Genomic DNA, 461373 nt, shown 5'->3' with positions numbered 1-461373 from the left:
CGAGAACTATCTGGTGGCCCGGCACGGGGAGTTCTCCCGGCTCGCGGACATCCTCATTCCGTTCCTCGTCACGAGGCAGCTCCTCTGCGGTGCAGGCAAGGTGCTGCAGACTCCGCGTGGCGCCGTGTACTGCGTGAGCCAGCGTGCCGAGCACATCTGGGAGGGCGTCAGCTCCGCTACGACCCGCTCCCGGCCCATCATCAACACACGTGACGAACCGCACGCGGACGCCGAGCGCTATCGAAGGCTGCACGTCATCGTCGGCGACTCGAACATGTCCGAGACGACCATGCTCCTCAAGGTCGGAGCGACCGACCTCGTCCTGCGCATGATCGAAGCGGGCACGGTGATGCGTGACCTCACCCTGGAGAACCCGATCCGGGCGATCCGCGAGGTCAGCCACGACATCACGGGCCGGCGCAAGGTGCGTCTGGCCAGCGGCCGCGAGGCCTCCGCGCTGGACGTGCAGCGCGAGTACTACGAGAAGGCCGTGGACTTCGTGGAGCGCCGCGGTATCCGTACCGGAGTCGTCGAGCAGGTTCTGGAGCTGTGGGGTCGCACGCTGGACTCGATCGAGTCCGAGGACCTCGACCGCATCGGCACCGAGATCGACTGGGTCATGAAGTACCAGCTCATCGAGCGGTACCGGGCGAAGCACAACATGACCATGTCCAACCCGCGCGTTGCGCAGATAGACCTCGCCTACCACGACATCCACCGTCGGCGAGGTCTTTACTACCTCCTGGAGAGGAAGGGGCAAGCCGCCCGCATCTGCAACGACTTGAAGATCTTCGAGGGCAAGTCCGTGCCCCCGCAGACCACTCGGGCCCGGTTGCGCGGGGACTTCATCCGGCGTGCTCAGGAGCAGCGCCGGGATTTCACGGTCGACTGGGTGCATCTCAAGCTCAACGACCAGGCACAGCGCACCGTGTTGTGCAAGGACCCGTTCCGCAGTGTCGACGACCGGGTGGAGAAGCTGATCGCGGGAATGTGAGCCGAGTGTTCCGGCCATGATTGCGGAACGCAACGCGGGGCGCCGTACGTTTTCCGTACGGCGCCCTTCTCACGTCGTAGAGTTGCGCGCACTCCATCAGCCAAGATCGACCGATACGAGGGCCCCCACCGTGCGCCGACGCTCACTCCTTCTAGCCGTACCCGCTGGACTTGTCACACTCGCCGGATGCGGTGACGACGACTCGGACACCGCCAAGTCCAGCAGCAGCCCGTCGGCTTCGGCTTCGGCCTCCGCCTCGGCGGCACCGCCGCCGAAGATCGTCGACGGTCCGCTGCCCGGCATCACGGCCGGTACGAAGTTCGGTGAGAAGCCGACCGTCGCCAAGGGCAGCGGTGACCCGTCGAAGGACCTGGCCGTCAAGACGGTCATCGCGGGCAGCGGCAAGACGGTCGCGGAGAACGACTACGTGCAGGCCCACTACCTCGGCCAGGTCTGGGCGACGGCGAAGGTCTTCGACAACTCCTACGACCGCAAGACGCCGCTGCTCATCCAGCTCGCGCAGGGCAGCATCATCGACGGCTGGCGCTACGGCCTGGTGGGCAAGAAGGTCGGCAGCCGTGTCGAGATGGCCGTGCCGCCGACCTGGGGTTACGGCACGGAGGGGAACACGCAGGCGGGTATCAAGGGCACCGACACCCTGGTGTTCGTCGTCGACATCCAGAACACCTTCAACTCCAAGAGCTCCGCCGCGGGCAAGACGGTCGCGCAGGACAACATCGACCTTCCGAAGGTCGGCACCAACACCGATGGCAAGGCCCCCTCCATCGACGTACCGAAGTCGGACGCCCCGACGAAGCTCGTGGCGAACTACATCCTCGAGGGCGACGGCGCGGAGCTCGCGGCCGACAGCACCGTCCTGGTGCAGTACAAGGGCGTGCTGTGGGCCGACGGCAAGGAGTTCGACTCGACGTACAGCAGGGACGCGCTGACGTCGTTCTCGCTGACGCAGGTCGTCAAGGGCTGGGCCCAGGGTCTGACCGGCAAGAAGGTCGGCAGCCGTGTCCTGATCGTCGTCCCGCCGAGCCTGGGCTACGGCGACAGCCCGCCGGAGGGAAGTGGCATCAGCAAGGACTCCACGCTGGTCTTCACGGTCGACATCCTGGCGAAGATGTAACGCCTTCGGGGATGTGAGACTGTCGGTGTTGCTTTAAGGCCTTTACGCGAACAAGCAGGAGCTAGAGACGTGAGCATCGAGAAGCCCGAGATCGACTTCCCGGGCGGCGAGCCCCCGGCGGACCTCGAGATCAAGGACATCTGGGAGGGCGACGGGGCGGTGGCCAAGGCCGGCGACTTCGTCAAGGTCCACTACGTGGGCGTGGCCTTCTCCACCGGCGAGGAGTTCGACGCCTCCTGGAACCGCGGCACCCCGCTCGAGTTCCAGCTCGGCGTCGGCCAGGTCATCAGCGGCTGGGACAAGGGCGTGCAGGGCATGAAGGTCGGCGGCCGCCGCCAGCTGGTCATCCCGTCGCACCTCGCGTACGGCGACCGCGGCGCCGGTGGCCGGATCGGCCCCGGCGAGACGCTGATCTTCGTCTGCGACCTCGTCGCGGTCTGATCGAGAGGATCGCGAGGGTCACAGTCCGATCTTCGTACATCATCTGGCGAAGTCTGACCGGACTTGATCATCTGGGGCCCATGCCTGTCCGGGCATGGGCCCTCGGCTTTTGCCACGACTGTCCGGAGCGGTACGGTCATCGGTCGGAAGCACCATAGGAAGGGCGTCGATGGCCATTGCCAAGGCCGAGCGGCTGATGAACCTGGCGCTGTGTCTGCTGGGGACACGGCGGCCGCTCAGCAAGCGCGAACTTCGCGAGTCCATCGAGGCCTATCTGGAGGCGAGCTCGGACGACTCCTTCAACAGGATGTTCGAGCGCGACAAGGACGATCTGCGCGAACTCGGCCTGGTCATCGAGACGGTGGAGAACCTCGACGGTGAGGTCGGCTATCTCGCGCGCCGCGACAGCAACCGGCTGCCGGCCATCACGCTGGACGCCGAGGAGGCCGCCGCCCTCGGGCTCGCCGCCAAGGTCTGGCAGCAGGCCCGCCTCGCGGGTGCCGCGAGCGGCGCCCTGCAGAAGCTGCGCGCCGCGGGACTGCCCGAGGACGTCGACCCGTACGAGCCTCACGGCGCGCTGGAACCGCACATCCCCGTGCACGAGGCGGCCTTCGAGCCGCTGATGCTCGCCTGCCGCGACCGCCGCCCGGTCTCCTTCGACTACCGCAAGGCCACCGCCGTACGCCCCGAACCCCGCCATGTCGAACCATGGGCCCTGGAATGCTGGCGCGGCCACTGGTACCTGGCGGGCTGGGACCGCGACCGCGGAGCCGAGCGCGTCTTCCGGCTCTCGCGGATCACCGGCAAGGTCCGCACCCGGGCGGGCCGGTACACCGCCGAGGTGCCCGATGTCGTCACCGTGCGCGAGACGGTCGCGGGCTGGGCCGGCGAGATCGCCGACCGCTCCGCGCTCATCCGGCTGCGCACCGGGGCCGGCTACCCGCTGCGGGCCAAGGCCGTCTCCGTACGGGAACTGGAGGGCGGCTGGGACGAGTTGGAGATTCCGTACGGGCACGGTCTGGACGCCTGGCTGGTCGAGTTCGGGCCCGATGTGGTGGTCCTGGAACCGTCCGAGCTGCGGGCGGACGTCGTGGACCGGCTGCGCGCCGTGGCCAAGGGCTGAGGGGGAACGTAAGAAAGTGGCAGGAAAACCGGCCAGGCCGACGAACGCGATCGACCAGACCCGGCGGATGCTCTCCCTGGTGACGTATCTGCGCGAGCGCCCCGGCGCGCGCGTCAGCGATGTTGCCCGGGCCTTCGGGATCACCGAGGACGAGCTGATCTCCGACCTCGACGTGCTGCCGCTGTGCGGGACCAGCTTCCGCGGCGGCGATCTGCTCGACATCGACACCGACGGTGACCGGATCTGGTGGCGGAACCCGGGTGCCCTCGGCGCGGACGCGGCCGAGCCCTTGCGGATCGCCGCCGACGAGGCGACCGCGCTGCTCGTGGCCGCCCGCGCGGTCTCCACACTGCCAGGACTGCGCGAGGGTGACCGGCAGGCACTGCTGCGCGCCACCGCCAAGGTGGAGGCCGCCTCCGGCGAGGCGGCCGGGGCCAGCTCCCGGCTCTCGGTCACCTTCGAATCCGAGGGCGGCGTCTTCGCGGACGTCGACCGGGCCATCTCGGAGCGGCGCCGGCTGTGGATCCGCTACTACTCGCCCTCGCGCGACGAGCTTAGCGAGCGCGAGATCGACCCGATCCGCCTGGTCAGCGTCGGCCACACCTATGTGGAGGCCTGGTGCCGCCGCTCGGAGGCGCGCCGCACCTTCCGGCTGGACCGTGTCGCCGAGATCCGCATCCTGGACGAGCCGTCCGCGCCGCCCGAGATCGAGATGCGGGACCTCTCCGAGGGGCTGGTGCAGCCGGCGGCCGAGGACCCCGAGGTGGTCGTGGAGGTCGGCCCCGGCGGACGCTGGGTCGCCGAGTACTACCCGCACGACAGCGCGGACGAGCTGCCGGACGGCGGGTTGCGCATCACCCTGCGGACCCCCGATCCCACGTCGCTGCGACGGCTGGCGCTGCGCCTGGGCCGGGACGGCCGGATCGTGTCGCCGCAGGATCTCGCGGACAGTGCCCAGCAGGCGGCCCGCGAGGCCCTCGCGGCCTACGACGTGCCACAGGGAGCTCAGGACGGGCCGTACGACAGGCAGGAGCAGGGGCTTTGAGCACGTCGACGATGTCTGGTGCGTCGGAGAAGACCGGTGTGGCGGGGAGGGCCGGAGCCTCGGAGCGGTCCGGTGTGTCCTCGGGCGGGCCGGAGATGACGGTCGTGACCGCGTTCGCCGGGATGAGAAGGGTGGTCGAGACGGTGTTCAGGGCCGGCTGCCCCGACTGCCGGACTCACTTCGAGCTCAGGGCGAGCGCCCTGATGCTGGCCATCGGCGCCTCCAGCCGCACCACGTTCTACTCCTTCACCTGCCCGGAGTGCGGGGCCGCCGTCCGCAAGCCCGCCGGTGAACGCATCGTCGAACTCCTCACCGGGGGCGGGGTCCGGACCCTGCGCCTGCACTCGACCGGCTAGGAAGGTCTAGGGTCGGCGTCATGTTCTGGCCGATGTTTGCGATCGCTGTGGGTTTCCTGGGAATCGCCGTTCTCGGCGTGCTCGCTGTCCGTGTCTTCCTCGAAGCGGAGCGTCTGGGACGACAGGTTTCCGATTCCGCGCAGCGCATCGGCAGGGCCGCCGAGGACCTGGAGCGCGCGGCCGTGACCACGGCACGCTCTGTGGATGCGCTGTGAGTCACGGGTTCGCCGGGCTTTGAGTGGCTTTCGCCCTGTCACCTTGGTGGCAACGGCAGGTACGCTGCTGGTCGCGGCCCGGATAAACGAGGCGCGGGTCGCGAACTGGGAGTACGCACAGGGATTGCCCCGCGTTTACCCCTGAGCGTTACGATCGCTGTCAGCGCGACGGTCGGACACATGTCCGACCGATCGGACAGCCCCCATTCCATGCCGCCTCGGTGAGAAGGTAAAGACTTATGTTCGGAAGGCTCGGCGCTCCCGAGATCATTCTCATCCTCGTCGTCATCATCCTGCTGTTCGGCGCGAAGAAGCTTCCGGACATGGCGCGCTCCCTCGGCAAGTCCGCGCGCATCCTGAAGAGCGAGGCCAAGGCCATGAAGACGGAGGGCCAGGACACGGCCGCCGCTCCGGCCGCCCCGCCGGCCACCGACGAGCAGCCCCCGGTTCAGCGCACCATCCAGGCCGCACCCGGCGACGTGACCAGCTCCCGCCCGGTCACCGAGCCGACGGACTCGACGACCAAGCGCTGACGCAGGGCCGGTGACCTCCGGCCCGCCGCACGAGATGGGAACGTGGGTTGCTGAAGCCTGCCCGCCAGAAGGAGAAGGATCCCGAGGGGCGGATGCCCCTCGCGGAACACCTTCGTGAGCTCCGCAACCGGCTTGCGAAGGCGATGCTGGCCATCGTCGCTGTCACCGTCGTCGCCGCCTTCTTCTACAACGACATCATCAACCTCATCACCAGGCCGATCCTCGACTCGGTCGGTTGTGAGCAGAGCTTCGAGCAACTGGCGAAGTCGACGTCCACCGAGCCGTGCGCGCAGATCACGATCAACGGTCTGCTCACCCCCTTCACTCTCGCGCTGAAGGTGTCGCTGATGGCCGGTGTCGTCCTGGCCTCGCCGGTCTGGCTCTACCAGCTGTGGGGCTTCGTCGCCCCCGGTCTGCACCGGCACGAGAAGAAGTACGCCTACGCGTTCGTCGGCACGGGTGCCCCGCTGTTCCTGGGCGGTGCCTACTTCGCGTACTCGGTACTGCCCACCACGGCGAGGGTGCTGATCGAATTCACCCCGAGCGGTACCGACAACCTCCTGCCGCTGGACGATCTGCTCGACCTCGTCACGCGCATGGTGCTCGTCTTCGGCCTCTCCTTCGAACTGCCCCTGCTGCTGGTCTTCCTCAACCTCACCGGGGCGATCACCGGCAAGCGGATGCTCGGCTGGTGGCGCGGCATGATCATGGGCATCACGGTCTTCGCGGCCGTGGCCACGCCCAGCACCGACCCGCTGACCATGCTGGCGCTCGCCGGTCCGATCTGGATCCTGTACTTCGGCGCGGTCGCCTTCTCGCTGCTGAACGACCGGCGCAGGCGCCGCCGCGACGCCGCGGGACCGGCCGACGACGAAGCCTCCGAACTGGATCTCACCCCCGAGGCCATCGGCGAGGTCGAGACGGTGTCGGCCAGCCGGGCGGCACTGCCGGAGCAGGCGAGCTCGGACCGCGTCAACGGTTATGACGACGTGACCTGACCAAGCGCGGAGAACTCGTAGGGTCAGGCTTGTGACCAGCGAGATCACCCTCTTCGTCAACCCCACCGCGGGACGCGGCCGGGGCGCCCACGCGGCGCAGCCGGCCGCTTCTGCTTTGCGCGCGGCGGGGTTCTCCGTCCGTACGGTCCTCGGCGAGAACGCCGCAGACGCCCTCACGCGCGCGCGTGCAGCGGTCGCGGACGGAACGGGTGCCCTGGTGGCCGTCGGAGGCGACGGCATGGCGAATCTGGCCCTGCAGGCCGTCGCCGGGACGCGCACCCCGCTCGGCCTGGTCGCCGTCGGCACCGGGAACGACTTCGCGCGGGCCCTGGGCCTGCCCGTACGTGATCCGGCGGCCGCCGGGCGGCTGATCGCCGAGGCGCTCAAGGGGGCACGGCTGCGCGATGTCGACCTGGGGCGGGTCGGCGGCACCTGGTTCGGCACCGTCCTCGCCTCCGGCTTCGACTCCCGGGTCAACGACCGTGGAAACCGCATGAGATGGCCCACCGGCCGCTTCAAGTACGACCTCGCGATGCTCGCGGAACTGGCCGCCTTCAAGCCCATCCCCTACCGGATCACGCTCGACGACGGCGCGGTCCAGGAGATCGAGGCGACGCTCGTGGCGGTCGGCAATGGATCGTCGTACGGCGGCGGCATGAAGATCTGCGCGGGCGCGGATCTGGGCGACGGGCTGTTCGACGTCACGGTGGTCGGGGACTGCAGCCGGACGACTCTCCTCAAGGTGTTTCCGAGGGTCTACCGGGGTACGCATCTCGATCATCCGAAGGTCGCCGTGCACCGGGCGGCCAAAGTGGAGCTTGTCGCCGAGGGCGTCACGGGGTACGCGGACGGGGAGCCGCTGGGCCCGCTGCCGCTCACGGCTGCGTGTGTGCGCGGTGCTGTGCGGGTGGCGATTCCCTGAGCTGCGGGGATTCCCGGTTTCACAGGTGCGGATCCGGATATTGATCGTCCTGTTGTCAGTGCCTCCCGGTAGTCTCGAAAGCACGATGACAGAGGACCTCTCCCCGGCCGAGCGGTACGCGGCAGCACGGAAGCGCGCCGTCGAGCAGGCCACCGCTCTCGCCGGCTTCCGCGAGATGTACGACTTCGGCCTCGACCCCTTCCAGATCGAGGCCTGCCAGGCACTCGAATCGGGCAAGGGTGTGCTCGTGGCCGCGCCCACAGGCTCGGGCAAGACGATCGTCGGCGAGTTCGCCGTCCACCTCGCCCTCCAGCAGGGCAAGAAGTGCTTCTACACGACGCCGATCAAAGCGCTCTCCAACCAGAAGTACGCCGATCTCTGCCGCCGTTACGGCGCGGACAAGGTCGGCCTGCTCACCGGTGACAACAGCGTCAACTCCGAGGCTCCGGTGGTCGTGATGACCACCGAGGTGCTGCGCAACATGCTGTACGCGGGTTCACAGACCCTCCTCGGACTCGGCTATGTCGTGATGGACGAGGTGCACTACCTCTCCGACCGGTTCCGCGGGGCCGTCTGGGAGGAAGTGATCATCCACCTCCCCGAGTCGGTGACACTGGTGTCGCTCTCGGCGACGGTGTCGAACGCGGAGGAATTCGGCGACTGGCTGGACACCGTGCGCGGCGACACCCAGGTGATCGTCTCCGAGCACCGGCCCGTGCCGCTCTTCCAGCATGTGCTGGCCGGGCGCCGGATGTACGACCTCTTCGAGGAGGGCGAGGGCCACAAGAAGGCCGTCAACCCCGACCTCACGCGCCTCGCGCGGATGGAGGCGAGCCGCCCGTCGTACCAGGACCGCAAACGGGGCCGCGCCATGCGCGAGGCGGACCGGGAGCGCGAGCGCAGACAGCGCTCGCGCGTGTGGACGCCGAGCAGGCCCGAGGTCATCGAGCGGCTCGACGCCGAAGGACTGCTGCCCGCCATCACGTTCATCTTCAGCCGCGCGGCCTGCGAGGCCGCCGTCCAGCAGTGCCTGTACGCGGGCCTGAGGCTGAACGACGAAGAGGCGCGCGTGAGAGTGCGCGAACTCGTCGAGGAGCGCACGGCCTCCATCCCGACCGAGGACCTGCACGTCCTGGGGTACTACGAGTTCCTCGAGGGCCTGGAGCGCGGCATTGCGGCCCACCACGCGGGCATGCTGCCGACGTTCAAGGAGGTCGTCGAGGAACTGTTCGTACGCGGCCTGGTGAAGGCGGTGTTCGCGACCGAGACCCTCGCGCTGGGCATCAACATGCCTGCCCGCTCGGTGGTGTTGGAGAAGCTCGTCAAGTGGAACGGCGAACAGCACGCCGACATCACGCCCGGCGAGTACACCCAGCTGACCGGTCGCGCCGGACGCCGCGGCATCGATGTCGAGGGCCACGCGGTGGTGCTCTGGCAGCGCGGCATCAGCCCCGATCACCTGGCGGGACTCGCGGGCACCCGCACATACCCGCTGCGCTCCAGCTTCAAGCCGTCGTACAACATGGCGGTCAACCTGGTCGAGCAGTTCGGGCGGCACCGCTCGCGCGAGCTCCTTGAGACGTCCTTCGCGCAGTTCCAGGCCGACAAGTCGGTCGTCGGGATCTCCCGGCAGGTGCAGCGCAACGAGGAAGGGCTCGACGGCTACAAGGAGTCGATGACCTGCCACCTCGGGGACTTCGAGGAGTACATGACGCTGCGCCGCGAGCTCAAGGACCGCGAGACCGAGCTGGCCAAACAGGGCGCGGCACAGCGGCGCGCGGAGGCGGCCGTCGCGCTGGAGAAGCTCAAGCCCGGCGATGTCATCCACGTACCCACCGGCAAGTACGCGGGTCTCGCCCTGGTGTTGGACCCCGGGCTGCCCGCCGGCCGGTCCAACGGCCACCGTGGCTTCGAGCACCACGACGGGCCGCGCCCGCTGGTGCTCACCGCCGAGCGCCAGGTCAAGCGGCTGGCCTCGATGGACTTCCCGGTGCCGGTCGAGGCACTGGAGCGGATGCGGATCCCGAAGTCCTTCAACCCGCGCTCGCCGCAGTCCCGCCGCGATCTGGCGTCCGCGCTGCGCACCAAGGCCGGGCACATCGTCGCCGACCGGCACCGCAAGAAGCGTGCCGAGGCCGCCGACGACCGCGAGATCGCCCGGCTGCGCACGGCGATCCGGGCGCACCCCTGCCACGGGTGCAACGACCGTGAGGACCATGCCCGTTGGGCCGAGCGCTACCACCGGCTGCTGCGTGACACCTCGCAGCTGGAGCGTCGTATCGAGGGTCGGACGAACACCATCGCCCGCACCTTCGACCGCATCGTCGCGCTCCTCACCGAGCTCGACTACCTGCGGGGCAACGAGGTCACCGAACACGGCAAGCGGCTCGCGCGGCTGTACGGCGAACTCGACCTGCTCGCCAGCGAATGCCTGCGGGCCGGGGTCTGGGAGGGACTGAGCCCTCCCGAACTCGCCGCCTGCATCTCGGCGTTGGTGTACGAGTCGCGGGTCGCCGACGATGCGATGGCGCCGAAGGTTCCGTCGGGCAAGGCGAAGGCCGCGCTGGGCGAGATGGTGCGGATCTGGGGGCGGCTCGACGCCCTTGAGGAGGACTTCGGGATCACCCAGACCGAGGGGGTCGGGCAGCGCGAGCCGGATCTCGGGTTTGCCTGGGCCGCGTACGAGTGGGCTTCCGGCAAGGGGCTCGACGAGGTGCTGCGGGAGGCGGAGATGCCTGCGGGTGACTTTGTGCGGTGGTGCAAGCAGGTCATTGATGTGCTGGGGCAGATCTCGGCCGCGGCGCCCGTTTCCGGGGCGGCCGGTTCGTCGGTTGCGAAGAACGCGCGTAAGGCGGTGGATGGGCTGTTGCGGGGTGTGGTGGCCTACTCGTCGGTCGGGTGACCGGTTGAGGGGAGCGGGGCGGTAGGCGGTGGGTTGTGCGGTGCGGGTGGGTGGGGGAGCCGGGGAGGTTTTTCGCCCCCTCCGCCCCTACCCTTCCCGTCCTTCTGGGGCTCCGCCCCAGGCCCCGCCAGGGGGCGCTGCCCCCTGGACCCCCGCCAGGGGCTGCGCCCCTTGGATCCCGGCCAGGGGCTGCGGCCCTTGGACCCCCGCTAAGAGCCGTGCCCCCTGGACCCCCGCTCCTCAAACGCCGGAGGGGCTAATAGAGCGGAGGTAGGCGCGCCAGCCTCCGTACCCCGTGATGTCCTCCGCTCCTTCGAGTGCGGACGGTTCGCACAGGAAGCCGGGTACCTGGCTGCCGTCGGTCAGTTCGACGCGGCCCAGGGTCATCGGGCGGGGGAGTTCGGCGAGCAGGTGTCCCAGGCCCTCGGCGGGGAGGCGCCAGACTTCGGCCTCGATGGTGGCGCCCGGGCCTTGCGGGCTGACGTGGACCAGGCCCGGCTTGGGCGGCGTGGTGGGCAGCGCGTGCAGGCGGTAGACGGGGGCCGTGGTTGTCGTACGTTCCAGCTCCGCGCCCAGGGAGAGGAGCTGGGGGTTGAGCGGCTGACCGGACAGGTGTGCGCCCACTACCGCGATCCGGAGCTGCGGCTGGAGCAGGCTCGCGATCCGGGCGAGGCGTTCGTCGGTGAACGCCGGGCCGATCAGCATCACGCCGAAGGGCAGGCCGTTCACCAAGCCCGCGGGGACGGCGACCGCGGCCAGGTCGAAGAGGTTCGTGGAGTTGGTGAAGCGGCCCAGGCGGGCGTTGGCGCCCAGTGGGTCGGCGGCGACCTCGGCGAGGGTGGGGTGGCCGGGGGCGGTCGGCAGCAACAGGGCGTCCGCCTCACCGAGTTGGGTGAGGGCGCGGGTACGGAGGTCCGTCAGTCGGTCCTGGTCGGCGTACAGCTGGTGGGCCGGGATGTCCCGGGCGCGGGTGATGATTCCCGCGACGGTCGGGTCGAGCCCCTCGCCGCCCTCGGTGATCAACTTGTCGACAAAGCTCCCTACGGCGGTGTAGCGCTCGGCGACGAACGCGCCCTCGTAGAGCATCGCGGCGGCCTCGGTGAACGGGGTGAGGTCGATGGTGCGCAACTCGGCGCCGGCCGCGGTGAGTTGCGCCGCGGCTGCTGCGTACGCCTCCGCCCAGCCCTCGTCCAGTTCCCCGAGCTGCGCCGTGGAGGCGACGGCGATGCGCCATGGGCCCGGCGTCCGTTGGGGGAGTGCCGGGAGCTCGCGTTCCGATGGGGAAGTCATGTACGCGACGGCCTGCTCGGCCTCCGGGAGCGTACGGGCGAAGACGGTCACGCAGTCGAGGGAGGCGCAGGCGGGGACGACGCCGGTCGTCGGCACCAGGCCGCGGGTCGGCTTGAGGCCGACGATGCCGTTGAAGGCGGCGGGGACCCGGCCCGAGCCTGCGGTGTCCGTGCCGAGGGCGAGGTCGACGATTCCCAGGGCTACGGCGACGGCCGATCCTGAGCTGGAGCCGCCGCTGATCCTGGCCGGGTCGTAGGCGTTGCGTACCGCGCCGTGGGGGGAGCGGGTGCCGACCAGGCCCGTGGCGAACTGGTCCAGGTTCGTGGTGCCGAGGATGATCGCGCCGGCGGCTCGGAGCCGGGCGATTGCTGGCGCGTCGCCTTCTGGGGTGTACGCGTATGCCGGGCAGCCGGCGGTGGTTTTGAGGCCTGCCACGTCGATGTTGCCCTTCGCGGCGAGGAGCTTGCCTGCGAGGGGGAGGTGCTCGCCTGCGGCGACGCGTTCGTCGATGCTCCTCGCCTCTTGCTCGACCTCCGCCTGGGGGCGCAGGTCGATCCAGACCTCGGGGCGGTCGGTGGCCTCGATGCGGGCGTATGCCCTCTGGACTCGGGTGACGGCTGACATCGGTGCTCCTTGGCTGGGGTCTCGTGTTCGACTGCGGGCCGGTGGGTGGTGTGTGCCCACCCGTTCCGCCCTGCGGAACGCCTGCCCACACACCACACCCTGGAAGGGACTTCAAGACACCGTCGGACCCGCCGGCGCCAGCACCATCAGTGCCGTCCCCGCCTCCACCTGGTCTCCCGGTTTCGTGAGGATCTCGGTCACCACGCCGTTCATCGGGGCGGGGACCCTGGACTCCATCTTCATGGCCTCCAGGGCCAGGAGGGGTTGGCCGAGGGTCACCTCGTCGCCGGGCCGGACGTTCAGCTGCCATACCGACGCGGCGAATTCGGCCTCTATCAGGCGGCCGCCCTCGGGGACGGTCACCTCGGCGGGGGGAGCCGCGGGAGTGGACGCGGACTCCGCCCGGGTGAACTCGCCCGCTGCCTCCCACGCATCCCGCTCCGCGGAGAACGCGCCGCCCTGCCGGGCCCGGAACTCCGCGATCGAGTCGGCGTTCTCGGTGAGGAAGGACTCGTACGCGGCGAGGGAGAACTCGCCCTCCTCGATCCTGGGGACGAAGCGGCCGGAGATGATGTCGGCGCGCAGGTCTAGGAGTTCGTCGGGCTCGACCGGGTACCACTTGACGCGGTCGAAGAAGCGCAGCAGCCAGGGCGAGCCCGGCTCGAACGCGCCGCGCTGCTGCCAGGGCGACCACACCTGGGTCGTACGGCCGACGAACTGGTAGCCGCCGGGACCCTCCATGCCGTAGATGCAGAGGTAGGCGCCGCCGATGCCGACCGAGTTCTCGGCGGTCCAGGTGCGCGCCGGGTTGTACTTGGTGGTGACCAGGCGGTGGCGCGGGTCAAGGGGTGTCGCCACCGGCGCGCCCAAGTAGACGTCGCCGAGGCCCAGTACGAGGTACTCCGCGTCGAAGACCGTCCGGTACACGTCGTCCACCGAGTCGAGGCCGTTGACGCGCCGTATGAACTCGATGTTCCACGGGCACCAGGGGGCGTCGTCGCGGACGCCCGCCATGTAGCGGGCGATCGCCTCGCGGGTGGCCGGGTCGTCCCAGGAGAGGGGGAGGTGGACCGTGCGGGAGGGGACGACGAGTTGGTCGCTGGGTGGGAGCGTCGCCACGATCTGCCGTACGGACGCGAGGAGTTCGCGCTGCGGGAGCCGCCGCGGATCCGTCTGGATCTGCAGGGAACGGATGCCCGGGGTGAGGTCCGTGACCCCGTCCAGCTCGGCGCCCGCCACCGCCTCCATCAGCGCGTGCACCCGCATGCGCAGGGCCAGGTCCAGCTGCATGGGACCGAATTCGACCAGCAGGTTGTCGTCGCCGGAGCGCCGGTACGTCACGTCGCCGTCCCGCGCGAGTATGCCGCCGTCGACGATCGCGGCCCGCGCCGAGCCGTCGTCGGCGACCGGCGCGAAGCGGACCGTGTCACCGGGCCGGAGCTGCCCGAGCTTCCAGCGCTCCGAACTGACGACCGTCGCGGGGCAGACGAAGCCGCCGAGCGAGGGGCCGTCCGGGCCGAGCAGCACCGGCATGTCGCCGGTGTAGTCGACGGCGCCCACAGAGTAGGGCGTGTCGTGGATGTTGGACGGGTGCAGGCCTGCCTCGCCGCCGTCCTTGCGCGCCCAGCGGGGCTTCGGGCCGACCAGCCGTACGCCCGTGCGCGCCGAGTTGAAGTGGACCTTCCAGTCGGCGGCGTAGAACTCGTGGATGTCCTCCTCGGTGAAGAACTCCGGGGCGGCGTGCGGGCCTTCGAGCGCGCCGATGTGCCAGCGCGCCGCGAAGACCGGTCGGTCGGCAGCCGCCACCGCAGTACCGGAGGCCACCGCGCCCCCGTGCAGTACATCTCCCGTCCGCAGCGTCCGCCCACCGTGCCCGCCGAACCGGCCCAGCGTGAAGGTGGACGCGCTGCCCAGGAACGCGGGCACGTCCAGGCCGCCGCCCGCGAAGAGCACGTACGTGCGCAGACCGTGCTCGGTGGGGGTGCCGACCTCCAGGACGGACCCCGCCGGCACCGTGACCGGCTCCCACTGCGCGACCGTCGTAGCGTCCACGGTGACCGCCGCCGGAGCACCCGTCACGCAGACGGTCGTGGCGTGTGTGAAGCGCAGGGCCGGTCCCTGGAGCGTGCACTCCAGACCCGGTGCCCCCTCGTGGTTGCCGAGGGCCCGGTTGCCGAGCCGGAAGGACAGGTCGTCCATCGGGCCGCAGGGCGGCACCCCGACCTGCCAGTAGCCGGTGCGGCCGGGCCAGTCCTGGACGGTGGTGAGCGTGCCGCCCGAGACGACCTCGACGCGCGGTGTCGGATCGGAGACCTCGGCGAGCGTCGCCGTCGAATGCGTCGCGGCCCGGAAGGACCTCTCCGAGAGTGCCGCGCGCACCAGTCCGAGGTTCGTCTCGATGCCGTCGACGCGGGTCCTGGCCAGCGCCTCGTCGAGCCGTTCCAGCGCGTGCGCCCGGTCCGAGCCGTAGGCGATGACCTTCGCGAGCATGGGGTCGTACGAGGTCGTGACCTCCGTCCCCGTCTCCACCCAGCCGTCCACGCGGACGCCGCCGGGGAACTCGACGCGCGTCAACAGGCCCGCGCTGGGCCGGTGTTCGCGCGAGGGGTCCTCGGCGTACACCCGTGCCTCGACGGCGTGACCCCGGGGCGCCCCGGGGTCACGTACGACATCGGACTCCCCGCGCGCCAGTCGCAGCATCCAGGAGACGAGGTCGACCCCGTAGATCTCCTCGGTGACCGGATGCTCCACCTGCAGACGGGTGTTGACCTCCAGGAAGTACGCCTCCTGGCGGGCGGCGTCGTACACGAACTCGACGGTTCCGGCCGAGCGGTAGCCGACCGACGCGCACAAGTCACGTGCGGCGAAGGTGAGTTGCTCACGTACGGAGGCAGGGAGTCCGGGTGCGGGAGCCTCTTCCAGCACTTTCTGGTTGCGGCGCTGGAGCGAGCAGTCGCGGTCGCCGAAGGTGACCACGCGGCCCCGGCCGTCGCCGAATACCTGCACCTCCACATGGCGGGCCTGCTCCACCAGCCGCTCCAGGAACACCCCGGCGGAGGAGAAGGAGGCCGCGGCGACGCGCTGCACGCTCTCCCAGGCCTCGGTCAGTTCATCGGCTGAGCGACATGCCGACATACCGATGCCACCGCCACCGCCGGTGGCCTTGAGCATCACGGGATAGCCGATGCGCCCGGCTTCGAGAAGGGCTTCTGCCAGGCCGGAGAGGAGCCCAGTGCCCGGCGCCAGGGGCACTCCGGCCGCCTGAGCCGCCGCTCGCGCCGTGTGCTTCGCCCCGAACAGTTCCAGCTGCTCCGGCGTCGGCCCCACGAACACGATCCCCGCCTCCTCGCAGCGCCGCGCGAAGTCCGCGTCCTCGGAGAGGAAGCCGTACCCCGGGTGGATCGCCCCGGCGCCGGTCTCCATCGCCGCCTTGAGGACGAGCTCGGCGTCGAGGTACGACTCCTTGGCGGGCGCGGGGCCGAGCCGCACCGCCTCGTCGGCCAGCCGTACGTGCGGTGCCGAGCGGTCCGGATCGGAGTACACCGCCACCGTGCGCAGGCCGAGTTCGCGGGCCGTCCGGATGATCCGGACCGCGATCTCGCCCCGGTTGGCGACGAGCAGCGTGTCGAAGGTCATTCCGGAGCCCCAAGGGTCATCTGGACCGCGGTCGGCTCGAAGCCGTTGCAAGGGTTGTTGATCTGGGGGCAGTTGGAGACCAGGACGAGCACATCGCGCTCGGCGCGCAAGGTCAGCTTCAGCCCCGGGGCAGAGATGCCGTCGACGATGCCGAGGGTGCCGTCCTTCTCGACCGGCACGTTCATGTACCAGTTGATGTTCGAGACCAGGTCCCGCTTGCCAAGCCCGTACTTGGCGCCCTCCGCGAGGAAGTTGTCCACGCACGCGTGCTGCGACCAGGTGTGATACCCGTACCGGAGCGTGTTCGACTCCTTGGAGCAGGCGCCGCCGACCGTGTCGTGCCTGCCGACCTCGTCCTCGACGACGGTCATCAGCGGGGTGTGCTCGTTGGACATGAGCACACCGCCCGTGGTGAGGAAGAGGTTGCCCTGCGCGTGGATCGTGTCCGGCGCGCTGTAGCGGACGGCCGTGTCGTGGGCGTCGTACACCAGGAAGTCGACTGCCTGGTTGCCGTGCAGGTCGGTGATGGTGAGCGTCCCGCCCTCGCGCACGACGGACGACCAGGCGGCGCGGGCCGGTACTTCCACGGTCTTCATATGAGCCCCCTCGCGGCAAGGAATTCGGCGGTGTTCAGGAAGGCACGGCAGCCCTCGGGCGTGGCCTCCCACAGCGGATCGCCCGCCTTGGTCGCCTCCGAGCGCCAGGCGAGCACCTCCAGCGGTGAACTGACGTACTCCGGACGGGGATCGGCCGGATGCGGCACGTTCGCGATCAGCACGGTGACGTCCTGCTCGGCGCGCAGGGTCACGCTGCCGCCAGGCCCTGCCGAGCCGGTGAAGTCGAGGGAGCCGTCGTCGCGTACCCCCACGCCCTGGAAGAAGGAGAGCGAGGGCGGCAGATCGCGCGGTTCGAGTCCGTTCTTGGCCGCGGCCAGCTTGAAGAGCTCGCGCCCGGCCGGGGACGCGGACTGCGGCGTGCCGTCCCCGTACCGCGCGGTATTGCGTACGAGCGTGGAGGTGCCGCACAGCGCGTCGTGCCGTCCGGAGGTGTCGGCGATCAGCGAGGCGAGCACGCGGCCCTGGTCGGACAGGAGGAGCTGCCCCTCGCCGAGGTACGCGTTCCACTGGACCTTGACCGTGTCCGCCACGTTCAGGCGCTCCCACGGGCGGTCGGCGACGTGCAGGAGCAGATGCGCGCAGGCGTCGCCGGTCAGGTCGGTGAGGCGCAGTTCGGTGCCGCGGGCCAGCACCCGGTGCGTGTAGTTGCCGCCCGCCACGGTCTCCGCCCACACCAGGTGGCCGGCCTCGCAGGGCGGCGCGGGCCAGCCGCTGGCCGGGACGACGGGCATGGCCTCGGTGCGGGTCCCGTCCTGGGAGCGGGCGTGGGCGCGTGCTCCGTATGGGGTTGCTGTCGCCATCGCGGGTCCTCCGGCTCCGGGGTTTCAGTCCAGCGACGTCATTTCCGTCGCTCGACATTTCTGTCGCTCGACAGAAATTAGGAGCGGGGAGGGTCGACGCCGTGTCCCGTGTGTTGCCGTCCGGTTACCGATCCCTCACGGTGATCGCCGCGTGACCCGATGTGCGAGGATCGAACACATGGGAACCGGTGGTGGACGACGGGTCGGCCGGCCGCGTGCGGCTCAGCGGCCGGACAGTGGTCTGTCGCCGCGCGACGAACTGCTCGACGCCGCCGCCGAGTTGTTCACGACCCGCGGGTACGCCGCCACGACCACCCGGGCCGTCGCCGAGCGCGCGGGCATGCGGCAGGCGTCGATGTACCACTACGTCTCCGGCAAGGAGGAGCTGCTCGCCGAGCTCCTGGAGTCCACGGTCACGCCCTCGCTCACTCTCGCCCGGGAGCTCCTCGCGGACGACGCGACCCCGGCCGAGGACCGGCTGTGGGAGCTGTGCCGCACGGACGTCGAGCTGCTCTGCGGCGGCCCGCACAACCTGGGCGGTCTCTATCTGCTGCCCGAGGTGCGCGCCGAGGGCTTCGCCGGCTTCCATGCCGTACGGGCCGAACTCAAGGACACCTACCGGCAGTTGCTCGCCGCGACGGCCGCGGGGGGCGCGCTCGCCAAGAGTGAGCTGGATCTGCGGACCGATCTGCTGTTCGGCCTCATCGAGGGCGTGATCCTCGTGCACCGCTCCGATCCGGAACGGCCGGTGTCCGCGTTCGCGGAGGCCACCGCGGACGCGGCGCTGCGCATCGCCGGAATCTGACCGACGGGCCCTCTCCGGGGCGGTTTTCGCATGCCCGTACGCCATCACGCAGCGTGTGCGAATGACGTCACAGCGTACAAATGAGCCGAGGGTACTCCTGTCGCATGGGCGATTTCAGGTGCTTGCTGAATATGACACGGCGTTGATCCGGTCGGACTAAGCTCGCCCGCAGCGCACCGAGTTGAGATGTATTCGTGCGCTTGTTCCCAAAAGTTCCGAAGATTCAGTTTGAACCATGCCGTTTCCCCCACAAACTTCCCCGATCCCCCAGTCGACTTGTCTCAGAGGGCATACATGGTGAGTGTTCAATCGCCTCCCGGTGGCCGTGAACTTCCCTACGCGCGCGTGCTGTTGCTGCCGGCCATAGTGATGGCCGCGGCGACCGGAGCCGCCGTCGCATCGGTGACGGAGCCGGCCCGCGCCGCCGTCGGCTGGTGCGGAGCCATCGCGACACTTCTGGTCGTCGCGATCGGCGCTGAAGCCGTACGGCGTGGCCGCGTCGCCCGCGATCTGCGTGACGACATGGCGTACCGCACCGCACATCTGGAACAGCGCATCGCCGCCCACGATCAGGAGATCCAGCACTTCTCCCGCGAGGTCCTGCCCGTCGGGCTCGACCGACTGCACGCCGGCGCCTCTCCCGGGGAAGTGATCCGCAACCTCGGCCGGACCGATCCGGATCTCGGCGAACTCCCCAAGCCGCAGCGCGACTTGCTGGAAACCGTGCTCACGATCATCGACCGCGAGGAATCGATGCGCGACTCCGCGCAGCGAGCCTTCGTCAACATCGCCCGCCGTGTGCAGGCGATCATCCACCAGCAGAACAAGGAACTGCGCGAGATGGAGGAGGACCACGGGCGCAACCCCGAGGTCTTCGACGACCTGTTGCGCATCGACCACGGCACCGCGCTGATCGGCCGCCTCGCCGACTCCATCGCGGTACTCGGCGGTGGCCGCCCCGGACGCCAATGGCCCGAGCCCGTACCGCTGTTCAGCGTGCTGCGCGGCGCGATGTCGCGCATCCTGGAGTACCGCCGCATCGAGCTGCACAACGTCGTCGAGGTCGCCGTGAACGGCGTATCCGTCGAACCGCTCATCCACGCCGTCGCCGAACTCCTCGACAACGCCACGCGCTACTCGCCGCCGCACACCAGGGTGCACGTCACCGCCATCGAGGTGCAGACCGGCATCGCCATCGAGATCGAGGACGGCGGCGTCAGCCTCAGCGACGAGGCCCGCGACAAGGCGGAGGACCTGCTCCGGCAGGCCGCCCTCGGAGTCGACTTCGACGCCCTCGGCGCGAACCCGCGGCTCGGCATGGCCGTCGTCGGCCGGCTCGCGAAGATGTACAACATGCAGGTCTCGCTCAGGCAGTCGGCGTACGGCGGTGTCCGCGCCGTTCTCGTCGCGCCGCGGAACATGCTCACCACCGACGACGCCCCCGGCCTCGCGCACGGCATCGGCATCGACTCCGTTCCGACCATGGACACCGGCGGAGTCGAGGGCCCCAACCGCAAGCCCAAGAAGCGCCGCCCGACCACCGGCCCCCGGCTCACCACGCCGGACGGCGACTCCCAGGACGACGACGTCCCCCAGGTCACCGAGTGGACGCCCAACGGCCTGCCGCAGCGCCGCAGCCGCGTCAAGGTCTCCTTCCACCAGCGCGCGGCCGAGGCCCGCGCGGACGCCGAGGCCGCCGAGGCCCGCGCGGCCGCAGCGCCCTCATGGGCGGCCGCACCCGTCCTGGAGGAGAAGGAGCCCGAACCCGGCCTGTGGGTCGAGGCGTTCATGGAAGGGCTGAAAGGCGACCCGGACCCGGCCGCCGCAACCGGCACGACGATCAAGCCGGCCCCTGTGGAGGCCGACGACGAAGGGGACCCCAAGTGATCCAGCAGCGAGCCAACTTCGACTGGATGCTCAAGGAACTCGCCGACGGGGTACCCGGCGTCCAGCAGATCGTGGTGCTCTCCGCCGACGGGCTGCGCATCGCGCGGTACGGCGGCGACCCGGACGCCGCCGACCGTGTCGCCGCGGCCTGCGCGGGCCTGCAGAGCCTGGCCGGAGCCGTCGCGAGCGAGATCCCCAACAGCGACGGCCGGATGCGCATGGTCATCATCGAGATCAACGGCGGCTACTTCTACCTGATGTCGGCGGGACCCAACGCCTATCTCGCGGTCCTCGCCAACCAGACCGCGGAGCCCGGCCTGATGAGCAACCGCATGCGCGACCTCGTCGTCCGCATCGGCGCCCATCTGACGAGTCCGCCGCGGCGCAACGGGCAGACCGTATGACTCCTCCGCAACGCCGACGGCGCTACCCCAAGGAAGAACCCGCGGGACCCCCCATCGAGGGACTTCTCGACGAAGACCCCTCCCGAGGGGGACCCCCGAAAGAGGGATCTCCGCAGGACGGCCAGGACCGGAAGAACCCCGAGCGCCTGTATCTGCTCACGGGCGGGGCCGAGGGCGGCGACCGGGCCGCCCTCGACCTCGTCACGTTAATCGTGGCGCGCGCCGAGGCGCCGCCGTCCAACGCCCAGCCGGAGAAGTCGGCGCTGATCCGGCTCTGTTCGGCCCCCCTGTCCGTGGCCGAACTCTCGGCCTATCTCAATCTGCCCGTCAGCGTGGTGACCGTCCTGCTCACCGAGCTGCTGGCGGCCGAACTGGTACAGGCGCGCGCCCCGATCGTCCGCTCGGCGCTCCCCGACCGTTCCCTCCTCGAAGCGGTGATGCATGGACTTCAAAAGCTCTGACACCATCACGGGTCCTCGCGCCGAGGACCACCTGCCGCACACCACCCAGGCAGCTGTGAAGATCGTCATCGTCGGCGGTTTCGGAGTCGGCAAGACGACCATGGTGGGCTCCGTCAGCGAGATCAAGCCGCTGACCACGGAGGAGACCATGACGCAGGCCGGGATCGGAGTCGACGACAACTACGGCTCCGAGACCAAGACGGCCACCACCGTCGCCATGGACTTCGGCCGGATCTCGATCACCGAACAACTGGTGCTCTATCTCTTCGGCACGCCGGGCCAGGAACGCTTCTGGTTCCTCTGGAACGGCCTCTTCGAGGGAGCGCTCGGCGCGGTCGTCCTGATCGACACCCGCCGGCTGGAGGTCAGCTTCGACGTGATCGGCCGCCTGGAGGAACGCGGTGTGCCGTTCGTCGTCGCCATGAACGACTTCCCGGACGCGCCCCGCTACCCGGTCGAGGAGCTGCGGTCCGCGCTCGACCTCTCCGAGGACATCCCGATCATCAAGTGCGACGCGCGCCGCAGGGCCTCCAGCCGGGATGTCCTGATGAAGCTGATGAGCTTCCTGCACTCGCTGGCCATGGCGCGCGCCTGAGCCCTCCCGTGCGTACCGAATCCGTACGCAGATACGCCAACCCCCAAGACAACGGATCCACTTCAGTTTCGGAGCGATCACCGTGACGCCTGAATCCCATTCCCCGACCAGTACGGACGACCCCACGCTCGGCCCGCCGCCCGGCTGCCCCGCCCACAGCCGCGGTCCCGGCGGAGTGCGCCGGCTGTACGGCCCCGGCGCCGAGGACCTGGGAGCCGTGTACGAGGAACTGCGGGCCGAGCACGGCTCGGTGGCCCCGGCGCTGCTCCACGAGGACGTGCCGATCTGGGTCGTGCTCGGCCACGGCGAGAACATGCACATGGTGCGGAACCCCTCGCACTACTGCAAGGACAGCCGGTTGTGGACTCCCATGCAGGACGGCACGGTCAAGCCCGACCACCCGCTCATGCCGCACTTCGCCCGGCAGCCCATCTGCTGCCACACCGAGGGCGACGAGCACCTGCGGCTGCGTGGCGCGGTCACTGGCGCCATGTCGACCATCGACCACCGAGGCATCCGCCGCTACATCAACCGCGCGACCCAGCACCTCGTCAACCAATTCTGTGAGGAGGGCAGCGCCGACCTGGTCAGCCAGTTCGCAGAGCACCTGCCGATGGCGGTGATGTGCGAGATCCTCGGCATGCCCGACGAGTACGGTGACCGGATCGTGCAGGCAGCCCGCGACATGCTCAAGGGCACCCAGACCGCGATCGCCAGCAACCAGTACGTCATGGATGCCCTGATGCGGCTCACCGCCCGCCGCCGGGCCGAGCCCAAGGGCGACTTCACCAGCCACCTCATCAACCACCCGGCGGGGCTCGACGACGAGGAGATCGGCCAGCACTTGCGCGTGGTCCTGATCGTCGCGTACGAGAGCACCGCCAACCTCCTCGCCAACGTGCTGCGGGAGGTGCTCACCAACCCGGGGTTCCGCGCTCAGCTCAACGGCGGCCAGATGACGGTGCCCGAGGCGGTGGAGCAGTCCCTGTGGGACGAGCCGCCGTTCAGCACTGTTTTCGCCTACATCGCCAAGCAGGACACCGAGTTGGGCGGCCAGCACATCCGCAAGGGTGACGGACTCCTCCTCGGCATGGCACCGGGCAACGTCGACCCGCGGGTCCGGCCCGACCTCGAGGTCAACATGCAGGGCAACCGCTCCCATCTCGCCTTCAGCGGCGGTCCCCACGAATGTCCGGGCCAGGACATCGGCCGCGCCATCGCCGACGTCGGCGTCGACGCGTTGCTGACCCGTGTGCCGGACATCCAACTCGCCTGCGGGGAGGACGAGCTGCGCTGGCGGTCGTCCGTCGCGAACCGGCACCTGGTGGAACTGCCGGTGAAGTTCGCGCCGAAGCCCCAGCAGGACGTCATGCAGCGGCCCTCGATCAACCCGGTGCCGCCGCAGCGACCGAACAACTGGCAGGTCAGCACGGAGCAGCCACAGCCCACGGCTCCGGAACCCGCCATCCGGGCCGGCGAGCCCACGTCGGCGACGGCGCCCGCACCGGCCCGCCGGCCGGGTGTGTTCCGGCGCCTCATGCGCTGGTGGCGCGGCGACTGAGACGACCGGTCACCGGGGCTACCCCGCCCACTCCTCGTACGACGACCAGGCCCGCAGCGCACGCGGGCTGACGAACCGGTGCTCGTGCCCCGTGACCGGATCGGTGAACTCCAGGACCCGCGCCAGCAGTTGGAGCGGGCGCCGGAAGTCGCCGTCCGGCACGGGGCCGGTCACCACGGGATAGAGGGGATCGCCGAGGATCGGCACCCCCAACGCGCTCATGTGCACCCTCAGCTGGTGCGTCTGCCCGGTACGCGGCATCAGCCGGTACCGGGCACGCTCGTGCTCGTGCTCCAGCAACTCGACCCGGCTGACGGCATTGGGCTCGCCCTCGACCTCGCGGGCCGCCAAGACCCCGCGCTCCTTGACGATCCGGCTGCGTACGGTGCGGGGCAGGGCCAGTCCAGGGGCGTACGGCGCCACGGCCTCGTACTCCTTCGTCACCTGCTTGTCCCGGAACAGCGACTGGTACGCGCCGCGCTCCTCGGGCCGCACGGTGAACAGCACCAGCCCGGCTGTCAGCCGGTCCAGCCGGTGCGCCGCGCCGAGCGTAGGGATGCCCAGCTGCCTCCGCAGCCGCGCCAGGGCCGTCTCGGCGACATGGCTGCCACGCGGGGTGGTGGCCAGGAAGTGCGGTTTGTCGGCCACCACGAGGTGCTCGTCCCGGTATATGACGTCGACCGCGAAGGGCACCTGCTCCTCGTCCGGCAGCTCCCGGTGGAACCAGACGAACATCCCTGGTACGTACGCCAAGTCCCGTGTCACCGGACGCCCGGTGACGTCCACGATCTGCCCCGCGTCGAGCATTCGGTCGATCACCCCGGCCCCGGCCGCGAGCCGCGCCACGAGATGATCCCGCACGGTCGCCCACGCGTCCCCGGCCGGCAACCGCACCCGTACCGGATCCACCCCGTCGCGCTGCGGCAGGGGAGAGGGCGGGGGCGGGATACGGCGTCTCATCATGATCAAGCATACGAGGGGCGTGGCGTGCCGGGCTCGCGCTCCATCGCCCGGCCGTTCTTGTGCCGCAGGTCAGGGAGCTGCCCTCGACGTCACCAGCTCCCTGATCCGCTCCGGGTTGGTTTACGCAACCGCTGTGGCTGCGTTGTGGCGGTCCCCGCAGTGTGGGCAGACACCGGCGGTGGCCGAGTAGTGAGCGTCGGCCCTTGTTCGGTCATGGGTGGGACCATGAGGCCCTGTCCTAGGGGTAGGGCGTCCCACGCGATTGTTGTGTCGTCCGGTGAGGGTGTGCCATTCGAGATTTCCCCGCATCCAGTGCCGCAGTCCGGCGAGGTAGCGGGTGAGTTCGGGCGAGGCATGGCGCGCGACGTCGGGTTCCAGACGCAGATACGCACGCATGAGGCGGTCGTGGAGCTCACCGGTCGCGCACATGCTCCGTTCGAGAGACCATCCGTGGCGTGCGGAGAGCACGGTGGGCAAGCTGTGGCTCCCGATGTCAGCGCTCTCTTTGGCAACCGAATACAGGTCGTTCACCAGCATGATCATCAATGAGGCAGCGAGCGACAGAGACCGGACACCAGGATCTTCCCAGTCACGGACAGGTAGTTCGTAGCCGCCGACGACATCGATCAGTACCAGGCAGGCCATGGCCCCGTTGTACTTGCGATGGGCCAGGTACTCCGCGGGATCGGGAACGTGCCCCGCGTTGCGCCATGCGTTTTCCGCCGCCATTGCCAGGAACGTGGCGATGGTCTCGTGGCGCAGACGGCCTACTTGCGCCGGGGTGCCCAAGCGTGTGATGTGTTCCGCGGTCTCGCGGAGCGCACGTGCCACTGGGTCACTGCCGACAAAGCCCTCGGTCGCGGGGCAGTCGGGCAGCCGGGAGCCGTTCTCCAGCGCGGTCAACGACCCCGCGAGCCGTGAGGCGCTCATGGCGAGGCTGACGCCTTCGATTCTCTCGTCGCAATAGTGATCGTCCGCGGCGAACAGGGCGGTTATGTTGCGGGCCGCGAGCATCAGGTGATCGTGGTCGACTGCGTCAGGGTGCGTGAACGCGGCGAACGTGCCGAACCGGTAGCCGTTCAGCTCAGTCCGCTGTCCCGGGAAGAGATCAAGGCTCAGCGCCCACTCGACGATTTCCTCGTCCGCCTTGCGAGCCGCCGTCTCGTCGCATGTGACCGGAAATGGGCACAACACGCTCGGCACTGACAATTCCCGCGCGGAGTTGTAGCTCTTCATTCATCTATGGTGCGATGCGCGGGTCCCGCTGGGGAATGGCTGGTTCTGGCCACAATGGCAGCGATCCCCAAGTCCTTTCGCCTCGCAGCAGCACCGACCGTCCCTGTCGCATCGGATTTCGTGCGGGATTCAGGCAGGGTGGCCGGCCTTGACCGGGGCCGCAATTTCTACGATGCGCCGGGCCTGGCAACGGGGAGCCTGCAAGGCCACCTCGCTGGAGGGGCCATCGCCAGCCACATGGGAGGCGTCGTAAGAATTGCCTGACTGAAACTGGATGGGGTCGGAGTAGCCGGGGGCACGATGGTGCCGCCCCAGTGGTGGAACGTGGGCCGGCCGGCACTGCCTTGCCTGCCGACGCCGCCCGCACCAGATCATCCTGATGGCCGAGGGCACCGGCATCGAATTCATCGGCTGCGGCCACGCCTTCACCCTCACCCGCGAGGTGCTACTCGCCGGGCCGGCAGCGCGATGCGGGGTCTGAGCAGCACGGGGCCCACCACCCGCACTGGGTAGCGGCGTCCAGCAGGATGCGAACCGGGAGGCGTTGGACGCGTGTGCGGAGGACCCGTCGTGCACGAGCTTGCCGGTGCCGTAGCCGTACGCGACTCGGCCCCGCCGGGTGGGATTCCGGCGGGGCCTTCGTCATGTGGTGGGCTCCTGCCCCTACTTGCGCTCACTCACGGCACCCTCGTGCCGAGGATGCCGCCGCGGACGCTATTGAGTCGGTGTCGGGAGGGGTTCCGCAGGGGCAAGTTCTGGCGCCGAGTGCCCTCGTTGGGTACTGACAGCCCTCCACAGGAAGCCGAGTCCTACGGTGACCAGCAAGAACAGAATGGTGAACCACTGGAAGTACCAGTGCCCGCCCGCCGGGTCGTACACCGCCGCGCGGGGCCAGGCGAGGTTGACGGTCATGAAGAGGCCGTAGACGAGGGCGATCGCGTTGACCGGGACGCCCCAGCGGCCGAGGGAGAAGAGGGGGCGGCCCTCTTCGTCGACGCCGTCCGCGCCGGGGAACTGCCCGCGCAGGCGTCGCACCAGCAGAGGGCCGGTGACCATCGCGTACGCCAGGTACAGCATCACGATGCAGGTGGTGCCGATGGCCAGGAAGGCTTCCGGGGAGGCGAAGTTGAGGAGCAGTACGGCGGCCGCGAGGACGCCGACGACCAGGGCCGGGGCGTTCGGCATGCCGGTGCGCGGGTTGACCTTGGCGAGGCGGGCGGAGAAGGGGAGCTGGCCGTCGCGGGCCATGGAGAAGAGCATCCGGGAGGCGGCCGTCTGGATCGCGAGGGTCGCCACCGCGATGGCCACCACGACGTCGGCGAGGAGCGCGCGGCCGACTCCGTCGCCGAGGGTGCTGGTCAGCACGTAACTGAGGCCCTCGACTCCGAGCCGTCCGTCGGTGAGGCTCGGGGCGGCGAGGAGTCCGCCGAGGACGATCAGACCGCCGAGCAGGCCCGCCGCGCCGAGCGCGGTGAGGATCGTGCGGGGTGCGGTACGGCGCGGATCGCGGGTCTCCTCGCTCATCTCGCCCGCGCTGTCGAAGCCGATCATCACGTACGCCGCCATGAAGGAGCCCACCATCAGCGCGCCGAAGAGGCCGGTGCTGCCCTCGGCGGTGTGGAAGGTGATGCCGGGGGAGCGCTCGGAGTGGGTGAACAGGAGCACGATGATCAGGGCCGCGCCGATGATCTCGGCGGTCACACCGACCCGGTTGATCAGGGACATCACCCGGTTGTCGAGGACGTTCACCAGCGTGGTCAGGACGAGCAGGAGCACGCCGAAGACCGCCGCGTTGGCCGCGCCGTCGGCACTGGTGGGCGTCGGATCGCTGCCCACCAGCTGGAAGCCCGACCAGATCGCCGGCAGCACCATCTGCAGCGCGAGCGCCGCCGCCGCGACCACCACGATCTGCCCGATCACCATGATCCAGCCGGCGAACCAGCCGAAGGAGAGGTTCGAGAGCCGCGAGGACCACTGGTAGATCGCTCCCGAGATCGGATAGCGCGCGGCCAGCTCCGCGAAGCACGCGGCGACCAGCAACTGGCCCACCAGGACGGCCGGCCAGGTCCAGAAGAAGACGGGGCCGCCGAACGCGTACCCGAACGCGAAGAACTGGAAGACGGTCGTCAGTACGGAGATGAAGGAGAACCCGGCGGCGAACGAGGCGTACCGGCCGAGGCTGCGGTGCAGCTCCTGGCGGTAGCCGAACTGGGCGAGGGAGCCGTCTCCGGGGGACTCGGGAGGGTCGGGGCGGACGTCGGAGGGGGCGGTGGTCGTCACGTGGCACCTGCCTTCGGCGCGAAAGGGTGGGCGGTATTCCTGTCGGGTGACAGAAATTAGGGAGGGCCTGTTTCGCTCGTGTGACGTGGCCATGTCTGGGGCGGGCCTAAGTCCTCACGCCCTTCCGCCGGGCTTCGAAGCGCCCTCGGCCCCGGGCTTCGGAACGCTCTTCCGCCCGGCTCCGAATCGCGATACATCGTGTCTATTGACGACTGCTTCGGAGACGCGATATGTTCGGCTACGGATATTCGGAGACGAGGTGAGGTCGTCATGGCACTGAAGCGGCGCAAGCTGAGCAACCCGCTGGCGCTTGCCGTGATGGCGACCCTCTGGCAGAAGCCGATGCATCCGTACGAGATCGCCCAGACCCTGCGCCGTCAGGGCAAGGACACCAGCACGAAGATCAACTACGGATCGCTCTACACGGTGGTGCAGAACCTGGAGAAGCACGGCTTCGTCGAGGTCACGGACGTGGAGCGACAGGGCAACCGTCCGGAGCGCACGATCTACGGCATCACCGACTCCGGGCGCCAGGAGATGACCGAGTGGCTCTCCGACCTGATGGCCGTCCCGGCGCGGGAGTACCCGATCTTCGAGACCGCGCTCTCGCTGATGGGCGCGCTGCACCCCGATGAGGTGACGCGCCTGCTCGAAGAGCGGCTCAACTCCCTGGAGGTGCAGGCCGCGAGTGGCAGGGGGGCGCTGGAGAAGCTGTACGAGACGCTGCCCCGGATCTTCCTCGTGGAGACCGAGTACCAACTGCACATGGTCGAGGCGCAGGCGGAGTGGGTCCGCGGCTTCCTCGGGGAGATCAAGGCAGGCGCCCTGCCCGGGGTGCAGGCCTGGCGGAGCTTCCACGAGACCGGGGAGATGCCGCCGGAGTTCCAGGACTTGGAGGACCGCCCCGTCGACAAGTGACCCGACATGAACAGACCCCGGCAGAGCTGTTGGAGCAGCCCCGCCAGGGTCTCGAACCCCGAACCGGACCCGCGGTGAGGCAGGCCAGGCGATCGAGGTGCGGCACACCCAGGATAGCCCGGCGCTCTTCACGCGGATCGGTCCACATCCGCTGCCTGCGGATCTGTAGTCATCCGCTCACAAGGAGAGCAGTCGTCATGAATACCCGTGCGCCCGCAGTGCAGGCGCGTCAGCTGATCAAGACCTATCCCGGTGACGTCACCGCGCTGCGCGGCATGGACGTGACCGTCGAGGCGGGCACCGTCTTCGGGCTGCTCGGCCCGAACGGCGCCGGCAAGTCCACCACCGTCAAGATCCTCACCACCCTGGCCCGCCCCGACTCGGGCACCGCCACCGTCGCGGGCCACGACGTGCTGCGCCATCCGGACCGGGTGCGCCGTGCGATCGGCGTGGTCGCCCAGAGCTCCGGCGCCGACCCGGTGGCGACCGGCCGGGAGAACCTTCAACTCCAGGGCAGGCTCTACGGGTTGAAAGGCGCCGACCTGGGCCGCCGGGTGGACGAGCTGCTCGACCGCTTCACACTCGCGGACGCGGCGAAGCGCCCGGTCAAGGGCTACTCGGGTGGTATGCGGCGCCGCCTCGACGTCGCCCTCGGCCTGGTCCACCGCCCCGAGGTGCTCTTCCTCGACGAGCCGACCACCGGCCTGGACCCCGAGGCGCGCAACGCGATGTGGGACGAGATCGCCCGCCTCGCCGGGGACGAGGGCCTCACCATCCTGCTGACCACGCATTACCTGGAAGAGGCCGACCGGCTTGCCGAGCGCATCGCGATCGTCGACCGGGGCCGAGTCGTGGTCGAGGGCACACCGGATGCCCTCAAGGGCGAACTCCGCGGGGACGCCGTCCACTTGGAGCTTCGCGAAGCGATCGGCGAAGCCGGCCGTACGCTGCTGAACGGAACCCTCACCCAACTGGGAGGCGTGCACGAGGCGTTGTTCGACGGGCGCCGGATCAGTGTCCGCGCCGACGACGGAGCCGCCGCGATGCCCGCCCTGCTCGGGGCACTTGAGCGGGCCGGGGTCACCGTCGCCGCGGCCACCGTGGCCCGGCCCTCGCTCGACGACGTCTATCTCCGCTACGCGGGCCGCCGTTACTCCGAGGCGGAGGCCGAAGCAGCCGACTCCACCGGGAACCTCGCCCTCGCCGGAGGTGCGCGATGAGCACCGCCGTCTCCCAGACCTGGTACATGACGCAGCGCCAACTCATGGTGTTCGTACGCCAGCCGGCGTTCCTGCTGATCACGCTGATCCAGCCGGTGGTCTGGCTGTTCCTGTTCGGCAACCTCTTCAAGAAGGTCGTCGAGCTGGGCGGCTTCGGCACCACCTCGTATCTGGACTACCTCGTGCCCGGCGTGGTCGTGATGAGCGCGCTCAGCTCCAACATGTGGGCGGGCATGACCACGCTCGACGAGATCCAGCGGGGCACACTCAACAGGTTCCTGACCACGCCCGTCAGCCGGGCGGCCCTGATGAACGGCAACGTCGTCAACAACGGCCTGGTCACCGCGTTGCAGTCGGTCATCATCGGACTGCTCGGACTGCTCGGCGGCGCGGAGTATCCGGGCGGGATCGGAGGCGTCCTCATCCTGATCGTCGCCTCGGTGCTGCTCGGTACGATCTTCGGGGCGCTGTCCAACGCGCTGGGCATGCTGGTCCAGGAGCGCGAGTCGATCATCGGCATCAACACGTTCCTGCTGCTGCCGCTGACGTTCTTGTCCACGGCGTTCATGGCGCCTTCCCAGATGCCCGGCTGGATGCGGCACATCGCCGACTTCAACCCGCTCAACTGGGCGATGGTGGCGGGCCGTTCGGCGCTGTCCGCGGACCCCGACTGGGGTGACGTGCTCAGCCGGGGCGGCGCACTGCTCGCGCTGGCGGTCGCCGCCGTGTGGCTGTCGATCCGGACGTTCAGGTCCTATCAGCGGTCGGTGTAGCCCACTCGGAAGTGACTCACCCGGAAGCGTCAGCCAGAAGTGACTCACCCGGAAGCGTCAGGAGGCGGCTCGCGTGACGCGTGGCCGCCTCTCGGCGTTCGCCCGGGCCCGCCTCAGGCGGACGCCTCCTGCTCCGCCTCCACCTGCGCGTTCCACTCCCGCTTCGTCGCCTGCCAGCCGTCCTCGTTGTGGCCGAGCCGCCAGTAGCCGGAGATCGACAGGTCCTCGCGCGAGAACTCGTGCTCGACCCGCAGCAGCCGGCGCAGCTCCTTCACGAAGCCAGCCTCGCCGTGCACGAACGCGTGCACCCGGCCCTCGGGGAACTCCAGGGCGCGTACGGCCTCGACGAGCGCCTCGCCGACGGGCCGACCGCCTCGGTGCAGCCAGACGACGTCCACGTCGGAGTTGATCTTCTGCTCTTCCTCGGGCCCTGAGACCTCGACGAAGGCGTGCGCCACGGCGCCGTCGGGCAGCGCCTCCAGGGCGGCCGCGATCGCGGGCAGTGCGCTCTCGTCACCGGCCAGCAGATGCCAGTCCGCGCTCGCGTCCGGTGCGTAGGCGCCGCCGGGACCCATGAACCGTACGAGCTCGCCCGGCTGGACGTTCGCCGCCCAGGGGCCGGCGAGGCCCTCGTCGCCGTGCACCACGAAGTCGAGGGTCAGCTCGCGGTGTTCGGCGTCCCAGTGGCGCACCGTGTACGTGCGCGTCACGGGCCACTGGTCGCGCGGGAACTCCTCGCGGATGACCTTCATGTCGAACGGCTCGGGGTAGGTGACACCTTCGGCGCCGAACAGCAGCTTCACATAATGGTCGGTACTGGTGCCCGCGGTGAATTCGGCGAGGCCCTCGCCGCCGAGGACGACCCGCTGCATGTGCGGTGTCAGCCGCTCGGTCCGCACCACCTGTGCGGAGCGGGGCTTCGGGGTCCTGCGTTCCGGACGCTCTGCCATGAAGGCCTCCAAATTCACATTGCTTAGGCTTGCCTAAGTTAGCACCTCTCTCTAGTTAACACCTCAAACCTGAAGAGTCGAGAGCAACCTGTGCAACGAACCGCCCAGACCCCAGCGTACGGCCAGTTCGTCCAGTGCCGCCGGATCACGCGGCGCGTGCGGCAGCGCGGTGTCGACGTCCGGCAGGGGGACGTCGCCGGCGACCTTGACGACGGTCGGTGCCACGGCGACGTACGGCCGTGACTCGTCGAGGCGCTTGCGCTGCGAGGGCGTCAGCTTGGCCTTCGGGTCGTCGACGGCGGCCATGATCCCGGCCAGGTCACCGAACTCGGCGAGCAGCTTGGACGCCGTCTTCTCCCCGATGCCGGGGACACCGGGCAGCCCGTCGCTGGGGTCGCCGCGCAGCAGCGCCAGAGTCGCGTAACCCGGGCCGTCGACGCCGTACTTCTCGCGCAGCCAGGCCTCGTCGGTGACTTGGAGCATGCCGACGCCCTTGAGGGGATAGAGGACGCGGACTCCCCGCTTGTCGTCGACCAGTTGGTACAGGTCGCGGTCGCCGGTGACGATGTCGACCGGGCCGGTGGCGCGTCCGGCGAAGGTGCCGATCACGTCGTCCGCCTCGTACCCCTTGACGCCCACACGTGCGATGCCCAGCGCGTCCAGGACGTCCTCGATGACGGGCACCTGGGGGGACAGCGTGTCCGGCACCTCTTCCTCGTCCGGGCCGGTCTCGGTCTCCACCGCCACGCGGTGCGCCTTGTAGGACGGGATCAGGTCGACCCGCCACTGCGGGCGCCAGTCCGCGTCCATGCAGGCCACCAGGTCGTCGGGATGGTGGTCCTTGACCAGGCGGTCGATGAATTCCAGCAGCCCGCGCACGGCGTTCACAGGCGTGCCGTCCGGGGCCTTCACGGAGTCGGGAACCCCGAAATAGGCCCGGAAGTACAGGGAAGCGGTGTCGAGCAGCATCAGGCGTCTGGTCACGCCTCAAATCATGCCGTACGGCACTGACAGCGACCGCCCCGGAACGTGACCTGAACCACTCTCGTGTTTGCTCCGCATAAGCGGGGGCAGGCGCCGCTTCTGAGCAAGGCCGGTTGCGTGTTCAACCGTCGTTCGTCCGGCATTCGTCCGACGTTCAACAAACCGGCCGTTCAAGCGCTCCACCGTCGCAGCGCTCAAACCGTCCGACCGAGAGGCACACGTGTCATCCAGGCTAGAAGCCGAGCACCTGTACAAGGTGTTCGGCAGACGACCCGAAGAGGCGATGGAGCGGCTCCAACAAGGAGTCGACCGTGAGGAACTGCGCGCCGACGGCATCACCGCCGCGGTGATCGACGCCTCCTTCACGGTGGAGCCGGGCCAGATCTTCGTGGTCATGGGCCTGTCCGGTTCCGGCAAGTCGACGTTGCTGCGCATGCTCAACGGACTGCTGGAGCCGACCGGGGGCCATGTGCGCTTCGACGGTCAGGATCTGACGAAACTCAGCGCCCGCGAGCTGCGCGAGGTCCGGGCGAAGAAGATCAGCATGGTCTTCCAGCACTTCGCGCTCTTCCCGCACCGCAGCGTCCTGGAGAACGCCGCCTACGGCCTGTGCGTACAGGGCGTGCCGCGCGCCGAGCGCAACGAGCGTGCCGCCAAGGCACTTGAGCTGGCGGGCCTCGCGGGCTGGGAGAAGTCCTGGCCCGACGAGCTGTCCGGCGGTATGCAGCAGCGCGTGGGCCTGGCCCGTGCGCTCGCCACCGACGCCGATCTGCTGCTGATGGACGAGTCGTTCAGCGCCCTCGACCCGCTGATCCGCCGCGACATGCAGGACCAGCTGATCGAACTCCAGAAGAAGCTCAAGAAGACCATCGTCTTCATCACGCACGACCTCAACGAGGCCATGCGCCTGGGCGACCGGATCGCCGTCATGCGCGACGGCCGCATCGTCCAGATAGGCACCGCCGAGGACATCCTGGTGCGCCCCGCCGACGACTACGTCGCCTCCTTCACCCAGGACGTCGACCGCTCCCGCGTGCTGACCGCCGAGTCCGTCATGGACACCGACCTGCGCGGCGACGAGGCGGACTGCGCCTGCGAAACCGCCACGCCCACCACGCCGTTCAACGAACTCTGCGCGATCAGCGCCCGCGTGTCGCACGCCGTCGCGGTGCTCGACAAGAAACAGAAACTGGTCGGTGTCGTCCCGCGACAACGGCTCGTCGGCTACCTCGGCGATGAGCAGGGGACCCCCGTCCGCTGTGCCACGCCGCGCGACGAGGCGGTGAAGGCCGGTGCCTAGGATTCCCTTCGGTGACTGGGTCAACGACGCCGTCGACTGGCTCCTGAACCACATGGCGTGGCTCTTCGACTTCTTCAAGACCGTGTTCGACGGCGCCTACGACGGCATCAACGCCGTCCTCCAGGCCCCGCAACCGCTCCTCCTCGCGGGCATCTTCGCCGTGATCGCGTTCTGGCTGCGCGGCATGTCCGCCGGTGTCCTCACCTTCGTGGGATTCGCCTTCATCGACTCCCTCGAACTGTGGGAGGACGCGATGGTGACCCTCTCGCTCGTCCTCGTGGCGACACTCATCGCGCTCGTCATCTCGGTGCCCGTGGGCATCTGGGCGGCACGCTCCGACCGGGTCAGCAGTGTCGTGCGCCCCGTGCTCGACTTCATGCAGACCTTGCCCGCGATGATCTACCTCATCCCGGCGATCCTGTTCTTCGGCACCGGCGCCCCCGCGGGCATGGTCGCCACCCTGATCTTCGCGCTGGCCCCCGGCGTCCGCATGACCGAGCTGGGCATCCGCCAGGTCGACAAGGAACTGGTCGAGGCCGCCGACGCGTTCGGCACCACCCCCCGCGACACCCTGCTGCGCATCCAGCTGCCGCTGGCCCTGCCCAGCGTCATGGCGGGCGTCAACCAGGTCATCATGCTGGGCCTGTCCATGGCCGCGATCGCCGGCATGGTCGGCACCGGCGGCCTCGGCGGCGACGTGAACCAGGCCATCGGCCAGCTGAACGTCGGCCTCGGCTCCGAGGCGGGCGTCGCCATCGTCATCCTGGCGATCTACCTGGACCGCATGACCAGCGCCCTGGGTACCCAGGTCTCGCCGCTCGGCCGCCGCGCCGCCGCCAGGCTGCGGGCCGCACAGGGCCTGAAGATCTGGTCCTACCGCCCCCGCCCGGCCGTGGCTATGGTCGGCGTCGTCGTGCTCGCGCTGGTCGCGGGCGGCATGGGTATGTTCGGCGGCACGGACTCGACGTCCACCGCCGCCGACAGCAAGAACGTCGGCCAGGGCAAGAAGATCAGCATCGGCTACATCCCGTGGGACGAGGGCGTCGCCTCCACCTTCCTGTGGCAGGAGATCCTGGAGCAGCGCGGCTACGAGGTCGAGACGAAGCAGCTCGACGCGGGCCCCCTCTACACCTCCCTCGCTCAGGGCGACATCGACTTCGAGACCGACTCCTGGCTGCCGGTCACCCACGAGCAGTACTGGAAGAAGTACGGCAAGGACCTCGACGACCTGGGCTCCTGGTACGGCCCGACGTCCTTGGAGCTGAGCGTCCCCTCGTACATGAAGGACATCAACTCCCTGGCGGACCTCAAGGGCAAGGCCGACGAGTTCGGCGGCAAGATCACCGGCATCGAGTCCAGCGCCGGAATGATGAGCCTGCTCAAGACCAAGGTGCTCAAGGAGTACGGGCTCGACAAGGAGTACAAGGTCGTCGACAGCTCCACGCCCGCCATGCTGGCCGAGCTGAAGCGCGCGTACTCCAAGAAGGAGCCGATCGTCGTCACCCTGTGGTCGCCGCACTGGGCGTACAGCGACTACGACCTGAAGAAGCTCAAGGACCCGAAGGCCGCCTGGGGCTCCGGCGACGGCGTGCACACGCTCTCGCGCAAGGGCTTCGCCCAGGAGAACCCGGTCGTCGGCGAGTGGCTCAAGAACTTCAAGATGACCGAGGAGCAGCTCACCAGCCTCGAGTCGGAGATCAACAAGGCCGGCCAGGGCAAGCAGCAGGACGCCGTGCGCGCCTGGCTGAAGAAGAACCCCGGCGTCGTCGACAAGCTGGCCCCGGTCAAGACCAGCACGGCCAGTGCCGAGACCAAGCGCGCGCTGGACGTCGCCTGGTTCCCCTGGGACGAGGACGTAGCCGTCACCTACCTGTGGAAGAACGTCCTGGCCCGGCGCGGCTACACGATGAACATGAAGCAGATGGACGTCGGCCCCGTCTACACGGGCCTTGCCTCCGGTGACCTCGACCTCAACTTCGACGCCTGGCTGCCGTACGCCCAGTCCAACTACTGGGATCAGCACAAGAACGACCTGAGAGACCTCGGCACCTGGTACGAGCCGACCTCACTGGAGATCGCCGTCCCCTCGTACGTGAAGGACGTCAAGTCCCTCGCGGACCTCAAGGGCAAGGGCGACACCTTCGGCGGGAAGATCATCGGCATCGAACCGGGCACCGGCGAGATGAACCTGCTCAAGACGAAGGTGCTGCCCGGCTACGGCCTGGACAAGGAGTACAAGGTCGTCGACGGCTCCACGCCCGCGATGCTGGCCGAGCTGAAGCGCGCCTACGCCAAGAAGGAGCCCGTCGCCGTCGTCCTGTGGTCCCCGCACTGGGCCTACAGCGAGTACGAGCTCACCAAGCTCGCGGACGACAAGAAGCTGTTCGGCGAGGGCAACACGATCCGGACCATCTCCAGCAAGGACTTCCCGGAGCAGTACCCGCAGCTCACCGAGTGGATCAAGAACTTCAAGATGAGCGAGGACGAACTCGGCAGCCTGGAGTCCGAGATCAAGGACCAGGGCCAGGGGCACGAGGAGGACGCCGTGGCCGCGTGGCTGAAGGAGCACCCGGACATGGTGGAGCGGATGACTCCGCAGTAGTTCGCAAGTAGTTCCCAGGTGGTTCGGCGAGGGGTGACCCTTCGTCGCACGGGTCGCGTGTCCCGTGTGGCGAAGGCCACCCCTCGCGGAGTTCCCCGCGCCCGCGACTCGTCCGTACGCTCGGCTCCCCTCCTCCCTGCGTTCCTGTGAGACCTCCGTGCGATCCCTGCTCCGCTCAGGCCACCTCGTCGCCCTCCTCGTGGTGCTGGTGACGGCCGTGCCGCCGGGTGCGAGCGCGGAGCCGGTGTCCGCCGCCACGGCGAGGCTCGCCTCGCTCGTCGGGGACGTCCGGGACGCCGACGGCTTCGTGTACGACCTGCGGGACGACACCGGCCGCACCATGGACACCGCGCAGATCATCCGGACGCAGGACGGCACCTATCTCGCCGTCTACCACTCGACCCTCGCCGACGGCCGCTTCCACTCGGCCGTCGCCACCTCCACGGATCTGCGCACCTGGACCCGCCGCCACGACTTCGGCGCGGGCACCAGTCAGCCCACGCTCGCCGCCGACGGCGCCGGTGGCTACGTAGCCGGTGGCTACTTACTGGCGTACGAGAAGGATCCGGACAACCACATCGCGGTACGCGGCTACGCCGATCTCGACGCCCTGCTGGCCGGGAAGCCCGCCCACGCCTACGACGCGCCGCGCACCCTCTCGCGCTGCGCCGAGGGCACGCCGGACATCACCTCCGTGCACGACGGCACGGTCGAACTCACCGGGCACTACCGGGCGCAGTGCGACACCGACCGTCAACTCCGGGCCACACTCAGGGACTTCACGACCTGGCACGCCGAGCCCGACCAGCGCCTCGACCGGGCGCTGGAGGCCTGGGGGACCGGCGGCAACATAGGCGACCGCTCGTCCCTCGAACTCGGGGGCAGCGAGCTGGTGTTGATAGAGGGGCAGCGGTGGCGCGAGGACTTCGGGAGCTGGCGGACTTACGCCTACGATCCGGCGACCGGACGGGCCGACCGGCTGACCCTGCGCACCCATGGCGCGAGCCAGGCCTTCGCCAACCCGTCCGCGACCCTGCTCACCGACCCGGACGGGCATCCGGCCCTGCTGGTCAGCGTTTTCGTCCCGGGCGAGGGTGCGGCGCCCGGGGAAGCGGGCCAGCTCGTCTATTGGCGCGAACTGTAACCCTGACGCTCCTTCCATGTGACGGCGATGTGACGGGTGCGTGAAACGGTTTGCCGAACATGCGTAGGGTGCAAACAACTCATCAGAAGTAGTGGACCGAAGCAGTAGCCGTAGTAGCGGCGGACCGACGATTCGAGGGAGGGAGCCGGAGCGATGGGCGACCACAAAGAACAGCCCCTTCGGGTGGGCGCGGCAGTACGGCGGCGCCGCCGTGCACTGGACCTCACCCTCGCCGTCGTTGCCGAGCGCAGCGGCCTGTCGGTCCCCTTCCTCAGCCAGGTCGAGAACGAGCGGGCCAGGCCCAGCAAGAGCTCCCTGGAGAGAGTCGCCGACGCGCTCGGCACCACCGCCGTCGAGCTGCTCGCCGCCGCCGACCCGGCGTGCAGCGTCGACGTCGTGCGCGCCGAGAGTGCCGAGTACGCCCCCGAAGCGCGAGTGCGCCCCCTGGTGCGCGGTCACCACCAGCTGCACGCCACCGAGTTCACCGGCGACCACGACGAGGGCCGCGAACTCCAGCTCCGCAACGACAAGTTGATGTACGTCGTCGACGGCGCCGTCGAGGTCGAGGCGGAGGGGCGTGCCCATCGCCTCGGGCGCGGCGACACGATGTATCTGACGGGCGGCGTGCGGCACCGGTGGCGGGCGACCGTGCCGGACACCCGGGTGATCGTGGTCGAGGTCGCCGACCACATCGACGCGGTGGAGGACCGCCACAACGTTGGCAGGCGCTGACGCCCCCCGCGTGGTGTCGCTCGTGCCCTCGCTCACCGAGGCCGTGGCCCTGTCCCTGCCCGGAGCCCTGGTCGGCGCCACGGACTGGTGCAGCCATCCGGCGGACCTCGACGTCGTCCGGATCGGCGGCACCAAGAACCCCGACGTCGAGGGCGTCGTGCGGCTCGCCCCCGACCTGGTCGTCGCCAACGAGGAGGAGAACCGCGAACCCGACCTGACCGCCCTGCGAGCGGCGGGCATCGAGGTCCTGGTCACCGAGGTACGGGACGTGCCGGGGGCCTTCCGCGAACTGGAGCGGGTGCTGCGGGCGTGCGGGGCGCCGGCCCGGCCGCGCTGGCTGGACGAGGCGGAGAAGGCGTGGGCGGAGCCGGTGGTTCCGGACCGTCGTACGACCGCCGTCGTGCCCATCTGGCGACGGCCCTGGATGGTGCTCGGCCGGGACACCTTCGCGGGTGACGTACTGGCCCGCCTGGGCGTCGACAACCTGTACGCGCACCACGAAGACCGCTATCCGCGCATCCCACTGCCCGAGCTCAGGGCGGCGGCACCCGAACTCGTGGTCCTGCCCGACGAGCCGTACCGCTTCACCGCCGAGGACGGACCCGAGGCGTTCGAGGGCGTGCCCTGCGCGCTCGTCGACGGACGCATGCTCACTTGGTACGGGCCCTCGCTGGCGCGGGCTCCGCGGCTGTTGGGCGAGGCGCTGCGAGCAGCTCGCCGCTGACCAGGCCGCGGGCGGTGTGGACTGCGGCCACCGACCAGGCCGCCACGAGCAGGACGTACAGCGCGACCGCGAGCCCGTCGAAGGCGACGAGACCGGTGTGCCGGGCCAGCCCCTCCGCGCCGGTGACGCAGGTCCCCACCGGGAAGGTGAACGCCCACCACGTCATCGAGAAGCCCATGCCCCGGCGGCGGGCGCGCAGCACCATCGCGGTGGCGAGGGCGAGCCAGAGGAGCGCGAAGCCCATCACGGGGACTCCGTAGAGGACGGCGAGAGTGCCGAAGCCCCGGTCGTACGGGGCGGGCACCACGCCGGGCGCGAAGTCCGCGAACTTGCCGACCGCGGTCGTGGACTGCCCGAGCGGGCCCAGTACGAGGAACAGGGCCGGAGTGAGGGCGAGGGGGAGCGGTCCGCCGGTGATGAGCCGGGCGAAGATCAGCGGCAGCATCAGCGAGGTGGCCAGCAGGCTCAGGCCGAACATCGCGAAGCAGCCGAGGAGGAGGGTCTCCTGCGCCTGCCCGGCGGGAAGATGCGGGACGAGTAGCGGGCCGAGGGCCGCGGACACCATCGGGGCCACGACGGGGAGCAGCCATACGGGGCTCGCCTGTCCGGGCTCGATGCGATGCCGGACCACCATGAGGTACGGGACGGCCACCGCGCAGGTGAGACCGAGAGCCGTACCGGCGCTGAACAGGACGGCGTCCAGCGCGACCGCCGCCTCCGTGCCGATCCAGTCCTGGCCCACGACCAGGGCGCCGCCGCCCACGGCAAGGAGGGCCATGGACAGACAGCCGTAGAACGGGGCCGTCGCAGGGTCGAGGAGGCCGGCGCGGGCCTGGTCGCGGTGGTACGTCCAGTGCAGGGTCCGGGCGGCGAGCAGGACCACGAGCATCGCGAGCGACAGCGCCCAGACGGCTGCGCAGAGGGTCCGCAGGCCCGGAACGGTTCCGGGGAGTCCGGCGCCAGCCGTGGCCACGATCGCGGTGCCCATCACCGAGGCGTACCAGTTCGGGCCGAGATACCGGAGGGCGGTGGCCCGTGAGGCTCCGGCCTTGGAGAACGACGTGGCGGGCTGGACTGCGGTGACCATGTCTCCACGGTCCCGCCGCGGGGCGCTCCCCACCAGGGAGCACCGTTCTATGAGGGCATAAGCTGGGTTTATGAGTGGCAGTGCTGAGGAGCGGACGGGAATCGCGCACCGGGTGCCGGATCTGGGGGCGATGGAGCTGTTGCTCGCGGTGGCCCGGCTGGGGAGTCTGGGGCGGGCCGCGCGCGAACTGGGCATCACGCAGCCTGCGGCCAGCGGCCGGATCCGCTCGATGGAACGCCAACTCGGCGTGGGCCTCGTCGACCGTTCACCGCGCGGGTCCCGTCTCACGGACGCGGGGGCGCTGGTCACGGACTGGGCGCGGCGGGTGGTGGAGGCGGCCGAGGCGTTCGACGCGGGGGCGCAGGCGCTGCGGGATCGTCGTGACTCGCGGCTGCGGGTCGCGGCGAGCATGACGATCGCCGAGTACCTCCTGCCGGGGTGGCTCATCGCGCTCCGCGCGCAGCGTCCCGACACGGCTGTGTCCCTCCTCGCCGGGAACTCGGCGACCGTCGCCGAACGCCTTCTCGCGGGCGAGGCCGACGTCGGGTTCGTCGAGGGCCTGACCGTGCCGGCCGGGCTCGACTCCGCGGTCATCGCCCACGATCGGCTGATCGTGGTGACGGCGCCGACTCATCCGTGGGCGCGTCGTCGGTCGCCGCTGTCTGCGGCGGAGTTGGCGTCGACGCCGCTCATCCTCCGCGAGGAGGGGTCGGGCACGCGGCAGGTCCTCGATACGGCCCTTGGCGGTCTCGCCCGGCCGCTCATCGAGCTGTCCTCCACGACGGCGGTCAAGGCTTCGGTCGTCAGTGGTGCGGGGCCTGCGGTCCTGAGCGAGTTGGCCCTCGGTGAGGAGCTCTCCGCCCACCGGCTGGTGAGCATTCCGCTGTCGGATGTCCAACTGCGGCGGTCCCTACGGGCGGTGTGGCCGACGGGGCATCGGCCTACGGGGCCGGCGCGCGATCTGTTGTCGCTTACGCGGGGGGTGTGAGGGGTTGGTTTTTTCGCCCCCTCCGCCCCTACCCGTTCCCGTCACTTGGGGGCTCCGCCCCCAAACCCCCGCTCCTCAAACGCCGGAGGGCTGAATCTCTCCCCGGCCGGAGCTGAAATCTTTCGCCCCGGCCGGGGTAGATCTTTCAGCCCGTCCGGCGTTTGAGGACGAGCGCGTCAGCGCGATGCGGGGGTCTGGGGGCGGCAGCCCCCCAGGAACAAGGGACGGGAAGGGGCGGAGGGGGCGAAAAACCGCTGGCGCAACCCGATTCGCCCCCCGCACCATGCGGGACATGACCCCGACCGCCCCGCCCGCCGCAGGCGTCCGCACCCCGTGGGGAGACCTACCCCACCCCGTCCGCGACGCAGTCGCGCAGGTGCTCGGCGCCCCGGTGACCGAGGCGGTCACCCAGCACGGCGGCTTCTCACCCGGCGTAGCCGCCCGCGTCACCGCGGCGAACGGCCACCGCGCGTTCGTGAAGGCGGTCAGCGCCGACACGAACCCCCACAGCCCCGAACTCCACCGCAGGGAGGCGAGAAACGCCGCCGCGCTGCCACCGGGCACCCCCGCGCCCCGCCTCCTCGGCGGCTACGACGACGGCACCTGGGTAGCCCTCGTCTTCGAGGACGTGGAGGGACGCCAGCCGCATGTCCCCTGGCGAGAGCCCGAGTTGAGGCTGGTCCTCGACGCCGTGGGCGACCTGAGCCGCAGGCTCACACCGTCACCGGTGGACGCGCCAAGAGTGACGGAAGCCATGGCGGACTCGTTCCGCGGCTGGCAGCGCATGGCCGACGAGGGCGACACCGGCGAGGGCCTCGACCCGTGGACCGCGGGTCATCTGCGAGAGCTGGCCGAACTCTCCGCCCCCTGGGGCGACTTCGCCGCGGGCGACACCCTCGCGCACAGCGATCTCCGCGCGGACAACCTGCTCCTCACGGAAGACCGGCGCGTGGTCTTCGTCGACTGGCCGCACGCCATGAGGGCCGCGCCCTGGTTCGACCTGCTGGTGATGCTGCCGTGCGTCCGTGCCCAGGGCGGCCCGGACCCGGAAGAGGTTTTCACCGCCCACCCGCTGGGCAGGGACGCCGACCCCGAGGGCGTCACGGCCACCCTGGCGGGCCTGGCCGGCTTCTTCGTCCAGCACTCCCGGCAGCCTCCGCCCCCGGGCCTGCCGACCCTGCGCCCCTTCCAGCGCGCTCAGGGCGACGCGGCCCTGGAGTGGCTCAGGAAGCGGCTTGGACCAACGCACGCATGACCCGCAGATCCTCACCCATCTCGGGATGCCACTGGACCCCCAGCACCCAGGCGGGGGAGGCGAGTTCAATGGCTTCGACCGTCCCGTCCAGCGCGTGCGCAGAAGGCAGCAGGCCGGCGCCGAGACGGTCCACCGCCTGGTGGTGGTAGGTCGGCACGGCGGTCGGTTCCGGCGCGACACCGGCGTACAGACTGCCGGGCACCGGGGTCACGTCATGGCGCCCGAACACCCCGACGTCCTTCACATGCCCGTCGAGGTGCTGGACGAGCGTGCCGCCGAGGGCGACGTTCAGGAGCTGCATGCCCCGGCAGATGCCGAGGAGCGGGGTGCCGGAGGCCAGCGCGGCTTCGATCAGGGCGAGTTCCCAGGCGTCGCGCTCCGGCGCGGGGGGCCCGGTGCGGGGGGAGCGCTCGGCGCCGTAGCGTGCGGGATCGACGTCAGGCCCGCCCGCGACGACCACCGCGTCGAGGCGGGCGACTGCCGCCGCCGCGTACGCCGGATCGTCCGGCGGCAGCATCACGGCGAGCCCGCCTGCCCGCTGCACGAGCCGCGGATAGCCGACCGGCAGCAACGCCGCCTCCAGCTCCCAGACGCCCCAGCGCGCCTTGGAGTCCAGATACGTACTCACACCGATCAACGGCCTGTCCACGCCGCCTCCTTCGAGCTCAATGGAACGCCCCGATACCTTTCCGGCGGCCTCACGTCAGGAACCCCCGCAGCAGCGCCGCCGTCCCCGAACAGTGCTCCCGCATCATCTCCCGCGCCCCGTCCGCGTCCCCGTCGAGTACCGCCTCGACCAGCGCGATGTGCTGCCGCTGGGAGTGCTCCAGGTTGCGTACCAGGAGCGGGATGCAGTCGAGGAGGTCGTTCACGGAGGCGCGTACGGCCGCGTACTGGGCGGTGAGCGAGGGGGAGCCGCACAGTTCGGCGAGGGTGAGGTGGAGCATGGTGTCCAGGCGGCGGTAGTCGGCCAGCGGAGCGTCGTGCGTGCGGGCGAGCGCCTCGCGCAGCCGGTCGGCCTGCTCGTCGTCCAGGCCGTGGGCCGCGCACAGGCCCGCCGCGCCCACCTCGAGGACCTCGCGGAAGCGCAGCACGTCTTCGATGTCGACCTCGGCGAACCGGCGCCGCAGCTCGTGCTCGCCGGGCGCGTCGGCCCTCGGCAGCACGAACGTGCCGCCGTACCGGCCGCGCCGCGACTCGACCAGCCCCTGGTCCTGCAGCACCTTCAGCACCTCGCGCAGCGTCACCCGGCTGATCCCGAGCCGCTCCGCCAACTCCCGCTCGGCGGGCAGCCGTTCGCCGCCCGGCACCAGGCCGAGCCGGACGACCTGGAGGATCTGCTCCAGCGCCTCCTCGAAACCGTTGCCCGCCCGCACCGGCCGCAGCACCGGCGTGAGCCGGTCGTCCAGGCCCGCCGGACCGCCGCCCACGCCGCCCGGAGCGCCCTCAGGACCCGCCTGCGTCATCTGGTCGTGCCCCCTTCCCAAGCAATGGTTCTCAGCAATACCTTATGACTCTCGGCTGACCCAAGGAGGCTTTTCCGGTGGCAGACCGCACACCCCCGCTCACCGTCGAGGAGTTGCACGCCCTCGTCGCGGGCGGCGAGATCGACACCGTCGTCCTGGCCTTCCCCGACATGCAGGGCCGGCTCCAGGGCAAGCGGTTCGCCGCTCGCTTCTTCCTCGACGAGGTCCTCGAACACGGCACGGAGGGCTGCAACTACCTCCTGGCCGTCGACACCGAGATGAACACGGTCGACGGGTACGAGATGTCCTCCTGGGAGCGGGGATACGGCGACTTCGCCATGCACCCCGACCTGAGCACGCTGCGCCGGGTGCCCTGGAACGAGGGTACGGCCCTGCTCATCGCCGACCTCGCCTGGAACGACGGCTCCCCGGTGGTGGCCGCGCCCCGCCAGATCCTGCGCCGCCAGCTCGACCGCCTCGCCGAGCTCGGCCTCACCGCGCAGGTCGGCACGGAACTCGAGTTCATCGTCTTCAAGGACACCTACGAGCAGGCCTGGGACGCGCACTACCGCGACCTCACCCCGGCGAACCAGTACAACATCGACTACTCGGTCCTTGGGACGGGACGGATCGAGCCGCTCCTGCGCCGCATCCGCAACGACATGCAGGCCGCGGGCCTCGTCGTCGAGTCCGCCAAGGGTGAGTGCAACCCTGGCCAGCACGAGATCGCCTTCAAGTACGACGAGGCCCTCGTCACCTGCGACCAGCACGCCGTCTACAAGACCGGCGCCAAGGAGATCGCCTCCCAGGAGGGCGTCTCGCTCACCTTCATGGCGAAGTACAACGAGCGCGAGGGCAACTCCTGTCACATCCACCTCTCGCTCGCCAACAAGCACGGCACCAATGTGATGGCCGGCTCCTCCGACGACCCGGGCGGCATGTCGGAGATCATGCGGCACTTCCTCGCCGGGCAGCTCGCCGCACTCCGCGACTTCTCGCTCCTCTACGCCCCGAACATCAACTCCTACAAGCGGTTCCAGCCGGGCTCCTTCGCCCCGACCGCCGTCGCCTGGGGCTACGACAACCGCACCTGCGCCCTCCGAGTCGTCGGCCACGGCCGCTCGATGCGCTTCGAGAACCGGCTCCCCGGCGGTGACGTCAACCCGCACCTGGCCGTCGCCGGACTCGTCGCGGCCGGTCTGCACGGCATCGAGCAGAAGCTGGAGCTGCCGGAGGCCTGCGCGGGCAACGCGTACACCGCCGGGTACGAGCACGTCCCCACCACCCTGCACGAGGCGGCCGAGCTCTGGGAGAACAGCTCCGTCGCCCGGGCCGCCTTCGGCGACGAGGTGGTTGCGCACTACCGCAACATGGCGCGCGTCGAGCTGAACGCCTTCGACGCCGCGGTGACCGACTGGGAGCTGCGCCGCTCCTTCGAACGTCTGTGAGGCCGAACTTGTCGCAGCTGCACGAACTCGATGTCCTCAACCCGGCGACCGAGGAGGTCATCGCCACCGTCCCGGGCGCCACGGTGGAGGACGTCGACGCCGCCGTCGTACGGGCGGGAAGGGCTCAGGTCCGGTGGGCCGCTCTGGCTCCCGGGGAGCGGGCCCGGCTGCTGCGCCGCTTCGCCGTCGTCGTCGACGAACACCTTGAAGAACTCGCCCTGCTTGAGGTCCGCGAGGCCGGACACGTGATCGGCAACGCCCGCTGGGAAGTGGGCAACGTCCGTGATCTGCTCGACTACGCGGCCGGGGGAGTGGAGCGGCTGACCGGCCGCCAGATCCCGGTCTCCGGCGGCCTGGACATCACGATCCTCGAACCGCTCGGCGTCGTCGGGATCATCGCCCCGTGGAACTTCCCCCTGCCGATCGCCGCGTGGGGCACCGCCCCGGCGCTCGCCGCCGGCAACGCCGTCATCCTCAAGCCCGCCGAGACGACACCTCTGACCGCGCTGCGACTGGCCGAACTCGCCCTGGAGGCCGGCCTTCCCGAGGACCTCTTCCAGGTGGTCCCGGGTGCCGGCCCCGTCGCGGGCAACGCGCTCGTCGAACACCCTGGCGTCGCGAAGATCGTCTTCACCGGCTCAACGGCCGTCGGTAAACAGGTGTTGGCAAAGGGTTCGGCCCTCCTCAAGCGCGTCACCCTCGAACTCGGCGGCAAGAGCCCCAACATCGTCTTCGCCGACGCCGACATCGATGCCGCCGCCGCTGCGGCTCCCATGGCCTTCCTCGACAACTCCGGCCAGGACTGCTGCGCCCGCACCCGCATCCTCGTCCAGCGCTCCGCGTACGACCGCTTCCTCGAACTCCTCGCCCCCGCCGTCGAGTCCGTCGTCGTCGGCGACCCCGCCGACGAGCGGACCCAGATGGGCCCGCTGATCTCCGGGGTCCAACTGGAACGCGTGCGTTCGTACGTCGCCGCCGACGCGCCGGGCATCCACGGCAAGGCCCCCGAGGGCCCGGGCTTCTGGTTCCCGCCCACCGTCCTCACCGACGTCGAGCCCCACGCGCGCGTGGCCGTCGAGGAGGTCTTCGGGCCGGTCGCCGTCGTCCTCCCCTTCGACGACGAGGCGGACGCGATCCGGCTCGCCAACGCCACCGAGTACGGCCTGTCCGGCTCCATCTGGACCCGTGACGTCGGCCGCGCCCTGCGCGTCTCGGGAGCCGTCCGCGCCGGGAACCTGTCCGTCAACTCCCACTCCAGCGTCCGCTACTGGACCCCCTTCGGCGGCTTCAAGCAGTCGGGGATCGGCCGCGAACTCGGCCCGGACGCCCTCACCGCCTTCACCGAAACCAAGAACGTCTTCATCAGCACGGAGGGCCCCGCACAGTGACCGCATCGACCCCGGACATCATCTGCCGCCGCCTCGTCGGCCGTACCGCCGTCATCACCGGCGCCGGCAGCGGCATCGGTCTCGCCACCGCGCACCGGCTCGCCTCCGAGGGCGCCCATGTCGTCTGCGGCGACATCGACGAGACGGGCGGCAAGGCGGCCGCCGAGGAGGTCGGCGGGATCTTCGTCAAGGTCGACGTCACCGACCCCGAACAGGTCGAGGCGCTCTTCAAGACGGCGTACGACACCTACGGTTCGGTCGACATCGCCTTCAACAACGCGGGCATCTCGCCGCCCGACGACGACTCCATCCTGGAAACCGGCCTGGAGGCCTGGAAGCGCGTCCAGGACGTCAACCTCACCTCCGTCTACCTGTGCTGCAAGGCCGCGATCCCCTACATGCGGCGTCAGGGCAAGGGCTCCATCATCAACACGGCGTCCTTCGTGGCCCGGATGGGCGCGGCGACCTCGCAGATCTCGTACACGGCCTCCAAGGGCGGTGTGCTGGCCATGTCCCGTGAACTGGGCGTGCAGTTCGCGAGGGAGGGCATCCGGGTCAACGCCCTCTGCCCCGGACCGGTCAACACCCCGCTGCTGCGAGAGCTGTTCGCCAAGGACCCCGAGCGGGCCGCACGCCGCCTCGTGCACATCCCGGTCGGCCGGTTCGCGGAGGCGGACGAGATCGCCGCGGCGGTCGCGTTCCTCGCCAGCGACGACTCCTCGTTCGTCAACGCCAGCGACTTCCTGGTGGACGGCGGAATCTCGGGCGCGTACGTCACGCCCCTGTAGGACACCGTGTACTGATCTTCGACGTACGTCCTAGAGTGCCGGGATGAGCAGCACGCCTCCGCCCGGCTGGTACCGCGACCCGTCGTACCCGCTCGTCGAGCGCTGGTGGGACGGGACCGCGTGGACCGACCACCGGCGCGAGCCCCAAGTACCCCAACAGCCGTTGGCGCGGCCGGAGTTCCCCGCAGGGAGCTCCGGCCGCGCCAAGGCCGTCGCCCTCGTCGTCGCCGGAGCCGTCCTGGTCACCTCGATCGTCACCGGCGCCGTGATCCTCACCCGGAGCGACGACACCGGCGACGCGGCCGTGAACACCACGCCGACGATCACGCCGACATTTGCGCCGACCACCGTGCCCCCTTCCGAGCCGCAGACCGACGATTCCGGGGCCGACGATCCGACGGTCGTCGTGGACGAACTCAACGGCATCACACTTCCGTTGCCCGACGGCTGGGCGAGACCGAAGAACGTCGTCGAGGACGATGTCGTGATGACCACGCCGGGCACGTACGACTGCCCCGGCGACCCCGGTCTGTGCCGCCGCGGCCGGGTCGCCTCGCGCACGGTCACCGGGAACGACGAGAAGTCCCCGGAGGTCCTCGCCAAGCAGGACATCGAGGACGCGGCGGACAGCGCGTACGACCGCGACCTCGTCAACCGGCGCCCCTACAACGGCATCGACTCGCACCAGCAGGTGAAGGCGGGTCCGGTCGCCGTCGCCGGGCGGGCCGGCTACCTCGTGCGCTGGCGGGTCAAGACCGTCGCGGGACCCGGGGGTTACGTCCAGTCGCTGGCGTTCCCGTCCAGCACGGGCTCCCAGGCGCTGGTCATCGTCAGGTTCGCCTTCGACGCGGGCGAGGACGGGCCGCCGCTGTCCGACATGGACAGGATCACCAAGGGGATCCGGCCGGTGGGCGACGCGGACACCGGTGGGGGTGTGGGCAGCAGCATCGGCGCGTCCCCGTAGACGCCACGGACGTCAGAGGAAGGTGTGCCCCTCCCCGCGGTACGTCGGGACGGCCGCCGTCACCGAGTCGCCGGCCACCAGGTGGAGCGTGTCGAACCGCTCGCACAGTTCCCCGGCCTTGGCGTGCCGGAACCACACCTTGTCGCCGATGAGCAGGTCGTCCGCGGGGGCGCCGATCAGCGGAGTCTGCACCTCGCCGGGACCCTCCTGGGGGTCGTACCTCAGCCCCTCCGGGAGATAGGGAACCGGCAGCCGGTCGGGACCCGCGGCACCCGACGCCGGATAGCCGCCGCCCAGCACCGTCACGATCCCGACGCCCGGCCGGCGGACGACGGGCTGGGCGAACAGCGCGGCCGGACGCCCGCTGAACGAGGTGTAGTTGTCGAAGAGCCGCGGCACGTACAGCCCCGACCCCGCCGCGATCTCCGTGACCGCGTCCTCGGCCGCCGTGTGCTGCACGCTGCCGGTGCCGCCGCCGTTCACGAACTCCAGGTCCGGCTCCACGGCCCGTACGGCACGGACGACTTCGGCGCGCCGCTGGACGAGCTCCTTGCGGGCGGTGGCCTGCATCAGGCGGACGGCACGCGAGCGGAAGGGCCGCCCGTCGACCGCGTCCCCGACACCGGCGATGTGACCCTCGTACGCCATGATCCCCACGAGCTTGAACCCGGGCCGCCGGGTCACCGCGCGGGCCATCTCGGCGAGTTGGGCGGGGGAGCGGAGCGGTGAGCGGAGGGCGCCGACCCGGACCCGCCCGCCGAGCAGTTGGAGGGAGGTGTCCAACTCCAGGCAGACGCGCACGACTTCGGTGCCGCCCTGGCGTGCCTCGTCGATGAAGTGGAGCTGGGCCGGGTCGTCGACCATCACGGTCACGGCGGCGGCGAGCTTGGGGTCGGAGGCCAGCTCGGCGAAGCCCTTGGTGTCGGCGGACGGGTAGGCGAGCAGGATGTCGTCGAAGCCGGAGCGGGCCAGCCAGATCGACTCGGCGAGCGTGAAGGACATGATCCCCGCGAAGCCGTCCCGGGCCAGGACGCGTTCGAGCAGGGCGCGGCAGCGCACGGATTTGCTGGCGACACGGACCGGCTTGCCGCCGGCCCTGCGGACGAGATCGTCCGCGTTCGCGTCGAAGGCCTCCAGATCCACGATCGCGACAGGGGCGTCGAGGTGAGTGGTGGCCCGGTCGTAGCGGGCCCGGTCTGCGGCGCGGGCAGTCATGACCGAAGCCTGCCAGACAGGATTACCGCAGGGTAGGGGGACGATCCGGGCAGATGCCCCGGGCCGGCGGACTGGTTCCCGCCAGGCCTGCGTCAACCCGTAGAGTGACGCGCACGCAGGGAGGAACGACCTTGCCCGGGCGGGGTGCGCCCGGGGTGACGGCCCCCCGGCGCGGGTATGCGTGCCCGTGGCGGGCGACCCGAACGGACGCTCTCCCCGCTCGCAACAACTGCAAGGTCCCGGAAGAGCTCCGAGGCGAGCCGACGGCCCGGGTACGAGGAAACGGGGGGTGCATGAGCACGGAAGCGCGCCGCGCCTCAATTCCCCCACGCCCACCGGCCCCTCCCCGCCCGGCCACCCCGCCCCACCCGGACCAGCCGCCATCCCCGGACGGCCCGCAGGCTCCGCCCCAGCCTCCGAGACCGGGCCATTCGCCGACACCGCCCCAGCCTCCGACCACCGGACAGCCACCGACGCCGGATGAGCCGTCGCTTTCGGACTGGCCGCGGCCTCCGGCCCAGTCTTCGAGCCCGGCCCGTTCGCCGATGCCGGCTCAGCCTCCGACCACCGGACAACTGCCGACGCCGGATCACCCGTCGTCTTCGGACTGGTCGCGATCTCCGGCGCAGTCTTCGAGGTCGGGTCGTGTGTCGGCTCCGGCCCAGGTTCCGACGGCGGATGAGCCGTCGTCTTCGGACTGGCCGCGATCCTCGGCGCAGTCTTCGAGGCCAGGTCATGTGCCGCCACCGGCCCAGGCTCCGACGCCGGATCAGCCGTCGTCTTCGGACTGGCCGCGAACCCCGGCCCAGCCTTCGAGGCCGGGCCGTTCGCCGATGCCGGATCAGCCTCCGACGGCCGGACAACTGCCGACGTCCGACCAGTCGTCCCCTTCGGACCGGCTGCGGCCTCCGGCCCAGCCCTCCACCCCGGGACGGCGTTCGACGCCGGATCAGCTTTCGACGCCGAGGCGGCCCTCGTCGCAGCCTTCTGCGCCGGGGCGGCCTTCGTCGTCGTCCCAGCCTTCGTCGCCGGGGCGCCCGTCGTCGCCCCAGCCCTCATCGTCGGGCAGACCCTCGTCCGCCCAGCCCTCGTCGTCGGGTCGCCCCTCCATGCCGGAACGGGGCCCTGCGCCAGGCGCGGTTCCTCCGTCAGGAGGGCCCGCTGCGACCGGAGAGGCCCTGCCGCCGTCACGCACCAAGGCCCCGGCACCGGGGGGACGGCCCCCGATGCCCCCGATACCGGGCGGAGCCCCGTCGCGTCCGCAGACGCCTCCGGCGGGCGGCGTCCCGTCGACTCGTCCGCCCCGCCCGATGGGCCCGCCCTCGGCGGGGAACGGCGTCGGGTCCACTCCGCCCCAGCGTGGATCGGGGCCCCGGGAGGGCGACCAGAACCCGGGGTCGTCAGATACCGCGCGCGCTCCCCGCGTACCGTCGCCGCCCCGTTCGTTCGACTTCTTCGATTTCTCCACAGATGCGGAGGTGCCGACTCCGGACGCGCCGCGTGCCCCGGCACAGTCGCCCGGTGCGGCCCCGCGCCGCGAGGAGGAGACCCTGCGCTTCCCCGGTCCGCGGCCCGGCCCCGTGCCCCCACCCCCGCCGCCGGCCTCCGCACGGTTCCCCGACGCGCCCCCGGCGCCCGGCGACCGGCGTACCACCGTGCCCGCGGAGGGCCCCTCGGAGACGACCAGGCGGCTGCGGCCCGTCCCGGCCGAGGCACCCGCACCGCCCCCGGCCCCCGCACCCCCGTCGGAAACCCCGGCCGTGGAGCGCCCGTTCGTGTCCTTCGGCCGGCCGGAGACGTACGACGACTCCGTGCGCGTACGCCCCCGCAGCGGACGCAGCCGGCCCAGGACCCTGGCAGCCGCGGCCTGTGTCGTGCTGGGGCTGGGCCTCATCGGCGGCGCGGTGACGGGAAGTTGGCTGACCGGGGACAGCTCGGCCGGCACCGACGCGCGGAGCGAGTTCGCGGCCGCCGGGGAGCTCTGGCACAGCGTGCCCGTGGACCAGCTCTTCCCGCCCACCGTGCAGGGCGAGGGCGCGGGACCCGGCGGCGCCGACCGCACGTGGACGCGGGTGGCCGTCGCCCCGGACACCGGCTGCGCGGACGCCTTCGACCCCCTCCTGCGCAAGGCCCTCGCGCCGGTGGGCTGCCTGCGGCTGCTGCGCGCCACGTACACGGACGCGACCCGGAGCCTCGTCACCACGGTCGGCCTGCTGTTCACCAAGGCGGACGCCACGGCCATGACCGCCCTCAGGACCCGCTTCCAGAAAGAGGGCCTGGACAGCCGCACCGACCTGATGCCCCGCCCGTACGCCGCCGAGGGCACCGTCGCGGCCGGCTTCGGCGACGACCAGCGCGCCTCCTGGACGGTGTCGGTCCTCACCGACGCCCCCGTCGTCGTCTACGCCGTCTCCGGCTTCGCCGACGGCCGCGCCGTCACCGACCCGCAGCCCGCCCAGGACGCCATGAAGTCCGGCGCGACCACCGCCCCGGCACAGGCCGGCCTCGGCCATGACGCCCAGGGCCTCGCCGACCGCGTAGAGCGAGGCTTCCGCAAGACGGTCACCTCGGCCACGGAGAAGCCGTCATGACCCGCAGGGCCGACCGCGTCAGCGCTCGGAGGACGGCGGGCCTCGGCATCCGCAGGGCCGGCGTCCTCAGCGTCCTGCTGGCCGCCTCCCTCGCGCTGGTCCCCTCGACCGCCGCGCACGCCGACGGCATACGCGCCCAGCAGTGGGCCCTCGACGCGATGCACACCCAGGAGGCCTGGCGGACCACCAAGGGTGAGGGGATCACCGTCGCAGTCCTCGACACCGGCGTCGACGACCAGCACCCCGACCTGGAGGGCAACGTCCTCACCGGCAAGGACATGATCGGCTTCGGAGCGACCCGCGGAGACCGGGCGTGGGCCCGGCACGGGACCGCCATGGCGGGGATCATCGCCGGCCACGGACACGGCTACGACGACGCCGACGGCGTCATGGGCATAGCCCCCGAGGCCAAGATCCTCCCCGTCCGGGTCATCCTCGAAGACGGCGACTCCTCCCGTACGAAGGCCCGCAACACCCGCGGCAACGCCCTCGCCGAGGGCATCCGCTGGGCCGCCGACCACGGCGCCGACGTCATCAACCTCTCCCTGGGCGACGACTCGGCGTCCGCCCACCCCGAACCCGCCGAGGACGAGGCCGTCCAGTACGCCCTGAAGAAGGGCGCCGTCGTCGTCGCCTCGGCCGGCAACGGCGGCGAGAAGGGCGACCACATCTCCTACCCGGCGGCATACCCGGGCGTGATCGCCGCGACCGCCGTCGACGACAACGGCACCCGCGCCTCGTTCTCCACCCGCCGCTGGTACGCCACCGTCAGCGCCCCCGGCGTCGACGTCGTCATCGCGGACCCGGACGAGCAGTACTACGAAGGCTGGGGCACGAGCGCGGCCTCCGCGTTCGTCTCCGGCGCGGTCGCACTCATCAAGGCGGCCCACCCCGGCCTGTCCCCGGCCCAGATCAAGCAGCTCCTGGAGGACACGGCCCGCAACTCTCCCACCGGCGGCCGCGACGACTCCCGCGGCTACGGCTTCGTCGACCCCGCGGCCGCCATCAAGCAGGGCGGCAAGCTCAAGCCCGAGGGGCTGCAGGCGGCGTACGGCCAGGAGTACTTCGGACCGGGCCCGGACACCCCCGAGGACGACACGGACACCGCCGGCTGGGCGGGCCCACTCGCCGGCGGCCTCGGCGCGGCCCTGCTGGCCGCGGCGGTCGTCCTGTGGCGGGGCCGCAGGCATCCGCGCGAACACGGCGCCTTCTGACCGTAGGAACTAGCCGGTGGCCGTGGCCGTAACGGTGTCGGCGGTCGTGTCCTGGAACGCCGACACCGCCGCCTTCGCCGCCCCCTCGACCAGCGTCATCCCCGTCGTCTTGGTCGTGGTGCCGTTCGACAGCACCGCGACCAGGTAGTCGTGGCCGTCGGCGGTGACCCGCCCGATGCTGTTGATGTCCCACAGACCGGTCGTGCTGCGTGCCAGCCACCCGTTCTTCAGGGCCCACTCGGAACCGTCGGCCGCCGCCGACACCCCCCACTGCTGATCGACGGCTATCTCACCCATGAGCCCCTGAATGTACGTCCGCGAGGTCTCGCTGAGTTTCGAGTCGTCTCCGAACACCTGCTGCAACAAGGTGAGTTGATCGGCCGCCGTGGTCTGCGTCAGCCCCCACAGCGCGCCGTCCCCGCCCGCCGTCCCGGTCAGCCCGAAGCTCTTGTTCGCGGTGTCGAGGCCGTCCGACCGTCCGATCGCGTCCCACAGGGCGGTCGCGGCCGTGTTGTCGCTGTTCTCGATCATCAGGGTGGCGTTCGCCTTCTCCGACGCCGTCAGCTCCTGGTCCGCGTCCTGCGCCTGGAGCAGGAGGGTGGCCAGGATGTCGACCTTGACGATGCTCGCCGTGTCGAAGGCCCCCTCGCCGTACGAGGCGCTCTCGCCGGAGTCGACGTCGAGGACCGCCACCGAGATCTTCGCGCCGTCCTGGACCGTCACGGACTTCATCGCCTCGGCGAGCAGCGCGTCCCGGTCCACCTCGGGCGCTGTGACGGGTTCCACCGATGCCTCCTCGCTGACACTCGGCGTCGCCGAGGGCGCAGCGGACGACGATACGAAGTCCTGGCCGTCGTGCGCCTGGGCCTTCACATATACGGCCCCGGCAGCCGTGCCGCACACGAGCACGACCGAGGCAACCGCGGCGTAGACGAGGGGCCTGCGCCCGGACGGGCGGGCACGGCGTCGACTGGCTCTGTGACGGTCCATCCCGCGATGCTGGGCGCCCGGCCTGTGTCCGTGGTTAGACGCGTGTGAAATGTGCGTCATGGATGGATGAGAATCCCATGAGACCTGTCAAGTCAAGGTTTCCGGGGCCGCACAAGCGCAGCAGCATCCCCCCGATAGGGTCGGGGATCGTGGCGAACAAGAACATTCCCGACCCCGGCTTCTCCGACGACGACGGCTCCGCCGATCCCCGGCTGAGCGCTGCGCTCACCGCCTGGGCCGAGGACCGCACCGCGGTGGGGCCGGTCCTGGAGGCGCTCAAGGGCGCCCGGCTGCTCGTGCCCGTCGTCGCCGTCCTCGGCGAGTTCGAGGAGGACGCGAACGGGCTGCGCCACGAGAAGACCAGCGACATGGCGGTTCCGACCCTGAAGGCAGGCAACCGCACCGCGCTGCCCGCCTTCACGTCCACCGAGTCACTGGCCCGCTGGGATCCCGAGGCCCGCCCCGTCGCCGTACCCCTGCACCAGGCCCTGCAGGCCGCCGCGCACGAGAAGGCCGACACCCTCGTCCTCGACCTGGCGGGTCCGGTGCCCTACGAACTGACAGGACCCGCGCTGCTCGCACTCGCCGAAGGGCGTACCAACACGGATCCCCTCGCCGACCCGGCCGTGACCGGAGCGGTACGCGCGGCCGTCGCCGCCGAGTCCGCCGTACTCAGCGCTCATCTCGGCCCGGGGCAGGCGGACGGCACCCTGGCCCTCGTACTGGACCCGTCCGCTGTCCCGGCCGAGGCCGCCCGCGCGATCGCCGAACGGCTGGCGGCCGACGAGACACTGAGGGCCCGCCTGGTGCGCGGCCTCGACCTGGCGATCCTGCCGGCCGGGGCGACGCCGCCGGGCGAGCCCTTGTACGTACGTCAGTAAGCGTCAGCAAGAGGGGTCAGCCGTAGATCGGGCCCGTGTACTTCTCGCCGGGGCCCTGGCCCGGCTCGTCCGGGACGATCGACGCCTCGCGGAACGCCAGCTGGAGCGACTTGAGGCCGTCGCGCAGCGGGGCCGCGTGGAAGGAGCTGATCTCGGTCGCGCTCGCGTCGAGCAGCCCGGCCAGCGCGTGCACCAGCTTGCGGGCCTCGTCCAGGTCCTTGTACTCGTCGCCCTCGTCGGTGAGGCCGAGCTTCACCGCGGCGGCGCTCATCAGGTTGACGGCGACCGTTACGATCACCTCGACTGCGGGGACCTCGGCGATGTCGCGGGTCATGGTGTCGTAGTCGGGCGTCTGGGGAGGGGTGTCACTCATACCCCACACGATAGGTCCCGGGCGGGGGCCGTCCCCAGTTGGCCTCGGTTAGCCCTTATCGGGCCAAGCTGCTAACCTTGTGTAACGACCGGTCGGACGCGCCCAGAAACATGTAGCGTGCCCGGCCCACAAGTGGAGGCTCCGATCTCCCACCTGACCGTCCTCCGGGACGGCGGGTCACCCGGTCAGGCGGTCACCATCGTTCCGTACGGACGATGGAGTCGCCCGATGTGCGCCCCGCGGATCACCGCGGCGGTGCTCCGGTAATCCTTGGAGCCCCGCCTGTGTCCCGTCCGGGGCATTTTTCATGCCCCGCGTCGGTTGGTCCAAATGTCATCAGAGACATACACGGCTGTCCGCCAGACCGCCGTGTGGTGCTACCGAGGAGGATCCATCAGCACCGAGCCCCGCATCAACGACCGGATTCGCGTTCCCGAGGTGCGACTTGTCGGTCCCAGCGGCGAGCAGGTCGGGATTGTTCCGCTTGCCAAGGCCCTGGAGCTTGCGCAGGAGTACGACCTCGACCTGGTCGAGGTGGCGGCGAGCGCTCGTCCGCCCGTCTGCAAGCTCATGGACTACGGGAAGTTCAAGTACGAGTCGGCCATGAAGGCCCGTGAGGCGCGCAAGAACCAGGCGCACACGGTCATCAAGGAAATGAAGCTCCGGCCGAAGATCGACCCGCACGACTACGACACCAAAAAGGGTCACGTCGTCCGGTTCCTCAAGCAGGGCGACAAGGTCAAGATCACGATCATGTTCCGTGGTCGCGAGCAGTCCAGGCCGGAGCTCGGCTACCGACTGCTGCAGCGTCTGGCAACGGACGTCGAGGACCTCGGGTTCATCGAGTCGAATCCGAAGCAGGACGGCCGGAACATGATCATGGTTCTCGGTCCGCACAAGAAGAAGACCGAGGCGATGGCCGAGGCCCGTGAGGCCCAGGCGGCTCGCAAGGCGGAAGCGAAGGCCAACCCGGGCAAGTCGCAGAATCACACGGGCGACGACCTTCCCGAGGTGGACGACGTCGACGCCGAGACCGCCGAGGCTCCGGCCGAGGCATCAGCCGAGGCCTGATCCCAGGGCGAAGGCCCCGGGAGCCCAGGACGAGAGTCCGGGGAGTCCAGGGACACCAGTCCAGGGATGTCAACCGATACATATGACGTTCCACCGTGCCCGGTTTCACGACCGGGCACCGGAACGCCACTGACGAGGAGAGAACGGCGCTATGCCGAAGAACAAGTCGCACAGCGGTGCCAGCAAGCGCTTCAAGATCACCGGCTCCGGCAAGGTGCTCCGTGAGCGCGCCGGCAAGCGCCACCTGCTCGAGCACAAGTCGTCCCGAGTGACGCGTCGCCTCACCGGCAACGCCGAGATGGCCCCGGGCGACGCCAAGAAGATCAAGAAGCTTCTCGGCAAGTGACGTACCGGCGCCTGATCATTCGATCGCCGCGCGCCGTACGTCTGGACCGGGACCCCATCGATTTCGGGCCGTGTGAGTCCAACCACGGCCCCGCTACAAGGAGTTAACAAGTGGCACGCGTCAAGCGGGCAGTCAACGCCCACAAGAAGCGCCGGGCGATCCTCGAAGCCGCCAGCGGCTACCGCGGTCAGCGCTCGCGTCTGTACCGCAAGGCCAAGGAGCAGGTCACCCACTCCCTGGTCTACAACTACAACGACCGCAAGAAGCGCAAGGGCGACTTCCGTCGGCTGTGGATCCAGCGCATCAACGCCGCTGCCCGCGCCAACGGCATCACCTACAACCGCTTCATCCAGGGTCTGAACGCGGCCAACATCGAGGTCGACCGCAAGATCCTCGCGGAGCTGGCCGTCAACGACGCCAACGCGTTCGCCGCGCTCGTCGAGGTCGCCCAGAAGGCGCTGCCGTCGGACGTCAACGCGCCCAAGGCTGCCGCCTGATCCGTGCGTCGAGCCGGTCAACCGGACCCGTAGGCCCTCGGCCTACGGGTCCGGTTGCGTCTGTCGCCGTCCGTTGTCCTCCGTCTGCCGGTGGTGGTGGGTTGCTCGCGCAGTTCCCCGCGCCCCTGAGGTCCCCCTCCCCAAAGGTGAGTCGCATGGTTGCCGCCCCTGAACTGATCTCCCCCAAGTCGCCCCGGGTCTCCGCCGCCCGGCGGCTCGGCAAGCGGAATTTCCGGGGGAAGGACCGGCTGTTCCTCGCGGAGGGACCGCAGGCCGTGCGGGAAGCGGCGGCGCACCGTCCCGACGGGACGGCCACCCTCGTGGAACTGTTCGCGACGGTCGAGGCGGGGGAGCGGTACGCCGACATCGTCGAGGACGCTCTGGACGCCGGCGCGCGGGTGCACTTCGCCGCCGAGGACGTGATCGCCGACATCTCGACGACCGTCACGCCGCAGGGTCTTGTCGGCATCTGCCGCTTCCTGGACACCCCCTTCGAGGAGATCCTCGGGGCGCGGCCCAAGCTCGTCGCCGTACTCGCGCATGTGCGCGACCCCGGGAACGCCGGCACCGTGCTGCGGTGCGCCGATGCCGCCGGTGCCGAGGCCGTCGTACTCACCGACGCGTCCGTGGATCTGTACAACCCCAAGGCCGTACGGGCCTCGGTGGGTTCCCTGTTCCATCTGCCCGTCGCCGTCGGTGTGCCCGTCGAGCGTGCCGTGCAGGGGCTCAAGGACGCCGGTGTGCGGATCCTCGCCGCCGACGGCGCCGGGGAGGACGACCTCGACGACGAGCTGGACAAGGGGACGATGGGCGGGCCGACCGCCTGGGTGTTCGGGAACGAGGCGTGGGGGCTTCCGGAGGAGACGCGTGCGCTGGCGGACGCCGTCGTGCGCGTACCCATCCACGGAAAAGCCGAAAGCCTGAACCTCGCGACCGCCGCGGCCGTATGTCTCTACGCGTCCGCGCGTGCACAGCGCGCCTCCGGAGGGTGCCGTTCCGTCACCCAGAGCTAGTAGGGTGACCTGCTCGGGGCCCACTGCCGGACGAGAGGTGGGGTACGGGGATGAGTGTCGGCACGAGCGGTGCGCAGAAGGCGCCGCGAGCACGGGACGTGCGCGGTACGCCCGCGTCCCGGCGCGGTGACGCCGCCGGACTCGGAGCCGACCGGGAAGCCGAGCAGGGAGCCGAACTCGAAGCAGGCCCCGGAGCCGGACTCGGCATCGGCCCCGACGACCTCCCCGACGGACTCGTCGTCGCCGACGAGCGCGGCCGCGTGATCTGCTTCAACGCCGCCGCCGCCCGCATCGCCGCCGTGTCCGCCGCCGACGCCCTCGGACGCCCGCTCGAATGGGCCCTCCCGTTAGAGGACCTGGAGGGCCGCAGGTGGTGGCAGGTCACCGACCCGTACGGCGGTCTCGCCATCCGTGTCGGACAGCCCGAGCGGAATCTGCTGCTCCCCGGCGGGCGCGAAGTGCTCGTCTCCGCGCGGTACGTGCGCACGCACCCGACCGGCCCGATCCGCCGTGTCGTCGTCTCCCTGCGCGACACCGAGGCCCGCCGCCGCACCGAGCGCAGCCACGCCGAGCTGATCGCCACCGTCGCGCACGAACTGCGCTCGCCGCTCACCTCCGTCAAGGGCTTCACGGCCACCCTGCTGGCCAAGTGGGAACGCTTCACCGACGACCAGAAGAAACTCATGCTGGAGACCGTCGACGCCGACGCCAACCGGGTCACCCGGCTCATCGCCGAGCTGCTCGACATCTCGCGGATCGACTCCGGGCGGCTCGAAGTGCGCCGCCAGCCCGTCGACATGGGTGCCGCCGTCGGCCGCCACATCCAGGCCTACGTCGCCTCCGGCCAGTCGGCCGACCGCTTCCTGGTGCGCATCGAGCATCCGCTGCCCGCCCTGTGGGCCGACCCCGACAAGGTCGACCAGGTGCTCAGCAACCTGATCGAAAATGCGGTGCGCCACGGCGAGGGAACCGTCACCATCGAGGTCACGCCCTCGGCGTCCCCGCGTGAGCGGGAGGACCGGGAGGACGCGGCGAACGCCGCGACGTCGGTCACCGTGAGCGACGAGGGCACCGGCATCCCGGAGGAGTCCATGAACCGCGTCTTCACCCGCTTCTGGCGGGGCAGCAAGCGCGGCGGGACGGGCCTCGGGCTCTACATCGTCAAGGGCATCGTCGAGGCCCACGGCGGCACCATCACGGTCGGCCGCGCCCCCGGCGGCGGCGCCGAATTCCGATTTACGTTGCCCGTGGGCACACCGGCGTATCTGCTCTGACGCCGAAGAGGCCCCACGGGCGCATTCGTACCGGGGCCTCGCGCGGACACCCGTCCGGGACAGGGCCCCACCCCCGTTAGACTCGGCCTTTGGCACCTTTGCGTCCCCGTTCCAGGGACAAGGCGTCCCCCGAGTCGGGACGGGGACCATCCGCCAGCCAACCGGAAGCACGGGAAGAGATGTCGGCACCGAATAAGTCGTACGACCCAGTAGAGGTCGAGGCCTTGAAACCGGAAGAGATCGAGCGCATGCGGGACGAGGCGCTCGCCGCCTTCGCGGCCGCCGGTGACCTCGACGCACTCCAGGAGGCCAAGGTCGCCCACACCGGCGGCACCTCCCCGCTGGCCCTCGCCAACCGCGAGATCGGCGCCCTGCCCCCGCACGCCAAGGCCTCCGCCGGCAAGCTCGTCGGCCAGGCCCGCGGCGCGGTGAACAAGGCCCTCGCCACCCGCCAGACCGAGCTGGAGGCCGACCGCGACGCCCGTGTACTGGTCGAGGAGGCAGTGGACGTCACACTGCCGTACGACCGTGTACCGGCCGGCGCCCGGCACCCGCTGACCACGCTTTCGGAGCGTATCGAGGACGTCTTCGTGGCCATGGGCTACGAGGTCGCCGAGGGCCCCGAGGTCGAGGCCGAGTGGTTCAACTTCGACGCCCTGAACATCGGCCCGGACCACCCGGCGCGCGGTATGCAGGACACCTTCTTCGTGCAGGGCCCCAAGGGCCACGAAGAGGAGTCGAACATCGTCCTGCGGACCCACACCTCACCGGTGCAGATCCGCTCGATGCTCGACCGCGAGCCGCCCGTCTACGTGATCTGCCCGGGCCGCGTCTACCGCTCCGACGAGCTGGACGCCACGCACACCCCCGTCTTCATGCAGGTCGAGCTGCTCGCCATCGACGAGGGCCTGACCATGGCCGACCTCAAGGGCACCCTCGACCACATGGTCCAGGCGCTCTTCGGCCCGGACATGAAGACCCGGCTGCGCCCGAACTTCTTCCCGTTCACCGAGCCGTCCGCCGAGATGGACATGGTGTGCTACGTCTGCCGCGGCGAGTCCGTCGGCAACCCCGACCGGCCCTGCCGCACCTGCTCCTCCGAGGGCTGGATCGAGCTCGGCGGCTGCGGGATGGTCAACCCCCGTGTGCTGGTCGCCGCGGGCGTCGACCCCGAGAAGTACAGCGGATTCGCCTTCGGGTTCGGCATCGAGCGGATGCTGATGTTCCGCCACAACGTCGATGACATGCGAGACATGGTCGAGGGTGACGTCCGGTTCACCCGGCCGTTCGGGATGGAGATCTGATGCGGGTCCCGCTTTCTTGGCTGCGGGAGTACGTCGACCTGCCGGCGACGGAGACCGGGCGCGACGTCCAGGCCAAGCTCATTTCGGCAGGCCTCGAGGTCGAGACCGTCGAGCAGCTCGGCGCGGGCCTCAAGGGCCCCCTCGTCGTCGGCCGGGTACTGACCATCGAGGAGCTGGAGGGCTTCAAGAAGCCCATCCGCTTCTGCACCGTCGACGTCGGCCAGGCCAACGGCACCGGTGAGCCCCAGGAGATCGTCTGCGGCGCCCGCAACTTCGCCGTCGGCGACAAGGTCGTCGTGGTCCTCCCGGGCGCCGTGCTGCCCGGCGACTTCGCGATCGCCGCGCGCAAGACGTACGGCAAGACCTCGCACGGCATGATCTGCTCCGGCGACGAGCTGGGCATGGGCGACGACGGTTCGCACGGCATCATCGTGCTGCCGCCCGAGCACGAGGTCGGCACCGACGCCATCGAGCTCCTGGAGCTCGTGGACGAGGTCCTCGACATCGCCGTCACCGCCAACCGCGGCGACTGCCTGTCGCTGCGCGGCATCGCCCGCGAGATGGCCATCGCGTACGGGCTGCCGCTGCGCGACCCGGCGCTCCTGGACGTACCCGCCCCGAACGCGTTCGGCTACCCGGTACAGGTCTCCGAGCCGGCCGGCTGCGACCGCTTCACGGCGCGCACCGTCACGGGACTCTCCAACGAGGCACGCTCCCCGATCTGGCTGCAGCGCCGGCTGCAGAAGGCCGGGATGCGCCCCATCTCGCTCGCCGTCGACGTCACGAACTACGTGATGCTGGAGGTCGGCCAGCCCCTGCACGCGTACGACCGCTCCCTCATCCAGGGAACGATCGGTGTGCGCCGGGCGGCGCAGGGCGAGAAGCTCACCACGCTCGACGGTGCCAAGCGGGTCCTCGACGCCGAGGACCTGATGATCACCGACGACCGCGGTCCCATCGGCCTCGCGGGCGTGATGGGAGGCGCCAACACGGAGATCGCCGACCACGACGACACCGAGCGCGCCACCAACGATGTCGTGATCGAGGCCGCGCACTTCGACCCGGTCTCCATCGCCCGCACCGCGCGCCGTCACAAGCTGTCCTCCGAGGCGTCCAAGCGCTTCGAGCGCGGTGTCGACCCCGAGGCCGCCTCCGCCGCGGCCCAGCGCACCGTCGACCTCCTGGTCCTCCTCGCGGGCGGCACCGCCGACGCCGGGGTCACCGAGGTCATTGCCCCGTCCGCGCCGCACACCATCACCGCTCCGGCGAACCACCCGGACAAGGTGGCCGGTGTCGACTACGGCCGCGAGACCGTCGTACGCCGTCTCCAGCAGGTCGGCTGCGACGTCTACGGGCAGGACGAGCTGATCGTCACCGTGCCGTCCTGGCGGCCCGACCTGGCGGCGCCGAACGACCTCGCGGAGGAGGTCATCCGCCTGGAGGGCTACGAGAACCTGCCCTCCACGCTGCCCAGGCCCCCTGCGGGCCGCGGCCTGACCGAGCGCCAGCGGCTGCATCGCCGTGTCGGCCGCGCCCTGGCCGGGGCCGGTTACGTCGAGGCGCTGAGCTACCCGTTCGTCAGCGAGGGAGTCTTCGACCAGCTCGGCCTGGCGGCGGACGACCCGAACCGCCGGGTGGTCAAGCTGGTCAACCCGCTCTCCGACGAGGAGCCCGCGCTGCGCACCTCGCTGCTGCCGGGGCTGCTCGGTGCGCTGCGCCGCAACGACGGCCGGGGCTCGCACGACCTGGCGCTGTTCGAGACCGGCCTGGTCTTCCACCCGCGCGAGGAGCAGCGGGTCGCCGTGCGGCTGCCCGTCGACCGCCGTCCCACCGACGAGGAGATCGCGGCGCTGACCGCCGTCCTTCCCGTCCAGCCCCGGCATGTGGGTGTGGTGCTCGCCGGTGCCCGTGAACAGGCCGGCTGGTGGGGCAAGGGCCGCCCGGCCGACTGGGCCGACGCGGTCCAGGCCGCGCGGACCGTCGCCGGTGAGGTGGGCGTCGAACTGATCGTCCGCCAGGGGCAGTACGGACCCTGGCACCCGGGCCGCTGCGCCGAGCTCGCCGTGGTGATCGACGGGGAGGAGCGGGTCGTCGGGCACGCGGGCGAGCTGCACCCGCGTGTGCTGAAGGCGCTGAACCTGCCCGCACGCACCGGCGCGATGGAGCTCGACCTCGACCGCCTGGAGCAGGCCGGCACCGGTGCCCTGCAGGCGCCGCGGATCTCCGGATTCCCGGTCGCCACGCAGGACGTCGCCCTGGTCGTCGACGAGTCGGTGCACCACGCGGACGTCGAGGCGGCGCTGCGCGAGGGCGCGGGTGAACTCCTCGAGTCCATCCGGCTGTTCGACGTCTACGAGAACAGCGAGCAGCTCGGCGAGGGCAAGAAGTCCCTGGCGTACGCGCTGCGGTTCCGTGCCGCCGACCGCACGCTGACCGTCGACGAGGCCTCCGAGGCTCGCGACGCGGCGGTTGCCCTCGCGGGCGAGCGGACCGGGGCGGTGTTGCGGAGCTAGCTCCGCTTGAAGTACCGGGGAACTGCGGGGTGTTTGTCGGCTGCGGGTCGTCCGTGGCCGGCCGCGCAGTTCCCCGCGCCCCTTTCGGGGCGCGTTTCCCCCTGCGCTCACATGCATAAATGCATGTGTCCGAAGACTCCTCACTCATTCGGGTGACAAGTCCGGGCGATCTGGCCCGATCGGGGCATGCGGTCGACAGAATCGGACCGGCCTCGTGGAGGCCGTCTGTGCTGTCAGGGCCTATTGGGGGGCCAATCGGCATGATCCGTATCAAGGCTGGTGGGGCACCCTGCAGGGCAACGCCCCGTACGCATGCGCGGGTGCTGGCCCGCGCGGTGCGCGGAGGAAGACGGCGACCGGGCAGGAGGCGTGGCCTCCGGATCGGTCTGGGCCGGGCGGTCCGGCGGGCCGACCGGAAACCGCTGCGGCGGGTGCTCAGCCTGGGGCTGCCCACCGTCTGGGGCGCGATGGCGATCACGTACAAGCTGGCCTGTCCGCTCGCGCAGCAGAACGGGTTCGGTGCCCGGATGGCCACCTGCGCCGTCTTCTTCGCGGTCGGCACCGGGCTGATACTCCACGTCAGAACGGCGCTGCTGCGGGAGCTCCGGCAGATCCGGGAGGTCGCGGGCGCCGCCCAGAGCGTGCTGCTGCGGCCGCTGCCCCCGCGGATCGACGGGCTGAACGTCGCCGCGGCACAGCTCTCCGCGGACCGCGGCGCGAGCGTCGGCGGTGATCTGTACGAGGTGATCGCCACCGAGCACGGTGTACGGGTCGTGATGGGCGACGTCCGCGGGCACGGTATCGGCGCCATCGGAACCGTCGCCGCCGTCCTCGGCAGTTTTCGTGAGGCCGTGCACGACGAGCCCGAACTCGGCTGCGTCCTCAGGAGACTTGAGCGTGCGCTGGCCCGGCATCTGCGTGAGCGGGCCCGTGCCGAGCACCCCTCGTCCGGCCTCGACCCCGACAGCCCGGTCGCCGAGGAGTTCGTCACCCTGCTGCTCCTGGAGATCCGCCGCGACGGCGAGGTGTACGCCCTCAACTGCGGTCACCCGTGGCCGTATCTGCTGCGCAGCCATGTCGAACCGGCCGGTGTACGCGGTCATGTGGCGCGGCTGGCGTTCGGTGATCCTCTGCCCCCGCTGGGGCCGTTCCCGCTCCCGGCCGAGCTGGCCGTCGTGCGCTGCGGTCAACTGATGCCGGGCGAGGGGCTCTTCCTGCACACCGACGGAGTCGAGGACGCGCGTGACGCAGGGGGCCGGTTCTTCCCGCTGCCTGCCGCGCTCACCGACGCCGTCCAAGTCCAGCCGGTCTCGCCCCAGTCCGTGCTGAACTCGGTGTTCTCCCAGGTCCTGCGCCACACGGGCGGGATGCCGGCGGACGACATAGCGCTGCTGGTACTGCGCAACGACCGCAAACGGTTACCCGCGCAGCTGTCCCACCCGGTGGCCCATCAAGTGACGTGAGCGCAGGGTTTTCAGGGGCGCGGGGCTGTGACATCATGCGGCTTCGCCGCGTGGGCGCGACAAGCCCCCACGCGCCCGCAGCCGACGAAGCACCCGCAGTGACCCGGCGAAACCAACGGAGTGTCGCCGTCCGCCCCGCCACGGAGTGTCGGGCAGGCAGCTGGGCGGACGGCGCGGATGCGGGCCGCCGCACTGTACGAGGGGGAGCCGGCGGCCCGGCCGGCCTCTTGCGAGGCAATTCAGTCAACCGGCCGGAAACGCTCTGCGACAGCGCGCGTACTGCCCGGATACGAGCACTCCGTTCACACCCCGTGTGAAACAGGACGCACTACTCTGACGGCACCGAGTCACCCGGGGGGCCTCCATGCAGCCCAACACTCTGCTCGACGCGATTCTCGACGAGGCCGGCATCTCGCATGCGGGGCTCGCCGCTCACGTCAATCAGGCGGGGCGAGCGCGCGGTCTCGCGCTCAGGTACGAACACACCGCCGTGGCGCGGTGGTTGAAGGGGCAGCGCCCGCGCGGACAGGTGCCCGACCTGATCTGTGAAGTGCTCGCGGGGAGACTCCACCGGCCCGTCACGCTCGACGACATCGGTCTCGGCGTACCCGGTGAGCCGTCGACCCCGCACGGCACCACACTCTCCGGTTTCGTCGAGCGGGCCACCGCGCTGTGGCGCTCCGACGAACAGCAGCGCCCGCACATCCTCGGCGCGCCGGCCGTCACCGGAACACCCGCCGTGATGCCCGTGTGGGAGTGGGAGAACCCGCCCGAGGACGTGGACGTCTCACGCGGCGGACGCCACCAGGTGAGCATGGCCGACATCGAGATGCTCCGCGCGGCCCGCGCCCACTACGAGCAGATGTACCGCAAGGCGGGCGGCATCGCGACCCGCACCCGGATCGTCGGCTTCCTCAACTCCGAGACGGCGCCGCTGCTGCGCGGCAGCTACACCGACGCAACCGGACGCCAACTCCACCGTGCGACCGGCGGGTTGGTGGCCATCGCGGGCATCTGCGCCTACGACTCCGACGCGCACGGACTCGCCCAGCGCTACTTCCACCAGGCGCTGCGCCTGGCAAAGGCCAGCGGGGACAGGGGACTTGGCGCGTACGTCATAGCCCTCCTGGTCAACCAGTCGCTGTTCATGCGTGAGCACCGGCAGGCCGTCGCCTTCGCCGAGGCCGCGCTGCGCGCCGCCGGGCGACAGATCACTCCGGCGCTCGCCTCCGACCTCTACGCGATGCAGGCCAAGGCGTACGCGCACCTCGGCGACGGCAGCAGCGCGCTGTCCTGCATCCGGCGTGCCGAGCAGGCCGCCGACCGTATCCGGCGCGGTTACGAGCCCGACGAGACCGGCTATGTCCAGCCGGGCCTGGTCAACGTACAGGTGGCGGAGGCGCTGCTCAGCCTCGGCGACCTGATGGCGGCGGACGAGCACGCCGTGGCCGCCGTCGACAATCCGGCCCACGACCGGGGACGGGTGCACCGGCTCGCCGTGCTCAGCCAGATCGAACTGCGCCAGGGCAATGCCGACAAGGCGGTCGCCACCGCACTTCAAATGGCCGAACAGGCGCGGGGGATGGAGTCCCAGCGGCTGCGTGACAGACTCCGCGCGGTACGCGAACATCTGGTGGCCAGCGGGTGCGCGGGCACTTCCGAGGCCGCCGAACTCATCGACGGCGCACTGCGCGTACCGCTGTAGAACACCGAACCCGCCCAGCACCGTGCGCCGCTGTGCGCCTGCTGTCAGGAGGCTCCTACTGCCATATTGCCATCTACTCGGCGGAAGGTGGCAGAACCGTGCAGTGGACGAAACAGAACGAACAAACTGTGTACGCAAATCGCTGGTTCACCGTCAATCTCGCAGATGTGGAGCTGCCGGACGGCCGGCACCTGGATCACTTTCTGATACGGCTGCGGCCCGTGGCCGTGGCCACCGTGGTGAACGCGGCCAACGAGGTGCTGCTCCTGTGGCGGCACCGCTTCATCACCGACAGCTGGGGATGGGAGCTCGCGGCGGGCGTCGTCGAGGACGGCGAGGACATCGCCGTCGCGGCGGCCCGCGAACTGGAGGAGGAGACCGGCTGGCGACCAGGACCCCTGCGCCATCTGATGAGCGTCGAGCCCTCCAACGGGCTCACCGACGCCCGGCACCACATTTTCTGGGCCGATGAAGGCGCGTACATCGGACACCCCGTGGACGACTTCGAGTCCGACCGTCGGGAATGGGTTCCCCTCAAGCTCGTCCCCGACATGGTCGCCCGCGGCGAGGTCCCGGCCGCCAACATGGCTGCCGCACTGCTCCTTCTGCACCATCTCAGGCTCGGGCAGGACGCGTTGCCCTGATCCACCCCCCACGCGGCGTCCAGGAACCTAGTGGCCCAGAGCCTGCCAGACCGCCACGGCCACCGCGCCCACGGCCGCGACAGCCGCGAGGGTGGGCAGGGGCCAGCGGGTGTGTTCGAGGGCGACGACCCGTGCGCTCAGGTCGTCGAGATCCTTGGCGGTCTGGTCGTCGCGCTGAGTGAGCAGTGCCAGTCCGCCCTCGATGCGGGTGAGTCCCACCTCGATGGACCGGCGTAACTCTGCGAGTTCCCTTGGTGCCACGGGATGCTCGGGGTCGGCGGTCACGAGTCCGCTCCTTTCCGTAGTCGTCACGTCCTTTTACATGCGCACGGAAAGTCAACTCGCCTGGTGGGCGCGTGGGGAGCGTGTGCGAGGGGCATATGCGGGCCCGGCGCACACACGGTGTGTGAATGGCGCGGGCCCGGCACCCCCATGGGTGCCGGGCCCGCGTGAGCCTGCGTTTCACCGTGCGTAATCAGGCGTAGGTGTAGAAGCCCGAGCCTGACTTCCGGCCCAGCCGGCCCGCGTCCACCATGCGCTGGAGCAGCGGGGGAGCGGCGTACAGCGGCTCCTTGAACTCGTCGTACATCGAGAACGCGACCGAGGCCACCGTGTCGAGGCCGATCAGGTCGGACAGCTTGAGCGGGCCCATCGGGTGGGCGCAGCCCAGCTCCATGCCGTTGTCGATGTCCTCGCGGCTCGCGATGCCCGACTCGAACATCCGGATCGCGGACAGGAGATAGGGGATCAGCAGCGCGTTGACCACGAAGCCCGAGCGGTCCTGGGCGCGGATCGCGTGCTTGCCGAGGATCTTCTCGACGAGCGCCTGCGCCCGGCTGAGGGTGCCCTCGGACGTGGTGAGCGCCGGGATCAGCTCGACGAGCTTCTGCACCGGGGCCGGGTTGAAGAAGTGGATGCCGATGACCTGGTCGGGACGCGAGGTGGCGACGGCGAGCCTGACCAGCGGGATCGAGGAGGTGTTGGAGGCGAGGATCGCGTCCTGCCGGGTCACGACCTGGTCGAGGACCTGGAAGATCTCCGTCTTCACCTGCTCGTTCTCGACGACGGCCTCGATCACCAGGTCGCGGTCCGCGAACTCACCGAGGTCCGTGGTGAAGCTGAGCCGCGCCAGTGTCGCGTCCCGCTCCTCCTCGGAGATCTTCCCGCGCTCGGCCGCCTTGGAGAGGGAGTTGAAGAGCCGGGTACGGCCGATCTCCAGGGCTTCGCCGGTGGTCTCGGCCACCTTGACGTCGAGACCGGCGCGGGCGCACACCTCGGCAATGCCCGCTCCCATCTGGCCGCAGCCCACCACTCCGACGCGTTCGATGTCGGTCACATCGTCCCTTTCCGCTGATCATCGGCCTTGGCAGGTTCCCCGTTGTGCGGTGCCTGCTCCGATCGTGCACGTTACTCCCAAGTATCGATGATCGATCGTGCGGGTCAGGCATGCTGTGCGAGGAGACGATCCGTGACGGGACGGATCCGTTGTGTAGGGGGTGTGGGGATGGGGCGACTGTCACGTCGGGCGTTCGCGCTGGCCGCGGCGGCGACGCTGTCGGGATTCGCGACCGCGGGAGACGCCGCGGCCAGGGCGAAGGGGCCTCGTGCGGCGGGGGAGATGCGCGGGATGTGGCTGGCGACGGTCTCCAACCGCGACTGGCCCTCGAGCACCGGGCTGACCGCGGCCCAGCAGCGCAGCGAACTCCTCGCCCATCTCGACACGGCCGTACGCCGCCGTCTCAATGCCGTGATGTTCCAGGTGCGCCCCACGGCCGACGCGCTGTGGCCGTCGTCGTACGAGCCGTGGTCCCAGTACCTCACCGGAGTCCAGGGCAGGAACCCCGGCTGGGACCCGCTGGGCACGGCGGTCGCGGAGGCGCACGCGCGCGGCCTGGAGCTGCACGCCTGGTTCAATCCGTACCGGATCGCCAACCACACCGACCCGACGAGGCTCGTGGCGAAACACCCCGCCCGCGAGCATCCCGGCTGGGTCGTCCCGTACGGCGGGAAGCTCTACTACAACCCCGGACTCCCGCAGGTCCGCGCCTTCGTCCAGGACGCGATGCTCGACGCGCTGCGCAAGTACCCGATCGACGCCGTGCACTGGGACGACTACTTCTACCCGTATCCGGTCGCCGGACAGGTCTTCGACGACGACGCGGCGTACGCGGCGTACGGCGCGGGCTTCCCCGACCGGGCGGCCTGGCGGCGCGACAACATCGACCGGCTGGTGCTGGAAATGGCGGCCCGCATCAAGCAGATCCGGCCGGCGGCGCGCTTCGGGATCAGCCCCTTCGGGGTGTGGCGCAACGCCGCGACCGATCCGCTCGGCTCGCCGACCACGGCGGGTGTGGAGACGTACGACGATCTGTACGCGGACACCAGGAAGTGGGTCCGGGAGCACTGGATCGACTACATCGTCCCGCAGCTGTACTGGAATGTCGGCCTGGCCGCCGCCGACTACGCGAAGCTGGTGCCCTGGTGGGCGAAGGCGGCCGAGGGTACTGGCGTGGGGCTGTACGTAGGGGAGGCGCTGTACAAGGCCGGTGATCCGGCGCAGCCCGCGGCCTGGCAGGATCCGGCCGAGCTGTCCCGGCATCTCACGCTGGCCGCGCGGTATCCGGAGGTGAAGGGGCACGTCTTCTTCGCCGCCAAGGAGGTCGGGGCGGACCGGATCGGCGCCATGGCCCGCGTGGTCGCCGATCACTACTGAACCTGGAGATCGGTCATGGGTGGAATACGGTCACGCGAGGCGGAGGACGTACGGCAGGCGTGGGGCCGTGTCACACGATGGCTGGAGCGGAACGCCCCGAAGAGCGCGGCTGCCCTGTGCGGCCCTGCGACGCCAAAGATGATCGTCGATGCCGAAGCGCGCCTCGGCGTGAGCTTTCCGCAGGAGATGTGGACGTGGTTGCTGACCAACAATGGTGTGCGTATGGCCGACGATGAAGGCCACTACGCCGCCCCTGGGAGCAGCTTCCTTCCCTCTGGTTGGCACTTGCTGTCTGTGGCGCAGATCGTGAAGGTCTGCGAATGGCGTAGGGGACTGGAAGCCATGGAGCCGTCACCGGATCCGGATTGCGAAACCCTGGGATGGCACCCCGACTGGGTCCCCTTCGCGGTGGAGACCGACTGGCTCTACGGCCGGTTCATCGACACCGGCACAGGAATGCCGGGCAGGTGGAGCGACGGGGACCTGAACAGGTTCGAAACCCACGATTCCCTGGCGGACTACTTCCATTCCCTCGCCGATGAGATGCGAACGTACGGAAAGGCCGAGGACGGCCGCCTCGTCTGGTGAACCCGTACAAGACGGCCGACGGAAACCTCGTACTGAGTCAGTGGCCTGTGTCCTTGTGCCGGATTTCGGAGTCCGGGCCCGGTGAGCACACCGCCTCGTGCCCGTCCTGGAAGCGGACGCGGTACGGGGGAGTGCCCTCCGTACCCATCACTTCGACGATCTCTGCGATCTTGTCCTGCTGCCCGACGACCCTGCCGTGCTGCACCAGCTGGTCGCCCTCGACTGCATGCATCTGAACGGCCTCCTCGTCATCTGCGGGAGTAGCGGTCCGTGGTCGCAAGTCTACGACTGGTGGCGCCGGTTGGCCCGGCCCTTGCCCGTCCGTCAGTCCCGGGTCCGCTGGGTGACCGCGATGCAGATCAGTACGGCGGCGGCCGTCAGGGGTGCGGCCGGTGTGAGGTGCTCGCCCAGGAGCAGTACCGACCACACCAGTGTGAGCAGCGGCTGCGCCAGCTGCAACTGGCTGGCCTTCGGGATCCCGATCGCGGCCATGCCGCGGTACCAGACGACCAGGCCGAGGAACTGCGATCCGGCCGCCACCCACAGCAGCCCGGTCACGCTGTGCGCGGTCAGGTGTACGGGCTCCTGCGACAGCGCGATCAGCGCACCCGGCACCGTGAGGGGCAGACAAAGGACCAGTGCCCAGCCGACGACCTGCCAGCCGGGCATGACCCTGGAGAGCCGTCCGCCCTCGGTGTATCCCGCCGCGCAGATCAGCAGCGCGCCGAAGAGATAGGCGTCCGCGCTGGTCAGGGCGCCACCGCTCTGCTGCACGGTGAACGCGATCACCGCGGCCGCGCCCGCGACCGCCGCCACCCAGAACGTCCGCGAGGGCCGTGCCCCCGTGCGCAGCGCCGAGAACAGCGCGGTGGTGAGCGGCAGCAGACCGACGACCACGGCCGCGTGGGCGGTGGTGGAGGTCTCCAGCGCGAGCGTCGTCAGCAGCGGGAAGCCGAGCACGACTCCGGCGGCGACGACGGCGAGCCCCGTCCAGTGACGCCTGACCGGCAGGGGTATGCGCAGCGCCAGCAGGCAGCCGCCCGCGATGACCGCGGCCAGGACGCTGCGCACGGCCACCAGGGACCAGGGGCCGAAGCCCTCCAGGCCCCAGGCGGTGGCGGGGAACGTGAGCGAGAAGGCGGTGACGCCGAGGGCGGCCTGCAAGGTGCCGGAGCGGTGGGCGGGCGCGGAGGGGACCGCTTCCGAAGAGGCGGGGAGCGCGGTTGCGGCGGTCCGCGGAGACGTGCGAACCGCTACTCGGGTGTTGGCGGTAGCGCTATCCTTGGCTCTCATGCAAGAGCGTAGCAGTGTGGGTGACCTGGCGAATCAGCTGCGACGAGAACTGAACCGATACTCTCCTGGTGGAAAGCTGCCCTCGAGTCGGGCGCTCGTCGAGCGGTATCGGGTGAGCCCGGTGACCGTGTCCCGGGCGCTGGCGCAGCTCGCCGCCGAGGGGCTCGTCCTCACCCGGCCGGGGGCCGGTGCGTTCCGGGCCCAGCCGCGTGCGGCTGCCGCGCCCGCCGGGGACACCTCCTGGCAGGAGGTCACGCTCAGCGCGGACGCCGCGGCCGAACTAGTGCCGCGCACGGTGGACGCCTCCGGAGTCCTGGTCTCACTCGCCGCTCCGCCGCCCGGTGTCGTCGAGTTCAACGGCGGCTATCTGCACCCGTCGCTGCAGCCCGAGCGGGCGATGGGCGCGGCCCTGTCCAGGGCGGGCCGACGCCCCGGCGTCTGGGGCCGGCCGCCCGTGGAGGGACTCGCGGAGCTGCGGGAGTGGTTCGCGCGGGGGATCGGCGGTGCGATCACCGCCGCCGAGGTGCTCGTCACGGCGGGCGGTCAGTCCGCGCTCACCACCGCCTTGCGCGCGCTCGCGCCGCCGGGAGCACCGGTGCTCGTCGAATCGCCCACGTACCCCGGCATGTTGGCGATCGCCCGCGCGGCCGGACTGCGGCCCGTGCCGGTGCCAGTCGACGCCGACGGGGTGAAACCCGCCCTGCTCGCCCACGCCTTCAAGGCCACCGGCGCCCGTGTCTTCGTCTGCCAGCCGCTGTTCCAGAACCCCACCGGCGCCGTACTCGCGCCCGAGCGGCGCGGTGAGGTGCTGCGGATCGCGCGGGAAGCCGGTGCGTTCGTCGTGGAGGACGACTTCGTACGACGTCTCGTGCACGAGGACGCGGGCCCGCTGCCGCGTCCGCTGGCCGCCGAGGATCCCGACGGAGTCGTCGTGTACGTCGGCTCACTGACGAAGGTGACCTCGCCGAGCTTCCGGGTGAGTGCGCTGGCCGCGCGGGGCCCCGTCCTGGAGCGGCTGCGCGCCATCCAGGTCGTCGACACCTTCTTCGTGCCGCGCCCGCTCCAGGAAGCCGCGCTCGAACTCGTGGGCTCGCCCGCATGGCCCCGCCATCTGCGCGCCGTCGCCGCCGAGTTGAAGACCCGCCGGGACGTGATGACCACCGCACTGCGGCTGAAGCTCCCCGAACTCGCCCTGCCCCACATCCCGTCCGGCGGCTACCACCTGTGGCTGCGCCTGCCCGACGGCACGGACGAGTCCGCCCTCGTAGCCGGCGCCCTCCGCGCGGGCGTGTCCGTCACCCCGGGCCGCCCCTACTTCAGCGCCGAACCCCCCGCCGCCCACGTGCGGTTGAGCTTCGCGGCGGTCGCGGGGACGGAGGAGATCACGGAGGGGGTACGGAGACTGCGGGTGGCTTGTGACGAGGTGCTGGGCTGAAAATCTCGCCTGAGCCGGAGAGTCTTTCAGCCCGTCCGGCGTTTGAGGACGAGCGCGTCAGCGCGACAGGGGGGTCTGGGGGCGCAGCCCCCAGGTACGGGACGGGTAGGGGCGGAGGGGGCGAAAAACCGCTCGACCCCCGGCGCCCTGAGCTGCGAGTCTCCCGGCATGACCGATACCCAGAGCCTCCCCGAGGGCTACGAGTTCTCCGCCGACACCGCCCGAATCGACGTCGACAGCGTCCACCGCTGGCTCTCCACCGACGCGTACTGGGCCACCGGACGCTCGCGAGACAAGCAGGAGCGCGCGATCGCCGGATCGCTCAACTTCGGGGTGTACGACGGGGCTTCGGGGGAGCAGGTCGCGTACGCACGCGTGGTCACCGACGAGGCGACCTTCGCATGGCTCTGCGACGTCTACGTGGACCCATCGGTCCGCGGCAAGGGACTGGGCACCGCCCTGGTCGCCGCCGTACGCGACCACCTCGAACCACTCGGTCTGCGCCGGATCCTGCTCGCCACGGCGGACGCGCACGGTGTCTACGAGAAGCTCGGCTTCAAGGTCCTCGAGAGGCCGGACCAGTGGATGGCACTCATGCTGCAGTGAGCCCGCGTGTACCCTCCGTAACCCCTCTTGACCTGCGGAGTTCCGCGTTCCACGATCACCGCATGCATCTTCGGGTCACGTTCGTCGCCGCCGCGCGCAGCTCCTCGCTGCTCGCCGAACGCTTCGAGGACGACCGGCCGCTGGACCAGGCCGGCTGGGAGGAAGTGCAGCGCGCCGCCCCGGAGCTGGTGCCGCTGGCGGCTGCCGAGCTGCGCTACTGCTCACCGACACCGCGCAGCCGGGCCACCGGGGACGCGCTGGGCTACGCGCCGCTCGTCCAGCTCGCGCTGCGCGACTGCGACATGGGCCGCTGGCGCGGTCTCACGCTCGGCGAGGCGATGGCCCGCGAGCCCGAGGCCGTCGACAGCTGGCTCGCCGGCCCGCGCTCCACGCCGCACGGCGGCGAATCGCTGATGTCCTTCATCGCCCGCGTCGGAAACTGGCTCGACACCCGGCCCGCCGACGATGGCGGCCGCATCGTCGCGGTGGCCGAACCGTCCGTGGTCCGGGCCGCCCTGGTCTACGCCCTGAAGGCACCGCCCTCGACGTACTGGAACGTGGACGTCCGCCCCTTGTCGACGATCACCGTGACGGGCCGCGCGGGGCGCTGGAACCTGCGCTTCGAGGGGGCTTACTCCCAGCCCTCGCGTGCGTAGTCCGTGGTGAGTTCGAGGTCCTTCGCGGGCCCGGCGACGCGCCACACGGTCCGCCAGTGGTGCTCGTCGAAAACCGTGAACTCGCCCTGGTAGAGGTCCGCCGAGCAGGGGTGGTCGGCGAGGCAGTACCCGGAGCTCAGGTCCAGGTCGTGGAAGGGGCGGCCGTCGGAGAACCGTACGACCGCGGTGCCCGCGCGGTCTCCCGGCAGGAAGCGCAGCGTCCGCTCCGCCGGCCTGGGCGTGCCCTGCCATACGAAGGTGCCGGATTCGTGGTGCAGCAGACCCGTGTCCTCCGGGTGCTCCAGCGGTCCGAAAACCGTCGTCCCCGTGAAGTGCCCCTCAGCACCGCCCGCCAGATCCCGCACCGCGCGCTCCACCCGCCAGCTCCCGGCCAGGTACGCCAGCACGTCGGCCACTGGCCAGAACTCGCCCATCCCGTCCTGCTTTCCGTCACATCCGATGCCGCACAACCCATTGACGCCCTCCGGCCCCCTCCCTATCTTGCCGTTCGAAGTGCTGATCACTGTCCGACATTTCGAACAACTCAAGACTACAGAGCCGCGGAGTATCCATGTCACGCACCCGCACCCGCTGGAGACTCGGACTCACGGCCACCGCCCTCCTGGTGGCCTCCGCCGTCGTCCCGGCCCCCGCGAACGCCGAGGACGTCACCGACTACGCGATCACCGTGGATCCGGCCGCCAAGGGCGCCAGGATCGACGACACCATGTACGGCGTCTTCTTCGAGGACATCAACCGCGCCGCGGACGGCGGCCTGTACGCGGAGTTGGTGCAGAACCGTTCGTTCGAGTACAGCACCGCCGACAACCGCTCCTACACCCCACTCACGTCCTGGGCCACCTCGGGCACCGCGGGGGCCCTGAGCGACGACGGGCGCCTCAACGCCCGCAACCGCACCTATCTCGCCCTCGACGGCGGCTCGTCCGTCACCAACTCCGGTTACAACACCGGGATTTCCGTCGAGAGCGGCGAGGCGTACGACTTCTCGGTCTGGGCACGCGCGGATGCGGCGGCGCCCCTGACCGTGACGCTGCACGACGCCGACGGCGCGCTCGCCCAGGCCCGCCGGGTCACCGCGCGCGGCGGCTGGGCCAAGTACCGGGCGAAGTTCACCGCGACCCGCAGCAGCACCACGGGCCGCCTCACCGTCGCGGCCGAGGGCCCGGTCGCGCTCGACATGATCTCGCTGCTGCCCCGGGACACGTACAAGGGGCACGGTCTGCGCGGGGACCTCGCCGAGAAGATCGCCGCGCTGAACCCGGGCTTCGTGCGCTTTCCGGGCGGCTGCCTGGTCAACACCGGGAGCATGGCCGGATATGACGAGGCGTCGGGCTACGAGCGCAAACGCTCCTACCAGTGGAAGGACACCATCAGCCCCGTCGAGCAGCGCGCGACGAACTCCAACTTCTGGGGATACAACCAGAGTTACGGACTGGGCTACTACGAGTACTTCCAGTTCTCCGAGGACATCGGCGCGATGCCGCTGCCCGTGGTGCCCGCCCTAGTCACTGGCTGCGGCCAGAACAAGGCCACCGACGACGACGCCCTGCTCGCGCGGCACATCCAGGACACCCTCGATCTGATCGAGTTCGCGAACGGGCCCGTGACGAGCGAGTGGGGCAGGAAGCGGGCGGCGATGGGCCATCCGAAGCCCTTCCACCTCACCCACCTCGAAGTCGGCAACGAGGAGAACCTGCCGGCCGAGTTCTTCGCCCGCTTCACGGAGTTCCGCACCGCCATCGCGGCCGAGTACCCGGACGTCACCGTCATCTCCAACTCCGGCCCGGACGACTCCGGTTCGACCTTCGACACCGCCTGGCAGCTCAACCGGGACGCGAACGTCGACATGGTCGACGAGCACTACTACAACAGCCCGCAGTGGTTCCTGCAGAACAACGACCGCTACGACTCGTACGACAGGAACGGCCCCAAGGTCTTCCTCGGCGAGTACGCGTCGCTCGGCAACACCTTCAAGAACGCCCTCTCCGAGGCCGCGTTCATGACCGGTCTCGAACGCAACGCGGACGTCGTGAAACTCGCCTCGTACGCCCCGCTGCTGGCCAACGAGGACTATGTCCAATGGCGCCCGGACCTGATCTGGTTCAACAACCACGCCTCATGGGGATCGGCCGACTACGAGGTGCAGAAACTCTTCATGAGCAACGTCGGCGACCGGGTGGTGCCCTCGACCGCCACCACCACGCCCTCGGTGAGCGGCCCCATCTCGGGCGCCGTCGGCCTGTCGACATGGGCGACCACGGCGGCGTACGACGATGCGAAGGTGACCGGCGCCGACGGGACCGCGCTGCTCGGCGACGACTTCAGCGGTGACGCGTCCCAGTGGACCCACACCGGCACCGGGAGCTGGAGCGTCCAGGACGGTCAGTACGTGCAGAGTGACGAGGCCGCGACCAACACCATGGTCCAGGCGGGCGATCCGGCCTGGCACGACTACGACCTGCACGTGAAGGCCACCAAGAAGTCCGGCAAGGAGGGCTTCCTCGTCGCCTTCGGCGTCAAGGACACCGGGAACTACTACTGGTGGAACCTCGGCGGCTGGAACAACACCACCTCGGCGGTCGAACAGGCCGTGGACGGCGGCAAGTCGACGCTCGTCTCCAAGGCGGGGTCCATCGAGACGGGCCGCGCCTACGACATCGACATCAAGGTGAGAGGCCGTCAGGTGACGCTCCTCCTTGACGGCCAGGAGTGGGGGAGCTTCACCGACGACAAGCCCGCCGAGCCGTTCCGGCAGGTCGTCACCCGGGACGCGAAGAGCGGCGACCTGATCGTCAAGGTCGTCAACGCCCAGGCGGCGGACGCCCGTACGGCGATCGACCTGGGCGGGGCGAAGGTGGGCCGCAAGGCCGCCGTGACCACGCTCCAGGCCGCACCGGACGCGGTGAACACCGAGACGAGCACGGCGGTCGCCCCGGTTAGGTCCACCTTCGAGGGGGTCGCCGACAGGTTCACGTACACCTTCCCGGCGAACTCCGTGACGTTCCTCAGAATCAAACAGGGATGACCGGTAAGGAAAGGACGACCGGTAAGGAACGAGCGGGCTAGGAACGGCCGCGGCGGGGTTTGCCGCGCTTGGCGCCCTTGGCACCCCCGGAGCCGCCGCTCCGGGGGTTCTTGCCCGTCGACTTGCCGACCACGGGCTTGCGCCGGGCGCCGCCGCCCGTCTCGGGGCGCTTGGACTTGGCCTTCGGCTCGGCCGGGGCCGGTGCGGGGGCGCGTCCCCGGGTGCTGTTGACGGTTCGCCCTCGGACGATCCCGATGAAGTCCTCCACCAGGTCGGTGGTCCTCTCCTCCGGCCACGACAGTGCGATGCGCGACTCGGGGGCGTCCGTGACCGGGCGGTAGGTGAGGTCCTTGCGGTGGTGCAGGCGGGCCAGCGACTGGGGGACGACGAGGACGCCGATGCCGGCCGCCACCAGTTCGACGGCGTCCTCCGTCGTGGCGGGGCGTTCGATCGCGGGCTGCCCCGGCAGGCGCTCCCAGCCGAGGGTGTCGTCGAGCGGATGCAGCACGATGTCGTCGGCGAGATCGTCCGTGGACACCTCGTCGACCGCCGCGACGACATGGTCCTTGGGGACCACGACCACGGACGTCTCGGTGTAGAGCGGGATCGCGCTGAGGTCCGTACGGTCGACCGGCAGGCGCACGAAACCGGCGTCGGCGCCGCCGCCCCGCAGCACGTCGAAGGCCTCCGCGACCGACACCGCGACGAGGGTCAGCGGGACGTCGGGCAGTCGCTCGTTCCAGATCCGCACCCACTTCGCGGGCGTCACCCCCGGAACGTACGCGAGCTTGAACGACGGGGATGCCTCGGAGCCAGTCACCCCGCCAGGCTACCGGCCGTGCCGGTGCGCGGCGCACGCGGAGCCGGTGGTCACAGGGGGCGTACGGGGCCATGCTGGTCGGCGGCTGCCCATCCGCTCGTTACCCTTGACACCATGACGTCGCCCCAGAACACCCAGACCATGAAGCCCGCGACCGCGGCGAAGAAGCTGGGTGTGTACCTCGAAGCCACCCCCGCCGAGTTCCAGGAGGGCGTCGTCTCGCGTACCGAGCTGGCCGCGCTGCAGGCCGAACCGCCCCAGTGGCTGGTGGACCTGCGGAGCAACGGCCCGCACCCCCGGCCGGTGGTCGCCGCCAAGCTGGGTGTCTCCATCGCGGGTCTCGCCCGGGGCGGAGTCACCGAGGCCCTCACCACGGAGCAGATCGAGGCGCTGAAGGCGGAGGGTCCCGAGTGGCTGCTGCGGGAGCGCGCCACCCAGGCCGAGGTCCGCAAGGAAGCGGTCCGCATCAAGGAGAAGAAGGCCGACGAGGCCGCTCAGCGCTCCTGATCTCCCTCAGAGCGGCGTCGGGGGCTCGGCCACACCGACGATGAAGTTCCCCAGCGGTCGGACCTCGGCCGACCAGCCCAGCGCGGTGAGCTCGCCGGAGAGCGCCGCGGGCTCGTGGTAGATCTTCACGATCCGGTACTCGCTGCCGTCGTCGAGGCTGCGGACCTCCGAGGAGACGTCCTCGAGGGCCGCCCCGGCAAGGCCCTCGTCGATGAAGACGGCTCTGCCGTCCGGGGCCAGCGCGGCGGCGACGGTCGCCCAGAAGTCCCCGAAGCGGGACGCCGGGACATGGCTGAGCCAGAAGGCGAAGAACACGGTGTCGTAGCGGCGCTCCGGCCGCCATGTGAACACGTCGGCCTGCACGAACTCCACCGTCGGGGACCCGGCACGCTCACGCGCGATGCCCAGCACCTCCGGCGCCGAGTCGACAGCGGTCACCGAGCGCGCCCGCGCGGCCAGCGCCCCGGTCCACTGACCCGTACCGCAGGCCAGCTCCAGCACGTCCCCGGCGACGGGGAGGCCGTCGAGCGCGGCCACCAGCTCCCGCAGGTCGGCCCGCTCGGCGTAGACCCGGTCGTACTCGAAGGCGCGGGCCCGGTAGTAGGCAATCTGCTCCGCCAGAAGGGCATCGTCAGAAGTTGTCATGAGCCCGACGGTAGCTGCGGTGGCGGCGGTCTGTCCGGCAACCGGCTGTGACTCGACAAGGCTCCGTGTCAGGACCGGGCGAGGACGCAGAACTCGTGGCCCTCCGGGTCGGTCAGGCACGTCCACGGGACCTCGCCCTGGCCGACGTCGAGGTCGGTGGCGCCGAGGGCCCGCAACCGGGCCACCTCAGCTGCTTTGTCATCACCGGGGTCCGGCACCAGGTCGAGATGGACGCGGTCCGGCACGGTCTTCACGTCGGGCTTGCGGAGGAACTCGAGATACGGGCCGACACCCTTGTCGGAGCGCCACACCGCATGGTCGTCGGTCACCTCGTGCAGGGTCCAGCCGATCACCTCGCCCCAGAACCGGGCCATGGCCCGCGGATCCACGCAGTCGACCACCACCGCGGCGATCGGCCCAGTGTCCCGGTAGACGTCCCGGGGCTCCAGCACACAGAACTCGTTGCCCTCCGGGTCGGCGAGGACCGTCCACGGCACGTCGCCCTGGCCCACGTCGGCGGGCGTCGCACCGAGAGACCGGAGGCGCGCGACCAACTCCGCCTGATGGGCCGCGGAGGTGGTGGCGAGATCGAGGTGCACACGGTTCTTCGTCGCCGTCTTGGGTTCCGGGACGGCGATGACGTCGATGCATACTCCGGCCGGGTCCAGCCAGTCGAAGCCGACGGGTTGAGCGGCGGTCGCGCCGGAACCCCCGCTGGTGACACGCCAGCCGAGCGCCTCCGCCCAGAACCGGCCGACCGCCGAGTCGTCAAGAGCCTTTATGTTCACCAGGGCAGGTCGCAGGGTCATGCCGGCGATCCTATGCACTCGGCCTGCCACTGAGCAGATTGCATAAACGTGCAGCGATACGTATAGTCATGCCATCAAGGAGGAGGGTTCCATGGCGGTACGTGCGGCAGTGGCGGGAGCGAGTGGGTACGCGGGCGGGGAACTGCTGCGGCTGCTCCTGGTGCACCCTGAGATCGAGATCGGCGCTCTGACCGGCAACTCCAATGCCGGCCAGCGCCTGGGCGCGCTCCAGCCGCATCTGCTGCCGCTCGCCGGTCGCGTCCTTGAGGAGACCACCCCGGAGGTCCTCGCCGGCCACGACGTCGTGTTCCTCGCGCTGCCGCACGGGCAGTCCGCCGCCGTCGCCGAGCGGCTGGGCCCGGATGTCCTGGTCGTCGACATGGGAGCCGACTTCCGGCTGAAGGACCCGGCCGACTGGGAGAAGTTCTACGGCTCCGCGCACGCCGGGACCTGGCCGTACGGCCTCCCCGAACTGCCGGGTGCCCGCGCGGCGCTGGAGGGGTCCAAGCGCATCGCGGTACCCGGTTGCTACCCCACGGCCACCTCGCTGGCGCTCTTCCCGGCGTACGCGGCGGGCCTCGCGGAGAACGAGGCCGTGATCGTCGCCGCCTCGGGGACCTCGGGGGCCGGCAAGGCGCCCAAGGCGCACCTCCTCGGCAGCGAGGTCATGGGCTCCATGTCCCCGTACGGCGTCGGCGGCGGCCACCGGCACACCCCCGAGATCATCCAGAACCTCGGCGCCGCCGCGGGCGAGCCCGTCACCGTGTCCTTCACGCCGACCCTCGCCCCGATGCCGCGCGGCATCCTCGCCACCTGCAGCGCCAAGGCGAAGCCCGGCGTCACCGCCGAGTCCGTACGGGCCGTATACGAGAAGGCGTACGCGGACGAGCCGTTCGTACACCTGCTTCCGGAGGGCCAGTGGCCCGCGACGGCGTCTGTCTACGGTTCCAACGCCGTTCAGGTGCAGGTCGCCTTCGACGCCGCCGCACACCGCATCATCGCGATCAGCGCCATCGACAACCTCACCAAGGGCACCGCGGGCGGTGCCGTCCAGAGCATGAACATCGCCCTCGGGCTTCCCGAGGACATGGGTCTTTCCACGATCGGAGTCGCACCGTGAGTGTCACGGCAGCAAAGGGATTCACGGCTGCGGGGATTGCCGCCGGGATCAAGGAGAACGGCAACCCCGACCTGGCCCTCGTGGTCAACAAGGGGCCCCGTCCGGCCGCCGCGGGCGTCTTCACCTCCAACCGCGTGAAGGCCGCGCCGGTGCTGTGGTCCGAGCAGGTCCTCAAGGGTGGCCGGGTGACCGCCGTCGTCCTCAACTCCGGTGGCGCCAACGCCTGTACGGGGCCGAAGGGCTTCCAGGACACGCACGCGACCGCCGAGAAGGTGGCCGAAACCCTCGGGCTGAACGCGGCCGAGGTCGCCGTCGCCTCGACCGGCCTCATCGGCATCCTGCTCCCGATGGACAAGCTGCTCACCGGAGTTGAGACGGCGGCCGCGTCCCTCAGCGAGCACGGCGGCGAGAAGGCGGCCATCGCCATCAAGACCACCGACAGCGTCCACAAGACCTCCGTGGTCACCGGCGACGGCTGGACCGTCGGCGGTATGGCGAAGGGCGCCGGCATGCTCGCCCCCGGCCTCGCCACCATGCTCGTGGTCCTGACGACGGACGCCGACGTCGAGAGCGACGTACTGGACAAGGCGCTGCGGGCGGCCACGAAGGTCACCTTCGACCGCGTCGACTCCGACGGCTGCATGTCGACCAACGACACCGTGCTGCTGCTGGCCTCCGGTGCGTCCGAAGTCACCCCGGACCACGAGGAGTTCGCGGAGGCCGTACGGAAGGTCTGCGACGACCTCGGTCAGCAGCTCATCCGGGACGCCGAGGGCGCGAGCAAGGACATCAAGGTCGAGGTCGTGAACGCCGCGACCGAGGACGACGCCGTCGAGGTGGGCCGCTCCATCGCCCGCAACAACCTCCTCAAGTGCGCGATCCACGGCGAGGACCCCAACTGGGGCCGCGTCCTGTCCGCCATCGGCACCACTCAAGCCGCCTTCGAGCCGGACCAGTTGAACGTCGCCATCAACGGCGTCTGGGTCTGCAAGAACGGCGGCGTCGGCGAGGACCGCGAGCTCGTCGACATGCGCTACCGCGAGGTCCACATCGTCGCCGACCTCGCCGCCGGCAGTGAGACCGCAACGATCTGGACCAACGACCTCACCGCGGACTACGTCCACGAGAACAGCGCGTACTCGTCATGAGCACTACTCGTAAGCACACCGCGCTGCCCAAGGCCCAGATCCTCATCGAGGCGCTGCCCTGGCTGACCCGGCACCAAGGCAAGACCGTCGTCGTCAAGTTCGGCGGCAACGCCATGATCGACGAGGAGTTGAAGGCCGCCTTCGCGCAGGACATCGTCTTCCTGCACCATGCCGGCCTCAAGCCCGTCGTCGTGCACGGCGGTGGCCCGCAGATCAGCGCCGCCCTCGACCGGCATGGCATCGTCAGCGAGTTCAAGGCGGGCCTGCGGGTCACGACCGAGGACGCCATGGACGTCGTACGCATGGTCCTTGCCGGACAGGTGCAGCGTGAGCTGGTCGGGCTGCTCAACCAGCACGGGCCGCTCGCCGTCGGCATGACCGGCGAGGACGCGCACACCATCACCGCCACCAAGCACCAGCCCGAGATCGACGGCGAGTTGATCGACATCGGGCGGGTCGGCGAGATCACCGCGATCGACACGGGCGCCATCGAGGCGCTGCTCTCCGACGGCCGTATCCCGGTCGTCTCCTCTATCGCCCGCTCCCAGGACGACGGACATGTCTACAACGTCAATGCTGATACGGCGGCTGCGGCACTCGCTGCGGCGCTGGGTGCCGAAACCCTGATGGTCCTCACCGACGTCGAGGGTCTCTACGAGGACTGGCCGAACAGCGATGAGGTGATCAGCCGCCTCACCGCCTCCCAGCTGGAGAAGCTGCTGCCCGAGCTGGCCAGCGGCATGGTGCCGAAGATGGAGGGCTGTCTGCACGCCGTCCGCAACGGCGTCACCACCGCCCGCGTCATCGACGGCCGGGTCCAGCACTCGATCCTGCTGGAGATCTTCACCGACGAGGGGATCGGCACGATGGTCGTGCCGGACGACGGGACCGAGGGGGACGCGTGACCGCCAATCAGGAGCTCACCCAGCGCTGGCAGGGCTCACTCATGGACAACTACGGCACCCCGCGGCTGCCCCTCGTACGCGGTGAGGGCACCAGGCTGTGGGATGCCGACGGCAAGGAGTACCTCGACTTCGTCGGCGGTATCGCGGTCAACGCGCTCGGGCACGCCCACCCGGCGATCGTCGAGGCGGTCAGCAAGCAGATCGGCTCGCTCGGCCATGTCTCGAACCTCTTCGTCGCCGAGCCGCCCGTCGCGCTCGCCGAACGGCTGCTCCAGCTCTTCGGGCGGGACGGCCGGGTGTACTTCTGCAACTCCGGTGCCGAGGCCAACGAGGGCGCGTTCAAGATCGGGCGGCTGACCGGCCGCAAACACATGGTGGCGACCCAGGGCGGCTTCCACGGCCGGACCATGGGTGCACTCGCGCTCACGGGCCAGCCCGGCAAGCGGGAGCCGTTCCTGCCGCTGCCCGGTGACGTCACGCATGTCCCGTACGGCGACGCGCAGGCGCTGGCCGAAGCGGTCACCGAGGACACCGCACTGGTGATCATCGAGCCGGTGCAGGGCGAGAACGGCGTGGTCGTGCCCCCGGTCGGCTATCTGAAGGCCGCCCGCGCGATCACCGCCGCGAACGGCGCGCTCCTCGTCCTGGACGAGGTGCAGACCGGCGTCGGCCGTACCGGATCGTGGTTCGCGTACCAGGCGCACGAGGGTGTCCTGCCCGACGTCGTCACACTCGCGAAGGGTCTCGGCGGCGGGCTGCCGCTCGGCGCGACCGTCGCCTTCGGCCGGGCCGCCGAGCTGCTGAAGCCGGGCCACCACGGCACGACCTTCGGCGGCAATCCCGTCGTCTGCGCCGCCGGACTCGCCGTACTCGACACGATCGCGTCCGAGGGACTCCTCGAGAACGTGAAGCGCACCAGCGAGAAACTGCGGGACGGAATCGAGTCACTCGGGCACCCGTTGATCGACCATGTCCGGGGTGCGGGCCTGCTCCTGGGTATCGTGCTCACCGAGCCGCTCGCACCGCAGGTGCAGCAGGCGGCTCAGGACGCCGGTCTCCTGGTCAACGCGCCCGCCCCCGATGTCGTACGGCTGATGCCGCCGCTGAACCTCGGCGACGACGAAGTGGACGCTTTCCTCCAGGCCTTGCCCGGAGTCCTGCACGCGGTCAACGGGGAAGGACGATCCGGGGAATGAGACGACGATGAGTCAGGCGCAGGACCACGAGCACGCAGGGCCTGCCGTACCGCAGACCCGCACCGCACGCCACCGCCGGATCGTGGACATCCTCAACCGGCAACCGGTGCGCTCCCAGAGCCAGTTGGCGAAGCTTCTCGCCGACGACGGGCTGAACGTCACTCAGGCGACGCTCTCCCGGGATCTGGACGAGCTGAACGCGGTGAAGATCCGCAACAACGACGGCGACCTGATCTACGCGGTGCCGAGCGAGGGGGGATTCCGTACCCCCCGTGCGCCGCTGGGGGAGTCGGCGAAGGAGGAGCGGATGCGTCGGCTGTCCTCGGAGCTGCTGATCTCCGCGGAGGCTTCGGCGAACCTCGTGGTGCTGCGGACCCCTCCGGGGGCTGCGCAGTTTCTGGCCTCGGCGATCGATCAGGCCGAGCTGCAGGACATTCTCGGGACGATCGCAGGGGACGACACGTTGCTGCTGATCAGTCGGGAGCCTGCCGGGGGGCAGGCGTTGGCCGACCACTTGTTGCGGTTGGCTCAGAACAATCACTGACGTGTGCGACGTTGGAGGCGCGCCCCGGATCGGGGTGCGCCTCTGGCGTTTCGGGTGCGGACCCGTTGTGGTTGCTCGCGCAGTTCCCCGCGCCCCTGACGGGGCGCTCCAATTCACCCGAGACGTTGAGCCAAGCCCCCCGTACACCTGACCTCGTCCCCCGCCGTGATCAGCAGGGCCTCGACGTCGGGGAGTGACTCCAGCCAGTCCAGGGCCTGTCGGGAGCCCATCGCGAAAGCCGCCGTGGCCCAGGCGTCCGCCCAGGTCAGGCGGGGGCCCACCACCGTCACGGCGACCAGGTCGGTGACGGCGGACTTGCCGGTGCGGGGGTCGACGATGTGGGCGCCGCGTTCGGCGGTGCCGGAGGTGGCGACGGCGAGTTCGTCGGCGCCGGCCGCGGAGACCACGGCGGCGAGTGAACCGGGGCGGAGCGGATCCGCCACGCCGACCCGCCACGGCCGCTGCGGTCCGGGCACACCGCACAACTGGACGTCGCCGCCGCCGTTCACGCTGACGCCGCTCGCCCCGGCCACGGTGAGATGCCGGGCCACGCGCTCGGTCGACCAGCCCTTCACCAGACCGGTCGGGTCCAGCTGTCCTTCGTACGTCGTGCTGAACCAGCCCTCGCTCAGCCGCTCCGCCTCGGCGCACAGGTCGAGTACCTCGGCGACCTCCGGATCGCACTCGGCGACCGTCAGCTCACCGCGCGCGAGACGCGAGATCTGGCTGTCCTCGCGGTAGGTGCTGAACACCTCGTTCACCCGGTGGAGTTGGGCGATCGCCTCCTCCAACGCGGTCTGGACGGCGGCCGGTTCGCCGCCGCGTACGTCGAAAGAGAAGACGGTGCCCATGACCTCCTCCACGTGGCGCAGCGCGGGAGGGGCCTCCGCAGGGTCAGGCACCGGCCTTGTCCAGGGCGGACTGGAGGGACTTCTTGTAGCCGGCGCTGGTGTAGGTAGCTCCGGAGACGGCGTCGATGTCGGCGCTTTGGGTGGCTGCGGCCGCTTGGTTGAGCTTCGGTATGGCATTGCCGGTCACCTCCGTGCTCTGTCCCCCGCTGGGTGCCTGGATGGCCTCGGCCTTGGAGATCGTGGTGCCGTTCAGGGTGAGGCGGACCTGGACGGGACCGTACTGGGTCTGGACGACGTCGCCGTCGACGGTCTGGCCCTCCGGGGCGGGGGCCTCGGACGACGCCGCCGGCGGCTGGGACGGCGATGCGGACGACTCCGCCGGGGCCGGGGCGCTTTCGGCGGCCTGGTCGAGGGCGGACTGGAGGGACTTCTTGTAGCCGGCGCTGGTGTAGGTCGCTCCGGAGACTGCGTCGATGTCGGCGGTGCCCGCGGCGACGGCCGCCTGGTTGAGTTTCGGTACGGCGTCCTCGGTGACCGTGGTGCTCTGGCCGCCGCTGGGTGCCTGGACCGCCTCGGCCTTGGTGATCTTGTCGCCGCTGAGCGTGAGGCGGACCTGGACGGGCCCGTACTGGGTGTCGGCCACGCTTCCGGTGACCGTACGGGCGCCGGAAGCCGCCTGCTCCGAGCCGCCCTGCGGCGACTCCTGCCCGGCCGCCGGCGGCTGGGCCGCTCCGCCCTGCGCCGAAGCGGAGGCCGGATCGGACCCCGGCTTCAGAGCAAGCAGCAGGACGATCCCGGACACGGTGGCGGCGGTTGCGAGCACGACACGCCTGAGGGGATGGCTCTTCTTCATTGCTCCTGACTCCCGTCGCTCACATCTCGAACGACTCGTGATGGATGCGGCGGGCGGGGACTCCCGCGCCGCGCAGTGCTTCGTACACCTGCTGTGCGAAACCGGGCGGCCCGCACATGAAGACGTCATGGCTCTCGATGTCCGGCAGCTTCCGGCGCAGGCTGTCCGCCGAGATGTCCGGGCGCTCCCCGTCGGGGCTGTTCACCGCGTACATCAGCCGGGCCCCGCGCTCCTTGGAGATGACCGCCAACTCGTCCCACAGGGCCAGGTCCTGGGTGCTGTTCGCCCGGTAGAGCAGCGTGAGGTCACCGGAGGCGCCGGGCAGGGTCTCGAACAGCGCCCGCATCGGAGTGATGCCGACGCCGCCGGCCACCAGCAGCACCTTTCCGCGGCTGCGCTTGGACGCCGTCAGCGCGCCGTAGGGGCCCTCGGCCCAGACCCGGGTGCCCGGCTCCAGCTCGCGCAGCGCGGCGCTGTGGTCGCCGATCGCCTTGACGGTGACGCGCAGCATGTTGGGGCGGGGCGCCGCGGACAGCGAGTACGGGTGGGAACTGAACCGCATCCCCGGCGCCAGGAAGCGCCAGCGGAAGAACTGTCCGGCCTCGGCACCCATCCGGTGCAGCTTCCGCCCGCTGATCAGCACCGACACGATCCCCGGCGCCTCCTCGATGACCGCCTCGACCCGCATCCGGTGCCGCATGTTCAGCCGGATCGGCACGATCACCCGGTACCAGAGCACCAGCGCGGTGACCGTTCCGTACAGCCCGTACCAGGCCGTCGTCGCGGCGGGCTGGACGGCGAAGTCGTTGCCGGTGGTGAGCTGATGCCAGAACGACAGGTACACGGCGGCATAGGTGAGCAGGTGGATGTGGTACCAGGTGTCGTACGGCAGCCTGCGGCGCACCGGGCCGATGGATAGCAGGCCGATGACCAGCAGCAGACCCGCGCCGATCGCGGCCTTGCCCATGTCGGGCAGCTGGTTGATCGAGTCGATGGTCTGCTGGACGATGTCGGCGAAGGTCCGGCCGGACTGGAGTGCGTAGCCGTACATCGTCAGGACGAGATGCGCGAGGACCAGACAGAGCGTGTAGCGGCCGCTCATCGCATGCCAGCGGGCCACCCGGTCTGAGCCCACCCGGCGCTCCAGAGCGGGCACCCTGGCCATCTGCAGCACCACGAGCGCCATCAGGTACCCGGCCAACAGGCCTGTGATCCGGCCCGCGTTGATCATCCTGCTGGTGTGGTCCGCGATGGACGGGGTGTTGCTCCACCACAGCCAGATGACCCCGGCCGCACCCGCCCAGACGGCGAGCAGCAGCGGGACGGCAGGGGAGCGGCGCGGGCGGATACGGCGCATGGTCTGGCGCCGCGCGGCGCGGCCACCGGCGATCGTGGACACGGTTCCTCCGTGGTCGTCCGTGGGGACGGGGCAGGGGGTGGGTCCCCCTTGGCCCAGAGGTACGTGGCGCGACGGCGGAGTGTTCAACGGGCTGCTGAGTCCACTGAGACCTGGAGAAACAGGCGGCGCTTTAGGGGCGCGGGGAACTGCGCGACCAGCCACAGCGGTCCCGCGGTCAACAACGGTCCCCGACCGAAACGGCGCCTAGTAGCGGGTGATGGCGGTCGCCCCGCGCTCCGTGCCGATCGCGATGTGCGGCCTCCGCGCCGGATCGGCCCACTTCACGATCCGCCGCATCGCATCCCCGGGCACCGACACACAACCGGCCGTCGCCCCACGCCCGTTGACATGCAGGAAGATGCCGGCGCCGCGCCCCCGTACCGGCCGCTCGTAGTTGAACCCGATGACGAGGGCGTACGCGTACTGCGTGGGGTACGCGATCAGGTGCTCGGACTCCGCGGCGCGGCAGTCGGAGGCACGGGGCTCGGTCCACCGGTTGTACGCGCGGGAGTTGTTGTCCTGGCACCACCAGGACTTCTGGTGAACCCGCCGGTACGGGGCCTTGGTCCCGCCGGGCGCGGCCTTGATCCCGAACGCGTACGGGAGCTCGTAAAGACCGGTGGGTGTCGTGTTCGTCCCCTGCCGGCGCGAGCCTCCCTCGACCAGCCCCTTGGCACCGAAGCGCGCGGCCACCGAACCGGCCTTCACCCACCGCCCGTCGCGCCGGTCCCACCAGGTGACGGTCCCCTTCGTCGAGGACGTACGCGAGGCCTGCGCGGTGATGAGCTGGGTGCCGCCGCCGGTGTCCGCCATCCGTTCGGGAAGGGGAGGCGGGCCGCTCGGGGCCACGGCCATGGTGAGGAGGGACGCGGACACGAGGAGGACGGCGGCACCGGGACGCATGGACCGGACGCTACGGGGAGCCGGCGGTCGGGGCAGCCCGGGTGGGCCGTCCAGGCGCCGTCCGTCGGTGTGCAGACGGATTCCGGGCCGCCCGTACGGGTGCCCGGAATCCGCGGTGTCCACGGGGTCGGCTATTACGGACCCAGCGGGTTGAGAAGAGTCGCCCTGCCCTCGAAGGCGTACAGCAGGAGGTCGGTCATGTCGAAGAGGCCCTGGGTCTTCCTTGCCGGGTCGGGAGTGAGGAAGGGCCGCCAGAACGGATCGCGGACGATGGAGTACCGGCTGCCTTCGATGGCTCGGTGGAACACCTCGGCGACGATGCGCCCGCCGACGCCGGTCAGCCGGCCGCCACCGTTCACTTCGGCCTCGCGAAGGATGTAGAACCACAGCGGGCAGTTGTTGACGAGCTTCTCCTTGAGCGCGTCGGAGATCTGGACTCCGCCGGGGCGGTTGTCGAAGTCGGACGGGAGCAGCGGCTTCACGCCGAGTTGCTCGGCCATCTGCTGGCCCGTCGCGAGACTCAGCATGTTGGCCCGGGTGAGGTTCCGGAACGCCAGGTTCAGCTCGGCGGCGTCGATCGGAGGCTGTCCGCGACCGCCGAAGGAGCCGAGCGGCAGGTCGGCCAGCGGGTTGACCAGCAGGGTGTCGATGCGCTTCGCGACGTTGAACTGCGCGTCGGTCACGCCGAGGTCCTCGCGTCCGCCCGCGCGGAAGTCGAACAGGCGCCGGAAGTCGGCGATCCAGTTGGTGGGAAGGTGCTCGAAGCTGCCGGCCTCGGGGTCCGTGGTGTCGGCCGGCGGTGGCGAGAGGATGCCGCTGGTGCCGGTGAAGCGGAACAGGAGCGGCAGTGTGCCCCTGCCGTTGTCGAAGACCCTGTTCCAGTTGTAGGCGCCCCGCACCATGCTGTGGCCGAGACGGTAGGCGGCCACGGAGAACTCGATCGGCATCGTCGGGTGTTCCTGGTCCTGTGCCGACGGTTCGAAGTACGTGCGGCCCTTGGTGAAGACCTCGTCGAGGATGGCGCTGTCGACGATCCTCGGGAGGAAGTCGTGGCGGACCATCCACTGGTAGTGCTTGACGACCGCCTCTCGAGCCGACTCGAAGAGAACGGCACTGGACACGCCCTTGTTGAGGAGGTCGGTCGCGAGCCGGTTGTGGAAGCGGATGAAGGCGGTGTGGATCTGGGCGACGACGAGGTTCTCGTCATTGCGCCCGTCCGGGATCAGCGGTCGGCGCCGCTCGGAGATCAGTGAGCCGATGCCCACGCGGGGCAGATCGAAGCCGGTGAGCGGAAGTCGGGTGATCTCGTCGCCGTCCACCAGGCCCTGGGTCGTGCCGGTCTTCAGCCGGATGCCGTCGTCCTCGTAGAACCGGCGGTCCAGGCGGTTCTCCGGCCCGAGGCCGTAGAGGCTGTCGAGGTCGAGAGCCGGTGAGCGTCCCTGGAGCAACTGCTGGACCGTGATGTCCTCGTCCAGTTGCACCGCCGTGGCGTCCAGGGTCAGGTCGTGGTCCACGAACTGACCGAGATAGGTGAAGCCCGCCGGCACCTTGGGGTTGTCGGAGTCGGGCTGTGCCTGGGTCCGGTCGGTCATCGCCTCGGCGAGTTCCTGACGGGTGGCCCGGTCGAGTAATTGAGTGTCCTCCGCCTGCTCGCCCAGCCGGGAGAACTGGAACTTGCGCAGTGCGGCGATGGTCGACGTCGGCGGCCGATGGGCCGGGCCGTCGGTCCCGGGGTCGGCGAGGATGCCCTCGCCGACAACGAAGAACGAGTTGCGGATATGCCGTTTGCTCTGAGGTTCGCGTGCGGCTCGGAACATTGGATCCCCCATCTGTTCCTGGTACTCACGCCCGGTGGGCGGTTTTGGCCGAGCGTAGGGGCTAAGACCGGCGGAAGGGAGAATTCCGTCAAATGGCACAACTATCGTGTCCATTAAGAAGATCGGCAAAACGTCCGGACTCCGACATCACGTACCTCAGTGGCGCAAGCTTCCCAAGTGGTGCGCGCTCAGGCTGGGGTGGGAGGCAGCGGCAGTGGCAGCCCGGGCAGGCCGTCCAAGCTTGTGGCGATGTGCTCCTTCTTCCCGAAGTACGCGTCGAGTGAGGCGTCGTCCTCGCGCGCGAAGCGCTTGCCGTGCAGATCGCGGTCCTCGTCGTACGACATGAAGGGAACCGCGTACCCGCAGGTGTCACGGACGAGTTCGGCCGTCACGACGATGATCGCGCGCAGACCGTGCTGGGTCGCATCGATGCCCGGGAAGCGGGCGAGCAGTTCCCCGAAGCGCGGGTCGTCCCGGAAGACGGGCTCGCCGCGGCCGTGCACGCGGACGATGTTCGGCGGCCCCTGGAAGGCGCACCACATGAGGGTGATCCGGCCGTTCTCCCGCAGATGGGCGATCGTCTCGGCATTGCTCCCGGCGAAGTCCAGGTACGCCACGGTCAGTTCGTCGAGCACCGCGAAGGAGCCGGTGAGCCCCTTGGGCGAGAGGTTGACCGTGCCGTCCCCGGACAGGGGTGCGGTCGCGGTGAAGAAGAGGGGCTGCGCCTCGATGAACGTACGCAGCCGACCGTCAATGCGCTCGTAAGTCTTTCCCATGTCTAACGATTATTGAGCAAGTTCCTTACTTTGTCTAAGGAATTACGGGTTCCGTGGCCGCCTGGGTCGGCGCTGCGGGACGGGGCGGCCACGGAGTCCGTTACTTGTTGAGGGCGCAGGTGGCCAGCGTGCCCAGGCCCTGGGGCTTGGCCGCGGTGCGGCCGATGGAGATGGCGATGCGGTCGATGGTGGCGACGCGCTTGTCGGCCAGCGGGCCGAGGATCGCGTTCTGGACGAAGTTGGGTCCGCCCTGGCCGACCGTGTTCACCAGCCGCGTGTTGGCCTCGTTGATCTGTGTGTTCAGCAGCGCCAGGTTGCGGTCGACCTCGGCCTTCGCGGAGGCGGGGATCGCCGGCAGGCGAGAGGCGACGTCCGGGCAGCTGATCGTGCCGACGGCGCCGGCCGCGGGTGCGGCGGTGTTCGCCGGTGCGCTCGCCGGAGTGCTGGCCGGCGGTGCGCTCGGCGTCGCGGCGGCGCCGCCTCCGGCCGCGTTCAGCGCGCACGGCGCGAGTGAGTCCAGGCCCACCGGCTTGGCGGCGGTGCGTCCGATCGCCGTCGCGATGCGGTTGATGGTGGCGACGCGCTTGTCCTTGAGGGGGCCGAGGATCGCGTTCTGGACGAAGTTGGCGCCGCCCTGGCCGACCGTGTCGACCAGTCTCTTGTTGGCCTCCGCGATCTGGGTGTTGAGCAGGGTGAGGTTGCGGTCGACCTCGGCCTTCGCGGAGGCGGGGATCGCGGGCAGGCTCGGCGCGACGGCCGGGCAGTTCACCGTGCCCGGGGACGCGGCCTTCGTGGTGGCGCTCTGGCCGCTGTTCTTGGAGGTCTCCCCGGCCAAGGCCGAGCCGGCGATCACCGCAGCGGACAACACCATCGCGGAGGCGCCACCGATCACGGCGATGCGGCGCTTGTTGTACTTCGGAAGAGCCCTGGACATGCGGAAGCCTCACTCGGGTCAGGGGCGGGGAGCCGCCCGGCGGTCGGCCGGGCGGAGTGCCTCTCGGTGTACGAACGCGGCGCCTGCGTCGGGGAGAGATACGGGAAAGCGGTTTCCCTTGTTCAAAGGGCGTTCAAAGAAATCCTGGGATCCGTTCACGGAGGCCCTGCCGCCCCGGCCCGCAATTGACGAATCATGCAGAGTCCTGCATACTCATGCATGTCAGCGAATGCACTGTAAGGAGAACCCCGTGGCCGAGCGCGTCGTACTCGCCTATTCAGGCGGTCTGGACACCTCCGTCGCCATCGGCTGGATCGCCGAGGAGACGGGCGCCGAGGTCATCGCCGTCGCGGTCGACGTCGGCCAGGGCGGCGAGGACCTGGACGTCATCCGCAAGCGCGCGCTCGCCTGCGGTGCCGTCGAGGCCGAGGTCGCGGACGCCAAGGACGAGTTCGCCGAGGAGTACTGCCTCCCGGCGATCAAGGCCAACGCCCTTTACATGGATCGCTACCCGCTGGTCTCCGCCCTGTCCCGGCCGACGATCGTCAAGCACCTCGTCGCCGCCGCCCAGAAGCACGGCGCCACCACGGTCGCGCACGGCTGCACCGGCAAGGGCAACGACCAGGTCCGCTTCGAGGCCGGCATCGTCGCTCTGGCCCCCGACCTCCAGTGCATCGCTCCGGTCCGTGACTACGCGATGACCCGCGACAAGGCGATCGCCTTCTGCGAGGCGAAGAACCTCCCGATCGCCACCTCCAAGAAGTCCCCCTACTCCATCGACCAGAACGTCTTCGGACGCGCCGTCGAGACGGGCTTCCTGGAGGACATCTGGAACGCGCCGATCGAGGACATCTACGAGTACACCTCGAACCCGGCCGAGGCCCGCGAGGCCGACGAGGTCGTTATCTCCTTCAAGGCGGGCGTCCCCGTCGCCATCGACGGCAAGCCCGTCACCGTCCTGCAGGCCATCCAGCAGCTGAACGAGCGGGCCGGCGCCCAGGGCATCGGGCGGATCGACATGGTCGAGGACCGCCTGGTCGGCATCAAGTCCCGTGAGGTGTACGAGGCTCCGGGCGCGATCGCCCTGATCACCGCCCACCAGGAACTGGAGAACGTCACCGTCGAGCGCGAACTCGCCCGCTACAAGCGGCAGGTCGAGCAGCGCTGGGGCGAACTGGTCTACGACGGCCAGTGGTTCTCGCCGCTCAAGCGCGCCCTCGACGGCTTCATCAACGAGGCCAACCAGCACGTCAACGGCGACATCCGGATGACCCTGCACGGCGGCCGCGCGGTCGTCACGGGCCGGCGCTCCGACACCTCGCTCTACGACTTCAACCTCGCCACGTACGACACGGGCGACTCGTTCGACCAGGCCGCGGCCAAGGGCTTCATCGACATCTACAGCCTGTCGTCGAAGATCGCGGCCCAGCGCGACCTGGCGTAGGTCTCGTCCGTACTAGCCTGACGACCGCCTCCTCACCCCCTCGGTGCGGAGGCGGTGGCACATCGACTTCTCTGAGGAGCAACGCAAGTGAGCAGCAACAGCGGTGACGTACGGCTCTGGGGCGGCCGTTTCGCCGACGGTCCCGCCGAGGCCCTGGCCAAGCTGTCCGCGTCGGTCCACTTCGACTGGCGCCTCGCGCCGTACGACATCGCCGGATCGCGTGCCCACGCGCGCGTGCTGCACAAGGCGGGCCTGCTCACCGAGGACGAGCTGACGCGCATGCTCGCGGGCCTCGACCGGCTCGAAGCGGATGTGGCATCAGGCGTCCTGGTCGGCACCATCGCCGACGAGGACGTTCATACGGCCCTGGAGCGCGGTCTGTTGGAGCGCATCGGCCCCGACCTCGGCGGCAAGCTCCGCGCGGGCCGTTCCCGCAACGACCAGGTCGCGACCCTCTTCCGGATGTACCTGCGCGACCACGCCCGCGTCATCGGCGGTCTGATCGCCGACCTCCAGGACGCCCTGGTCGGCCTGGCCGAGGCCCACCCGGACGTCGCGATGCCCGGCCGCACGCACCTCCAGCACGCCCAGCCGGTGCTCTTCGCGCACCATGTCCTCGCACACGCCCAGTCCCTGTCCCGGGACGCCGAGCGGCTGCGCCAGTGGGACGAGCGCACGGCGGTCTCCCCGTACGGCTCGGGCGCCCTGGCCGGTTCCTCGCTCGGCCTGGACCCGGAGGCGGTGGCGAAGGACCTGGGCTTCGAGCACGGCAGCGTGGGCAACTCCATCGACGGCACGGCCTCCCGCGACTTCGTCGCCGAGTTCGCCTTCATCACCGCGATGATCGGCGTGAACCTGTCCCGGATCGCCGAGGAGATCATCATCTGGAACACGAAGGAGTTCTCCTTCGTCACCCTCCACGACGCCTTCTCCACCGGCTCCTCGATCATGCCGCAGAAGAAGAACCCGGACATCGCCGAGCTGGCGCGCGGCAAGAGCGGCCGCCTCATCGGCAACCTGACCGGCCTGATGGCGACCCTCAAGGCCCTCCCGCTCGCGTACAACCGCGACCTCCAGGAGGACAAGGAGCCGGTCTTCGACTCCTGCGACCAGCTCGAAGTCCTGCTCCCCGCCTTCACCGGCATGATGGCGACCCTGACCGTCAACCGCGAGCGCATGGAGGAGCTGGCCCCGGCCGGCTTCTCGCTCGCCACCGACATCGCCGAGTGGCTCGTCAAGCAGGGTGTGCCGTTCCGCGTCGCGCACGAGGTCGCTGGCGAGTGCGTGAAGGCCGCCGAGGCCGACGGCATCGAACTGGACGGCCTGACCGACGAGCAGTTCGCGAAGATCTCCGCGCATCTGACCCCCGAGGTGCGCTCCGTCCTCAACGTCCACGGTGCCCTGGCCTCCCGTGATGGCCGCGGCGGTACGGCGCCGAGCGCGGTGGCGATCCAGCTGGCCGAGGTGAAGCAGGACGTGGCGGCCCAGCACGAGTGGGCCACGGCTAAGAACAAGCGGTGACTGTCAGGGGCGCGGGGAACTGCGCGACAAGCCACGACGCACCCGCAGTCTCCAAACCACCGCAACAACCCGAGCTCTGAAGCGAAGGTCATCGCGGGTTACGTTGGTCAGGAACCGTACCGGAGCCGACCCAACGGAGCCCGCGATGCCCTTCGCCCGACTGGCCACAGCAACGACCCCGACGTGCCACATCGGACTCGGCCTCGCCGCAGTCGGCCGCCCCGGCTACATCAACCTCGGCCGAGAGCACGACCTCGGAGAGAACCGCAGCGTCGAGACGCTGCGCGCCCGTACTCACGAACTCCTCGACGCCGCATACTTCCAGGGCGTCCGCTACTTCGACGCGGCCCGCTCCTACGGCCGCAGCGAGGAGTTCCTCGCCGACTGGCTGAACGCCCGCCCCGACATCGACGACATCGTCGTAGGCAGCAAGTGGGGCTACACCTACACCGCCGACTGGACCACCGACGCCGAGAAACACGAGGTCAAGGACCACAGCGTCCAGGCCTACGAGCGTCAGCGCAGCGAAACCGCCGGGCTGCTCGGCGACCGGCTCGACCTCTACCAGATCCACTCGGTGACCCCGGACAGCCCGGCCCTCACCGACAAGGAGCTCCACGCCAAGCTGGGCGACGCGGCCGCCGAGGGGCTCTCGATCGGCTTCTCCACCAGCGGGCCCGCCCAGGCCGACGCGATCCGTGCCGCGCTCGCCGTGACAGCCGACGGCGAGCCGCTCTTCCGTACCGTCCAGGCCACCTACAACGCGCTGGAGACCTCCGCCGCGCCCGCCCTCGCCGAAGCCCATGACGCCGGACTCACCGTGATCGTCAAGGAGGGCATGGCCAACGGACGCCTCGCGGCGGAGCACGCGCCGGGCGTTGTGCGGGACATCGCCGTGGAGACCGGGCTCGGCGCCGACGCGGTCGCCCTCGCTCTCGTCCTGCGGCAGCCCTGGGCCGGAGTCGTCCTCTCCGGCGCGGCCACCGTCAACCAGCTCGCCTCGAACCTGCACGCGGCGGTCGTCGACCTCGACGACGGTCAGCTGGCCCGGCTCGACGCACTGGCCGAGGAGCCGGCCGCCTACTGGGAGCGGCGCGGGCAGCTGCACTGGCACTGAGCACCTTGATCGGCCGTGAAGGGTGAGACCCGCACGGTTCTGGTGAGACATGGACGTCTCATATGGGTTATGGTTGTCTCATGGCCGTTGACCGCGAACACGTGCTGCGCAGCGCAGCCGCCCTGCTCACCCGGAAATCCACCGCCACCATGGACGAGGTCGCCAAGGCGGCCGGGATCAGCCGGGCCACGCTGCACCGCCAGTTCGCGGGGCGGGACGTGCTCGTCCGGGCTCTGGAGTCGCTCGGTATCGAGGAGTGCGAGGCGGCTCTGGAGGCCGCGCGCCTCGGCGACGGCAGTGCTCAGGACGCCGTCCGCCGTCTGGTGAAGGAGCTGGAGAAGGCGGCCGGTCTGCTCGCCTTCCTCTACACCGAGAACCAGCTGTTCGAGGGCGAGGAGCAGAACGAGGGCTGGGCCCGGATAGACGCGGGAATCGCCGCGCTGTTCCGGCGCGGTCAGGACAGCGGCGAGTTCCGTATCGATCTCACCCCGGCCTGGCTCACCGAGGCGCTCTACGGGCTCATGGCCTCGGGGGCGTGGGCCGTCACCGAGGGCCGGGTCGCCGCCAAGGACTTCCAATACATGATCGTCGAGCTGCTGCTCGGCGGTGCTCTGAGGAGAGAGGAATCATGACCAGCACCCTGCAGCCGGTATCCGTGGCGGAGGTGGAGAAGCGCCCGGGCCGCTGGCTGGCGCTCTCCGTCCTCGTCCTGGCCGTGCTGCTGGTGGCCGTCGACGCGACCGTCCTCGGCCTCGCCACCCCGTACATCAGCGAGGACCTGAAGCCGTCCGGGACGCAGCTCCTGTGGATCGGTGACGTCTACTCCTTCGTGATCGCGGGCCTGCTCGTCTCCATGGGCAGTCTCGGCGACCGCATCGGCCGCAAGAAGCTGCTCCTGATCGGCGCCACGGCGTTCGGTGCGATATCCGTGCTCAACGCCTACGCGACGACGCCCGAGATGCTGATCGTGGCGCGGGCGCTGCTCGGTGTCGCGGGCGCGACCCTGATGCCCGCCACGCTCGCCCTGATCCGCAACCTCTTCCACGACCCGCGCGAGCGCAGCCTCGCCATCGGCATCTGGGGCGCGACCGCCTCCGCCGGTACGGCGGTCGGTCCCGTGGTCGGCGGCTTCCTGCTCGAACACTTCTGGTGGGGCTCGGTCTTCCTGATCAACCTGCCCGTGATGGCCGTCCTCGTCCTCGTCGGCATCAAGCTGCTGCCGGAGTCGCGCAACCCGAACCCCGGCCCGTGGGACCTGACCAGCGTCGGCCTCTCACTCGTCGGAATGATCGGCATCGTCTACGCAGTGAAGGAGGCGGCCACACACGGCATCGAGTGGCAGGCGGTCACCGTGGGCCTGCTCGGTTCCGCCGCCCTCTACTGGTTCGTACGACGCCAACTCACGCTGCCCTCTCCGCTGTTGGACATGCGGCTGTTCCGCCACCGCGGCTTCTCCGGAGCCGTGCTCGCCGACCTCTTCACCATCCTCGGTCTGTCCGGGCTGGTCTTCTTCCTCTCGCAGTACCTGCAACTCGTGCAGGGCAGGGGCCCGTTCGAGGCCGGACTCGCCGAACTGCCCGCCGCGATAGGCGCGGTGGCGGCGGGTCTGATCGCGGGTACGGTCGCGCGGAGGTTCTCGGTGCGTGCCGTGGTCTCCGGCGGTCTCGCCGCGGTCGGCCTGGCGCTCGCCGCGCTCACCCTGCTCGACCGGTCCACCGGCTATCCGCTGCTCGGCGCCGCGCTGCTGGTCGTCGGCATCGGCGCGGGGTTCTCCTTCACCGTCACCGCCGACGTGATCCTCTCCAGTGTGCCCAAGGAGCAGGCGGGCGCCGCCTCCGCGGTCTCCGAGACGGCGTACGAACTCGGTGCCGCCCTGGGTATCGCGCTCCTCGGCTCGATCGTGACCAGCGTGTACGCGGAATTCACCGGCCCCGCCGGCACACCGGCCGAGGCCCACGAGTCGCTCGGCGGCGCCGTCGAGTCGGCGGCCGGGCTGCCCGCGGACACCGCGGCGGCCCTGATGGACTCGGCCCGCACCGCGTTCGTCGACGGGCTCACGCTCGCCGCCGGCATCGGGGCGATCGTGCTGCTCGTCACGGCCGCGGCGGCGTGGTTCCTGCTGCGGGGGCAGAAGCTGGAGGAGAGCGCCGAACACCCGTAGGCGCCGAACACCCCTGAGCGGACGCCGGCTTTAAGCCCGCTTTCGCCCTCACCTGATGGTCTTGGCTCCGTACCGGACGTCGTCCCACACGGCCGAAGGAGCCACTGACCATGACACGTCGTACCCGTAACTATGTCGCCGCCGCCATGCTGGCCGCGGCGGGCCTGGCCGGAGGCGGTGTCGCGATCGCCGCGGACGGTGCCGAGGCCTCGCCCGAGCGGACCCGCTTCGTCGTCGAGGAAGGCACCTCCGGCGCCGGGGTCGCCGACCACGACGACTGCCCGGAGAAGAACGGGACCGGCGGCACCGCCCCGTCCGACGCCGCCGAGGCGCTGTGACCGCCCACGAACGAGGGGTCGAGGACAAGCTCCTCGAAGAAGCCCTCTTCGAGGTCAAGCGAGTGATCGTCGGCCAGGACCGCATGGTGGAGCGGATGTTCACCGCGGTCCTGGCCCGCGGCCACTGCCTGCTGCAAGGCGTGCCGGGTGTCGCCAAGACACTCGCCGCGAAGACCCTCGCGCAGGTGGCCGGCGGACGGTTCTCCCGGCTGCAGTTCACCCCCGACCTCGTCCCCTCGGACATCACCGGCACCCGCGTCTACCGCCCGTCCCAGGAGACGTTCAGCGTCGAACCGGGCCCGGTCGTCGCCAACTTCGTGCTCGCCGACGAGATCAACCGAGCCCCCGCCAAGGTGCAGTCCGCGCTGCTCGAGGTGATGGGCGAGCAGCAGGTGACCATCGGCGGCACCACCATCCCCGTCCCCCAGCCGTTCCTCGTACTCGCCACCCAGAACCCCATCGAGTCCGAGGGTGTCTACCAACTCCCCGAAGCCCAGCGCGACCGCTTCCTGCTCAAGGTCGACATCACCACACCCAGCGAGTCCGAGGAGCTCGCGATCCTCTACCGGATGAGCGTCGACCCGCCGCGGGCGCGCCCCGTCCTCACCCCCGACCGGCTGATCGCGCTCCAACGCTCCGCGGACGAGGTGTTCGTGCACCACGCGGTCGCCGAGTACGCCGTACGCCTGGTCTGCGCGACCCGTGAACTCGCGGGCCCCGACCGCAGGTTGGCGCACGGCGCCGGCCCGCGCGCCACGCTCGGCCTGGTGGCGGCGGCCCGCGCGCTCGCCCTGCTGCGCGGCCGTGCCTACGTCCTCCCCGAGGACGTGCACGACCTGGCCCACGAGGTCGTCGCCCACCGCCTCGTACTGTCCTTCGACGCGCTCGCCGACGGTGTCACCGGGGCCGAGATCGTCGACGAGGTGCTGGCAGCGGTGGAGCAGCCGCGGATCAGCCCGCGCCAGGCCGCCTCGCGCCCGGAAGGGGAAGCGGCATGAGCGGCAGCCCGGAAAGGGGTGGCATCCCCGTGAACGCCGGTTCCCCGACCCTCCGCGAACTCACCCCCGAACAGGCCCTGAAACACCTGGAGTTGCTCTTCACCCGCCGCCCCGACGGCATCCTCCAGGGCGACCACCCGGGGCTGTTCCCCGGCCCGGGCAGCGAGCCGTCCGAGACCCGCCCGTACGTCATCGGCGACGACGTGCGCCGGATGGACTGGAACGCCACCGCGCGCACCACCGTCCCGCACGTCCGGCTCACCCTCGCCGACCGCGAACTCACCACCTGGATCGTCCTCGACGCCTCCGCGAGCATGGACTTCGGCACCGCCCGGATGGAGAAGCGCGACCTGGCCGTCGGCGCCGCCGCGTCCGTCGCCTTCCTCACCGAGCGGGCGGGCAACCGGCTCGGCGCACAGATCACGGGGCCGGGGGGCATCGTCCGGATCCCGCCCCGCACCGGCCGCCACCACCTGCTCACCGTCCTGCGCGCCGCACTCGACCGCCCCCGGGTGACACCGGGGACCGACGGGCGCGCCGCACTCGACCGCCCCCGGGTGACACCGGGGACCGACGGGCGCGCCGCACTCGACCGCCCCCGGGTGACACCGGGGACCGACGGGACCGCCCTCGCCGATGCCCTGCACTCGCTGCGCGCCCTGCCCGCCCGAGGTCTGGTCGCCGTGGTCTCCGACTTCCTGGAGGTCGGCTGGGAACAGCCGCTGCGGACCGTCGCACGCCGCCACCAGGTGCTCGCCGTCGAAACGGTCGACCCGCGGGAACTGGAGCTCCCCGACGTCGGACTGCTCACCGTCGTCGACCCCGAGACCGGCCGCAGACGTGAAATCCCCACCCATTCACGGAAGTTGCGCGAGCGGTACGCCGAAGCCGCGCTGGAACAACGGGCGTTGATCAAGGCGTCCATCCGTCGTGCGGGCGCGGCCCACCTCCGGCTGCGGACCGACCGGGACTGGGTGCGTGACGTCGTACGCCATGTCGAGAGCCGGCGGCGCCGTGCGGGAGGCGGCGCCGCGTGAACCGTATCTCCGTACCCCTGGAGGCGTCATGGGCCTGAGCTCACCCGGCTGGCTGCTGCTCCTGGTGCCGCTCGCCGGACTGATCGGCGCCTACCTGCTGGTGCAGCGCAGGCGCGGGCGGTACGCCGTCAGGTTCACCAACCTCGACCTGCTGGACAAGGTGGCGCCGAAGCGGCCCGGCCGGCGGCGGCACATTCCCGCGGCCGCCTTCTGCGCGACGATGGCGCTGCTGGTGGTCGGGTTCGCCCGGCCCACCACCGAGGTGCGGGTGCCGCGCGAACGGGCCACCGTGGTCGTGGCGTTCGACGTGTCCGCCTCCATGGGGGCCACCGACGTGGAGCCGACCCGGTTCGAGGCCGCCCAGCAGGCCGCGCTCGCCTTCGTCGACCGGCTTCCCGAGCGCTTCAACGCGGGCCTCGTCCAGTTCAGCGGCTCCGCGACGGTCGCGGTCCCGCCCACCACCGACCGCGAGCTGCTGCGCTCGGCCATCGAACGGCTCACCACGGGACAGGGCACGGCGATCGGCGACGCCGTCCTGGCCGCCCGCGACGCCGTGCGCACCCTCGACAGGCAGGCCGAGACCGAGCCCCCGCCCGCCCACATCGTGCTCCTGTCGGACGGCTCCAACACCCAGGGCCGCTCGGTCGAATCGGCCGCCGAGGAGGTGGCCGCCGACGAGATCCCGGTCTCGACCATCGCGTACGGCACCGAGGACGGGACGGTCGACCTGCCGTCCGGCGACACCATGCGCGTCCCCGTCGACGGTCCCGCCCTGGAGAACCTCGCGTCCCGCACCGGCGGCGACTTCCACGAAGCCGCCACGGGGGAGGAACTCCAGGCGGTGTACGAGGACATCGGCAGCTCCGTCGGATACCGCACCGAGGAGCGCGAGGTCTGGCAGTGGTTCGTCGCGGCGGGGCTCGTCGCCGCGCTCGCCGCCGCCGCGACCTCACTGCTGTGGTTCTCCAGGTTGCCGTGACCGGCGCGTCCGGCGCGTCCGGCGCGTCCGGCGGCTTCGGGGCCGGGTCCGGCCCTTCCGGCGCCCCCGGCCAGGTCCGGCCACGTTCCGGGGCCCCCGGCCAGGTCGGGCGGCTCCGGCCCGTCCGGCGCCTCCGGTCAGGTCCGGCGGCTTCGGTCGGGTCCGACCATGTCCGGCCCGTCCGGCACCTCCGGTCAGGTCCGGCGCCTCCGGTCAGGTCCGGCGCCTCCGGTCAGGTCCGGCGCCTCCGGTCAGGTCCGGCGGCTTCGGCCGGGTCTGGCCATGTCCGGCCCGTCCGGCGCCTCCGGCCAGGTCCGGCCACGTCCGGTGGTCCCTGGCCATGTCCGGCCCGTCCGGCGGTTCCGGTCAGGTCCGGTGGTTCCGGCCAGGTCCGGCGCCTCCGGTCACGTCCGGCGGCTCCGGCCCGTCCGTCCAGGTCCGGCGGTTCCGGCCAGGTCCGGCACATCCGGCCCGTCCGGCAACATCCCGCCCCCCGGCCACGTCCGGCACCTCCCGCACCTCCGGTTCCCGACCAAGGAGGCACAACCGTGTTTGACGACCGATGGCCCACCCGCACAGACGATTCGGACCGTCCCGACCCATCCCGCCCGCCGAGCCCGTCCCGGCCTGCTGGGCCTGCTGGGCCGACGGGGTCGGGGGCGCCCGCCCGGCAATCCGGCCCGGCATCCGACGGCTCCGAACCCGACCCCTACCCCGGACTCGGCGAGCCCCGCGGCCCGTCGTTCCTGCCCGGACGGCCCCCGCCGCCCTTCGTCACGCCCGTGCCATCGCCGCAGACGTACGCGTCGCCGGAGTACTTCGCACCCCCGCCCCCGGGGCAACGGAACTCCCGCAAACCCCGCCCCGTCCTGGCCGCGATCGTCGCCGCCGTCCTCGCGGGCGGCGCGGCGGGCTACGCGGCCGGGGCGCTCGGAGACTCCGAGGACTCCTCCTCCAGCGCCGCCGCGCAGGACGCGAACGGGCTCGAAGCGGTCGCCTCACGCGTTCTGCCGAGCGTCGTGTCGATCGAGACGGACGCCGGCCAGGGTTCCGGCTTCGTCTTCGACGAGCGTGGCCGCATCCTCACCAACGCCCATGTGGTGTCCGGCAGTTCGCAGGTCACCATAGAGCTCCAGGACGGCCGCAGGCTGCGCGCCGACGTACTCGGGGACGATCCCGCCCACGACGTCGCCGTCCTCGAACCCGAGACGGCACGCGGACTGGAGGCCGCCGAACTGGCCACCGGCGCCCAGCCCGGAGTCGGCGACACCGTCCTGGCCATCGGTTCCCCGCTCGGCCTCAGCGGCACCGTCACCTCCGGCATCGTCAGCGCACTGAACCGCACGGTGACACTGGGGGAGCAGGGTGAGCAGCGGCGCGCCCTGCAGACCGACGCGTCGATCAACCCGGGCAACTCCGGCGGCCCCCTGGTCGATGCCGACGGCCGGGTCATCGGCATCAATACGGCCATTGCGACGTTGGACCAGCAGGGGGGCGGCTCCATCGGCATCGGATTCGCCATTCCCGTGACGGACGCGATGGACGCCGCGCGGGCGATCATCGACGGCGGCTGACAGCGGCCGGGAACGGCCGATGACGGAGGGCGGGTGCTGGGCCCATGAGACTGCTCGTGGTCGAGGACGAGGAGGACCTGGTCGTCGCGCTCAGACTCGGCCTGGTCAGGGCGGGTTACGCGGTCGACGTGGCCCCCGATGTCGACACGGCCACCGAGAAACTGGCCGTCAACGACTACGACCTGCTCCTCCTGGACCTCAATCTGCCCGACGGGGACGGCTTCTCGGTCTGCCGGGCCGTCCGGGCCACCCCCGGCGGCCCCCGCATCCTGATGCTCACCGCCCGGGACCGCCTCGCCGACCGCGTGCGCGGCCTCGACGAGGGCGCCGACGACTACTTGGTGAAACCCTTCGCGCTGCCCGAACTCCTCGCCCGTATAAGGGCGTTGCTGCGCCGCGAGGACGGCGGCACCTCGGTCGTCGAGGTGGGCGAACTCCGCCTGGACACCGCGCGCTTCGAGGCGTTCAGGGGCGAACGCCCGCTCCAGCTCACGCCGAAGGAGTTCGGCGTCCTGCACTATCTGATGACCCGCCCCGGACGCGTCGTGCCCACCGAGGAACTGCTCGAACACGTCTGGGACGAGCACGCCGACCCGTTCACCAACACCGTGCGGGTCACGGTCGGTTCACTGCGCCGGAAGATCACCGGAGGCGAGGAGCCGCTGATCGAGACGGTGATCCGGCAGGGCTACCGGCTCAAGGAGACGCCGTGAGAGTCCCGTTCCGCAGGCTTCGCCCGCCGGCCGTGAAACTCTCCCTTCGCAGGTTTCGCCCGCCGGCTGTGAAACTCCCGTTCCGCCTGCCCGCCTTCACCCACACCATCCGCTTCCGTCTCACGGTCCTCTACTCCGGCCTGCTGTTCGTGCTCACCGCGCTTGTCCTCGGCGGGACGTATCTCGCGGTCGAGCGGAGCGGCGAGGCGCACCCCGTCACCAAACAGTTCACGGCCTCGAAGTACGTGGACAACGTGTACGTCGGGGAGATCGAGGCGGTGAAGGTCCAGGAGGTCGAGGCGGCCGTCAACTACGAGACACTCGCCAACCTCCGCCGTTTCTCCCTCGCCGTGCTCGGCGGGCTCGCCGCCACCAGCCTCGCGATCGGCTGGGTGCTCTCCGGGCGGGCCCTGCGCCCCGTCCGCTCCATCTCCCGTACGGCGGCCGAGATCCAGGCCACCGACCTGTCGCAGCGCATCCGCCTCGACGGCCCGAAGGACGAACTCCGCGACCTCGCCGACACCGTGGACTCCATGCTCGACCGGCTCGACGAGGCCTTCCGCGCCCAGCGCCAGCTCATCGACGACGCCTCGCACGAGCTGCGCAGCCCGCTCGCGATCATCCGCGCCAACCTGGACGCCGTACTCATCGCGGAGGAGTCCGACGAGCAGGAGCGCCAGGCCGCGGCCCGCAGCGTGGACCGGGCCACCACCCGGATGACCCGCCTCGTGGAGGACCTCCTCGCCACCGCCCGCCGCAGCGCGCCCGCGCTGGCCGACGCCGACGTCGACCTGGCCGCCGCGGCCACCGAGGCGTGTGAGGAGTTCGCGTCGCTCGCGGCCGAACGCGGGCTCGTCCTGAGCCGCCGGCTGACCACGGGCCTGACCGTCATCGGTGACCACGACGCGCTGCGCCGGGCCGTCGGCAACCTGCTCTCCAACGCCGTACGGCTGGCTCCGCCCGGGACCCGTATCACCGTGGCGGCCGGGCGGGCGGAGAGCTGGCTGTGGATATCCGTGCGGGACGAGGGGCCGGGCATCCTCGACGACGACCAGGCCCGCGTGTTCGACCGATTCTGGCGGGCGAAGGGCAACGGCGGCGGCCGCGACCGCCACGCCGGCCTGGGCCTTGCGATCGTGCGACAGATCGTGGAGTCCCACGCCGGTCACATCCGACTGTTCTCCCGAGTGGGAGAGGGCTCCACGTTCGTCCTGTGGTTCCCGGCCCCCGGCGCCGATCAGGCGAACGGCGGCCCACCCGAGGACCAGCCCCCTGAACTCCGCTGAACCGGGGCGCCCCGTCAGGGGCGCGGGGAACTGCGCGACCAGCCACGGACGACCGGCAGTGAACGAACGACCCGCAGTGACCCGGCAAAACCAGCGGAGCGCCTACGCCGCCTTGGCCTTGGTGGCGTACATGTCCACATATTCCTGCCCCGACAGCCGCATGACCTCGGTCATCACGGAGTCGGTCACGGCCCGCAGGACGTAACGATCCCGGTCCATCCCCTCGTACCGAGAGAACTCCATGGCCTCGCCGAAGCGGACAGTGACCCGGCCGGGCCGGGGAAACCCCGCACCGCCGGGCTGGATCTTGTCCGTGCCGATGATGGCGAACGGGACGATGGGCGCACCGGTCATCATCGCCAGCCGGGCGATGCCCGTACGGCCCCGGTAGAGCCGGCCGTCGGGGGAGCGGGTGCCCTCCGGGTAGATGCTGAAGACCTTGCCCTCCTCCAGCACCCGGCGGCCCGTCATCAGCGCTGCGACACCGCCGCGTCCGCCGTCCCGGTCGACCGGGATCATGCCGCAGCCGGTGAAGAACCAGGCCATCAGACGGCCTTTGACGCCCTTGCCGGTTACGTACTCGTCCTTGCCGATGAAGAAGACCTGGCGGTCGCAGAACAGCGGCATGATCATCGAGTCGATGAAGGTGAGATGGTTGCCGGCCAGGATCACCGGACCTTCGCCCGGGATGTGCTCCGCACCCTCCACCCGTGGGCGGAACATCAGGCGCATGATCGGTCCGAGCACTGCCTTGATGAGCGCGAAGCGGGACAACGGGCCCTCCGGTGTCAAGGGATTCGGTATGAGTCTGTGCAGGTGAGGACGATACTCGCGGCTCCAGGGTGATTGCACATCGGGTTCACCGAGTGGATACGCACTGTTGACGCACGTTTACCTGCGGTGGCGCGCCGGTGAGCGGTTGTCACACGGGCGAGACGATGTGACGGATCTCGCGCGTCGCACCCGAGGACCGTTCGACGCGCCGCTGTGGTGCGCGTACCCCGCATGGCGGCTCCGATGCCGACGGACCGTCACCTCACTTGTTCCGTACGACACACAGGGGCACCCACGTGTTCTGCCGCAGGTCTCCCTCCCGTCACGCAAGGGAACTTACGATCGACCCGATTTGAACTGGCGCGGGGGCAATACAGCGGGAGTGGTCATGGGAGCGCAGGAGTCGGACGGACAGGAACGGGGCACCGCGCGGCGGACGCTGCTCGGAGCCGCGGTGCTCGGCGCGGGCGGAGCGGTCCTCGGAGCGCCCGGCGTGGCCCGGGCGGACGCGCAGAAGTCGGGCGGCGGCTACCAGAGCCTGCCGAAGCCGACGATCATTGGACACCGCGGGGCCAGCGGCTACCGGCCGGAGCACACCTTCGGCTCGTACCAGCTGGCCCTCGACCTCGGCGCGGACGTCGTCGAGGCGGGCGACCTGGTGCCCACCAAGGACGGTCACCTCGTATGCCGTCACGAGCCGGAAATCGGCGGCACCACGGATGTCGCGGACCACCCCGAGTTCGCCGGCCGCAAGACCACGAAGAGCCTTGACGGGGTCGCCACCACCGGCTGGTTCACGGAGGACTTCACGCTCGCCGAGCTGAAGACCCTGCGGGCCATCGAGCGCATCCCCGCCAACCGTCCGCACAACACCCTCTACAACGGGCGCTGGGAGATCCCCACGTTCGAAGAGGTGCTCAAGTGGCAGGACGAGCAGACCCGCAAGCGCGGCAAGCAGGTCTGGATCTACCCCGAGATCAAGCACCCCACGTACTTCCGGGCGCTCGGCCTCGGCACCGAGGAGAAGCTCGCCAAGGTGCTGCGCAAGGCGGGCAAGGACAAGCGGAACTCGCCGGTCATCATCCAGTCCTTCGAGCCGACCAGCATCCAGCGCATGAACAAGCTCGTCGACAACCCGCTCGCGGTCCTGCTCGACGCCGCGAACACCCGGCCTTTTGACTTCGTCACGACCGGCGACCCGCGCACCGTCGCCGACCTCGTCACCCCCAAGGGCCTCAAGGAGATCGCCTCCTACGCCCAGGGAATCGGCCCCACGCTCAACCTGATCATCCCGAAGGACGCGAACGGCGACTTCACCAAGCCGACCACCCTGGTCAGGGACGCGCACGCGCAGGGCCTGATCCTGCACCCCTACACCATGCGCAACGAGAACCCCTTCCTGCCCCCGGCCTACCGCAAGGGCACGGACGCGGACGCCTACGGTGACGTCTTCGGCGTCTTCAAGGTCTACTTCGAGACGGGCATCGACGGTGTCTTCACCGACAACGCCGACACCGGGGTGCTCGCCCGCGCAGACTTCGTCAACGGATGACCCCGCCACCCCGGTTGGGGTGACAGACGGCCGCCCCGGCAACCACCCGCCGGGGCGGCCGCGTCGTGCCGCATATGACACACGACATGGTTGCCACGCTGCGCCCACTGCTCGCCGCCGAGGCCTCGGCCGAGGCATATGCGTCCGGCGCCGAACAGGGCGACCTGGAACAGGCCGTCTGGCTGCGCCTCCTGGAGCGCCTCGACACGGATGGCCCACCGGTGGACCCGCAGGGCTGGCTGCGCCGCGCGGTCCGCTCCGAGGCCCGCCGCAGCCGCCGCAGGGCCCGCGTCGAGCAGCCGTACGCCGCCGATCCCGCCGACGACCGCGGGACCGGCCCCGAGCAGCAGGCGATGACCGCCGCCCGCCATCGCGCGCTGCACGACGCGGTACGACGCCTGCCCGGCCGCTGTCCCAGCCTGTTGGCGGCCCTGCTGTCCCCGAAGGACCTCACCTACCGGGAGATCGCGGGGGAGTTGGGTATCTCACAGGGCAGTCTGGGTCCGGAACGTTCCCGATGTCTGGGATGTCTCCGTCGATTGCTGACGCCGGAGGTTGCGGCCGGGGAACCGCGGGGATAGGAGTGAGGGACGACCGGTGGAACAGGTGAGCGGGAGGCGTGCACACATGGGCATGAGCGTGACCATCTCGGCGGCGACCGCGCAAGATGCCGAGCAGATCCTCAAGCTGCAGTACCTCTGCTACCAGAGCGAGGCGGCACTGTATGGCGACTACGGCATCGAGCCGCTCACCCAGCCGCTCGACTCCCTCAGGGCGGAGCTGGCCGAAGGCACGGTCCTGGTGGCCCGGCTCGGGGACGAGGTGGTGGCATCGGTCCGCGGCGCCGTGGACGCCGAGGGCACCGCCCGCATCAACAAGCTCATCGTCCACCCGCGCATGCAGCGCCACGGACTGGGCGGGCGCCTGCTCGCCGCGATCGAGGCCAGGCTCGGCGCGGACGGCGCGGCCAAGTCCTTCGAGCTCTTCACCGGCCACCGTAGCGACCGCAACCTGCGGCTGTACCGCAAGCACGGCTACGCCCAGGTCTCCACGGAGCGCGTGGACGAGCGCCTCACGCTGGTGACCCTGGCGAAGGGCGCCCACGCGGGCGCGTTCGCGGCAAGCGCGTAAGCGCTCCGCTGGTAGGCCGGTGCGTTGTCTGCGGGGCCGTCGTGGCTGGTCGCGCCCACGCGGCGGAGCCGCATATGTCACAGCCCCGCGCCCCTTCGGGGCGCAGCCGAACCGCGTCGGCCAGCGCCTGGCGGCTACTGAGCGGCAGTACGGGCAGCCTTGCGCAGCCAGTACATCGCCGACAGTGGCAGCAGCACCGGGATGAACAGATAGCCCATCCCGTAGTCCGACCACACCGTGGCGTCGGGGAAGGCGGACGGCTCCACCAGCGTCCAGGTCCCGACGATCAGTACGCCCGCGAGCTCGGCGGCGCAGCACACCAGCGCCGCCCTGCGGGCCCTCTCACCGCCGCGTACGAGCGAGTACGTGATGAAGCCGTAGACGAGCCCCGCGACGGCGGAGAGCGAGTAGGCGAGCGGGGCCTTGTCGAACTCCGTGGAGATCTGCACGGCGCTGCGCGAGACGGCGCCGACGACCATCACGCCGTACAGCCAGACCAGCAGCATGCCGGGCCCGCTGATGAGCCGCGTCCGCTTCTTCTCCTGAGGCACGGTCCCGTTCTCCTCCGCGGCCGTCATCTCAGCCTCCCCAGATGTCATAGAGCCGCACCTCGAGAACGGCGAGGACGATGCCGCCGGCGGCCACGGTGATCGATCCCCAGCGGGAGCGCTCGGTCAGCGACATGAGGCCGGCGGCCGGGATGCACGCGAGGGCGCCGAGCAGATACGCCACGAAGATCGTCGTGCCCTGCTCCGGCTTCTCGCCGCGTGCCAGCTGGACGATGCCGACCACCAGCTGGATCACGGCGAGCAGCGACACCACGGCCATACCGATGAAGTGCCAGTCCTTGGTGGGCTGATCGCGGTAGGCGGCCCAGCCGCACCAGGCGGCGAGCGCGAGCGCGGCGACGGCGGTCGCGACCGTCAGGGCATCAAGCATGCCGCGACCCTATTACGGGCCGAAAGACCCGATGCGTTCGCCCCCGGGGTGCCCCGTAGGGTCGAAGGCATGAAGATCCACGCTGAAGCCCTCCTCTTCGACAACGACGGAACACTCGTCTCATCCCTGGAGCCGGTGAACCGCTGCTGGACCCGGTGGTACGAGGAGTACGGCATCACCGCCGAGGACTTCGCCCGGACCGAACTGCACGGCCGCCCCGCCGCCGAGATAGTCGCCGACCTGCTGCCCGCCGACATCGTCCCCGAGGCCCTCGCACGCATCGAACAGCTGGAGGTCGACGACGTACCGGGCGGCGTTCTGCTGCTTCCCGGGACGGCCGAGTTCCTCGACTCGCTCCCCGCCGAGCGCTGGGCCGTCGTCACCTCCGCCACCCGGCGCCTGGGTGAGGCACGGCTCACCGAGGCCGGTATCCGCCCCAAGACGCTGATCACCGCCGACGACGTCACCCGCGGCAAGCCCGACCCCGAGCCCTACCTCCTCGCCGCCCGGGAAATGGGCGTCGACCCGGCCCGCTGCGTGGTCTTCGAGGACGCCCCCGCGGGCCTACAGGCGGGCCGCGCCGCCGGAATGACCACCGTGGCGTTGGCCACAACCCACCAGTCCCACGAGCTGGACGCCGACCTCGTGGTCGAGAACCTCTCCGCCCTGTCCGCGCTGGTCACGGCGCACGGAGTGGAGATCTCCGTCCGGGGCTGAAGGCCGTCCACCGCTGTCCGGTATACGGACAGCGGTGGTGGGCCCCTCCTGTGTGTCTGCTTTACTTGATCCCATGACCACGACGAGCAGCCGCATCCTTGCGACCGAGGCGAGCATGACGCCCGGTGCTCGTTGTATGTGTCGAATGTGCGCCTTCTAGAGGGCCCCCGCACCACCCCGAGCCTCGCGCCCCGAAGCGAGCCGGCGCGCCCTGTCCGTCCCCGGACGTGACGGTCGCTGCCCCGCGCACACGATTCTTCTTCACACCCCGGATGCCATCGCCACCGCGAGAACCGTGCCGCGTTCAAGACCGAATGCACCCGTGCCCGGCGCACACCCACGCCCTGCACTCGACAGTGACGGAAACCCCAGTGATCACGACCAAGGACCTCACCAAGGTCTACCGCTCGCGCGGCCGTGAGATCCCCGCCCTCGACGGCGTCGATCTACACGTCCGCGAAGGCGAGGTGTACGGCGTCATCGGCCAGTCCGGCGCCGGCAAGTCCTCGCTCATCCGCTGCATCAACCTCCTGGAGCGTCCCACCTCCGGCACGGTCACCGTCGCCGGGCAGGACCTCACCGCGCTCGCCGGGCAGGGCTCCCGGGCCGGCCGGGAGCTCCGCAGGGCGCGCAGCCACATCGGAATGGTCTTCCAGCACTTCAACCTGCTGTCCTCGCGGACGGTCCAGGACAACGTCGAGCTGCCGCTCGAAATCCTTGGCGTTTCGGGGAAGGAACGTTCCCGCAAGGCGCTGGACCTGCTCGACCTCGTGGGCCTCTCCGACAAGGCCAGGTCCTACCCGGCACAGCTCTCCGGCGGCCAGAAGCAGCGCGTCGGCATCGCCCGCGCCCTGGCCGGCGACCCGCAGGTGCTGCTCTCGGACGAGGCGACCAGCGCTCTCGACCCCGAGACCACCCGCTCCATCCTCCAGCTGCTGCGCGACCTGAACCGGCAGCTGGGCCTCACCGTCCTGCTCATCACCCACGAGATGGACGTCGTCAAGACCATCTGCGACTCGGCCGCCCTCATGGAGAACGGCAGGATCGTCGAGTCCGGCACGGTCGGCGAGCTGCTCGCGACGCCCGGCTCCGAGCTGGCCGCCGCGCTCTTCCCGGTCAGCGGTGACCCGTCCGGCGACGACCGCACGGTCATCGACGTCACCTTCCACGGCGAGGCCGCGACCCAGCCCGTCATCTCGCAGCTCTCCCGCACCTACAACATCGACATCTCGATCCTCGGTGCCGCGATGGACACCGTCGCGGGCAAGCAGGTCGGCCGGATGCGCATCGAACTGCCCGGCCGCTACGAGGAGAACGTCGTGCCGATCGGGTTCCTGCGCGAACAGGGGCTGCAGATCGACATTCAGGGCCAGGCGCCCGTACTGCTGAAGGATGGTGCCAAGTGACCTGGTCGGAGATGCAGCCGCTGCTGTCCCAGGCATGTTGGGACACGTTCTACATGGTGGGCTGGTCGACGCTCATAGCCGTCGTCGGCGGTCTCCCGCTCGGCATCCTGCTCGTCCTCACCGACCGCGGCGGACTGCTCCAGAACGTCCTGGCGAACCGGGTCATCGGGCAGGTCGTGAACATCGCCCGCTCGATGCCGTTCATCATCCTGATGGTCGCGCTGATGAGCTTCACGCGCTGGCTCACCGGGTCGACGATCGGCCGCGAGGCCGCCATCGTGCCGCTCGCGATCGGGGCGATCCCGTTCTTCGCGCGCCTTGTCGAGACGGCTGTCCGTGAAGTGGACGGCGGGCTCGTCGAGGCCGTGCAGTCGATGGGCGGCAACACCTGGACCGTCGTCCGCAAGGTCCTCGTACCGGAGTCCCTGCCGTCGCTGATCTCCTCCGCGACCACCACGATCGTCGCCCTCATCGGCTACTCGGCGATGGCCGGCACCGTCGGCGCCGGCGGCCTCGGCGACATCGCGATCCGATACGGCTACCAGCGCTTCGAGACCGAGCTGATGTGGATCACCGTAGGGATCCTCGCCGTGGTCATCTCGGTCATCCAGTTCGCCGGCGACTACGCCGCGCGTGGGCTGCACCGGCGCGGTGGCCGGTCCGGGGCCGCGCCGAAGCTCAGGCTGCTGAAGGCCAAGGAGCCAGCGACCGCGGACGTCGGCAAGGTCGCCTGAGTACCTCTTCACCCACCCGCAGATTTCCCCGCACACCCATCACGGGGACAGCTACACCCACATGGAAAGGCACTTTTCGTGCGTAACGCCACAAAGCTCAGCACCGCCGTCCTCGCAGCCGGAGCCCTCACCCTCGGCCTCACCGCCTGCGGCTCGGACAAGGACGCCGCCTCCGACACCAGCGGACCGCTGATCGTCGCCGCCAGCCCCGTCCCGCACGCCGAGATCCTCAACTACGTCAAGGACAACCTGGCGAAGGACGCGGGCCTCGACCTGGAGGTCAAGGAGTTCACCGACTACGTCACGCCGAACACGGCGACCGAGGACGGGTCCGTGGGCGCCAACTACTTCCAGAACCAGCCGTACCTCGACGACTTCAACAAGAAGAACGGTACCCACATCGTGCCCGTCGTCACGGTGCACCTGGAGCCGCTCGGCCTGTACTCCAGCAAGGTCAAGAGCGCCGACGACCTCAAGAGCGGCGCGACGATCGCCGTCCCGAACGACAGCGTCAACGAGGCACGCGCGCTGAAGCTGCTCGCCGCCAACGGGATCATCACGCTCAAGGACGGCGTGGGCAACGAAGCGACCCCCTCGGACATCACCAAGAACCCGAAGGACCTCAAGTTCAAGGAGCTGGAGGCGGCCCAGACCCCCCGCTCCCTGGAGGACGTCGACGCCGCGGTCATCAACGGCAACTACGCCATCGAGGCCGACCTCTCGCCCGCCGAGGACGCCCTCGTCCTGGAGTCCGCGAAGGACAACCCGTACGGCAACTTCCTGGCCGTCAAGGAGGGCAACGAGGACGACCCGCGCGTCGAGAAGCTCGCGAAGCTCCTCACCTCGCCCGAGGTCAAGAAGTTCATCGAGGACAAGTACGAGGGTTCCGTCATCGCGTCCTTCTGAGGACGCGACCGGAGCAAGAGAGGTCAACGCAATGCGCAAGCACGTCATATCTGCGGTGTCCGCCGCGGTTGCCCTCGGCCTCGGATTCACCGCCTGCGGTTCGGGCTCGGACTCCGGCAGCGGTGACGGCGACGCCCTGGTCGTCGGCGCCACCGCCGTACCGGCCGGCGAGGTCCTGTCGTACATAAAGAAGGACCTGGCCGAGAAGGCCGGACTCGACCTGGAGATCCAGGAGTTCACGGACTACGTCCTGCCGAACACCGCGCTCCAGGAGGGCTCGCTCGACGCGAACCTCTACCAGAACCAGCCCTTCCTGGACGACTTCAACAAGTCCAAGGGCACGGACCTGGTGTCGGTCGTCAAGCCGTACCTGCCGCCCATGGGCGTGTACTCGAAGAAGGTCGAGGACGTCACCGAGCTCGCCGACGGAGCCACCGTCGCCGTACCCAACGACGTCACCAACGAGGGACGCGCCCTCAAGCTCCTGGCCTCCAAGGGCGTCATCACGCTCAAGGAGGGTGCCGGCACGACCGCGTCCCCCGAGGACATCACGGCCAACCCGAAGCACCTGAAGTTCAAGGAGCTGGAGCCCGCCCAGTTGCCGCGCTCTCTCGACGACGTGGCCGTGGCGGTCATCAACAACAACTACGCCCAGGACGCGGGCCTCAGCCCCGCGACCGACGCGATCCTCCTGGAGTCCGCGAAGGACAACCCCTACGCGAACCTCCTGGCGGTGAAGAAGGGCAACGAGGACGACCCGCGCGTGAAGAAGCTCGCCGAGCTCCTCACCTCGCCCGAGGTCAAGAAGTTCATCGAGGACAAGTACAAGGGCTCGGTCCTGCCGGTCACTTCCGGCTGACGGCTCTCGTCACCGCACGGGGTCCACTCCATAACGCGGAGTGGACCCCGTGGTGCGTCACGGTGGTTTCATGCTGCATGCTGGGCAGTTCAGCAGGCCCGACGGTTTCCGAGGGCCCGAGGTTCCCGAAGGTTACGGAGCGGCGCATGACAAGCACCTTCCCCGACATCTCCATCAGCACGGAGCGGTTGGTTCTGCGTGCGCTCGAGGACGAGGACGTCTCCGCCCTGGCCGAAATGATGAACGACGAGATGGTGGCGGCCTGGACGGCGGTGCCCCAGCCCTTCACCGAGGACGGCGCCCGCTCCTGGATCACCGACTACGCGCCCGCCGAACGCGCGGCGGGCCGCGGACTCGACCTCGCCGTCACGGAGTTCCTCACCCAGCGCCTGGTCGGCATCATCCAGCTCGCCAAGACGAACTGGCACGTGCGGTCCACCGAACTGTCGTACATCATCGCCCCCTGGGCCCGCGGCGAGGGCTACGCCTCCGAGGCCTCGCTCGCCACCGCCCAATGGCTGTTCCGCGACCAGAAGTTCGAGCGCATCGAACTGCGCACGGCGGCCGACAACACCGCCTCGCAGCAGGTCGCCCAGAAGATCGGCTGCATCAGTGAAGGTGTCCTGCGGGGCGCCTGCATAGCGCGCACCCGTACCGAGGACGGCGGCTGGACGGACGTGCGCACCGACTACATCGTGTGGAGCCTCCTGCCGGAGGACCTCGACGGCGTCGGCGACCAGTTCGCCGACAGTGGTTTCACGTCGTTCTCCGACTGGAACTGATAACCCGGGACCGCTCCCACACTCCGGAGCCCGTCGGAGCCCGTCCGGGCGCTGCCGGGCCGCACCAGGTACCCTCACGGAGCCCGCCTGCGGGCCTGCCCCTGACGACCTGCGAAGACCTTTCTGGAGACTGACGACGATGGCCGACCGGGTCACGGTGATCGGCTGGGACGGCTCGCCGCTGACCGCCGCGGCGCGCTCAGCTCTCGGCGCCGCCACGCTGGTGGCAGGCGCGGCCCATCACCTGGCGCTCCCCGAGGTGCCCAAGGCCGCCGAACGCATCCGCCTCGGCAGCGTCGCCCTCGCCGCCCGCCGGATCGCCAATCACCGGGGCAGCGCCGTCGTCCTCGCCGACGGGGACCCGGGCTTCTTCGGCGTCGTACGCACCCTGCGCGGACCCGAGTTCGGCCTGGAGGTCGAAGTCGTCCCCGCCGTCTCCTCGGTGGCCACCGCGTTCGCCCGCGCCGGAATGCCCTGGGACGACGCAGAGGTGGTCGTCGCACATCCCCGCACCCTGCGACGCGCGGTGAACGTGTGCCGCGCCCATACGAAGGTCGCCGTTCTCACCTCGCCCGGTGCGGGCCCCGCCGAGCTCGGCCTCCTCATGGACGGAGTGCACCGCACCTTCGTCATCTGCGAGGAACTCGGCACCGCGAGCGAACAGGTCACGATCCTCACCTCCGACAAGGCCGCCGACCACACCTGGCGCGACCCCAACGTCGTCATCGTCATCGGCGGCTTCGTGGCCGCGGTCGAGGGCGGCGGCTGGATCGCCGGACGCGAGCCGGGTGCGGGACCGCGCGGCTGGGCGCTGCCCGCGAAGGCGTACGGCGGCGCACTCGGCGAAGGCGAAACGGATCTGCTGCGCGCCGCCCAACTCGCCCGCCTGGGGCCGCGCGTCGGAGACCTCGTCTGGGACATCGGCTCCGGCAGCGGCGCCTTCGCCACCGAGGCGGCGCGCACCGGTGCCGCCGTCATCGCGGTCGACCGGAACCCCGGCTCCTGCGCCCGTACCGAGGACTCCGCCCGCCGCTTCGGCGTCCAGATGCAGATCGTGCACGGCGCCGCGCCGCACATCCTGGAGGACCTGCCCGAACCCGATGTCGTACGAGTCGGGGGCGGCGGAGCCGCGGTGGTCTCGGCGGTCGCCGACCGTCGTCCACGAGTCATCGTCACGCACGCCTCGACCCGCGACGCGGCCGAACTCATCGGCAGAGGCCTCACCGAGCACGGCTACCAGGTCGAGTGCGCGCTCATCCAGTCCGTCGAACTCGACACGAGGGCCTGGACGGAGACGGAACGGAGCGTCGCGTTCCTGCTCACGGGCCGTCTCCCCGATCGCGCCCCGTGATCCTGTTGTCGTACTGCGCGCGGTAGGCTGGCCGATCGTTGTACCGCTCTCGGGGGATCAGCCTTTCGTAGGCCAATGTCCGGAAAACGCGCCCGTTTTGAGGTGTGTGTGGTACGGCAGAACCGGAGGACGCGCAACGTGGCGCAGTCCACAGCGGACCCTCGCGGATCAACGTGACGTGAGGGCGGGACGACCGGGACAATGCCAGTTAATGGCTTTGTCGTCTTTCTTGGCCGGTCGTTCGTGCCGCTGGGCACGCGCGCTCGTTCTTCACCGTGGGGCGGTCGGTGCGCCGTTCCGGGCGAGCTGGACTTGGAAGCACTAACCGATGGGCGAGGGGTACGCATGACTGACACCGGCCAGGTCCCGGGCGAGGGACTGCCGGAGAACGCAGGCATGGTGGATCAGCCGGGCGTCCTCGCGCCAGGTGCCTACACCTTCCTCGACCCCTCCGAGAACCCCGCCGATGACGACGACCTGCTCCTGATGCCGGGCGCGCCGGGAGCACAGGGCGCGTGGGGCAACGAGGTACCGCCGCCGGCGCCGATGCCGTTCGTTCACGAGCCGGGTCTGCACGATCCGGGTCCGCATGAGCTCGGTCCGCAGGAACCGGGGCCGCACGAGACGGAGCTGCAGGAACCCGGGGCGTACGAGTCGGGGGCGCATGAGCCCGGTGCTCAGGAGTCGGCTCCGCAGGAGACGGGATCGGACGAACCCGGTCCGCACGAGACGGACGGGCGGGACAGCGGCTCGGTCGACCTCGGTGCGGTCCGCGTGCCGGACCCCGCGCCCGCCCCGCAGCCGACGCCGCCCCGTCGCCCGCTGCACCTCGGCCCGCCGACCCCGGACGGCTCCGCGAGCCCGGTGCGCTCACTCGCCGACCGCGGCCCCGCGGGTGCGCCGGTGAGCCCCGCTGCCGCCGCCCCGTTCACCGCCCCCGCAACTCCCGTACGGCACCCCGGTCCGCCGACGGCCGGGCCCGAGTACCTCGATGTTCCGCAGCTCTCCGAGATCCCGCCGCAGGGCGCGGTGCCGTGGGGGGTCCCGCAGCCGGGACCGGAGCAGGTGGCTGCAGAAACGGTCGTCCCGGAGGCGGTGCAGGAGCCGCAGCAGAGCGCGGAGGAGCCGCCGGTCCTGGAGCCCGCTCCGGTCCTTGCGGCCGAGCATGCCGCCCATGACCAGGCACAGGCGCAGGACGTGGCTGAAGCCGAGGTGATCGCGGTGGCCGCCCAGGAACCGCAGGCCGCCCAGCTCCCGGGGCTCGCTCCTGCTTCCCAGGAGCAGGACGCCCCTGGGGCCCAGGCGCTCGGGCACACTCCCGAGTCCCCGGGCGCCTTCGCCCTCCCGGCGGAGGAGGCCGCGCAGGCTCCCGAGCTCGCGCCCTCCTCGGACGGTCCGCTGGACCAGCAACTTCCGCAGGCCTTGGACGAGACCCCCTTCCTGGCCGCCTCGGAGGCCCCGGACGCATCGCACGCCCCCGAGTCGACGGAAGACGCCGAGCCCGCCGCCGAGGCGTACGCACCCGCGCACCTCGCCGTGGAGGCGCCGGCCCCGTCGGAGGGTGAGCACTTCGCGCCCGAGCCGAACGCCGTTGCCGAGCAGAACCTTGCACCCGAGCAGAACGCCGTGGTCGAGCCGAACCTCGTACCCGAGCCGAACCTCGCACCCCGTCCGAACTCGCGCAGAGCGCACGCGACCCCGCCGCAGATCACCGACCCGGCGCCTCAGTTCCCGGCGCAGGCAGCCCAGTTCGGGTCCCCCGGTGTCCACATCCCGGACCCCGCCGCCCAGTTCGCGGACACCCCCGACAGTTCCGACCACGCGCTGACCCAGCCCCAGCCGCAGGCGCACGTGCAGTTGGCCCCCGGATTCCCCGTGGACGCACACACCGCGTACGCCGACGTGGACGCCCCCGAACCGCTGCACGGCATCCCGGCAGGCGTCGGCGCCCACGCGCAGGCCTCGCACGCAGCCATGGGCCAGGCCCACGGCGAACACTTCCAGGCCGGCGCCGAACACTTCCCGGCCCACGGCGACGGAGCAGGCGCAGGCCCGTCCGACCTCCCGAACGCTCCTCACGACCCTCATGCGGACCACTCCCTCGGCCAGTTCGTGCCCGTCGAGGGCACCGTGCCGACGACCCCGCACCTCGCCCCGACCCCGCCGCACGCCATGACCGTGCCGCCCTTCCCCACGGAGGAGCAGCCCACGGTCGACGAGCCTGCGGAGCAGCCGATCCCGGTGGCGCCCGCCCACGTCCAGGAGACGGCCGACGCGCCCGCCGAGGAAACCTCGCAGACTCCCGCCGCCGAAACGGAGCCGGTCGTTCCCGTACCGGCACCCCGCGAGGCAGCGCCGGTGGAAGCCGAGGTCGAGGCCGAGCCAGCGCCCGAGGTCGACACAACCCCCGTACTGGAGCCCCTCCCGGCGGCCCCGGAGACCGTAGTCGCACAGCAAGCGGACGACCTGGACACCCAGGGCGCCGACCAGGAAGAGAGCACGGCCGCAGTGGAAGACGTACGAGAGTCCACCGGCCCGGCGGCACCCGGCTACGACGACGCGGAACGCGAGGCCGTCCTGCGCGTGATGCGCGAGCGCCGCGACATCCGCAACGGCTTCCGCAGCGACCCGATCCCGCACGACGTACTGCTCCGTGTCCTGGAGGCGGCCCACACGGCACCGTCCGTCGGCCACTCCCAGCCCTGGGACTTCGTCGTCATCCGTTCCGCCGACACCCGGCGTTCGATGCACGAACTCGCGGCCCGCCAGCGCGAGGCGTACGCGAAGTCGCTGCCCAAGGGCCGCGCGAAGCAGTTCAAGGAACTGAAGATCGAGGCCATCCTCGACACCCCGGTGAACATCGTCGTCACCGCCGACCCGACCCGTGGCGGCCGCCACACCCTGGGCCGCCACACGCAGCCGCAGATGGCCCCGTACTCCTCCGCGCTCGCGGTCGAGAACCTGTGGCTCGCGGCCCGCGCCGAGGGCCTCGGCGTCGGCTGGGTCAGCTTCTTCGACGAGCGAGAGATGGTCCGCGCGCTGGGTCTCCCCGAGCACCTGGAGGTCGTGGCGTACCTCTGCGTCGGCTACGTCGACGAGTTCCCGGACGAGCCCGAGCTGATGCAGGCGGGCTGGTCCAAGCGCCGCCCGCTGTCGTGGGTCGTCCACGAGGAGACGTACGGCCGTCGCGCGCTGCCCGGCGAGGAGCCGCACGACCTGCTCGCCGAGACGATCTCCAACATCCGTCCGCTGGACGCCAAGGCGCTCGGCGAGGCCTGGGAACGCCAGAAGCGGATGACCAAGCCCGCCGGTGCGCTCGGCATGCTGGAGATCATCTCCGCGCAGCTCTCGGGTCTGTCCCGGATGTGCCCGCCGCCGATCCCGGAGCCCGCCGCGGTCGCGATCTTCGCCGGCGACCACGGTGTGCACGCCCAGGGCGTCACCCACTGGCCGCAGGAGGTCACCGCCCAGATGGTGGCCAACTTCCTCGGCGGCGGCGCGGTCTGCAACGCCTTCGCCAACCAGGTGGGCGCCGAGGTCTGCGTCATCGACGTGGGCGTCGCCTCCGACCTCCCGGCCACCCCGGGCCTGCTGCCGCGCAAGATCCGCCTGGGCACCGCCGACATGACGACCGGCCCCGCGATGACCCGCGAGGAGGTCATCGCGGCCATCGAGGTGGGCATCGAGACGGCCCGGGACCTGGTGGCGGCAGGCAACAAGGCCCTGCTGACCGGCGAGATGGGTATCGCCAACACCACCGCGTCGGCGGCCCTCATCTCGGTCTTCACGGACACCGACCCGTCCGAGGTGACGGGCCGCGGCACCGGCATCAACGACGAGACGCTCGCCCGCAAGACCGAGGTCGTACGCCGCGCCATCGACCTCCACCAGCCCGACCCCGCCGACCCCATCGGCGTCCTCGCGGCCATCGGCGGTCTCGAACACGCGGCCATGGTCGGCCTCCTCCTCGGCGGCGCGTCCCTGCGTACGCCGGTCATCCTGGACGGCGTCAGCGCAGGCGCCGCAGCCCTCGTGGCCCGCGCCATCGCCCCCGAGGTCCTCGCCGCCTGCATCGCAGGCCACCGCAGCGCGGAGCCGGGCCACGTGGCCGCCCTGAACAAGCTGGGCCTGCGCCCCTTGGTCGACCTGGACCTCCGCCTGGGCGAGGGCACGGGCGCACTGCTGGCGCTGCCGGTGGTACAGAGCGCGGCGAGGGCGATGCACGAGGTGGCGACGTTCGATTCGGCAGGGGTAACCGAGAAGTAGCCTGCACGGCTGTGGGCAGGCGTTCCGCAGGGCGGAACGGGTGGGCACAGCCGTCCACCGGGCCGCACTGTCGGGGGTCCGGGGGCAGAGCCCCCGGTTTCGGGAAGGGGCGGGCTTGGGGAAAGAACCCCCACCCCACCCCGGCCACCCACACCCCCGCACCATAAAATCCGCACGTCAGGGGCCACCCAGGGCACGAAAGCCCCACCCCGTACGAGGAGCCGCACCGCCATGGCCGAACACCCCGCCTACCCCGTAGGCCTCCGCCTCACAGGCCGCCGCGTAGTAGTCCTCGGCGGCGGCCAGGTGGCCCAACGCCGCCTCCCGGCACTCATCGCGGCAGGCGCGGACATCCACCTCGTGTCACCGCAGGCCACCCCCTCCGTGGAAGCGATGGCCGACGCTGGCGAGATCACCTGGACGAGGCGCCCGTACGAGACCGGTGACCTGGCGAACACCTGGTACGCCCTGATCGCCACCAGCGACCACACGGCGAACGCCGAAGCCTCCGCCGAAGCGGAGCGCCACCGCGTCTGGTGCGTCCGCTCGGACGACGCCGACGCCGCGACGGCGTGGACCCCGGCCACGGGCCACAGCGAGGGCGTTACCGTGGCTGTCCTCACGACGGACGCCCGCGGCCGCGACCCCCGCCACACCGCCGCGATCCGTGACGCGGTGGTGGAGGGCCTGCGCGACGGCACCCTGGTGGCCCCCCACCACCGCACCCGCACCCCCGGCGTCGCCCTCGTCGGCGGCGGCCCCGGCGACCCGGACCTGATCACGGTCCGCGGCCGCCGCCTCCTCGCCGAGGCCGACGTGGTCATCGCCGACCGCCTCGGCCCCCGCGACCTGCTCGCCGAACTCCCGCCGCACGTCGAGGTGATCGACGCGGCGAAGATCCCGTACGGCCGTTTCATGGCCCAGGAGGCCATCAACAACGCGCTGATCGAGCACGCCAAGCAGGGCAAGTCCGTCGTACGGCTGAAGGGCGGCGACCCGTTCGTCTACGGCCGTGGCATGGAGGAGGTCCAGGCGCTCGCCGAGGCCGGCATCCCGTGCACGGTCGTCCCCGGCATCTCCAGCTCGATCTCGGTACCGGGCGCCGCGGGCATCCCGGTCACACACCGCGGCGTCGCCCACGAGTTCACGGTGGTGAGCGGCCATGTGGCCCCCGACGACGAGCGCTCACTCGTCGACTGGCAGTCCCTCGCCAAGCTGCGCGGCACGCTGGTCGTGCTCATGGGCGTCGACAAGATCGGCCGGATCGCCGAAACCCTGATCGCGCACGGAAAGCCGGCGGACACCCCGGTCGCCCTGGTCCAGGAGGGCACGACGGCGGCCCAGCGTCGCGTCGACGCGACCCTGGCCACGGTCGCCGAGGCCGTACGCACCGAGGACGTGAAGCCCCCGGCGGTCGTCGTCATCGGCGAGGTCGTGAACGTGGGCCCCGGGAACCCCAAGCAGTAACCCCCGGTAACGCAACCTCTTCCCAGCCGTTGGCACCGCACCCAGGACAAGGCAGTATCACCCTGTGGCCGATCTCATCACCGTTGAGGACCCCGCCGACCCGCGTCTGCGCGACTACACGGGCCTGACCGACGTGGAACTGCGCCGCAAGCGCGAACCCGCCGAGGGCCTGTTCATCGCCGAGGGCGAGAAGGTCATCAGACGGGCCAAGGACGCCGGGTACGAGATGCGCTCGATGCTGCTCTCGGCCAAGTGGGTCGACGTCATGCGCGATGTCATCGACGAACTCCCGGCCCCGGTGTACGCGGTCAGCCCCGAGCTCGCCGAACAGGTCACCGGCTACCACGTGCACCGCGGCGCGCTCGCCTCCATGCAGCGCAAGCCGTTGCCGACGGCGGACGAACTCCTGCAGTCCACCCGCCGCGTGGTCGTCATGGAGTCGGTCAACGACCACACCAACATCGGCGCGATCTTCCGCTCCGCGGCGGCGCTCGGCATGGACGCGGTCCTGCTCTCCCCGGACTGCGCCGACCCGCTCTACCGCCGCAGCGTGAAGGTCTCCATGGGCGCCGTCTTCGCCGTCCCGTACGCCCGGCTCGACTCCTGGCCCAAGGGCCTGGAGTCGGTCCGCGAGGCCGGTTTCAACCTCCTCGCACTCACCCCCGACGAGAAGGCGAAGTCCCTCGACGAGGCGGCCCCGCACCGCATGGACCGCGTCGCGCTGATGCTCGGCGCGGAGGGCGACGGCCTGTCCACCAAGGCCCTGATGGCCGCGGACGAATGGGTCCGCATCCCGATGGCCCACGGCGTCGACTCGCTCAACGTGGGCGCGGCGGCCTCGGTCGCCTTCTACGCGGTGGCGACGGGCCGCCCGCAGCCCTAGTACTCCTGCTGGAGTCAGCCCCAGTACCGCTCGGCCATCGGATCCCCGCGAAGGGGCTAGTAGGACTGCTCCTGATGTACGGCCTGGCGTACGCCACCGTCGTCCTCGAGACTCCGCGCCGGCCCCTGACACCCCTGCGCCGCCGCGATCCCCAGCGCCACCAGCAGCGTCACCACGACGAACACGAAGAGCCGCTGACGCAGCAGCCGCGGGTTGGCGGGCCGCCGGCCGGTACCGGTGGTCCGGGGCCCTGGCCGCCCCGTGCCGCTGCGGGGCGCGGGCCTGCTGCCGGAGCGGCCGGTGTTCCGCGGGGGAGCGGGGCGCGCCCCCGACCGTGCGCCGCCGCCGTTCGTCCCGCCCGTACGCGGCGGGGGAGTGCCCTGCGGACGCCGCTGGGTGCGCTGCTCGGTGTACCGCTCCGTGTACTGCTCGGCAAGCCGCCCCGTCGGCCGGTCGGGATCGGAGCGCGGCGCGGGCGGGCGGACCTCGGCCAGCCCCTGTGCCTCGCGGGCGGCGATCTCCTTGAGCCGCAGCGACAGTTGGAGCGTGCTGGGCCGCTCCTCCGGGTCCTTCGCGAGGCAAGCCCGCACGAGGGGTGCCAGCGCGTCCGGAACGCCGTGCAGTTGGGCTTCCTCGTGCACCACCCGGTAGAGCATCACTTCGGAACTGCCGTGCCCGAAGGGGGAGTCCTGGGTCGCCGCGTACGCGAGGGTGGCGCCCAGCGCGAACACGTCGGTGGCCGGAGTGACGGCGGCCCCGCGCACCTGCTCGGGCGCGAGGAAACCCGGCGACCCGACAGCCGTACCGACATGCGTGAGCGTGCTCGCCCCCGTCGCCCAGGCGATCCCGAAGTCGATGATCCGCGGCCCCTTCGGGGACAGCAGGATGTTGGAGGGCTTGAGATCCCGGTGTACGACACCGGCCTCGTGCACCGCGACGAGCCCCTCGGAGAGGGCGGCACCGACGGCGGCCACATCGGCGGCGGTCAGCGGCCCTTCCTCAGTGACCTTGTCGTGCAGGGAGGGCCCGGGAACGTACTGCGTGGCGAACCACGGCCGGTCCGCCTCCAGATCCGCCGCGACAAGCCGCGCCGTGCACCCGCCGCGAATCCGCCGCGCCGCCGAGACCTCGCGCGCGAACCGCGACCGGAACTCCTGATCCTCCGCCAGATCCGGCCGGATCACCTTCAGCGCGACCCGCTGCCCACGCCGGTCGGAGCCCAGGTAGACCACGCCCATACCACCCGCGCCGAGCCGTCTGTGAAGCCTGAACGAGCCGACGACACGCGGGTCCTCGCGCCTCAGGCGCATCATCGCCATGTCCATCCCCGCTGCCCGGTCCGTTTGACGAGCCACAGCTTACGTTTACGCGGCCGGTGGCGCGCAGAGGCCGCGCCCTCTCGGCCCGATCGATTGTCAGTGCCGGGTGGGAAACTTGAAAGGTGGTCAGGGAGCGTGTGAACAGTGCGGCTTTGGGCCGGCTGTGATCCCAACCATCCGTCGCAGAAGGGGGATTGAACCCGTGAAGGGTGACCGAGTGGAGATAGTCGTGGACGCCGGGGACACGACACGTACGTACGAGGTGGTGGCCAGCAGGGCGGGCCGCAGGGTGGAGACGGCGGTACGCCGAGGTGTCGTAGAAGTGAGCGAAGTCACCCGAAGCGGATCAGTGGTCCGCACCGCCCGCTTCATGGCGACCCGGGTCCTGGCGCTGGTGGAGCAGCCGGTACCCAGGGAGGACAGCTCGGAACAGTCGGGATAGCCGGGAAAGACCGGGCACCCCCTCCGGGAAGACCCTGAGACCTAGGACCTCGTCTCCACCCAGGGGAGTACTCCGCAGGTCATCGGTCATCCTCCGGGAGGCCCGCCAATCGGTACGAGGGCATGACGACCCATCGGCGCCGCGCACCTAGATTTGAGGTCAAGCGGCGGGTGCAGCACTCGTCCCCCGAGGTCAGACACCCGCCGCTGCCAACCACAACCGAAGCTCGGTCAGGAGAGGGACCATGGCCCACACGGCACCGCGGACGGCGATCCGCACGCAAGGACGCAAGGCATACGCCGCGGCGTTCGGCACCCGCCGCCAGGGTCAGCGCCACCCATTGGTGGCGACAGCAATGGTCCTCCCCCTGGCGGCCCTGCTCGTAGTCGTCTTCGGCGGCTGGGAAGCAGTGGTCACACAAGCGTCGTCCGTGGGCGTGATGCTGGGGCGCTGAGCGGCGCCCCAGGCCCGGAAGAGCGGTCCGGGCGGGGACATCCGGCCATGAAACCCCGTGGGGACGGGGGTGCGGCGGACGGCAAAAAATGCCCGCGCAGCTGGGGAGCTGCGCGGGCGTTTTTGTGCCGTCTTTTGCGCCTAAACCGGCGCCGCTCTCGCGGACCAAATTGCTCGCCGTTGTGGTTCCTCAATTGATGGTGGCGGTCAGAGCGGTTTGATGGCTGCGTAGGCTCACCGGGAACCGAACCTAGGGGGAGTCGTGACCGCAGATGTGCTGACCGCGCTGACCGCCAAGGTGCGGGGCGCGGCCCACGCGGAGCGTGCCTGCGCTCACCCCGACACAGTCCTCGCCGACCGGAAGGACGGCACCGTAGTCCGGCACGGCGACACCGTCGCGAAGGCGCACGGACCCGGTACGGACCCGGCGGAGCTCTCCCGTCGCTTGTCGGTCGCCGCGCACCCCGCCCTCACCGGTACCCTCCTCGCCCCGCTGCGCCCGGACCCCGTCGACCTCCACGGCCGCCTCGTGACCTTCTGGCCGTACGGCAGCCCCGTCGACCCGGAGAATCCCGCGGCGGCCCCCTGGGAGGCCGCCGCGACCCTGCTGGCCCGCCTGCACCTGGCACCCGCGCCGGACGGGCTGCCGCCCATGAGAGGCCCTGCCAAGGCGGCTCGTGCGATCGGCCGGCTCCGGGCGGCGGGCTCGCACCCGGCCGCCGACCCGGTGCTGCGCGCCTGGGCCGCCCTCCCGGCCTGGGCGCGCGCGGAAGCCCCCATGCCGGACACGACAACCCTCTGCCACGGCGACCTCCACCTCGGCCAGCTCGTACGCCACCCCGCGACGACCGGCCGCTGGCTCCTCATCGACGTCGACGACCTGGGCGTGGGCGTCCCGGCCTGGGACCTGGCCCGCCCGGCCGCCTGGTACGCCTGCGGCCTGCTCCCGCCCGACGACTGGACCCGCTTCCTGACCGCCTACCGGCACGCGGGCGGCCCGGCCGTCCCCGCCCACGGCGACCCCTGGCCCGCCCTGGACGTCGCGGCCCGCGCCCTCACCGTGCAGACCGGCGCCCTGGCGATCGCCAAGTCCGCTGCGGCGGGCCGCCCGTTGGACGAGGTGGAGCAGGCCGTGATCGACGCCTGCGACCGAATGAGCGGCGCCCCGCCCGAGTTGGCGCACGATTTCGCCAAGTAGGGTGCAACCGACCGAAGCCGGGCAGAGTCTGTCCTGGCGGAAGCAGTACCGACGGCGAGGAGTTGAGCCGAGCATGCAGTGTCCGAAGTGCCATGCGCCGATGCACACGTACAACCGCAATGGCGTCCAGATCGAGCAGTGCAGCGGCTGCCGCGGGATATTTCTCGACTACGGCGAGCTGGAATCACTGACCCGCATGGAGGGCCAGTGGTCGCAGCCCGCGCCGCCGCCCCCGGCCGGCCCGCAGGGATATCCGGCCACGCCCGCGCCCGCCTGGGGTGCCCCGCAGCACGGCGGTCACGGAGGCCACGGCGGTCACTACGGCGGCCACCGTCAGAAGAGCTTCGGCCGCATGCTCTTCTCGTCCTGAGACGACGAAGCCCCCGACCGTACGAGACGGCCGGGGGCTTCGGCTGGTGCGCGATACTGGGATTGAACCAGTGACCTCTTCCGTGTCAGGGAAGCGCTCTCCCGCTGAGCTAATCGCGCAGGTCACGCGGCCTGAGCCACGCTTACTGCTGGTGCTGCGTGCGCGATACTGGGATTGAACCAGTGACCTCTTCCGTGTCAGGGAAGCGCTCTCCCGCTGAGCTAATCGCGCGGGGATCCTTACGGACCGAGTCCTTGCGGACCAGTGGACGATACTGGGATTGAACCAGTGACCTCTTCCGTGTCAGGGAAGCGCTCTCCCGCTGAGCTAATCGTCCTTGGAGGTGGAGACGGGATTTGAACCCGTGTAGACGGCTTTGCAGGCCGTTGCCTCGCCTCTCGGCCACTCCACCAGGAGTGCGGGGGTTCGGGAAGATCCCCCACTTCCTGCGAGCGGACGACCAGGTTCGAACTGGCGACCTCAACCTTGGCAAGGTTGCGCTCTACCAACTGAGCTACGTCCGCTTGTCGTTTCCGTTCGGCTCACGCGTCCCGGCGACGTGTTGAACTCTAGCGGATTCCGGGGCCAGCACAAAAACGCGTTTGTGCAGCGTGCTGCGGTACGTCCACTCCAAGGACACGGTCGGGGCACCCGCAGGTCACCCGCCCTAGACTCGACTGCGTGCTCGACCTCCCTCCTCTCGCCCGCTTCGGTGGACTCGTCGCGACCGGTCTCCTCGATGTGACCTGCGACCCATCCGCCCTGGACTCCACCGGTTTCTGGGCCGTGTCCGCAGACTTCGAGGGACGTCTCGTCTGCGCCCGCTTCCGGGATGTACGCAAGGAACCCGTGCCCGCACCGGTCCCCGGGCAGTGGCGGGGTCCCGCAGTCGGTGACTGGAAGTCGTCGCTCGACCGCGCCGCGTACACCGAGGGCGTCCGCCGTATCCGCGCGCACATAGCAGCCGGTGAGGTCTATCAGGCCAACCTCTGCCGCGTCCTGTCCGCGCCCATCACTCCCGGCGCCGACGTGGACGCACTCACCGCCCTCCTCGCCCGCGGCAACCCGGCACCGTACGCCGGAACGATCCGCCTCCCCGGCCACGGCGTCGACATAGCCACCGCGTCCCCCGAACTCTTCCTGCGCCGCGACGGCCGGACCGTCGAATCGGGCCCGATCAAGGGCACCGGGCGCACCGAGGCCGACCTCCTGGACAAGGACTACGCCGAGAACGTGATGATCGTGGACCTGGTCCGCAACGACCTCGGCAAGGTCTGTGCCACCGGCAGTGTGACCGTCCCCGACCTGTGCGCCGTCGAGAAGCATCCCGGCCTGGTCCACCTCGTCTCCACCGTCCACGGCGAACTCCGCGACGGCGCGGGCTGGCCCGAGCTGCTCTCCGCCGCCTTCCCGCCCGGCTCCGTCACCGGCGCCCCCAAGTCCAGCGCCCTGCGCATCATCGACGCCCTGGAGACGGCACCCCGCGGCCCGTACTGCGGAGGCATCGGCTGGGTCGACGCCGACCACCGCACCGCGGAACTCGCTGTCGGTATCCGCACCTTCTGGATCGACCGGGCGGAAGGGCTGCTGCGGTTCGGCACAGGCGCGGGCATCACCTGGGGCTCCGACCCCGACGGGGAGTGGCGGGAGACCGAGCTGAAGGCCGCCAGGCTCCTCGCGGTAGCGTCAGGGGTGTACGAGGCAGGTGGGGGACCCTGACGTGCAGCGTCCACCCTGGGGACGCCGCATCCGACAACGGCTCCGCCGCGGGCCGGACCCCCGGCCGGACCATCACGTCGAACGACGGACCGGCACTTACGCGCGAGGTGAAATTCAGTGAAGCTCTGGCTCGACGGCGGGCTGCAGGACATCGAGGCCGCCCGCGTCTCCGTCTTCGATCACGGACTGACCGTGGGCGACGGCATCTTCGAGACCGTGAAGGCGGTCGACGGGAAGCCGTTCGCGCTGACCCGCCACCTCGACCGGCTGGCCCGCTCGGCGCGCGGTCTCGGGCTGCCCGAGCCCGACCTCGACGAGGTGCGCCGCGCCGGCGCCGCCGTCCTGGAAGCCAACCCGATGCCGCTCGGCCGGCTGCGGATCACGTACACCGGCGGCCACGGCCCGCTCGGCTCCGACCGCGGTGAACACGGCCCGACCCTGGTCGTCGCCCTCGGTGCGTCCGGTCGGCGTCCCGACACCACCGCCGTGATCACCGTCCCCTGGACCCGCAACGAGCGCGGCGCCCTGACGGGCCTCAAGACCACCTCGTACGCCGAGAACGTCGTCGCCCTGGCCCGCGCGCGCGAACACGGCGCGTCCGAGGCGCTGTTCGCCAACACGGTGGGCCGGCTGTGCGAGGGCACGGGGTCCAACGTCTTCGTCGTCCTAGACGGTGAGATCCACACCCCGCCGGTCGCCTCCGGCTGCCTCGCCGGCATCACCCGCGCGCTCGCCGTCGAGTGGACCGGCGCCAAGGAGACCGACCTGCCGCTGGACGTCCTGGAGACCGCTGAGGAGGTCTTCCTGACCTCCACGCTGCGGGATGTGCAAGCCGTCCATCGGGTCGACTCCCGCGAACTCCCGGGCGCGCCGGGCCCGGTGACCGCCAAGGCGATGCGGGTCTTCGACGAGCGGGCCGGGAACGACCTCGATCCGTAAAAGCGGAATTAATTCGGCTGACCTGGGACTCCGCAGCGGGTAGAACACCTTTGATGACCACCACCCTGCGGCCGACCGAGCCGATCCAGCACGCCGACGACGGGACGCGTTCGCGCCGCTACCAAGTGTGTGTGAACAGCCGTCCGGTGGGCGAGATACACCTCGCGACGCATCCCGTCTTCGGGCCGTCCGTCGCCCAGATCAGCCGGCTGCGCATCGAGGAGCCGGACCGGCGGCGGGGCCGAGGCACAGTGGCCGCGCTCGCCGCCGAGGAGGTGGCGCGCGGCTGGGGCTGTGAGCGGATCGAGACGGCGGTTCCCGCGGACGCCGAGGCCGGGCTCCGGCTCACCAAGGCGCTCGGGTACGTCACCCGCAACCGCAGCATGGAGAAGGTACTCGGTGAGACCCCGCCCGAACTGCCCGCAGGGAGCCGTGGCCGCCCCATGACGCAGGCCGAGTACCAGGCCTGGGACCGGGAGAGCAGGGAGGGCTACGCGCAGTCGTGGATCAGCCGTGGAGTGCCAGAGGCGGAGGCGTACGCCAAGTCGCAGCGGGACCACGATCATTTGCTGCCACAAGGGCTCGCCACCGAGAACGTGCTCCTCAGCGTCCTGGAACACGAAGGCAGCCGAGTCGGGGATCTTTGGCTGGGAGAGCGCGACGGAAGCGCCTTCGTCTACAACGTCGAGGCTCACGCGGCGCATCGTGGCAAAGGGCATGGCCGTACGCTCATGCTCCTTGCCGAGGCCCAGGCGGTGGCCGCCGGGAGGAGCCGCATCGCCCTCAACGTCTTCGCGGGCAACACGCCGGCCGAGCGGCTGTACGAGTCGCTCGGCTACGAGGCGACGATGTACTACCTCTACAAGAGCCTGCTGTAGTACGCGGCGGTGAACGGCAGTACGAGGCCCGCTGCGGGAGTCAGGCCTCCTGCCCGGCCAGCAGCCGGTCCGCGATCTCCTCGATGCGCTCGCGCAGGCCTTCCTGGCTCTTGCCGCCGTCGAGGAGTTCACCGCCGATGACGTACGTCGGGATGCCGGTCACGCCGATGGCCTTGCCCTCGGCCTGGTCGGCGTCGACGATCAGGATGTGCCGGCCGTCGATCAGGGCCGTGTCGAACTCCTCGGCGTCCAGACCGAGTTCACTGGCGACCTCGATCAGGACGGGCTCTCCCCGACGGTCCAGTTCCTCGACGCGGCCGAGCACCGCCTCGATGTAGGGCCATGCCTGCCCCTGCTCCGCCGCCTCCTCCGCGGCCTGCGCCGCGGCGAAGGCGTGCTTGTGCTTCTCCAGCGGGAAATGCCGCAGCCGCACCTCCAGACGGTCGCCGTAGCGGGCGCGCAGCGCGCGCAGGTCGTCGAGGGCGCTGAGGCAGTCGGGGCACTGAAGTGCGCACCAGACGTCCAGGACGGCAGCCGGACGTGCGGATGAGGAGTCGTTCATGGACACCAGTCTCCCAGCCCAGGCGCGGGCGACCCAACCGGGACCGAGGGTGTACGCCGTCTCCGCGGGCCGACCGGGACCTGGGGAGGACGCCGACCCCGATTTGTCCCTGAGGTCCGCCCAGGGCATGGCATACCGGGCGTCGGGCGGTGCAGGATGGAAGGGACGAACCGACCCTGCCCGACCAAGCCCTGCCTGGAGGACCGGATGATTGCCGAGACCGTCTGTTCCGCCGTATCCGCGGCAGGCCTGGGCATTGCCGCCGTCACGGCCTACCGCAAGCGCTTCCTCGCGGCCGCGCGCATCGCCGCCTACTCACTCGTGCCGGTGGGCCTGGTGATGACCGGGGTCGTCGGCTGGCTGGCCGACACCGCGTTCAGTCCGACCGCGTGGGCGGGCTTCGTCGTGCTCGGCGGTGCCTGGCTGCTGTTCATGACCACGAGGGCCGTGGAGCGGCGCGGCGGCGGGACCCGCAAGGAACGCAAGGCGGCACGGGCCGCACAGAGTGAGGCGGTGGCCCCCGCGGCGTCGGCGCCCTCACTGGGCCCGGCCGTCCGCCCTGCCGCCCGGCCGGCGGCGGCACCTCGTGCCACCGGCTCCGGGGACGACTTCAGCGACATCGAGGCCATCCTGAAGAAGCACGGCATATGACCGGGATATGACCGACTGAAACGACACAGAGACCTCACGGAGCGCGCGTAACCGGTCACGTTCGAGCGTCGTCGTCACGGGATCCGGCGAACTCCCGTATTTTCCGGGCGTGTTGATCGCCGAAGAGGTGTCCGCTGCGTCATCATCGCCCGCGAGATGCTGGACACAACACAGAGCGACACCGCCGCCCCGCCTCAGGAGCGGCGTGGTTGTCTCTTCGCGCTCTCCCAGCCACCGCTGATGATCTTCCTAGCGGTGATCGGCTGTCTCCTGCTCATGGCTTCGCTGCACGACCTGCTGCTGCTCTGAGCCGTACACGGAGCCCCTGGCGCCACCCGCTGAGGGCTCCGTCAATCCGCCGCCCCCTGCGCCGGGCCGAAGGGCCACGCCCGCGTGTCCCCGCCGACGACGCCGACGACTCTCGCGATGCGTGGAGGGCTGCTACGTCCGTCAGCCCGCCGCTTCCTTGCGGCGTGCGCGGTACGCGGCCACGTGGAGGCGGTTTCCGCAGGTGCGGCTGTCGCAGTAGCGGCGGGACCGGTTGCGGGACAGGTCGACGAAGGCGCGCCGGCAGTCGGGGGCCTCGCAGCGGCGGAGCCTCTCCTGCTCCCCGGCCACCACGAAAAAGGCCAGCGCCATCCCGCAGTCGGCGGCGAGGTGGTCGGCGACCGAGGCGCCCGGCGCGAAGTAGTGCACGTGCCAGTCGTAGCCGTCGTGATCGGTGAGCCGGGGCGTGGTGCCCGCGGTGGCGACCAACTCGTTGATCAGAGCGGCGGCGACCCGCGGATCGCCGGCGGCGAAGATCCCGGCGAACTTGCCGCGAACCTTGTGCACGGCCGCGAGATCGTACTCGGACAGCACACCGACATCGCTGATCTCGTGCTTTCGTACGAAATCGGCGAGGGAGGCGACATCCGCGAGCCCGTCGTCCGTCGTGTGGTCCTCCGGCGCGGTGTTCACCAGATCCACCACGGCGTCGAGGGCACACCGGGTGTCGTGGGTGATCAGCACGTTCAGCTCCCTGGCCTGGGGGTCGGGCGGGCGCCCGCCCGATGCTGGCCGATGGTAGTGGCTTCGCGGCGCGGGGGAGCGGGGCCTGCCTGCCGGGGCGAGGCCACAGGCGGCCTGGGCAGCCATGGCGGCACCCGGGCGCGCACCGGCGCCGCCCCCGCGGAAGCCCGCGGCGACGGCGCCGGTGTACGCCCTATGCGGTTGTCTGAGCCCGAGCCGTCTCCCCGAGTGGACGGCGCCGGGCGGCTCTCAGGTGTCTCGTCAGCTCTCGGCCAGGATGTGTGAGAGCTCCGTGTCGAGATCGAAGTGCCGGTGTTCCGTGCCTGGGGGCACGGCGGCGTCCGTTCGCTTCAGGAACGACTCCAGGGCCCGCGCTGGGGCCTCGAGCAGGGCTTCGCCCTCCGGGGAGCTCAGGGCGATGCATACGACGCCCTGGCCGTGGCTCCGGGACGGCCAGACTCGGACGTCGCCGGTACCGGTGGGCCGGTGCAGGCCCTCAGCCAGGAGGTCGCGGGCGAACACCCACTCGACGGTTTCCTCGGCTCCGGTGTGGAAGGTGGCGTGCACGGCGTAGGGATCGGCCGTGTCATACCGCAGTCCTGCGGGAACAGGCAGTGAGGACTCGCTCGACACAACGAGGCGCAGGTGCAGCTCGCAGCTGACCGTGGTGTTCATAAGCGCCAGGGCCTTTCGCTCAGTGTGCGCTCGGGGATTCGCACGTCGGCGAAATCGACATGCCACCTACGGTGCCGTTGTAAACCCCTCTGAGTGTTTTGCGTGCCTTTACGTAACTCATCCGGCCGAGAGCTCGTTCGCCGGATAGGACCATTCCGGTGACTGGTTTCTCTCGGGTAGGGTTTGGCCGTATGAATACGGGGAGTGACGAGCCGGGCGAGATCGCCACGGCTGATGACGGAACGAAGGCTGAGCGAGCGCTCGGTTCGCGGGCGCCGCATTTCATCAAGGCACGTCGCGCGCTGCACCTGCCCTGGCAGGTGGGCGTTTTCATCGTGGGTCTCGCGGTGGTCGGCGCGGGCGTGGTCATGCTTCCGCTGCCGGGGCCCGGCTGGCTGGTGATCTTCGGCGGCATGGCGATCTGGGCGACCGAGTTCGTCTGGGCGCAGCTCGTGCTCCGCTGGACGAAGCGCAAGGTCACCGAGGCGACGCAGCGCGCTCTCGACCCCGAGGTGCGGCGACGCAACATCATCCTCACGACGATCGGGCTTGTGATCATCGTGGGCCTCGGTGCCGTCTACGTCTGGAAGTTCGGCTTCGAGATGCCCTGGAACATCAAGGAGTGACGGTGTTCTCCCGGGGCCTGTGATGGCGCCTCGGCAGGTCGGAGCCACCCCCTGACATGGGGTAATGTTCTCCCTGCGCCCGGGCGATTAGCTCAGCGGGAGAGCGCTTCGTTCACACCGAAGAGGTCACTGGTTCGATCCCAGTATCGCCCACCACCGCGTTAGGCGGCCCAGCTCCACGGAAGACGTGGACCGGGTCGCCTTCGTCGTTTCTGCCCGGCTGAGCGGCCGTGGTGTCGCCTGTCGGCGCGAGGGGCGGTGGCGGGGAGGGAGCCCCGGGATCGGCGTCGGCCGCGATATGTGAAGGGGTGCGCCTTGCCGCCCCTGGTCTCGGTAGCCGCGGGGGTGCCGAGGGCTGTAGCCGGCCGTCCCGCACGTCGGCCGGCAGTTGCCCGACACCGCGTGCCACTCCACGGTCGTACCGGCCTCTGATCAGCCCACACCGACCCCCGAATCGCGTGGTCCTCCCCGGTCAACCCGCCGCGGCCGAACCGCCCCCGGGCCCAGCCGGGCCCGGCCCCTGCCGCACCAAGCAACTCACCCCCCACCACCCTCACGCTCCGTTCCGCCGGCCCTTCCGACCGACTCCCAACCCCCGTCTGTTTTCAGCCCCACCGGCAACTCGCCCGATCCCTCGAATCCCGTTCGGCGGGTCGGCCCCACCCGCCCGACCTGCACACTCGAAGGCGTCGGTCGCAGCCGGCCTCTGGTTCGCGCCGCCGCGCGGGCGGACCGCCTCACATCAATTCCTGTCCGAATCATTGACGCGCCCGAAAGCCCTCCGTACCTTGTGCCAGCAAGCGCTTACTTGAAACGATTCATGCGGCAGGCGGCAACGACGTCGCGGGGAGGCTCGACTGTGGGAAACAACGGGAGTGTTGAGAGGCGTACGGTCCTCAAGGCGGCCGGAGCTTCGCTGGCCACGCTGGGACTGGCGGCGGCGACGGGGTGCGGTGGGGGGAGTGGTTCCGGGGACGGGACGGTCACGATCCGCTATGCCTGGTGGGGTGCCGACGAGCGGGCGAAGCGGATCAACCAGTCCATCGCGCTCTTCGAGAAGAAGTACCCGAAGATCAAGGTGAAGACGGACTTCCAGGACTACGTGGCCTTTTGGGAGAAGTTCCAGACCCAGGCCGCGGGTGGAAATCCGCCGGACGTATTCCAGAACGCCGTGGGATTTCTGCGGAAGTACGACAAGAGAAGCGTGCTGCTCGACCTCAAGCCCCAAGTGGAAGCGGGCAATTTGAGCCTGGAGAACTTCCGCGCCGGCGTCGAAAAGGTCGGTGAGGTCGACGGAAAGATTCTCGGGGTACCCGTCGGATCCAACACCATGTCACTTGTCATCGACGAGAAGGTATTTGAGAAGGCCGGCATCAAGGCCGAACAGGGCTGGACGTGGGACGAGTATTTCGCCGCCCTCAAGAAGATCCATGACACGCAGAAGGTGGCGGGTGACACCGGCTACTTCGGGATCATGTATCTCTACGACCTCTACCTCCGGCAGAACGGGAAGGCCTTCTTCACCGAGGACGGACTCGGCTTCGACGAGGCCGATCTGACGGAGTGGTGGACGGACGCGTACAACCGGGTCAAGGCCGGGATCATCACCGACCCGAAGAGGGTCGAGCAGGACAAGCCGAAGTCCTCGCTCTCGGCCGCGCACGGCGCCTCCGAGTTCACCTGGGACAACTTCACGGTGCGTTACACCGCGGAGGGCGACAGCACGTACGGTCTCGCGCCGATTCCCACGACCGACGGCAAGCAGACCGGCCAGTACCTCGCCTCGCTCATGCTGAGTGCCTCCGCGCGCACCCAGCACCCCAAGGAAGTCGCCCAGTTCATCAATTTCATGGTCCACGACCCCGAGGTCGGCAAGATCATGGGTTACGACCGCGGCATCCTCGCCACCACCGAGCAGTTCGAGGCGTTCACACCGGCCGACGCCCCCAGCAAGGCGATCGCGCAGTACGAGCAGGATGTCGCCGCGGCCGGAGTCCTCGGCACCATCACCCCGCACCCGGCCGGTGCGGACACCGCGGAGACGGCCTTCCTGCGTATCGCCGGTGACATGTCGCAGGGCACGACCAAGGTCGCCGACGCGGTGAAGCAGTTCTTCTCCGAGGCGAAGACCGCCCTCGCCGCCTGATGGGAACCGCAGTGACGCTCGTCAAGGACTCTCCGCCCGACGCCCCGGAGATACGCCCCGCGGCCCCCGCCGACCGAAAGCGGCGGGGGCGCCGGGAGAATCTCGCCGGCTATCTCTTCATGTCGCCCTGGATCGCGGGCTTCCTGCTGCTGACCGCGGGGCCGATGGCCGCCTCGTTCTACTTCGCGTTCACCGATTACAACCTCTTCAATTCACCGCAGTGGATCGGCTTCGACAACTTCACCAAGATGTTCGAGGATCCCCGGTGGCAGAAGTCGGTCGAGGTGACGGCGAAGTACGTCGTCATCGGCACGCCGCTGAAGCTGCTCCTTGCGCTGGGCGTCGCCCTGCTGCTCGCGCAGAGCAGGCGCGGGCAGGCCTTCTACCGGGCCGCCTTCTACGCCCCGTCACTGATCGGAGCGAGCGTCTCCGTCGGCTTCGTGTGGCGCGCCCTCTTCTCGGACGACGCCATCGTGGACCGTACGCAGTCGTTCTTCGGCTTCCACACGGGCGGCTGGGTCGGCGACCCGGACTGGGTGCTCTACAGCCTGGTCGCGCTCACCGTGTGGCAGTTCGGCGCGCCCATGGTGATCTTTCTGGCAGGGCTCAAGCAGGTGCCGAGGGAGCTGTACGAGGCTGCCGAGGTGGACGGCGCCGGGCCGCTGCGGCGGTTCTGGAACATCACGCTGCCGATGATTTCGCCGGTGCTCTTCTTCAACGTGCTCCTGGAGACCATCCACTCCTTCCAGATCTTCGGTTCGGCGTACGTCGTCTCCAACGCCACCTGCGGACCGGCCGACGCCACGCTCGTCTACACCTGCTACCTGTACCAGAAGGGCTTCAAGGAGTCCCAGATGGGCTTCGCGTCCGCCATGGCCTGGATGCTGCTGCTCGCCGTGGCGCTGGTGACGGCCGTCCTCTTCTGGTCGCAGAAACGTTGGGTGCACTACGAGGAGGACGCCCGATGAGCACCACCCTGCGCAAGCCCGTGGAACTCGGCGGCCGCAAGCGCTCCGGCTCGCTCGCCTGGCACCTCGGCGCTCTGGCCGTCCTCGCCGTCGTCCTCTACCCCGTCATCTGGGTCCTCGGCGCCTCGTTCAAGCCCAGCCGCGAGATCATCGGCAGCCTCGACCTGTTCCCGACCAGCCCCATCCTCGGGAACTTCAAGGGCCTTGCCGACGGCATCGCGGACATCTCGATAGCCACCTTCTTCCAGAACTCCCTCTTCTACGCGCTCGGTTCCGTCGTCGGCATCGTCATCTCCTGCTCGCTGACGGCGTACGCCTTCGCCAAGATCAGGTTCGCGGGGCGCAACCTGATGTTCTCGGTCATGATCGGCACGCTCCTGCTGCCGTACCACGTGCTGCTCATTCCGCAGTACGTGATGTTCCAGAAGATGGAGCTGATCAACACCTATGTGCCGCTGCTGATCGGCAAGTACCTGGCCACCGAGGCGTTCTTCGTCTTCCTGATGGTGCAGTTCATGCGGAACCTGCCGCGCGAGCTGGACGAGGCGGCCCGGCTCGACGGGTGCGGGCATCTGCGGATCTACTGGTCGATCGTGCTGCCGCTGTGCCGGCCCGCGCTCATCACCAGCGCGATCTTCACGTTCATCAACGCCTGGAACGACTTCATGGGCCCGCTGATCTACCTCAACGAACCCAGCAAGTACACCGTCTCGCTGGGCATGATGATGTTCCGCGACCAGGAGGGCGTCGCCAACTACGGCGGCATGATCGCGATGTCGCTGGTCGCGCTGCTGCCCGTGCTGCTGTTCTTCCTCGCCTTCCAGCGGTACCTCATCGACGGCATGGCGACCTCGGGACTGAAGGGCTGAGATGGGCACCAGCCAGCCGCGTGCGAAGGCGCGCAAGGCACCGCGCGAATCCGCGTTCGCCGAGCGGTTCGCCGTCTTCGCCGAGTGTCTGCTCACCGGAGTGTGGATCGCGGTGGCCTCGCTGCCGGTGGTCACCTACCCCGCCGCGTTCGCCGCGGGTGCGCGGCATCTGCGGCGGCGTACGACCCATGAGGCCGGTGGCTGGCGGGAGTTCACCGCCGACTTCCGGACGGCCGTCCGGGGCGGCTGGATCGCCGGGGCCGTCGGCTGGGCCGCGGCGGCCGCGGTCTGGGTGGACGTCCAGGCCGTACGCGCCGGGATCCCCGGTGGCCCGCTGGTCGGGGCCGTCGGACTCTTCGCGCTGATCGGGCTCGCCGTCGCCGGGCTGCGCGCGGCGGCGGTCTGGGAGCCCGGGGCGTCCTGGCGCGTGCTGCTCGCGGACGCCGGGCGCCGCACGGTCCTCGACCCGGCCGGGTCGTTCCTGCTCGTCGGCGGACTGGCCGTGGTGGCCTGTTCCGCCTGGCTCGTCGCACCACTGGCGGTCCCCGTCCTGGGGGCCGTCGCGGCGGCGGCCGTCGCCGTCGAGGAGCGCCACCGCCTCCGGTGAGTCCCTCGCAGGTCGGCGCCCTGGGCGCCGTACCTCTATCTGTCATGCCCCTGACTTCCCCGCACGGAAAGGAAAGGCCATGTCTCCCATCCCCCGCAGGTCCCTGCTCAAGGCGGCCGCCGTCGCCGGAGCCGCCGCGCAGTTCAGCTGGGCGCTAGGAAGCGCGACCGCCCAGGCCGCGCCGAGAGCGGAGGCCGCCGACGCGGACCCCGTCACCCTGGACTGGCTGGAGGACGGCGGCCTCGGCGCCGCCCCCGGCTCCACCGTCGGCGTGCCCTGGCCGAAGGGTGCGTACGCGGAAGACCAGACCTTCGCGCTCACGGACGCCGACGGCAAGGCCGTCCCGGTGCAGTCCTGGCCGATCGCGTACTGGCCGGACGGCTCCCTCAAGTGGACCGCCCACGCGGTCAGTTCGGGATCGGGGAAGCTCAACCTCGCCGCCGGTGAGCCGGCCGCACCCGACAAGTCGGTCACCGTCGACAAGAGCTGCGGCACCATCGACATATCGACCGGGGTCATCACGGCGAAGATCGGCAAGAGCGGCTCCACTCTCGTCAAGTCCGTCACCCGCGGGTCCACCGAGATCGCCAAGAACGGCCGGCTCGTGCTCATCCGGCAGCCCGAGATCGAGGACGAGGATCAGGGTGCGGAGAAGTTCGAACGCTTCGAGAGCGCCATCTCCGAGGTCGAGGTCGAGCAGGAGGGTCCGGTCCGTGCCGTCGTCCGCATCGACGGCAAGCACCGTAAGGGAAGCCGGAGTTGGCTCCCCTTCTCGGTCCGGCTGTACTTCTACGCGGGCGCCGAGTCGTTCCGGATGGTGCACACCGTCACCTTCGACGGGACGCAGGAGCCCGGCAAGGCGAGCGGCGACTTCATCCGCGGTCTCGGTGTCCGCTTCACCGTGCCGATGCGGGACGCCTCGTACGACCGGCACATCCGCATCGGCGGTGACGGCACCGGTCTGTTGCGGGAAGCGGTGAAGGGCATCACCGGGCTGCGGCGCGATCCGGGCGCGGCGGTCCAGGCGGCGCAGTTCGCGGGGGAGAAGCTGCCCGATCCCTCGACCTGGGACCAGCGGGTCACCACCCGGCTCCAGTACATCCCCGAGTGGGGCGACTACACGCTCTCGCAGCTCTCCGCCGACGGCTTCGGCCTGCGCAAGCGCACGAAGAAGGGGTACGGCTGGATCCCCGCGGGCGGCGGCGAGCGGGCCTCCGGTTTCGGATACGTCGGCGGGCCGAGCGGCGGATTCTCCTTCGGCCTGCGGGACTTCTGGGAGAAGCACCCGGCGCAGCTCGACATCCGCGACGCCCACACCGACGAGGCCGAGGTCACCCTCTGGCTCTGGTCGCCCGAGGCACAGCCCATGGACCTGCGCTTCTACCACGACGGCATGGGCCAGGACACCTTCGCCGAACAGCTCGAAGGCCTCAACATCACCTACGAGGACTACGAGCCCGGCTTCGGCACCCCCTACGGCATCGCCCGCACCTCCGAACTCCTCTTCTGGGCCAATGAGTCGACGCCTTCGCCGGAGACGCTCGCCGAACAGGTCGAGGCGGTACGGGTGTTGCCGCAACTCGCCGCCCCGCCTGCGCACCTCGTCAAGGCCAAGGTGTTCGGCGGTCTCTTCTCCGAACCCGACCGCTCCACCACCGCCAAGGCGAAGATCGAGGACCACCTCGACTTCCTCTTCACCTATTACAAGGACCAGGTGGAGATGCGCCGTTGGTACGGCTTCTGGGACTACGGCGACGTCATGCACTCGTACGACCCGGTCAGACACCAGTGGCGGTACGACGTCGGCGGCTACGCCTGGGACAACTCCGAGCTCTCGCCCGACCTCTGGCTCTGGTTCGCCTACCTGCGCTCCGGCCGCGCGGACATCTTCCGCTTCGCCGAGGCGATGACCCGGCACACCGGCGAGGTCGACGTCTACCACCTGGGCCAATGGGCGGGCCTGGGCACCCGGCACGGCATACAGCACTACGCCGACAGCGCCAAACAGCAGCGCATCGCCAACACCACGTACCGGCGCTACTACTACTTCCTCACCGCCGACGAGCGCGTCGGCGACCTCATGCACGCCAACGTCGACTCCGACGAGACCTTCCTCGTCCTCGACCCGATCCGCAAGATCCGCACCGAGCCGTACACACCCGACCGGCACGCCCTGTCGATCGGCTTCGGCACGGACTGGAGCGGGCTCGTGTCGGCGTGGCTGACGGAGTGGGAGCGCAAGGGCCCCAAGTGGGAGAAGGCCAAGGCGCGGGTGCTGTCGACGATGGAGACGATCGCCGCCCAGCCCAACGGGTTTGTGCAGGGGAGCGGGCTGTACGACCTCGACACGGGGAAGTTCGCGATCGCCTCCGCGCCCGTGGTGGGCGTCTCGCACCTGTCCGCGGTCTTCGGGCTCAACGAGCTGTGCGCCGAACTCATCGACCTCGTCGACGTGCCCAAGTTCAAGGACGCGTACCTCGACTACTGCCGCTACTTCAACGCGACCAAGGCCGAACAGGTGGCCCGGTACGGCTCCAACTTCGGCACCCTGCTGCTGTTCCAGGGCCACTCACGTCTCGACGCCTACGCGGCCGTCCAGACCGGTGACGCGAAGCTCGCCACGCGCGCGTGGGACAAGTTCTACAACTCCGACGGCTACAAGGAGTCGGCGCCCTGGACCACGGAGAAGCTGACCGGCCCGGTCACGCTGGTGCCTGGCAGCGAGGCCAACTGGGTCTACACGAACGACACCGCGCTGTACGGCCTCGCGGCGATCGAGAACCTGGCACTTCTCGGCGACAGGATGCCTTCGTGACGGCCGCCTAGTTCATCCTCCCCAGCACCTCCCGCACCCGCCGTGCGTCCCGGATCCGCTGCTCGTACGTCGCACCCAGTGCGAGCAGCAGCAGACCGGCGAGTGCGGGAGGCGCCCAGCGGGGGAGCGCGCCGGCCACCTGTGCGATGTACGGGGCGAGTTCGTGCAGCGCGTCCAGTGTGAGCACCGTGCCGCCCATCACCAGTGGCGCCTGGAGGCGGTGCCGGGCTCCCACGAGAGTGACGGCGAGGGCCGCGGCGCCGAGCAGCAGCGGGCGCAGCCAGTGCGCGTCGCCCCACGCCGCGAAGAGGCTCGGCACGAGCGTGACGGAGATGCCCGGCCCGTACGCCGTCCACGACGAGACCTGTGTGTCCTTGCGGCGCCTGAGGACCCCGACGAGGAGTGCCGGGACGGTGACCGGAAGGGTGTACGCCTCCGGGGAGCCGACGTCCCAGGACGCCAGGCGGACCCAGGTGGCCAGCACGATCAGGGCAGCGGCCGCGTAGCCGACGGGGCGCCGGTCCTCCCGTACGGCCGTGCCCGCGGCGATCACTCCGCAGAGGGCCAGGACCAGGGCCAGCATCGGCGGATCGGTGACCGCGAGGCCGACGGCGAGCAGCCCGGCGGTGGCTCCGGTCACCTCGATGGACATGGTCGTCGGGGAGGCGCCGAGGCGCGCCGCGAGCAGTGCCGCGGTGACCGGTACGACGAGGACGAGCAGCGCGGTCTGCTGCGGCTGCCAGCCGAGGGAAGCTCCGACGGCGCAGGTCAGGGCGGTTCCGTGGACGAGGGCGGCCGGTGCCGCGATCGGGCCGAGGTGCGGTCGCAGGGCGGCGGCCCCGAACAGGGCGGTCAGCGCGGTCAGCACGCTCAGAGTCGCCGGCTCGGAGGCCAGAGCGAGCAAGGCGAGGCTGAGAGAAGTGAGGAGGGAGAGGACAAGGGCGGCGAGGGGGAGGTGCGAGGCGAAGCGGGACTCAGGGGTCGGGGCCCGAAGCGCGTACGCCGCGAGAGCCGCTGTCACCACTGTTTGCACCAACAAGCCCGCCGCATAGGGGAGTTCGAGGGTCGCGGGGAGGACGATTGCCGTTGCCCAGGTCAGTGTCAGCGCGCCGGTCAGGGCGCGCGGGCGCCAGGTCGTGCCGCGGACGGCCACCACGAGAACGGCGGCGACGAGGGCGAGTACGAGAGGTGCCGTGGCCGCGTTCGGGGGCCAGGGATTGCCGGTCGTCACCGCGTCGCGGGCGTTCGCCGGGGCACCGGACCACGCGCTCCGGACCCAGTCGACCGGGCCCAGCAGGGCGACGGTGACCGGGGCCAGCGCCCACACCACCGCGAGGGCCTGTACGCAGCCGGAGGCCACGGCGAGACCGTGCCGCACCGGCTCGGGGAGGCGGGTGCCTGCCGCCGCCAACAGAGCGACTCCGCACACCAGATAGCCCGGAACCGTCCAGGCATCGGGCAGCGACGGGCGCAGGACGCCACCGACCGCGGCGACCGCGATCAGGCCGCCGGTCAGCGCGAAGCCGGTGCCGGCGCGCGGCTTCGGGGACTGCCATGCCGCTGTCAGGGCGATCGCCGCGGCGAAGAGGAGGAGCGCCGCCGCACGGGCGGCGGCGCTCGTGCCGGAGGCCGTCAGAGACAGCCAGCCGGCGACAAAGGTGCCCAAGCCGCCCATGCCGTACGCGCCCATGGTGGCGACGATTCGTACGGACTTCACGGGCGTCCGGAGGGCGAGGGCCGCGTCGAACGCTGCCGTCAGCAGTAGCGCGGCCGTCATGGTGTGGTCGCCCGCGTCGGCCGCGCCCGCCCAGAGGAGCAGCGGGAGTTGAGCCGTCGCGGTCGCGAGCGGCAGGGGCAGACGCAACGGGCTGATCGAGGGCGCCCGGTCACCGGGCGACCGGCGCAGCGCGCCGAGCGTGAGCCCGTACGCCGTCCACACCGCGGCCAGTACCGCCGACGCCACGGCCGAGTACCCGAGGCCGTCCGCGTCCGGGAACGCGACCTCGTACAGCGCGTACGCGTCAAGGACCGTCAGCGCGAGACCCAGCCCCGCCACCGACTCGGCGGTCGAGCGCAGGCTCCGCCCGAGCAGCGGGACGGGCGCGCCGAGCGCGGCCACTGTCACCGCGCCCAGTACGAGCGCCCGTCCGGCGATCCCCAGGTGACCCCAGCTGACCAGCGTGAACGCGATCGCGGCGACGGTCAGCAGGATGCCGCCGAGGATCAGGAGCACGTTCTGGACGCTGGGAGCAGTGGTCTCGGGCCGGCGTACGGCGGGCCGGGGCGCGGGTACCGGGTACAGCGAGTGGAGCAGCCACGCGCGGCGGGCCAGCAACTGGGCTCGGCGTGCGTCGAGTTGCCGCAGCTCGTTGTCGAGGAACCGCAACTCCTCGGCCGGTGGCGGGATGTGGGTCATGCAGAGGAGTGTGGTCCCGGTCACGTTCTCCGGCATGAGTGTGCGTACTCAGGCGGTACTCATCTCCCGGGCGGGCACACTCCGTACATGGACTGGAGCCATTACCGTTTCCGCAGCGTGTGGGACCTGCCCGCGCCGCCCGCCGACGTGTACGTCGTCCTCGAGCAGGCCGAGGAGTACCCGCGCTGGTGGCCGCAGGTGCGCGAGGTGACCCGCGTCGACGAGCACAGCGGCGTCATCCGGATCCGCTCGGCCCTGCCGTACGACATGACCTTCACCGGGCGCGAGGTGCGCCGCGATCCGGAGGGCGGCGTCCTGGAGATCTCGATGTCCGGCGACATCGACGGCTGGGCACGCTGGACGCTGACCGCCGACGGGCAGGGCACCCGGGCCCAGTACGACCAGGAGGCCGTGCTGAACAAGCCCCTGCTGCGGCGGTTCGCGGTGCCGGGGCGGCCCGTCTTCCGCGCCAATCACGCGCTGATGATGCGGGCGGGGCGACGCGGACTCAGGGCGTACCTGGAAGCGGTCTGAACGAAGCGGTTTGAACGACACCCGCCGAGACCTGTATTGTTCGGTGCGTTCCCGGGCGATTAGCTCAGTGGGAGAGCGCTTCGTTCACACCGAAGAGGTCACTGGTTCGAACCCAGTATCGCCCACCCGGAGAAGGCCGGTCCGTCACAGACGGACCGGTTTTTCTGTGTTCTTCTCTCTGTGCGTGGTCCTTCCCTGTGCGCGTGCTCAGGCGGCCGCCTGCAGGTCCGGACGCAGCGGCCACGCCGGATCCACCGCCTCCTCCGAGCCGCTGCGCGCGAACCACGCCTGCAGTCCACGCGCCTGTGCCGCGTGCCACACGGCCTGCAGCGTGTGCAGTTCGGCGGGGGAGAGCCGCTCCAGGCGGGCCGGGAAGCGGCGCCCGACCGCCCGTACGACATCCATCGAGGCCAGCGCGTCGGCCGCCGCGTCGTGCGCGCCCTCCAGCACCACGCCGTAGTGCGCGCAGAGGTCGGTGAGGGTGCGGCGGCCCTTGCGATAGCGGTCCAGGTGCTTGTCGAGGACGCGGGGATCGAGCACGCGCAGCGGCTTCGTCTCGAACCAGTGGTCGAGCGTCGAAGCGCGATGGCGGCGCAACTCCCGGTCCAGAAGGGTCAGATCGAAGGGAGCGTTCATCACCACGAGCGGGCGGCCCGCCGCGGCCTGTTCGGCCAGTTCCCTGGCTATCTCGTCCATCACAGGCGACGGCCAGCGGCCGTTGCGCTGCAGATGCTCATCCGTCAGCCCGTGCACCGCCGTCGCCCCAGCGGGCACCGGCACTCCCGGGTTCACCAGCCACCGGGTCACCCGCGGGCGGCTGCCCGGGGCGTCCTGGACGACGACTGCGGCCGACACGATCCGGTCGGTCTCGACGTCCACGCCCGTGGTCTCCGTGTCGAACGCGGCCAAGGGGCCCTCGTACCAGCACGTCATACGTACACAACTCCTCGTTCACCCACGGCAGCTGACGCGCCGTCTTCTGCCAGTTTGGTGATACCCGGGCTGTTTGCGCCGTACGCCGGAAGGAGACAACAGAGGTACGGGTCTTCGCAGTTCAGCGGCCCGTCGCGGGGATACACCTGGTTTGGAAGGCTGTTGGACTCATGGCACTCGCGCAGCCCGAACGGGGCGGGCTGCTGCCCCAGCGGACGGCACCCCACCGAGGCTCACTCGCCACCACCGCCTGCATGGAGACATTGCAGGTGGGCTACTTGCACGCCGTCGCGGCGGCCGCGGGCTGCTCGCTGTCCCAGCCCTTTCCCGACAACGGCATCGACTGGCACGTCAGCCACAGCGCCCCCGGGCACACGGTCGACGACGAAGTCACCATCAAGGTGCAGCTCAAGTGCACGTACCAGATACCGCCGAACCCGCCGGGCCCCGCCTTCTCCTTCACGCTCGACAACGCCCACCTGGAGAAGCTGGCCCGCACCCCGGTCTCGGTGCACAAAATACTGGTCGTGATGCTCGTGCCCAGGTCGCAGGACGAGTGGCTGCGCGCCAGCCACGACCGCCTCGACCTGCGGCACTGCTGCTACTGGATCAACCTCGCCGGTCAGGCCGTCACTGGCCGGCGCAGGACCACCGTCCGTATACCGACCGCGCGCATCTTCGACGACCGTGCGCTCTGCGAGATCATGACGCGGGTCGGGACGGGAGGAAAACCGTGACGCACCGCCCCATCGACGAAGTACTGCGGCCGGTCAGGCCGCACCCGGTCGAGGCCCTCTGGAACGAGCCGCCCGAGCCCGCCCAGGTCGACCCCGTCGTGCTCAGCGCGCTGCTCCACCGGCACGGCTGGCAGCGGCGCGGCGGAGCACCGGGACGGTACGGCCGGTGGACCCCACCCGGGCCCGGCGGCGGCGGTACGAGCCTGCTCGTACCGGAAAGCCGGGCCTTCCCCGACAGCGACGACCTGCTCGGCGAGGCACTCGTCGCGCTCTCCCGCAGCGCCTCGCCGTCCGCGCGCGACGTCCTGGTCGCGCTCGCCGTGCCCAGCGACGAGATCCGCTGGTGGCGGGACGTCCCGACCGGACCCGTGGGCGCCGCGCCCTGGACGGTCGAGGAACAACTGCGCGCCGCCGCCCGCCAGATGCTGCTGGCCGGGGCACTGGCCACCCGCGCGCGAGCGGGCTACTACGGAGCCCGCCACCGCAGGCCCGCCGTCGCCTCCCTGGAGAACGTGCTCGTGGGCGCCGAGCCCGGCGGACGCCAGCTCACCGCCTTCGTGCCCGTCGCCACCGGGCGGCCCCTCGCCGTACGCCTGCACCAGGCGCTGTACGCCGCCCGCGAGGCCATCGACTACCAGCGGGCCACCGGCGGCATGGACGCCTTCGATGCCGCCGTCGAGGCCGGCGTCAGCCACGAGCTCATGGAAGCCCTGGTGGCCCTCGTCCGCGGCACCGAGGGCGCCCGGATCGCCGTGGAGTGGGCGCCCGCCGCCGGCGTACCCGAGGGCTGCGCGGCGCCCGCCGAACCCGTCGAGTTCTCGCCCGGCGACCTGCCCGTCCTGCGCGAGGCAGGCGCCCGCTTCCTGCGCGAGGAGCCGTCCGTGCCGGTGCGCCTCACCGGCGCCGTCGTACGCATGCGCAGGTCGGGGCCGCGCGGCGAGGGCACCGTACGACTTCGGGTCATCGCCGGAGCGGAGGTCCCGCACGTCCGGATGACGCTCGACGAGGAGTCGTACCGGATCGCGGGCCATGCCCATCTGGTCGGGCTGCCGGTGCGGGTGCACGGGAGGCTGGAGAGCCGGGGCGGATTCCGCCGGCTCACGGACGCCTCCGGGGTCGCACCCGTACAGGTCGACGAGGCCGAGCGGGACCGCCTGATGAAGTCGATCCAGGAGACCGCGGAGATCACAGCCTTCTTCGAGGAGGCGTGCAGCGGGGACTGACCGGAACCGTTTCGCGTAGGGGCCCCACGTCTCGGTACGATCGCTCTCGTATTACGTACGCAATAGAAGATGCGCGCGTGCCCTTCAGGTAGGAGAGACCGGTGTCAGACGTCCGTGTGATCATCCAACGCGATTCCGAGCGGGAAGAGCGAGTGGTGACGACGGGCACTACGGCCGCCGACCTCTTCGGCGGCGAGCGCACCATCGTCGCGGCCCGCGTCGGCGGCGAGCTCAAGGACCTCGCGTACGCCGTGCAGGACGGCGAGGAGGTCGAGCCCGTCGAGATCTCCTCCGAGGACGGCCTCAACATCCTGCGGCACTCCACCGCGCACGTCATGGCGCAGGCCGTGCAGGAGCTCTTCCCCGAGGCCAAGCTGGGCATCGGCCCGCCGGTCAAGGACGGCTTCTACTACGACTTCGACGTCGCCGAGCCGTTCACGCCCGAGGACGTCAAGCGCGTCGAGAAGAAGATGCAGGAGATCCAGAAGCGCGGGCAGAAGTTCTCGCGCCGGATCACCACCGACGACGCCGCCCGCGAGGAGCTGGCAGACGAGCCCTACAAGCTGGAGCTCATCGGCCTCAAGGGCAACGCCGCGCAGGCCGCCGAGGGCGCCGACGCGGAGGTCGGCGGCGGCGAGCTGACGATCTACGACAACCTCGACGCCAAGACCGGCGAGCTGTGCTGGAAGGACCTCTGCCGCGGTCCCCACCTGCCCACCACCCGGAACATCCCGGCGTTCAAGCTGATGCGCTCGGCCGCCGCGTACTGGCGGGGCAGCGAGAAGAACCCGCAGCTTCAGCGCATCTACGGCACCGCCTGGCCGTCGAAGGAAGAGCTGAAGGCGTACCTCGACTTCCTCGTCGAGGCCGAGAAGCGCGACCACCGCAAGCTCGGCTCCGAGCTGGACCTCTTCTCCATCCCGGAGGAGCTGGGCTCCGGCCTCGCGGTCTTCCACCCTAAGGGCGGCATCGTCCGCCGGGAGATGGAGACCTACTCGCGCAAGCGCCACGAGGACGCGGAGTACGAGTTCGTCAACACCCCGCACATCTCGAAGGAACAGCTCTTCGTGACCTCGGGGCACCTGCCGAACTACGCGGACGCGATGTTCCCACCGCTGGAGTTCGACGGGCAGAACTACCGCCTCAAGGCGATGAACTGCCCCATGCACAACCTGATCTTCAAGGCACGCGGCCGCTCCTACCGCGAACTGCCGCTGCGCCTCTTCGAGTTCGGCACGGTGTACCGCTACGAGAAGTCGGGCGTCGTGCACGGCCTCACCCGCGCCCGCGGCTTCACGCAGGACGACTCGCACATCTACTGCACCAAGGAGCAGATGGCGAGCGAGCTGGACTCCCTGCTCACCTTCGTCCTCGACCTGCTCCGCGACTACGGCCTGAACGACTTCGAGCTGGAGCTCTCCACCCGCGACGACTCCCCGAAGTTCATCGGTGAGGAAGCGGAGTGGGAGGAGGCCACCAACGCGCTGCGCGAGGCGGCCGAGAAGCAGGGCCTCCCGCTGGTTCCCGACCCGGGCGGTGCCGCGTACTACGGCCCGAAGATCTCCGTACAGGCCAAGGACGCCATCGGCCGCTCCTGGCAGATGTCCACCATCCAGGTCGACTTCCAGCAGCCCAAGCGGTTCAACCTGGAGTACACGGCGGCGGACGGTTCCAAGCAGCAGCCGGTCATGATCCACCGCGCGCTGTTCGGCTCGATCGAGCGATTCTTCGCGGTGCTCCTGGAGCACTACGCGGGCGCGTTCCCGGCCTGGCTGGCCCCGGTCCAGGCGATCGGCATCCCGATCGGCGACGCGCACGTGCCGTACCTGGCGGACTTCGCCAAGAAGGCCAAGGCGGCCGGACTGCGCGTCGAGGTCGACGGGTCCTCGGACCGCATGCAGAAGAAGATCCGCAACGCCCAGAAGCAGAAGGTGCCCTTCATGGTCATCGCGGGCGACGAGGACATGACGGCCGGCGCCGTCTCCTTCCGCTACCGCGACGGCTCGCAGGAGAACGGCATCCCCCTCGACGAGGCGATCGCCAAGATCGTGAAGGTCGTGGAGGAGCGCGCGCAGGTCTGATGCCTGTTCGAGCGGCGGCCCCCGGGGAGCTCAGCTCCCCGGGGGCTTTCCGCTGTCCTCGCCCTCACTCGAGAACACCTGCAACAGCCACGACGAGAACGACCCCGTCACCGCCCCGAGAAGCGCGAGACCGCCCGCCATGATTCCGGCCGCGATCGTCCGCCCCATCGGCGTCACCGGTACCACGTCCCCGTATCCGACCGTGGCGAGCGTGGCGCAGGTCCACCACACGGCGTCCCCGAAGGTACGGATCGACGCGTCCGGCGCCGCGTGCTCCTGCTGATAGACGGCAAGGGCGCCCGCGAAACCGAGCAGCAGCGCGGACAGACCCGCGTACACGATCACGCGCGCGTAAAGGGCGAGACGGGGTTGCCCGCGCCGCCGCTGCACAGCCTCGTACACCCTGACCACACGTAGCGGGCGCAGCAGAGGCAGGATCAGCACAAGCGTGTCCAGCCAGTGCGTCCGTACGAAGCGGGGCCCCTGTCGGCTCAGCCGCCAGCGCACGGCGTAGTCGACGGCGAACACCGCCCAGGCGGCGAACAGCACCGCGAGGCAGGTGTCCAGCCATGCCGTGGGCAGCCCGTGGCCCAGGACACGGATCGCGTACGCGGCCAGGAACAGCATCGAGGCCAGCGCGAGCGGGATCTCGGTGCGCCGGTCCCAGTGGGCCTTTCGGCTGTCGTCGTCCATCGCCCCAGCTTGGCCGGGGACCCATTTGTTCGACACCCGCCGACACGCCGCGAACGGGCGAAGCAATATGCTGCACCTCATGACGAGTGAGCCGGAGCAGCAGATCGGAGTGGGAACCCAGGACGCGTTCCAGCGCCTGTGGACGCCCCATCGGATGGCTTACATCCAGGGCGAGAACAAGCCCACCGGCCCGGGGGCCGACGACGGCTGCCCCTTCTGCTCGATCCCCGCCAAGTCCGACGAGGACGGGCTCATCGTCAGGCGCGGCGAGCAGGTGTACGCGGTGCTCAACCTCTACCCGTACAACGGCGGCCACCTCATGGTCGTGCCCTACCGCCACGTAGCGGACTACACCGACCTGACCGACCCGGAGACCGCCGAACTGGGCGAGCTGACCAAGCAGGCGATGACAGCCCTCCGCACGGCTTCGGGCGCCCACGGCTTCAACATCGGCATGAACCAGGGCACGGTCGCAGGCGCCGGCATCGCCGCCCACCTCCACCAGCACATCGTCCCCCGCTGGGGCGGCGACACGAACTTCATGCCGGTGGTGGCCCACACCAAGGTCCTGCCCCAGCTCCTCGCGGACACCCGCAAGATGCTGGCGGATGCCTGGCCGGCCTCGGCCTGACGCAAGGCGGGCGGCCCGTACCAGGACGACGGCGGAGGGAACCGGGGGAGAGCCGCCCACCGGCGGAAGGGGACGTGCCGGAACGTCCGCCCGCAGCGGCTGGCGCGTCAACACCGGCACGTTGGTGAGCAACCGATTCCGCGCCAGACCGAGGACGGATGCTCCGGTACGGCCCCGACCCACGACAAACCGCAGGCGCCCTACGCGTCGTAGACGTCGGCCTTCCGCGGCATCGGATCCTGCACCGAAGTACTCAGGAACGACGACCGGTTCCCGAACTGCTCCGTGTCCACCCCGTTCTCCTCAAGCACCTTGATCGCAGCGGAGTGCACCACACGAAGCACCGGCGCCGCCGCCCGCAACGCATCGTCGGCCATGAAGCGATGCCGCCACGGCTGATCGGCCCAGGAGTGCCGCAGCCCGAACGGCTCGGGAAGCACCAGCGTGCCGCCGAGCCAGTTCAGCAGCGGCGGATACCAGGTGAAGGGAGCCCGGGCAGCCAGCCGCACAACCTCGTCGGTGGTGACCAGCGGCAGCTTCACCTTGCGGGTCTCCCAGAACTTGACGGCCTTGGCGACCTCTTTCGTCGGCGCCTCCGGCTTGCTGGTGAACAGCGAGTTCACCGGCCCCAGCGCGTGCCCGGTGACCTCGATGCGGAGCGTCTCGTGCAGCACGGTCACCGTGATCAGCATGGTGATGACCAACTGGCCGTCCCAGAGCGTCCATTGGACCCCGAGATAGTGCCGGTCACCGCTGCCGAACTGCTGCTTGTTGCAGATGTCCTGTATGGCGTGCGTCTTGATCGTGTACGCGTCCACATCCGTACCGCCGGGCCTGGACACCGCCTTGGCGTTCTCGCCGATCGGCGTGACGATCCAGTGCTTTATCACCGGCTTGGTGAAGCCGCCGGTGTTGAGCGGCCCGCGCTCCAGCATGCGGAGCTGGTCGTGGATGGACCGGATGACGTCCCAGCTGCGGAACGGGTGGATCTCCTTGGCCGCGTCGCGGGCCACCAGCTCCTCGGCGAGCTGCCAGCTGCCCCAGCGGGTGCCCATCCCGAGAATGCCCTTGGGCCCGGCGTAGAACACGGAGTTGGACTGCTGCTCGGCGCTGAGCCGGGCCAGTTCCTGACGCAGCCGCTCGGCCGCGGACTCGCCGGGGCTGCCGGGCACCGCCTCGGGGATCTTGGCGCCGATGGCGCCGCCGGACAGGAGGCTGCCCCAGCGCTCGCGCAGGTCCTTGGCGGTGCGCTCGCAGATCTGCTTGGCCCAGAGCCAGCCGACGACCGGGAGGACGATCGACGCACGCGCATACCAGGCCCAGAAGCCGGTGAACGGCATCTTGAGCAGGAAGAGCACGGCGAGGGCGCCGACCGCGACCAGGAGCGTGGTGGCGAGGGCGGAGGCCCGCTTGTCCTCACGCTTGGCGATGGTGGACCGGATCTGGAAGACCAGCAGCCATATCAGCAGCCCGGGCAGGAAGAGCACACCGCACAGCACCATCACGGCCGACAGCCAGTTGTCGCGCTCCCTGCGGATGCGGTTCGCCGCGAGGCAGTGCTCCACGACGACCTGCGGTTCGGTGCCGAAGGACTGGATGAGCGGCTTGCGGCCGACGCCCAGCATGCGGTCCTGCACCGCGCGCGCGAAGGCCTCGCCCAGGTTCGGCGCGAAGAGCTTGATCTTCCCGGGCTTGACCGTGGACTTGTGCCATTCGTTGTCGGCCTTGAGGATCTCCTCGACCTCGCTGTCCCGGTACGACGCCGAGGCGAGGGCGTAGGTCGCGGCCGTCTGTCCCTCGGAGCCCGAGAGCGGCACCTGCGCCCCAGGAGTGAAATCGAATCCGTCGAACGCCACTTCCGCCCCCCATTGCCGCTGTTCCGCTCCTGCGGCCTTCCCGACTTCCGTGCTCCGCACACCTGTTGATCAGGTCATCGTCTTGATCAGGTTCTCAGAGTATCGGCCGGGACCGACATCCGTCGGCGGACGACCGAAGCCGTCCGCCGACGCGAAGGGAAACTGGACCAGTCCCGGGAGAGCCCAACTACGAAGCGTCCCGAGCCTGTTCACGGATCCTTTCGGCGATCTGAGGCGGCATCGGCTCATGCCGCGCGTAACTGCGGCTGAAGCGCGCGGTGCCGTGCGAGAGGGAGCGCAGATCGACGGCGTACCGCCCGATCTCGATCTCCGGCACCTCGGCCCGTACGAGCGTGCGCCCGCCACCCGCCTGCTCGGTGCCGACGACCCGCCCGCGCCGCCCCGACAGGTCGCTCATCACGGCGCCCACATAGTCGTCGCCGACCATCACGGTCACCTCGGCCACCGGCTCCAGGAGATGGATCCTGGCGTCGGCGGCGGCCTGGCGCAGGGCGAGCGCGCCCGCGGTCTGGAACGCGGCGTCGGAGGAGTCCACGGAGTGCGCCTTGCCGTCGAGCAGGGTGATCCGGATGTCGTTGAGGGGATGGCCGGCGGCCACTCCTCTGGCGGCCTGGGCGCGTACACCCTTCTCGACGGACGGGATGAACTGCCGTGGCACGGCGCCGCCGACGACCTTGTCGACGAACTCGATGCCCGAGCCGTTCGGCAGCGGTTCGACCTCGATCTCGCAGATCGCGTACTGGCCGTGCCCGCCCGACTGCTTCACATGGCGGCCGCGTCCCGCCGCCTTGTCGGCGAACGTCTCCCGCAGGGAGACCTTGTACGGGATCACGTCGACCTGGACGCCGTAGCGGTTGCGCAGCCGTTCGAGGGCGACGTCCGCGTGGGCCTCGCCCAGGCACCAAAGGACGACCTGGTGGGTGTTCGGGTTCTGCTCCAGGCGCATGGTGGGGTCCTCGGCGACCAGCCGTCCCAGGCCTTGGGAGAGCTTGTCCTCGTCGGGCTTGCTGTGCGCCTGGATGGCGAGCGGCAGCAGCGGGTCGGGCATCTGCCAGGGCTCCATCAGGAGCGGGTCGTCCTTGGCGGAGAGGGTGTCGCCGGTCTCGGCCCGGTTCAGCTTCGCCACGCACGCCAGGTCGCCCGCGATGCAGTGTGTGAGGGCCCGCTGCTGCTTGCCGAAGGGCGCGGACAGGGCGCCGACACGTTCGTCGACGTCGTGGTCCTCGTGACCCCGGTCGGTCAGCCCGTGCCCGGAGACGTGCACCGTCTCGTCGGGTCGCAGGGTGCCCGAGAAGACGCGTACGAGCGAGACACGGCCGACGTAGGGGTCGGACGCGGTCTTCACGACCTCCGCGACCAGCGGCCCGTCCGGGTCGCAGGCGCTGACCTGGCGTGCTCTGCCGTCCGGTGTGGTGACCGTGGGCGCCTCGCGCTCCAGGGGGGTGGGGAAACCGCCCGTGACGAGTTCGAGGAGTTCGACCGTGCCGAGGCCCTGACGGGCCCCGTCGGCGGCCGGCGCGGCGGCGAGGACCGGGAAGAAGGTCCCGCGTGCCACGGCCCGCTCCAGGTCCTGCACAAGCGTCTTGAGGTCGATCTCCTCGCCGCCGAGATAGCGGTCCATGAGGGTCTCGTCCTCGCTCTCGGCGATGATCCCCTCGATCAGCCGGTTGCGTGCCTCCTCGATGAGCGGCAGCTGCTCGGCTCCCGGCTCGGCCTCCTTGCGCTCCCCGGAGGAGTAGTCGAACAGGCGCTGCGAGAGCAGCCCGATCAGCCCGGTGACGGGCGCGTGCCCGTCCGGTCCCTGCTCGCCGTGGAGCGGCAGGTACAGGGGCAGTACGGCGTCGGGGTCGTCGGCGCCGAAGGCCTCCGCGCAGATGCGTGTCATCTCGTCGAAGTCGGCCCGCGCGGATTCGAGATGGGTGATCACGATGGCCCTGGGCATGCCGACGGCCGCGCACTCCTCCCACACCATCCGGGTCGAGCCGTCCACCCCGTCCGAGGCCGAGACGACGAAAAGGGCCGCGTCCGCCGCTCGCAGACCGGCCCTCAGTTCCCCGACGAAGTCGGCATATCCGGGAGTGTCCAAAATATTGATCTTGTATCCGTCCCAGTCGACGGGTACCAGGGAGAGCTGCACCGAGCGCTGCTGCCGGTGCTCGATCTCGTCGTAGTCGGAGACGGTGCCGCCGTCCTCCACGCGGCCCGCCCGGTTCACCGCTCCCGCCGTCAGCGCGAGAGCCTCCACCAAAGTCGTCTTGCCCGATCCGCTGTGGCCGACCAGCACCACATTCCGTACGGACGCGGGGTGGTCGGCCGCCGTAGCCCTGCCGGCGGCTCCGGGGTGTGCGTTCGCCTTGTCGCCCATGGCCTTGCCTCCCGTACACGGTGAGGTCACTGTGGGCGCGGACATGCCGAAGCCGCGTGCGGTGGCGGCTCCGGTGACGCCCGCGGTGCCTTCGAGCTTTCCACTCGCGTCACGGTGCGTCCATACAGCGGACGCGATCGCGCCATGACACCGGTGTGATCGCGCCGGGACACGGGGGCGCGGGTGCCCGACCGTCGCACAAGCGCGCGCGTGGCTACGATGGGCCAGCCGGTGGCCAACAGGGGCCGCGCGGCCACACCGACCATCGGGAAGGCCATGCTGAACAAGTACGCGCGTGCATTCTTCACGCGTGTCCTCACGCCGTTCGCCGCGTTTCTCATCCGCCGGGGGGTAAGCCCCGACACCGTCACCCTCCTGGGTACGGCCGGAGTGGTGGCGGGCGCGCTGGTCTTCTACCCCCGGGGAGAGTTCTTCTGGGGCACGATCGTCATCACGCTCTTCGTGTTCTCGGATCTCGTCGACGGCAACATGGCGCGTCAGCTCGGCCGCACCAGCCGCTGGGGCGCCTTCCTGGACTCGACGCTCGACCGGGTCGCCGACAGCGCGGTCTTCGGCGGCTTCGCGCTCTGGTACGCGGGCAGCGGCGACAACAACGTCCTGTGCGCCGTCTCGATCTTCTGCCTGGCCAGCGGCCAGGTGGTCTCGTACACGAAGGCCCGCGGCGAGTCGATCGGTCTGCCGGTCGCGGTCAACGGACTGATCGAGCGTGCCGAGCGTCTGGTGATCTCACTGGTCGCGGCGGGCCTCGCCGGCATGCACAAGTTCGGGATTCCCGGCATCGACGTACTGCTGCCCATCGCGCTGTGGATCGTCGCAGTCGGCAGCCTCGTCACGCTGATCCAGCGGGTCGTGACGGTGCGCAGGGAGTCCGCGGAGGCGGACGCCGCGGCGGAGGCCGAGGCGGCGGCTCAGAGCAGCGGGACCACGAAGTGAGCAGTCTCCAGGACCGGCTGACGGACGGGGCGTACGCGCTCGGCTGGAGCGCCGTCAAGAAGCTCCCCGAGCCGGTCGCCGTCCGGCTGGGCCGGACCATCGCCGACCTCGCCTGGAAGAAGCGCGGCAAGGGCGTCCAGCGTCTTGAGAGCAACTACGCGCGCGTGGTGCCCGACGCGACCCCGGAGCGGCTCGCCGAACTCTCCAGAGCGGGCATGCGCTCGTATCTGCGCTACTGGATGGAGTCATTCCGGCTTCCGGCGTGGAGCAAGGAGCGCGTGAAGACCGGCTTCGAGGTGAAGGACGAGCACTACCTCACCGACGGGATCGCCTCCGACAAGGGCGTGATCCTGGCGCTGCCGCACATGGGCAACTGGGATCTCGCGGGTGCCTGGGTCACCACCAAGCTGGAGACGCCCTTCACGACGGTCGCCGAGCGGCTCAAGCCCGAGTCGCTGTACGACCGTTTCGTCGCCTACCGCGAGGGCCTCGGCATGGAGGTCCTGCCGCACAGCGGCGGTACCGCGTTCGGCATGCTCGCCCGGCGGCTCCGCGACGGCGGCCTGGTCTGCCTGGTCGCCGAGCGCGATCTGTCCTCGTCCGGCGTCGAGGTCGAGTTCTTCGGCGAGGCGACCCGGATGCCGGCCGGACCCGCGCTGCTGGCCCAGCAGACCGGCGCCCTGCTCCTTCCGGTGACGCTCTGGTACGACGATTCGCCCGTGATGCAGGGCCGTGTACATCCCCCCGTCGAGGTACCCGAGTCAGGCACCCGGGCCGAAAAGACGTCTGCCATGACACAGGCGCTGGCCGACGCCTTCGCCACGGGGATCGCCGACCACCCGGAGGACTGGCACATGCTTCAGCGCTTGTGGCTCAAGGACCTCGATCCCGGGAGGGACCCCCAGCAGGGTCCTGACCAGGGTCCCCCGAAGGATCCCGAGAAGAGGACCCCGTGAGGATCGGCATCGTCTGCCCGTACTCCTGGGACGTGCCAGGCGGCGTCCAGTTCCACATCCGTGACCTGGCCGAACACCTCATCCGCCTCGGACACGAGGTGTCCGTCCTCGCTCCCGCGGACGACGAGACACCCCTGCCGCCGTACGTCGTCTCGGCCGGCCGCGCGGTTCCGGTGCCGTACAACGGCTCGGTGGCCCGCCTGAACTTCGGCTTCCTGTCGGCGGCCCGGGTACGGCGCTGGCTGCACGACGGCACCTTCGACGTGATCCACATCCACGAACCGGCCTCGCCGTCGCTGGGCCTGCTGGCCTGCTGGGCCGCGCAGGGCCCGATCGTCGCCACCTTCCACACCTCGAACCCGCGCTCCCGGGCGATGATCGCCGCGTACCCGATCCTCCAGCCCGCCCTGGAGAAGATCCGCGCGCGGATCGCGGTGAGCGAGTACGCGCGCCGCACCCTCGTCGAGCACCTGGGCGGCGACGCCGTCGTCATCCCGAACGGCGTCGACGTCGACTTCTTCGCCCGCGCCAAGCCCAAGTCCGAGTGGCAGGGCGAGACCCTCGGCTTCATCGGCCGTATCGACGAGCCCCGCAAGGGCCTGCCGGTCCTCATGAAGGCCCTGCCGAAGATCCTGGCGGAGCGCCCGCGGACCCGGCTCCTGGTAGCGGGGCGCGGCGACGAGAAGGAGGCCGTCGAGGACCTGCCGGAGGAGATGCGCTCGCGCGTCGAGTTCCTCGGCATGGTCAGCGACGAGGACAAGGCACGCTTCCTGCGCAGCATCGACGTGTACGTGGCGCCCAACACCGGCGGCGAGAGCTTCGGGATCATCCTGGTGGAGGCCCTGTCGGCGGGCGCGCCGGTGCTGGCCTCCGATCTCGACGCGTTCGCGCAGGTGCTGGACCACGGCGCGGCCGGTGAGCTGTTCGCCAACGAGGACACGGACGCGCTGGCCGCCTCCGCCGTACGACTCCTCGGTGACCCCGGGCGTCGCGCGGAGCTGCGCGAGCGGGGGAGCGCGCATGTGCGGCGGTTCGACTGGTCGACCGTCGGGGCGGACATCCTGTCCGTGTACGAGACGGTGACGGACGGGGCGGCGGCGGTGGCCACCGATGAACGGACGGGACTGCGGGCGCGGTTCGGGATGGCACGGGACTGAGGGAGAAGGCGGTCCGCCTTCAACCGGCCGGACCTGGCGGTGGAGTTCGGTGGGTTGGGGTCCGGGGGGATCACCTCTCGAAGCGGACGCGGTGCTTTCCGCTGGGCGCGGGGCCTCGTAGAGCGGTGACCTCACACGGGTAGCCTTGCCGCCCGTGACCCCAACCCTCATCTGGATCCTCGTCGGCCTTGCCGCGATCGGCCTCTACCTGAGCTGGACCGCGGGGCGGCTCGACCGGCTGCACGCCCGGATCGACGCCGCGCGGGCCGCCCTCGACGCCCAACTGCTGCGCCGTGCCTCGGTCGCCCAGGAGCTGGCCACGTCCGGGGTGCTCGATCCGGCCGCGTCGATCGTGCTGTATGAGGCGGCGCACGCGGCCCGGCAGGCCGAGGAGGAGCAGCGTGAGGTGGCCGAGAGCGACCTGAGCCAGGCGCTGCGTGCCGTGTTCGGAGAGGTGCAGCAGGTCGAGGCGGTGCGGGCCGCGCCCGGGGGCGAGGAGGCCGCCGGGGAGCTGGCTCAGGCGGTGCGGCGGGTGCCGATGGCCCGGCGCTTCCACAACGACGCCGTACGGGCCGCCCGCGCGCTCCGCGAGCACCGTGCGGTCCGCTGGTTCCATCTGGCCGGGCACGCGCCGTTCCCGCTGGCCTTCGAGATGGACGACGAGCCGCCGGTGGCGCTGGCGGACCGTCCGATCAGCTGAGCGGCTGAGTTCCCTGCCTCGCGAGGGCGGTGTGTGAGGTCTTTCGCCAAGTGCGGGCGAAGGAAAATGAGCCACCGCCTCCCCATTGGCCCTTGCTGTGGCCTGGTCCACTCGCGTTTCCTCGGTGATGCAGAAGCCCTCTTTCACCGAGTGAGGTCAACCCGTGTCCAGCACGCTCTCCAACTCCGCACAGCCCACTGAAGCCACTGCGACCGGCACCGCGCGCGTGAAGCGCGGCATGGCCGAGCAGCTCAAGGGGGGCGTGATCATGGATGTGGTCAACGCCGAGCAGGCGAAGATCGCCGAGGACGCGGGCGCCGTGGCCGTCATGGCCCTGGAGCGCGTCCCCGCCGACATCCGCAAGGACGGCGGCGTGGCGCGCATGTCGGACCCGACGATGATCGAGGAGATCATCGAGGCGGTCTCGATCCCGGTCATGGCCAAGTCCCGTATCGGCCACTTCGTCGAGGCCCAGGTGCTCCAGTCCCTCGGCGTCGACTACATCGACGAGTCCGAGGTCCTCACCCCGGCCGACGAGGTCAACCACTCCGACAAGTGGGCGTTCACCACCCCCTTCGTCTGTGGCGCCACCAACCTGGGCGAGGCCCTGCGCCGCATAGCCGAGGGCGCGGCCATGATCCGCTCCAAGGGCGAGGCCGGCACCGGCAACGTCGTCGAGGCCGTCCGCCACCTGCGCCAGATCAAGAACGAGATCGCCAAGCTGCGCGGCTTCGACAACAACGAGCTGTACGCCGCCGCCAAGGAGCTGCGCGCCCCGTACGAGATCGTGCGCGAGGTCGCCGAGCTCGGCAAGCTGCCGGTCGTGCTGTTCTCCGCCGGTGGTGTCGCGACCCCCGCCGACGCCGCGCTGATGCGCCAGCTCGGCGCCGAGGGCGTCTTCGTCGGCTCCGGCATCTTCAAGTCCGGCGACCCGGCCAAGCGCGCCGCCGCCATCGTGAAGGCCACCACCTTCTACGACGACCCGAAGATCATCGCTGACGCGTCCCGCAACCTGGGCGAGGCCATGGTCGGCATCAACTGCGACACCCTCCCCGAGGCCGAGCGCTACGCGAACCGTGGCTGGTAGTCACCCATGAGCACTCCTGTCATAGGCGTCCTGGCTCTCCAGGGTGACGTACGGGAGCACCTGATCGCCCTGGCCGCGGCCGACGCCGTGGCCAGGCCGGTGAGGCGTCCCGAGGAACTCGCCGAGGTCGACGGTCTGGTCATCCCCGGCGGCGAATCCACCACCATCTCCAAGCTGGCCGTCCTGTTCGGCCTGATGGAACCCCTCCGCGCGCGCGTGCGGGACGGTATGCCCGTCTACGGCACCTGCGCGGGCATGATCATGCTCGCCGACAAGATCCTCGACCCGCGCTCGGGCCAGGAGACCGTCGGCGGCATCGACATGATCGTGCGCCGTAACGCCTTCGGACGCCAGAACGAGTCCTTCGAGGCGGCGGTCGACGTCCAGGGTGTCGAGGGCGATCCTGTGGAGGGCGTCTTCATCCGCGCCCCCTGGGTCGAGTCCGTGGGCGCCGAGACCGAGGTGCTGGCCGAGCACGAGGGCCACATCGTCGCCGTACGCCAGGGCAACGCCCTCGCCACGTCGTTCCACCCGGAGCTGACCGGCGACCACCGGGTGCACGGCCTGTTCGTCGACATGGTGCGCGCGAACCGGACACCGGAGTCCTTGTAGGATCTCTGGCGTTCCTAAAGAGTTGGGTTACGCGAAGGAGACAGGCAGATGTCCGGCCACTCTAAATGGGCTACGACGAAGCACAAGAAGGCCGTGATCGACGCCAAACGCGGCAAGCTCTTCGCGAAGATGATCAAGAACATCGAAGTCGCGGCCCGCACGGGCGGCGCCGATGTGTCCGGTAACCCGACGCTGTTCGACGCCATCCAGAAGGCCAAGAAGAGCTCGGTCCCGAACAAGAACATCGACTCCGCGGTCAAGCGCGGTGCCGGTCTCGAAGCCGGTGGCGCCGACTACGAGACGATCATGTACGAGGGCTACGGCCCGAACGGTGTCGCGGTGCTCATCGAGTGCCTCACCGACAACCGCAACCGTGCCGCCTCGGACGTCCGCGTCGCGATGACCCGCAACGGCGGCAACATGGCCGACCCGGGCTCCGTCTCGTACCTCTTCAACCGCAAGGGCGTCGTGATCGTCCCCAAGGGCGAACTGACCGAGGACGACGTCCTGGGTGCCGTGCTCGACGCGGGCGCCGAGGAGGTCAACGACCTCGGTGACTCCTTCGAGGTCATCTCCGAGGCCACCGACATGGTCGCGGTGCGCACCGCGCTCCAGGAGGCCGGCATCGACTACGACTCGGCCGAGGCCAACTTCGTCCCGACCATGCAGGTCGAGCTCGACGAAGAGGGCGCCCGGAAGATCTTCAAGCTGATCGACACCCTCGAGGACAGCGACGACGTGCAGAACGTCTTCGCCAACTTCGACGTGAGCGACGAGGTCATGGCGAAGGTCGACGCGTAGCGCTGCCGCGCATGCCGCGATGTGGGCGGGCCGACGGGACACGTCCCGCCGGCCCGCCGCTTTGTCGGTGGCACCCGATAGCCTGCACAAACAGGCGATCGAAGGAGGGGTTGGGTGCGAGTACTTGGGGTTGACCCCGGGTTGACCCGGTGCGGTGTCGGCGTGGTCGAAGGCGTCGCGGGCCGGCCCCTCACCATGCGCGGCGTCGGCGTCGTACGCACCCCGGCGGACGCCGAGTTGGGCCTGCGCCTCGTCGCCATCGAGCAGGGCATCGAGCAGTGGCTCGACGAGTACAAGCCCGAATTCGTCGCCGTGGAGCGGGTGTTCAGCCAGCACAACGTCCGTACGGTGATGGGCACGGCCCAGGCCAGCGCGGTCGCCATGCTCTGCGCGGCCAGGCGCGGCATCCCCGTCGCCCTGCACACCCCGAGCGAGGTCAAGGCGGCCGTCACCGGCCACGGCCGCGCGGACAAGGCCCAGGTCGGGGCGATGGTCACCCGCCTGCTCCGCCTCGACATGCCCCCCAAGCCCGCCGACGCGGCTGACGCCCTCGCCCTCGCCATCTGCCACATCTGGCGCGCGCCCGCCCAGAACCGGCTGCAGCAAGCCGTCGCGCAGAACCGGCTCCAGCAGGCCGCCGCCCTGCACGCGTCGAAACAGGCGTCGAAACCGGCACCGCACCCCGCATCACAACGCGCATCACAACCCGCATCGAGAGGCCGTACCGCATGATCGCCTTCGTCAGCGGCCCGGTCGCCGCCCTCGCCCCGGACTCCGCGGTCGTCGAGGTCGGCGGCATCGGCATCGCCGTCCAGTGCACGCCCAACACGCTCTCAGGGCTCCGCATGGGACAGCAGGCCAAGCTCGCCACCTCCCTCGTCGTACGCGAGGACTCACTGACCCTGTACGGCTTCGTGGACGACGACGAGCGAGGGACCTTCGAGCTGCTCCAGACCGCGAGCGGCGTCGGCCCCCGGCTCGCCCAGGCGATGCTGGCCGTGCACACGCCGGACGCCCTGCGCCGCGCGGTGGCCGCCGGTGACGAGAAGGCTTTGATGGCCGTCCCCGGCATCGGCAAGAAGGGCGCCCAGAAGCTCCTCCTGGAGTTCAAGGACCGGCTCGGCGCACCCATCGGCACCAGCACCGGAATCGGCGCCCCGGTCAGCACCGGCTGGCGCGACCAGCTGCACGCCGCGCTGATCGGCCTCGGGTACGCGACGCGCGAGGCCGACGAGGCGGTCTCCGCGGTCGCTCCGCAGGCCGAGGCCGCCGAGGGCACCCCCCAGGTCGGAGCGCTCCTCAAGGCGGCACTGCAGACCCTGAACCGCGCCCGCTGACCCGCAGCCGCCGGCCCACCCACGACCACTCGCGAGGCACAAGCAGATGAACTGGGACGACCCGACCGACGAAGCCGCCGCGGAGCGGCTGGTGGGCTCCGTCGCCGACCGCGAGGACCAGGCCGTCGAGGCCGCGCTGCGCCCCAAGGACCTGGACGAGTTCATCGGCCAGGAGAAGGTCCGCGAGCAGCTCGACCTCGTTCTTCGTGCCGCACGCGCGCGTGGCGCCACCGCCGACCATGTGCTCCTCTCGGGCGCCCCCGGCCTCGGCAAGACCACCCTCTCGATGATCATCGCGGCCGAGATGGAAGCGCCCATCCGCATCACCAGCGGCCCCGCCATCCAGCACGCCGGAGACCTCGCCGCGATCCTCTCCTCGCTCCAGGAGGGCGAGGTGCTGTTCCTCGACGAGATCCACCGCATGTCCCGGCCCGCCGAAGAGATGCTCTACATGGCGATGGAGGACTTCCGCGTCGACGTCATCGTCGGCAAGGGCCCCGGCGCCACCGCCATCCCGCTCGAACTGCCGCCGTTCACCCTGGTCGGCGCCACCACGCGCGCGGGCCTGCTGCCGCCCCCGCTCCGCGACCGCTTCGGCTTCACCGCGCACATGGAGTTCTACGAGCCCGCCGAGCTGGAGCGGGTCATCCACCGCTCGGCGCACCTGCTCGACGTCGAGATCGGCACCGAGGGCGCCGCCGAGATCGCGGGGCGCTCCCGGGGCACACCCCGTATCGCCAACCGCCTGCTGCGCCGTGTACGCGACTACGCGCAGGTCAAGGCCGACGGCATCATCACGAAGGACATCGCCTCGGCGGCCCTCGCCGTCTACGAGGTGGACGCGCGCGGCCTCGACCGCCTGGACCGCGGCGTGCTCGAAGCCCTGCTCAAGCTCTTCGGCGGCGGCCCGGTCGGCCTCTCCACGCTCGCGGTCGCGGTGGGGGAGGAGCGTGAGACCGTGGAGGAGGTCGCCGAGCCCTTCCTCGTACGGGAGGGCCTGCTCGCCCGTACTCCCCGTGGCCGGGTGGCGACACCGGCCGCATGGGCGCATCTCGGACTCACCCCGCCCCGCCGGTCAACCGGCGGAAAGGGACAAGGAGACCTGTTCGGGGCGTGACGGCGCTGGTACCGCACGGTGCAGGAACCCCGGTGCGATGCTGAGCGTTGTTCCTTGAGTGCGGACTCGCTTAGACTCCGCCGATGCCGCCCTTGTCGGCGGTGCACATACCCCCATCCAACAGGCCGCTCACCATCGCGGTCGACTGAAGGAAGTTCCGACCCGTGAGTCTCGTGACCCTCCTCCCGTTCATCGTGCTCATCGGGGCGATGTTCCTGATGACCCGCTCGGCCAAGCGCAAGCAGAACGCGGCCGCGCAGATGCGCAATGACATGCAGCCCGGCACCGGCGTCCGCACCATCGGGGGCTTGTACGCGACGGTGAAGGAGGTCAACGAGGAGACGGTCCTCCTTGACGCGGCTCCGGGCGTCGACCTCGTCTTCGCCAAGAACTCGATCGGCGCCGTCCTGTCCGACGACGAGTACAACCGCATCGTGCACGGCGTCGAGCACGACCTGAAGTCCGACGGCACCGTCGTCCCGGACGACGCCTCCTCCCTCACCGAGACCGACGAGCCCGCCGCCGACGCCTCTTCCGACGCTTCCGACGACAAGCCCATCGACCTCGGCAAGAAGGACGCCGCGGACGAGCCCGCCGACGCGAAGGCCGACGAGCCCGCCGAGGCCAAGGCCGAAGAAGCCGACGAAGCAGAGCCGAAGAAGACCGACGGCGAGTCCGACGCGAAGTAGGCACACCCCCAGGCCGCGGCGCGACCCGCTCGCGCCCCGCGGCCGAGGGGATGTGTGGTCCTCGCACGGAATCGCGACACCATGTCATGGCCGCACGCGCGCTCACCCGGCGTGAGGCGGCCCGAGAGGGAGTACGAGAAGGTGGCAGCACCGAAGAAGGGCCGGAGCGCGAGCGCCCAGAGCAGGCCGGGGCGCTCGCTGGCCCTCATCCTGATCGCCATCGTGGCGCTCACCGGGGGGATGTTCCTCTCCGGGCACACCACTCCGCGTCTCGGCATCGACCTCGCCGGCGGCACGAGCATCACGCTCACGGCGAAGAACGAACCGGGCCAGCCCAACGCGATCAACAAGACCAACATGGACACCGCGGTCGACATCATGAACCGTCGTGTCAACGGTCTTGGCGTCTCCGAGGCAGAGGTCCAGACCCAGGGCGACAAGAACATCATCGTCAACATCCCCAAGGGTACGAACTCCGAGCAGGCCCGGGAGCAGGTCGGCACCACCGCCAAGCTCTACTTCCGTCCGGTCCTGGCCACCGAGGTCTCCGGCACCGACGCGTCGGCCAGCCCGTCGCCGAGCACCTCCAGCAGCGCTTCGAGCAGTGCGTCGAGCAGTCCTTCCAGCAGCGCCTCCGAGGAAGCCACCGACAAGGCGACCTCCGCCACCCCGTCGGCCACCGCCACCTCCCAGGGCCGTGCTGTCACCGACGCCCTGAAGGCGGACACCACGCCGTCGGCGACCAGCTCGGCCAGCGCCTCGGCCGAAGCCAGCGCCTCGCCGTCCGCGAGCGCCAGCGTGGACGCGGCGACCGCCAAGCTCCAGGCCGAGTACACCGCGCTCGACTGCACCGACAAGGCGGCCCGCGCCACGGCCGGTGACGGTGCCAAGTCCACCGACTCCACCGTGGCCTGCGGTCAGAACTCCGGGGGCCAGTGGCAGAAGTACGTGCTCGGCCCGGCCGCGGTGTCCGGCACGGACATCAAGTCGGCCGACGCGGTCTTCAGCACGCAGGATGCCTCGGGCTGGAAGGTCACCATGGACTTCACGTCCGGTGGCTCCAAGAAGTTCGCCGAGATCACGGGCACGCTCGCGCAGAACACCACCCCGCAGAACCAGTTCGCCATCGTCCTGGACGGCGAGGTCGTCTCCGACCCGTACGTCAGCCAGGCGCTGACCGGCGGCAGTGCGGAGATCTCCGGCACCTTCGACCAGACCGAGGCGCAGGACCTGGCGAACATGCTGAAGTACGGCGCCCTGCCGCTCACCTTCACCGAGTCGAGCGTCACCACGGTGACCGCCGCGCTCGGTGGCGAGCAGCTGCACGCCGGTCTGATCGCGGGCGCGATCGGCCTGGCCCTGGTCGTCATCTACCTGGTGGTCTACTACCGGGGCCTGTCGCTCATCGCCATCGCCTCGCTGCTGGTCTCCGCCGTCCTCACGTACGTGATCATGTCGCTGCTCGGTCCCGCCATCGGGTTCGCCCTGAACCTGCCGGCGGTCTGTGGTGCGATCGTCGCGATCGGAATCACGGCGGACTCGTTCATCGTGTTCTTCGAACGCATCCGGGACGAGATCCGCGAAGGGCGCACGCTCCGCCCGGCCGTCGAGCGTGCCTGGCCGCGTGCCCGGCGCACCATCCTGGTCTCCGACTTCGTGTCGTTCCTCGCCGCCGCGGTGCTCTTCATCGTCACGGTCGGCAAGGTCCAGGGCTTCGCGTTCACGCTCGGCCTGACCACGCTGCTCGACGTGGTCGTCGTCTTCTTCTTCACCAAGCCGCTGATGACGATCCTCGCCCGCAAGCAGTTCTTCGCGAGCGGCCACAGCTGGTCCGGCCTCGACCCGAAGCGACTGGGCGCCAAGCCGCCACTGCGCCGCACCCGTCGCCCCTCCGCCCCCGTCGACACGAAGGAGGCGTGAGATGTCGAAGCTCGGCACCCTCGGCGCCCGGCTCCACCGCGGCGAGATCGGCTACGACTTCGTCGGCAAGCGCTTCATCTGGTACAGCATCTCGATCCTGATCACCATCACGGCCATCCTCGGCCTGACGGTCGGCGGCCTGAACATGGGCATCGAGTTCCGGGGCGGCGCCGTCTTCACCACCGAGAAGACCAGCGTCTCGGTCAGCCAGGCCGAGACGTACGCGGAAGAGGCCTCCGGTCACGACGCGGTCGTCCAGAAGCTCGGCAACGGCGGTCTGCGCATCCAGATCGCCGGCATCGACACCGGCAAGTCCGACGAGATCAAGACCGTTCTCGCCAAGGACCTGAACGTCGACTCGGAGAAGATCGCCGCCGACCTGGTCGGCCCCAGCTGGGGTGAGGACATCGCCAACAAGGCCTGGCAGGGCCTGGTGATCTTCATGATCCTCGTCGTGATCTATCTGGCGATCGCCTTCGAGTGGCGTATGGCCGTGGCCGCGCTCGTCGCCCTGATCCACGACATCACCATCACGGTCGGCATCTACGCGCTGGTCGGCTTCGAGGTCACCTCGGGCACCGTGATCGGTCTGCTCACGATCCTCGGTTACTCGCTCTACGACACGGTCGTCGTCTTCGACAGCCTCAAGGAGCAGACGAAGGACATCACCAAGCAGACCCGCTGGACCTACAGCGATGTCGCCGACCGCTCGATCAACGGCACGCTGGTCCGCTCCATCAACACCACGGTGGTCGCCCTCCTCCCGGTCGCCGCCCTGCTGTTCATCGGCGGCGGCGTTCTCGGCGCGGGCATGCTCAACGACATCTCGCTGTCGCTGTTCGTCGGCCTCGCGGCCGGTGCGTACTCCTCGATCTTCATCGCCACGCCGCTCGTCGCCGACCTCAAGGAGCGCGAGCCGCAGATGAAGGCCCTCAGGAAGCGCGTACTCGCCAAGCGTGCCCAGGCCGCGGCGAAGGGCGAGTCCGTGGAGGAGCCGGTCGCCGAGGAGAGCTACGACGACGAGGCGGAGGACGCCACCCCGGCGGTCGTCGGCCCCCGCAACCAGCCCGCGTCCCGCAACCGGGGCCGTGGCCGTCCTTCGGGGAAGCGCCGATGACGGGCATCGAGGAGCTGCTGCTCAGCCGTATCCGCGACGTTCCCGACTACCCGGAGCCGGGCGTGATGTTCAAGGACATCACCCCGCTCCTGGCGGACCCGGCGGCGTTCACGGCGCTCACCGACGCGCTGGCGGACATCGCCGTCCGCAGCGGGGCCACGAAGATCGTCGGCCTGGAGGCCCGCGGCTTCATCCTCGGTGCTCCCGTCGCCGTCCGCGCCGGGCTGGGCTTCATCCCCGTACGCAAGGCGGGCAAGCTCCCCGGAGCGACCCTGAGCCAGACGTACGACCTGGAGTACGGCTCCGCCGAGATCGAGGTGCACGCCGAGGACCTGGCCGCGGGCGACCGCGTCCTGGTCGTCGACGACGTCCTCGCCACCGGCGGCACCGCCGAGGCCTCGCTCCAGCTCATCCGCCGGGCGGGTGCCGAGGTCGCGGGCGTCGCCGTCCTGATGGAGCTCGGCTTCCTGGGCGGCCGCAACCGCCTGGTGCCGTCCCTGGCGGGCGCACCGCTGGAGGCGCTTCTGCAGGTCTGAGCCCCACCCGACCCCACCCCCGGGTGGAAAGGCTCGGGAAGGCCTCAGGAAAGGCCTGAGACACCCGTAGGACACCGCGGAGGCGGGCCCGGAGGAATCCGGCGCCCGCCTCTCGTGTTTCTTCTGTACGAAGCGGTCTCACCGGCCGAAAGAGAGTCCGAAGCCCAGGATCGCTACCATGGGGGCTCCGGAGCCTGACCGGGGGACCCGGAACGCGCACGAGGAGCCCTCTTGCCAGACGAGGCCCAGCCACTCATCGCCGCCAAGCCCGAACCGACCTCGGGCCCCGTGGCCACGCCCGCGAAGGACGCCACCCGCGGGCCGGTCGAGCACGCCCAGTCCGCGCCGGACGACAAGGCGGCAGAGCAGCCACGCCCCAAGCCGGTCCCTCCCGAGCCCGAGCGCCCCGCGAACACCCCGGTGGTCCGTCCGGCGGCCGCGGGCCAGCCCGCCCGCACCGGCGGCGGCTCCTCCAACCGCGTACGCGCCCGCCTCGCGCGGCTCGGCGTACAGCGCTCCAACCCGTACAACCCGGTCCTGGAGCCGCTGCTGCGGATAGTGCGCAGCAACGACCCGAAGATCGAGACGGCGACCCTCCGCCAGGTCGAGAAGGCGTACCAGGTCGCCGAGCGCTGGCACCGCGGCCAGAAGCGCAAGAGCGGCGACCCGTACATCACGCACCCGCTCGCCGTCACCACGATCCTCGCCGAACTCGGCATGGACCCGGCCACGTTGATGGCCGGCCTGCTGCACGACACCGTTGAGGACACCGAGTACGGCCTGGACACGCTCAAGCGTGACTTCGGCGACCAGGTCGCCCTCCTCGTCGACGGCGTCACCAAGCTCGACAAGGTCAAGTTCGGCGAGGCCGCGCAGGCCGAGACCGTACGCAAGATGGTCGTCGCCATGGCCAAGGACCCCCGCGTCCTGGTCATCAAGCTCGCCGACCGCCTGCACAACATGCGCACCATGCGCTACCTCAAGCGCGAGAAGCAGGAGAAGAAGGCGCGCGAGACCCTCGAGATCTACGCGCCGCTCGCCCACCGCCTGGGCATGAACACCATCAAGTGGGAGCTGGAAGACCTCGCCTTCGCGATCCTCTACCCCAAGATGTACGACGAGATCGTGCGCCTGGTCGCCGAGCGCGCCCCCAAGCGCGACGAATACCTCGCCATAGTGACCGACGAGGTCCAGTCCGACCTGCGCGCGGCCCGTATCAAGGCGACCGTCACCGGCCGCCCGAAGCACTACTACAGCGTCTACCAGAAGATGATCGTCCGCGGCCGTGACTTCGCGGAGATCTACGACCTGGTGGGCATTCGCGTACTCGTCGACACGGTTCGCGACTGCTACGCGGCCCTCGGCACGGTGCACGCGCGATGGAACCCGGTCCCCGGCCGGTTCAAGGACTACATCGCGATGCCCAAGTTCAACATGTACCAGTCGCTGCACACGACGGTGATCGGCCCCAACGGCAAGCCCGTTGAGCTGCAGATCCGTACGTTCGACATGCACCGCCGCGCCGAGTACGGCATCGCCGCGCACTGGAAGTACAAGCAGGAGCCCTCCGCCGGCGCCTCCAAGGTGCGCACGGACGCGCCCAGGTCCAACGCCAAGGACAAGGACGGCGTCAACGACATGGCGTGGCTGCGCCAGTTGCTCGACTGGCAGAAGGAGACCGAGGACCCCAGCGAGTTCCTCGAGTCCCTGCGCTTCGACCTGTCCCGCAACGAGGTCTTCGTCTTCACGCCGAAGGGCGACGTGATAGCGCTTCCGGCGGGCGCGACCCCGGTGGACTTCGCGTACGCGGTCCACACGGAGGTCGGCCACCGGACCATAGGCGCACGGGTCAACGGACGCCTGGTCCCGCTCGAATCCACCCTGGACAACGGCGACTTGGTGGAGGTCTTCACCTCGAAGGCGGCCGGCGCGGGCCCGTCCCGCGACTGGCTCGGCTTCGTGAAGTCCCCGCGCGCCCGCAACAAGATCCGCGCCTGGTTCTCCAAGGAGCGCCGCGACGAGGCGATCGAGCAGGGCAAGGACGCCATCGCCCGCGCGATGCGCAAGCAGAACCTGCCGATCCAGCGCATCCTCACCGGCGACTCCCTGGTCACGCTCGCGCACGAGATGCGCTACCCCGACATCTCGTCCCTGTACGCGGCGATCGGCGAGGGCCATGTCGCCGCCCAGAGCGTCGTCCAGAAGCTGGTGCAGGCCCTCGGCGGCGAGGAGGCGGCCACCGAGGAGATCGACGAGAGCGTCCCGTCCCCGAGCGGTCGCGGCCGCAAACGCCGTTCCAACGCCGACCCCGGTGTGGTCGTCAAGGGCGTCGAGGACGTGTGGGTCAAGCTCGCCCGCTGTTGTACGCCCGTACCGGGTGACCCCATCATCGGCTTCGTCACCCGAGGCAGCGGTGTGTCCGTGCACCGCAACGACTGCGTCAACATCGAGTCGCTGTCCCGCGAACCCGAGCGCATCCTCGAGGTCGAGTGGGCGCCCACCCAGTCCTCGGTCTTCCTGGTCGCCATCCAGGTCGAGGCCCTGGACCGCTCCCGACTCCTCTCGGACGTCACACGCGTCCTGTCGGACCAGCACGTCAACATCCTGTCGGCGGCCGTCCAGACGTCCCGCGACCGGGTCGCCACGTCCCGCTTCACCTTCGAGATGGGCGACCCGAAGCACCTGGGCCACGTCCTGAAGGCGGTCAGGGGCGTGGAGGGCGTGTACGACGTGTACCGCGTCACCTCGGCCCGCAGGCCGTAACCGGGCACTACACAGAATCGGGCACTACGTAGAGGGGCTCCCGTACACAACGTACGGGAGCCCCTCTACGTAGAAGCGGAAAACCAGCCGCCCCGGACCGGCCTCAGCCGCCGAACTCCTGCAAACCCTTCAGAGCCTGGTCGAGCAGCGCCTGACGGCCGTCCAGCTCCTTCTGGAGCTTGTCCGCCTTGGACGTGTTGCCGGTCGACCGAGCTGCCTCGATCTGGCCCTGCAACTTGTCCACGGCTGCCTGAAGCTGACCGGTCAGACCCTCGGCACGCGCCCGTGCCTCCGGGTTCGTCCGGCGCCACTCGGTCTCCTCGGACTCCTGGAGTGCCCGCTCCACCGCGTGCATCCGGCCCTCGACCTTGGGGCGGGCGTCGCGCGGCACGTGGCCGATGGCCTCCCAGCGCTCGTTGATGGAGCGGAAGGCGGCGCGGGCCGCCTTCAGGTCCTGCACCGGGACGAGCTTCTCGGCCTCCTCGGCCAGCTCCTCCTTGAGCTTCAGGTTCTCCGTCTGCTCGGCGTCCCGCTCGGCGAAGACCGAGCTGCGGGCGGCGAAGAAGACGTCCTGGGCGCCGCGGAAGCGGTTCCACAGATCGTCCTCGTGCTCGCGCTGGGCACGGCCCGCGGCCTTCCAGTCCGCCATCAGCTCGCGGTAGCGCGCCGCCGTCGGACCCCAGTCCGTCGAGGCCGACAGCGCCTCGGCCTCCGTGACCAGCTTCTCCTTGGCCTTGCGGGCGTCCTCGCGCTGCGCGTCCAACGAGGCGAAGTGCGCCTTGCGGCGCTTGGAGAACGCCGAGCGCGCGTGGGAGAAGCGGTGCCACAGCTCGTCGTCCGACTTGCGGTCGAGCCGCGGCAGCCCCTTCCAGGTGTCCACAAGGGCCCGCAGCCGTTCACCGGCGGCGCGCCACTGGTCGCTCTGCGCCAGCTCCTCGGCCTCGACGACCAGCGCCTCCTTGGCGTGCCGCGACTCGTCGGACTGCTTCGCCCGCTGCGCCTTGCGCTCCTCACGGCGCGCGTCGACCGTCTCGACGAGCTTGTCCAGCCGCAGCCGCAGCGCCGCCAGGTCACCGACCGCGTGGTGCGCGTCCACCTGCTCGCGCAGATGGTCGACGGCGGTCTGCGCGTCCTTCGCCGACAGGTCGGTGGTCTTCACTCGCTTCTCGAGGAGGCCGATCTCGACAACCAGGCCTTCGTACTTGCGCTCGAAGTAGGCCAGCGCCTCATCAGGCGAGCCGGCCTGCCAGGAACCGACGACCTGCTCGCCATCGGCCGTACGCACGTACACGGTCCCCGTCTCGTCGACGCGGCCCCACGGGTCGCTGCTCACAGCGCCTCCTCCACATGATGCCTGCGAGAGGCGTCAGCGCCCCCGGGCATCGTCCACAGTTTCGTCACGGCCAACATAGGCGACCGGCGGGGCGGCTGTCCGCATCCCGCGCGACCGAAATTTCGCAGCTGGCGGTCAGGATTTCGTCACGGTCATCTTGTTGATCACGACGGTCGCGTTGGGTGCTCCGTCGCCCGCGCCGGTGTTCTCGCCGGCTTTGGCGATCTTCTCCAGGACCGTCATTCCGGACTTGGAAATAGTTCCGAACGGTGTGTAGTTGGCCGGCAGCTGACTGTCCTGGTACACGAGGAAGAACTGACTGCCACCCGTGTCGCGGCCCTTGTCCGTCGTGGCGTCGTACGTGTTGGCCATCGCCACCGTGCCCGCCGGGTACACACCCCCCGTCAGGGTTTTGTCCTTCAGGTTCTCGTCCGGGATCGTGTAGCCGGGAGTGCCGGAGCCGGTGCCCGTCGGGTCACCGCACTGCAGCACGTAGATGCCGTTGGTGGTGAGCCGGTGGCACTTCGTGTGGTCGAAGAAGCCCTTGCCCGCGAGGAAGCTGAACGAGTTCACGGTGTGCGGCGCCGCGGCCGTCTTCAGCGCGATGTCTATCTCGCCGCAGGTCGTCGCCATCTTCATCGTGTAGTCCGCGGACTTGTCGATGGTGATCGCCGGCTCCTTCTTCCAGGTCAGCGTCGTCACCTCGCCCGCGGCGGCCTTCTCGCAGGGATCCGGCGCCGCGCTCGGCGCCGAGGCGCTCGGGGTCGCCTCCGCGCTCGCGTCGGCCTTGCTGTCGTCGTTCTTGAACACACCGGTCGCGTACGACACGACGCTGCCCACCACGATGACGCCGAGAACCGAGGCGATGATGGCGTTGCGTGCACGTGTCTTGCGCCGCGCGGCCGTGCGCCGCTGCTGCTGTCGCAAGAACTTCTCCCGGGCGAGCTGACGCCGCCGCTGCTCCTGGGTGACCACCGGGTTTTCTCCTCATGCGTCTCGTACGTCAAGTGGGACGCGTGCGTCTTGTGAGCCGACCGCCTGCGTGTGCCCCGTACCGTATATGGGTTCGCTGAGGATTCGGCAGCGCCGGTAGGCTCTGATCCACAGCCGCCCGCCCCGTACGACGCCGTATGACCTCGTACGCCACAAACGAAGGACGATCGTGCTCATTGCCGGGTTCCCCGCAGGGGCCTGGGGGACCAACTGTTATCTGGTCGCCCCCGGCGCGGGTGAGGAGTGCGTGATCATCGACCCGGGCCATCAGGCCACCCAGGGAGTCGAGGACGCGCTCAGGAAGCATCGGCTCAAGCCCGTCGCGGTCATCCTGACCCACGGCCACATCGACCATGTCGCCTCGGTCGTCCCGGTGTGCGGAGCGCATGACGTACCGGCCTGGATCCACCCCGAGGACCGGTACATGATGAGCGACCCGGAGAAGGCGCTCGGCCGTTCCATCGGGATGCCGCTGATGGGCGAACTGACCGTCGGGGAGCCGGACGACGTCCATGAACTGACCGACGGCGCGCGGCTGGAACTGGCCGGCCTGGAGCTGTCCGTCGCGCACGCGCCCGGCCATACGAAGGGGTCGGTGGCCTTCCAGATGCCCGAGAACACGGACATCCCGTCCGTTTTCTTCTCCGGGGATCTGCTCTTCGCCGGCTCCATCGGACGCACCGACATGCCTGGCGGCTCGCACGCCGAGATGCTCGACTCGCTGGCCCGCGTGTGCCTGCCGCTCGACGACTCGACCGTGGTGCTGTCCGGCCACGGCCCCCAGACGACCATCGGCCAGGAGCGCGCCACCAACCCGTATCTGCGGGAAGTGGCCGCCGGCCTCGGGAGCACGGACGCTCCCCGACGAGGAATGTGACGAGAGACTTCCCGTGAGCACCTTCAAGGCCCCCAAGGGCACGTACGACCTGATCCCGCCGGAGTCGGCCAAGTACCTCGCCGTTCGCGAGGCGATCGCGGCCCCGCTGCGCAACTCCGGCTACGGCTACATCGAGACGCCCGGCTTCGAGAACGTCGAGCTGTTCGCGCGCGGGGTCGGCGAGTCCACCGACATCGTGACCAAAGAGATGTACGCCTTCGAGACCAAGGGCGGTGACAGGCTGGCGCTGCGCCCGGAGGGCACCGCGTCCGTGCTGCGCGCCGCGCTCGAGGCCAACCTGCACAAGGCGGGCAACCTTCCGGTCAAGCTCTGGTACTCGGGCTCCTACTACCGCTACGAGCGCCCCCAGAAGGGCCGCTACCGGCACTTCTCACAGGTGGGCGCCGAGGCCATCGGTGCCGAGGACCCGGCGCTCGACGCCGAGTTGATCATCCTCGCCGACCAGGCGTACCGCTCGCTCGGGCTGCGCGACTTCCGCATCCTGCTGAACTCCCTGGGCGACCAGGAGTGCCGTCCCGTCTACCGGGCCGCCCTTCAGGACTTCCTGCGCGGGCTGAACCTGGACGAGGAGACGCTCCGCCGCGCCGAGATCAACCCGCTGCGGGTCCTCGACGACAAGCGCGACGACGTCCAGAAGCAGCTGGTGGGTGCGCCGCTGCTGCGTGACTACCTGTGCGACGCGTGCAAGGCGTACCACGAGGAGGTGCGCGAGCTGATCACGGCGGCGGGCGTCTCCTTCGAGGACGACCCGAGGCTCGTGCGCGGGCTCGACTACTACACCCGGACCACCTTCGAGTTCGTCCACGACGGTCTCGGGTCCCAGTCCGCGGTCGGCGGCGGCGGCCGCTACGACGGTCTCTCCGAGATGATCGGCGGGCCCGCGCTGCCGTCCGTGGGGTGGGCCCTCGGCGTCGACCGTACGGTCCTCGCCCTGGAGGCCGAGGGTGTGTCCCTCGAACTCCCCGCGTCCACCAGTGTGTTCGCGGTGCCGCTGGGGGAGGAGGCCCGGCGGGTGCTCTTCGGTGTGGTCACCGAGCTGCGCAAGGCGGGGGTCGCGGCGGACTTCTCCTACGGGGCGAAGGGGCTCAAGGGCGCGATGAAGAACGCGAACCGGTCGGGGGCGCGGTACACGATCGTCGCCGGTGAGCGGGATCTCGCCGAAGGCGTTGTGCAGTTGAAGGACATGGAGTCGGGGGAGCAGGTCTCGGTGGCGGTGGATGGGGTCGTGGCGGAGCTTGGGGCGCGGCTGGGCTGAGGGTTTTTCGCCCCCTCCGCCCCTGCCCATCCCGTACTTCCGGGCTCCGCCCGGTTTCAGCCCCTCCGGCGTTTGAGGAGCGGGGGTTTGGGGGCGGAGCCCCCAAGTGACGGGAATGGGCAGGGGCGGAGGGGGCGAAAAACCTCACTCCAGCAACCCCAACCGCATCGCCGAGGTGACCGCGGCCGTCCGGTCGTCAACCCCCAACTTCCCGAAGACCCGTAGCAGATGGGTCTTCACCGTGGACTCCCCGATGAAGAGCCGACGCCCGATCTCCGCGTTGGTGCACCCCTCGGCGACCAGCCGAAGGACAGCCGCCTCGCGCTCGGACAGCCGCGGCCGCTCCGGCTTCGTACGGAGCTGGTCGACGAGCCGCGCCGCCACGGACGGGGCGAGCACCGTCTCCCCACGAGCCGCCGCCCGAACCGCGTCCGCGAGCTCACCACGCGGGAGATCCTTGAGCAGATACCCCGCCGCCCCGGCCTCCACGGCCCGCAGGATGTCCCGGTCCGTCTCGTACGTCGTCAGCACGACGACCCGGCACGGCAACCCGGCCGCGGTCATCCGGACGATCGAGTCGACACCCCCGCCACCCGGCATACGCAGGTCCATGAGCACGATGTCCGGCCGGAGTTCGGCGGCCAGCGCCTCCGCCTGAGGCCCGCTGGACGCGTCGGCGATCACCTCGAGGTCGGGCTCGGCGCTGAGCATCGCGCGCAGCCCTTCGCGTACGACGGGATGGTCGTCGGCGAGGACGATCCGGATCACGAGCCACTCCTTGGGACGGGCAGGCGGACGGTGACGGTGGTACCGACGCCGGGCGAACTGCGCACCTGCGCCGTGCCGCCCACCTCGGTGGCCCGGGAGCGCAGGCCCGCCAGACCGTAGCCGCCGACCGGCGCGGAGGGGTCGAAACCGGGGCCGTCGTCGCGCACGGACACGGTGAGGGCCCCGGCGGCGTACGCCAGGGCGATGCCGACGGCAGCCGAACCGCCCGCGTGCTTGCGGGCGTTGGTCAGCGCCTCCTGGCAGGAGCGCAGGACGACCACCTCGGCCGCGGCGGGGACCGCGCGCACGGGACCGGTCACCTCGACGGTCGCGTCATGGCGGGCGGCGAGGCGGCGCAGCGCGTCGGGAAGCGAGGCGCCGTCGAGGTCGGCGGGTGTGCCTCCGGTGACCAGGGCCCGCGCCTCGGCGAGGTTCTGCCGGGCGGTCTCGGCCATCAGCGCAAGGTGTCGGCGGGCCTGCGGCAGATCGCGGTCGAGCTCTGCCTCGACGGCCTGGACGAGCATCAGCAGGCTGGTGAAGCCCTGTGCGAGGGTGTCGTGGATCTCCCGGGAGAACCTCTCGCGCTCGGCGAGCGCACCGTGCGCGGCGGAGAGCCGGGCGATCTCATGACGGCCGGCGTCCAACTCGGCGATCAGCGAAGCCCGTTCCCGGCTCTGCTCGATGATGCGGATGATCCAGCTGCCGAGGACCGCCGAGAACACGAGGGTGACCACGGCGAAGACTGAGTTGAAGAAGACGTCATGGTCGCTGGGCCACCACAGCAGTGCCCAGCCCACCACCGGGGCGATGTTGATGACGGTCACGGCGGTGAGGGCCCAGCGCAGGCGCAGGGCCATGAAGCACTGGGGGACGAGCGCGAACGTCATCAGGCGGGTCTCGCCGACCAGTACGCCGGGTGGCAGGAAGAGCACGATCGCCCCCGCGATGTAGCCGAGGGCGTGCCTCTCGTCAGGGAGCTCGGAGGTGAGGACGGGGCGCCCGACCGCCACGTACCAGGGAACCAGCAGCAGGAGCAGCCCCGCGGCGGCGACGCGGACCTGCCACCCCGGATAGTTCGTGCCGAGCACGAACACCAGGGTGGCCACCCACACGATCGCGAAGTACGAGTCCCACAGCAGGAACGAGCGGTCCCAGGTGTCCGACTCCCGCGGCCCGTTCGACTCCCGTTGCCCATGCGTATCCCGAGGCCCGTCCGGTTCCCGCGGTCCGTCCGGCGTCGAGCCCGGAGCGTCGAGTGGCCCGCCCGGGACACCGGCACTCATCCGTCGCGCCGGTTCTTCCACCGGAAGGTCAGCAGACACAGCAGCAATCCTCCGACGCACCATGCCCCGAGCACCAGGGCGATCCGCCCGAACTCCCAACTGCCCGCCTGTTCAAGGACGCTCGCCGACTCCGGCAGGAACACACCGCGCAGCCCCTGGCACATCCACTTCAGCGGGAACAGCGCGCCGATGTTCAGCATCCAGTCCGGGATCGTGTCGATCGCGATGTACACCCCGGAGATGAACTGCAGTACCAGGAAGGGCAGTACGACCACGGAGGTGGCGCTCCTGCCGGACTTCGGGACCGAGCTGATCGCGATGCCGAGCAGGGCGCACGCCGTGAGCCCCAGGACGAAGACCCAGGCGAAGTCGAACCACTTGCCGATGTCCGAGGGCAGATCGACGTCGTACAACGTCGTGCCGACCAGGAGCAGGACCGCCGTCTCCAGCACGCCGGTCACGAGAACCAGCCAGATCTTGCCGAGGAAGTACGCGGCCGGTGGCATCGGCGTCCCGCGCAGCCGCCGCAGCACCCTCTCGTCCCGTTCGATCGCGATCGAGATGCCGAGGGACTGGAAGCTGGTGGACATGATCCCCGCGGCCATCATCGCCGGGACGTACAGCTGCGAGGCGGTGATGCCCGCGCCCTCCACGTCGTCGCTGAAGATCGACGCGAACAGGAAGAGGAAGACGACCGGGAAGGCGAAGGTGAACACCACCTGCTCGCGCTGGCGGAAGAACTGCTTGAGCTCCAGGGCGCCCTGGTGGAGACCGAGCCCCCAGGCCCCGGGAAGCCGCCCGGCAATGGCCTCACCACGTGTGCGTACGGCGGTCGTGGTCATCGTCCGTCCTCCTGTCCGGTCAGTCGCAGATAGACGTCCTCCAAGGTGGGGCGGAGCACGCGCAGCCCCGGAATCTCGCCGTCGAAGCGGCGGGTCAGCTCCGCGACCGTACGTGTGGGTGTGTCGGTGTGCTCGGCGCGCGGTGTGCCGTCGGACTCCGTCCACTCCACGGTGGCCCCGGTGCCGTAGCGCTCCCGCAGCGCGGCGGGCTCGCCCTCGGCGACGACCTGGCCGTTCGCGATGACCGCGAGCCGGTGCGCGAGCGCCTCCGCCTCCTCCAGGTAGTGCGTGGTCAGCAGGATCGTCGTGCCCTCGTCGGCCAGTTTCCGGATGAGTTCCCAGAACTGTCGCCTGGCCGCCGGGTCGAAGCCGGTGGTCGGCTCGTCCAGGAGCAGCAGGTCCGGGCCGCCGATCACGCCGAGCGCCACGTCCAGTCGCCTGCGCTGGCCACCCGACAGCGCCTTGATGCGGCTGCCGGCCTTCCCCTCCAGACCGACCAGACCGATGACTTCCTCGGGATCGCGGGGCTTCGGGTAATAGCGGGCGAAATGCCGCACGGTCTCGCGCACCGTCAACTCGGCGGGCGCGGATTCGTCCTGCCACACGATGCCGACCCGCGAGCGCCACGCGCGCGTGGCCTTCGCCGGGTCCGCGCCGAGTACGGAGACCTCGCCCGCGTCCCGGCCCCGGTTGCCCTGGAGGATCTCCACGGTCGTGCTCTTGCCGGCCCCGTTGGGTCCGAGCAGGCCGAACACCTCGCCCCGCCGGATGCCGAGATCGATGCCGTCGACGGCGGTCACGTCGCCGTACCGCTTGCGCAGGCCCCGTACGTCCACCGCGAGTTGGTCCGCATGAGTTGTCATGCCGACGAGCCTCCCGCCGAACCGAACCCTCCGGGACGACCGTGCGTACTTCCTTATGTCCATCGAACGGTGGACACACGCGCGCGTGCGGCACAATGTCCGTGCCCGGGGGCCCCTTCGAAGCTACGGAAACGGCGTGATGAGCAAGACGACAGTCAAGGACGTCTCCACCGACCGGGAAGACCGCACCGCCGCCGCTCCGCGGACGGTCGGCGGCAGTCGTGCGCTCGCCCTGCTGCTGGTGATCACCGGTGCGGCCGGCCTTCTTGCCGCGTGGGTCATCACGATCGACAAGTTCAAGCTCCTGGAGAACCCGGACTTCGTGCCCGGGTGCAGCCTGAACCCGGTCGTCTCCTGCGGCAACATCATGAAGAGCGACCAGGCCTCGGCCTTCGGGTTCCCCAACCCGATGCTCGGTCTCGCGGCGTACGCCATCGTGATCGGCGTCGGCATGAGCCTGCTGGCGCGCGCCACCTTCCCGCGCTGGTACTGGCTGACCTTCAACTTCGGCACGCTCTTCGGCGTCGGATTCTGCACCTGGCTGCAGTTCCAGTCGCTGTACCGCATCAACTCGCTCTGCCTGTGGTGCTGCCTGGCCTGGGTCGCGACGATCATCATGTTCTGGTACGTGACCTCGTCCAACATCCGCAACGGCTTCCTGCCCGCGCCGAGCTGGCTGAAGAGCTTCTTCGGCGAGTTCACCTGGGTGCTGCCGGTGCTGCACATCGGGATCATCGGGATGCTGATCCTGACGCGCTGGTGGGACTTCTGGATGAGCTGACAGCGCCGAGGGCAATGTCAGTGGCGTGACATAGGGTTTTGCACGTGGAGCCCGACCTATTCACCGCCGCAGCGGAAGAGCGCCAGGAGAAGGACCCGTCCAGCAGTCCCCTGGCGGTCCGGATGCGCCCGCGTGTCCTCGACGAGGTCGTGGGCCAGCAGCATCTGCTGAAGCCGGGCTCACCCCTGCGTCGACTGGTCGAGGAGAGCGGCGGGGGCCCGGCCGGGCCCTCCTCGGTGATCCTCTGGGGCCCGCCCGGCACCGGCAAGACGACCTTGGCGTACGTGGTCTCCAAGGCGACGAACAAGCGCTTCGTCGAACTCTCCGCGATCACCGCGGGCGTCAAGGAAGTGCGCGCCGTCATCGAAAGCGCGCGCCGTGCCACCGGCGGCTTCGGCAAGGAGACCGTCCTCTTCCTCGACGAGATCCACCGCTTCAGCAAGGCCCAGCAGGACTCGCTCCTCCCGGCCGTCGAGAACCGCTGGGTGACGCTGATCGCGGCGACCACCGAGAACCCGTACTTCTCGGTGATCTCACCTCTGCTCTCGCGCTCCCTCCTCCTCACCCTCGAACCGCTCAGCGACGACGACCTGCGCGGCCTCCTCAAGCGCGCACTCAGCGACGAGCGCGGCCTCAAGGATGCTGTCACCCTCCCCGAGGACACCGCTGAGCACCTTCTGCGGATCGCCGGCGGCGACGCCCGCCGTGCCCTGACCGCCCTGGAGGCCGCCGCCGGGGCCGCGCTCGACAAGGGGGAGCCGGAGATCACCCTCCAGACCCTGGAGGAAACGGTCGACCGGGCCGCGGTGACGTACGACCGCGACGGCGACCAGCACTACGACGTGGCGAGCGCGCTCATCAAGTCCATCCGCGGCTCCGACGTGGACGCGGCCCTGCACTATCTGGCCCGGATGATCGAGGCCGGTGAGGACCCCCGCTTCATCGCCCGCCGCCTGATGATCTCCGCCAGCGAGGACATCGGCCTGGCCGATCCGAACGCGCTGCCCATAGCCGTCGCGGCCGCCCAGGCCGTCGCGATGATCGGCTTCCCCGAGGCCGCCCTCACCCTCAGCCACGCCACCATCGCCCTCGCCCTGGCGCCCAAGTCGAACGCCGCGACGACGGCGATCGGCGCCGCCATGGAGGACGTACGCAAGGGGCACGCGGGACCGGTGCCGATGCACCTGCGGGACGGGCACTACAAGGGCGCGGCCAAGCTCGGGCACGCACAGGGGTACGTGTATCCGCACGACCTGCCCGAGGGCATCGCCTCCCAGCAGTACGCCCCGGAGGAGCTCAAGGACCGGGAGTACTACACGCCGACCCGCCACGGCGCCGAGGCGCGCTACGCGGACGCGGTGGAATGGACCAGGAAGCACCTCGGTCGAGGGCGGGCCTGACCACCCTGTAGAATCCTCGAAGCGCTGCGTCCCGTGTCCGGCTCCGGTCGGCACCACCAGAACGGGACATCCAGCCGGAGCCCCCGCCTCCACGGGGGGATTCCAGGAGCGTCGCGCACCGTCGAAGGTGTCGCGGGCAGCCCACCACCCTCCCGGTACCGGGAAACGGTCGGTGGGCCACTCGCGTGCTGCACGTATGTGCCCAGTCCAGGGAGCGGCTGCCCAGCAGGTCCACAAGGGCCCGCAGGGTTTCCCAGGCTGCGGATGCGACCTCCCTTAACTCTGGTGAGCCGAAACCCAGGAAAGAGAAACAGTGGCGAATCAGTCCCGCCCCAAGGTCAAGAAGTCGCGTGCCCTCGGCATCGCGCTGACCCCGAAGGCCGTCAAGTACTTCGAGGCCCGCCCCTACCCGCCGGGCGAGCACGGCCGTGGCCGTAAGCAGAACTCGGACTACAAGGTCCGTCTGCTCGAGAAGCAGCGTCTGCGCGCGCAGTACGACGTGTCCGAGCGCCAGCTCGTCCGCGCCTACGAGCGTGCCTCCAAGGTCCAGGGCAAGACCGGTGAGGCCCTGATCATCGAGCTCGAGCGCCGTCTCGACGCGCTGGTCTTGCGTTCGGGCATCGCCCGCACGATCTACCAGGCCCGCCAGATGGTCGTCCACGGCCACATCGAGGTCAACGGCGGCAAGGTCGACAAGCCGTCGTTCCGCGTCAAGCCCGACGACGTCGTCATGGTCCGCGAGCGCAGCCGCAGCAAGACGCTGTTCGAGGTCTCCCGCGCCGGTGGGTTCGCCCCCGACGGCGAGACCCCGCGCTACCTCCAGGTGAACCTCGGCGCCCTGGCGTTCCGCCTGGACCGCGAGCCGAACCGCAAGGAGATCCCGGTGATCTGCGACGAGCAGCTCGTCGTCGAGTACTACGCCCGCTGATCACCTCTCAGCGGACGTAGCACCACCTGCGCGTCAGCCCGTCGTCTCCCCGCCCTTCGAGGTGGGCGAGACGGCGGGCTTCCGCATGTCCGGAGGCAGCCCGCGCGGCGCCGGCAGCGCACCGAGCGGCCGCGCCCCGGCCCGCCCCAGCGCCCGCGCCACCGTCGCCTCCTGCCCGAGGCCCGCACCCTCCCGTACGCACTCCTCGTACCGCTCGTCACCCAGCTGCTCTCGGGCACGCGCCTCGCACCGCTCGTGCGGGGCGTTGTAGTACGCCGAGCCGAACAGCGGCAGACCCACCGACGGCCACATCCGGGACGCCGCCCCCTGCAGCAGCGCGGCCTCCGCCGGATCGCCCTCCGCTGTGGTGACCAGCGCGAGCAGCTCGATCGCGAGGACCGTGCCGAGCAGATCGTTGAAGGCATGGCCGATGCCGATGCCCTCCTCCAGGAGATGCCGGGCCCGCGCCTGGTCGCCCCCTGCCTGAGCCCCGTACGCCAGGACGTACAGGGCGTACGCCAGCGCCCAGCGTTCCCCGTGGTCCTCGCACACCCGGCGGACGTCCTCGCACAGCTTCAGCGCGCCGGGCAGATCCCCCTGGAACGCCAGGGCCATCGCCAGCTCGACCTGGCCCATCAGTACGTTGCTGTTGAGCTCGCCGATCCGGTGGTAGCGGTCAAGGGCCGAGCGCAGCAGGGATTCGGCGCGCGGCATGTCGTCCGTGACCAGGGCAAGGCAGCCGGTGCGGTGCTCGGCGTACGCCACGGCCGTGGGATTGCCGGTACGGTCCGCCTCCTCGCGGCACTCCTGGAGGGCGGTCAGGGCGGGCACGATGTCGCCCTGCAGAACCGCCACATAGCCAAGCACCCACAGCGCCTTGAGCCGTGACTGATCGCGATCGCTTTCGAGTTCGACGCCTCGCTCCAGCCAGTGCCGCCCCTCCGACAGCCGGCCGCAGCCGACCCAGTAGAACCAGAGGGTGCCCGCGAGGTACTGGCCAAGATGCGCCTCACCCGGCTCGGTCAGGCAGTGCTCAAGGGCGCCGCGCAGATTCGGCAGCTCCGTCTCGACGCGTGCGGCGACCTCGCCCTGCCTCGGCGAGAACCAGTCCAGCTCGCACCAGGTGGCCAGGCCCATGTACCAGTCGCGGTGGCGACGCCGCAGCCGTGGCGCGTCGCCCGTGGCCTCCAGCCAGTCGGCGCCGTATGCCCGGACCGTGTCCAGCATCCGGTAGCGCACGCCCGCCGCCGTCTCCTCGCGGGACAGCACGGACTGGGCGAGCAGCTCGCCCAGAACGTCGAGCACGTCGTCGGTGTGCAGCCCTTCGCCGCTGCACACGTACTCGACGGCCTCCAGGTCGAACTGCCCCGCGAAGACCGACAGGCGCGACCACAGCAGCCGCTCCTCGCGCGTGCACAGTTCATGGCTCCAGCCGATCGCCGTACGCAGGGTCTGATGCCGCGGCAGCGCGTCGCGCCCCCCGCCCGTCAGCAACCGGAAGCGGTCCTCCAGGCGGGACAGCAACTGCGCGGGGGAGAGGGCGCTCAGCCGCCCCGCCGCCAGCTCGACGGCGAGCGGGATCCCGTCGAGGCGCCGGCACAGCTCCCGTACGTCGGACCGGTTGCCGTCGTCCAGCGCGAACCCCGGCACCCGGGCCGCCGCCCGGTTCTCGAACAGCTCAGCCGCCTCCCGCTCGGCCAGCGGCGCCAGCGGGAACAGCAACTCGCCCTCGACGTCCAGCGGCCTGCGCCCCACGGCCAGTACCCGCAGCCCCGGCGCACACCTGAGCAGCTCGGCCACCAGGGAGGCGCACACGTCCACCAGGTGCTCGAACCCGTCGAGGACCAGCAGGAGTTGGCGCTCGGCTAGATGGTCGACAAGGACCTGGCGCGGCGGTTTCGACGTCTGGTCCGTCAGGCTGAGGGCCGCGACGACCGCGTGCTCGACGAGGTCCGGCTCGCGCACCGCGGACAGTTCCACCCGCCAAGTCCCGTCGCGGACCTCGGTCCGAGCCGCGGCACGCGCCGCGAACCGTGACTTGCCGACGCCTCCCATGCCCGTCACGGTCACCAGGCGGGCCGTCTCCAGGGTCTCTGCGAGCCGCGCCAGTTCGGTCGAGCGGCCCACGAACGCGTTGAGTTCCAGGGGCAGATTGCCGAGCGGTGAACGGTCGGAGCGCTGAGAGCCTCGCATGGAACACGGAGCGTACTGACCTGTAAGCGGTCCGTACAATCGCTTCGCACAACTCTGGCGCCGGGCGGAGGTAATGCGGTACGGACCGGCGGCCCCGGCGCGATAGGCTCGGGAAACTGAATTTTTGGTTTCCGATGTTCAATGCACATACCAGGGAGCGGGTGCACACAGTGTCCGGTGGAGAGGTGGCCGGGATCCTGGTGGCCGTCTTCTGGGCGATCCTGGTCTCCTTTCTCGCCGTCGCGCTGGCGAGGCTGGCCCAGACGCTCAGGGCGACCACCAAGCTCGTGGCGGACGTGACCGACCAGGCCGTCCCGCTGCTGGCCGACGCCTCCTCGGCGGTGCGCTCCGCACAGACCCAGATCGACCGCGTCGACGCCATCGCCTCGGACGTCCAGGAGGTCACGTCGAACGCGTCGGCGCTGTCCACCACGGTCGCCTCCACCTTCGGCGGCCCCCTGGTCAAGGTCGCGGCGTTCGGCTACGGCGTGCGCCGGGCCATCGGAGGCCGCCGTGAGAACGAGCCCCCCAAGGCGTCCCGACGTACCGTGATCGTGGGCCGCACCGTCCCGTCCGCACGACGGGGAAAGCGGAAGAAGGACTGACGCAGCGATGTTCCGCCGTACGTTCTGGTTCACCGCGGGCGCAGCCGCCGGTGTGTGGGCCACCACCAAAGTCAATCGCAAGCTCAAGCAGCTGACCCCCGAAAGCCTCGCGGCGCAGGCCGCGAACAAGGCGATCGACGCGGGCCACCGGCTCAAGGACTTCGCGCTCGACGTCCGCGACGGAATGGTCCAGCGGGAGGCCGAACTCGACGAGGTGCTCGGCCTTAACGCACCCGTCGACCACGAACTCCCGGGCCAGCGACGCCACGCCGCGATCGAGAACCGCAACAACCCGAAGTACGTCGAGAGGTCGACGTACTCGTACAACCGGAATGAGGACCACTGATGGAGTCGGCCGAGATTCGCCGCCGCTGGTTGAGCTTCTACGAGGAGCGCGGTCACACCGTCGTCCCCTCGGCGTCGCTCATCGCGGACGACCCGACTCTGCTCCTGGTCCCCGCGGGCATGGTCCCCTTCAAGCCGTACTTCCTCGGCGAGGTCAAGCCGCCGTGGTCGCGCGCCACGAGCGTGCAGAAGTGCGTGCGGACGCCCGACATCGAAGAGGTCGGCAAGACCACCCGCCACGGCACGTTCTTCCAGATGTGCGGCAACTTCTCCTTCGGCGACTACTTCAAGGAAGGTGCCATCACCTACGCCTGGGAGCTGCTCACCTCGCCCCAGGACAAGGGTGGTTACGGGCTCGACCCCGAGCGTCTGTGGATCACGGTCTACCTCGACGACGACGAGGCCGAGTCCATCTGGCGCGACAAGATCGGCGTCCCGGCCGAGCGCATCCAGCGCCTCGGCAAGAAGGACAACTACTGGTCCATGGGCGTCCCCGGCCCCTGCGGCCCGTGTTCCGAGATCAACTACGACCGCGGCCCCGAGTTCGGCGTCGAGGGCGGCCCGGCCGTCAACGACGAGCGGTACGTGGAGATCTGGAACCTCGTCTTCATGCAGTACGAGCGCGGCGAGGGCACCTCGAAGGAGGACTTCGAGATCCTCGGCGACCTGCCCAGCAAGAACATCGACACAGGCCTCGGCCTCGAACGTCTCGCCATGATCCTGCAGGACGTGCAGAACCTGTACGAGATCGACACCTCGATGGCCGTCATCAAGAAGGCCACCGAGCTCACCGGCGTCGAGTACGGCGCGGCCCCGGACTCCGACGTCTCGCTGCGCGTGGTCACCGACCACATGCGCACCTCCGTCATGCTCATCGGCGACGGCGTGAGCCCCGGCAACGAGGGCCGCGGCTATGTGCTGCGCCGCATCATGCGCCGCGCCATCCGCAACATGCGGCTGCTCGGAGCCAGTGGCCCGGTCGTGCAGGACCTCGTCGACGTCGTCATCGAGATGATGGGCCAGCAGTACCCGGAGCTGGTTTCCGACCGCAAGCGCATCGAGACCGTTGCCCTCGCCGAGGAGGCCGCCTTCGTCAAGACCCTGAAGGCCGGCACGAACATCCTCGACACCGCTGTCACGGACACCAAGGCCGCCGGCGGCAAGGTGCTGCCCGGCGACAAGGCCTTCCTGCTCCACGACACCTGGGGCTTCCCGATCGACCTCACCCTCGAAATGGCCGCCGAACAGGGCCTTTCCGTGGACGAGGACGGCTTCCGCCGCCTGATGAAGGAGCAGCGGGACAAAGCCAAGGCCGACGCCCGGGCCAAGAAGACCGGCCATGCCGACCTCGGCGCCTACCGCCAGATCGCCGACGCCGCCGGTGAGACCGACTTCATCGGCTACGACCGGACCGAGGGCGAGTCGACGATCGTCGGCATCCTGGTCGACGGCGCCTCCTCACCCGCCGCCACCGAGGGCGACGAGGTCGAGATCGTCCTGGACCGCACCCCGTTCTACGCCGAGGGCGGCGGCCAGATCGGCGACACCGGGCGCATCAGGCTCGACACCGGTGCCGTCGTCGAGGTCCGCGACTGCCAGAAGCCGGTCCCGGGGGTCTACGTCCACAAGGGCGTCGTCCAGGTCGGCGAGGTCACCGTCGGAGCCAAGGCCCAGGCCTCCATCGACGCCCATCGCCGCAAGTCCATCGCCCGCGCCCACTCGGCCACGCACCTGACCCACCAGGCCCTGCGCGACGCCCTCGGCCCGACGGCCGCCCAGGCCGGTTCCGAGAACCAGCCCGGCCGCTTCCGCTTCGACTTCGGCTCCCCGGCCGCCGTACCGCACACGGTGATGACCGACGTCGAGCAGCAGATCAACGAGGTGCTCGCCCGCGACCTGGACGTGCACGCCGAGATCCTCAGCCTCGACGAGGCCAAGAAGCAGGGCGCCATCGCCGAGTTCGGCGAGAAGTACGGCGAGCGCGTCCGCGTCGTCACCATCGGCGACTTCTCCAAGGAGCTGTGCGGCGGCACGCACGTCCACAACACTGCCCAGCTCGGCCTGGTCAAGCTGCTCGGCGAGTCGTCCATCGGCTCCGGCGTACGCCGCATCGAAGCCCTCGTCGGCGTGGACGCGTACAACTTCCTCGCCCGCGAGCACACGGTCGTCGCCCAGCTCCAGGAGCTGGTCAAGGGCCGTCCCGAGGAGCTTCCGGAGAAGATCTCCGCCATGCTCGGCAAGCTGAAGGACGCCGAGAAGGAGATCGAGAAGTTCCGCGCGGAGAAGGTCCTCCAGGCCGCCGGCGGTCTCGTCGACTCCGCCAAGGACGTACGCGGTGTCGCTCTCGTCACCGGCCAGGTCCCGGACGGCACCAGCGCCGACGACCTGCGCAAGCTGGTCCTCGACGTGCGCGGCCGCATCCAGGGCGGACGGGCCGCCGTGGTCGCCCTCTTCACGACCGCCAACGGCAAGCCGCTCACGGTCATCGCCACCAACGAAGCCGCCCGCGAGCGCGGCCTCAAGGCCGGCGATCTGGTCCGTACGGCCGCCAAGACCCTCGGCGGCGGCGGTGGCGGCAAGCCGGACGTCGCCCAGGGCGGCGGCCAGAACCCGGCCGCCATCGGCGAGGCCGTCGACGCGGTCGAGCGGCTCGTCGCCGAGACGGCCAAGTAGGGCCCGTGGACATGCGCAGAGGACGTCGTCTCGCGATCGACGTCGGGGACGCCCGTATCGGGGTCGCCTCGTGCGACCCCGACGGGATCCTCGCGACTCCGGTCGAGACGGTTCCCGGGCGCGATGTCCCCGCCGCGCAGCGCCGGTTGAAGCAGCTCGTCGAGGAGTACGAACCCATCGAGGTGATCGTCGGTCTACCTCGCTCCCTCAAGGGGGGCGAGGGCCCGGCCGCGGTCAAGGTCCGCGCCTTCGCCCAGGACCTCGCCCAGGGCATCGCTCCCGTTCCGGTGCGGCTGGTGGACGAGCGGATGACCACGGTGACGGCCAGTCAGGGCTTGCGCGCCTCGGGCGTGAAGTCCAAGAAGGGCCGGTCCGTTATTGACCAGGCCGCCGCCGTGATTATCCTTCAGCAGGCCTTGGAGTCCGAACGGGTGTCGGGTAAATCTCCGGGCGAGGGCGTCGAAGTGGTCATCTGATCGCGATACGGTAACGTTCCGCGCGATGCGGCGGTGTTCGAACAGCCGCCGCACAGCAGAAGAGGCGGAACGGAGGCGGTGCCACAAGCGCCGTGCGGCCGCCGCCTCGCGGCTCTAGGGGATCAATGACTGAGTATGGCCGGGGCCAAGGCTCCGAACCGTGGCATCCGGAGGACCCGTTGTTCGGGGACGACGGATGGGGAGGACAGGCCGACGACGGCCAGTCCCCCTACGGCGGCCAGCCGCAGCACTATCCGCAGCAGCCGCAACAACAGCAGCAGCACCAGCAGTACGGCGACTGGGCCACCGGTCAGCAGGGTGCGTACGGTCAGGAGCAGCAGCAGTATCAAGGCCAGGGTCACCAGCAGTTCCCTGGACAGAGCCAGCAGCCGTACGTCGACCAGGCGCAGCAGCACTATGCCGATCAGGGCCAGCAGCAGTACGGCGGTCAAGGTCAGCAGCAGTACCCCGGCCAGGGCCAGCAGCAGTACACCGGTCAAGGTCAGCAGCAGTACGTCGATCAGGGGCAGCAGCAGTACGGCGGTCAGGGCCAGCAGCAGTACGACAACAGCGGCTGGGGTACCGGAGCGCACCAGCAGCAGGTTCCTTACGCCGCCGACCCGGCCGACCCCTACGGGGGTCAGCCCGTCGCGTACGGCGGTCAGCAGCCCGACCAGTACGGCACCCCCGACGCCTACCCGCCCCCCGAGCCGCCGGCCCGCCGTCGTGCCGAGCCCGAGCCGAAGACCGACTGGGATCCCGGACCCGATCAGGGCGAGCACGCCTTCTTCGCCGGGGGCGGCGACGATGACGACGACTCGGACGACGACGATCCGAAGGGCCGCGGTGGACGCGGTGACAAGAAGGGGCGCGGCGGCAAGGGCGGCAAGAAACGCCGCAGCGGGTGTGCCTGTCTGGTGGTCGTGCTGGTCTTCGGAGGCGGGCTCGGCGGAGTCGGCTATTTCGGGTACCAGTTCTATCAGAATCGTTTCGGCGCGGCGCCCGACTACGCCGGGGACGGCACCAGCGCGACCGTGAACGTCACCATTGCCAAGGGCTCCGGCGGTTATGCGATCGGGCAGGCATTGAAGGATGCCGGTGTCGTCAAGAGTGTCGACGCTTTTGTCGCTGCGCAGTCGCAGAATCCCAAGGGGAATTCCATCCAGGCGGGTGTCTACACGCTCAAGAAGGAAATGTCCGGGGAAAGCGCTGTCGCAATGATGCTCAGCCCGAGCAGTCGCGACAACCTGATCATTGCCGAAGGCAAGCGCAACGCCGAGATCTACGCGATGATCGACAAACGCCTCGAAATCAAGTCGGGCACGACCGAGGGAGTCGCCGACAAGGAATGGGAGACCCTCGGTCTTCCGGACTGGGCGAACACGGACAAGGACATCAAGGACCCGCTGGAAGGATTCCTCTACCCCTCCAGCTACGCGGTGTCCAAGGGCATGAAGCCCAAGGACGTCCTGAAGCAGATGGTCGACCTCGCCAACGAGAAGTACACCGACTTCGGCCTCCAGTCGAAGGCCAAGGCTCTGGACCTCGAAGACCCGCTGCAGCTCCTCACGGTGGCGAGCCTCGTCCAGAAGGAAGGCAAGTACAAGCACGACTTCGAAAAGGTCGCGACGGTCGTCTACAACCGCCTGAAGCCGGACAACACCGAGACCTACGGCCTGCTCGACTTCGACTCGACGGTGAACTACCTGAAGGGCGAGTCCAAGCTGGCAACCGGTTCGGTCGACGACCTGCGGAAGATCGACGACCCCTACAACACGTACAAGATCAGGGGTTTGCCCCCCGGGCCCATCAGTAATCCCGGCGAAGAGGCGATTCAGGCAGCACTCAAGCCCGCCAAGGGAAACTGGTACTACTTCGTATCGATCAGCGCGGACAAGACGCTCTTCGCGGAGACGAACGAAGAGCAGAACGCCAACCGCGAGAAGTACCTCGAAGAACTGAAGGACGAATGAGCGGTACCGACAGCCAGCGCCGAGCCGCCGTACTCGGTTCCCCGATCGCCCATTCCCTCTCCCCGGTGCTGCACCGCGCCGCCTACGAGGAACTCGGCCTCGGTGACTGGTCGTACGACCGTTTCGACGTCGACGAGGAGGCGTTGCCCGGGTTCTTCGGGCAACTGGGACCGGAGTGGGCGGGGCTGTCGCTGACCATGCCGCTCAAGCGGGCCGTCATTCCGCTGCTCGACGGGATCAGCGAGACGGCGGCCTCCGTCGAGGCGGTCAACACGGTCGTGTTCACCGAGGACGGGCGGCGCCTCGGCGACAACACCGACATCCCCGGGATGGTCGCCGCCCTGCGCGAACGGGGCATCGAGCAGGTCGACTCCGCCGCGATCCTCGGAGCGGGCGCCACGGCGTCGTCCGCGCTGGCCGCGCTCGCACGGATCTGCACCGGCGAGGTCGTCGCGTACGTCCGAAGCGCGGAGCGTGCCGCCGAGATGCGGCAGTGGGGCGAGCGGCTCGACGTGGAGGTGAGGATCCAGGACTGGGCGGACGCCGCGCAGGCGCTGCACGCGCCGCTCGTGATCGCCACGACCCCGGCGGGCACGACGGACGCGCTGGCCGCGGCCATTCCCGAACGGGCCACCACCCTGTTCGACGTGCTGTACGACCCGTGGCCGACCGAGCTCGCGGCACGCTGGTCCGCCTACGGCGGTGCGGTGGTCAGCGGACTCGACCTGCTGGTGCACCAGGCGGTGCTCCAGGTCGAGCAGATGACCGGCCGCGCCCCTGCGCCGCTCGACGCCATGCGGAAGGCCGGCGAACACGCCCTCGCCGCCCACTGACACGTTTCCGACCCGGCCGCGTCCGTCCGCCTGATGGACCTGTGGCCGGTTCTCATACGTGGACGTGGGAGGATCGGAGGTGGCGGGCCAGGGCCGCGCACCCGGTCGCGCCGTCGCCGTACGCGAGGACGCGCGTACGCAGCAGCAGTACAGGGCGCGAGCATGAGGAGCACCGTTGAGCAGGTTGCGCTGGCTGACCGCGGGGGAGTCCCACGGACCCGCACTTGTCGCGACGCTGGAGGGACTTCCCGCCGGCGTGCCGATCACCACGGACATGGTGGCGGACCACCTGGCCCGGCGGCGGCTCGGCTATGGACGCGGTGCCCGGATGAAATTCGAGCGCGACGAGGTCACCTTCCTGGGCGGCGTACGCCACGGGCTCACCCTCGGATCGCCGATCGCGATCATGGTCGGCAACACCGAGTGGCCCAAGTGGGACCAGGTCATGGCCGCCGACCCGGTCGACCCGGCGATCCTCGCCGGTGTGGCCCGCAACGCGCCGCTGACCCGGCCCCGGCCCGGTCACGCGGACCTCGCGGGCATGCAGAAGTACGGCTTCGACGAGGCCAGGCCGATCCTGGAGCGTGCCTCCGCCCGCGAAACCGCGGCGCGTGTGGCGCTGGGCGCGGTGGCCCGCTCCTACCTGAAGGAGACGGCCGGGATCGAGATCGTTTCGCACGTCGTCGAGCTGGCCGCGGCGAAGGCTCCGTACGGCGTCTACCCCAAGCCCTCCGACGTCGAGAAGCTCGACGCCGACCCGGTGCGCTGCCTGGACGCCGACGCGTCGAAGGCGATGGTCGCGGAGATCGACCAGGCCCACAAGGACGGCGACACGCTCGGTGGCGTGGTCGAGGTGCTGGCGTACGGCGTGCCCGTGGGCCTCGGCTCGCACGTGCACTGGGACCGGCGCCTCGACGCCCGGCTGGCGGCCGCGCTCATGGGCATCCAGGCCATCAAGGGCGTCGAGGTCGGCGACGGCTTCGAGCTGGCGCGGGTGCCGGGCTCGCAGGCGCACGACGAGATCGTCCACACCGAGGACGGCATCCGGCGCACCTCCGGTCGCTCCGGCGGTACTGAGGGCGGTCTGACCACCGGTGAACTGCTGCGCGTACGCGCCGCGATGAAGCCGATCGCGACCGTGCCCCGCGCGCTGGCGACCATCGATGTGGCGACCGGCGAGGCCGCCAAGGCGCATCACCAGCGTTCCGACGTGTGCGCGGTCCCGGCGGCCGGGATCGTCGCCGAGGCGATGGTGGCGCTGGTCCTGGCGGACGCGGTGGCGGAGAAGTTCGCCGGCGACAGCGTCCCGGAGACGCGCCGCAACGTGCGCGGCTACCTCGAGAACCTGGTCGTGCGGTGACCCCTCCGCGGATCGTCCTCGTCGGCCCGATGGGTGTCGGCAAGTCCACGGTCGGCGCGCTGGTCGCCGAGCGGCTCGGGTGCGCCTACCGGGACACCGACGAGGACATCGTGGCCGCCGAGGGCCGCACCATCGCCGACATCTTCGTCGACGAGGGCGAGCCGGCCTTCCGCGCGATCGAGAAGCGGGCGGTGCACCGGGCGCTGGCCGAGCACGACGGTGTCCTGGCGCTCGGCGGTGGCTCGATCCTCGACGAGGAGACGCGCGCCCTGCTCGCCGGACACCAGGTCGTGTACCTCTCGATGGACGTCGAGGAGGCGGTCAAGCGCACCGGCCTGAACGCGGCGAGGCCGCTGTTGGCCGTCAACCCGCGCCGCCAGTGGCGTGACCTGATGGAAGCGCGCCGCCACCTCTACACCGAAGTCGCCCGGGCGGTCGTGGCCACCGACGACCGCACCCCCGAAGAGGTCGCCCAAGCGGTCCTCGACGCACTGGAGTTGAAGGAAGCATGAGCGAGGCAGTGACCCGTATCCAGGTCGGCGGCACCGCGGGCACCGACCCCTACGAGGTGCTGGTCGGCCGTCAACTCCTCGGTGAGCTCGGCGGGTTGATCGGTGACAAGGCGCAGCGCGTCGCGGTCATCCACCCCGAGGCGCTCGCCGACACCGGCGAGGCGCTCTGCGCCGACCTGGGCGAGCAGGGTTACGAGGCCGTCGCCATCCAGGTGCCGAACGCCGAGGAGGCCAAGACCGCCGAGGTCGCCGCCTACTGCTGGAAGGCGCTCGGCCAGTCCGGTTTCACCCGCAGCGACGTCATCGTGGGCGTCGGCGGCGGCGCCACCACCGACCTGGCCGGTTTCGTGGCGGCGACCTGGCTGCGCGGGGTGCGCTGGATCGTCGTCCCCACCACCGTGCTTGCCATGGTGGACGCGGCGGTGGGCGGCAAGACCGGCATCAACACCGCGGAGGGCAAGAACCTCGTCGGCTCCTTCCACCCGCCGGCCGGAGTGCTCTGCGACCTGGCCGCCCTCGACTCGCTGCCGGTCAACGACTTCGTGTCCGGGCTCGCGGAGATCATCAAGGCCGGTTTCATCGCCGACCCGGTGATCCTCGAACTCATCGAGGAGGACCCCGAGGCGGCCCGTACGCCCGCGGGACCGCACACCGCCGAGCTGATCGAGCGGTCCATCAAGGTCAAGGCCGAGGTCGTCTCCGGCGACCTCAAGGAGTCCGGGCTGCGGGAGATCCTCAACTACGGCCACACCCTCGCGCACGCGATCGAGAAGAACGAGCGCTACAAGTGGCGGCACGGCGCGGCCGTCGCCGTCGGCATGCACTTCGCCGCCGAACTCGGCCGTCTGGCGGGCCGGCTGGACGACGAGACCGCCGACCGTCACCGCACGATCCTGGAATCCGTCGGCCTCCCGCTGAGCTACCGCCACGACCAGTGGCCCAAGCTCCTGGAGAACATGAAGCTCGACAAGAAGTCCCGCGGCAACCTGCTGCGCTTCATCGTCCTCGACGGGCTCGCCAAGCCGACCGTCCTGGAGGGCCCCGACCCGGCCGTCCTCCTCGCCGCGTACGGCGAAGTCGGGGAGTAGGCGCGGATCGGCGGCTCGCTGCGGCGTGACTTAAGAACGCAACGTCCAACGAGCCCGCACTTGGCCCGGTTTGCCCCCGGTCGACGGGCACTTCGCACCTTCCCCGGCCGTTCACACAACGGCGGCCGGGGAAGGTACCGTTCGGTAGCGAGCGGGCCTCGAGCCTCGCTCGCCAGCCCCAATCGCCTGCCGCGACCGAGGCGTCCCGGCGGCGAACGAGCCAAAGATCACGAGACGGAGTGGCACCGGATGCAGCACGCAGTGGGGGCTCCGCTGCCGCCGCCCCAGCAGCCGGGGCAGGGACCGGGCGCCGGCTGGTCGCCGGCCGGACCGCAGCCCGGACACCCGGGTCCCGTCCCCCCGCCCCCGCCCGCCCCCGGTTTCACCGGCCCGCCGCCAGGACACGCGGCGCCCCACTCGCACGTACCGCAGCATGCGCCCCCGCAGCACGCCCCCGTGCCGCCCACGCCGGACACCACCGGCCATGTGCAGCTGCCCCCGGGCGGACCGGTCGCCAGGCCGAGCGCGCCGCCCGCCGCCGGCCAGGCCGACCCCACGTCCACCACGCTCGCCATCCTGCTCATCGGCCCCGCGGGCGCCGGGAAGACCAGCGTCGCCAAGTACTGGGCCGACCACCGCCGGGTGCCCACCGCCCACATCAGCCTCGACGACGTACGCGAATGGGTCCGCTCGGGCTTCGCCGACCCTCAGTCGGGGTGGAACGACCATTCGGAGGCGCAGTACCGCCTGGCCCGCCGCACCTGCGGATTCGCCGCGCGGAACTTCCTCGCCAACGGCATCTCCTGCATCCTCGACGACGCCGTGTTCCCGGACCGACCGGTCGTCGGCCTCGGCGGCTGGAAGCGGCACGTCGGGCCTGGGCTGCTGCCCGTCGTCCTGCTGCCGGGCCTGGAGATAGTCCTGGAGCGCAACGCCGAGCGCTCCGGAAACCGCCGCCTCACCGACGAGGAAGTCGCCCGTATCCACGGCCGGATGGCCGGCTGGTACGGCTCGGGGCTCCCCATCATCGACAACTCGCAGCTGGACGTACCGACCACCGCCCGTGTCCTGGACGACGTGCTCGCGCGGTCGATCGCCAGCCCGCCCCAGTGGTAGTCCGGACCGGCCCGCCGCCCGTCCAGCCCCGCTGAACCGGCGCCATCCCGCCACCGCTCGTACGCTCGATTCATGTCAGAGGTGTACGCGGCCCGCCGAGAGCGGCTCCGGGAGCGTTGTACGGCCGGCGGCAGCGCTACGGCGCTCGTCACCCGCCCTGCCAATGTGAGGTATCTCGCCGGCGCGGCCCCGCACGGCGCCGTCCTCCTGCTCGGCAGGGGTGAGGATCTGCTGCTCTGCGGCGGCCCCCCGAGCGGCGAGGCCGAAGAGGGACGTCCGGACGAGGCGCTGCGGGTGCAGGCCCTGCCGGGCCCCGGCGGTGATCCGGCCGTCGCCGCGGCCGACGTGGCCCTCGCGCAGGGCGCCGAGTCCCTCGCCGTCGAGGAGCACCACCTGACCGTCACCCGGCACCGTGCGATCGGTTCGGTCGCGCCGCGGCTGCGCCTCGCCGACCTGGGCGGTGCGGTGGAGCAGCTACGGGTGATCAAGGACGAGGAGGAGATCTCCTGTCTGCGGATCGGCGCCGAGATCGCCGACCAGGCCTTGGGCGAGCTCCTCGAATCGATCCTCGTGGGCCGGACCGAGCGCCATCTCGCGCTCGAACTGGAGCGGCGCCTCGTCGACCACGGCGCGGACGGCCCGGCCTTCGCGACCTCGGTCGGCACCGGGCCGAACTCGGGACGCCGTGGACACCGGCCCACCGACCGGCGGGTCGAAGAAGGAGATTTCCTTTCCGTCTGCCTCGGTGCGACCTACCGCGGCTACCGCTGTGAGATCGGCCGTACGTTCGTGATCGGGACCTCACCGGCCGACTGGCAGATCGAGCTGTACGACCTCGTCTTCGCCGCCCAGCGCGCCGGACGCGAGGCGCTGGCACCCGGCGCCGCCTACCGTGACGTGGACCGCGCGGCCCGCCAGGTACTCGACTCCGCGGGGTACACGGAAGGCCTTCCTCCGCTGACCGGGCACGGTGTGGGGCTCGAAATCGACGAGGACCCGCAGCTGGCCCCCGCGGCCATGGGTAAACTGGACGCTTGCGTGCCGGTCACCGTCGAACCGGGGGTCCACCTCCCGGGCCGGGGCGGTGTCCGGATCGATGACACGCTCGTCGTACGCCCCGAGGCGGACGGCGGACCCGAGCTACTCACCATTACGACCAAGGAACTGCTCGCGCTCTAGCCTCTGAGCTGTGTGCGTGCCCCGGGGTCGTCCACGTCAGTCCAGGAGATTCCGCAACCGTGGCTTCCACGAACGACCTCAAGAACGGCCTGGTGCTCAAGCTCGACGGAGGCCAGCTCTGGTCCGTCGTCGAGTTCCAGCACGTCAAGCCCGGCAAGGGCCCGGCCTTCGTGCGCACCAAGCTGAAGAACGTGCTCTCCGGCAAGGTCGTCGACAAGACGTTCAACGCCGGCGTCAAGGTCGAGACGGCCACGATCGACAAGCGCGACATGCAGTTCTCGTACATGGACGGCGAGTACTTCGTCTTCATGGACATGGACACGTACGACCAGCTGATGGTCGACCGCAAGTCCGTCGGCGATGCCGCCAACTTCCTGATCGAGGGCTTCACGGCCACCGTCGCGCAGCATGAGGGTTCGGTGCTCTTCGTCGAGCTGCCGGCCGCCGTCGAGCTCGTGATCCAGGAGACCGAGCCCGGTGTCCAGGGCGACCGCTCCACCGGTGGCACCAAGCCCGCCACCCTGGAGACCGGCCACCAGATCAACGTGCCGCTCTTCATCACCACCGGTGAGAAGATCAAGGTCGACACCCGCACGAGCGACTACCTCGGCCGGGTGAACAGCTAACCGTGGCTGCCCGCAACACGGCCCGCAAGCGCGCCTTCCAGATCCTCTTCGAGGGCGACCAGCGCGATGTGGACGTCCTGACGGTCCTCGCGGACTGGATCCGGCATTCCCGGACCGACACCCGGCAGCCGCCGGTGAGCGAATACACGATGCAGTTGGTCGAGGGGTACGCCACCAAGGTGCGCCGGATCGACGACCTGATCGCGCAGTACGCCGTCGGCTGGACGCTGGACAGGATGCCGGTCGTGGACCGCAACATCCTGCGCCTCGGTGCCTACGAGCTGATCTGGGTCGACGAGACCCCGGATGCCGTGGTGCTCGACGAGGCGGTGCAGTTGGCGAAGGAGTTCTCCACGGACGACTCGCCCGCGTTCGTGAACGGCCTCCTCGGCCGGTTCAAGGACCTGAAGCCGTCGCTCCGCCGGGACGAGTCCTAGGACGCGCCCCGAGACGTACGTGACGGCGAGCGAAAGCCACGAAAACGCCGGAGGGCCCGCAGCACGTCTGCTGCGGGCCCTCCGGCGTTCCGGTACCCGGGAAGGCTCCGAGGGCCGCAGAAAGCCGCCGGGGTGGCCGGAACGATGTGTTCCGGCCACCCCGGCGGCACGTTTCTGCTGAAGTGCTGGTTGGGATCAGCCCTCGTCGTGGGAGACCGCGCGGCGCGCGTCGGCGTCCAGGACGCCCCAGCTGATCAGCTGCTCGGTGAGGACCGAGGGCGACTGGTCGTAGATGACGGCGAGGGTGCGCAGGTCGTCCTGGCGGATCGACAGCACCTTGCCGTTGTAGTCACCGCGCTGCGACTGGATCGTCGCGGCGTAGCGCTGCAGGGGGCCCGCCTTCTCGGCCGGCACGTGGGCCAGGCGCTCGAGGTCCAGGACCAGCTTCGGCGGCGGCTCGGCGGCCCCGCCCGGAGTGGTGCCCGGCAGCAGCTCCTGCACCGGAACCCCGTAGAAGTCCGCGAGCTCGGCAAGGCGCTGCACGGTGACGGCGCGGTCGCCGCGCTCGTACGAACCGACCACGACCGCCTTCCAGCGTCCCTGGGACTTCTCCTCGACGCCGTGGAGGGAAAGGCCCTGCTGGGTGCGGATGGCCCGGAGCTTGGCCCCGAGCTGTTTGGCGTATTCGCTGGACATATAGCTCCCCGGACGCTGTATCAACGTGCGGCTCGGCCGCGCGGCTGGTGACTCTGGTGACTCACTGTGAGGTTACGCAGCGTTACTCTCCCCCGTCAAGCCGAATGGTTCGGACCGACCCTTTGGTGGGAGTCGCCGGCGGTGGCTTGAAGGGGGGTGATCAGGCGCGTTGCCGGGCTGGTAGCGTGGATGGCGCAATTCCGACGTCCTTTAATGATCCGTCCCGTGAGGCGGAGAAGGAGGTCCGTTTTCATATGGACACCGAGCATGACAAGCAGCAATACGAAGCCGATGCGCGGCCGGTTCTCGAAGGCCCCGACATCGCGCGGGTGTTGACCCGCATCGCCCACGAGATCGTCGAGCGCGCCAAGGGCGCCGACGACGTGGTACTTCTCGGCATCCCGACCCGGGGCGTCTTCCTCGCCCGGAGGCTCGCCGTGAAGCTGGCGGAGATCACCGGCCGCAAGATCCCGGTCGGCTCGCTCGACATCACCATGTACCGCGACGACCTGCGCATGCATCCGCCGCGTGCGCTGGCCCGCACCGAGATTCCCGGTGACGGCATCGACGGCCGCCTGGTCGTCCTGGTCGACGACGTGCTCTTCTCCGGCCGCACCATCCGCGCGGCGCTCGACGCGCTGAACGACATCGGCCGCCCGCGCGCCGTGCAGCTCGCGGTCCTCGTCGACCGCGGCCACCGCGAACTGCCCATCCGCGCCGACTACGTCGGCAAGAACCTCCCCACGTCGTTGCGGGAGACGGTCAAGGTCCAGCTCGCCGAGGAGGACGGTCGCGACACCGTGCTGCTCGGCGCGAAGCGGACCTCCACGGGCGAGCAGCAGTAGCACTCAGCCGTACGCCCCTGAGTGCGCACCTGCGCGCTTGCATGCCCGGATTCTCCCGACCTGAACTGCCTTACGGAGCCTGAAAGATGCAGCGTCATCTCATCTCGGCCGCCGACCTCACCCGCGACGACGCCGTCCTGATCCTCGACACCGCCGAGGAGATGGCCCGGGTCGCCGACCGGCCGATCAAAAAGCTGCCGACCCTGCGCGGCCGCACCGTCGTCAACCTCTTCTTCGAGGACTCGACGCGTACCCGGATCTCCTTCGAGGCCGCCGAGAAGCGCCTCTCCGCGGACGTCATCAACTTCACCGCCAAGGGGTCGAGCGTCTCCAAGGGCGAGTCCCTCAAGGACACCGCCCAGACCCTCGAAGCCATGGGCGTCGACGCCGTCGTCATCCGGCACGGCGCCTCCGGAGCCCCCTACCGGCTCGCGACCTCCGGTTGGATCGACGCGGCCGTCATCAACGCCGGTGACGGCACCCACCAGCACCCCACCCAGGCCCTGCTCGACGCCTTCACCATGCGGCGCCGGCTCGTCGGCCGGGACGCGGGGATAGGGCAGGACCTGGCCGGCAAGCGGATCACCCTCGTCGGCGACATCCTGCACAGCCGCGTCGCCCGCTCCAATGTCGACCTGCTGCACACGCTCGGCGCCGAGGTCACCCTCGTCGCCCCGCCCACCCTGGTGCCGGTCGGCGTCGAGGCGTGGCCCTGCGAGGTTTCGTACGACCTCGACAGCACGCTCTCCAAGTCCGACGCCGTGATGCTGCTGCGCGTGCAGCGCGAGCGGATGAACGCGGCGTTCTTCCCGACCGAGCGTGAGTACTCGCGGCGCTACGGCCTCGACGGCGACCGCATGGCGCGGATGCCCGAGCACGCCATCGTGATGCACCCCGGCCCGATGGTCCGCGGCATGGAGATCACCGCCGAGGTCGCCGACTCGGACCGCTGCACGGTCGTCGAGCAGGTCGCCAACGGTGTCTCGATCCGGATGGCCGTCCTCTATCTGCTCCTTGGCGGCAACGAGCCCGCCGTCACCCACACCCGTACCGAGGAGAAGTAAGAACCATGAGCAAGATCCTTATCCGTGGTGCGCGGGTGCTCGGCGGCGAGCCGCAGGACGTACTCATCGACGGCTCGGTCATCGAGGCGGTCGGTACGGGACTTTCCGACGAGGGCGCGGAGGTCGTCGAGGCCGAGGGCAGGGTGCTGCTGCCCGGGCTCGTCGATCTGCACACCCATCTGCGTGAGCCGGGCCGCGAGGACTCCGAGACCGTTCTGACCGGCACGCGGGCGGCGGCGAGCGGTGGTTACACCTCCGTGTTCGCCATGGCCAACACCTTCCCCGTCGCCGACACCGCCGGTGTCGTCGAGCAGGTCTACCGGCTCGGCCAGGAGCACGGCTACTGCGATGTGCAGCCCATCGGCGCCGTCACCGTCGGCCTGGAGGGCAAGAAGCTCGCCGAGCTGGGCGCCATGCACGAGTCCGCGGCCGGGGTCACGGTCTTCTCGGACGACGGCAAGTGCGTGGACGACGCGGTGATCATGCGCCGGGCGCTGGAGTACGTGAAGGCGTTCGGCGGGGTCGTCGCGCAGCACGCGCAGGAGCCGCGGCTGACCGAGGGCGCCCAGATGAACGAGGGCGTCGTCTCCGCCGAGCTGGGGCTCGGGGGATGGCCGGCGGTGGCCGAAGAATCGATCATCGCCCGGGACGTCCTGCTCGCCGAGCACGTCGGGTCCCGCGTCCACATCTGCCACCTCTCGACCGCCGGGTCCGTCGAGATCGTCCGCTGGGCCAAGTCCCGCGGCATCGACGTCACCGCCGAGGTGACCCCGCACCACCTGCTCCTCACCGACGAGCTGGCGCGCACGTACAACCCGGTCTACAAGGTCAACCCGCCGCTGCGCACCGAGCGTGACGTGCTGGCCCTGCGCGAGGCGCTCGCCGACGGCACGATCGACATCGTCGCCACCGACCACGCCCCGCACCCGCACGAGGACAAGGACTGCGAGTGGGCCGCGGCCGCCATGGGCATGGTGGGGCTCGAGACCGCGCTGTCCGTCGTGCAGCAGACGATGGTGGAGACCGGCCTGCTCGACTGGGCCGGCGTCGCCGACCGCATGTCGGCCAAGCCCGCCGAGATCGGCCAGGCGAAGGGTCACGGCCGTCCCGTCTCGGCAGGTGAGCCCGCCAACCTCACGCTGGTCGACACGGAATACCGTGGGGCCGTGGACCCCGCGGGCTTCGCCTCACGCAGCCGCAACACCCCCTACGAGGGCCGTGAGCTGCCGGGCCGTGTCACGCACACCTGGCTCCGGGGCAAGGCCACCCTCGTGGACGGGAAGCTCGCGTGACACCTCAGATGATGATCGCCGCCGAACAGAAGTCGGCGGAAGTGACCGACTGGGCCGCCCGCGTCGGCTGGCTCGTCGGCCTCGCCCTCTTCGTCGCGCTCCTCTACTGGCTGATGCGCGAGGGCTGGAAGTGGCGCGGCACCCTCCAGGGCGACCTGCCGGAGCTGCCCACCGCGCCGTCCGAGCCCGGTCCGGTGAGACTTGAGCTGACCGGTCGCTACCACGGCTCCACCACCGCCGGGCAGTGGCTGGACCGCATCGTGGCGCACGGCCTGGGCACCCGCAGCAGGGTCGAGCTCACGCTGACGGACGCGGGCCTTGACGTCGTACGCCCCGGAGCGGCCGACTTCTTCGTCCCGGCCGCGCAGCTCCGCGAAGCCCGGCTCGACAAGGGCATCGCGGGCAAGGTCCTCACCGAGGGCGGCCTGCTCGTCGTCACCTGGGCGCACGGCGACAGGCTGATCGACTCGGGTTTCCGCTCCGACCGCGCGGCAGAGCACAACCAATGGGTCGAGACCCTGACCCAGATGATCAACACGACGGAAACGGAAGGCGCACGATGACGACCTCCACCCGGGGAGCCGCGAAGGTTCCCGCCGTACTCGTCCTGGAGGACGGCCGCATCTTCCGCGGCCGTGCCTACGGGGCCGTGGGGGAGACCTTCGGCGAAGCGGTGTTCTCCACCGGCATGACCGGCTACCAGGAGACCCTCACCGACCCGTCGTACCACCGCCAGGTCGTCGTGATGACCTCCCCGCACGTCGGCAACACCGGCGTCAACGACGAGGACCCCGAGTCGAAGCGGATCTGGGTCGCCGGTTACGTCGTACGGGACCCCGCGCGCGTGCCCTCCAACTGGCGCTCCCGGCGCTCGCTGGACGAGGAACTGCGCAACCAGGGTGTCGTCGGCATCAGCGGCATCGACACGCGTGCCCTGACCCGGCACCTGCGTGAGCGCGGCGCCATGCGCGTCGGCATCTTCTCCGGCAACGCGCTGCCCGACGAGGGCACCATGCTCGCCGAGGTGCGGCAGGCGCCCGAGATGAAGGGCGCGAACCTCGCCGCCGAGGTCGCCACCAAGGAGTCGTACGTCGTCCCCGCGATCGGCGTGAAGAAGTACACCGTCGCCGCCGTCGACCTGGGCATCAAGGGCATGACCCCGCACCGCATGGCCGAGCGCGGCATCGAGGTGCATGTGCTGCCCGCGACGGCCACGGCCGAGGACGTCTTCGCCGTGAACCCCGACGGGGTGTTCTTCTCGAACGGTCCGGGTGACCCGGCGACCGCCGACGGCCCGGTCGCCGTCATGCGGGAAGTGCTGGCGCGCAGGACCCCGCTCTTCGGCATCTGCTTCGGCAACCAGATCCTCGGCCGCGCGCTCGGCTTCGGCACGTACAAGCTGAAGTACGGCCACCGCGGCATCAACCAGCCGGTGCAGGACCGTACGACCGGCAAGGTCGAGGTCACCGCGCACAACCACGGCTTCGCCGTCGACGCGCCGCTCGACAAGGTGTCCGACACCCCCTACGGCCGCGCCGAGGTCTCCCACGTCTGCCTGAACGACCAGGTCGTCGAGGGGCTTCAGCTGCTCGACCAGCCGGCCTTCAGCGTCCAGTACCACCCCGAGGCGGCGGCGGGCCCGCACGACGCGGCCTACCTGTTCGACCGCTTCGTAGAGCTCATGGAGGGCCAGCGTGCCTAAGCGCACCGATATCCAGTCCGTCCTGGTCATCGGCTCCGGCCCGATCGTCATCGGCCAGGCCGCCGAGTTCGACTACTCAGGCACCCAGGCGTGCCGCATCCTGCGCGCCGAGGGCCTGCGGGTCATCCTGGTCAACTCCAACCCGGCGACGATCATGACCGACCCGGAGATCGCCGACGCCACGTACGTCGAGCCGATCACCCCGGAGTTCGTCGAGAAGATCATCGCCAAGGAGCGGCCGGACGCCCTGCTGCCCACCCTGGGCGGCCAGACGGCGCTGAACACCGCCATCTCCATGCACGAGCAGGGTGTCCTGGAGAAGTACGGTGTCGAGCTGATCGGCGCCAACGTCGAGGCGATCAACAAGGGCGAGGACCGCGACCTCTTCAAGGGGGTCGTCGAGGCCGTCCGCGCGAAGATCGGGCACGGCGAGTCCGCCGCATCCGTGATCTGCCACTCCATGGACGACGTCCTGGGCGGTGTTGAGACGCTCGGCGGTTACCCCGTCGTCGTCCGTCCCTCGTTCACCATGGGCGGCGCCGGTTCCGGTTTCGCGCACGACGAGGAGGAGCTGCGCCGCATCGCGGGCCAGGGCCTCACGCTCTCGCCGACCACCGAGGTGCTCCTGGAGGAGTCCATCCTCGGCTGGAAGGAGTACGAGCTGGAGCTGATGCGCGACAAGAACGACAACGTCGTGGTCGTCTGCTCCATCGAGAACTTCGACCCGATGGGCGTGCACACCGGCGACTCGATCACCGTCGCGCCCTCGATGACGCTGACCGACCGCGAGTACCAGCGCCTGCGCGACATCGGCATCGCGATCATCCGCGAGGTCGGCGTCGACACCGGCGGCTGCAACATCCAGTTCGCGGTGAACCCGGACGACGGCCGGATCATCGTCATCGAGATGAATCCGCGGGTGTCGCGTTCCTCGGCCCTCGCCTCCAAGGCGACCGGCTTCCCGATCGCCAAGATCGCCGCCAAGCTCGCCGTCGGCTACACGCTCGACGAGATCCCGAACGACATCACGGAGAAGACCCCGGCGTCCTTCGAGCCGACGCTCGACTACATCGTCGTGAAGGCCCCGCGGTTCGCGTTCGAGAAGTTCCCGTCCGCCGACTCCACGCTGACCACGACCATGAAGTCGGTCGGCGAGGCCATGGCGATCGGCCGCAACTTCACCGAGGCGCTGCAGAAGGCACTGCGGTCGCTGGAGAAGAAGGGCAGCCAGTTCACCTTCGTGGGCGAGCCCGGTGACAAGGCCGAACTGCTGGCCGAGGCCGTACGGCCGACCGACGGGCGTATCAACTCCGTCATGCAGGCCATCCGCGCGGGCGCCACTCCCGAGGAGGTCTTCGAGTCGACGAAGATCGACCCGTGGTTCGTGGACCAGCTGTTCCTGATCAAGGAGACCGCGGACGAGCTGGCCGCCGCCGACAAGCTGGATCCCTCGCTGCTGGCGGAGGCCAAGCGGCACGGTTTCTCCGACGCGCAGATCGCCGAGATCCGCGGTCTGCGCGAGGACGTCGTCCGCGAGGTCCGGCACGCGCTCGGTATCCGCCCGGTCTACAAGACGGTCGACACCTGCGCCGCCGAGTTCGCGGCCAACACGCCGTACTTCTACTCCTCGTACGACGAGGAGACCGAGGTCGCCCCACGCGAGAAGCCCGCGGTCATCATCCTGGGCTCAGGACCCAACCGCATCGGCCAGGGCATCGAGTTCGACTACTCCTGCGTCCACGCCTCCTTCGCGCTGAGCGACGCGGGCTACGAGACCGTGATGGTCAACTGCAACCCGGAAACGGTCTCGACCGACTACGACACCTCCGACCGCCTGTACTTCGAGCCGCTGACGCTCGAAGACGTGCTGGAGATCGTCCACGCGGAGACACTGGCCGGTCCGGTCGCGGGTGTGATCGTGCAGCTCGGCGGCCAGACCCCGCTGGGTCTTTCGCAGGCGCTCAAGGACAACGGCGTTCCGATCGTGGGCACTTCGCCCGAGGCGATCCACGCCGCCGAGGACCGCGGCGCCTTCGGACGGGTCCTCGCGGAGGCCGGCCTCCCGGCTCCCAAGCACGGCACGGCCACCACCTTCGCCGAGGCCAAGGCCATCGCGGACGAGATCGGCTACCCCGTCCTCGTCCGGCCCTCGTACGTGCTCGGCGGACGCGGCATGGAGATCGTGTACGACGAGACGCGGCTGTCCTCCTACATCGCCGAGTCGACCGAGATCAGCCCCTCCCGTCCGGTCCTGGTCGACCGGTTCCTCGACGACGCGATCGAGATCGACGTCGACGCGCTGTACGACGGCGAGGAGCTCTACCTCGGCGGCGTCATGGAGCACATCGAGGAGGCCGGTATCCACTCCGGCGACTCGGCGTGCGCGCTGCCGCCGATCACGCTCGGCGGGTTCGACATCAAGCGGCTGCGGGCGTCAACCGAGGCCATCGCCAAGGGTGTTGGCGTGCGTGGACTCATCAACATCCAGTTCGCGATGGCCGGGGACATCCTGTACGTCCTCGAAGCCAACCCGCGTGCCTCGCGCACCGTCCCCTTCACCTCGAAGGCCACCGCGGTGCCGCTGGCGAAGGCCGCCGCCCGTATCTCGCTGGGCGCGACAGTCGCCGAACTGCGCGCCGAGGGCCTGCTCCCGGCGAACGGCGACGGCGGCACGCTGCCGCTCGACGCGCCGATCTCCGTCAAGGAGGCCGTCATGCCGTGGTCGCGATTCCGCGACATCCACGGACGTGGCGTCGACACGGTGCTCGGCCCGGAGATGCGCTCCACCGGTGAAGTCATGGGCATCGACTCGGTGTTCGGCACGGCGTACGCCAAGTCGCAGGCGGGCGCGTACGGTCCGCTGCCGACCAAGGGCCGCGCCTTCATCTCCGTCGCCAACCGCGACAAGCGCTCGATGATCTTCCCCGCGCGTGAACTGGTCGCCCACGGCTTCGAGTTGCTCGCCACCTCCGGCACGGCCGAGGTGCTCAAGCGCAACGGCCTCAACGCCACCGTCGTACGCAAGCAGAGTGAGGGCGAGGGCCCCAACGGCGAGAAGACCATCGTCCAGCTCATCCACGACGGCCAGGTCGACCTCATCGTCAACACCCCGTACGGCACCGGCGGCCGCCTCGACGGCTACGAGATCCGTACGGCGGCCGTGGCACGGTCCGTTCCGTGCCTGACGACGGTCCAGGCGCTCGCCGCAGCCGTCCAGGGCATCGACGCGCTCAACCGCGGTGACGTGGGCGTGCGTTCACTGCAGGAACACGCCGAGCATCTGACCGCGGCCCGCGACTAGCAGCCCTGAGGGGGACACCGGAAACGGTGTCCCCCTCTTCATGAGGCTCTGTCTTGTGGGGCCTTTCGTGAGGACACTGATCATGTACAGGATTTTCTTCCGGCTCGTCTTCCAGCGCATGGACCCCGAGCAGGCCCACCACCTGGCCTTCCGCTGGATCCGCCTCGCCGCCCGCATGCCCGTGCTCCGCACCTTCGTCGCGGCCGCGCTCGCGCCCCGCCACGAGGAACTGCGCACCGAGGCGTTCGGACTGCGGATGCACGGTCCCTTCGGGCTCGCGGCCGGCTTCGACAAGAACGCCGTCGCGATCGACGGGATGTCGATGCTCGGCTTCGACCACATCGAGATCGGCACGGTCACCGGGGAGCCTCAGCCGGGCAACCCCAAGAAGCGCCTGTTCCGCCTTGTGCCGGACCGCGCGCTGATCAACCGCATGGGGTTCAACAACGAGGGCTCCGCGGCCGTCTCCGAGCGCCTGGCGGCCCGTACGCCCGTCTTCAGGACCGTCGTCGGCGTCAACATCGGCAAGACCAAGCTCGTCCCCGAGGCGGAGGCCGTCGGCGACTACGTGAAGTCGACCGAGCGGCTGGCCCGCCACGCCGACTACCTCGTCGTCAACGTCAGCTCGCCGAACACCCCCGGCCTGCGCAACCTCCAGGCCACGGAAGCGCTCCGGCCGCTGCTGAGCGCCGTCCGCGAGGCCGCCGACCGCGCGGTCACCGACCGGCGCGTCCCGCTCCTCGTCAAGATCGCGCCCGACCTCGCCGACAACGACATCGACGCGGTCGCCGACCTCGCCGTCGAACTCGGCCTGGACGGGATCATCGCCACGAACACCACCATCGCGCGCGATGGACTCGGTCTGAAGTCCCAGCCCTCCCTGGTCGAGGAGACCGGCGGACTCTCCGGAGCGCCGCTGAAATCGCGCTCCCTGGAGGTGCTGCGCCGCCTCTACGCGCGCGTGGGCGACCGGATCACCCTGGTGGGCGTCGGCGGCATCGAGGACGCCGAGGACGCCTGGCAGCGCATCCTGGCGGGCGCCACGCTGGTCCAGGGCTACAGCGCCTTCATCTACGAGGGCCCCTTCTGGGGACGCGCCATCCACAAGGGGCTCGCCGCCCGCCTCCGCACCAGCCCGTACGCCACCCTCGCCGACGCGGTCGGCGCCGACGTGAGGAAGTCCGCATGAGCCTGGAACCCTTCGGCGCACGTCTTCGCCGCGCCATGGACGACCGCGGCCCGCTGTGCGTCGGAATCGACCCGCACGCCTCGCTGCTCGCCGACTGGGGGCTCGAGGACGACATCGCGGGCCTGGAGCGCTTCAGCCGCACCGTCGTCGAGGCACTGGCGGACCGGGTCGCCGTCCTGAAGCCGCAGAGCGCGTTCTTCGAGCGCTTCGGGTCGCGCGGCATCGCCGTCCTGGAGAAGTCGGTCGAGGAGGCGCGGGCGGCCGGCGCGCTGGTCGTGATGGACGCCAAGCGCGGCGACATCGGCTCGACCATGGCCGCGTACGCGGAGACCTTCCTGCGCAAGGACGCGCCGCTGTTCTCGGACGCGCTGACCGTGTCGCCGTACCTGGGCTACGGCTCACTGAAGCCCGCGGTCGAGCTGGCCCGCGAGAGCGGCGCCGGCCTCTTCGTCCTCGCGCTCACCTCCAACCCGGAGGGCGGCGAGGTGCAGCACGCGGTCCGTGCGGACGGCCGTGACGTCGGAGCGACCATGCTGGCCCATCTCGCCGCCGAGAACGCGGGGGAGACGCCCCTGGGCTCCTTCGGGGCGGTGGTGGGCGCCACGCTGGGCGATCTCTCCTCGTACGACCTGGACATCAACGGACCGCTCCTCGCGCCCGGGATCGGCGCTCAGGGGGCCACCGCGGCCGATCTCGCGGGTGTCTTCGGCGCGGCGGTGCGCAATGTCGTACCGAACGTCAGCCGGGGTGTTCTGCGTCACGGTCCCGATGTCGTCGCGCTGCGGGAGGTCGCAGAAGGCTTCGCGGAGGAGATCAGGGCCGCTGTGGCGGCTGCCTGAGTCCTCCGACGGGCGTTCGGCAGTCCTCCGACGAGTGTCTTTGGAGGGCTCCGAGTCCGCTCCGAGTCTGAATACATCCTCAAATCCGGGGAGATATGTCGGAAATGTCGGGCTCCGGGGAGGCTGACCAGGACTTTTCCGCTGTTCTCGCTGACTCTGGCGCACTTGCCCGCTAGTCTCCGTCGAGAGCGAACGGGCAAGCGTGTTGCTCGTAGCTACCCAGGTGTGGGGCGACTAGGTTCCTCACCGGTCCGTATCCGACAGTTCGACATCCGAGGTGACGTAGGCGTGGCTCTTCCGCCCCTTACCCCTGAACAGCGCGCAGCCGCGCTCGAAAAGGCCGCCGCGGCTCGCCGGGAGCGGGCCGAGGTCAAGAATCGACTCAAGCACTCCGGCGCCTCCCTTCACGAGGTCATCAAGCAGGGCCAGGAGAACGACGTCATCGGCAAGATGAAGGTCTCCGCTCTCCTGGAGTCCCTGCCGGGCGTGGGCAAGGTCCGCGCCAAGCAGATCATGGAGCGACTCGGGATCTCCGAGAGCCGTCGTGTACGCGGCCTCGGCTCGAACCAGATCGCCTCCTTGGAGCGTGAGTTCGGCGGCTCCGGCGCCTGAGTCCTGGGCATACCGGGATTGCTGGAATAATCGCTGCATGAGTGAACGTCCGCGGCTGACCGTGCTCTCCGGCCCCTCAGGGGTCGGCAAGAGCACGGTCGTCGCCCATATGCGCAAGGAACACCCCGAGGTCTGGCTCTCGGTGTCGGCGACGACCCGCAGGCCGCGCCCCGGTGAGAAGCATGGAGTCCACTACTTCTTCGTCAGTGACGAGGAGATGGACAAGCTGATCGCCAACGGCGAGCTGCTCGAGTGGGCCGAATTCGCCGGCAACCGCTACGGGACGCCGCGTACGGCCGTCCTGGAGCACCTGGAGGCAGGTGTGCCGGTCCTCCTGGAGATCGATCTCCAGGGCGCCCGGCAGGTCCGCGAGTCCATGCCGGAGGCCCTGCTCGTGTTCCTGGCCCCTCCCTCCTGGGAGGAGCTGGTGCGCAGGCTCACCGGCCGGGGCACCGAGCCGCCCGAGGTGATCGCGCGTCGCCTGGAGGCGGCCAAGATCGAACTGGCGGCCGAGACCGAGTTCGATGTCACCCTTGTCAACACCTCCGTCGAGGATGTAGCGCGTGAGCTGCTAGCCTTGATGGAAGTTGTTTGATCTTTCAGGTCTTTTTCCCTTTTCGGAAGGCAGAGCGTGTCCTCTTCCATCACCGCTCCCGAGGGCATCATCAACCCTCCGATCGACGAGCTCCTCGAAGCCACCGACTCGAAGTACAGCCTGGTGATCTACGCGGCCAAGCGTGCCCGTCAGATCAACGCGTACTACTCGCAGCTCGGTGAGGGCCTCCTCGAGTACGTCGGTCCCCTGGTGGACACCCACGTCCACGAGAAGCCGCTTTCTATCGCCCTGCGCGAGATCAACGCGGGCCTGCTGACGTCCGAGGCCGTTGAGGGCCCCGCTCAGTAGTAATTGGTTTTCGTCGCATTTCTTCATCCCAGGCCCGGCAGCGCGACTGTCGGGCCTGTGGTGTGTCATGGGGTTGAACGTTTTCGAGAGTGGGGAGGCCCGGTGGACAAGCCCAAGGTCGTGCTGGGGGTCAGTGGCGGCATCGCCGCGTACAAGGCCTGTGAGCTGCTGCGTCGGCTGACCGAGTCCGGTCATGACGTACGCGTCGTACCGACCGCGTCCGCCCTGCACTTCGTCGGCGCCGCCACCTGGTCCGCACTCTCCGGCCACCCCGTCTCGACCGAGGTCTGGTCGGACGTCCACGAGGTGCCGCACGTCCGCATCGGGCAGCACGCCGACCTCGTCGTCGTGGCCCCGGCGACGGCCGACATGCTCGCCAAGGCGGCCCACGGCATCGCCGACGACCTCCTCACGAACACCCTGCTCACCGCCCGCTGTCCGGTCGTCTTCGCGCCCGCCATGCACACCGAGATGTGGGAGCACCCGGCCACGCAGGAGAACGTGGCGACGCTGCGCCGCAGGGGCGCGGTCGTCATCGAGCCCGCCGTCGGGCGGCTGACCGGCGTCGACACCGGCAAGGGGCGGCTGCCCGAGCCCTCGGAGATCTACGAGGTGTGCCGCCGGGTGCTCGCGCGTGGCGTGGCCGAGCCGGATCTCGCCGGCCGTCATGTCGTCGTCAGTGCGGGCGGCACACGCGAGCCGCTCGACCCCGTCCGCTTCCTCGGCAACCGCTCCTCCGGCAAGCAGGGGTACGCCCTCGCCCGTACGGCGGCCGCGCGAGGCGCCCGGGTCACGCTGATCGCCGCCAACACCGGACTGCCGGACCCGGCCGGCGTGGACGTCGTACAGGTCGGAACCGCACTTCAGCTGCGCGAGGCGGTGCTGAAGGCGGTCCCGGACGCCGACGCGGTGGTCATGGCGGCGGCCGTGGCGGACTTCCGCCCTGCGGCGTACGCCGCAGGAAAGATCAAGAAGAAGGACGGCCAGGAGCCGGAGCCGATCGTGCTCGTCCGGAACCCGGACATCCTCGCCGAGATCTCGGCGGACCGGTCCCGTCCCGGCCAGGTGGTCGTCGGTTTCGCCGCCGAGACGGACGACGTACTGGCCAACGGACGTACGAAACTCGAGCGCAAGGGCTGCGACCTCCTCGTGGTGAACGAGGTCGGTGAGCGCAAGACCTTCGGCGCCGAGGAGAACGAGGCCGTGGTGCTCGGAGCCGACGGCAGCGAGACCCCGGTGCCGTACGGGCCGAAGGAGGCGCTGGCGGACACCGTGTGGGATCTGGTGGTGCCCCGGCTCGGGTGAACGTCTCAATCGCGTGAAATCTCCGCTGGAGGGAACGTCTCATTTGCCTCAACGGGCGCCTCAGGGCGCGCAAAAACGGGCGTGGCGACCCTGGCGGAGAACGAGCGTCATAGCGGAGAATGCCCGTGCCGCAGGTCACAGCGCTTCCGAGAAGCGAGACAGGTGGGCCTGTAGGCGAGTGTGACCGATAAACTGTTCTCGGACGATGCCGGGCGCAGCCCCCGACCGTCCGCCAATGATCAGCCAGCAGCCGCTGCAACCTCAGGGAGCGTTGTGTCCCGTCGTCTGTTCACCTCGGAGTCTGTGACCGAGGGTCACCCCGACAAGATCGCTGACCAGATCAGCGACACCATTCTCGACGCGCTTCTGCGCGAGGACCCGCATTCCCGGGTCGCCGTGGAGACGCTGATCACGACCGGCCTGGTGCACGTGGCCGGAGAGGTCACCACCAAGGCGTACGCGCCGATCGCGCAGCTTGTGCGTGACAAGATCCTCGAGATCGGTTACGACTCCTCGAAGAAGGGCTTCGACGGCGCGTCCTGTGGCGTTTCGGTGTCCATCGGCTCGCAGTCGCCCGACATCGCGCAGGGCGTCGACACGGCGTACGAGAAGCGTGTCGAGGGGGATGAGGACGAGCTCGACAAGCAGGGCGCCGGCGACCAGGGCCTGATGTTCGGCTACGCGACGGACGAGACGCCGGCGCTGATGCCGCTCCCGATCCACCTCGCGCACCGCCTCGCGCGCCGCCTCTCCGAGGTCCGCAAGAACGGGACCATCCCGTACCTGCGCCCCGACGGCAAGACCCAGGTCACCATCGAGTACGACGGCGACAAGGCGGTCCGCCTGGACACCGTCGTCGTCTCCTCGCAGCACGCCTCGGACATCGACCTGGAATCGCTCCTGGCTCCCGACATCCGCGAGTTCGTGGTCGAGCCCGAGCTGAAGGCCCTCCTGGACGACGGCATCAAGCTGGAGACCGAGGGCTACCGCCTCCTGGTGAACCCGACCGGCCGCTTCGAGATCGGCGGCCCGATGGGCGACGCCGGCCTGACCGGCCGCAAGATCATCATCGACACGTACGGCGGCATGGCCCGCCACGGCGGCGGCGCCTTCTCCGGCAAGGACCCGTCCAAGGTCGACCGCTCCGCGGCGTACGCGATGCGCTGGGTCGCCAAGAACGTCGTCGCAGCGGGTCTCGCCACCCGCTGCGAGGTCCAGGTCGCCTACGCCATCGGCAAGGCCGAGCCCGTCGGCCTCTTCGTCGAGACCTTCGGCACCGCCAAGGTCGACGCCGAGAAGATCGAGACCGCCATCACCGAGGTCTTCGACCTCCGCCCGGCGGCCATCATCCGCGACCTCGACCTGCTCCGCCCGATCTACTCCCAGACCGCCGCGTACGGTCACTTCGGGCGCGAGCTGCCCGACTTCACGTGGGAGCGGACGGACCGGGTTGAAGCGCTGCGGAAGGCTGTTGGCCTGTAGGGCTGGTTGTGTGGCGAGGCCCGGTGCCCTTTGGGGGTGCCGGGCCTCGGTGTTTCTCCGCCGATCCCGGGCGCGCGGCACTGTCAGTGGGGTCTGGTAGGAATATTGCTGTGAGCAGCGCGAATGGGGACGGTGACGGTGGTGCGGAGGGTGCGCCGCCCGAGCAGCTTGCGTTGATTCGGGAGAGTGTGCGGAAGGCCGCGGCGCCCAAGGCGAAGCCGCGGACGTGGCGGGGGGCCGCGCTGGCGAAGGAGTTGCCGGTCGCGCGGGTGTTGGTCGACAAGGGTGTGCTGCATCTCGACCGGTACTTCGACTACGCCGTGCCGGAGGAGCTCGATGCGCAGGCGCAGCCCGGTGTGCGGGTGCGGGTGCGGTTCGGGGCCGGGCGGCATCGGGTGCGTGAGGGGCGGCGTGAGGGCGGGGGGCTGATCGACGGGTTTCTCGTCGAGCGGCTCGCGGAGTCGGACTACTCCGGGCCCTTGGCTGCGCTGGCTCAAGTGGTCTCGCCCGAGCCGGTGTTGAGTGAGGAGTTGCTGGGGCTCACGCGCGCTGTCGCCGACCGGTATGCGGGCAGCCTTGCCGATGTGCTGCAGTTGGCCGTTCCGCCGCGCAATGCCCGGGCGGAGGGCAAGGATTCGCCCGCGCCGCTTCCGGTTCCCGGGGTGCCCGAGGTGGGGTCCTGGGCGCGGTACGGGCGGGGGGCGGCGTTTCTGGAGTCGCTCGCGGCGGGTGGGGCGCCGAGAGCTGTGTGGAACGCCTTGCCGGGTCCTGGCTGGGCCGAGGAGTTGGCGCGGGCCGTGGCGGCGGCGCTCGCCTCCGGGCGGGGTGCGCTCGTGGTCGTACCGGACGGGCGGGCCGTCTCACGCGTGGACGCCGCGCTGACCTCGCTGCTGGGGGAGGGGCGGCATGCCGTGCTCACCGCGGAGGCCGGGCCGGAGAAGCGGTATCGGGAGTGGCTTGCCGTGCGGCGTGGGTCCGTACGGGCCGTTGTGGGGACCCGGGCCGCCATGTTCGCGCCCGTGCGGGATCTGGGGCTCGTCGTCATCTGGGACGACGGGGACGGCAGTCACAGTGAGCTGCACGCGCCTCAGCCGCATGCGCGGGAGGTGCTCCTGCTGCGAGCCGCTCACGACAAGTGCGCTTTCCTGCTGGGGAGTTGGGGTTGCACGGTCGAGGCCGCCCAGCTCGTCGAGAGTGGGTGGGCGTTGCCGCTGGTTGCTGAGCGGGAGCAGGTGCGGGGGGTCGCGCCGTTGGTGCGGACCGTGGGGGACGGGGATCTTGCGCGGGACGAGGCTGCTCGGGCCGCGCGGTTGCCGACGCTTGCTTGGCAGGTGGTGCGGGAGGGGTTGCGGCACGGACCTGTGCTGGTGCAGGTGCCTCGGCGGGGGTACGTGCCGCGGATGGCCTGTGCGCAGTGCCGGGCGGCCGCGCGGTGCCGGCATTGTGCGGGGCCGTTGGAGGCGCAGGACGCGGGGGCGCTGCGGTGCACGTGGTGCGGGCGGGACGAGGCGGCCTGGCACTGTCCCGAGTGCGGCGGGTTCCGGCTGCGGGCGCAGATCGTGGGGGCCCGGCGAACCGCGGAGGAGCTGGGGCGGGCGTTTCCCGCCGTGCCCGTACGGACGTCGGGGCGGGAGCAGGTGCTCGACACGGTGCCGGGGGCGCCCGCGCTCGTGGTGAGCACGCCGGGGGCCGAGCCCGTCGCCGACGGCGGGTACGCGGCCGCTCTGCTGCTCGACGGCTGGGCGATGCTCGGCCGGCCCGATCTGCGAGCCGGTGAGGAGGCTCTGCGCCGGTGGATCGGGGCGGCGGCGCTGGTGCGTCCGCAGGGTGCCGGAGGGACCGTGGTCGTCGTCGCCGAGCCGACGTTGCGGCCCGTGCAGGCGCTCGTACGGTGGGATCCCGTCGGGCATGCCGTACGCGAACTCGCCGAGCGCGCCGAGCTCGGGTTTCCGCCGGTGTCGCGGATGGCGGCCGTGTCCGGTACGCCGGAGGCACTGGCGGGGTTCCTCGACGCGGCCGAACTGCCCCGTGATGCCGAGGTGTTGGGGCCCGTGCCGATGCATGTCACGGAGGCCGGGCGTCCTCGGCGGACCGGAGGGCCACCTCCCGGTGAGCACTGGGAGCGGGCCCTCGTCCGGGTGCCTCCCGGGAGCGGGGCCGCGCTGGCGGCGGCGTTGAAGGCCGCGCAGGCGGCGCGGATGGCTCGTGGGGGGAGCGAGCCCGTACGGATTCGGATCGATCCGCCGGACATCGGGTGAGGCGTGTCGGCGGGCGTGGGCATGGAGCTGCCTCCCGGGCCTGTCGGCGCCGGGAGGCAGGCGTGGGTGGAAGGTCAGCCGTTGCGCGGCCCCGGGAATGCGGTGGGCCTCACCTCTTCGCGGAGAGTGGGGCTGCCCGCCGTCGGCTGGGTGGGCATGGAGCGTGCGGCGGGGACCGTCGGTACCGGCACCGTGGGGATGCCGGTGTTGACGGCGACGGTGTGGTTGCCCGCCGGCTCTGTGGCGCGCTCCGCCTCCGCGGCGGCCTGGGCGGTGGCGCGGCGGGCGCCGTAGCGGCGGTGCACCGCCTGCTTGGTGACTCCGAGGGCGGAGCCCACCGCGTCCCACGAGAAACCCAGTGAGCGGTCGAAGTCCACGGCAGCCGTGACCAGGGTCTCGACGCTGTCCCGCAGCTCCTGGGCGAGACGGACGGTCGGGGCGGGGGCGCGTCCGTAGACGACGAAGCCCGCGGAGGGGCCGGAGCGGCGCGGGCGATAGACGTTGCCCAGCTGGGCGGTGAGCGTGCGCAGTGCGTCCACCTGCCGGCGGACCCGCTCGATGTCCCGCACCAGCAAGTGCAGGCTGGCCCGAGCCTGGGCGTCGTGGGTTGCGTGGTCGGCCATGAACAAGCCTCTCGAACCGGCGTTGAAAAGGATCGGGCCGCGATTGCGGCCCGTTGTGGTCAACTCTTTCTTGACCAACGCGTTTAAGGGTGAGTGGTCACGCTGCGGGGGCGTAAGGGCATATGCACGGGGCGCGTCGTGGGGCGTACGCCCCCGGTGGAGTGTTGACGCTGTGCGGGTGTTTTTGCGTCGTGGGGCGCCCCCGCGCCCCCAACCCCCCGCCCCGCATAGACTGGTGCGCTGCCCCGCATCCCGCCGCTCCCGGCGTGCGCGCGGGATTGAAGCGCTCCCGTCCGAGAGGTCAACCGCCACCCATGAAGCTCGTCTTCGCAGGTACCCCCGAGGTCGCCGTTCCCGCTCTGGACGCCCTGATCGCCTCCGGGCGGCACGAGGTGGCCGCCGTTGTCACGCGGCCCGACGCGCCGGCCGGGCGGGGACGGCACCTCGTCGCGAGTCCGGTCGCGCAGCGGGCGGAGGAGGCCGGGATCGAGGTACTGAAGCCGGTGAAGCCGCGGGACGAGGAGTTCCTGGCGCGGCTGCGGGAGATCGCGCCCGACTGCTGTCCCGTGGTCGCGTACGGCGCGCTGCTGCCCCGGGTCGCGCTGGACATCCCCGCGCACGGGTGGGTCAACCTGCACTTCTCGCTGCTGCCCGCCTGGCGCGGAGCGGCGCCCGTGCAGCACTCGATCATGGCGGGGGACGAGATCACTGGTGCCTCCACCTTCCTCATCGAGGAGGGGCTCGACTCCGGACCCGTCTACGGGACCGTCACCGAGGAGATCCGCCCCACCGACACCAGTGGAGACCTGCTCACCCGGCTCGCCTTCGCCGGTTCGGGACTGCTCGCCGCGACCATGGACGGGATCGAGGACGGCAGCCTGAAGGCCGTGCCGCAGCCCGCCGACGGCATCACGCTGGCCCCGAAGATCACCGTCGAGGACGCCCACGTCGACTGGTCCGCCCCAGCGCTGCGCGTCGACCGGGTGGTGCGCGGGTGCACCCCCGCACCCGGTTCCTGGACCGTCTTCCGCGGCGAGCGGCTCAAGCTCATCCAGGTCGCCCCCGCGACCGACCGCACCGACCTCACCCCGGGCGAGCTGGGCGTGGGCAAGAACAACGTGCACGTGGGGACCGGTTCGCACGCCGTCGAGCTGCTGTGGGTCCAGGCCCAGGGCAAGAAGCCGATGCGTGCCGCGGACTGGGCGCGCGGGGTGCGCATCACCTCCGGGGAGCGGCTCGGGGTCTGACCGGGCTCCGGCAGCAACATCGAGAGGGGCGCGACACCGTCACGCTCGACCTCAGCCCGCGGCGTACGCTGAGAGACGCACCTTTTCCCGGATCCGGAGCACCTTTTTCGTGAGTGAGCAGTCCCGTCGGCCGAGTAAGCCCGGCAAGCCCTACCGCCGCCCCCAGAAGGACCCGGTCCGCATGCTCGCCTTCGAGGCGCTGCGGGCCGTGGACGAGCGGGACGCGTACGCGAACCTCGTGCTGCCCCCGCTGCTGCGGAAGGCGCGCGAGAAGGGCGACTTCGACGGACGGGACGCGGCCCTCGCGACCGAGCTGGTGTACGGGACGCTGCGCCGGCAGGGGACGTACGACGCCGTCATCGCCGCGTGTGTCGACCGGCCGCTGCGCGAGGTCGACCCGCCGGTGCTCGATGTGCTGAGCCTGGGTGTCCATCAGCTGCTCGGCACCCGCATCCCGACGCACGCCGCGGTCTCCGCCTCCGTCGAGCTCGCCCGCGTGGTGCTCGGCGACGGACGGGCCAAGTTCGTCAACGCCGTACTGCGGAAGGTCTCGCAGCACGATCTCGAGACATGGATCGAGCAGGTCGCACCCCCGTACGACGACGACCCCGAGGAGAATCTCGCCGTCGTGCACTCGCACCCGCGCTGGGTCGTCTCGGCGCTCTGGGACGCGCTGGGCGGTGGCCGCGCCGGGATCGAGGATCTGCTCGAAGCCGACAACGAGCGGCCCGAAGTGACCCTCGTCGCCCGGCCCGGCCGGTCCACCGCCGGTGAACTCCTCGACGTGCTCGGCGAGGAGTCCGCGCTGCCGGGCCGCTGGTCGCCGTACGCCGTGCGACTCAGCGAGGGCGGCGAACCGGGTGCCATCGACGCCGTACGGGAAGGCCGTGCCGGCGTTCAGGACGAGGGCAGCCAGCTTGTCGCGATCGCCCTGGCGAACGCGCCGCTCGACGGGCCCGACAAGGCGTGGCTGGACGGGTGCGCCGGTCCCGGTGGCAAGGCCGCCATGCTGGCCGGGCTCGCCGCCGAGCGCGGTGCCCTGCTGCTCGCCTCCGAGAAGCTGCCGCACCGGGCCGGTCTTGTGGCGAAGGCGCTCGCCGGGAACCCCGGGCCGTACCAGGTCATCGCCGCCGACGGGACCCGTCCGCCGTGGCGGTCCGGCACCTTCGACCGGGTACTCATGGACGTCCCCTGCACCGGGCTCGGCGCGCTGCGCCGCCGTCCCGAGGCCCGCTGGCGGCGCCGTCCCCAGGACCTGGAGGGCTTCGCGCCGCTCCAGCGCGGGCTGCTGCGCACGGCGCTCGACTCGGTCCGCGTCGGCGGTGTCGTCGGCTATGCGACCTGCTCGCCGCACCTCGCCGAGACCCGCGCCGTGGTCGACGACGTGGTCAAGCAGCACGCCGCCGAGCTCATCGACGCCCGCCCCCTCCTGCCCGGCGTACCGGCCCTGGGCGACGGCCCCGACGTACAGCTGTGGCCGCATCTGCACGGGACGGACGCGATGTATCTGGCGCTCATCCGCCGGACCGGATGAGCTGGAGCTAGTCCGGCCGTGAGGCCGGTTCCGGAGCCTGCGACGGAGCCACCGGGGGCGGCGGCTCTCCGCCGTCCTCGTGTGCCAGTCGGTGTGGCCACCAGATCTTCGGTCCCACATCCAGGAACAGGGCCGTGACCAGCACTGAACGCACGATGAACGTGTCGAGCAGGACGCCGAGCGCCACCGTGAAGCCGAGTTCGGCGAAGGCCACCATCGGCAGTGTGGCCAGCGCGGCGAAGGTGCCCGCGAGGACCAGGCCGGCCGAGGTGATGACCGCGCCGGTCGCGGTCAGGCCTGTCACCACGCCCTTGCGGGTGCCCTGGTGGCCCGCCTCTTCGCGGATGCGGGTGGTCAGGAAGATGTTGTAGTCGATGCCCAGGGCGACCAGGAAGACGAAGACGAAGAGTGGGAAGTCCGTGGACTCGCCCGCGTAGTCGAAGACGTACCGGAACGCCAGGGCGCTGATGCCGAGCGCTGCCGCGAAGGACAGCACCACCGTCCCGATGAGCAGCAGCGGTGCGATCAGGGCGCGCAGCAGCGCGCCCAGGATCAGCAGCACCACGACCAGCACCAGCGGGATGATCAGGATGTTGTCGTGGGTCGTCGCCTTGTCCATGTCGAGCAGGGACGCGGTGCCGCCGCCCACCTGGGCGTCGGCGTCGGGGACCGCGTGGACGGCGTCCCGGACCCGCTCCACCGTCTGTTTCGCGGCCTCGCTGTCCGCGGGCGCGGTCATGGTCGCCTCGAAGAGGACCTTGCCCTCGAACTCGGGTTTCGTGCCGGGTGGCAGGCCGAGGGAGTCCGGTACGACACCGGAGGTGGCCGCGACCGCCTGACCGACCTCCTCGGCCTGGGCGCGGTTGCTCACGATGACGAGCGGATCGCCGCTGCCCGCGGGGAAGTAGCGCGCGGACACCTCCTGGCCGACGATCGAGTCGGGTTTGCCGGTGAAGGCGTCCGCGTTGCTGATGCCCTCCGCGCGCAGCTGGATCAGGCCCAGCGAGAGCAGCGCGAGCGCCGCCGCCGTGACGGCCCAGATCATGCGCGGGCGCAGCGAGATACGGCGGCCCATGCGCGCCCAGATGCCGTTCTCGGTCGGATCGGCGGAGCCGAGGTGCGGGATCACCGGCCAGAAGATCCAGCGGCCGAAGATCACCAGCAGGGCGGGGAACAGCGACATCATCGCGACCAGCGCGACCGCGACGCCGATCGCGGCGACAGGGCCGAGGCCGCGCGTCGAGTTCATCTCGGCGGCCAGCAGCACCAGCATGCTCAGGACGACGGTCGCGCCGGAGGCCAGTACCGCCGGGCCCGCGCGGTGCAGGGCAAGCGCCATGGCCTCGTGGCGGTCCTCGTGGCGGCGCAGCTCCTCCCGGTAGCGGGCGACCAGGAGCAGGGCATAGTCGGTCCCCGCGCCGAAGACGAGCACCGTGAGGATGCCCGCGCTCTGGCCGTTGACCGTCAGGCCCGCGTGCTCGGCGAGGAAGTAGATCAGGGCCTGCGCGGTGAACAGCGCGGCGATCACGCCGAGCAGGGGGACGATGATCAGGGTGGGGCTGCGATAGGTGAGCAACAGCATCACGATGACGACGCCCAGCGCCGAGAGCAGCAGCGTGGAGTCGATGCCCTCGAAGGCCTCGGAGAAGTCCGCGGACGTACCGCCCGGGCCCGTGATGTGCACGGCGAGCCCCTCGCCGCCCTTGCCGGTCACCTCACGGATCGAGTCGACCGCGGGCGAGATCTCCTCCCAGCCCTTCTCGTCCATCGTGATGGGGACGAGGATCTGGGCGGCGCGCGGGTCGGTCTCCCGGTCGTAGACCGGTCCCCGGGTCTCCGCGCCGCGGATGCCGTGCGCGGTCAGCTGCTTGATCTGGGCCGCGTCCTCGGTGATCTGCGCACGGTCCTGTGCCGTGAGGCCGGCGTCGCGGGCGTACACGACGACCGCCGGGATCTGTTCCGGCCTGAAGTCCTCGGAGATCTGCAGGACTTGGGTGGACTCGGCGGAGCCGGGCAGCCAGGAGGCCGCGTCGTTGTCCTGGGCGTCGGTGAGTTTCTGGGCGAACGGTGCCGTGAGAACCAGCAGCACGAGCCACAGTCCCACCACCGCCCACTTGCTGCGCTTACCGCAGACAAGCCAGGCGATTCCCCGCCGTTGCTTCCCCTGTGGGGCCGTCATGGCCACCCCCGTAGCCGTTCTTGGAGCCGGTGGGCCGCCCAGCATGGCATGTTGCGCCGTGGCACAACATCCGCAGAACGGCCTAGGTCTGGACCGAGGATCGCAACCGGTCCCGGGCATGGCAGTCTTGGGGCATGGCCGTGCAGATCAACCCCAGCATCCTGTCCGCCGACTTCGCCCGTCTTGCCGAGGAGGCAAAGGCGGTGGAAGGGGCCGACTGGCTCCACGTCGACGTCATGGACAACCATTTCGTACCGAACCTCACGCTTGGTGTGCCGGTCGTAGAGTCCCTGGCCCGTGCGACGGACACGCCGCTGGACTGCCACCTGATGATCGAGGACGCCGATCGGTGGGCGCCCCAGTACGTAGAAGCGGGTGCTGGTTCCGTCACCTTCCATGTGGAGGCGGCCGCAGCGCCGGTGCGGCTCGCCCGCGAAATCCGGGCCAAGGGTGCCCGTGCCTCCATGGCGCTCAAGCCCGCGACCCCGATCGAGCCGTACGAGGATCTGCTTCCCGAGCTCGACATGCTGCTGATCATGACGGTCGAGCCGGGATTCGGCGGCCAGGCCTTTCTCGACATCATGCTCCCGAAGATCCGGCGCACTCGCGAGTTGATCAGCAAGCACGGTCTTGAGCTCTGGCTTCAGGTCGACGGCGGAGTTTCGGCGTCGACGATCGAGCGGTGCGCGGAGGCGGGAGCCGACGTTTTCGTCGCCGGATCGGCGGTGTACGGGGCATCCGACCCGGCCCAGGCGGTACGTGCATTGCGCACGCAGGCTCAGGACGCGACGGCCCAGGCGTCCTGGGCGTGCGACCACTGACCGAAGGGAACGTGAACGCCGCCCATCCGGGCTGATCAAGTACGCCGAATCTGCGAGGATGAACGGCGAATCCAGAGTGTGAACAGCAGTGAGGAGATCGCCGTGTCGGGTATGTCGGCAGGCCGGTCAGCCATGCGGATGGGACCCGCAGAGCTGGTGCAGGCGGCGGCCATGGCCCGCCGCTTCTACCTCGAGGGCAAATCCAAGATCCAGATCGCCGAGGAGTTCGGCGTCAGCCGCTTCAAGGTGGCCAGGGTCCTGGAAACCGCTCTCGAACGGGATCTCGTGAGGATCGAGATCCGCGTCCCCGCAGAACTGGACGCGGAGCGCTCGGACGCGCTGCGCGCCCGGTACGGACTGAGGCACGCGGTCGTGGTGGAGTCCCCGGCCGAGGCCCAGGAGTCGCCCGACCCCGAGAACCTCGGCGAGGTCGCCGCGGACCTGCTCGGCGAGCTGGTGAACGAGGGTGATGTGCTCGGCCTCGCCTGGGGCCGCTCCACCATCCACATGGCGGCGGCGCTCGACCGGTTGCCGCCCTGCACGGTGGTACAGCTGACGGGGGTGTACGACGCCGGGACCGCCGAGCGCGGTTCGGTGGAGGCCGTGCGCAGGGCCGCACAGGTCTCCGGTGGCGACGCCCACCCGATCTACGCGCCGATGCTGCTGCCCGACGCGGCCACCGCGGCCGCGCTGCGCAACCAGACCGGGATCGCCCGCGCCTTCGAGTACTTCGACAAGGTGACGGTCGCCTGCGTGTCCATCGGCTCCTGGGAAGCGGGCATCTCGACGGTGCACGACATGCTCACCGAGGAGGAGCGCGCCCACTACGCCACCCTCGGTGTCGCCGCGGAGATGTCCGCGCACCTCTTCGACACCGAGGGCCGCCGGGTCGGGCGTGACCTGGGCGAGCGCTGCATCACCGTCGAGGCGGACCGGCTGCGCCGTATCCCCGAGGTCGTCGCGATCGCGGGCGGTCAGCGCAAGGGCGCCGCCATCGACGCGGTGCTGCGGTCCGGGCTCGTCACCAGCCTGGTGACGGACACCTCCGCCGCGGACTATCTGATGACGGCGGGGACGACGCCGCGTCCGGCGCTGAACCGGGCGGATCCGGACGGGCCGTGAGGGGCCGAGCCGGGCGGGTCCCGGCGGGTCCCGAGGGGGCGCCGGGTGGATCCCGACCGGTCCTTGGGGGGACCGATCCCGACCGGTCCTGAGGGGCTTGAGTGGGACGGTTTCCGACCGGTTCTGAGAGTTTGTACGACGCGCCGCGTGGGGGCGGCCGTGGCAGCATCGACGTCATGTTGCCGCGGTTCGTCCCCCGTCTGCTTTCCGGGCTGGTTCTCTGCCTCGGAGTGCTGCTCACGGGCTGCGCGTCCACCGACAGCGGTACGTCGCCCACCGTCACCAGTACCGTCCTCGCGGACGTGTCGGCCCCGTCCTGGGCCGGAGACCTGCCCACGGTCGCCGCGACCCGGCTCCCCGCCGAGGCCCGCGAGACCCTCGCACTCATCGACGAGGGCGGCCCCTTCCCGTACGCCAAGGACGGCGCGGTCTTCGGGAACTTCGAGCGGGAGCTGCCGCGGCACCAGCGCGGCTACTACCACGAATACACGGTCAAAACCCCCGGCGAGAGTGATCGGGGAGCCCGTCGCATTGTCACCGGGCAGGGCGGCGAGATCTACTACACCGATGATCACTACAAGTCGTTCAGGGCGGTGCTGAGATGACGCACGACCCGCTCGCGCCGGTGCTCGAAGGAAGCGCGTCCGCCGGTGTCCTGTCCTGGCCCGCCCAGCTGCCCGTGGAGCCCGCGCTCGAAGCCGCGCGCGAGGCGGGCTGGGAGACCGCGGTCCTGGACCTCGCGGGCGTCACGGAAAAGGCCGGACTCATGACGGCGTGCGCCACCGCGCTGCGCCTGCCGGACTGGTTCGGCGCCAACTGGGACGCCCTCGCCGACTGCCTCGGCGACCTCGAGTGGTGGCCCGCCCAGCAGGGCCGCCTGATCCTCGTACAGGGCTGGCAGGAGTACGCGGCGGTCTCGCCCGTCGACTGGCGCCTGCTTCAGGAGATCTTCGCCGACGCGGCGGCGCACTGGCGGGGGACGGGTACTCCGCTGGCCGTGGTGATGGTGCTGGCCGGGTCCCGCTAGCGGGCGGTCCTCGGCGCGGTGTCGGAGGATGCCACGAACCGTGAGCACGACTGTCTGGAGGATCGGCCCGGGCAGTGCATACACGGCGACATGGGACAATGAAGTACGTGCTCTTCCCCCTGGCTGACCTGTCCGGGGGCCACCTCTGATCGACCGGGATGTGCAGCACGTGCGTTTCCTCAATGACATCCAGCCCCCGTACGACCTGACGTACGACGACGTCTTCATGGTGCCCAGCCGCTCCGCGGTCGGCTCGCGTCAGGGTGTGGACCTCGCTTCTCCCGACGGCTCGGGCACCACGATCCCGCTGGTCGTCGCCAACATGACCGCGATCGCGGGCCGCCGGATGGCCGAGACCGTCGCCCGCCGCGGCGGGCTCGTGGTCATCCCGCAGGACATCCCGATCGAGGTCATCACCGAGGTCGTCTCCTGGGTCAAGGGACGCCACCTGGTGCTCGACACCCCGATCGTCCTCGCCCCCCACCAGACGGTCGCCGACGCGCTGGCGCTGCTGCCGAAGCGCGCGCACAACGCGGGTGTCGTCGTGGACGAGGACGGCCGCCCCGTCGGCGTGGTCACCGACGCCGACCTCACCGGCGTCGACCGCTTCACCCAGCTGTCCGAGGTCATGTCCAAGGACCTGCTGCTCCTCGACGCGGACATCGAGCCGCGCGAGGCATTCAACAAGCTGGACCACGCCAACCGCCGCTACGCCCCCGCCGTCGACAAGGACGGCAGGCTCGCGGGCATCCTGACCCGCAAGGGCGCCCTGCGCGCCACGCTGTACACGCCGGCCACCGACGCGAACGGCCGGCTGCGCATCGCCGCCGCCGTCGGCATCAACGGCGATGTCGCGGGCAAGGCCAAGCAGCTCCTCGACGCGGGCGTCGACACGCTCGTCATCGACACGGCGCACGGCCACCAGGAGTCGATGCTCAGCGCCATCAGGACGGTGCGCGCGCTCGACCCGCGGGTCCCGATCGCGGCGGGCAACATCGTCGCCGCGGAAGGTGTGCGCGACCTGATCGAGGCGGGCGCGGACATCATCAAGGTCGGTGTGGGCCCCGGAGCCATGTGCACCACCCGCATGATGACCGGCGTCGGCCGGCCGCAGTTCTCGGCGGTGAAGGAGTGCGCCGCCGAGGCGAAGAAGTACGGCAAGCACGTGTGGGCCGACGGTGGTGTACGGCACCCGCGCGACGTCGCGATGGCGCTGGCCGCGGGCGCGTCCAACGTCATGATCGGCTCGTGGTTCGCCGGTACGTACGAGTCCCCGGGCGACCTTCAGCAGGACGCGAACGGGCGCCTGTACAAGGAGTCGTTCGGCATGGCGTCCGCCCGCGCGGTCAAGAACCGCACGAGCGAGGAGTCGGCGTACGACCGTGCCCGCAAGGCCCTGTTCGAGGAGGGCATCTCCACCTCGCGCATGTTCCTCGACCCGTCCCGTCCGGGCGTCGAGGACCTGATCGACTCGATCATCGCGGGCGTCCGCTCCTCCTGCACCTACGCGGGTGCCAACTCGCTCGAGGAGTTCGCCGAGAAGGCGATCGTGGGCATCCAGAGCGCGGCCGGCTATGCCGAGGGCAAGCCGCTGCACGCCAGCTGGAGCTGACGGCGGCTTTCCCCGTTCTCGTACGGCCCCCGTGGTGTGACCGCGGGGGTCGTCGGCGTCCCGGGGCCTGTGCGTCAGGCCGTCTTGACGTCAAGTTTGCTTGACGCAACGCTGAGGGCATGACGACACCACAGAGCATCGAGCCGCAGCACACCCTGCTGACCGCCGTGGCCCGCCTCGACGAGCTGCGCGTACGGGAATCGCTCGCCGGAGCCGGGAGCGACGCCGAGGCGCTCGACCGGGCCGGGCTCCTCGAACTCCTCGCGCTCAGCGAGGTGGTGGCCCGCAAGGCGGCGTACGGGCGTCAGCTCACCGTCCGTGCGGCCCGCGAGGCGGGCGCCTCCTGGTCCCAGATCGGCGCGGCCCTCGGCACCAGCAAGCAGGCCGCCTGGGAGGCGCACACCCGCTGGATCGACACGCAGGCGGAGGCGTTCGGGCGGCCCGGGCAGATGGGCTTCGACGAGGACGACGTGGCGCGGGCGCGAGCCGTCGCGGGGGGTCCGGAGGAGGGTTGACCGCGAGCTGTCGCGGCGGGCCGGAGGGGCTGACTGCGAGCCGTCGCGGGGGTCTGGAGGGGGCTGACCTCGGCTCGCGCCCACCGGCTCGCCAAGCCGCCTACGGCCGCTGAAAGGCGCTCCGCGCAACCATCGAAAGGCCCCGCGCAACGATCATGCGCCGAGCTGCGATGAACGCAACGATCTTGCGGAGGCGCGCAAGGTTGCTGCATTACGCCCGCGAAGCCCGGACTCATAGGGTCACAAGCTGTACTTGGTGTGGCGGGGACCCCGCTCGGCGGGTCCCTGCTGTCAGGGGTGCCGCCGGTCTCCGCCCTTTCCGACCGGCAGCGATGAAGGAGCCACCCGCGTGCTCGACCAAGGCGCACCCCCGCAGTCCCGCACCTCGCCCGCCCCGCCGTCCCCGGGCATCGGCGCGCGCCTCATGCGCCGCAAGCCCGTGGAACGCCTGGTCGCCGAAGGTGGCCAGGGTGAGGGAGGCTCGCTCCGGCGCTCCCTCGGACTGTGGCAGCTGACGATGATCAGCATCGGTGCCACCCTCGGCACCGGCATCTTCGTCGTCCTCGGTGAGGCCGTCCCGAAGGCCGGTCCCGCGGTCACCCTCTCCTTCGTGATCGCCGGCCTCACGGCCTTGTTCTCCGCCCTCTCTTACGCCGAGCTGGCGGGCACCATCCCGGTCGCCGGGTCCTCGTACTCGTACGCGTACGCAACGATGGGCGAGCTGATCGCCTGGATCTGCGGCTGGTGTCTGGTCCTGGAGTACGGCGTCTCGGTCGCCGCCGTGGCCGTCGGCTGGGGCGAGTACCTCAACGAGCTGCTCGACGGGACCATCGGCGTCACCATCCCCGACGCGCTCTCCGCGCCGCCCGGCGACGGGGGCATCTTCAACCTGCCGGCGCTGATCGTCGTCCTGCTCGCGATGGCGTTCCTGCTCGGCGGCGCCCGTGAGTCGGCCCGCGCCAACACGATCATGGTCGTGGTGAAGATCGCCGCGCTGCTGCTGTTCTGCGCGATCGGCATCCAGGGCTTCCGCTCCGGCAACTACGAGAACTTCATGCCGCTCGGCATGGCGGGTGTCAGCGCCGCCGGGGCGACGCTCTTCTTCTCGTACATCGGCTTCGACGCCGCCTCCACGGCCGGCGAGGAGGCGAAGAACGCTCAGCGCGACCTGCCGCGCGCCATCATGCTCTCGCTGATCATCGTGACGGCGCTGTACGTCCTGGTCGCGGCCGTCGCCGTCGGCGCGATGCCCTGGCAGCGGTTCACCGACTCGGAGGCGGCGCTCTCCGGGATCATGGAGGACGTCACGGGGGACGCCTTCTGGGGCACGCTGCTGGCCGCCGGTGCCGTCATCGCCATCGCCAGCGTCGTCCTGACCGTGCTCTACGGCCAGACCCGCATCCTCTTCGCCATGTCCCGCGACGGTCTCGTGCCCAAGGTGTTCTCGCGAGTTCACCCGAAGAGCGGTGTGCCCCGCGCCAACACCCTCATCGTGTCGGTGTTCTGCGGAGTGCTCGCCGCCGCGATCCCGCTCGGACAGCTCGCCGACGCGACCAGCATCGGCACGCTCTTCGCCTTCGCGCTGGTCAACATCGCGGTGGTGGTGCTGCGCCGGACCCGTCCCGAGATGCCCCGTACGTTCCGGGTGCCGCTGTCGCCGGTGCTGCCCGCGCTCGGCTTCGCCTTCTGCGTCTGGATGATGGGCAGCCTCGACACCGTCACCTGGGTGGTCTTCGGGGTCTGGATGGCCGTCGGGCTCGTGTTCTACTTCAGTTACGGCTACCGCCGGTCCCGTATCGCCACCGTAGAGAAGTGAACCACCCGCAGTGCTGAACGATCTCGACGAACGCATCGTGCACGCCCTCGCCGAGGATGCGCGGCGCTCCTATGCCGACATCGGGCAAGAGGTCGGTCTGTCCGCGCCCGCGGTGAAGCGGCGTGTGGACCGGCTGCGTTCCAGTGGGGCCATCACCGGGTTCACCGTGCGGGTGGACCCGGCGGCGCTCGGGTGGGAGACCGAGGGGTTCGTCGAGATCTACTGCCGACGGAACACCTCGCCGGAGACCATTCAGCGGGGGCTTGAGCGGTATCAGGAGGTGGTGGCCGCGTCCACCGTCACGGGGGACGCGGATGCGGTTGTGCAGGTCTTCGCCTCCGACATGCGGCACTTCGAGCGGGTGCTTGAGCGGATCGCGGGGGAGTCGTTCGTGGAGCGGACGAAGTCCGTGTTGGTGCTTTCGCCGTTGCTGCGGCGGTTTTCTTCGGGGTCGCCCACGTAAGTGGGGTTCGGGGGTCTCGTTGGCGGCTGCGGGCTGGCTGTGGCTGGTCGCGCAGTTCCCCGCGCCCCTGAGGGGCGCTTCTGCTGGCGGCGCTTGCACGTGCCGTTACTCCGCCGTCTTCCTCGCCAGCGCGTTGTTCCCTATCGAGTTGTGGACGCTGAAGCTCACCGCGTCCGAGCGGTAGCGGTCGTCGGACCATTCCACCGGGCGGCCTTCGCGGGTCGTGGTGACGCGGCGGACTCGTAGGAGGGGGCTGGTGCGGCGTACATCGAGGAGGTCGGCGTCCTGGGCGCCTGCTGCCACCGCGTCGATGACGTGCTCTCCGTAGGCGAAGACCAGGCCCGTGTCCTCGTAGAGGCGTTGGGTGACGGAGGGGCAGTCGGGCTCGATGGCCTCGACGGCGGGGGAGATCCAGTCGGCGTACACGGTGCGCTCCAGGAGGACCGGCTCGCCGTCCAGGCCGCGCACGCGCAGCACGTGCAACACCGTGGTGTTCTCGCGTAGTTGGAGTCGCACGGCGTCCTCCGCTGTCGCAGGGCGGCGCTCCTGTGTCACCACATGGCCGGTGGCCTCCCGGCCCATCGCGCGCGCCCACTGGGCGAAGCTGCGCAGTTCGGCGAAGCTCTGGCTGCGGCGGCCGGCCAGCACCACGCGGCGGGCGCCCTGGCGTGAGCCGATGAGTCCCTCGGCGGTCAGGGACGCGACGGCCTGGCGGACCGTGCCGCGCGAGACGGCGTACTGCGCCGCGAGCTCGGTCTCCGCCGGGAGCAGGCTGCCGACGGTGTACTCCTCGCGGTCGATCGCCCGCCGCAGCTCCTCGGCGATCTCCTCGTGTCGCGCCGGCATGCTTCCCCTCTGATTCGGTGACTGTGCACAGAGTGATCAGCCTAGTCGAGGTGCGGAGGTGACACGTGTGCGCGCGGATTGTCCAGGAAATCGCGGGTCAGGGTTTCGCCAGATTTTACGAACACGACACCGGCAGCGGGCCTACTATGGCCAACTTGTTCAGACAAGTTCTCTGCTCCATCACACCCTCGTGCGTACTCCTGGAGAGACCGTGACCGTGTTCCTGCCGAGGACCGTCGTCCTCACCGGCGGCCTCGCCGTCGTCGCCGTACTGGCCCTGAGCGCCTGTGGCGCGGCCCCCGAAGAGTCGACCACCGCCGACGGCAAGAGCGCGGCCACCGCGACCTCGGCCGCGGACTTCGGCGGTCTCGACGCCCTGGTGACGGCGGCGAAGAAGGAGGGCACGCTGCAGGCGATCGCCCTGCCCCGCGACTGGGCCAACTACGGTGCCCTGATAGACGGCTTCGAGAAGAAGTACGGCATCAAGATCGAGGTCGAGAACCCCGACGGCACCAGCCAGGACGAGATCAACGCCGTCACCTCCCGCAAGGGCCAGGACCGCGCCCCCGACGTCCTCGACCTCGGCAGCTCCTTCGCGCTGAGCGCCGCCCAGCAGGGGCTGCTCGCGCCCTACAAGGTGGCGACGTTCGCCGACATCCCCGAGGGGCAGAAGGACGCGCAGGGCCGCTGGACCAACGACTACGGCGGCTACATCTCCATCGGCTGCGACGCCAAGCGCGTCAAGACCTGCCCGACCACCTTCAAGGACCTGCTGAAGCCGGAGTACAAGGGGCAGGTCGCCCTCAACGGCAACCCCACCAAGTCCGGCTCGGCCTTCGGCGGCGTCTACGCGGCGGCGCTCGCCAACGGCGGCTCCTTCGACGACATCCAGCCCGGCCTCGACTTCTTCGCCGAGCTGAAGAAGAACGGCAATTACACGCCGGTCGAGTCGACCCCGGCCACGGTCGAGAAGGGCGAGACGCCGATCAGTATCGACTGGGACTACCTGAACGCCGGGTACGCCGAGGAGTTCACGTCCAAGGGCGTCGACTGGAAGGTCACGGTCCCGGAGGACGGCAAGTTCTCCCAGTACTACTCCCAGGCCATCAACAAGGACGCCCCGCACCCGGCGGCCGCACGGCTGTGGCAGGAGTACCTCTACAGCGCCGAGGGTCAGAACCTCTGGCTCGCCGGGTTCGCCCGTCCGGCCCTGATGACCGCCATGGAGAAGGCCGGCACCCTCGACAAGACCGCCGCCGCCAAGCTCCCCGAGGTCTCCGGCACGCCGAGCTTCCCGACCGAGGACCAGCAGAGCAAGGCCAAGGAAGTCCTGGCCCAGGGCTGGGGCAAGGCCGTCTCCGGATGACCGCGACTCTCGCCGAGGCCGCCGACGTGGTGCCCGCCGCTTCTCCGAAGCGCGGGCGCCGCGTCGCCGGCTGGCTTCCCGTCGTCCCGCTGCTCGTCGTCGTGGCGATCGCCTTCGGGATCCCCGCTCTCGCCATGCTGAACGGCGCCTTCACCGTCAAGGACCAGACGACCGGCGCCACTTCGTACACCACGGCCAATCTGACCGACTCCCTCCAGGGCGCCTACTTCACCGCCCTGGGCGGCAGCGTCAAACTGTCCGCCGTCTCCGCGGGCATCGCGACCGTCCTCGGACTGCCGCTCGCCCAGGCCGTGGTGACCTCCCGCTTCCGCGCGCTGCGCGAGGCCGTGCTCACCGCGTCCGGCGTCCTCGCCAACTTCGGCGGTGTACCGCTGGCCTTCGCGTTCGTCGCCACGCTCGGCAACGCGGGTGTCCTGACCCGGCAGTTCGGCCTGACCGACAAGGGCTGGAACCTCTACAGCTTCTGGGGTCTGGTCATCGTCTACCTGTACTTCCTGATCCCGCTGATGGTCCTCACCATCACGCCCGCCCTGGACGGACTGCGCTCCCAGTGGCGCGAGGCCGCGCAGAACAACGGAGCCACCTCCGCCCAGTACTGGCGGCACGTGGCCCTCCCCGTGCTCGCGCCCTCGCTGCTCGGCGGCTTCGTGCTCCTCTTCGGCAGCGCGTTCGCCGCGTACGCCACCGCCGCGGCGATGGTCGGCAGCGCGGTCCCGCTGGTCACCCTGCAGATCGCCGACGCCATCTCAGGCAACGTCCTGGTCGGACAGGAGAACGTGGCCCTCGCGCTCAGCCTCGACATGGTCCTGATCGCGGGCGTGGTGATGGCCGTGTACCTGCCCCTGCAACGACGGAGTGCGCGATGGCTCGCCTGAACCTCTGGCGGTGGGTCGTGCTGGCCCTCGCCGCGCTGTACTTCCTGGTGCCGCTCGGCGCGTCCGTGATTTTCACCGTGGACGTGCCGGGGCAGGGAATCACCTTCGACGCGTACAGCGAGATCGTCTCCACCGAGGGCTTCACCTCCAGCCTGCTGCTCTCGCTGGAGCTGGCCCTCGCCACCATCGCCGTGGTGCTGCTCCTGATGGTGCCCGCGATGGTCGCGCTGCGGCTCGGCGCGCCCCGGCTGCGGCCGGTCGTCGAGGTGGTGTGCTCGCTGCCGCTGGTCGTGCCGCCGATCGCGTTCGTCGCAGGGATCTCCACGGTCCTCAAGTGGGGGCCCGAACACCTCTCCCGTACGCCGCTGTTCCAGACCTTCGTGGCGATCCAGAACCCGAGCTTCCCGTTCATACTCGTGCTGGCGTACGTCGTGATGGCGCTGCCGTTCGTGTACCGGGCGCTGGACGCGGGGCTGCGCGCCGTCGACGTACGCACCCTCGTCGAGGCCGCCCGAAGTTGCGGCGCGCCCTGGCCGCAGGCGCTGGTCCGGGTCGTGCTGCCCAATCTGCGCGGGGCGCTGCTCAACGCCTCCTTCCTCACGCTGGCGCTGGTCCTCGGCGAGTTCACGGTCGCGCAGCTGCTCGGCTTCCAGCCCTTCGCCGTGTGGATCTACAGCGTCGGCGGCTCGCAGGCGCAGCTGTCCGTCGCGGTGTCCGTACTCAGCCTGCTCGTCACGTGGGCGCTGCTCCTCTCGCTCGCCGTGTTCGGCGGCCGCTCCTCCAAAGCATCCGCTTCGGCCTCCCGGGGATGAACCCATGACTGTCACCACCCTTCAGGAAACGTCCGAGAAGTCCGAGAAGGCCGCCACCGTCGAATTCCGGGGCCTGCGCCGCGAGTTCGGCTCGACCGTGGCCCTCGACGGGCTCGACCTCACCGTGCAGCCAGGCGAACTCCTCGCCCTGCTCGGCCCGTCGGGCTGCGGCAAGACGACCGCGCTGCGCATGCTCGCCGGGTTCGAACATCCCGACTCCGGCGAGGTGTTGGTCGACGGCGAGGACGTCACCCGCGTGCCCGCGCACCGCCGCGACGCCGGGATGGTCTTCCAGTCGTACAGCCTCTTCCCGCACCTGAGCGCCCTGGACAACGTGGCGTTCGGACTGCGGATGCGCAAGGTCCGTACGGCCGAACGGCGGGCCCGCGCAGCAGAGTTGCTCGACCTGGTCGGACTCGCCGACAAGGGGGAGAGCTTCCCGCACCAGCTCTCCGGAGGGCAGCAGCAGCGCATCGCGCTGGCCCGCGCGCTCGCCCTGCGCCCGCGCGTACTGCTGCTCGACGAGCCGCTCTCCGCCCTCGACGCCAAGGTGCGGCTCAGCCTTCGTGACGAGATCCGCCGGCTTCAGCAGGAACTCGGCATCACCACACTGTTCGTGACGCACGATCAGGAAGAGGCGTTGTCCATGGCGGACCGCGTCGCCGTGATGCGGGCCGGACAGCTCGAACAGTGCGCCGCACCCGCCGAGTTGTACGGTCGGCCGGCCACCGCGTTCGTCGCCGAGTTCGTGGGCACGATGAGCCGGATTCCGGGACGGCTGGGCGGAGGTCTGGTCGAGGTGCTCGGGCAGCGGCTTCCGGTCGACGGTGAAGCGCCCGCCGTGGCGGAGGGGGATGTGGTGGACGTGCTCGTACGGCCCGAGGCGGTACGGGTGCGGGCCGACGACACCGGTGACGCCCGGGTGGTTGCCACCGCGTTCCTCGGGGCGGCCACCCGGGTCACCGTGCGGCTCGCCGACGCCACCGAGGTCAAGGCCGACCTGCCGACGCACGAAGCCGCGTCGCTCGGATCGGGTGCCTCGGTGACGGTGAGTCTGCCGGAGCGGCCGGTCCTGGTCGCCGCGCGCACAAACTGAACCACCCCCGGTCGGGCCCGCTCGGGCCCCTGTCGAGTGAAAGAGAGTTCCGTGACCCACCGCTCCACCCCCCGGCCCATCCTCCAAGCCGTCCTGTTCGACATGGACGGCACGCTCGTGGACACCGAGCGGCTGTGGTGGGAGGCGGTGGAGCAGGTGGCCGACGGGCTCGGGCGCGGGCTGACGAAGGCCGATCAGCCGGAGGTGCTCGGGCGTCCGGTCGAGTACACCGCGGCGTGGCTGGGCGGCATCACGGGGGCCCCTGTCGAGGCGGTCGCCGCCGAACTGCACCGGGAGTTCGCCGAACGCGTCCGCACCGGCATCGTGCCCCGGCCCGGCGCGCTCGAACTGCTCGACTCGCTGGCCCGTGCGGGCGTACCCACCGCCCTGGTGACCGCGTCGCCGCGCGCCGTCGCCGACACCGTCCTCGAAGCGCTCGGCGCCGGACGCCTCACCGTCTCCGTCACCGCCGACGACACCGAGCACACGAAGCCCGCCCCCGACCCCTACCTCGCCGCCTGCCGTGCCCTCGGCGTCGACCCCGCCGCGTGCGTGGCCGTCGAGGACACCCAGACGGGCGTCAGCTCCGCCGAGGCGGCGGGCTGCGCCGTACTCGCCGTGCCCTCGCTCGCGCCGATCGCCCCCGCGCCCGGCCGCACCGTCCTTGCCAGCCTGGAGGAGGTGACGCCGGCGCGGCTGCGGGCCATGGTCGCGCCCCGCGAGCTGCGGGTGATGAGCTGGAACCTCTGGTACGGCGGTACGAAGGTCGACGACCACCGGGAGAAGCAGCTCAAGGTCATCGCCGAGACGGGCGTGGACGTGGTCGCACTCCAGGAGACGTACGGCACCGCGGCGCAGGAGCTCGCCGACGCGCTCGGCTGGCACCATCACCGGGGCGGCGACAACCTCGGCGTCATCAGCCGGTACCCGATCGTCGCGCGTCTCGGCGATCCGGACGTCGGCTTCTACGGGGGGACCGGGGTGCGGATCCAGCTCGACGGCGGGCGGCAGGTTGCGGTCTGGAGTGCCCATCTCGACTACACGCCGTACGGGCCGTACGAGGCCCGCTTCGACGGGCTTCCGGCGGCCGATCTGATCGCCCACGAGGGGGTGCGGCTCGCCCAGATGCGGGAGATCCTCCGGCGGATCGAGGACTCTTCGGACGCCGGTACGCCGGTTCTGCTGCTGGGGGACTTCAACGCTCCTTCGCATCTGGACTGGCCTGACGTGGAGTGGCCGGTCACGAAGGCTGCGGAGGAGGTGGGGCTGCGGGACTCGTACCGTGAGGTCCACCCGGATCCTGTCCGTGACCCCGGTCACACGTGGTCCCCGGTCCATGCCGAGCATGAGGACGGCAGCGGGCGGGCCGAGCCGCAGGACCGGATCGACTATGTGCTGTATCGGGGGCTGCGGGTGATCGACTCCCGCACCTTCGTCTGCGGCAGCCCGAGGGCGTGGCCCGACGTCGCGGGCAACGACTGGCCTTCGGACCACGCGGCGGTGATCACGACGTTCGGGCTGAGGTAGGGGTTTTTCGCCCCCTCCGCCCCTACCCGTCCCTTGCTTCTGGGGGCTGCCGCCCCCCAGACCCCCGCTGTCGGCCTGAACGGCCTCGTCCTCAAACGCCGGACGGGCTGAAAGATCTCCCCCCGGCCGGAGCTGAAAGATTCAGCTCCGGCCGGGGAAATTTTCAGCCCCTCCGGCGTTTGAGGAGCGGGGTCTGGGGCGGAGCCCCAGGAAGCAAGGGACGGGTAGGGGCGGAGGGGGCGAAAGACTCACCGCCCACCACCCGCGCAACGAATCGCCGCCAGGCCCCCACCCACGCAACGGATCGTTCACGCACGCGCAACGGCTCCTCCTTGTCCCCCCGAGCCCCTCGCCCGTACCGTCTATCTGGCCCCCCAAACCCCTCCGTACCGGCAAGGATCACGCATGCGCACAGCCCTGCTCCAGAGCTCCGGCCGCCCCGGCTCGGTCGTCGAGAACCTGAAGGTCCTCGACGAAGCCGCGGGCCGCGCCGCAGCGGCGGGCGCAGGGCTGCTGGTGGCGCCGGAGATGTTCCTGACCGGGTACGCGATCGGCGACGACATCGCGCACCTCGCGGAGCCCGCGGACGGCGACTCCGCGGACGCGATCGCGGAGATCGCCACCCGCCATGGTGTGGCGGTGGCCTACGGCTACCCGGAGCGCGACGGGGACGCGGTCTTCAACTCCGCGCAGTTGATCTCCGCGGACGGCACCCGTCTCGCGAACTACCGCAAGACCCACCTTTTCGGCTGCTTCGAGCAGGACCACTTCACCCCGGGCGAGCAGCCGGTGGTGCAGGCCGAGCTCGGCGGGCTGCGCGTCGGGATCATGATCTGCTACGACGTGGAGTTCCCGGAGAACGTCCGGGCGCACGCCCTCGCGGGCACCGACCTGCTGCTCGTGCCGACGGCGCAGATGCACCCGTTCCAGTTCGTGGCCGAGTCGGTCGTGCCGGTGCGCGCCTTCGAGAACCAGATGTACGTCGCGTACGTCAACCGCACAGGCCAGGAAGGGGAGTTCGACTTCGTCGGGCTGTCCACGCTGGCCGGTCCCGACGGAGTCGCGCGGGCCCGTGCCGGCCGTGGCGAGCAGCTGGTCCTCGCGGACGCCGACCCCGCCTTCCTGGCGGCCTCGCGCGAGGCGAACCCGTATCTGAAGGACCGCCGCCCCGGCCTCTACGGGTCCCTCGTCTGACCTTCGCCGCCCCCCCCCGAAACAGCTTTCCCGCAAGGAGTCCGTACCCCATGACGTCCACCGTGCCCACCGCCGTCCAGCACGCAGACGTGCAGCAGCCGCCGATCACCATGTTCGGCCCGGACTTCCCTTACGCGTACGACGACTTCCTCGCGCACCCCGCGGGCCTCGGCCAGATACCCGCGACCGAGCACGGCACGGAGGTCGCGGTCATCGGCGGCGGTCTCTCCGGCATCGTCGCGGCCTATGAGCTGATGAAGATGGGGCTCAAGCCCGTCGTCTACGAGGCCGACCAGATCGGTGGACGGCTGCGGACGGTGGGCTTCGACGGCTGCGACCCCTCGCTCACCGCCGAGATGGGCGCCATGCGCTTCCCGCCCTCCTCCACGGCCCTGCAGCACTACATCGACCTGGTGGGCCTGGAGACCCGGCCGTTCCCCAACCCCCTCGCGGAGTGCACGCCTTCGACGGTCGTCGACCTCAAGGGCGAGTCGCACTACGCCGAGACGGTGGACGACCTGCCACAGGTCTACCGCGATGTCGCGACCGCCTGGAACGCCTGCCTCGAAGAGGGCGCCGACTTCTCCGACATGAACCAGGCCATGCGCGAGCGCGATGTCCCGCGCATCCGCGAGATCTGGGCCCAGCTGGTCGAGAAGCTCGACAACCAGACCTTCTACGGCTTCCTCTGCGACTCGGACGCCTTCAAGTCCTTCCGGCACCGCGAGATCTTCGGCCAGGTCGGCTTCGGAACGGGCGGCTGGGACACCGACTTCCCGAACTCCATCCTCGAAATCCTGCGCGTCGTCTACACCGAGGCCGACGACCACCACCGCGGCATAGTCGGCGGCTCGCAGCAGCTGCCGCTGCGCCTCTGGGAGCGCGAGCCGGAGAAGATCGTGCACTGGGCGTACGGGACGTCGCTGGCCACGCTGCACGACGGTGCCCCGCGTCCGGCCGTGACCCGCCTGAACCGCACGTCCGGCAACCGGATCACCGTGACGGACGCGAACGGCGACATCCGCACCTACCGGGCGGCGATCTTCACCGCCCAGTCCTGGCTGCTGCTCTCGAAGATCGCCTGCGACGACTCGCTCTTCCCGATCGACCACTGGACTGCGATGGAGCGGACCCACTACATGGAGAGCTCGAAGCTCTTCGTGCCGGTCGACCGGCCGTTCTGGCTGGACAAGGACGAGCACACCGGCCGCGACGTGATGTCGATGACCCTCACCGACCGTATGACGCGCGGGACTTACCTCCTGGACGACGGTCCGGACAAGCCCGCCGTCATCTGCCTCTCGTACACGTGGTGCGACGACAGCCTGAAGTGGCTGCCGCTGTCCGCGAACGAGCGGATGGAGGTCATGCTGAAGTCGCTCGGCGAGATCTACCCGAAGGTCGACATCAGGAAGCACGTCATCGGCAACCCGGTGACCGTCTCCTGGGAGAACGAGCCCTACTTCATGGGCGCCTTCAAGGCCAACCTGCCCGGCCACTACCGCTACCAGCGGCGCCTGTTCACCCACTTCATGCAGGACACGCTGCCCGAGGACAAGCGGAACATCTACCTCGCCGGGGACGACATCTCCTGGACCGCCGGCTGGGCCGAGGGTGCCGTGCAGACCGCGCTGAACGCCGTCTGGGGCGTCATGCACCAGCTCGGCGGGGCGACCGACCCGACCAACCCCGGGCCTGGCGACGTCTACGACGAGATCGCGCCGGTGGAGCTTCCGGAGGACTGAGGCCGGGCGCCGGGCGATCAGTCCGGCAGCGGTGTGAGCAGCATCCGCCCGGCGAAGCCCACCGCGGCGTCGAGGCGGTCGCCGAACTCCTCGGCGAGATCGGGGAGTCCGCGCAGCGCCCACAGGGCCCGCGAGGCGGCCCAGGTGGCGTCGCGCGCCCGGTCCAGGCTCCACGAGCCGAGCAGGTGGGTCAGCGGATCGGCGATCTGGAGGAGATCGGGACCCGGCATCAGCTCTTCGCGGATGCGCTCCTCCAGCGAGACGAGGAGATCGCCCACGCGGTCGAACTCGTCCTCCAGCTCAGCCGGTTCGCAGCCGAGCGTACGACAGGCGTCCACGACCGCGAGCGCCAGATCGTGCCCGACGTGCGCATTGATGCCCGCGAGCGCGAACTGCAGCGGACGTACCCCGGGATGCCGCCGGAACTGCAGCAACGGCCGCCAGCAGGCGGGCGCCCGCCCCTCCTCGGCCACCCTCAGATAGCGCTCCGCGAACCGGACGTCCAGCGTGATCGCGGCCCCCGGGTCCGGGAACTCCCCGGCGTCCAGGCGCCGGTCGAGCTCCTCGGTGACGGCGAGGTAGACGCGGTTGAACACCGCGACCCCGTCCCGCTCGGGGAGGGTCGCGTCCAGGGTGCGCATACGGGAGACGACGGTGTCTACAGGAGTGGTGAAGTGTTCCAACAGCGCCATGGGGGCAGCGTCCCAGTCCTAGGCTGACCACAGTGCCGCCGGGCCGGACGCTTCCCCAGAACGGGGGAACACGTCCGTGGCGGGAGTGGGGGGAGCAGTACGTGTCAGGCTTACGTGCGCAGCGCGCGGCCGTGCGAAGGGCCGAGCGCAGGCGTGCCGCCCGGCGCGGTGCCATGGTCGCGGCGGCCTCGGTCGTCGTCGCGGTCGGCAGCGTCACGGGGATGATGTCCGCGCTCGGCGACGGGCGCTCCTCCGACGACGCCAAACCCCTGGTGACCCGCGCTCCCAGCCTCCTGCCGCTGCCCGCCGTACCGACTCCGTCACCCACCCCGGCCTCGGCCTCACCGTCCCCGTCGAAGTCAGCCGCCTCGGCGAAGCCGGAACCGAGCCCGAAGCCGTCCGCCACCAAGAAGGAGACGGAGACCGTGGCCGCCTCCGCCGGGCTCTACCGCCACCCCGAGTCCCAGGTCCTCGACTGGGTCGCGGACCATCCCGGCGACTCCCGGCGCTCGGTCATCGAGTCCCGGATAGCCGACCGCCCGGCCGCGGTCTGGTTCGCCGACTTCACGCCGTCCACCATCGCCGGGCGGGTCAGGGCGGTCACCTCGGGAGGCGCGGCGCAGGGCCGGGTCCCGGTCGTCGTGCCGTATGCGATCCCGGGGCGCGACTGCGGCGGTGCCTCGGAAGGCGGAGCACCCGACCTCGACGCGTACGACGGCTGGATCGACAACTTCGCCGCCGGGCTCGGATCCAGCGAGGTCATCGTCATCCTGGAGCCCGATTCACTCGCCCAGGCGAGCTGCCTCTCCGCCGGCCAACGCGCCGACCGCTTCGCCTCGTTGGCCCGTGCCGGCCGCGTCCTCAAGGCGGCGAACCCCAGGGCCCGCGTCTACTACGACGCAGGCCACTCCGACTGGAACCCGGCCGCCACCCAGGCCGCACTCCTCAAACAGGCGGGCGCCGCCTCGGCCGCCTCCTCCGACGGCATCTTCACCAACGTGTCCAACTTCCACCGTACGAGCGCGGAGATCACCTACGCCCGGGAGGTTCTGTCCGCTCTCGGCGGCCCGGCGGGTCTGGGCGCCGTCATCGACACCAGCCGGAACGGCAACGGCGCCCCGGCCGACGGCGAGTGGTGCGATCCGTCGGGCCGGAGGATCGGGCAGGCACCGACCCTGAACACCGGAGAGGCACGGATCGACGCCTACCTGTGGGTGAAGCTGCCGGGCGAGTCGGATGGCTGCAAGGGCACTCCGGGGACCTTCTCGCCCTCGTACGCCTACGACTTGGCGACCTGAGAGCCCTGGCCCGATTCCTGGTCGGAGTCCTCGTCGTACGAAGAGGTGCCCTCGTCGAGCAGCGGCTGCTGCGTCTTGAGGTGAGCCGGAGCCATCGCCCGCAACGCGTGGTACCCGGTGATCACGACGAGCGTGCCGAGCGCGATCCCGCTCAGCGAGAAGGTGTCCGTGAACGTCATGGTCACGTTGCCGACGCCGATGATGATGCCCGCAGCGGCGGGTACCAGGTTCAGCGGATTGCGCAGGTCCACCCTGGCGTTGAGCCAGATCTGGGCGCCGAGCAGGCCGATCATGCCGTACAGGATGACGGTGATGCCGCCGAGGACGCCGCCCGGGATCGCCGCGACGATCGCACCGAACTTGGGGCAGAGGCCGAAGAGGAGGGCGAAGCCCGCGGCGGCCCAGTAGGCGGCCGTCGAGTAGACGCGGGTCGCGGCCATCACGCCGATGTTCTCGGAGTACGTGGTGTTGGGCGGGCCGCCGACCGCCGTGGAGAGCATCGACGCGACGCCGTCCGCCGAGATCGCGGTGCCCAGCTTGTCGTCCAGCGGGTCGCCGGTCATCTCGCCGACGGCCTTCACATGGCCCGCGTTCTCGGCGACGAGCGCGATGACGACGGGCAGTGCGACGAGGATCGCCGACCACTGGAAGGACGGGCCGTGGAAGGAGGGCAGGCCGATCCAGTCCGCCTTGCCGACAGCGGAGAGGTCCAGGCGCCAGTGGTCGGTGAGCTTGCCGCTCGCGTCCACCGAGTGGATCCGGCCGAAGATCCGGTCGAAGGCCCAGGAGATCCCGTACCCGAAGATCAGGCCCAGGAAGATCGCGATCCGTGACCAGAAACCACGCAGGCAGACGACGGCCAGACCGGTGAACGCCATCACGAGGAGCGCCGTCCACTGGTCCTGCGGCCAGTAGGTGGACGCGGTCACCGGCGCCAGGTTGAAGCCGATCAGCATGACGACCGCGCCGGTCACGATCGGCGGCATCGCGGCGTGGATGATCCGTGCCCCGAACCGCTGCACGGCGACGCCCACCAGGAACAGCGCGACGCCCACGACGAAGACGGCGCCCGTCACCGTCGCGCTGGTGCCGCCCTGCGCGCGGATCACCGCGGCGACGCCCACGAAGGAGAGCGAGCAGCCGAGGTAGCTGGGCACCCGGCCGCGCGTCGCGAGCAGGAAGATGACCGTCGCGACGCCGGACATCATGATCGCGAGGTTCGGGTCCAGGCCCATCAGGACGGGTGCGACGAAGGACGCCCCGAACATGGCCACCACATGCTGGGCGCCGAGCCCGAAGGTGCGCGGCCAGGAGAGGCGTTCATCGGGGCGGACGACCGCTCCGGGGGCGGGCGTTCGCCCGTCGCCGTGCAGTTTCCAGCGCACGCCGAGGTCCATGGTGAGGCTTCACTTTCTCTGTACGTGAATCTGTCCGGACCATTGTCAGGGGTAACCAGCGGCCCTACGCTCGCACGGTCCTACTCGTGAACTGCGTTCACATGTCTGATCGGAGTGTCTGATGAGTGCAAGACCTCGACTGGTCGTGCTGCTCGCGGCCGCGGTCACCTTGGCGGCCGTCGTCGTCCCCTCCGCCGCGGCTCAGGCCGCGCCGAAGGTCCCCAGGACCGCTGTCCTCGACGGTGCCCGGCTGCAGCAGACCAAGGTCCGCCTCGACCGCGGCGATCCCCAACTCAAGCGCACGCTCGGGTACTTGACGGCCCGCGCCGACAAGTGGCTGGACCAGGGCCCCTGGACGGTCGTCGACAAGCCGAAGCCCGCCCCCGGCGGCGACGTTCACGACTACCTCAGCCAGGCCCCTTACTGGTGGCCGTCACAGCCCAAGACCGTTGAGAATCCATGGGGTTGCCCCTACGTCCAGCGCGACGGCCAGCGCAACCCCGAGGTCGACACCGGCACCGACCGCCAGGACGTCGAGAAGGTCTTCGACTCCACCTACGACCTCGCGCTGGCCTGGTACTACACGGGCAAGAAGAAGTACGCCGAGAAGGCCGCCACCGTCCTGCGCACCTGGTTCCTCGCCCCCGACACCCGGATGAACCCGAACCTCGACCACGGGCAGTTCATCCCCTGCAAGTACGACGGCCGGGCCATCGGCATCATCGACTTCTCGCAGTCCTACACGAGCGTCCTGGACGCCATAGCGATCCTGGACACGGGCGCCCCCGGCTGGTCGAGGACCGACCGCTCCGAAATGCTCGCCTGGAACACCGACTTCCGCGACTGGCTGGCCGACAGCGCCTTCGGCAAGGAGGAGGGTGCCGCAAAGAACAACCACGGCACCTTCTACGACATGCTGCTCGCCGGTCTGGCGTACGCGACCGGCGACCGGGATCTCGCACGGCAGACCGTCCTGGACGCGCGCGCCAAGCGGATCGACCCGCAGATAGCCGCCGACGGCAGCCAGCCCCAGGAGCTGGCCCGCACCCGCAGTTGGCACTACTCGACCTTCGACCTGGTCGCCTACACCCGGCTCGCGGCCATCGGCCGGCACGTCGGCGTGAACCTGTGGTCCTACGAAGGGCCGGACGGGCAGAGCCTGTTCAAGGCGGTCGGCTATCTGCTGCCCGCCGCGACCGGGGCCCAGCCCTGGCCGTACCCGGAGCTGGAGTTCTACCGGTTCGCGGCGAGCGATGTCGTGCACGCGGCGGCCGACGCGGGTGACAAGGCGGCGCGGGCCGCGGTTCCGAAGCTGGAAACGCCCCCCGGCGGCGACCTGTGGGCGCTGCGGCCGGCCGCGGAACAGCTGGACTCGATCGCGGGCTGAGCACTCGGCTGCAGGGAGCCGGTCACTGGGCTTCGGGGAGTTGGGCACTCGACTCCGGGGCTTCTGAGCGTTTGCTTAGGATGGGGTGTTGTTTCAGTCATGTGTTCCCGTCCCGTACGTCTCAGGAGCCCCGCCCGTGACCGCCGAAGCCCCGATCGCCCCCGCTCTCGCGTACGGGCGGCTCATCCCCGTCACCGTCCACTTCGACGACCTCGACGCGCTCGGACTGCTCCACAACGCCCGCTACCCGGTGCTGGTCGAGCGCGCCTGGACGGCGCTGTGGCACGAGCGGGGCTTCGGCGGCTTCGAGGGCGACTGGGAGGCGGCGGGCGACTTCTGCAACGCGGTCAAGGAGCTGCGGGTCAGCTACGAGGTCCCGGTGAACCGTCCCGGCGCGTACGCCGTCCATCTCTGGCTGGAACGGCTCGGGACGACCGGACTGACGTACGGCTTCCGCTTCTGCTCGGACGATGGCGCGGTGACGTACGCGCACGGCACGCGGGTGCTCGTCCGGCTGGACGCCGGGACGCTGCGCCCGACGCCCTGGAGCGACCGGTTCAAGGCCGTGGGTCGGGAACTGCTGCGCTCGGCGGGCTGACCACCTTCGGCCGGTCCCGGTCGCCGGCGCGCAGCACACCCGCGAAGCCGACGAGCCCGCCCGCCAGCACCGTCACCAGACCGAACGACACCATCAGGCTCGTCGCCTGAGCCAGCGAGCCGATCACGCTCGGCGCGACCAGACCCGAGGTGTACGTGATGGTGGCGACGCCCGCGATGGCCTGGCTGGGGTTGGGGCCGCTGCGGCCCGCCGCCGCGAAGCAGAGCGGGACCACCACCGCGATGCCGAGGCCGAGGAGCGCGAATCCGCTCATCGCGACCGCGGGGTGGTCCGCGACGACGATCAGCAGCCCGCCCAGTACGGCCAGCGCACCACCCGCCCGTACGGTGCGCACCGCGCCGAAGCGGTTCACCACCGCGTCGCCCACGAGCCGGGCCACCGCCATGGTCAGCATGAAGCCGGTCGTCGACGCCGCCGCCAGACCGGCCGAGCTGCCCAGTTCGTCCTGCAGGTAGACCGCCGACCAGTCCAGGCTCGCGCCCTCCGCGAAGACCGCGCAGAACCCGACCGCGCCGATCAGCAGTGCCGAACGCGGCGGCAGTGCGAACCGGGGCGGTGCCTCTTCGTCCGCGGTGGGCTGCAGGTCGAGCACCCAGCGGCAGGCCACCACTCCGAGGAGCGTGAGGGTCGCCGCCGCCAGCGCGTGGTGCACGCGAGCGTCCGAGCCCAGGTGGGCGGCGAGTGTGCCCCCTGCCGAGCCGGTCAGGGCGCCCGCACTCCACATGCCGTGCAGGCTGGACATGATCGACTTGTCGAGCCCGCGCTCGATCTCGACGCCCAGCGCGTTCATGGCGACATCGGCCATGCCGGCCGTGGCTCCGAAGGTGAACATCGCCAGGCACAGACCGATCAGGTTCGGCGCCTGCGACGGGAGGATCAGGGCGAGCGTCCACAGTGCCATCAGGCCGCGCAGGGCCGCGCGGGAACCGAAGCGGTGGCTGATCCGGCCGGCCAGCGGCATCGAGACGGACGCACCGAGCGCCGTGAAGGCGAGCGCGAACCCCAGCTGGCCGGTGCTGAGCCCCGCATGGTCCTGGATCCACGGCACGCGGGTCGCGAAGGACCCGGTGACCGCGCCGTGCACCGCGAACACGGCGGCCACGGCGTACCGTGCGCGCTTCAACTCGCGCATGTCGTAGACCACTTCACTCATGGTGCCGCTGCCCCTCCTGGACGTCCTCCCCGCACTGCCGTCGTAAACTATCAGGCACCCTGCCTGATAAATAGAGAATTTACGGCCGGGGAACCGGACCGAGGGCTCCGCCCCCTACTGATCTGGAAGGATCCCGGCATGCCCGCATCTCCGAGCACCGCCCGGGCCATCAACGACCGGCTCGCCCTGCGCCTCATGCAGCAGGAGGGCCCTTTGACGGCAGGGCAGTTGAAGCAGCTCACTGGACTGTCCCGGCCCAGCGTCGCCGACCTCGTCGAGCGGCTCAGCGCCGCCGGGCTGATCGCGGTGGTGGGGGAGTCGGGCTCGCAGCGGCGCGGCCCGAACGCGCGGTTGTACGGGATCGTCGCCGACCGGGCGCACCTGGCCGCCCTCGACGTCCGCACCGAGGGCGTCTCCGTAGTCGTCTCCGACCTGCTCGGCACCGAACTAGCGCGGGCTTCGGTGCCCATCACGGACGACGCGGGCACCGGGCCCGCCGTCGAGCAGGCGGTGGCGCTGGTGGAGCGCGTGGCCAAGGAGGCCGGAGCCGAGCGGCTGCACACCGTCGGCATCGGCGCCCCCGGCCTCATCGACCCCTCCACCGGCGAACTCCGCGACTCCTCCGGCCTCCCCGAGTGGCACCGCCGCCTGGTCGCCGCCCTCCAGGAACGCCTTCCCGACGCCCGCGTCCTGGTCGAGAACGAGACGAACCTCGCCGCCCTCGCCGAGCAGCGCGACGGCGCCGCCGGTGACCGCGACACCTTCGTGCTGCTGTGGCTCGGCCACGGCACTGGCGCGGCCGTCGTCCTCGACGGCGCCCTCCGTCGCGGTGCCTCCGGCGGCACCGGCGAGATCGGTTTCCTCCCGGTACCGGGTACCGCGACCCTGCCGTCGGCGACGGACTGCGAGGGCGGCTTCCACTCCCTCGCCGGGGCGGCGGCGATCGCGGGGCTCGCGGCGGAGTACGGACTCGTGGCGGAGGGGGTGCCGCACGAGCCCTACGCGGCGGCGCTGGTGAGGAAGGCGGTGGGTGCGCAGGGGGCGGCGGCCGGTGCGCACGGGGAGTCCTCGGCCGCCCGTTTCCTCGACGCCCTCGCCGACCGCCTCGCCATCGGTGCCGCCTCCGTCGTCGCCGTGCTGGACCCCGGCTGCGTGGTCCTGGGCGGTGAGGTCGGGCAGGCCGGCGGGAGCGTACTTGCCGCGCGGGTCGCGGAGCGGCTCGTGCGGATGTCCCCGTTGCCCGTGGAGGTGCGCGCGAGCGTGCTGGGCGGGGGTGCGGTGCTGCGCGGCGCGCTGCTCACGGCGCGCGACGGTGCACAGGACGAGCTGTTCGCGCCGCCCGCACGGTAGACCCCGCGGGTGCCCGGCAGAGGTCGGGCTGAGAGGCCCGGCGGCGGGGCAAGGGCCTCCGTCACCGCCGCCGGGCCGATCTGGGGGCGGGTGCGGCAAGTCGTGATCGCCCCGCCGATGCTCGCGGGGCCATGATCGCGACCCTAGGAGGACTAGACCAGTGCGGTCAATAGGTATGGACCAATATCGGCCGTGGATGGTGGCACGAAGCCTCAAGCGTGCGCCCCGATACAGGAGTTGGTCTGGTGCGCGACCCCGCAGAAGTCCATTCATGCGGCCTGTGAGCCAGCCCACAGACGTTCGCCCGCATGGGCGTCGATCAGGCGTGGCACACTGGCCATGTACCAGAAGCAGCGCACTCCGGGGTCGGTGAAAGTCCGAACCGGCGGTTACAGTCCGCGACCCGGTCGCTTCCAGCGGCCGGTTGACCAGGTGAAATTCCTGGACCGACGGTTAAAGTCCGGATGGGAGGCAGTGCGCGGCGGGCGGGCATTCGTGCGCGCTGCCGATTGTTTCGGCTTGTCCCGACGGGACGAGTCTCATTCGGCATCGTCCCGGTGTCGTAGTCCGTTTCATTCTGTCGCCTTCGACAGGCCCCGGAGTCCGTGCCCTATGAGGCAGGAGGACCCGGGAAGTGTTCACCGGAATCGTCGAAGAGCTGGGTGAGATCACCGCCGTCGAGAAACTCGGCGACGCCTCACGCTTCCGACTTCGTGGCCCTGTAGTCACCGAAGGTGCGCAGCACGGCGACTCCATTGCCGTCAACGGGGTCTGTCTCACGGTCGTCGAGCACGAGGGCGACGAGTTCACCGCCGACGTCATGGCGGAAACCCTGGACCGCTCCAGCCTCGGCGCCCTGGCCGTCGGCTCCCGCGTCAACCTGGAGCGCCCCACCGCGGTGGGCGCACGCCTGGGCGGGCACATCGTGCAGGGCCATGTCGACGGCACGGGCGCGGTCATCGAGCGCAAGCCGTCCGAGAACTGGGAGATCGTGAAGATCTCGCTCCCGGCGGACCTCTCCCGGTACGTGGTCGAGAAGGGCTCCATCACCGTCGACGGCATCAGCCTGACCGTCGTCGAGGCGGGCTCCGACTACTTCACCGTCAGCCTCATCCCCACCACCCTCGCGCTGACCACGCTCGGCCTCAAGCAGCCCGGCGACCCGGTCAACCTCGAGGTCGACATCATCGCCAAGTACGTCGAGCGCCTCCTCGGCACCAAGGAGGCGGCGCGGTGAACTGGCTCAACTCCGAGGCCTTCACGCTCTTCGACCAGCACATCAAGTGGTCGGACATGATCGGCAACACCATCGGTCTGGTCGCCCTCGCGCTCGGCTGGCGGCGCTCGATCTGGACCTGGCCCGCCCAGTTCCTGTCCGGTGTCATCCTCCTCGCCGCCTTCGCCACGGCCCACCTGTCCGGCAGCGCCGGCAAGCAGGTCGTCGTCATGGTCGTCGCGGCGTGGGGCTGGTGGCAGTGGAACCGCGGCAAGGGGCAGGCGCAGGACGGCTCCATCGCCGTACGGTTCGCCACCTGGCGCGAACGCGGCGCGCTGCTCGGCGCGGCCGCCGTGGGCACCCTCGCGGTCGGCCTCCTGTTCAAGGCATACCCGACCCTCTCCTGGGACCCTTGGCCGGATGCCTACATCTTCGTCGGCACCATCGTCGCCATGTACGCCCAGGCGCGGGGCATGGTCGAGTTCTGGTTCGCCTGGCTGCTGGTCGACCTGGTGGGCGTCCCGCTCAACTTCGCCAACGGCTTCGCCTTCTCCGGTTTCGTCTACGTCGTCTACGGCGCGCTCGTCCTGTGGGGCATGCGCGACTGGTGGCTGCGCTCCCGCAAGGCCGGGCAGCCCGTCCTGGAAGGAGCCCCGGCATGACTACAGCGCCGGTCTGGTACAGCAGGGACAACATCGAGGACTTCGCGCTCGATCCGGTCGAGAAGGCCATCGCGGACATCGCCGCGGGCCGCCCGGTCGTGGTCGTCGACGACGAGGACCGGGAGAACGAGGGCGACCTCGTCATCGCCGCCGAGAAGGCGACCCCCGAGATCGTCGCCTTCATGATGAGCGAGTGCCGCGGCCTGATCTGCGCCCCCATGGAGGGCGAGGAACTGGACCGGCTCCGGCTCCCGCAGATGGTCGACGACAACACCGAGTCGATGAAGACCGCGTTCACCGTGTCCGTGGACGCCTCGGCCGCCCACGGTGTGACCACCGGGATCTCGGCATCCGACCGTGCCACCACGCTGCAGCTCCTCGCGGACGGCAGCGCCCAGGCGGACGACTTCGTCCGCCCCGGCCACATCTTCCCGCTGCGGGCCAGGCCCGGCGGCGTACTGGTCCGCAACGGCCACACCGAGGCGGCCGTCGACCTGGCCCGCCTCGCCGGCCTCCGCCCGTCCGGCGCGATCGTCGAGATCGCGGGGGAGGACGGCCGCATGCTCCGCCTCCCCGAACTGATCCCCTTCGCCCGCAAGCACGGCCTGACGATCATCTCCATCGAGGACCTGATCGCCTACCGCCGCACCGCCGAGCCCACCGTCCGCCGCGAGGCGAAGACCCAACTGCCCACCGCCTTCGGCGAGTTCACGGCGTACGGCTACCGCTCCACCGCCGACGGAGTCGAGCATGTCGCCCTGGTCCACGGCGAGATCGGCGACGGCGAGGACGTCCTCGTCCGCGTCCACTCCGAGTGCCTCACCGGCGACGTCTTCCACTCGCTGCGCTGCGACTGCGGTCCCCAGCTCCAGACCTCCATGGAGCGCATCCAGGCCGAGGGCCGGGGCATCGTGGTCTACCTGCGCGGTCACGAGGGGCGCGGCATCGGCCTGCTGTCCAAGCTGCGCGCGTACGAGCTCCAGGAGCGCGGCCGGGACACCCTCGACGCCAACCTGGAACTGGGTCTGCCCGCGGACGCCCGGGACTACGGCGCGAGCGCGCAGATCCTCGACGATCTCGGGGTGGCGAGCGTCCGCCTGATGACCAACAACCCCGACAAGACCGACGCGCTCGTCCGGCACGGCCTCAAGGTCACGAGCCGGGAGCCGATGCCCGTAGAGGCGGGCGAGCACAACCTCCGCTACCTGCGCACCAAGCGGGACCGGATGGGACACGACCTGCCCTGGCTCGACACGACCACCGTGTCGGCCTGCGGCAACCAGTAGCAACCGTACTTTCGGCGAAACAGCACAGCACAGCAGCACTGAGGAGAGACGTGAGCGGCAAGGGTGCACCTGAACTGTCCGTACGCAACTGCGGCGACCTGCGCGTCGCGGTCATCGCGGCACAGTGGCACGAAAAGGTGATGGACGGCCTCGTCGACGGCGCGCTGCGCGCCCTGCGCGAGCTGGGAATCGACGAGCCGACCCTCCTTCGGGTTCCCGGCAGCTTCGAGCTGCCGGTCGTCGCGAAGGTCCTCGCGGGCCGCGGATACGACGCCATCGTCGCGCTCGGCGTCGTCATCCGCGGCGGCACACCCCACTTCGAGTACGTGTGCCAGGGCGTCACCCAGGGCCTCACCCAGGTCTCCATCGACACCGGCGTCCCCATCGGCTTCGGCGTACTGACCTGCGACACCGAGGAGCAGGCCCTCGACCGCGCGGGCATCGCGGGCTCCAACGAGGACAAGGGACACGAGGCGGTGACCGCCGCCGTGGCGACCGCGGCGACCCTCCGCTCAGTATCTGAACCCTGGCGCTGAGGGATGCGGGTGAGCGCGTAGGGTGAGGACCACCATGTCCAATAAGACGTTCGAGGAGCTCTTCACCGAGCTCCAGCACAAGGCCGCCAACGGCGATCCCGCCACTTCGCGCACCGCCGAACTGGTCGGCAAGGGTGTCCATGCCATCGGCAAGAAGGTCGTCGAAGAGGCCGCCGAAGTATGGATGGCCGCCGAGTACGAGGGCAAGGAAGCCGCCGCCGAGGAGATCTCGCAGCTGCTCTACCACGTCCAGGTGATGATGGTCGCGCGGGGGATCTCCCTCGACGACGTGTACTCCCATCTGTAGGGACGACGTGTACGCCCACCGGTAGATCAGACAGTTCCGTCCGTTTGCAGAACACCCCTTCACACAAAGGAAGCCGACCTCATGCTGCGCATCGCCGTCCCCAACAAGGGTTCCCTGTCAGGACCTGCGGCGGAGATGCTGCATGAGGCCGGCTACCAGCAGCGCCGGGAGTCCAAGGAGCTGCGGATCGTCGACCCGGAGAACGAGGTCGAGTTCTTCTACCTCCGCCCCCGCGACATCGCGATCTACGTCTCCTCCGGCCGCCTCGACATCGGCATCACCGGCCGCGACCTGCTGATCGACTCGGGCGCCAACGCCGAGCCGATCCTCCCGCTCGGCTTCGCCCGCTCCACCTTCCGCTTCGCCGGCAAGCCCGGTACGGCGGCCGGCATCGCGGACCTGGCCGGCAAGACCGTGGCCACCTCCTACGAGGGCATCGTCGCCAAGCACCTCGCCGACCACGGCGTCGACGCCTCCGTCGTCCACCTCGACGGCGCCGTCGAGACCGCCATCGAACTGGGCGTAGCCGAGGTCATCGCGGACGTCGTCGAGACCGGCACCTCGCTGCGCAACGCGGGCCTCGAAGTGTTCGGCGACCCGATCATGAAGTCCGAGGCCGTCGTCATCCGCCGCGTCGGAGCCGACGCTACCGAGGACGCCGAGCCAAAGGTGCAGCAGTTCCTGCGCCGCCTCCAGGGCGTCCTGGTGGCACGGACGTACGTGATGATGGACTACGACTGCCGCGCCGAGCACCTGGAGAAGGCCGTCGCGCTCACCCCGGGCCTCGAGTCGCCGACGATCTCGCCGCTGCACAACGAGGGCTGGGTCGCCGTCCGCGCGATGGTCCCGTCCAAGGAGGCGCAGCGCATCATGGACGACCTGTACGAGCTCGGAGCACGGGCCATCCTGACCACGGCCATCCACGCCTGCCGGCTCTGAAGGACCTCAAGACCATGTCCGAACTTCCCGCCCTGCCCGTCACTTTCCGGCCGCGGCGAACCCGGGCCGTCCTGGTCAGCACCGGTGTGGCGATCCTTGTGGTCCTGACCACAGTCGTGATGCTCCTGGAGCAGCTCGGCCCGGGGGAGAGACTCAGCTTCATCGTCACCGGGGCCCTGATCTTCGGGGTGCTCCTGATGCTGGCCAGGCCGAAGGTCGTCGCCGACGAGGGCGGCGTCACCGTCGTCAACATCGCCAGCAGCAGGCGCCTGGCCTGGGCGGAGATCCTCCAGGTCAACCTTCGGCCGGGCGATCCCTGGGTGTTCCTCAACCTCAGTGACGGCACCAGCCTGCCCGCGCTCGGCATCCAGCCGGGCATCGCCAAACACCGCGCGATCGAGGACGCACGCGCACTGCGCGCCCTCGCCGAAGCCCGCTCCACAGGCCACCCCGAGGAACATCAGGGCTGACTCTCACCCTTCCACCCTGCCGCACGGGCCCATGTCTTGATTAATCTGTTGGCGGAGGCGTTTTCATCGCGCCTCCGCCACTGATGTGCCACCCGGTGTTCAGAGGCCCCCAGCTACCCGAGGAGTGACTCCCTCCAGCGATGGACGGATCGTCCTGTAGTACCTGCGCCGCCCCCTTCCGACATATCGAGGCGGCGGCATGATCATCCCCTTGCTGCTCCTTGGGGCGGCATTCCTGCTCATCCTCGCCAACGGATTCTTCGTCGCGGCGGAGTTCGGCCTGGTCACGGTCGACAAGCCCGACGCCGAGAAGGCGGCCGCCGAGGGCGACCGACGGGCTGCGACAGTCGTCAACTCGCTCAAGGAGCTGTCCTTCCAGCTCTCCGGCACCCAGCTCGGCATCACCATCACCTCACTCGTCGTCGGCATGCTCGCCGAACCGGCACTCGCCGAACTCCTGCACGGGCCGTTCACCGCGACCGGCCTGCCCGAGGGCGCCGTGCCCGGCGTCGCCGTGGTCGTCGGCATGCTGCTGGCCGCGGCCGTGCAGATGGTCATCGGCGAACTCGTGCCCAAGAACTGGGCCGTGTCCAAGCCCCTCCAGGTCGCCCGCTTCGTCGCGGGCCCGCAGCACATGTTCGCCCGCACGTTCCGGCCGGTGATCGCCGCGCTCAACGCGGTGGCCAACCGGCTCGTACGGGCCCTGGGCGTCGAGCCCGCCGAGGAGCTGGCCTCCGCCCGCACCCCCGGCGAACTCGTCTCCCTTGCCCGGCACTCGGCACAGGCCGGTGCCCTGGAGCAGGACACCGCGGATCTCTTCGTACGCACCATGTCGCTGGCCGATCTGACCGCGCAGCACGTCATGACGCCGCGCGTGAAGGTCAGCGCCCTGCAGTCGTCGGCGACCGCCGAGGACGTCGTCAACCTCACCCGGGCCACCGGCCTGTCCCGCTTCCCCGTCTACCGTGAGCGGATCGACGAGATCGTCGGCATGGTCCACCTCAAGGACGCCCTCGCGGTGCCCTCGCGGGACCGGCTGCGCACCCCCGTCGGCCGGATCGCCCAGGCCCCGCTGCTGGTCCCGGAGACTCTGCCGGTGCGGCCGCTACTGGAGCAGTTGCGCAGCGATCAGCCGATCGCCGTCGTCGTCGACGAGTACGGCGGCACGGCGGGCGTCGTCACCCTGGAGGACATCGTCGAGGAACTCGTCGGCGAGGTCCGCGACGAGCACGACGGACAGGATCTGCCCGAACTCGCGGCGGCACCGCCCGAGGACGGGAAGCCCGCGTGGGAGGCCGACGGCAGCTGCCGCGTCGACGTCCTCAAGCGCATAGGCCTCGACGTGCCCGAGGGCCCGTACGAGACCGTGGCGGGCCTCGTCGCCGATCTGCTCGGCCGTATCCCGGCCGCCGGTGACAAGGTGGAACTGCCGGGCTGGCGGCTGCTGGTGCGCCAGGTCGGGCACTACCGCGCCGAACGCGTACGGCTCGTGCGGACCGTGCCTGTCGCGGAGGCCGTCCGATGAGCGTGCTCCAACTCCTGTTCGCCGCCCTGCTGGTGCTCGCCAACGGCTTCTTCGTCGGCGCCGAGTTCGCGCTCGTCTCCGTACGGCGCAGCCAGATCGAACCGCTCGGGACTGCGCGTGCCCGACAGGTGCTGTACGGCCTGGAGCGACTGCCGCAGATGATGGCGGCGGCCCAGTTCGGCATCACCGTCTGCTCGTTGACGCTCGGCGCGGTCGCCGAGCCGACCGTCGCGCAGCTCCTTGAGCCGCTCTTCGAGGCGGTCCACATGCCGCACGGCGTGATCCACCCCCTCGGGTACGTCATCGCGCTCGCCTCGGTCGTCTTCTTCCACCTGGTCATCGGCGAGATGGTGCCGAAGAACCTGGCGATGGCCGCGCCCGAGAAGACGGCGCTGTGGCTCAGCCCGGGCCTGGTCGCGTTCGCGCGGCTGTGCCGGCCGGTCACCGTGGGCCTCGGGGCCTGCGCGCGGATGATCCTGAAGCTGTTCCGCGTGGAGCCCAGGGACGAGGTCGAGGCGGTCTTCACAAGTGAGCAGCTCAACCGCCTCGTCGAGGACTCCGGCCAGGCGGGCCTTCTCGACCCCGAGGAGCAGGAGCGCCTCGAGGACGCCCTGGAGCTGGGCTCCCGCCCGGTCACGGACGTCCTCCTCGACTCCGGCTCCCTGGTGACCGTGGGCCCCTCGGTCACCCCGGGCCAGGTCGTCGCGCTCACCGCCCGCACCGGGTACTCCCGGTTCCCGGTGGTCGCGGAGAACGGCGCCTTCATGGGCTACCTGCACGTGAAGGACGTACTGGACCTGGAGGAATCCGACCGGGCGGTGCCCCAGCAGAACTGGCACGCCATGACGACCCTGCGGGCCGAACTCCCCCTGGACGACGCCCTCACCGTGATGCGCCGCGCCGCGACGCACCTCGCCCAGGTCGCCGACGCGTCCGGCAAGGTCGTGGGCCTCGTCGCACTGGAGGACGTACTGGAACTCCTGGTCGGCGAGGTACGCGACCCGGCACACCGGGAGGTTCCGGCGCCGCCGGTACGGGTCTCGGAACCCCGAGCGAGCGAGGCCCCGGAGGAGGCACAGGCGCTGGCGAGCTGAGCACGGGGTTTCTTCGCCCCCGCCGCCCCTACCCTTCCCGTCCCTGGGGGCTCCCTAAAAGACTGCGCAGTTCCCCGCGCCCCTGAAGGGGCGCGGGGAACTGCGCGACAAGCCCCCACCGCCCCGCAGCGAACAAACAACCCAGGGTGTCTGGGGCGCAGCCCCAGAAGCAAGGGACGGGTAGGGGCGGAGGGGGCGAAAAAACGCCCGGAGCCGCCCCCCCCACCTACGCCGTCGACGGATCCTGCGGCCCCCGCCCGGAGAGAACCTCGCCGTACGCCTGCATCAGATCCGGCAGCCGCAGTGTCGACAAGTCGTCCCGGGACAGCACGCCGGGGTAGCCGGAGAGCCGCAGATCCCGATACGCGCAGCTCTTCTCGTACAGCGTCCGCAGAAACCGCCCGTTGCCGAGCTCGTCGATCCACCCCTGATCGACGACGTGCCCCGCGATCGAGCGCAGCTCGTCCAACGCCTCCTCGTCCCACACGTCGCCGTTCTCGGCGGCCAGAACCTCACCGATGGAGGTGAGTTCGAGCGGGCGGTAGGAGGGGAAGTCGACGCGGGTGGTGAAGCGGGAGGAGAGACCGGGGTTGGCGGTCAGCAGGCGGTCCATGCCCTCGGGGTAGCCGGCGAGTATGACGACCAGGTGGTCGCGGTTGTCCTCGGCCCGCTTCAGGAGCACCTGCAGGGCTTCGTCGCCGTACGCGTCACCCTTGCCGTAGCCGGAGTTGGACAGCGAGTACGCCTCGTCCACGAAGAGCACACCGCCGATGGCCGAGTCGATCAGCTCGTTCGCCTTCACGGCCGTCTGGCCGAGGTATTCGCCGACCAGGTCCGCCCGCTGGGCCTCCACCAGGTGGTCGCCGCCGAGCAGCCCGAGTGCGTAGAAGACCCGGCCGAGGATGCGGGCCACGGTGGTCTTACCGGTGCCCGAGGGGCCGGAGAAGACGAAGTGCCGCTTGGGCGGCTGGACCGGGAGGCCCTGCCCGGCGCGCAGTCTCGCCATGTTCAGCTGCGCGGAGAGCGCCTTCACTTGGCGCTTCACCGGCTCCAGGCCCACCATGCGCTCCAGCTCGGCGAGCGCCTCGTCGAGTAACGAGGGGTCGGTCGGCCCCGGCGGCAGCGGCTGCACCGGCACCACGGCCTTCTCGCGCACCGCGTCGGCCTCCGGCGGCAGCGCGCCCGGCGGCACAAGGCCGGGCTCCGAGAGCTTCAGGTCCCGCCCCTCGGTGCCGAACAGCGGATCGATGCCGTCGGGCCCCTCCATCATGTCCTGGCCGACTCCGGCGAGGGTGATCGCCGCGAGGTCGCTGACCTCGTCGTACCCGTCGCCCTCGGAGATCGCCGCGAGCCGCGCCGAGGTGTCCATGAAGGCGGGGTCCACCCGGTGCACGGCCCGGTACAGGGGCAGCGCGGCGGCGGACCTCCCGGTGCCCTCGTGCGCCCGCGCCAGCCAGTACCGCAGCTCCTTGCGCTGCGGCTGCTCGCTGCGACAGCGCATCAGGGCGGAGGAGAGGAGCGGCTCGGCCTGCCCGAACATCTCCAGGCGCACCCGGGCCATGCCGCCGAAGAGACCGGCCTCGATGCCCAGCATCGGATCGTGGATCAGCGGATCCGTGTGCCGGACCAACTGCTCCCAGTCCTTGACCAGATACGCGCGGCAGGCGTGCAGGAAGCGCACCTGGGGGTCGGTGTCGACGGGCGGCAGGCCCGCCAACGCCCGGTCCAGCTCGGGTACATGGCGTCCGTCCAGCCAGTGCGAGGCGTGCGCGAGCAGCAGATCGCGCGGGCTCTCAAGGACCGGCTGCACCCACCAGCCCAGCCAGTACCAGGAGTTGAGGGTACGGCGGTGGCGGGTGCGCTGCTCCCCGAAGCGCTCCCGGTGCCGGAACATCCTGAGCAGCGCGGTCGTCGTGTCCACCCGCAGCGCGTGCAGTCCGAGCCAGCCGTCCGCCATCCCCGGGTCCATCCGCACCGCGGTACGGAATTCCTCCTCCGCCTGCGGATAGGCGCCCATCGTGTAGGCGTCCACCCCCCGCAGCCAGGCGAGGTCGGCCGGGGCCTCCGGGCCCTGCGTGCCGAAGTCCATCCCGTCCCCCCACAAACCGTGCCCCCGATGGTCCTCCGCCGGGCCGGTGCCCGTCGGCAGCCTAGGTCGAACCGCTGTGCCGCGGACGGGAGTTGCACCGGTGCGCAGAGCAGCCGTCCGAATATCGCACCGAGAGGCATCGTACCTGCGAGGGAGTGCCCGGCCGAAGGGTGCCGCACGCCTCGTTCGACGAGGTGGGAGCAGATGGGGCGCACTCGGCTTGGTGACCGAGGGTGAGCGAATCGCGCCTCGGAGCGTCCGGAAACGGGCTCGGGGCAGAACGAAGCCCCCGATCACGGGGGAACAACCGGGGGCTTCGCGTCTGCGGGGCGGCCTCGATCGGCCGCACATTCAGAACGTAAGACCTGTACGGCCCCCCGGTCAAGCCGAGTTGAGGCACTGAAGGAACTTCTCACGCGAGGGTCTTCACAAGTTCAGCACACTGCGGATGGTCCATCACCGTGAGTGATGTCCAGGTCCGGTCCAAGGGTCCCAGTGGGCCCGGGAAGCACCTCATATCCCTCGGAACACTGCCGCGCCAGAAGATCGGCGAACGGCCTGGAGGGGTCCTCGGCGAAGTGCCGGCGCTCGGCGGAGACCCATTCGTCCCAGAACTCGTCCTGCGCCTCGCCGTCCCGCCGCCGCCCACGCGTCCACGCCTCGTCGTGCGGCAACTCCATCCACACCAGCCGCGCGAGATACGGGCGCAGCGCACGGCGGCCCGCGCCGACACCCTCCAGGACGATCACGGGGGCCGGCGGCAGCTCGCGGACCGGTCCGAAGCTCCGGGCGGTCCAGTCGTACGGGGCATAGCGCGCCGTCCCGCCGTGCCGCAGCGGCTCGATCACCTGGCGCAGCAGCCGCCCGGTCCAGGCGAAGAGCTCCTCGTGCGTCGCGATGTCGTCGAGGTGCAGTACGGGTGCGCCGCCCAGTTCCGCGGCCAGCCGCCCGGCGAAGGTGGTCTTTCCGGAGCCCGCGTGGCCGTCGACTCCGATCAGGCGGACCGGGCCGCAGGAGGGCGGCAGCCGGCGCAGATGTGAGGCGAGGTCTTGGATGGGAGATCCCGGGAGGGTGCGTTACTGGCGTATTTCTCATCAAAACTCTATACCGGGCGGCTGCCACGCGTCCGGGTCCACCGCGTTCCGGGCCATGCCACCGGTCCCGACCAATATTGGTGGGCGCCGCGAGGTCAAAAGTGCTGGCAGAAGCCGGGGGCGGCCTTCATAGTTGGCGCACACCCGCGCACTGGACTTGCCCGTTTCGGATCGGACACCCGGGGGTCACTCATCCATGCACAGAGCTGAACAGCCGTCCCGCAGAACTCTCCTGACCGCGGCGGTGGTCGCGGCCGCGGCGGGTGCCGCGAGTCCGGCGGCGGCCGCGGACTCACCCGAGCGCTCGGCGAGTGCCCGGTCGAAAGCGCCGTCGAAGGCGCCGTCCGGTCCCGTGGACAACCGCGCCTGGGTCTCGTACTCCGACTGGCGCGGCGGCACCGCGAAAGGCACGCGGGCGGTGCCCGGTGTCCGTCCCGGTCTGGTGATCGCGACCCCGGCCGGCACCATGACGTACACCGACCCGCACACCAACAGGACCGCCATCTGGGAGTACGCGACCTGGACGTCCCCCCTCCACAAGCTCGCGGTCCCCGCCACCGAGGCCGTCGCCTCGTGGAACGCGGACACCCCGGCCGGGACCTGGCTCCAGGTCGAGCTGACGGGCACCTACTCGGACGGAACCGAGACCCCCTGGTACGTGCTGGGCCGCTGGGCGGCCGGCGACCAGGACATCAGGCGGACCTCCGTCGACGACCAGAGCGACGGCAGGAGCAGTGTCTGGACCGACACCTTCTCCATCGACGACGCGGCCTCGGGCCTGCGCCTGGTCTCCTACCGGCTGCGACTGACGCTGTACCGCACCCCGGGCACCAAGATCACGCCCACGGTATGGCGGCTCGGCGCGATGGGCTCCGACATCCCGGACCGTTTCACCGTCCCGGCCTCCACGCCCGGCCTCGCCCAGGAGCTGAAGGTCCCGCGCTACTCGCAGGAGACCCACGCGGGCCAGTACCCCCAGTACGACAACGGCGGCGAGGCCTGGTGCAGCCCCACCTCCTCGCAGATGATCATCGAGTACTGGGGCCGCAAGCCGACGGCGGAGCAACTGGCCTGGGTCGACCCGGACTTCACGGACCCGCAGGTGTGCCACGCGGCCCGCTACACGTACGACTACCAGTACGCCGGCTGCGGCAACTGGCCCTTCAACGCCGCGTACGCGTCGACGTACAAGGACCTCCAGGGCGTGGTGACCCGGCTCGGCTCGCTGACCGAGCTGGAGACGCTGATCGCCGCCGGCATCCCGGCCATAACGTCGCAGTCGTTCCTCAAGTCCGAGCTGACCGGGGCGGGTTACGGCACCTCGGGCCACCTGATGACCGTCATCGGATTCACCGCCGACGGTGATGTGATCGCCAACGACCCGGCGTCGGCCGACGACGCCGCGGTGCGCCGCGTCTACCAGCGCCGCGAGTTCGAGAACATCTGGCTGCGCACGAAGCGGTACAACGCCGCAGGGAACGTCGCGTCCGGCACCGGTGGCGTCTGCTACCTGTACTTCCCGGCGCAACCGTCGGTGCGACAGCTCGCGGCGCTCGCGGCGGTCGGGGTCCGCTGAGGAGACGGGCGGCCCCTCACCCCCGTGAAGGGGCCGCCCGTCGGTTCAGCTCTGGACCGGAGTGACCACCCAGTCGGGGTGGCCCGGCATCGGCGGTGTCTTCGCGCCGTAGAGCCACGGGTGCAGGAAACCGTCGAGATCCTCGCCCGCGACCTTGGACGCCAGGTCGACGAAGTCCTGCGTACTCGCGGTCTTTCCGCGGTACTTGGTGACCCAGGCCCGCTCGATCTTCCCGAAGGTCTCCTGGCCGACCTGCTCGCGCAGCGCGTACAGGACGAGGGTCGAACCGTCGTACCGCATCCGCTTGAAGAGGTTCGGCTCGGTCGGTTCGGCCGGGGCGCCGTAGTCGTGGCGCCACTGGTCGTGATTCTCGTACGCGGTCTTCATGGTCTCTTCGAAGCTGACGCCGCCGTGCGCCTCGGAGTACAGCCGCTCGTAGAACCGTGCGTGGCCCTCGCTCAGCCACAGGTCGGACCAGGTCTTCATGCCCACGCTGTCGCCGGTCCACTGGTGGGTGAGCTCGTGCACCAGGTTCCGCTCGGCGCTGACCTGGTCGCCGAGCAGGTCGGCCTTCGGGATCAGGGAGAGCGTCTGGGTCTCCAGGGCGACGCCGAGGTCGGTGTCGCCGACGAGGAGGCCGTACCGGTTGAAGGGATAGGGGCCGAGCCGCTCCTCCAGCCAGGTGATGTGGCCGGCGGTGAGCTTGCGGTACTGCTCGGTCGGCGCCACCAGGTCGTCCGGGACCACATCGCGGATCGGCAGCCCGTGCGGGCCCGTGCTGTCGACGAAGGTGAACCTGCCGATCGCCAGCTGGGCGAGCTGCGCCGCCACCGGCTGTTCGGAGTCGTACGTCCACCGCACGCGCCCGTCGGCCTGCTCGGTGCGGTCGGTGAGCCTGCCGTTGGCCACGGCCGACAGTCCGGCCGGTGTGGTGATGCGGAAGGTGATGGGTGCGCGACTGCTCGGGTGGTCGTTCGACGGGAAGATCATCTTGGCGCCGTTGGGCTGCGGATAGAGCACCGTGCCGTCGGGCGTCGGGATCCAGCCGTAGTCCTCGATGGCGTCGTCGCGGTGGCGGATCTGGGTCGGGTCGGCGGTGTAGGTGACCTCGACCGTGAAGGCCTTGCCCCGGGCGAGGGTGCTCGCGGGGGTGATCACCAGCTCGTCGCCGTCGCGAACGGTGGCCGCCGGCCGCCCGTTCACGGTCACCTCGTGCAGGGTGTTGCCCGCGAAGTCCAGGTTGAAGCGGGACAGGGCCTGTGTCGCGGTCGCCTTGATCGTCGTCGACGCCGCGAAGGGGGTCTTAGGGGCCTGCCAGTCGAAGTCGAGGGTGTAGCGGCTCACCTCGTAGCCACCGTTGCCGTCGAGCGGGAAGATCGGGTCGCCGAGCCCTGCCGCACCGGGAGAAGGGGCGCCCGAGCTCGCGGAAGCGGCCTGCGAGACCGGACCCGTCAGGGCGGCCGCCACGGTGATCGCGGTCGCGAGGGCGAGACGGGCGCTGCGGCGGGGCGTCCGGAACGTGTCCATCGAGGGCCTTTCGGTCGGCTGGCTGTCGTGTGATGAGACGCACACTCTGCGGGGACCGTTGTGGGAAAAGAAGCCATTCGAAGCTGATCGAAGTGTTCGGATTTGTCTGGAGTGACCAAGGTCTCTACCACTGAAACCCGTTCCGGTGGCAAGGTGGTCGGGTCGGTGGGGAGCCGACGGGAGGCGGGGGAGTCCACCGCACCACTACGTCAGCGAGATGCCATGACCGCGAGCTCCGCCACCGCCACCCGCGTCCGCGCCCGCACGGGCGGCCCCAAGGACGACGGACCCAAGATCCTTGAGCACCTCGCCGGCTGGACCTTCGTGGTCGTCCTGGCCATGCTCGTCACGCAGCTGGGCCTGCTGTGAGCTGAACCCGCGGCGGGCGCCCGCGCGGTCGACGAGAGTCGAACGAGCAGGTGGCGTCGGTCTGCCATACTTCGGATGTCCCGCCGGCAGCCGGAGACCAGGACCGAAATTGAATAGTAGTCAACAGCGTGGCGTCGAGCGTCCAAGAGCGCGCGGTACCGACCGCTCACTGGCGCGCCGCGCCGAACTCATCGCCATCGGACGCAAGTTGTTCGCCGACACGTCGTACGACGCGCTGTCGATGGACGACATCGCGCGACAGGCGCATGTCGCCAAGGGGCTGATCTACTACTACTTCAAGTCAAAGCGCGGCTACTACCTCGCGATCATCGAGGACTCGGTCACCGAGCTGGTCTCCCGGGCGGCGAGCGGCCTCGAACTCCCCCCGGCGCAGCGCGTGCACCGCACCATCGACGGCTATCTGCGCTACGCCGAACACAACCAGTCCGCGTACCGCACGATCATCAGCGGCGGAGTCGGCTTCGACGCCGAGGTGCAGGCCGTCCGGGACGGCGTACGCGAGGTCATCGTCGAGACCATCGCCGAAGGGGCGTACGGGCGGCGCGAGATCGCACCCCTGCCGCGGATGGCCCTGCTCGGCTGGCTCTGCAGCGTCGAGGGGGCGACCCTCGACTGGATCGGCCACCAGGACCAGGTGTTGCCGCGCGACACCATGCGCGAGCTGCTGGTGAAGATGCTGGGCGGCGCCATGCGCGCGGTCGAGGAGCTGGATCCCTCGTACGTGGCCCCGGCGCCGGCCCGCCGGGACGCATGAGCGAAGGGCGGGAGCCGCCGGACTCCCGCCCCAAGTGACCTGCCAGTACGGCTAGTTGATCGACTTGATCAGCTCACCGCTCGTGGTGTCACCGCTCAGCTCCCAGAAGAAGGTGCCTCCCAGGCCCTGTGCGTTCTTGTACGTCATCTTGGTCGCGATGGTCGACGGGGTGTCGTAACTCCACCAGTTGGTACCGCACTTGGCGTACGCCGTGCCCGCGACCGTTCCTGTTGCCGGGCACTTCGTCTTGAGCACCTTGTAGTCGTCGATGCCCGCCTCGTACGTTCCCGCCGCCGCGCCGGTCGCCGTGCCGCCCGGCGTCGCCTGGGTGACCCCGGTCCAGCCGCGCCCGTAGAAGCCGATGCCGAGGAGCAGCTTCGAGGCCGGTATCCCCAGGCCCTTGAGCTTCGCGATGGTCGCGTCGGTGTAGTAGTTGGCCGTCGGGATGCCGGTGTACGAGGTCAGCGGCGAGTGCGGGGCCGTCGGCCCTGTGGCGGCCCAGGCGCCGAAGAAGTCGTACGTCATCGGGTTGTACCAGTCGACGTACTGCGCGGCGCCCGCGTAGTTCGCCGCGTCGATCTTGCCGCCGCTGGTGGCGTCGGCCGTGATCGCCGAGGTGACGAGGTTGCCCGTGCCGAACTTCGCACGCAGCGCCGCCATCAGGTTCTTGTACGCCTCCCGGCCGCTGGTGTCACAGGTGGCACCGCACGCGTTGGGGTACTCCCAGTCGATGTCGATGCCGTCGAAGACATCCGCCCACTTGGAGTTCTCGACCAGGTCGTAGCAGGACTGGGCGAACGCGGCCGGGTTCGCGGCGGCCGCGCCGAACCCGCTGGACCAGGTCCAACCGCCGAAGGACCAGAGGACCTTGAGGTTCGGGTGCAGCTTCTTCAGCTCGCGCAGCTGGTTGAAGTTGCCGCGCAGCGGCTGGTCCCAGGTGTCGGCGACACCGTCGACGGACTCGGCCGCGGTGTACGTCCGGTCGGTCGCGGCGTACGCGTCGCCCATCGCGCACTGGCCGCCGGTCACGTTGCCGAAGGCGTAGTTGATGTGCGTGAGCTTGGCCGCCGAGCCGGAGGTCTCGATGTTCTTGACGTAGTACTTGCGGTCGTAGGTGCCCCATTCGGTGAAGTAACCGACGACCTTGGAGCCGGCCGCGGCGGCCTGGGCGGCGCCGGCCTGCGTGTCGGCCGCGGCGGGGGCGGATTCGGTGGTGGCTGTCGCGGCGCCGGCGCCGGCCAGCAGCCCCGCGCCGAGAACGGCGCAACAGGCGGCGGACAGGAGCGCCCGGAAGACGGCGCGGGGACGGTGCGGTCTGCGCATCGATGTCTCCTCGTGGGGGGAGGGGAGCGTGGGGGAGTCGTGCTGGGACCTGCTGAGTGCTGTTTGGCATGAACGCGGTGAGGCGTTGGAGGAACCCTAGGAGGACTAGACCAGTGCGTCAATGGTTCGGACCAATTTCCCTTTCTTTTAGTAAGCGGTCGTTAACTGGTGACTGGGTGCCTCCGATCGGGCATACTCACAGCGCCACAGCCGCTGGTCAGCAGGTTCCGCAACCCGGAACGGCAGCATCGGTCGAGGCCAGTGAGACCAAGCGGGAGCCACCCCACCCAAGGTGAGCGTTCGCCAGTGCCCAACAGGGAGGAGAGCGTCCCCATGCCCGACCGCGCCCCGCAGCCGGTGGACCGTCAACTGCCCACGGACGAGGCCCGGGATCTGATCTCGCTCGTACGCGACATCGCGCAGCGCGAGATCGCCCCGCAGGCGGCCGAGCAGGAGGAGGCCGGGCACTTCCCGCGCGATGTCTTCCGCCTGCTGTCCGAGTCAGGACTGCTCGGTCTGCCCTATGACTCCGGGTACGGCGGCGGCGACCAGCCGTACGAGGTCTATCTCCAGGCCCTCGAAGAGCTCGCCGCGGCCCGCCTCACCATCGGCCTCGGCGTCAGCGTGCACTCCCTCGCCTGCCACGCCCTCGCGAACTACGGCACCAAGGAGCAGCAGGCCGAACATCTGCCCGCGATGCTCGGTGGCGGCCTCCTCGGCGCGTACTGCCTCTCCGAACCGTCCTCGGGCTCGGATGCCGCGTCATTGCGGACGAAGGCCGTACGGGACGGTGACGACTGGGTGATCACGGGCACCAAGGCCTGGATCACCCACGGCGGAATCGCCGACTTCTACACCGTGCTCGCGCGCAGCGGCGGCGAGGGCGCCCGCGGCATCACGGCCTTCCTGGTGCCGGGCGACGCCGAGGGCCTGAGTGCCGCGCCGCCCGAGAAGAAGATGGGCATGAAGGGCTCGCCCACCGCACAGGTCCACTTCGACGGCGTACGGGTTTCCGAGGACCGGCGGATCGGCGACGAGGGCCAGGGCTTCGCGATCGCCCTGTCCGCGCTCGACTCCGGGCGCCTCGGCATCGCGGCCTGCGCGATCGGCGTGGCCCAGGCGGCCCTCGACGAGGCCCTGGCCTACGCCACCGGCAGGCTCCAGTTCGGGCGGCCGATCTCGGACTTCCAGGGGCTGCGCTTCATGCTCGCGGACATGGCGACGCAGATCGAGGCGGGCCGGGCGCTCTACCTCGCCGCCGCACGCCTGCGCGACGAGGGCCGGCCGTTCTCCAAGCAGGCGGCCATGGCCAAGCTGCTGTGCACGGACACCGCGATGAAGGTCACCACGGACGCCGTCCAGGTCCTCGGCGGGTACGGCTACACCGCCGACTTCCCCGTCGAGCGCTACATGCGCGAGGCCAAGGTCCTCCAGATCGTCGAAGGCACCAATCAGATCCAGCGGATGGTCATCGCCCGTCACCTCGCGGGTCCTGAGTCCCGCTGAACTGCCCGTGGCCGTACATCGTCGAAGGCGACGCCAGCCGGACCCACTCCGGGTCGTGGCGCCCCGGCAGCGTACGGCCTCGGTCGGACCAGGTGCGGATGAGGGCGCGGTAGATGGGGGGATCCTGGAGCGGCGGCGCCTGCTGAACCGGCCGCTGAACCGATTCTGCGGGAGCCGGAACGAGGATCCTGCGCCGACGCCCGGTCGCTGAATATGTGGGGGTCATACCGGGGCAACGCATGGGCGGGCGGGCAGGACACCGGCCCCCGGAATCGACCGTGAGTTCGCGGCGAGCCCGTACGGGGGCTTCGGACGGGCGCGCGATCTGGCCCCCGGCAGGCATCTGACGTACCGTCAACTGCGCCGCCGGGGGCCCGCACCCCTCCGGGTGACGTCAACTGCCGCGCGCCCAGGGAGGCCTGCCGTGCCCGACGACCGCCCCGTTGCCCTCGACGAGTACCCCGTGCACCAGGTGCCCCTGTCCATGAAGCATGTGGCGACCGGGGACCGGAACGCCTACGACCGCTGCATCTTCCACGTCTTCGACCACCGCGGGCGGGCGCTGCTGATCGTGGGGCTCGGCGTGTATCCGAACGCCGGGGTGATCGACGCGTACGCCACCCTGCGGGACGGGGACCGCCTGCACGCCGTACGGGCGTCGGACGCGCTCGGCGACGACCGGATGAACCTCTCCGTGGGGCCGCTGCGGATCACGGTCGAGGAGCCACTGCGCCGGCTGCGGCTCCAGTTGGAGACCGACGCACTGCCGGGTTCCCGGGCGGACTCCTTGTCGTACGACATCACCTGGACCGCCGACTTCCCCGCCCTCTGGGAGCCGCATCACGTCCAGCGCCGCGGTGGCCGGCTCACCCTGGAGGGGCGCCGCTTCGTGCAGGCGGGCGGTGTCGAGGGGGTGATCCGCGTCGACGGCGAGGACATACCCGTGGGGGCGGGCGAGTGGACCGGCACCCGCGACCGCAGCTGGGGCGTGCGCCCGATTCCGGGCGAGGAGGGCGGCCGGCTCGCGGACGAGAACCCGACCGAGGGATTCCACTGGCTCTGGTGCCCGGTGCGCTTCGAGGACCGGTTCCTGATGGTCGTCATCCAGGAGGACGCCGACGGACATCGCACCCTCAACGACGCCACACTCGTACGCGACGGGCATCGCGACCTCCAACTCGGCTGGCCCCAGGCCGACATCACCTACCGCCCGGGTACCCGCCACCCCACGTCCGCCGTCATCCACCTCACGCATCCGGCGGACCGCAAGCCCATGGAACTGGGCGTGGAGGTCCTCACCTCCTCCCCGCTGGCCGTGGGCGCCGGCTATCCGCCCGCCGACGACTGGCAGCACGGCACCTGGCGCGGCCGCGGCTGGACCGACCGCCGCGTCTACGACCTCTCCGACCCGGCGGCTCACCCCCTCGCCGGGTACGGGGTGATCGACCACGCCGCCCGCTTCACGCTGAACGGCCGGACCGGGCACGGGATCTTCGAGCACGGCTCGTTCGGCCGCCACGATCCCAGCGGCTTCACCGGATTCGACTCGGTCGCGCGCTGAAGGGGCCCTGAGATGACCACAGCACCCCGCCCGCGTACGACGACACGCGACCTCCAGGAGCTGACCGGCCGGCTGACCGGCTGGCTCGCCACCCGCCTCCCCGGCGCCAGGGCGGTGAACGTGACCGTCCCCGAGTCCAACGGCATGTCCAGCGAAACCCTGCTCTTCGACATCGAGCACCCCGAACCGCCCCTGCGCGCCTGCGCGTTGAGACTGGCGGCGGACCCGGCGGCGTACACGGTCTTCCCCGTCTACGACATGCCCAGGCAGTACCGCACGATGCGGCTGGTCGCGGAGCACACCGACCTGCCCGTGCCCCGCGTGCTGTGGCTGGAGGAGGACCCGGGCCCGCTCGGGGCGCCGTTCTTCGTCATGGAACGCATCGCGGGACGAGTGCCGCCGGACGTCATGCCCTATACGTACGAGGGGAATTGGCTGCACGCGGCGAGCGACGAAGAGCGCGAACTCCTCGAGTCGGCCTCGATCGGACTTCTGGCGCGTCTCCACGACCAAGTACCGGTGAGGGAGGCGGACTTCCTGTCCCTGGCGGGCGACCGCAGCCCACTGCGCCGCCACGTCGAGGCCCAACGCACCTACTACGAATGGGTGATTGACGGACTGTCACGCTCGCCCCTCATCGAGAGCGCCTTCGCCCGGCTCGACGACCTGTGGCCGCGCGAGGAGGGCGAGGCGGTGCTCAACTGGGGCGACGCGCGCATCGGGAACGTCATCTACGACGGTTTCGAACCCGTCGCCGTCCTCGACTGGGAGATGGCGGCCCTGGCCCCGCGCGAGGTGGACCTCGGCTGGACCGTCTATCTGCACCGCTTCTTCCAGGACCTCACCGTGAGCTTCGGCCAGGCGGGCCTGCCCGACTTCCTGCGCCGCGACCGGGTGGAGCGGCGCTACGCCGAACTCACCGGCCACACACCGCGGGACATGGACTTCTACACGCTGTACGCCGCTCTGCGCCACGCGATCCTGATGCTGCGCATCGCCTACCGCCAGGCGCACTTCGGCGAGGTCACCGTCCCCCGGGACCCGGACACACTGATCCTGCACCACGACAGCCTGCGAGCCATGGTGCAGGGCAGCTACTGGAGTTGACCGGTCGTCGGTCGCGGAACCGCGAGGACGGTCAGGCGGCCAGGCGCCGCATCTCGGGGACGCGGATCGGGCGCGAACTCGGTCCGCCCACGTGCGAGAACGGCTGGGTCCGCCAGTCGAGGCCCTGAGGGAGCGTCAACAGCAGGGCCGTGTCCTGCTCCTGGAGTTCCGTGGTCTCGTCCGCGGGCCGTGCGTCGTCCGCCGCGCGGCCCGTACCGGTGCAGACCGTGAGACCGAACGGGTTCCACGGCGAGGCACACAGCGCGTGCTCGGGCAGGACCTCCTCGTCCGCCAGGAGCGCGATGGGCTGCGCGCAGTCCGGGCAGATCACCCGGTACATCTCGAAGGTGTCGTACGCGTCGAACTCCTCACCGTCCAGGGCGTCGGGTTCGACGCCCTCCGGCTCGGGTTCGGACACGGCCAGCTGCCGCTTGGACGCGGTACGACCAGGGCGCTTAAGACTCTGCATGGGTTTCTCCCCCTCGGGTGGGCCGACAAGGCACTGCGGCCTCGACCACAGCAAGCACTTCCCGTCCCGTCTCTGCCGTAATCACGAGAACATCACGGACCCCGTTCCGACTATGTGGCGTTCGTCACATGCCGCCCGCAGGTGCCCGACCCGGTGGATTTGTCCCCCCGCCGCCTCGCGGGCCACTCCCGGCTACATCACAAACCGGGTATGACCTGCGCCGCTCAGGTATCCGACGGGATCAAGGGCCCTGTAGGTTCTTGCGCCATGGAGGAGCTGGACCGACAAATCGTGCAGCTGCTCGTCGCGGACGGGCGGATGAGTTACACCGACTTGGGCAAGGCCACGGGCCTGTCCACGTCTGCCGTGCACCAGCGGGTGCGCCGGCTGGAGCAGCGCGGCGTCATCCGCGGCTATGCCGCGGTCGTTGACCCGGAGGCCGTCGGGCTGCCTCTGACCGCCTTCATCTCGGTGAAGCCGTTCGACCCCAGCGCCCCCGACGACATCGCGGAACGCCTCGCCGGCGTCCCCGAACTCGAGGCCTGCCACAGTGTCGCGGGCGACGAGAACTACATCCTCAAGGTGCGCGTCTCGACCCCGCACGAGCTGGAGGAGCTCCTCGCCCGGCTGCGCACCCTCGCGGGCGTGTCGACACGGACGACGGTGGTGCTGTCGACGCCCTACGAGGCGCGGCCGCCCCGGATCTGACGGCCCCCGGCGCGGGGTGAGCGCCGGCAGGGGCGAGACTGTTCCCCATGAGTGAGAGCACCGCCCCGTCGGACACCGTGCTGCTGCGCGGTGGAGAAGTCCACAGTCCCGCCGATCCCTTCGCCACCGCGATGGTCGTCGAACGCGGGCAGGTCGCCTGGGTCGGCTCGGAGGGCGCCGCCGACGCCTTCGCGGACGGGGTCGACGAGATCGTGGACCTCGAAGGCGCGCTGGTCACCCCGGCGTTCACCGACGCACACGTGCACACCACCTCGACCGGCCTCGCGCTCACCGGCCTCGACCTGTCCGACGCCCCCTCCCTGGACGCCGCGCTCGCCCTCGTACGGGACTTCGCAGTCGCCCGCCCCGCCGACCGGGTCCTCCTCGGTCACGGCTGGGACGCCGCCCGCTGGCCCGGCGGACGCCCTCCGACGCGCGCCGAACTCGACGAGGCGACCGGCGGACGCCCGCTGTACCTCTCGCGCATCGACGTCCACTCGGCCGTCGTCACCACCGCCCTCCTGGACCTCGTTCCGGGGGTCACCGCACGCGCCGGGTACCAGGACGGCCCGCTGACCCGCGACGCCCACCACGCCGTCCGTGCCGCCGCCCTCGGCGCCATCACCGGGGAGCAGCGCACCCAGGCCCAGCGCGCCGCGCTCGCCCACGCCGCCTCCCTCGGCATCGGCTCCGTCCACGAGTGCGCGGGCCCGGACATCTCCTCCGAGGACGACTTCACCGGACTGCTGCGGCTCGCCGCGGAGGAGGCGGGCCCCCGGGTCGTCGGCTACTGGGCAGAGCAGAACATCGACAAAGTCCGCGCCCTGGGTGCGATCGGCGCCGCCGGTGACCTCTTCGTCGACGGCTCTCTCGGCTCGTACACCGCCTGTCTGCACCAGCCGTACGCCGACGCCGCCCACACCGGCACCGCCTACCTCGACGCGGCAGCCGTCGCCGCCCATGTCGCCGCGTGCACCGAGGCGGGCCTCCAGGCGGGCTTCCACGCCATCGGGGACGCCGCGGTGACCTCCGTGGTCGAAGGAGTGCGTGCCGCCGCCGAGAGGGTCGGCCTGGCCCGCGTGCGCGCCGCCCGGCACCGCGTCGAGCACGCCGAGATGCTCACCCCCGAGACCATCGCGGCCTTCGCCGAGCTGGGCCTCACCGCCTCCGTGCAGCCCGCCTTCGACGCGCTCTGGGGCGGCGAGGACGGCATGTACGTCCAACGCCTGGGTGCCGAACGGGCCCGTACGCTCAACCCGTTCGCGGCCCTGCTGCGCACCGGCGTGCCGCTCGCCTTCGGTTCCGACAGCCCCGTCACGCCCTTCGACCCGTGGGGCACCGTCCGCGCGGCGGCCTTCCACCGGACGCCCGAGCACCGGGTGTCCGTACGCGCCGCATTCACGGCGCATACGCGCGGTGGATGGCGGGCGATCGGACGGGACGACGCGGGTGCCCTGGTGCCGGGCGCGCCCGCCGACTACGCCGTGTGGCGCACCGAGGACCTCGTCGTGCAGGCCCCCGACGACCGGGTCGCACGGTGGTCCACCGACCCTCGCTCCGGCACCCCGGGGCTGCCGGATCTGACCCCCGGGAACGACCTGCCCGTCTGCCTGCGCACCGTCGTGGGCGGCCGGACGGTATTCGTACGGCCTAACGAGTGATGTCCCGGGGTGGCGCGGCTCCGATCAGCGCCCGCCGCCGCGTCGCGCGACCTGCGCATCCTCCGCACTGACCAGGCATTTGAGGGTAAAAGTGCAGGTCAGGCGGCTGTTGACAGCTGGCCGCAGGTGGCGGGTAGGTTCGGCCGGGTCCACCACCGGACGTCCGACGGGGGAACTTCCGCGCGGTCTCGAAGCGCCGCTGGGTCAGGGGCGGTGTGCCGCACCGGCGCACCACCACTGGGAGCCAGGCCCAGCACCCGCGCAACGAGAGGCGAGGGAACGTTCCGACACGTCGGCAGGTGTGACCCGGGTGGGGCCCGGACGTTCAGTAGACAACGGCTTTCGGTCGACCCGCAGCCAGCGGGTCCCTGGTCGGCCCGAAGGGCGCCGGGCCCCGATCCGCAGCATGCGAGCTGCGCCGGGCGGGTTTTCCTCTTACCCGCCTCTTGGCGAATCGACACCCCCGTACCGACGCCGCGGAGTGGCAGCGCAGGTTGGGGCCACTATGGTGGACCCCTGCGTACGGACTCGAAGGGGCAGCAGTGAACGACGGCGACGCGACCCTGGCGGCGGAAGCCCAGGGGAGACAGTTCGGCCCGCTCGGCACGGCCTTGGTGATCATCCCGACCTACAACGAGGCGGAGAACATCAAGAAGATCGTCGGCAGGGTGCGCACCGCCGTGCCCGCGGCGCACGTCCTGGTGGCCGACGACAACAGCCCCGACGGCACCGGCAAACTCGCCGACGAGGTGGCCGCCGAGGACGAGCAGGTCCAGGTGCTGCACCGCAAGGGCAAGGAAGGCCTCGGTGCCGCCTATCTCGCGGGCTTCCGCTGGGGCATCGAGCACGGCTATGGCGTACTCGTCGAGATGGACGCCGACGGCTCCCACCAGCCGGAGGAACTGCCCCGCCTGCTGACCGCCCTCAAGGGTGCCGACCTCGTGCTCGGCTCGCGCTGGGTACCGGGCGGGCGGGTCGTGAACTGGCCCAAGTCCCGCGAGTTCATCTCGCGCGGCGGCAGTCTGTACTCCCGGGTCCTGCTCGACGTGCCGATCCGCGATGTCACGGGCGGCTACCGTGCCTTCCGCAGCGAGACCCTCCAAGGCCTCGGCCTCACCGAGGTCGCCTCCCAGGGGTACTGCTTCCAGGTCGACCTGGCCCGGCGCGCGGTCAAGGCCGGCTATCACGTGGTCGAGGTGCCGATCACCTTCGTCGAGCGGGAACTCGGCGACTCCAAGATGAGCCGTGACATCCTCGTGGAGGCCCTCTGGCGGGTCACCACCTGGGGCGTGGGGGAGCGGTTGGGACGGATCACGGGGCGCAAGTCCCGCTGACGGCGATTCGACCGACGTACGGCCTCTGTTGGGCGCCCAGGCCCTCGCAGGCGTTCCGTCCCCGGCCCACAGGCGCTGTTGATCATCCGCTTATCCCGTACTGAGCCGCGCCCAGGCACACTGGGAACATGACGACTGGCGCTTCGACTCCCACGTACCCCGCTCGGCCGCGGCGCTCGCGGCTGCGCACCTTCCTGCCGCTCGGCATCGCCGTGTGGCTGGTGCTGGAGATCTGGCTGCTGACCGTGGTGGCGGGCGCGGCGAGCGGCCTCACGGTCTTCCTGCTGCTTGTCGCGGCATTCATCCTCGGCTCCGTGGTCATCAAGCGGGCCGGGCGCCGGGCCTTCCGCAACCTCAGCGAGACGCTGCAACAGCAGCAGAGCGGGGTGGCGCCCGAGAGCGGGACCGGCAAGGGCGACGGCAACGGCCTGATGATGCTCGGCGGCCTCCTCCTGATGCTCCCCGGCCTGATCTCCGACGCCGTCGGCCTTCTTCTGCTGATCCCGCCGGTCCAGAAGGCCCTCAGCCGCTACGCGGAGCGGACGATCGACCGCAAGATCGCGGCGGCCGCCCCGGGAACGCTGGGCGACGCCTTCCAGCAGGCACGTATGCACCGCCCGGACGGCAAGGTCGTGCAGGGCGAGGTCATCAGGGACGAGGACCGCCGACAGGAGCCGGGCCCGCGCCCGCCGCTGAACGGCTGAGCGGTCGCCCTGGGGGTGCGGCCCCCAGGGTCGGCACCCCTGGACGCCCCCGGAACGCACAAAGCCACGGACCCCGTACCCATCAGGTACGGCGCCCGCGGCTGCGTGCGTTCGTGGTATGCCACCCAACCCCCGGAGGGGTTACGCGGACTTGCGGCTGTCCCGCGGATGTACCGCGATGTTCATCGCGCCGGAGCGCAGAACCGCCAGACGCTCCTCAAGGACCTCTTCGAGTTCCTCTCGGGTGCGTCGCTCCATCAGCATGTCCCAATGTGTACGCGCGGGCTTGGCCTTCTTTTCCTCAGGGCCGTCGCCGTCCACCAGGAGTGCCTGGGCCCCACAGACCTTGCACTCCCACTCGGACGGGATCTCCGCCTCGACCGAGAAGGGCATCTCAAAGCGATGTCCCTTCTCGCATGCGTACTCCACGGCCTGGCGCGGGGCCAGGTCGATGCCGCGGTCCGTCTCGTAGCTTGTCACCACGAGCCGCGTACCGCGAAGAGCTCGCTCACTCATGAATCGTGCCTCCCGGGCTTGTCGCCCACAGGACAGGTGTCGCTGTCGTCGTCATCCGGTCAACGTCCGGTCGGCGGTAAAGATTCCCGTTCCGGGGTCATGCGTCGCCGTCGTAGCCGCCCCTTGTTGTACCCACCAGCGCCCGGTTTGTCACATCTGACAGCAGATGTCACCCGGCGTTTCAGTATCTTGACGCGCAGTAACGGTACGCCTGGCAGGCCAAACGCGTACACTACCGGCCTTTGGCCTCCGGCGCTAAATCCTGTCGGGTACGGGATTGCCCGCGTCGCGTATCGCCTGCCGCACCGGCACCCTCGCGAGCAGCACGAATCCGATGACGAAGAAGGCCACGAGGGAGATGATCGCGTCCCGATAACTTCCGGTCAGCTGGTACGTGAGCCCGAAGAGAAGCGGGCCCAGCCAGCTCATTCCGCGGTCGCTCATCTCGTACGCGGAGAAGTACTCGGCCTCCTTGCCGCTCGGCACGAGATGCGAGAACAGGGAGCGCGACAGGGCCTGGCTGCCGCCGAGGACGAGCCCGATGCCGGCGGCCAGCACGAAGAACCAGACGGGCGCGCCGGCGGGCAGGAAGTACCCGGCGCCGAGTGTCACGGTCCAGGCGACGAGTGAGCCGAGGATCGTACGTTTCGCGCCGTACCTGCGCGCCAGCCGTCCCATGCCAAGGGCGCCCCCGACCGCGAGCACCTGGACCAGCAGCACGGCGACGATCAGGGTCGACTGACCGAGGCCCAGTTCCTCCGAACCGTAGATCGAGGCCTGCGAGATGACCGTCTGGATGCCGTCGTTGTAGACGAGGTAGGCGAGAAGGAAGGACAGGGTGAGCGGTTTGCCGCGCATGTCGCGCACGGTGGCGGCCAGTTGGCGCCATCCGGGCGCGGTCGCCGTCCTGGCAGCGGTCTTTCGGCGGTCGTCGCGCAGACGCTTGAGCGGTACGAGGGTGAAGGCGCCCCACCAGACGCCCGCCGAGGCCAGACAGATGCGGACCGCCGTCGACTCGGAGACGCCGAAGGTGTCGTGGGCCGTGAACAGGATCAGGTTCGCGATCAGGACGAGTGAGCCCGCCGCGTAGCCGAAGGCCCAGCCACGGGACGAGACCGCGTCGCGCTCCTCGGGCGGGGCGATCTGCGGCAGGTAGGAGTTGTAGAGGACCATCGACACGGCCACCGAGGCATTGGCGACGATCAGCAGCAGGCCACCGAGCAGATAGCGGTCGCCGTCCAGGAAGAACATGCCCGTGGTGGCCGCGGCGCCCACATAGGCGGCAGCCGCGAGCAGCGGCTTCTTGCGGCCCGTGCGGTCGGCGGCCGCGCCCGCGATCGGCATCACGAAGATCGACAGGATCACGGACACCGAGACCGAGTACGCGAAGAAGGAGCCGGCGCGGATCGGTATCCCCAGGGGATGCACGAAGCCGTCCGCGTCCGCCGCCGCCTTGGCGACCGACGTCAGATAAGGGCCGAGGAACACGGTGAGCACGCTCGTCGAGTAGACGGAGCACGCCCAGTCGTACATGTACCAGCCGTGTTGCTCGCGCCGCCGCTCGGCGGCCTCGTCGGCCGCTTCCGCGCGCACGGTGTCAGTGCCCACCCGTGCCCCTCGCTTCCCGTGAACGGACCGCGCGGTGGGCTCAGACCCAGGTGCCCCGGTCCTCCAGGACCCTGCGCAGCGTGTCGATGTGATCGGTCATGATGCCATCGACTCCCAGGTCCAGGAGCCGGTGCATGCGATCGGCTTCGTTCACCGTCCACACGTGGACCTGCAACCCGCGCGCGTGGGCGGCGCGCAGGAAACGCCGGTCGACCACCGGCACCCCCGACTGGGACACGGGCACCTGGGCGGCGACCGCCGAGCCGCGCACCGCGGCCGGTATGCCGTACGAGCGCAGCCGCAGCCCCAGGACGCCCCGGGTGCCGTACGAGGTGGCGAGGCGCGGACCGGCCAGGCGCTGGGCGCGGAAGACGCGCGCCTCGGAGAACGAGCCGACGCAGACACGGTCCCAGGAGTCGGTGCGGCCGATCAGATCGAGCAGGGGATGGAGGGCGGGTTCCGCCTTGATGTCGACGTTCCAGCGCACCTCGGGAAAGGTTTCGAGCAGCTCTTCGAAGAGGGGGACCGGCTCTTTGCCCGCCACGCGCGCGTGGCGCACGTCCTCCCACGGGAGGTCCGCGATCCGGCCCGCCCCGTCCGTCACCCGGTCCAGGGTCGAGTCGTGGAAGGCGACGAGCTTGCCGTCCGCCGTCGCGTGTACGTCCGTCTCGATGTAGCGGTAACCCGCCTCCACCGCCCGCCGGAACTGGGTCAGGGTGTTCTCCAGACCGTCCGCCGCGCCGCCCCGGTGTGCGAAGGGGATCGGGCCGGGGTGGTCGAGGTACGGGTGGCGTATACGCGTGCTCACCCGGGAAGTATGGCGCGCTCCGGTTGACCGGTGGCAACGACCGTGCTGCCGCCCGGTGCCGTGGGGACGGCGAACACGCGCAGGAAGAACTGCGCGAGCGGGCCGATCGCGACGGCGTACAGCACGGTGCCGACGCCGACCGTGCCGCCGAGGGCGAAGCCGGTCGCCACGACCGCCACTTCGATGGCCGTGCGCATCAGGCGGATCGAGCGGCCGGTCCGCTGGTGCAGGCCTGTCATCAGGCCGTCGCGCGGTCCCGGACCGAAGCGTGCGGTGATGTAGAGGCCGGTCGCCGCACCGTTCAGCAGGATGCCCGCCACGAGAAGGGGAATCCGTACGGCCAGGGTGTGCGCGTCGGGCAGGAGGGCGAGGGTGCCGTCCATGGCGATGCCGACCACGAACACGTTGGAGACCGTGCCCAGGCCCGGGCGCTGGCGGAGCGGGATCCACAGGAGCAGCACCGCCGCGCCCACGAAGATCGACACCACGCCGATCGTCAGGCCGGTCAGCTCGGCCAGCCCCTGGTGCAGCACGTTCCAGGGTTCCAGGCCGAGGCCCGACTCCACCAGCAGGGCCGAGCTCGCGCCGTACAGCGCCAGGCCGGCGTACAGCTGGACCAGTCGACGCGGGAGCCGTCCGGACTTGAGGAGTCCGGTTTCCGGGTGGGTGGACAAGATGAAGCCCCCTGTGGTGGTCGTGGCCTGACTCATGACACTCTGTGGCTTGAGAAGGAACCACATCCATGGCCAATTTGGGGAAGGTGGACTGGGAATCATGACTCAGTGGACTTCGGCGGTGGGTGCCGCTCAGCTCGCCCGGCTCCTCAACTCCCAGCAGGAGCGCCCCGCGGGGCCCGGCACCCGTCGCCCGCCCGCCTATCGCGCGCTCGCCGACGGCATCCGGCTGCTGGTGCTCGAAGGACGGGTGCCGGTCGCCGCGCGGCTGCCCGCCGAGCGGGAACTCGCGCTGTCCCTGTCCGTCAGTCGTACGACGGTCGCCGCGGCCTACGAGGCGCTGCGGTCCGAAGGGTTCCTGGAGTCCCGCCGCGGAGCGGGCAGCTGGACCGCCGTGCCCGCGGGGAACCCGCTGCCCGCGCGCGGCCTTGAGCCGCTGCCGCCCGAGGCACTCGGATCCATGATCGACCTCGGCTGCGCGGCGCTGCCCGCGCCCGAGCCCTGGCTCACCCGGGCCGTCCAGGGCGCCCTGGAGGAGCTGCCGCCCTACGCGCACACCCACGGCGACTACCCCGCCGGACTGCCCGCGCTGCGCTCGATGCTCGCCGAGCGGTACACCGCGCGCGGGATACCGACCATGCCCGAGCAGATCATGGTGACCACCGGGGCGATGGGAGCGATCGACGCGATCTGTCATCTCTTCGCCGGGCGCGGTGAACGGATCGCCGTCGAGTCGCCCTCGTACGCCAACATCCTTCAGCTGATGCGCGAGGCCGGGGCCCGGCTGGTGCCCGTCGCCATGGCAGAGGGGCTCGCCGGGTGGGACATGGACCGCTGGCGGCAGGTCCTGCGGGACTCGGCTCCCCGGCTCGCGTACGTCGTCGCCGACTTCCACAACCCGACGGGCGCCCTTGCCGACGAGGACCAGCGGCGGGTGCTGGTGGACGCGGCCCGGTCCGCGGGCACCGTGCTCGTCGTGGACGAGACGATGAGCGAACTGCACCTGGACGACGGGGTGCACATGCCCCGCCCCGTGAGCAGCTTCGACCCCGCCGGGTCGACCGTCATCACGGTCGGGTCCGCCAGCAAAGCCTTCTGGGCCGGGATGCGCATCGGCTGGGTGCGGGCCGCTCCCGATGTGATCCGCAGCCTGGTCGCCGCGCGCGCGTACGCCGACCTGGGCACGCCCGTACTGGAGCAGCTGGCCGTGAACTGGCTGCTCAGCACCGGGGGCTGGGAGCAGGCCGTGGAGATCCGGCGGACGCAGGCCCGGGAGAACCGGGACGACCTGGTCGCCGCGGTGCGGCGGGAGCTGCCCGAGTGGGAGTTCTCGGTGCCGCGGGGCGGGCTCACCTTGTGGGTGCGGACCGGAGGGCTGTCGGGGTCGCGGCTGGCCGAGATGGGGGAGCGGGTGGGGGTCCGCGTGCCGTCCGGGCCACGGTTCGGGGTGGACGGCGCCTTCGAGGGGTATGTGCGGTTGCCGTTCACCGTGGGGGGCGCGGTGGCCGAGGAGGCGGCGGTGCGGCTGGCTGCGGCGGCGCGGTTGGTGGAGACGGGGGGAAGTGCGGGGAGTGAGACGCCTCGGACGTTTGTGGCTTAGCGGAGGGCTTTTTCGCCCCCTCCGCCCCTGCCCGTCCCGTATCTGGGGGCTCCGCCCCCAGACCCCCGTATCGCGCTGACGCGCTCGTCCTCAAACGCCGGACGGGCTGATCTCCGCCTCTGCCGGAGTCGTGCGCTCCGGGAGGAGGTCCAGGACCGCCCGGCGATGGGTGTCGCTGGTCGCGTCGTCGTACGGGTCCGGGGTCGCCGGGACCTGGAGGCGGAGGACGGGCCCGGTGCCCAGGCGGGCGTAACCGCGGCCGGGAGGTACCTCGCGGGTGGGAGTGGTGTGCGGGGGCGCGCCCAGGACTGCTTCCAGCTGGGCGGAGGACGCGGGACCGAGCACCACGCGCGCGCGGGTGTGCTGGCGGACGGCGTCGCTGAGGGAGTCCAGGCTGTCGAAGTGCTCGGCCACGACGACCGTGACACCGGCCGCGCGGCCATGGCGCAGGGGGACCTGCAGGAGTGACTGGGGGTCGTTGCGGCCGTCGACGGCGGCGAAGTGGCCCAGCGCGCTCGGGCGGTCCAGCAGGATCCACAGCGGGTGCTTGGTGTCGTCCGGCGCGGACTGGCCGGCCTGACGGGCGCGGTTCGCGGCGATGAGGCGCCGTTCCGTCTCGTGAGCGGCCCACTCCAGGCTCGCGAGCGCCCCGGCGAGCCCGCACTCGACGGCCAGCACACCCTCGCGGCCGGTCAGGCAGGCGTACTCACCGGTGCCCGCGCCCTCGACGATCACGACGTCGCCGTACTGGAGGCACTGCAGGGCGATCGAGCGCAGGAGCGTGGTGCTGCCGCTGCCGGGCTCGCCCGCGACCAGCAGATGCGGCTCCGTGGAGCGGACCCCCGTGCGCCAGACGACCGGGGGAACGTCACGCTGTTCCTCGCCGTAGGTGAGGGGGAGCGTGCGCTGCACGTCGGCGGGGTCGGTGAAGCCGAGGACCGTCTCGCCGGGTGCGGTCACGAACCGCTGGGCGGCGATGTCGGTGGGGAGCGGCGGAAGGACTGTGATCTTCAGCTCGTTGCCCTCCTCGTCCCACTCGAAGTGGTACTCGCGGCCGCGGCCGGACTTGGCGTGCAGGAGCTGCTCGATCCGGGCGCGGGACTCCGCCTCGCCGTCGGTGAAGTACGCCGGGTAGCGGAGGAGGAGCCGGGACACACGTCCGTCCTCGTCGAAGTCGTACGAGGAGAAGGCCTTCTCCCAGTCGCCGCCGTGGGCGTAGAGAGGGGTGGGGTCCTCGGTCGCGGAGAAGTACGGGACGAGGGCCTCGTACAGCGACTGGAGGCGCTGGGTCTGCGACTCGTCGGGGCCTGTCGGCTCCGGGGCGGTGCGTTCGCGGCCCGCCCAGGCTGCCGCCGCCATCAGCGTGATGACGGCGAGCAGCGGTCCGTACGGCACCAGTGCCACGACCAGGATCACCGAGGCCACCAGGAACAGCAGGGGCCCGCGCCGGTCCTTGGGCGTGGCGGCCCACTTGCGCCGTCCGGCACCTGCCAGCCGACGCAGTCCACGAGTGATCGTGATCAGCGGGTGGAGGACGTCGGTGGCGCTGTCGGCTGCCGTCCGGGCCAGATCCCGGCTCCGGGCGATCTGTGCGCTGCCGTTGCTCAGAATGCGGGGGAGAGGGCGCCGGGCCACTGCTGTCTCCTGATGGTGCGTACGAGAGGGAGGGACGTCAGAACTTGATCCCGCCGAGGAGGCCCGCAAGGCTCTCCCCGCCGGCCTTGATGCTCGGAGCGATGGCCGTGCTCGCCAGGTAGAACCCGAACAGCGCGGCCACAAAGGCATGCGACCCCTTGAGCCCGTCCTTCTTGAAGAAGAGGAAGACGATGATGCCGAGGAGGACGACGCCTGAGATGGACAGAATCATTTGAGCTCTCCTGGTTCGTGGGGACAGTCACCATGAGTTCTTCCAGGATCACAGCATGTATCCATACGATAAAAGGTGCAACTGAGTGAATTTCCGCTGATTTCACCCGAGTGGCGGACCCATTTGGGCCGCCTGAACAGGTCTGTTCCGTCCGGCAAGTCCGTTGTGATCCTTGCCGCAGGCCGTGCCGGTCATGTGCCGCCGGAGCCAGTACCCTGGCGATTCACCCGAACGGTTGCAGTGAGAGGCGGTCCGGCCGATGAGTGAAGCCCCCGACCCCGAGGTCGTGGAGCTGGCGACCAAGATCTTCGATCTGGCGCGCCGTGGCGAGACCGAGGCGCTCGTGGCGTACGTCGACGCCGGCGTTCCCGCCAACCTCACCAACGACCGTGGCGACTCGCTCGTGATGCTCGCCGCCTACCACGGCCATGCCGAGGCCGTACGCGCCCTGCTGGAGCGCGGTGCCGAGGCGGACCGCATCAACGACCGGGGTCAGACGCCGCTCGCCGGTGCTGTCTTCAAGGGCGAGGAAGCCGTGATCCGGGTGCTCCTGGACAGTGGCGCCGATCCGGCCGCGGGCACCCCCTCGGCCGTCGACACGGCGCGCATGTTCGCCAAGGCCGAGCTGCTCGAGTTGTTCGGTGCACGATGACTTAGATGCTCTGACCAGGCGAAACGCAAAAAACGGGGGAGGCGGTGCGGGGGCGCCGGAAATGCGGTCGCGGCGGGAAGAACCGCTGGGTCATCATGACGTCGTGATTCACGGACGTGATGGCTGGGCAGGTGTTGCCGCACCGCGCGGGCCGTGATGCGGCCCGCATGGGCCACCTACGAGAGGCAGAGGAAGATGGTCTTCAGCAAGCAAGAAACGGCGGGCGCTCCGACGTGTTGTCACGCGGCCAGGTAATGCAGGATCCCGGTTGCGTCGACGCTTGATGTGAGGCTGTTTCCCATGTTCGATCCGGTCATAGCGCCCAGCGGTACGCTGCTCGGTCTGCTCCAGAGGGGCCGCGGCGACGGCACGCTGCACGCGCTCACCGCACCGCGCGCCGAAGCGCTCGCGGCGCTCAACCACTGTGTGCTGAGCGACCCCCGCCACGACTGGCAGGTGGAGAACCGCTCGCTCTACTACGCCCGGCTCTACCTCGATCTGAGCGGTGAGCTCGACGAGATCGAGCGGCACCTCTTCGACGTCGAGGACGTCCTCGACGACTGCGAGTCACGCACCGGGCTCACCCTCGCGGTGCTCGGGCACCTCGCCTCGTACGGCAGGCGGGACGCGCTCGAACTGCTGCGCAAGTACGCCGCGTCCGGCGCCAACTGGGCCTGGGCTCTCGACGAGCTGGCCCTGCGCGACGACGACGCGGGCCTGCGCGCCCTGGCCGCACCCGTACTGGCCCGTTTCCCGGCCGACGCGGAGGGCGAGGCCGCACTCGCGGCCACCGTGCGCGACGCCTTCGAGCCACGGCCCTGGCGGCTGTGGGCCGACGATCCGCGCCAATCCATCGCCACGCGCGTGCGTGCGGCCCAGGAGCAGGGCTCCTTCGACCGCTGGCAGCGCCAGATGCGACCGTCCGGGCCCCGCCCGGGATGGAGCGTGCAGGCCGTCTTCGAGTGGGCCCAACAGGGCATCGAACGCGGAGCCGCGCTCCATGTCCCCGCGGCCCGCTGCCTCAGTGCCGTCGCGGGCCCCGAGGACCGGCCCGAGATCGTCGAGGCCGCCCGTGGCGGTGACGACGGAGCCCGCTGCACCGCCTTGCGCTATCTCGCCGACAGCAACGATCCCGACGCCCTCGACCTGATCGAGGGCGCGGCGGCCACCGGTTCGGCGGCCGCGGCCGAGGCCGCCGTCGAGGCCTTCGAACGGATGCGCAGTGTCGCCGCAGTCGAACGGGCGAGGAACTGGGCCCACCGGCCCGACTCCCTGGGGGCCGCCGCGGGCAGGATGCTCGCCTGCCGGGGCGGTACGCAGGACAGCGAACTGGTCCTGGGCGCGCTGCGCGAGGCCGTACGGGGTGAGGGCCCCGACGCGCCGACGCTGTGGACCCTCGTCGACGGGGCCGGGCGGCTCGGCATCATCTGCGCCGCACCCGTCCTGCGACATGTGTACCGCGAGACCGCCTCGTCCCATCTGCGCGGGCGCGCCGCCCGCGCACTCGCCGCCACCGATCCCTCCTTCCCCGCCGGCTTCGCCGTCGAGTGCCTGTGGGACTGCGAGGAGTCCACCCGCGAGGTCGCCGCACGGCACGCCGAGACCGGTGATGCACGTGTTGTCGATCAGTTGCGCCGGCTGGCGGCAGATCCAGCCGAAGAGGCGGAAGTACAGACCGCGGTACGGAGCAGAATCGGGCCGGACATGCCCGCCGTATGAACGTTCGGTGACCCGGGAGTCAGGAAGTCATGGACGTGGGCTGACCTGGACGGGTGCGGAGCGCAACGCTCATGGGACGTTCCCCGTACGGAAAGATCCACGTTGACGCGGGCACGTCCAGCGGGGCGACAACACGAGTATGCGTGTCGTCATCGTGACCGAATCCTTTCCCCCCGATGTGAACGGCGTGGCCCACTGCGCGCTTCAGACCGCCCGGCACCTCGTCGATCGCGGTCACGTTCCCCTCGTCGTCGCCCCGGCCACCGCCGCCGGGAGCGGGCCCGACGCCACCGCGCCGTGCCCTGTCGTCCGTATCCCCTCCATTCCGCTCCCGGGCTACCCCCAGGTCCGCGTCGCTCTCCCCAGCCGACGCGTCGCTGCGGCGATCACCGAACACCGCGCCGACATCGTCCACCTGGCCAGCCCCTTCATCCTCGGCGTCCGCGGTATGGCCGCGGCCGCGCGGCTCGGCATCCCCGCCGTCGCCGTCTACCAGACCGACCTGGCCGGATACGCCCGTACGTACGTGGGCGCCGGCGAAGCCACCGCGTGGCGGCGCATTCGCTCCGTGCACGCCGCCGCCGACCGGACGCTCGCTCCGTCCAGCGTGGCCCTGCACGACCTGGAGGCACACGGTGTGCCCCGGGTACGGTTGTGGGCGCGTGGCGTGGACACCGTCCGCTTCCGTCCCGACCGCCGGGACGAGGCGATGCGCCGCGAGCTGGCGCCCAACGGCGAGCTGATCGTCGGCTATGTCGGCCGGCTCGCCCCCGAGAAGCAGGTCGAACTGCTCGCCGGGGTCTGCGGCCTGGACGGCGTCCGCGTCGTGATCGTCGGGGACGGGCCGAGCCAGACCAGCCTCACCGAACAGTTGCCCGGCGCCGTCTTCCTCGGCCGTCGCACGGGTGACGAACTCGCCCGGATCTTCGCCTCGCTGGACGTCTTCGCGCACACCGGCCCCTTCGAGACCTTCTGCCAGACCGTGCAGGAGGCCATGGCCAGCGGGGTGCCCGTCGTCGCGCCGGCCGCGGGCGGACCGCTCGACCTGGTGGCCCACGGGCGTACCGGGCTGCTGGTGCCGCCGCGCGACGCCGCCGCCGTGCGCGACGCGGTGTGGTCCCTGGCCGGGGATCCGGCGCTGCGGGCCGCGTACGGCGCCGCCGCGCGGGACATGGTCGAGGGCCGCACCTGGGCCGCCGTCGGCGATCAGCTCATAGGGCACTACAGCGATGTGCTCTCCGCACGGACGGTGGTGGCGGCATGAGCCTGCGCATCGTAAGGCTCGCGAACTTCGTCGCCCCCGCATCCGGCGGCCTGCGCACCGCGCTGCGGGAGCTGGGCACCGGCTACCGGGCCGCGGGACACGAGCCGGTGCTCATCGTCCCCGGTGAGCGCGCCACGGACCGTGAGACCGAACAGGGGCGCGTCATCACGCTGCCCGGGCCGGTGCTGCCCGGCACCGGCGGCTACCGCGTGCTCACCGACAAGCGGCGGGTCGCCCGGCTCCTGGAGTCGCTCGCACCCGACCGCCTGGAGGTCTCCGACCGGACCACCCTGCGCTGGACCGGTGTCTGGGCACGGCGGGCCCGGGTGCCCGCCGTGATGGTCTCCCACGAGACCGCCGACGGGGTGCTGCGGACCTGGGGGCTCCCCGAGGGGATGGCCCGGCGCACCGCCGACGCCCTCAACGTGCGTACGGCACACACCTATTCACGTGTCGTGTGCACCACGGAATTCGCCGAGCGCGAGTTCGTCCGGATCGGCGCCCGCAATGTCGTACGTGCCCCGCTTGGCGTCGATCTGGAGGGGCGGGACCCCTCGCTGCGGGATCCCGCGGTGCGTGCCCGCTACGCACGCGCGGATCAGGCCCTGCTCGTGATGTGCTCCAGGCTGTCCGTCGAGAAGCGGCCCGGTACGGCGCTGGACGGTCTTGAGGCGCTGCTGCGGCGCGGACAGCGTGCGGTCCTCGTCGTCGCCGGGGACGGACCGCTGCGGGCCCGGCTCGAACAGCGCGCCCGGGAGCGGAGGTTGCCCGTCACCTTCCTCGGACACCTCGCGGACCGCGCCGCGCTCGGTGCGCTCCAGGCCTCCGCCGACGTCTGCCTGGCCCCCGGGCCCGCCGAGACGTTCGGGCTCGCCGCCCTGGAGGCGATGGCCTGCGGTACGCCCGTGGTGGCCAGCTCGCTGTCCGCTCTTCCGGAGGTCATCGGGTCCGCCGGGGCCACCGCCGCGGACAGCGGGGACTCCTTCGCGGACGCGGTGCGGCTGCTCCTCGGGCGTCCCGAGGGTGCGCGCAGGGAGGCCGCACGCGCGCGTGCCGAGTGTTTCGGATGGGGCACCGCCGTCGAGGGCTTCCTCGCCGCGCACGACGCGGTGGTCGAGGTGCGGCCGCGCCTTCAGGAGGGCGTGGGATGAGACCGCTTCGTTTCGTCGCCCTCGGGGACTCGCTCACGGAAGGGGTGGGCGATCCCGTCGGGGAGGTATGGCGGGGGTGGGCCGCACTGCTCGCGCAGGGGCTCGCCCCGGCGGACGCGCCCGTGGAGTTCATCAACCTGGCGGTGAGCGGCGCCCAGACGCGTGACGTGCTGGAGCGCCAGACGCCGGAGGCGATGGCGCTCGGCCCTGACGTGGTCTCCATCGTCATAGGCGTCAACGACACCCTGCGGTACACCTTCGACATCCACTCCGTGGCGGCCCGTCTCGACAAGGTGTACGCGGCGTTCCGGGCTCAGGGAGCGGTGGTGATGACGGCCTGCCTGCCGGATCCCGGCTACATGCTCGGGCTGCCGGGTGCCCTGGCGCGGCCGCTGGCCCGGCGGCAGCGGGCTGTCAACGCGGTGGTGCACGCGCTGTCCGAGCGGTACGGGGCGCTGCATCTGCATGCCGCGGAGGAGGACTGGCTGAAGGACCGCGCGATGTGGAGCGCGGACAAACTGCATCCGGGGGAGCAGGGGCACCGGGCGCTCGCGCTCCGGTTCCACGCGCTGCTCGCCGAGCAGGGCATCGCCACCGGTGTCCAGCCTTCGGCCGAACCCGAGTTTCCCGTGCCCACGCGGTCGGCGAGCCTCTGGTGGCTGGCCACCGCCGGGACCGGTTGGGTCGCCAGGCGGTGCACCGATCTGCTGCCGCAGCTGCTCACTCTCGCCGCCGCCGAAGTACGCCACAAGGCGCGCGGCACCAGCGCACGCCTCGACCTGAGCGCCTCGCACGCCGTGTCCGCCGCGCTGGCCGCCCTGTCGGTGAGCGAACAACAGCCGGATGCGGTATGACCGTTGAGCCTTACCCAGGGCCGCCGCTTCACCGCCGTCGTACGGCCACGAAGCGGGCCGGCGTGCCGGGGACGGCCTGAGCGGCCGCCGGGAGATCGGCCGGGCGGACGACAGCGATCACCGGGTACCCGCCGGTGGTCGGGTGGTCGGCCAGGAAGACGACCGGTCTGCCGTCGGGCGGTACCTGGACGGCACCCAGGACCATGCCCTCACTGGGGAGTTCGCCGGAAACGGCCCTCTCCAGTGAGGGCCCTTCCGTCCGCAGGCCGATGCGGTTGCTCGCCGAGGACACCCGGTAGGGGCGGGTGGTCAGGGTGCGCAGGGCTGCGGCCGTGAACCAGTCGTCACGCGGGCCGGGCGTCACCCGCAGCACCAGCTCGGACGGCGGCGCGGGCTGCGGAACCACGTCCACGCGCGCGTGCAGGGCGCCGGGGCGTCCCAGGGGCAGCACCGTGCCGTCCGTGAGAGGCGGGGGGCCCAGGCCGGAGAGAAGGTCCGTGGAGCGGCTGCCGAGGACCGGATCCACGGCGACTCCGCCGGAGACGGCCACATAGCTGCGCAGTCCCGCGCGCGCGGGACCCACGTCGAGGAGCGCGCCGGCCGGTACGCGTACCGGCGCTCCCCAGGGCGCGGGGCGCCCGTCCACGGTGACCGGGCAGGGCGCGCCCGCCACCGCCACGGTGACGGATGAACGAGGGCGCAGGGCACACCCGTTGACCGTCGTCTCCAGGACGGCCGCTTCGGGGGAGTTCCCGACGAGACGGTTGGCCAGCGCCGCCGCGGGCCCGTCGAGCGCGCCGGAGCGCGGTACCCCGAGGTGGGCGTGGCCGGGGCGGCCCTGATCCTGGACGGTGGTCAGGGCTCCGGCACGTACGACGGAAAGCGCCCGGTCGGTCATGAGCGCCCCGTCGGTACGAAACGGACCCGGGTACCCGGAGCCAACAACGCGGCCGGCACGCGCGCGTGGTCCCACAGCACCACGTCCGTCGTCCCGATCAACTGCCAGCCGCCCGGCGAGGAGCGCGGGTACACGCCGGTGTACGGGCCCGCGAGCGCAACCGAACCGGCCGGAACCGTCGTACGCGGAGTCGCCCTGCGGGGAACGTCGTACCCGGAGGGCAGCCCCGTCAGATAGCCGAAGCCGGGCGCGAACCCGCAGAAGGCGACGCGGAATTCGGCCGCCGCGTGGATCTCCGGCACCTCCTGCTCGGGCACCCCCCACAGGGCCGCGACGTCCGCCAGGTCGGGACCGTCGTACCGTACGGGGATCTCGATCGCCTGCTCCGCGCGCGTGGGCAGTGCCGGGATGTCCCAGGAGGCGAGACGGGCCGCCATGCGCGCGGGGTCGTCCAGGCCGTCCAGGAGGACCGTACGGGCCGCGGGGACGATCTCTGCGACCGAGAAGGAGCCGTCCGCGCGGCGGCGCAGCAGTTCGGCGTGCAGGGCCTGGGCCTCGTCGCCCGAGGAGACCTCGATGAGCAGGGCGCGGTCACCGACCGGCAGGGCCCTCATGCGAACGCCTCCACACGGACGCCCGCGGACTCGAGTCCCGCACGGACCCGGCGGGCCATGTCCACCGCGCCCGGGGTGTCCCCGTGCAGACACAGGGAGCGGGCGCGGACCGGGATGCGCTCCCCGGAGTGCGAGGTCATGACGCCGAAGCGGGCCAGGCCGAGGGAGCGTTCGAGGACTGCGTCGGAGTCCGTGATCACCGCGCCGTCCTGGGAACGTGGCACCAGGGTGCCCTCCTCGGTGTAGGCGCGGTCCGCGAACGCCTCGGTGACGGTGGGCAGTCCCGCCCGCTCGGCGAGCTTCAGGAAGCGGGAGGACGGGAGACCGAGGACGGGCAGGGAGGCGTCCGCGAGCAGTACGCCGTCGACGACCGCCCCCGCCTGCTCCTCGTCGTGCACGACGCGGTTGTAGAGCGCGCCGTGCGGCTTCACGTACGACACGCGTGACCCCGCCGCACGTGCGAAGACCTCCAGGGCGCCGATCTGGTAGGCCACTTCGGCCGTCAGCTCGGCGGGTGGCACATCCATCGCGCGACGCCCGAAACCCGCCAGGTCGCGGTAGGAGACCTGGGCGCCGATCCGTACACCGCGCTCGGCCGCCAGCTCGCAGACCCGCCGCATGGTGGCCGCGTCCCCGGCGTGGAAACCGCAGGCCACATTGGCGCTGGTGACGACGGACAGCAGCTGTTCGTCGTCGGTGAGGCGCCAGCGGCCGAAGCCCTCGCCCAGGTCGGCGTTGAGATCGATCGGTGTCATGAGGTGCCGTCTCTCCTGTTCAGGCCACGCGGTACTGCTCGTCACGGGTGTCCGTGACGAGCATCTGGCCGGGTGCGTGGGTGATGGCGAAGGGCGGGCGCGATGCCATCACGGCCGCCTGGGGTGTCACTCCGCAGGCCCAGAACACCGGGATGTCGCCGGGTTCGGCGTCCACCCGGTCGCCGAAGTCGGGACGCGCGAGATCCCCGATGCCAAGACCCGACGGCTCACCGCAGTGCACCGGGCTCCCGTGCACGGCGGGCAGCAGACTGCTCTCCCGGATCGCCGCCGCCAGGTGCTCGGGCGGGACCGGGCGCATCGACACCACCATCGGGCCGTGCAGCCGCCCGGCCGGACGGCACTGGCGGCCCGTCACGTACATCGAGACGTTGCGGCCCTGTTCGATGTGGCGCATCGGGACGCCCGCCTCGCTCAGCGCCCACTCGAAGGTGAAGCTGCACCCGATGAGGAACGAGACCAGGTCGCCGCGCCAGTGGTCGATCACGTCCGTGGGTTCGGCCACCAACTCGCCGTGTTCCCACACCCGGTAGCGCGGCAGATCGGTGCGCAGGTCCCCGCCCTCGGCGAGCGGAGTGGTCCAGGAACCGGCGTCGGTGACGTCGAGGACCGGGCAGGGCTTCGGGTTGCGCTGACAGAACAGCAGCATGTCGTACGCCCAGTCGGCGGGCACCGAGATCAGGTTCGCCTGGGTGTGGCCCGCGGCGACTCCGGCGGTGGGACCCGACACGCCCGAACGGAACGTGGCACGCGCCTTCTTGGGGGTCCACGCGTGCGCGTGGCCGTCGCGGAGGCTCAACGGGCGGTCCTGGGTGGTGCGGTCGGCTGAGATCACAGGGGTCATGGAGGTCACAGGAGTTCCTTCCCACGGGTCTCGGGGAGTCCGATCAGCGCCACGGCCGCGAGGGCGTACCCGATCGCGCCGAAGACCAGCGCCCCGCCCACGCCCCAACTGTCGGCCAGGAAGCCGACCGTGGTGGGGAACGCGGCGCCCACGGCGCGCCCGGTGTTGTACGTGAAGCCCTGCCCCGTGCCACGTACCGCCGTCGGGTACAGCTCGCTGAGGAAGGAGCCGAAACCGCTGAAGATGGCCGACATGCAGAAGCCGAGCGGGAAACCGAGCACAAGGAGAAGGGTGTTGGCGCCGCTCGGGATGTTGGCGTACGCGAGGATGCACAGCGCCGAGAGGATCGCGAAGAGCAGGATGTTGCGCTTGCGGCCCAGTTTGTCGGTGAGATAGCCGCCGGTGAGATAGCCGAGGAAGGCTCCGGAGATCAGGAACGTGAGGTAGCCGCCGGTGCCGACGACGGACAGTCCGCGCTCCGTCTTGAGGTAGGTGGGCACCCAGGTGGCCAGCGTGTAGTAGCCGCCCTGGACACCGGTGGACAGCAGGACCGCGAAGAACGTGGTGCGCAGGAGGCCGGGATTGCCGGCCGTGGCGGGCTTGAAGATCGCCGCGAACGAGCCCTTCTGGGTGCTCTTCTCGCGTACGGCGGCAGCCTCCGGGGCGTCCTGCACCCGGCGCCGCACCCAGACGACGAGCAGTGCGGGCAGCGCGCCGGTCCAGAACATCACGCGCCAGGCGAGGTCGTCCTCGAGGAACTGGAACACCAGCGTGTAGACGACCACGGCCAGTCCCCAGCCGACGGCCCAGGAACTCTGGACCGCGCCGAGCGTACGGCCGCGGTGCTTGGGGCTCGCGTACTCGGCGACCAGGATCGCGCCGACCGCCCACTCACCGCCGAAACCGAGCCCCTGAAGGGCGCGGAAAACCAGCAGGGTCTCGTAGTTGGGCGCGAAACCGCAGGCCACGGTGAACACCGCGTACGTGATCACGGTGATCATCAGGGCCTTGACGCGCCCGATCCGGTCGGCGACCACACCCGCCAGGGCGCCGCCGACCGCCGAGACGACCAGCGTGACGGTGGTGAACAGGCCGGTCTGGCCGCTGTCCAGGCCGAAGTACGCGGCCAGCGCGACCATGCTCAGCGGCAGTGTGAAGTAGTCGTAGGAGTCGAGGCCGTAGCCGCCGAACGCGCCGGCGAAGGCGCGCCGGCCGCGCGGACCGAGAGCGTGCAGCCAGGCGAACGGGCCGTCCTGGGGGGTGAGTTCAGCCGCCTCGGAGCGGTCTTCGGCGGTCAGGGCCTGGGGTGGAGGGGTCGTGCTCATGGGCACCTCGCAGTGAGGGACGGAGGGTGCTTTGGACTGAGCCGTGCCGTGCGGGAAGTGCGCGGCGCCGAATTTCGGCGGCCGTTTTCGCGGCCATGCGATTGACGCCTGACCGACAAGGTAGAGGATCGTTGAACGATCCCTCAATACCCATGTTGTTTCGTTCTTGTATCTGCGATTGAATTCCGGGCATGGCAGAGCTGACGGGACTGGCCGACGATCGCGCCCTGCTGGGTCGCACGAGCACTGCCGAGCGGGTCTCGGACATCCTCAGGAGCCGTATCGCGGAGGGGTACTTCCCGCCCGGCACCCGGCTGTCCGAGGACAGCATCGGCGGGGCGCTCGGCGTCTCGCGGAACACGCTGCGTGAGGCGTTCCGGCTGCTCACGCACGAGCGGCTGCTCGTCCACGAGCTCAATCGCGGGGTCTTCGTGCGGGTCCTGACCGTCGAGGACGTCGAGGACATCTACCGCACACGCTCTCTCGTGGAGTGCGCCGTGGTCCGGGGGCTCGGTGAGCCGCCGTACGCCGTGGACGGCCTCGCGACGGCTGTGGCGAACGGGCGGCGGGCTGCGGGCGAAGGTGACTGGACGGGCGTCTCGACGGCCAACATCCACTTCCACCGGGAGCTCGTCGCGCTCGCCGGGAGCGCCCGCACCGACGAGCTGATGCGCAGCGTCTTCGCCGAACTGCGCCTCGCGTTCCACGTGGTGGACGACCCGCGGCGGCTGCACGAGCCGTACCTCGTGCGCAACCGCGAGATCCTCCAGACCCTCCAGAAGGGCGACCGGGACGGCGCCGAGCGGCTGCTCGCGGTCTATCTCGACGACTCGCTCAAGGGACTTGTGGCGGTGTACGGGCGGCGGGTGGCCGACGGGGCGCAGGGGACGGGCTGAGCAGCAGGGGGACGAATGCGGCGGCCGCTGTGACGGGCGGTCGCTTCTGGGTCGTTTCGACCGTTGTCAGACCGAGGACCTAGTCTGTGCACCGTGACTTCGCCTGCATCGACGGACCGTGTTCCGCCCCAGCTCAGCGCGGGGCCGCGCCCCGCACCGGGCCCGGCCGCCGACGAGGGTCTGGCGCGGCGGCTGCGCGCGCTCGCCTGCACCGCGCCGCTGCACGACCTCGACGTACGCAAGGCGAATCTCGCGGGTGAGTACTCGGTCTACGGGATGGCTGAGGTGGCCCTCGCCGCCATCGACCTCGTCACACTGAACATGGACTTCGACACGGGCGCCGACCACGACCAGATAGTGGCCCGCCTCATCCCGCGCATCGCCGCCCAGGCCCCGCAGCGGCCCGTCGCCGAGCACGAGCGCGTGGCCCGCTGGGTCCTGGAGAACCTGATCAACGTCGGCAGCGTCGACCGCGGCTTCCGGGCCGTATACGGCACGTTCGCGCCCGACGGCTCCTATGTACGCCGCGACTACGACTTCAAGCTGATCGAGGAGGTGCCCGGATACGGGGGGAGTGTGTATCTCCGTACGACGGATGAAGCGGTCAATGTGCTCGTCGGCGCCCTCGACACCGACGTCACCAGTGCGCAGATCGCCGCCGAGGTCAAGCTAGAGGTGCTGATCAGCCGCGGCCGGCTCGCCGACGCGCAGCTCGCCGCGGAGCAGGCCAGGTACCGGACCGTGCAGTTCGCCGAGACGCTGCGCAGGGCTCTGGACGCGACCCGCCGCAATGTGCGGGCCGTGGACTGGCTCGAGGCCGTGCCCGACATGATCGCGGAGGCCCTCGACCACGTCGCCGACCGGTACCGCCACGAGAACGCGATCCTCACCAACATCCGCAAGGCCCGCGACGAGTCCGAGGACCCCGAGCAGAAGCGCCGTGCGGCGGAGCTGGTCGACATCGTCAAGGACTGCATCCGCAGGCATACGCAGCTGCAGTCTCGGCTCCTGGAGGCCGGGCCGCTGTTCCGTGCCGAGCAGGACCGGCAGGCCTTCGCCACGCCCATGACCACTTCGGGGATCGATCTCTACGGGCACCTCGTCGCACCCGTGCTGCCGCTCCCCCTGGAGCAGGCGCTGCGGGTGACGGACGCGTTCTTCGCCCGCGGGACGGGGCTGCGTACGCCCGTGTCGGTACGTGTCGGGGACCTTGTCGACATACTCCTTGCGCCTCCCATGGAGCGGGAGCACCTGGGCGCCGAGATGCCCGAACCCGACCTGATCGCCACGCCGGACGACAGCCGGTTCAGCGAGGAGCAGCTCGCCAGTGCCATGGAGCTGCTCGACCTACCCGCGGATGCGCCGCGGCGGCTGTCCGGGCTGCTTGCCGATGCCCGGCGGCGGGACCCTGAACTGCCTTACCTCGTCGCCCTGTTGGCCGTGCACGCTGCCAGTCCACCCGTCGGCACGGCTTATCGGCAAGGTGAGCAGAAGCTGTTGTTCGCTGTGGACGACGGGACCGAGCTGGACGATCCGGAGTTCGGCGGGGCGGATCTCATCGTTGGCATGGCTTTGCTGGATGCGGTGGGGATGGCAGCGGGCAGATCGGAGGCGGCGTGATCTGTGGCTCGTCCTTTGGCCGCGGGCCGGCTGTGGCTGATCGCGCCCACGCGGCGGAGCCGCATATGTCACAGCCCCGCGCCCCTTACGTACCTGCCCTCGCCCTCGTTTGTCAGACCAAGGAGTTTCACCCGTGACCGAGCACGTCGAGTGGAGTGAGCCGGAGGCCGCTGCCGTACCGGCCAACGCGCCCATCACGCCCGCCGACGCCGCCGATGCCGCGCGGCTCGTCGCTTTCGGGCTGCAGCCCAAGCTTCAGCCCGCGCGCGACCAGGAGTACGCGGAGCTGCTGCGGCGGTACCGCGAGGATCCGCCTTTCGCGCGGCTCGCGGACGCCGTGGCCGCCGGGCTCGGGCTGGTCGTCCTGGAGGTGTCCCCGCGCGCGGGGATGGCCGTGACCGCCGCCGAGGACTCCGTGTTCGCCGTCCGCATGGGCGACTACGCGCGCCGGACGTCGGCCGACTCGGGGGACCGCTTCCTGCACGGGCTTGCACATCTCGCCGTCGCCGCCATGGCGTTTCCCCGTCCCGAGGACCTCGCGGACGACGGGTACATCGGGCGCGTCTCGGTCAACGGGGTCGACGCGTTCGTACGGCAGGCCTGCCGGCGCCTGGAGGAGCGGGCCGAGGAGGAGGGCCGCAACACCGACCCGGCGACGGAATCGCCGGGCCTGGAGGCGGCCTGGCGGATCTGGGCCCGGCGCAGCTCCACCGGGGCCACCAAGGACGCGCGAAGACTCGCAGGATCCACCACCGGAATCGTCGGCAAGGCCGTCGCCTTCCTCACCGACTCCGGGTTTCTGCAGCGCACCGGGGACGACTCCGGTGGGACGTACCGGACGACTGCCCGTTATCAGCTCCAGGTCCGTGACATGGCCGGAAGCGCCGCTATGGCCGAGCTCCTTGAGCTGGGCATCGTTCCGGTGACCGACGGCACCGCGAGTCTGCTGCCCGCCGAGGACACCGAGGACGTGGAGCTGGCGGCCGGCGCCGGACTCCCCTTCCACTCCTGACCCGGCGATCAGCCGTCCGACCGCCTCAACTCCCCTCACGACTACGAGAGTCCGCCGCCATGTACGAGCTGTCCCGGGTCCGCCTCTACTCGATCGGGCCTGCCGGTGCGCGCTACGCCGACACCGTGCTTGACCTGCGTGGAGTGGGTCAGCCGGTGCCCGACCCCGCGCCCACCCAGGCGGAGTTCTTCGAGGAGGAGCCCGTCGGGCCGCCGCGTCGCCCGGCGCCCGCGGGCGTGCTCTTCCTGGAGAACGGCGGCGGCAAGTCGGTGCTGCTCAAGCTGATCTTCTCGGTGATGCTGCCGGGCCACCGGAACACACTGGGCGGCGCGAGTTCCGGTGTGCTGCGCAAGTTCCTGCTCGCCGACGACTGCGGGCATGTGGCGCTGGAGTGGCAGCACACGCTGACCGGCGAGTGTGTCGTCGTCGGCAAGGTGAGCGAATGGCGGGGGCGGCAGGTCTCCAACGACCCGCGGAAGTTCGCCGAGGCCTGGTACTCGTTCCGGCCAGGTCCGGGACTGAGCCTGGACAATCTGCCGGTCGCCGAGGCCACCGCCGTACGGGCGCCCGTGGAAGGCGCGTCCGGGGCGCAGGGCCGACGGCGCACCATGAAGGGCTTCCGGGACGCGATCACCGAGGCGGGCAAGGCGTACCCGCACCTCGAAGTGCACTGGGAGGAGATCCACGACCGCTGGAACGAACACCTCGGCGACCTGGGCCTGGACCCCGAACTCTTCCGCTACCAGCGGGAGATGAACGCGGACGAGGGTGAGGCCGCCGGTCTCTTCGCGGTGAAGAAGGACTCCGACTTCACGGACCTGCTGCTGCGCGCGGTCACCGACACCCGGGACACCGACGGGCTCGCCGACCTGGTCGGCGGTTTCGGCAACAAGCTGGGCCGGCGTGCCGAGCTCATCGCCGAGCGGGACTTCACGGCAGGCTCTGCGGACCTGCTCGGGCGGATCGTCGAAGCCGCCGGGGCACGGGCACGCGCACGTGACATCCATGCGGGTGCCGAGCGGCGTACGCGGACACTGGCCAGGCGCCTGTCCGCGCGAGCCGTGCGGGAGCGGGGCCGGGCCGGCGAGCTGGCCCAGCGGGTCACCGGCGCCGCGCACACCGTCACCGAGGCTGAGAGTGCCCGTTCCACGAGCTCGCTGATCGCGGCCGAACTCGCCTACCGGCACGCCTCGTTGGCGCTCGCCGGAGCCGAGAAGGCAGCGGCCGCGCAGAAGCGTGAGCTGGCCGACGCGCGCACCCTGCACTCCGCCTGGCAGGCCGCCGAGGCCGTACTGCGGCATCGCTCCGCCGCCGACCGCTCCGCGCGTGTGGCCGCCGCGATCCGCGAGGCCGAGCGGGACGCCGCGCCGGCGCTCGCCGCGCGGGCCAAGGCCGCCGTCGATCTCGTACGAGCCCTGCACCGCGCCGCTGACGGTGCCGAGGCGCTCGCCAACGAGGAGGAGGAGCGGTCCGCAGGACTCCAGGAGGTCGGCGAGACGGCTCACTCGGACGCGACCGCTGCCGCCACCGCCGCGCAGCGCGCCCGCAGTGAGGTCGGGCATCTGCGCCAGCGCCTGAGCGAGGTCGAGCAGGAGACCGCCGAAGCGGTGCGGGCCGGCTGGCTCGACGACAGTGCCCCCGACGCCGACCCGGCGCGGGCCGCGCTCGCCGCAAGCGACGCCGAGAAGACGGCCGTCGCGGCCTGGGACACCGCCCGGGAGGCCTCCCGGCGCGCCTCCGAGCACGCCCGCGAGGCGGCTTCCGCGGCGTCCCGCGCGGAACTGACGGCGGCCCGCGCGGCGGACGCGGCGACGGCGGCCGAGCGGTCGTACGAGGCCGAGCGGGGCACCGCGGAGGGGCTGGCGGGGGAGGAGCGGCTGGCGGAGTTGCTGAGCCTGCCGGGTGCCTCCGGCGGGGGGCGCGGTGGGGTGCCGGTTCCCCGGGCGGGGGCGACGGGTTCCCCCGGAGGCCGGGGTGTGGGCAGCGCCTCCGACCGCGCCGACGACGACACTCAGGGCGGTGCCCGTACGGCGCGCATTCGCCCCGGCGCGGGTGACACCGCCGATGAGGGCGATGCCGGGCTTGATGGGCAGGGTGCCTCTGGCGGGCGCAGCAAGGACGGAGGCGCGGTCAGCGGGGCGGCAGGGCTCGGGGCGGCGGGCGCGGCTCAGGGAGAGGCCTGGGCGACGGCCGAAGGCCCCCTCGCTCCCGAGCAGTTGGACCACTTCGCCGACGAACTGCGGGAACTGCTCGACGACGGTGTCGCCTCCGCCGAGCGCCATCTCTTCGACCTGCGGACCGCCGCGGCCGACGACGCACGGATCCTCGGGGCGCTCGGCGACGGGGGCCTGCTGCCGCCCGGCCCGGACGTGCTCGCCACCGTCGAGTTCCTCGGTGAGCACGGGATTCCCGCGCTGCCCGGCTGGCGCTACCTCGCACAGGCCGTCGACCCCGTCGACCACGCGCGCGTACTGGCCGCCAGGCCCGAGCTGGTCGACGGCGTGATCATCACCGACCCGGACACGCACGCCCGGGCGCGCGAGGCGCTCAACGACGCCGCGCTGCTGCCGAGGTCCGCCGTCGCCGTAGGCACCGCCGCCGCGCTGCTCGCCCCGACTCCGGCACCCGGCGCGGGTGACGGTGACGTCTTCCTCGTACCGCCGAACCCGGCCATGCACGACGAGCACGCCGCCGACGAGGAGCGACAGGCGCTGCGCACGCGCACGACGCAGCGGGACGAGGAGATCCGCACACTGGCAGGGCGGCTCGCCAAGGACCGTGAACTGGCGGCGCGGCTCGCGTCCTGGCGCACCGGCTGTCCCACCGGGCGGCTCGTCGAGCTCGCCGCAGCGGCTCGGGACGCGCGTGCGTTCGCCGAGGAGGCCGAGGCCGAGCTGGCCGAGGCGCGCACCGTGCGGGCCGAGGCCGACGAGGCAGCGGCCGAGGCAGCTCTCGTACGGGACGAGCGGCAGGAGGCCGCGCAGCGCGCCCGGCGCGCAGCCGACGCCCTCGCGGGGCTCGCATTCCGGTTGCGCGAGCGCGCCGGTTGGCAGGTCAAGCTGCGCGAACTCGCCGACGAGGCAACGGAGTCGGAGGCCCGCGCCCAGGTCTGCCTGGAGCGCGCCCGCGCCGCCGACGAGGACCGCCGCGCCGCCCAGCGCGCCGCCGACGACGCCCGCCGCACCGCCCGCGCGCTGCGCGCCGAGCGCGCGGAGATCGCGGGCGCTCCCGACGACGTACCGGAAGACGAGTCGACGGCCTCGAAGCCGTCCCTGCCCGCCCTGCGCGAGGCCTACCGGGCCGCATCGCAGCTGTACGAGAAGGTCGGTGTCGGCGCCGACCTTCGGGCCGAGCAGGCGCGGGCCGAGAGCGAGGAGAGCGCGGCGCTGGCCGAGTGGGAGCGGCTCAGCAACAAGGTGCGTACGCGCGCGGGGCAGCTCCTGGAGTCGCCGGACGGTTCCGACGGGCCGTCCCGGCAGGCCGCGGCCGCCCGCGCCGAGGAGTTCGTACAGCTCCTGGAGACCCGGATGTCGACCGCGAGCGAGCAGCTCGGACGGCTGCGCGGCGAGGCCGAGCGGCATGCGCCCGAGGACGGCGAGGCCCACACAGTGCTGTCGGAGGAGCTGGTCCCGCGCGACGCCGAGCACGCGCAGGTCCTGCTGCGCACGGCCACCGGTGAACTCGCTTCCCGTACCGAGGCGTTGAGCCAGGCGCGCGAAGCCCACGCCGAGCTGCTCGACGCCCACCGGGCCGCCGAGGACGCGGGCGGGGGCTTCGAAGAGACCGCCGCCCTGCTCAGAGATCTGCTGCGCGAGCACTCCGACGAGGAGCAGGAGGAGCCCGAGCCGTACCCCGGCAGCCTCGAAGAGGCACGGCACTCCGCCGCCGAGGCCCGCCGCTCCCTGCGCGGCTGCGCCACCGACCTGTCCGCCGCCGAAGCCGCCGTCCGAGAGGCCAGTGACATCCTCGTACGGCATGCCAACTCCACGCGGTACGAGCAGGTGCGCACCCCGGCGCGGCAGCAGATCCGTGAGCTGCCCGCGTCCGCACTGCCCGAGCACGCACAGAAGTGGGCGGACGCCTTCGCGCCCCGACTGCGGGTGCTGACCGACGAGTTGGAGCAACTGGAGCGCAATCGCGACTCGATCGTGGACCGGCTGCGGGGGCTCGTCGAGTCGGCGCTCGCCACTCTGCGGTCCGCACAGCGGCTGTCCCGGCTGCCGGAGGGGCTCGGCGAGTGGTCCGGGCAGGAGTTCCTGCGTATCCGCTTCGAGGAGCCCGACCAGGCCACGCTCGCCGAGCGGCTCGGCGAGGTCGTCGACGAGGCCACCCGCGCGGCGGTCAAGAAGAACTCGGACATGCGCCGAGACGGCATGTCACTGCTGCTGCGCGGAGTCGGCGCCGCCCTCCAGCCAAAGGGCGTCGCCGTCGAGATCCTCAAGCCGGACGCCGTCCTGCGCGCCGAGCGCGTCCCCGTCGGGCAGATGGGTGATGTGTTCTCGGGCGGTCAGCTGCTCACCGCCGCCATCGCGCTCTACTGCACGATGGCAGCGCTGCGCAGCAACGACCGGGGTCGCGACAAGCACCGGCACGCGGGCACGTTGTTCCTCGACAATCCCATCGGGCGCGCCAACGCGACGTATCTGCTGGAGCTCCAGCGGGCTGTGTCGGATGCGCTCGGTGTCCAACTCCTTTACACGACGGGGCTGTTCGACACGACCGCGCTCGCCGAGTTCCCGCTCGTCATCCGGCTCCGCAACGATGCCGACCTGCGGGCCGGGCTGAAGTACATCAGCGTGGAGGAGCACCTCCGGCCGGGGCTGCCGCGTCAGGCTGCCGCCGAGGAGGCCGGGCACAGTGAGATCACGGCTACGCGGATGTTCAAGCGCCCGGCGCCGAGCGTTCCGTAGACGAACGGTTGTGGGGGACCTGCGGGCCGGTTGTGGCTGGTCGCGCAGTTCCCCGCGCCCCTAAAGGGGCGTTTTACGCGTCCTCCTTCAAGAGGTCCGCGCACTTCTCGCCGATCATCATCGTCGTGATGCACGGATTGACGGAGATGAGGTCCGGCATCACCGAGCCGTCCGCGACCCGCAGACCCTCGACCCCCTTGACCCGCAGCCGCGCGTCGAGCGGGGCGGCGGCGTCGTCGTCCGCGCCCATCTTCACGGTGCAGGACGGGTGGTAGACGGTGTTGTGGGTCTTGTGGATGTAGTCGAGCAGCTCGTCGTCGGTCCGCACGGCGGGGCCGGGGGCCAGCTCCGCACCCGCCCAGCCGCTCAGCGCGGGCTGGGACGCGATCTTCCGCGCCAGCTTCAGGCCGTACGTCATCACGCGCACGTCGTGCTCGTGCGTGAAGTAGCGCGGGTCGACCATCGGCTTGTCCCGGTAGTCGCGGGTGCGCAGCCGCACGGTGCCGCGTGACTTGGCGCGGGTCACGTTCGGGGTGAGGCAGAACGCGTTCTCGGACGTCGGATAGCCCCAGCGCGCGGTGTTCATGTCGAACGGCACCGAGCCGTAGTGGAACATCAGGTCCGGGCGGTCCAGGCCCGGTTCGGTGTCGTAGAAGATGCCCGCCTCCCACCACTGGCTGGACGTGGTGGGCATGGGCTGCTTGGCGTCCCACATGATGACGCCCTCGGGGTGGTCCTGGAGGTTCTCGCCGACGCCCGCCGAGTCCACGACCACTTCGACCCCGACCTCGCGCAGCTGCTCGGCGGGTCCGATGCCCGACAGCATCAGCAGTTTCGGCGTGTCGATGGATCCGCAGGACACGATGACCTCGCGGCGGGCGCGTACCGTCCGGGTGTGGATCAGGTCCGGGTCCAGGTACTCGGCGCCGATGCAGCGACGGCCGTCGAGGACGAGCTTCTTGGCCCGGACCCCGGTGCGTACCTCCAGGTTGGGCCGTTTCCCGATGATCGGGTGGAGGTACGCCACCGACGAGGACTGCCGGATGTTGTTCTCGTCGGAGTTGATCTGGAACCAGTTGGCGCCGCGGATCACGGTCTTGCCGGTGTTGAAACCAGTGGTGGGAATGCCCGCCTGCGCGCACGCCTCCAACAGGGCGGTGCCGCAGGGGTCTTCGCCCTTCAGCGTGCGCAGCTTCACCGGGCCGGTGCGGCCGTGGTGGTCGCCGGGAGCGTCGTTCGACTCCAATCGCTGGTAGAGCGGGAAGAGTTCGGCCGCGCTCCACCCCGTACAGCCCGCCGCCGCCCAGTCGTCCAGGTCTTCGGCGGGCGCCCAGAAGGCGATACAGGAGTTGTGCGAGGAACAGCCGCCGAGCACCTTGGCGCGGGCGTGCCGCATGAAGCTGTTGCCGCTGGCCTGCGGCTCGACCGGATAGTCCCAGTCGTAGCCGGACTCAAGGAGGCCCATCCAGCGCTCCAGTTTCATCACGTCGTCGTCGCCGACGTCGCTCGGTCCCGCCTCCAGCACGCACACCGTGACGGACGGGTCCTCGGAGAGCCTTGCCGCGACCACGTTGCCGGCCGTACCGCCACCGACCACTACGTAGTCGAACTCATCTGGGTTCATGGGGAGTTGACCTCCTTGAGTCAGACGCTTACTCGGTTCGCTTGCTCAGTCGTTTACTCAGTCGTTCGCTCGGTCGCCCACGTTGGGCGCCTACTCGGGTGCCGAAGCGTCCTCGGGCGGGGCCGGCGCGGCCTGCGCCAGCTGGTGCTCGGTGAGCACCCCGGTCCGGTGCCGCTGCACGAACCAGTAGTAGGCGAAGCCGCCTCCCATCACGATGCCGACGAAGAGGAGGGCGCCCCATTTCAGGTACCAGTGGAACGGGGCGGTCGCGTTGTAGACCGCGGCGCGCGGCCAGAGCAGGTTGATCGTCATGGCCGTGCCCCACAGCACCGCGAGGATGTTGACGAGCAGCCCCCAGCGGCCGAGCGAGAACTTGCCGTCGCCCGCGGGCTGCCACTGGCCGCGCAACCTGGCGACCAGCATGGGCACGGTGACGCCCAGGTACGCGAGGTAGATCATGATGATGCCGATGCTGGTGACGACCGTGAAGATCTGCGGCTGACGGATGTTCACCACCAGGATCGCCAGCGCGAGTATGCCGATGATGACCGCGGGCAGGACCGGGGTCTGGAACCGCGGATTGACCTTGGCCAGCTTGGACGCGGCGGGCAGGTTGTTGTCGCGGGCCATCGCGAAGGCCAGCCGGATCGCCGCCGTGTGCACGGCCAGGGCACACACCGTGACCGCGATGAACACGCACCACAGCATGGCCTTGCCCGCGTCCTCGCCGAGCACGTCGAGGACGATGTACTGCAGGCCGTCCGTGGACAGTTGCTCGCCCGTCAGGCTGGAGACGCTCATCAGGGCGAACAGCAGGACGAGTCCGCCGAGCACGAACGAGGCGATGATGGCGCGGAGGATGGCGCGCGGCGCGTTGCGCGAGGGGTCGACGGACTCCTCACCGAGCGACGCGGCCGTGTCGAAGCCGTACATCACGTACGCGGACGCGAGCGACGCGACCAGGAACGCGCCGAGGTAGCCGCCGGGCATGCCCGTTCCCGTGCCGTTCGTCTCCATGACGACCTGCGGACCGCGCGTGATGTGCACCGCGAACAGCACGATCAGTACGACGGTCGCGATCAGCTCGATGAAGACGCCCGCCGTGTTGATTCTGGCCATCAGCTTCACACCGAGGGCATTCACCAGGGTGGTGAAGACAATGAGTACGGAGGCCAGCAGCACGGCGTTGGTGGCGACGTCGTACTTGCCCGTGCCGTCGCCCACGAACTGGAACACGGAAGAGATCTGAGGAAGCGTCAGCTGATATGCAAGGGCCACAGCGGCGATCGACACGATCGAGGCGAGCAGCATGGTCCAGCCCGCCAACCAGCCGATGTGCGGGTTCCCCACCTTCTTCGACCAGTTGTAGACGGAGCCGGCCACGGGATAGCGGGCGGCGAGTTCGGCGAAGCAGAGCGCGACCATGAACTGGCCGATGAAGACCATCGGCCAGGACCACCAGTAGGCGGGTCCGCCGCTGGCGTAGCCGAAGTAGAAGAGCTGGAAGGTGCCGGTGAGGATGGAGATGTAGCTGATGCCCGCGGCAAAGGTGTGGAAGTTGCCGAGGGTGCGCTTGAGTTCGGGTTTGTACCCGAACTCGGCCAGTTCCGAGTCGTCCTCGTGTTGCTCGGGTGGCTGAGCCGTGGTGGTCATGAGCGGCCTCCTGAAAGAGGGGAGTTCTCCCGGGCGGGAGGGGAGTGCGGCTCGTGCGGGGTCGTAGGTGTGTGCGGGTGCTGGATCATAGGACTGATCGGCGAGCGCTGGATCGTTCGCCGATCAGCGAGTTCCGGATTATAGGGTTCCGATTGGTCGAACCGGCGGGTGGGTTGGTGGTTCGACCAGCAGCTGGGCCGGTGGTCGAATCGTCTAGTGGACTGGTGGTTCAACCGGCGGGTGGACTAGTGGTCGAACCAGTGGATGGGCCAGTGGCCGAACCAGTGGATGGATGAGCCATTGGCCGGGCTAGTCGAACCAGCCCTGCGGACTCGGATTCGTCGTACGCCAGATGTGCTTCGTCTCGCGGTACTCGGCGAGACCGGCAGGCCCGAGCTCCCGCCCGAAGCCGGACTGCTTGTAACCGCCCCACTCGGCCTGCGGGACGTACGGGTGGTAGTCGTTGATCCAGACGGTGCCGATGCGCAGCGCGGACGCGACCCGCTGCGCCTTCGCCTCGTCGGAGGTGAAGATCGCGCCGGCCAGCCCGTAGATCGTGGCGTTGGCCAGCCGTACCGCCTCCGCCTCGTCCGTGAACCGCTCCACGGTGAGGACGGGCCCGAAGGACTCCTCCTGGACGACGGACATCCCGCCGGAGCACTCGTCGAGCACGGTCGGCAGGTAGTAGAAGCCTTCCGCGTGCGGAGGATCGGCAGGCCGCGTCCCGCCGCAGCGCAGCACCGCGCCCTCCTCAAGACCCTTGGCGACGTACGCCTCGATCTTCGCCCGGTGTGCCGCCGAGATCAGCGGCCCGGTCTGTGCCCGCTCGTCGAACGGCCCGCCCAGCCTGATGAGTTGGGCCCGGCGTACGACCTCGTCCACGAACCGGTCGTGCAGCGAGTCCTCGACCAGGAGCCGGGCGCCGGCCGAGCACACCTGCCCGGAGTGCAGGAAGACGGCGGTCAGCGCCATGTCGACGGCCGTGTCGAAGTCGGCGTCCGCGAAGACGATGTTCGGGTTCTTGCCGCCGAGTTCGAGGGCGACCTTCTTGACCGTCCCGGCCGCCGCGGCCATGAGCCTGCGGCCGGTCTGCAGACCGCCGGTGAAGGACACCAGGTCCACGTCCGGGTGCTCGCCCAGCGGTGCGCCGGCCTCGGGCCCCGCGCCGAGGATCAGATTGCCCGCGCCGGCGGGCAGTCCGGCCTCCTCCAGGAGGCGCATCAGATGGATCGCGGTGTGCGGGGTCAGCTCGCTCGGCTTGAGGATGAAGGTGTTGCCCGCCGCGATCGCCGGGGCGACCTTCCAGGCAGTCTGGAGCAGCGGATAGTTCCAGGGCGTGATCAGCGCGCAGACGCCGACCGGTTCGTATACGACCCGGCTGTCGACGCCCTCCGAACCCGTCTCCACGACCCGGCCGCCCTCGCTCGCCACGAGCCGCCCGAAGTAGCGGAAGCAGTTCACGATGTCGTCGATGTCGTACTCGCTCTCCACCAGCCGTTTGCCGGTGTCGAGGGATTCCGCGCGGGCGAGCGCCTCCTTGTCGCGTACGAGGAGATCGGCGACCCGCAGCAGCAGATCGCCGCGCTCGTTCGCGGGCGTATGGGGCCAGGGGCCCTCGTCGAAGGCGCGGCGCGCGGCCGCGATCGCGTCGGCCGTGTCCTGGCCGCCCGCCTCGTCCACTTCGGCGACGAGCGAGCCGTCGGCCGGGCAGCGGATCTCGCGGGTCCGTTTCTCCCGGGCACTCGTCCAGGCGCCGTCGATATAGAGATCAGCCATCCATGCCTCCCAGCATGCCTATGAGCCACTCGTGGAAGATCCCGATGTGGTGCTCGGTGGGCACCAGGACCCCGCCCCGCCGGTAGGCGCGGGACGCCATCGCGGGCTGCGTACGTTCGCAGGCCTCGAAGTCCTGAGCGTTGACTCGATGGAAGAGTTCCACGGACTTCGACACATCGGCGCCCGACGCGACGACCTCGGGTGCGTAGAGCCAGTCGCACTCCACGACCGTGCGGTCCTCGGCGAGGGGGAACATGCGGTGCAGGATGACATGGTCCGGGACAAGGTTGATGAAAACGGTCGGTTTGACAGTTATCGCATAGTAACGACGGTCCTGATCGTCTGCTACTGCGGGCAGCTTCGCGAATCCCTCGCTGCCGTCGACCGTGAAACCCTTGATCTCCTCGCCGAACTCGGCGCCGTGGCCGACGTAGTACTGGGCGGCGTAACCCTCGGCGAACTCCGGGAGCACGTCGGTGAGCTCGGGGTGGATCGTGGCGCAGTGGTAGCACTCCATGAAGTTCTCGACGATCAGCTTCCAGTTCGCCTTCACGTCATAGGTGATGCGTTTTCCGAGGGCGAGGTTCTCGGTGCCGTAGTGCTCGATGGCCGCCGCGTTGCCGAGCCGCTCCACGGCCGCGCCCATCACGGTCTCCTCGAAGGACGCCGGCTCGTCGGCCAGGCACACCCAGGCGTAGCCGAGCCACTCCCGCAGAGCCACCTTGACCAGGCCGTATTCGGTGCGGTCGACGTCCGGCATCTTGATCAGGTTGGGCGCGGCGACCAGCTTGCCGTCGAGGTCGTACGTCCATGCGTGGTACGGGCACTGGAGGTTGCGGCGCACCTCGCCGGACTCCTCCGTGCAGAGCCGGGCCCCGCGGTGACGGCAGATGTTGAGGAACGCGCGCAGTTCACCGGTGCGCGAGCGGGTGATCAGGACGCTCTCGCGGCCGACCTGGACCGTGCGGAAGGCGCCGGGCTTGTCGAGATCTGCCGAGCGGACGGCACAGAACCACATCGACTCGAAGAGCCGTTCCTGTTCCGCGCGGAAGATCTCCGGATCGGTGTAGTAGTGCCCCGGGAGGGTGGCGATCAGGCTGGGGGAGAGGGGGCTCGGGGAGATGGGGGTCGTCGTCACGTGCGTACTCCTCAGGCGGGCGCGGCGGCGAGGCGGTGGGGGTCGAATAGGCCGATCGGGTGCTCGGTGCTGCCCTGCAGGGCCAGGTCGGCGAGGATCTCGCCGACGACCGGCACGAACTTGAAGCCGTGCCCGGAGAACCCGCAGGCCACGGTGACGGACTCCGGGTGCGCGGGGTGCCGCGCGATGACGAAGTGCTCGTCGGGTGTGTTGGAGTACATGCAGGTGGCGGCCTTGAGGAAGGTGCCAGGCAGGTCGGGGATACAGCGGGCCATGTGGTCCGCCATGGCCTGGATCTCGTCCTCGTGCACGGTCCGGTCGATGTTCTCCGGGGTGCACTCGACGCCCTTGCGGAAGAAGGCGACCTTGGCGCCGAGATCCGGTCCGTCGATGGACGGGAAGCCGTAGGCCTGGACTCCGGCCGCGTCCTCCCAGATGTAGATGGGGTGGTTCTCGGGGAGGAACGGCCGGACCCCGGTCGTCGGCTGGAACCAGTACATGACCTGCCGCTCGATGGTGAACGGCACCCCCACATCGGTGAGCAGCTGCGGCGCCCACGCCCCGGGGCAGATCACCAACTGGCCCGCCGTGTAGGTGTTCTCGGCCGTGTGGACGCGTACTCCGTCCTTGTACGGCTCCCAGCGCGTCATCGGCTCCTCGAAGTGCAGGTCGGCGCCCTGGCGGGTGGCGAGCTGGAGGTGCGCGGCGACGGTGTTCTCGGGTCGGATGAACCCCGCACGGGCCTCGTACAGCGCGACCTCGTCGTCGTTCGGGTTGAGCGTCGGGAAGCGGCGGCGGATCTCGGTGGCGTCCAGGATCTCGTGGGGCAGGTCCCACTGCGTGGCGGAGCGCAGCGAGCCGGAGACGGTCAAGGAGTCGGGGGTACCGATCATCACGCCGCCGCAGAGAGTCGCGATGTCTCGCCCGGTGGCCCGCTCAACCTCGTCGTACAGCTCGTACGCGCGCAGCAGGAGCGGTACGTACGCCGGGTCCTCGAAGTAGGACTGGCGCGTGATCCGCGAACCGCCGTGACTGGAGCCGCGGTTGTGGACCGGACCGAACTTCTCCAGGCCGAGCACGCTGGCGCCCCGGGCGGACAGGTGGTGGGCGGCGGCGCTGCCCATACCGCCGAGACCGATCACGATCACGTCGTAAGTCGGGGACACGGAAAGCCTCCTGAGGGTGTGTCAGCGGCGGATGCGGGTCATCTTCGGGTCGAAGAGCGGCTCGTCGGCGACGGTCGCGGCCACCTTCTGGCCGAAGTACTCGATGTGCACACCGGTGCCGCTCGCGAGCGCCGGCAGCCAGGCGTACGCGACGCAGCGGCCCAGCGTGTAGCCGTACGAGGCGCTGGTCACGTAGCCGACCGGGGCACCGTCGACGAACACGGGCTCCTTCCCGAGGACCACGGCGGCCGGGTCGTCGAGGAGGAGGGGGGTGAGTTTGCGTGCCGGTTCCGCTGTGGCCAGACCGTGCAATGCCTCCTGGCCGACGAACCCGTCCTTGTCCATGCGGACGGCGAAACCGACGCCCGCCTCGTAGGGGTTGTGCTCGTCCGTCATGTCGACGCCCCAGGCGCGGTAACCCTTCTCCAGGCGAAGGGAGTTGAAGGCGGAGCGCCCGGCCGCGACCACGCCGTGCCGCTGTCCCGCCTCCCACAAGGTGTCCCAGAGCCTGAGTCCGAGGTCGGCGCTGGTGTACAACTCCCAGCCCAGCTCGCCGACGTACGACAGGCGCATCGCCGTCACCGGGACGTGCCCGAGGTAGGTCTCCTTCGCCCGGAAGTAGCCGAAGCCCTCGTGCGAGAAGTCGTCGCGGGTCAGCGGCTGGACGAGGTCGCGGGCGAGCGGGCCCCAGACACCGATGCAGCAGGTGCCGGAGGTGATGTCGCGGATGTGTACGTCGTCGGGGGCGTGCCGGGTCAACCAGTCCAGGTCTGTGGGGGAGTTGGCGCCCACCTGGAAGCGGTCCGGGGCGAGGCGCGCGACGGTGAGGTCGGAGCGTACGCCGCCCGTCTCATCCAGGAGCAGGGTGTACGTGACCGCGCCGGGCTTCTTGCGGAGGTTGTTGGTGGTCATGCGCTGGAGGAAGCCGAGGGCGCCGGGGCCGGTGACTTCGAGGCGGCGCAGCGGGGTCATGTCGTACAGCGCGACCTTCTCGCGGGTCGCCTTCGCCTCGGCGGCCGCGATGGGCGACCAGTAGCGGGCCGACCAGGCGTCGCGCTCGGGAAGGGGGCCGAGCGCGTCGACGAGCGGGGCGTTCGCCTCGTACCAGTGCGGGCGCTCCCAGCCGCCGCCCTCCAGGAAGTGCGCGCCGAGTTCCTGCTGCCGGGCGTAGAAGGGGCTGACGCGCAGGGGGCGCGGGTGCTCCATGGGCTGGAGGGGGTGGAGGATGTCGTACACCTCGACGAACTGCTGTGAACCGCGTTCACGGACGTACGACGGTGAACGCTGCGCATCCTCGAAACGCGTGAGGTCGCACTCGTGCAGGTCGATGGAGGCGCGTCCGTCGACCATCCACTCGGCGACGGCCTTCGCGACCCCCGCGGAGTGGGTGACCCAGACGGCCTCGGCCAGCCAGAAGCCGCGCAGTTTTCGCGACTCCCCGAGGACGGGCATACCGTCGGGAGTGAAGGAGAAGACTCCGTTGAACCCCTCCTCGATCTCCGTCTCGCGCAGGGCCGGCATCAGCCAGCGGCAGTCGTCCCAGCTCGGCGCCCAGTCCTCCTGGGTGAAGGGGAAGGAGGACGGCATGTCCATGTCGTTCGCGCGCGCCTCGTCGTACGGGAGGATCGCGAACGGGTCGACGGTGAGCGGCTTGTGGGCGTAACTGCCGATGCCGATGCGGTCGTTGTGCTCGCGGAAGTAGAGGTCGCGGTCCTGGAAGCGGAGGATGGGCCTTTCGGCTTCTTCTGTCGCGCCTGCCAGTTCGGGGAGCCGGTGAGTCTTCGCGTACTGGTGCGCGAGCGGCTGCAGCGGGACCTCGACTCCGGCCATGCGGCCGATGACCGGGCCCCAGAAGCCGGCGGCGGAGACGACATGGTCGGCGGGGAAGGAGCCGCGGTCGGTGACGACGGCGGTGACTCTTCCGTCCTCCTGCTCGATGCCGGTGACCGTGTGGCGGTCCAGGAAGCGGGCGCCCTTTTCGACGGCGCGTGCCATCTGGGCGCGGGACGCGAGCACGGCGCGGGCCAGACCGTCGTCGGGCGTGTGGAAGCCGCCGAGGACGGTCGACTCGTCGATGAGTGGCCAGAGTTCCTTGCAACGGGCCGCGCTGACGACCTCACCGCGCACGCCCCAGGCGGCGGCATAGCCGGCCTTGCGATGCAGTTCGGCCAGGCGCTCCGGCGTGGTCGCGAGCTCCAGGCCGCCGACCTGGTTGAAGCAGGAAACCCCGTCCACCTGGAGGGAGTTGAACTTCTCGACCGTGTAGCGGGCGAACGCGGTGAGCGTCTTGGACGGGCTCGTCTGGAACACCAGCCCTGGCGCGTGCGAGGTGGAGCCGCCCGGGGCGGGCAGCGGCCCCTGTTCGAGAACGGTGACATCGGTCCAGCCGCGGGCGGTCAGCTCGTCGGCGAGCGAACAGCCGACGATGCCGGCGCCCACGATGACCACGCGGGGATGGGTTTCGGGCGTACTGGACATGCCCCTCCTTGCCGGGGTGGGGAGCGAACGCGCTCAGGGCGTGCGGACGTTGGGCCGCTCGGCGGCGACGGTGGTGTCTTCACCGTGTCCGGTGCGGACGACCGTGTTGCCGGGGAGGGTGAGTAGCCGGTTGCGGATGGAGGCCTCGATGGTGGGCCGGTCGGAGTAGGAGCGGCCGGTCGCGCCGGGGCCACCGTGGAAGAGGGTGTCCCCGGTGAAGACCGTGTCCAGGAACGGAACGTAGAGCGAGCAACTGCCCCAGGTGTGGCCCGGGTTGTGGATCACCTGGATCTCGATGCCGGCGACGGTGATGCGCTGGCCGTCGGTCAGCTCACCGTCCGGCTTGCGGTCGGGGTGCGTGGCGGCCCACAGCTCGTGGTCCGCGGGATGCAACAGGACGGGTGCGCCGGTGAGTTCGGCGAGTTCGACGGCCGCGTCGACGTGGTCGTCGTGCGCGTGGGTGCAGACGATCGCGGTCACCGCACGGCCCCCGACGGCCTGGTGGATCGTACGGGCGTCATGGGCGGCGTCGACGATCAGCACCTCTTCGTCGTCGCCGAGGAGCCAGACGTTGTTGTCGACGTCGAAGGTGTCACCGTCGAGGCTGAACGCGCCCGAGGTGACGACGCGTTGGACTCGCACGCCGTGGCTCTGTCGAGTTCCGCCCGTGGTCACAGGACCACCACCGAACGCAGCACCTCGCCCCGGTGCATCTTCGCGAACGCCTCCTCGACCTGATCGAGCGAGATGGTCTCGCTGACGAAGGCGTTGAGGTCCAGCAGGCCGTAGAGGTACTGGTCGATGAGGAACGGGAAGTCGCGGCTCGGCAGACAGTCGCCGTACCAGGAGGACTTGAGGGCGCCGCCGCGCGAGAACAGGTCGATCAGCGGGATCTCGATCTTCATCTCGGGGTCGGGGACGCCGACCTGGACGAGTACACCCGCGTGGTCGCGCATGTAGAAGGCCTGCTTGTACGTCTCCGGCCGGCCCACCGCGTCGATCGCGATGTCGACCCCGAAACCGTCGGTGAGCGCCCGTACCGCCTCCACGGGATCCGTGCCGCGGGAGTTGACCGTGTGGGTGGCGCCGAACTTCTCCGCCTGGTCGAGCTTCTTGTCGTCGATGTCGACGGCGATGACCTTCATGGCGCCGTTGAGGCAGGCGCCCGCGATGGCCGCGTTGCCGACACCGCCGCAGCCGATGACGGCGACCGTGTCACCGCGTCCGACATTGCCGGTGTTGACGGCGGCGCCGTAACCCGCCATCACGCCGCAGCCGATGAGGCCCGCGGCCTCGGGGCGGGCCGCCGGGTCGATCTTCACCGCCTGTCCGGCCGCGACCAGGGTCTTCTCGGCGAAGGCGCCGATGCCGAGGGCGTTGCTGAGCGGGGTGCCGTCGAGGAGCGTCATCGGCTGGGTGGCGTTGCGGGAGTCGAAGCAGTACCAGGGGCGGCCACGGCGACAGGAGCGACAGCTGCCGCAGGGCGCGCGCCAGGCGAGGACGACGTAGTCGCCGGGGACCAGGTCGGTGACCCCCTCGCCGACCGCTTCGATCGTGCCGGCCGCCTCATGGCCGAGGAGGAAGGGGAAGTCGTCGGTGATCGCGCCCTCCCGGTAGTGCAGATCCGTGTGGCAGACCCCGCAGGCCTGTACGGCGACGAGCACCTCGCCGGGCCCGGGATCGGGAACGACGATCGTCCGCACCTCGACGGGTGCGCCCTTTTTGACAGTGACTACGGCACGGACCTCGTGTGGCACGACAAGCTCCTCTGCTGTTGCGCAATGCACGATGGGTTGCGCGATGAGGAACATATTGAGAATGCCGACAGGGGGTCGTCAAGAGGTGGGGGTTAACCCTTGGCAAAAGGAACGGGCGGGACGAAACGTGCCCGACACACAGAGGCGCGGGGCCAGGAGATTCCTGGCCCCGCGCGTTGTGCCCGTGCGGTGCGGTGTCCCGGGGGCGCGCCGTACCGGGTGGGTTTTCCGGCCGCGTTACGTGCCCGCTGTCCGCCGTGTGTCCGCCTCGGCTTCCGTCAGAAGCCGTAGCCCATCCGGCGCGAGAGCTCGGCCGCGGCTGCGACCGTGCGCTTGGCGAGATCCGGCAGACGGTCCGAGTCCAGCCGGTACACCGGTCCCGAGGTGCTGATCGCGCCGATGACCTTGCCGTCGTGGGCGCGCACCGGGGCGGCGACCGCCGCGAGACCCAGCTCCAGCTCTTCGAGCGCGAACGCGTAACCCTGCTCGACGACCGCTTCCAGTTCGGAGCGGAGCGCGGCCGTGCCGGTGATGGTGCGCTCGGTGAACCGCGGCAGCGGGCGGGCGAGCAGGCCCTCGCGCAGCGTGGGCGGAAGGTGCGCGAGGAGGACCTTTCCGCTGGAGGTGGCGTGCAGGGGTGTCCGTCTGCCCAGCCAGTTCTGCGCGGTGACGGAGGCGGCGCCGCGGGCCTGCATGATGTTGACCGCAGCGTCGTCGTCGAGGACCGCGATGTTGACGGTCTCACCCAGCTCGTCGGCCAGTTCACGGCAGACCGGAACGCCCTCCTGGGAGATGTCCAGACGCACTGCCGCCGCCCCCGCCAGGCGCAGTACGGCGGCTCCCAGGTAGTACTTCCCACGGTCCTTGGCCTGGGCCACCAGGCCGCGGTTCTCCAGGACGCCGAGCAGCCGGAAGGCGGTGGACTTGTGCACCTCCAGCTCGTCGGCGATCTCGGTGACACCCGCCTCGCCGAGCCGGGCGAGGATTTCCAGCACGCTCACCGCGCGGTCCACCGACTGGACGGCGCTGCCGGCGCCCCGGCCCTGCTTCTCCTGCGTCGCCCTCTTGGCCTCGGTCTCCTCGTTCGGCTCAGCCTGCTTCTGAGTGCGGGTCATAGCTCAACTCTCACCACCTGGCGGCCCTGTTTGGGCCGCATCTGCGGGAAGCCCTTGACGTGACGGGACCCCCGCGCGGATTCTGTTGCGCATAGCGCTCCCTCATGCGCCATACGAAACATCATGTTACCGAAGCGTCCGGAACCGGGAAGGGCTCGAAGGCGAGCCTCTCCCGCTCGTTCCCGGACGACCTGGACCTTGAGAGGTCGCGGACGAAGCGTCCGGACCGAGAGGGGGGCCCATGATTCCCGTCTGCCGCCTTGAAGACCTCCCCGTGGGCGAATCCGTCCGTGTCGACACCACACCGCCCGTCGCCGTGTTCAACGCCGACGGCGAGCTGTACGCCATCGACGACACCTGCACCCACCAGGACGCCTCCCTCTCCGAGGGCTGGCTGGAGGGCTGTCTGGTCGAATGCCCGCTGCACGCCGCCTCATTCGATCTCCGTACGGGCCAACCGACGTGCCTCCCCGCACGCCGCCCCGTCCGCACCCACCGCGTCACCGTCGACGACGGCGTCATCCACGTCCACCTGGCCGCGGAGGAGGGCACCGCAGCATGACGTACGAGACCACCGCCGACCATGAGCGGACTGCTCCCCGAGGAGCCCCCGTGGTTCGGCGCGCCGCCGGTGATGCCGGCGTCGCCCCTGCCGTACGGATCCGGAGGCGCGCCTCATGAGGACCGTGACCGTCGTCGGTGCCTCCCTCTCCGGGGTGTACGCGGCCCGCGAACTGCGGGCCCAGGGTTTCGACGGACGTCTGGTGATCGTCGGGGACGAGCCCCACCGACCCTACGACCGCCCGCCCCTGTCCAAGGACTTCCTCACCGGCCGCGCCGACGAGGACCAACTCGCCCTCACCGACGCCGAGGAGACCGCCGAACTAGACGCCGAGTGGCTCCTCGGCGTACGTGCCCGCGGCCTCGACGCCCGCGGCCGCACCGTCCTCCTCGACAACGGCCGCACCGTCTCCACCGACGGCGTGGTCATCGCCACCGGCGCGTCGGCCCGCCGCCTCCCCGGCGACGACCTCGCCGGCGTCCACACTCTGCGCACCCTCGACGACGCCCGTGCCCTGCGCCAGGAACTCACCCGGGGCCCGCTCCGCGTCGTCGTCATCGGCGGCGGCTTCATCGGCGCGGAGACCGCCTCCTCGTGCGCCGCCCTCGGCCATGACGTCACGGTCGTCGAGGCCGCCCCGCTGCCCCTCGTCCCTCACCTGGGCCCCGACATGGCGGCCGTGTGCGCCGCACTGCACCGCCGAGGCGGCGTCGGCCTTGTCACCGGCATCGGTGTCGCCGGCTTGCGGGGGAGCGGCACCGTGCGTTCGCACGCAGGCAGCGACGCGGCTTCGCAGGACGGTCCCGCCGCCCGTCCGGCGGTCGCCGAGAGCGTCGCGTCGCGGCACACCGTCACCGGCGTACGGCTCACCGACGGCCGGACCCTCCCCGCCGACGTCGTGATCGTGGGCATCGGCGCCGTCCCCAACACCGGCTGGCTCGCTGGTTCGACGCTCGCCCTGCACGACGGCGTGCTGTGCGACGACGGTTGCGTGACCGGACTTCCGCAAGTGGTCGCCGTCGGAGACGTCGCCCGCGTCGGAGGAGCCCGCACCGAACACTGGACCTCAGCCACCGAACAACCCCGGGTCGCCGTACGCAACTTGCTCGCGGGCAGCACCGTCGACAGCGTGCGATCCCTGCCCTACTTCTGGTCCGACCAGTACGGCGCGCGCATCCAGTTCGCGGGCCGACGGCACGAGGCCGACACCGTCCGTATCGCCGAGGGCGCCATCGAGGACGGCGCACCCGCCGAGGGCGGCTTGCTCGCCCTCTACGAGCGCGACGGCCGTACGACAGCCGTCCTCTCCGTCGACCGCCCGCGCCCGTTCATGCGAGCCCGCCGTGAACTGGCCCGCAGCACCGGTCCGGTGGAGCCGGCGGCACTGTGACGACCTGACCGTTCAGAGGGCGAGCCGGTCGGGGTGGTGGTCCGCCTGTCGGGCGTCGCGGGGTGGGGTCGTGCCGGGGCGCGACCCCAGCTGCCATGAGTCGCGAGCGACCATGACGTCGCCATGAGCCGCGGCTCATGGCGACTGGCCGCACTTGATCGCCGTTGGCCGTCCTTGGTCGCATCTAGGAATGCGACAGCTGCCCCGCTCCGCTTTGCCGGCGTATTCGCTCCTGGGTGCGCTCGGCCGTCCGCGCCTGCCGCCGAGCCCTGCGCCGTTCGCGCCGCAACGCCCGCGCGGTGCTGCTCGGTACCGACACCACCCCGTTCCGCTGGTTCCACACCTGTCGCGTCACCCAGACGTCCAGGGCGGCCCAAGTGGCCACGACCGTGCTGGCCACACTGCTGAGGACCATGGGGAAGGCCAGCCAGGATCCCGCGAGCGTGGACAGGAAGGCCACCATGGCCTGGATCAGCGTCACGGCGATGATGATCACCGCTCGCACCGCCGCCGTACGCACCGGATCGGGAAGTCGTCGCCTGCGTGCGGGTTCTTCGACCCACAACGGCCGGTAATACGCCCGCTCTTCGTACTCCTCCTCAGCCGCGAGGCCCCGTCCTTCCGCCGGGCCGGGTCCTTCCGCGATGCCGGGTCCGTCCGTGTGGCTTCGCCCGTCCACGGCAAGGCCCTGCCCGTCGGCCTCGGCGTGCCCACCTGTCGCCCCGTGCCGCTCGGCCGACCGATCGTGCCCGTTCGCCGGAATGTCGCGATCCGGTGCCTGCGTGGCCGGTTGTACCGCCTCGGGCTCCGCAACGCTGGTCCCGGCCGCCCCGCTCCGCTCCGCCGTGCCCATCAACTTGTCACTCCCCACCGCCCAGCAGACCCTTCGCACCGGTGTCAGGTGACCCCGGCCCCCCAGTGGCTGCCCGGCTTGCGCTGAATTACGCCGCCTGGGTGCGGCATGCGGCGCCTGTGGCCGATTCCGCACCCATCTCCCGTACAGAAAGACGAACAACGCGCCCTGAAGATTCCCAAGGAGCGAAGAATTCCGGCCAACTGACGGAGTTCACCTCTCCGATGTGATCCGGCCCCAGGGGCGGTTTCGGGGAGGCAATCTCACCCAATGAACGGACAACTCCCCATGTTTTGTTCCCCATATGAGGCGTGTGCTCCCGGACGGGTCTTCGAGTTACGTGAGCGTCGGTAGTAGGCTCACGCCGTTTATTGACGCACATGTGTACCCCCGGTCGGAGGGGGTCGAGCTGGGGGAGGCCATGCGCTTTCGCGGGAAGTCCATCCGCAGGAAGATCGTGGCGCTGCTCCTGGTGCCGCTGGTGTCTTTGACCGCGATCTGGGCGTTCGCCACGGTGCTCACCGGGCGCGAGGCCAACGACCTGTTCAACGTGTCGGACGTCGTGGAGAAGATCGGCTATCCCACCGAGGACGCCGTCCGAGTCCTCCAGCAGGAACGCCGCCAGACTCTCGTCTATCTGGCCGACCCCCGCGCCTCCGACGCCCTCGCGGCGCTCAAGCGGAGCCGGACCGCCACTGACGACGCCGTGGCGAAGGTCCGCGAGAACGCCAAGGACGAGGAGGTCCGCGGGAGCATGGGTGAGCGCACCTCCGAGCGCCTCACCACCATCCTGGACGCGTTCGACGGAATCGACTCGCTGCGCCAGAGCGTCCAGGACGGCACCGTCAACCGGGCCCAGGCTCTCGACCTCTACAACCGTCTGGTCGACCCCTGCTACGTCCTGATGACCAACATCCACCTGCTCAACAATGTGGAGATGGACAAGCAGGGCCGCGCACTGGTCAACCTCGCCCGGGCCCGTGAGCTCGTCTCCCGCGAGGACGCCCTCCTCGGCTCCGCGCTCGTCGCGGGCCGCATCACCCAGGACGAGATCCGCGACGTCTCCGACCTCATGGCCCAGCGCTCGCTGATGTACGAGATGAGCCTGCCGCTGCTGCCCTCCTCGGAGCGCGAACGTTACGAGCGCTACTGGAAGAACGCCGACACGGCGCCCCTGCGCGTGGCCGAGCAGGCCGTCGTCACCTCCTCGGCAGGCTCGCCCCGCGGTGTCACCGCGAAGAGCTGGGACACCGCGGCCGGACGTGTCGTCGAGGAACTCGGCACGCTCAACGACCAAGCGGCCGACCGCTACCAGGACCGGGTCCGGCCGGTGGCCGTGGGCGTCATCCTCAAGGCCGTCATCGCGGGCGTCCTCGGCCTCTTCGCCCTGCTGGTCTCGCTCTTCATGTCCGTGCGCATCGGCCGGAGCCTCATCCGCGACCTGCGCCGACTGCGCCTGGAGGCCCACGAGGCGTCGGGCGTCCGGCTGCCCAGCGTCATGCGCCGCCTGTCCGCGGGCGAGCAGGTCGACGTCGAGACCGAAGTGCCGCGCCTGGAGTACGACAAGAACGAGATCGGTGAGGTGGGCCAGGCCCTCAACACCCTTCAGCGCGCCGCCGTCGAGGCCGCCGTCAAGCAGTCCGAACTCCGCGACGGTGTCTCCGAGGTCTTCGTCAACCTCGCCCGCCGCAGCCAGGTCCTGCTCCACAAGCAGCTCACCCTGCTGGACACCATGGAGCGCAGGACCGACGACACCGACGAACTCGCCGACCTGTTCCGCCTCGACCACCTGACCACACGCATGCGCCGCCACGCCGAGGGCCTGGTGATCCTCTCGGGAGCCGCCCCGTCCCGGCAGTGGCGCAAGCCGGTCCAGCTCATGGACATCGTCCGCGCCGCCGTCGCCGAGGTCGAGGACTACGAGCGCATCGAGGTACGCCGGCTTCCGCGCGTGGCCGCCACCGGGCCCGCCGTCGCCGACCTCACCCACCTCGTCGCCGAACTCCTCGAGAACGCCACGGTGTTCTCGCCTCCGCACACGGCCGTGCACGTCCTCGGTGAGCGCGTCGCCAACGGCTTCACCCTGGAGATCCACGACCGCGGCCTGGGCATGGCGGCCGAGGCGCTCCTCGACGCCAACCTGAGGCTCGCCGAAACCCCCGAGTTCGAGCTGTCCGACACCGACCGGCTGGGCCTCTTCGTGGTCAGCCGGCTCGCGCAGCGGCAGAACGTCCGCGTCTCCCTCCAGCCCTCCCCGTACGGCGGTACCACCGCGGTCGTCTTCATCCCCGACGCGCTGCTCACGGACGACGTGCCGGACACGAACGGCATCGGTTTCCGTCTCGACCGCGCGCTGCCCACAAAAGAGGCCGAGGTCGAAGCGGACCGGAAGGCCGCGCTCTCCCAGGTCCCGGTTCACCTTCCTGGCCTGCCCGCGTCGATCCTCGACGGGCCCGTCGAACTGGAAGCCCCGGTCGACCTGGACACCCTCAGCGGCTTCCCCGGCGCCCTCGGCGACGACGACAGCGAACGTGGCGGTCTGTTCCGGCCGCGCCGCTCCATCGCCGGTGTCCCGGGTGAACAGCACCAGCAGGCCCGCGACAGCCGGGGCGAGGCCGCCCGATCCGGCGACGACGGCCGGCCGGACGCTCCCGTCCCGCTGCCCCGGCGCAGGGCACCCAAGCTCGTCAGCTCGCACGGTCGTCCCGTGACCCAGACGCGGTCCCGCCGCGACGGGGCGGGCGAGGAGCCGGCGGAGGACTTCGAGCCGGGTCTGGAGCAGACGGAGAGCCCGGAGACGGGAGGACAACGGGACATGGCGGAGCCGGACGGTACACAACCGCTCGCCGCCCGGCGCGTCGAGCGCGCGGAGACCCCGGCGCTGCGCGGGAGCGAGCGCGCCGAGACCTCGGCACCACGGGCGAGCGAGAGCTCTGAGACCCCGGTGCGGCATGGAGCCGAGCGCTTTGACTCCACCGGCCTCGGAAGGCCCCCCGGACCGCGAGAGGCTTCCGGCCTTCGGCAGGCGCCCGGGCTTCGGGACACAGCCGAGTTTCGGCAGACCGCCGAGAGCCGGGAGGCCCCCGCTCTCCCGCAACGCAGCCGTCGCACCCCTCCGTCACCCGGCGCGGGCGAGACCATTCCGCGCTCCGACGGCGCGACGGCAGGGGCAGAATCGGGTGCCGGCCCGCTGCCCCGCCGCGTCCGACAGGCCAACCTGGCCCCGCAGTTGAAGGACGGTCCCGAGCGTCGCACCGAGCGCGACAAGGCCCGCACCGGCAGCGGAGCGGACCCTGCCGAACGCGACGCCGACGAGGTACGCAACCGCATGGCCTCGCTCCAGCGCGGCTGGCAGCGCGGCCGCGAGGAGAACGCCGCGGGCGACGAGCCCCACGACGGCACAGCACCAGGAACCACAAAGGGGGACGGTCGATGACCGCACCGAAGTCCACAGGGCCCACCACGACCAGCACGGCGTCGGGGGAGCTGAACTGGCTTCTCGACGACCTGGTGGACCGCGTCGCCAGCATCCGCCAGGCGATCGTGCTCTCCGGCGACGGTCTTCCCACGGGTGTCTCCAAGGACCTGACCCGGGAGGACAGCGAGCATCTGGCCGCCGTCGCCTCCGGCTTCCACAGCCTCGCCAAGGGCGTCGGCCGCCACTTCGAGGTGGGCAGTGTCCGCCAGACCGTCATTGAGCTGGACGAGGCCTTCCTGTTCGTCACGGCCGCCGGCGACGGCAGCTGCCTGGCCGTCCTGTCGGACGCCGAATCGGATGTCGGCCAGGTCGCGTACGAAATGACGCTCCTGGTCAAGCGGGTCGGCGTACATCTGGCCGCCGCTCCACGCACCGATCCGCCCGCAGGCGGGTAGTGGGATGACATGAGTGTGAGCGTGAGCGGAGACAGTCAGGGAAGACGCCCCTGGTTCGACGACGAGGCCGGACCGGTGGTCCGTCCCTACGCCATGACGCGCGGCCGCACCACCAGTACGGCCCAACACCGCCTCGACCTGATCGCGGTCGTCGTCACGGAGTCCTACGACGACGACCCCGAGGTGGACCAGACGCTGTCCCCGGAACACGTGGACATCGTCCAACTCTGCCGCGACGCCCCCCAGTCGGTCGCCGAACTCGCCGCCGAACTCGACCTCCCCGTCGGGGTGGTGCGGGTTCTCATCGGGGACCTCGTGGATGAGGAAATGGTCCATGTGACACGTCCCGTACCGCCCGCCGAGCTGCCGGACGAGAGTATTCTGCGCGACGTGATCAACGGCCTCCGGGCGCTCTGAGCAGGGCGGAAGCGGGGAACAGACGTGACAGGCTGGCAGTTCTGGGTCGACCGAGGCGGCACCTTCACCGACATCGTCGCGCGGCGCCCCGACGGCCGCCTGCTCACGCACAAACTGCTGTCCGACAATCCGGCCAAGTACGCCGACGCGGCGGTCGCGGGTGTGCGGGAGCTCCTCGAAGAGGGCGCGGAGATCGACTCCGTCCGCATGGGCACCACGGTCGCCACCAACGCCCTCCTGGAACGCAAGGGCGAGCGCACCCTCCTGGTCATCACCCGCGGCTTCCGCGACGCCCTGCGCATCGCCTACCAGAACCGCCCCCGCATCTTCGCCCGCGCCATCGAACTGCCAGAACTGCTGTACGAGCGTGTCGTCGAGGCCGACGAGCGGATCGCCGCCGACGGCACGGTCCTGCGCGCCCCGGACCTGGACGCCCTCGCCGGGCCCCTCCAGGAGGCGTACGACTCCGGAATCCGCGCCGTCGCCGTCGTCTGCATGCACAGCCACCTCCACCCCGCCCACGAACAGGCCATCGGCGAGCTGGCGGCCCGCACGGGCTTCCCGCAGATCTCGCTCTCCAGCGAGGTCAGCCCGCTGATGAAGCTGGTCCCGCGCGGAGACACCGCAGTGGTCGACGCCTACCTGTCGCCCGTGCTGCGCCGCTACGTCCAGCACGTCGCCGATGAACTCCAGGGCGTGCGGCTGATGTTCATGCAGTCCAACGGAGGCCTCGCCGAAGCCGGACAGTTCCGCGGCAAGGACGCCATCCTGTCCGGTCCGGCGGGTGGCATCGTCGGCATGGCCCGGATGTCGCAGCTCGCCGGCTTCGACCGCGTCATCGGCTTCGACATGGGCGGCACCTCCACGGACGTCTCGCACTTCGCCGGCGAGTACGAGCGGGTCTTCACCACCCAGATCGCCGGTGTCCGGCTGCGCTCGCCCATGCTCGACATCCACACCGTCGCGGCGGGCGGCGGCTCGCTGCTCCACTTCGACGGCTCCCGCTACCGCGTAGGCCCCGACTCGGCGGGCGCCGAACCGGGACCCGCCTGCTACCGCGGCGGCGGCCCGCTCACCGTCACCGACGCCAACGTCGCCCTCGGCCGCATCCAACCCGCCCATTTCCCCCGGGTGTTCGGCCCGGACGGCGATCAGCCCCTCGACGACGCACTGGTCCGCGACCGCTTCGCCGCCCTCGCCCGCGAGATCCGCGAGCAGACCGGCGACGACCGCACCCCTGAGCAGGTCGCCGAGGGCTACCTCCAGATCGCCGTGGCCAACATCGCCAACGCCGTCAAGCGGATCTCGGTCCAGAAGGGCCACGACGTCACCCGCTACGCACTGACCACCTTCGGCGGCGCGGGCGGCCAGCACGCGTGCATGGTCGCCGACTCGCTCGGCATCCGCACCGTCCTCGTCCCACCCATGGCCGGTGTCCTGTCCGCCCTCGGCATCGGACTCGCCGATACGACCGCCATGCGCGAACAGTCCGTCGAAGCACCCCTGGAAGCCGCCGCGATGCCCGGCATCCTGAAGACCGCCGACGACCTGGAGGGCGCCGCCCGCGCCGAACTCCTCGCCGAAGACGTGCCCGAGGACCGCATCCGGGTCACCCGCCGGGCCCAGCTCCGCTACGACGGCACGGACACGGCACTCATCGTCGAACTCACCGAGCCCGACACCATGACCCGCACCTTCGAAGAACGCCATCGCGCCACCTACTCCTTCACCCTCGATCGTCCGGTCGTCGTGGAAGCCCTCTCCGTGGAAGCCACCGGTCTCACCGCCCCCCCCGATCTCTCCGCTCTCGCCGCCTTCGAAAACCGCTCCACCGCAGCGGAGACGGCCGCCCTGCACACGGGCGGCGCCCGGCGCGACGTACCCCTGCTCCGACGCGCCGAACTGCCCCCCGGTCAAACGGTCACCGGACCCGCGATCATCACCGAGGCCGGCTCGACGACCGTCGTCGACGACGGCTGGCAGGCCGCGACGACCGACGACGGGCATCTGGTCATGGAACGCGCGGCGATTACGCAGAGTTCCGATCTCGGTACGGAAGCGGACCCCGTCCTCCTTGAGGTCTTCAACAACCTGTTCATGTCCATCGCTGAGCAAATGGGCGCCCGCCTGGAGTCCACAGCCCAGTCGGTCAACATCAAGGAGCGCCTGGACTTCTCCTGCGCCCTCTTCGACCCCGACGGCAGCCTGGTCGCCAACGCCCCGCACATTCCGGTGCACTTGGGCTCGATGGGCACCAGCGTCAAGGAGGTCATCAGGCGGCGCGGAGACGGCATGCGCCCCGGAGACACGTACGCGGTCAACGACCCGTACCACGGCGGCACCCACCTCCCCGACGTCACCGTGATCACCCCGGTCTTCGACACGGAGAGTGAACGGATCCTCTTCTATGTCGCCTCGCGCGGGCACCACGCCGAGATCGGCGGCATCGCACCGGGCTCCATGCCGGCGAACAGCCGCACCATCGACGAGGAGGGCATCCTCTTCGACAACTGGCTGCTCGCCGAGAACGGCCGCTTCCGCGAAGCCGAGACGCTGGCCCTGCTCACCCAGGCGCCCTACCCGTCGCGCAACCCGAAGACCAACCTCGCCGACCTGCGAGCCCAGATCGCCGCCAACCAGAAGGGCGTCGACGAAGTAGCCCGCATGATCGACAACTTCGGCCTCGATGTGGTCCAGGCCTACATGAAGCACGTCCAGGACAACGCCGAAGAAGCGGTGCGCCGCGTAATCGACACCCTCGAAGAGGGCCGGTTCACCTACGAGACCGACTCCGGGGCCGTCATCCGAGTCCGCGTCTCCGTAGACCGCGAAAAACGCTCCGCCACCGTCGACTTCACCGGTACGTCACCCCAGCTGACCACCAACTTCAACGCACCCTTCGCTGTGGTCAACGCCGCCGTCCTGTACGTCTTCCGCACCCTGGTCGCCGACGACATCCCGCTCAACGACGGCTGTCTGCGCCCTCTCGACATCGTGGTGCCGCCCGGTTCGATGCTCGCGCCCGAGCCCCCGGCCGCCGTGGTCGCGGGCAACGTGGAGACGTCCCAGGCGATCACCGGAGCGCTGTACGGAGCCCTGGGCGTGCAGGCCGAGGGATCCGGCACCATGAACAACGTCACCTTCGGCAACGAGCGGTACCAGTACTACGAAACCGTGGCCTCCGGTTCAGGCGCGGGCGACGGCTTCCCCGGCGCGTCCGTCGTCCAGACCCACATGACCAACTCACGGCTCACCGATCCAGAGGTCCTGGAGTGGCGACTGCCGGTCCAGCTCGACGAGTTCGCCGTCCGCCGCGGAAGTGGCGGCGCGGGGCGCTGGAGCGGCGGGGACGGCGCCGTGCGCCGGATCCGGTTCCGCGAGCCCATGACCGTGTCCACGCTCTCCCAGCACCGCCGGGTGCCGCCCTACGGCATGGCCGGCGGAGATCCCGGGGCGCTCGGCGCCAACCGGGTGGAGCGCGCGGACGGTACGGTCACCGAACTCGGCGGCAGTGACACGGCCGACGTCGGCCCCGGTGACGTACTCGTCATCCAAACCCCCGGCGGCGGTGGCTACGGCCCACCGCCGCGCGACCCCCATCAAGCAGGAGAAGAGATCGATGATCTTCGGGCGTTCTGAGCGCGGCAAGCCTCCGGTCGAGCCCGTCACGCTCAAGATCCTCGTGGCCGGCGGATTCGGCGTGGGCAAGACGACCCTTGTCGGCGCGGTCAGCGAGATCAAGCCACTGCGCACCGAGGAGCTGCTCACCGAGGCGGGCCGCCCGGTCGACGACACCAGCGGCGTGGAGGGCAAGCACACCACCACCGTCGCCATGGACTTCGGCCGCATCACCCTCCGCGAGGACCTGGTGCTCTACCTCTTCGGAACCCCCGGGCAGGACCGGTTCTGGTTCCTGTGGGACGAGCTCGCCACCGGCTCGCTGGGCGCCGTCGTGCTCGCCGACACCCGCCGTCTGGAGGACTGCTTCGCCGCCGTCGACTACTTCGAGCGGCGGTCCATACCCTTCGTGGTCGGCGTCAACTGCTTCGAGGACGCCGCCCGGTACCCCGCCGACACCGTCCGGCGGGCCCTCGACCTCGACCCCGATGTGCCCGTCGTCCTCTGCGACGCGCGGGACCGCGAGTCGGTCAAGGAGGTCCTCATCGGCGTCGTCCAGCACGCGATGACGTCCGCCTCCGACCGGCGCCAAGCTCTCACGACCTGACGTACGGCACCCGGCTTCCGCAAGGCGCCCAGGGCAAGGTGCCCAGGAGTACGGCCCGTACCCTCGCCGACCGGGGTACGGGCCGCAGTCATGCACGCGCGCGTGGCTCGTGCGAAAGGCACGCGCGCGTAGACCCCTGTTTCAGCTCAGGCCTTCCTCGTGCCAGCCGAAGCTCTTCTCCACCGCCTTGCGCCAGTTCTGGTACTCGCGGTCGCGCACGGAGGGCTCCATGGACGGCGTCCACTCGACGTCCTTCTGCCAGTGCGACTTCAGCTCGTCCAGGTCGTTCCACACACCGGTCGCGAGCCCGGCCGCGTACGCGGCGCCCAGACACGTCGTCTCGGAGACCTTCGGGCGGATCACCGGCACCCCGAGCACATCCGCCTGGTGCTGCATCAGGAGATTGTTCTTGGTCATGCCGCCGTCCACCTTCAGGGTGGTGATCTGCACTCCGGAGTCCTGGTACATGGCGTCGACGACCTCCCGCGTCTGCCAGCTCGTCGCCTCCAGGACCGCGCGGGCCAGGTGCGCCTTCGTGACGTAACGCGTGAGCCCGGTGACGACACCGCGCGCGTCGGAGCGCCAGTAGGGCGCGAACAGGCCGGAGAACGCGGGCACGATGTACGCGCCGCCGTTGTCGTCGACGCTCGCCGCCAGTGTCTCGATCTCGTCGGCGGTGCGGATGATGCCGAGCTGATCGCGGAACCACTGCACCAGGGCGCCGGTGATGGCGATCGACCCTTCGAGGCAGTAGACGGGCGCCTCGGTGCCGATCTTGTACCCCATGGTTGTCAACAGGCCGTTCTTCGAAGGGACCGGCCGGTTCCCGGTGTTGAGCAGCAGGAAGCTGCCCGTGCCGTACGTGTTCTTCGCCGTGCCCACGTCGTAGCACGCCTGCCCGAACACCGCGGCTTGCTGGTCGCCGAGCGCCGACGCGACGGGGACGCCCGCGAGTTGGCCCACGGCGGTGCCGTACACCTCGGCGGAGGACCTGATCTCGGGGAGGACCGCTTCGGGGACATTCATCGCCGAGAGGATGGACTGGTCCCACTGGAGTGTCTCCAGGTTCATGAGCATGGTGCGCCCGGCGTTGGTCACGTCGGTGACGTGCCGCCCGCCTTCCGTGCCGCCCGTCAGGTTCCAGATCAGCCAGGAGTCGATGGTGCCGAAGGCGATCTCGCCGCGCTCGGCACGCGCACGCAGTCCCTGGACGTTGTCGAGGAGCCAGGCCGCCTTTGGCCCGGAGAAGTAGCTGGCCAGCGGCAGTCCGGTCTGCTCCCGGAAGCGGTCCTGTCCGTCCGAACCACCCAGTTCGTTGCAGAGCGCGGAGGTGCGGGTGTCCTGCCAGACGATCGCGTTGTGCACGGGCTTGCCGGTGGCGCGGTCCCAAAGGACCGTCGTCTCACGCTGGTTGGTGATCCCCAGCGCGCTCAACTGGTCCGCGCGCAGCCCGGCCTTGGCGATCGCGCCCGCGACCACTGCCTGCACCTTCGACCAGATCTCGGTGGCGTCGTGTTCCACCCAGCCCGGCTTGGGGAAGATCTGGCGGTGTTCGCGCTGGTCGACGGCGACGATCGCGCCGCCGTGGTCGAAGATGATGCAGCGGCTCGAGGTGGTGCCCTGGTCGATTGCGGCGACGTACTTCTCGGCATGGTCCGTCATGACGTCCCCTTCGTCAGAAGGCTGCGTTGTAGATCAGGGCTCCGATGGCGGCGCCCGCGATCGGGCCGACCACCGGGATCCAGGAGTAACTCCACTCCGAGGTGCCCTTGTTGGGAATCGGCAGCAGCGCGTGCGTGAGTCGTGGCCCCAGGTCGCGGGCCGGGTTGATGGCGTACCCCGTGGGGCCGCCGAGCGAGAGACCGATCCCGACGACGAGGAGGGCGATGAGCAGGACGGGCAGTCCCGCGTCTCCGATGCCCGTCACGTGCTTGTCGCCGCCGACCATGGCCAGAATGGGCAGCATCAGGGCGACGGTTGCGATGATCTCGGTGATCAGGTTCTGCACGGGGTTGTTGATCTCGGGCCGCGTCGAGAAGATCCCCAGCGTCTCGATGGCCTTGTCCTCTTCGGCGTTGAGGTTGAACTGGCCGAGGTAGAGCAGCCAGCACAGCACGGCCCCGATGATGGCTCCGGCGAACTGCCCGAGGATGTAGAAGGGCACGTCTTCCCACTTGGTGGAACCCTCGATCGCGAATCCGATCGTCACCGCCGGGTTGATCTGCCCACCGGACAGTGGCGCCGAGGTGTACGCGCCGGCGAGCACGCCGAAGCCCCATCCGAAGGCGATGACCACCCAGCCCGCTCCCTGCGCCTTGGACTTGTTGAGAGTGACGGCGGCGCAGACTCCTGCGCCGAACAGGATCAGGATCGCGGTGCCGATCAACTCCCCGACAAAAATGTCTGCGTTGCTCATGGCGGCTCCTAGGGCCGACCCGGGGCGAGCCGCTCCGGGCCACCGTGCAGGGTGCGTTCCCACGTTTCCATGGCTACTTCAGCCGAAGGCAGGAAGGTCCCGCTCCCCGCCCGGCGTCCGTGACGAGCGTGCCGTAACAGCGGAATCGCCCATGAGGATGGCCCTTGGTGCAGGTCGGAAACCCGAGCGGCGCGGTGCGTGAAGACGCCCGAATGCGGCGATACCGACTGACACCCGGAAGTGTTCACCGGTGCCCAGGGGGCGTCAAGGTCGCGGACAGCAACGGTTGGAGGGGCTCTGCGGGGCGCGTCGCGGGACTCGGCCCTGGCCGAAAAGGTTCGCCGAGCGCGGTCGGACGGATGCTCATCCGGCCGGCCCGCCGGAGTGTCCGCCCATCAGCTGGTCAGCCGGTCGCTCCCGGCCCGGTCCGCCCACCCGAACCCCGCCGGAGTCGGTCCCGTCCCCGCCCCGCGGCGGATCTCATGGCCCGGCAGCCCCGCACGCCCCAGCACCCAACTCGCCCCGTTCAGGGCCTTCGCGGCCTGCTTGAGGGGGGCCAGACAGGCGGCCGCCTCCCGGTGGTCGGTCACGCTGCCGGGTGCGCACAGGACCGTGGCCAGCGACAGCGTGATGGTCCGTCCGCCCGCCGTCCAGGGCGTGTCGAGCACCGAGTTGGCCAGCGGGTCGAGGGTGTCCGGGTCCGCGAGGACCAGGAAGTCGTCCCCGCCGATGTGCCCCACGTGCGTCGCACCGGACGCGGCGAGTTGGAGCGCCCGCCCGACAGCCCTGATCAGGTCGTCGCCCGCGGCGAACCCCGCTCCGTCGTTGACCTGCTTGAAGTGATCGACGTCCAGCCAGCTCAGCGCGAACATGCGGCCGTCCGCGATACGCCGGTCGACCTCGCCGGTGATCGCGTCCGAACCAGGCAGCCGGGTCAGCGGATTGAGGCCCGCGGCCTCCTCAACCCGGCTCTCGGACAGCGCCCGTACGAGATCGGCCAGGCGTACGACACCCACGCACCGCCCGTACCGGTCGACGACCGCGACATCGTCGGACGTACGGTCCCGGTCCCCGTCCGCCACCACCTCGAGAACCTCCCACGCGGTGGCGTCGACCCCGACCGTACGTGGCGGATCGCCGAGCTTGGCGGCCGGCCTGTCGGCGTACAGCGCATGCCCGTAGCGCCCCGACATCGACAGCAGGAACCGCGACCGGTGCACCGACCGGACCGGGACCCCCGAGGCGTCGACGAGCAGCACTCCGGACACGTCGGAAGATCCGGTGAGGAGCGCCCGAACCTGCCCGGCCGACGCCGTGGCCGGCAGCAGTGCCGCGGGCCGCACGAACTGACGTACGGACGGCCCCGACCGTGGCGTCCCGGTGGCACCGGGAGTGAGGACCGGAACGTATACATCCGCCACGGGCAGCCGCGCGGGCGGCGCGAACAGGTCGCCCTGCGCGAGTTGCGCGCCCGCCGACACCGCGGCCGCGCACTGCAGCTCCGTCTCCACCCCTTCGACGGACAGCAGCGCGCCCAACTCCTCGCAGAGCGTCCGCATCGCCCGCACCGCGGGGGACCGCGCGAGCAGGGACACGTCCAGCTTCATCAGCTCGGGCGCGAGGTCCGTGAGCAGCCGCAGGGGTACGTCGCCGTCGCCCACGCCGTCCGCGCAGATCCGGAAGCCCTCGCCCCGCAGGGCGGCAACCGCGTCCAACAGGGCGTGCTGCGGCACATGTGTGTACGGCGGACCGATGTCGACCGTCACCTCCCACGGCAGCCGCCCGGCCTCGCGCACCGCGTCGCGCAGCGCCGCCAGCCCGCCGAGATCGGCAAGGGTCCCGGCGAACACGTTGACGTGCAGCGGCAGCAGGGTCTCCTTGCGGGCCGCCGCCCGGATCGCCAACGCGGCCAGACGGCCGTCGAGTTCGGGGTCGCGGCGGGCCTGCGCCAGGATGTCACCGGTCTCCGGGCGGGCGAGTATCTCCAGAGCGGCGACCCCTCCGGTCGTCAGGTTGACGACCGGCTGAAAGGCGAAGCGGACCGTATCCGACCAGGAGGGCACGCGAGCATAATGGCGCCCCTCGCGTACGCCCGGGCGCGATTCACGAGCTGTTCACGCAGGATTCCGGGCTCGTCACAGTGGGTGCTCGCGGCGGTAGAGGTCACCGCACCGCGACGACCGACGAACCGTGTCCGAACAGCCCCTGGTTCGCGGTGATCCCCACCCGCGCCCCGTCGACCTGCCGCTCGCCGGCGGCGCCCCGCAGCTGCCATGTCAGCTCGCACACCTGGGCGATGGCCTGCGCCGGAACCGCCTCCCCGAACGAGGCGAGCCCGCCGCTCACGTTCACCGGTATTCGCCCGCCCAGCGCCGTGGCACCCTCCCACAGCAGCTTGGCCGCCCCGCCGTCCGCGCACAGGCCCAGGTCCTCGTACCACTGCAACTCCAGGGCCGTGGACAGGTCGTACACCTCGGCAAGCGAGAGATCCTCGGGGCCGATGCCCGCTTCCTCGTACGCCGCCCGGGCGATCGACGCGCGGAAGGTGTCGGCCGCGGGGTCCACCGCGACCGCGGAATCCGTGGCGATGTCCGGCAGATCGAGCACGGTGTTGGGATAGCGCGGCGTCACCGTGGACACCGCGCGGATCCGCACCGGACCGACAACACCGTGTCGTCGTGCGAACTCCATGCTGGACAGTACGAGGGCCGCGCCGCCGTCCGAGGTCGCGCAGATGTCGAGCAGCCGCAGCGGATCGGCGACGACAGCGGACCCGGCGACCTCCTCGGCGGTGACCCTCTTGCGGTACCGCGCGTTCGGATTCAGTGCCCCCTGGGCGGCGTTTTTCACCTTGACCTGCGTGAAGTCCTCCAGAGTGTCCCCGTGCACGGCCATCCGCCGCCGGGCGTACAGCCCGAAGTACGTCGGATTCGTCGCCCCCAGGACACGGAACCGCAGCCAGTCCGGATCGTCAGGCCTGTCCCCGCCCGCCGGGCGGAAGAACCCCTTGGGCGCCGCGTCCGCACCCACCACGAGGACGACATCCGCGAGACCCGCAAGGATCTGCGCCCGCGCCGTGTTGATCGCCTGCGCCCCGGACGCGCACGCCGCGTACACACTCGCGACCCGCGCCCCCTGCCAACCGAGCGCCTTCGCGAACGTCGCCCCCGCCACGTACCCCGGATAGCCGCCGCGCACGGTGTCCGCACCCACGATCGAGCCGACATCGCGCCAACCGACCCCGGCGTCGGCCAACGCCGCACGCGCCGCCACGACTCCGTACTCGACGAAGCCACGCCCCCACTTGCCCCAGGGGTGCATGCCCGCGCCGAGCACCGCCACATCCCCGCTCACGCCGTCACCCCCGTACGCCACATGTCCCTCATGCCGTCACCCCCGTTGGCCGCCAGTGCCAGGTCGTCCAGGTCGTCCCCTCGTCCTCGTTCAGCACGCCGGGGACGACCTCCACCTCCATGCCCACCGCCAGGTCGGCGACGGTGACCCCAGGAACCGCCTGGCCGAGCACCACGATCCGCTCGCACTCCAGCTCCACAGCGATCAACGCATAGGGTTCCCACGAGAGTTCCGGATCGCTCACATACGGTGACGGCGGCCGGTACCGGCCGTCCGTGTACGACCAGACGCGGCCGCTCCGCGACAACGGCACTTCGACCAGCTCGCCGCCTCCCGGGCAGCCGGGATTGCGGCAGAAGGAGTCCTCGCGGGGGAAGAAGACCGAGGCGCACACCGAGCAGCGTGTACCGAGGAGATGGAAGTCGTCGCCGTCCCCGGCGAACCAACCGGCGACCACGGGCATGCGTGTGCGCGACAAGACCCCTCCAGCACTGGATCTGACGGAACGTCAGAAGTGTGCCACGGGCAACGGGATTTGGGGAGGGTGTCATGGAGAACCACGGGAGCCTCCCAGGCGTCGGAGTATCGGTAGGGGCGGCCGGGGCCCACGGGGGTGGTTCCGGCCGTTCCTCGCTGCTTGAGGCGTACGAGCCTCTGCCGCGACACCCTTTGGGTCGCCCGTCCAGGCGCTCAGCTCACCCAGCCGGTTGCCCCTGAAGATGCCCTTCAAGTGATCGGATACAGTCCGCGGCGTGTCCGCATCCCCATCCCTGCACCCGCCCGCCGACTCCGCGCCGGATTCCCACTGTTCGAGCTGCGGAGCACCATACGGAGAGGGCGTCTCCGTATGGCCCCGCACCTGCGCCGTCTGCTCCAGCGTGGCCTACCGCAATCCACTGCCGGTCGCGGTGGCCCTCCAGCCCGTGTTCGACGCCAGGGGCACCTCCCTGGTCGTGATCACCCGGACCATCGCCCCCGCGCGCGGGGGCATCGCCCTGCCCGGTGGATTCATCGACGACCGGGAGGACTGGCGGCACGCCGTCGTCCGGGAGCTCAGGGAGGAGACGGGCATCGACGCGAGGAGCCGGGAGGTACGCCTCGCCGACGCGATGAGTTCCCCGGCCGGGCACCTGCTGCTCTTCGGGCTCCTCCCGGAGCGCCCGGCCGCCGAACTCCCGCCGTCCACGGTCACCGACGAGACGGACGGCTGGCATCTGCTCCGCAGGCCGGCCGAACTCGCCTTCCCGCTGCACACCTTGGCGGCGCGGGCATGGTTCGAGGGACGGTACATCTGAGAGGCCCGTGCCGCTGCGGTTGCGCTCGGCGAGCCGTTACAGCGCCCGGAGCCCACGCACCCGCACCGGATACGCGGTCTCGCTCAGGCCGCCCTCTCCGTCCCGCTGTACGACCACCTGCGCCCCCTCCCAGCGCGTCACATAGCGCTCGACCTCCGGCTCGTCCCACCCGTCGCCCGTGTCCGGCACGACGAGCCCGCCCCCGACACGCCCTTGCGCGGGAGCCCACACCTCCAGCTCCAAGCCACCATCGGCACCCCTGACGGGCACAACGGCACCCGCGCGAGCCAGCACCGGAATGCGCGACAAGGGGGCATCGATCAGCACTTGGGCCGGCCCTTCATAGGCCCTTTCGGTGACCGTGTCGTACCAACGCCCTCGCGGCAGCTGCACCGCACGCCGATCAGCCCCGGGGTGCAGCACCGGCGCCACCAGGAAACAGTCGCCGAGCAGGAAGGCGTCCTCGCAGTCGCGCAGCGCCCGGTCCTCGGGCGCACCCCACCACACGGGCCGCACATACGGCGCGCCGGTACGGCGAGCCAGATGCGCCAGGGTCATGAAGTACGGGAGCAGCCGCCGCCGTTCGACGAGCGCCACGCGCGCGTGCTCCAGGACGTCGTCACCGAACTCCCAGGGCTCCCTGCGCCCCGCCCGCAGACTCGCGTGCGTACGGAACAGCGGAAGGTACGCGCCGAGCTGGAACCACCGCAAATACAGCTCGGGCGACGGACTCCCGTCGAAGCCGCCCACGTCTGGCCCCGAGTACGGCACCCCGCACAGCCCCAGCCCCAACACGAGCGACAGTGACGCCCGCAACCCGGGCCAGCCGGTGGCCACATCCCCGGACCAGGCCCCTCCGTAGCGCTGCATTCCGGCCCACCCGGACCGCGAGAAGATGAACGGCCGCTCCTGGGGCGCAAGTTCACGCAGGCCCTCGTACCCGGCCCGGACCATGCCCAGCGCGTACACGTTGTGCGCCTCGCGGTGGTCACCGCCGCGGCCTTCCAGGGAGTGCCGGGCCGAACGCGGCAGCGTCGACTCCCCGAAGGCGGTGAACGAAGTCGGCTCGTTCATGTCGTGCCAGAACCCCGCGAACCCCTGCGCGAGCCGCTCCTTGAAGAGTCCGCCCCACCACCGCCGCACGCGCGCGTGCGTGAAGTCCGGAAAGACGGACTCCCCGGGCCATACGACACCTCGCACGAGCCGCCCCGAGGCATCGCGCACGAAGGCGTCCTCGGCGAGGCCACTGTCGTACACGGCATTGCCCGGCTCGGCCTTGACCGCAGGGTCGACGATCGACACCAGCCGGATGCCCTCACGGCGCAGCTCCTCCGCCAGCACCGGCAGCTCCGGGAAGTGCTCCCGGTCGACCGTGAACACCTGGTGCGCGTCGTAGTGGTCGATGTCCAGGTGAATCGCGTTGAGCGGAAGACCACGCTCCTGGTAGCCCGCGACGATCCGCCGCACCTCATGCTCACTGCCGAAACCCCACCGCGCGTGATGGTGCCCCAGTGCCCACGCGGGCGGCAGCGCGGGCGCCCCGGTGAGCGAGGCCCAGGCGTGCAGCACGCGCGCGGGGGTCCCCACCATCACCCAGCAGCGCAACGGGCCGCCATCCATCCGCAGCTCACAGGATCCGGCCCTGTCGTGCCCGGAGCCGGCGCCCTCCTCACCCTCCCGCAACGTCACCGTGCCGTCCCACGAGGTGTCGTGGAACACGAGATGGGTGGCCGCGTCGGCGACCACCAGCTGCACGGGCATGGTGATGTACAGCGGGTCGTCGCCGGGCGCGAAGGCCTGCCCGGGATCCGTGTTCCACAGCCGGTACGTCCCATCGCGCAGCCGGGGGCCCGCCGCGCGCCCGCCCAGGCCGAAGAACCGCGCGTCGGCGGCGACTTCGGAGCGCTGCATCCAGCGCGCGGCACCGCCGTCGACCGGCTCCCACCAGCGGGGCGGCAGATCGCGGCGGAGAACCACGCCACCAGGGGTGCGCACCTCGACGGCTCCGTGCCGCGACACCACGACTGTCACGCGCTCGGCCACAACCCGCCAACCGCCGTCCATGTCCGGCTCCAGGACGGCCCGCGGGTCCGGATCCGGGGAGTTGCCCGCGAGCGCGTACGACGGCTCAGGGTCCGCCCCGTCCCATCCCCAGAAAACCGCTCCGTTCACCGCGACCGTGATCCGCAGCTCGGAGCGAGTGAACCGGACGACTCCACCACCGGGGCCCGGCTCCACGCCCCGCACCGCCCCTGGCACCCGCGCACGCTCGGCGCCCCGCTGTGGCAGCCCAACGGCATCGGCACGCTTCCTGCGCCACGCGGCTCGCACGGTACGCAACCCCTGGGTCGCCCCCGCCGAACCGACAGCCTTCACCGAACGCACCAGGTCACGACCGTTCATGCTGCTCAGCCTGCCATTGACGAGGCCATATGTGTAAGCCGTTCAACTGCCGTTCACCCGTGGCCAGACCACATCTTCACGTCGGCGACTATGTGTGGCGCACCCTGGTGCACAAGTCGATCACATGGCATCGTCCGTGTCAGCCGCGTGACGCGCACACCCCCGCTCGTGCGCGACAGACGCCCACGACGCGCCAAGCCCGGGAGCCGCCCCATGTCCACCTCCAACCCCTCACCGCTCTGGCAGCCCACCGGGGAACGCATCGCCCAGGCGCAGATCACGAAGTTCCAGACCTGGGCGGCCGAGCATCACGGAGCCCCCTCCGAGGGCGGCTACGCGGCACTGCACCGCTGGTCCGTGGACGAGCTGGACACCTTCTGGAAAGCCGTCACCGAGTGGTTCGACGTACGGTTTTCGACCCCCTACGCGCGCGTGCTCGGCGACCGCTCCATGCCCGGCGCCGAGTGGTTCACCGGGGCGACCCTCAACTACGCCGAGCACGCCCTGCGCGCGGCCGACACCCGTTCGGACGAACCGGCGCTCCTTTATGTCGACGAGACGCATGAGGCGACCCCGATCAGCTGGTCCGAGCTGCGCCGCCAGGTCGGCTCCCTGACAGCCGAACTGCGCGCGCTCGGCGTACGCCCGGGAGACCGGGTCAGCGGCTACCTCCCGAACGTTCCACAGGCCGTCGTCGCCCTCCTCGCCACAGCCGCCGTGGGAGGTGTGTGGACGTCCTGCGCCCCCGACTTCGGCGCCCGCAGCGTCCTCGACCGCTTCCAGCAGGTCGAACCCGTAGTGCTCTTCACGGTCGACGGCTACCGCTACGGCGGCAAGGAGCACGACCGTCGCGACACCGTCGCCGAACTGCGCCGCGAACTGCCGACCCTGCGCGCGGTCGTGCACATCCCTCTATTGGGCACCGAGGCCCCCCAGGGCGCCTTGGAATGGTCCGCCCTGACGTCCGCCGACGTGCAGCCCGTCTTCGAGCAGGTCCCGTTCGACCACCCCTTGTGGGTGCTCTACTCCTCGGGCACGACCGGCCTCCCCAAGGCGATCGTCCAGTCCCAGGGCGGCATCATCGTCGAGCACCTCAAGCAGCTCGGTCTGCACTGCGATCTCGGCCCCGAAGACCGCTTCTTCTGGTACACCTCCACAGGCTGGATGATGTGGAACTTCCTCGTCTCCGGGCTCCTCACGGGCACCACGATCGTCCTGTACGACGGCAGCCCCGGCTACCCGGACACAGGCGCCCAGTGGCGCATCGCCGAACGCACGGGAGCGACGCTCTTCGGCACGTCCGCGGCGTACGTCATGGCGTGTCGTAAGGCGGGCGTCCGCCCGTCCCACGACTTCGACCTCGTGCGCGTCCAGTGCGTCGCCACCACAGGCTCGCCCCTGCCTCCCGACGGCTTCCGCTATCTCCACGACGAGGTCCGCCCCGACCTTTGGATCGCCTCCGTCAGTGGCGGCACCGACGTGTGCTCCTGCTTCGCTGGCGCCGTACCGACACTGCCCGTGTACATCGGAGAGCTCCAGGCCCCCGGCCTCGGCACCGACCTCCAGTCCTGGGACCCCAGCGGAAAGCCCCTCATCGACGAAGTCGGCGAACTCGTGGTCACCAACCCGATGCCGTCCATGCCGATCCGATTCTGGAACGACCCCGACGGCAGCCGGTACCACGACAGCTACTTCGACACGTATCCCGGAGTGTGGCGCCACGGCGACTGGATCACCGTCACCTCGCGCGGCTCCGTCGTCATCCACGGCCGCTCGGACTCCACGCTCAACCGTCAGGGCGTGCGCATGGGTTCGGCCGACATCTACGAAGCCGTCGAACGCCTCCCCGAAATCAAGGAGTCACTCGTCATCGGCATCGAACAGCCCGACGGCGGCTACTGGATGCCCCTCTTCGTCCACCTCGCCCCAGGCGCCGCACTCGACGAGGCCCTCCTGACCCGCATCAAGCAGACCATCCGCGAACAGCTCTCCCCGCGCCACGTCCCGGACGAGGTCATCGCAGTCCCCGGTGTCCCTCACACCCTCACCGGCAAGCGCATCGAGGTCCCGATCAAGCGTCTCCTCCAAGGGACCGCCTTGGAAAAGGCGGTCAACCTCGGCTCCGTGGACAACGTCGAACTGCTGCGCTTCTACGAAGACCTGGCCCGGAAGCGCGCCTGATCAGCCTTCAGACGGCCATCGCCATGACCTGCTTGTTCGAGCCCCGCCGTGTGCGCGAGCACCTTGCCCGACCAGCGTTGTCAGTGCCGCCGGTTACTGTGAGTGAGCATTGATCGACTGCGCACAGGGGGAAAAAATGGCGCACACACAGCACCAGACCATGCGACGCGTCCTGCGCCGCGAAATCGCGGGCACCATCGGGTTGTTGACCGACGAACAGGACTTCACGGCGATGCGGCGCTACCGCACCTTCACCTTCGACGACCACACCAGCTACCTCCAGCAGGTGGAATCCCTGCTCAGGACCCTCGCCGCCCAGGGCAGCCACACCACCGTGGCACTCTTCGACCCCGAGGAGTACGCGGAGTTCTGCGCCGACAGCGGCCTGGAACCCGACGCTCCGTCGAGCCGCACACGCTTCACGGCAGAACTGGCCGCGACGGGACCCACCGTCACATACGAGGGACAGCCCCTCGACGAACTCGTTCCGGACCTCGTCGACGAGGCCGTCCGCCAGGCCACGTGGGAGTACGCGACCACCCTCCTGGCCCGTATCGGCAACTGCGCGTCCTGCGGCGAGGACATCGGACGCGCGTCCTTCGCCCGCGCCTCTCACCTACTCACCCGCATCCTCGACACCGCGGGCCCCGGCGACCTCCACCTCGTATGCAGTGTGTCGGCAGCGCCCGAAACGCTCGTCGCCGTACTCCGAGCCGATGACGACGCGGGCACCATCCACCTCGACGAATCAGAGACCCTCGAATTCACCACCGTCCTGGCCCTCGGAGTCGCCACCCGGAGCGCCGGGGGACTCGTCATGCGCACCACCGCCCGCGACGCGCCCGACCGTGTCTACGGATGGCGGCTCCGCGGAGAAAACCTTGAGCCCCTCACCGCGGCGGAAGTCTTCGACGCCTATTGCACCGATATCGATTCCGGGGACCTCGTCTCCCCGGAATCGGGAGTCGACTACTGCGTGCCGCCTGACCTCGGAGAAGAAGGGGAAACGACGGGCCACGCGCACTGAATCCGAAAGGGGCGCTCCACCCACAGGTGGAGCGCCCCTCGGCAACAGTCGATCGACGACGTGGTCCGGCTACTCGCCGGACAGCACCGCCTGCGCCGCCGTGCGAGCCTCCTCAGCCGTGTCCGCCGCGCGTGCAGCGGCAGCGGCACGCTCGCACTGCGCCAGCGTGTACTTGGCGAGCGTCGCCCGGACGTAAGGAATGGACGCGGCACCCATCGAAAGGGAGGTGACCCCAAGGCCGGTCAGCACACACGCGAGCAGCGGGTCCGACGCGGCCTCACCGCAGACACCACAGCTCTTGCCCTCGGCCTTCGCCGCCTCGGCGGACAGCGCGACCAGGTCGAGCAGCGCGGGCTGCCACGGGTCCTGCAAACGGGACACCGCACCCACCTGCCGGTCTGCGGCGAAGGTGTACTGCGCGAGGTCGTTGGTCCCCAGGGACAGGAACTCGACTTCCTGAAGGATCGACCGTGCCCGCAGCGCGGCCGACGGAATCTCCACCATCGCGCCGAACTTCGCCTGCAGCCCGGCCGCACGGCACGCCTCCGCGAACGCCTTGGCGTCGATACGGTCCGCGACCATCGGAGCCATGACCTCGAGATAGACCGGCAGCCCCTCCGAAGCCTTGGCGAGGGCCGTCAGCTGAGTACGCAGCACGTCGGGGTGGTCCAACAGCGAGCGCAGACCCCGCACACCCAGAGCCGGGTTCGGTTCATCGGCCGGAGTCAGGAAGTCGAGCGGCTTGTCCGCGCCCGCGTCGAGCACACGCACCACGACACGGCCCTCGGGAAACGCCTCGAGAACCTGCCGGTACGCCTCGACCTGCTTCTCCTCGGACGGTGCGCTCTTGCTGTCGTCCAGGAAGAGGAACTCGGTGCGGAACAGACCGACGCCCTCGGCACCGGCCGCGACAGCGGCCGGCACGTCAGCAGGACCGCCGACATTGGCCAGCAGAGGCACCTTGTGCCCGTCGGACGTGGCGCCGGGACCGGTTGCGGAGGACAGCGCCGCCTTGCGCTCTGCCGCAGCGGCCTCCAACTGAGCCTTCTTCTCGGCGCTCGGCTCCACGAAGATCTCACCGGTGCTGCCGTCCACGGCGATCATCGTGCCCTCGGCGAGCTCACCCGCACCAGGCAACGCGACCACGGCGGGAACGCCGAGCGCCCGCGCCAGAATCGCGCTGTGGCTGGTCGGCCCACCTTCCTCAGTGACGAAACCGAGGACCAGAGTGGGGTCGAGCAGCGCCGTGTCCGCAGGCGCGAGGTCACGAGCAATAAGGACATACGGCTCGTCGCTGTCCGGGACGCCAGGCATGGGCACCCCGAGCAGCCGGGCGACGATACGATTCCGCACGTCGTCGAGATCGGCCACACGACCGGCAAGGTACTCACCGGCGCCGGCCAGTAGGGCGCGATACGCGGCGAACGCGTCATAGACCGCGCGCTCGGCAGTGCTGCCGACCGCGATCCGCCGCTCCACATCCGCCATCAGCTCGGGGTCCTCGGCCATCATGGCCTGAGCCTCGAGCACCGCCTGAGCTTCGCCCCCCGCCAGATTGCCGCGCGCAATCAGGTCGGCCGCCACAGCCCCCACGGCCTTGCGGGCACGCCCCTGTTCGCGCTCCGCATCCTCCGTCGGGATCTGCTTGGCAGGCGGTTCAAGAACCGCCGTTCCCATGTGCCGAACCTCGCCGATCGCCACACCGTGGCTCACGCCGACGCCTCGCAGCGTTGTCTCCATCTCACCCGTCTCCGATAGTGCGGCGAGTCCCGCCGCCGTGGTGGTTGTCCAACTTGTCGTCTACGCCGGCACTGATGTCACTTCCAGCGGAAGAGCTCGTCTCCGGTTTTGACATCGCCGTCCTCGCGGACATCGGAGAGGGACTCGGCCGTGGCCTCGAGTGCAACGATCGGGCACACCGGGGACTTGCCTGCCGCTTCGACGGCAGCCGGGTTCCAGCGCACTACGGCCTGGCCACGCGCCACGGTGTCACCCTTGTTGACAAGCAGTTCGAAGCCCTCGCCATTGAGCTGAACGGTGTCGATACCGAGGTGGGTGAGCACACCATGGCCTTCGTCGTCGACGACAACAAAGGCATGTGGATGAAGCGAGACAATCACTCCGTCCACGGGTGCGACAGCCTCGGAGGGCTCACGCACGGGGTCGATCGCGTTGCCGGGGCCGACCATGGCGCCGGAGAACACGGGATCCGGTACCGCGGCGAGTCCGATGGCGCGTCCGGCAAGAGGGGACGTCACGGTGGTCATGGGAAGCCTCCCAGGGGTGGAGATCTATATGGGCCGTCACTACCTGTCCCGGACGGCACACTGCTGAGCAGGGTATGTCATATGAACTACCGGTTCCCTATGAGAGGACCCGGTTGGCAGCCGTAGAGCACTGGGCAAACGATTTGCGCCTGCTCCAGACCCCCCTGTAGAGTCGTACACCTGCTTGGGGCTGAGCGACGCGATCAAGTGTCCTTACCCAGCAGCACCCAACTTGTCAGATCCTATCTCGGGGTCTGGTTCTGCATGCTCGCAGGACCGTGGTCAGAGAGACGGAAAATCACTGATAGAGTTTGGAACACCGAAGGGAAGCGCCCGGAGGAAAGCCTGAGAGAGTCTCTCGGGTGAGTACAAAGGAAGCGTCCGTTCCTTGAGAACTCAACAGCGTGCCAAAAATCAACGCCAAGTTTGTTGATACCCCGTCTCCGGCCGATCGGCCGGGACGAGGTTCCTTTGAAGAAAAACATCAGCGAGGACGCTGTGGACCGTGGGGATTATTCCTCCCTTCGGTTCCGCTCTCTTGGTGTCGCCCCGCAGTCTTTAATTAGACGCAGTCGGGAAAACATTCACGGAGAGTTTGATCCTGGCTCAGGACGAACGCTGGCGGCGTGCTTAACACATGCAAGTCGAACGATGAAGCCTTTCGGGGTGGATTAGTGGCGAACGGGTGAGTAACACGTGGGCAATCTGCCCTTCACTCTGGGACAAGCCCTGGAAACGGGGTCTAATACCGGATAACACTCCTCTGGGCATCCAGGGGGGTTGAAAGCTCCGGCGGTGAAGGATGAGCCCGCGGCCTATCAGCTTGTTGGTGAGGTAGTGGCTCACCAAGGCGACGACGGGTAGCCGGCCTGAGAGGGCGACCGGCCACACTGGGACTGAGACACGGCCCAGACTCCTACGGGAGGCAGCAGTGGGGAATATTGCACAATGGGCGAAAGCCTGATGCAGCGACGCCGCGTGAGGGATGACGGCCTTCGGGTTGTAAACCTCTTTCAGCAGGGAAGAAGCGAAAGTGACGGTACCTGCAGAAGAAGCGCCGGCTAACTACGTGCCAGCAGCCGCGGTAATACGTAGGGCGCAAGCGTTGTCCGGAATTATTGGGCGTAAAGAGCTCGTAGGCGGCTTGTCGCGTCGGTTGTGAAAGCCCGGGGCTTAACCCCGGGTCTGCAGTCGATACGGGCAGGCTAGAGTGTGGTAGGGGAGATCGGAATTCCTGGTGTAGCGGTGAAATGCGCAGATATCAGGAGGAACACCGGTGGCGAAGGCGGATCTCTGGGCCATTACTGACGCTGAGGAGCGAAAGCGTGGGGAGCGAACAGGATTAGATACCCTGGTAGTCCACGCCGTAAACGGTGGGAACTAGGTGTTGGCGACATTCCACGTCGTCGGTGCCGCAGCTAACGCATTAAGTTCCCCGCCTGGGGAGTACGGCCGCAAGGCTAAAACTCAAAGGAATTGACGGGGGCCCGCACAAGCAGCGGAGCATGTGGCTTAATTCGACGCAACGCGAAGAACCTTACCAAGGCTTGACATACGCCGGAAAGCATCAGAGATGGTGCCCCCCTTGTGGTCGGTGTACAGGTGGTGCATGGCTGTCGTCAGCTCGTGTCGTGAGATGTTGGGTTAAGTCCCGCAACGAGCGCAACCCTTGTTCTGTGTTGCCAGCATGCCCTTCGGGGTGATGGGGACTCACAGGAGACTGCCGGGGTCAACTCGGAGGAAGGTGGGGACGACGTCAAGTCATCATGCCCCTTATGTCTTGGGCTGCACACGTGCTACAATGGCAGGTACAATGAGCTGCGATGCCGCGAGGCGGAGCGAATCTCAAAAAGCCTGTCTCAGTTCGGATTGGGGTCTGCAACTCGACCCCATGAAGTCGGAGTTGCTAGTAATCGCAGATCAGCATTGCTGCGGTGAATACGTTCCCGGGCCTTGTACACACCGCCCGTCACGTCACGAAAGTCGGTAACACCCGAAGCCGGTGGCCCAACCCCCTTGTGGGGAGGGAGCTGTCGAAGGTGGGACTGGCGATTGGGACGAAGTCGTAACAAGGTAGCCGTACCGGAAGGTGCGGCTGGATCACCTCCTTTCTAAGGAGCACTTCTTACCGATCCCTCCGGGGTGAGGTCAGAGGCCAGTACATCGGCGTACGTCCGGTGCTGGTTGCTCATGGGTGGAACGTTGATTATTCGGCACTCTCAGCCATCTCGGGCTGCAAGTACTGTCCTTCGGGGCGTGGAAAGCTGATCACGAGTGGCGAGGGTGCCTGGCACGCTGTTGGGTGTCTGAAGGTACGGGCTGTTCAAGCCTGTTTCTTCAGTGCCGGCCCCAGTGAACTCGCCCGTGAGGGTGGGGTGGTGGGTGGTTGGTCGTTGTTTGAGAACTGCACAGTGGACGCGAGCATCTGTGGCCAAGTTTTTAAGGGCGCACGGTGGATGCCTTGGCACCAGGAACCGATGAAGGACGTGGGAGGCCACGATAGTCCCCGGGGAGCCGTCAACCAGGCTTTGATCCGGGGGTTTCCGAATGGGGAAACCCGGCAGTCGTCATGGGCTGTCACCCATACCTGAACACATAGGGTATGTGGAGGGAACGCGGGGAAGTGAAACATCTCAGTACCCGCAGGAAGAGAAAACAACCGTGATTCCGGGAGTAGTGGCGAGCGAAACTGGATGAGGCTAAACCATATGCGTGTGAGACCCGGCAGGGGTTGCGTATGTGGGGTTGTGGGATTTCTCTTTCACGGTCTGCCGATCGTGAGACGAGTCAGAAACCGTTGATGTAGGCGAAGGACATGCGAAAGGTCCGGCGTAGAGGGTAAGACCCCCGTAGTCGAAACGTCAACGGCTCGTTTGAGAAACACCCAAGTAGCACGGGGCCCGAGAAATCCCGTGTGAATCTGGCGGGACCACCCGCTAAGCCTAAATATTCCCTGGTGACCGATAGCGGATAGTACCGTGAGGGAATGGTGAAAAGTACCGCGGGAGCGGAGTGAAATAGTACCTGAAACCGTGTGCCTACAAGCCGTGGGAGCGTCGGAGTGCATGCTTGCATGCACTCTCGTGACTGCGTGCCTTTTGAAGAATGAGCCTGCGAGTTTGCGGTGTGTTGCGAGGTTAACCCGTGTGGGGAAGCCGTAGCGAAAGCGAGTCCGAATAGGGCGTTTTAGTAGCGCGCTCAAGACCCGAAGCGGAGTGATCTAGCCATGGGCAGGTTGAAGCGGCTGTAAGAGGTCGTGGAGGACCGAACCCACCAGGGTTGAAAACCTGGGGGATGACCTGTGGTTAGGGGTGAAAGGCCAATCAAACTCCGTGATAGCTGGTTCTCCCCGAAATGCATTTAGGTGCAGCGTCGTGTGTTTCTTGCCGGAGGTAGAGCACTGGATAGGCGATGGGCCCTACCGGGTTACTGACCTTAGCCAAACTCCGAATGCCGGTAAGTGAGAGCGCGGCAGTGAGACTGTGGGGGATAAGCTCCATGGTCGAGAGGGAAACAGCCCAGAGCATCGACTAAGGCCCCTAAGCGTACGCTAAGTGGGAAAGGATGTGGAGTCGCACAGACAACCAGGAGGTTGGCTTAGAAGCAGCCACCCTTGAAAGAGTGCGTAATAGCTCACTGGTCTAGTGATTCCGCGCCGACAATGTAGCGGGGCTCAAGCGTACCGCCGAAGTCGTGTCATTCATACAATAGGGCCAACGCCCGTATGGATGGGTAGGGGAGCGTCGTGTGCCGGGTGAAGCCGCAGCGGAAGCTAGTGGTGGACGGTTCACGAGTGAGAATGCAGGCATGAGTAGCGATACACACGTGAGAAACGTGTGCGCCGATTGACTAAGGGTTCCTGGGTCAAGCTGATCTGCCCAGGGTAAGTCGGGACCTAAGGCGAGGCCGACAGGCGTAGTCGATGGATAACCGGTTGATATTCCGGTACCCGCTGTGAAGCGTCAAACATTGAACCAGGCGATGCTAAGTCCGTGAAGCCGTCCCGGACCCTTCGGGGAAAGGGAAGTGGTGGAGCCGACGGACCAGACCTGCAGTAGGTGAGTGATGGGGTGACGCAGGAAGGTAGTCCATCCCGGGCGGTGGTTGTCCCGGGGTAAGGGTGTAGCCCGTCATCTAGGCAAATCCGGATGACACGAGGGTGAGACCTGATGCCGAGCCGATTGTGGTGAAGTGGATGATCCTATGCTGTCGAGAAAAGCCTCTAGCGAGTTTCATGGCGGCCCGTACCCTAAACCGACTCAGGTGGTCAGGTAGAGAATACCGAGGCGTTCGGGTGAACTATGGTTAAGGAACTCGGCAAAATGCCCCCGTAACTTCGGGAGAAGGGGGGCCATCACCGGTGATCGGATTTACTCCGTGAGCTGGGGGTGGCCGCAGAGACCAGCGAGAAGCGACTGTTTACTAAAAACACAGGTCCGTGCGAAGCCGTAAGGCGATGTATACGGACTGACGCCTGCCCGGTGCTGGAACGTTAAGGGGACCGGTTAGTCACTCTTCGGGGTGGCGAAGCTGAGAACTTAAGCGCCAGTAAACGGCGGTGGTAACTATAACCATCCTAAGGTAGCGAAATTCCTTGTCGGGTAAGTTCCGACCTGCACGAATGGCGTAACGACTTCTCGACTGTCTCAACCATAGGCCCGGTGAAATTGCACTACGAGTAAAGATGCTCGTTTCGCGCAGCAGGACGGAAAGACCCCGGGACCTTTACTACAGTTTGATATTGGTGTTCGGTTCGGCTTGTGTAGGATAGCTGGGAGACTGTGAAGCTCGAGCGCCAGCTCGGGTGGAGTCGTCGTTGAAATACCAGTCTGGTCGTGCTGGATGTCTAACCTGGGTCCGTGATCCGGATCAGGGACAGTGTCTGATGGGTAGTTTAACTGGGGCGGTTGCCTCCTAAAGAGTAACGGAGGCGCCCAAAGGTTCCCTCAGCCTGGTTGGTAATCAGGTGTTGAGTGTAAGTGCACAAGGGAGCTTGACTGTGAGACCGACGGGTCGAGCAGGGACGAAAGTCGGGACTAGTGATCCGGCGGTGGCTTGTGGAAGCGCCGTCGCTCAACGGATAAAAGGTACCCCGGGGATAACAGGCTGATCTTCCCCAAGAGTCCATATCGACGGGATGGTTTGGCACCTCGATGTCGGCTCGTCGCATCCTGGGGCTGGAGTCGGTCCCAAGGGTTGGGCTGTTCGCCCATTAAAGCGGTACGCGAGCTGGGTTTAGAACGTCGTGAGACAGTTCGGTCCCTATCCGCTGCGCGCGCAGGAATATTGAGAAGGGCTGTCCCTAGTACGAGAGGACCGGGACGGACGAACCTCTGGTGTGCCAGTTGTCCTGCCAAGGGCATGGCTGGTTGGCTACGTTCGGGAGGGATAACCGCTGAAAGCATCTAAGCGGGAAGCCTGCTTCGAGATGAGTATTCCCACCCACTAGATGGGTTAAGGCTCCCAGTAGACGACTGGGTTGATAGGCCAGATGTGGAAGCCCAGTAATGGGCGAAGCTGACTGGTACTAATAGGCCGAGGGCTTGTCCTCAGTTGCTCGCGTCCACTGTGTTGGTTCTGAAACCACGAACAACCGTTGTAGCCATGCCACGGCTCCGGTTTGAGAAGTTTCACCGTGTTTCGGTGGTCATAGCGTGAGGGAAACGCCCGGTTACATTCCGAACCCGGAAGCTAAGCCTCACAGCGCCGATGGTACTGCAGGGGGGACCCTGTGGGAGAGTAGGACGCCGCCGAACTATCTTTAGAGCTCCGGCTCTTGGGCTTATCGCCCGAGAGCCGGAGCTTTTTTGTTTTCTGGTGACGCCTCCACCCCTCCGTACAACAGCGTCAGCGCTGCGGGTAAGGTCAGGGGCATCATTGGCTCGTTTCCCACAGGAGGCCCCCGGGTGGAGGTCCAGGAGACTCGCGTCCAGACAGACCGGGTCCTCACCATCCCGAACATCCTCAGCATGGCGCGCCTCGTCGGTGTGCCCGTCTTCCTGTGGCTGATCCTCTGGCCCGAGTTCGGTGGTCCCAAGAGCGACGGATGGGCACTCCTGGTGCTCATGCTGAGCGGCATCAGTGACTATCTGGACGGGAAGCTCGCCCGCCGCTGGAACCAGATCAGCAGCCTTGGCCGGCTACTCGATCCCGCAGCCGACCGGCTCTACATTCTGTCCACTCTCGTGGGCCTCACCTGGCGTGAGATTCTCCCGCTGTGGTTGACCGCTGTCCTTCTGGCGCGCGAACTGGTCCTGTTGGTGATGGTGGGCATCCTCAGACGCCACGGCTATCCGCCGCCGCAGGTGAACTTCCTGGGGAAGGCGGCTACCTTCAACTTGATGTACGCCTTCCCGTTGTTGCTGCTCAGTGACGCAAGTGGATGGATCGCGTCACTCGGTGCTATTTTCGGATGGGCGTTCGCCGGATGGGGTACAACGCTCTACTGGTGGGCAGGAGTCCTCTACGTGGTTCAGGTCCGCCGCCTTGTCAGGGCGGACGCCACAACCGATTGAGCTCGCCCATTGCGCGGCTGTAGTGGCTCGATGGCCCGCGGACGAAAAGTGCGGGACAATTTGGACGGGTGAAGTCGGCTAGACCGTCGTCTCTTCAAGGAGGACGCTTCCGACATGAAGGCCGTCGTGATGGCCGGAGGCGAAGGCACACGCCTTCGTCCCATGACCTCAAGCATGCCCAAGCCGCTCCTACCCGTGGCCAATCGCCCGATCATGGAGCATGTGCTACGGCTGCTCAAAAGGCATGGGCTCAACGAGACCGTCGTGACTGTTCAGTTCTTGGCCTCTCTGGTCAAGAACTACTTCGGTGACGGCGAGGAGCTCGGCATGGAGCTCACCTATGCCAATGAGGAGAAGCCACTCGGTACTGCCGGGAGCGTCAAGAACGCCGAGGAGGCGTTGAAGGACGACACCTTCCTAGTGATCTCCGGTGATGCCCTGACTGACTTCGACCTCACCGACCTCATCAATTTCCACAAGGAAAAGGGCGCGCTGGTCACCGTCTGTTTGACGCGCGTACCAAATCCCCTTGAATTCGGCATCACCATCGTGGATGAAGAGGGCAAGGTCGAGCGCTTCCTGGAGAAGCCGACCTGGGGCCAGGTGTTCTCGGACACGGTGAACACGGGTATCTACGTCATGGAACCCGAGGTCTTCGACTACGTCGAGGCCGATGTCTCCGTCGACTGGTCCGGCGATGTCTTCCCTCAGCTGATGAAAGAGGGCAAGCCTGTTTACGGCTATATCGCCGAGGGCTACTGGGAGGACGTCGGGACCCACGAAAGCTATGTGAAGGCGCAGGCCGATGTCCTGGAGGGCAAGGTCGACGTCGAAATCGACGGCTTCGAGATCTCGCCGGGCGTATGGGTCGCCGAGGGGGCCGAGGTGCACCCCGACGCCGTTCTGCGAGGACCGCTTTACATCGGCGACTACGCCAAGGTCGAGGCGGACGTCGAAATCCGCGAACACACCGTCATCGGTTCCAACGTCGTCGTCAAGACAGGTGCCTTCCTTCACCGCGCCGTCGTGCACGACAACGTGTACATCGGTCAGCACAGCAATCTGCGTGGCTGCGTGATCGGAAAGAACACCGACATCATGCGGGCCGCACGGATCGAGGACGGTGCGGTCATCGGTGATGAGTGCCTCGTCGGTGAAGAATCGATCATCCAGGGCAATGTTCGCGTCTACCCGTTCAAGACCATCGAGGCCGGCGCCTTCGTCAATACGTCGGTGATCTGGGAGTCGCGGGGGCAGGCGCATCTCTTCGGCGCCCGTGGAGTGTCCGGGATCCTGAATGTGGAGATCACCCCGGAACTCGCCGTGCGGCTTGCGGGAGCGTACGCGACGACGCTCAAGAAGGGCTCCACGGTCACGACGGCTCGAGATCACTCCCGAGGCGCTCGTGCGCTGAAGCGGGCGGTCATCTCGGCGCTGCAGGCCAGCGCCATCGACGTACGCGATCTGGAGAACGTACCGCTGCCGGTGGCCCGGCAGCAGACCGCCAGAGGTAGCGCCGGCGGGATCATGATCCGGACGACACCCGGTGTGCCGGACTCCGTCGACATCATGTTCTTCGACGGGCAGGGTGCTGATCTGTCGCAGGCCAGTCAGCGGAAGCTGGACCGGGTGTTCGCGCGGCAGGAGTATCGGCGCGCGTTCCCTGGCGAGATCGGGGATCTGCACTTCCCGGCGAGTGTCTTCGACTCGTACACCGGATCGTTGCTGCGGAATGTCGACACGACGGGGATCACCGAGTCGGGGCTCAAGGTCGTCGTGGACGCGTCGAACGGTAGCGCCGGGCTCGTGCTGCCCAGCTTGCTCGGCAAGCTCGGGGTCGACTCGCTTGTCATCAATCCCGGTTTGGACGAGTCCAGGCCGACTGAGACGGCGGATGCGCGGCGGTCCGGGCTTGTGCGGCTCGGTGAGATCGTGGCGTCCGCGCGGGCCGCCTTCGGGGTGCGCTTCGACCCGGTGGGTGAGCGGCTCTCGCTCGTGGACGAGAAGGGGCGGATCGTCGAGGACGACCGGGCTCTGCTCGTCATGCTCGACCTGGTGGCCGCGGAGCGGCGCAGCGGGCGGGTGGCGCTGCCGGTGACCACCACCCGGATCGCAGAGCAGGTGGCGGCGTATCACGGGACGCAGGTGGACTGGACGACGACGTCTCCGGACGATCTGACCAGGGTCGGGCGGGACGAATCGACGATCTTCGGCGGTGACGGGCGCGGTGGCTTCATCATTCCGGAGTTCAGCAGTGTCTTCGACGGTGCGGCGGCGTTCGTACGACTGATCGGGCTGGTGGCGCGGACTCAGCTCACGCTGAGCCAGATCGATGCGCGGATTCCGCGGGCGCATGTCCTCAAGCGGGATCTCGCGACTCCCTGGGCCGTCAAGGGACTTGTCATGCGCCGGGTCGTGGAGGAGGCCGGGGACCGCTTTGTGGACACGACCGACGGTGTACGGGTCGTGGAGACCGACGGGCGCTGGGTGATGGTGCTCCCGGATCCCGCTGAGGCGGTTACGCATCTGTGGGCAGAAGGGCCCGACGATGCCTCCGCGGAGGCCCTGCTCGACGAGTGGTCGGCGGTCGTGGACAGCGCCGGTCGATGAAACACCTAGCACGCGCGCGTGCCGGACAAGTGCCCTCAAGGGGGCCTGTCCGGCACGCCGGTGGGGCCATTCGGAGGTAGCGCCCGCGACGTGCGACGATGTGCGGCATGCCGCAGCAGCCCCCCGTTCGGAGCAGTCCTACGCGCCCGTCGCGCCCGGACGCCTCCATGTCGCTGCTCACCAATGTCATGGACCACAGCCTTGACGACGGTTACGCCGAGGCGGCTGCCCGGAAGCAGGCCGAGGGCACCGGCGGGATGCCGAAGACGGTACGGGCGAAGCTCGGACTCGCGGCAGGCCTCGTCCTTGCGGCCCTGGTGGTGACCCTGGGAGCGGCGAACGCGCGGATCGCGGCGCCTGTCATCGCCAAGGAGCGTGAGGAACTCATCGACCGTGTCGAGAGTGAGACCGCGGCCGCGGACAAGCTCGAGGACAATGTCGATACTTTGCGCGCCGATGTGAGTGCCCGGCAGCGTGAGGCGCTGAAGTCGGACGGGGGCAGCGGGCAGGCCGACTTGGTGGGCATTCTGTCGGGCGCCACCGCGGTGCACGGTCCGGGCGTGAAACTCGTCGTGGACGACGCCGAGGAAGCCAGTCAGGACGGCGACGGTGATCCGCGGGAGACGTCGGGGTTCTCCGACACAGGACGCGTGCGTGACCGTGACATGCAGCGGGTCGTCAACGGGCTGTGGGAGTCGGGTGCCGAGGCCATCTCGATCAACGGCCAGCGGCTGACGGCCTTGTCGGCGATCCGGGCCGCGGGTGACGCGATACTGGTCGACAACAAGCCGCTGGTACCGCCGTACACGGTGCTCGCGGTGGGCGACGGTCAGCGGCTCAGCACCAGGTTCCAGAACAGTGCCGACGGGCTGTATCTGCATGCCCTGCAGGAGAACTACGGGATCCGGACCAGCATTTCCGTCCAGGACGACGTCCGGTTGGCCGCCGCACCGAGTGTGATCGTACGTACAGCACAGCCGAGCACAGAGAAGGGCACATCGTGATCGCCGTACTGGGCCTCGTCGTGGGAGTCGTGGCTGGATTGTTGGTCCGGCCCGAGGTTCCGGTGGTCGTCGAGCCTTATCTTCCGATCGCCGTGGTGGCGGCGCTCGACGCCGTGTTCGGAGGCCTGCGCGCGATGCTCGACGGCATCTTCGACGACAAGGTCTTCGTGGTGTCGTTCCTGTCGAACGTGGTCGTGGCCGCGCTGATCGTCTTCCTGGGCGACAAGTTGGGTGTGGGCGCCCAGCTCTCCACCGGTGTCGTGGTCGTCCTCGGCATCCGCATCTTCTCCAATGCCGCGGCGATCCGTCGGCACGTGTTCCGGGCGTGAGGCCGATGAGCAACGACGACGAGGCATCGACGGCCTCCGGGACTCCGGAGAATCGTCTGCGCAAGGAACTTCCCGAAGAGATTCGGGCGCAGGCTCCCACGGCACAGGAGCCGGAGGAGAGGGAAGAGAGCGGCGAGCCGACGCTGACCGGTCGTCAGCGACTGGCGAAGGGACTGTGGCCGCCGCGCGTTTCGCGTGCGCAACTCATCGTGGCCCTGCTGCTGTTCGGCCTCGGCTTCGGTCTGGCCGTCCAGGTGGCGTCCAACAGCGACAGCGGCAGTGCCCTGCGCGGCGCGCGTCAGGAAGATCTCGTACGCATCCTCGATGAACTGGACAGCCGTACACAGCGTCTTGAGGACGAGAAGCAGGGTCTCGAGGATCAGCGCACCGAGTTGGAGAACAGTTCGGACCAGGCCGAGGAGGCTCGCAAGCAGACCGTCGAGAGGGAGAAGCAACTCGGCATTCTGGCGGGCACGGTGGCCGCGCAGGGCCCCGGCATCACTCTGACGATCAACGACAGCAAAGGGACGGTCGAGGCGGACATGCTGCTCGACGCGATCCAGGAGTTGCGTGCGGCAGGTGCGGAGGCGATCCAGGTGAACGGTGTGCGGGTCGTCGCCAGCACCTATCTGACGGATTCCGACAACGGCGTGAGCGTGGACGGGAACAAGATCACCCAGCCCTACCGTTTCAAGGTCATCGGCAAGTCGCAGGACCTGGAGCCAGCGCTCAACATCCCCGGAGGCGTGGTGCAGACACTGGAGAAGGAGCAGGCCACCGTCACGGTGGAGCCCTCGACGAAGATCGTGGTGGACGCCTTGCGACCGGCGAAGCAGCCTGACTACGCTCGGTCGTCCCAATGAGGCGGGGCCGCATGAGGGGCGCCCGGCCAGGGCATGAGGTTGCGGGGGGTCGGCGCACCGAATGGGTGGTGCGTGGTGGAAACTGTCAGGTGGATACGGACGTTGTGAGGGTGTCCGGCTCGACCGGTGTGTTCAGTCAGGGTTCGTCCTGCCCCACGGGCGGGTCTGTTTCGGTCAAGGGGAATCGCCCGTGAAGTTGTTTGCGAAGTTGTTCGGCAAGAGCGCACGAGGAGAGGGCGGCGACAATGCCACTGCCCGGCATCGTGCACCACGCCATGGAGACGCGGAGGACCAGGGTGGCGAGCGCCCGCTGTTCCGGGACCAGGTCGGCGGTGACATTTCCGGTGGTCAGGGCGCGCCGTCTGTTGACCCTGCCCAGTCCGGCCGCATAGGTTTCGGGGACCCGTCAGCCTCAAGTGCGGGTGGAGGGTTTCCCTCCGACCCGTACGCGTCCCATGCCCCTGGAGGGCAGCCGCGGCAGGAGGATCCGTCCATGTCGGCCCTGGTGTGTACGAGGTGCGGTAACCGCAACGCGGAAAACAGCCGTTTCTGCTCCAACTGCGGTGCGCCGCTGCGGAGCGGGGTGACCCCGGAGCGTCCGTCCGAGACGACGTCCACGATCTCCATTTCGGGCCTTGAGGCCTATGACGCCGAGGTGACGGGTCAGACGCTCTCGCCGGCGCTCTCCCCGGAGGCGCAGGCGGCGGTCGACGCACTGCCGCTCGGCTCGGCGCTCCTGGTGGTGCGCCGCGGTCCGAACTCGGGCAGCCGCTTCCTGCTGGACGGTGAGCTGACGACGGCCGGGCGTCATCCGCAGAGCGACATCTTTCTGGACGACGTGACCGTGTCACGCCGCCACGTGGAGTTCCGCCGCGTCGGTGACGGCTCGTTCACCGTGGCAGACGTGGGCAGCCTCAACGGCACGTACGTCAACAGGGAGCGGATCGACTCGGTCGCCCTCTCGAACGGCGACGAGGTGCAGATCGGCAAGTACCGGCTGGTCTTCTACGCGAGCCAGCGGGGCATCTGACCCTCCCCCGGGCTGCGTCCGGGGGGACCCCCAGGAAGGTCCATGCTTCAAACACCGAGCGGCGGTGCCGACACCGGTACCGCCGCCGTGGACAGTGGGCTGATGAGCATCGGCACGGTGCTCAACGTACTGCGCGACGAGTTCCCCGAAGTCACGATCTCCAAGATCAGGTTTCTGGAGTCGGAGGGGCTCATCGAGCCGCAGCGGACCCCCTCGGGGTATCGCAAGTTCAGCGCCAACGACGTCGAGCGCCTCGGCCATGTGCTGAGGATGCAGCGGGACCACTATCTGCCCCTGAAGGTCATCCGTGAGTACCTGGACGCCCTGGAGCGCGGTGAGCCGGTGCGGCTGCCGTCCGTGGGGCGTCAGCGCGACTCCGGCGAGGGAGAGCTGTTCGGCGGGCCCGAGGCGCCCACGGCCGCCCGGGTCGGCCGTGCCGAGCTGCTGGCCGCCGCCGAGATCGGTGATCAGGAACTTGAGGAGTGGGAGTCGTACGGGCTCATCGCGCCGCTGTCGGACGGGGCGTACGACGCCGAGGCGGTGACCGTCGCCGCGCTCGTCGTCGAGCTGGGGCGGTTCGGGATCGAGCCGCGCCATCTGCGTGCGATGAAGGCCGCGGCCGAGCGTGACGCGGGGCTGGTCGACCAGGTGGTGGCCCCGCTGCGGCGGCACCGCAATCCGCAGACGCGGGCGCACGCCGAGGCGCGTACGAAGGAGCTGGCGGGGCTCACGGTGAAGCTGCACGCCGCGCTAGTGCAGACCGCGCTCGGCGTGCGTCTGCCCTGACTCCGGGCGCTCGGCGGGCGTCGGATCGCCCACCCGTTCCGTGCCCGACTACCCAAACGTCCCGGGCACGGCCTAGGGTTGCTGTGTGAACGAGCTCGATGTCGTAGGTGTCCGGGTCGAAATGCCCTCCAACCAACCGATCGTGCTTCTGCGTGAAGTGGGAGGCGATCGCTACCTCCCCATCTGGATCGGACCGGGGGAGGCGACTGCGATCGCCTTCGCCCAGCAGGGCATGGCCCCGGCGCGCCCGCTGACCCACGACCTGTTCAAGGACGTGCTGGAAGCCGTCGGCCAGGAGCTCACCGAAGTGCGCATCACGGACCTGCGTGAGGGCGTGTTCTACGCGGAGTTGGTGTTCGCCAGCGGGGTCGAGGTGAGTGCCAGGCCCTCCGACGCCATAGCGCTGGCCCTGCGTACCGGGACGCCGATCTACGGCAGCGACGGCGTGCTCGACGACGCCGGTATCGCGATCCCGGACGAGCAGGAGGACGAAGTGGAGAAGTTCCGCGAGTTCCTCGACCAGATCTCGCCCGAGGATTTCGGCACCAACAGCCAGTGATGGCGCGGGTCCTCGGAGGGCTCCGGGTGGCAATTGCCAGCGGCCAGTGTGGTGCGCCGCGGCCCGCTCGGAGAGCATTCGGCTAGCCTTTCCCCGCGGTGGGGCGCGGGAAACCACTCCTAGGGTGATTATCACTCGGCGTGCCGAGTGTGGCGATCGTTGACGCACCCCTGGTGACTGCCTACCGTCGAGAAGGCAGGTCAAGGACGGAGGTCGGCGTGAGAAGCAGCGGCGACGGTACGGCTGGGGGTGCCCCCGGACGCGGTCTGGGGGAGAGCGGCCCGTACCCGCTTCACGGCAACGCGGCCGATCACGTTCCGCGGCGGCCGACGGCAGTGCCGGGTGAGGGAGGGGCGGTTTCCGAGGAGATCGGGTACCGCGGTCCCACGGCGTGCGCTGCCGCGGGCATCACCTATCGGCAACTGGATTACTGGGCGAGGACCGGGCTGGTCGAGCCGAGCGTGCGACCCGCATACGGGTCGGGGACGCAGCGGCTGTACAGCTTCCGGGACGTGGTCGTCCTGAAGATCGTCAAGCGGTTCCTGGACACCGGGGTGTCGCTGCAGAACATCCGCACCACGGTCCAGCACCTCAGGGAGCGCGGCTTCCGGGATCTGGAGCGGATGACGCTGATGAGCGACGGTGCCACGGTCTACGAGTGCACGTCCCCCGACGAGGTCCACGCGCTGCTCCAGGGTGGCCAGGGGGTCTTCGGGATCGCTGTGGGCGTGGTGTGGCGGGATGTCGAGAGCGCGCTCTCACAGCTGCACGGCGAGCGCGTGGACACCGGTGAGACGCTCCTCGGGAACAACCCCGCGGACGAGCTGGCGAGACGGCGCAACCGCGCGGTCTGATGAGCGGAACAGAGCGGAACAGACTGATGGTGCCCCGGCTTGCCGGGGCATTGTCAGTGGCGTAGGGCAGCATCGGAGATGTGAGAACCGCGCCCACGATCCTGCATCTCGACATGGATGCCTTCTTCGCCTCGGCGGAGCAGGCGGCCAAGCCGAGCCTGCGCGGGAAAGCGGTCGTCGTGGGCGGGCTGGGTCCGCGTGGAGTCGTCGCCACCTGCTCGTACGAGGCACGGGTCTTCGGGGTGCATTCGGCGATGCCCATGGCCCAGGCGCGCCGGCTCGCGCCGAACGCCGCGTATCTCGTGCCGCGCTTCGGGATCTACCGGGAGGTCAGCGAGCAGGTGATGGGGCTGCTGGGGGCCCTGTCGCCGCTGGTGGAGCCGCTGAGCCTGGATGAGGCGTTCGTCGATCTGGAGGCCGGGGGAGCGGCCTGGGACGAGGTATCGGCGCGGCTGACCGGGGTGAAACTGCGTGCGGACATCCGGGCCGTCACGGGACTCACCGGGTCGGTGGGGCTCGCCGCGTCCAAGATGCTCGCGAAGATCGCCTCGGAACAGGCCAAGCCCGATGGTCTGGTGCTGATAGAGCCGGGGACCGAGCGCGCCCTGCTGGGGCCCATGTCGGTGCGGACGCTGCCCGGCGTGGGGCCCGCGACCGGGGACCATCTGCGGCGGGCCGGGATCACCACCGTCGAGGAGCTTGCCGAGGCGGGCGAGGACGAGCTCGTACGGCTGGTGGGGAAGGCGCACGGGCACTCGCTGTACGCGATGGCGCTGGCCCACGACGACCGGCCCGTGGTGGCCGAGCGGGAGACCAAGTCGGTGTCCGTCGAGGACACGTACGACGTGGACATCCATGACCGGGTGCGGGTCGGTCTGGAGGTGCAGCGGCTCGCCGACCGGTGTGTGCAGCGGTTGCGGGGAGCCGGGCTGTCCGGGCGGACCATCGTGCTCAAGGTGCGGAAGTACGACTTCTCGACGCTGACGCGGTCCGAGACGCTGCGGGGGCCCACGGACGATCCCGCGGTGGTGCGGGAGGCGGCCGCGCGGCTCCTCGATGTGGTGGACACGACCGGTGGGGTACGGCTGCTCGGCGTGGGCGTCTCCGGGCTGGCCGACTACACGCAGGAGGACCTGTTCGCGCAGGCCCAGGCAGCCGCGGGGGAGCTTGCGGCTCAGGAGCATGCCGAGGAGGAATCGACGGAGGACGGCACGGTCGAGACGGTGCCGCCCGCCGAGCGGCGGTGGCCGGCGGGGCACGATGTGCGGCATGCCGAGTTCGGGCACGGGTGGGTGCAGGGGAGCGGGCTCGGGAGGGTGACCGTTCGGTTCGAGACTCCGTACTCCGAGCCCGGGCGGGTACGTACGTTCCGGACCGACGATCCGGAGCTGGAGCCGGCGGATCCGTTGCCGTTGGTGGCTGCCGTCGGCCATCGCCGTGACGGCTGAGTTCGGTTCGGCGCTGGGGGTCGTCCGGTCGCGCCCGAGCCCCCCGAAGGGACCGCGTCACCCGGGACCCGAGATGTTGTGTCAGGCCTCGTCCGTCCCTGCCAGGCGGCCGAAGTCGCGGTCCGGTGGAGTGGGAGGGGAGGCCACGTCGAGGCCGTAGTGGTGGTAGAGCTGGAGTTCCTGTTCGGGGGAGAGGTGGCGGCCGACGCCGAAATCGGGGGCGTCCTTGATCAGTGCTCGTTCGAAGGGGATGCGCAGGGTTCCTTCGACGAGCTCGCTGGGCTCCAGGGGTACGAAGGCGTCCCTGCTGAACAGGCCCGTGCGTATGGCCGCCCACTCCGGGACCCCGGTCGCGTCGTCGAGGTAGACCTCGTCGATCGTGCCGATCTTGGCGCCGTTGCGGTCGAATGCCTTGCGGCCGATCAGGTTGCGCGGATCGATGTCGGTCTGCACGGTGCCCTCCATTTGGTCGCAACTCATCCGTAAGCACTACAAAAGAGCAGATTCAGGAAGGTGGCCACTCGAAGGCCCGGGCGTTGCCCTCGCTGGTACCCTGGCAGCGGCTGCTGACCCCGCGCGGGAGAGTCCTCCAGACACCATCGGAGGGCGCCGAAGGAGCAAATCCTCCCCGGAATCTCTCAGGCCCACGTACCGCACGGACGAGGTCACTCTGGAAAGCAGGGCGGGTGCCGAAGACGGCTCCCGCTCTCACCGACGGTGAAAGTCGGGTCGCAGTGGGTGGGCGGGCCGGTGAAGCTCTCAGGTTGTGATGACAGAGGGGGAGGCCGTCGGGGTACCCGTGCCGGGGTGCCCCTCGAAGGTCGCGTCTGACCAGGAGGCCTCCGCCATGACCGCCCCTCGCATTCCGCTCTCCGAGCTCGAACAGGGAATCCCCTTCGAGCAGCGCCATATCGGGCCCGACACCGAGGCACGGGCCAAGATGCTCGCGCAGGTCGGATACGGCTCGCTCGACGAGCTCACGGCCACCGCGGTACCGGACGTGATCAAGAACGCCGAGGCGCTGGAGCTGCCGGGCGCGCGCACCGAGGCCGAGGTCCTGGCCGAACTGCGTTCCCTCGCGGACCGCAACCAGGTGCTCGACTCGATGATCGGGCTCGGCTACTACGGGACCTTCACTCCGCCGGTGATCCTGCGGAACGTCATGGAGAGCCCGGCCTGGTACACCGCGTACACGCCGTACCAGCCGGAGATCTCGCAGGGCCGGCTCGAGGCGCTGCTGAACTTCCAGACCGTCGTCGCCGAGCTGACCGGGCTGCCGACCTCCGGTGCCTCGCTGCTCGACGAGAGCACCGCGGCCGCCGAGGCGATGGCGCTGTCCCGGCGCATGGGCAAGAACAAGAAGGGTCTCTTCCTGGTCGACGCGGACGCGCTGCCGCAGACCGTCGCCGTCATCGAGACCCGCGCTGAACCAACCGGTGTCGAGGTCGTCGTCGCCGATCTGAGCGAGGGAATTCCGGCCGAGCTCGCCGAGCGTGAGATCAACGGCGTGCTGATCCAGTACCCGGGCGCCTCCGGTGCCGTACGCGACATCAAGCCGCTGATCGAGCAGGCACACGAGCTGGGTGCGGTCGTCACCGTCGCCGCCGATCTGCTCGCTCTGACTCTGCTCACCTCGCCGGGCGAGCTGGACGCGGACATCGCGGTCGGTACGACGCAGCGGTTCGGGGTGCCGATGGCCTTCGGCGGTCCGCACGCCGGGTACATGGCGGTGCGCGAGAAGTTCGCGCGCAGCCTGCCCGGCCGGCTGGTGGGTGTGTCCGTCGACGCGGACGGGCACAAGGCGTACCGCCTGGCCCTGCAGACGCGGGAGCAGCACATCCGTCGTGAGAAGGCGACGAGCAACATCTGTACGGCTCAGGTGCTGCTCGCCGTGATGGCGGGTATGTATGCCGTCTACCACGGTCCCGAGGGGCTGAAGACCATCGCGCGGCGTACGCACCGGTACGCGACGATCCTCGCCGAGGGTCTGAAGGCGGGCGGAGTCGAGGTCGTACACAGCGCCTATTTCGACACGCTGACCGTACGCGTCCAGGGCCGGGCCGCCGAGATCGTGGCGGGCGCCCGGGAGCGGGGGGTCAACCTGCACCTCGTCGACGCCGACCGTGTGTCGATCTCCTGCGACGAGACCACCACGCGCAGGCAACTGGCCGCTGTGTGGACCGCGTTCGGTGTCCAGGGTGATGTCGAGGCGCTGGACTCGGCCGCCGAGGACACTCTTCCGACCTCGCTGCTGCGCACCGACGAGTACCTCGCGCACCCGGTGTTCCACCAGTACCGCTCCGAGACGGCGATGCTGCGCTACCTGCGCAAGCTGTCCGACCGTGACTACGCGCTGGACCGCGGCATGATCCCGCTGGGCTCCTGCACGATGAAGCTCAACGCGACGACGGAGATGGAGCCGGTCACCTGGCCCGAGTTCGGGCAGCTGCACCCCTTCGCGCCCGCCGAGCAGGCGCAGGGCTACCTCACGCTCATCCGTGAGCTGGAGGAGCGGCTCGCCGAGGTCACCGGGTACGACAAGGTGTCGCTGCAGCCCAACGCCGGTTCGCAGGGTGAGCTGGCCGGTCTGCTCGCCGTACGCGGATACCACCGCGCGAACGGCGACGAGCAGCGCACCGTCTGCCTGATCCCGTCCTCCGCGCACGGCACGAACGCGGCGAGCGCCGTGATGGCCGGCATGAAGGTCGTCGTCGTGAAGACGGCGGACGACGGCGAGATCGATGTGGAGGATCTGCGCGCCAAGATCGAGCAGCACCGCGACGAACTGTCCGTGCTGATGATCACGTACCCCTCGACGCATGGCGTCTTCGAGGAGCACGTCGCCGACATCTGTGCGCAGGTGCACGAGGCCGGCGGCCAGGTGTACGTGGACGGCGCCAACCTCAACGCGCTGGTGGGGCTGGCCAAGCCGGGTCACTTCGGCGGTGACGTCTCGCACCTCAACCTGCACAAGACGTTCTGCATCCCGCACGGCGGCGGCGGTCCCGGCGTCGGTCCGGTCGGTGTCCGCGCGCACCTGGCGCCCTACCTGCCGAACCACCCCTTGCAGCCGGCGGCCGGTCCCGAGACCGGTGTCGGTCCGATCTCGGCCGCTCCGTGGGGCTCCGCCGGGATTCTGCCGATCTCGTGGGCGTACGTCCGGCTCATGGGCGGCGAGGGACTGAAGCGTGCCACGCAGGTGGCCGTGCTCTCCGCGAACTACATCGCCAAGCGCCTCGAGCCGCACTTCCCGGTGCTCTACACCGGTCCCGGCGGGCTTGTCGCGCACGAGTGCATCATCGACCTGCGGCCGCTCACCAAGGCGACCGGCGTGAGTGTCGACGACATCGCCAAGCGGCTGATCGACTACGGGTTCCACGCGCCGACGATGTCGTTCCCGGTGGCCGGCACGCTGATGATCGAGCCGACCGAGTCCGAGGATCTGGTGGAACTCGACCGGTTCTGCGAGGCGATGATCGCCATCCGCGGGGAGATCGAGAAGGTCGGCTCGGGTGAGTGGGCGGCGGACGACAACCCGCTGCGCAACGCTCCGCACACCGCCGCCTCGCTCGGCGGGGAGTGGGAGCACGCCTACAGCCGTGACGAGGCCGTCTTCCCGGCCGGTGTCTCGGTCGCGGACAAGTACTGGCCGCCGGTGCGCCGGATCGACCAGGCGTACGGCGACCGGAACCTCGTCTGCTCCTGCCCGCCGCTGGATGCCTACGAGGACTGATCAGCGTTCAGGACTTGGACGCTTACGGGGAGTAACCACCCTTGGATGCGCGTCGGGGCCGGTTCGGAGAGTGCGTCTCCGGGCCGGCCCCTCTTATGTCTGGGCGGCCTTGCGGGCGCCACCCGGTTGTGCGGTTCAGGCCGCCGTCATCACGTGCTCGCTGCCCTGCGGGCGGTGCGGGGCGATGATCTGGCCGTCAGGCAGGAGCTCACCGGTGTCCTCGAAGAGCAGAACGCCGTTGCACAGCAGGCTCCATCCCTGCTCGGGGTGGTGCGCCGCGAGGCGGGCGGACTCCCGGTCGGCGGATTCGGCTGGCGGACACGGCGGCTTGTGCTGGCACATGGATGGGATCTTTCGCTGGGTTGAGATGTGAGTGTTGGCTGTGGTTTCTGTCCTGCGGCTCGATGTGGTCATGGCCGCCCCCCGTTGATGTGTTGTATGGAACCCAGTGTTGCCCTACGGGCGTCAATCCGCAGGGATTTAGCGGCAGCACTTCTCACAGGTTGATGACGCATCACCCGTGCGGACGGTTCATTCCAACTGCGTTGTCTCTTCGGGTGGTTCGTGATGGCCGGATGGGGCTAGTCAGGTCGGGCGCGGGGCGCGTTTTCCCTCGTACGAGCGCATTGGGGCCCGAACGAGCGAAGTGCCCCGCGCCGATGGGCCGGCGGCGGGGCACGGACGCTGGTGCGGGTATCTGTGCTACGCGGGTGAGCTGAGCAGCGGGGCGGGAGTGAGCCGGTGGGTGAGGACCGGCAGCAGTTCGGCGACGCGGTGCGGGCGGTGTGCGGCGATGCCGGGCGGGGCGGGCGCCAGCGGGACCAGGATGTCGGTTTCGGCGGGGTGGCCGGCGGCGCCGTCCGCGGTGACGTCGCCGTGCAGCCAGAGCGTGAGCATGTACAGCTCGGGCACGGACAGCAGGCGGGCCTGGTACGACTGCTTCATGCTCTCGGCCTGGCGCAGCGCGCGTTCGGTGGCCGTGATGTACGGGCCCTCGAAGAAGCGGGAGAAGGCCCAGCCGTCGGGGGTCAGCATGGTGTCGGCCGCGGCGACGGCGCGGTCGCCGCAGCGGATCAGGAAGCGCCACCCGGCGAGCCGGGTGGCGGACCCGGTCGCGGGGGTGATCCGGTCCAGGACGTGTACGGGGAGCGGGAGTTCGGGTGTGGCGGGTCCCTGTGCCATGCGCAGGGACGGAGTACGCGCCTCGCGGACGGCGGTGGGGGAACCGAGTGCCGTGAGGACGGAGCGCAGGGCGGGCGCGGGAGCCGGGGGTAGGTGCAGCGGCATGGTGGGTCGCCTCTCATTCGACAGGCACGGTGGCGCGAGGGCGGGGGCGGACGGCGCTGTCAGCTCTCGGGGTCAAAGGGGCGGGGGATCTGGATCTGCCGACAGTGTGTCGCCTGCCTGTGTCACCTGGATGGCAGGACCCTAGGACCGTGAGCGCCAACTCTCTGCCTCGTTCGCGGAGTTTATACGAGACGTGTTCTCACGGTGTTTCGTCTAGCCGCCTCGAATATGAAGAGCAAGGCAGTATTCGGTCGGCGAAACGAGAGGTTTATGATGGTTCTGTGCGGAAGCGCCGCGATGACCTCGGAATGCTTCGCCGGAGCGGTCGGCCGATTCTCGTCGGCGTTTTTCACGAGATCGTCCTGGAGTGAAACTGCGCACTGCTCCATGCCTGGTGAATGTGCCCGGGGGTACTCGGGTTCAGAGTAGCGGGCTGCGGGTGTCCGCAGGACGTTATCGATCGTGTTGCCTGGGCATCATCCCCCGTGACCAGGGACGCCAGGGGCCGGGATATCGGCCTGCCCATCCGAGGAGGGACGCTTCGATGGGAGAGAAGGTCGTGGGAGGGCCGTTCGCCCTGTCCGATCGCCAGTACTACCGCGGCAAGCTCCGGCAGTGTCTGACGGGGCTGGCGCGGCTGCTGGAGGAGGAGCGGTTCGACCGCCCGAAGAATCTCATGGGTCTGGAGATCGAGCTGAATCTCGCAGGGACCGACGGCACTCCGAGAATGATGAATGCGCAAGTACTTGAAAGGATTGCGAGCCGCGATTTCCAAACAGAACTCGCCATGTTCAACCTGGAAATCAACATAGCCCCACACCGATTGGGCGGCCGAGTATTCGACAGGCTCGCCGAGGAGCTGCGGACCTCCCTCGCGTACGCCCATCGGAAAGCGAAGGAAGTCGACGCCGGAATCGTGATGATCGGGATTCTGCCGACGCTCGACCAGAGCGACCTGGTCTCCTCGAACCTGTCGGACGTCGACCGCTACACCTTGCTCAACGACCAGATAGTCGCAGCCCGCGGCGAGGATTTCGCGCTCGACATCGATGGCGTGGAGCGCCTCGTCTGCACGTCGAAGTCCATCGCGCCCGAAGCCGCCTGCACCTCCGTGCAGTTGCACCTCCAGGTCACCCCGGGCCGGTTCGCCGACGTGTGGAACGCCGCGCAGGCGGTCGCCGCAGCCCAGGTCGCGGTGGGTGCCAACTCGCCCTTCCTCTTCGGCCACGAGCTGTGGAGCGAGTCGCGGCCCCCGCTGTTCCAGCAGTCCACCGACACCCGGCCGCCCGAGTTGCAGGCCCAGGGAGTGCGGCCGCGCACCTGGTTCGGGGAACGGTGGATCTCGTCCGCGTACGACCTCTTCGAGGAGAACCTGCGCTTCTTCCCGCCCCTGCTGCCCATCTGCGACGAGGAGGACCCGCTGGGCGTCCTGGACGCCGGGGGCACTCCCAAGCTCGCCGAACTCGTGCTGCACAACGGCACGGTGTACCGCTGGAACCGGCCCGTGTACGGGGTCGCCGACGGGGTCCCCCATCTGCGGGTCGAGAACCGGGTGCTGCCCGCGGGACCCACCGTCACCGACGTCATCGCCAACGCGGCCTTCTACTACGGGCTCGTCCGCGCGCTCGCCGAAGAGGCACGGCCCGTGTGGACGCGGCTGCCTTTCGCGTCCGCCGCTGCCAACTTCGACGCCGCGTGCCGCCATGGCATCGACGCGCGCCTGGAGTGGCCCAGGCGTGGCCGGTACGGCGGGACGCACGAGGTGGAGGCCGTGGCGCTGGTGCGTGACGAGCTGCTGCCGCTCGCCGCGGCGGGTCTAGACGCGTGGGGGGTCGAGCCCGCCGACCGGGACTTCTACCTCGGCGTGATCGAGGAGCGGTGCCGGCTGCGTGTCAACGGGGCGAGCTGGCAGGCGGCGACCTTCCACCGGGCGCTGGAGAAGGGGCTCGGGCGGGATGCCGCGCTGGCCGCGACCACGCGGCGCTACGGCGAGTTGATGCATCTCGGGGAGCCCGTGCACACCTGGCCGGTGGGTCTGCCGGAGCCGGTTTCCTTGAGGTGAAAGGTGAGAGGTGGGGGGTGAGACGGGCGTGAGAGGTGGGCGTCAGCCTTGGCTGCCCGCCTCCACGATCGCCTTCAGGATCACCGAGTGGATCTGTGACGGGTCGTTGACCTGGTGGCCGGAACCGCCGGTCGCCTTGGCGATCTCCTCGACCTCCTCCTGGTCGGCGTCCGGGCCCACCGCGATCGCGATCAGCAGCACCGGTCGCTCCGGGGTGGTGAGTTCCTGCAGCTTGGCGACCAGGGCCGAGCGCGTGATGCTTCCCGGGTCCTGGTTGACGCCGTCGGTCAGCAGGACCAGCGCGTTGAACTTCTCCTTCTCGTAGGAGGACGTGGCCGCCTGGTACGCGGCCAGCGTGGTGTCGTACAGGCCTGTCGACCCGCCCGGGACGGGCTCAAGGGCGCTGAAGGCGGCGGACAGCTTGTCCCGCTGGGTGCCCGCGCCCTTGGTGTCGCCGAGCCGCTCGGTCGGCACCACCACCTGGTAGTCGCGGTCGCCGTCGAGACGGGTGGAGAACTTCCACAGGCCGATCTCGTCCTCCGGAGTGAAGGTGGCGAGGGCCTGCAGCAGGGAGGCCTTGGTGACGTCCATCCGGGTCTGGTCGGTGCCGGGCACCGGCTCGGTCATGGAGGCGGAGGCGTCGACGACCGTGGTGATCCGGGCGCTCTGCACCGTGATCGTCCACATGCCGAGGGCCTCCTGGAGCGCCTTCGCCGAGGCCGGTTCGGCCGCAACACGCGCGTAGGGCTGCGGGGAGCGTCCGCCCGCCTCGGTGACCAGTGCGGCCGAGGGGTTCTCGTCGTCCGTGCGGAAGCCGTGCTTCTCCAGGATCTTCTGGGGCTCGGACTCGTCGAGGAGCGCCATGAACCGCAGTGCCGCGCGGCTCTGGTCGGTGCTGAGCCGCACCTCGTCGACCAGCGTGAACGGGTAGTCGAGCTGCGGCGATCCGTCCTCGGGGTAGAAGAGGTCGAGCCCGTCGGCGTTGTCGGCCGAGTTGTTGTACGCGAACGCCGCCTGCTCGGAGAGGATCAGTGCCTGGTTCCGCTTCGGGTTGCCCTGCTCGGTGCCCGAGGAGTCGCGGGGGAGGGTGTCCAGGACCTGGCTGTCGTTGTCGGAGGTGCGCTGCGAGAGCGCCTGGGCCATGGCGGCCGCCTGGGTGTCGCCGCCCTCGGTCTGCGCCGCCGCGCCGCTCAGCTGTGTCAGCGCGAGCAGACCGGTCGCGCTGCGCGCCGGGTCGGCGGCGCCGAGCTTCAGGCGGTCGCTCGTCATCGCGGCGCCGGCCAACTCGGTCCAGGTGTACGTCTTGTCGGGCCACCCCAGCGACTTGGCGGCCGTCGGGATCATGGCGACGCCGACCGGTGACGACGCTACGTTGCCGACGTCGCTCACCTGGGTCGCGTCGCTGTCCCCGGTGACGCGCTGCACCCACAGGTTCGAGTCGGGCACCCACGCCTGGACGTCGGACTTCTTGCCCGTCAGCAGGGCGTCGGCGACCTTGTACGACTCGCGAGCGGTCACGCTGACGTCGAGGCAGTGTCCGTCGGAGGTGATGTCGTTGTCACGGGCGTAGTCAGCCGTGGCGGTGAGAGCGGGCGCCAGGTCCGGCGATGCGGCGATCTTGACGCGCACCGCGTCGTCCCGGCAGGAGGAGCCGAAAGAGAGCAGGCCACCGCGGACCGCGACCGCAGTGCCCGCCGCGACCGTGAGTACGAGCGCCGTCGCGATGGCCACAGTGCGACGGCGCGCGCGTGGTCGGGGGTCGGCGGTGCCCGCCCCGTACTCGTCGGGCAAGCTGTGACGTCCCATGTGGGTGGTGCCTCCCTGTTGAGCCCTGAGCCGTGAAACGGTCACAAGGCAGACAAAAAGGGGGAGGTACGCCCCGTACGGCGCCCGTCCCCCCAACGGCCAGTCGCGCACGATCTTCGTAACTTCTTTCGAGACCCTAGCGGGGCGAAGATGGGGATGAGGCGGGATTACTCAACTGGAGGCGGGAGTGCAGGTGGAGGCGGGGTCGGTGGCCGATTCCTTTCGGGAGAAGGGGCTGACACGACGGATTTTCCGGGATGAGACGTTGCTCGTCCTGGGGCTCTCGCTCGGAGCGAGTGGGGTTTCCGCGCTGATCAGCTTTGTCGGGTCGGTCACCAAACCAGGGGGGCTCGCGAATCAGGCGGCCACCATGAACGCCTCGGCCGCGCCCGGGCGTCCCTGGCTGGATCTGGCCTGGCAGCTCTTCGGAATCGCGTCGGCGCTGGTGCCCGTCGCGCTGGTCGCGCACTTCCTGCTGAGGGAGGGCGAGGGGCTGCGCGTGATCGGCTTCGACCGCACGCGCCCCTGGCCGGACCTAGGGCGCGGGGCCGTGATCGCGGCGGTGATCGGCAGCACGGGCATCGCCTTCTATCTGGCGGCCCGGGGGTTCGGCGCCAACCTCACGGTGGTGCCCGAGGCGTTGCCCGACGTGTGGTGGAAATTCCCCGTGCTGATCATGTCCGCGATCCAGAACGCGGTCCTCGAAGAGGTGATCGTCGTCGGGTATCTGCTGCGCCGCCTCGGCCAGTTGGGCTGGACGCCGGTCACCGCACTGGTGGCGAGCTCGGTACTGCGCGGCTCGTACCACCTCTACCAGGGCATCGGCGGCTTCCTCGGCAACATGGCGATGGGTGTGGTCTTCGTCTACCTGTACCGGCGTTGGGGGCGTGTCGGGCCGCTGGTCGTGGCGCACTCGTTCCTCGACATCGGGGCGTTCGTGGGGTACGCGCTGCTGGCGGGGAAGGTGGGGTGGCTGCCGACCGCGTGAGGCGGTGCTGAAGGGCGTGCGGCGCTTGTAGGGGCGTACGGCATTCTCGTACGCCCCTTCTGTGCCGCTACGCGAGTCTGTGCTGCTATGCGAGCAGTTCGCCCTCGATGACCGTGACCGCGCGGCCTGTGAGGAGCGTGCGGGCGCCGCGCAGTTGGGTGCGGACGAGGCCGGAGCGTGTGGAGGCTTGCAGGCCGGTGAGGTCCGGGCGGCCGAGGCGTTCGGACCAGTAGGGCGCGAGCGCTGTGTGGGCGCTGCCCGTGACCGGGTCCTCGTCGATGCCGACGTTCGGGAAGAAGCAGCGGGACACGAAGTCGTAGCCCTGGGAGGGGTCTTCGGCACGGGCGGTCGCGATGATGCCGCGCGTGGAGTATCGCGCGAGAGCCTTGTGGTCGGGGGCGAGGCCGCGGACCGTCTTCTCGTCGGCGACCTCGATCACCAGGTCGCCGATGTTCGGGCCGGTGTCGAAGGCCGTGAGCGGCTGGGCGCCGAGGGCCTCGGCGACGTTGTCCGGGATCTCGACCGGGGTGAGCGGCGCCGTGGGGAAGTCCAGCGTGATGGAACCGTCCTCGTGGGGCGTGGCGACGAGGACGCCGCTGAGCGTGGCGAACCGCACGGGTCCCTCGTGGGCGCCCGTGGTGTGCAGCACGTGGGCGGTCGCCAGCGTCGCGTGCCCGCACATCGCGACCTCGGTGACGGGGGTGAACCAGCGCAGCGCCCAGTCGGCCTCGCCGCCCTTGGGTAGGCGGTGGGCGAATGCCGTCTCGGCGTGGTTGACCTCCAGCGCCACGTTCTGGAGCCAGGCGTCGTCGGGGAAGGACGGGGACGACGGGGACGGGTCGAGGAGGAGGACCCCGGCCGGGTTGCCGGTGAAGGGGCGGTCGGTGAAGGCGTCGACGATTCGAATGCGCATGGGAGCGACGCTAACCCTGACGCGAAACCGTCGGCCAAGGCCAATTCCCTTGTGCTGGACCGTTTCTGGGCGGGAGGGGTTCGGGCCCCCACCGTGGGGTCAGCGCACGCTGCCGGGTTTCGTGACGCGGGGCAGCGGCTGCTCGGTCCAGATCGTCTTGCCCAGGGCCGTGTAGCGGGTTCCCCACGTCTGTGCGAGCTGCGCGGTGATGAAGAGACCTCGTCCGCCCTCGTCGACCGTGCCGGCGTGGCGCAGGTGTGGCGCGGCCGTGCCGGCGTCCCGTACCTCGCAGGTCAGGGTGCGGTCATGGATGAGGCGGAGCTCAAGCGGTGGGCTGCCGTACTTGAGCGCGTTGGTGACGAGTTCGCTGACGATGAGCTGGGTGTTGAAGGCCGTCTCGTCGTCCACGTGCCACGCGGCGAGCTGTCCGCGCGTGCGGCGTCGGGCGAGGGCCACGGCCGTGGGGTCGGCATCGAGCGGCCATGCGGCGAACCGGTCGGGGGGAAAGGAGCGGGTGCGCGCGACGATCATCGCGGCATCGCCGGCGCCCAGACCCGCCGGGAGCGCGTAGACGAGGGCGTCGCAGAGGTCCTGCAGCGGGCGCTCGCGGTAGTCCGGCGTCGACGGCAACGGACCTGAGGATTCCGCGAGATACGCGGTGAGGAGCGGGTCACTCGTGAACACCAGGACGCTGCCGTCCGGCACCTCGACGTCGACGGCGGCGAAGGGCGCGCCCTCCGTGGTGCCCAGCCGCGGCCCGGCAGGTGCGCGGGGGACGGAAACCGTGCGGTCCGGGCGTACGACGAGGGGAGCCAGGTGACCGCCCGCCGCCATCGTGCACATGCCGGTGAGAGGGTCGTGTACCGCGTACACGCAGTCGGCGGTGAGCGCCTCGCGGCGCAGCGGATCGCCGAACGGGAGATGCGACCGTTCGGCGGCGAGTTGTCGCGCCGTGTGGTGCAGACGGGCGAGGAGTTCGTCGGGGGCGAGGTCGAACGCCGACAGGGAGCGTACGGCGGTGCGCAGCTGCCCCATGGTCGCGGCCGCGTGCAGGCCGCGCCCCGACACCTTGCCCACGACGAGGGCGGTGCGGGCGCCCGACAGGGCGATGGTGTCGTACCAGGCGCCCGGATCGGCGCCGGTGACGGAGAGGTAGGCGGTCTCCAGCGACGGGTGGGTCACCGGGTGGCGGGGCAGCAGTTGGCGCTGGACCGTGGCGGCGACCGTGTGCTCCCGTGTGTAGCGCCGCGCGTTGTCGATGCACAACGCCGTGTGTGTGGCCAGCTCGGCCGCGAGCTCCCGGTCGCCCTCGTCGAAGGGGGGAGAGTTTCCGCTGCGGTACAGGCTGACCACGCCGAGGGCCGCGTCGCGCAGCGCCAGGGGGACCACGAGGAGGGAGTGGGCTCCCGAGTTGTGGATGGCCTCCGCGCGCGGGGGATCGACGGACAGCCACGGCGTGGTCGGATGGATCGCGACCACACGTGGTTGCAGGTCGGCCAGGGCTTGGGTGAAAGGGGTCGGAGCCGGCAGGCGGCGGACATCGCCCACCGGATGGGCCTGCGGCGGCCGCGCCCGGTTGCTGCGGAACGCGGTGCGCATCAAGGGTGTGCCCGTGGGCAGCGGGGCGTGCGGCGGGTCGTCGCCGCGGATCACGGCCTCCACCACCTCCACGATCGCGATGTCGGCGAACGCGGGGACCACGGTCGGGACGAGTTCCTCGCCGGTCACCGCCGGATCCAGGGTGCGTCCCACGTATCGGCGTACGGCGTCGAGCACCTCTCTGCGGGTGCGGGCCCGTTCCCGTTCGGTGACGTCGATCGCGGTGACCGCCACCCCGAGCACGGACCGGCGCGGGCTCTCCAGGCGCAGCGCGCTGATCTCGAAGTGCCGCTCGTGCGGTGGGTCCCCCTTGACGCGCGCCCGGACGACGCGCCGCAGGAGGGGGACCCCGCTGTCCAGCACTTCGTGCAGGAGTGTCTCCAGGTCGCTGCCTTCGACGATGTCGTAGACATCGCGGACCGGCCGTCCTTCCAGGTCGTGCAGGGACACGCCACGCATGAGGGGGGTGGCGGTGTTGACCCGTACGACCCGCAGATCGGTGTCCAGCAGGTGGAGCCCGATCGGTGACTGCGTGAACAGCGCCTCCAGCATCGAGAACGCCGTCTCGTCCACGTGCCGGCCGGGATCGCTGTGCGCCACGGGGACCACCTCCGAGCTCCCATTGCGCTTGCTCCGGCGCACGGCTGCCCCATGTCCGGGCGCGATTCCAGGGTGCTCCGCGGTCGGCGCGACCGCACCCGCAGAGCGCCGGACCGTGCTGAGGACGCCTGCGGGAACGCACGCCCGAGAACTCACCCGTGCCGGGGGAGGCCCGGCGCTCCCGGCAAGGCGAGGGTGGCGGATGCGGAGCGCATGGCGCTCGGGACGCTCGGGTGCCTGGGACGCTCCGGCCGGAAAGGGACCACCGACATGCGACGCTACCCCCCGATCGCGGACCATGGGCTGGTCGGAGACCTGCAGACCGCCGCGCTGGTCTCCTCCGACGGCACGGTCGACTGGCTGTGCGCGCCCAGGTTCGACTCGCCCAGCGTGTTCGCCTCGCTCCTCGACCACGACCGCGGTGGGCACTTCACCGTCGCCGCCGACACCCAACGCCCTCCGGTGCAGCTGTACCTGCAGGACACCGCGATCCTGGTGACCCGTTTCCTCGGGGAGACGGGAGTGGGCGAGGTGCTCGACTTCATGCCGGTGGACCACCCGGAGCGCCCGGCGGCCCGGCACCGGCTGGTCAGGGTCCTGAGGGCGACTCGTGGCCAGGTCCGCTTCTCCCTGGAGTGCAGGCCCCGTTTCGACTACGCCCGAGCCGCGCACCGCACCGACGTGGGCGAGGACACGGTCCGCTTCGACGCTCCCGGGGCCCAGGCCTTGCTGCAGACGGCCGGCCCCATCAGGTGGAGCAGGGAAGGGGACGACGTGCGCAGCGAACTCACCCTGGCCGAGGGCGAGTTCGCCGCCGTACTGCTGACGGTGGGGGACGCGGACGACACGCCCGTGTCACCGCTGACGGAGGCGGACGTGAGGACGCTGTTCGAGGGGACCCGGGACTTCTGGCACGCGTGGGTACGCCGCAGTCGCTACCACGGACGCTGGCAGGACATGGTGAACAGGTCGGCCATCACCCTGAAACTGCTCACGTACGCGCCGACCGGAGCGCCCGTCGCGGCGCCCACCATGGGGCTGCCCGAGCAGATCGGCGGCACACGCAACTGGGACTACCGCTACACCTGGGTGCGTGACGGCTCATTGTCCGTCGGTGCACTGCTGGGACTCGGCTACCTGGAGGAGGCCCACGCGTTCAGCAAGTGGCTCGGTGACCGGGTCCGGGCGGGCCGCACCGTGAGCGGCGAGCCCCTGCAGATCATGTACCGCATCGACGGCGAACCGGACCTGCCGGAGGAGATTCTCGACCACTTCGAGGGCTACCGCGGATCGGCGCCGGTACGGGTGGGCAACGGCGCCGCGGGCCAGCTCCAGCTCGACATCTACGGTGAGGCGGCGATGGCACTGGCGCAAGCGATGCAGGACGCCGGCGAAGTGCCGCCGCACGACGGCTGGCAGGCCCTGTCCGGGGTGCTCGACTGGCTGGTGAAGGCCTGGGACCGGCCCGACGAGGGGATCTGGGAGACCCGGGGCGGGCAGAAGGACTTCACCTACAGCCGCGTCATGTGCTGGACCGCCTTCGACCGGGGCATCCGGATGGCCCGTGAATTCGCCCGGCCCGCCGACACCGCGCAGTGGGGCGCGGCACGGGACGACATCATGCGCCAGGTCATGGAGCGAGGCTGGAGTACAGAGCGCCGGGCGTTCGTCCAGCAGTACGAGGACACCACCCTCGATGCCTCCCTGCTGCTCATGCCCTCCGTCGGATTCGTCTCGCCGAAGGATCCGCGCTGGCTGTCCACGCTGGAGGCGATGGAACAGGAACTCGTCTCCGACAGTCTCGTCCTCCGGTACGACCCGCAGGCGTCCCCGGACGGGCTGCGCGGCAGCGAGGGCACCTTCTCCCTGTGCAGCTTCCTGTACGTCGACGCCCTCGCGCAGGCGGGACAGCTCGGCCCGGCCAGGTATGCCTTCGACAAGATGCTCACCTACGCCAATCACGCGGGTCTGTTCGCCGAGGAGATCGGTCCGACGGGGGACCAGCTCGGAAACTTCCCGCAGGCCTTCACGCACTTGGCGCTGATCACGGCCGCCCTCTCGCTGGATCACCAGATGGACGCCGTCCGCTGAGGGCGCGGGCCTTCGCAGGGACCCGCGGGAGTGCGCGGCCGTCGCCGTTCGCTCCTCCGGGCGGGCACCGGGTCCGCCGCGCACATGCGCGGTAACGCTGGGATGCTGGAAGGAGCGCTGCCCATGACCTGACGAACAGTGGTGGTGAGTTCCATGGCTGGGTTGGCGGAGAACGGCCAGGAAGCGACCACGCCGGGCGCCGATCCCAGGGGAGACCCGTTTCTGCGTACGCGGTTCGCGATACCGACGCCCCCCGCGACGTTCCTGCGGCGGGAGCGGTTGGTCAGCCACCTCGACCAGGCACTTCTGACTCCGTTGACCATGGTCAACGGAGCCGCGGGGGCGGGCAAGACCCTGCTGGTCGCCGACTGGACGGCGGCACGGGACACGTCCGTCGCCTGGCTCACCACTGACGCGGACCAGGGGTGCGGAACGTTCTGGGCGTATCTGCTGCAGGCCCTGCGCGTCTCCGGTGTGCCGCTGCCCGCCGGGGTCGGGTTCCCCGCGGACGCGAGCCGTGTGGACCACGCACTGTTGGCGAGGCTCGCCGCCGCACTGAGCGATCGGGACCGGCCCGCGATCGTGGTGCTCGACGCGTACGACCGTGTGACCGGCCCGGAGATCGCGGAGCAGCTGGAGTTCGTGCTGCACCACGCGGGACGCGGAATGCGCCTGATTCTCGTCACCCGCACCGAGCCGCTGCTGCCGCTGCACCGCTACCGGGCGGCCGGCGACATGACGGAGATCAGGGACGCGGAGCTGGCCTTCACCCTCGACGAGGCGGCCGTGCTGCTGGAGTCGCACGGGCTGCACCTTCCCGCACACGCCGCGCGCACGCTCGTGGAGCGCACCCGGGGATGGGCCGTCGGGCTGCGGCTGTGCGCCCTGGCCGCGCGGGAGAGCCCGGATCCCGAGAGGTATCTGAAGGAGTTCGAGGCCGACCGGACCACGGTCGCCGACTTCCTGCTCGCGGAGGTGCTCAAGGGGCAGAGCCCCGAGACGCAGGACCTCCTCATGCGGGTCAGCGTCCTCGAGCGCTTCTGTCCCGAGCTGGTGAACGCGCTGACGGAGAGGACCGATGCGGAGTCCATCCTGGCCGCGCTGCACCGCGAGAACGCCTTCGTCGAGGACCTCGGGCACGCCTCGTACCGCCTCCACCCCCTCTTCGGGGAGATCCTCCGTGCCCATCTGCGGATGCGGTCTCCCGGCCTGGAGCCCGAACTCCACCGGCGGGCCGCGGCCTGGCTGCGGCGCTCCGGATCCCTCGCGGAGACACTCGGTCACGGTGCGGCCGCGGGCGACTGGGAGTTCACGGCCGGTGCCCTCGTCGACGACCTCGCCATCGGCCAGCTCTTCACCGGCCTGCGCCGCGACGACCTGGCCGAACTGTTCTCAGAGATGGGGCCCGAGGCCACCAGCCCCGCCACGGATCTCGTCCGAGCCGCCCGTGAACTGTCCCGGTGCGACCTCGACCGGGGCCTGACCCACCTGGAGCACGCCGAGCAGAGTCTGGCGGGGCAGCAGATGCCGGCGGGGGACGGTTCAACCGGCCTGGCGGCGGCCCAGCTGAGCTGTGCCCTCCTTGAAGCCCTGGCGGCCCGGCTGACCGGTTCGCCGGGCAGGGCGGAAATGGCGGCGGAGGCGGCCGGGAAACTCCAGGAGCGGATGCCCGCCCGCCTGCTGGAGGAGCATCCCGAACTCACCGCTCTCCTGATGACCCACCTTGGCTCGACGCGGCTGTGGGCCGGGCGCTTCGACGACGCACGCGCCGCCCTGACCGCGGCGGCCGGCTCCTCCGGGGGAGCTTCGACGGCACTTCCGCGCGGGGAGTCCCTGGGGCATCTGGCCCTGATCGACTACTTGAACGGCTGGCTCGGCAGGGCGGAACGCAAGGCCCTGGCGGCGATGCACACGGCGGAGCGGTTCAGTCTGCCTCGGGTGTCCGGATCCGGCCTCGGCCTACTGGTGCTGGCCGCCGTCGCCGTCGACCGGAACGAACTGAGTGAGGCTCAGGACCTTCTCGACGCGGCCGCCGACCCCCACCCCGAGATGCGGGACCCGGTGACGGAAGCGGGGCGGTCGATGGCCACCTCCGGTCTGCTGTCCGCGAAAGGTCACACGCAAGCCGCGCTCGCGGCGGCGCAACCGGCGGTCGCCGCCGACGTCGTCTCCCCCTGGGCGATGGGACACACCGCGCTGGTCACCTCCGCCGTACACCTGGCGGAAGGCAGGCCGGAAACGGCCGCCGAGCTGCTGCAAGCGGTGCCCGACGGCCAGGTGGCGTGCGTCGTGGGGGCTGCGCGGGCCGAGCTCGCCGCGGGCAGGCCCGCCGCGGCGATCGACCTGCTCGACGGCTTGCGCCCCGAGGGCCGCCTCGGCCCCGCGGTGACCGTCCGGGCCGCGCTGGTGAGGGCGCGCGCCGCCGAGGAGGCGGGGGACTTCGCCGCCTCGCGCAGGCTCGTTCTCCAGGCTCTCCGCGAGGCCCGGCCCGAACGGCTCCGGCGTCCCTTCATCGAAGCCGGGCCGTGGATCCGGCCGCTGCTGGGCCTCGTACCGATGCGCGGGCTTGCCGCGGGGTGGCTCACACCCGGTCCGACACCTCACGGCGGTCCGTGCCCGCCCAAGGACCAGCCGCCGGCGCCCGTCGTGGAGGAGCTGACCGGACGCGAGCGCGATGTGCTGCAACGGCTGGCCCAGATGATGTCCACGGACGAGATCGCCGCCGATCTGTATGTCTCGGTGAACACGGTCAAGACCCACCTCAAGAGCGTCTACCGGAAGCTGGCGGTGAACCGGCGTCACGACGCGGTGCTCCGCGGGCGCGAACTGGGGTTGCTGTGACCGTCCCGGCGTGACCGGAACACGGGCCCCCGCGGCTCGTCCGGCTCGCCCGTGGTGGGTGAGGCGCAGGGTGAGCTCTTCGGTTGCCATAGGGGTGGCGGCAGGGAACGTACTCTCCGCTGCCCGGCCGACTCCGCCGGGTCCCGGGCCGATTTCGGCGAGGTGGACACCGTGGCGCACTGGCGGGCACTGATCGTCCTGGGTACCGCTCAGTTCCTGATGGTTCTCGACACATCGGTCATGAGTGTGTCGATCAGCCAGCTGGTCGAGGACTTCGACACCGAGGTCACCGCCATCCAGGCGGTCATCACGCTGTACGCGCTGGTCATGGCGGCGTTCATGATCATCGGCGGCAGGCTCGGAGACATCTTCGGGCGCCGCCGCCTCTTCTTCGTGGGCCTCGCCGTCTATGGCACGGGGTCGGCGCTGACCGCCGTGGCTCCCACCCTCTGGGTTCTCACGCTGGGCTGGTCGGTCATCGAAGGACTCGGTGCCGCGATGGTGCTGCCGGCCATGGCGGCCCTCGTGGCCGAGTCCTACCGCGGGCGGGACCGGGCCGTCGCCTACGGCGTCATCGGCGGGCTCGCCGGGGCCGGCATCGCGGTCGGCCCGCTGCTGGGCGGCTGGATGACGACGTACCTCACCTGGCGGCTGGTGTTCGCCGGTGAGGTCGTGGTCGTCATCGCCGTCCTGTGCTGCCACCGGGTGATCACGGAATCACCGCGGACCGGTCCGCACCCCCGGCTGGACGGCGTCGGCGCCGCGCTCTCGGCGGCCGGACTGGCGCTGGGCGTGCTCGGTGTGCTGCAGAGCGGCACCTGGGGATGGGTGCAGCCCCGCAACCCGCCCTTCACCGTTCTGGGCTTCGCGCCGACGCTGTTCGTCATCGGCGCCGGGGTGGCCGTACTGGCCCTCTTCGTGCACTGGGAGAAGCGGCGGGACGCCCGCGGCGACGAGCCCCTGGTCCATCTGCCACTGCTGCACAAGCCCGCGCTGCGCTCCGGACTGATGTCACTGCTGAGCCAGAACCTCATCCTGCTGGGACTGTTCTTCGCCATCCCGCTGTACTTGCAGGTGGTACAGGGTTTCGACGCGTTCCAGACCGGTCTGCGCCTGCTCCCGGTGTCCGTGACCATGCTGGCGGCCTCCATGTGCGCCGCCCGGCTGGCGCGAGTGGCCGGACCGCGCACGGTGGTCCGACTGGCTCTGGTGACCCTGGCCGGGGCCATCGTGTGGCTGCTGGCCACCATCGACCCGGTCATCGACGACGCACAGTTCGCCGGTGCCATGGCCCTGCTGGGCGTCGGCATGGGCCTGCTCGCCTCGCAGCTGGGCAACGTCGTCCAGTCCAGTGTGAGCGAGGACGAACGCAGCGAGGCCGGCGGGCTGCAGTTCACAGCCCAGAACCTCGGCTCCGCACTGGGCACCGCGCTCATCGGTTCGCTGCTCATCGGTGCTCTCGCCCAGGCCTTCACCACGCAGGTGGAGGATCACCCGGCGCTGTCGGAGGAAGCCCGTCAGCAGACCGGTGTCGCCCTCGAAGCAGGGATCACCTTCGTGCCTACCGACGAGGTGCGCTCGGCGGCCGAACAGGCCGGGCTGCCGCCGTCCGAGGTCGACGCCATCGCCGACTCCTACGCGTCGGCGCAGCTCGACGGTCTGAAGGCGGCGATCCTCGCCACCGGGGGAATCACACTCGCCAGTTTCCTGGTCACCTCGCATCTGCCGAACCGCCGGGCCGGCCGTCCGAAGGGTTCCGACACCGGCGCGCCGGCCGACACGATCGGCACGGCCGGCTGACTCCGAGGAGGGCGCGATGTCCAGGACGGAGCACGCCACCGGCCGAGCGCGCAATGTCGAGGAGCGCCGGGCCCGTGCCGACTACACCGGTGGCGTCTACGGATCCATGCTCGCCGCCTCGGTGGTGGTCGGCGCCGGGGCCCTGGGCTCCTTCCCGCGCCTGGAGCTGGTACTGCTGCTGTTGCTCACAGGCGTGGCGTTCTGGGTCGCACATGTGCACGCCCAGCTGTTCGGAGCGCGCCTGGCGGAGCACAGCCTGAACCGCCGGGTCGTGTTCGAGGTGTGCCGTGACGAGTGGCCGATCGTCAACGCGGCGGTCCCGCCCGCCCTGGCCGTGGCCGTCAGCCCCCTCCTGGGGCTCGACGTGGCGGGCGCCCTCTGGCTCGCGCTCTCCGTCGCCGTGGCGGGTCAGGTGGGCTGGTCGGCAGCCGCGGCACGGCGTGCCGGTGCCTCGTGGCGCCTGGTGGCCGTCACGGCTTCGGTGAATCTGCTGCTGGGTCTGCTGATCATCTCGTTCAAGATCTTCCTGAAGCACTGACGCAGGTGGAGCGTGTGCCGGGCGGTCTATCACCTCTACGGGGTGAGGCCGGGCGGCGCCTCGGCGGCGGAGGATCGCATGAAAGGGCGCAGCACGCCTGTCCCAGGCCTCCCGGGGGAGAGCAGCTCATGCGCTACGAGATCCGCGTCGACGGACACATGTCGGAGACGTTGACCAAAGTCTTTCCCGAACTGGACCACGTGGTCATGTCCGGTCAGACCGTCCTGTTCGGGCATGTCATCGACGAGGCGCACCTGTACGGGCTGCTGGCTCGCTGCCAGTCGCTGGGGCTACGGGTCCTGGAGATGCGCCAGTTGCCGGAGTAGCGCCATGCGGCGCTACTCCGTCCGTTTGCGGCGTGCTGCGGGGGTCAGAGACTCTCCGCGTGGATCCTGCCGGAGCGGGCGGCAGCCCCCAACGCCTCGAAGTCCCGCTCGTTCTGGTCGGCGTAGGCCTGGGCGAATTCGATGAGCGCGCGGTCGAAGCGGTCACTCCCGCCGAGGTAGGCGCCGATGGCGACGGGGTCGCCGGAGCGGGCGTGCGCCCGCGCGAGACAGGCTCCGCACACTTGCGCGAACAGGCTCAGCAGGCCGGGGTCCATGGTCTCCGGCCGCGCGATGCCCTTCCAGTCCCGCAGTTGGCGAACGTAGAAGTCCCGACCACGTCCGTCGAGGCCGATGACATGGGTCCAGCCCAGGAAGATGTCGCTGGTCGTCTGGATCAGCCGCTGTCCCGCCACCACGCGGCGGCCCTGGTTGTCGTAGGGTTCGCCGCCCGTGTGGGCGGCGAGGACCGACTCCTCTGCCTCCTTGGCCTGCAGCAGCAGGGGGTCGCCGTCGTCCCGGCCGAGCAGGAGCAGGACCCAGCAGCGGGTGCCGACACTGCCGACGCCCACCACCTTCCGGGCCATGTCGACCAGACGGTAATGGCGGAGCAGATGCCGGCGCTCCGACGACAGGGTCCGCGCGTACCCCGCCACGATGGTCTTGAGCTCCTTCTCCTCCGCGTCATCGGAGGAGTCCGTGAGCAGGTCCCGGAGCGGAGTGATCAGCGGTGGGTCCGGTGCGATGCGCCGTCCCTCGGACGTGACCCGGGTGAGCTTCGCGAAGGCCTGGAGGTGCGTGCGTGTACGGGCTCGCGACGTCGCCTCGGCCGTGCGGTGCCTGGACTCCTTGTCCATCGACGAGGCCATCAGTTCCCGCAGCCGGTCGGCGTCGTCCTGTGCGTACCAGATGTCCAGGGTGCGCATGCCGGCGAACTCCCGTATCCGCTGCCGGTAGGTCCCTACGCATGTCCGTACGATGTCGTTCTGCTCCTTGACCGAGAACCCGTTGGCCCTGCCCGCGATCGCGAAGCTGGCCGCCAGCCGTTTGACGTCCCATTCGAACGGCCCGGCGAGGGTCTCGTCGAAGTCGTTGATGTCGAAGACCAGATGACGCTCCGGCGAGGCCAGCAGCCGGAAGTTGAGCAGGTGAGCGTCTCCGCAGAGCTGCACTGTCAGGCCGGTGTTCGGGACGGGCCCGAGGTCCATGGCCATGATCGATGCCGCACCACGGTAGAAGCGGAACGGGGCCTCCAGCATGCGGCCGTAGCGGATCGGCACCAACTCCGGTACCCGCGAGTCGGATTGACTCCCTATCACCTCGACGGGGTCGGGCCGTTTCTCGTCGGCCTCGAACCAGCCGTGGCACGAACGCGAGGCCCGCTTGCGCGCGCTTCTGCCGTACGCCGCTCTCTCGGCCGGTGACAGGGAAGCCGTGAATGCGCTCGGTATGGCCATGGCTCGAACCTCCTGGACCGCTCTTTTCCCATCGTGCAGTCCTGCTGCTCCGGTGGCGACTACGGGAACCTCCCACAAGAAGACCAGGACGTCCGCCGCCGGGCCGCACGGACTTCTGCCGCCGGGCCGCACGCGAGAGACGTCCTCCGGCACCTACCTCATCGCCCCGGCGGCGGGTACGGATCACCCGCCGAGGGTGACCCGGTGGCCGACGGCGGGAGAGACGCTGACCCGGTGAGATCTCCGCACACCGCCCCGTCGGCGGTCCGGGAGCGAATCGCCCGATCACGTGAGGAGGAGCCATGACCGTGTCGCGTGGTCCGGCACCCAGTACCGGACCGGAACACATGCCCGGCGGGGCGGCCCCCGCACCTGCGAGCGACCCCGCGGACGTGCTTGCCGGACTGGGGCGCTCCTGGCAGTGGATCCTGGGTTCCGCGATCGCCACGCTCGTGCCGGGCGTCCTTGTCCTGGTCTGGCCGGACGAGACCCTGCACGTTCTGGCGGTCCTCATCGGCCTGTACCTGCTCGTGACCGGGGCTTTCCGGTTCGTAGCCGCCTTCTCCCGGGACGAGCCCGGGGAACGGCTGCCCGGGCTGCTCCTCGCGGTGCTGTCCGTCCTTGCCGGGGTGCTGTGCCTGAGGAACCCGCTGCAGACCATCGCCGCGCTCTCGCTGATCGTCGGGATCGTCTGGCTGGTGTCCGGCATCCTCACCCTTTACACCGCCATCGCCGCCAAGGACCTGCCTCACCGCGGCTTCGTCCTGGGCGGTGCGGTGATCGCCATCCTCGCGGGGATCGTGGTGCTGGCGCTGCCGACCGAGTCGGCCCGGGCCCTGACCCGGCTGCTCGGCCTCTGGCTCGTCCTGCTCGGCCTGGTCGAGGTGGCCCTCGCCTTCGCATGGCGAGCGGCACTACGCAGGTCAGGCATCGGGGGACCACACGGATCCGAAGAGACGGTCTGAGGTCCGGCGCTCGACGCCGGGGTGGTCCGTCCGATCACCCGCCTCGGGTGAGGCGCCCGGACCTTGCTGTGGTCACGCTGAAGACGGCAGAAAACGGCTGCCGGGCGAATGCCCGGGACGGAGGAAAGACATGAGTGATCAGATGTACCTCGCGTACGACTTTCCGCTGCTGAGCGTCTTCTGGTCCATGCTGTGGTTCTTCCTGTGGATCATGTGGTTCGTCCTGCTCTTCCGGATCGTCGTCGACATCTTCCGGGACGACGCGATGAGCGGCTGGGCCAAGGCCGGCTGGCTGGTGTTCGTGATCGTCCTGCCCTTCCTGGGCGTCCTCATCTACGTGATCGCCCGCGGCAAGAACATGGGCCACCGGGAGGTGGCGCAGGCACGCGCACAGCAGGAAGCCTTCGACAGCTACGTCCGGGAGACCGCCAAGGGCGGCGACGCCCGGCCCAGCAGTGCCGACGAACTCGCCAAGCTGTCCGAGATCCGCGCCCGTGGCGACATCACGGACGAAGAGTTCCGCAGGGCGAAGGAACTGGTCCTCAGCGACCACCGCCCGCCGGAACGCGCGGGTGCCGGCACCTCCGCCTCCGCTCAGTGAAGGCACCGCACGAGACTGGAACGAGGTAGCACCATGACCGCGACACACAGCGCGCATGTGCAGACGACAGGGCGGCCCTGGGCCGAAGGCCTGACGGTGTTCGCAGCCGTCATGCTCATGATCGCAGGCGTACTGGACATCCTGCGGGGCGTCATGGCGATCGCCGAGGACGACGTCTTCGTCGCGACACGCAACTACGTCTTCGAGTTCGACCTCACCAGCTGGGGCTGGATCCACCTGGTTCTGGGTGCCCTCGCCGTGATCGTCAGTTTCGGACTCTTCCAGGCGTCATTGTGGGCGCGCGTCGCCGGGGTGGCCATCGCCGGGCTCATCATCATCGCCAACTTCCTCTCCCTGCCGTACTCCCCTGTCTGGTCGATCGTGATGATCGCCTTCTCCGGGTTCATCATCTGGGCGCTGTGCGTGGTCCGGTCGGACGAGTCGGCCGACTCGTCCGAGGGCGCGCCGCACGGCGTGTGAACGAGACCTGGCGGAGAGACCCTGCCCGGGCCGTGCACCGGTGGCGGGAACCGCGGTAGCCGGAACCGCGCGGAGGGCGCGACGTGGAACGACACAGCACGGAGGAGAACCGGCCGGGAGGCCACTCCGGCACGGCCGTCGGCGACGGCCGTGCCGGATGGGCGCGTCTGGCACTGCTCGCCCTGGTGGCGAGCGTGCTGATCCCACTCGTGGCCGCCGGTCTGAGGAGCGTCCTCTGGGTGCTGGTCGGCATCGCCGGACTGGCTCTCGCCGCTGTCGGGGTGTGGTGGACCCTGGCCCACACCGGCGTGGTGCGGATGGCCGGAGTGGTCCTGTGTGTGGCCGCGCCGGTCGCGGTCCTGGCGCTGTACGCGGCGTTCGGCATCCTGGGGCCGGCCATTCTCTCCATGGTCCTCTGGATCCTGGCCACGGCGGCGGCCCGGGTCGCGACCGCGCCGGGTCACATCCCCTCCGTCGGTGAGCGCGAGCCCGCCGAGGCGCCCCACCACCCGTGGATCCTGATGAATCCGCGCTCCGGCGGCGGCAAGGTGGGACGTTTCCAGCTGGTCGACAAGGCGCGGGCAGCGGGTGCCCGTGTCGTCCTGCTCGGTGCCGGCGGTCAGGGTCCGGCCGAGCTGGCCCGGCAGGCCGTGGCCGAGGGCGCCGACCTGCTGGCGGTGGCGGGCGGAGACGGCACCCAGGCTCTGGTGGCCGAGGTGGCGGCGCGGCACGACCTGCCCTTCCTGGTGGTTCCCGCCGGCACCCGCAACCACTTCGCCCTCGACCTCGGCCTCGATCGCGACGATCCGGCCGCGGCCCTTGACGCCCTGGCGGACGGTGTCGAACTCCGCGTCGACCTCGGGTTCGCCGCCGACCGGGTGTTCGTCAACAACGCTTCCTTCGGAACGTACGCGGCTGTTGTCGGCGAGTCCGACTACCGCGACGAGAAAGTTCACACCACCTTGCGGACGCTGCCCGGACTCCTCACCGACCCGGACGCCCCCAGGCTGCGGCTGCGGGCCGGCGATGTGCGCGCCGAAGGACTGCAGGCGCTGCTCGTCAGCAACAACCCCTACCTGCGGGCCGTCGACTCGACCCGTCCGGGGCGCAGGGAGAGGCTGGACTCCGGACTGCTCGGGGTGTTGTGCGTGCGGGTCGACAACACGGCGCAGGCGGCGGGGATGCTGCGCGGCACCCGTTCCGCGAGCCTTCTGCGGCTCACCACGCGGGAGGCCGTCGTAGAAGCGGACACGGACACCGTCCCGGCAGGCATCGACGGGGAACACGTACTGCTGCCCGCACCGGTGGTGTGCCGGATCGCTCCCGGGGCGTTGCGGATCCGCGTGCCGCGCGACCGCCCGGGGACACCACTGCGCAGTTCGGGCGCCGACTGGCGGCGCGTCACGCGGCTCGCGCTCGGCCCGCCGGATGCGGGCAGGAGACGGTCTCGGCCGACGGCCTGACCCGCAGGCGGCCCGCACCTGGCCGTTCCGGTTGACGTCGAGCCCCGTGCCCATGATCAGCCTGTCGCCGTTCGGGGCGACGGCGCGGTCCACCACGTCGGTCAGGCCGGTGACCCGCTGAGGCGGGCCACCGGACGCCAGTCGGCGGAGGCTTGCCAAACGAGTGATACCGATATATCGTTGACGCATCGCGACCGATCAACGATGGAATGGAGTGATTGCGATGCGTTCCCACGGACAGGAATTCGGATACGAGCGTGGACAGGGACAAGGCGGGTCCGGCCATCGAGGTCGGGGCGGCTTCGAGGGGCGGCGCGGGGCTTTCGGGCCCTTCGGACCGGGTGGTCCCGGTGGCCCCGGCTTTGGTGGACCCGGCTTCGGCCCGGGCCCCTGGGGTGGACGTGGCGGCCGGGGCGGACCGCGGGGGAGGGCGCGGCGCGGCGACGTGCGCGCGTCGATCCTGGCTCTGCTCAAGGACCGGCCCATGCATGGTTACGAGATGATCCAGGAGATCGCCGAGCGCAGTGGCGGGGCGTGGAAGCCCAGCCCGGGTTCGGTGTACCCGACCCTCCAGCTGCTGGAGGACGAGGGCCTGATCACCAGTGCGGCCGAGGGCGGCAAGAAGCTGTTCTCGCTGACCGAGGCCGGCCGCAGTGCGGCCGACGAGGGTCCCGACGCGCCTTGGGAAGAGGCCGGGCGCGGGGTCGACTGGGAGACGCTGCACGAGATCCGGCAGGCCGGCTTCGGCCTCATGGAGGCGTTCGGCCAGGTCTGGAAGACCGGCAGCAAGGACCAGCGCGACAAGGCGCTGGCGGTCATCAACGAAGCCCGTAAGAAGCTGTACCTGATCCTCGCTGACGAGGACTGACGAGGGCCGACAGCAGCGTGCTGTCGTACCTGAAGGCGCCCCGCGGAAGCATTTCCGCGGGGCGCTTTTCCGTGTGCGGCAGTGGTGCCCTCAGGCCACCAGCCCGGCGAGCTTGCGCAGCGACTCGTCGAGAGCGGCCGTCGCCGAGTCCTTGAGCTTGCCCGCCATCAGAGAGACGGCCGCGCCCGTGAACTCCCCGTCGATCCGCACCGTCGTGGCATCGCCGTCGGGGGTCAGGGTGTAGCGCGTGCTGACGTTCACCGCCATCGGGCCCTTGCCGTGGATGGCCAGGGTGCGGGCGGGTTCCAGTTCGTCGATGGTCCAGTTGACCTCGGCGGGGAAGCCCATGAGCTTCATGTTCTCCTCGAAGGTGGCGCCGACCTCGAGTGAGGTGGGGCCGCCTTTCGGGAAGCTGGTGTGGGTCGAGTTCCACTCGCCGTACGAGGAGAAGTCCGTGAGCTGCGCCCAGACCTTCTCGGCAGGCGCCTCGATGCGTGCTTCCGCGCTGACTTCGGCCATGCGACCACCCCTTTGTGTCGGGCGCTGCGCCCGGCGCAGCTACGGTGTCGCGGAACGTAGCCTCAGGTCCGTCAACATTCAATACTGATGAACCGTCAGGAATTGTGGAGGAGGCGGCGACGACGGCCCAAGAGGCCGCCGGGTGAACGGCTGAGGGCAGGGGCCGCGCGCAGTTCAGAGCGCGCGCAGTTCAAGGCGCGCGGGGTTCAGGGCGCACGCAGTGCAAGGGGTCAGCCCAGCCGCTGTATCACCGCCGCGTCGAAAAGATCCCACGCGCGCGGGAACGGTCCTTCGTCATGGCAGTGCCACGCCTCCCAGAACAGGTCGGCGAGCAGCGCGTCCTCGGGGGCGTACACCCGGTACACGTACTGCCTGCCGTCGACCGCAGGCAGGGCCACCAGCCAGCACCTGCTCTCCATGTCCCTGAGGGACGAGCGCCGGAGTGTCGCGGTTGCGTGCCGGGCGTGAAGCAAGAGGGCGCGCGCCCCCGAGGATGAAACGGCGCGATGTCATCCGTAAGGAGGAGAACCAGCGCATCCATGCCCACCTTCTGTCGGACGCAGAAATGCTGCCCGCCGAGGATGACCCGGCTCGCAGGGACTGATGAGGTAGGGGTTGTGCAATCCCGTATCCCCCAGCAGCCCGCCGCCGAGAGCGGCCCGAACCGCGCCGAACTCGATGCCAGGCTCAGCGCCGAGCTGGCCTCGGTGGTCTCCGGTGCGCGCAGGAGGGCGCTGAGGGACGGGGACCGCCAGATCGACACGGCCCATCTGCTGCACTCCTTGCTGGAATCCGACCCCGAAGTGCGCGCGGTCTTCGACGGCGGGCCGCAGGTCGCCCGGCTGCTCGGCTACCTCGTGCAGCGCAGCATCGGCTACGGGCTGCGCTGGCAGAGCACCGTCGAGGACTCCGGTGCCGTACCGATGGTGACCGAGGCGGGCTGGTCTCCGGTGGCGGCCGGCGCCATGGAGGACGCCTGTGAGCGAGCCGTTCTACGGGGTGACCCGCAGGCCTGCGGTCTCGATCTCCTCGCGGCGGTCGTCGCCGATGGCCAGTCGCGCGCCGTTGAGGTGCTCGGGCGTGCGGGTGTCGACGCCGGAGGGCTGCTGGCGCGGATCGAGGCCGGGTTCGACGAGTACGCCGGTGGGGGCGACGCCGGGTCCTGAGTCCGGCCGACCGGTCCGTGCGTTGACGGCCGCACGCTGAGGCCGGGGAGAAGCCAGGGAGCTCACCTTCACCTCGGCTCGGCGTCCAGTCGTTGAGACAGGTGTCATCGAGGGTGACGCTCATGTCGTCGCCTGTCATCATGTCCCGGTGCATACGTCTCAGGGCAGTCAGGGCAACCGTGGGAGGGGCGTCGGCCTGGGCCTCGCGCTCGCGTCGGCGGTCGCTTTCGGCGGATCGGGTGTCGCGGCCAAGCCGTTGATCGAGGCGGGCCTGGATCCGCTCCACGTGGTGTGGCTGCGGGTCGCGGGTGCCGCGCTGGTCATGCTGCCGCTGGCCGTACGTCACCGAGCCCTGGTACGAAGCCGCCCCGCGCTGCTCGCCGGGTTCGGGCTGCTCGCCGTGGCCGGTGTGCAGGCCTGCTACTTCGCCGCCATCTCCCGGATCCCCGTCGGGGTCGCGCTGCTCGTCGAGTACCTCGCGCCGGCGCTCGTGCTCGGCTGGGTGCGGTTCGTGCAGCGCAGGCCCGTGACGCGTGCCGCGGCCCTCGGGGTCGTGCTGGCGGTCGCCGGGCTCGCCTGTGTGGTCGAGGTGTGGTCGGGGCTGAGCTTCGACGTCGTGGGGCTGCTGCTCGCGCTGGGTGCCGCCTGCTGTCAGGTCGGCTACTTCGTCCTGTCCGACCAGGGCAGCGACGCGGGCGACGAGGCGCCCGACCCGCTCGGAGTCATCGCCTACGGCCTGCTCGTCGGCGCCCTGGTGCTGACCGTCGTCGCCCGCCCCTGGAACATGGACTGGTCCGTGCTCGGGGGCACCGCGGACATGAACGGGACCGCCGTCGCCGCCTCGCTGCTCCTCGGCTGGATCGTGCTGATCGCCACCGTCGTCGCCTACGTCACCGGCGTGCTCTCCGTGCGCAGGCTCTCCCCGCAGGTCGCGGGCGTCGTGGCCTGCCTCGAAGCGGTCATCGCGACCGTCCTGGCCTGGGTGCTGCTCGGCGAGCACCTCTCGGCGCCGCAGATCGTCGGCGGCGCGGTCGTGCTGGTCGGCGCGTTCATCGCACAGTCGTCGGCGCCGGCCAAGGCTTCGGAGGGAGCGGTCGCCGGAGGGGTGAGGCAGGACGGTGCGGACGGCTCCGAAAAGGCGTTGTCGGCCCGAGGGAGCGCCGTCTAGGGTGTTGATCATGCATTCGGACGCACTCGTTCTTCCGCCTCCGGCCGCCTGAGGCGGGCCTCCGGAATCCACGCCCGGCCGATCTCCGCCGGGCGGAACGGTGCTGCCCGCAGATGAAGTCCGAGGACCCTCCCGTACGCCGGTGCCCCCGTGCACCGGCCGCGACGTGGCCCTTCCTGAACTTCTGCGTATCTGCGGAGAGAACACGTGTCGAATGCCGTTTCCGGCCTGCCCATCGGGCGAGGCCTTCTCTATCTGATCGTCGCCGGTGCCGCCTGGGGCACCGCAGGCGCGGCCGCGTCCTTGGTCTACCGGGCCAGTGACATGGGGCCGATCGCCCTTTCCTTCTGGCGCTGCGCGGGCGGACTCGTCCTGCTGCTCGCCGTGCGCCTGCCGCGCCGCCGGGTCAGGCCCGCCACGCGTGAGCCGTTCAACCGAAAGGTCCTGCGGATCGGCGTCACGGGCTTGGGTCTTGCCGTCTTCCAGACCGCCTACTTCGCCGCCGTCGAGGCGACCGGGCTTGCCGTGGCGACCGTCGTCACGCTGGGCGCCGGCCCCGTGCTCATCGCGCTCGGCGCGCGGCTGACCATGGGCGAGCGGCTCGGCGGTGGCGGGATGGCCGCCGTCGCCGGGGCGCTGGGCGGGCTCGGGGTGCTCGTACTGGGCAGTGGGGGTGCGACGGTGCGCCCCTGGGGCGTCGTCCTCGCGGTCGTGTCCGCGGCCGGGTACTCGACGATGACGCTGCTCACCCGGTGGTGGGGCCGCGACGGCCGAGCCGACGGGTCCGGCGCGACCGCGTGGATGTTCGCCGTCACCACCGTCTGCCTGCTGCCGTTCGGCCTGGCCGAGGGTCTGGTCCCGCACGCCGCCCAACCGGTGCATGTCCTGGCCCTGTTGGCGTACATCGCCGCCATTCCCACCGCGCTGGCCTACGCCCTGTTCTTCTCGGGTGCGGCGGTCATCCGTGCCGCGACCGTCTCCGTGATCATGCTCCTGGAGCCGGTGAGCGCGGCAGCACTGGCCGTTGGGCTGCTGGGTGAACGACTCACCGCGGCGACCATCGCGGGCACCTTGCTGATGCTGGGCTCCGTCGCGGGGCTCGCGGTGGCGGAGACGCGGGGCGCGGGGGCCGGCGGGCGCACGGAGCCCGAGGAGGACGCGGTGCCCGTCTGAGGCGTGGGGCGCGGGCTCGCTCGGGCCTGCGCCTCTGGGCTCGCTCGGGACGGCGGGTTTCGCCCCCTCCGCCCCTACCCATCCCATCCCCAGGGGCTCCGCCCCTTCGACCCCGCCGGGGGTGGGTTCTTCTGCTGCGGGTGGGTGGGGGCTGGTCGCGCAGTTCCCCGCGCCCCCTTCTGGGGCCCCGCCATCGGCCTGAACAGCCGCGTTCTCAAACGCCGGACGGGCTGAAGATCAGCCCCGCCTGCGCATCTGGTGCTCCCGAGCCGCCGCGTCCCCCGGTCCGCCCCGCGCGGCCAGCCCGGTCGCGATCCGCTCCTGCACTTCCGCCGGCTTATGGCTCGCGTACTTGAACTTCGCCCGTACGTCGGTCACCTCGAGGCGGAGGCCGCGGATGCCGGAGAGGAGACGGCCGTACGGAGCCTTGCCGACGGCGGCGGTCGCGGAGCCGCCGTCAGGCTGGAAGTGGCCGACCTGGCGGTTCAGCAGCTCGGCCTTCTCCTCCGGGTCGTCCACGACGTGGGCGGTGCAGCGGAGTTGGACGGCTGTGTAGAAACTCGTCGGCGTGCCGTGCTCGGGCGGTGCTTCCGGCGGGGCCTGCCAGGGGCCGGGGATGAAGGCGTAGTCGTCCACCACGGACAGCAGCACGACCGGGTTGGCTTCGAGGGCGGGCCACAGCGGGTTCGGGCGCGCCAAGTGGGTCAGGGCCTCTCCCCGTTCGGCGTCGTACGCGAAGTGCAGTGGCTGTACGTGCGGCGACTCGCCGGGCAGGCCGTTCACCGCGAGCTGCCCGAAGTCATGAGTGGCGAGCCACCGCTGCCACTCGGCCTCGTCGCGGGGTGCGTCCCAGGGGTGGATCAGCATCAGAGGGCCGTCAGGTAGTCGGGGAGCTCGATGCCGGGGGCCAGGTCGTCGGCCGGGATCGGGGCGCCGTACGCCTTGGCCAGCGGGAGGACTCCGGTCCAGTAGGGCAGGGAGAGGTCCTCGGGCTCGTCGTTCGGGCCGCCCGTGCGGACCTTCGCGGAGACCTCGTTCAGGTCGAGGCTGATCACGGCGGTGGCCGCCAGCTCCTTGGCGTTGGCGGGGCGTGAGTCCTGCGAGCGGCCGGGGACGACGTGGTCGACGAGTGCGTCCAGGGCCGTCCGCCGCTCGTCCGGGTCGGTCACCTGGTGGGCGATGCCGTGCACCACCACGGAGCGGTAGTTGATCGAGTGGTGGAAGGCGGACCGCGCCAGCACCAGGCCGTCCACGTGTGTGACGGTCAGGCAGACCGGCAGCCCGGGATCGGCCTGGCCGGTCATCCGCAGGGGGCGCGAGCCTGTCGAACCGTGCACGTAGAGGCGCTCGCCGACGCGTCCGTAGAGGGTGGGGAGCACGACCGGGGCGCCGTCTCGGACGAAGCCGAGGTGGCAGACGTAACCCTCGTCGAGTATCGAGTGCACCGACTCGTGGTCGTACGCGGCGCGCTTCGCGGATCGGGTGGGGACGGTCCGGTCGGTCGGGGCGTAGGCGGCGGGTTGCGGCGTCCCAGGCTGAGTGCTCGTCTCCGGCATTGCGTTCTCCATTGTATTAGTGCATACTGTGCTTTGTGCTAGGAGAGTATCGGATCGAAGGGCGTCGCGCAGCCGAGATTGCCGCGAGCGTCGAGCGTGCGGTGGGGTCGGGCAGGCTGGAGCCGGGGCAACTGCTTCCGCCGATGCGGGAGTTGGCAGGGCAGCTCGGAGTGAATCCCAACACCGTCGCGGCCGCCTACCGCACGCTGCGGGAGCGCGGGGTGATCGAGACCGCGGGCCGCCGGGGCAGTCGTATCCGCTCCAAGCCGGCCACGACGGGACGCGAATACATCAGGGTCGAGGTGCCGGACGGCGTACGCAATGTGGCCGACGGGAACCCTGATCGCGCGCTGCTGCCCGGCCTCGCCGAGGCGTTCGCGGCGGCGGCGGAGCGGTCGGACCGTGAACCCGTGATGTACGGGGAGGCCGCCGTCGAACCGGAGCTGGCGCGGCTGGCGCGTGCCGAACTCGACGCCGACGGCGTGCCCGACGGGCCCGTCGTCGTCACCTCCGGATCGCTCGACGCCATCGAGCGTGTGCTGGTGACCCACCTCAAGCCCGGGGACGCGGTCGCCGTCGAGGATCCCGGCTGGGGCAGTCTGCTCGACCTCGTGCCGGCGCTCGGGCTGCGCATCGTCTCCGTGGGTGTCGATGACGAGGGCCCGGTCCCCGACGACGTACGGCGCGCACTGGGGGCCGGCGCGCGGGCTCTGATCGTCACGGACCGTGCGCAGAACCCGACCGGCGCCGCCGTGAGCGCCACGCGCGCGCGTGCACTGCGTTCCGTGCTCAAGGAGTACCCGGGCACCCTGCTCATCGAGGACGACCACGGACACCGGATCGTCGACCTGCCGCTGCACCCGCTGGCCGGCACGACCCGCCACTGGGTCCTGGTCCGCTCCGTCGCCAAGGCGTACGGGCCCGACCTGCGGCTCGCCGTTCTCACCGGGGACGCCGTCACCGTCGACCGCGTTCACGGGCGGCAGCGGCTGGGCCCCGGCTGGGTCAGCCACCTGTTGCAACGCGCGGTCGTCCACCTGTGGACCAGCGGCGCGGTGGACGCACAGGCCGTGGCGGCGTCGTACGAGCGGCGGCGCGATGCGCTGATCGGCGCTCTCGGGGAGCGGGGCATCGCGGCGTACGGGCGCAGTGGCATGAACGTGTGGATTCCCGTCCCGGACGAGACCGGGGCGGTCGCGCGGCTGCTGCACGCCGGCTGGGCCGTCGCGCCCGGGGCCCGCTTCCGGATGAGTGCGCCGCCCGGTCTGCGGATCACCGTCTCGTCCCTCACGCCGGGCGACATCGAGCCGTTGGCGGACGCGGTCGCCGCCGCCGTCGGCCCGGCGCCCGCACGCCACTACGTATGAGTCATCGCCACTGAGTCACCGCCACGGCGTATGAGTCATCGGCGCCCCTTGGCCTGGGTGAGCGCCGCGCCCGCCAGGATGATCGCCGCGCCGACCGGTGTCGACCAGGCCAGCGACTCGCCGAGGATCGCCACACCGGCGCCGGTGGCGATGACCGGGATGAAGTACGTGACCATCTGGGCCGTCGTCGGGCCGACCTCGGCGACCAGGCCGTACTGGATGAGAAGGGCGAGGCCCGTGCCGAGGGTGCCCAGGGCGGCGATCGCGAGCAACGGGACGAGCGGGAAGTGGTCCGGCAGGGAGGTGAACAGCGGTGTGACGAGGGCGAGTTGGACGCTGGCCAGCAGCAACTGCGCGCCGGTCATCGACAGGTGCGAGTGGCCGGAGCCGGCCAGCGTGCGGCGGACGTAGATCCAGCCGATCGGATAGCTCAGCGAGGCCATCAGGGCCATCACCGTGCCCGTGGCGTCCAGGCCGTGGAAGCCCTGCCAGGCACCGAGGACCGTCAGGACGCCCAGGAAGCCGATGCCGAGCCCCGCGACCCTGCGCCTGGTCGGCCGGTCCTCGGAGAGTGCGACCAGCGACAGTGCCATGCCCCACAGCGGCGAAGTCGCGTTGCAGATGCCCGCGAGCGTGGAGGGGATCGTCAGCTCGGAGTAAGCGAAGAGGGAGAACGGCAGCGCGTTGAGCAGGAAGGCCGCGACCGTGAGATGCGCCCAGGTCCGTGCGCCGCGCGGCAGCCGCTCCCGCTTCAGGGCCATCGCGGCCGCGAGCACCGCGGTCCCGAACACCAGCCGGCCGAGCGTGACCTGGAACGGCGCGTAGCCCTGCGTACCGACCTTGATGAGCAGGAAGCTGAAGCCCCAGATCAGGGAGAGGACACCGAAACGGATCCGCCAGTCCAGGGCGGTGCGGCGGCGGGGGAGCGCGTCGGTCGGGGTGGCGGTGCGAGGAGTGGCGGCGGTGGTCATGGCCCAACGATGAGGCAGAACGATCTCGTAGTACAAGCGAGATTTCTGGACCGATATCTCGTAGCATTGCTTACATGTTGAATCTGGAGCGCCTGCGTACCCTCGACGCCCTCGCCCGGCACGGCTCGGTGAGCGGCGCGGCCGACGGACTGCACGTCACCACGTCGGCCGTCTCCCAGCAGATGTCCAAGCTGGAGCGAGAGGTGGGGCAGCAGCTGCTCGCCAAGAACGGGCGGGGCGTGCGCCTCACCGACGCAGGGCGGCTGCTCGCCGACCATGCCGCGCGGATCCTGTCCCAGGTCGAACTCGCCCAGTCCGACCTGGAGGCGCAGCGGGGGCAAGTGGTGGGCGAGCTGCGGCTGTCCGCGTTCCCCACGGCCGCGCGGGGGCTCTTTCCCACCGCGCTCGCCGCGCTCCGCGCCGATCATCCCGGGCTGCGGCTGCGTTCCTGCGAGCTGGAGCCGGAGGCCGGAGTCGCCGGGGTGGTGCGCGGCGATCTCGATCTGGCGGTCGTGCTCGACTGGTACAACAAGCCGATGCCGCTGCCCGACGGCCTGGTGAAGGCGGCGATCCTCGACGACCCGGCCGATGTGGCGATGCCGGTCGGACACCGGCTCGCGGGCCGCGCGGAGGTGGACCTCGGCGAGTTCGCCGACGACGAGTGGATCACCTGGGGCGAGGGCGAGTTCTGCCACGAGTGGCTGATGTTCACGCTGCGTTCCAAGGGCGTCGAGCCGCACATCGGCCATCGCGCCGCGGAGACGCACACACAGCTGGGGCTGGTCGCCGCGGGGCTCGGGGTGTGCGTGGCGCCGCTGCTCGGGCGCCATCCGATGCCCGAGGGAGTCGTCACGGTGCCGTTGCGGCAGCGGGTGCGGCGACATGTCTACGTCGTGTGGCGGGCGGACGCCGACCGCCGCCCCTCCATCAGGGCGGCGGTCGAGGCTTTGCGCAGAGCCGGGAAAGCGGTCGCCTGAGCGGGCAGGTCCTACTGCTGCGGCAGCTTCCGGAAGTCCCACGAGGCGATCGACGTCGGCGTCAGCCGCGCCCACGCGTGGCGGCCGTCGTGCGGCATCTCCTCCAGGCTGAAGTTCTTGCGTGCGAACAGGGTCTCCGGGACGTCGAGTTCGGCGCGCAGTTCCCCGGTGCGGGGGATCTCGCCCACGAAGTCCACCGTGCCGGCCAGCTCGACGCCCCGCAGCTCCCCGTACTCCTCGCCGGTGTCGATCACCACGGCGATCCGCGGATCGCGGCGCAGCTCCGCCCAACGCTTGCTGCGCACCACGGAGTACAGCCACAGGGAGGTGCCGTCCCAGGCGAACCAGAGGGCGCTCACATGCGGAACACCGTCCTTCGACACGGTCGCGACGCGGCAGGTGCGCTGGGTGGTGAGGAACTCGTCCAGCTCGCCGGGTGTCATCATGATTCTCCGACCCCTGCGCTGAGTTACGGCCATGCGGTCCCCTCTTCCCCTACGTCGACAGAGATCCTCTGACATCGCGTCAGAAAAGCATGGGGCGTCTTCCGTCCCCACGCAATGGTCGCTACGCTCGCCCGCCCCGACCCTCGACGACAAGGGGCAGCCATGCCGTCGTACGAACAGCTCAGTGAACTCCTCGACCCCGCCACCACGGTACTGCTCACCGTCGAGTGCCAGCAGGGAGTCGTGGGACAGGACAGCGCGCTGCCCGAACTCGCCAAGGAGGCACGGTCGTCGGGAGCATTGGCGAACGTCGCGAGGCTGGTCGCCGCCGCGCACGAGAGCGGGGTGCAGGTGATCCACGCGATCGCCGAGCGCCGCCCGGACGGCCGGGGCGCCAATCGCAACGCCAGGCTGTTCCGCGCGGCCGAGCGGCTCCCCGTACAGCAGCTGACGGGGACGACGGCGGTGCGGGTCGTGCCGCCCATCGAGGTCGCCGAAGAGGACTTCGTCGTACGGCGTCTGCACGGACTGTCGCCGATCACGGGCACCGATGTCGACGCGCTGCTGCGCAATCTGGGCTGCCGCACCCTCGTGGTGACCGGTGTCTCGGCCAACGTCGCCATCCCCAACACCGTGTTCGACGCCGTGAACCGCGGCTACACGGCGGTGGTGCCCGCGGACGCGATCGCCGGGGTGCCCTCCGACTACACCGCCGCGATGATCCGCAACACCCTTGCCCTGGTCGCCACGATCACGTCGACCGACGACGTGCTGGCCGTCCTCAAGCGGCCGCGGCGCGTTCCGCGGGCTTGATCCCGGTCCCGTTCACGCCAGCGTGATCGAGTCCCCGTCCACCGTGATGCTCGCGGCGGCCAGGGGCTGCGTCGCCGGGCCCTTCGTCACGCTGCCGTCCTCCGCGGAGAACTGGCTGTTGTGGCAGGGACAGGTGATGACGTTGTTGGCGATGCCCTTCACGGCACAGCCCTGGTGGGTGCACTTGGAGGAGAAGGCCTTGTATGTGCCCGCCGCCGGCTGGGTCACCACCACACCCTCGGCCTCGAAGACCTTGCCGCCGCCCTCGGGGATGTCCGAGGTCTTCGCGAGTACGGTGCCCCCGCCGGCCGAGGCGGTGTCGTCCCCGGCGGCGCCCCCACTGCTGTTGTCCTGCACGTCCGAGGAGGCGGAGGAGTCGTCCTCCGACCCGCAGGCGGTCAGCGCGACGGCGATTCCCGCCGCGCCGACCGCCGCCACGACTGTGCGGCGGGACGGTGCCGATACGGGTTTGAGTGATCCGCTGGTCATGCTGACTTTCCCTTCACCGTACGTAATGTCGATCCGTACAGGAGTACGGCCCGGCCGCGGGCGCTGTTCAGGTCGAGCGCGCATCTTGATGCGATCGAGATCCCAGTAGCCTGGGGCGATGCTCAAGGAAGTCATCGCGACCCGCTACATCACGCCCCTGCGTGAGGGCGGCTCGCTGCCGGGACTCGTCGAGGCCGACGATCTCGGTACGTACGTCATGAAGTTCACCGGCGCCGGGCAGGGGCGCAAGACGCTCGTCGCGGAGGTCGTCTGCGGTGAACTGGCCCGTCGGCTGGGCCTGCGTGTGCCCGGCCTGGTGACGATCGGCCTTGACCCGGTCCTCGGGCTCGGCGAACCGGACCATGAGGTTCAGGGACTGCTGAAGTCGAGCGGCGGGCTGAACCTCGGGATGGACTTCCTCTCCCGGGCGATCGGCTTCGACTCCCTGGCACACCGGGTGAGCCCCGAGGAGGCCGGGCGGATCGTGTGGTTCGACGCACTGGTCAACAACGTCGACCGCTCCTGGCGGAACCCCAACATGCTGGTGTGGCACGGCGACCTGTGGCTCATCGACCACGGCGCCACGATGATCTGGCACCACAACTGGCCCGGCGCCCAGGCCTCCGCCGCCAAGCCGTACGACGCCACCGACCACGCGCTCGCGCCCTTCGGCCCGGACATCGCCTCCGCCGCCACCGAGCTGGCACCGCTGGTCACGGAGGAACTGCTCGCCGAGGTGACCGCCGGGATCCCTGACGAGTGGCTCGACGGGGAGCCCGGCTTCGACACGACGGACGCTCTGCGGCGGGCGTACGCCGAGCCGCTGCTCGCGCGCGCTGCCACCATCCATGAGCGCATCAAGGGGAACAAGTGAGCGAGCGGGACGTCTTCGAGTACGCGCTGCTGCGTGTGGTGCCGCGGGTCGAGCGCGGCGAGTGCTTCAACGCGGGCGTGCTGGTGTACTGCCGCGCCAAGTCCTTCGTCGCCGCCCACACGCATCTGGACGAGACCAAACTGCGGGCGCTGGATCCGGAGGCGGACGTGGCGGGCGTACGGGCCGCGCTGCGTGCTGTCGAGGGAGTCTGCGCCGGAGGGGAAGCGGCAGGTCAGGCGGCGCACGACGACGCCGGACGGCGCTTTCGCTGGCTGATCGCGCCCCGCTCGACGGTCGTCCAGCCGGGGCCCGTGCACACCGGGCTGACCGTGGATCCGCGGGCCGAGGCGGAGCGGCTGCTCGAGCTGCTGGTCAGGTAATGGATCACACGTGCGCGGTGTGCCGTTGACACCGGGTGTCAGGGCTTCTAGCGTCACGTCTGCTGAAGGTACTAAGCGGTTGCTCACTGGCGGGCGTACCGTGTGAGCCGCAGGGCAATTCAGGCCGCAGGGCTTTTCAAGGGCGAGGAGAACCAGCAATGTCCACCACTGAGCAGCGCGTCGCCGTAGTCACCGGTGCCGCGCGCGGCATCGGTGCCGCGACCGCCGTACGACTGGCCGCCGAGGGCCGCGCCGTCGCGGTGATCGACCTCGACGAGGCCGCGTGCAAGGACACCGTCGAGAAGATCACCGCCGCCGGTGGCAAGGCCATCGCGGTCGGCTGTGACGTCTCCGACGAGACCCAGGTCGAGGCGGCCGTCGCCCGGATCGCCGAGGAGCTCGGTGCGCCGACGATCCTGGTGAACAACGCGGGTGTCCTCCGCGACAACCTGCTGTTCAAGATGAGCACGTCCGACTGGGACACGGTCATGAACGTGCACCTGCGGGGCGCCTTCCTGATGTCGAAGGCCGTTCAGAAGCACATGGTGGACGCGAAGTTCGGCCGGATCGTCAACCTGTCCTCGTCCTCCGCCCTCGGCAACCGCGGCCAGGTCAACTACTCCGCCGCCAAGGCCGGTCTGCAGGGCTTCACCAAGACGCTCGCCTTCGAGCTCGGCAAGTTCGGCGTCACCGCGAACGCCGTGGCCCCCGGCTTCATCGTCACCGACATGACCGCCGCGACGGCCGCCCGCATCGGCATGGGCTTCGAGGAGTTCCAGGCCGCCGCCGCGACCCAGATCCCCGTACAGCGCGTCGGAAACCCGGACGACATCGCCAACGCGATCGCCTTCTTCACGGGCGAGGCGGCCGGATTCGTCTCCGGCCAGGTGCTGTACGTCGCCGGTGGACCGCTCAACTAAGGCCGGGGACACGGACATGACCACACTCCCCGAGCTCTCGGGCAAGGTAGCGCTCATCACGGGCGCGAGCCGCGGCATCGGCTACGGCGTCGCCGAGGCCCTGATCGCGCGCGGTGACCGCGTCTGCATCACCGGCCGCAACGAGGACACCCTCAAGGAGGCCGTCGAGGCACTGGGTGCCGACCGCGTCATCGGCGTCGCGGGCAAGGCCCACGACGAGGCCCACCAGGCCGTCGCCGTCGAGCGCACCATGGAGGCCTTCGGCCGAGTCGACTACCTCGTCAACAACGCCGGTACGAACCCGGTGTTCGGCCCCATCGCCGACCTCGACCTCAATGTGGCCCGCAAGGTCTTCGAGACCAACGTCGTCTCGGCGCTCGGCTTCGCCCAGCGGACCTGGCACGCCTGGCAGAAGGACAACGGCGGTGCGATCGTCAACATCGCCTCCCTCGCCGGCATCTCCGCCTCGCCGTTCATCGGCGCGTACGGCATCAGCAAGGCCGCCATGGTCAATCTGACCCTGCAACTGGCGCACGAGTTCGCACCCTTGGTGCGGGTCAACTCGATCGCGCCCGCCGTCGTCAAGACCAAGTTCGCGCAGGCCCTGTACGAGGGCCGCGAGGAGGAGGCGGCCGCGGCGTACCCGCTCGGCCGGCTCGGTGTCCCCTCGGACATCGGCGGCGCCGCCGCGTTCCTCACCTCCGAGCAGTCGGACTGGATCACCGGCCAGACGCTGGTGGTCGACGGCGGCATCTTCCTGAACGCCGGGGTGGGATGACGTGAGCGCCGGCGCGGGCCGACGGAGAGCGCCCGCGCCGACGGACCAATTGACAGAAACCGCGCCCGCGTCGAGGCATTTCGGGTGCACAGAACGATGACAACGTAGTCACATACTCGCTGATCAAGTGCCCTGCCGGGAAAGCGGTTCCGCCGGTGGGGCACTGCGGTATGGTCTGCCGACCCTTGGTACGGCAGATCGAGGAGCGAGCGCGTGTTCAACCCGAACCGGAACCGATGTCTGCGGCAGCTGGCGACGATCACGTCGATATCCCTGGTCGCCGGATGCGGTGTCCTCTCCTCGGGCTCGTCCGACGACGACGGACCGATCGTCGTGGGCACCACCAGTGCCCCGAGCACGCTGGATCCGGCGGCTTCCTGGGACGGCTCCTGGGAGCTGTTCCGCAACATTTACCAGACGCTGTTGAGCTACCCCAACGGCGCGGTCGAGCCCGGCCCCGACGCTGCCGAGTGCAAGTTCACGGACGCGGCGAACCGCACGTACAGCTGCCGCCTGCGCGATGACATGACGTTCTCCGACGGGGACAAGCTCGACGCCCAGGCCGTCAAGTACTCGATCGACCGGATCAGGAAGATCGGTGTCGAAGGCGGCCCCGCGGGGCTTCTGGGAAGCCTTGAACGGGTCCAGGTGCTGAGCGACCGTGAGGTCGTCTTCCACCTCAACAAGTCCGACGCGACCTTCCCGTTCGTCCTGGCCACGCCCGCCATGTCGATCGTCGACCCCGACGACTACCCCGCCGACGCCCTGCGCAAGGACGGCCGGGTCACCGGCTCGGGGCCCTACAGCCTCGGGTCCTACGAGGAGGGCAAGCAGGCCGAACTCGTCAGGAACGACCGCTACAAGGGCTTCGCCGACCGCAAGAACAACGCGGTCACCATCCGCTACTTCCAGGACTCGGCCCAGATGGTCGACGCCCTCCGGGACAAGGACATCGACGTCACCTACCGAGGCCTCGCCGCCTCGGACATCGTCTCCCTCCAGGGCCAGGACCCCGACGAGGGCCTCCAGCTCATCGAGGGCGCGGGCACCGAGATCAGCTACCTGGTGTTCAACCCGAAGGACCCCTGGGCCGCGAAACCGGCCGTCCGCAAGGCGGTTGCCCAGATCGTCGACCGGACGCTGATCGCGCACAAGGTCTACAAGGACACCGTCGAGCCGCTGTACTCCATGGTCCCGAAGGGGCTGACCGGCCACACCGTGGGCTTCTTCGACGACTACGGAGCCCCCAGTTCGTCCAAGGCCCGGCAGATCCTCCTGGAGGCGGGCATCAACGAGCGCGTCCCCCTCACGTTCTGGTACACGACCGACCGCTACGGCTCCGAGACCGCCCCCGAGTTCCGGGAACTCAAGAGCCAGCTGGAGGACTCCGGCCTCTTCACGGTCACCCTCAAGAGCCGCCCCTGGAAGACGTACGAAGAGGGCTACCGCAAGGGCGAGTACCCGGTGTTCGGGCGAGGCTGGTTCCCCGACTTCCCGGACGCCGAGAACTTCATCGCGCCCTTCGTGGGCGAGGACAACGCGCTCGGTACGCCTTATCCGTCGCCGCACATCACCAACAACCTGCTTCCGGAGTCGCGCCGGGAGACCGACCGCGGAGCCGTGGTCAAGGAGTTCGAGGAGGCCCAGCAGATCCTCGTGGACGACGCCCGGCTGCTGCCCCTGTGGCAGGGCAAGCAGTACGTGGCCGCGAGTGAGGACATCTCGGGTGGCGAGGTCGCCCTGGACCCGTCGACGATCATGACGATGTGGGCGCTGTACCGGAAGACAAGCTGGTAGCGCGGGCCTTGGGACCTGATTGTCAGTGGGCGGCGGTAGGTTCTGTGGTCTGGAAGTGACCGCACATCGGAGGAAGTTGACGTGACCGATATCGCCATGCTGCCCGAGTCCTGGCGCGACGTCCTGGGCGAGGAGCTGCAGCAGCCCTACTTCAAGGAACTCACCGAGTTCGTCGAGGAGGAGCGCGCGAAGGGCCCGGTCTACCCTCCGCGGGACGAGGTCTTCGCCGCGCTCGACGCGACGCCGTACGAGCGGGTGAAGGTGCTGGTCCTCGGTCAGGACCCCTACCACGGCGAGGGCCAGGGGCACGGTCTGTGCTTCTCCGTCCGCCCGGGTGTGAAGACCCCGCCCTCACTCCGCAACATCTACAAGGAGATGAAGGAGGAGCTGGGCACCCCGATCCCGGACAACGGCTATCTGATGCCGTGGGCCGAGCAGGGAGTGCTGCTGCTCAATGCGGTGCTGACGGTGCGCGCCGGTGAGGCCAACTCGCACAAGGGCAAGGGCTGGGAGAAGTTCACGGACGCGGTCATCCGGGCCGTCGCGGACCGGCCCGACCCGGCCGTCTTCGTCCTGTGGGGCAACTACGCCCAGAAGAAGCTGCCGCTGATCGACGAGGAGCGGCACGTGGTGGTGAAGGGGGCGCACCCCTCGCCGCTGTCCGCCAAGAAGTTCTTCGGTTCGCGACCGTTCACCCAGATCGACGAGGCGGTCGCGCGGCAGGGCCACGAGGCGATCGACTGGCGGATTCCGGACCTGGGCTGACATTCGGGCCGCCGGGCCGGGCGGGGCTCCTGAGAGCGTGCCCGGCCGGGCCGTCACCGGCCTGGCCCAGCGGTGCACGGAGGCGCCTGAGCGTGATTGTCAGTGGCTGCCGTTAGCGTCGTTGGCGTCGTGATGATCAGTGACGAGCCTGTGGAGGACGCGGTGGCGGAGCAACAGGAGCAGGCAGCGCCGGACGCCATGATGACCCGGATCGGGCAGGTCATCATGTTGCACCACGGCGGTGACCGCGAGGAGGCTCGGAGCCGCTTCCTGGACCTGTGGGCGGAGATCGGCGAGGACGGCGACCCCCTGCACCGCTGCACGCTGGCGCACTACATGGCGGACACGCAGGACGATCCCTCGGACGAACTCGCATGGGACCTGCGGGCGTTGTCGGCGGCGGAAGAGCTCACCGACGGGAGGATCGCCGAGCACCACGAGTCGCTCGCGGTGCGCGCGTTCTACCCGTCGCTGCATCTGAATCTCGCCGCCGACTATGTGAAGCTCGGCCGCACCGAGGCCGCCCGCACGCATCTGCGCCGGGCACGCGGTGCGGTCGGCGCCCTCGGGGACGACCCCTACGGGGACGGTGTCCGGGCGGCGATCGGCCGTCTGGAGCTGCGGCTCGACGGGGACGGGACTTCGGGGTCGGGCGAGGGGCCCGGGTCACTGGGCGGTCCTGGTTCCTCCGGCGGGCCCGGAGGGGAGACGCTGGGACCGCCGAGACGGCGGCCCTGACCGTGGATTACGCGTACCTGATCGTTTCGGAATGAGTACATGGCGTCATCCGAGGGCGCCCCGCCCACGCCGCGCGCTCGCCGCTACGGCTGTGAAAATCGCAGTCCGATTGTCGGGCCGCGGTGATAGAGAGTCGGTGTGACAACGACCCTTGAGTTCCCCGTTCTGCTGCGACTGATCGACGAACGGTCGAGCGCCTTCCGCGCCGCGGTCGCCTCCGCGCGCAGCCTCGACGTGCAGGTGCCGACCTGCCCGGAGTGGACGCTGTTCGATCTGGCGCAGCACATCGGCGAGGGGCGCCGCGCCTGGGCCGCCACCGTCGCCGCAGGGCCTGCTCCGGCCAAGTCCGTACCAGAGGGCGCCCCGGCTGCGCCTCGGGAGCGCGAGGCCGTGCCGGCCTGGTTGGCCGCGTCGACGCAGGAGTTGCTGGACGCACTGCGGGAGGCCGGCCCGGATCGCGGTTGCTGGACGTGGTGGGGTGCGTCCCAGTCGCCGCAGACCTGTGGCGCCGTCGCCCGGCACCAGCTCCAGCAGCTCGCCGTGCACACCTACGACGCCCAGGTCACTGTGGGTGCCCCGGAGGCGCTGCCGGGTGAGGTGGCACTCGACGGTGTCGAGGAGTTCCTGTTCACCTGCGTCGCAACGACGAGTGCCTGGCCGCACAAGCCCACTGCCTTAGACTTCCACGCCACCGAGGGCCACTCCTGGCGCCTCACGGTCGACGGCGACGGCGCACGCTCCACCCGTATCCCCGCGCCCGACACGACCCCCGTCCCCGCTGCCGACGAGGGCCCGGACGCGGCCGGCGTCTCCGTTCGCGGCACGGCCAGTGAGCTGGTCCTCTTCGTGTACGACCGCATCCCGGCGGACTCCCTGCAGATGGAGGGAGACGCAGGTCTGTTCGACCTGCTCCGCGCGTGGGAGCCGGAGGAGTAGGACGGGACGATGTGCCACGCCCTCCGCCCGGTCGGGCGCTTCGCGGTAGGCGCCGCGTCCGTCAACGGCCGTACGTCCCCTCGCAGATGACCGCCTGCGGACTGTCCTTCTCCCAGCCCCCGTACTTCCTGCCGAGGGCACACACGTCCGCGTTCGTCGGGACATCCGGGACAACGGGTGGGACGGCGATGCGTGGACCGGGGTGCGGTGGCTCGGGACGCGGTGCGGTGCGGGGGTGGCCGGGAGTGGCCGGTGGGTCCTCGGCGGGTGACGGAGGTGTCGCCCGGCGCGGTGCGGGCGTGCTGGGCGGGGGCCTGCGGGACGGGCCGATGAGCTCCAGCGCCTCCCGCGCCGGTGCCTGCACGATCTGCGGCTCGGCCTCGCCGTCCGGACGCGGCACGGCAGGCCCCAACGGTGCGGACGGTGCGGGCGGCAGGCCGGAAGAGGGCGGTCGCTGGACGGTCACACAGCCGGAGAGGGCGGTTACAGCCACGGTGACCAGGAGTGTCGCGGTCGTCGTTGATCGATGCACCCGCGCAACTCTGCTGTGTCCGGCTCTCTTTGGGGGAGCGGACAAGCGGAGGATGCCCCGCACGGGTGATCCTTCCGCCCCTCCGGAGGGTGCCGGCGTCCCTGAGGTGACCCGGACGCCCCGAGGCGCCCGACGCGACAGCCGTATGCTTCCCGACGAGGTCAAAAACCCGGAACGTACCCCACAACCCGCAACGCCCCCCTTGAGGAGACCCCCGTGAAGGTCGGCTGTATCGGACTCGGTGACATCGCGCAGAAGGCGTATCTGCCGGTGCTGAGTGTGCAGCCGGGGGTCGAGCTGCATGTGCAGACGCGCACGCCCGCGACGCTCGCCCGGGTCGCCGACAGCCTCCATCTGCCGCAGGGGCAGCGTCACGGCGACCTGGCGGAGCTGCTGGCCCAGGATCTCGACGCGGCGTTCGTGCACGCGGCCACCGTGGCGCACCCCGAGATCGTCACGCGCCTGCTCGAGGCGGGCGTACCGACGTACGTCGACAAGCCGCTCGCGTACGAACTCGCCGATTCGGAACGGCTGGTGCGGCTCGCGGAGGAGCGCAATGTCAGTCTGGCGGTGGGCTTCAACCGGCGTTACGCGCCCGGGTACGCGCAGTGCGCCGACCATCCGCGGGAGCTGATCCTGATGCAGAAGAACCGCATCGGGCTGCCCGAGGAGACTCGGGTGATGGTCCTCGACGACTTCATCCACGTCGTCGACACGCTGCGGTTCCTGGCGCCGGGGCCGATCGACGACGTGAGCGTGCGGGCGCGTGTCGAGGGCGGTCTGCTGCACCACGTCGTGCTGCAGCTCGCCGGGGACGGCTTCACCGCGCTCGGCGTGATGAACCGGCTGAGCGGTTCGGCGGAGGAGATCCTCGAGGTCTCGGGCCAGGACACCAAGCGGCAGGTGCTCAACCTCGCCGAGGTGATCGACCACAAGGGTCAGCCCACCGTGCGGCGGCGCGGGGACTGGGTACCGGTGGCCAGGCAGCGCGGTATCGAGCAGGTGACGCTCGCCTTCCTCGACGCGGTGCGCGCGGGCAAGGTGCTCAGTGCCCGGGACGCACTGGCGACTCATGAGCTGTGCGAGCAGGTGGTACGTGCGGTGGAGGAGCAGGCCGCCGCAGCCTGAACGCGCGTGTACCCTCCGCCGCGCCCAGGATCGCCAGCACCAGCAGGGCCGCGTGGACCGGCCAGTCGCCGAACCGGACGTACGGCGTGACACCCCGTGCCAGCGGCACCTCGTACACCATCGTCGTACTGGCGTCCGTGCCGAGCCAGGAGCCGACGCGTTCGCCGCTCGGGCCGTAGACGGCGGAGACGCCGGTCAGCGTCGCGTGCACCATCGAGCGGCCGGTCTCGGCGGCCCGCAGTGCGGCGAGTGACGCGTGCTGCTCCGGCGCCCAGCTCTGCTGGAAGCTCGACGTCGACGACTGCGCGAGGAGCACCTCGGCGCCGTCCTGGGCGAGATGGCGGCTCATGTCGGGGAACGCCGACTCGAAGCAGACCATCGGGCCCACCCGCAGCCCCTTCCCGACGTTCATCACCACCTGCTCGGTGCCCTGCCTGCGGTCCTCGCCGGCTGCCTTGCCCACCGAGGTCGCCCAGCCGAGGACGCTGCGCGCGGGAACGTACTCCCCGAAGGGGACCAGCCGCATCTTGTCGTAACGGTCGCCGGTCGGGCCCTCGGGTCCCACCAGGACCGAGCTCTTGTAGATGCCGGGCTGGTCGGAGCGGCGCGCGTCGACGTTCACCAGGAGGTCGGCGCCCGTGAGCCGTGACAGTGCGGCGATCCGGTTCGCCAGGTCGGGCCGGTCGGCGAGGTCGAAGCCGACGCTGCTCTCGCCCCAGACGATCAGGTCGACGTCCTGACCGGCGAGTGTGCGGGTGAGCGCCTCCTCGCGTGCGAAACGCTGGTCGGCGCCGTCGATGACGCCGGGCTGTACGACGGCGATGCGGACCCGGCCGTCCACGTCGGGGCGCGGCGACCACACCCAGGCCGCCGAGGTGGCGGCGGCCGTGGCTACCAGGCCGGCCACGGCGGGTATGCGGGCCTGGCGTACGGAAACGAGTACGGCGACGGCGACGTTGACCGTCACCACCAGGAAGCTGAGCAGCCACACTCCGCCGACCGAGGCGAGCCGCAGCGCGGGGTCCACCTGCCACTGGCTCGACCCGAGCAGGCCCCACGGGCCGCCCAACCCCTGCCAGGACCGGACGAGTTCGACCATCAGCCAGCCGGACGGCAGCACCACGAGTGCGGCCGCGATCTGCCCCGGTGAGGGCACGCCGCTGAGGAACCGGCGTACCAGCCAGCCCCAAGGGGCCCACAGCGCGCCGAGCAACGCGGCTATGACCAGCGTGAACACATGCAGGCTCGGCAGCAGCCAGTGGTGTACCGCCAGCATGAAGCCGAGCCCGCCGAGCCAGCCGTCGTACGCGGCTCGTCTCGCCGTCGGGGCCGAGCGGGCCAGCAGGATCCAGGGCACGAGTGCGACGTAGGCGAACCACCAAAGGGAGGGGGCGGGAAAGGCGAACACGGGCAGCGCGCCTGCCAGGGCGGCGACGACGTTGCGGCGCCAGGGGGAGACGAGCCAGCGCTCGCGCCTGTTCATCCTGAGCCTCCCTCCCCGGTGCGTGCCTCCAGTGTGCGCGCCGGGGACGATCTCCGACAGGGGGTATCGGATCGCTGTCGGATCAGGGAAGGCGACTGTCTCGGTCAGGGAGCTCGGGCCGGGCTCAGGACCCTCAGGTGGCTGCGGGCTCCCGACGTGTGTGGGGGGTGCGGCGCCACTTCTCCTGGACGATCACCTCGCGCAGCCGCCAGCCGTCGTACGTACGCACAAGCCCGAAGGCGTATCGGCCGCCACACACGAAGTCGGGCGCGGTGGAACCGTCGTCGTGTCCCGCGAACCTCATCGGATTGATGTAGTCCGCCTGGATCCGGGCGGTGTCGCCGGTGTCCTGATCCAGCTGCCCGAACCGAACGCGCCTGTTGACGATCAGATGCTGGCGCATGGGGAAGAGCTCCATGCTCTGGGAAAGCCATCCCGCGACTTGCCCGGCGTCCCCCTCGATGCCACCGGCCGAGCGGTAGTCCGCCCGTCCGTCCGGCGCGAAAAGCCCCCGGTACGCCTCCCAGTCTCCGTCGTCCACGGCCACCGCGTACTCGGTGACGAGTCCGTCCACGGCGAACCGGTCCATCACGGTCGCGAGCTCCACACGCTGCGTCATTGGATCAGTCTTGGTCACGGGGCCTTCCACGCCAAGGGGCTAAGCGGTGATATTCAGTAGCCGTCCGGCTCCGTCGGGTCGCCACTGCTCCCCGTGGACGATCAATCCCACGCAGGAGGGCCCAAGTTGCCCGCGGCACCACCACCGGGACGAGTACGCCGGTCGGCCGTCAACTTCGTCGCAGGTCACGATGGTGTCTGTTCGTCAAGGGCGTCGGCCGCCCACGTGGTCGCTTGGGGCAGGAACCTGTTCTCGGCCGCGTATGCCGCCATGCGGGCGTTCCGTTCCTGGGCCTCGGGTCCGTCGGGCAGGTGGAACTCCTCGCCCGCCCGTGCGGAACGGGCCTGCATGCCGGTGGCGGTCGCCAGGCGCCGGCGCACGTATCGGTCGAGCGCGGCGGGTACCTCGGCCGGTGTCGCATCCGCGAGGGTGTCGCCGAGTACGGCCGCGTCCATGATCGCCTGTGCCGCGCCCTGGGCCTGGAACGGCACCATCGCGTGGGCGCTGTCGCCCAGCAGGGTCACCCGCCCGATGTTCCAACGCGGAAGCGGGGCACGCGTGTAGATGCCGTAGCGGAACACCTGTCCGGCGCGTTCAAGGACGTTGAGCACCCGCGGGTCCCAACCGTCGAACTCGCGCAGCTGCTCTCCCGGCTCCGCCCGGGCGGTCCAGGACTCCTGAGCCGCCTCTGTCCCGCACACGGCCACGACGTTGAGCAGTTTGCCGCGACGCACCCGGTAGTGGACGAAGTGCCGTCCCGGACCGAGCCAGAGGGCGAGGTCCGGCAGGCCGAGATCGGCCACCTCGTTCGACGGGAGCAGCGCCCGGTAGGCGGCGGTTTTCGAGAAGACCGCCTCGTCCGCGCCGAAGAGCCACTGGCGGGCCGCGGACCGGATCCCGTCGGCGGCCACGACCAGGTCCGCACCGAGGCGTTCGCCGTTCGCCGTGGTCACGCAGGCGGACTCGTCGTCCTGGTCGATTCCCACGACAACGGTGTTCAGGCGCACCGACGGGGTCGGCACCGCGGCGGCCAGCGCCTGGTGCAGATCGGCCCGGTGGAGTACCAGATAGGGCGCCCCGAACTCGTCCTCGGCCTCGCGTCCCAGCAGGTACCGGCAGATCTCGGTCCCGTCGGACCAGGTGCGGAAGCTCACGTGGGAGGGGCGGACCGCCTGCGCGGCGACCACATCGAGCAGGTCCAGCCGGTGCAGCACGCGCGTGGCGTTGGGCGCGAGCTGGATCCCGGCGCCGATGTCGGTGAACCGCGCTGTCTGCTCGATCAGCGTGACCTCGTGGCCGGCGCGGCGCAGGCTCAGCGTCGCCGTCAGTCCACCGATGCCCGCCCCCACGACGATCGCTCTCATGCCACGACCTCACACACTCGCGCGCCCCCGCCCTGACCGGCGACCTGGTCGAACACGAGGGCATCCGTCGGCCCCGGCACGGGTGTGCAGTCGTCGAAGTCGTGCAGGCCGTCCCCCGTACGCCTCGACGCGGGCCTGTCGGTGCGGTCGAAGAGCAGCGCGCCCCAGTACTCGACCGTCAGCTCGGGCAGGGTATCGAACAGAACTCGCCCGTTGTACGGGGCATTTCGGCGAATGTCGTGCACGCGGGCCGCCCGCTGGTCCGCGTGCACACATGAAGTGGCGCAAAGACGTCGGCGGTTGATTCCGTACCCGCGGAGTCGCCGGCCACGCCCACCTCGTGCGAGCGAGGGAACTCGACCGTGCGGCGGCCCTGTTGCCCGAGGAACGGCCGTACGCCCTCGACGAGAACGTGCTCGCGCGTCTGCGATCGTGGAGCGATCCGTTCGCGCTGCGAGGAGGCACTTATGGCACGTTCTGTCACGGTGGTCACGGGCGGCGGTCGGGGGATCGGTGCCGCGACCTGTACGCGCCTCGCGGCGGACGGGCACGACATCGCGTTGGGATACGTCAGTGACGGTGCCGCGGCTGAATGGACCGCCACCGCCGTCCGGGGGGCCGGGGCGCGCTGCGTCACGGTCCGTATGGACACCTCCGACGAGGCCGACGTGGAGCGGTTGTTCGACACGGCGGCGGACCGGCTGGGGCCGGTGACGGGGCTGGTGAACAACGCCGGGGTGACCGGCCCGCTCGGCAGGCTGGCGGATGCCGACCCCGCCGATCTGCGGCGGGTGGTGGAGGTCAACCTCCTGGGCACGCTGCTGTGTTCGCGCCGGGCGGCACGTTCGATGGCGGCCTGGGGGAGCGGTGTCATCGTGAACGTCTCGTCGGCGGCCGCCACGCTCGGCAGCCCCGGGGAGTTCGTCCACTACGCGGCCAGCAAGGCGGCTGTCGACGCCCTGACCATCGGCCTCGCCAAGGAACTCGGCCCCGACGGCATTCGCGTCAACGCGGTCGCGCCGGGAATGATCGACACCGAGATGCACGCGACGATGGGCGACCCGGGCCGTGCAGAGCGCGCCGCGCCGGCCATTCCGCTCCGCAGGGTCGGCCAGGCCGAGGAAGTCGCCGCCGCCATCGCCTGGTTGATGTCACCCGACGCCTCTTACACGACGGGGGCGGTGCTGCGGGTTGCCGGAGGGCGGTGAGGGCCGGGGGCGTTCCGGCTCGGCGGTTCGAGCGGCGCTGGATCGCGGCCACATTGCAGGTGTAGTGCCACTGGATCGCCGTCACACCGGAGTTGTAGTGACACTGGATCGGTCCGCAGCTGTAGTGCCGCTGGATCGTCGCCGCGCGGACGTGGACGGCCCGGGTCGAGCAACTCCCTGGTGGGGCCCGGCCTGGGTGGCACGCTCAGTCCGGCGACGTCATGCCGCCTCGATGACCTCGCCGCGTATCGCCTTGGCCCACTCGACGACCAACAGCTCGTACTCCGCTCGCTCCTGTGCCGAGAGGGAGCCGCCCGCGCGCATCCACAGCGCGCGAATCTGTTCGTTCACCGCGGCGGCAGACCGCACGGAACCAGAGGGCATTAAATCGGGGGACATGGGTGCAAGCCTAAGGGCATGGACTGACAGTGCGCTACCAGACGGCTACTCAGGCCGTATGTGGTTGGTCACGATCGCCGTGGTCAACGTTGCTCGGCCCATCTGCGGGACCAGTCGAGCAGGGGACCCATCGCGGTCACCAAGTCGTCGCCGAGCGGGGTGAGATGCCAGGAGGAGTGGGCCGTCGACGTGGCGATACCCGCCTCGCGGAGTTCTGTGAGGCGGGTGGACAGGACGCTGGAGGACATGTCGTCGCAGCGGCGCTGGAGGTCGCGGAAGCCGATCGGGGCGCCGCCGCGGTGGAGTTCCCAGATGACGCGCAGAGTCCAGCGCCGCCCGAGCAGGTCCAACGCCGCCATGACGGGGCGGCCGCTCGTCGAGCCGCGCACCGGGCGGCCGGGCGCCGGGGTGTCGACTGGCGGGAAGTCGGGTGCCGGGGCGCCGGCGGCGGAGTGGTGCGGTGGTTCAGGTGGCGTGGTCAAGTGGGTGCCTCTCGCGGAGAGTTGCTCACTTCCCACCCTTGCGCTTCGATTTCAGAAGCGCAAGGGTGCTGGGCATGAAGCAGCGCATCGACGGCGTCACGCCGCCCTACGAGCCCGAGACCGACCGCGCGTTGCACAGGTGGATGCCGCCCGGTGTCACCCGTGAACCCCTGATGCTCTTCAAGGTCCTGGAACGCCACCCCGAACTGGCCTCACGCATGAGGGCGTTGGGCGCGGGACTCCTCGTCCACGGCAGGCTCGGCGACGCCGACCGCGAACTCGTGATCGCCCGCGTCACCGCCCGCTCCGGATGCGCGTACGAGTGGGGCGTCCACATGGCGGCGTACGCCGAAGCGGCCGGACTCGACGAGGAGCAGGTCCCCCTCACCGCGACCGGCGAAGCCGACGACCCGGCGTGGTCCGCCCGGCAGACTGCCCTGCTGCGGGCGGTGGACGAACTCCACGCCACCTCGCAGGTGAGCGACGCGGCGTGGAGCGGGCTGCGGGAGCACCTCGACGAACCCGAAGTCCTGGAGCTGCTGGTCCTCGCGGGCTGGTACCGGACGATCGCTTACGTCGCGAACGGAGTTCGGATTGAGGAGGAACCCTGGGCGCTCGCCCTGCCGGGGAGTTGAGCCGACGGCACTGCCGACTCCGCGGTGGCGTGCCGGAGTTGGGTCGTCGGGCCGCCGACTCGGTGTCGGCACGCACGAACCGAGGCCGCCGGTCCGCTCTCCGGCGGCCGGGCTTGAGGCCTGACCTTCCGGTTCCGTGGTCGCCTGCCGGAGCCGGAGCCGGAGCCGGAGCCGGAGCCCTCAGCCCGCCGACTCCGCCGCGTGCGGGCTGAGCGCGCCCGTCGTCACCAGCACGATGATGAGGATGCCGAGCGCGATGCGGTAGTAGACGAACGGCATGAAGCTCTTGTGTGAGATGAACTTCATGAACCAGGCGATGACGGCGTACCCGACCGCGAACGCGATGACCGTCGCGAAAGCCGTCGGGCCCCAGTCGACATGGCCCCCCTCGCTGGCGTCCTTGAGCTCGAAGAGCCCGGAGGCGAGTACGGCGGGCATGGCGAGGAGGAAGGAGTAACGGGCCGCCGCTTCACGGGTGTAGCCCATGAACAGGCCGCCGCTGATGGTCGCGCCGGACCGGGAGACGCCCGGGACCAGGGCCATCGCCTGGCAGAGGCCGTAGAGCAGGCCGTCCTTGGTGTTCAGGTCCTGAAGTGTCTTGCGCTCCCTGGCGGCCCGGTGCTTCCCGCCCGTCTCGTCGCGGGCCGCGAGCCGGTCGGCGATGCCGATGACGACGCCCATCACGATCAGCATCGTCGCGGTGATCCGCAGATCACGGAACGGCCCCTCGATCTGGTCCTTGAGCGTCACCCCGAGCACGCCGATCGGAATCGAGCCGACGATCACCAGCCAGCCCATCTGCGCGTCGTGATCGCTGCGCATCGCCTTGTTCACGAGTGAGCGTGACCACGCCGAGATGATCCGCGCGACATCCTTGCGGAAGTAGATCAGTACCGCGGCCTCGGTGCCGAGCTGGGTGATCGCGGTGAAGGCCGCGCCCGGGTCGTCCCAGCGCGCGAACGCCGCTGTCAGCCGCAGATGCGCGCTGGAGGACACGGGAAGGAACTCGGTGAGCCCCTGGACGAGTCCGAGGATGAGGGATTCAAACCAAGACATGAAGTTACGTGGTCCCAGTACTGATCGTGGAGGGGGCGCAGGGCATACCGTGCCGCTGATCGCGGTGATCACGGGTGGTGTTCAGGGCAGCGTAGCGTCCCCGTCCGACAGCCCCGGCACAGGGGTTTCGTAGGAGGACGGGGCGGCAGCCGCCCGGGGGCGTCCCGTGCCGCCGGGCGAGCGCGCACTCGGTGTTGACCAGGGGATGGGCCGACGCATACGTTTCTGCAGGCGGGAAAGCGCTTGCTGTCCCTGGAGCCAGTCCGGGTGCCATCATGCGTTGGCCAACGTCAGACGACCACGTCCGATGGAGTGCTGATCACGAACATGCCCACACCCAGCAACGTCACCAGCTCCGAGACCTCCTCGAACCGCCCCGCGGCCCCGTTCGACGGCCGCCGAATCAGGGCCGCCGTCATCGGTACGGGCGCCATCGCGCGCGGGAGTCATGTCCCCGCGCTGGCCCTACTCGCGGAAGAAGGGGAGACGGAGATCGTCGCCGCGGTCGACATCGCCGAGGACGCGGTTCGGGAGTTCTGCGCGGAGGCGGGCATCCCGCACGCGTACACCGATCTCGACCGCATGCTCGAGGAGCAGCGGCCGGATCTGGTCGTGATCTGTACGCCGCCGACCCTGCATCGCGACCAGACCGTGGCCGCGCTGCGGGCCGGAGCGTGGGTGTGGTGCGAGAAGCCGCCGGTCCTCACACTGGCCGACTTCGACGCCGTCGAGGCGGAGGAGGGGCTGGGCGGCGGCCCGTACGCCGCGATCGTCTTCCAGCACCGCTTCGGCTCCGGCGCACGCCATGTGAAGCGCCTGATCGCCGAGCAGGCCATGGGGCGCCCGCTCGTCGCGCACTGCCAGACGACCTGGTACCGCAATGCCGCCTACTACGCCGTCCCCTGGCGCGGACGCTGGGAGACCGAGGGCGGCGGGCCCGCGATGGGGCACGGTATCCATCAGATGGATCTGCTGCTGGATCTGATGGGGCCGTGGAGCGAGGTGCGCGCCATGGCCGGAAGGCTCGTGCACGACGTGGAGACGGAGGACGTGTCGACCGCTCTCGTCCGCTTCGAGAACGGCGCGCTGGCGACCGTCGTCAACAGTGTCCTGAGCCCGGACGAGGTCAGCCGCATCCGCATCGACTGCGAACGCGCCACCGTCGAGCTCACGCATCTGTACGGGCACAGCAACGACAACTGGCGCATCACCCCGGTTCCGGAAGCGCCGGACGCGGACGTGGCGGCCTGGCGGGACTTCGGTGCGGATGTGCCGAGTTCGCACCTCGCGCAGCTGCGGGACCTGGTCGCGAGCATGCGTGCGGGCGAGCGGCCGCGCAGCAGCGGCGCCGACGGACGCACCAGCCTGGAACTGATCACCGCGCTGTACAAGTCGGCGTTCACGGATACGACCGTCCGTGCGGGGGAGATCGGTCCGGGGGATCCGTACTACACGGCTCTGCACGGAGGCGCTGCCGGCTGGGCGCCCGCGGTTTCCCAGGTCTCCGAGGCGTCTCAGGGGGTGCCCGCATGACCACGTCCCCGGAGAGTGGCCTGCGTATCGTCCACGCGCACGGTGATCGCGTCACGATCAGTGAAGTCGGCACCGGCGTCGAGCTGTTGAGCTATGTCTACGGTCCCGAAGCGGCGTGGGAGGCCCCGAAGCCGTATCTGCATCCGCTCAGGACGCTGGCGAACAACGTTGTCACCGACTACCGGCCCAACGACCACCGCTGGCACAAGGGCCTCCAGATGACGGCCTCGCACCTCTCCGGCCAGAACCTGTGGGGCGGCAACACATACGTTCACGGAAAGGGCTATCTCGAACTCCCAGAGCGCGTCGGGTCGATGGCGCACGTCGCCTTCGACCGGGTGGACTCGGACGACAGCCGCGCGGTCATCGTGGAGCGGCTCACCTGGCATCCGTACGACGGTGAGCTGTGGGCCGACGAGGAGCGCCGGATCGAGGTGCACGACGTCGATCCCGCGTCGGGTTCCTGGGCGCTGACCTGGACCACCGCGGTCACCAACCGGCGCGCGGAGCCGCTGCGCTTCGGCAGCCCGACCACCGCGGGGCGTGAGATGGCGGGCTACACGGGCCTGTTCTGGCGCGGACCGCGGGCCTTCAGGGACGGGCGGGTCATCGGGCCCGACTCCGAAGGACCCGGACTGATGGGGCAGCAGGCGCCGTGGCTCGCGTACTCGGGGGAGTACGACGGTTCCGACGGACACGCGACGCTCGTCTTCGCGCACGCCCCCGAGAACGACCACTCCGGGGAGGCAGGCGCCCACCCGGCCCACTGGTTCGTACGCAACGAACCCTTCGCCGCCGTCGCCCCGTCGCTCGCCTTCTACGACGAACTGGAGCTGGCACCCGGCGACACACTCACCCGCCGCTACCGGGTCGTCGTGGCCGAGGGGGCCTGGGAACGCGAGGAAGTCGCGAAGTACCTGCAGGAGCACCCGTGGTGAGCGGGCAGGATGTACGGGGCGAGACGGCCGTCGAGGGCTTCGCCGGGCTCCCTGGAGCCGTCGCCGTCTCGCACCTCCGCGTCTACGACTGGCCCGCGGCGGACGGCGTCTGTGGCGGAACTCCCCATGTGCACCTGACCTGTTCGGAGGCGTACGTCGTCACCGGCGGGCGCGGCGCGGTGCAGACGCTGACGACGTCCGGGTACGAGGTGACACCGCTCGCGCCCGGCGCCGTCGTGTGGTTCACGCCCGGCACCATCCACCGGCTGGTCAACGAGGACGACCTGCGCATCACCGTCCTCATGCAGAACAACGGTCTGCCGGAGGCGGGCGACGCCGTCCTCACGCTGCCGCCGCAGTACCTGACCGACGCCGAGACGTACGCGGCCGCGACAGCCATCCCGGCGGACGCGCCCGAGGAGGAGCGGGAGCGGGTCGCACGGGCCCGGCGCGACCTTGCCGTCGAGGGCTACTGGGCGCTGCGTGACGCGGACGGACCCGAGCCGCTCGCCGAGTTCCACCGGGCCGCGGCCGCGCTGGTCCGGCCCCGGCTCGCCGAGTGGCGCGAGCGGTGGCGGCGGGGCGCCGAAGCTGCCGCCACGGCTACGGGGCACCAGCTCGACCGTCTGGAGCGGGGCGACGTCACCCACCTCGCGGACGCCGCCGTACGGGCTGAACAGCCGTCCGCGTACGGCCGGTTCGGGATGTGTGGACGGCTCGATGTCTACGACGTCCACAAGGGGACGCCTTAGGGCTGTTGGCAGGGGGCACCGTGGCGTCGTATTCGTCTTTTACGCCGCCGCGGGATCCGTCATGGTCCACTTCTGCGCCGTCGCGGGATCCGTCACGGTCCAGGTCCGTGCCGCCCCGGGGGCCCGTCTCCGTCCGTTTCTACGCCGCCGCAGGGCCCGTCACGGTCCAGCCCGGGGCCTGCGGGTGCGCCGTCAGGTCGTCGTGCTCGACTTCCTTGCCGCACTCCCGGCAGACGACCTGCGGGACCAGTTCATTGCCGCAGGTGTGCTCCAGGACCATGGGCCGGAAGCCGTCCTCCTGGAGGTGCCGGTCGCCCCACGCCATGAGCGTGAGCAGCACGGGCTCCAGCTCACGCCCCGCCTGCGTGGGCAGGTACTCGTAGCGCTTGGGGCGATCGCTGTATTCGACCTTCTTCAGCACGCCGGCGTCGACGAGCCGTTTCAGCCGGGCGGTCAGTACGTCGCGCGGCGCGCCGATGTTGCGGACCAGCTGGTCGAAGCGTGTGGCGCCGAGTGACACCTCGCGCAGCACCAGCAGGGAGTACTTCTCGCCGACCAGGGCGAGCGTGGCGGCGATCGAGCAGGGGCGGGCGTCCTTCATGCGACCAGTCTAGTGGGTTGGTTGTTCCAACCCACTGAGCTACTCTTGAGTCACTTAGCGGGTTTGAAAAGCAAACTCTATGGGTTTGGAGATCAGACATGCGTGACGCCGTGATCGTCGAAGCCGTACGCACCCCCGTGGGCAAGGGCAAGCCGAACGGCGCACTCGCCCACGTCCATCCCGTGGAGCTCCTCGCCCACACACTCCGCAGTCTCGTCGAGCGCTCCGGAGTGGACCCGGCGCTGATCGACGACGTCATCGGCGGCACCGTCGACCAGGTCGGCGAGCAGGCCATGAACACCACGCGGTACGCCGTGCTCTCGGCCGGCTTCCCGGAGGCGGTGCCCGCGACCACGGTGGACCGGCAGTGCGGCTCGTCGCAGCAGGCCGTGCACTTCGCCGCGCAGGGCGTCATGTCGGGCGCGTACGACATGGTCGTCGCCTGCGGCGTCGAGTCGATGAGCCGCGTCCCGATGTGGTCGAACGTGCCGGCGGGCAAGGACCCCTTCGGGCCCGGAGTCGCCGAGCGCTACCCGGAGGGCCTGGTGCCGCAGGGCATCAGTGCCGAACTCATCGCCGCCAAGTGGGGCCTCTCGCGTGAGCGTATGGACGCGTTCGCGGTCGGCTCGCACCAGAAGGCGGCCGCGGCCTGGGACGGCGGCCTGTTCGACGCGGAGGTCGCGCCCCTGGACGGGCTGGCCCGCGACGAGTGCGTCCGGCCCGCCAGCACCACGGAGGTACTCGCCGGGCTCAAGCCCGCCTACTACGACCCCGGCTTCGGCGAGCGCTTCCCGCAGATCGACTGGTCCGTCACCGCGGGCAACGCGAGTCCGGTCAACGACGGTGCGTCGGCCGTGCTCATCACGTCGAGCGAGACCGCCGCCCGCCTCGGCCTGCGCCCGATCGCCCGCCTGCACAGCTTCGCCGTCACCGGCTCCGACCCGCTGCTGATGCTCACCGGCGTCGTCCCGGCCACCGAGAAGGTGCTCCGGAAGGCGGGTCTGACCGTCGACGACATCGATCTCTTCGAGGTGAACGAGGCCTTCGCGAGCGTCGTCCTGGCCTGGCAGCAGGAGACCGGCGCCGATCCGGCCAAGGTCAACGTGCACGGCGGAGCGATCGCCATCGGCCACCCGCTCGGCGCGAGCGGAACACGTCTGACGACCACCCTCGTCCACGCGATGCGCACCCGCGGAGCCCGCTACGCGCTGCAGACGATGTGCGAGGCGGGCGGACTCGCCAACGCGATGGTCCTGGAGGCTGTGTAACGCCGCGTCAGGCGGCCGCTGTCGGGCGCCGCAGCAGTGCGTCAGCGGCCGCGCAGGTGGTGCCGCTTGCGCCAGGCCACCACGATCCCGACGAGGGTCGGTACGGCGATGAACGCCATCGCGATCAGGAAGGCGGGCGAGGTCGGCGCCGAGGCCTGGGCACCGGCGACGACGTACGCCGCGGTGTTCGGAATCGTGCCGAGCGCCGTCGCGAGGAGGAACGGCAGCCAGCCCATGCGGGAGACGGCCGCGCAGTAGTTGGCGGCCCAGAACGGGATGCCGGGGAACAGCCGGGCCGCCATCATCGAGCGGAAGCCGTGGCGGCTCAGCTGCCCGTCCGCCGCCTTCAGCCAGCGGGCGCGAAGCAGCGGGCGCAGCGCGTCCTGCCCGAGCAGCCGGCCGAGCCCGAAGGCCAGTCCGCCGCCGAGCACCGTGCCTCCGATGGCGGCGGCGAGGCCCAGCTGGGAGCCGAACAGGGCGCCCGCGGCGAGACTGAGCAGCGGCCGCGGCACGAACGCGACCGTGACAAGGCCGTACGCCACCGCGAAGGCGACGACCGCCGCGGCACCGTTGAGCTGCGGTGGCCAGCCGTCGGAGAGCAGCCGCTGCGGTTCGAACAGCAGCACGCTGGACGCGGCCCCCGCGAGCAGCGCCACGAGCAGGGAGAGGCGCGACCAGGGCGACAGCAGGGCTCGCGTGCAGCGGGCGGCAAGGCCGGCGGACGCGACGGCCGGAGCTGTAGGTGTGGCGACGGCGATCTCCGCGGCGATGGCGAACTCCGGCGCGGCGAGCTCCGAAGCGGCGGCCGGGGGAGTGGCCGTGGCGGTGCCCCCAGAGCGGTTGGTGGCATCGAGCATCCGGTGACACTAACCGACCGACGTGTGTGATCGCCGTATGGTTCGTCTCATGGGCGTCACAGCTTCGGGAACGTCAGGTGCGCCGTTCGAGGTGCCGAACAGCGTCCTCGCGGACAGCCTGTTGGAGCGGCTCACGGTCACCTATGCCGCGGCGGCCGATCCTGAACGGGCCGCGTCGATGCGCGCGTACATGAAGGACATCGCGCCCTTCCTCGGCCTGGCCACACCCGAGCGCCGCGCCCTGTCGCGGACCGTCCTCCTGGACACGGCGCGCCCCGACGAGGCCGACTGCACGGCGCTCGCGCTGCGCTGCTGGGAGCTGCCGGAACGCGAGTACCACTACTTCGCCGTCGACTACCTGAGCCGCCATGTGAAGCGCCTGTCGTCCGGCTTCCTGCCGGTGGCACGGCACCTCGTCGCCACGGTCTCCTGGTGGGACACCGTCGACGCACTCGCCTCCCACGTGGTGGGAGGCCTGGTGACAGCCGATCCGAAGCTGAAGGCCGACATGGACGCGTGGATCGAGGACGACGACCTGTGGGTCGCGCGTACGGCCCTGCTCCACCAGCTCCGCTACAAGGAGGCCACCGACACGGAACGCCTCTTCGGGTACTGCCTCCGCCAGTCCGGGCACTCCGACTTCTTCATCCGCAAGGCGATCGGCTGGTGTCTGCGGGAGTACGCGAAGACGGACCCCGAGGCGGTACGGGACTTCCTCGCCAGGGAGCGCGGACGGTTCGCGCCGCTGTCCGTGCGCGAGGCTCTGAAGAACATCGGTCCCTGAAGTCTCCTGACGCACCACCGGAAACACCCGCGTCCAGGACGCGTCCTGGACGCGAAAAACCATTCGACGTGGGCAGACGCGTCGGCGAAGATCTCCTCATGTTCCGGTACGCCTCCTTCCTCGCAGCATCCGCAGTCGCGGATGCGCCGAAGGCTGCCGTCCCGATCATCGCGGCCGCTGTCGACGGCGCCCGAAGCTGACCCTTCCCGGATTGTCCGGCGGACCCCGCAGGGGGAGGGTCGGCAAGTCCTTGGGGGTCCCCGCTCCGGCCCGTACATACGCGCCGGGGCCATCACTCAGCTCCGCTGACATGAAGAGGCTTCGAGGTACAGCCATGCCCAAGACCGCTTACGTGCGCACCAAACCGCACCTGAACATCGGCACCATGGGTCACGTCGACCACGGCAAGACCACCCTGACCGCCGCCATCACCAAGGTTCTCGCCGAGCGCGGCTCCGGCACCTTCGTACCGTTCGACCGGATCGACCGGGCGCCGGAGGAGGCCGCGCGCGGCATCACCATCAACATCGCGCACGTCGAGTACGAGACCGACACCCGGCACTACGCGCACGTCGACATGCCGGGGCACGCCGACTACATCAAGAACATGGTCACGGGCGCGGCCCAGCTCGACGGGGCGATCCTCGTCGTCTCCGCGCTCGACGGGATCATGCCGCAGACCGCCGAGCACGTGCTGCTCGCCCGGCAGGTGGGCGTCGACCACATCGTCGTCGCCCTGAACAAGGCCGACGCGGGTGACGAGGAGCTCACCGACCTCGTCGAGCTGGAGGTCCGCGAACTGCTCTCCGCGCACGGGTACGGCGGCGACTCCGTACCGGTCGTACGGGTGTCCGGTCTCAAGGCCCTTGAGGGGGACCCTCGTTGGGCGGCGTCGATCGACGCGCTGCTCGACGCGGTGGACACGTATGTGCCCATTCCGGAGCGGTACCTGGACGCGCCGTTCCTGTTGCCGGTCGAGAACGTGCTCACGATCACCGGGCGCGGGACCGTCGTCACCGGAGCGATCGAGCGCGGCACGATCCGGGTCGGAGACCGGATCGAAGTGCTCGGCGCCGCCGTCGACACGGTGGTCACCGGCCTGGAGACCTTCGGCAAGCCGATGGAGGAGGCGCAGGCCGGGGACAACGTGGCGCTGCTGCTGCGTGGGGTGCCCCGCGACGCGGTTCGGCGCGGGCACATCGTCGCCGCGCCCGGCAGTGTCGTACCCAGTCGCCGGTTCTCGGCGCAGGTGTACGTCCTGTCGGCGCGGGAGGGTGGACGTACGACGCCTGTGTCCACCGGGTACCGGCCGCAGTTCTACATCCGTACCGCGGATGTGGTCGGCGACGTCGACCTCGGTGAGATCGCCGTTGCCCGGCCCGGTGACACCGTCACCATGGCGGTGGAGCTCGGGCGGGACGTTCCACTGGAGCCCGGTCTGGGGTTCGCGATCCGTGAAGGGGGTCGGACCGTGGGTGCGGGGACGGTGACGTCGGTCGGCTGACGGGGTTCGGGTGCCTGCCTAGGAAGGCGGGCATCCGCTCTCCCGTACCCGGGGTGGGGGCGGGGTTGTGGGTTTTCGCCCCCTCCGCCCCTTCCCGTCCCGTCCCTGGGGGCTCCGCCCCCAGACCCCCGTTCGCCCGAAGGGCTCGTCCTCAAACGCCGGACGGGCTGAAAGATCTCTCCCCGGCCGGAGCTGATGGGGTAGGGCGGCACAATGGATCCGTGGACGACGAGCCGATACCCGTGACGCGGGACGTGGATCACGGGACCGCCAAGCTGATGCCGGATGTCGACCGGAAGCGGGCGTGGCTGCTGACGGTGGACGGGGCGCCGCAGTCGTACGTCGATCTGGACGCGCCCACGCATCTGGAGTTCGAGTACGCGCGGCGGCTCGGGCATGTGGTGGACACGGTCGCGGAACCGGGGCTGGCGCTGGACGTGCTGCATCTGGGCGGAGGCGCGCTGACGCTGCCCCGCTATGTCACCGCGACCCGGCCCGGGTCCGTGCAGGACGTGGTGGAGGCCGACCTCGGCCTGCTCACCCTCGTTGTCGAGCATCTGCCCGTGCCCGACGGCGCGGGTATCGCGCTGCACGGCGCGGACGCCCGCACCTGGATCGAGGACGCCGTGCCCGACTCCGTCGACATCGTGATCGCGGACGTCTTCGGAGGCTCGCGCGTCCCGGCGCATCTGACCTCCGTGGCGTACGCGCGGGCGGCCGAGCGGGTCCTTCGCGCCGACGGCGTCTATCTCGCGAACCTCGCCGACGCCGCGCCCTTCACCTTTCTGCGCTCCCAACTCGCCACGTTCGCCGCGGTGTTCGAGGAGCTGGCCCTGATCGCCGAACCGGGCGTGCTGCGCGGCCGCCGCTTCGGCAACGCGGTGCTCGTGGCCTCCCACCGTCCCCTCGACACCGCGACCCTCTCCCGCCGCACCGCCTCCGACGCCTTCCCTGCGCGCGTCGAACACGGCCCCGCACTGCGGGAGTTCATCGGCAACGCGCAGCCCGTACGGGACGAGAACGCGGTCCCCTCACCCGAGCCGCCCGACGGTGCCTTCAGCATCGGCTGACGGCGGAACCCGGTCCGGCGTCCTTTGTGTTTCCGTTTTCGTCCGCGACTCCCACTCGATGGACCGACGGGGTCAGCCGTCCAGTTCAACCAGCAAGCCACGAATGCGCTGTTCGATCTCGTCGCGGATCGGACGAACCGAGGCGACCCCCTGCCCGGCGGGGTCGTCGAGCTGCCAGTCGAGGTAGCGCTTTCCGGGGAAGACCGGGCAGGTGTCACCGCAACCCATGGTGATCACCACGTCGGACGCTTGCACGGCCTCGACGGTCAGCACCTTCGGCGTCTCGGCGGAGATGTCGACGCCGACTTCCTTCATCGCCTCGACGACCGCCGGGTTGACGGTGTCGGCGGGGGCGGAGCCGGCCGAGCGGACTTCGACCTTGTCTCCGGCGAGGTGGGTGAGGAATGCGGCAGCCATCTGCGACCGCCCTGCGTTGTGAACGCAGACGAACAGCACGGATGGACGCGGGGTGGGAGTGCTCATGGCGGGTGTCTTTCTGGGTTCGGGACTCAGCGAGCGGACGGGGTGGCGAGTTCGGTCTCGCCGTGAGGAACGACGACATCGGTTTCAGCGGGGGCCGGTTGGCCGAACACCGCCACCATCAGGCCCAGGCCGACAACGGCACCGATCAGTTGGGCTGCGATGAACGGGGTTACGGAGTGCGGAGCGATCCCCGCGAACGTGTCGCTGAAGGCCCGGCCGATCGTCACCGCAGGGTTGGCGAACGACGTGGAGGAGGTGAACCAGTACGCGGCTCCGATGTAGGAGGCCACCGCGACCGGCGTGAAGGTGACGCGGTCGGTCCGGGCCAGACCGAAGATCAGCAGGATGAGCCCGGCGGTCGCAACCATCTCGCCCAGCCACAGGTGGCCGGCGGAGCGGTCGTGCGCGGACCACTTCACCAACGGTTCGGCGAACATCGCATTGGCCAGCATCGCGCCGCTGATCGCCCCCGCGATCTGAGCGGGGACGTACACGGCCACGTCCCGCACGGTGAGGCCGTCGCCCTTCCCACGCCCGACGAACCAAGCAGCAAGCGTGACGACCGGGTTGAAGTGGGCGCCGGAAACCGGCCCGAGCAGCGTGATCAGCACGCCCAGGCCGAAGACGGTGGCGAGCGAGTTGGCGAGCAGCTGCACTCCGACATCCTGTGACAGCCCGGTCGCCTGGATGCCGGAGCCGACCACCACCGCGACCAGCGCGGCCGTCCCCACCGCTTCAGCCACGGCACGCCGTCCCAGCGAGGCACTCACGCGGGCGCCCCGGCAGGCTGAGGAGCTGTCAAGAACGCACCCAAGCGGTCCAGGACACCGGGCAGCGCCCAGTAGTAGACCCAGGTCCCACGCCGCTCGCAGTCGATGAGACCGGCCTGGCGCAGCAGCTTGAGGTGGTGGGAGATCGTCGGCTGAGACAGCTCGAACGCGGGCGTCAGCTCACACACGCACACCTCGCCGCCCTCCCGTGAGGCGATCATCGACAGCAGTCGCAGCCGTACGGGATCCCCCAGGGCCTTGAAAGCCTTCGCCAGCTCGGTGGCCTGCCCCTCGTCCAGGGGTGCGGTCGCCAGCGCCTGGCAGCAGCCGCCGTCCGTGCCCTGACCGAGCACCTCAAGTTCTTGTTTCGACATTCCTCTATGTTGACGTTTTTCGATTCAAGGCGCAAGGTTGCATCGACAAACGTCAATACAGGCCGCTCGGGCCCCGCCAGGCCCGTCATCCAGGAGTGAGTCATGAGCGAAGTCATGAGCGAGCAGTCCACCGATCTGCGCGAGACGGTCCGCCGCCGGTACGCCGCGGCAGCAGTGCAGGTCACCGAGGGCGGCACCGCCTGTTGCGGACCGCAGCCGGTCGAGATCGACGAGAACTTCGGCTCCACCCTCTACGCCGCCGACGAGCGCGATGCTCTGCCCGCCGAGGCCGTCGCCGCCTCCCTGGGCTGCGGCAACCCCACGGCCGTCGCAGACCTCCACGAAGGCGAACGCGTCCTCGACCTCGGCTCGGGCGGCGGCATCGACGTGCTGCTCTCCGCCCGCCGCGTCGGCCCCACGGGCAAGGCCTACGGCCTCGACATGACCGAGGAGATGCTCGCCCTGGCCCTCGCCAACGTGAAGAAGGCGGGCGCGACGAACGTCGAGTTCCTCAAGGGCACCATCGAGGCCATCCCGCTCCCCGAGAACACCATCGACGTCGTGATCTCCAACTGCGTGATCAACCTGTCCACCGACAAGGCCTCGGTGTTCGCCGAGACCTACCGCGTCCTGACCCCCGGCGGTCGGATCGGCGTCTCCGACGTCGTCGCCGATGACGCCCTCTCCCCTGCCCAGCGTGCGGAACGCGGCGACTATGTCGGCTGCATCGCGGGCGCACTCTCCTTCACCGAGTACCGCGAAGGCCTTGAGGCGGCAGGGTTCACGAACATCGAGATCGCCGCCACGCACTCCGTCGCCGACGGCATGCACTCGGCCATCGTCCGCGCCACCAAGCCGGCCGATGCCCCCGCCGGTGCGGCGGAGTCGACAGACGGCTGCTGCGGCGTCAGTGCCTGCTGCACCCCCGCCGAGACCCCCGTCGATTCCGCAAGCACCGTCGCCCAGGCCAAGGCCGCCTCAGGCTGCCGCTGCCAGGACTAGCGGACGCGACCTGCCGTCCCGCGACCGCGCACGGCCCGTCCACCGGAAGCGGCACCCGCGAGCACAGCGGACGGGGTGCGGTGCGGAACATCGCTGCGCGACCCGCACCGCACCCCGTCGGCTCACCGCTCCGCGCGGCCCGTGACCCGCCTCGCTGGTTCACGCTCCGCGCGGCCCGCGACTCAGCCCGTCGGCTCACCGTGCAGCCGTACCGTGCCGAGGATCTTCTGCACGGTCGCGTCGGAGACCTCCTCGGACACGCCCTTGGCTCCGTAGAAGGTCCAGGCCACGAAGTCGTCCGCCGAGTTCTTGAAGGCGAAGGTGGTCGCCTTGCCGTCGGAGTCGCACTTGTCCTTCTTGGGGACGCCGGACGAGTACGTCGTGACGACGCTGCCCTTGATGCCCGAGGCCGTCGTGTACGCCTTCGGCTCACCGATCGTCAGCAGCTTCTTCGAGGCGTCCTTCTGGTCCGTGTAGCCGCCGAAGACCCACCAGGCCGAGTCGTTGCGCGCGACGTCGTCGGTGTTCTTGGCGCCGCTCTGCCCCTTGGTGCCCACGGCTGCAAGCGCCGAGTCCTCCTCGTAGCCGTCCTTGTCGGCGTCGGAGGTGCACCACTTCTCCTGGAGGAAGGCGGGAGCGGACATGCCGATCAGTGCGGAACCGTCGCCCTTCGCATCGTCCTCGAAGCCGATGAACGTACCGGGAGTCTGGACCTCCCAGTCCGCCGGAACGTCGAACGCCGTGCCCCACTTGGGATTGACGACGACCTTCCAGCCCGCGATCGTCGCCTTCTCCTCGTCGCCGCCGCGCGGGTTGTCGTCACCGCCGCTCGCGCTCGGCGAAGCGGAGGTGGGCGCCGTGGTGGGGGACTTGGACGGATCGCCACCCGCGTTGTCGTCCTTGTCGCCGCCGAGGACGAGGAAGCCGGTGACACCTGCCGCGATCACGACAGCGGACGCCGCGACGATCGCCGTGATCTTGGTCTTGTTCCCTCCACCGCCCCCGGCACCCGGACCGCCGGGCGCTTGCGGCGCCCCGGGAGGCTCCGGTGGAACCCCCCACTGAGGCTGCCCCGGCTGCTGTCCGTACGGGTTGGGCTGCGGATACCCCGTCTGCTGGTATCCGGGCTGTTGGTACGGATTCGGCTGCTGGTACCCCGGCTGCTGGTACGGGTTCTGGTCCTGCGGGTTCTGCTCGCCCCCGGGCGGCTGCTGTCCTGGCCACATGGGCCATCACCTTAGTGCCGCCTGTGACTCGTTTCGGTCACTGTGTCTCGTCAGCCATGTACCGGATCAGTAGTCCGACGGGGTGTCATGGAGACGTACGGTGGCGAGGATTCTCCGTATCGTCGCGTCCGGTACCTCGGCGGACACGCCCTTGGCTCCGAAGAACTCCCACGACACGATGTCGCCGGACGGGTCCAGGAAGGAGAACACGGTGGCCTTCCCGTCCGTGGCGCACTTTTTCGATTTCTCCACACCCGCCGACGAGGCGGTGGCCAGACTGCCCGTGATGCCGGACTTCGTCGTGTACGACTCCACCGCACCGGCCGTGACCAGCTCCATGTCGGGTTGGGTGTAGGCGCCGTAGACCCACGTCGCCGCGTCGTCGCGGGCGGCCTCCGCGGGGCTCTTCGCCCCGTTGTTGCCCTTGGTGCCGACGGCCGCGAGCGCCGAGTAGTCCTCGTGTCCGTCCTTGTTCTCGTCGGAGGCGCACCACTTCTCCTTCAGGATGGCGGGGGCCGCGACACCGATGAGGGGCTTTTCCTCGGGGTCGTCGTCCTCCGCGACGTAGGTGACCCAGCTGGTCGCCTTCAGCGCCCACTCCGGGGGAACGTCGAACGCGATGCCGCGCTCGGGGTTCACCACGGTCTTCCACCCGGCGACGGTCGGCTTCTCGTCGTCGCCGGTGCCGCGTGGTTCACTCGCCGGACTCGACTGCTGGGACGGGGAGTTGGTCAGTTGGGGAGCAGTTTCGTCGTCCTTGCCGCCGCCGCCGAGTACGGCGAATCCGGTCACCCCGGCCGCGACCACGACGGCTGCGGCCGCGACGATCGCGATGACCCTCGTCCGCCCGCCGCCGTCTCCTGGCGGGGGTGCGGCCGTGGTGGTCGCGGGGACCGTCGGGACGTTCCAGGGGCCCGGAGGCTGTTGGTACGGGTTGGGCTGCTGATGTCCGGGTTGGTGATACCCCGGCTGCAGATACGGATTCGGCTGCTCGCCGTACTCGGGACTCCGCTGATTCTGCGGACTCCGCCCGCCCCCTGGCGGCTGTTCTTCTGGCCACATGCGGCGTAACGATACGGCGATCATCGACCGCCCCTGGTCAGGATTTGCTACTCGTGGGTAACATGCCGGTATGAGCGCAGACCAGATGTCGATCGGCGAGATGCTCGCCGCCACCGTGCCGATGGCCCGGACGCTGAACCTCGAGTTCGTGGAGACCACGCCGGAGAAGGCCGTGGTGGCTCTTCCGGATCAGGGCGACTACCACAACCACGTCGGCGGGCCGCACGCCGGAGCGATGTTCACGCTGGGGGAGTCGGCGAGCGGGGCGATCGTCCTCGCCGCGTTCGGGGAGCAGCTGTCGCGCGCCGTGCCGCTCGCCGTCAGTGCCGAAATCGCGTACAAGAAGCTCGCGATGGGGCCCGTCACGGCCACCGCGACGCTCGGCCGCCCCGCCGCCGATGTCGTCGCCGAACTCGACGCCGGTCAGCGTCCCGAGTTCCCCGTCGCCATCGCCATCCGGCGCGGTGACGGAGCGGTGACCGGCGAGATGACCGTGGTCTGGACGCTGCGCCCGAACAGCTGAGCCGAGCGTCATGCATGGAGCCCTGGCCGGGCGGTACGGAAGTACTGCCCGGCCAGGGCTGTGTAGCGGGTCTGGTCGCACCGGTCGCGTCGACCACTCGCACGAAGGGCAGCCGTGCTCCGCGACGCCCCCGTCACGGCTGCGGGCGACCCGCAGCCGACCCACCGTCCGGCCACCCCGTTCGGTTCTTGTCGCGCCACCCCCCTTTTCTGTTCACTTCATTGACACGAGTCACCTCCGGTCATAGTTTTCGCGCCGTACCCGTGGTGCCTGACGTCGTGTCAAGTCGGCTCTGACGCATAGTGCGTTCAAGGGCCGAACGCGAGCGCCGTTGGCACGTGTACATGCGGTCCACAACGACGTGCCCGCGCACCGAAGGAGTGACGGCTCATGTCCCACACCTTTTCCCGGCGATCGGCCCTGCGGCTGCTGGGCGGCGCCATCGCGGTCGCCGCGGCGGCCACCGCGACCGGTTCCGCCCCGTTCGCCTATGCGGAGAGCAGATCCGGCGCCGGCCCTCGCGTAGAGGGTTTGATCAGCAAACTCACTCCTGACGAGAAGATCTCCCTGCTGCACGGAGCCACCGACCCCGCCTCCCTCGGCCAGGCCGGATACGTGCCCGGAGTCCCCCGCCTCGGCATCCCCCCGCTCCGCCTCGCCGACGGCCCCGCCGGTGTCCGCGTCACCCGGCACGCGACGGCCCTGCCCGCCCCCGTCCTGCTCGCCTCCGCGTTCGATCCCGCACTCGCCCGCCGCTACGGCCAGGTCATCGGACGCGAGGGCCGCGCCCTCGGCCAGGACGTGCTGCTCTCCCCGATGGTCAACCTCATCCGCACCCCGTACGCGGGCCGCAACTTCGAGACGTTCAGTGAGGACCCGCTGCTCTCCGGCGACCTGGTCGCGGCCGAGATCCGCGGCATCCAGGGCGAGGGACTCATCGCCACCGTCAAGCACTTCGCGCTGAACAACCAGGAGAAGGACCGCATGTCCGTCGACGTGCGGGTCGACGAGCAGACCATGCACGAGGTCGAACTGCGCGGCTTCGAGGCGGCCATCGGGGCCCGCTCGGGCGCGGTCATGGGTGCGTACAACAAGGTCAACGGCACCTTCGCCTGCGAGAACAAGGCGCTGCTCACCGACGTCCTGCGCGACCAGTGGGGCTTCGAGGGCTGGGTGATGACCGACTGGTTCGCCGCGCACAGCACCGCGGCCGCGATCACCGCGGGCCTCGACATGGAGATGCCGGACGGCACCTACTTCGGGGACGCCCTGAAGAAGGCCGTGCAGAACGGCGGCGTCTCCGAGACCTACGTGGACCGGGCCGTACGCCGCGTCCTCGCGGTGATGGACCGCTTCGGGCTGCTCGACGGCAGCATCCCGCCCCGCCCCGACCGTGACCCGGGGGCGGGCGCGGCGGTCGCCCTGGAGGTCGCCAAGGCGGGGGCGACGCTCCTGCGCAACGAGCGCCGGACCCTCCCCCTGACCGGCGGCAGCATCGCGGTGATCGGCCCCACCGGCTCCCTCCCGTTCGTCAGCGGCGGCGGCAGCGCCCATGTCGTCCCCGACCGCGCCGACAGTCCCCTCGACGTCATCAAGTCCCGCGCGGGACGCGGCGCGAAGGTGTCGTACGCGCTCGGCGAGGACCTCTTCGGCAAGGCGATTCCCAGCGGCGCGCTCACCGCGGGCGTCGACACCGAGGCCCAGGGCGTCGCCGCCGGGCAGACCTGGACGTACGACGGGACGCTCACGGTCGCGGACGCCGACGAGTGGACCTTCGTCATCCACTACTCGGGCGAGCGGCCCAAGGTGTTCGTCGACGGCGAGGACCTCTTCCCCGTCGCGCCCGGGTACGGCGAGTTCTTCCAGGGCGGACTCGTCACCGCCGCCCCCGACGGCCTGTCCGTGCGCCGCAAGACGCTGAACCTGGCCAAGGGCCCGCACAAGGTCGAGATCACCGCGAAGGGCGGGACCGGCGGGCAGCTGTTCCGGCTGCGGCGCAGCACCGGCGCGACCCGCGCGCAGGACGTCGCCGAGGCGGTCGGGGCCGCACGCGCCGCGCACAGCGTCGTCCTCTTCGCCTACGAGGACGCGACGGAGGGCCAGGACCGTACGACCCTCGCGCTCCCGGGCCACCAGTCCGAGCTGATCGAGGCGGTGACGGCGGTGAACCACCGTACGACCGTCGTCCTCAACACCTCCTCCTCGACCTCCATGCCCTGGTTGCGGCGCACGGCCGCCGTGCTCCAGATGTACTACCCGGGCCAGGAGGGCGCGGCCGCCACCGCCGCCGTCCTGTTCGGCGACTGCGATCCCGGCGGACGCCTCACCCAGTCCTTCGCGGTGGACGACGACCACCACCCGGTCGCCGGCGACCCGCTCCGCTATCCGGGCGTCGACGGCACGGAGGAGTACTCGGAGGGCATCCACGCCGGCTACCGCTGGTACGACACCGAAGGTGTGCGCCCGCTGTTCCCCTTCGGGCACGGACTCTCGTACACCTCCTTCGCGTACGACGATCTGCGCGTACGCCCGGCCCGTCGCGGCCTCGAAGTGAGCTTCACCGTGCGCAACACCGGGCGGCGCGAGGGCGTCGAGGTCCCGCAGATCTATGTCGGCCCGTCTCCGGATCTGCAACTCGACCAAGCAGTACGGGTGTTGGGCGGATATCAGCGGCTCACGCTGCGCGCGGGGGAGCGGCGCAGGGTCACCGTGGTCGTCGAGCGGCGCACTCTCTCCTCCTGGGACGTGAAGCGACATGACTGGGTGCTCGGTACCGGGCGCCGCACCCTTTGGGTGGGGGCGTCGTCGCGGGATCTGCGGCTGCGGACGAACGTGGAGGTGAGCGCGTGATGCGTCGACTGCTCGTCGGGCTCACCGCCCTCGCAGCCGTTCTCGCCGTCCCCGTGCCCGCCCAGGCCGGGGGCCGGCCGCACGCTCTCGTGCGAACCGACGCGGGCTGGGTCCGTGGCGAAACCACCGCCGAGGGGCGGCAGTTCCTCGGAATTCCGTATGCGCAGCCGCCCGTTGGGGACCTCCGCTGGAAGAACCCGAAGCCCGTCGAACCGTGGAAAGGCGTGCGCACCGCACGCGACTTCGGCAATCGGTGTGTACAGACGGCGAGTTGGGATCCCGGCTACGAACAGCCCAGCCATACCGAGGACTGCCTCGACCTCAATGTGTACGTCCCCGAAGGCGCCGGACGGCGTCCGGTGATGGTCTGGCTGCACGGCGGCGGGCTCACCGCGGGCGCCGGTGAGGACATCGTGCCCGACACCTTCGCACGGCAGACCGGCGCGGTCGTCGTGACCGTCAACTACCGCCTCGGCGCGATGGGCTTCCTCGCCACGGCAGGACTCGACGGCGAGGCACGCGACGGTGTCTCCGGCAACTTCGGCATGCTCGACCAGCAGGCCGCGCTGCGCTGGGTGCGCTCCAACATCGGCCGCTTCGGGGGCGATCCGGGCCGCGTCACCATCGCGGGCGAGTCGGCGGGCGGCCGTTCAGTCTGCACGCAGATGGCCTCGCCGACCTCAAAGGGCCTGTACCGCGCGGGAATTGTCGAGAGCGGCGCCTACGCGAACTGCGCGGCGCGCACCCACGGGCCGGCGGTCGAAGCCGGTGCCGCCTTCGCGAAGAAGGTGGGCTGCGCCGACCTCTCGCTCGCGTGTCTGCGCGCCAAGTCCTCCGCCGAGATCCTCGCAGCGCAGGCAGGCTTCGACTGGGGTCCCGTAGCCGGCGGCGACTTCCTGCCCGTGCAGCCCTTCGAGGCGTACGCGAAAGGCGCGGCCTCCGGGGTTCCCGTACTGAACGGGGCGAACAAGGACGAGGGCCGGATGTTCGCCTTCGCCCAGTTCGACGCGGCCGGGACGCCCCTCACGGCCGAGCGGTATCCGACGGTGGTGACGGACGCCTGGGGCGCTGACCTGGGTGGACGGGTGATCCAGCGCTATCCGCTCGCGGACTACCCCTCTCCGAGCATCGCGTACGGCACCGCCTTCGGCGACTACCTGATGGCGTGCCCGGCGCTCCGGCTGAACGGCGCCCTCGCGACCCGCGGCCCGGTCTACTCGTACGAGTTCGCCGACCGCACCTCCCCGCCCTTCGCCTCCCTGCGCGAGCTGAACACGGACTTCGACTTCGGGGCGACCCATGTCAACGAGGTGCAGTACCTCTTCAAGCACTTCGGGATCGAGACACCGCTGAACGCCGAGCAGCGGGTGCTGTCGCGGCAGATGGTGCAGTACTGGGGGTCCTTCATCCGCGGTGTTGTGCCGCGTGCGGACGGACAGCCCGCGATGCCCGACCGCTCCGAGCTGGTGCTGTCGCTGCGGACCGCGTCCGGGGGCGGGAACTCCCTGAGCGCGACCGTCCATCAGGAACACCAGTGCGACCTGTGGGACGCGGCCGTACTCGGCTGACGGGTAGGCTTCCCGGCGTGCGCGCGGCTCGCTTCGCGCGTACGCCGGGAATGCAGGTACGCGAACGGGAGGATCCGGCGTTGCACGTCCAGGAATGGCTCGAGACGGTGCCCGCGGTCGCCATCTACGCACTGGTGGGGCTGGTCATCGGCCTGGAGAGCCTGGGCATCCCGTTGCCCGGCGAGATCATCCTGGTCTCCGCGGCGCTGCTCTCCTCGCAGCACGGCGGGATCAACCCGGTCATCCTCGGTGCGTGCGCCACCGTGGGAGCGATCGTCGGCGACTCGATCGGCTACGCCATCGGCCGCAAGGGCGGACGGCCACTCCTTGCCTGGCTGGGCGCCAAGTTCCCCAAACACTTCGGTGAGGCGCACATCGCGACGGCCGAGCGGTCCTTCGAGAAGTGGGGCATGTGGGCCGTCTTCTTCGGCCGTTTCGTCGCCCTGCTGCGGATCTTCGCGGGCCCGCTCGCGGGCGTGCTGAAGATGCCGTACTGGAAGTTCCTCATCGCCAACGTCCTCGGCGGGATCATCTGGGCCGGCGGCACCACCGCGGTCATCTACTACGTGGGCGTGGTCGCCGAGGACTGGCTCAAGCGCTTCTCCTACCTCGGTCTGGTCGCCGCGGTGCTCATCGGGCTCGCCTCGATGCTGGTCGTGCGCCGCAAGGCGAAGAAGGCGGCGGCCCAGCACGAGGCGGCCGAACGCGAGACGGCCGAGCCGGCCGAGGCGGGGGCAGTCCCGGCGCCCGCCGCCGACTGATCCACACCGGATCAGGCCCGACCTGAGCCGGTCACTTCTCCTCGTGCACCGCGCGGTGCGTCTTCGCCCGCTCCACGTACCAGGCGCCGTTCAGCGAGATGCCCTCGCGCTCCTCGTCGGTCAGCTCCCGCTTGACCTTGGCGGGTACGCCCGCGACCAGTGAGCCCGGGGGTACCCGCATGCCCTGCGGCACCAGCGCCTGAGCGGCCACCAGTGAACCGGCGCCGATCACCGCGCCGTTGAGGACCGTCGCGCCCATCCCGATCAGGCAGTCGTCCTCGACGGTGGCGCCGTGGATCACGGCGTTGTGCCCGACCGAGACGCGTTCGCCGACCGTGAGGGGGAAGCCCGGATCCACGTGGAGCGTGCAGTTGTCCTGGATGTTGCTGTCGCAGCCGACCACGATCGGACCACCGTCGGCGCGCAGCACCGCGCCGTACCAGATGCTCGCCCCCGCGTGCAGGGTCACCTCGCCGATCACGACGGACATCGGGGCCACGAAGGCCTCCTGGTCCACCTTCGGATCCTTGCCGCCGATCCCCGCGATCAGCGCCTGCTGCGTCATCACCGTCTCCTCCTCGTCGGTACTCCGGCACCGTATGCCATCGGTACCGGGCCGGGTGGGGCGAAGATCACAGCCGTACGACCTCATCGGCGCACGCGGTGCTGAGTACCGTGAGCGGGTGCCCACGAGCAAGAACACGTTCTCATCATGGCGGCGCCACCTCGCTCAGCGTGCCGTCCACGCGGGCTGGGCCTGGGTGCAGCGCACGGGTGCGGTGACGGCCGAACACCCGGGACGGCTCCGCTTCGGCGCGATAGGAACGAGTACCAGGCTGGCCTTCCCGCTCGGCACGGTCTTCGGCGAACGCTGGATCCACCTCGGTTCCCACTGCATCGTCGGCGAACAGGTCACACTGACCGCCGGTCTGATGCCCGACCTCGACCTCGGACCCGACCCGATCCTGCGCATCGGCGACGGCGTGGTGCTGGGCCGCGGCAGCCATGTCATCGCCGACACGACGGTCACGATCGGCAGCGACTGCTACTTCGGCCCGTATGTGTACGTCACGTCCACGAACCACTCGTACGACGATCCGCAGGTGCCCATCGGGAAGCAGTGGCCGCGGATGGAACCGGTGGAGATCGGGTCCGGCTGCTGGATCGGGACCGGTGCGGTGATCCTGCCGGGCGCGCGGATCGGGCGGAACGTGGTGGTGGCCGCCGGCGCGGTGGTACGGGGTGAGGTGCCGGACCACGCGGTCGTGGCAGGCGCTCCCGCACGGGTCGTACGGCGCTGGGACCCGGTGGACGGATGGCAGCCGCCGCTGCGGACGCCGGCGCCGGTGCCGATTCCCGACGGGGTGACGCCGGAGCAGTTGTCGGCGCTGTCGGGGCTCGACGAGGAGACGGCGGCGCGCTTGGCGGCGCTGGACCTCGAGGCTTAGGCCGCCCCCAGCGACGTACGCGCCGAGCCTGACTCAGCCCGTCGCCAGCAGGACCGTGCCGACCAGGGCGAGGCCCGCGCCCGCCGCCTGGACGCCGCGCAGCCGTTCGCTGAGGATGCCGCGCGCGGCCACGGCCGTGACCACCGGATACAGCGAGGCGAGAACGGCGGCGACGGTGACCGGGCCGTGCTGGGCGGCGATGGAGTACGTGCCGTTGGCCGCGACATCGGCGAGGCCGACGAAGGCGAGCGCGGGGAGCAGGCCCCAGGGGAAACCGCCCTCGGGGAGGGCCCGGGCGCCGCGTTTCACCGAGACGTAGAGGGCCGTGCCGCCCGCCGCCACATTGGTCACCCGCTGTACGAACAGGGCGAGGAAGAGGCCGGTGAGGCTCGACGAGGCCTCCGCGATCAGCGACATCACCGCGCCGAAGCCGAAGGCCGCGAGGAGGGTGAGTAGTACCGCCTGCCGCTGCACCGGGGCGCCCTTGAGCTGCGGACCGCCCGCCAGCAGGACGCCCACGACGGCGACCGCGATGCCCGCGAACTGGAGCAGGCCCGGACGTTCGCCCAGTACGAGGCCCACGCCGACCGGTACGGCGACACCCAGGGAACCGAGCGGCGATACGACGCCCATCGGGCCGAGGGCCAGCGCCTTGTAGAAGGCGAGCATCGCGACCGGACCGACCAGGCCCGCGGCCACCGCGAACCACAGCTGTGGGCCGGCCTCGCTCCAGCCGCCGGTGGCGACCACGACCGCGCCGAGGACGACGGCTGCGATCGTCTGCGAGGCGACGACCACCGTGAGGGCGGGCATACGTCGGGTCAGCAGCCCTCCGCCGAAGTCGGCCATGCCCCACAGGAGGCTGGTGGCCAGGGCGAAGAGTGCTGTCACGGGGTGCCTCGCAGTACAGTTCGGTGAACGATCCGGTGCACTACACAATAGTTCACTGAATTGAACTCTGTCATTCAAAATATTGGACGGAATGTGTCGGACCTCGACCTCCTGACCCAGTCCCTGGCGCGCAACGTCAAGCGCTGGCGCACCGAGCGCGGCTTCACCCTGGACACGCTCGCCGCCCGCGCCGGAGTGAGCCGCGGCATGCTGATTCAGATCGAGCAGGCCAGGACCAACCCCAGCCTCGGCACCGTCGTCAAGATCGGCGACGCGCTCGGCATCAGCATCACGACCCTCCTGGACTACGAGCAGGGCCCCAAGGTCCGGATCGTCCCGGCGGACCAGGCCGTACGGCTGTGGCACACCGACGCCGGCAGCTACAACCGGCTGCTGGCGGGCACCGAGGCGCCGGGACCGCTGGAGATGTGGGACTGGCGGCTGATGCCGGGCGAGGGCAGCCCCTCCGACCCGCACCCCGCAGGCACCGTCGAGCTCATCCACGTCACGGTTGGCGAGCTGACCCTCACGGTCGACGGCGCCGAGCACCGCGTCCCGGCGGGCGCCAGCGCCTCGTTCGAGGCCAACACCCCTCACACGTACGGCAATGACGGCGATGTGCCGGTGGAGATGATCATGACGGTGTCGGTGCCGGGCGTGCACTGAGACACCCGACCGCGGGCTCGGGCACGGCTGTTAGCGTGCCGTCATGCGCGCACCCATCGGACACTTCGACCACGCCATGCCCGCCCCCGACTGCCTCGCCGAACTCATTGGCCCGGTCGCCGACGCCGTACGCGACTGGCGGGGCGACGTTCCCGCCGAACAGATCGTCTACGTCGACACGGACCCCGACTGGGCCGACACCGCGACCTTCGTCGAGCACTACGGCAAGGAACTGCTCGACCAGTCCGCCAACTGCGTGGTCGTCGCGGGCAAGCGCGGCGGCGAGACCACGCTCGCCGCGTGTGTCGTCCTCTCCGCGACCCGCGTCGACGTCAATGGCGCGGTCCGCCGCCAACTCGGCGCCCGCAAGGCCTCGTTCGCGCCGATGGACATCGCGACCGGGGAAACCGGCATGGAGTACGGCGGCATCACACCCATCGGACTCCCCGGGGACTGGCCGGTGTTGGTCGACTCGGCGGTCGTCGAACTGCCGTATGTCTTGGTCGGAAGCGGGCGACGGCGCGGAAAGCTCCTGGTGCCGGGCAAGGCGTTCGCGGAACTGCCCAACGTGGCGGTGCTGGAGGGGCTGGGCGTCGCCTGACGGCGGCTCAGGCGACGGCGTCAGGTGGGAGTTGCCCTCGCCCGGTGCCGGGGCGGGGCTTTCGGCCCCTTCCGCCGCGCGGCACGATCGAGGCCGGGTGGAGCTGTCGAGTGCGGTGTGCTGTCGGGCTCGGCGTCGTCTGACGGTGGCGTAGGCGGTGGTGTGATGCGCGAGTGTCGGGTGGAGTCGCTCTCGCGCGGTGCGGGGCGAGGTTTCCGTGGAGCTGTCGAACGCGGTGTGCTGGACGGCTTGGTTTCGCCTGGCGGCGCGTCAGGGTGTGGTGTGATGCGCCAGCGTCAGGTGGAGTCGCTCCCGCGCGGTGCGGGGCGAGGTTTCCGTGGCGTCGTCGAACGCGGCGTGCTGGACGGTTTGGCTTCGCCTGGCGGCGCGTCAGGCTGGGGTGTGATGCGCCAGCGTCAGGTGGGGGTCGCTCTCGCCCGGTGCCGGGGTCGGATCGGCGTGGACCAGGGCCGCGGTGAGCTTCGGTACGGCGTGCAGCAGGGCGTGTTCGGCCTCGACGGCGATGTCGTGGGCCCGGCGTACGCTCACCTCGCCGTCGACCACGACCGCGACCTCGGCCCGCAGCCGGTGCCCGATCCAGCGAAGCCGCAGCTCACCCACCCCGCGCACGCCCGGCACCTCCCGCAGCGCCGCCTCGGCCCGGTCGACCATCGCCGGGTCGACCGCGTCCATCACGCGCCGGAACACCTCGCGCGCGGCGTCGCGCAGCACCAGCAGAATCGCGGCCGTGATCGCCAACCCGACCAGCGGGTCGGCGAGTTGCCAGCCGAGTGCCGCGCCGCCCGCGCCCACGAGGACGGCCAGTGAGGTGAATCCGTCCGTACGGGCGTGGAGTCCGTCCGCCACCAGCGCGGCGGAGCCGATCTCGCGGCCGACGCGGATGCGGTGGCGGGCGACCCACTCGTTGCCGAGGAAGCCGATGACCGCGGCGACGGCGACGACCGGGATGTGGTGCAGCGGCCGGGGGTTCAGCAGCCGGTCGACCGCCGTCCAGGCCGCGAAGGCGGCGGACGCGGCGATCGTCAGCACGATCACGATGCCCGCGAGGTCCTCCGCCCGGCCGTAGCCGTACGTGAAGCGTCGCGTTGCCGCGCGGCGGCCCAGCACGAAGGCGATCCCGAGCGGCACGGCGGTGAGGGCGTCGGCGGCGTTGTGCACCGTGTCGCCGAGGAGCGCGACCGACCCCGAGAGCACGACAACGACCGCCTGCGCGGCGGCAGTTAGCCCGAGGACGACCAGGGAGACCCAGAGGGCGCGCATGCCTCGGGCCGACGACTCCAGGGCGGGGTCGAGTTTGTCGGCGGTTTCGTGGGAGTGGGGGGTGAGGAGGTGGCGGAGGCGGTGCGTGACGCGACGAGAGCGAGGGTGCGGGTGCTGGTGGGGGTGGTCATGATCGTGCTCATGGCTGTGCCCCTGCGGCGAGTTGTGGCCGTGGCTGTGGCCCTGCCGTGAGTCGTGTTCGTGGGAGTGGCCGTGGGTGTGCTCGTCGCTCACGTGGGTCCCCTTCGGGCGCGCGGGAGTGGACGCGGCGGTGTCCACAGGACCATTATGTGCGTATGAGCGCACGCATGCACCTATCACCTGCACATGATGCGCACCCGCACACACCTGACGAGGACCAGTTCGCGCTCGCGGCGGAACTCCTCGCCCTCCTGGGTGACCGGACCCGCCTCGCCCTGCTCCATGCCCTGACCGGCGGGGAAGCGGACGTCACGACACTGACGGAAGCGTGCGGCGCCGCCCGTCCCGCGGTCAGCCAGCACCTGGCCCGGCTCCGTCTCGCCGGGCTCGTGAACACCCGCAAAGAAGGCCGCCGAGTGATCTACTCACTCGGCGACGGCCATCTGCGCCGGGTCGTCGACGAGGCGTTGAGCCTCGCCGACCACCGCATCAACGACCGGCCGACTCACGACTGAGCACTACGACCGGGTCGGCGCCGGCGTCAGAAGACGTGAGCCGTGTCGTCCTCGCCCTCCTCCAGCAGGTTCGCCGCCGCGCCCACGACGCTCGGGTCGGGGCTGCCGACGACCTCCTCGTCCTTGTCGGTGTAGTCGAAGCGGGCGAGGACGCTGCGCATGGCCTCCACGCGGGCCCGCTTCTTGTCGTTGCTCTTCACCACGGTCCAGGGCGCCTGTTCGGTGTCCGTCTCGCGGAACATGGCGACCTTGGCGGCGGTGTAGTCGTCCCAGCGGTCCAGCGAGGCCAGGTCCATCGGGCTGAGCTTCCACTGCCGTACGGGATCCACCTGGCGGATCGTGAAACGGGTGCGCTGCTCGCCCTGCGAGACCGAGAACCAGAACTTGATCAGGTCCACGCCGTCGTCGACCAGCATCCGCTCGAAGGCGGGCGCCTGCCGCATGAAGCGCCGGTACTCGTCGTCCGTGGCGAAGCCCATGACCCGCTCGACTCCGGCACGGTTGTACCAGGACCGGTCGAACATCACGATCTCGCCCGCGGTCGGCAGATGCTCGACGTACCGCTGGAAGTACCACTGGCCGCGCTCGCGCTCGGTCGGCTTCTCAAGGGCCACCACCCGCGCACCACGCGGGTTGAGGTGCTCGGTGAACCGCTTGATCGTGCCGCCCTTGCCGGCGGCGTCCCGTCCCTCGAAGACGATGACGAGCCGTCGCCCGGACTCCTTGATCCAGCTCTGCAGCTTCAGCAGTTCTATCTGCTGGAGCCGCTTGTGCCAGTCGTACTCCTTGCGCTCCATACGCTGCGGGTACGGGTAGTTCTCCCGCCAGGTGTCGACCGGGCTGCCGTCAGGGCGGATCAGTACGGGGTCGTCGTGGTCGCTGTAGTCGACCCGCATCCCCGCCATCAGTGGCGTCATGTCAGCCTTCCCTTCTCCCGGTGCGTCAGTGGAACTGCGGCACGATCAAGTAGATCCCGTACGCCACCACGGCCGCGCAGGCCAGGAAGCAGAGCCCGGCCTGGGCGAACCCCAGGGTTTCGGTGTTGCTGCCCTCGCGCGCGGACTCGACCCGGGCGAGGCCCAGCACGCCGAGGGCGAAGACGACGACCACTCCGACGGTAACTCCCGTGCTCACCGCGGCAACCTCGCCGAGTGCGCTCCAGTCGACATTCATGTCCAGAAATCTCCGTGGTTAGGCGGCCGCGCCGACATCGGCCGGCGTCGCGCTGCGGATGGTGACCTCATGGGCGTCGTTGACGTTGTTCGCACTCACCGGGTTGCGGCGCGAGGCGATCACGATGGCGGCCGCGACGGCCAGGGCGACGAGGGCGATCACCACGGTGCCGAGGGTCCCGCCGTGCGTCACCACGCTCGCCGAGACCCCGCCGACCAGCGCCGCGGCGGGCAGGGTGACCAGCCAGGCGATCACCATGCGGCCCGCGGTGCCCCAGCGGACCTCGGCCAGGCGCCTGCCCAGACCGGCGCCGAGGATTCCGCCCGAGCAGACCTGCGTGGTGGAGAGCGCAAAACCCATGTGGGCCGAGGTGAGGATCACGGTCGTGGAGGCCGCCTCGGCCGCGAAGCCCTGCGGCGACTGGATGTCGGTGAGCCCCTTGCCCATGGTGCGGATGATCCGCCAGCCGCCCAGGTAGGTGCCGAGTCCGATGGCCAGCCCGGCCGATGCGATCACCCACACCGGGGGACCGGCGTCGTGGCCCAGCGCGCCCGCCGAGATCAGCGTCAGCGTGATCACGCCCATCGTCTTCTGGGCGTCGTTGGTGCCGTGCGCCAGTGAGACGAGCGAGGCGGAGGCGATCTGGCCGAGCCGGAACCCCTTGGTCACCGACTTCTCGCGGGCGCGGGTGGTGATCCGGTAGGCGAGGTAGGTGGCCAGCAGCGCGGCGATGCCCGCCACCAGGGGCGAGGCCACGGCCGGGATCAGGATCTTCTGGACCACCATGTCGAAGTGCACGCCGTGCTCACCCGCACCGACCCACACCGCCCCGATCAGTCCGCCGAACAGAGCGTGCGAGGAACTGGAGGGAAGCCCGACGAGCCAGGTCATCAGATTCCACAGAATCGCTCCGACCAGTCCCGCGAAGATCATGCCCGGTGTGACCAGCGTGTCGTCGACGATGCCGCCGGAGATCGTCTTGGCGACCTCGGTGGAGAGGAAGGCTCCGACGACGTTCAGGACTCCGCTGATCAGGACCGCTGTTCTCGGTTTGAGCGCGCCTGTGGCGATGGACGTGGCCATCGCGTTCGCGGTGTCGTGGAACCCGTTGGTGAAGTCGAATGCCAGCGCCGTGACGATGACGACCGCCACGAGGAACGTGATGTGGTCCATTGCTCGATGGAAGCAATCGCAGCTGTACACATGGCTAACCGGAGGCAAAGCCTACGTATGGCGGTGTAAAGGTGAGCGTGTGTTTGCGGGCGTATCGGACCAGGTCGCGCCGTCGCGGGCCGATCGCTTGCCGTGATCGTCGACGGGTCGTCAGGATGGCGGCATGCCTGCCTTCACCGCTCCCGACGGGACCGAACTCGCCTATCACGTCATGGGCGTGGGTGAGCCGTTGCTCTGCATCCCCGGTGGCCCGATGCGCGCCTCCGCCTACCTCGGTGATCTCGGCGGACTGTCGGGACACCGCCGGCTGTTCGTGCTCGACCTGCGGGGCACCGGCGCCTCCGGCATCCCGGCCGACCCGGCGACGTACCGCTGCGAACGCCAGGTGACCGACGTCGAGGCCCTCCGAGCGCACCTCGGGCTGGAACGCGTCGATCTTCTCGCGCACTCGGCGGGCGGCGACCTCGCCCTTCTCTACGCGGCCCGATATCCGCGGCGCGTCCGTACCCTCACGCTCGTCACCGGCCGTGCGCGCGCCCTGGGCGTCGACTTCACCGAGGAGCACCGCCGGGAGGCGGCCGCACTGCGCGAGGCCGAGCCCTGGTTCGCGGATGCGAACGATTCCTATGAACGGATCTGGGCCGGATCCGGGACCGACGCCGACTGGGACGCGATCGCCCCGTTCTTCTACGGCCGTTGGGACAGGGCAGCCCAGGAGCATGCGGCGACCGAGGTCGAACAGTCCAATGACGAGGCCGCGGAGCTGTACGCGTCTCCTGACGCCTTCGATCCGGCCGCGGCCCGCGCCGTTGTCGCCGCCTGGGACGCGCGGGTCCTGCTCCTCGCGGGCGAACTGGACAGCGGCCCGCTTCCCCGCGTCGCGGCCGCGATCGCCGAGTTGTTCCGTGCGGCCGAGACGGTCGTGCTGCCGGGCGCCGGTCACTTTCCGTGGCTCGACGACCCCCGCCGCTTCGCGGAGACCGTCACCGCGTTCCTCGACCAGGCGCTCTGACCCTCAGGGACCAGGGGCACTGACCTTCAGGCCAGCCGCAGGTCGATCCATTGGACCGTCTCGCCCGGCAGCGAGTACCGCTCGATTTCGACGAACCCGTGATTTTCGGCGAACCGCAGTCCGTCCCCGTTGGACGCCAGGACGCACGTCTCGATCAACTCGGCACCCAGCTCGCGTGCTTGACCGAGGCCGCGTGTGTAGAGCTCCTCGCCGAAGCCCTGCCCGCGGTGCTGGGCGAGCACACGGGCGATCACCGTGGCGGTGGCGGTGTCGTCCACGGGCGGGCGCACCGTCGTGCAGCCCACCAGGACATCACCGAGGTAGGCGACTTCCAGGCGGTAGCGCCGGGCTCGCTCCCGCGCGTCGTCGAGCGACATGGCGGCGGGCGGGACGATCACATTGTGGACGTACTGCCAGTCCTTGAGACGGGCCTCGTCGTCCGGCTGTTCGATACGAAGGGTGGACACCGGAGCAGGAGACCTGGGAGCGACGACCGGTGTCAACTGGTTTCGCCGCTCACGGCAGTTGAGGGTGGGAGCAGTCAATGAGGGTCCGCGCTTCCCGTGAGCCGGGACGGTCAGCCGAGCCTCGGTATCTCGATCGCGGGGCAGCGGTCCATGACCATGTCGAGTCCGGCGGCGCGGGTGCGCTCGTACGCGGCTTCGTCGATGACGTCGAGCTGGTACCAGACGGCCTTGGCGCCGATGGCGGCGGCTTCGTCGGCGACGGCACCGGCGAGGTCGCTGTTGACGAATACGTCGACTACGTCGACCTGGAACGGGATCGCTTCCAGGGAGGGGTATCCCTTCTCACCGTGGACCGTCTCGGCCTTCGGGTGGACGGGCACGATGCGCTTGCCGAAGCGCTGCAGGACATCGGCGACGCCGTACGCCGCGCGCCGCTGGTTCGTGGACAGGCCCACGATCGCCCAGGTGTCGCCGAGCTCGGTGAGGATCTTGCGGATCGTTGCTGAGTCGCCGTACACGCTTGGCCTCCGTGGGATTCATGCAAGGGCTGCTGTGCCCGACAACAGCGGCCGGAGCGCGGTGATTCCTCGGTCGCCGTCGATCACGAACCGACGCCGCGCCCGCACAGCGCCGTGCGTCTTTCCATGCGGGCACTCAATCTTCAGTGCGACGGTTCACTCGCGCTCAGGACGCGGTACATGCCGATCGAGTCGTGCGTGGCGGTGTCGGCGAAGCCGAACTTCTCGTAGAGGAAGCGTGCGGGGCCGTCCGCGATCAGTGAGACGTAGGCGGTGGCGGGTGCCCGGCGCTCCAGTTCGGCGGTGAGCGCGGCCATGATGCGCTTGCCGAGACCACGGCCCTGGTGTGCGGGGTGGACACACATGTCCACGATCTGGAACGCGGTACCACCATCACCGATGACGCGTCCCATGCCGATGGGCTCTCCCTCGTGGTGGAGGATCACCCCGTGCCAGGTGTTGGGCAGGGCGAGCGCAACCGCTTCGGGGTCCTTGTCCGAGAGGGCGGCGTCGGTGCGCAGGCGGCGGAAGACCTCGACGGAGGGCACGCCCACGCTCAACTCGTACGGGTCGTTCACGCTGTCCACTTCCGATCGTGCGATGTGTGCGGTGGCGGCCTGCCACTGCAGGGTGCATGGGCGGGCCCTTCGGCCAAGCCTGCTCCGCGGTTGTGGAAATGCCGGTGCGGTCCATCCCTGCCGACCTTCGGGACCCTCGGTTCGTGCCTATGCGCGCTTGGCGGGGATCAGCCACAGGACGATGACTGCGGAGGCCGCGGCGATGCCCGTGGCGACGAGGAACGCGTCGTCGAAGCCGGAGCCCGCCTGGGTGCCGGTGCGGGCGGCGATGCTCGTGGCGGCGGCGCTGGAGACGGCCGCGGCGCCGGCCGAGGCGCCGAACTCGTGGAAGGTGCTGACGATTCCGGACGTCACCCCGGCCTCATGGGGAGCGACGGAGGCGAGTGCGGTGGCGGAGGCGACGACGAACAGAGCGCCCAGTCCCGCGGCGGCGACGCTCACGCCGGTGACCATCGCGGTGGTTCCGGACCAGAGCACCGGCAGAAGGAAGCCGACGGCTGCGACGGCCAGGGAGAGCACAGCCAGCAGCCGTGCTCCCAGCCGGCCGATCACACGGCCGGCGGCCGCCGCGGCGGCCATGGTCAGCAATGCCACCGGCAGGAACAGCACGCCGGTCATCAGGGCACCATGGCCCTGGCGGTTCTGGAGGTAGAAGGAGCCGAGGAAGAAGGCACCCACCATCAGCGCCGTGGTGACAGCGATCACGAAGGTGCCCGCCACCACCGGGCGACGGCCGAGCAGACGCAGGTCCATCAGCGGTGACGCTGACCGGCGTTGCCAGATGGTGAAGGCCCCGTAGCCGGCTGCCGCGGCGGCGACCAGGGCAACGGTGACGATGTCGAGCCAGCCGTCGTCACCGGCACGGATCAGGGCGTAGATGAGGGCGCCGGTCGCGGCGGCGACCAGGGCGGCGCCGGGTATGTCGAGGGAGCCGGTCGCCGCGCGGGGCAGGCCGGGCAGGATCCGGGCGAGCAGGACGAGGACTGTCAGGCCGACGGGGACGTTGACGAAGAAGACCCAGGACCAGCCCGGACCCGCGGTGATCAGCCCACCCAGCAGCACGCCGAGGGCGGCGCCCCCGCCGCCGAGCGCCGACCAGATGCCCAGTGCGCGGTTGCGCTCGTCGCCGTCGAACAGCCGCACCACCACGGAGAGTGCGGCAGGCGAGAGCATCGCGGCGCCCACCCCTTGGGCTATTCGTGCGGCGAGCAGCAGCGGGGCGCCGGTGGCGAGTCCCGCGGCCAGGGACGCCGCGGTGAACACGGCGAGCCCGGCCAGGACGACCCGCTTCGGGCCGAACAGGTCCGCGGCCCGGCCGCCGAGCAGCATCAGACTCCCGAAGGTGAGGGCGTATCCGCTGACCACCCAGGTCAGTGCCGCGCGGTCCAGGTCCAGTTCGGCACCCATGTCAGGGAGTGCGATCGCGACCACGGTGACGTCGAGGATCAGCATCAGCTGGGCCAGCCCCAGCAGGCCCAGAGCCGTCCAGCGCAGTGGATGCGGTGCACCCGGTGCGTGTGTGGTGGTTTCCGTGTCGCTCATGACCTTCACCCCTCGTCGCTAAGCCGTACAACGGTGTTCAGGTTATACGTCCTGGGGGTATAAGCCAAACAGGGTTGTACGACTTACTGGGGTACTGTGGGCGCATGGGCAGCAAGAACTCCACGGCCACCAAGCGTGCCGACGCTCTGCGCAGCATCGAGGCGATCGTTCAGGCCGCGGCCGAATGCCTCGGACAGAACCCGGAGGCGAGCCTGAGCGAGATCGCGCGGGCCGCGGGGGTGGGCAGGGTGACGCTGTACGCGCACTTCGCCTCCCGGGCGGAGGTCGTCGACGCGGCGATGAGCCGTGCCATCGACCGGGGCAACGAGGCGCTGGGCGCGGTCGACCTGACCGGTGACCCGCTGCTCGCCCTGGCTCGGTACATCGATGCCGGCTGGCACCTCGTGGACCAGGCGCGGGCGCTGCTCGTCGCCGCTCAACGGGAACTCTCCGCCGGACGCATCCGCGAGCTGCACGCCGGCCCCGCCGCCCGGGTCGAGGCGCTGGTCGCCCGAGGCCGCGCCGAGGGCGTCTTCCGGACGGACCTGCCGATCGCGTGGATGATCAATGTCCTGCACGCGGTCATGCACAGCGCGGCGGACGAGATCCGCGCAGGCCGTCTCACTTCCGAGCATGCCGCCGACCACATCACGGCCACGGTGCTCGCCGCCTTCACACCGCCGGGGAAGCCGGTTCCCGAGACCGGCGGGGGAGCGTAGCCCCAACGCCCCAACGCCCCAACGCCCTTCGCCGAGAGTCGACCGCCAGGGCAGGCCCGGTGGTGCCTATGAGGTGGACCCGGACTCCTGCTCGTTCTCGAAGCGGTCGGTGGTCCGCTCGGTGTGTCGGCGGCGGGCGAGAGCGCGCCGGCCGAGGGCCACGGCGATCAGACCCAACGGAATGGCCCCGATGGCTCCCACCATCCCGTTGCCTGTGCCGGGGCCACCACTGGAGGTGGCCAGATGCAGCCCCGCGAGCGCCGTGCCGACCACACCCACCGCCATGGCCGACATGGCGGCGGTACGCGCGTTGCCGACGCTGATGCGGCCGGCGACGCGGGTCAGGGCCAGCCAGCCGATGGCCACTCCGATCAGTCCCACTCCGAGGGCCAGATTGGCCCCGGTCCGCCCGTCGCCGATGACTCCGCCCTCGGCAGCCACCTTCAGGACATCTGTTGCGCTCACGCCACTCTCCTCCTTCGTGCGTGCCGAGTTCCCTGGTTTCGCTGTCCCTTGAGCGTGCCTGTCGACGGCACGGCCGGTCGTCCGGCGGGCGCGGTCTCTTCGGACTGCCGTCGACACGGCAGTCGACTACCGCGCACGTGGCAGGCGGCGGGCAGGTACCGCGGGCGCGGTAGTCGACCGCTCGTCCGCGGGCCGGACTCGCCCGCACCGGCGTCCGGCTAGGGTGCGCGCATGGACACAGGGCGTTTTCGTGTCCCGGCCGGTGTCATGGACTGGGTGATCGCCGTCGGCGTGGCGGCACTGCTGCTGGGGACCGGGTTGTCCGAGCGGCAACCGGCCGGGGAGCGCGAACTGTTCGGCGCCGTACTGCTGGCGGCGGGCGGTCTGGCGCTGATCGCGCGTCGTAGGGCTCCGATTGCCGTGCTGGCTGTCACCGGCCTGTGCGCGGCGGGGTACGAGGCGGCCGGTTTTGAGATGCTCGCCGTCCCGTACCTGGTTGCGGTGTACGGCGCCGTGCGGGCCGGACACCGCGCCCTGACGGTGGCGGCATCCGTGTCTCTCCTCGTCGTCCTCCCTCTCACTGCGCTGGTCTTCCGCGACGGGCCGGCGCGCGAGGCGTTCGCGCAGGCCCGGAACGTCCTGGAAATCGCCTGGCTGATCGCCGCCTTTGCCGCCGGGGAGGCGCTGCGGCAGGCCGAGCGGCGGGCGGACGAAGCCGAGCGCACCCGGGAAGAGACCGCTCGGCGCCGCGCCGACGAGGAGCGGCTGCACATCGCGCGGGAGCTGCACGATTCCCTCACCCACCAGATTTCGATCATCAAGGTGCAGTCCGAGGTCGCCGTCCACGTGGCCCGCAGGCGCGGCGAGCAGGTGCCCGAGGCGCTGCTGGCGATCCAGACGGCCGGACGGGAGGCGACCCGGGAACTGCGCGCGACGCTGGAGGCCCTGCGCGACGACGACACGAGCCCACCGCAGAGCATCGAGCACGTACCGGAACTGGTGGAGCGCGTCCGTTCGATGGGCCTGGACGCGACGCTGACGATCGAAGGACAACGGCACGACGTGCCGGCCGCGGTGGGCCGGACCGCCTACCGCATCGTCCAGGAGGCGCTGACCAACACCGCCCGGCACGCCTGTGCCACCACCGCGACCGTCCGGATCGAATACCGGGACGACGCGCTGTCCGTCCAGGTGGAAGACGACGGCAAGGCCACCCCCGACGACGCCCCGGCCCCCGGCCTCGGGCTGCTCGGCATGCGCGAACGCGTCACCGCCCTCGGGGGCCGGCTGCGCGCGCAGCCGCGCACCGAGCACGGTTTCACCGTCCAGGCCGAACTCCCCGTGGAACGAGCATCATGATCCGTGTCCTGCTGGTCGACGACCAGCCGCTCATCCGCAGCGGCTTCCGCGCGCTGCTCGACCTCGAAGACGACATCGAGGTGGTGGCCGAAGCCGCCGATGGTGATGAGGGCTTGGTACTCCTCAAGGAGCACCTGCCCGATGTCGCGCTCATCGACATCCAGATGCCGGTCATGGACGGCATCGAGGCGACCCGGCGCATCGCCGCGGACCCGGCCCTGGCCGGCGTGCACGTCGTCATGCTGACCAACTACGGCATGGACGAGTACGTCTTCGAAGCGCTGCGCGCCGGCGCCGCCGGGTTCCTGGTCAAGGACATCGTGCCGGAGGACCTGCTGCACGCCGTACGAGTAGCCGCCCGCGGCGACGCTCTGCTCGCTCCGTCCATCACCCGCAAGCTGATCCACCGGTACGTCGCCCAGCCGCTCCCCGCCACCAGTGCCGCACTGGAGGAGCTGACCGGCCGCGAACGTGAAGCGGTCGCCCTGGCCGCGCGGGGCCTGTCCAACGACCAGATCGCCGACCACATGGTGATCAGCCCGATGACCGCGAAGACCCACATCAACCGGGCCATGACCAAACTCCGCACCCGCGACCGGGCCCAACTCGTGGTCCTCGCCTACGAATCCGGGCTGGTCGCCCCGCGCAACCCCTGAAGGCAGGGCATCAGCCCAGGCCGCCCTGCGATTCCCGCCGGGCCCCGTGATAGCTTGCCGAGGCCAGTCGAACCCATGTACGTGGGTCAGGGAATCCGGTGCGAATCCGGAGCTGACGCGCAGCGGTGAGGGTGACGGGCGGGGCATCGGCCACTGGACCGCGGAAGGTCCGGGAAGGCGCCTCGTCCGGGTGATCCCGAGTCCGAAGACCTGCTGGCGGCCTCCGCGGTCGTACGACGGCGGGGGAGCACCGTACGACCGGGCTCCGCGCCAAGAGCCTGTGTCATACCGTTCCTAGAGACTGAGTGGGAGCGAGTCCTGTTGCCAGGTCTCGTGCTCAGCCGCGTGTCCCGAACGGTGTTGGGCACGCTGGTCGCCCGCGTTCGCTCCGTGTCCGGGCGGCACGCATCGTGTGCGTGGTCCGGGAATGCGGGGGCGGGGTCCCTCACGCCCGAGGATGCCCGGTGGGGCCTGGGCGGTCCGATGCCCACGACGATCACTCCGGTCGTCGCGGGGCGGTGCCGTCCGTCGCCGGATCGGGTGTCCCTGGGCGCGCCTGCCGATCGCGATGCTTGCAGCGTCGTGTCGGCTGGTCCTGCGGGTGGTGCTGGTGGTGGGGTGCTGCCAGTGCTGGGCACCCCACTTGGATGTGTAGGCGGGATCGACTGCGATGACCGCGATGCCGGTGGCGTCGGCCATGGAGGTGAGGCGGGCGCGGAGTCTGCCGGTGGGCATGCCGGAGATCAGCTGCCGGAACCGGCGCTTGCGGCCGTGTTTCTCGCGGGTCTTCTCGGTGGTGAAGTCGAGGTCCTCGATGGCGATGGCCTTCACGCCGCAGGTCTTCGCCCAGTTCAGCAGGTGGGTCAGGGCGTGGCGGACCTGGGCGTCGCGGTGGTCGGCGGTGCCGGTCAGGTCGTAGAAGAAGCGGCGCGGGCTGCCGATGGGGTTGCCGTGCCGGTCGAGGCGCCAGGCGGCGAGGTGGTCGGCGTTGGTGTCCACCCCGATCACCCCGTGCGCGAGCGCCGCATCCAGCGGAATCTGCGGAGCGGGCGCGTACTGCCAGGAAGCGGTCAGGTACCAGCGGGCGCGGGTGGCGTCGTAGTGGATGCGGTAGGCGACGGCCCGGTTGGCCTCGATCCGGTCGGCCCACTCCGGGCCGCGGTGCGGGAAGGTGACACGAGCAGCGAGGACGTACCGGCCGTGGGGTGCGTTGGCCAGCCCAGACAGCGGGGCGGGGAGCTTGATGTTGATCTCGCCGTCGGGGGTGACCCGGATGGTCTCGTTCCCGTACCGCTTGCCGGATTCGCCGTCCGCGGCGATGAACCAGCGCTCGGCCTCCCATCGCTCCCGCCACCGCGCCTCGGTGAGGTCGGCCTCGGCGAGATGATGCCGGGTATTCGCCAGCCGCTTCCCGCCCCGGACCGCCCGCACGCGTCCGGCTTGCCAGTCCTCCACCGCCGCCGCGTGCCGTGCCTCCAGCGCGGCCAGACGGCGCGACTTGGCATGCCACTCGCGTGCGGACCGGTAGCCGCCCGGCGCCCGTTTCGAGCCGCGTTCCCCGATGGGCAGCGACAGACGGTGCCGGATCGCCTTGATCCCGGCCTCCAGACCGTGGATGTGCGCCGCGAGGCACCGCCGCGACAACGCCCACTGGTCATGGGACGCCTTGGTGACCGCCCCGGCCCAGCGGGACGACGACAACGGCGTGAGTTCCCTCTTCCGCTCCGCCCACGTGTCCGCGGAATGCTCCAGCCCGTCCGCGCAGCGCGCCTTGAGATCCCGCGAGGCGAGCATGCCCAGGTGTGCGCCGATCAGCCGCAACACCTTCTCGTCCTCGGCCGTGAGGTGCTTGAGCCGGTCGCGCACCGCCACCCCCGACGGCCCGGCGGCGACAAACGGCGCGACCGGCACCCGCAGACCCGAAACCGACCGCTCCTCGTTCCCGCGAACCCCACTCACCCCCGCCATCTGATCCGCTTGTCGCACAGATCAACGAGCCACGCAGGGGGAGGTCACACGTTCCCGCTTCGAACATTCAGGCAGGCCGTCTGCCGCAACCCGGCAGAGGGGCACGCGCACTCATACACGTTTCTATGCAGTAACGCGTAGAAAAACAACAGCAGTTGAATACCCCTCGCCGGCCTGCACCGCCGCGACATCGCCCGCCCGGGTCGCCGTGGTCGAACAACAGACGGACACCCAGGTCGAGTTGACCGTCCTGGATGTCGTACGACTCGGCCGCACACCGCACCGGCGCGCGTGGACGCCCGCCTCGGCGGACGACGAGGCCGCCGTGCGCGCGGCCCTGGAGCGCACGGGACTCGCCGACCGCGCGCACCAGTCCTGGCACACCCTGTCGGGCGGCGAACGCCAGCGGGTGCAGATCGCCCGCGCACTCGCCCAGGAACCGCGCGAACTCCTCCTCGACGAGCCGACCAACCACCTCGACATCCAGCACCAGCTCGACCTGCTGACCCTCGTCACCGGCCTCCCGGTCACCACCGTGGTCGCCCTGCACGACCTCAACCTCGCCGCGATGTACTGCGACCGGCTCGTCGTCCTGCGCGAGGGCCGCGTCGTGGCCTGCGGCGACCCGCGTGAGGTACTCACCGAGCGGCTGATCGCGGATGTGTACGGGGTGCGGGCCGCGGTTGCGCGCTCCGGTCCCGAAGAGCGGCCCTACGTGCGGTACTTGGGGACTGTCGGGTGACCACATGCCCCTCCGGGGGGGTGCGGCCGAGCCCGGCGCTGACCGGAACGGGTCCCACCTCCCTGCGTGCGAGGCCGTGCACGCCTAGGCTCACGCTGTGCTGCGAATCACCGATGTCCGAACAGGCGAGCCCACCGATGCCGTCCGCGCCCGACGGGCCCTGGCCCGCGTTCAGGTGCACGTGCGGGGGGCCGACACGTCCGCGCTGCGGGTGCTGCTGGTCGCCGACGTGCTGGCCCGGGCCCTGGAGATCGGCGGGACCCCCGCCGTCACCGCGGCCGACCCACCCGAGGAACTCCGGTTGCGCGCGGACGCGCTCGGTATCCGCCGCGCCGAAGCGGGTCCGGCGGGCGCGGGTCCGGCCCTGCACGTGGTCATCGAGGGCGACACCGCGCCGGGCGACACGGCTCCGGACGGCATCCGGATCGAGGTCGCCCCGGTCACCGGCACGGCCGATCCGGCCCTCCTGCGCCTGATCCTGCTCGCGACCCCGCGCCGGGAGCCCGTCGACCTCGCCACCGCCGACCTCGAAGGCGCCCGGGAGACACTCGCGCGCTGGCGGAAGGCCGTCGCCACCTGGGCGACCCGCCCGTCCAAGCCCGTCCCCGAAGCCGTCAGGCAGGAACTGCGGGCCGCGTGGGACGACGACCTCGACGTGCCCGCCGTACTGGAGGTGCTGCGGCGCGTGGAGAGCGACGACGACATCCCGGACGGCGCCCGCTTCGAGACGTACGCCTACGCGGACCGTCTCCTCGGGCTCGAACTCACCCGCGACATCGGGTCGGTGCGGTGATCACGCGCGCGGGAGCCGGCCCGCTGCGCAGACTCGTCGTCCTGCGGCACGCCAAGTCCGCCTGGCCCGTGGGCGTGGCCGACCACGAGCGCCCCCTCGCACCGCGCGGCCGCCGCGACGCCCCGGCCGCCGGACGCGCCCTCGCCGAAGCGGACTGCCTGCCGGACCTCGCACTGTGCTCCACCGCCGTACGGGCCCGGCAGACCTGGGAGTTGGCCGCCGCCCAGTGGGGCACTCCACCGCCCGTACGAGTGGACGGGCGGCTGTACGGGGCCGACGTATCGGAGTTGCTGGAAGCCGTGCACGAAGTCCCGGATGAGGTGGGGACGTTGCTGCTCATCGGGCACAACCCGGGTCTGGAGGAGCTGGTCCTCGAACTGGCCGGGGACGGTCTCGGCGACGCGCTGGACGACGTAACGACGAAGTTCCCGACCTCGGCCGTGGCGATCCTCGCCTGGCACGGCACCACCTGGGAGGAACTCGCCCCCGGCACGGCGCTGTTGACGGACATGGTCGTGCCGAGGGGCAAGAAGAAGGCCTGAGTCAGCCGACGTGAATCCGGGGCCTGCGCTCCGGATCCGGCTCGGCGCGGCGGAGCACCTCGCGGGTGACCGGGGCGACCTCGCCGTCGCCGAAGACGAGGAAGCGCACGAGGTGGCTCAGCGGGTTGCCCTCGGTCCAGTTGAAGTACGCGTTGGGAACCTCGCCGGTGCGCTCGCGCAGTTGCATCAGGACGGCCGCGATGGTGTTGGGGACGGTCGCGCCCTCGACGCGCAGCCTGCGTACGCCGTGCTTCTCCTCGCCGTGCACGGCCAGGTCGGCGGTGAAGTCCGAGGAGTCCGTCACGAAGACCTCCAGGAACAGCACCGGACGGCCGTCGGGGATGTGGGTGTGCTCGCGCTGGCTGTACTCCTTGGCGCGGTACTCCCGGGTGGTGTGCTCCTGCGGCTCGTTGGCGATCAGCTGGAGCGGTCCGCTCGCTGCGGCCTCGTCGATGAAACGGGCCGCCGCCTCGTCGAACGTGACGTCGGCGGCGCGGAGTTCGAAGGCGCGGCGCACCCGGGACGCGAACGAGGTGAGCAGGATCGCGAGGATGAAGATCCCCGCGATCTTGATGCCGTCGGGCCGCTCGATGACATTGGTGACCAGGGTGTACGCGAAGACCGCGGTGATCGCGCCGAAGCCGATCGTGGCGCCCCGGTGGCCCCGCTTGTGCACGGCGACCGTCGAGGCGAAGGACGCGGACAGCATCAGGACCAGTACACCGGTCGCGTACGCGCCGCTCTGGTCGTCGACGTTCGCGTTGAACCACAGGGTGATGAAGACCGCGGCCGCCATGAAGACCAGGACCAGCGGGCGCACGGCACGGGACCACTCCGGAGCCATGCCGTAGCGCGGCAGATAGCGCGGTACGAGATTGAGGAGCCCGGCGAGCGCGGAGGCGCCGGCGAACCAGAGGATCGCGATGGTCGAGATGTCGTAGACCGTGCCGAAGGCCTCACCCAGGTGCTCGTGCGCGAGATAGGCGAGCGCACGGCCGTTCGCCGAGCCGCCGCTCTCGAACTCGTCCTGGGGGATCAGGATCGTCGTCCCCAGGCTGGAAAGCAGCAGGAAGCCGCTCATGATCACGGCGGCCGTGGTGAGCAGCTTGCGGGTGTCGCGGATCCGGCCCGCCGGCTTCTCGTACGTGTCCGTCGCGTCACCCTTGACCTGCGGCATCACCGCCACGCCCGTCTCGAAGCCGGACATGCCGAGTGCCAGCTTCGGGAAGACGAGCAGTGCCACGCCGACCATCGCGAGCGGCGAGGAGTGCTCGGCCGTCATCATGTCCGTCCAGTCGCCGATCTTGACCGGGTTGCTCAGTACCTCCCAGGCGGAGGTGGCCAGAACGACGACATTGAGTGCGAGATACGCCGTCACGAGCACCACGGCGATGCCGATGGCCTCCTTGAAGCCCTTCAGGAAGACCGCACCCAGCGCGGCGACCAGGACGAGCGTGATCCAGACGTTCCCGCCGTGCATCCAGTGCGGAGCGAAAGGATTCTCCACGACGTGCGCGGACGCGTCCGCCGCCGACAGCGTGATCGTGATCATGAAGTCGGTCGCGGCGAACCCGAGCAGCACCAGGACGAAGATCTTCCCCGACCACCAGGGCAGCAGCCGCTCCAGCATCGCGATCGAACCCTCGCCGTGCGGACTCTCGTGAGCGACACGGCGGTACACCGGCAGCGCGCCCAGCAGGGTCAGCGCGATCAGCACGAGCGTGGCGAGCGGCGAGAGCAGTCCGGCCGCGAGGGCGGCGATACCCGGCTGGTAGCCGAGCGTGGAGAAGTAGTCGACGCCGGTGAGGCACATCACGCGCCACCATGTGTGGCCCTGGTGCTCGGCGTCCGGGGTGGCGTGCGGGCCCGGGTGCCGGGCCGACCGCTCGCTCAGGCCCTCCAGGAGCCACGCCCGCCAGCGGGGCGTGGCGGCGGAGGGCGTGGGATGGCCGGGCAAGTCCGCGTCCGCGCTCTCCACCTGAGTGCCGGTCATGCTGCGATCTCCCTGCGATCGGTCGGGCCACGGTCGGGCCGTTGGTGCGGCTGCCCGGGGGCTTTGGGCAACGACGAGCGAGTATCCACCACCTCCTTGTGCCCACGCTCGCCGGGGCGACCGAGCGGGGATCCGGCGTGCTGCACGCGCGCGTGGAGCACATACGCTGGCGTGATGCAGGACGAGTACCGCACAGTGGCCCGCGCGGGCGTGCACGAGACCGAGGTCAACCGCTCCCGTTTCCTGTGCGCCCTCGCCCCGGCCGCCACCGAGCGGGAGGCCCAGGACTTCATCGCCGGCATCCGCAAGGAGCACGCCGACGCCACCCACAACTGCTTCGCATACGTCATCGGAGCCGACGCCGCCGTCCAGCGGGCGAGCGACGACGGCGAACCCGGTGGCACCGCGGGCGTCCCCATGCTCCAGATGCTGCTGCGCCGCGACATGCGGTACGTCGTCGCCGTCGTCACCCGCTACTACGGCGGCGTCAAGCTCGGCGCGGGCGGACTGATCAGAGCGTACGGCGGCTCGGTCGGCGAGGCTCTGGACACCCTGGGGACCCTCACACGCCGCAGATTCCGGCTGGCGACGCTGACCGTCGACCACCAGCGTGCGGGCAAGGTGCAGAACGATCTGCGGTCCACCGGGCGCGAGGTGCGTGACGTGCGCTACGGCGAGGCGGTCACGATCGAGATCGGGCTGCCGGACGCGGATGTCGAGTCCTTCAAGGCATGGCTGGCCGATGCCACCGCAGGGACGGCCGGGTTCGAACTGGGCGGAGAGGCGTACGGGGACGCGTAGGCGGGGCACACAGGGCGATACGGTCTCTGCATGCGGGCCGTCAGACGGTGGCGGCCGGCGGGATCCACCGGTGGGTGCGGGGTGCGGCGCTGGAGATGCCGTACTCCTTCTTGAGGGTTTCAGGGATCGCGTAGTGCATGACGCGTCCACGGGTGAGGGATGACAGCTCGAGGACCGTGGTGAGGTGGCCGAGGCGGTCCAGGGCCCAGGCGCCGAGCGGGGAGCGGTCCTCAATGGTCTCCAGGACACCGAGGACGTGGGGTACGGCCCTGACGACGGTGTCCCACGATGTGCGCGGGACGTGGAGCCAGTCGGCGCAGGTGTCGCCGATGAGGTGGCGGATGAGGGTGGAGACGATCGGGTCGAAGAAGGTGCCGGGCACCACCTCCTCGTAGAGGTCGATCAGCTGCCGGGTCAGATGCGTGCCCTCTTCGGAGGGCCCCATGTGCCGGACCATGTACAGGTCGAGGAACCCGCGGGCCTCGTCGAGAGTGCGGGGGACGGCGTCCTGGTCGACGCCCAGCATGGCGCCGACGACGCGCCACGCGTAGTAGTACGCTTCCGCGCCCTCGGCCGACATGTGAATCCCGAGGCGGTGCAGGCTGTCCAGGACGAGCAGGGAGAAGAACATCTGCCCGCCGATCATGTCCTCCTGGCAGATCGGCGTTCCGTGGGTCGCCGTGTCCCAGCGGTTCTCGCGGGTGAGGTGGTGCCGGATGGAGGCGTGCAGGAGGCGGACCTTCTGGGCGGCGGGGATGAAGCGGCTGCCGGCCTCGAAGGCGTCGGGCTGCATCAGATGGACGGTGAACTGGCCGGTCTCCGCCATCCGTTGGGACGGGTACTCCAGGCCGTGGGCGGCCGACAGCAGCTTCGCCACGTGCGGGACGAGGTAGCAGGCGGGCATGGCGGCGAAGGACAGCGCGGTGGAGATGTGCACGTTGTTGTCGATGAAGAACAGCCGGGCCTTCTCCATCTCCGCCCAGTCCACCCAGGCCGGCGGCGTGCCGGTGGCTTCCAGGTACTCGCGCGCGACATCGGGCAGTCCCTCCGGGAGGGGAGCGCCGGCGGTGGAGACGTACCGCATCAGGGTGTTGAACTTTCCAACCTCCCCCCGTTCGAAGAGCTCGGCGACGGTGGCGTCGGCGAGTTCGTCGCCGGCCTGCCGCAGGGCGTCCATCGATGCGTCGGTGTAGGTCATGGCAGGGTTCCTCGTCTTCCTCGGGATCGTCCACGACAGGCGGGAGGGGCAGCGGCCCGGAACGACACGAGCCCGTGCCACTCCGATGCGAGGGTCAGGACAGGCGTACCGCCGCGGAATACGCCAGCGCGGTCAGTCCGCCGGCGGCGTGCGCCGGGAGATCCAACTCATGGAGGGCGTCAAGAGCCTCCTCGACCCGTGCCCTGATCATGTCCTCGATGCGGTCGGGCGCCCTCAGCCGGCGCATCACCTCGCGCACCGCGTCCAGCCCCTCCCCGGCCAGGTCGCCCCGGCCCAGCAGGGAGTTCAACAGTTCGCGCTCAGCGTCGTCGGCGAGACGCCAAGTCTCCGCCAGCAGCGCCGTGGGCCGCCGACCGCGCACATCGTCGGCATTGGCCTTGCCGGTGTGCTCGGGGTCTCCGAACAGCCCGAGCAGATCGTCCCGGAGCTGGAACGCCTCGCCCAGTGGCAGCCCGTAGGCGGAGTAGCCCTCGCGCAGCCGCGCGCCCGCCCCGGCCAGCGCACCACCGATCAACAGAGGCTGTTCGACGGTGTACTTGGCGGTCTTGTACCGGATCACCTTCAACGACGCCTCGGTGTCCGGGCCGATTCCGGTCCGCAGGATCTCCAGACACTCGCCCGCGATCAGCTCACGGGCCATCACCGCCCACAACGGGCGGGCCCGGGCGAGATACGCGGCGGGCAGACCGCTGGTGGCGAACAACTGCCCGGCCAGCGCCATCAGCAGATCCCCCACCAGCATCGCCAACGACCGCGCGGCGGCATCGGCGTCCGGACGAGCCCCTACGGCCCCGCGCAGGGCGACGTGGGTCGTGGGTCGCCCATGCCGCAGCGGACTGTCGTCGATGAGGTCGTCGTGCACAACCGCCGCGGCGTGCACCAGCTCCATGGAGGCCGCCGCCCGCACCAGCGCGTCGCTGTCCGGTTGTCCCACCGCACGCCAGCCCCAGTAGCAGAACGCCGCCCGCAGCCGCTTGCCGTCCGCGACCGCCGCCTCCAGCCTCTCGGCCACCGTGCCGAGCATCGGATCGACTGCCGCGAACTCGTCGGCCTCCCGGGCGACGAACCGGCACAGCACCTCGTCCACGCGGGCCTTGAACGCGGCCCACTCCCACCGGTCAGACGTCACCGGCGGCCTTCCGAGCCAGGGCGCGCCGGGCGAGGATCTCCAAGTGGGCCGGGGGCACGCCCGCGTACCGGTCCAGCACCAGGCGCCCACGCGCCACGAGCTCGTTCTCGGCCTCCGCCGCCAACTCCGCGGCGTCCGACCGGCGTAGCAGCCCACGCACCGTCCCCAGGGCCGAACCCACCGTGCTCACCGCCAGATCGGCTAGCCCGACAGCCACCAACAGCGTCTGTCCGTCCAAGCCCCCGCGCCGTCCCGCTTCTTGCGTCAAGCCATCTCCCCCACCCGTCGCACATCCAGATAGCCCTGGGCACACAGCGTCCTTCCGAGGATCGCGTCCCACGGGGTGCGAGAGCCGAAGAACTCACGATCGAGTGATCTACTCGCTCGACCGTACGGATCACGGATACCGCCGTTCCCACGCTTGCCCTCTACGGTGCTCGGGTCAGCCGTCAGCAGGCGGCTGTGCACTCTGGCGCTCAAGAACTGATCGCCCGCTCGGTGGTGGCAGGGACGAGCTGCTGACCGACTACCAACTGAAGGTCAGCGTGGGCGAGTTCCTCGGCTGACGTGCGGCGATGAGGTGGGCCCGGTGGACGATACGGGGTCCACCGAGGCGCGCGGATCAGCTGATGCAGACCAGCCCGAGCAGGCAGAGCCCTGACGGCGAGGAGGAGTCGGACGGTGAGGAGGTCGCCGACGAGGTGTCCGTGCTTGAGGTGCCGGTGCCGTCGGTGGCCGAGGGCGTGGCAGTCGTCCCGGTAGCGGTGTCGGTGGCATCGGACACCGTGGAGTCGGCCTGCGACTCGGCGGAGGACGCCGCCGTCGTCAGGGGAGTCGTGCCGCCGGCCGGCTGGGTCGTCGGCGTGGCCTGGGGTGCTGCGGCGGACTGCTCGCGCGGTGCGTTCGTCGTGGTCGCCGTGGAGGAGGGCGTGGCGGACGACGTGCGCTGGGACGGGCGCGTCTCGGTCGGCGTCGACGAGGCCGGAGTGGACTCCGTGACCTGCTCCTCCGCGATCCCCATGGCTTCCCTGTCGGGCGCGGATGCGGCCTGCGTCCGATCCGTGGACTGCTGGTCCGTCAAGGAGACGGTCAGGCCGCCGCCGACCAGGGCGACCGCGGTGGCCACCAGGGCCCTGCGCTGGGTCTTCTTCCAGCGCTCCCGCTGGCGACGCCGTGCTGCCCGGCCCGTCGGCGTCGGGGAGGGGGAGTCCGGGCCGTTGTACGGGTGCTCCTGCGGTGCCTCGTCGAATTCCTCGGCGCCGGGCTCCGCGTCGTGCCACAGGTGGGACGGGGCCTGCCACGCTGCCGTGACCGTCGCGGGCGTTCCGTCGGCGAGGGGAGCGATGCCCGGGGCGTAGGCGCCGCAGCCGGGGCACGCCAGGGCGCCGTTGACGTGCCGACGGCAAGCGGAGCAGTAGTCCATCTGCGATCTTCCTGTGTTCAATTTCGCACGGGGGAGCGAGCCGCGAGTAAACGTAACCAGGCTTCCGAAAGGGTGTGTGCAGCCTGTGTGACACTCCTGCGCAGATGTGTCCGGGGCGTGACCGCTGGAACGACGCATCCGCGCGCCATATCCGTTGGTTGCACGACTTTGGCCCGCTTCTCGGTGAGGACCGCGCACCGAGGCTCGCCTCGGATTCGCGCAGGAAGCCGCCCGACGCCTGGGGTTCTCGCCCCTGGAGCGCTTCGTCGTGCCACGGCTCGTCGACGCCGAGATCCTCGGACGGCTCGCCGCCCGCAGCGGCACCGATTGCCTACGCCGGGCCCGGTTCTGTCCTGGCCACGTAGACGGTGTTGGTCGAGGTGCCGCCTTGCAGGGGATTGTCGAAGTCGACGACATGGGCTGCTGATTGCGGGAAGACCTCGGTGAGTACGGAGGTGAACTGTTTGTCCGGCGGGTCGTTCGACCACAGGGCGAAGACCCCGTCGGGGTGAAGGTGTTCGGTGAGAGCGCGGAGCCCGGCAGGCTGGTAGAGCGCCGCGTGGCGCGGGTGGAGCACGTGGCGCGGCGAATGGTCGACGTCCAGCAGAACGGCGTGGAAGCGGCGGCCCGGTTCACTCGGGTCCAGACCGCACGCATCGGCCGCCATCGCGAAGAAGTCGCCTTGAACCAGGCGGCAGCGGGGGTCCGAAGTCAGCCGGGCGCCGAGAGGGACCAGGCCCCGCTGATGCCAGTCGATGACTTCGGCGAGTGTGTCGATCACGGTCAGCGAGCGCACCCGGGGGTCGTCCAGCACAGCCTCGGCGGTGTACCCGAGTCCGAGTCCGCCGACGGCGACGTCCAGTTCGGTGCCCGGCAGTTCCGCCAGTCCGAGTTCCGCAAGGGCGATCTCGCCGGCTGTGAACAGGCTGGACATCAAGAACTCGTCGCCGAGCTTCACCTCGTACACATCAGTGCCCGACGCCGGGTCGCGTCGGCGTCGCAGGCTGATGTCGCCCATCGCTGTCGGGCGCCAGTCGATCTCCTCGAAACGCGCGCTCATCCGTTTGCCTTTCTGACGCACCGTCGGTGCCCGAAGCCGGTGCCTCGAACGCCGCTCTGCGCGGGTGTGGACGCAGACGTGAAACCGCTCCTGCCGCCGGCGGGGCAGGAGCGGGGAAGGGGGCCCGCCGGTCAGGCGTCGATGATGACGGGGATGATCAGGGGCCTGCGGCGGTGGGTACGGAAGGCCCAGTTCGCCACGGCACGGGCGATGAGCTGCTCCAGCTGGTGTGCGTCGCCGACGCCTTCCTGGGCTGCGGCCGCCAGAGTCTTCTCGATGACAGGGATGACCGGTTCGAAAGTGGTGTCGTCGTGGACGAACCCGCGGGCCAGGAAATCGGGGGTCTCGGCAAGGGCGCCCGTGTCGGCGTCGACGATGGCCACCACGGTGACCACGCCTTCCTCCGCGAGGGTGACGCGGTCCTTCAGGGACGCCTCGGTGGCGCCGCCGACCTCCATGCCGTCCACGTAGACGTTGCCCGCAGGCACCTTGCCGGTGATCGACGCACGCCCGTCCACGAGATCGACGACGACGCCGTCCTCGGCGATGACCACCCGCTCGGGATCGACCCCCGTACGGATGGCCAGGTCGGCGTTGGCCCGCAGGTGGCGCCATTCGCCGTGCACGGGCATGACATTGCGGGGCTTGACGATGTTGTAGCAGTACACGAGTTCACCGGCGCTGGCGTGCCCGGAGACGTGCACCTTGGCGTTGCCCTTGTGGACGACATGGGCGCCCCACCGGGTCAGCCCGTTGATCACCCGGTAGATGGCGTTCTCGTTGCCGGGGATCAGCGAGCTGGCGAGCAGGACGGTGTCGCCCTTGCCGATGCGGATCACATGGTCCCGGTTGGCCATCCGGGACAGAGCCGCCATCGGCTCGCCCTGGGATCCGGTGCACACCAGGGTGATCTTGTGGTCCGCCAGCTTCTCCATTTCCTTGGTACTCACGACCAGGCCGCTGGGAACCTTCAGATACCCGAGGTCGCGGGCGATGCCCATGTTGCGGACCATGGAGCGGCCCACGAAGGCGACCTTGCGGCCGTGCTGGTGCGCGGCGTCCAGGACCTGCTGGATGCGGTGCACATGGCTGGCGAAACTGGAGACGATCACCCGCCGCGGGGCGGTACGCATCACCTGCTCGATCGCCGGGTTCAGATCGCGCTCGGAGGTGGTGAAGCCAGGGACCTCGGCGTTGGTGGAGTCGGTGAGGAAGAGATCGACACCTTCCTCGCCGAGGCGGGCGAAGGCGCGCAAGTCGGTGATGCGGTCGTCCAGCGGGAACTGGTCCATCTTGAAGTCACCGGTGTGCAGCACCAGCCCGGCCCTGGTGCGGATCGCGACCGCGAGACCGTCCGGGATGGAGTGGTTGACCGCCACGAATTCGCAGTCGAAGGGGCCGAAGCCGCGCCGGTCGCCCTCACGTACCCGCACCGTGCGCGGCCGGATTCCGTGCTCCTTGAGCTTGGCCTCCAGGAACGCCAGTGTCAGCTTCGAGCCCACGACAGGGATGTCGGAACGCTCTCGCAGCAGATACGGCACGCCACCGATGTGGTCCTCGTGGCCGTGGGTGAGCACCACAGCCACGATGTCGTCCAGGCGATCACGGATCGAGGTGAAGTCCGGCAGGATCACGTCCACGCCGGGCTGGGTCTCTTCGGGGAACAGCACGCCGCAGTCGACGATGAGCAGCTTGCCGGCATGCTCGAAGACGGTCATGTTGCGGCCGATCTCACCGAGACCGCCCAGGGCGACGACCCTCAGCCCTCCTTCAGGCAGGGGAGGGGCGGCTTTCAGTTCGGGATGCGGATGACTCATATTCTGACGTTACCGGAGAGTCTGCCGAGGTGATCCACTGGCTGCCCGGCGTGTGGATTGTGCTATTTGCCTGGGTGATTTGAGGTCAGTGATGGATCAGGAGGTCAAAGGCGTTAGCGTGGTGGGTGTTGGCGGCGAGCCCGTGCTGGCTTTGTGTTCGTTGTAGATGCCTGGTGGGGGTAAACGTGCAGGTCAGAGCGATTTCATGAAATTGCTGCACACTTCCGACTGGCATCTCGGCCGGGCGTTCCACCGGGTGAACATGCTCGGCGCCCAGTCCGAGTTCATCGGTCACCTCGTCTCGACCGTGCGTGAGCGCGAGGTGGACGCGGTCGTCGTGTCGGGCGATGTGTACGACCGGGCGGTGCCCCCGCTGGCCGCGGTCGAACTCTTCGACGACGCCCTGCACCGGCTGGCCGACCTCGGTGTGCCCACGGTGATGATCTCCGGGAACCATGATTCGGCGCGTCGGCTCGGTGTCGGCGCGGGTCTCATCGGGCGGGCGGGCGTTCATCTGCGGACCGAGGCCTCGGCGTGCGGTACGCCCGTGGTGCTCGCCGACGCGCACGGCGACGTGGCCTTCTACGGCCTGCCCTATCTCGAACCGGCCCTGGTGAAGGACGAGTTCGGGGTGGAGAAGCCGGGCCACGAAGCGGTGCTCGCTGCTGCCATGGACCGGGTCCGCGCCGACCTCGCCACACGCGCGCCGGGCACCCGTTCCGTGGTCCTCGCCCATGCCTTCGTCACCGGGGGCGAGGCCAGCGACAGCGAGCGGGACATCACGGTCGGCGGGGTCGCCTCCGTGCCCGCCGGGGTGTTCGACGGCGTCGACTACACCGCGCTCGGGCATCTGCACGGCAGCCAGACCATCACCGAGCGCGTGCGTTACTCCGGCTCCCCGCTGCCGTACTCCTTCTCGGAGGCCGACCACCGCAAGAGCATGTGGCTCGTGGACCTGGGCCCCGAGGGCCGGCTCGACGCGGAGCGGATCGACTGCCCCGTCCCGAGGACGCTCGCCCGTATCCGGGGGCGGCTGGAGGAACTGCTCGCCGATCCGGAGCTGGAGCGCCACGAGGAGGCGTGGGTCGAGGCGACCCTCACCGACCGGGTGCGCCCGGCCGACCCCATGGCCCGGCTGACCGAGCGCTTCCCGCACACCCTCAGCCTCGCCTTCGACCCCGAGAGGGCACCGGAGGACCCGGACCTCTCCTACGCCCGGCGGCTCGCAGGCCGTGGCGAACAGCAGATCGCGGAGGACTTCGTCGCCCACGTGCGCGGCGCAGGCCCCGACGCACACGAACAGGCGGTGCTGCGGGACGCGTTCGACGCCGTCCGCGCCGACGAGGCCGTACGGGAGGTCTCCCGGTGACATCACTTCCAGTGGAGAACGTACGGCTGCCGGCCCTCACGGAGGGCGCCAGATGAGGCTGCACCGCCTGGACATCACCGCGTTCGGGCCCTTCGGCGGCGCCCAGCGGGTCGACTTCGACGAGCTGTCGGCCGCCGGGCTCTTCCTGCTGCACGGGCCGACGGGCGCGGGCAAGACATCCGTGCTCGACGCCGTCTGCTTCGCGCTGTACGGAGCGGTGCCGGGCGCCCGCCAGGGCGGTTCCCTGCGCAGCGATCACGCGACACCCGAGACCCGCACCGAGGTGAGCCTCGAACTCACCGTCGCCGGACGCCGGTTGGAGATCACCCGGCAACCGCCCTTCGAGCGGGCCAAGAGGCGCGGCACGGGCACCACGACCGAGAAGGCACAGAGCTGGCTGCGTGAGTACGACGCGTCGGCGGGCTCCTGGAAGGACCTCAGCCGCTCCCACCAGGAGATCGGCGAGGAGATCACCCAGCTGCTCGGTATGAGCCGCGAACAGTTCTGCCAGGTCGTGCTGCTGCCGCAGGGCGACTTCGCACGCTTCCTGCGCGCGGACGCCGAGGCCCGCGGCAAGCTGCTCGGCCGCCTCTTCGACACGCACCGCTTCGCCGAGGTCGAGAAGCGTCTTGCCGAGCGGCGGCGCGCGGCCGAGACCGAAGTACGCGACGGGGACACGGCGTTGCTCGCCGACGCGCACCGCATGCAGCAGGCGGCGGGCGACGTCATGGAGCTGCCCGGCCTCGCGCCGGGAGACCCCGGTCTCGCCGACGCCATCCTGAGCGCCGCCGCCGTAGCCCGCAGCACCGCCCGCGAACGGCTCACCATCGCCCACTGTGCGCGGACGGCCGCCGAATCCGCGCAGGCCGCGGCGGATCGCGTACTCGACGACGTGCGTGAAGCGGCGCGGCTGCAGCGCCGGTTCGCGGAGGCGCGGGAGCGGGCCGCACGCCTGGAGGAGCGGGCCGACGCCCACCGCGAGGCCCAGACGCGGATGGAGCGCGGCCGCAAGGCCGAGGTGGTGGCCCCCGCACTCGACCTGCGCGACGCCGCCGAGGCCGAGCACCGGCGCGCGTCGGCCGACGAGGCACGCACGCGTGCCGCCCTGCCGGAGACGTTCGCCGGAGCCGGCGCGCCCGGGCTCGCGGCCGCCGCGCGCAAGGCGGCGGAGGAGCTGGGCGGACTGGAGTCGGCACGCCGCGCCGAACGGAAACTGGCCGAACTCGCCGTCGAGCGCGCCGACTTGGACCGCCAGGAGCGCGCCGACGAGGAAGTGCTCCAGGACGCCGAGAACTGGCTCGCCACCTGGGAGGCGACCCGCACGGCCGGCGAGGCACGCATCGAGTCCGCACAGGAGGCGGCGACACGCGCCGAGCAGCTCGCCGTGCAGCGCGACCCCGCGCAGGCCCGGCTCAGGGCCGCCCGCCAGCGCGACGCGTTCGCCCGGGACACCGATGACACCCAGGCGCGAGCCCTCACCTCACGCGAACGCGCCACGGACGCGCGCGCCCACTGGCTCGACCTGAAGGAACAGCGCCTCAAGGGCATCGCCGCGGAACTCGCCGCGGGCCTTGTCGACGGCGAACCCTGCGCCGTGTGCGGCGGCACCGAACACCCCGCGCCCGCAAGGAAGATCGCCGGGCACGTCGACAGAGAGGCCGAGGAGCACGCCCTCGCCGCCTACCAGCGCGCAGACGAGGAGCGCGCCGAGGCCGAGCGGCGGCTCGGCCTCGTACGGGAGGCGCTGGCCGCCGCGACCGCGGAGGCTGGGGACGCGCCCACGGCGCAACTCGCCGAGCGGGCAGAGGAGTTGGAGCGGGAGTACACGGAGGCGCGCGCTGCCGCGTCCGGGCTGCACACCGCGCGTGAGCGACTCGCGCAGGCCGGGCTCGAACACGAACGGCGGGTGGCCGCCCAGCAGCAGGCCGCACTCCGTGCCGCCGCCCGGGTGTCGCACCGCGACCTGAACGACCGGGAAAGGGCCTCCCTGGAGGAGGAGTTGGACCAGGCCCGGGGCGAGGCGGGCAGCGTAGCCGCGCGGGCCGCGCAACTGGAGCGGCAGGTCGCGCTGCTCACCGAGGCCGCGGACGCCGTGCGCGCGGCCGACGACACCGCGCAGCGGCTCAAGGACGCCGACGCGCGGCTCTCCGACGCTGCCTTCCGCGCAGGCTTCGACACACCGCGGGCGGCCGCTGCCGCGCTGCTCGACGACGCGGCCCACCGGGAGCTCCAACGGCGGCTCGACACCTGGCAGTCGGAGGAGGCGGCAGTACGGGCCGTCCTCGCCGAGACCGACACGGCGGCCGCCGCCCAGCAGCCGCCCGCCGACCTGCGGACCGCCGAACAGACCGCCGAGTCCGCCGCCCGCCGGCTGCGGGACACCGCCTCCGCGCAGGACGCCGCAGCCCGACGCTGCGGGGAGCTCGACCGGCTGTCCACGCGCGCGACCACTTCCGTACGCCGCCTGGCGCCACTGCGTGAGGCGTACGACCGGGTGGCCCGCATGGCCGGTCTCGCGGCCGGCACATCGGCGGACAACGAGCGCAAGATGCGCCTGGAGGCCTACGTCCTCGCCGCCCGCCTGGAACAGGTCGCCGCCGCCGCGACCGTACGGCTGCGGCGCATGTCCTCCGGGCGCTACACCCTCGTCCACTCCGACGACCGCGCCGGGCGTGGGCGCAGCGGGCTCGGACTGCACGTCGTGGACGCCTGGACCGGCCGCGAGCGCGACACGGCGACACTCTCCGGCGGCGAGACGTTCTTCGCCTCCCTCGCCCTCGCCCTCGGCCTCGCTGACGTCGTCACCGACGAGGCCGGCGGGGTGCGGCTCGACACGCTCTTCATCGACGAGGGCTTCGGCAGCCTCGACGACCAGACCCTCGACGAGGTCCTCGACGTGCTCGACTCACTGCGGGAGCGGGACCGCAGCGTCGGCATCGTCAGCCATGTCGCGGACCTGCGGCGGCGCATCCACGCCCAACTGGAGGTCGTGAAGGGGAGAACGGGCTCGGTCGTACGGCAGCGAGGGGACCAGCTGTGACTCAGCGGCCCAGCGGGCGGCGGGGGAGCGGTGAGGAGTAGACGACGCTCGTGGTCACGGAGCCCAGGGTGCCGATCTTGCCGGACACTTCCTCCAGGTGGCTCATGGAGCGCGCAGTGACCTTGATGACGAAGCAGTCGTCGCCCGTGACGTGGTGCGCCTCCAGGATCTCGGGCGTCACCTCGACCAGGTCGTGGAAGGGTTTGTAGTTGCCGTTCGGGTACCTGAGCCGCACGAACGCCAGGATCGGCAGGCCCAGGCTCTCCGGGTCGACGACGGCCGCGTACCCCTGGATGACGCCCGCCTCCTCCAGCCGGCGGACCCGTTCGGTGACCGCGCTCGCGGACATGGAGACGGCACGGGCCAGCTCGGCGAAACTGGCCCTGCCCTCGCGCTGGAGGACATCGAGGATGCGCCAGTCGGTGGCGTCCGGGGAATACGCGGTCATGTGTGATGGATAGCAGGGAAAACCCCGGCCGATCAAGAGTGATGCCGTGGATCGCCACTTCAGGGTGGAGGCCACCGGACATAGATTTCTGGCCAGGAAGTCCCGCTGGCGGGTGCAGGTCCCCGCGCGGCCGGTGCGCAGAAGCCACTGGTCAGGCGGGACAGGGAGGGAAGGCCGGACCATGACCGCGACCACCGCTACGACCACCGAGGCCACCGTGAACCCCGTTCTGCGCGTCGCGCCCGCGTCTCCGGCCGCTGCCGCCGCCTACTTCGGCGCGAGTCTCGCCTTTCACGCCGACGTGTCCGACGTCGCTGCCGCCCTTGCCGCAGGCGGCGACCCCGGTTTCGTCGTCCTCGACTCCCGCTCGACGGAGTCCTGGGACCAGGGCCATGTCCCCGGTGCGGTCCACCTGCCGACCGCGCTCATCCCCGAGCAGGCCGAACAACTCCTCGACAAGTCGGTGCCGGTCGTCACGTACTGCTGGGGCCCCGGCTGCAACGGCGCGACCCGCGCCGCCCTCGCCTTCGCCGAACTCGGCTTCCAGGTCAAGGAGATGCTCGGCGGCTTCGAGTACTGGGCGCGCGAGGGCTTCGAGTTCGAGACCTGGGAGGGGCGCGAGCAGCGCGCCGCGGACCCGCTGACGGCGCCGATCGACGCGGCGGACTGCGGCTGCTGAGCCCCGCACGGTACGGCGGGCAACGCGTGGGGAGAGGAAGGGAGTTCGGGTGGGCACGAGTGCCGAGGGTGGCTTATCGGACAGCGGAGGGGACACCGGATTTCCACCGGATCCCCGCCGTGTAGCTTCTGCCGCATGGCGAGATACGCGGAACCAGGTGCGGTCGAGTGGGTGGAGTCGGGCGGCGGGCCGCTCATAGTGATCCCGGAGGTCGTGCTGCCGTTCTGGTCGGGGGCGGACGGCGACGAGACGTCCTCCGACTACGACCGGGCGTGCGACGTGGACGGCTACATAGGTCTGGTGCCCGTCGGCGACACCAGGGCCCTGGTCCTCGGCGACGAACCCGCCTCGACCGCCTTCCTCCCCGAGCACGGCACCTTCGTACGGTGGTGTGCCGCCGACTCCGAGGACGAACTGCTCTCCATCGTCCCCGCGGCACTCGAAGCGGCGGTCTGGGAGCCGGAGGTGCACTGGAACGTGCCCGGCCCCGTGGTGCTGTTCGACGCGGCCTGGCCGGGGATCGAATCGAAGAGGACGGATCACCTCAAGCTCGCGTTGGAGCCGGGCCGGTACGCGGTGCGCGCGACGTACGCGGAGCCGGGACCCGAGACGTGGGTGGGCCTCGTACAACTGCGGCGGCTGCCGAACTGAGCGACGCCCCGCGGGATTTCACGTGCCCCGCATGCAACTGCCTCCGCTCCGCGCGCACGTGCCGCGCGGAGCGGAGACGCCGGCGGCGGCGGACTCGTGTCGTCGGTCCGAGTCCGGCCGCCGCCGGTGAGCGTCAGAGCTGGGAGAGTTCGTCCACCAGGTCGTCCAGGCCCAGTGAGCCCTGGGAGAGGGCCGCCATGTGCCAGGCCTTCGCGTCGAAGGCGTCGCCGTGGCGCTTCTTCGCGTTCTCGCGGCCCAGCAGCCACGCTCGCTCGCCGAGCTTGTAGCCGATGGCCTGGCCGGGGATCGAGAGGTAGCGGGTCAGCTCGCTCTCCACGAAGTCGGCGGGCCGGCTGCTGTGCGCGCCGAAGAACTCCTCCGCCAGTTCGGGCGTCCAGCGCTCACCCGGGTGGAACGGCGAATCCGCCGGAATCTCCAGTTCCAGATGCATGCCGATGTCGACGATGACACGGGCCGCGCGCATCATCTGCGCGTCGAGGTAGCCGAGGCGCTGCTCCGCGTCGGTGAGGAAGCCGAGTTCGTCCATGAGCCGCTCCGCGTACAGCGCCCAGCCCTCGGCGTTGGCGCTGACGCCCCCGACGGTGGCCTGGTAGCGGGAGAGGTCTCCCGCGACGTGCGCCCACTGCGCGAGCTGGAGGTGGTGGCCGGGGACGCCCTCGTGGTACCAGGTCGAGACGAGGTCGTACACGGGGAAGCGGGTCTGGCCCATCGTCGGCAGCCAGGTGCGGCCGGGGCGCGAGAAGTCCTCGGACGGTGCCGTGTAGT

The 461373-nt window shown here is 70.2% G+C and carries 416 protein-coding genes, 7 tRNA genes, 3 rRNA genes, 1 pseudogene and 3 riboswitches (2 of these 430 cut by a window edge); of the genes and pseudogenes, 281 read left to right on the top strand and 146 right to left on the bottom strand.

Going from position 1 to position 461373, the window contains the following annotated elements:
• The 11 genes from pafA to OG219_RS10065 all read left to right on the top strand — a co-directional run.
• Window positions 1-994, top strand: partial view of a Pup--protein ligase gene (pafA, locus tag OG219_RS10115; protein ID WP_266467065.1) — the 3' portion only. Its footprint begins 368 nt before the window's first position; 994 of the gene's 1362 nt are visible here — the last part of the coding sequence; its start codon lies off the left edge, out of view; the stop codon is at window positions 992-994.
• 130 nt (window positions 995-1124) lie between these two features.
• Window positions 1125-2129: an FKBP-type peptidyl-prolyl cis-trans isomerase gene (locus tag OG219_RS10110; protein WP_266825047.1), complete on the top strand. Its 1005-nt coding sequence runs from the start codon at window positions 1125-1127 to the stop codon at window positions 2127-2129.
• Window positions 2130-2198: 69 nt separating this feature from the next.
• Window positions 2199-2570: an FKBP-type peptidyl-prolyl cis-trans isomerase gene (locus OG219_RS10105; RefSeq protein WP_266825045.1), complete on the top strand. Its 372-nt coding sequence runs from the start codon at window positions 2199-2201 to the stop codon at window positions 2568-2570.
• 169 nt (window positions 2571-2739) lie between these two features.
• Window positions 2740-3693, top strand: a complete 954-nt coding sequence (locus tag OG219_RS10100) for a YafY family protein (RefSeq protein ID WP_266825043.1) — start codon at window positions 2740-2742, stop codon at window positions 3691-3693.
• A 16-nt stretch (window positions 3694-3709) separates the two neighbouring features.
• On the top strand, window positions 3710-4738 hold the full coding sequence (locus OG219_RS10095; RefSeq protein WP_266825041.1) for a YafY family protein: 1029 nt from the start codon (window positions 3710-3712) through the stop codon (window positions 4736-4738).
• Between the two features lie 95 nt (window positions 4739-4833).
• Window positions 4834-5094 carry a hypothetical protein gene (locus OG219_RS10090; RefSeq protein ID WP_266836050.1) on the top strand — a complete coding sequence of 87 codons (261 nt, stop codon included), beginning with the start codon at window positions 4834-4836 and terminating at the stop codon, window positions 5092-5094.
• 20 nt (window positions 5095-5114) lie between these two features.
• Window positions 5115-5309, top strand: coding sequence for a hypothetical protein (locus OG219_RS10085; protein ID WP_266825039.1), 195 nt, complete (start codon window positions 5115-5117; stop codon window positions 5307-5309).
• 239 nt (window positions 5310-5548) lie between these two features.
• Window positions 5549-5842 (top strand): Sec-independent protein translocase subunit TatA, encoded by a 294-nt coding sequence (gene tatA, locus OG219_RS10080; RefSeq protein ID WP_266825037.1) that lies wholly within the window; start codon window positions 5549-5551, stop codon window positions 5840-5842.
• Window positions 5843-5889: 47 nt separating this feature from the next.
• Window positions 5890-6840: a twin-arginine translocase subunit TatC gene (tatC, locus tag OG219_RS10075; protein ID WP_266825035.1), complete on the top strand. Its 951-nt coding sequence runs from the start codon at window positions 5890-5892 to the stop codon at window positions 6838-6840.
• A gap of 31 nt (window positions 6841-6871) precedes the next feature.
• Window positions 6872-7762, top strand: a complete 891-nt coding sequence (locus tag OG219_RS10070; RefSeq protein ID WP_266825033.1) for a diacylglycerol kinase — start codon at window positions 6872-6874, stop codon at window positions 7760-7762.
• Between the two features lie 40 nt (window positions 7763-7802).
• Window positions 7803-10664, top strand: a complete 2862-nt coding sequence (locus OG219_RS10065) for an RNA helicase (protein ID WP_266836049.1) — start codon at window positions 7803-7805, stop codon at window positions 10662-10664.
• A gap of 240 nt (window positions 10665-10904) precedes the next feature.
• On the opposite strand, the gene atzF is transcribed toward OG219_RS10065, so the two are convergent.
• From atzF to OG219_RS10045, 4 genes are all read right to left on the bottom strand, one after another.
• Window positions 10905-12578 carry an allophanate hydrolase gene (gene atzF, locus OG219_RS10060; RefSeq protein ID WP_266825031.1) on the bottom strand — a complete coding sequence of 558 codons (1674 nt, stop codon included), beginning with the start codon at window positions 12576-12578 and terminating at the stop codon, window positions 10905-10907.
• A 111-nt stretch (window positions 12579-12689) separates the two neighbouring features.
• Window positions 12690-16214 carry a 5-oxoprolinase/urea amidolyase family protein gene (locus tag OG219_RS10055; RefSeq protein WP_266825029.1) on the bottom strand — a complete coding sequence of 1175 codons (3525 nt, stop codon included), beginning with the start codon at window positions 16212-16214 and terminating at the stop codon, window positions 12690-12692.
• Complete coding sequence (locus OG219_RS10050) at window positions 16211-16810, bottom strand: urea amidolyase associated protein UAAP2 (protein ID WP_266825027.1); 600 nt, start codon at window positions 16808-16810, stop codon at window positions 16211-16213. Before OG219_RS10050 ends, OG219_RS10055 begins: the two co-directional genes overlap by 4 nt.
• Window positions 16807-17631 (bottom strand): urea amidolyase associated protein UAAP1, encoded by an 825-nt coding sequence (locus tag OG219_RS10045; RefSeq protein ID WP_266825025.1) that lies wholly within the window; start codon window positions 17629-17631, stop codon window positions 16807-16809. The genes OG219_RS10050 and OG219_RS10045 overlap by 4 nt, the downstream gene beginning before the upstream one ends.
• A 178-nt stretch (window positions 17632-17809) precedes the next feature.
• On the opposite strand from OG219_RS10045, the gene OG219_RS10040 reads away from it, so the two are divergent.
• From OG219_RS10040 to OG219_RS10015, 6 genes are all read left to right on the top strand, one after another.
• Window positions 17810-18436, top strand: a complete 627-nt coding sequence (locus OG219_RS10040) for a TetR/AcrR family transcriptional regulator (protein WP_266825023.1) — start codon at window positions 17810-17812, stop codon at window positions 18434-18436.
• 294 nt (window positions 18437-18730) lie between these two features.
• Window positions 18731-20323 (top strand): sensor histidine kinase KdpD, encoded by a 1593-nt coding sequence (locus OG219_RS10035; RefSeq protein WP_266825021.1) that lies wholly within the window; start codon window positions 18731-18733, stop codon window positions 20321-20323.
• Complete coding sequence (locus OG219_RS10030) at window positions 20320-20727, top strand: roadblock/LC7 domain-containing protein (protein ID WP_266467101.1); 408 nt, start codon at window positions 20320-20322, stop codon at window positions 20725-20727. The genes OG219_RS10035 and OG219_RS10030 overlap by 4 nt, the downstream gene beginning before the upstream one ends.
• Window positions 20724-21188, top strand: a complete 465-nt coding sequence (locus OG219_RS10025; RefSeq protein ID WP_266825019.1) for a DUF742 domain-containing protein — start codon at window positions 20724-20726, stop codon at window positions 21186-21188. The genes OG219_RS10030 and OG219_RS10025 overlap by 4 nt, the downstream gene beginning before the upstream one ends.
• Window positions 21169-21783, top strand: coding sequence for an ATP/GTP-binding protein (locus OG219_RS10020; RefSeq protein WP_266825017.1), 615 nt, complete (start codon window positions 21169-21171; stop codon window positions 21781-21783). Before OG219_RS10025 ends, OG219_RS10020 begins: the two co-directional genes overlap by 20 nt.
• Window positions 21784-21865: 82 nt before the next feature.
• A complete protein-coding gene (locus OG219_RS10015) occupies window positions 21866-23344 on the top strand; it encodes a cytochrome P450 (protein ID WP_266825015.1) in 1479 nt (492 codons plus the stop codon).
• A gap of 18 nt (window positions 23345-23362) precedes the next feature.
• Here OG219_RS10015 and OG219_RS10010 read toward each other — a convergent pair whose 3' ends face one another.
• The 3 genes from OG219_RS10010 to OG219_RS10000 form a co-directional block, all read right to left on the bottom strand.
• The gene (locus OG219_RS10010) at window positions 23363-24304 is read right to left on the bottom strand and encodes an RluA family pseudouridine synthase (RefSeq protein WP_266825013.1); all 942 of its coding nucleotides are present in this window, start codon (window positions 24302-24304) and stop codon (window positions 23363-23365) included.
• Between the two features lie 123 nt (window positions 24305-24427).
• Window positions 24428-25543 (bottom strand): terpene synthase, encoded by a 1116-nt coding sequence (locus OG219_RS10005; protein ID WP_266825012.1) that lies wholly within the window; start codon window positions 25541-25543, stop codon window positions 24428-24430.
• Between the two features lie 714 nt (window positions 25544-26257).
• Window positions 26258-27823 (bottom strand): amino acid permease, encoded by a 1566-nt coding sequence (locus OG219_RS10000; protein ID WP_266825010.1) that lies wholly within the window; start codon window positions 27821-27823, stop codon window positions 26258-26260.
• Between the two features lie 270 nt (window positions 27824-28093).
• On the opposite strand from OG219_RS10000, the gene OG219_RS09995 reads away from it, so the two are divergent.
• The 3 genes from OG219_RS09995 (at window position 28094) to OG219_RS09985 (ending at window position 30734) form a co-directional block, all read left to right on the top strand.
• On the top strand, window positions 28094-28741 hold the full coding sequence (locus OG219_RS09995) for a PadR family transcriptional regulator (protein WP_266825008.1): 648 nt from the start codon (window positions 28094-28096) through the stop codon (window positions 28739-28741).
• A gap of 197 nt (window positions 28742-28938) precedes the next feature.
• Window positions 28939-29961 (top strand): ATP-binding cassette domain-containing protein, encoded by a 1023-nt coding sequence (locus OG219_RS09990; RefSeq protein ID WP_266825006.1) that lies wholly within the window; start codon window positions 28939-28941, stop codon window positions 29959-29961.
• Window positions 29958-30734: an ABC transporter permease gene (locus tag OG219_RS09985; RefSeq protein ID WP_266825004.1), complete on the top strand. Its 777-nt coding sequence runs from the start codon at window positions 29958-29960 to the stop codon at window positions 30732-30734. The genes OG219_RS09990 and OG219_RS09985 overlap by 4 nt, the downstream gene beginning before the upstream one ends.
• A gap of 113 nt (window positions 30735-30847) precedes the next feature.
• Here OG219_RS09985 and OG219_RS09980 read toward each other — a convergent pair whose 3' ends face one another.
• Together OG219_RS09980 and OG219_RS09975 are read right to left on the bottom strand one after the other, a co-directional pair.
• On the bottom strand, window positions 30848-31684 hold the full coding sequence (locus OG219_RS09980) for a siderophore-interacting protein (protein ID WP_266825002.1): 837 nt from the start codon (window positions 31682-31684) through the stop codon (window positions 30848-30850).
• Window positions 31685-31747: 63 nt separating this feature from the next.
• Complete coding sequence (locus OG219_RS09975; RefSeq protein WP_266825001.1) at window positions 31748-32668, bottom strand: 5'-3' exonuclease; 921 nt, start codon at window positions 32666-32668, stop codon at window positions 31748-31750.
• 220 nt (window positions 32669-32888) lie between these two features.
• Here OG219_RS09975 and OG219_RS09970 point away from each other — a divergent pair, with 220 nt between their 5' ends.
• From OG219_RS09970 to OG219_RS09950, 5 genes are all read left to right on the top strand, one after another.
• Window positions 32889-33968, top strand: a complete 1080-nt coding sequence (locus OG219_RS09970) for a glycine betaine/L-proline ABC transporter ATP-binding protein (RefSeq protein WP_266825000.1) — start codon at window positions 32889-32891, stop codon at window positions 33966-33968.
• A complete protein-coding gene (locus OG219_RS09965) occupies window positions 33961-36570 on the top strand; it encodes an ABC transporter permease/substrate binding protein (RefSeq protein ID WP_266824999.1) in 2610 nt (869 codons plus the stop codon). The genes OG219_RS09970 and OG219_RS09965 overlap by 8 nt, the downstream gene beginning before the upstream one ends.
• Before the next feature lie 157 nt (window positions 36571-36727).
• The gene (locus tag OG219_RS09960) at window positions 36728-37714 is read left to right on the top strand and encodes a hypothetical protein (RefSeq protein ID WP_266824998.1); all 987 of its coding nucleotides are present in this window, start codon (window positions 36728-36730) and stop codon (window positions 37712-37714) included.
• A gap of 153 nt (window positions 37715-37867) precedes the next feature.
• Window positions 37868-38446 carry a helix-turn-helix domain-containing protein gene (locus OG219_RS09955; RefSeq protein ID WP_266824997.1) on the top strand — a complete coding sequence of 193 codons (579 nt, stop codon included), beginning with the start codon at window positions 37868-37870 and terminating at the stop codon, window positions 38444-38446.
• Window positions 38433-39170, top strand: coding sequence for a helical backbone metal receptor (locus OG219_RS09950; RefSeq protein ID WP_266824996.1), 738 nt, complete (start codon window positions 38433-38435; stop codon window positions 39168-39170). Before OG219_RS09955 ends, OG219_RS09950 begins: the two co-directional genes overlap by 14 nt.
• Here the strand turns inward: OG219_RS09950 and OG219_RS09945 are convergent.
• Window positions 39097-40257, bottom strand: coding sequence for a TDT family transporter (locus OG219_RS09945; protein WP_266824995.1), 1161 nt, complete (start codon window positions 40255-40257; stop codon window positions 39097-39099). The two genes, OG219_RS09950 and OG219_RS09945, sit on opposite strands and share 74 nt — an antisense overlap.
• Window positions 40258-40327: 70 nt before the next feature.
• Here OG219_RS09945 and OG219_RS09940 point away from each other — a divergent pair, with 70 nt between their 5' ends.
• Both OG219_RS09940 and OG219_RS09935 read left to right on the top strand, forming a co-directional pair.
• Window positions 40328-41245 carry a LysR family transcriptional regulator gene (locus OG219_RS09940; protein ID WP_266824994.1) on the top strand — a complete coding sequence of 306 codons (918 nt, stop codon included), beginning with the start codon at window positions 40328-40330 and terminating at the stop codon, window positions 41243-41245.
• A gap of 292 nt (window positions 41246-41537) precedes the next feature.
• Window positions 41538-42500, top strand: coding sequence for a phosphotransferase family protein (locus OG219_RS09935; protein WP_266824993.1), 963 nt, complete (start codon window positions 41538-41540; stop codon window positions 42498-42500).
• Here OG219_RS09935 and OG219_RS09930 read toward each other — a convergent pair.
• Together OG219_RS09930 and OG219_RS09925 are read right to left on the bottom strand one after the other, a co-directional pair.
• Window positions 42469-43149, bottom strand: coding sequence for a gamma-glutamyl-gamma-aminobutyrate hydrolase family protein (locus OG219_RS09930; protein ID WP_266824992.1), 681 nt, complete (start codon window positions 43147-43149; stop codon window positions 42469-42471). The genes OG219_RS09935 and OG219_RS09930 overlap by 32 nt on opposite strands.
• A 49-nt stretch (window positions 43150-43198) precedes the next feature.
• Window positions 43199-43966, bottom strand: coding sequence for a FadR/GntR family transcriptional regulator (locus OG219_RS09925; RefSeq protein ID WP_266824991.1), 768 nt, complete (start codon window positions 43964-43966; stop codon window positions 43199-43201).
• 77 nt (window positions 43967-44043) lie between these two features.
• Here OG219_RS09925 and OG219_RS09920 point away from each other — a divergent pair, with 77 nt between their 5' ends.
• The 4 genes from OG219_RS09920 to OG219_RS09905 are packed head-to-tail and all read left to right on the top strand — an operon-like array spanning window position 44044 to window position 48554.
• Complete coding sequence (locus OG219_RS09920; protein ID WP_266824990.1) at window positions 44044-45414, top strand: glutamine synthetase family protein; 1371 nt, start codon at window positions 44044-44046, stop codon at window positions 45412-45414.
• An 8-nt stretch (window positions 45415-45422) separates the two neighbouring features.
• Complete coding sequence (locus OG219_RS09915) at window positions 45423-46802, top strand: aldehyde dehydrogenase (protein WP_266824989.1); 1380 nt, start codon at window positions 45423-45425, stop codon at window positions 46800-46802.
• Window positions 46799-47590, top strand: coding sequence for a 3-oxoacyl-ACP reductase (locus OG219_RS09910; RefSeq protein WP_266824988.1), 792 nt, complete (start codon window positions 46799-46801; stop codon window positions 47588-47590). Before OG219_RS09915 ends, OG219_RS09910 begins: the two co-directional genes overlap by 4 nt.
• Before the next feature lie 43 nt (window positions 47591-47633).
• Window positions 47634-48554, top strand: a complete 921-nt coding sequence (locus OG219_RS09905; RefSeq protein WP_266824987.1) for a DUF2510 domain-containing protein — start codon at window positions 47634-47636, stop codon at window positions 48552-48554.
• Between the two features lie 12 nt (window positions 48555-48566).
• On the opposite strand, the gene OG219_RS09900 is transcribed toward OG219_RS09905, so the two are convergent.
• On the bottom strand, window positions 48567-49769 hold the full coding sequence (locus OG219_RS09900) for an amino acid deaminase/aldolase (protein WP_266824986.1): 1203 nt from the start codon (window positions 49767-49769) through the stop codon (window positions 48567-48569).
• Window positions 49770-50718: 949 nt separating this feature from the next.
• Window positions 50719-50880 (bottom strand): hypothetical protein, encoded by a 162-nt coding sequence (locus OG219_RS09895; RefSeq protein WP_266824985.1) that lies wholly within the window; start codon window positions 50878-50880, stop codon window positions 50719-50721.
• 367 nt (window positions 50881-51247) lie between these two features.
• On the opposite strand from OG219_RS09895, the gene OG219_RS09890 reads away from it, so the two are divergent.
• Both OG219_RS09890 and mycP read left to right on the top strand, forming a co-directional pair.
• Entirely contained in the window at window positions 51248-52360 is a 1113-nt protein-coding gene (locus OG219_RS09890) for a hypothetical protein (RefSeq protein WP_266824984.1), read from the top strand.
• Window positions 52357-53574 carry a type VII secretion-associated serine protease mycosin gene (gene mycP / locus OG219_RS09885; RefSeq protein WP_266824983.1) on the top strand — a complete coding sequence of 406 codons (1218 nt, stop codon included), beginning with the start codon at window positions 52357-52359 and terminating at the stop codon, window positions 53572-53574. Before OG219_RS09890 ends, mycP begins: the two co-directional genes overlap by 4 nt.
• 9 nt (window positions 53575-53583) lie before the next feature.
• Here the strand turns inward: mycP and OG219_RS09880 are convergent, their stop codons facing one another.
• Window positions 53584-54564 carry a serine hydrolase gene (locus tag OG219_RS09880; protein WP_266824982.1) on the bottom strand — a complete coding sequence of 327 codons (981 nt, stop codon included), beginning with the start codon at window positions 54562-54564 and terminating at the stop codon, window positions 53584-53586.
• A gap of 149 nt (window positions 54565-54713) precedes the next feature.
• Between OG219_RS09880 and OG219_RS09875 the strand changes: the two genes are divergently transcribed.
• Entirely contained in the window at window positions 54714-55445 is a 732-nt protein-coding gene (locus OG219_RS09875) for an SseB family protein (RefSeq protein ID WP_266824981.1), read from the top strand.
• A 16-nt stretch (window positions 55446-55461) separates the two neighbouring features.
• Here OG219_RS09875 and OG219_RS09870 read toward each other — a convergent pair whose 3' ends face one another.
• A complete protein-coding gene (locus OG219_RS09870; RefSeq protein ID WP_266824980.1) occupies window positions 55462-55818 on the bottom strand; it encodes a DUF1844 domain-containing protein in 357 nt (118 codons plus the stop codon).
• A gap of 369 nt (window positions 55819-56187) precedes the next feature.
• Here OG219_RS09870 and infC point away from each other — a divergent pair, with 369 nt between their 5' ends.
• The 10 genes from infC (at window position 56188) to OG219_RS09820 (ending at window position 67648) form a co-directional block, all read left to right on the top strand.
• Entirely contained in the window at window positions 56188-56889 is a 702-nt protein-coding gene (gene infC, locus OG219_RS09865) for a translation initiation factor IF-3 (RefSeq protein ID WP_266836048.1), read from the top strand.
• Between the two features lie 151 nt (window positions 56890-57040).
• A complete protein-coding gene (gene rpmI, locus OG219_RS09860; protein WP_019065473.1) occupies window positions 57041-57235 on the top strand; it encodes a 50S ribosomal protein L35 in 195 nt (64 codons plus the stop codon).
• A gap of 110 nt (window positions 57236-57345) precedes the next feature.
• Complete coding sequence (rplT, locus tag OG219_RS09855) at window positions 57346-57732, top strand: 50S ribosomal protein L20 (protein WP_266824979.1); 387 nt, start codon at window positions 57346-57348, stop codon at window positions 57730-57732.
• Window positions 57733-57887: 155 nt separating this feature from the next.
• Window positions 57888-58745 carry an RNA methyltransferase gene (locus OG219_RS09850; protein WP_266824978.1) on the top strand — a complete coding sequence of 286 codons (858 nt, stop codon included), beginning with the start codon at window positions 57888-57890 and terminating at the stop codon, window positions 58743-58745.
• Between the two features lie 50 nt (window positions 58746-58795).
• Window positions 58796-60019, top strand: a complete 1224-nt coding sequence (locus tag OG219_RS09845) for an ATP-binding protein (RefSeq protein WP_266824977.1) — start codon at window positions 58796-58798, stop codon at window positions 60017-60019.
• A gap of 179 nt (window positions 60020-60198) precedes the next feature.
• A complete protein-coding gene (pheS, locus tag OG219_RS09840; RefSeq protein ID WP_266824975.1) occupies window positions 60199-61323 on the top strand; it encodes a phenylalanine--tRNA ligase subunit alpha in 1125 nt (374 codons plus the stop codon).
• Window positions 61323-63836 carry a phenylalanine--tRNA ligase subunit beta gene (gene pheT, locus OG219_RS09835; protein ID WP_266824973.1) on the top strand — a complete coding sequence of 838 codons (2514 nt, stop codon included), beginning with the start codon at window positions 61323-61325 and terminating at the stop codon, window positions 63834-63836. Before pheS ends, pheT begins: the two co-directional genes overlap by 1 nt.
• A gap of 467 nt (window positions 63837-64303) precedes the next feature.
• Window positions 64304-65299 (top strand): PP2C family protein-serine/threonine phosphatase, encoded by a 996-nt coding sequence (locus OG219_RS09830; RefSeq protein WP_266836047.1) that lies wholly within the window; start codon window positions 64304-64306, stop codon window positions 65297-65299.
• A 364-nt stretch (window positions 65300-65663) separates the two neighbouring features.
• Window positions 65664-67004, top strand: a complete 1341-nt coding sequence (locus tag OG219_RS09825) for a transcriptional regulator (protein ID WP_266467219.1) — start codon at window positions 65664-65666, stop codon at window positions 67002-67004.
• Window positions 67005-67102: 98 nt separating this feature from the next.
• Window positions 67103-67648 carry an NUDIX hydrolase gene (locus OG219_RS09820; RefSeq protein ID WP_266467221.1) on the top strand — a complete coding sequence of 182 codons (546 nt, stop codon included), beginning with the start codon at window positions 67103-67105 and terminating at the stop codon, window positions 67646-67648.
• Window positions 67649-67675: 27 nt separating this feature from the next.
• On the opposite strand, the gene OG219_RS09815 is transcribed toward OG219_RS09820, so the two are convergent.
• Together OG219_RS09815 and OG219_RS09810 are read right to left on the bottom strand one after the other, a co-directional pair.
• Window positions 67676-67933 (bottom strand): hypothetical protein, encoded by a 258-nt coding sequence (locus OG219_RS09815; protein WP_266467224.1) that lies wholly within the window; start codon window positions 67931-67933, stop codon window positions 67676-67678.
• 190 nt (window positions 67934-68123) lie between these two features.
• The gene (locus OG219_RS09810) at window positions 68124-68984 is read right to left on the bottom strand and encodes a 3-hydroxybutyryl-CoA dehydrogenase (RefSeq protein ID WP_266824970.1); all 861 of its coding nucleotides are present in this window, start codon (window positions 68982-68984) and stop codon (window positions 68124-68126) included.
• Window positions 68985-69152: 168 nt separating this feature from the next.
• Between OG219_RS09810 and OG219_RS09805 the strand changes: the two genes are divergently transcribed.
• Entirely contained in the window at window positions 69153-70361 is a 1209-nt protein-coding gene (locus OG219_RS09805) for a glycoside hydrolase family 10 protein (protein WP_266824968.1), read from the top strand.
• Window positions 70362-70376: 15 nt separating this feature from the next.
• The gene (locus OG219_RS09800; RefSeq protein WP_266824966.1) at window positions 70377-70949 is read left to right on the top strand and encodes an SMI1/KNR4 family protein; all 573 of its coding nucleotides are present in this window, start codon (window positions 70377-70379) and stop codon (window positions 70947-70949) included.
• A gap of 37 nt (window positions 70950-70986) precedes the next feature.
• On the opposite strand, the gene OG219_RS09795 is transcribed toward OG219_RS09800, so the two are convergent.
• Window positions 70987-71181 (bottom strand): DUF1918 domain-containing protein, encoded by a 195-nt coding sequence (locus OG219_RS09795; RefSeq protein ID WP_266824965.1) that lies wholly within the window; start codon window positions 71179-71181, stop codon window positions 70987-70989.
• Window positions 71182-71273: 92 nt separating this feature from the next.
• On the bottom strand, window positions 71274-72242 hold the full coding sequence (locus tag OG219_RS09790; protein WP_266824963.1) for a DMT family transporter: 969 nt from the start codon (window positions 72240-72242) through the stop codon (window positions 71274-71276).
• On the opposite strand from OG219_RS09790, the gene OG219_RS09785 reads away from it, so the two are divergent.
• The 3 genes from OG219_RS09785 to OG219_RS09775 all read left to right on the top strand — a co-directional run bounded on the left by OG219_RS09785 (window position 72241) and on the right by OG219_RS09775 (window position 74939).
• Window positions 72241-73677 (top strand): PLP-dependent aminotransferase family protein, encoded by a 1437-nt coding sequence (locus OG219_RS09785; protein WP_266824961.1) that lies wholly within the window; start codon window positions 72241-72243, stop codon window positions 73675-73677. The two genes, OG219_RS09790 and OG219_RS09785, sit on opposite strands and share 2 nt — an antisense overlap.
• A gap of 168 nt (window positions 73678-73845) precedes the next feature.
• Entirely contained in the window at window positions 73846-74283 is a 438-nt protein-coding gene (locus OG219_RS09780) for a GNAT family N-acetyltransferase (protein ID WP_266824959.1), read from the top strand.
• 62 nt (window positions 74284-74345) lie between these two features.
• Window positions 74346-74939: a histidine phosphatase family protein gene (locus tag OG219_RS09775; RefSeq protein ID WP_266824957.1), complete on the top strand. Its 594-nt coding sequence runs from the start codon at window positions 74346-74348 to the stop codon at window positions 74937-74939.
• On the opposite strand, the gene OG219_RS09770 is transcribed toward OG219_RS09775, so the two are convergent.
• Window positions 74915-75373 (bottom strand): DUF6314 family protein, encoded by a 459-nt coding sequence (locus tag OG219_RS09770; protein WP_266824956.1) that lies wholly within the window; start codon window positions 75371-75373, stop codon window positions 74915-74917. The two genes, OG219_RS09775 and OG219_RS09770, sit on opposite strands and share 25 nt — an antisense overlap.
• 137 nt (window positions 75374-75510) lie before the next feature.
• Between OG219_RS09770 and OG219_RS09765 the strand changes: the two genes are divergently transcribed.
• The gene (locus OG219_RS09765; RefSeq protein ID WP_266824954.1) at window positions 75511-77985 is read left to right on the top strand and encodes an alpha-L-arabinofuranosidase C-terminal domain-containing protein; all 2475 of its coding nucleotides are present in this window, start codon (window positions 75511-75513) and stop codon (window positions 77983-77985) included.
• Between the two features lie 37 nt (window positions 77986-78022).
• Here OG219_RS09765 and OG219_RS09760 read toward each other — a convergent pair whose 3' ends face one another.
• A complete protein-coding gene (locus OG219_RS09760) occupies window positions 78023-78805 on the bottom strand; it encodes a LysR substrate-binding domain-containing protein (RefSeq protein ID WP_266824952.1) in 783 nt (260 codons plus the stop codon).
• 114 nt (window positions 78806-78919) lie between these two features.
• Between OG219_RS09760 and OG219_RS09755 the strand changes: the two genes are divergently transcribed.
• Window positions 78920-79312, top strand: coding sequence for a DUF5997 family protein (locus OG219_RS09755; protein ID WP_266824950.1), 393 nt, complete (start codon window positions 78920-78922; stop codon window positions 79310-79312).
• 6 nt (window positions 79313-79318) lie between these two features.
• Here OG219_RS09755 and OG219_RS09750 read toward each other — a convergent pair whose 3' ends face one another.
• A complete protein-coding gene (locus OG219_RS09750) occupies window positions 79319-79957 on the bottom strand; it encodes a trans-aconitate 2-methyltransferase (protein WP_266824948.1) in 639 nt (212 codons plus the stop codon).
• Window positions 79958-80025: 68 nt separating this feature from the next.
• Complete coding sequence (locus tag OG219_RS09745; RefSeq protein WP_266824946.1) at window positions 80026-80766, bottom strand: VOC family protein; 741 nt, start codon at window positions 80764-80766, stop codon at window positions 80026-80028.
• Window positions 80767-80857: 91 nt separating this feature from the next.
• Between OG219_RS09745 and argC the strand changes: the two genes are divergently transcribed.
• The 5 genes from argC to OG219_RS09720 are packed head-to-tail and all read left to right on the top strand — an operon-like array spanning window position 80858 to window position 85679.
• A complete protein-coding gene (argC, locus tag OG219_RS09740; RefSeq protein WP_266824944.1) occupies window positions 80858-81886 on the top strand; it encodes an N-acetyl-gamma-glutamyl-phosphate reductase in 1029 nt (342 codons plus the stop codon).
• Complete coding sequence (gene argJ, locus OG219_RS09735) at window positions 81883-83034, top strand: bifunctional glutamate N-acetyltransferase/amino-acid acetyltransferase ArgJ (RefSeq protein ID WP_266824942.1); 1152 nt, start codon at window positions 81883-81885, stop codon at window positions 83032-83034. Before argC ends, argJ begins: the two co-directional genes overlap by 4 nt.
• Window positions 83031-83939 carry an acetylglutamate kinase gene (gene argB / locus OG219_RS09730; protein WP_266824940.1) on the top strand — a complete coding sequence of 303 codons (909 nt, stop codon included), beginning with the start codon at window positions 83031-83033 and terminating at the stop codon, window positions 83937-83939. The genes argJ and argB overlap by 4 nt, the downstream gene beginning before the upstream one ends.
• The gene (locus OG219_RS09725) at window positions 83936-85135 is read left to right on the top strand and encodes an acetylornithine transaminase (RefSeq protein WP_266824938.1); all 1200 of its coding nucleotides are present in this window, start codon (window positions 83936-83938) and stop codon (window positions 85133-85135) included. The genes argB and OG219_RS09725 overlap by 4 nt, the downstream gene beginning before the upstream one ends.
• Window positions 85136-85142: 7 nt before the next feature.
• The gene (locus OG219_RS09720; RefSeq protein WP_266824936.1) at window positions 85143-85679 is read left to right on the top strand and encodes an arginine repressor; all 537 of its coding nucleotides are present in this window, start codon (window positions 85143-85145) and stop codon (window positions 85677-85679) included.
• A 113-nt stretch (window positions 85680-85792) separates the two neighbouring features.
• On the opposite strand, the gene OG219_RS09715 is transcribed toward OG219_RS09720, so the two are convergent.
• From OG219_RS09715 to OG219_RS09685, 7 genes are all read right to left on the bottom strand, one after another.
• Window positions 85793-86530: an FAD:protein FMN transferase gene (locus OG219_RS09715; protein WP_266836046.1), complete on the bottom strand. Its 738-nt coding sequence runs from the start codon at window positions 86528-86530 to the stop codon at window positions 85793-85795.
• Window positions 86531-86573: 43 nt separating this feature from the next.
• A complete protein-coding gene (locus tag OG219_RS09710; RefSeq protein ID WP_266824934.1) occupies window positions 86574-87383 on the bottom strand; it encodes an FMN-binding protein in 810 nt (269 codons plus the stop codon).
• Between the two features lie 19 nt (window positions 87384-87402).
• Window positions 87403-88740: a ferredoxin reductase family protein gene (locus tag OG219_RS09705; protein ID WP_266836045.1), complete on the bottom strand. Its 1338-nt coding sequence runs from the start codon at window positions 88738-88740 to the stop codon at window positions 87403-87405.
• 246 nt (window positions 88741-88986) lie between these two features.
• On the bottom strand, window positions 88987-89685 hold the full coding sequence (locus tag OG219_RS09700) for a L,D-transpeptidase (RefSeq protein ID WP_266824932.1): 699 nt from the start codon (window positions 89683-89685) through the stop codon (window positions 88987-88989).
• A gap of 134 nt (window positions 89686-89819) precedes the next feature.
• Complete coding sequence (locus tag OG219_RS09695) at window positions 89820-91502, bottom strand: heme peroxidase family protein (RefSeq protein ID WP_266824930.1); 1683 nt, start codon at window positions 91500-91502, stop codon at window positions 89820-89822.
• A 188-nt stretch (window positions 91503-91690) separates the two neighbouring features.
• Window positions 91691-92278, bottom strand: a complete 588-nt coding sequence (locus OG219_RS09690; RefSeq protein WP_266824928.1) for a pyridoxamine 5'-phosphate oxidase family protein — start codon at window positions 92276-92278, stop codon at window positions 91691-91693.
• Between the two features lie 100 nt (window positions 92279-92378).
• The gene (locus OG219_RS09685; protein WP_266824926.1) at window positions 92379-93212 is read right to left on the bottom strand and encodes a hypothetical protein; all 834 of its coding nucleotides are present in this window, start codon (window positions 93210-93212) and stop codon (window positions 92379-92381) included.
• Window positions 93213-93462: 250 nt separating this feature from the next.
• On the opposite strand from OG219_RS09685, the gene OG219_RS09680 reads away from it, so the two are divergent.
• From OG219_RS09680 to OG219_RS09625, 12 genes are all read left to right on the top strand, one after another.
• Window positions 93463-94656 carry an argininosuccinate synthase gene (locus OG219_RS09680; RefSeq protein WP_266824924.1) on the top strand — a complete coding sequence of 398 codons (1194 nt, stop codon included), beginning with the start codon at window positions 93463-93465 and terminating at the stop codon, window positions 94654-94656.
• An 87-nt stretch (window positions 94657-94743) separates the two neighbouring features.
• Window positions 94744-96177 (top strand): argininosuccinate lyase, encoded by a 1434-nt coding sequence (gene argH, locus OG219_RS09675; protein ID WP_266824922.1) that lies wholly within the window; start codon window positions 94744-94746, stop codon window positions 96175-96177.
• 145 nt (window positions 96178-96322) lie between these two features.
• Complete coding sequence (locus tag OG219_RS09670) at window positions 96323-97294, top strand: aldo/keto reductase (protein ID WP_266824920.1); 972 nt, start codon at window positions 96323-96325, stop codon at window positions 97292-97294.
• An 80-nt stretch (window positions 97295-97374) separates the two neighbouring features.
• The gene (locus tag OG219_RS09665) at window positions 97375-97926 is read left to right on the top strand and encodes a TetR/AcrR family transcriptional regulator (protein ID WP_266824918.1); all 552 of its coding nucleotides are present in this window, start codon (window positions 97375-97377) and stop codon (window positions 97924-97926) included.
• Window positions 97923-99455: an MFS transporter gene (locus OG219_RS09660; protein ID WP_266824916.1), complete on the top strand. Its 1533-nt coding sequence runs from the start codon at window positions 97923-97925 to the stop codon at window positions 99453-99455. Before OG219_RS09665 ends, OG219_RS09660 begins: the two co-directional genes overlap by 4 nt.
• 110 nt (window positions 99456-99565) lie before the next feature.
• Window positions 99566-99793, top strand: a complete 228-nt coding sequence (locus OG219_RS09655; RefSeq protein ID WP_266824914.1) for a hypothetical protein — start codon at window positions 99566-99568, stop codon at window positions 99791-99793.
• Window positions 99790-100791 carry a MoxR family ATPase gene (locus OG219_RS09650; RefSeq protein WP_266824912.1) on the top strand — a complete coding sequence of 334 codons (1002 nt, stop codon included), beginning with the start codon at window positions 99790-99792 and terminating at the stop codon, window positions 100789-100791. Before OG219_RS09655 ends, OG219_RS09650 begins: the two co-directional genes overlap by 4 nt.
• Complete coding sequence (locus tag OG219_RS09645; protein ID WP_266824910.1) at window positions 100788-101828, top strand: DUF58 domain-containing protein; 1041 nt, start codon at window positions 100788-100790, stop codon at window positions 101826-101828. Before OG219_RS09650 ends, OG219_RS09645 begins: the two co-directional genes overlap by 4 nt.
• 28 nt (window positions 101829-101856) lie before the next feature.
• A complete protein-coding gene (locus OG219_RS09640) occupies window positions 101857-102807 on the top strand; it encodes a VWA domain-containing protein (protein WP_266824908.1) in 951 nt (316 codons plus the stop codon).
• 782 nt (window positions 102808-103589) lie between these two features.
• A complete protein-coding gene (locus OG219_RS09635; protein ID WP_266824906.1) occupies window positions 103590-104381 on the top strand; it encodes a S1C family serine protease in 792 nt (263 codons plus the stop codon).
• Window positions 104382-104425: 44 nt separating this feature from the next.
• Complete coding sequence (locus tag OG219_RS09630) at window positions 104426-105094, top strand: response regulator transcription factor (RefSeq protein WP_266824904.1); 669 nt, start codon at window positions 104426-104428, stop codon at window positions 105092-105094.
• A gap of 68 nt (window positions 105095-105162) precedes the next feature.
• On the top strand, window positions 105163-106380 hold the full coding sequence (locus OG219_RS09625) for a cell wall metabolism sensor histidine kinase WalK (RefSeq protein ID WP_266824902.1): 1218 nt from the start codon (window positions 105163-105165) through the stop codon (window positions 106378-106380).
• A 102-nt stretch (window positions 106381-106482) separates the two neighbouring features.
• Here OG219_RS09625 and OG219_RS09620 read toward each other — a convergent pair whose 3' ends face one another.
• Window positions 106483-107172 carry a 1-acyl-sn-glycerol-3-phosphate acyltransferase gene (locus OG219_RS09620; protein ID WP_266824900.1) on the bottom strand — a complete coding sequence of 230 codons (690 nt, stop codon included), beginning with the start codon at window positions 107170-107172 and terminating at the stop codon, window positions 106483-106485.
• Between the two features lie 370 nt (window positions 107173-107542).
• Between OG219_RS09620 and OG219_RS09615 the strand changes: the two genes are divergently transcribed.
• The 3 genes from OG219_RS09615 (at window position 107543) to OG219_RS09605 (ending at window position 109837) form a co-directional block, all read left to right on the top strand.
• Window positions 107543-108706, top strand: a complete 1164-nt coding sequence (locus OG219_RS09615; RefSeq protein ID WP_266824898.1) for a glycerophosphodiester phosphodiesterase — start codon at window positions 107543-107545, stop codon at window positions 108704-108706.
• 74 nt (window positions 108707-108780) lie between these two features.
• Entirely contained in the window at window positions 108781-109287 is a 507-nt protein-coding gene (locus tag OG219_RS09610; RefSeq protein WP_266824896.1) for a sigma-70 family RNA polymerase sigma factor, read from the top strand.
• A 46-nt stretch (window positions 109288-109333) separates the two neighbouring features.
• Window positions 109334-109837 carry a GNAT family N-acetyltransferase gene (locus OG219_RS09605; RefSeq protein WP_266824894.1) on the top strand — a complete coding sequence of 168 codons (504 nt, stop codon included), beginning with the start codon at window positions 109334-109336 and terminating at the stop codon, window positions 109835-109837.
• A 134-nt stretch (window positions 109838-109971) separates the two neighbouring features.
• Here OG219_RS09605 and OG219_RS09600 read toward each other — a convergent pair whose 3' ends face one another.
• Together OG219_RS09600 and OG219_RS09595 are read right to left on the bottom strand one after the other, a co-directional pair.
• The gene (locus OG219_RS09600; protein ID WP_266824892.1) at window positions 109972-110415 is read right to left on the bottom strand and encodes a hypothetical protein; all 444 of its coding nucleotides are present in this window, start codon (window positions 110413-110415) and stop codon (window positions 109972-109974) included.
• A 1-nt stretch (window position 110416) separates the two neighbouring features.
• Window positions 110417-110776 (bottom strand): hypothetical protein, encoded by a 360-nt coding sequence (locus OG219_RS09595; RefSeq protein ID WP_266824890.1) that lies wholly within the window; start codon window positions 110774-110776, stop codon window positions 110417-110419.
• A 69-nt stretch (window positions 110777-110845) separates the two neighbouring features.
• On the opposite strand from OG219_RS09595, the gene OG219_RS09590 reads away from it, so the two are divergent.
• From OG219_RS09590 to OG219_RS09545, 10 genes are all read left to right on the top strand, one after another.
• A complete protein-coding gene (locus tag OG219_RS09590; protein ID WP_266824888.1) occupies window positions 110846-111493 on the top strand; it encodes an HAD family hydrolase in 648 nt (215 codons plus the stop codon).
• Window positions 111494-111807: 314 nt separating this feature from the next.
• Complete coding sequence (locus OG219_RS09585) at window positions 111808-112899, top strand: ATP-binding cassette domain-containing protein (RefSeq protein ID WP_323183270.1); 1092 nt, start codon at window positions 111808-111810, stop codon at window positions 112897-112899.
• Window positions 112896-113633, top strand: a complete 738-nt coding sequence (locus tag OG219_RS09580) for a methionine ABC transporter permease (RefSeq protein WP_266824884.1) — start codon at window positions 112896-112898, stop codon at window positions 113631-113633. Before OG219_RS09585 ends, OG219_RS09580 begins: the two co-directional genes overlap by 4 nt.
• Before the next feature lie 78 nt (window positions 113634-113711).
• Entirely contained in the window at window positions 113712-114539 is an 828-nt protein-coding gene (locus OG219_RS09575; protein WP_266824882.1) for a MetQ/NlpA family ABC transporter substrate-binding protein, read from the top strand.
• 31 nt (window positions 114540-114570) lie between these two features.
• Window positions 114571-115398 (top strand): MetQ/NlpA family ABC transporter substrate-binding protein, encoded by an 828-nt coding sequence (locus OG219_RS09570; RefSeq protein ID WP_266824880.1) that lies wholly within the window; start codon window positions 114571-114573, stop codon window positions 115396-115398.
• Between the two features lie 146 nt (window positions 115399-115544).
• Window positions 115545-116180 (top strand): GNAT family N-acetyltransferase, encoded by a 636-nt coding sequence (locus tag OG219_RS09565; protein WP_266824878.1) that lies wholly within the window; start codon window positions 115545-115547, stop codon window positions 116178-116180.
• Between the two features lie 139 nt (window positions 116181-116319).
• On the top strand, window positions 116320-117531 hold the full coding sequence (gene cbiE, locus OG219_RS09560; protein WP_266824876.1) for a precorrin-6y C5,15-methyltransferase (decarboxylating) subunit CbiE: 1212 nt from the start codon (window positions 116320-116322) through the stop codon (window positions 117529-117531).
• Window positions 117532-117876: 345 nt separating this feature from the next.
• The gene (gene cobT, locus OG219_RS09555; protein WP_266824874.1) at window positions 117877-121797 is read left to right on the top strand and encodes a nicotinate-nucleotide--dimethylbenzimidazole phosphoribosyltransferase; all 3921 of its coding nucleotides are present in this window, start codon (window positions 117877-117879) and stop codon (window positions 121795-121797) included.
• A gap of 231 nt (window positions 121798-122028) precedes the next feature.
• Entirely contained in the window at window positions 122029-123264 is a 1236-nt protein-coding gene (gene cobA, locus OG219_RS09550; protein WP_266824871.1) for a uroporphyrinogen-III C-methyltransferase, read from the top strand.
• Window positions 123265-123328: 64 nt separating this feature from the next.
• A complete protein-coding gene (locus OG219_RS09545; RefSeq protein ID WP_266824869.1) occupies window positions 123329-124147 on the top strand; it encodes an RNA methyltransferase in 819 nt (272 codons plus the stop codon).
• A gap of 56 nt (window positions 124148-124203) precedes the next feature.
• Here the strand turns inward: OG219_RS09545 and OG219_RS09540 are convergent, their stop codons facing one another.
• The gene (locus OG219_RS09540) at window positions 124204-125472 is read right to left on the bottom strand and encodes a serine/threonine-protein kinase (RefSeq protein WP_266836044.1); all 1269 of its coding nucleotides are present in this window, start codon (window positions 125470-125472) and stop codon (window positions 124204-124206) included.
• 196 nt (window positions 125473-125668) lie between these two features.
• Between OG219_RS09540 and OG219_RS09535 the strand changes: the two genes are divergently transcribed.
• From OG219_RS09535 to OG219_RS09520, 4 genes are all read left to right on the top strand, one after another.
• On the top strand, window positions 125669-125908 hold the full coding sequence (locus OG219_RS09535; RefSeq protein WP_266824867.1) for a hypothetical protein: 240 nt from the start codon (window positions 125669-125671) through the stop codon (window positions 125906-125908).
• Between the two features lie 244 nt (window positions 125909-126152).
• Window positions 126153-126362: a hypothetical protein gene (locus OG219_RS09530; RefSeq protein ID WP_266467415.1), complete on the top strand. Its 210-nt coding sequence runs from the start codon at window positions 126153-126155 to the stop codon at window positions 126360-126362.
• Window positions 126363-126623: 261 nt separating this feature from the next.
• Complete coding sequence (locus OG219_RS09525) at window positions 126624-127559, top strand: phosphotransferase family protein (protein ID WP_266824865.1); 936 nt, start codon at window positions 126624-126626, stop codon at window positions 127557-127559.
• Window positions 127560-127632: 73 nt separating this feature from the next.
• Window positions 127633-127929: a zf-TFIIB domain-containing protein gene (locus OG219_RS09520; RefSeq protein WP_266824863.1), complete on the top strand. Its 297-nt coding sequence runs from the start codon at window positions 127633-127635 to the stop codon at window positions 127927-127929.
• A gap of 44 nt (window positions 127930-127973) precedes the next feature.
• Here the strand turns inward: OG219_RS09520 and OG219_RS09515 are convergent.
• The 5 genes from OG219_RS09515 to OG219_RS09495 form a co-directional block, all read right to left on the bottom strand.
• Window positions 127974-128048 (bottom strand) — tRNA-Val (locus OG219_RS09515).
• Between the two features lie 40 nt (window positions 128049-128088).
• A tRNA-Val gene (locus OG219_RS09510) sits at window positions 128089-128160 on the bottom strand.
• Between the two features lie 34 nt (window positions 128161-128194).
• A tRNA-Val gene (locus tag OG219_RS09505) sits at window positions 128195-128266 on the bottom strand.
• Window position 128267: 1 nt separating this feature from the next.
• A tRNA-Cys gene (locus tag OG219_RS09500) sits at window positions 128268-128341 on the bottom strand.
• A 39-nt stretch (window positions 128342-128380) separates the two neighbouring features.
• Window positions 128381-128453: transfer RNA gene (locus OG219_RS09495), tRNA-Gly, on the bottom strand.
• A gap of 157 nt (window positions 128454-128610) precedes the next feature.
• Here OG219_RS09495 and OG219_RS09490 point away from each other — a divergent pair.
• The 3 genes from OG219_RS09490 to OG219_RS09480 all read left to right on the top strand — a co-directional run bounded on the left by OG219_RS09490 (window position 128611) and on the right by OG219_RS09480 (window position 131465).
• A complete protein-coding gene (locus OG219_RS09490) occupies window positions 128611-129648 on the top strand; it encodes a chorismate-binding protein (RefSeq protein ID WP_266824861.1) in 1038 nt (345 codons plus the stop codon).
• 117 nt (window positions 129649-129765) lie between these two features.
• A complete protein-coding gene (locus OG219_RS09485) occupies window positions 129766-130587 on the top strand; it encodes an aminotransferase class IV (RefSeq protein ID WP_266824859.1) in 822 nt (273 codons plus the stop codon).
• Window positions 130588-130640: 53 nt separating this feature from the next.
• Window positions 130641-131465 carry a GNAT family N-acetyltransferase gene (locus tag OG219_RS09480; protein WP_266824857.1) on the top strand — a complete coding sequence of 275 codons (825 nt, stop codon included), beginning with the start codon at window positions 130641-130643 and terminating at the stop codon, window positions 131463-131465.
• 40 nt (window positions 131466-131505) lie between these two features.
• On the opposite strand, the gene OG219_RS09475 is transcribed toward OG219_RS09480, so the two are convergent.
• Window positions 131506-132027, bottom strand: coding sequence for a DsbA family protein (locus tag OG219_RS09475; RefSeq protein ID WP_266824855.1), 522 nt, complete (start codon window positions 132025-132027; stop codon window positions 131506-131508).
• A 207-nt stretch (window positions 132028-132234) separates the two neighbouring features.
• Between OG219_RS09475 and OG219_RS09470 the strand changes: the two genes are divergently transcribed.
• Together OG219_RS09470 and OG219_RS09465 are read left to right on the top strand one after the other, a co-directional pair.
• Window positions 132235-132678 carry a hypothetical protein gene (locus tag OG219_RS09470; RefSeq protein ID WP_266824853.1) on the top strand — a complete coding sequence of 148 codons (444 nt, stop codon included), beginning with the start codon at window positions 132235-132237 and terminating at the stop codon, window positions 132676-132678.
• A gap of 156 nt (window positions 132679-132834) precedes the next feature.
• Complete coding sequence (locus OG219_RS09465; RefSeq protein WP_266824851.1) at window positions 132835-132987, top strand: hypothetical protein; 153 nt, start codon at window positions 132835-132837, stop codon at window positions 132985-132987.
• A 141-nt stretch (window positions 132988-133128) separates the two neighbouring features.
• Here the strand turns inward: OG219_RS09465 and OG219_RS09460 are convergent, their stop codons facing one another.
• Window positions 133129-133689, bottom strand: coding sequence for a CGNR zinc finger domain-containing protein (locus OG219_RS09460; protein ID WP_266824849.1), 561 nt, complete (start codon window positions 133687-133689; stop codon window positions 133129-133131).
• A 261-nt stretch (window positions 133690-133950) separates the two neighbouring features.
• The gene (locus OG219_RS09455) at window positions 133951-134364 is read right to left on the bottom strand and encodes an SsgA family sporulation/cell division regulator (RefSeq protein WP_003959770.1); all 414 of its coding nucleotides are present in this window, start codon (window positions 134362-134364) and stop codon (window positions 133951-133953) included.
• A gap of 191 nt (window positions 134365-134555) precedes the next feature.
• On the opposite strand from OG219_RS09455, the gene OG219_RS09450 reads away from it, so the two are divergent.
• The 7 genes from OG219_RS09450 (at window position 134556) to OG219_RS09420 (ending at window position 142395) form a co-directional block, all read left to right on the top strand.
• Window positions 134556-134990 (top strand): TIGR02611 family protein, encoded by a 435-nt coding sequence (locus OG219_RS09450; RefSeq protein WP_266824847.1) that lies wholly within the window; start codon window positions 134556-134558, stop codon window positions 134988-134990.
• A gap of 81 nt (window positions 134991-135071) precedes the next feature.
• Window positions 135072-135146 (top strand) — tRNA-Val (locus OG219_RS09445).
• A gap of 703 nt (window positions 135147-135849) precedes the next feature.
• The gene (locus OG219_RS09440) at window positions 135850-137136 is read left to right on the top strand and encodes an ABC transporter substrate-binding protein (RefSeq protein WP_266824845.1); all 1287 of its coding nucleotides are present in this window, start codon (window positions 135850-135852) and stop codon (window positions 137134-137136) included.
• A gap of 11 nt (window positions 137137-137147) precedes the next feature.
• Window positions 137148-138104, top strand: a complete 957-nt coding sequence (locus OG219_RS09435; RefSeq protein WP_266824843.1) for a carbohydrate ABC transporter permease — start codon at window positions 137148-137150, stop codon at window positions 138102-138104.
• Window positions 138101-138973 carry a carbohydrate ABC transporter permease gene (locus OG219_RS09430; RefSeq protein WP_266824841.1) on the top strand — a complete coding sequence of 291 codons (873 nt, stop codon included), beginning with the start codon at window positions 138101-138103 and terminating at the stop codon, window positions 138971-138973. The genes OG219_RS09435 and OG219_RS09430 overlap by 4 nt, the downstream gene beginning before the upstream one ends.
• 1 nt (window position 138974) lies before the next feature.
• Window positions 138975-139580: a hypothetical protein gene (locus OG219_RS09425; protein WP_266824839.1), complete on the top strand. Its 606-nt coding sequence runs from the start codon at window positions 138975-138977 to the stop codon at window positions 139578-139580.
• 79 nt (window positions 139581-139659) lie between these two features.
• Entirely contained in the window at window positions 139660-142395 is a 2736-nt protein-coding gene (locus OG219_RS09420; RefSeq protein ID WP_266824837.1) for a Tat pathway signal sequence domain protein, read from the top strand.
• A 7-nt stretch (window positions 142396-142402) separates the two neighbouring features.
• On the opposite strand, the gene OG219_RS09415 is transcribed toward OG219_RS09420, so the two are convergent.
• The gene (locus OG219_RS09415; RefSeq protein ID WP_266824835.1) at window positions 142403-144811 is read right to left on the bottom strand and encodes an SCO7613 C-terminal domain-containing membrane protein; all 2409 of its coding nucleotides are present in this window, start codon (window positions 144809-144811) and stop codon (window positions 142403-142405) included.
• 87 nt (window positions 144812-144898) lie between these two features.
• Between OG219_RS09415 and OG219_RS09410 the strand changes: the two genes are divergently transcribed.
• Together OG219_RS09410 and OG219_RS09405 are read left to right on the top strand one after the other, a co-directional pair.
• Window positions 144899-145345: an SRPBCC family protein gene (locus tag OG219_RS09410; RefSeq protein WP_266824833.1), complete on the top strand. Its 447-nt coding sequence runs from the start codon at window positions 144899-144901 to the stop codon at window positions 145343-145345.
• Window positions 145346-145398: 53 nt separating this feature from the next.
• A tRNA-Val gene (locus tag OG219_RS09405) sits at window positions 145399-145470 on the top strand.
• An 82-nt stretch (window positions 145471-145552) separates the two neighbouring features.
• Here OG219_RS09405 and OG219_RS09400 read toward each other — a convergent pair.
• The gene (locus OG219_RS09400) at window positions 145553-146278 is read right to left on the bottom strand and encodes a 3'-5' exonuclease (protein ID WP_266824831.1); all 726 of its coding nucleotides are present in this window, start codon (window positions 146276-146278) and stop codon (window positions 145553-145555) included.
• A gap of 170 nt (window positions 146279-146448) precedes the next feature.
• Between OG219_RS09400 and OG219_RS09395 the strand changes: the two genes are divergently transcribed.
• From OG219_RS09395 to thrS, 3 genes are all read left to right on the top strand, one after another.
• Entirely contained in the window at window positions 146449-147015 is a 567-nt protein-coding gene (locus OG219_RS09395) for a DUF4365 domain-containing protein (protein ID WP_266467472.1), read from the top strand.
• Window positions 147012-148238 carry a hypothetical protein gene (locus OG219_RS09390; RefSeq protein ID WP_266824830.1) on the top strand — a complete coding sequence of 409 codons (1227 nt, stop codon included), beginning with the start codon at window positions 147012-147014 and terminating at the stop codon, window positions 148236-148238. Before OG219_RS09395 ends, OG219_RS09390 begins: the two co-directional genes overlap by 4 nt.
• A gap of 101 nt (window positions 148239-148339) precedes the next feature.
• Window positions 148340-150319 (top strand): threonine--tRNA ligase, encoded by a 1980-nt coding sequence (gene thrS, locus OG219_RS09385; RefSeq protein WP_266824828.1) that lies wholly within the window; start codon window positions 148340-148342, stop codon window positions 150317-150319.
• A gap of 30 nt (window positions 150320-150349) precedes the next feature.
• Here thrS and OG219_RS09380 read toward each other — a convergent pair whose 3' ends face one another.
• A complete protein-coding gene (locus OG219_RS09380; protein WP_266824826.1) occupies window positions 150350-151012 on the bottom strand; it encodes a potassium channel family protein in 663 nt (220 codons plus the stop codon).
• Window positions 151013-151079: 67 nt separating this feature from the next.
• Between OG219_RS09380 and OG219_RS09375 the strand changes: the two genes are divergently transcribed.
• The gene (locus OG219_RS09375) at window positions 151080-151643 is read left to right on the top strand and encodes an HIT domain-containing protein (RefSeq protein WP_266824824.1); all 564 of its coding nucleotides are present in this window, start codon (window positions 151080-151082) and stop codon (window positions 151641-151643) included.
• 200 nt (window positions 151644-151843) lie between these two features.
• On the opposite strand, the gene OG219_RS09370 is transcribed toward OG219_RS09375, so the two are convergent.
• Together OG219_RS09370 and OG219_RS09365 are read right to left on the bottom strand one after the other, a co-directional pair.
• Window positions 151844-153499, bottom strand: a complete 1656-nt coding sequence (locus OG219_RS09370) for a hypothetical protein (protein WP_266824822.1) — start codon at window positions 153497-153499, stop codon at window positions 151844-151846.
• Between the two features lie 187 nt (window positions 153500-153686).
• The gene (locus tag OG219_RS09365) at window positions 153687-155885 is read right to left on the bottom strand and encodes an elongation factor G-like protein EF-G2 (protein ID WP_266824820.1); all 2199 of its coding nucleotides are present in this window, start codon (window positions 155883-155885) and stop codon (window positions 153687-153689) included.
• A 219-nt stretch (window positions 155886-156104) separates the two neighbouring features.
• On the opposite strand from OG219_RS09365, the gene pgsA reads away from it, so the two are divergent.
• The 15 genes from pgsA to OG219_RS09290 all read left to right on the top strand — a co-directional run bounded on the left by pgsA (window position 156105) and on the right by OG219_RS09290 (window position 171631).
• On the top strand, window positions 156105-156839 hold the full coding sequence (pgsA, locus tag OG219_RS09360) for a phosphatidylinositol phosphate synthase (protein ID WP_266836043.1): 735 nt from the start codon (window positions 156105-156107) through the stop codon (window positions 156837-156839).
• Complete coding sequence (locus OG219_RS09355) at window positions 156836-157795, top strand: phosphatidylinositol mannoside acyltransferase (RefSeq protein ID WP_266824818.1); 960 nt, start codon at window positions 156836-156838, stop codon at window positions 157793-157795. Before pgsA ends, OG219_RS09355 begins: the two co-directional genes overlap by 4 nt.
• A complete protein-coding gene (locus OG219_RS09350) occupies window positions 157792-158952 on the top strand; it encodes a glycosyltransferase family 4 protein (RefSeq protein WP_266824816.1) in 1161 nt (386 codons plus the stop codon). The genes OG219_RS09355 and OG219_RS09350 overlap by 4 nt, the downstream gene beginning before the upstream one ends.
• A gap of 154 nt (window positions 158953-159106) precedes the next feature.
• A complete protein-coding gene (locus OG219_RS09345) occupies window positions 159107-159652 on the top strand; it encodes a hypothetical protein (RefSeq protein ID WP_266824814.1) in 546 nt (181 codons plus the stop codon).
• 163 nt (window positions 159653-159815) lie between these two features.
• The gene (gene pdxS / locus OG219_RS09340; RefSeq protein WP_266824812.1) at window positions 159816-160739 is read left to right on the top strand and encodes a pyridoxal 5'-phosphate synthase lyase subunit PdxS; all 924 of its coding nucleotides are present in this window, start codon (window positions 159816-159818) and stop codon (window positions 160737-160739) included.
• 6 nt (window positions 160740-160745) lie between these two features.
• Window positions 160746-161351, top strand: coding sequence for a pyridoxal 5'-phosphate synthase glutaminase subunit PdxT (gene pdxT / locus OG219_RS09335; protein ID WP_266824810.1), 606 nt, complete (start codon window positions 160746-160748; stop codon window positions 161349-161351).
• A 48-nt stretch (window positions 161352-161399) separates the two neighbouring features.
• Window positions 161400-162152 (top strand): YebC/PmpR family DNA-binding transcriptional regulator, encoded by a 753-nt coding sequence (locus tag OG219_RS09330; RefSeq protein ID WP_266824808.1) that lies wholly within the window; start codon window positions 161400-161402, stop codon window positions 162150-162152.
• A gap of 114 nt (window positions 162153-162266) precedes the next feature.
• The gene (ruvC, locus tag OG219_RS09325; RefSeq protein WP_266824806.1) at window positions 162267-162884 is read left to right on the top strand and encodes a crossover junction endodeoxyribonuclease RuvC; all 618 of its coding nucleotides are present in this window, start codon (window positions 162267-162269) and stop codon (window positions 162882-162884) included.
• Entirely contained in the window at window positions 162881-163489 is a 609-nt protein-coding gene (gene ruvA, locus OG219_RS09320) for a Holliday junction branch migration protein RuvA (RefSeq protein WP_266824805.1), read from the top strand. The genes ruvC and ruvA overlap by 4 nt, the downstream gene beginning before the upstream one ends.
• Window positions 163490-163535: 46 nt before the next feature.
• Entirely contained in the window at window positions 163536-164606 is a 1071-nt protein-coding gene (gene ruvB / locus OG219_RS09315) for a Holliday junction branch migration DNA helicase RuvB (RefSeq protein ID WP_266824804.1), read from the top strand.
• Window positions 164607-164770: 164 nt separating this feature from the next.
• Window positions 164771-165295: a preprotein translocase subunit YajC gene (yajC, locus tag OG219_RS09310; protein WP_266824802.1), complete on the top strand. Its 525-nt coding sequence runs from the start codon at window positions 164771-164773 to the stop codon at window positions 165293-165295.
• A gap of 141 nt (window positions 165296-165436) precedes the next feature.
• Window positions 165437-167215, top strand: a complete 1779-nt coding sequence (gene secD, locus OG219_RS09305) for a protein translocase subunit SecD (RefSeq protein ID WP_266824801.1) — start codon at window positions 165437-165439, stop codon at window positions 167213-167215.
• A 1-nt stretch (window position 167216) separates the two neighbouring features.
• Window positions 167217-168332 (top strand): protein translocase subunit SecF, encoded by a 1116-nt coding sequence (gene secF, locus OG219_RS09300; protein WP_266824799.1) that lies wholly within the window; start codon window positions 167217-167219, stop codon window positions 168330-168332.
• Complete coding sequence (locus tag OG219_RS09295; protein ID WP_266824797.1) at window positions 168329-168868, top strand: adenine phosphoribosyltransferase; 540 nt, start codon at window positions 168329-168331, stop codon at window positions 168866-168868. The genes secF and OG219_RS09295 overlap by 4 nt, the downstream gene beginning before the upstream one ends.
• A gap of 231 nt (window positions 168869-169099) precedes the next feature.
• Entirely contained in the window at window positions 169100-171631 is a 2532-nt protein-coding gene (locus OG219_RS09290) for a bifunctional (p)ppGpp synthetase/guanosine-3',5'-bis(diphosphate) 3'-pyrophosphohydrolase (RefSeq protein ID WP_266824796.1), read from the top strand.
• A gap of 103 nt (window positions 171632-171734) precedes the next feature.
• Here OG219_RS09290 and OG219_RS09285 read toward each other — a convergent pair whose 3' ends face one another.
• Both OG219_RS09285 and OG219_RS09280 read right to left on the bottom strand, forming a co-directional pair.
• Window positions 171735-172964, bottom strand: a complete 1230-nt coding sequence (locus OG219_RS09285) for a DUF349 domain-containing protein (protein WP_266824794.1) — start codon at window positions 172962-172964, stop codon at window positions 171735-171737.
• A gap of 135 nt (window positions 172965-173099) precedes the next feature.
• Entirely contained in the window at window positions 173100-173939 is an 840-nt protein-coding gene (locus OG219_RS09280; protein ID WP_266824792.1) for a peptidylprolyl isomerase, read from the bottom strand.
• A gap of 187 nt (window positions 173940-174126) precedes the next feature.
• Between OG219_RS09280 and OG219_RS09275 the strand changes: the two genes are divergently transcribed.
• Complete coding sequence (locus OG219_RS09275; protein ID WP_266824790.1) at window positions 174127-174834, top strand: MBL fold metallo-hydrolase; 708 nt, start codon at window positions 174127-174129, stop codon at window positions 174832-174834.
• Between the two features lie 13 nt (window positions 174835-174847).
• A complete protein-coding gene (gene hisS / locus OG219_RS09270) occupies window positions 174848-176110 on the top strand; it encodes a histidine--tRNA ligase (protein ID WP_266824788.1) in 1263 nt (420 codons plus the stop codon).
• A 144-nt stretch (window positions 176111-176254) separates the two neighbouring features.
• Here hisS and OG219_RS09265 read toward each other — a convergent pair whose 3' ends face one another.
• From OG219_RS09265 to OG219_RS09250, 4 genes are read right to left on the bottom strand one after another with little or no spacing between them, the layout of a single operon-like run.
• Entirely contained in the window at window positions 176255-176878 is a 624-nt protein-coding gene (locus tag OG219_RS09265) for a response regulator transcription factor (protein WP_266824786.1), read from the bottom strand.
• Entirely contained in the window at window positions 176875-178161 is a 1287-nt protein-coding gene (locus tag OG219_RS09260) for a sensor histidine kinase (RefSeq protein ID WP_266824784.1), read from the bottom strand. The genes OG219_RS09265 and OG219_RS09260 overlap by 4 nt, the downstream gene beginning before the upstream one ends.
• Complete coding sequence (locus tag OG219_RS09255; RefSeq protein ID WP_266824782.1) at window positions 178158-179003, bottom strand: ABC transporter permease; 846 nt, start codon at window positions 179001-179003, stop codon at window positions 178158-178160. The genes OG219_RS09260 and OG219_RS09255 overlap by 4 nt, the downstream gene beginning before the upstream one ends.
• Complete coding sequence (locus tag OG219_RS09250; RefSeq protein WP_266824780.1) at window positions 179000-179866, bottom strand: ABC transporter ATP-binding protein; 867 nt, start codon at window positions 179864-179866, stop codon at window positions 179000-179002. The genes OG219_RS09255 and OG219_RS09250 overlap by 4 nt, the downstream gene beginning before the upstream one ends.
• 139 nt (window positions 179867-180005) lie before the next feature.
• Between OG219_RS09250 and OG219_RS09245 the strand changes: the two genes are divergently transcribed.
• The 3 genes from OG219_RS09245 to rpsD all read left to right on the top strand — a co-directional run bounded on the left by OG219_RS09245 (window position 180006) and on the right by rpsD (window position 182975).
• Window positions 180006-180647: a vitamin K epoxide reductase family protein gene (locus tag OG219_RS09245; RefSeq protein ID WP_266824778.1), complete on the top strand. Its 642-nt coding sequence runs from the start codon at window positions 180006-180008 to the stop codon at window positions 180645-180647.
• A 44-nt stretch (window positions 180648-180691) separates the two neighbouring features.
• The gene (locus OG219_RS09240; protein ID WP_266824776.1) at window positions 180692-182047 is read left to right on the top strand and encodes a replication-associated recombination protein A; all 1356 of its coding nucleotides are present in this window, start codon (window positions 180692-180694) and stop codon (window positions 182045-182047) included.
• Window positions 182048-182360: 313 nt separating this feature from the next.
• On the top strand, window positions 182361-182975 hold the full coding sequence (rpsD, locus tag OG219_RS09235) for a 30S ribosomal protein S4 (protein WP_043683972.1): 615 nt from the start codon (window positions 182361-182363) through the stop codon (window positions 182973-182975).
• A gap of 33 nt (window positions 182976-183008) precedes the next feature.
• Here the strand turns inward: rpsD and OG219_RS09230 are convergent, their stop codons facing one another.
• Window positions 183009-185168, bottom strand: a complete 2160-nt coding sequence (locus tag OG219_RS09230) for an AAA family ATPase (RefSeq protein ID WP_266824773.1) — start codon at window positions 185166-185168, stop codon at window positions 183009-183011.
• A gap of 161 nt (window positions 185169-185329) precedes the next feature.
• Between OG219_RS09230 and OG219_RS09225 the strand changes: the two genes are divergently transcribed.
• The 13 genes from OG219_RS09225 (at window position 185330) to nusB (ending at window position 198391) form a co-directional block, all read left to right on the top strand.
• Window positions 185330-185773: a DUF948 domain-containing protein gene (locus OG219_RS09225; RefSeq protein ID WP_266467576.1), complete on the top strand. Its 444-nt coding sequence runs from the start codon at window positions 185330-185332 to the stop codon at window positions 185771-185773.
• Window positions 185774-185780: 7 nt separating this feature from the next.
• Complete coding sequence (locus tag OG219_RS09220) at window positions 185781-186119, top strand: DUF6167 family protein (RefSeq protein WP_266467579.1); 339 nt, start codon at window positions 185781-185783, stop codon at window positions 186117-186119.
• Window positions 186119-188791, top strand: a complete 2673-nt coding sequence (gene alaS / locus OG219_RS09215) for an alanine--tRNA ligase (RefSeq protein ID WP_266824771.1) — start codon at window positions 186119-186121, stop codon at window positions 188789-188791. The genes OG219_RS09220 and alaS overlap by 1 nt, the downstream gene beginning before the upstream one ends.
• An 11-nt stretch (window positions 188792-188802) precedes the next feature.
• Window positions 188803-189267 (top strand): Holliday junction resolvase RuvX, encoded by a 465-nt coding sequence (ruvX, locus tag OG219_RS09210; RefSeq protein WP_266824769.1) that lies wholly within the window; start codon window positions 188803-188805, stop codon window positions 189265-189267.
• Window positions 189268-189392: 125 nt separating this feature from the next.
• Entirely contained in the window at window positions 189393-191240 is a 1848-nt protein-coding gene (gene mltG / locus OG219_RS09205; RefSeq protein ID WP_266824766.1) for an endolytic transglycosylase MltG, read from the top strand.
• Window positions 191237-192073 carry a shikimate dehydrogenase gene (locus tag OG219_RS09200; RefSeq protein WP_266824763.1) on the top strand — a complete coding sequence of 279 codons (837 nt, stop codon included), beginning with the start codon at window positions 191237-191239 and terminating at the stop codon, window positions 192071-192073. Before mltG ends, OG219_RS09200 begins: the two co-directional genes overlap by 4 nt.
• A gap of 175 nt (window positions 192074-192248) precedes the next feature.
• Window positions 192249-193433 (top strand): chorismate synthase, encoded by a 1185-nt coding sequence (gene aroC / locus OG219_RS09195; RefSeq protein ID WP_266824761.1) that lies wholly within the window; start codon window positions 192249-192251, stop codon window positions 193431-193433.
• Window positions 193430-193945: a shikimate kinase gene (locus tag OG219_RS09190; RefSeq protein WP_266824759.1), complete on the top strand. Its 516-nt coding sequence runs from the start codon at window positions 193430-193432 to the stop codon at window positions 193943-193945. The genes aroC and OG219_RS09190 overlap by 4 nt, the downstream gene beginning before the upstream one ends.
• Window positions 193942-195033 carry a 3-dehydroquinate synthase gene (gene aroB, locus OG219_RS09185; protein ID WP_266824757.1) on the top strand — a complete coding sequence of 364 codons (1092 nt, stop codon included), beginning with the start codon at window positions 193942-193944 and terminating at the stop codon, window positions 195031-195033. Before OG219_RS09190 ends, aroB begins: the two co-directional genes overlap by 4 nt.
• 249 nt (window positions 195034-195282) lie before the next feature.
• Window positions 195283-196149, top strand: coding sequence for a Pro-rich N-terminal domain-containing protein (locus tag OG219_RS09180; protein WP_266824755.1), 867 nt, complete (start codon window positions 195283-195285; stop codon window positions 196147-196149).
• Window positions 196150-196221: 72 nt separating this feature from the next.
• A complete protein-coding gene (locus OG219_RS09175) occupies window positions 196222-197328 on the top strand; it encodes an aminopeptidase P family protein (protein ID WP_266824753.1) in 1107 nt (368 codons plus the stop codon).
• Window positions 197329-197387: 59 nt separating this feature from the next.
• A complete protein-coding gene (efp, locus tag OG219_RS09170; RefSeq protein ID WP_266824751.1) occupies window positions 197388-197954 on the top strand; it encodes an elongation factor P in 567 nt (188 codons plus the stop codon).
• Between the two features lie 2 nt (window positions 197955-197956).
• Window positions 197957-198391, top strand: a complete 435-nt coding sequence (gene nusB, locus OG219_RS09165; RefSeq protein ID WP_266467610.1) for a transcription antitermination factor NusB — start codon at window positions 197957-197959, stop codon at window positions 198389-198391.
• A 195-nt stretch (window positions 198392-198586) separates the two neighbouring features.
• Here nusB and bldD read toward each other — a convergent pair whose 3' ends face one another.
• On the bottom strand, window positions 198587-199087 hold the full coding sequence (gene bldD / locus OG219_RS09160; protein ID WP_067366005.1) for a transcriptional regulator BldD: 501 nt from the start codon (window positions 199085-199087) through the stop codon (window positions 198587-198589).
• A 254-nt stretch (window positions 199088-199341) separates the two neighbouring features.
• Between bldD and pyrR the strand changes: the two genes are divergently transcribed.
• The 14 genes from pyrR (at window position 199342) to OG219_RS09090 (ending at window position 215880) form a co-directional block, all read left to right on the top strand.
• Window positions 199342-199932, top strand: a complete 591-nt coding sequence (pyrR, locus tag OG219_RS09155; protein WP_266467615.1) for a bifunctional pyr operon transcriptional regulator/uracil phosphoribosyltransferase PyrR — start codon at window positions 199342-199344, stop codon at window positions 199930-199932.
• Between the two features lie 86 nt (window positions 199933-200018).
• Complete coding sequence (locus tag OG219_RS09150; RefSeq protein WP_266824748.1) at window positions 200019-200996, top strand: aspartate carbamoyltransferase catalytic subunit; 978 nt, start codon at window positions 200019-200021, stop codon at window positions 200994-200996.
• A gap of 5 nt (window positions 200997-201001) precedes the next feature.
• Complete coding sequence (locus OG219_RS09145; protein WP_266824746.1) at window positions 201002-202288, top strand: dihydroorotase; 1287 nt, start codon at window positions 201002-201004, stop codon at window positions 202286-202288.
• Window positions 202285-202851: a hypothetical protein gene (locus tag OG219_RS09140; protein ID WP_266824744.1), complete on the top strand. Its 567-nt coding sequence runs from the start codon at window positions 202285-202287 to the stop codon at window positions 202849-202851. The genes OG219_RS09145 and OG219_RS09140 overlap by 4 nt, the downstream gene beginning before the upstream one ends.
• Complete coding sequence (gene carA, locus OG219_RS09135) at window positions 202848-203990, top strand: glutamine-hydrolyzing carbamoyl-phosphate synthase small subunit (protein WP_266824742.1); 1143 nt, start codon at window positions 202848-202850, stop codon at window positions 203988-203990. The genes OG219_RS09140 and carA overlap by 4 nt, the downstream gene beginning before the upstream one ends.
• Window positions 203983-207291 carry a carbamoyl-phosphate synthase large subunit gene (carB, locus tag OG219_RS09130; RefSeq protein ID WP_266824740.1) on the top strand — a complete coding sequence of 1103 codons (3309 nt, stop codon included), beginning with the start codon at window positions 203983-203985 and terminating at the stop codon, window positions 207289-207291. Before carA ends, carB begins: the two co-directional genes overlap by 8 nt.
• A gap of 82 nt (window positions 207292-207373) precedes the next feature.
• Window positions 207374-208480: a quinone-dependent dihydroorotate dehydrogenase gene (locus tag OG219_RS09125; RefSeq protein ID WP_266824738.1), complete on the top strand. Its 1107-nt coding sequence runs from the start codon at window positions 207374-207376 to the stop codon at window positions 208478-208480.
• Window positions 208477-209319: an orotidine-5'-phosphate decarboxylase gene (gene pyrF, locus OG219_RS09120; protein WP_266824736.1), complete on the top strand. Its 843-nt coding sequence runs from the start codon at window positions 208477-208479 to the stop codon at window positions 209317-209319. Before OG219_RS09125 ends, pyrF begins: the two co-directional genes overlap by 4 nt.
• 288 nt (window positions 209320-209607) lie before the next feature.
• On the top strand, window positions 209608-209931 hold the full coding sequence (locus tag OG219_RS09115; RefSeq protein WP_016638838.1) for an integration host factor: 324 nt from the start codon (window positions 209608-209610) through the stop codon (window positions 209929-209931).
• Window positions 209932-209968: 37 nt separating this feature from the next.
• Entirely contained in the window at window positions 209969-210526 is a 558-nt protein-coding gene (gene gmk / locus OG219_RS09110; RefSeq protein ID WP_266824734.1) for a guanylate kinase, read from the top strand.
• Between the two features lie 36 nt (window positions 210527-210562).
• Complete coding sequence (rpoZ, locus tag OG219_RS09105) at window positions 210563-210835, top strand: DNA-directed RNA polymerase subunit omega (protein ID WP_003982715.1); 273 nt, start codon at window positions 210563-210565, stop codon at window positions 210833-210835.
• Between the two features lie 102 nt (window positions 210836-210937).
• Window positions 210938-212140 carry a bifunctional phosphopantothenoylcysteine decarboxylase/phosphopantothenate--cysteine ligase CoaBC gene (coaBC, locus tag OG219_RS09100; protein ID WP_266824732.1) on the top strand — a complete coding sequence of 401 codons (1203 nt, stop codon included), beginning with the start codon at window positions 210938-210940 and terminating at the stop codon, window positions 212138-212140.
• A gap of 273 nt (window positions 212141-212413) precedes the next feature.
• Entirely contained in the window at window positions 212414-213622 is a 1209-nt protein-coding gene (gene metK, locus OG219_RS09095) for a methionine adenosyltransferase (RefSeq protein ID WP_266824730.1), read from the top strand.
• Window positions 213623-213732: 110 nt separating this feature from the next.
• A complete protein-coding gene (locus OG219_RS09090) occupies window positions 213733-215880 on the top strand; it encodes a primosomal protein N' (protein ID WP_266824728.1) in 2148 nt (715 codons plus the stop codon).
• Window positions 215881-215954: 74 nt separating this feature from the next.
• Here OG219_RS09090 and OG219_RS09085 read toward each other — a convergent pair whose 3' ends face one another.
• Complete coding sequence (locus OG219_RS09085) at window positions 215955-216503, bottom strand: hypothetical protein (protein ID WP_266824726.1); 549 nt, start codon at window positions 216501-216503, stop codon at window positions 215955-215957.
• 314 nt (window positions 216504-216817) lie between these two features.
• On the opposite strand from OG219_RS09085, the gene fmt reads away from it, so the two are divergent.
• Complete coding sequence (fmt, locus tag OG219_RS09080) at window positions 216818-217750, top strand: methionyl-tRNA formyltransferase (protein WP_266824725.1); 933 nt, start codon at window positions 216818-216820, stop codon at window positions 217748-217750.
• Between the two features lie 109 nt (window positions 217751-217859).
• Window positions 217860-219284: an RsmB/NOP family class I SAM-dependent RNA methyltransferase gene (locus OG219_RS09075; protein WP_266824723.1), complete on the top strand. Its 1425-nt coding sequence runs from the start codon at window positions 217860-217862 to the stop codon at window positions 219282-219284.
• 7 nt (window positions 219285-219291) lie between these two features.
• Here the strand turns inward: OG219_RS09075 and OG219_RS09070 are convergent, their stop codons facing one another.
• Window positions 219292-221463, bottom strand: coding sequence for an MMPL family transporter (locus tag OG219_RS09070; RefSeq protein WP_266824721.1), 2172 nt, complete (start codon window positions 221461-221463; stop codon window positions 219292-219294).
• Window positions 221464-221597: 134 nt separating this feature from the next.
• Between OG219_RS09070 and rpe the strand changes: the two genes are divergently transcribed.
• From rpe to OG219_RS09030, 8 genes are all read left to right on the top strand, one after another.
• Window positions 221598-222284 carry a ribulose-phosphate 3-epimerase gene (rpe, locus tag OG219_RS09065; protein ID WP_266824719.1) on the top strand — a complete coding sequence of 229 codons (687 nt, stop codon included), beginning with the start codon at window positions 221598-221600 and terminating at the stop codon, window positions 222282-222284.
• 78 nt (window positions 222285-222362) lie between these two features.
• Window positions 222363-223406: a sugar-binding transcriptional regulator gene (locus OG219_RS09060; RefSeq protein ID WP_266467664.1), complete on the top strand. Its 1044-nt coding sequence runs from the start codon at window positions 222363-222365 to the stop codon at window positions 223404-223406.
• Between the two features lie 176 nt (window positions 223407-223582).
• A complete protein-coding gene (locus OG219_RS09055) occupies window positions 223583-224011 on the top strand; it encodes a ribonuclease domain-containing protein (protein ID WP_266824717.1) in 429 nt (142 codons plus the stop codon).
• Complete coding sequence (locus OG219_RS09050; protein ID WP_266824715.1) at window positions 224008-224433, top strand: barstar family protein; 426 nt, start codon at window positions 224008-224010, stop codon at window positions 224431-224433. The genes OG219_RS09055 and OG219_RS09050 overlap by 4 nt, the downstream gene beginning before the upstream one ends.
• Before the next feature lie 169 nt (window positions 224434-224602).
• The gene (locus OG219_RS09045) at window positions 224603-226045 is read left to right on the top strand and encodes a GuaB1 family IMP dehydrogenase-related protein (protein WP_266824713.1); all 1443 of its coding nucleotides are present in this window, start codon (window positions 224603-224605) and stop codon (window positions 226043-226045) included.
• 119 nt (window positions 226046-226164) lie between these two features.
• Window positions 226165-226560, top strand: coding sequence for a hypothetical protein (locus OG219_RS09040; protein WP_266824711.1), 396 nt, complete (start codon window positions 226165-226167; stop codon window positions 226558-226560).
• Window positions 226561-226909: 349 nt separating this feature from the next.
• The gene (locus OG219_RS09035; RefSeq protein ID WP_266824709.1) at window positions 226910-228376 is read left to right on the top strand and encodes an amino acid permease; all 1467 of its coding nucleotides are present in this window, start codon (window positions 226910-226912) and stop codon (window positions 228374-228376) included.
• Window positions 228377-228386: 10 nt separating this feature from the next.
• Complete coding sequence (locus tag OG219_RS09030; protein WP_266467686.1) at window positions 228387-228839, top strand: Lrp/AsnC family transcriptional regulator; 453 nt, start codon at window positions 228387-228389, stop codon at window positions 228837-228839.
• Window positions 228840-228944: 105 nt separating this feature from the next.
• Here OG219_RS09030 and OG219_RS09025 read toward each other — a convergent pair whose 3' ends face one another.
• Complete coding sequence (locus OG219_RS09025; protein ID WP_266824707.1) at window positions 228945-229685, bottom strand: GntR family transcriptional regulator; 741 nt, start codon at window positions 229683-229685, stop codon at window positions 228945-228947.
• A 211-nt stretch (window positions 229686-229896) separates the two neighbouring features.
• Here OG219_RS09025 and OG219_RS09020 point away from each other — a divergent pair, with 211 nt between their 5' ends.
• From OG219_RS09020 to OG219_RS08990, 7 genes are all read left to right on the top strand, one after another.
• Window positions 229897-231051 carry an ABC transporter substrate-binding protein gene (locus tag OG219_RS09020; protein ID WP_266824705.1) on the top strand — a complete coding sequence of 385 codons (1155 nt, stop codon included), beginning with the start codon at window positions 229897-229899 and terminating at the stop codon, window positions 231049-231051.
• Window positions 231048-231947 (top strand): ABC transporter permease subunit, encoded by a 900-nt coding sequence (locus OG219_RS09015; RefSeq protein WP_266824703.1) that lies wholly within the window; start codon window positions 231048-231050, stop codon window positions 231945-231947. The genes OG219_RS09020 and OG219_RS09015 overlap by 4 nt, the downstream gene beginning before the upstream one ends.
• A complete protein-coding gene (locus tag OG219_RS09010) occupies window positions 231935-232759 on the top strand; it encodes an ABC transporter permease (RefSeq protein WP_266824701.1) in 825 nt (274 codons plus the stop codon). The genes OG219_RS09015 and OG219_RS09010 overlap by 13 nt, the downstream gene beginning before the upstream one ends.
• 4 nt (window positions 232760-232763) lie before the next feature.
• Entirely contained in the window at window positions 232764-233855 is a 1092-nt protein-coding gene (locus OG219_RS09005; RefSeq protein WP_266824699.1) for an ABC transporter ATP-binding protein, read from the top strand.
• Window positions 233856-233906: 51 nt separating this feature from the next.
• Complete coding sequence (locus OG219_RS09000) at window positions 233907-235382, top strand: HAD-IA family hydrolase (protein ID WP_266824697.1); 1476 nt, start codon at window positions 233907-233909, stop codon at window positions 235380-235382.
• A gap of 405 nt (window positions 235383-235787) precedes the next feature.
• Window positions 235788-236576 (top strand): carbon-nitrogen hydrolase family protein, encoded by a 789-nt coding sequence (locus OG219_RS08995; RefSeq protein WP_266824695.1) that lies wholly within the window; start codon window positions 235788-235790, stop codon window positions 236574-236576.
• 50 nt (window positions 236577-236626) lie between these two features.
• Window positions 236627-238321 (top strand): NAD(P)/FAD-dependent oxidoreductase, encoded by a 1695-nt coding sequence (locus tag OG219_RS08990; RefSeq protein ID WP_266824693.1) that lies wholly within the window; start codon window positions 236627-236629, stop codon window positions 238319-238321.
• Window positions 238322-238338: 17 nt separating this feature from the next.
• Here OG219_RS08990 and OG219_RS08985 read toward each other — a convergent pair whose 3' ends face one another.
• A complete protein-coding gene (locus OG219_RS08985; RefSeq protein WP_266824691.1) occupies window positions 238339-239013 on the bottom strand; it encodes a DUF5995 family protein in 675 nt (224 codons plus the stop codon).
• Between the two features lie 173 nt (window positions 239014-239186).
• Between OG219_RS08985 and OG219_RS08980 the strand changes: the two genes are divergently transcribed.
• On the top strand, window positions 239187-240311 hold the full coding sequence (locus OG219_RS08980) for a glycoside hydrolase family 6 protein (RefSeq protein WP_266836042.1): 1125 nt from the start codon (window positions 239187-239189) through the stop codon (window positions 240309-240311).
• On the opposite strand, the gene OG219_RS08975 is transcribed toward OG219_RS08980, so the two are convergent.
• Window positions 240293-241708: a uracil-xanthine permease family protein gene (locus tag OG219_RS08975; RefSeq protein ID WP_266824689.1), complete on the bottom strand. Its 1416-nt coding sequence runs from the start codon at window positions 241706-241708 to the stop codon at window positions 240293-240295. The two genes, OG219_RS08980 and OG219_RS08975, sit on opposite strands and share 19 nt — an antisense overlap.
• A gap of 121 nt (window positions 241709-241829) precedes the next feature.
• Here OG219_RS08975 and OG219_RS08970 point away from each other — a divergent pair, with 121 nt between their 5' ends.
• Both OG219_RS08970 and OG219_RS08965 read left to right on the top strand, forming a co-directional pair.
• A complete protein-coding gene (locus OG219_RS08970) occupies window positions 241830-243095 on the top strand; it encodes an alginate lyase family protein (protein WP_266824687.1) in 1266 nt (421 codons plus the stop codon).
• Window positions 243096-243231: 136 nt separating this feature from the next.
• Entirely contained in the window at window positions 243232-243693 is a 462-nt protein-coding gene (locus OG219_RS08965) for a thioesterase family protein (RefSeq protein WP_266824685.1), read from the top strand.
• Here OG219_RS08965 and OG219_RS08960 read toward each other — a convergent pair.
• Window positions 243653-244867 carry an MFS transporter gene (locus OG219_RS08960; protein WP_266824683.1) on the bottom strand — a complete coding sequence of 405 codons (1215 nt, stop codon included), beginning with the start codon at window positions 244865-244867 and terminating at the stop codon, window positions 243653-243655. The two genes, OG219_RS08965 and OG219_RS08960, sit on opposite strands and share 41 nt — an antisense overlap.
• A 138-nt stretch (window positions 244868-245005) precedes the next feature.
• On the opposite strand from OG219_RS08960, the gene OG219_RS08955 reads away from it, so the two are divergent.
• From OG219_RS08955 to OG219_RS08910, 10 genes are all read left to right on the top strand, one after another.
• Window positions 245006-246217, top strand: coding sequence for an ROK family transcriptional regulator (locus OG219_RS08955; RefSeq protein WP_266824681.1), 1212 nt, complete (start codon window positions 245006-245008; stop codon window positions 246215-246217).
• A 351-nt stretch (window positions 246218-246568) separates the two neighbouring features.
• A riboswitch (FMN riboswitch) is annotated at window positions 246569-246699 on the top strand.
• A 152-nt stretch (window positions 246700-246851) separates the two neighbouring features.
• Window positions 246852-247454, top strand: a complete 603-nt coding sequence (locus tag OG219_RS08950) for a riboflavin synthase (RefSeq protein WP_266824679.1) — start codon at window positions 246852-246854, stop codon at window positions 247452-247454.
• Window positions 247451-248095, top strand: coding sequence for a nicotinamide mononucleotide transporter family protein (locus OG219_RS08945; protein WP_266824677.1), 645 nt, complete (start codon window positions 247451-247453; stop codon window positions 248093-248095). Before OG219_RS08950 ends, OG219_RS08945 begins: the two co-directional genes overlap by 4 nt.
• Window positions 248092-249381, top strand: a complete 1290-nt coding sequence (locus OG219_RS08940) for a bifunctional 3,4-dihydroxy-2-butanone-4-phosphate synthase/GTP cyclohydrolase II (protein ID WP_266824675.1) — start codon at window positions 248092-248094, stop codon at window positions 249379-249381. The genes OG219_RS08945 and OG219_RS08940 overlap by 4 nt, the downstream gene beginning before the upstream one ends.
• A gap of 50 nt (window positions 249382-249431) precedes the next feature.
• Window positions 249432-249917 carry a 6,7-dimethyl-8-ribityllumazine synthase gene (ribH, locus tag OG219_RS08935; protein ID WP_266824673.1) on the top strand — a complete coding sequence of 162 codons (486 nt, stop codon included), beginning with the start codon at window positions 249432-249434 and terminating at the stop codon, window positions 249915-249917.
• 34 nt (window positions 249918-249951) lie between these two features.
• Window positions 249952-250224 (top strand): phosphoribosyl-ATP diphosphatase, encoded by a 273-nt coding sequence (locus OG219_RS08930; protein ID WP_266824671.1) that lies wholly within the window; start codon window positions 249952-249954, stop codon window positions 250222-250224.
• An 81-nt stretch (window positions 250225-250305) separates the two neighbouring features.
• A complete protein-coding gene (hisG, locus tag OG219_RS08925; RefSeq protein ID WP_266824669.1) occupies window positions 250306-251163 on the top strand; it encodes an ATP phosphoribosyltransferase in 858 nt (285 codons plus the stop codon).
• Window positions 251164-251177: 14 nt separating this feature from the next.
• Window positions 251178-251633 (top strand): PH domain-containing protein, encoded by a 456-nt coding sequence (locus tag OG219_RS08920; RefSeq protein ID WP_266824667.1) that lies wholly within the window; start codon window positions 251178-251180, stop codon window positions 251631-251633.
• 199 nt (window positions 251634-251832) lie between these two features.
• A complete protein-coding gene (locus OG219_RS08915) occupies window positions 251833-253158 on the top strand; it encodes a hemolysin family protein (RefSeq protein ID WP_266824665.1) in 1326 nt (441 codons plus the stop codon).
• A complete protein-coding gene (locus OG219_RS08910) occupies window positions 253155-254252 on the top strand; it encodes a hemolysin family protein (protein ID WP_266824663.1) in 1098 nt (365 codons plus the stop codon). The genes OG219_RS08915 and OG219_RS08910 overlap by 4 nt, the downstream gene beginning before the upstream one ends.
• A 226-nt stretch (window positions 254253-254478) precedes the next feature.
• Here OG219_RS08910 and OG219_RS08905 read toward each other — a convergent pair whose 3' ends face one another.
• Window positions 254479-256341 carry an AAA family ATPase gene (locus OG219_RS08905; protein WP_266824661.1) on the bottom strand — a complete coding sequence of 621 codons (1863 nt, stop codon included), beginning with the start codon at window positions 256339-256341 and terminating at the stop codon, window positions 254479-254481.
• A gap of 434 nt (window positions 256342-256775) precedes the next feature.
• Window positions 256776-257396, bottom strand: a complete 621-nt coding sequence (locus OG219_RS08900) for a uridine kinase (protein WP_266836041.1) — start codon at window positions 257394-257396, stop codon at window positions 256776-256778.
• A gap of 235 nt (window positions 257397-257631) precedes the next feature.
• Here OG219_RS08900 and OG219_RS08895 point away from each other — a divergent pair, with 235 nt between their 5' ends.
• On the top strand, window positions 257632-259011 hold the full coding sequence (locus OG219_RS08895) for a peptidase C39 family protein (RefSeq protein ID WP_266824659.1): 1380 nt from the start codon (window positions 257632-257634) through the stop codon (window positions 259009-259011).
• A 45-nt stretch (window positions 259012-259056) separates the two neighbouring features.
• On the opposite strand, the gene OG219_RS08890 is transcribed toward OG219_RS08895, so the two are convergent.
• A complete protein-coding gene (locus OG219_RS08890) occupies window positions 259057-260538 on the bottom strand; it encodes a M1 family metallopeptidase (RefSeq protein WP_266824657.1) in 1482 nt (493 codons plus the stop codon).
• 222 nt (window positions 260539-260760) lie between these two features.
• Between OG219_RS08890 and OG219_RS08885 the strand changes: the two genes are divergently transcribed.
• Both OG219_RS08885 and OG219_RS08880 read left to right on the top strand, forming a co-directional pair.
• Window positions 260761-260907, top strand: coding sequence for an SCO1431 family membrane protein (locus OG219_RS08885; RefSeq protein WP_266824655.1), 147 nt, complete (start codon window positions 260761-260763; stop codon window positions 260905-260907).
• A 109-nt stretch (window positions 260908-261016) separates the two neighbouring features.
• Window positions 261017-261682, top strand: a complete 666-nt coding sequence (locus OG219_RS08880) for a TetR/AcrR family transcriptional regulator (RefSeq protein ID WP_266824653.1) — start codon at window positions 261017-261019, stop codon at window positions 261680-261682.
• A gap of 51 nt (window positions 261683-261733) precedes the next feature.
• Here the strand turns inward: OG219_RS08880 and OG219_RS08875 are convergent, their stop codons facing one another.
• Window positions 261734-263005, bottom strand: coding sequence for a glycoside hydrolase family 18 protein (locus tag OG219_RS08875; protein WP_266824651.1), 1272 nt, complete (start codon window positions 263003-263005; stop codon window positions 261734-261736).
• A 333-nt stretch (window positions 263006-263338) separates the two neighbouring features.
• On the opposite strand from OG219_RS08875, the gene OG219_RS08870 reads away from it, so the two are divergent.
• The 3 genes from OG219_RS08870 (at window position 263339) to OG219_RS08855 (ending at window position 267179) form a co-directional block, all read left to right on the top strand.
• Entirely contained in the window at window positions 263339-264511 is a 1173-nt protein-coding gene (locus OG219_RS08870; protein ID WP_266824649.1) for an acyl-CoA dehydrogenase family protein, read from the top strand.
• Between the two features lie 424 nt (window positions 264512-264935).
• The gene (locus OG219_RS08860; protein WP_266824645.1) at window positions 264936-266072 is read left to right on the top strand and encodes a hypothetical protein; all 1137 of its coding nucleotides are present in this window, start codon (window positions 264936-264938) and stop codon (window positions 266070-266072) included.
• Between the two features lie 12 nt (window positions 266073-266084).
• A complete protein-coding gene (locus tag OG219_RS08855) occupies window positions 266085-267179 on the top strand; it encodes a phosphotransferase family protein (protein ID WP_266824643.1) in 1095 nt (364 codons plus the stop codon).
• 31 nt (window positions 267180-267210) lie between these two features.
• Here the strand turns inward: OG219_RS08855 and OG219_RS08850 are convergent, their stop codons facing one another.
• Window positions 267211-267648, bottom strand: coding sequence for a hypothetical protein (locus OG219_RS08850; RefSeq protein WP_266824641.1), 438 nt, complete (start codon window positions 267646-267648; stop codon window positions 267211-267213).
• A gap of 267 nt (window positions 267649-267915) precedes the next feature.
• Here OG219_RS08850 and OG219_RS08845 point away from each other — a divergent pair, with 267 nt between their 5' ends.
• The 4 genes from OG219_RS08845 (at window position 267916) to fxsA (ending at window position 272055) form a co-directional block, all read left to right on the top strand.
• Window positions 267916-268356 (top strand): Lrp/AsnC family transcriptional regulator, encoded by a 441-nt coding sequence (locus OG219_RS08845; RefSeq protein ID WP_266824639.1) that lies wholly within the window; start codon window positions 267916-267918, stop codon window positions 268354-268356.
• Window positions 268357-268403: 47 nt separating this feature from the next.
• Entirely contained in the window at window positions 268404-270017 is a 1614-nt protein-coding gene (locus tag OG219_RS08840; protein WP_266824637.1) for an amidohydrolase, read from the top strand.
• Between the two features lie 542 nt (window positions 270018-270559).
• Window positions 270560-271351: a polyprenol monophosphomannose synthase gene (locus tag OG219_RS08835; protein ID WP_266824635.1), complete on the top strand. Its 792-nt coding sequence runs from the start codon at window positions 270560-270562 to the stop codon at window positions 271349-271351.
• 128 nt (window positions 271352-271479) lie between these two features.
• A complete protein-coding gene (gene fxsA / locus OG219_RS08830) occupies window positions 271480-272055 on the top strand; it encodes an FxsA family membrane protein (protein WP_266824632.1) in 576 nt (191 codons plus the stop codon).
• 141 nt (window positions 272056-272196) lie between these two features.
• Here the strand turns inward: fxsA and OG219_RS08825 are convergent, their stop codons facing one another.
• The 4 genes from OG219_RS08825 to OG219_RS08810 all read right to left on the bottom strand — a co-directional run bounded on the left by OG219_RS08825 (window position 272197) and on the right by OG219_RS08810 (window position 275697).
• On the bottom strand, window positions 272197-272571 hold the full coding sequence (locus OG219_RS08825) for an RNA polymerase-binding protein RbpA (RefSeq protein WP_164314920.1): 375 nt from the start codon (window positions 272569-272571) through the stop codon (window positions 272197-272199).
• 255 nt (window positions 272572-272826) lie between these two features.
• On the bottom strand, window positions 272827-274179 hold the full coding sequence (locus OG219_RS08820; protein ID WP_266824629.1) for an MFS transporter: 1353 nt from the start codon (window positions 274177-274179) through the stop codon (window positions 272827-272829).
• 40 nt (window positions 274180-274219) lie between these two features.
• On the bottom strand, window positions 274220-274987 hold the full coding sequence (locus tag OG219_RS08815) for a glycerophosphodiester phosphodiesterase (RefSeq protein WP_266824626.1): 768 nt from the start codon (window positions 274985-274987) through the stop codon (window positions 274220-274222).
• Window positions 274984-275697 carry a YitT family protein gene (locus tag OG219_RS08810; RefSeq protein WP_266824623.1) on the bottom strand — a complete coding sequence of 238 codons (714 nt, stop codon included), beginning with the start codon at window positions 275695-275697 and terminating at the stop codon, window positions 274984-274986. The genes OG219_RS08815 and OG219_RS08810 overlap by 4 nt, the downstream gene beginning before the upstream one ends.
• Window positions 275698-275761: 64 nt before the next feature.
• On the opposite strand from OG219_RS08810, the gene OG219_RS08805 reads away from it, so the two are divergent.
• Window positions 275762-277261 carry a PLP-dependent aminotransferase family protein gene (locus tag OG219_RS08805; RefSeq protein WP_266824620.1) on the top strand — a complete coding sequence of 500 codons (1500 nt, stop codon included), beginning with the start codon at window positions 275762-275764 and terminating at the stop codon, window positions 277259-277261.
• Between the two features lie 90 nt (window positions 277262-277351).
• Here OG219_RS08805 and OG219_RS08800 read toward each other — a convergent pair whose 3' ends face one another.
• Entirely contained in the window at window positions 277352-278896 is a 1545-nt protein-coding gene (locus tag OG219_RS08800) for a hypothetical protein (RefSeq protein ID WP_266824616.1), read from the bottom strand.
• Window positions 278897-278933: 37 nt separating this feature from the next.
• Complete coding sequence (locus OG219_RS08795; RefSeq protein WP_266824614.1) at window positions 278934-279128, bottom strand: hypothetical protein; 195 nt, start codon at window positions 279126-279128, stop codon at window positions 278934-278936.
• Window positions 279129-279387: 259 nt separating this feature from the next.
• Here OG219_RS08795 and OG219_RS08790 point away from each other — a divergent pair, with 259 nt between their 5' ends.
• The 5 genes from OG219_RS08790 to OG219_RS08770 all read left to right on the top strand — a co-directional run bounded on the left by OG219_RS08790 (window position 279388) and on the right by OG219_RS08770 (window position 284768).
• Window positions 279388-279780 (top strand): ankyrin repeat domain-containing protein, encoded by a 393-nt coding sequence (locus OG219_RS08790; protein ID WP_266824611.1) that lies wholly within the window; start codon window positions 279388-279390, stop codon window positions 279778-279780.
• A gap of 300 nt (window positions 279781-280080) precedes the next feature.
• A complete protein-coding gene (locus OG219_RS08785) occupies window positions 280081-281499 on the top strand; it encodes a HEAT repeat domain-containing protein (RefSeq protein WP_266824608.1) in 1419 nt (472 codons plus the stop codon).
• A gap of 139 nt (window positions 281500-281638) precedes the next feature.
• Entirely contained in the window at window positions 281639-282763 is a 1125-nt protein-coding gene (locus OG219_RS08780; RefSeq protein ID WP_266824604.1) for a glycosyltransferase family 1 protein, read from the top strand.
• Complete coding sequence (locus OG219_RS08775; RefSeq protein WP_266824602.1) at window positions 282760-283914, top strand: glycosyltransferase; 1155 nt, start codon at window positions 282760-282762, stop codon at window positions 283912-283914. Before OG219_RS08780 ends, OG219_RS08775 begins: the two co-directional genes overlap by 4 nt.
• Window positions 283911-284768: an SGNH/GDSL hydrolase family protein gene (locus OG219_RS08770; RefSeq protein ID WP_266824600.1), complete on the top strand. Its 858-nt coding sequence runs from the start codon at window positions 283911-283913 to the stop codon at window positions 284766-284768. The genes OG219_RS08775 and OG219_RS08770 overlap by 4 nt, the downstream gene beginning before the upstream one ends.
• 28 nt (window positions 284769-284796) lie before the next feature.
• On the opposite strand, the gene OG219_RS08765 is transcribed toward OG219_RS08770, so the two are convergent.
• From OG219_RS08765 to OG219_RS08745, 5 genes are read right to left on the bottom strand one after another with little or no spacing between them, the layout of a single operon-like run.
• Complete coding sequence (locus OG219_RS08765) at window positions 284797-285666, bottom strand: biotin-dependent carboxyltransferase family protein (protein ID WP_266824598.1); 870 nt, start codon at window positions 285664-285666, stop codon at window positions 284797-284799.
• Window positions 285663-286280: an allophanate hydrolase subunit 1 gene (locus OG219_RS08760; protein WP_266824596.1), complete on the bottom strand. Its 618-nt coding sequence runs from the start codon at window positions 286278-286280 to the stop codon at window positions 285663-285665. Before OG219_RS08760 ends, OG219_RS08765 begins: the two co-directional genes overlap by 4 nt.
• On the bottom strand, window positions 286277-287035 hold the full coding sequence (locus OG219_RS08755) for a LamB/YcsF family protein (protein ID WP_266824594.1): 759 nt from the start codon (window positions 287033-287035) through the stop codon (window positions 286277-286279). Before OG219_RS08755 ends, OG219_RS08760 begins: the two co-directional genes overlap by 4 nt.
• 19 nt (window positions 287036-287054) lie before the next feature.
• Window positions 287055-287897: a putative hydro-lyase gene (locus tag OG219_RS08750; protein WP_266824592.1), complete on the bottom strand. Its 843-nt coding sequence runs from the start codon at window positions 287895-287897 to the stop codon at window positions 287055-287057.
• 5 nt (window positions 287898-287902) lie between these two features.
• A complete protein-coding gene (locus OG219_RS08745; protein WP_266824590.1) occupies window positions 287903-289222 on the bottom strand; it encodes an MFS transporter in 1320 nt (439 codons plus the stop codon).
• Window positions 289223-289413: 191 nt separating this feature from the next.
• Between OG219_RS08745 and OG219_RS08740 the strand changes: the two genes are divergently transcribed.
• The 4 genes from OG219_RS08740 (at window position 289414) to OG219_RS08725 (ending at window position 297660) form a co-directional block, all read left to right on the top strand.
• The gene (locus OG219_RS08740) at window positions 289414-290118 is read left to right on the top strand and encodes a GntR family transcriptional regulator (protein WP_266824588.1); all 705 of its coding nucleotides are present in this window, start codon (window positions 289414-289416) and stop codon (window positions 290116-290118) included.
• 93 nt (window positions 290119-290211) lie between these two features.
• Entirely contained in the window at window positions 290212-291738 is a 1527-nt protein-coding gene (locus tag OG219_RS08735; RefSeq protein WP_266824586.1) for a hypothetical protein, read from the top strand.
• A 133-nt stretch (window positions 291739-291871) separates the two neighbouring features.
• Entirely contained in the window at window positions 291872-292750 is an 879-nt protein-coding gene (locus OG219_RS08730) for a hypothetical protein (protein ID WP_266824584.1), read from the top strand.
• Between the two features lie 59 nt (window positions 292751-292809).
• Window positions 292810-297660, top strand: a complete 4851-nt coding sequence (locus OG219_RS08725) for a hypothetical protein (RefSeq protein WP_266824582.1) — start codon at window positions 292810-292812, stop codon at window positions 297658-297660.
• 73 nt (window positions 297661-297733) lie between these two features.
• Here the strand turns inward: OG219_RS08725 and OG219_RS08720 are convergent, their stop codons facing one another.
• From OG219_RS08720 to OG219_RS08680, 9 genes are all read right to left on the bottom strand, one after another.
• A complete protein-coding gene (locus OG219_RS08720) occupies window positions 297734-299284 on the bottom strand; it encodes a GMC family oxidoreductase (RefSeq protein ID WP_266824580.1) in 1551 nt (516 codons plus the stop codon).
• A 90-nt stretch (window positions 299285-299374) separates the two neighbouring features.
• Window positions 299375-300937, bottom strand: coding sequence for an APC family permease (locus OG219_RS08715; protein WP_266824578.1), 1563 nt, complete (start codon window positions 300935-300937; stop codon window positions 299375-299377).
• A 309-nt stretch (window positions 300938-301246) separates the two neighbouring features.
• Window positions 301247-302713, bottom strand: a complete 1467-nt coding sequence (locus OG219_RS08710; protein ID WP_266824576.1) for an aldehyde dehydrogenase family protein — start codon at window positions 302711-302713, stop codon at window positions 301247-301249.
• Window positions 302706-303851, bottom strand: a complete 1146-nt coding sequence (locus OG219_RS08705; RefSeq protein WP_266824574.1) for an aromatic ring-hydroxylating dioxygenase subunit alpha — start codon at window positions 303849-303851, stop codon at window positions 302706-302708. Before OG219_RS08705 ends, OG219_RS08710 begins: the two co-directional genes overlap by 8 nt.
• A gap of 11 nt (window positions 303852-303862) precedes the next feature.
• The gene (gene solA, locus OG219_RS08700; protein ID WP_266824572.1) at window positions 303863-305017 is read right to left on the bottom strand and encodes an N-methyl-L-tryptophan oxidase; all 1155 of its coding nucleotides are present in this window, start codon (window positions 305015-305017) and stop codon (window positions 303863-303865) included.
• A 21-nt stretch (window positions 305018-305038) separates the two neighbouring features.
• Window positions 305039-307495 (bottom strand): FAD-dependent oxidoreductase, encoded by a 2457-nt coding sequence (locus tag OG219_RS08695; protein ID WP_266824570.1) that lies wholly within the window; start codon window positions 307493-307495, stop codon window positions 305039-305041.
• A gap of 33 nt (window positions 307496-307528) precedes the next feature.
• Window positions 307529-308137, bottom strand: a complete 609-nt coding sequence (locus OG219_RS08690) for an MBL fold metallo-hydrolase (RefSeq protein ID WP_266824568.1) — start codon at window positions 308135-308137, stop codon at window positions 307529-307531.
• 29 nt (window positions 308138-308166) lie between these two features.
• Entirely contained in the window at window positions 308167-309252 is a 1086-nt protein-coding gene (locus OG219_RS08685) for an S-(hydroxymethyl)mycothiol dehydrogenase (RefSeq protein WP_266824566.1), read from the bottom strand.
• A 278-nt stretch (window positions 309253-309530) separates the two neighbouring features.
• On the bottom strand, window positions 309531-310367 hold the full coding sequence (locus OG219_RS08680) for an IclR family transcriptional regulator (RefSeq protein WP_266824564.1): 837 nt from the start codon (window positions 310365-310367) through the stop codon (window positions 309531-309533).
• Between the two features lie 241 nt (window positions 310368-310608).
• Here OG219_RS08680 and OG219_RS08675 point away from each other — a divergent pair, with 241 nt between their 5' ends.
• Both OG219_RS08675 and OG219_RS08670 read left to right on the top strand, forming a co-directional pair.
• Window positions 310609-310929, top strand: coding sequence for a bifunctional 3-phenylpropionate/cinnamic acid dioxygenase ferredoxin subunit (locus OG219_RS08675; protein ID WP_266824562.1), 321 nt, complete (start codon window positions 310609-310611; stop codon window positions 310927-310929).
• A gap of 115 nt (window positions 310930-311044) precedes the next feature.
• Window positions 311045-312319 (top strand): NAD(P)/FAD-dependent oxidoreductase, encoded by a 1275-nt coding sequence (locus OG219_RS08670; protein ID WP_266824560.1) that lies wholly within the window; start codon window positions 311045-311047, stop codon window positions 312317-312319.
• Between the two features lie 184 nt (window positions 312320-312503).
• Here OG219_RS08670 and OG219_RS08665 read toward each other — a convergent pair whose 3' ends face one another.
• Window positions 312504-313172: a hypothetical protein gene (locus tag OG219_RS08665; RefSeq protein WP_266824558.1), complete on the bottom strand. Its 669-nt coding sequence runs from the start codon at window positions 313170-313172 to the stop codon at window positions 312504-312506.
• 421 nt (window positions 313173-313593) lie between these two features.
• Between OG219_RS08665 and OG219_RS08660 the strand changes: the two genes are divergently transcribed.
• Genes OG219_RS08660 through OG219_RS08640 form a run of 5 tightly spaced genes read left to right on the top strand, consistent with a single transcriptional unit; the run spans window position 313594 to window position 321687 of the window.
• Window positions 313594-316608 (top strand): nitrate- and nitrite sensing domain-containing protein, encoded by a 3015-nt coding sequence (locus OG219_RS08660; protein ID WP_266824556.1) that lies wholly within the window; start codon window positions 313594-313596, stop codon window positions 316606-316608.
• Complete coding sequence (locus OG219_RS08655; RefSeq protein ID WP_266824554.1) at window positions 316605-317045, top strand: roadblock/LC7 domain-containing protein; 441 nt, start codon at window positions 316605-316607, stop codon at window positions 317043-317045. Before OG219_RS08660 ends, OG219_RS08655 begins: the two co-directional genes overlap by 4 nt.
• Window positions 317046-317066: 21 nt before the next feature.
• Window positions 317067-317462, top strand: coding sequence for a DUF742 domain-containing protein (locus OG219_RS08650; protein ID WP_266824552.1), 396 nt, complete (start codon window positions 317067-317069; stop codon window positions 317460-317462).
• A 24-nt stretch (window positions 317463-317486) separates the two neighbouring features.
• Window positions 317487-321101 (top strand): hydantoinase B/oxoprolinase family protein, encoded by a 3615-nt coding sequence (locus OG219_RS08645; protein WP_266824550.1) that lies wholly within the window; start codon window positions 317487-317489, stop codon window positions 321099-321101.
• A complete protein-coding gene (locus OG219_RS08640) occupies window positions 321082-321687 on the top strand; it encodes an ATP/GTP-binding protein (protein WP_266824548.1) in 606 nt (201 codons plus the stop codon). Before OG219_RS08645 ends, OG219_RS08640 begins: the two co-directional genes overlap by 20 nt.
• Before the next feature lie 141 nt (window positions 321688-321828).
• Here OG219_RS08640 and glpK read toward each other — a convergent pair whose 3' ends face one another.
• From glpK to OG219_RS08615, 5 genes are all read right to left on the bottom strand, one after another.
• Window positions 321829-323349, bottom strand: a complete 1521-nt coding sequence (gene glpK, locus OG219_RS08635; protein ID WP_266824546.1) for a glycerol kinase GlpK — start codon at window positions 323347-323349, stop codon at window positions 321829-321831.
• A gap of 13 nt (window positions 323350-323362) precedes the next feature.
• The gene (locus OG219_RS08630) at window positions 323363-324103 is read right to left on the bottom strand and encodes an MIP/aquaporin family protein (RefSeq protein ID WP_266824544.1); all 741 of its coding nucleotides are present in this window, start codon (window positions 324101-324103) and stop codon (window positions 323363-323365) included.
• Window positions 324104-324498: 395 nt separating this feature from the next.
• Window positions 324499-326166 carry a GGDEF domain-containing protein gene (locus OG219_RS08625; RefSeq protein WP_266824542.1) on the bottom strand — a complete coding sequence of 556 codons (1668 nt, stop codon included), beginning with the start codon at window positions 326164-326166 and terminating at the stop codon, window positions 324499-324501.
• A 100-nt stretch (window positions 326167-326266) separates the two neighbouring features.
• The gene (locus OG219_RS08620) at window positions 326267-327457 is read right to left on the bottom strand and encodes a lipid-transfer protein (protein ID WP_266824540.1); all 1191 of its coding nucleotides are present in this window, start codon (window positions 327455-327457) and stop codon (window positions 326267-326269) included.
• Between the two features lie 28 nt (window positions 327458-327485).
• Window positions 327486-327914, bottom strand: a complete 429-nt coding sequence (locus OG219_RS08615) for a Zn-ribbon domain-containing OB-fold protein (RefSeq protein ID WP_266836040.1) — start codon at window positions 327912-327914, stop codon at window positions 327486-327488.
• 313 nt (window positions 327915-328227) lie between these two features.
• On the opposite strand from OG219_RS08615, the gene OG219_RS08610 reads away from it, so the two are divergent.
• Window positions 328228-328752 carry an NUDIX domain-containing protein gene (locus OG219_RS08610; protein WP_266836039.1) on the top strand — a complete coding sequence of 175 codons (525 nt, stop codon included), beginning with the start codon at window positions 328228-328230 and terminating at the stop codon, window positions 328750-328752.
• Window positions 328753-328788: 36 nt separating this feature from the next.
• Here the strand turns inward: OG219_RS08610 and OG219_RS08605 are convergent, their stop codons facing one another.
• The gene (locus OG219_RS08605) at window positions 328789-331155 is read right to left on the bottom strand and encodes a TIM-barrel domain-containing protein (RefSeq protein ID WP_266824538.1); all 2367 of its coding nucleotides are present in this window, start codon (window positions 331153-331155) and stop codon (window positions 328789-328791) included.
• Between the two features lie 213 nt (window positions 331156-331368).
• Here OG219_RS08605 and OG219_RS08600 point away from each other — a divergent pair, with 213 nt between their 5' ends.
• Together OG219_RS08600 and OG219_RS08595 are read left to right on the top strand one after the other, a co-directional pair.
• Window positions 331369-333336, top strand: coding sequence for an acetoacetate--CoA ligase (locus tag OG219_RS08600; RefSeq protein ID WP_266824536.1), 1968 nt, complete (start codon window positions 331369-331371; stop codon window positions 333334-333336).
• A 136-nt stretch (window positions 333337-333472) separates the two neighbouring features.
• Window positions 333473-334363, top strand: coding sequence for a hypothetical protein (locus tag OG219_RS08595; protein WP_266824534.1), 891 nt, complete (start codon window positions 333473-333475; stop codon window positions 334361-334363).
• 69 nt (window positions 334364-334432) lie between these two features.
• On the opposite strand, the gene ptsP is transcribed toward OG219_RS08595, so the two are convergent.
• Window positions 334433-336103: a phosphoenolpyruvate--protein phosphotransferase gene (ptsP, locus tag OG219_RS08590; RefSeq protein WP_266824532.1), complete on the bottom strand. Its 1671-nt coding sequence runs from the start codon at window positions 336101-336103 to the stop codon at window positions 334433-334435.
• A gap of 77 nt (window positions 336104-336180) precedes the next feature.
• Window positions 336181-336630: a PTS glucose transporter subunit IIA gene (locus tag OG219_RS08585; RefSeq protein WP_266824530.1), complete on the bottom strand. Its 450-nt coding sequence runs from the start codon at window positions 336628-336630 to the stop codon at window positions 336181-336183.
• A gap of 583 nt (window positions 336631-337213) precedes the next feature.
• Between OG219_RS08585 and OG219_RS08580 the strand changes: the two genes are divergently transcribed.
• From OG219_RS08580 to OG219_RS08520, 13 genes are all read left to right on the top strand, one after another.
• Window positions 337214-338741: ribosomal RNA gene (locus tag OG219_RS08580) — 16S ribosomal RNA — on the top strand.
• A gap of 318 nt (window positions 338742-339059) precedes the next feature.
• A 23S ribosomal RNA gene (locus OG219_RS08575) occupies window positions 339060-342181 on the top strand.
• Window positions 342182-342269: 88 nt separating this feature from the next.
• A 5S ribosomal RNA gene (rrf, locus tag OG219_RS08570) occupies window positions 342270-342386 on the top strand.
• The 16S, 23S and 5S rRNA genes sit together here, the layout of an rRNA operon.
• Before the next feature lie 150 nt (window positions 342387-342536).
• On the top strand, window positions 342537-343145 hold the full coding sequence (locus tag OG219_RS08565; RefSeq protein WP_266824528.1) for a CDP-alcohol phosphatidyltransferase family protein: 609 nt from the start codon (window positions 342537-342539) through the stop codon (window positions 343143-343145).
• Between the two features lie 114 nt (window positions 343146-343259).
• Entirely contained in the window at window positions 343260-345755 is a 2496-nt protein-coding gene (locus OG219_RS08560; RefSeq protein ID WP_266467956.1) for a mannose-1-phosphate guanyltransferase, read from the top strand.
• 98 nt (window positions 345756-345853) lie between these two features.
• Window positions 345854-346759: a DUF881 domain-containing protein gene (locus tag OG219_RS08555; protein WP_266824525.1), complete on the top strand. Its 906-nt coding sequence runs from the start codon at window positions 345854-345856 to the stop codon at window positions 346757-346759.
• Window positions 346756-347088: a small basic family protein gene (locus OG219_RS08550; RefSeq protein ID WP_266824523.1), complete on the top strand. Its 333-nt coding sequence runs from the start codon at window positions 346756-346758 to the stop codon at window positions 347086-347088. Before OG219_RS08555 ends, OG219_RS08550 begins: the two co-directional genes overlap by 4 nt.
• Window positions 347089-347093: 5 nt before the next feature.
• Window positions 347094-347951 (top strand): DUF881 domain-containing protein, encoded by an 858-nt coding sequence (locus tag OG219_RS08545; RefSeq protein ID WP_266824521.1) that lies wholly within the window; start codon window positions 347094-347096, stop codon window positions 347949-347951.
• Between the two features lie 61 nt (window positions 347952-348012).
• Window positions 348013-348981 (top strand): FHA domain-containing protein, encoded by a 969-nt coding sequence (locus OG219_RS08540; RefSeq protein WP_266824519.1) that lies wholly within the window; start codon window positions 348013-348015, stop codon window positions 348979-348981.
• A gap of 42 nt (window positions 348982-349023) precedes the next feature.
• Window positions 349024-349767, top strand: a complete 744-nt coding sequence (locus tag OG219_RS08535; protein WP_266467968.1) for a MerR family transcriptional regulator — start codon at window positions 349024-349026, stop codon at window positions 349765-349767.
• 85 nt (window positions 349768-349852) lie between these two features.
• The gene (locus tag OG219_RS08530; RefSeq protein ID WP_006123076.1) at window positions 349853-350326 is read left to right on the top strand and encodes a bifunctional nuclease family protein; all 474 of its coding nucleotides are present in this window, start codon (window positions 349853-349855) and stop codon (window positions 350324-350326) included.
• 218 nt (window positions 350327-350544) lie between these two features.
• On the top strand, window positions 350545-351180 hold the full coding sequence (locus OG219_RS08525; protein ID WP_266824516.1) for a MerR family transcriptional regulator: 636 nt from the start codon (window positions 350545-350547) through the stop codon (window positions 351178-351180).
• Between the two features lie 80 nt (window positions 351181-351260).
• A complete protein-coding gene (locus tag OG219_RS08520; protein ID WP_266824514.1) occupies window positions 351261-352628 on the top strand; it encodes a DNA polymerase IV in 1368 nt (455 codons plus the stop codon).
• Window positions 352629-352709: 81 nt separating this feature from the next.
• Here OG219_RS08520 and OG219_RS08515 read toward each other — a convergent pair whose 3' ends face one another.
• Window positions 352710-353081: a PRC-barrel domain-containing protein gene (locus tag OG219_RS08515; protein ID WP_266824512.1), complete on the bottom strand. Its 372-nt coding sequence runs from the start codon at window positions 353079-353081 to the stop codon at window positions 352710-352712.
• A gap of 114 nt (window positions 353082-353195) precedes the next feature.
• A riboswitch (glycine riboswitch) is annotated at window positions 353196-353292 on the top strand.
• Window positions 353293-353475: 183 nt separating this feature from the next.
• Between OG219_RS08515 and gcvP the strand changes: the two genes are divergently transcribed.
• The gene (gene gcvP, locus OG219_RS08510; protein WP_266824509.1) at window positions 353476-356361 is read left to right on the top strand and encodes an aminomethyl-transferring glycine dehydrogenase; all 2886 of its coding nucleotides are present in this window, start codon (window positions 353476-353478) and stop codon (window positions 356359-356361) included.
• Window positions 356362-356496: 135 nt separating this feature from the next.
• Here gcvP and OG219_RS08505 read toward each other — a convergent pair whose 3' ends face one another.
• Entirely contained in the window at window positions 356497-356703 is a 207-nt protein-coding gene (locus OG219_RS08505; RefSeq protein ID WP_323183269.1) for a DUF5999 family protein, read from the bottom strand.
• 360 nt (window positions 356704-357063) lie between these two features.
• Complete coding sequence (locus tag OG219_RS08500; RefSeq protein WP_266824505.1) at window positions 357064-357648, bottom strand: hypothetical protein; 585 nt, start codon at window positions 357646-357648, stop codon at window positions 357064-357066.
• 544 nt (window positions 357649-358192) lie between these two features.
• Between OG219_RS08500 and OG219_RS08495 the strand changes: the two genes are divergently transcribed.
• Window positions 358193-359710: a glutamate--cysteine ligase gene (locus OG219_RS08495; protein WP_266824503.1), complete on the top strand. Its 1518-nt coding sequence runs from the start codon at window positions 358193-358195 to the stop codon at window positions 359708-359710.
• A gap of 42 nt (window positions 359711-359752) precedes the next feature.
• Here OG219_RS08495 and OG219_RS08490 read toward each other — a convergent pair whose 3' ends face one another.
• Window positions 359753-361516 (bottom strand): substrate-binding and VWA domain-containing protein, encoded by a 1764-nt coding sequence (locus OG219_RS08490; protein WP_266824501.1) that lies wholly within the window; start codon window positions 361514-361516, stop codon window positions 359753-359755.
• 187 nt (window positions 361517-361703) lie between these two features.
• Here OG219_RS08490 and OG219_RS08485 point away from each other — a divergent pair, with 187 nt between their 5' ends.
• Complete coding sequence (locus tag OG219_RS08485; protein WP_266824499.1) at window positions 361704-362504, top strand: CPBP family intramembrane glutamic endopeptidase; 801 nt, start codon at window positions 361704-361706, stop codon at window positions 362502-362504.
• 85 nt (window positions 362505-362589) lie between these two features.
• Here the strand turns inward: OG219_RS08485 and OG219_RS08480 are convergent, their stop codons facing one another.
• Window positions 362590-363417: a PhzF family phenazine biosynthesis protein gene (locus tag OG219_RS08480; protein WP_266824497.1), complete on the bottom strand. Its 828-nt coding sequence runs from the start codon at window positions 363415-363417 to the stop codon at window positions 362590-362592.
• Between the two features lie 99 nt (window positions 363418-363516).
• Window positions 363517-365616, bottom strand: coding sequence for a SpoIIE family protein phosphatase (locus OG219_RS08475; RefSeq protein WP_266824495.1), 2100 nt, complete (start codon window positions 365614-365616; stop codon window positions 363517-363519).
• Between the two features lie 270 nt (window positions 365617-365886).
• On the opposite strand from OG219_RS08475, the gene OG219_RS08470 reads away from it, so the two are divergent.
• The 5 genes from OG219_RS08470 (at window position 365887) to OG219_RS08450 (ending at window position 373212) form a co-directional block, all read left to right on the top strand.
• Window positions 365887-367707 carry a glycoside hydrolase family 15 protein gene (locus tag OG219_RS08470; RefSeq protein ID WP_266824493.1) on the top strand — a complete coding sequence of 607 codons (1821 nt, stop codon included), beginning with the start codon at window positions 365887-365889 and terminating at the stop codon, window positions 367705-367707.
• Between the two features lie 153 nt (window positions 367708-367860).
• Complete coding sequence (locus OG219_RS08465) at window positions 367861-370548, top strand: LuxR C-terminal-related transcriptional regulator (protein ID WP_266824491.1); 2688 nt, start codon at window positions 367861-367863, stop codon at window positions 370546-370548.
• 171 nt (window positions 370549-370719) lie between these two features.
• A complete protein-coding gene (locus tag OG219_RS08460; RefSeq protein ID WP_266824489.1) occupies window positions 370720-372348 on the top strand; it encodes an MFS transporter in 1629 nt (542 codons plus the stop codon).
• A 16-nt stretch (window positions 372349-372364) separates the two neighbouring features.
• Window positions 372365-372886 carry a hypothetical protein gene (locus tag OG219_RS08455; RefSeq protein ID WP_266824487.1) on the top strand — a complete coding sequence of 174 codons (522 nt, stop codon included), beginning with the start codon at window positions 372365-372367 and terminating at the stop codon, window positions 372884-372886.
• A 128-nt stretch (window positions 372887-373014) separates the two neighbouring features.
• Window positions 373015-373212, top strand: coding sequence for a hypothetical protein (locus OG219_RS08450; RefSeq protein ID WP_266824485.1), 198 nt, complete (start codon window positions 373015-373017; stop codon window positions 373210-373212).
• Window positions 373213-373256: 44 nt separating this feature from the next.
• Here the strand turns inward: OG219_RS08450 and OG219_RS08445 are convergent, their stop codons facing one another.
• On the bottom strand, window positions 373257-374666 hold the full coding sequence (locus OG219_RS08445; protein WP_266824482.1) for a DUF2252 domain-containing protein: 1410 nt from the start codon (window positions 374664-374666) through the stop codon (window positions 373257-373259).
• Window positions 374667-374968: 302 nt separating this feature from the next.
• On the opposite strand from OG219_RS08445, the gene OG219_RS08440 reads away from it, so the two are divergent.
• The 5 genes from OG219_RS08440 (at window position 374969) to OG219_RS08420 (ending at window position 379043) form a co-directional block, all read left to right on the top strand.
• Window positions 374969-375631: an HdeD family acid-resistance protein gene (locus tag OG219_RS08440; protein ID WP_266824480.1), complete on the top strand. Its 663-nt coding sequence runs from the start codon at window positions 374969-374971 to the stop codon at window positions 375629-375631.
• 130 nt (window positions 375632-375761) lie between these two features.
• The gene (locus OG219_RS08435; RefSeq protein WP_266824478.1) at window positions 375762-376232 is read left to right on the top strand and encodes an SHOCT domain-containing protein; all 471 of its coding nucleotides are present in this window, start codon (window positions 375762-375764) and stop codon (window positions 376230-376232) included.
• Window positions 376233-376265: 33 nt separating this feature from the next.
• Window positions 376266-376712 (top strand): hypothetical protein, encoded by a 447-nt coding sequence (locus OG219_RS08430; protein WP_266824476.1) that lies wholly within the window; start codon window positions 376266-376268, stop codon window positions 376710-376712.
• Between the two features lie 167 nt (window positions 376713-376879).
• Window positions 376880-378175: a diacylglycerol kinase family protein gene (locus tag OG219_RS08425; protein WP_266836038.1), complete on the top strand. Its 1296-nt coding sequence runs from the start codon at window positions 376880-376882 to the stop codon at window positions 378173-378175.
• A 223-nt stretch (window positions 378176-378398) separates the two neighbouring features.
• Complete coding sequence (locus OG219_RS08420) at window positions 378399-379043, top strand: PadR family transcriptional regulator (protein ID WP_266824474.1); 645 nt, start codon at window positions 378399-378401, stop codon at window positions 379041-379043.
• Window positions 379044-379133: 90 nt separating this feature from the next.
• Here the strand turns inward: OG219_RS08420 and OG219_RS08415 are convergent, their stop codons facing one another.
• Window positions 379134-379562, bottom strand: coding sequence for an SRPBCC family protein (locus OG219_RS08415; protein WP_266824472.1), 429 nt, complete (start codon window positions 379560-379562; stop codon window positions 379134-379136).
• 230 nt (window positions 379563-379792) lie between these two features.
• Window positions 379793-379981: a hypothetical protein gene (locus tag OG219_RS08410; protein WP_266468038.1), complete on the bottom strand. Its 189-nt coding sequence runs from the start codon at window positions 379979-379981 to the stop codon at window positions 379793-379795.
• Window positions 379982-380179: 198 nt separating this feature from the next.
• Here OG219_RS08410 and OG219_RS08405 point away from each other — a divergent pair, with 198 nt between their 5' ends.
• The 3 genes from OG219_RS08405 (at window position 380180) to OG219_RS08395 (ending at window position 383069) form a co-directional block, all read left to right on the top strand.
• Window positions 380180-380728 carry a Clp protease N-terminal domain-containing protein gene (locus tag OG219_RS08405; RefSeq protein WP_266824470.1) on the top strand — a complete coding sequence of 183 codons (549 nt, stop codon included), beginning with the start codon at window positions 380180-380182 and terminating at the stop codon, window positions 380726-380728.
• Between the two features lie 148 nt (window positions 380729-380876).
• The gene (locus OG219_RS08400; protein ID WP_266824468.1) at window positions 380877-381896 is read left to right on the top strand and encodes a DMT family transporter; all 1020 of its coding nucleotides are present in this window, start codon (window positions 380877-380879) and stop codon (window positions 381894-381896) included.
• 207 nt (window positions 381897-382103) lie between these two features.
• Window positions 382104-383069 carry a DMT family transporter gene (locus OG219_RS08395; protein WP_266824466.1) on the top strand — a complete coding sequence of 322 codons (966 nt, stop codon included), beginning with the start codon at window positions 382104-382106 and terminating at the stop codon, window positions 383067-383069.
• A gap of 237 nt (window positions 383070-383306) precedes the next feature.
• On the opposite strand, the gene OG219_RS08390 is transcribed toward OG219_RS08395, so the two are convergent.
• Together OG219_RS08390 and OG219_RS08385 are read right to left on the bottom strand one after the other, a co-directional pair.
• On the bottom strand, window positions 383307-383936 hold the full coding sequence (locus tag OG219_RS08390; RefSeq protein ID WP_266824464.1) for an FMN-binding negative transcriptional regulator: 630 nt from the start codon (window positions 383934-383936) through the stop codon (window positions 383307-383309).
• Window positions 383936-384625: a pyridoxamine 5'-phosphate oxidase family protein gene (locus OG219_RS08385; protein WP_266824462.1), complete on the bottom strand. Its 690-nt coding sequence runs from the start codon at window positions 384623-384625 to the stop codon at window positions 383936-383938. Before OG219_RS08385 ends, OG219_RS08390 begins: the two co-directional genes overlap by 1 nt.
• A gap of 35 nt (window positions 384626-384660) precedes the next feature.
• Between OG219_RS08385 and OG219_RS08380 the strand changes: the two genes are divergently transcribed.
• Window positions 384661-385992, top strand: coding sequence for an aminotransferase class I/II-fold pyridoxal phosphate-dependent enzyme (locus OG219_RS08380; protein WP_266824460.1), 1332 nt, complete (start codon window positions 384661-384663; stop codon window positions 385990-385992).
• 35 nt (window positions 385993-386027) lie between these two features.
• On the opposite strand, the gene OG219_RS08375 is transcribed toward OG219_RS08380, so the two are convergent.
• A complete protein-coding gene (locus OG219_RS08375; RefSeq protein WP_266824459.1) occupies window positions 386028-386963 on the bottom strand; it encodes a DMT family transporter in 936 nt (311 codons plus the stop codon).
• 74 nt (window positions 386964-387037) lie between these two features.
• Here OG219_RS08375 and OG219_RS08370 point away from each other — a divergent pair, with 74 nt between their 5' ends.
• A complete protein-coding gene (locus OG219_RS08370) occupies window positions 387038-387940 on the top strand; it encodes a LysR family transcriptional regulator (RefSeq protein ID WP_266824458.1) in 903 nt (300 codons plus the stop codon).
• An 11-nt stretch (window positions 387941-387951) separates the two neighbouring features.
• Here the strand turns inward: OG219_RS08370 and OG219_RS08365 are convergent, their stop codons facing one another.
• Window positions 387952-388419, bottom strand: a complete 468-nt coding sequence (locus OG219_RS08365; protein WP_266824456.1) for a pyridoxamine 5'-phosphate oxidase family protein — start codon at window positions 388417-388419, stop codon at window positions 387952-387954.
• 129 nt (window positions 388420-388548) lie between these two features.
• On the opposite strand from OG219_RS08365, the gene OG219_RS08360 reads away from it, so the two are divergent.
• A complete protein-coding gene (locus OG219_RS08360) occupies window positions 388549-389199 on the top strand; it encodes a cysteine hydrolase (protein WP_266824454.1) in 651 nt (216 codons plus the stop codon).
• A 12-nt stretch (window positions 389200-389211) separates the two neighbouring features.
• Here the strand turns inward: OG219_RS08360 and OG219_RS08355 are convergent, their stop codons facing one another.
• The gene (locus tag OG219_RS08355; RefSeq protein ID WP_266824452.1) at window positions 389212-389688 is read right to left on the bottom strand and encodes a Rieske (2Fe-2S) protein; all 477 of its coding nucleotides are present in this window, start codon (window positions 389686-389688) and stop codon (window positions 389212-389214) included.
• A 118-nt stretch (window positions 389689-389806) separates the two neighbouring features.
• Here OG219_RS08355 and OG219_RS08350 point away from each other — a divergent pair, with 118 nt between their 5' ends.
• From OG219_RS08350 to OG219_RS08315, 8 genes are all read left to right on the top strand, one after another.
• On the top strand, window positions 389807-390562 hold the full coding sequence (locus OG219_RS08350; RefSeq protein WP_266824450.1) for a HipA family kinase: 756 nt from the start codon (window positions 389807-389809) through the stop codon (window positions 390560-390562).
• Window positions 390559-390942: a DUF3037 domain-containing protein gene (locus tag OG219_RS08345; RefSeq protein WP_266824448.1), complete on the top strand. Its 384-nt coding sequence runs from the start codon at window positions 390559-390561 to the stop codon at window positions 390940-390942. The genes OG219_RS08350 and OG219_RS08345 overlap by 4 nt, the downstream gene beginning before the upstream one ends.
• A 158-nt stretch (window positions 390943-391100) precedes the next feature.
• Entirely contained in the window at window positions 391101-391862 is a 762-nt protein-coding gene (gene fabG, locus OG219_RS08340) for a 3-oxoacyl-ACP reductase FabG (RefSeq protein WP_266824446.1), read from the top strand.
• A 16-nt stretch (window positions 391863-391878) separates the two neighbouring features.
• Entirely contained in the window at window positions 391879-392640 is a 762-nt protein-coding gene (locus OG219_RS08335; RefSeq protein ID WP_266824444.1) for an SDR family oxidoreductase, read from the top strand.
• 213 nt (window positions 392641-392853) lie between these two features.
• On the top strand, window positions 392854-394437 hold the full coding sequence (locus OG219_RS08330) for an ABC transporter substrate-binding protein (RefSeq protein WP_266824442.1): 1584 nt from the start codon (window positions 392854-392856) through the stop codon (window positions 394435-394437).
• Between the two features lie 81 nt (window positions 394438-394518).
• The gene (gene ung, locus OG219_RS08325; RefSeq protein WP_266824440.1) at window positions 394519-395202 is read left to right on the top strand and encodes a uracil-DNA glycosylase; all 684 of its coding nucleotides are present in this window, start codon (window positions 394519-394521) and stop codon (window positions 395200-395202) included.
• A gap of 162 nt (window positions 395203-395364) precedes the next feature.
• Entirely contained in the window at window positions 395365-395940 is a 576-nt protein-coding gene (locus OG219_RS08320; RefSeq protein WP_266836037.1) for a hypothetical protein, read from the top strand.
• 138 nt (window positions 395941-396078) lie between these two features.
• On the top strand, window positions 396079-396876 hold the full coding sequence (locus OG219_RS08315) for a maleylpyruvate isomerase N-terminal domain-containing protein (RefSeq protein WP_266824438.1): 798 nt from the start codon (window positions 396079-396081) through the stop codon (window positions 396874-396876).
• A gap of 61 nt (window positions 396877-396937) precedes the next feature.
• Here OG219_RS08315 and OG219_RS08310 read toward each other — a convergent pair whose 3' ends face one another.
• Window positions 396938-397408 (bottom strand): hypothetical protein, encoded by a 471-nt coding sequence (locus tag OG219_RS08310; protein WP_266824436.1) that lies wholly within the window; start codon window positions 397406-397408, stop codon window positions 396938-396940.
• 216 nt (window positions 397409-397624) lie between these two features.
• On the opposite strand from OG219_RS08310, the gene OG219_RS08305 reads away from it, so the two are divergent.
• Window positions 397625-398536, top strand: coding sequence for a Gfo/Idh/MocA family protein (locus tag OG219_RS08305; protein ID WP_266824434.1), 912 nt, complete (start codon window positions 397625-397627; stop codon window positions 398534-398536).
• Here the strand turns inward: OG219_RS08305 and lnt are convergent.
• The 4 genes from lnt to OG219_RS08285 all read right to left on the bottom strand — a co-directional run bounded on the left by lnt (window position 398454) and on the right by OG219_RS08285 (window position 402274).
• Window positions 398454-400019 carry an apolipoprotein N-acyltransferase gene (lnt, locus tag OG219_RS08300; protein ID WP_266824432.1) on the bottom strand — a complete coding sequence of 522 codons (1566 nt, stop codon included), beginning with the start codon at window positions 400017-400019 and terminating at the stop codon, window positions 398454-398456. The two genes, OG219_RS08305 and lnt, sit on opposite strands and share 83 nt — an antisense overlap.
• 133 nt (window positions 400020-400152) lie before the next feature.
• Window positions 400153-400638, bottom strand: a complete 486-nt coding sequence (locus OG219_RS08295) for a nuclear transport factor 2 family protein (protein ID WP_266824430.1) — start codon at window positions 400636-400638, stop codon at window positions 400153-400155.
• 185 nt (window positions 400639-400823) lie between these two features.
• Window positions 400824-402002 carry an FAD-dependent monooxygenase gene (locus OG219_RS08290; protein ID WP_266824428.1) on the bottom strand — a complete coding sequence of 393 codons (1179 nt, stop codon included), beginning with the start codon at window positions 402000-402002 and terminating at the stop codon, window positions 400824-400826.
• Window positions 401999-402274, bottom strand: coding sequence for a hypothetical protein (locus tag OG219_RS08285; RefSeq protein ID WP_266824426.1), 276 nt, complete (start codon window positions 402272-402274; stop codon window positions 401999-402001). The genes OG219_RS08290 and OG219_RS08285 overlap by 4 nt, the downstream gene beginning before the upstream one ends.
• A gap of 195 nt (window positions 402275-402469) precedes the next feature.
• Between OG219_RS08285 and OG219_RS08280 the strand changes: the two genes are divergently transcribed.
• A complete protein-coding gene (locus OG219_RS08280; RefSeq protein ID WP_266824424.1) occupies window positions 402470-403210 on the top strand; it encodes an SDR family NAD(P)-dependent oxidoreductase in 741 nt (246 codons plus the stop codon).
• Window positions 403211-403429: 219 nt separating this feature from the next.
• On the opposite strand, the gene OG219_RS08275 is transcribed toward OG219_RS08280, so the two are convergent.
• Both OG219_RS08275 and OG219_RS08270 read right to left on the bottom strand, forming a co-directional pair.
• On the bottom strand, window positions 403430-403609 hold the full coding sequence (locus OG219_RS08275; protein WP_266468103.1) for a hypothetical protein: 180 nt from the start codon (window positions 403607-403609) through the stop codon (window positions 403430-403432).
• An 83-nt stretch (window positions 403610-403692) separates the two neighbouring features.
• Window positions 403693-403968, bottom strand: a complete 276-nt coding sequence (locus tag OG219_RS08270) for a helix-turn-helix domain-containing protein (protein ID WP_266836036.1) — start codon at window positions 403966-403968, stop codon at window positions 403693-403695.
• A gap of 197 nt (window positions 403969-404165) precedes the next feature.
• On the opposite strand from OG219_RS08270, the gene OG219_RS08265 reads away from it, so the two are divergent.
• Window positions 404166-404726, top strand: coding sequence for a carboxymuconolactone decarboxylase family protein (locus tag OG219_RS08265; RefSeq protein WP_266824421.1), 561 nt, complete (start codon window positions 404166-404168; stop codon window positions 404724-404726).
• Window positions 404727-404906: 180 nt separating this feature from the next.
• On the opposite strand, the gene OG219_RS08260 is transcribed toward OG219_RS08265, so the two are convergent.
• Window positions 404907-405782 carry an undecaprenyl-diphosphate phosphatase gene (locus tag OG219_RS08260; RefSeq protein WP_266824418.1) on the bottom strand — a complete coding sequence of 292 codons (876 nt, stop codon included), beginning with the start codon at window positions 405780-405782 and terminating at the stop codon, window positions 404907-404909.
• A gap of 327 nt (window positions 405783-406109) precedes the next feature.
• Between OG219_RS08260 and OG219_RS08255 the strand changes: the two genes are divergently transcribed.
• The 3 genes from OG219_RS08255 to OG219_RS08245 are packed head-to-tail and all read left to right on the top strand — an operon-like array spanning window position 406110 to window position 409005.
• Window positions 406110-407315 carry a Gfo/Idh/MocA family protein gene (locus OG219_RS08255; protein ID WP_266824416.1) on the top strand — a complete coding sequence of 402 codons (1206 nt, stop codon included), beginning with the start codon at window positions 406110-406112 and terminating at the stop codon, window positions 407313-407315.
• Complete coding sequence (locus OG219_RS08250; RefSeq protein WP_266824414.1) at window positions 407312-408253, top strand: PmoA family protein; 942 nt, start codon at window positions 407312-407314, stop codon at window positions 408251-408253. Before OG219_RS08255 ends, OG219_RS08250 begins: the two co-directional genes overlap by 4 nt.
• Window positions 408250-409005: a cupin gene (locus OG219_RS08245; protein WP_266824412.1), complete on the top strand. Its 756-nt coding sequence runs from the start codon at window positions 408250-408252 to the stop codon at window positions 409003-409005. The genes OG219_RS08250 and OG219_RS08245 overlap by 4 nt, the downstream gene beginning before the upstream one ends.
• A 139-nt stretch (window positions 409006-409144) precedes the next feature.
• On the opposite strand, the gene OG219_RS08240 is transcribed toward OG219_RS08245, so the two are convergent.
• Complete coding sequence (locus tag OG219_RS08240) at window positions 409145-409606, bottom strand: helix-turn-helix domain-containing protein (RefSeq protein WP_266824410.1); 462 nt, start codon at window positions 409604-409606, stop codon at window positions 409145-409147.
• Window positions 409607-409704: 98 nt separating this feature from the next.
• Between OG219_RS08240 and OG219_RS08235 the strand changes: the two genes are divergently transcribed.
• Window positions 409705-410874, top strand: a complete 1170-nt coding sequence (locus OG219_RS08235; RefSeq protein WP_266824408.1) for a thiolase family protein — start codon at window positions 409705-409707, stop codon at window positions 410872-410874.
• Window positions 410875-410915: 41 nt separating this feature from the next.
• On the opposite strand, the gene OG219_RS08230 is transcribed toward OG219_RS08235, so the two are convergent.
• The gene (locus OG219_RS08230) at window positions 410916-411731 is read right to left on the bottom strand and encodes a TVP38/TMEM64 family protein (RefSeq protein ID WP_266824406.1); all 816 of its coding nucleotides are present in this window, start codon (window positions 411729-411731) and stop codon (window positions 410916-410918) included.
• Window positions 411732-411780: 49 nt separating this feature from the next.
• On the opposite strand from OG219_RS08230, the gene OG219_RS08225 reads away from it, so the two are divergent.
• The 3 genes from OG219_RS08225 (at window position 411781) to OG219_RS08215 (ending at window position 415089) form a co-directional block, all read left to right on the top strand.
• A complete protein-coding gene (locus tag OG219_RS08225; RefSeq protein ID WP_266824404.1) occupies window positions 411781-412515 on the top strand; it encodes a DNA alkylation repair protein in 735 nt (244 codons plus the stop codon).
• Window positions 412516-412849: 334 nt separating this feature from the next.
• On the top strand, window positions 412850-414019 hold the full coding sequence (tuf, locus tag OG219_RS08220; RefSeq protein ID WP_266824402.1) for an elongation factor Tu: 1170 nt from the start codon (window positions 412850-412852) through the stop codon (window positions 414017-414019).
• Window positions 414020-414297: 278 nt separating this feature from the next.
• Window positions 414298-415089 (top strand): spermidine synthase, encoded by a 792-nt coding sequence (locus OG219_RS08215; protein ID WP_266836035.1) that lies wholly within the window; start codon window positions 414298-414300, stop codon window positions 415087-415089.
• A 72-nt stretch (window positions 415090-415161) separates the two neighbouring features.
• On the opposite strand, the gene OG219_RS08210 is transcribed toward OG219_RS08215, so the two are convergent.
• The 3 genes from OG219_RS08210 to OG219_RS08200 are packed head-to-tail and all read right to left on the bottom strand — an operon-like array spanning window position 415162 to window position 416716.
• Entirely contained in the window at window positions 415162-415572 is a 411-nt protein-coding gene (locus OG219_RS08210; protein ID WP_266824400.1) for an arsenate reductase ArsC, read from the bottom strand.
• Window positions 415573-415598: 26 nt separating this feature from the next.
• Window positions 415599-416342, bottom strand: a complete 744-nt coding sequence (locus OG219_RS08205; RefSeq protein WP_266824398.1) for an MIP/aquaporin family protein — start codon at window positions 416340-416342, stop codon at window positions 415599-415601.
• Window positions 416339-416716 carry a helix-turn-helix transcriptional regulator gene (locus tag OG219_RS08200; protein WP_266824396.1) on the bottom strand — a complete coding sequence of 126 codons (378 nt, stop codon included), beginning with the start codon at window positions 416714-416716 and terminating at the stop codon, window positions 416339-416341. Before OG219_RS08200 ends, OG219_RS08205 begins: the two co-directional genes overlap by 4 nt.
• A 114-nt stretch (window positions 416717-416830) precedes the next feature.
• Here OG219_RS08200 and arsM point away from each other — a divergent pair, with 114 nt between their 5' ends.
• Window positions 416831-417718 (top strand): arsenite methyltransferase, encoded by an 888-nt coding sequence (gene arsM, locus OG219_RS08195; RefSeq protein ID WP_266836034.1) that lies wholly within the window; start codon window positions 416831-416833, stop codon window positions 417716-417718.
• 182 nt (window positions 417719-417900) lie between these two features.
• Here arsM and OG219_RS08190 read toward each other — a convergent pair whose 3' ends face one another.
• Together OG219_RS08190 and OG219_RS08185 are read right to left on the bottom strand one after the other, a co-directional pair.
• Window positions 417901-418944, bottom strand: a complete 1044-nt coding sequence (locus OG219_RS08190; protein WP_266824395.1) for a hypothetical protein — start codon at window positions 418942-418944, stop codon at window positions 417901-417903.
• Window positions 418945-419010: 66 nt separating this feature from the next.
• Window positions 419011-420006: a hypothetical protein gene (locus OG219_RS08185; protein ID WP_266824394.1), complete on the bottom strand. Its 996-nt coding sequence runs from the start codon at window positions 420004-420006 to the stop codon at window positions 419011-419013.
• A 70-nt stretch (window positions 420007-420076) separates the two neighbouring features.
• Here OG219_RS08185 and OG219_RS08180 point away from each other — a divergent pair, with 70 nt between their 5' ends.
• The 4 genes from OG219_RS08180 to OG219_RS08165 all read left to right on the top strand — a co-directional run bounded on the left by OG219_RS08180 (window position 420077) and on the right by OG219_RS08165 (window position 425708).
• Window positions 420077-420529, top strand: coding sequence for a DUF4442 domain-containing protein (locus OG219_RS08180; RefSeq protein ID WP_266824392.1), 453 nt, complete (start codon window positions 420077-420079; stop codon window positions 420527-420529).
• A 390-nt stretch (window positions 420530-420919) separates the two neighbouring features.
• Complete coding sequence (locus tag OG219_RS08175) at window positions 420920-423379, top strand: beta-glucosidase (RefSeq protein WP_266824390.1); 2460 nt, start codon at window positions 420920-420922, stop codon at window positions 423377-423379.
• Entirely contained in the window at window positions 423379-424947 is a 1569-nt protein-coding gene (locus OG219_RS08170; protein ID WP_266836033.1) for a carboxylesterase/lipase family protein, read from the top strand. The genes OG219_RS08175 and OG219_RS08170 overlap by 1 nt, the downstream gene beginning before the upstream one ends.
• Window positions 424948-425027: 80 nt before the next feature.
• A complete protein-coding gene (locus OG219_RS08165) occupies window positions 425028-425708 on the top strand; it encodes a DedA family protein (RefSeq protein WP_266836032.1) in 681 nt (226 codons plus the stop codon).
• A 31-nt stretch (window positions 425709-425739) separates the two neighbouring features.
• Here OG219_RS08165 and OG219_RS08160 read toward each other — a convergent pair whose 3' ends face one another.
• A complete protein-coding gene (locus tag OG219_RS08160; protein ID WP_266824388.1) occupies window positions 425740-426273 on the bottom strand; it encodes a gamma carbonic anhydrase family protein in 534 nt (177 codons plus the stop codon).
• Between the two features lie 118 nt (window positions 426274-426391).
• On the opposite strand from OG219_RS08160, the gene OG219_RS08155 reads away from it, so the two are divergent.
• Window positions 426392-427156, top strand: a complete 765-nt coding sequence (locus tag OG219_RS08155) for an acyltransferase (protein WP_266824386.1) — start codon at window positions 426392-426394, stop codon at window positions 427154-427156.
• A gap of 33 nt (window positions 427157-427189) precedes the next feature.
• On the opposite strand, the gene OG219_RS08150 is transcribed toward OG219_RS08155, so the two are convergent.
• Complete coding sequence (locus OG219_RS08150; protein WP_266824384.1) at window positions 427190-428047, bottom strand: DMT family transporter; 858 nt, start codon at window positions 428045-428047, stop codon at window positions 427190-427192.
• 93 nt (window positions 428048-428140) lie between these two features.
• Here OG219_RS08150 and OG219_RS08145 point away from each other — a divergent pair, with 93 nt between their 5' ends.
• Window positions 428141-428713, top strand: coding sequence for a helix-turn-helix domain-containing protein (locus tag OG219_RS08145; RefSeq protein WP_266824382.1), 573 nt, complete (start codon window positions 428141-428143; stop codon window positions 428711-428713).
• 43 nt (window positions 428714-428756) lie between these two features.
• Window positions 428757-429314, top strand: coding sequence for a YbaK/EbsC family protein (locus tag OG219_RS08140; protein WP_266824380.1), 558 nt, complete (start codon window positions 428757-428759; stop codon window positions 429312-429314).
• Window positions 429315-429704: 390 nt separating this feature from the next.
• Here OG219_RS08140 and OG219_RS08135 read toward each other — a convergent pair whose 3' ends face one another.
• Entirely contained in the window at window positions 429705-430829 is a 1125-nt protein-coding gene (locus tag OG219_RS08135) for a cation diffusion facilitator family transporter (RefSeq protein ID WP_266824378.1), read from the bottom strand.
• 62 nt (window positions 430830-430891) lie between these two features.
• Between OG219_RS08135 and OG219_RS08130 the strand changes: the two genes are divergently transcribed.
• Window positions 430892-431251, top strand: coding sequence for a metalloregulator ArsR/SmtB family transcription factor (locus OG219_RS08130; RefSeq protein ID WP_266824376.1), 360 nt, complete (start codon window positions 430892-430894; stop codon window positions 431249-431251).
• A 26-nt stretch (window positions 431252-431277) separates the two neighbouring features.
• On the opposite strand, the gene ppk2 is transcribed toward OG219_RS08130, so the two are convergent.
• From ppk2 to OG219_RS08115, 3 genes are read right to left on the bottom strand one after another with little or no spacing between them, the layout of a single operon-like run.
• Window positions 431278-432168: a polyphosphate kinase 2 gene (gene ppk2 / locus OG219_RS08125; protein ID WP_266824374.1), complete on the bottom strand. Its 891-nt coding sequence runs from the start codon at window positions 432166-432168 to the stop codon at window positions 431278-431280.
• Between the two features lie 25 nt (window positions 432169-432193).
• Window positions 432194-432424, bottom strand: coding sequence for a hypothetical protein (locus OG219_RS08120; RefSeq protein WP_266824372.1), 231 nt, complete (start codon window positions 432422-432424; stop codon window positions 432194-432196).
• A gap of 18 nt (window positions 432425-432442) precedes the next feature.
• Complete coding sequence (locus OG219_RS08115; RefSeq protein ID WP_266824370.1) at window positions 432443-433597, bottom strand: inorganic phosphate transporter; 1155 nt, start codon at window positions 433595-433597, stop codon at window positions 432443-432445.
• A gap of 163 nt (window positions 433598-433760) precedes the next feature.
• Here OG219_RS08115 and OG219_RS08110 point away from each other — a divergent pair, with 163 nt between their 5' ends.
• Entirely contained in the window at window positions 433761-434609 is an 849-nt protein-coding gene (locus tag OG219_RS08110) for an alpha/beta fold hydrolase (protein ID WP_266824368.1), read from the top strand.
• 26 nt (window positions 434610-434635) lie between these two features.
• Here the strand turns inward: OG219_RS08110 and OG219_RS08105 are convergent, their stop codons facing one another.
• The 4 genes from OG219_RS08105 to OG219_RS08090 all read right to left on the bottom strand — a co-directional run bounded on the left by OG219_RS08105 (window position 434636) and on the right by OG219_RS08090 (window position 437714).
• Window positions 434636-435076: a GNAT family N-acetyltransferase gene (locus OG219_RS08105; protein WP_266824366.1), complete on the bottom strand. Its 441-nt coding sequence runs from the start codon at window positions 435074-435076 to the stop codon at window positions 434636-434638.
• 110 nt (window positions 435077-435186) lie between these two features.
• Window positions 435187-435594, bottom strand: a complete 408-nt coding sequence (locus tag OG219_RS08100; protein WP_266824364.1) for a CoA-binding protein — start codon at window positions 435592-435594, stop codon at window positions 435187-435189.
• A gap of 143 nt (window positions 435595-435737) precedes the next feature.
• On the bottom strand, window positions 435738-436181 hold the full coding sequence (locus OG219_RS08095) for a GNAT family N-acetyltransferase (RefSeq protein ID WP_266824362.1): 444 nt from the start codon (window positions 436179-436181) through the stop codon (window positions 435738-435740).
• Between the two features lie 138 nt (window positions 436182-436319).
• Window positions 436320-437714: an MFS transporter gene (locus OG219_RS08090; protein ID WP_266824360.1), complete on the bottom strand. Its 1395-nt coding sequence runs from the start codon at window positions 437712-437714 to the stop codon at window positions 436320-436322.
• A 104-nt stretch (window positions 437715-437818) separates the two neighbouring features.
• Here OG219_RS08090 and OG219_RS08085 point away from each other — a divergent pair, with 104 nt between their 5' ends.
• Window positions 437819-438433: a TetR/AcrR family transcriptional regulator gene (locus tag OG219_RS08085; protein ID WP_266824358.1), complete on the top strand. Its 615-nt coding sequence runs from the start codon at window positions 437819-437821 to the stop codon at window positions 438431-438433.
• A 66-nt stretch (window positions 438434-438499) separates the two neighbouring features.
• Here OG219_RS08085 and OG219_RS08080 read toward each other — a convergent pair whose 3' ends face one another.
• Window positions 438500-438898 (bottom strand): DUF6223 family protein, encoded by a 399-nt coding sequence (locus tag OG219_RS08080; protein ID WP_266824356.1) that lies wholly within the window; start codon window positions 438896-438898, stop codon window positions 438500-438502.
• A 231-nt stretch (window positions 438899-439129) separates the two neighbouring features.
• On the opposite strand from OG219_RS08080, the gene OG219_RS08075 reads away from it, so the two are divergent.
• Together OG219_RS08075 and OG219_RS08070 are read left to right on the top strand one after the other, a co-directional pair.
• Window positions 439130-440257: a sensor histidine kinase gene (locus OG219_RS08075; protein WP_266824354.1), complete on the top strand. Its 1128-nt coding sequence runs from the start codon at window positions 439130-439132 to the stop codon at window positions 440255-440257.
• Window positions 440254-440913 (top strand): response regulator transcription factor, encoded by a 660-nt coding sequence (locus OG219_RS08070; protein WP_266824352.1) that lies wholly within the window; start codon window positions 440254-440256, stop codon window positions 440911-440913. The genes OG219_RS08075 and OG219_RS08070 overlap by 4 nt, the downstream gene beginning before the upstream one ends.
• A gap of 47 nt (window positions 440914-440960) precedes the next feature.
• Window positions 440961-441146, top strand: a riboswitch (cobalamin riboswitch).
• Between the two features lie 61 nt (window positions 441147-441207).
• Here the strand turns inward: OG219_RS08070 and OG219_RS08065 are convergent.
• Entirely contained in the window at window positions 441208-442872 is a 1665-nt protein-coding gene (locus OG219_RS08065) for an IS200/IS605 family accessory protein TnpB-related protein (protein WP_266824350.1), read from the bottom strand.
• Between the two features lie 208 nt (window positions 442873-443080).
• On the opposite strand from OG219_RS08065, the pseudogene OG219_RS08060 reads away from it, so the two are divergent.
• The 3 genes and pseudogenes from OG219_RS08060 to OG219_RS08050 all read left to right on the top strand — a co-directional run.
• Window positions 443081-443623 (top strand): annotated as a pseudogene (locus tag OG219_RS08060) (ABC transporter ATP-binding protein); the annotation flags it as partial.
• 97 nt (window positions 443624-443720) lie between these two features.
• Window positions 443721-444416, top strand: a complete 696-nt coding sequence (locus OG219_RS08055) for a hypothetical protein (protein ID WP_266824348.1) — start codon at window positions 443721-443723, stop codon at window positions 444414-444416.
• Window positions 444413-444958, top strand: coding sequence for a histidine phosphatase family protein (locus tag OG219_RS08050; RefSeq protein WP_266824346.1), 546 nt, complete (start codon window positions 444413-444415; stop codon window positions 444956-444958). Before OG219_RS08055 ends, OG219_RS08050 begins: the two co-directional genes overlap by 4 nt.
• Window position 444959: 1 nt before the next feature.
• Here OG219_RS08050 and OG219_RS08045 read toward each other — a convergent pair whose 3' ends face one another.
• Window positions 444960-446951: an amino acid transporter gene (locus OG219_RS08045; protein ID WP_266824344.1), complete on the bottom strand. Its 1992-nt coding sequence runs from the start codon at window positions 446949-446951 to the stop codon at window positions 444960-444962.
• Window positions 446952-447125: 174 nt separating this feature from the next.
• Between OG219_RS08045 and OG219_RS08040 the strand changes: the two genes are divergently transcribed.
• Window positions 447126-447752: a YigZ family protein gene (locus OG219_RS08040; RefSeq protein ID WP_266824342.1), complete on the top strand. Its 627-nt coding sequence runs from the start codon at window positions 447126-447128 to the stop codon at window positions 447750-447752.
• Window positions 447753-447792: 40 nt separating this feature from the next.
• Here the strand turns inward: OG219_RS08040 and OG219_RS08035 are convergent, their stop codons facing one another.
• From OG219_RS08035 to OG219_RS08010, 6 genes are all read right to left on the bottom strand, one after another.
• A complete protein-coding gene (locus OG219_RS08035; protein WP_266824340.1) occupies window positions 447793-448950 on the bottom strand; it encodes an oxygenase MpaB family protein in 1158 nt (385 codons plus the stop codon).
• Window positions 448951-449044: 94 nt separating this feature from the next.
• Complete coding sequence (locus OG219_RS08030) at window positions 449045-450100, bottom strand: polyprenyl synthetase family protein (protein WP_266824338.1); 1056 nt, start codon at window positions 450098-450100, stop codon at window positions 449045-449047.
• Window positions 450090-450368: a polyprenyl synthetase gene (locus OG219_RS08025; protein ID WP_266824336.1), complete on the bottom strand. Its 279-nt coding sequence runs from the start codon at window positions 450366-450368 to the stop codon at window positions 450090-450092. Before OG219_RS08025 ends, OG219_RS08030 begins: the two co-directional genes overlap by 11 nt.
• A gap of 354 nt (window positions 450369-450722) precedes the next feature.
• On the bottom strand, window positions 450723-451523 hold the full coding sequence (locus OG219_RS08020) for a hypothetical protein (RefSeq protein ID WP_266824335.1): 801 nt from the start codon (window positions 451521-451523) through the stop codon (window positions 450723-450725).
• A gap of 331 nt (window positions 451524-451854) precedes the next feature.
• Window positions 451855-452583: a spermidine synthase gene (locus OG219_RS08015; protein ID WP_266824334.1), complete on the bottom strand. Its 729-nt coding sequence runs from the start codon at window positions 452581-452583 to the stop codon at window positions 451855-451857.
• A 131-nt stretch (window positions 452584-452714) separates the two neighbouring features.
• Window positions 452715-454400, bottom strand: coding sequence for a ribonuclease J (locus OG219_RS08010; protein WP_266824333.1), 1686 nt, complete (start codon window positions 454398-454400; stop codon window positions 452715-452717).
• A 205-nt stretch (window positions 454401-454605) separates the two neighbouring features.
• Between OG219_RS08010 and OG219_RS08005 the strand changes: the two genes are divergently transcribed.
• Both OG219_RS08005 and OG219_RS08000 read left to right on the top strand, forming a co-directional pair.
• On the top strand, window positions 454606-455769 hold the full coding sequence (locus tag OG219_RS08005) for an exonuclease SbcCD subunit D (RefSeq protein ID WP_266824332.1): 1164 nt from the start codon (window positions 454606-454608) through the stop codon (window positions 455767-455769).
• A 52-nt stretch (window positions 455770-455821) separates the two neighbouring features.
• On the top strand, window positions 455822-458809 hold the full coding sequence (locus tag OG219_RS08000; RefSeq protein ID WP_266824330.1) for an SMC family ATPase: 2988 nt from the start codon (window positions 455822-455824) through the stop codon (window positions 458807-458809).
• Window position 458810: 1 nt separating this feature from the next.
• Here the strand turns inward: OG219_RS08000 and OG219_RS07995 are convergent, their stop codons facing one another.
• On the bottom strand, window positions 458811-459257 hold the full coding sequence (locus OG219_RS07995; protein WP_266824328.1) for an Lrp/AsnC family transcriptional regulator: 447 nt from the start codon (window positions 459255-459257) through the stop codon (window positions 458811-458813).
• A 181-nt stretch (window positions 459258-459438) separates the two neighbouring features.
• Here OG219_RS07995 and OG219_RS07990 point away from each other — a divergent pair, with 181 nt between their 5' ends.
• On the top strand, window positions 459439-459936 hold the full coding sequence (locus OG219_RS07990) for a rhodanese-like domain-containing protein (RefSeq protein WP_266824326.1): 498 nt from the start codon (window positions 459439-459441) through the stop codon (window positions 459934-459936).
• A 135-nt stretch (window positions 459937-460071) separates the two neighbouring features.
• A complete protein-coding gene (locus OG219_RS07985) occupies window positions 460072-460587 on the top strand; it encodes an immunity 21 family protein (RefSeq protein WP_266824325.1) in 516 nt (171 codons plus the stop codon).
• Window positions 460588-460720: 133 nt separating this feature from the next.
• Here the strand turns inward: OG219_RS07985 and OG219_RS07980 are convergent, their stop codons facing one another.
• Window positions 460721-461373: the 3' portion of a DUF885 domain-containing protein gene (locus tag OG219_RS07980; protein WP_266824324.1), read on the bottom strand. The gene runs 1039 nt beyond the window's last position; 653 of the gene's 1692 nt are visible here — the last part of the coding sequence; the start codon falls outside the window, past its right edge; its stop codon occupies window positions 460721-460723.

It is taken from the genome of Streptomyces sp. NBC_00038, assembly GCF_026343635.1.
GTDB lineage: Bacteria > Actinomycetota > Actinomycetes > Streptomycetales > Streptomycetaceae > Streptomyces.
This window is presented reverse-complemented; position numbering and strand designations above follow the sequence as displayed.

Bases quoted from the DNA above. Each gene is read 5' to 3' on its own strand.
- OG219_RS10100 (WP_266825043.1), top strand. From the start codon at position 2,740: ATGGCCATTGCCAAGGCCGAGCGGCTGATGAACCTGGCGCTGTGTCTG.
- OG219_RS10090 (WP_266836050.1), top strand. From the start codon at position 4,834: ATGACGGTCGTGACCGCGTTCGCCGGGATGAGAAGGGTGGTCGAGACG.
- OG219_RS10085 (WP_266825039.1), top strand. From the start codon at position 5,115: ATGTTCTGGCCGATGTTTGCGATCGCTGTGGGTTTCCTGGGAATCGCC.
- tatA (WP_266825037.1), top strand. From the start codon at position 5,549: ATGTTCGGAAGGCTCGGCGCTCCCGAGATCATTCTCATCCTCGTCGTC.
- atzF (WP_266825031.1), bottom strand. From the start codon at position 12,578: ATGTCAGCCGTCACCCGAGTCCAGAGGGCATACGCCCGCATCGAGGCC.
- OG219_RS10055 (WP_266825029.1), bottom strand. From the start codon at position 16,214: ATGACCTTCGACACGCTGCTCGTCGCCAACCGGGGCGAGATCGCGGTC.
- OG219_RS10050 (WP_266825027.1), bottom strand. From the start codon at position 16,810: ATGAAGACCGTGGAAGTACCGGCCCGCGCCGCCTGGTCGTCCGTCGTG.
- OG219_RS10045 (WP_266825025.1), bottom strand. From the start codon at position 17,631: ATGGCGACAGCAACCCCATACGGAGCACGCGCCCACGCCCGCTCCCAG.
- OG219_RS10040 (WP_266825023.1), top strand. From the start codon at position 17,810: ATGGGAACCGGTGGTGGACGACGGGTCGGCCGGCCGCGTGCGGCTCAG.
- OG219_RS10035 (WP_266825021.1), top strand. From the start codon at position 18,731: ATGGTGAGTGTTCAATCGCCTCCCGGTGGCCGTGAACTTCCCTACGCG.
- OG219_RS10025 (WP_266825019.1), top strand. From the start codon at position 20,724: ATGACTCCTCCGCAACGCCGACGGCGCTACCCCAAGGAAGAACCCGCG.
- OG219_RS10020 (WP_266825017.1), top strand. From the start codon at position 21,169: ATGGACTTCAAAAGCTCTGACACCATCACGGGTCCTCGCGCCGAGGAC.
- OG219_RS10010 (WP_266825013.1), bottom strand. From the start codon at position 24,304: ATGAGACGCCGTATCCCGCCCCCGCCCTCTCCCCTGCCGCAGCGCGAC.
- OG219_RS10005 (WP_266825012.1), bottom strand. From the start codon at position 25,543: ATGAAGAGCTACAACTCCGCGCGGGAATTGTCAGTGCCGAGCGTGTTG.
- OG219_RS09995 (WP_266825008.1), top strand. From the start codon at position 28,094: ATGGCACTGAAGCGGCGCAAGCTGAGCAACCCGCTGGCGCTTGCCGTG.
- OG219_RS09990 (WP_266825006.1), top strand. From the start codon at position 28,939: ATGAATACCCGTGCGCCCGCAGTGCAGGCGCGTCAGCTGATCAAGACC.
- OG219_RS09985 (WP_266825004.1), top strand. From the start codon at position 29,958: ATGAGCACCGCCGTCTCCCAGACCTGGTACATGACGCAGCGCCAACTC.
- OG219_RS09980 (WP_266825002.1), bottom strand. From the start codon at position 31,684: ATGGCAGAGCGTCCGGAACGCAGGACCCCGAAGCCCCGCTCCGCACAG.
- OG219_RS09955 (WP_266824997.1), top strand. From the start codon at position 37,868: ATGGGCGACCACAAAGAACAGCCCCTTCGGGTGGGCGCGGCAGTACGG.
- OG219_RS09945 (WP_266824995.1), bottom strand. From the start codon at position 40,257: ATGGTCACCGCAGTCCAGCCCGCCACGTCGTTCTCCAAGGCCGGAGCC.
- OG219_RS09940 (WP_266824994.1), top strand. From the start codon at position 40,328: ATGAGTGGCAGTGCTGAGGAGCGGACGGGAATCGCGCACCGGGTGCCG.
- OG219_RS09935 (WP_266824993.1), top strand. From the start codon at position 41,538: ATGACCCCGACCGCCCCGCCCGCCGCAGGCGTCCGCACCCCGTGGGGA.
- OG219_RS09925 (WP_266824991.1), bottom strand. From the start codon at position 43,966: ATGACGCAGGCGGGTCCTGAGGGCGCTCCGGGCGGCGTGGGCGGCGGT.
- OG219_RS09905 (WP_266824987.1), top strand. From the start codon at position 47,634: ATGAGCAGCACGCCTCCGCCCGGCTGGTACCGCGACCCGTCGTACCCG.
- OG219_RS09900 (WP_266824986.1), bottom strand. From the start codon at position 49,769: ATGACTGCCCGCGCCGCAGACCGGGCCCGCTACGACCGGGCCACCACT.
- OG219_RS09895 (WP_266824985.1), bottom strand. From the start codon at position 50,880: ATGGAGGGGCGACCCGACGACGAGGGCTGGGCGGACGAGGGTCTGCCC.
- mycP (WP_266824983.1), top strand. From the start codon at position 52,357: ATGACCCGCAGGGCCGACCGCGTCAGCGCTCGGAGGACGGCGGGCCTC.
- OG219_RS09880 (WP_266824982.1), bottom strand. From the start codon at position 54,564: ATGGACCGTCACAGAGCCAGTCGACGCCGTGCCCGCCCGTCCGGGCGC.
- OG219_RS09870 (WP_266824980.1), bottom strand. From the start codon at position 55,818: ATGAGTGACACCCCTCCCCAGACGCCCGACTACGACACCATGACCCGC.
- rpmI (WP_019065473.1), top strand. From the start codon at position 57,041: ATGCCGAAGAACAAGTCGCACAGCGGTGCCAGCAAGCGCTTCAAGATC.
- OG219_RS09850 (WP_266824978.1), top strand. From the start codon at position 57,888: ATGGTTGCCGCCCCTGAACTGATCTCCCCCAAGTCGCCCCGGGTCTCC.
- OG219_RS09845 (WP_266824977.1), top strand. From the start codon at position 58,796: ATGAGTGTCGGCACGAGCGGTGCGCAGAAGGCGCCGCGAGCACGGGAC.
- pheS (WP_266824975.1), top strand. From the start codon at position 60,199: ATGTCGGCACCGAATAAGTCGTACGACCCAGTAGAGGTCGAGGCCTTG.
- pheT (WP_266824973.1), top strand. From the start codon at position 61,323: ATGCGGGTCCCGCTTTCTTGGCTGCGGGAGTACGTCGACCTGCCGGCG.
- OG219_RS09830 (WP_266836047.1), top strand. From the start codon at position 64,304: ATGGCGATCACGTACAAGCTGGCCTGTCCGCTCGCGCAGCAGAACGGG.
- OG219_RS09825 (WP_266467219.1), top strand. From the start codon at position 65,664: ATGCAGCCCAACACTCTGCTCGACGCGATTCTCGACGAGGCCGGCATC.
- OG219_RS09805 (WP_266824968.1), top strand. From the start codon at position 69,153: ATGGGGCGACTGTCACGTCGGGCGTTCGCGCTGGCCGCGGCGGCGACG.
- OG219_RS09800 (WP_266824966.1), top strand. From the start codon at position 70,377: ATGGGTGGAATACGGTCACGCGAGGCGGAGGACGTACGGCAGGCGTGG.
- OG219_RS09795 (WP_266824965.1), bottom strand. From the start codon at position 71,181: ATGCATGCAGTCGAGGGCGACCAGCTGGTGCAGCACGGCAGGGTCGTC.
- OG219_RS09785 (WP_266824961.1), top strand. From the start codon at position 72,241: ATGCAAGAGCGTAGCAGTGTGGGTGACCTGGCGAATCAGCTGCGACGA.
- OG219_RS09790 (WP_266824963.1), bottom strand. From the start codon at position 72,242: ATGAGAGCCAAGGATAGCGCTACCGCCAACACCCGAGTAGCGGTTCGC.
- OG219_RS09780 (WP_266824959.1), top strand. From the start codon at position 73,846: ATGACCGATACCCAGAGCCTCCCCGAGGGCTACGAGTTCTCCGCCGAC.
- OG219_RS09775 (WP_266824957.1), top strand. From the start codon at position 74,346: ATGCATCTTCGGGTCACGTTCGTCGCCGCCGCGCGCAGCTCCTCGCTG.
- OG219_RS09770 (WP_266824956.1), bottom strand. From the start codon at position 75,373: ATGGGCGAGTTCTGGCCAGTGGCCGACGTGCTGGCGTACCTGGCCGGG.
- OG219_RS09765 (WP_266824954.1), top strand. From the start codon at position 75,511: ATGTCACGCACCCGCACCCGCTGGAGACTCGGACTCACGGCCACCGCC.
- OG219_RS09755 (WP_266824950.1), top strand. From the start codon at position 78,920: ATGACGTCGCCCCAGAACACCCAGACCATGAAGCCCGCGACCGCGGCG.
- OG219_RS09750 (WP_266824948.1), bottom strand. From the start codon at position 79,957: ATGACAACTTCTGACGATGCCCTTCTGGCGGAGCAGATTGCCTACTAC.
- OG219_RS09745 (WP_266824946.1), bottom strand. From the start codon at position 80,766: ATGACCCTGCGACCTGCCCTGGTGAACATAAAGGCTCTTGACGACTCG.
- argC (WP_266824944.1), top strand. From the start codon at position 80,858: ATGGCGGTACGTGCGGCAGTGGCGGGAGCGAGTGGGTACGCGGGCGGG.
- argB (WP_266824940.1), top strand. From the start codon at position 83,031: ATGAGCACTACTCGTAAGCACACCGCGCTGCCCAAGGCCCAGATCCTC.
- OG219_RS09720 (WP_266824936.1), top strand. From the start codon at position 85,143: ATGAGTCAGGCGCAGGACCACGAGCACGCAGGGCCTGCCGTACCGCAG.
- OG219_RS09715 (WP_266836046.1), bottom strand. From the start codon at position 86,530: ATGGGCACCGTCTTCTCTTTCGACGTACGCGGCGGCGAACCGGCCGCC.
- OG219_RS09710 (WP_266824934.1), bottom strand. From the start codon at position 87,383: ATGAAGAAGAGCCATCCCCTCAGGCGTGTCGTGCTCGCAACCGCCGCC.
- OG219_RS09705 (WP_266836045.1), bottom strand. From the start codon at position 88,740: ATGCGCCGTATCCGCCCGCGCCGCTCCCCTGCCGTCCCGCTGCTGCTC.
- OG219_RS09700 (WP_266824932.1), bottom strand. From the start codon at position 89,685: ATGCGTCCCGGTGCCGCCGTCCTCCTCGTGTCCGCGTCCCTCCTCACC.
- OG219_RS09695 (WP_266824930.1), bottom strand. From the start codon at position 91,502: ATGTTCCGAGCCGCACGCGAACCTCAGAGCAAACGGCATATCCGCAAC.
- OG219_RS09690 (WP_266824928.1), bottom strand. From the start codon at position 92,278: ATGGGAAAGACTTACGAGCGCATTGACGGTCGGCTGCGTACGTTCATC.
- OG219_RS09685 (WP_266824926.1), bottom strand. From the start codon at position 93,212: ATGTCCAGGGCTCTTCCGAAGTACAACAAGCGCCGCATCGCCGTGATC.
- OG219_RS09670 (WP_266824920.1), top strand. From the start codon at position 96,323: ATGCCCTTCGCCCGACTGGCCACAGCAACGACCCCGACGTGCCACATC.
- OG219_RS09665 (WP_266824918.1), top strand. From the start codon at position 97,375: ATGGCCGTTGACCGCGAACACGTGCTGCGCAGCGCAGCCGCCCTGCTC.
- OG219_RS09660 (WP_266824916.1), top strand. From the start codon at position 97,923: ATGACCAGCACCCTGCAGCCGGTATCCGTGGCGGAGGTGGAGAAGCGC.
- OG219_RS09655 (WP_266824914.1), top strand. From the start codon at position 99,566: ATGACACGTCGTACCCGTAACTATGTCGCCGCCGCCATGCTGGCCGCG.
- OG219_RS09645 (WP_266824910.1), top strand. From the start codon at position 100,788: ATGAGCGGCAGCCCGGAAAGGGGTGGCATCCCCGTGAACGCCGGTTCC.
- OG219_RS09640 (WP_266824908.1), top strand. From the start codon at position 101,857: ATGGGCCTGAGCTCACCCGGCTGGCTGCTGCTCCTGGTGCCGCTCGCC.
- OG219_RS09630 (WP_266824904.1), top strand. From the start codon at position 104,426: ATGAGACTGCTCGTGGTCGAGGACGAGGAGGACCTGGTCGTCGCGCTC.
- OG219_RS09615 (WP_266824898.1), top strand. From the start codon at position 107,543: ATGGGAGCGCAGGAGTCGGACGGACAGGAACGGGGCACCGCGCGGCGG.
- OG219_RS09610 (WP_266824896.1), top strand. From the start codon at position 108,781: ATGACACACGACATGGTTGCCACGCTGCGCCCACTGCTCGCCGCCGAG.
- OG219_RS09605 (WP_266824894.1), top strand. From the start codon at position 109,334: ATGGGCATGAGCGTGACCATCTCGGCGGCGACCGCGCAAGATGCCGAG.
- OG219_RS09600 (WP_266824892.1), bottom strand. From the start codon at position 110,415: ATGACGGCCGCGGAGGAGAACGGGACCGTGCCTCAGGAGAAGAAGCGG.
- OG219_RS09595 (WP_266824890.1), bottom strand. From the start codon at position 110,776: ATGCTTGATGCCCTGACGGTCGCGACCGCCGTCGCCGCGCTCGCGCTC.
- OG219_RS09590 (WP_266824888.1), top strand. From the start codon at position 110,846: ATGAAGATCCACGCTGAAGCCCTCCTCTTCGACAACGACGGAACACTC.
- OG219_RS09585 (WP_323183270.1), top strand. From the start codon at position 111,808: ATGCACCCGTGCCCGGCGCACACCCACGCCCTGCACTCGACAGTGACG.
- OG219_RS09570 (WP_266824880.1), top strand. From the start codon at position 114,571: ATGCGCAAGCACGTCATATCTGCGGTGTCCGCCGCGGTTGCCCTCGGC.
- OG219_RS09565 (WP_266824878.1), top strand. From the start codon at position 115,545: ATGACAAGCACCTTCCCCGACATCTCCATCAGCACGGAGCGGTTGGTT.
- cbiE (WP_266824876.1), top strand. From the start codon at position 116,320: ATGGCCGACCGGGTCACGGTGATCGGCTGGGACGGCTCGCCGCTGACC.
- cobT (WP_266824874.1), top strand. From the start codon at position 117,877: ATGACTGACACCGGCCAGGTCCCGGGCGAGGGACTGCCGGAGAACGCA.
- cobA (WP_266824871.1), top strand. From the start codon at position 122,029: ATGGCCGAACACCCCGCCTACCCCGTAGGCCTCCGCCTCACAGGCCGC.
- OG219_RS09540 (WP_266836044.1), bottom strand. From the start codon at position 125,472: ATGGACATGGCGATGATGCGCCTGAGGCGCGAGGACCCGCGTGTCGTC.
- OG219_RS09530 (WP_266467415.1), top strand. From the start codon at position 126,153: ATGGCCCACACGGCACCGCGGACGGCGATCCGCACGCAAGGACGCAAG.
- OG219_RS09520 (WP_266824863.1), top strand. From the start codon at position 127,633: ATGCAGTGTCCGAAGTGCCATGCGCCGATGCACACGTACAACCGCAAT.
- OG219_RS09480 (WP_266824857.1), top strand. From the start codon at position 130,641: ATGACCACCACCCTGCGGCCGACCGAGCCGATCCAGCACGCCGACGAC.
- OG219_RS09475 (WP_266824855.1), bottom strand. From the start codon at position 132,027: ATGAACGACTCCTCATCCGCACGTCCGGCTGCCGTCCTGGACGTCTGG.
- OG219_RS09470 (WP_266824853.1), top strand. From the start codon at position 132,235: ATGATTGCCGAGACCGTCTGTTCCGCCGTATCCGCGGCAGGCCTGGGC.
- OG219_RS09465 (WP_266824851.1), top strand. From the start codon at position 132,835: ATGCTGGACACAACACAGAGCGACACCGCCGCCCCGCCTCAGGAGCGG.
- OG219_RS09455 (WP_003959770.1), bottom strand. From the start codon at position 134,364: ATGAACACCACGGTCAGCTGCGAGCTGCACCTGCGCCTCGTTGTGTCG.
- OG219_RS09450 (WP_266824847.1), top strand. From the start codon at position 134,556: ATGAATACGGGGAGTGACGAGCCGGGCGAGATCGCCACGGCTGATGAC.
- OG219_RS09430 (WP_266824841.1), top strand. From the start codon at position 138,101: ATGAGCACCACCCTGCGCAAGCCCGTGGAACTCGGCGGCCGCAAGCGC.
- OG219_RS09425 (WP_266824839.1), top strand. From the start codon at position 138,975: ATGGGCACCAGCCAGCCGCGTGCGAAGGCGCGCAAGGCACCGCGCGAA.
- OG219_RS09420 (WP_266824837.1), top strand. From the start codon at position 139,660: ATGTCTCCCATCCCCCGCAGGTCCCTGCTCAAGGCGGCCGCCGTCGCC.
- OG219_RS09415 (WP_266824835.1), bottom strand. From the start codon at position 144,811: ATGACCCACATCCCGCCACCGGCCGAGGAGTTGCGGTTCCTCGACAAC.
- OG219_RS09410 (WP_266824833.1), top strand. From the start codon at position 144,899: ATGGACTGGAGCCATTACCGTTTCCGCAGCGTGTGGGACCTGCCCGCG.
- OG219_RS09400 (WP_266824831.1), bottom strand. From the start codon at position 146,278: ATGACGTGCTGGTACGAGGGCCCCTTGGCCGCGTTCGACACGGAGACC.
- OG219_RS09395 (WP_266467472.1), top strand. From the start codon at position 146,449: ATGGCACTCGCGCAGCCCGAACGGGGCGGGCTGCTGCCCCAGCGGACG.
- OG219_RS09380 (WP_266824826.1), bottom strand. From the start codon at position 151,012: ATGGACGACGACAGCCGAAAGGCCCACTGGGACCGGCGCACCGAGATC.
- OG219_RS09375 (WP_266824824.1), top strand. From the start codon at position 151,080: ATGCTGCACCTCATGACGAGTGAGCCGGAGCAGCAGATCGGAGTGGGA.
- OG219_RS09365 (WP_266824820.1), bottom strand. From the start codon at position 155,885: ATGGGCGACAAGGCGAACGCACACCCCGGAGCCGCCGGCAGGGCTACG.
- pgsA (WP_266836043.1), top strand. From the start codon at position 156,105: ATGGGCCAGCCGGTGGCCAACAGGGGCCGCGCGGCCACACCGACCATC.
- pdxT (WP_266824810.1), top strand. From the start codon at position 160,746: ATGAGCACTCCTGTCATAGGCGTCCTGGCTCTCCAGGGTGACGTACGG.
- OG219_RS09330 (WP_266824808.1), top strand. From the start codon at position 161,400: ATGTCCGGCCACTCTAAATGGGCTACGACGAAGCACAAGAAGGCCGTG.
- ruvA (WP_266824805.1), top strand. From the start codon at position 162,881: ATGATCGCCTTCGTCAGCGGCCCGGTCGCCGCCCTCGCCCCGGACTCC.
- ruvB (WP_266824804.1), top strand. From the start codon at position 163,536: ATGAACTGGGACGACCCGACCGACGAAGCCGCCGCGGAGCGGCTGGTG.
- secF (WP_266824799.1), top strand. From the start codon at position 167,217: ATGTCGAAGCTCGGCACCCTCGGCGCCCGGCTCCACCGCGGCGAGATC.
- OG219_RS09295 (WP_266824797.1), top strand. From the start codon at position 168,329: ATGACGGGCATCGAGGAGCTGCTGCTCAGCCGTATCCGCGACGTTCCC.
- OG219_RS09260 (WP_266824784.1), bottom strand. From the start codon at position 178,161: ATGAGTGCCGGTGTCCCGGGCGGGCCACTCGACGCTCCGGGCTCGACG.
- OG219_RS09255 (WP_266824782.1), bottom strand. From the start codon at position 179,003: ATGACCACGACCGCCGTACGCACACGTGGTGAGGCCATTGCCGGGCGG.
- OG219_RS09250 (WP_266824780.1), bottom strand. From the start codon at position 179,866: ATGACAACTCATGCGGACCAACTCGCGGTGGACGTACGGGGCCTGCGC.
- OG219_RS09245 (WP_266824778.1), top strand. From the start codon at position 180,006: ATGAGCAAGACGACAGTCAAGGACGTCTCCACCGACCGGGAAGACCGC.
- OG219_RS09230 (WP_266824773.1), bottom strand. From the start codon at position 185,168: ATGCGAGGCTCTCAGCGCTCCGACCGTTCACCGCTCGGCAATCTGCCC.
- OG219_RS09220 (WP_266467579.1), top strand. From the start codon at position 185,781: ATGTTCCGCCGTACGTTCTGGTTCACCGCGGGCGCAGCCGCCGGTGTG.
- alaS (WP_266824771.1), top strand. From the start codon at position 186,119: ATGGAGTCGGCCGAGATTCGCCGCCGCTGGTTGAGCTTCTACGAGGAG.
- ruvX (WP_266824769.1), top strand. From the start codon at position 188,803: ATGCGCAGAGGACGTCGTCTCGCGATCGACGTCGGGGACGCCCGTATC.
- mltG (WP_266824766.1), top strand. From the start codon at position 189,393: ATGACTGAGTATGGCCGGGGCCAAGGCTCCGAACCGTGGCATCCGGAG.
- OG219_RS09200 (WP_266824763.1), top strand. From the start codon at position 191,237: ATGAGCGGTACCGACAGCCAGCGCCGAGCCGCCGTACTCGGTTCCCCG.
- aroB (WP_266824757.1), top strand. From the start codon at position 193,942: ATGAGCGAGGCAGTGACCCGTATCCAGGTCGGCGGCACCGCGGGCACC.
- OG219_RS09180 (WP_266824755.1), top strand. From the start codon at position 195,283: ATGCAGCACGCAGTGGGGGCTCCGCTGCCGCCGCCCCAGCAGCCGGGG.
- OG219_RS09175 (WP_266824753.1), top strand. From the start codon at position 196,222: ATGTCAGAGGTGTACGCGGCCCGCCGAGAGCGGCTCCGGGAGCGTTGT.
- bldD (WP_067366005.1), bottom strand. From the start codon at position 199,087: ATGTCCAGCGAATACGCCAAACAGCTCGGGGCCAAGCTCCGGGCCATC.
- pyrR (WP_266467615.1), top strand. From the start codon at position 199,342: ATGGACACCGAGCATGACAAGCAGCAATACGAAGCCGATGCGCGGCCG.
- OG219_RS09150 (WP_266824748.1), top strand. From the start codon at position 200,019: ATGCAGCGTCATCTCATCTCGGCCGCCGACCTCACCCGCGACGACGCC.
- OG219_RS09145 (WP_266824746.1), top strand. From the start codon at position 201,002: ATGAGCAAGATCCTTATCCGTGGTGCGCGGGTGCTCGGCGGCGAGCCG.
- carA (WP_266824742.1), top strand. From the start codon at position 202,848: ATGACGACCTCCACCCGGGGAGCCGCGAAGGTTCCCGCCGTACTCGTC.
- OG219_RS09125 (WP_266824738.1), top strand. From the start codon at position 207,374: ATGTACAGGATTTTCTTCCGGCTCGTCTTCCAGCGCATGGACCCCGAG.
- pyrF (WP_266824736.1), top strand. From the start codon at position 208,477: ATGAGCCTGGAACCCTTCGGCGCACGTCTTCGCCGCGCCATGGACGAC.
- gmk (WP_266824734.1), top strand. From the start codon at position 209,969: ATGAGTGAACGTCCGCGGCTGACCGTGCTCTCCGGCCCCTCAGGGGTC.
- OG219_RS09085 (WP_266824726.1), bottom strand. From the start codon at position 216,503: ATGGCCGACCACGCAACCCACGACGCCCAGGCTCGGGCCAGCCTGCAC.
- fmt (WP_266824725.1), top strand. From the start codon at position 216,818: ATGAAGCTCGTCTTCGCAGGTACCCCCGAGGTCGCCGTTCCCGCTCTG.
- OG219_RS09070 (WP_266824721.1), bottom strand. From the start codon at position 221,463: ATGACGGCCCCACAGGGGAAGCAACGGCGGGGAATCGCCTGGCTTGTC.
- rpe (WP_266824719.1), top strand. From the start codon at position 221,598: ATGGCCGTGCAGATCAACCCCAGCATCCTGTCCGCCGACTTCGCCCGT.
- OG219_RS09055 (WP_266824717.1), top strand. From the start codon at position 223,583: ATGTTGCCGCGGTTCGTCCCCCGTCTGCTTTCCGGGCTGGTTCTCTGC.
- OG219_RS09050 (WP_266824715.1), top strand. From the start codon at position 224,008: ATGACGCACGACCCGCTCGCGCCGGTGCTCGAAGGAAGCGCGTCCGCC.
- OG219_RS09040 (WP_266824711.1), top strand. From the start codon at position 226,165: ATGACGACACCACAGAGCATCGAGCCGCAGCACACCCTGCTGACCGCC.
- OG219_RS09025 (WP_266824707.1), bottom strand. From the start codon at position 229,685: ATGCCGGCGCGACACGAGGAGATCGCCGAGGAGCTGCGGCGGGCGATC.
- OG219_RS09015 (WP_266824703.1), top strand. From the start codon at position 231,048: ATGACCGCGACTCTCGCCGAGGCCGCCGACGTGGTGCCCGCCGCTTCT.
- OG219_RS09010 (WP_266824701.1), top strand. From the start codon at position 231,935: ATGGCTCGCCTGAACCTCTGGCGGTGGGTCGTGCTGGCCCTCGCCGCG.
- OG219_RS09005 (WP_266824699.1), top strand. From the start codon at position 232,764: ATGACTGTCACCACCCTTCAGGAAACGTCCGAGAAGTCCGAGAAGGCC.
- OG219_RS08995 (WP_266824695.1), top strand. From the start codon at position 235,788: ATGCGCACAGCCCTGCTCCAGAGCTCCGGCCGCCCCGGCTCGGTCGTC.
- OG219_RS08990 (WP_266824693.1), top strand. From the start codon at position 236,627: ATGACGTCCACCGTGCCCACCGCCGTCCAGCACGCAGACGTGCAGCAG.
- OG219_RS08985 (WP_266824691.1), bottom strand. From the start codon at position 239,013: ATGGCGCTGTTGGAACACTTCACCACTCCTGTAGACACCGTCGTCTCC.
- OG219_RS08980 (WP_266836042.1), top strand. From the start codon at position 239,187: ATGGTCGCGGCGGCCTCGGTCGTCGTCGCGGTCGGCAGCGTCACGGGG.
- OG219_RS08975 (WP_266824689.1), bottom strand. From the start codon at position 241,708: ATGGACCTCGGCGTGCGCTGGAAACTGCACGGCGACGGGCGAACGCCC.
- OG219_RS08970 (WP_266824687.1), top strand. From the start codon at position 241,830: ATGAGTGCAAGACCTCGACTGGTCGTGCTGCTCGCGGCCGCGGTCACC.
- OG219_RS08960 (WP_266824683.1), bottom strand. From the start codon at position 244,867: ATGAGTGAAGTGGTCTACGACATGCGCGAGTTGAAGCGCGCACGGTAC.
- OG219_RS08955 (WP_266824681.1), top strand. From the start codon at position 245,006: ATGCCCGCATCTCCGAGCACCGCCCGGGCCATCAACGACCGGCTCGCC.
- OG219_RS08940 (WP_266824675.1), top strand. From the start codon at position 248,092: ATGACTACAGCGCCGGTCTGGTACAGCAGGGACAACATCGAGGACTTC.
- OG219_RS08930 (WP_266824671.1), top strand. From the start codon at position 249,952: ATGTCCAATAAGACGTTCGAGGAGCTCTTCACCGAGCTCCAGCACAAG.
- hisG (WP_266824669.1), top strand. From the start codon at position 250,306: ATGCTGCGCATCGCCGTCCCCAACAAGGGTTCCCTGTCAGGACCTGCG.
- OG219_RS08920 (WP_266824667.1), top strand. From the start codon at position 251,178: ATGTCCGAACTTCCCGCCCTGCCCGTCACTTTCCGGCCGCGGCGAACC.
- OG219_RS08915 (WP_266824665.1), top strand. From the start codon at position 251,833: ATGATCATCCCCTTGCTGCTCCTTGGGGCGGCATTCCTGCTCATCCTC.
- OG219_RS08910 (WP_266824663.1), top strand. From the start codon at position 253,155: ATGAGCGTGCTCCAACTCCTGTTCGCCGCCCTGCTGGTGCTCGCCAAC.
- OG219_RS08905 (WP_266824661.1), bottom strand. From the start codon at position 256,341: ATGGACTTCGGCACGCAGGGCCCGGAGGCCCCGGCCGACCTCGCCTGG.
- OG219_RS08895 (WP_266824659.1), top strand. From the start codon at position 257,632: ATGCACAGAGCTGAACAGCCGTCCCGCAGAACTCTCCTGACCGCGGCG.
- OG219_RS08890 (WP_266824657.1), bottom strand. From the start codon at position 260,538: ATGGACACGTTCCGGACGCCCCGCCGCAGCGCCCGTCTCGCCCTCGCG.
- OG219_RS08885 (WP_266824655.1), top strand. From the start codon at position 260,761: ATGACCGCGAGCTCCGCCACCGCCACCCGCGTCCGCGCCCGCACGGGC.
- OG219_RS08875 (WP_266824651.1), bottom strand. From the start codon at position 263,005: ATGCGCAGACCGCACCGTCCCCGCGCCGTCTTCCGGGCGCTCCTGTCC.
- OG219_RS08870 (WP_266824649.1), top strand. From the start codon at position 263,339: ATGCCCGACCGCGCCCCGCAGCCGGTGGACCGTCAACTGCCCACGGAC.
- OG219_RS08855 (WP_266824643.1), top strand. From the start codon at position 266,085: ATGACCACAGCACCCCGCCCGCGTACGACGACACGCGACCTCCAGGAG.
- OG219_RS08850 (WP_266824641.1), bottom strand. From the start codon at position 267,648: ATGCAGAGTCTTAAGCGCCCTGGTCGTACCGCGTCCAAGCGGCAGCTG.
- OG219_RS08845 (WP_266824639.1), top strand. From the start codon at position 267,916: ATGGAGGAGCTGGACCGACAAATCGTGCAGCTGCTCGTCGCGGACGGG.
- OG219_RS08840 (WP_266824637.1), top strand. From the start codon at position 268,404: ATGAGTGAGAGCACCGCCCCGTCGGACACCGTGCTGCTGCGCGGTGGA.
- fxsA (WP_266824632.1), top strand. From the start codon at position 271,480: ATGACGACTGGCGCTTCGACTCCCACGTACCCCGCTCGGCCGCGGCGC.
- OG219_RS08825 (WP_164314920.1), bottom strand. From the start codon at position 272,571: ATGAGTGAGCGAGCTCTTCGCGGTACGCGGCTCGTGGTGACAAGCTAC.
- OG219_RS08810 (WP_266824623.1), bottom strand. From the start codon at position 275,697: ATGAGTCAGGCCACGACCACCACAGGGGGCTTCATCTTGTCCACCCAC.
- OG219_RS08805 (WP_266824620.1), top strand. From the start codon at position 275,762: ATGACTCAGTGGACTTCGGCGGTGGGTGCCGCTCAGCTCGCCCGGCTC.
- OG219_RS08795 (WP_266824614.1), bottom strand. From the start codon at position 279,128: ATGATTCTGTCCATCTCAGGCGTCGTCCTCCTCGGCATCATCGTCTTC.
- OG219_RS08790 (WP_266824611.1), top strand. From the start codon at position 279,388: ATGAGTGAAGCCCCCGACCCCGAGGTCGTGGAGCTGGCGACCAAGATC.
- OG219_RS08785 (WP_266824608.1), top strand. From the start codon at position 280,081: ATGTTCGATCCGGTCATAGCGCCCAGCGGTACGCTGCTCGGTCTGCTC.
- OG219_RS08780 (WP_266824604.1), top strand. From the start codon at position 281,639: ATGCGTGTCGTCATCGTGACCGAATCCTTTCCCCCCGATGTGAACGGC.
- OG219_RS08775 (WP_266824602.1), top strand. From the start codon at position 282,760: ATGAGCCTGCGCATCGTAAGGCTCGCGAACTTCGTCGCCCCCGCATCC.
- OG219_RS08770 (WP_266824600.1), top strand. From the start codon at position 283,911: ATGAGACCGCTTCGTTTCGTCGCCCTCGGGGACTCGCTCACGGAAGGG.
- OG219_RS08765 (WP_266824598.1), bottom strand. From the start codon at position 285,666: ATGACCGACCGGGCGCTTTCCGTCGTACGTGCCGGAGCCCTGACCACC.
- OG219_RS08760 (WP_266824596.1), bottom strand. From the start codon at position 286,280: ATGAGGGCCCTGCCGGTCGGTGACCGCGCCCTGCTCATCGAGGTCTCC.
- OG219_RS08755 (WP_266824594.1), bottom strand. From the start codon at position 287,035: ATGACACCGATCGATCTCAACGCCGACCTGGGCGAGGGCTTCGGCCGC.
- OG219_RS08750 (WP_266824592.1), bottom strand. From the start codon at position 287,897: ATGACCCCTGTGATCTCAGCCGACCGCACCACCCAGGACCGCCCGTTG.
- OG219_RS08745 (WP_266824590.1), bottom strand. From the start codon at position 289,222: ATGAGCACGACCCCTCCACCCCAGGCCCTGACCGCCGAAGACCGCTCC.
- OG219_RS08740 (WP_266824588.1), top strand. From the start codon at position 289,414: ATGGCAGAGCTGACGGGACTGGCCGACGATCGCGCCCTGCTGGGTCGC.
- OG219_RS08725 (WP_266824582.1), top strand. From the start codon at position 292,810: ATGTACGAGCTGTCCCGGGTCCGCCTCTACTCGATCGGGCCTGCCGGT.
- OG219_RS08720 (WP_266824580.1), bottom strand. From the start codon at position 299,284: ATGAACCCAGATGAGTTCGACTACGTAGTGGTCGGTGGCGGTACGGCC.
- OG219_RS08715 (WP_266824578.1), bottom strand. From the start codon at position 300,937: ATGACCACCACGGCTCAGCCACCCGAGCAACACGAGGACGACTCGGAA.
- OG219_RS08710 (WP_266824576.1), bottom strand. From the start codon at position 302,713: ATGGCTGATCTCTATATCGACGGCGCCTGGACGAGTGCCCGGGAGAAA.
- OG219_RS08695 (WP_266824570.1), bottom strand. From the start codon at position 307,495: ATGTCCAGTACGCCCGAAACCCATCCCCGCGTGGTCATCGTGGGCGCC.
- OG219_RS08680 (WP_266824564.1), bottom strand. From the start codon at position 310,367: ATGACCCGCACTCAGAAGCAGGCTGAGCCGAACGAGGAGACCGAGGCC.
- OG219_RS08675 (WP_266824562.1), top strand. From the start codon at position 310,609: ATGATTCCCGTCTGCCGCCTTGAAGACCTCCCCGTGGGCGAATCCGTC.
- OG219_RS08670 (WP_266824560.1), top strand. From the start codon at position 311,045: ATGAGGACCGTGACCGTCGTCGGTGCCTCCCTCTCCGGGGTGTACGCG.
- OG219_RS08665 (WP_266824558.1), bottom strand. From the start codon at position 313,172: ATGGGCACGGCGGAGCGGAGCGGGGCGGCCGGGACCAGCGTTGCGGAG.
- OG219_RS08660 (WP_266824556.1), top strand. From the start codon at position 313,594: ATGCGCTTTCGCGGGAAGTCCATCCGCAGGAAGATCGTGGCGCTGCTC.
- OG219_RS08655 (WP_266824554.1), top strand. From the start codon at position 316,605: ATGACCGCACCGAAGTCCACAGGGCCCACCACGACCAGCACGGCGTCG.
- OG219_RS08640 (WP_266824548.1), top strand. From the start codon at position 321,082: ATGATCTTCGGGCGTTCTGAGCGCGGCAAGCCTCCGGTCGAGCCCGTC.
- glpK (WP_266824546.1), bottom strand. From the start codon at position 323,349: ATGACGGACCATGCCGAGAAGTACGTCGCCGCAATCGACCAGGGCACC.
- OG219_RS08630 (WP_266824544.1), bottom strand. From the start codon at position 324,103: ATGAGCAACGCAGACATTTTTGTCGGGGAGTTGATCGGCACCGCGATC.
- OG219_RS08605 (WP_266824538.1), bottom strand. From the start codon at position 331,155: ATGAACGGTCGTGACCTGGTGCGTTCGGTGAAGGCTGTCGGTTCGGCG.
- OG219_RS08600 (WP_266824536.1), top strand. From the start codon at position 331,369: ATGTCCACCTCCAACCCCTCACCGCTCTGGCAGCCCACCGGGGAACGC.
- OG219_RS08595 (WP_266824534.1), top strand. From the start codon at position 333,473: ATGGCGCACACACAGCACCAGACCATGCGACGCGTCCTGCGCCGCGAA.
- ptsP (WP_266824532.1), bottom strand. From the start codon at position 336,103: ATGGAGACAACGCTGCGAGGCGTCGGCGTGAGCCACGGTGTGGCGATC.
- OG219_RS08585 (WP_266824530.1), bottom strand. From the start codon at position 336,630: ATGACCACCGTGACGTCCCCTCTTGCCGGACGCGCCATCGGACTCGCC.
- OG219_RS08560 (WP_266467956.1), top strand. From the start codon at position 343,260: ATGAAGGCCGTCGTGATGGCCGGAGGCGAAGGCACACGCCTTCGTCCC.
- OG219_RS08555 (WP_266824525.1), top strand. From the start codon at position 345,854: ATGTGCGGCATGCCGCAGCAGCCCCCCGTTCGGAGCAGTCCTACGCGC.
- OG219_RS08545 (WP_266824521.1), top strand. From the start codon at position 347,094: ATGAGCAACGACGACGAGGCATCGACGGCCTCCGGGACTCCGGAGAAT.
- OG219_RS08540 (WP_266824519.1), top strand. From the start codon at position 348,013: ATGGGTGGTGCGTGGTGGAAACTGTCAGGTGGATACGGACGTTGTGAG.
- OG219_RS08535 (WP_266467968.1), top strand. From the start codon at position 349,024: ATGCTTCAAACACCGAGCGGCGGTGCCGACACCGGTACCGCCGCCGTG.
- gcvP (WP_266824509.1), top strand. From the start codon at position 353,476: ATGACCGCCCCTCGCATTCCGCTCTCCGAGCTCGAACAGGGAATCCCC.
- OG219_RS08505 (WP_323183269.1), bottom strand. From the start codon at position 356,703: ATGTGCCAGCACAAGCCGCCGTGTCCGCCAGCCGAATCCGCCGACCGG.
- OG219_RS08500 (WP_266824505.1), bottom strand. From the start codon at position 357,648: ATGCCGCTGCACCTACCCCCGGCTCCCGCGCCCGCCCTGCGCTCCGTC.
- OG219_RS08495 (WP_266824503.1), top strand. From the start codon at position 358,193: ATGGGAGAGAAGGTCGTGGGAGGGCCGTTCGCCCTGTCCGATCGCCAG.
- OG219_RS08490 (WP_266824501.1), bottom strand. From the start codon at position 361,516: ATGGGACGTCACAGCTTGCCCGACGAGTACGGGGCGGGCACCGCCGAC.
- OG219_RS08480 (WP_266824497.1), bottom strand. From the start codon at position 363,417: ATGCGCATTCGAATCGTCGACGCCTTCACCGACCGCCCCTTCACCGGC.
- OG219_RS08470 (WP_266824493.1), top strand. From the start codon at position 365,887: ATGCGACGCTACCCCCCGATCGCGGACCATGGGCTGGTCGGAGACCTG.
- OG219_RS08465 (WP_266824491.1), top strand. From the start codon at position 367,861: ATGGCTGGGTTGGCGGAGAACGGCCAGGAAGCGACCACGCCGGGCGCC.
- OG219_RS08455 (WP_266824487.1), top strand. From the start codon at position 372,365: ATGTCCAGGACGGAGCACGCCACCGGCCGAGCGCGCAATGTCGAGGAG.
- OG219_RS08450 (WP_266824485.1), top strand. From the start codon at position 373,015: ATGCGCTACGAGATCCGCGTCGACGGACACATGTCGGAGACGTTGACC.
- OG219_RS08445 (WP_266824482.1), bottom strand. From the start codon at position 374,666: ATGGCCATACCGAGCGCATTCACGGCTTCCCTGTCACCGGCCGAGAGA.
- OG219_RS08440 (WP_266824480.1), top strand. From the start codon at position 374,969: ATGACCGTGTCGCGTGGTCCGGCACCCAGTACCGGACCGGAACACATG.
- OG219_RS08435 (WP_266824478.1), top strand. From the start codon at position 375,762: ATGAGTGATCAGATGTACCTCGCGTACGACTTTCCGCTGCTGAGCGTC.
- OG219_RS08430 (WP_266824476.1), top strand. From the start codon at position 376,266: ATGACCGCGACACACAGCGCGCATGTGCAGACGACAGGGCGGCCCTGG.
- OG219_RS08420 (WP_266824474.1), top strand. From the start codon at position 378,399: ATGCGTTCCCACGGACAGGAATTCGGATACGAGCGTGGACAGGGACAA.
- OG219_RS08415 (WP_266824472.1), bottom strand. From the start codon at position 379,562: ATGGCCGAAGTCAGCGCGGAAGCACGCATCGAGGCGCCTGCCGAGAAG.
- OG219_RS08410 (WP_266468038.1), bottom strand. From the start codon at position 379,981: ATGGAGAGCAGGTGCTGGCTGGTGGCCCTGCCTGCGGTCGACGGCAGG.
- OG219_RS08390 (WP_266824464.1), bottom strand. From the start codon at position 383,936: ATGCTGATCCACCCCTGGGACGCACCCCGCGACGAGGCCGAGTGGCAG.
- OG219_RS08385 (WP_266824462.1), bottom strand. From the start codon at position 384,625: ATGCCGGAGACGAGCACTCAGCCTGGGACGCCGCAACCCGCCGCCTAC.
- OG219_RS08375 (WP_266824459.1), bottom strand. From the start codon at position 386,963: ATGACCACCGCCGCCACTCCTCGCACCGCCACCCCGACCGACGCGCTC.
- OG219_RS08370 (WP_266824458.1), top strand. From the start codon at position 387,038: ATGTTGAATCTGGAGCGCCTGCGTACCCTCGACGCCCTCGCCCGGCAC.
- OG219_RS08365 (WP_266824456.1), bottom strand. From the start codon at position 388,419: ATGGCCGTAACTCAGCGCAGGGGTCGGAGAATCATGATGACACCCGGC.
- OG219_RS08360 (WP_266824454.1), top strand. From the start codon at position 388,549: ATGCCGTCGTACGAACAGCTCAGTGAACTCCTCGACCCCGCCACCACG.
- OG219_RS08355 (WP_266824452.1), bottom strand. From the start codon at position 389,688: ATGACCAGCGGATCACTCAAACCCGTATCGGCACCGTCCCGCCGCACA.
- OG219_RS08350 (WP_266824450.1), top strand. From the start codon at position 389,807: ATGCTCAAGGAAGTCATCGCGACCCGCTACATCACGCCCCTGCGTGAG.
- fabG (WP_266824446.1), top strand. From the start codon at position 391,101: ATGTCCACCACTGAGCAGCGCGTCGCCGTAGTCACCGGTGCCGCGCGC.
- OG219_RS08335 (WP_266824444.1), top strand. From the start codon at position 391,879: ATGACCACACTCCCCGAGCTCTCGGGCAAGGTAGCGCTCATCACGGGC.
- lnt (WP_266824432.1), bottom strand. From the start codon at position 400,019: ATGAACAGGCGCGAGCGCTGGCTCGTCTCCCCCTGGCGCCGCAACGTC.
- OG219_RS08295 (WP_266824430.1), bottom strand. From the start codon at position 400,638: ATGACGCAGCGTGTGGAGCTCGCGACCGTGATGGACCGGTTCGCCGTG.
- OG219_RS08290 (WP_266824428.1), bottom strand. From the start codon at position 402,002: ATGAGAGCGATCGTCGTGGGGGCGGGCATCGGTGGACTGACGGCGACG.
- OG219_RS08280 (WP_266824424.1), top strand. From the start codon at position 402,470: ATGGCACGTTCTGTCACGGTGGTCACGGGCGGCGGTCGGGGGATCGGT.
- OG219_RS08275 (WP_266468103.1), bottom strand. From the start codon at position 403,609: ATGTCCCCCGATTTAATGCCCTCTGGTTCCGTGCGGTCTGCCGCCGCG.
- OG219_RS08270 (WP_266836036.1), bottom strand. From the start codon at position 403,968: ATGGCGGCGTTGGACCTGCTCGGGCGGCGCTGGACTCTGCGCGTCATC.
- OG219_RS08265 (WP_266824421.1), top strand. From the start codon at position 404,166: ATGAAGCAGCGCATCGACGGCGTCACGCCGCCCTACGAGCCCGAGACC.
- OG219_RS08260 (WP_266824418.1), bottom strand. From the start codon at position 405,782: ATGTCTTGGTTTGAATCCCTCATCCTCGGACTCGTCCAGGGGCTCACC.
- OG219_RS08255 (WP_266824416.1), top strand. From the start codon at position 406,110: ATGCCCACACCCAGCAACGTCACCAGCTCCGAGACCTCCTCGAACCGC.
- OG219_RS08250 (WP_266824414.1), top strand. From the start codon at position 407,312: ATGACCACGTCCCCGGAGAGTGGCCTGCGTATCGTCCACGCGCACGGT.
- OG219_RS08240 (WP_266824410.1), bottom strand. From the start codon at position 409,606: ATGAAGGACGCCCGCCCCTGCTCGATCGCCGCCACGCTCGCCCTGGTC.
- OG219_RS08235 (WP_266824408.1), top strand. From the start codon at position 409,705: ATGCGTGACGCCGTGATCGTCGAAGCCGTACGCACCCCCGTGGGCAAG.
- OG219_RS08230 (WP_266824406.1), bottom strand. From the start codon at position 411,731: ATGCTCGATGCCACCAACCGCTCTGGGGGCACCGCCACGGCCACTCCC.
- OG219_RS08225 (WP_266824404.1), top strand. From the start codon at position 411,781: ATGGGCGTCACAGCTTCGGGAACGTCAGGTGCGCCGTTCGAGGTGCCG.
- tuf (WP_266824402.1), top strand. From the start codon at position 412,850: ATGCCCAAGACCGCTTACGTGCGCACCAAACCGCACCTGAACATCGGC.
- OG219_RS08215 (WP_266836035.1), top strand. From the start codon at position 414,298: ATGCCGGATGTCGACCGGAAGCGGGCGTGGCTGCTGACGGTGGACGGG.
- OG219_RS08210 (WP_266824400.1), bottom strand. From the start codon at position 415,572: ATGAGCACTCCCACCCCGCGTCCATCCGTGCTGTTCGTCTGCGTTCAC.
- OG219_RS08200 (WP_266824396.1), bottom strand. From the start codon at position 416,716: ATGTCGAAACAAGAACTTGAGGTGCTCGGTCAGGGCACGGACGGCGGC.
- arsM (WP_266836034.1), top strand. From the start codon at position 416,831: ATGAGCGAGCAGTCCACCGATCTGCGCGAGACGGTCCGCCGCCGGTAC.
- OG219_RS08190 (WP_266824395.1), bottom strand. From the start codon at position 418,944: ATGTGGCCAGGACAGCAGCCGCCCGGGGGCGAGCAGAACCCGCAGGAC.
- OG219_RS08185 (WP_266824394.1), bottom strand. From the start codon at position 420,006: ATGTGGCCAGAAGAACAGCCGCCAGGGGGCGGGCGGAGTCCGCAGAAT.
- OG219_RS08180 (WP_266824392.1), top strand. From the start codon at position 420,077: ATGAGCGCAGACCAGATGTCGATCGGCGAGATGCTCGCCGCCACCGTG.
- OG219_RS08175 (WP_266824390.1), top strand. From the start codon at position 420,920: ATGTCCCACACCTTTTCCCGGCGATCGGCCCTGCGGCTGCTGGGCGGC.
- OG219_RS08170 (WP_266836033.1), top strand. From the start codon at position 423,379: ATGCGTCGACTGCTCGTCGGGCTCACCGCCCTCGCAGCCGTTCTCGCC.
- OG219_RS08160 (WP_266824388.1), bottom strand. From the start codon at position 426,273: ATGACGCAGCAGGCGCTGATCGCGGGGATCGGCGGCAAGGATCCGAAG.
- OG219_RS08140 (WP_266824380.1), top strand. From the start codon at position 428,757: ATGCGCGCACCCATCGGACACTTCGACCACGCCATGCCCGCCCCCGAC.
- OG219_RS08130 (WP_266824376.1), top strand. From the start codon at position 430,892: ATGAGCGCACGCATGCACCTATCACCTGCACATGATGCGCACCCGCAC.
- ppk2 (WP_266824374.1), bottom strand. From the start codon at position 432,168: ATGACGCCACTGATGGCGGGGATGCGGGTCGACTACAGCGACCACGAC.
- OG219_RS08120 (WP_266824372.1), bottom strand. From the start codon at position 432,424: ATGAATGTCGACTGGAGCGCACTCGGCGAGGTTGCCGCGGTGAGCACG.
- OG219_RS08115 (WP_266824370.1), bottom strand. From the start codon at position 433,597: ATGGACCACATCACGTTCCTCGTGGCGGTCGTCATCGTCACGGCGCTG.
- OG219_RS08110 (WP_266824368.1), top strand. From the start codon at position 433,761: ATGCCTGCCTTCACCGCTCCCGACGGGACCGAACTCGCCTATCACGTC.
- OG219_RS08090 (WP_266824360.1), bottom strand. From the start codon at position 437,714: ATGAGCGACACGGAAACCACCACACACGCACCGGGTGCACCGCATCCA.
- OG219_RS08085 (WP_266824358.1), top strand. From the start codon at position 437,819: ATGGGCAGCAAGAACTCCACGGCCACCAAGCGTGCCGACGCTCTGCGC.
- OG219_RS08075 (WP_266824354.1), top strand. From the start codon at position 439,130: ATGGACACAGGGCGTTTTCGTGTCCCGGCCGGTGTCATGGACTGGGTG.
- OG219_RS08070 (WP_266824352.1), top strand. From the start codon at position 440,254: ATGATCCGTGTCCTGCTGGTCGACGACCAGCCGCTCATCCGCAGCGGC.
- OG219_RS08045 (WP_266824344.1), bottom strand. From the start codon at position 446,951: ATGACCGGCACTCAGGTGGAGAGCGCGGACGCGGACTTGCCCGGCCAT.
- OG219_RS08040 (WP_266824342.1), top strand. From the start codon at position 447,126: ATGCAGGACGAGTACCGCACAGTGGCCCGCGCGGGCGTGCACGAGACC.
- OG219_RS08035 (WP_266824340.1), bottom strand. From the start codon at position 448,950: ATGACCTACACCGACGCATCGATGGACGCCCTGCGGCAGGCCGGCGAC.
- OG219_RS08020 (WP_266824335.1), bottom strand. From the start codon at position 451,523: ATGGACTACTGCTCCGCTTGCCGTCGGCACGTCAACGGCGCCCTGGCG.
- OG219_RS08015 (WP_266824334.1), bottom strand. From the start codon at position 452,583: ATGAGCGCGCGTTTCGAGGAGATCGACTGGCGCCCGACAGCGATGGGC.
- OG219_RS08010 (WP_266824333.1), bottom strand. From the start codon at position 454,400: ATGAGTCATCCGCATCCCGAACTGAAAGCCGCCCCTCCCCTGCCTGAA.
- OG219_RS08005 (WP_266824332.1), top strand. From the start codon at position 454,606: ATGAAATTGCTGCACACTTCCGACTGGCATCTCGGCCGGGCGTTCCAC.
- OG219_RS08000 (WP_266824330.1), top strand. From the start codon at position 455,822: ATGAGGCTGCACCGCCTGGACATCACCGCGTTCGGGCCCTTCGGCGGC.
- OG219_RS07995 (WP_266824328.1), bottom strand. From the start codon at position 459,257: ATGACCGCGTATTCCCCGGACGCCACCGACTGGCGCATCCTCGATGTC.
- OG219_RS07990 (WP_266824326.1), top strand. From the start codon at position 459,439: ATGACCGCGACCACCGCTACGACCACCGAGGCCACCGTGAACCCCGTT.
- OG219_RS07985 (WP_266824325.1), top strand. From the start codon at position 460,072: ATGGCGAGATACGCGGAACCAGGTGCGGTCGAGTGGGTGGAGTCGGGC.